A 461373-nucleotide genomic window follows, 5' to 3' on the forward strand; every position below is an offset into this window, starting at 1 on the left:
TACCACCTGGATGGTATCGGCTGCCGCCACCTTAAACTCGGTGGAGAAAGTGATGATGTCGTTAGTGCCGCCATCAGAACTCAATGCGTTGATCAGCATGTACCCTTGGAAGGTGATCGGCCCGAACTCCATACGAACCCAGAGGGTGGGCTGTCGAGCTGCCTGAATTTCAGTGTTGAAATACTTAATCAGGCGACCAACACCATACTGGTCGAGCTTATCGTTACGGCGAACCTCACCCTCAAACGAGATAGTGAAGTCAGCGTTTGTAACGATGTTCTCTACGTAGCCTTTGGTGTCATCGGCATCTGACGTCACGCTGTTCGGCGAGAAGTCGAAGCCTTTACTGGTGCCGGCAGCCAAAGCCTTCCACTCTGACTCCTGCGGCACTGTATCGGCGCAACCATCAGCTACTTCGAGCACAATGGCGCGGCCAAACAACTTTGTGTTGTCCGTTGGGCAATTTGCTGCCATGGGTAATTCCTCTTTTGATTAACTTTCGCCGTAAGAACAGGCAAATTGCAGGCGCCAGACCATACGCCCCTCTGCCGTGGGGATTGGTGATGGTATGCCACCCATATTGGTGATTTGGCCGACGCAGGGGTCGCTGATAGGGTTTTGCTGCACGTAGTCGATGATTGCCTGCACGTCAGACTCTGACTTTGCGTAATCTCCTGCAGACTTGCCGGTGATCAGGTCAACAAGCACGTAATGGTCGGAACCGATATCTCTGTCTACCGGCGTGCCGCCATTCGGCCGGAATACGATGAACCGCTGCTTCAGGTCACCCGTATCAGTCCAGATGAGTGACTGAACCGTGTATCCGGAAGTCAGGCCGGCACCGATAAGAAGATTTTTAACGCGCTGATGCATCGGAGGATTCACAAGCTCATCTCCTTTTTAATGGTTCGGTCGATGAGGTCCCGAGTATCCTCGAAGCCTTTGGTCAAAAACTCCTTCTGGGCTGTCGCCCGGCGGAAGGTCTGCGGCACATTCGGGTCGTGAACATAAACCGCATAGTTTGCTGAGTAGCCAACCCGCCCGGTTAACCTCGTACCTTTGATGTCGAGCTCTCGATACTGGCTGTTGATGAGCGTGGACGTGTCGATAGGCGTATACAGCGCTGCCTGTGATGAACCGATGATTAATGCGCTCTGAATAGCTCTGACAGCCTTCCTGCCCTGAATGTCACCAATCAGTGCGTTGAGGTTCTGCTGAGCCTGTCGGATACCGCGGACTTTTACTCCCATATCAGGCCCCCGTCAGGATTGCGTAATCATCAGCCACCCGCTCAAAGGTGTCCGCATAGCGAATTGCCTGCATAACCTCATCAGCGCCCGCTGCGATCGGGTCTGGATTGCTCGACGCACCAATCAGGATGTAATCACCGGTATCTGCCAGTGCGTACTCCGTCCATATGGTGTTCTTAACTACCTTCTCGCCGCCAATCACCCCTAACCGCTTGCTCAGTCCACCCTGATAGTCGCAGGCAATCACCATCGGCTCAGACCAGCCTAGAGAATCTCCGTACTCATCCAGCCCTAAAGGCTTCCAGATGGTCGCCTGAGCTGTGTATGACCAACTGGCTAAAGATGACATGTCATTCCTCGAGGACTTTTTTTATGCAGATAGATTCAATGGTTTTAATGCTGATATAGCGGTCATCACCCACCGGGATGAATGTGCATGATGGATTGCCGCTTGTGATGCTCAGCAAGCCCTCAATTGCATAGAGGTTCATAGTTTCGCCCGAGTAGTTTTCGGCAACTCCCGCGAGATTGCATTTGATGTCGAAAATTACTGCTTTGAGCCTTTTGGCTTGAGTTGCCATCTCATCCCCTCCAGCTGATTACAGTGGGCTTTTCAGCAGCGATGCGAGGGCAGTTAATGCGCCACTCGCCAGCCTCGTTAACGTATCCGGTAGCCTGCGCGCCGGTATCGGTTTTCACCCACACCCGGCTGAATGCCCTGGGTAGCCTTTCTGCTACAGGAATCCACATCAGCAGCCTCCCACAACGTCAAAGAAACCAACGCTGCTGCCTACATCAATTGGTAGTGCTGACGTACAGCCAGACGTATCCAGCGCGGCGAGAGTGTTGCGCATAGTCTTCACATCACCGCTGTAATCGAATGACCGGGACGCCCCTGAAGGCGCTGACTGTGATTTGATGCGCTGGCTGTATGCGGTGATAGCCATCAACGTCACGGCGTACACCTGAATCAGCATCAGATCGCATTCATCGTAGCCAGCCGCCTCCAGGCACATGCTGATACCGCCTAACTTGCACAGGTAGGCGTCAATCATGAAGTCCGGGACGGAGTATCCCAGCGCAGATAACTGCTGTTTAACCTGCGCTGCCGTTATCTGCACTGCCATGGTTACTTATCCTTTTTGGTTGCGGCTGCCAGCGCTGCTTCGGCATCGTCAGCTCGCTTGGTTTCTGGTTCCAGAGCTGCTGCGTGCTCTTTCTCTTTGCTCACAGCGGCATCCTGCAGAGATTTAATCTGCGCATTCGCATCGTCGAGCTTCGATTGCAGCACCGATGTGTCAGTGCTTACAGGTGCAGACGGTGTAGCCACTTCGAAGGTCAGCTTCTCACCTTTCTTCTCGTTGGTTTTCTCCACCTTACCCTGTGCGATCCACTTTTCAGCGACCGAATCCTCTACGTCATAAACCTGGCCAGCCTCCAGTTTCTGGAAGCCGGCACCGGCAAAGAGGTTTGAAACCAATACCTTTACGAGTGCCATATTTTTTCCTTAGCTCGACGCGTGAATGACGGAGTATTTGTTGTTGATGTCCTGCTTAACCATCAGACCCATTGCACCCCATGTACGCCAGATGTAATCGCTGTTGTAGAACGGGCGCGGGTCGGCAACGGTGCCGATAGCCTGACCGACGATCGGAGCGATGACGCCTGCAGTCAGTGGCACAATCAGGATTTCGTTACCTGACAGCTGCGCATCTTCTTTGATGGCCGCGATACCAGACAGCTTCAGAAGCTCTTCCAGAACGGTGCGGGTTGCGTTCACGTCGAAGTAACGCTCAAGGTTCGACATGACCTCTGCCGACACGTACCACGTCTGCGGTGCGTACTGGCTGTTGGTCACACGGACCACATCACGCAGGGCGATCGCATTGGTGCGCAGCGCTACCGGATCGGTGCTGATTGCAAAGTTGAAGGTCAGAGTCACCTGAGCAACGCGCTCGTCAGCCTTCAGGCCTTTCCAGGTCAGGCCGTCAAACTTAACGTAGTTGCCTTCTGAATCTCGGAAGCCGTTGAACATATAGTCAACGTACTGACGCTGAACGTCTTCAACAGAGCCGCTTTGCGCATCAGCCTGAGACTGGAGTGCTGACGGGCTGTTAAAGATTGGGTCACGCCAGGTGAACTTGAAGCCTGAGTCATGCACCGGAACCATGGTGCCGTCAAAGGTGTAGCTCTTAGCATCCAGCGCCGCGCCGATCTGACCGGACATGGATGTGTGCGCCCAGCCGCGGCCACCGGTACGAGCGTAATCGTAGCGTGACTGTTCAATGCGCACTGAGCGAGACAGCGGCATCAGGTCATTCAGCAGGGTGAACTGAGTGGTTGGCTCGAACTGAGCCAGAACGGTGGTATCGAAGGCGCGGTAAAGGCGGCGGATATCGTCAACAGCATTGACGGCATCGAGGCGTCCGGCATCTTCACGAATGCCACGCACGCGACCGAGGAAATCGGCAGCAGCCTGAGCACCCGCATTACGCGCCATTTGTAGTTCGGCAAACTGCGACTGGTTAACCTCGAGGTTTCCAGTGCGCTCGCCCAGGGAACGGGAAAATACAAACATTCAGGTGCTCCTTACTTGATCACAACGCGCAGCAGGTCACCTGCAGCGGCGGTATAGGCTTTGTCTTCTTCGACATAGCAGCGAACGGACTCATCAGCGGCGTGCGCTTTGACCTGCCCGTTAGCGATTGAAAGCGGCTGGCCTTTTTTGTAGGTGCCGGCCGCAGCGCGTACGTTCAGGAACATGCCCTGCATTGGCTGGATACCCACGACCAGTTCGCCAGCCGGAATGCTGTCATCAACAGTCAGGCAGCGTAGGTAGTCGTAGTTGGCGACATAAAGAATCGCTTCTTCATTACCATCAACCGATGCAGTGAATTTGCCCGCATCAAAGAAACCGATAGTGCCAGGCTTGGTGGCTGCTGCCGCGGCACCTTCACGATTCAGGAGCGGATTAGGGAATACACCGCCCGCGTGAATTACATGCTTTCCAACTTTAGCCATCATTTACTCCGGCATTTCGCTGAGGGTTTTATCTGAGTTGACCTGACGGAAAGAACCGTTGAGGCCGGTAGTGGTCTGGCACTGTGCATACAAGCCATCCAGCGCAGCACCATCGAGAGCATTGACGGCCAGATCGTCCAGACCAAATTTCGCTTTCACGGCGCTACGTTTTTCGCCCTTTTCTTTGTCTGCGTTAACCGCCAGGCCGCTTTCAATGGTGCTCAGTTTGTCGGCAAATGGCTTGAACCATGCCGGGGCCTGCTCGCTGTTCGTTGCTGTCTCTTTGGCTTTCTTATCAGCCTCTTCTTTCTCTTTCTTGGCCTTTTCATCGGCTTCGGCTTTCGCTTTAGCGTCATCAGCTGCCATCTGGTTGTAAGCGTCCATCAGCTCAGCATCGGACTTGCCTTCAACGTCGATGCCTTTCGCTTTCAGCGCATTGGTGATGAGTTCTTTCATCGGGTTTTCTTCCTCTTTGACGGAATTGCTGTTGGCGCTGAAAAACGCCTTTAGCTGGTTGAAAAGTGTTTTAAGGGCGGGGTCTTGCGGTAAATCAGGGTCTGGCGTCTCGGCTTCAGCCAGGTTCACCACTTCCAGTTCCTGCTCGGAGCCATCGGAGTTGACGAAGATGCCGACGCCCTCCTCTGGTGTGCCGGCGCCCGGCTCGTCAAGCAAGTTGGCCACATGGTCAAACATCATGTTGGTGACGATTTCGCGGTACTTCTTGCCCTTCGACTCGCCATTAGCGGCGATGCCGGAGTAAAGAAGCCCTGTAGAAATGTGGATTGGCTCAACATTTTTACGCGCTGCCATATCATCAAGTCGATTGACCAGCCGCTGGCCTTTCTCAGTTGATTCGGCATAACGGCGATCAACGTACATGTCGCCAGAAACCTTGCCATCCTTGTGTTCTACATCCTGCAGCCATGCGCCTACGTGGTATTCATTGACCGCCTGAACATCGCGGGCTGAGACGTGTTTGCCATCAACTTTTGGATGCCCCAAAGGCATAGGGGTGCGCTCAAGGGTTTTGTAGCCCTTAGCGATTTCTGCTGCCGTATACAACTTGCCGTTCATCACGATGTCGTCAACGATAGGCGTGACGCCACGGACCACAATGTGTGGCCTGCCGTTGATGATTTCTGTTGTGATGTTTGACGCAGAGTTGACGACGGACAGCACGTTAACGCGATTGCGTTTCATGCTGTGTCCTTGTTGGATGATTTAAGGCAATAAAAAAGGCCGCCTTAGCGACCTACTTTAGAAATTTAAACTCCCATCTAAAGGAGCTATAAACATACTCCCCACCATCCTCCCTGTCGGTGAGCTTGGCGCAAATTTCAAACTGACTACCTAAAGGATAAACCGTCAAGTCAGATAGCTTTTTTGAGCACTCAACGGCTAGAGATTCTGAAGCCCACTGACCGCCAAGCGGCCTGATATGCACTTTCCCTTTCCTCCCTGACATCTTCTCAGGAAGATAGCTTTCCACCTTCAGCATGCGATATGGTTCGTCTGGTTTTGCCATAAAATCCTCTTTGCAAAACCATTCTTTTATCACGATGCATCGAATGATTTCCATCGCTTACGCTCTTCGGTCAACCTGCTGACCAAGCCTTCATTAACTACCTTGCCCGAATCGTCGAGAATGACCGGTATCTGGCTGCAGTAGCAGTGATAGCGGTTGCCATTTTCGGCGTAAAAAGCCTCAACCTCTTCAGTGGTGTAGGTCCTGCCATGCCTGGCTGCGTGCCACGATCGCGTCGTAGGCTTTAGCGCCGACAGCCAGAGAACTGCAGTATTCAGTCCCAGCCGTTCACGTGCCCAGTCAGTTTCCTGCCACTGAGCCTTACGAAGCGCACCAACCTGCTCGGTCTGCGCCATGTTCTTGGCCCGAGCCATTGAGACGTCGAGCCTCTGGCTGATGATTCGCGCCGTTTCTTTTGGGTTGATGCCGCGACCTATCGAATCGGCTATCACATTAGCCAGGTCACCACGCGCCCGGTCAGACTCAAGCAGCCAGTCGCTGTACGTCGATACGTACGCTGCTGCCACCTGATTCTGGTATGCGGCCGAGTTGAGTAGCTGCTGAAGCGTCGTCTGCTGCTCGTAGATGGGCGACTGCACCGACAGATTGGTGAAGGCTTGATGAGTACCGCGCTCATATTCTGCCGCGACGTACTGAAGCGCCCACAAGCTGTTGCTACCGCCTTCCAGCAGGTAATCATCAAGGATGAGCTGGACACGCTGCAGCAGGTCAGCCAGTTGAGGTGCCGACATGTCGTAGATGTGCGCGCCGGCATTCACCTGATAAATCACGTTGCCATGCACCGCATAGCTCTGCGTGTTGCTCGCCCTCTCCTGCCCGGTCAGGCGCTCATCGAATAGCCTCTTCAGTGCTACCTTAATCTGGTAGTAGCGATTCTCGATGTCGCGGAACATCCGGTTAACAGGCCGGGCGGATTGCGTCGGGTCAGCTTTGTTTCGGGGTACTATTGGCGTCCCGATTCGGGTTTTCGCTGTCATCGTCATCTGTCAGCGGGTCCTTATCGGTTAATTTTTTGTTTGGGTCAGGCGTGGCTGGCGCTTTGCGTGGCTCAAGTTCGCCAACTGTCCGCACCTCATTTTCGTCAACGGCTGGAGTGCCAAAGGCCGCCTGAGTATCTTTCGCCACGGTAGCCATTGCCTGCATATTGGCGATCTTCTCTTTCTCACTTGGGGCTAGCAAGTCAGACCACGCCAGCGTGACTTCACCTGACTTAGGAGCCTCAATTACACCCAGCGCCCAGAATCGTTCCAGCAGCGTCTGCACAACAGAGCTCATGAAACCCCATCGGCGCGCATTGCATCGTTTAGCCCAGTCTGCTTTATCCTGGTCTGATGCCAGCCGGCCAGTCTGCTGACCAAACAGAATGGTGAACGGGCACTGAATTGATGCTGCGAACTCGTTAGCGGTAACTTCCCACGTTGGCTTTGGGTCTGCCGGGGCAACGGAGAGCACAGAAGGCGTTCCTGCCTGCATCACCAGCGCCGCATCTGTCCCTCGATTCATCTTAGCGACCTTGTCGTTAAGTGCCTCGCCCAGGTCTTTGAATCCAGCATCGGTGGCCGCCCTTTTTAGCGAGTCCATGTCGGTTTCTTTATCGAAAGCGATGCCTAGTTGACGGCTGGCATTCTTCAGGAATCCCTCAGAGCTACCACCTGATACCTTTTCAAGGTCTAGCAGCTTGTTGTACCCGGCTCGGAGATAAGGAACGCCCGAAAGCATGTTTTCGTCTTCTGAACCTTCGCAGAGGATGATGACGCGATCTGGATGCACCGTTACGCCGCGCACCGGTCCGTATGTGCCGTCATCACCAACAGGCTGCTCATTGAAGTTGTAGGACACCGGCTGACCGTAGGTTTCGGATAGCGTGTCGGTATCAAAATTTCCGGGCCTAACCTGAGACTCCCACGCGGGGATAAGCTTCACGATCGCCTTATCAGCAAGCCGGCCAACAACAACGCGATCAACTGGCTGGCTCCATTCCCTGCCATCTCTGAACTGAATCAGGATCGCCGAGTACCGGCCGATGAGGTTGCGTCGGTCAGCATCCTTAATCTTCGGCCAATGCTTTTTCAGCAATTTCGTTACTGTCTTTTCCCACGCTGTGGTTTCGGTAGACTCTTTGTTTTCTTCACCGTCAATAATGGTCGGGTTATCCACCCAGCAGGAGTCGAGAAGCTTGTGTACGGCGGCATAGCCAACGGCATTACGCTCATAGGCGCGGTAGTAACGGTCAAATTCAAGATTTTCCGGGTAACCGAACTCATCCCAAAGCTTTGTGCGCTTGGTGTTCCCGGGTCGACCCGCATACATCATTCGCTGGCGCCCTATCTCATGAGCGAGGGCGTTCACAAGGAATTGTTCCCCGTTGCTTAGTTCACTCACTGATGAGCTCCTTAGAAGAATATTGCGCCGGTCTGTTTGTGATTCGTTTTCGCCACAGCAAAGTAGCGGAACGCATCAGCGCCGTGCGATGTGAAGTCGTGCAAAGGCTTGTCTTTCCAGCAGCCGCGTTTGTCGTCCCACTCCTTGCGGTACCCCTCAAGGTGAGAGATGCCCTGCTCGCATTTGGATGCGTCAAATGCGCACTTAGGAAGAATTTCGCGCACAGAGTCGATGCCGGTATCAACACCAAGCTTTGGTGCGACCTTGAAGCGGATTGAATAAACCCGGCCGTCGATTTCAAAGCCTTCTGCCGCTATCTGCCTACGGCTCTTGCCATCACCGGCAAACTCACGGTTATCGATATCGTGCGGCGCCCAGTGATCGCCATACTCATAGCCGCGGTCTTTCAGCACCTTCATGTAATGCCGTAGACCTTCACCGCTGTTCTCGTAGTAGTCGATGACGTGGAATTCATCGCCGACTTCACGGATGAACCATATAGCTGTCGAGTCGCCTACCCCGATATCCCAGAAGGTGTGAACCAGCTGATGAGAGTTATCAAGTAACTCACCAACTCTTTTATTTGTGTAGAGCCAGCGGAATTGCTTGGCGTAATAAGCACCCTCTACCGACTGCTCGAATGCTTCAGCAGGTATTGACGGATACTCGCGCTTCATATCATCGCCGAGCGTCTTCTCTTTGGCGTAATACCAGGCTTTCTGGCGATCATTGAGAATGACGCCGTGCTTCTGCTCAATATCGTCAAAGTAATCGTCGAGGCGTTGCGGTAGAGGCTCTACGGGGTCGATTGCATACAGGGGATTCTTCCACCAGGAGAAGAAGAAAAACTTCCAGTCCAGACTCGAAAGCGTCTTTCCCTGCAACTGGGCTTTCTCAGCGGTCTGGCAATAATCAAAGAAGTAACTGGCCCGCCCTTCTGCTGTGCTCTCAATAGTGGTGAAGCAATCGCTGGATACAGCCTCAAACGCACCAGTGACAATCTCACGGGCTTTGTCGGGGAACTTAGCGCATATCTTCCCAAACTCGGAAACGTGCAGGAAACGCAGCGTTCCGCCACGGAATGACGTGCTGACGTAAAGTGACCCGCCCTTTCTGAATACCAACTCACCCGCCGAATCATTGCTCGCCGGATTGGCAGCCCTGATTTCTGCCGGCAGCCGGTCATAGGCGTACTTCACCTTTTCCCGGAACAGGCGCTTAGCATCGTTGAGGGTGTGGGCGATCAGGGCGCACTTGGCAGCCTCGAACAAAGCCGCATCCAACTGGATAATGCAGACTTCTGTGGTGAAACCAAGCTGACGTGCTTTAAGGATGATGTTGCGTGTGTGCATGCCCTCGAAGTACTCGAGCTGCTCCGGTGTCATTTTGAACCGGACTGGCTTGCCTTCTTTGTCGGTAATCCAGTAGAGATTATTCAGACGCCAGAGCTTTTCACGCAGAAGCGCGATGTGTTCAGGCTTCATGATTACCCCTTGGCTAAATCATCCATCAAATCGGAAAGTTTCTTCGTTGATTCGTCGCCGGTCGGGCCGTCGATGTCATATGCCTGACGCTCAAGGCCAATCAGAGTTTTCAGCGTGTCGGATAAATCTTTCATCGACTTAACCCGACCAGGCATGCTGATAACCTTGTGGTAGATTTCGTTGAGCTTGTCCTGCCCTTTGTCGTCAGGGCTAAGCATCAGTTCGCCAAGCTGTTCCAGTGCGCCTACGTCAGCGCACTGCGCTTCGAGTTCACCAAACAATGAGCTGGAGATGTTACGTGCTCGGCGAATGTCCCCACGATGCTCCATGCGGACATTGGCGATTACCTCAGCGTTGGCCTCGATAAGTATCCGCTCGTTGGTAGCCGTTTCAGTGGATACCTGTTTGGATACCTCACGTTTGGATACCAATGCGTCAGCCTTGGCTTTTATCTTCGCCTTGAGGTCTCGCTCCCATCCGTCACGTTTTGCACGCTTGTTTATCGCGCCGTGAGTGATGCCATGCTGTGAAGCTATTTCACGGATAGACATCAAGCCAGCCCGGTAAGCCGACTCGATGGCCTCCCAATCTGGTGTTGCCATAGTTATCTGTGCCTTAATGGTGTGGTTAATATCAATTGGAATGCATTCATGAAAAGCAAAGACGAAAGATATCTTGAGTTAATGAAAGAACTAGATCGTGCAGATGAAGAGATTAAATGCCTGTTCTTAAATATGGCTAACAAGGACTTTAGTTATGATTTCTTTATGGCTATAGGTATTGCAAGAAGAAGTTGCGCTTTAACTTCCGGCTTCAAGGCAATGCTTAGGGACCGAAACTCTTTATGTGCATTAGCTTTAGTGCGGATGCAATTAGACAACTCGCTACGCCTTTACGCTGGCTTCTTCTCCAAAGATAGAATCAAATTTTCTAAGGATGTCTTGAATGGAAAGATTATCAGCAAGATGAAGGCAGATGATAACCAGCCAATGACAGATAATTATCTTGCTCGGCGGGTGAGTAGAGTTAACCCTTGGGTTATCAATGTCTATAAGAAGACTAGTGGTTACATACATTTTTCAGAAGAGCACATCAAAGAAGCCCTTCGGCATAGAGGCGGCGAAAACTTCGAGCTTATTATCGGGCCAAACGATTTTGACAGAGAAGATGTGCACTTCCTTGAGCCTTTGGAGTGCTTCACCCACATTACATCTATGATAAAAGTCCAGCTTGAAGACTGGCTGGGGTTGCTGGATAGGTCTCAGATTTAAAGCTCATCATCAGGCGCACTCGCAAATGCGCCTTGTGATGGTCACTTTGGTAGTCCGGGGATGGTGATCTGCCCATGCTGATCGATTCGCTCAATGCGAGCGAGCAATTGAGGCTTTTTAACCCTTCCCCAGCGGTTAAGTAATCTGCCGGACATGCTGGCAACATCCTTCTCTTTCATAAACTCAAGCACAGCAGCATTTCTCTCTGCCTCAAGGTTTGCAACGCCCTGCCGGATCATGTCGGTCATCCAGTTGAAAGCTGCGATGTAAGCCTCTTTGAATGCCATTGCCGCCTTGCCGGTAAAGCTGAATACCAGCATCGTCCATCCATCTCGGGTCATCTGATAAAATGGCTGTGGCTTACCATTCTGTAACTCATTGTTTTCATGGCAAAGCGTAAAATTGCGCTCTGCGAACTCTGTTGAGCACTGACTGATAACGCTTCGTGTTTTTCGCAGGACGTCTTTGTGATCCTTGCCAAAAGCCTTCGCCACTTTGAAAGTGTCAGTTGATGACTCCGCGCCGGTCAGGAACACCAGCTCACGGAAGTCCATACCATTAACTACAGTTGGATATGTCATTGCGTTTCTACCTTTTAGAAAGTGAGCCTGTTCGCACAGAAAAGCCGCCCGAGAGAGGTCGCCACCTATAACGGCTGTTCTCAGGCTCGCTTACTGAAAGGCTCTCGTTGAGATGCGCATGCGACTGCGCTGTGGGTTACTTCAGACGTAAAAAAAGCCGCACCATCACTGGCGCAGCTCTCATTTCTTACAGCTTAAATTACTTTTTGCGGACCGCGTGAACACTACCTCAGGCATTGCTCTCTGATGTACTGCTGCAATCCAGCTATTTGCTTTCCGGCAACTTCGATTCGCTCTCTGAGGGTGAAATAATCCCGTTGAGCGGCGTCAGTAAGTCGGGCGCTGGCTGCATCATCCATGCCGGCGGCTCCGGATGAAGATTGTTTCTGGCAGGTGGCGTTGAGCTGCAACCGACGCTTGCCAGTAGCAACATCATCATGCAGCTGATCGATAGTCGCTTTAGCATCAGCTAGCTCCTTCGTGTATTTCTCATCGAGTGCCGCCACATCGCGCTGGCGCGTCTGCATGTCGGTGATGGTGTCATGAGCCAGCTTGAGATTGCTGGTTGCGGTGTCACGCTGTGCCTTGTAGTCAATGGCATTGCCGCGGTAATAAAGCGCGAAAGCTACCGAGGTGGCTAATAGCAGCAGAGCTAGCAGGATGAGCGCAGTGAGCACTTTAGCCTTTGAGGTCATCTGCACTCTCCGCCAGGCACATGGTCCGCTCCATATCCCGGCGGTTCATCAGTCCACGCCATTTCTGGCCGCCCGCATAAATCCAGCGGCGTAATTCTTCACATGCGCCATCTACATCACCGGCATTCAGACGCTTAAGCAGTGTCGATTTCGAGAACGCGTTTGTGCCAACGTTATAGGTGAAGCTGTACAGTGCGGCCCGCTGATATTCACCCAGTGGAATTTTGACCATTCCATCAACCGCCTTCTTGACTGGCTGCAGATCGTTCCACATCAGGCGGTCGCATTCGCGGTCGGTGTACTTCTTACCCTTTATGATGTCGGTGCCAGTGTGGCCGTCGCAGACAGTCCAGACGCCCGCCACATCTTTGTAAGGCTCGTATACCCTTCCCTCTACTCCATCCTTTCCGCCGAGGAATACCGTGGCGATAGCCATAGCTCCGCCACCCGCGACAGCAATAAGCTTATTGCGCAGGCTGTTTGACATAGCCATGGGTTAATCCTCGTTGATGTCCGGAGCAGTAGGCCAGCGCTGAAGGGCTTTAATCTGCGCTATCGTTGTTTTACGCTTGTAATACCAGTTGATGCCGAGCGTGAAGAGCGCGACCAGAATACCGGCCAGTACGCCCACAGCACTCCATTCATCGGGACTTAACCGGGTCAGCAGACCATTGGCAATCGTCCCGGCAGATGCGCCATATGCTGCGCCTGATGCCAGTTTGCTCATATCAATACTCATGTGACCCCCGGTTACGGGGACAGGCTCAATTAGGAATTGTCTACTTTCTGAACTGAGCAAGTCCGGTTAGTCTTTTCTTGTCGAGAGAAAACACCGCACCGCCGTTGGGTAGCCAATAAGAAATAATCCGCCATTGTGCGGATTTTTTTATGCGTAAAAGATCGCCCGCTGCCACTTAGGGAAATCTGTGAGGTCGCAGTGATTGGCAGGGGCGAAAACAGAAAAGGCCAGCTCTATGGCTGACCTTTGAAATAGTTTAGTAGCGTTACTTATCCGCAATAGGGTATGCGGTGAATCTTATCCCCAGGAGGGTATAGAAATAAAAAAACGCCCTCGCAGTTGGTGAGACCGCAGGGCGCTTTGACTATCACAAATCGATGGAACTGACTTAATTCTGTTGCTCAACGACTTCTGTCCCGAGCATAACAGAAATGTACCAGGTCCACGTCTCGTTATCAAATAGATTTTACGACTTTTTGCATTTAAGCAGCATTTTTGTGATTTATCCCATTCAGTTCCTGCTTTATAGCGTGATATAGGGATGCTTCCAGTAACTCACGGCACCACCTAATTCGCTTTCGGCTGGTCTCAATATGGATTCCAGTAAGGCGGGATAGCTCAAAGGCAATATCTTGCGCGCATTTGCGTTCGCAGTAGTATTTAATTGCCACATGTCGGATCGGATTGTTTGGCGCAAAGATACGGCAGATAACAGATTCAACTAAGTCGGCGTCTTCCTGTTCGTTGGCGCGGTCGAGAAGATTGCTGACTGAATTCTGTGGATTGATGATTTGCTTTGCCTTGATGAATAACTCATCGCCGCGGTATCCCTGCTTATGGAGGTTTTCGACGACTTCCATAATTCGCTCTGACTCCCGGTCATTCCATTCCTTGCGGATCATTAGTCGGCCGATAACGCTCACCTTCCCGACGTCAGGCCCCACATAGCCGCCATACTTCTCGCCCCACATATCGAGCAGGCATCTTACCCAGGCTGATTGAAGCGGAGTGATAAGCTTTACCGGCTTCAGGTATTGTTTCTTCAGGTCTGATTTACGCATGACCAGTGCAAGCTGAGCTAAGGTGTCAGACTGCATGCTTCACCCCCATCATCTTCGCCGTGTTCCGGATTATCCGGTAGTTGATCTCGTACATGCCGCGCATCTTGAGAATGCGAAGACGTAGCCACTTCTCTCTTAGGTATTCGGTCATGATGACCTCCCGGTTAGCGCCTTTATGGCCTTGTATTTCTGCTTAAATCGATGGCCCTTGTTCATTGCCCTTAGTGATGACATTCGCTTGCGGTGCAGAGCGTGTTTGCGAGGAAGCCAGATGAAAAGAAATGTCACCCACACGGCGATTACGAAAACTGCGTCCCAGTTCATGCTGCTTCCCCCTGCTTAACCAATTCGCGCAGCAAAGCTCTGTAACGCGCCCTGAGGCCGCCAAGTTCTTCTCTGGTGTATCGGTGAGGTTCGTTGTTTGATTCGAGCGCCAGAACGCGCTGAAGGCCGATTCTGGTGATGAGGTTGATACGGTACTGCTGTTGATTGCCGGATAGCTGGACGTTACAGCGATGACACTGTTTTGCCAGATTGTCTTCGTTGTAGCGGAGTTGTGATGCCGCGCCGCGTGACCGGTAATGCCCCGCTTCCCACTGAACCGTCTCCCAAGTGCCGCAACTTATGCACGGTAAGTCCCTGTCCCTTCCCTTTGTGATGTAGTCGTTAACAGCTCGCTGGGTTAAGTCTTCCCAGTGCTTTAGCGGCTTCAGGTCTGACTTGCGCTTATTCCAGGCACGACGGGCTTCAGCGTCAGTTTCCTTCTGCTGCTTATCTTTCTGTCGTTGCTGGTATTGGTATGCGCAGGATGGGGTGCAGATGTACTGGAGAGGTCTGGCTGGGATGAATTTGGTTTTGCAGTGCTTACAGGTTTTCGGCTTAGGGGGTTTCGGCTGCGTGCCTTTAGCCATCACTTTCTCCTGTCATGTCGAAGTTCGGATCGCTTACCACCCATGAATCTACGCACGCCGAGCAACAGTAAACTTCCTCCGTGGTGAGCAATGCTGGACAGCCAACGCACTTGATAGCAAAGGTATCTCCAGGCGCATCGCAACGGGAAGTAGTCGAAGTGTTCTGCATACCAGTAGTCCTCGTTACAGGCTTCACAGTTAGCCCCGTAGTGATACTTGTCTTCTGAGGTGAGTGTTATGTGACAGCGGCAGCAGCGTTCTTTCATCGCGTCTTCCTCAGTCGATTCCATTTGGCCTGCACCAGTCCACCGACGTAATCGAAGGTGCTGACCTGGCTTGCTGCGGGGATTGTGGTTGGCTTCCTGCGGCGTGATTTGGTGTGGTAGATAGCGTGGTTCTCCATTCTCTCCCACAGCGATTTAGTGCGGCGCATGTTGCCCCCTTGCAGTCTTCAGTAACTCATTGAGGCTTGCCATCTGTGGACTGGAACCAAAGCCGGCCGAGGTGTCTTTCATGCGGTAGCGGCAACCGTGATATCGCCCATCAACATGCTCTTTGACGATATGGTGCCCGCCAGACAAGGTGTTAATGACGTTTTGCACGTTGTGTTTGTTGGTGCGGCATTGCTTACACACTCTCTCTACCAGTTCCGCCATCAGGTGCCACTGGCCGTCCGATAAAACATCCAGTACTGCTGTTTTGATTTTGCTCATGCTGCTTTACTCCCCATCAGAACGCGGCCGTACTTCATCAGAAAATCACGATCTACAAAGCTGACAGCACAGCGAGCCAGCATGTGTGGATTCCAGATAATCAGCATCGAGCCTTTATTGTTGCCATTGACTGGTTTTCCGGTATCAGCGCGAACGAAGGACAGCCGGCCGCCGGTTATGAAACGCACTTCACTGCATGTCCTCTGTGCATCTGCGAACCAGCCAACTGATGTGTCAGCAGGAACCAGCATCACCACGCCGTGTACATCGCTATCAATGGAAGATGCCTTTTCCACCCAAGGGCCAATGTCGCTGTAAGGCGGGTTTAGCCAGATGTAGCCAGGAGGAAAATAAAATTCCCAGACTTCCTCCAGTGCGTTCTGCTGCTCTGTCAGATATTTCGGGTGAAGATGATTGAGATCGCTTGCGGCTGCATCACCAATGAAGTTGAACTCCCGGTTTAGAGCGGCGTAGATTTCGGGCGGCGTCTGCCAGAGGTTTCGTATGTCGATCGGAGTGTTGCTTCCTGTGTAATCACTCATTCTGCTTGTCCTTCAGTTTCTGGTACTCAGAGTCAGCGGGGATAGTCAGCCGGCAGCCAACGTTAAGCGCCCAACCTTCAACCTGAGTGAGATAGTGGTGCATGTCAGCAGTGTCGAGGCTCGACGTGTGCCGCAGCGTCTGGATTTGGGTTCTGTCACCGGTTATCACATCGACCATTTCCCGCGTCTCATATCCGAGATAGGTGTGCTTCATCGCATCCTTCACCCATTCAGGCGTAGCAAAGGCTTTGCCGCGCTTAATGAGGTAAGCGCTCAGCTCTGCGTACCACATGTGCTGAAGAGAGTTCTGAGGGATGCTGCGCTGGTCACGCCATTCGGAGAATTTGATGCGGTATTTCTTGCCGGAAGATACGAGGTCGAAGATGAGTCTGGTGAATTGCCCGAGAGTCGTTGTGTGCAAACAGAAGTCCTGCACTGTTACCTCCCTTCGATTGTCTCCACGTAGTCATGGATGTTGTCGGCTGCTGCGCTCAACAACAGGTCAATACTCTGCACACTATGGCCTCCTTCACGAAGCATCTTGAGGGCTGTTAGTAACGCTGAGTGTGAGTCTTTGAGGGGTTGATGCTTAGGTCTGAGGGGGATCACGTTGTTCATGGCTGCCTCCGGTGTTCATCTGTTTCCGGGATCGGGAATTCGCCAGTTGGTGATGCCTCGCAGCGAATGCACCACTTATTCCAGTACGGAAGGCTAGCCCGGAACCGGTCTGGAGGTTTGGGTATGCCGCAGCGGTCACAGCGACACAGCCGCTCCCTTTCCATCTCATCGTTGTTTGTCATGATTTCTCCGGTGCGTCTGGTATCTTTATCCAGTGAGTGAAATCACGCTCATTCAGCGACCGATTAGTAATGCGGATAACTGCCGGAAAGCCGCCTGCGTACCACACAAGGCAGTTCCATCCTAGCGATGGTTCTCTCTTCTCCACGCTAATCCAGTCACCCATATCACTGCTCTCCGTTCTGATTGGTGGGCCGCCCCATCGACATCTCGGCAATTTTCAGAAGCTCCCGCCCATCATTTACCCATTGGCCTGACACGCCCGAATATCTGTAAGTGACTACATCGTAGGTAGCACCTTCATTCATGTTGTAAAGCTGCCCCAAATAATCCTCAAGGTCTCCGACTGGCCGCTTTATTACTGGCATGCATCCAGGCTTTCTCATTACGATGAAGATATCTTCGCTATCATCACCCCGCTCCTGCTGCTCCAGTATGGGGAGTGCAATCCGGTAAGCCTGGAGGTGTGACTCGCCAGCAATACTTATGGCATCGTCTTTCTCAAGCTCACTAAAAATATCAATCCATTCCCTACATTTATCAGCTGTTAGGTTCTTCACGATTTAACCTCCGTAGCGCCAGTCGTTGGCCGGCTGCTCTTTGTTTTTGTTGTCGGAATACTGCTGAGCCACATCGGTCTGGTCGATGTTGATGAAGTGACCATTCTTCCAGCCCATGTAAAACGTCTGCGGCTGGCCGGAGCGGTACTTGCCGACAATAATTTCCGCAATCCCCTTCATGTCGCTGTTTTCGTGATAAACCTCGTCCCGGTACGGGAAGATAATCACGTCAGCATCCTGCTCAATGGCACCTGATTCGCGCAGGTCTGACATCGTTGGTCGCTTGTCAGCGCGTGCCTCTACGCCGCGGTTAAGCTGCGACAGGAGGATTACAGGGACTTTGTTGCGAAGGCAGAACTGTTTCAGCTTGCGGGTGATTTCGGCAATCGCCAGGTCGTTACGTTCAGCCTTTGGTTTCTTCATCAGGCCAAGGTAGTCGATCGACACGAAGCTAAGCCCGCCATCCATGTTCATGCGCTCTGCATGGGCGATGATTTCGTCAACGCTGAGCGTTTCATCCAGCACGTAGTTGTCTTCATCCTGAAGCTGTGCGGATGCGTTTGTCAGGCGGGTGTATTGCTCATCAATCATGTCCAGCGGGTTACGCAGTGAACCGAGTGCAATGCCTCCACGGTCTGCGACGAAGCGCTCAACAACCTGCATGTCTGACATCTCCATCGAAATCATCAGGCCCTTGCCCTTCTGACGGCCGATTGAGTTACCGATGTTGATTGCCAACTCTGTTTTACCCATGCCCGGCCGCCCAGCGATGACAATCAGGTCAGTGCGATCGAACCCGCCGTAAGCTTCGTCCATCGCCTCGATGCCGGTTTTCAGGTAGAGGCCCGATTCCTGCCCTTCCATGCGTTTTTCCAGCACCTGCATGTAATCCGTCAGCATGTCGCCAATGCGGCGTGGCAGCCGGTCAGTGGTTTCGAACTGAAGCTTTGAGATGATGCCGGTTGCTTCGGCAATGCTCTCGTTGATGTTCTGCGTATTGGCGTTAGCAAGCATCTCAGCGGCCTTCGTGAGGTCTGCTGCGCCCTTGCGAAGCATCCAGCACTGGCGAACCAGCTTGGCCCACGCTTTGATATTTGCCGCGGTCTTGCACTTGAAGCCAACGGTCATGACGTGATCACGCGTGTCTTCCGGTACCGCCGCGCTAACGGTGAACGGGTCAATCGGTTCGCATTTGTCGATGAACCGGCAGATGACGGTGTAAATCTGGCGCAGGTGGTGATTCGAGAACGCCTCAGCGGGAAGCTTTGCGGCGATGTCACGGCAGTCGATGTGATCGCCTTTGACCATCATCGAACCAACCAGCTGCTGCTCGAAGTCTAAACTGTCCATTTCAGGCCTCCTGGCTGATGATTTCGTCGATTTTCTTCTGGGTCAGCGCCGTGTCGATGCCGTAACGCTTTCCGCCAGGATTCGCACCGCAGGCCCACTCAGTTGGCTGATAGCCAAACTCGATGTAGCCGTTCACGAAGGTGTCGATTTGCTGGGCCGGTCGCCCGGTCTCTTTGCAGTGCTTCAGGTGGGAGTCGTACAAACGCTTGATGCCCTTCTCGGTCGTTGCGCTGATGCTGAGGATTTTCGGCAGGCCGAAGGTTTCGGCTTTGCGGTTCCATGTGTCTTTCAGGCGGTCACGGTCGAATTGGTATTTGCTGACTGTCTGGCGCTTTGGCTTTTCTTCAGCAACCGACAAATTCCCCTCTGGGGATATAGGGGTTTCTTTTTTCTTTAAAGAGTTTCTTTTGTGTGTCTCTAGATTCGAGACATCATTTGTCTCTAACTTAGAGACTTTATTTGTCTCTGGTTTAGAGACAAGGTTGCTAACCTGGAGACTCTTACTGAAATTCCATGCAGAGACTTCCTTGTTGATGCCGATTTTGCTTCCTTCCATGAGAAGGCAATTCATTGAAAGCAGTTCTTTTTTCGCCTTGTTGACGTTCTGCCGGGACAGGCCTGTGATGCTGGCAATCTGCTCATCAGCAATGCGATCTACTTTCTTACCGAAGCCATAGGTTTTCCGTGTTACTGCCAGGAGAACTTTTAACTGGCGAGCGGTTAAATCGGCGCTAGCAATTGATTCCAGTAGCTCGTTAGCGATGCGGGTATATCCATCATCGGTATCGGCCACTCTACGCTCCACGGGCTGCTGAACAGCCCCGAATGTTGCATACGCTACGTTGCTCATTTGCCCTTCTCCTGAGTCTTTGCTTCTTTCAGGCACTGGCTTAACTTGCTGGCACCAAGCTGAGAAATGCTGCGATAAAACTGCTCTCTGGCCTGCTCTTTGAGTCGGGCAAATCTTTCATGTTTATCGGGTTTCATGTATTATTACTCCTGTGAATTGATCCAGTCATTTCGCATCAGGCGTCGAATGTTCCCGCATTCGGCGCTTTTTCTTTTCCCATCGCAGCAGCTACCGCTTGTCGGGCAACCTCTGCTATCAGGCTCGTTTCCCACACCTTCTCCAGCAGCACGAAAACCGTCGCCATATCGCGCAGGTTTAAGCGGCTTACCTTCGATTCATGCCATCCGGCCTCATCAGCCAGAACACGCTGCCCTTTGTGAGTCAGTCGACTGCGTAATTCGGTTTCTACTTCGTTGATCAACTTGTTGTTTCTTGCTTGTTCCATGATTGATAATTTCCTTGTAGGTAAATGATTGCGTGACATTGCGGTGAGCAAGTCACTTGAGTTTTGAAGTGTCCGCGTTGTCGGCGGCTTAGATTGTGTAAAGAGCGGTGGAAATCAGGCGGCGGTATTGACGCCGTTTCCGTATTGCAGCCAGACAGGATCACATTGCAGAGCTACAGCGATTTCGAAGATCTTCCGTGGGCGCTTGGTGATACCAGCTTCAATCTGTTGGATTGATTGCTGCTTCACACCTGCCTTAAGCGCCAATTCGGTCTGAGTCATCTTCAGCTCTGCTCGTTTCTGCTTGAGGCGCTGGGAGATAGTTTGCATATAGCCTCCTTGACAAACTTTCTTGTATTTTAAATACAAACTACCTTGTTTGTCAATTACAGCTTTTCTTGTGAACATCTCTTTTTTGATGAGGTGTTAAATGACAATTGCGGCAAGGGTGCTTTCAAAAAGGACTGAGCTGGGTTTGACTCAGACAGAGCTAGCGGAAAAGGCCGGCACAACGCAGCAGGCGATTGTCCAGCTTGAGAGCGGTAAAACTAAAAGACCAAGGTATTTGCCTGAGCTAGCTAAGGCGTTAAATTGCGACATCCAATGGCTTCTTGATGGAACAGGGGCAACCTTAGACAGCAATGTGTCTAACCCTCGGGACTACAAGCCGACTGCGCGCTACCCCGTTTTAAGCAAGGTTCAGGCTGGCGCATGGGATGAAGCCTGTGAACCCTATACGATTAAGGATGTCGATATGTGGCTTGAATCTGACGCACATACGCAGGGAGATGCATTCTGGCTGCAGGTGGAAGGCGATTCAATGACTGCGCCGATTGGGCTGAGTATTCCGGCAGGAACCTATGTGCTGTTCGATACCGGACGTGAAGCAGTCAATGGAAGCCTGGTCGTTGCGAAGCTAACCGACGATAACGAAGCGACATTCAAGAAGCTCATCATTGATGGCAGCCAGAAGTACCTGAAGGGGCTGAACCCACAGTGGCCTATGGTGCCGGTGAACGGTAACTGCAAAGTGCTTGGAGTAGCGATCGAGACGAAGATGAGGCTGGTTTGAGACTCGATAGCAGGAAGAGACTTTTGGCTAAGGAGATGGCATGTCAGTTTTTGCGAAGATAGCGATTCCGATGTTCTGCATTGCGTTCGCGATGTTCTACCTGGCCCGTAAGAAGCGGGACAAAAATTACCTGATTCCAGGCTTTGTTCTGTTGGCGGCTGGAGTAGTGAATGCTGTGATAGCGATTACTGCAGGTTAGTAGCCGGATGAGACGTTTGGATGATTCATGCAAAGTGAAGTAGTAGCCATACAGTTCGCCGCGATAGCATTGATCCTTATGGCTGTGGTGTGGCGAAGGATTGATTCAGGATTGCACAGGTTCCTGCTTATCATGATGGTGCTTGCGGCCTTCTGCGCCGGTTCCGCCGCATTTAACTAGTGGCTGGGAAAGGCGATAGATTAGACTAAAGTGACAACCTAAAGCGAAATCATGCTACAATCTGTATATACAAAAAATGACCCTAAAGATATTCTCAAAAGCTACCGATAAGCTAAATGGAAGGAAAATATTACCTTTTCAACCTTGATAAAATTACTTTAACATCATATTTTGTATATACACGGGCATCACGGAGGGTCTGCAAAAGAGAATGAATCTCATTATTTCTCCTGCGATTCGGCAAAAACTGTCGAAAAAGCAACCACCGGTCAACGAAGAAGACATCATGCAATGTTTCTCTAACCGTTCCGGTGCATTCCTTGAAGATGATAGAGAAGAGCATAGGACGGACCCTCCTACTAAGTGGTTCATTTCTGAAACTGACTATGGTGTGAAGCTGAAAGTGATCTTCATCTTCCGGCCCGGAAAAGGTGTCTTTATCAGAAGTGCATATAGTCCCAACAGCGATGAAATTCGCATCTATGATAAATATGGAAAAGAAGGTTAATTATGAGCAAAGCCGTTGAAAAACAAGCCGAAAGCGTAAATCTCATTGCTTCTACAGATGAAGCGTGGGAAAACCGTGAGCTTGGTTGCAGCGAGGCTCACGTTAAAGTGTCTAGTGAACTCCTCGAAGAGGAAATTAATGAGGCGCTTGAACTGCATCCGATCTCAATCCGACTGAACAAATCTCTGATTGAAGATCTAAAAATGATAGCCGACCTTAATGGTCTAGGATATCAACCACTGATTAGGCAGGTCCTGACTAGGTTCGCTGACTGTGAGAAAAAGCGAATCCTTCAGGAAGTTCACTCGAAGGAAGTGAAAAGAACAAAGCGACCAGCTAAGCCTAAGCAAAAGCAAGCAGCCTAATCTGACAAAAGCCTAGCTCATGCTGCTGGGCTTTTTTATGTCTGAAATCCTAAGAGCCCGCCACCGAGCGGGCTTTTTTGTGCCTGAAATGTCGTGTAATGCAAATTGTTGAATGGTTATTTCCTTAATCATCACAGACCACGTATCCTCACTGTCGTCAGTTGCTGCTGACAGATGGTTTGCCCCACTTGAACAAATTCATACCCGTGTAACGCGGGCTTTTTTGTGCCTGCAGATCCCACTTCGCAAAAATAAATCCCCTTTAAAAACAAAGCTATTTGTATTCTTCGCCACCAAATACAATATTTATTGTTTACAGCCTACAAACTTTATTGTAATTTTATCCCATCAGCAGGACGCACTACTCACCAGGACGGTGATGCTCTTTAACAACATTGCAGCGCTGACAAAGCGCCAACTAACCAAACGAGATGGGTTTGGACTGTCTATCGGGTAACTAGTCGACAGCACCAAAACCACTTCAGGAGGCAACCATGACAGTTATCACTTACGGCACATCCGTTAAAGAGAACGCCAAATCACGCCGCCATGCTCGTCGCCGTGCGGTGGCAATGGATCGTGATCGCATCGAATCAATCATCGACACGGCTTTCGGCATTGAGCCAGAGGTTGTGGCGATTCAGGTTAAGCACATCAGCCGCATTGAGAAAGCAGTTATCTCCCCTTCTCTGCGTGACAGGCATGAGAGCACATCACAGTGCTTACCAGAAATCGCGATATTCGCTGCAGGGTATCGCAACTCAAAAGACATCGTAACGGCGAGGTGAACGTGTCAGCGACATTAATCACTGAGCATGGCATCTCGCCATGCCCATTCTGTGGAGCACGAGCGCAGCTGAAGCGCTGGGCAATGACTCCTGCAGGAAGCAATGCATCTGAAATCAGTTATGGCATTCAGTGCGTCGGCTGCACAGCAAAGATATACATGCTGGACACGCCTGAATCAGCACTGAGTAGATGGAATAGCCGAGAAGCGGCGGGAGGTGAGCGTGGGTGAAGACGAATTTGAAGAGCATCCTGATGACGACATGAGTCAGTATCAGGATTATCCATTTGATTACGACTACTGAGGCTGCCTAACCCGCAGCCTTTTTTATTGGAGGCTCCATGATAAGCACTGGAAATTACATAGTCATTTGGTTGGTGACTGGTGTGTTGATGGGGCTGGGGTTTATAGCAGGAGGTTGAGATGCAGGAGTTTGAATTCTTTGTCATGGATGGCAGGGCGAGGTTTGATACCGAGCGAGCAGCAGTCTTTGCGTCGCTTGGAAGAACGCCGCCTAAGCAGTGGAAGCTGAGTCGCGACTGGGGCGGGATGGATGCCGTTTTAGTACGCGCGCCAGTCCAGTCGGAGTCCAGTGAAGGAACCACCTCATGTGGAGATTTTGAATATCTCTGTGACATTGAGTGACACCGTAAAGCCGCCTACTCAGACGGCTTTGAGGTGCTACGCACCAACGCTAAGACGTTTCAAATGACAGGATAGATAACCAGAACGTATCACCCCTATGGGAGCCGCAATGGCTCCCTTCTTTTTGAGGGAATAGAAAAGTGAAGCCATTAGACATGAGCGCCCACCTTTCTTGGGATGAGCTCACAAAGAACTTTCAATATGACCCTGATACTGGGTTGTTCACAAAGAAAGCACTCACCAAATACCAAAAAGAAAGGCCGGCAGGCTCAAATAGCGGCTCTGATTACACTCGGATATGCATAAACAGGCGCATTTACTTCGCCCACAGGCTCGCCTGGTATTACATGACCGGCAAGCCACCAGAAAAACTCATTGACCACATAAATGGCGATAAGCGCGACAATCGATTCTCCAATCTAAGGGAGGCTGATTACTCCCAGAACATGATGAACAGCAAGCTCTCTTGCGCCAACACGTCTGGCTGCAAAGGCGTTGATTGGGTTAAGCGGAAGCGCAGATGGAGAGCCACTGGCAAGCTAGATGGAAAGAAAATTTATCTAGGTTTATTCGCCAAAAAGGAAGATGCAATAAAAAAATATCAAGAATTCGCTCAAGAAAACCACGGCGAATTTTTCCTAAAAACCAATTAATCCATTCACACAAAGGAATAAGCCATGCAACAGCTCGCAGTTGCAGGGTGGCCTGTTGCTGGCTGCTCTGAATCCCTCCTCGACACCATTACCCGCCGCCTCCGCACTAGCTGGCGCAACCTTATCGACACCCTGAATCAAAGAGGTCAGCCATGAAATCACGTTACTTCACGAAAGCTCAGGAGCTTTCAAGAGAGGCTCATCTGTTTGGTGACCGTGCCAAGTGGGCGATGGCGATGCAGCTTCTGCGGAGGGCTTTGCAATGAGACTGAACAGAACAGCCCGGCATGAGGTGCTGGATATCGCCGATAACCTGCCGGAGAGCGAACTTGAGTTCATCGCTGCAGAAGTCGATGCGCGGATGAACCAGCACAAGACGAACCCGCTAATGCCTGCCCTGTGCGCCTTCCTGACGCGACATTACGACTATCCCGCCATCGAGATGCTGGATGAGGATGACGACATGCATGAAGCGGCTGAAGAGCTTCTACGCAAGGTCATGGTTAAGGTTGCTCAGAATGAAATTGCGATCGGGATTTACCGCAACAAACATGGAAATCAGGAGGCGGCGTAATGCAGCCTGGCATCTATTACGACATCAGCAACGAGGATTATCACCGCGGTGCTGGCATCAGCAAATCGCAGCTGGACGACATCGCCATTAACCCGGCCATCTTCCAGTGGCGCAAAGAAGCGCCGGAAGACGATGAGAAGAAGGCGGCGCTGGACATGGGAACGGCGCTGCACTGCCTCCTGCTGGAGCCTGAAGAGTTCGATAAGCGGTTCATCATTGCTCCGGCATTCAACCGGCGAACCAATGAAGGCAAGGCCGATGAGCAGCGGTTCCTTAAAGACTGCGAAAGCACTGGAATGACGGTCATGGATGCCGAGCAGGGCCGGAAGCTGCAACTGATGCGTGCCAGCGCCCTCGCCCATCCGGCGGCACGCTGGCTGCTTGAAGCTGAAGGTCATCAGGAAGCGTCAATCTACTGGAATGACGATCAGACAGGCGAACTTTGCCGTATCCGTCCGGACAAGTTCCTGTCGGGACAGCCCGTCATCGTCGACGTGAAGAAGGTGGCTGATATGTCGCGCTTCGCGCGGCACGTTGAAGAGTTCCGATATCACGTTCAGGACGCCTATTACCGCGAAGGCTTCAGCAAGCACTTCGGTGAATATCCACTTTTCGTTTTCATCGCAGTCAGCGAGGCGATCGACTGCGGCCGGTACCCGGTGCGCACCTTCCAGCTGCAGGAGGACGATGTTTCCGTGGGCTACGACCTGTTCTGCCGCAACCTCGATACCTATCACGAATGCATGCTGTCCGGTAACTGGGGCGGCATCGAAGAAATTACACGCCCGGACTGGGCCAAGAGAAAGGATTACGCATGAGTAACGAAATCATCACCTCGCCGGTCAATGAGGCTGACACCAAAGCGGCAATCTTCAGCCCAAGCGGATTGCAGAAGCTGCAGGCATTTGCGGAAGTCATGGCGCAGGGTAAAGCAACGGTGCCTGCTCACCTGTCCGGCAAGCCTGCTGACTGTCTGGCGATCGCATTACAGGCTGCCCAGTGGGGAATGAACCCTTACGCAGTGGCGCAGAAAACGCACCTGGTAAACGGCACGCTGGGTTATGAGGCTCAGCTGGTCAATGCGGTCATCACCAGCTCAACTGCCGTTCAGGGGCGCTTTAAATACGAATACGGCGGCGACTGGGAGAAGTTTAAGCCTGGTGCGGCCAATGCATCTAATGAGCGCGGCCTGTCTGTACGCGTCGGCGCAGTACTGCGCGGTGAAACAGAGATTACGTGGGGCGAGCCGCTTTACATGGAGTATGTCACCACGCGCAACTCCCCTCTGTGGAAGACAGCACCAAAGCAGCAACTGGCATATCTGGCTGTTAAGTACTGGGCGCGCCTTTACTGCCCTGACGTGATTCTCGGCGTTTACACGCCGGACGAGTTTGAACCGGCGCAGCGATCGGAACGCGACGTAACCCCGGCACGCAGCCGCGCTGACCTGAACAACCTGATTAACAGTAAGCCTGAAACGCAGCAGCCCGAGCGCGAAATTAACCCGGCGACGAATACCAGTGCACCAGCGCGCACGCCGGATGAGCTGCTTGCCGACTTCACTGAAGCTTCTGCTAACGCTGATTCTATTGCGAGCCTGGATCGCTTCTACAAATACGCGGCGCGCATGCTGGCAAGCGAGGCTGAAACTCTCGAAAAGGCCACTGACGTTTACCTGCTTCGCAAAGCGGAGATTGAAGAGACGCTTAGCTAATAACAGGAGACGACATGCAATCACCAGAATACCAGCGTCGTGGCAATCAGTTAACTCTTGGCCGCCGCTGGTCACCCGATGAGATAGGCCTTCTGAAAGAACTCGCAGCAACCATCCCACCCAAACTTATAGCCCGGCAACTCAACCGATCCTACGAATCCGTTCGCCAGCGTGCCAGTCGCAGCCGGATACGTTTTCTGGAAGAGCGCAGTAAACGCATAAGTGGCACTAAGCCAAATTTATGACACAAATATACTGTACATATAAACAGTATTTTTCTGTTCTTTATCAGGCTGTGCGCGTAAGGTGGCTGAGTGAATTCACGGCCTAACTCACTCTACTGAAATAGGATTTACCATGGAACATACCGACCAGGAATTTGAAGACCTGCAAGACCTCAATACCCTGTATCGCTCTGCGATTCTGGACACCACCGAAGCCGTCGGCTGGGGTATCGAAATTCTGACCAAAGTTGTAGCGGCGATTAACGCAGGTACGGCTGGCTCCCTGTCTCCAGCCGATCAGTATCAGGCTAAGCAGACCCTGATGTATCTGAAAAGCCGCAAAGACGACAACGCCCAGTACCGCAAGCCCGGCGACCCGGTACCGCGCACGTTTGCGCAGTACGATCACCCGTAACGGGTTGTGCAGAGAATCAAAGAGCCGCCTTCGGGCGGTTTTTTGTTACCTGCAATCTGACTATTTTCGCCGCGGCATTGAGCCTGACAGCGGCATAAGGGGTAAGAGAATGGCAATTTATAAAATAGGCGACTTAGTAAATCTCGGCGTTACTGGTTCAGGTACGAAGCTACTCGTTATGCCAGTGGTTCGAGTAACAAAGACAATGGCAATCTGCCGGGTAGGGACGCGAATTGAGCGCGTCAATAACAATAAGGGCAACCTACTCGGGTCAGGATGCTGGATTCCCACAAAGCTATGGGATGGCATCGAGACCAAACCTCTTTTTTATCCTGAAATTAAAGGAGAGCCATCGTGAAATTCGACCTGAACCATTTAATGGATTTGGCAGGAAAGCTGGACTACAAGCCGGATTGCCAAATTCACAGAGACAATCTAGCTGGATATTTAACTTCAGATCGAGCTATTGCCATTGCCGAAGCACTCCGGGCGCTGGAGCAGCGCGCAGAAGCAGCAGAGGCGAAGCTGGCAGCGCTGGCGAAGCAGGAGCCGGTTCACTTTAGACTTTTCGGAACGGATGGTGAAACTTACGTTAAATGCTCACCTGATCATATTGATGCAATGGCTTTTTGGCAGCACCCCGCGCCCGCCGCTGACCTGGCTGCACTGGTGCCGGCTGAAAAGCCCGTTACTCATGACAAGCTGCTTTGCGACAACATTGAAAATAATGGCTGGAATCTTTGCCGTGCGGCCATCCTGCGCAAAATTGAGGAAGCGAAAAAATGATTAGTGATGAGAGGCTTAATGAGCTGGCTGATAAAAACACGATATGCAAAGTCAGCTGGGACGAGAGGGTAGCAATGGCAAAGGAGCTGCAGGCGCTGCGTAAGGCGTTCAGTGAGCCAGTGGTTTGGGCTCTCGTTGACGAACTGGATAAGGCAGTGAAAGTTAACGGTGATGGGATGATGTGCGGGTTTGGCTATGTCACCAAAGACTGGACGGCGCCTAACACTATCCTCCTCTACCGCAAGCCCCAGAACAGCACCACTTGAGTCACCTACCGATAGCAATAAGATTTCAGGATAGCGTGATGATTGTATATGCTAAATAAAACAATCATCACGAGGTGAAATATGGAAGTTGATATTCTGCTATTTGAGGTTTCAAACAAGGTAGTTGTGTACCCAAGCAAAATCGATTTTGTTAACGGTACGACATTTCCTCATCAGTTCACTAGTAACGGAGTCCGTTATGATCTGAGCAAATTCGATTACAAAGACTCTGCGTTTCTGATTGGCTGTAGCGCTTACGTATCAAAGGACGAAATCAAAGCAGCAATAGATGAGTTTCAACCATCTAAACTCTACTAGCTATCTTTTGCGGTGCTTCGATTTTCTCAGTGGTTTTGCTATCTAGCTTCACAGTCAAGACAACAGAGGCATTCATGCCACACAACTTAGCAGCACGCAGCAGAGAAGAGCGCGACAGGATTAACGTGGATTTAGCCGCGTCAGGAGTAGCGTACAAGGAGCGTATGAATATGCCGGTTATCGCCATGGAGGTGGAGATGCAGCAGTCGGAAGCGCTGAGGGAGTACTTCAGGGACAGGCTCAAGTTTTACCGCGAAGAGTCGATGAAGTTTCCACGGGGATCGGACCCGGTTTATCAGAAGGAGGAGAAGTTATGACCGAACAAAAAAATATGAGAAGAGAGCCTCGTCCAGCCAAGTGCCCGAATTGTGGGTCTGACAGAGTAGCCAAAGAAAGGATTATGGGAAGTCAGACGGGCGACTGGATCTGTGGTGCCTGTAAAGAAACATGGTCAATAAAATATACACCTACTGATTAAACAAAATCTTCTTTAAACAGACCTCGCCTCGGCGGGGTTTTTTATTGCCTGAAATATGGAGCTATCCATGACCGCATACATGTTGATGCGCATACCAACGAGAAATTACCGAGGCTATGAGGCTGAGTTAGTGGACATCTATCTCAGCAAGGATTCTGCCGAGAGCGAAGTGGTGAGAAGAAATTCCTACACGCGTGAAGGCAGGAAGTTTGATTACATATTGCGAGTAAAAAAGGTTAAGGAGTGAGCCATGAATTTTGCAGATCCGATAGATGAAGCAGCAGAACGCGAATTGCAGATGATTGAGATTGCCCTGGCTAACAGGCCTAAGCCGAGTATGCAGTTTACCGGCACTTGTCAGAATGGTGATTGCGGCGAGAAAGTCGATAAAGGCTTCTTCTGCTGTAGCGAATGCAGGGAAGACTATGAGCGCATTAAGCGCGCTAAGCAGCAAAGGAGAGTGGCATGACGATGATTGATTTGTTAGTGCAGGAGTTACCGAAGCGTGGTGGATGGCCTGCAGGGGTCGTGGAGGCAATGTCCTTCAACCATAACTCTGGCATGATTCACTTCTTTGATGAGGAAGAAAATAAGGTTATCGATGCTATCAAAATTGATGGCTACAAAGCGCCATTCATCGATACCGTTACAGCTGAGCAGTACGAAGCCGCCTTTGCAGCATCAAATAAAGTTGAGTGGAATGGGTTTGGTGTTCCTCCAGTGGGTCAAAAGTGCAAGAGGTCTGCGTTTGGTGATGACTGGGCGGAGTGCGAGGTTTTATATGTCGGGCCTGAAGTTATCGTTGTAAGCGTGGAGGGCAGAGAAAAGGTTTATAAAACTGGGAGCGTAAAATTCCATCCATTGCTCACTGAAGCAGAGCGCAAGCGTGATGAGGCAAGGGATGCCATTGCGGAACTGTGCAGATCATCTGCCAGTAACGGACACAGCGCCGACCTGATTTACGACGCCATCGCCGCTGGCAAAATTCCCCACATCACCCTTAAGTAACCCCCACCCACCCTATTCACTATCGCGCTCTGCGTGAGGATTTGTTATGTCTGATGATCCACTTTATGCCTGGCTAAAAAGCGGAGATTACATGCCGCGTGAGTTTCGCGACTTCCATGACCAGAAAGACCTGTTTAAAGCGATGCACAATACAATTCAGAACGCTAACGACAATGGGAATGCTCGCGATGGTCACATCTATGTTGTCGACACTTTTCTTTGGTACATGGCCCGCTGCGGATACACGCTACAGCGAAGCCGAAAGCAAGTGCCATTCAGAAGCATGGATGACGACATTGAGCGTTATAAAAATGAGGTGTCGGAAAAGTTTTCAATCATGCTGTCAGCAGAATGACCACCACCTGCGACGACATCACCCCGGGCGAGCTCTTAACTGACCTCGCCCTTTTCATTTTGCTAATCATCGCATTTATCCGCGGTAAGCCGCCCAAGGAGTAGATATGGAATCGCCATACATGACATTTGAGGAAACGGCGGCCTTTTTTCGCCGTTCAGTGAAAACTATCCGTAACTGGAACAGCCGTGATCGGCGCACAGGTGAAAAGCGCATGTGCGGATTTCCAGACCCCGCACATCACGGGCTGTTCCTGAAAAGCGACATTGAGAAGTTTGGTAAGCTAGTTTGTCACGATTGAGCGAACTTTCGACTCACCATTCACTATCTTCATTACCAGCGCCCACCAGGCGGTATAGGCCTTCCTCTGCTCATCCAGATAATCGTTATGGTCGTATACCGCCCAGATGCCCGGTAATGCATGCCCCATCATTACTTCACAGATATGCGGTGGCGCAATGGAAGCCCACCGCGTCCTCGCCGTTCTCCTTAAGTCATGGATCGACCAGTGAGGCATCAGCTCTCCTCTGGTTCGAAGGTAATATGACATTACTGTTTTTGGCAGACCAAGCGCAGAAGCACTGTTGAGCGCCCTTTCCCTGTCCTTTTTCAGTGCGCTCTGGAAAATAAATTCTTTATGGGTGCTCAGCCCCATGGCTTCCTCGATCATGGCCTTTGCTGCCGGTATTATAGGCCTTCTCAACGACTTACCGCTTTTCCCACCCTTATGGTGCTCAGGGGGGACTGTCCATACACCCGACTCAAAATCAAAATGCTCTCTTTTACTCTGTATCATCTCGCCGGAACGACACCCGAAAAGTAAAATAAGCTGCATCAACAGTGCGTTTTTCCTTCGCATCCCGGTGTTTTCAAAGGTTTCATAGAGCACTCTGATTTCATCGTCGGACAGAACGCGCTTGGTCACGTTAATTTTCATGCCGAAGTCATGTGGCTTGATTCCTTCAACCGGTACCGTTTCAACCATCTTCCGACGCAATGCCCAGGAATGCGCCTGCTTTGCGCTTGTGAGCAATCTCCGGGCGATGCCGGGCTTTTTGCTTTGTACGCCCTCGATTATTTCTATCCAGGTGTGCGTGTTGACTGAATCATGCGGAAGGTGGCCTACCCTGGGAAAGATGTGTAACTCAAACGACCGGATAATGTCAGCAGCATTCTTTATATTGCCGCTTGCGTAGACCCGCCCCCATTCCCTGATAACACTCTCGACGGTAATAGCACTCAGGTTCTTTTCATACCTTGAGGCAAGATAAAGCTGCGGGTCGATGCCCTCATCAAGCGAGCGGCGGATTTTAAGGATCTCATCACGCGCCTCTCTTAGACCCAGCGAGGGGTAACTGCCAATGTCCACACGCCGCTGCTTGCCGGCGAACATGTAGCGCATCTGGAAAACCACCTTGCCCTTTTTTGACACCCGGACAGAAAGGCCATCCCTGTCCGCCTTCTCAAACACCTTTTCATGCTCCCGCCCAAGAACGGAACGAAGGTAGCTGTCAGTGAGCGCCATACAATCCTCATTAGTACATAAAAAAGAGAGGATCGCAGACTAACCGATTTTCTGTACTAACACATGTACATAAATCACAGGGTCGTTTCGGGATGTTTGGTGATTGCATGTGAGCATGCAGGACTTAGATTAGTTGTTTGGTATTGGTATGCGGGGAAATTATGGGATGGATTGGGATTCGTCAGGATGGCAAGTTATCTAACCAATTATTCCACAGGTAAATTAATTGTTTGATGTCGATGTTAATGACCCGTTAGCAGGTTGAAGTTGAATCAACGATGTTTTTTTGATTGCGGGCTTAAGCCCGTTTATGGCTGTTAATTTTAGCGCCATCCGGCGTTTTATTGTTAACCGCAATGTGCATTCTGGCATTGCATTTATCATCGGCGTCGGCGAGCCATCAGCGCGTTACACCGCGCCTTTTCGATCCACCGCCGGCCTGAATATCGCCTTCAGCGCCAGCGCGATTAACCCGACCCCGACCGGCAGCAAAAAACCATATCCCAGCCCTTTATACAGCCATATGCCCGCTACGCCGCCCGCGAGAAATGAGAGCAGCGTCAGGCCATGCAGCCGCAGACGATCCAGATAAAGCGGTGCCTCTTTAGGTGAGACTTTGCGCCGTAACACCTCATACAGCATCGCCAGCTCAATACCGATATCGGTGGCGGTACCGGAGACGTGCGTGGTGCGCACCCGGGCATTTGAGATCCGCGTCACCACCGCATTTTGCAAACCCATCAAAAAACTCAGGCTCATGATCAGCACCACCCCCGGCGAGTCCGGAGTGAAAAAGCGTTCGGCCACGCCGAGAAAAACCAGCGCTAAGCCTTCGGCCAGAATGACGAACGCATAGATGCTGCGAATATTGCGGCGGCGGCCTGAATTAATCACCAGCGTTGAGATCAGCGAACCGGTAATGAACAGACAAACGACCGACAGGAAAAACAGCCCCGCGCCGAGATTGGCTTTTGCCAGATGATCGGACAGTGATGAGACGTTGCCAGTCATGTTAGCGGAGAAAAAGCCGACAATCTCAAATGCGGCGGCATTTAGCGCGCCTGCGGCGGCGGCCAGGGTGCAGGCCAGTCGGCTATCGGCGCTGTGGCTGCGTGCATCCTCAGTGGTAATCAGCATGGAACCTACGAATCCGGGTCATTATTGCGGGTATAATCCGCCGATTTTTTATCGCAAACAAGTTACCGGTTCGGACAAAACAGATTTACCCTGCGCCGCGTCAGCCAACCGCCAGAATCTGTCGTTCGCTTGCCGCCGTCCGATTACCGCCGCCATACTACCGCTGCTAAAGTACCACCGCGAGAGTATCGCCGCGCCAGTGCCGCCCTGCATCCAGCACGGCTCTGCCGGTTAGCTGGCTGACAGGCGGAAGGTGGAAACCGACTGCGTCAGATAGCGCACCTGCTCTTCAAGCGAAGCCGAGGCAGCGGCCGATTCCTGCACCAGCGCGGCGTTCTGCTGCGTCACGCTGTCCATCTCAGTCACCGCCTGTTCGATCTGTCCGATGCCGCGACTCTGTTCGTCTGATGCGGTGGAGATGTGCTCCATCAGCTGATTAACCCGGCTGACTGAGGAGATGATGGCGTTCATGGCATCACCGGTGCGGCTGACCTGATCGGAACCGGCATGAATAATCGCCACCGATTCAGCGATCAGCGTTTCTATCTCTTTCGCCGCCACGGCGCTGCGCTGGGCCAGATTACGCACCTCACCTGCCACCACCGCAAAACCGCGCCCCTGTTCTCCGGCTCTGGCCGCTTCAACCGCCGCATTCAGCGCCAGAATGTTGGTCTGGAAAGCGATGCTGTCGATCACGGTAGTGATCTCTTCAATCTTCTTCGAGCTGGCGTTAATCAGCTCCATTGATACCACCACTTCCTGCGACACTTTCTCACCGCTTTCGGCATTTTTGACCGCTTCACTGGTCAGGCGGCAGGCTTCAAACACGTTTTCGGTATTCTGTTTTACCGTGGCGCCCAGCTGCTCCATGCTGGCGGCAGTCTCAGTCAGCGCCGCTGCCTGTTGTTCAGTGCGCGAGGCCAGATCGATATTACCGGCGGCGATCTCCTGTGACGCGCCAGAGACCGAGCGGGTGGAGTCACGCACCTGCAGAATAATCGCGGTCAGGGCGCTGCGCATCTGCTCCAGCGAGGCCATCAGCTGCTGGATTTCGCTACGGGAACCGGCTTTCACCGGCACCGCGCTATCAAGCACACCGGCAGCAATTAGCTTACAGTGCGCCTGCGCATCGTTAAGCGGTGACAGCACATAGCGTTTCATGAACAGATAGATCGCCATGATGATGGCAAAAAACAGAATGCCAAAGATAGCCAGCAGCGTGATGCCTGAGGTGAAGTGGCTTTGCGCATCGGTGTTGAGCTTTTTCGCATAGGCTTCATGCTGGGCCAGTACCCGATCGAGGATAATTTCATACTGGCGATCCAGCCGCACCACGTTAGCGATCTGGTTTTTGAACCGCTGCTGATCGTGCGCTTCAGCGGCCTCAATCAGCGGCTGAAGCCCCTGCTGGCGGTATGCCTGATAAGCCTGGCGATAAGCATCGGCCTCTGCGTCTTCACCCGGCAGGCGTGGCGCGTTCATGTAGGCGTTAAAGGCAGCATCAGCTTTGCCGGCAACGGTCCTTACGCTCTCTAAGGCAGCCGGATTATTTGCCTCGCTGCCCTCAATCTCTTTCATGTATTCCATCAGACGCACGCGCAGCGTGCGGCTGTGGTTAATCGGGTCGATAACTGACAACACCACGCGGATCTCTTTGTTAACCGCATTTAACGACTGATTGCTCTGAATCAACAGCCAGGTACTGATGGCCACGCTGGTGAGAAACAGCGCCAGCAGGAAAGAGAAGATCAGCAGAGAAGATTTTTTTAACGACATAGCAACGTTCCAAAGTGTAAAAGGATTAATAGCTATATCGGCCTGAAAAGTAACCCCATTAGGGTACGACTTTTTATAGTGACAATAAGTCAGACAGCTGTCGGGTAAATAGCTGAAAAAACAGCGTGTTACAGCCCGATAAGATCGGGCTGTAAACCGGTAATTGGCGCAGCGGCTGCTACGCCACGCCGAGCGCCATTTTCACCTGATTGGCGATTTTTTCTACCTGCGGGCCATAAATCACCTGCACGTCGTTATCGCTGACCCGATTTACACCGTTGGCACCGGTGCTCAGCAGGGTTTGATCGACCACTTCTTTCATATCTTTTACCCGCACCCGCAGCCGGGTGAAGCAGCAATCGACATCCTCGATATTGGCCTGACCGCCCAGCCCGCTGATGATCACCTGCGTGCGTTCGTCACCAGACACCTGCTGGGGTTTCTCATCCTCCGTTTCACGTCCCGGCGTCTCGACATTCATCCGGGTGATCACCAGGCGGAAAGCGTAGTAGTAGACCGGCGCGTAAATCACACCCAGCACCAGCGTCCACCACCAGTAGGTTTTTGCGCCGCCCAGCACGCCGAATACCACCAGATCGATAATCCCGCCCTGCACGTTGCCGATCATCAGATGCAGCATCGACATCAGCATAAATGACAGCCCGGAGAGAAACGCGTGCAGCAGGTAGAGCACCGGTGAAACGAAGATAAAACAGAACTCCAGCGGCTCGGTGATGCCGGTGGTGAATGAGGTTAACGCCCCGGCCAGCACCAGCGCTTTGACCCGCTGCTTATGTTCGGGCCGCGCAGTATGGTAGATCGCCAGCGCGGCCGCTGGCAGGCCGAACATCATTACCGGAATTTTGCCCTGCGCCAGAAACTGGGTAGCGGTGCGCAGCGTTTCGTCCGGGATCAGCCCCGGATGGGTCAGTGAGGTGTTGAAGATATTCAGCGCGCCGACGATGGTCTGGCCGTCAACTATTGCCATACCGCCAATCGGCGTAAAGCGCACCGTTTCATTGAGGATATGGTGCAGACCGGTGGGGATCAGGATGCGTTCAAACGCTCCGAGCAGAAAAGCGCCGTACTGGCCGCTTTTGCCGATCATCTGGCCAATCCACGCAATGCCGTTGCCGATGGTCGGCCAGATCATCGCCAGCAGCACCCCAATCAGTGGCAGACAGACCACGGTGACGATCGGCACAAAGCGTCGTCCGCCGAAGAAACTGATCGCCGTCGGCAACTGCTGGGTGTAGAAGCGATTATGCAGCGCCACCGTCGCCAGCCCGGCAATCACCCCGCCCAGCACGCTCATGTTGTAGGTGAACACACCCAGCATCTCAATATATTCCGCGGAGGTCATCATCGCGCTGGTCTGATCCAGACCGGCCTGCTGTAACGCCTGCGGCGTGGTGGTGGCCGCCGTGATGCCTTTGGCCGCCAGCGTGGCGTTAATGCCGACGTTCATAGCGATATAGCCGATAACGGCGGCAAAGGCGGCGGTCGGTTTTTCCGCCTTTGCCAGTCCGATGGCGCTGGCAACCGCAAAGAACACCGGCAGGTTCGCGAACAGCGCCCCCGCCACCTTGCGAATAAAGCCGATAATTAACTGCGGCACCTGCATCTGTGCAAAGGCATCGCCGGTGACAGCCGGGTTTTGCATTGCCGCCGCCAGACCGAGAAAGATCCCCGCCGCGGCGATCACCGAGATTGGCATCATTAACGCTTTGCCGAACGCATGAATCTGGCTGGTCAGCTGTTTCATCGTGTCGCGCCCTCTTATGTTGTGAACAGCAAGTATTAGCGCGTTGTGAAAAGAACTCCCGTTATCGGCTGGTTACAGGCGGGTAAAATTTGAGCAGCATCACAATTCTGGCCGATGCATGATAAACGCCAGCTATCGCACCATTAAGTCAATCAATTAGACAAGGTTTGATGATAATTGCACACTCCCCTTCACCATCAGGCCATAACCTGATAACAAACTATCTACAATACTTCCTACTATAAAAAAGCCTGCACTCAATATGAAATTTAAACGCCAAATCAAACCCTATCGCGCGGCTGCGGGCGGCTGGGGTTCACTGGAAGCCACCACGCGTTTCGTTCTTGACAGCAAAGCGGCCCTGAAAAATATGCGCAACCTGATGCGCATGAATAAAGCTCGCGGTTTTGACTGTCCGGGCTGTGCCTGGGGCGATGACAATAAGAGTACCTTCAGCTTCTGCGAAAACGGCGCCAAAGCGGTGACCTGGGAAGCGACCCGCCGGGTGGTTGACAGTGAATTCTTTGCCCGTCACAGCGTGACTACGCTCTATACCCAGAGCGACTATTTTCTCGAATATCAGGGTCGTCTGACCCATCCGCTGCGCTACAACGCCGAAACCGACCACTATGAGCCAATCAGCTGGGATGATGCGTTTGCATTGATCGCCCGCCACATTAAGGCGATGGACAACCCGGATCAGATGGAGCTCTACACTTCCGGTCGTGCCAGTAATGAAGCGTCGTGGCTCTATCAACTGTTTGGCCGCCTGATGGGCACCAACAACTTCCCTGACTGCTCCAACATGTGTCATGAAGCGAGCGGGACCGGCCTGAAGCGCAGTATCGGCGTCGGTAAAGGCACCATTCGTCTGGATGACTTTGACCATGCGGATGCCATTTTCGTCTTCGGTCAGAACCCCGGCACTAACCATCCGCGCATGCTGCACAGCCTGCGTCATGCTGCCGACCACGGCGCGAAAATCGTCACGTTTAATACCCTGCGTGAGCGCGGCCTGGAACGTTTTGCCGATCCGCAAAAACCGCTGGAAGTGGTGACCTCGATGGCGGGCACCATCAGCTCCTCCTATTACCAGCCTAACCTCGGCGGCGATATGGCGGCGGTGCGCGGCATGGTGAAATGCCTGCTGGAAACGCATCGCGCCCGGCTGGCCGCCGGTGAAAGCGGCCTGTTCGATCAGACCTTTATTAATGCCAAAACCAACGGCATTGAAGCCTATATTGAGGCGGTTGATAACACCGACTGGATGCAGATTGTGGCGCAGTCAGGGCTGACCCAGGCGCAAATCCGCGAAGCCGCAGCGATTTACCAGAGTGCCGACCGGGTGATCTGCACCTGGGCGATGGGCATTACCCAGCATAAGCATTCGGTTGATACGGTGCGTGAAATCACTAACCTGCAGCTGCTGTTCGGCCAGCTGGGCAAAAAAGGCGCAGGCCTGTGCCCGGTGCGTGGTCACAGTAACGTGCAGGGCAACCGCACCATGGGCATTGATGAAAAACCGTCGCCGGCGTTTCTTGATGCGCTGGGTAACCACTTCAACTTTGAACCGCCACGCGCCCACGGTCACAACACCGTGGAAGCGCTGAATGCGATGCTGCGTGACGAAGTGAAAGTGCTGATCGCGCTGGGAGGTAACCTGGCCGCCGCTGCGCCGGACTCGCCGCGCACCGAGGAAGCCTTGTCACGCTGTGGACTGACGGTTCACATCAGCACCAAACTGAACCGCAGCCATCTGGTGCCGGGTCACGAAGGGTTAATCCTGCCGACGCTGGGCCGTACCGAGCGTGACCGTCAGGCCACCGGCAACCAGTTCATCACGGTGGAAGATTCATTCAGTATGGTGCACGCCTCTGAGGGGATTGGTATTCCGCTGGCAGAGACTCAGCGTTCTGAAACCGCGATTGTGGCCGGTATCGCCCATGCGGTGCTGGGTGATGAGAAAGTGAAGTGGCTGGCGCTGGCAGGCGATTACAACCTGATCCGCGAGCACATCGCCGCCACTATTCCAGGCTTTGCTGACTTTAACGCTAAATGCGATATCCCGGGCGGCTTTTACCTTGGTAACGCAGCGGCGGAACTGCGCTTCAATACCGCCAGTGGCAAAGCCGAGTTCAGCGCTGCGGCGCTGCCGGCCTCGCTGTTCCCGAATCTGGATCAGGAAGTGCCATTCACCCTGCAGACCCTGCGTTCACACGATCAGTACAACACCACCATTTACGGCCTTGATGACCGTTATCGCGGGGTGTTTGGTCAGCGTGAAGTGGTGTTTATCAACCCGGACGACATGGCAGATTTAGGCTTCACGGAAGGCCAGAATGTCGATATTGAAACCCTGTGGAATGATGGCATCACCCGCCGCGTCAGCGGATTTAAGCTGGTGCCGTACAATATTCCACGCGGCAATCTGGCGGCCTATTATCCGGAAACTAACCCGCTGGTGCCGCTGAACAGCTTTGGCGATGGCAGCGGTACGCCGACCTCGAAATCGGTGCCGGTTAAACTTGAACTGTCATCGGCGCTGGCCGACCAACGCATTGCCTGATCGCGGTCAGTTCTGCCCCCTTAAAAGCCGGCTTGCCCGGCTTTTTGCCTTGCCGCGCGGCGTCGATTCGCGTAAAACTGTCAGCCGCTAATAGGCCACGAAACGTAAAAATTATGTTCCAGGATAACCCGCTGCTCGCGCAGCTGAAAGAGAAGCTCCACTCGCAAACGCCTCGCGCTGAAGGCGTCGTTAAAGGCACCGAAAAAGGCTTCGGCTTCCTGGAAGTCGATGCACAAAAAAGCTACTTCATCCCGCCCCCGCAGATGAAGAAAGTGATGCACGGTGACCGTATCGTTGCCGTGATCCACAGCGATAAAGATCGTGAAAGCGCTGAGCCAGAAACGCTGGTTGAGCCGTTCCTGAGCCGCTTTGTTGGCCGGGTACAGAAAAAAGACGATCGCCTGTCCATCGTGCCGGATCATCCGCTGCTGAAGGACGCCATTCAGTGCCGTCCGGTGCGTGGACTGACGCATGAGTTTGAGAATGGTGACTGGGCCGTCGCTGAGATGCGCCGCCATCCGCTGAAAGGCGATCGCGGTTTTTATGCCGAACTGACCGATTTCATTGTTAAAGCTGACGATCACCTCGCGCCATGGTGGGTGACGCTGTCGCGTCATAACCTTGAGCGTGAAGCGCCTGATGTCAGCTTTGGCGAAATGCTGGATGAAGATCTGACGCGTGAAGATCTGACCGCGCTGGATTTTGTCACCATCGACAGTGCCAGCACCGAAGATATGGATGATGCGCTCTACGTAGAAGCGCTGGAAGATGGGGCGTTGCGCCTGACCGTGGCTATCGCCGATCCTACCGCCTACGTGCCGGAAGGTAGTCAGCTGGATAAACTGGCGGCGCAGCGTGCCTTCACCAACTATCTGCCGGGCTTTAATATTCCGATGCTGCCGCGTCAGCTTTCCGATGACGTCTGCTCGCTGCGTCCGCATGCGCGTCGTCCCGCGCTGGCCTGCCGCGTCAACGTCAGCCCGGATGGCAGCCTGGCTGATGATCCACAGTTCTTTGCTGCCTGGATCGAGTCCAAAGCCAAACTGGCATATGACGAGGTGTCTGACTGGCTGGAAAACAGCGGTGAGTGGCAGCCGGAAAGCGAGGCAATTGCTGAGCAAATCCGTCTGCTGCACCGTCTCTGTCTGGCACGCAGCGAATGGCGTCAGACCCATGCGCTGGTGTTCAAAGATCGCCCTGACTACCGCTTCCTGCTGGGTGAGAAAGGCGAAGTGCTGGAGATCGTAGCTGAGCCTCGCCGCATCGCCAATCGTATCGTTGAAGAGTCGATGATTCTGGCTAACGTCTGCGCGGCTAAAGTGCTGCGTGATACGCTCGGTTTCGGTATCTATAACGTGCATGCCGGTTTCGATAGCACCAACGCCGAACAGGCTGCCGCCGTGCTGGCTAACCACGGTATCAGCGTCGATGCTCAGGCGATTACCACGCTGGAAGGTTTCCGCGTGCTGCGCCGTGAGCTGGATGCCCAGCCGACCCAGTTCCTTGACAGCCGCATCCGTCGCTTCCAGACCTTTGCTGAGATCAGCACCGAGCCGGGTCCGCACTTTGGTCTCGGCCTTGAAGCCTACGCCACCTGGACCTCACCGATCCGTAAGTTCGGCGATATGATCAACCATCGCCTGCTGAAAGCGATCATTCGTGGCGATCAGATCGCCCGTCCGGATGAAGCGCTGACCGTCACCATGAGTGAACGTCGTCGCCTCAACCGCATGGCGGAGCGCGATGTCGGTGACTGGCTATATGCCCGCTACCTGGCACCGTTCGCGGCAACCGACCGTCGCTTTAGCGCGGAGATCATCGACGTGTCGCGCGGCGGCATGCGGGTGCGCCTGCTGGAGTTCGGTGCGGTCGCGTTTATCCCGGCCCCGTTCATCCACGCGGTGCGTGATGAACTGGTCTGCAGCCAGGAAAATGGCACCGTGCAGATCAAAGGCGAAGTGGTTTACCGTGTCACTGACGTTATCGATGTCACCATTGCGGAAGTCCGGATGGAAACCCGTAGCGTGGTGGCTCGCCCCGCCGTTTAAGTCTGAAATCTGACGGGATAACCCTGGTTATCCCGTCCATTCCCACCGCCTCTGCTTTGCAAAAATGTTAAATTTGTACCCCGCTTCACACTTCTTCCTCGATTAACTTTCACTTACATTCCATTACATTAAGTTTGACTCGTTGTTTTCGATCGCATCTCTCTCGATCCTCACAAGGAGTTAGTCATGAAAAACGTCAAAACCGGCGCGATCTGGTTAGTGGTGGCGTTAATCGGCGCGGGCGCTTTCGCTATGCTGGCACTCAGCCGCGGCGAACACGTCAACGCAGTCTGGCTGGTGATTGCGGCGGTGGCCTGCTACAGCATCGCCTATCGCTTCTACAGCCTGTTTATTGCCCGCAATATTTTTGAACTGGATGATCGCCGCCTGACACCCGCCGAGCGGCTGAATGACGGTCTCGATTATGTGCCGACCAACAAATGGGTGCTGTTTGGTCACCACTTCGCGGCCATTGCCGGGGCCGGTCCGCTGGTCGGGCCGATTCTGGCAGCACAAATGGGCTTCCTGCCCGGCACCATATGGATTCTGGTCGGGGTGATGCTGGCCGGTGCGGTACAGGACTTTCTGATCCTGTTTATCTCTACCCGCCGCGATGGCCGCTCGCTGGGCGAGATGGCACGGCAGGAACTGGGTGCCTTTGCCGGTGTGGTCACCATGCTCGGCGCGCTTGGCGTGATGATCATCATTCTGTCGGCGCTGGCGCTGGTGGTGGTTAAGGCGCTAGCCAACAGCCCGTGGGGACTGTTTACCATCGCCGCCACCATTCCTATCGCGCTGTTTATGGGCGTTTACATGCGCTTTATCCGCCCCGGAAAAATCGCTGAAGTGTCGCTGATTGGCTTTGTGCTGATGATGGCGGCGATTATCTATGGCGGCGACGTAGCGCAGCATCCTTACTGGGGGCCGTTTTTCACCCTGAAAGGTACTTCGCTCACCTGGGTTCTGGTGATTTACGGCTTCATTGCCTCGGTCCTGCCGGTCTGGCTGCTGCTGGCTCCGCGTGATTACCTGTCTACCTTCCTCAAAATTGGCGTGATTGTCGGGCTGGCGATTGGCATCGTGTTTGCCATGCCTGAGATGAAAATGCCGGCGGTGACCAAATTTATCGACGGCAGCGGCCCGGTCTTCTCCGGCGCAATGTTCCCGTTCCTGTTTATCACTATTGCCTGTGGTGCCATCTCCGGCTTCCATGCGCTGGTGTCGAGCGGCACCACACCGAAACTGGTGGAGCGTGAAAGCCATATTCGCTTCATTGGTTACGGGGCGATGCTGATGGAGTCTTTCGTGGCGATCATGGCGCTGATTTGCGCCTCGGTGCTGGACCCAGGCGTCTATTTCGCCATGAACTCACCGGCTGCGCTGATCGGCACCACCGTTGAGAGCGCCTCACAGGTGATCAACGGCTGGGGCTTTGTGGTGACGCCAGAGATGCTGAGCGGCATTGCCCGCGATGTGGGTGAAGGCTCTATCCTGTCGCGTGCCGGTGGCGCACCAACCTTTGCCGTCGGGATGGCGCACATCATTACCGACATTTTTAACAGCCGGGCGATGATGGCGTTCTGGTATCACTTCGCCATTCTGTTTGAAGCGCTGTTTATCCTGACCGCGGTGGATGCGGGTACCCGCGCCTGCCGTTTTATGGTGCAGGATCTGGTCGGCACCGTGGTGCCTTCGCTGGCAAATAACCGCTCGTGGCTCGGTAACATGGCCGGTACCACAGTCGCGGTGGCGGGCTGGGGCTTCTTTGTCTATCAGGGCGTGGTCGATCCGCTGGGCGGCATTAACACCCTGTGGCCGCTGTTTGGCATCGGCAACCAGATGCTGGCGTCAATGGCACTGATCCTCGGTACCGTGGTGCTGTTCAAAATGAAAAAGCAGCGCTACGCCTGGGTCACCATCCTGCCAACTATCTGGCTGTTCATTACCTCAATGACCGCCGGATGGCAGAAAATTTTCCATGAAAAACCGTCAATCGGCTTTCTGGCTCAGGCCAGCAAGTTCCGTAAAGGGCTGGATGAAGGCGTATTGATTGCCCCGGCGAAAACCGTGGCCGATATGCAGACCATCGTCTTCAGCAACCAGATCAATGCGGCGCTGTGCGGCTTCTTCATGCTGGTGGCGGTGACAATGCTGATTGCCGCCTTCTTTGTCATCCGTAAGGCACTGCGCAGTAACCTGCCGACCACGCATGAGTCGACGGTCGCGCTGCGTAATAAGGAGGTGCGTCATGTCTGATGCGATTCATCCGGTGCGTCGTCCGCAGGGCAAGTGGCAGATTCATCACTGCCAGTTTGTCGCGGCCCGCGAGGCGGCCCCCTTTCGCTGGCGGACCCTGTGGCGCGGCCTGCAACAGTGCTTTCGCTTAATGGTCGGGGTGCAGGATTATCAAACATACCTGCAGCATATGCGACTGCATCACCCTGAACAGCCGCCAATGAATGAGCGCGATTTTCACCGTTACTGCCTGGATGCCCGCTTCCCAAGCCAGGCCGGTAAGCTGGGGAAATGTCCCTGCTGATGAGCGTAATAAGCCCCACAGAAGTGGGGCTTTTTTGTGCCATTCTTATCTTGATAGCAAAATATATTTGGTTTGTGCCTTGTACTAAGGTCGGATGATGAATACTGTTGCTAAAATAATGAGATAACGCCTGCAGAGCACTCCCCGGAGGAAGTTTCCATGACCGATGAACAAGGGCAAACGTTGTTGTACACCTTGTTTGGTACAACCAGCCCTCATTGGCGTCTGACCGCGGACAGCGATGCGCTGAATTTTGCCGAAGATGAGTCGTCACTAACCAACATAGCCCTGCCGCTAACCCCCGGCCAGGCTGCGATGATACGGGCCATGCCGGTCATTACCTCAAGTATTAATCTGACGCTGCCGTTACAGGGTGTTGCGGTTCCGCTGCATCTGGTCGGTCGCAAAGTTAACCAATCTTCATGGGCCGGAACCGCCTCCGCCTGGGGCGATACCGCCGCGGTCGCGCGCGATTTGACATTGGGCCTTTCATTCGCCGAACAGGTGGTTTCCGAAGCCAATTCGGTGATCGTCATTCTCGACCAGCGTGGCAACATCCAGCGTTTTAACCGCCTGAGTGAAGAATATACCGGTCTGAATGAACATGAGGTGATAGGCCGGAATGTCTTTCAGCTGTTTATGACCAAACAGGAAGCCGCAGCCTCGCGACGTAACATTGCCGGCTTCTTCCGGGATGGTAACTCCTATGAGGTCGAGCGCTGGGTGAAAACCAGAAAAGGCCAGCGACTGTTCTTGTTTCGTAATAAGTTCGTTCACAGCGGCAGTGGCAAAAATGAAATTTTCCTCATCTGTTCAGGCACGGACATAACCGAGGAGCGCCGCGCCCAGGAACGCCTGCGGGTGCTGGCCAACACCGATACGGTGACCGGATTACCCAATCGCAACGCGATTCATCAGCAAATGAGCCAGGCGCTGGAGCAGGCCGGTGACGATCAGACCGGCGTGGTCTATCTCGATCTCGACAATTTCAAGAAAGTGAATGACGCCTACGGTCATATGTTTGGCGATCAGCTACTGCAGGCGGTGTCGCTGGCGATCCTGAGCTGTCTCGGCAAAGATCAGACCCTGGGTCGTTTAGGCGGCGATGAATTTGTAGTGCTGGCCGAACATACCAGCCAGGCGGCACTGGAGGCGATGTCTTCCCGCATCCTCGAGCGGCTGCGTCAGCCGTTCCGCATCGGGCTGATTGAAGTCTACAGCGGCTGCTCGATCGGTATCGCCCTCGCCCCGATGCATGGCGAAGATCGCGAAAGCCTGATCCGCAACGCCGATACCGCCATGTACCATGCGAAAGAGAACGGCCGCGGCAAGTTTTGCGTGTTTGCGGCTGAGATGAATCAGCGGGTGTTTGAGTATCTGTGGCTCGACACCAACCTGCGTAAAGCGCTCGAGCTGGATCACCTGATTGTTCACTATCAGCCGAAGATCGACAGCGACGGTAAAGTGCGCAGCGCCGAAGCGCTGGTTCGCTGGATTTCCCCGGAGCGCGGGCTGGTCTCGCCGGGCGACTTTATTCCCTACGCCGAAGAGTCTGGTCTGATTGTGCCGCTGGGTCGCTGGGTGATGCTTAACGTGCTGAAGCAAATTATCGCCTGGCGTCAGGACGGCGTGTATCTGCGGGTGGCCGTCAACGTCTCTGCCCGCCAGCTGATCGATCAAAGTATCTACAGCGATTTGAAACAGGCGCTGACCGAGGCCGGTCTGACCGATTGCCCAATCGACATTGAGCTGACCGAAAGTTGCCTGATCGAAAATGAGACCGAAGCGCTGAAGCTGATGAAACAATTTCAGGATTTGGGGGCTCAGGTGCATCTGGATGACTTTGGTACCGGCTATTCTTCGCTGTCACAACTGGCGCGGGTCCCGATTAACGCCATCAAGCTCGATCAAAGTTTTATCCGTAATATCAATAAGCAGCCGGTTTCACAATCGCTGGTGCGTGCCATCGTCGCCGTCGCCAAGGCGCTTGACCTGCTGGTGATTGCCGAGGGTATTGAAACCCGGGATGAAGAGAAGTTTATCCTTAAAAGTGGTGTTGACGGGCGTCAGGGCTATCTCTACGCAAAACCAATGCCCGCGGAGCAATTTGGGCATTGGCTGGCTAAGCATCCTGCCCGCGTTTAACGCTGATAATTACTAGCCCGCTTTACGCAGTGATGCGCTGTGGCGGTTTTGTAACTGTACCAGACGTTCCATATAAGCAATGTCTTTGGGTTCGATGGTAAAGGCGTAATCCACCCAGTCTTCGGTAATGTCCATCAGCTCAGCGCGTGACAATTGCAGCACGCGCTGACGCGCTTTCAGCATTGCCCGCACGCCGTTGAGTTTCGGACGTAAGGTATCGATAAAGGTTCGGGTGGCGCGATAGCTGTCACCTGGCTGAAACACTTTATCCACCAGACCGCGTGTTTCGTACCATTCCGCGCTGTGCGACTCCCCTTCACAGATCAGCTCTTCGGCCAGCTTCATGCCGGCACGACGTGCCACCAGCGAATAGCCGCCCATGCCCGGGAACAGGTTAAAGGCAATTTCCGGGAAGCCCATCCGCGCGTTGTTCTGCGCCAGAATGAAGTGGTGCGCCAGCGCGGCTTCAAAGCCACCGCCTAAAGCACTGCCCTCAATCATCGCCAGCGTGACCGCGCCGGTGTCAAAGCCGCGAGCTGCTGAATGGATGCAGTCAACGCAGGCCCGGGCATAAGCCCGCAGCGCTTCGCGCCGGTTATTGCGAATGCACTCAACAAAGAAGCGCAGGTCACCTCCGGCGTTAAACATCTGCGGCACCAGCGAACCCGTCACCCAGAAGTCGATTGGCAAACCGGAACGCTGCGCGGCATAGCTCAGGTTCATGATCTCCTCAATCAGTTCGTGGTTGAAGCTGGGACGCGGCTGAGCACGCAACATCATCCACATGGTGCGTCGTCCTTCCTCGTAATAGGCGACTAACTGGGTGGTGTTGCCGACTTCGGTAAATAATCTGCACGTTGCTTGGTTAATAACTGTCATTGTCTCATCCTCTGTTTATATTTGATGCGCTTAACACGCCACATCAGCGTAATGCAGAGTGAGTCCAGACCAAATGAGAGATTGATTTACAACACAAAATCCAGAGTGATCCCCGACAGGCCTGTCGGGGATTGATTAGGCGGGTTACTTGATGGCAGCGCGTTGATCGATGGCGACATGCATACGCTTAACGCGTTTTGAATAAATGGCGGTGATGATCGGCACCAGCACCGAGGTGACAATCACCGAGGTCGCCACCAGCGCGGTTGCCGCCGGCGCAACCGCTTTAAACTGCGGCAGCATTTCAGCAATCAACACCGGCGTTGCTACTGCAGCCCCGGCAGTACTGGACGCGGCCACGCCCGCCGTGCCGTCACCGCCGCCAATCAGTCGATCGGTGAGAATCAGCGGGATGCCGGTAATGATGATCACCGCGACGCCCAGCATGATGCCCAGCAGGCCGGTTTCGACGATCACCGCCAGATTGATAGTGTTACCCAGCGCAAATGCGAAGAACGGGATCAGGGTGTGCACCGCTTTGCCGAAGAATTCCCGCAGTTCAGGATCAAGGTTCCCTAATGCAAATCCCACCACAAACGGCAGCACCGCCCCGACAAACACATGCGGCTCGAATGACGCAATTCCTGCCGTCCCGAGAATCACCATGGTCATCAGCGGACCGGATTCAAGCGACATCAGCACAAATGCCCCCGCTTCCTCTTTGGAACCGTATTGCTGCATGATCGAGGCATAAAGTCCGCCGTTGGTCATATCCATCGCCGCCACCAGCGCCAGGGTGGATAAACCGGCAAACATGCCGACCTCAACCCCGTTCTCCGGCATCACGCGCGACGCAATAGCCGCCACCACCCAGGCCACTGCAATTTTGGTCAGCACCAGCGTGCCGGACTTGCGTAACACCGTGCCGGTGGCGCTTAGCTTGATCGACGCCCCCATACAGAAAAACCACACTGCCAGAATCGGCACGGTGCCGGTCATTAAGCCGTTGGTGAAAGAGCCAAAGTACTTTCCGGCACCAGGAGAGAAGGTATGACAGAGCGCGCCGATAAACAGCGGAATCAACATCATGCCGCCAGGAATTTTGTCTATTGCACGTTTGATATGCATATTGATGTCACCTTTGCTATGCCAGTGGGAGCTGCGAAAAGTGCCCGAAGGCGATGCAAGCAAAATAGTGACTGAGCGTAACGAAAACAGTGATCTCCTCGATAAAATGAAACAGTGTTTTATTTTTATTGATTGATTGTTTTGATAAGTATGATCACGATCGCCATACCAGTTGCAGCTGAGCTAAAAAAAACGGGACGCAGCAGGCGTCCCGACGATTATTTCTGCCCGTACCAGGCGTTGTCGCCATGCTTGCGCAGGTAGTGCAGGTCAAGCAGGGTTTGCTGAATCGGCGGCAGATTTGCCGTCAGTTGCTGGCTGAACAGCCCCATGTAGGCTACCTCTTCCAGCACCACCGCGCTGTGCACCGCCGCATGGGCATCTTTACCCCAGGCAAAGGGTCCGTGTGAATTAACCAGCACCGCCGGTATCGCTGAAGGTGACAGGCCGCGCCGGGCAAAGGTTTCAATAATCACTTCACCGGTATTCCATTCATACTGCTGCTGGATCTCGTCATCGCGCATCGCCCGGGTACAGGGGATCTCGCCGTAGAAATCATCGGCATGAGTGGTGCCCCAGGCGGGAATCGCTCGCCCTGCCTGCGCCCAGATGGTCGCGTGGCGGGAATGGGTATGGACGATACCGCCGACCTCAGGCCAGGCCAGATAGAGTGCTCGATGGGTGGCCGTGTCGGACGAAGGACGTTTATCGCCTTCCACCACCTTGCCGCTCGCCAGTTCAACCACCACCATATCGTCGCGCGTCATCTCTTCATAACGCACGCCCGAGGGTTTAATCACCAGTAAGCCCCGCTCGCGGTCTACCGCGCTGACATTTCCCCAGGTGAAAGTCACCAGGTTGTATTTAGGTAGATCCAGATTCGCGTCCAGAACCTGTTGTTTAAGCTGTTCCAGCATGCCTTTTCTCCTGCCGACAATTGTCCTTAAATTCTGCGGATTACGACGCAAAAAGGTTATGGAGCAAATGGCTATAAACGCAGAGGGAAATGGCTGTGAATGCAAAAATGTGTCGTAATTTCAGAATTGTCTATCTTCGTAATTGGCGCAGAATGCATAGAATTCCCTCAGGCAATGCGTGGTCCTGATGGTCCGGCGTTGTCACTCACCCGCTACAGACAGTGTGTCGATGGTGAATCCTGTTTCGATGCCGACAGGGAAGCGGCAATAATGGGCGCACAAGCGGGTTGAGGAAATATCGGAGCTATACTTAAGGTGTTGCCTCTGTGAGCACATTAAAGGAGAAGTTTATGACAATTAAAATGAAACGAATCACCGCAGTTGTACTGGCTACCACATTAGTTGTCGCATTAAGCGGCTGTTCTAACTGGTCTAAACGCGACCGTAATACCGCGATTGGCGCGGGTGCGGGTGCGATTGGGGGTTCAGTACTGACTAACGGTAGCGCGCTCGGCACGGTCGGCGGCGCTGCGGTAGGTGGTATTATCGGTCATCAGGTCCATTAATGACCGTATTAAAATAATAATCGGCTACGCTAAGCATCTACCTGTCAATCGGGCTACTTCTGTAGCCCGATTTTTTATTCAGCCGCCTGCCAGTTTGACCTTCATGCCTTTGGCTTCCAGCAGCGTTTTCAGCAGGTCGCGTTTGTCGCCCTGAATTTCAATCACGCCCTCTTTCAGCGAGCCGCCACAGCCGCATTTCTTTTTCAGCTCAGCCGCCAGCTGCGTTAACCCGGCATCATCCATATCGATACCGCTAATCAGGCAGACGCCTTTGCCTTTACGCCCGCTGGTCTGGCGCTGAATGCGGACAATACCATCACCTTTTGGCCGTTCAGCCTTTTGCTCAGGCTGCGTGATGCGGCCGCTGTCGGTTGAATATACCAGTGGATTATCATTTGCCATTACTTCTCCTCCAGGCTGTGCAGAATGGCCTGCAGTGCCGCTGCCGGATCGGCAGATTGGGTAATCGGACGGCCGATAACCATATAATCGACCCCCGCCTGTTTCGCCTGCAGCGGCGTCATAATGCGACGCTGATCGCCGGCATCACTGCCCGCCGGACGAATACCCGGCGTAACCAGCGCAAAATCCTGACCGATCACCTGTTTGAAGCGGACCGCCTCCTGCGCCGAACAGACCACCCCATCAAGGCCGCATTCGCGGGTCAGCTTTGCCAGTCGTTCAGCCTGTTCGGCCGGCGAGAGGGTGATGCCGAGGCCTCTCAGATCCTCTTCATCCATACTGGTCAGCACGGTGACGGCTATCAACAGCGGTGCCTCTTTACCATAGGGTAGCAGCGCTTCACGGGCGGCGTTCATCATGCGCGCCCCACCGCTGGCGTGGACATTGACCATCCATACCCCTAAATCGGCAGCAGCGGCCACCGCATGCGCGGTGGTGTTGGGGATGTCGTGGAATTTAAGATCGAGAAACACCTCAAATCCGCGCTGCTGCAACGTGGTGACCAGCGAGGGGCCAAACAGCGTAAACATCTCTTTGCCCACTTTCAGCCGGCAGCTGCGCGGATCGATCTGATCGACAAAGCGCAGCGCGCTGTTGATGTCATGATAATCAAGTGCCACCAGAATCGGCGAAGCGGTCACGGTGTGGGGTGAAGACATGTCATTTCCTCTGCAGTGGGCACCCGCGGGCGCGATAGACAAACGGCAAGCATTCTACCTGCGGCCTCGGGTCATCACAATCGCCATTCTCGCCCTGCCTGACTTCGCGCGCACTGTCTCCGTGCTGGATTGTAGTAAACTCTCTTTAGTATGTTGTAACTATTAACCGAGCTGGCAACTCACTGCAAGGCGCGCTCATTACTGGCCGTCAAGACCCCGAATCGGCTTAACTGATGACCAGGTGCGGCACGACGGGCAATGCCAGTAAAGCGCATGAGCCGTGAAGCCACACTTCTGGCAGCGATAGCGCGGTTTGGTGCGAATCTGCTCGCCGACCATGTCGCGCAGCACCATCAGGCTCTCTTTGGCGCGGCCGTCCTCCGCTTCGTGCAGGTGGAAATCCATCAGGCGATGGAAGACCCGCATAGTGGGATGGCGCTGAAGCTGGCGGTTGATGTAGTTCTGCGCCGCTTCCGGCCCCTGCTGCTGTTCAAGGATATCTGACAGATAGAGTTCGGCAGCAGCACCGGTATTCTCTTCAACGCAGCGTTGCAGGAATTCAGCCCAGGCTTCCGGTTGATTGAGCCGCTGGAAGCAGGTTTCGAGCATCGACAGCGTTTCGCTTACCAGCTCTTTGTCCTGATCCAGCACCCGCTGCAGGTGGCCGACGGCTTTGGCGTAGTCGCCTTTTTCCATCAGAATACGCCCCATCATAATCGAGACGCGTGCGCTCTGACGATCGGCCGCCTCCCCTTTCTTCAGCAGGCTCATGGCGCGATCGAGGTCGTCACTGCTCATCGCCTGAAGCGCCAGTTCGCAGTAGAAATGGGCGATTTCACCTTTCTGCTTATCCTTGCCCAGTTTGACCAGCCGCTCAGCTACGTCAATCGCCTGCTGCCAGTCGCTGGTCGCCTGATGGATCAGCAACAGCTGCTGCAGCGCACCGATGCGGAAATCGGTTTCATCCGTCAGCTGCTTAAACATATCCTCTGCGCGGTCATACAGCCCGGCCGCCATGTAGTCACGGCCCAGCTGCTGGATCGCCAACAGACGCTGTTCATAACTGAGGGAGGCACTTTCCATTAACGCCTGATGGATGCGGATGGCGCGATCGACTTCACCGCGCGAGCGAAACAGGTTACCCAGCGTCAGGTGAGCTTCAACGGTGCCACTGTCCTCTTTCAGCATATCGAGGAACAGGTCGACCGCTTTATCCTGCTGATTGGAGAGCAGGAAGTTGACGCCAGCGACATATTCGCGTGACAGACGGTTGGCTTCCTGTTGCTTGTCCTGTTGCGCACTGCGGCGGCCCATGTACCAGCCATACGCAGCCGCAACCGGCAGTAACAGAAACAGCAGCTCAAGCATCGATGTTTATTCCCGGCCAGCCGGTGAGGATGGCGCTGTCGCTACCACGGTGCTCTGCTCAATCTGCGCCTGCATACGCTTAATTTTTCGATTGGCATTGGCCAGCGAAACGCGGGTGCGTAACCAGAACAGACCGCAGATTACCCAGCCGAGCACGAAACCCGCACCAAACAAGGTTGCCAGTAAGGTCGAAATGCTGAACTCACCCTGCGCCAGCAGGTAGTTGAAGGTAATAACCTGGTCGTTGTGCGCGCCTAACGTGACGGAGATAATGAAAATGACCAATACCACTAAAAAAATCAGCAAATATTTCACAGTGCATCCTGTTGTGAGGTTGTCAGGTAGAATTATGCCAAAACTCCGGCAAAAATGCTGCTCCCAGCAGCATCGTACGGCCCGCTTTTACGCCAGCCCGATCAATAATATGGGGACTTTATGGCGAATTACAATCAGGGTTCCCGCTGCGCCACCTCTTTTTGCTCGGCTGGCGGCAGGCTTAGCGGACCACAGACGCGCTGGGCCAGCCAGGTCGCGACGGTGACCAGCAGCCACGACAGCACGGTTGCCATGGCCAGATCGCGCGGCCAGTGCATCCCCAGCAGCAGACGACTGCCCATGACGCCCATCGCCCAGAGAAAGATGATAACCACCGTTTTGTAGTGGCGACGTGGCCACAGCAAACCGATCGCCAGCAGGGCCCAGCTGGCGGCAAACATGGTGTGGCCCGACGGAAAGGCGAAACCGGTTTCGAAGGCCCAGTGGCGTTTCAGCCAGCCGGGAATCTGGTTCTCATCGGCAATTAACGCGGTGACCATTTCGCCACGCTGCTTGCGCTTCAGTTGGTAGAACGCTTTGTCGTCCAGTCCATGATGCTGTTCAAGCCAGATCACATACGGACGCGGCTCCTGCACCTGCTCTTTAATGAACGATTTGGTGTACTGACCGGCCAGAATAGTGGCATTCATGATCAGCAACAGCAGGATGGCCGGCTTGAGACGAAAACGCAGGCACCATAATACCCAGGCACTCAGCAGCACGCTGGTCACAATCCCCCATGGATTGGTCACCGTTTCGGTCATCCAGAACAGGCCTTTCAGCATCGCGTTGCTTTCACCCGGTTGCCATTGCCAGCCCGATAACCAGACGCCGATCGGCATAATTAACAGCAGTAACATCCCGAAGGTGGTACGACGCGAAATTTTATACATCCTTTTCCCTTATATCGGTGACAAACAGCGAAACCAGCATAACTTTAGCTTAAAAAAGAATAACATAAGCGCTTTAGATTAGATAATTGTGCTTTATCACACCAATTGTTCTGACAGATTACCAGCGCGCCGCTGGGTTGTGGCACAATATTGCACGTTTGTCAGGCCACACTGGCCTGTGCGCTATCATGATGATAGTGCATCCTCTGAAGGTTCTGGAGAGTCACATGCAGCTTAAACGGGTGGCAGAAGCCAAACTGCCCACGCCATGGGGAGATTTCCTGATGGTCGGTTTCGAAGAATTGGCAACCGGACATGACCATGTTGCTCTGGTCTTTGGCGATATTAATGACAACGAGCCGGTACTGGCGCGCGTTCATTCCGAATGCCTGACCGGCGATGCGCTATTCAGCCTGCGCTGCGACTGTGGCTTCCAGCTGGAAGCGGCGTTGAATGCCATCGCTGAAGAGGGTCGCGGCGCGTTGCTCTATCATCGTCAGGAAGGACGCAACATCGGCCTGCTGAATAAGATCCGCGCCTACGCGTTGCAGGATAAAGGTTACGACACAGTAGAAGCGAACCATCAACTCGGTTTTGCCGCCGATGAACGCGACTTCACGCTGTGCGCTGATATGTTTAAATTGCTCGGCGTCAATGAAGTGCGGCTGCTGACTAACAATCCGCGCAAAGTTGAAATCCTCAGCGAAGCCGGCATTAACATTGTTGAACGGGTGCCGCTGGTAGTGGGTCGCAATCCTAAGAATGCGCACTATCTGGACACCAAAGCGGAAAAGATGGGGCACATACTGCCGAAGTCATAATTGAAAAAGCCGGGTTTCCCCGGCTTTTTTGTTAGTCCAGCATATTACGGATCACGTAATGCAGGATGCCGTCGTTACGGTAATAGGTCAGCTCGTTGCCGGTATCGATGCGGCAACGCGTATCCAGCTCCTCTTTACTGCCATCGGCGCGGGTCAGCGTGACTTTAACCGTACAGCCCGGCGTCAGCGCGCTCAGGTTCTCGACGTCAATCTGCTCTTCCCCGGTCAGTCCCAGCGTTTTACGGCTTACGCCCTGCGGGAATTCCAGCGGCAGTATCCCCATACCAATCAGATTCGAACGGTGAATACGTTCAAAGGATTCGGCGATCACCACCCGCACGCCCTGCAGGCGCGGACCTTTCGCCGCCCAGTCACGACTCGATCCCGATCCATACTCTTTACCGGCGATCACCGCCAGCGGCACGCCTTCCGCCTGATACTTCATCGCTGCGTCGTAAATAGCCAGTTGCTCGCCGCTCGGATAGTGACAGGTGTAGCCGCCCTCGACGCCCGGCACCATCTCATTGCGAATACGGATATTGGCGAAGGTACCGCGCATCATCACTTCGTGGTTACCGCGACGGGAACCGTAAGAGTTGAAGTCGTTGCGCTCTACCCCATGCGCCAGCAGATAACGCCCCGCCGGACTTTCAGCCTTGATACTGCCGGCCGGGGAGATGTGGTCGGTGGTAACCGAGTCGCCCAGTATCGCCAGCACCCGCGCGCCGCGAATATCCTGCACCGGCTTAGGCTCTTTCTCCATGTCATCAAAGAACGGCGACAGGCGAATGTAGGTTGAGCCTTCGTCCCATTCGTAGGTCGCGGCTTCGCTCACCTTGATCTGCTGCCATTCTGGCGTGCCGTCAAACACCTCAGCGTACTCTTTGTGGAACATGTCGCTGGTGACCTGCTGCACCGCAGTAGAGATCTCCTCTGGCGATGGCCAGATATCCTTCAGATAAACCGGCTGGCCGTTTCGATCGTGGCCGAGCGGATCGGTTTGCAGGTTGATCTTCATGTTGCCCGCCAGCGCGTAAGCCACCACCAGCGGCGGTGATGCCAGCCAGTTGGTTTTGATCAGCGGATGGATACGGCCTTCAAAATTTCGGTTACCTGAAAGCACCGCTCCAACCGTCAGATCGCCCTGCTTAATCGCCGATTCAATCTCATCTTTCAGCGGCCCGGAGTTGCCGATACAGGTGGTGCAGCCGTAGCCGACCAGATTAAAGCCGAGCTGATCCAGATAAGAGGTGAGCTGCGCCACCGCCAGATAGTCGGATACCACCTTCGAACCCGGAGCCAGCGAGGCTTTCACCCAGGGTTGTCGTTTCAGGCCCCGCTCAACCGCTTTTTTCGCCAGCAGTCCGGCGGCCATCAGTACGCTGGGGTTGGAGGTATTAGTACAAGAGGTAATCGCGCTGATCACCACTGCGCCATCGGTCAGGGTGTGGGTCAGTCCGGTATCACTGTCGGTATAGTCGACCGCTTTATGCGGTTTCTGAGCGTGGTTGACCTCCAGTTCATTACTGGCGTCAAAGGCGGCGGGAACGTCACCGAGTGAAACGCGGTCCTGCGGGCGCTTAGGTCCGGCGAGGCTCGATTCCACTTCGTTCATATCCAGCGCCAGGGTACTGGTGAAGCGTGGCTCATCGCCCGGGTTGCGCCACAGGCCTTGCGCTTTGGCATAAGCCTCAACCAGCGCCACCTGTTCAGCATCACGCCCGGTCAGCGTCATATAACTCAGGGTCACTTCATCGACCGGGAAGAAACCACAGGTTGCACCATATTCGGGTGCCATATTCGCAATAGTTGCGCGGTCAGCCAGCGGCAAATCGGCCAGCCCGTCGCCATAGAACTCAACGAATTTACCTACCACGCCGTGCTTACGCAGCATCTGGGTAACCGTCAGCACCAGATCGGTAGCGGTGATCCCCGGACGTAATTTGCCAGTGAGTTTAAAGCCCACTACATCCGGAATCAGCATCGAGACCGGCTGGCCGAGCATCGCCGCTTCCGCTTCAATGCCGCCGACGCCCCACCCCAGCACGCCGAGCGCATTAATCATCGTGGTATGCGAATCAGTCCCGACCAGCGTGTCGGGCCAGGCATACTCTTCGCCGTTCAGGGTTTCGTGCCAGATCGCTTTGCCAAGGTACTCCAGGTTAACCTGGTGGCAGATACCGGTGCCGGGCGGAACCACGCGGAATTTATCAAAGGCTTTCTGGCCCCAGCGTAAAAAGACGTAACGTTCGTGATTACGCTCCATCTCCAGCCGGACGTTCTCTTCGAACGCGTCGTCATCACCGAAATGGTCTACGGTGACCGAGTGGTCAATCACCAGATCAACCGGCGACAGGGGATTTACCTTCGCGACATCGCCGCCCAGCCGGTTGACGGCTTCGCGCATTGCCGCCAGGTCAACCACCGCTGGCACGCCGGTAAAGTCCTGCATGAGTACCCGCGCAGGACGGTAAGCGATTTCCCGATCGGCATGGGCATCTTTTTGCCAGTCAACCAGCGCCTGGATATCTTCCGCGGTCACGGAGTCGCCATCCTGCCAGCGCAACAGGTTCTCCAGCAAAACCTTCAGGGATTTGGGTAAGCGATCAATGTTACCGAGGTGTTGAGCAGCGCGGGGAAGACTGAAGATGTGATAGTTTTGATTGTCGACCTGCAGTATTTCCTGACTCTGCTCGCGTAGGGTAGACGACATAGCTCCTCCTTTATAATCGTGGTCTTTAAACCTCAGAGAGTTAAAGGTTTATGTTAAAGATAGACCACAAATTCGTTAACGTTTTGATTACAACACAAATTGCTACAATCGGCCGAAACGAAAATGCCCCGTCCGGAGACGAGGCATCAGAAAGAGGTGATTTAATTCAAATCAGAGCGTGATCCACACCGCCGCAGACCAGAACGCAAAGCTAAAGGCATAAGCGCTAAGCCAGGACATTTTTATGATATTCATTGCGTTCACTCCTTCGCCTGAATTGGGCGTACAAAGGCCTGCGATCATCCGTTAAGGATCAATCCCGTTTGTGTTACTGAGTGTGGAGTTGGGCTTTTAACCTGCCCGCCGGAGAAACCGGAAAGAAGAGCAAAGAGCAGTAAAAATAATAAACGGTACAGCGAACAGCGTTATTTAGTTTTAGGGTCCAGGAACGACTCGATAAAGTGTCGCTGGTTATCACTCAAATCCCAGGAATCAGGGATAGACACTTTTTCGTCCTTTGCAAGCGGCTCTTTCCCTTTACAGGAAGCGGGCTTGTGCTGACGCGCAGTCAAAGAACGTTTATGGCTGAGTGTATTTGCCCACATGGCTTTAGCCCCAGATACGCCAGATCATCAAAGCAACAACTACCCAGAACAGCGCTGAGGCAGCGAATACGGTCAGCCAGGCTTTGCGGCGGGTGTTGCCAGTGCGCTCAACCTTGGTGCTTTTTGCCGGGAAACCCGGTTGTACAGTCAGTCGTGTATTCATAGTTTTTGATAATCACTCTCAACAAAATGATTGATAACAACGATTAAGATTTAGGACGAATCCTAAACGCGTTAAGGCCAAAAATCCAGTTATTTTTATTGAGTAAAACGATTAACGCTATTAATCAATAAGGCCTAATCACGTCAGAAATCATTAACCGTGGAACAAACTTTTAATTAAACGATCACATTATAAATTTGACTTAATTTACATTTAGGACCATTCAAAACTAAAGAGCAGATTAAAGAACCTGATTTCAACTGGCTTCTCATCAGGTCTTAACTGGAGTATGGGAATATTCCTGGCGTCCCGCAAAGCGGCAAGGCAAAAAATGTGTAGTAATTCGCATTTAAGAAAGACCAAACCGAAAACATGTGATCGATGTTTCATTTACAAAAAAATAATAAAAACTTTTGATTCTCATCTGGCGCTAACATCTGGCAATAAAAAAAGGCCGCCCAGAGCAGCCTTTATCATCATTAATGCGTATCAGGCTCATTTAAACGGCAGTTTAATGTCCTTAAACATGGCTTCAATATCTTCGTTCGAACGCAACGCCACCGCAGTATCAACCACATCACGCGTCAGGTGCGGCGCAAAACGTTGGATAAAATCATACATATAGCTGCGCAGGAAGGTGCTGCGGCGGAAGCCTATTTTGGTGGTGCTGTTGGTGAAAATGTCCGCCGCTTCGATACGAATCAGGTCAGGGTCGGAGACCGGATCCACCGCCATGCTGGCAATCACCCCAACGCCAAGACCTAATCTTACGTAAGTTTTGATAACGTCAGCGTCGGTGGCGGTGAAAACAATGCGCGGCGTTAATCCGGCACGGTTAAACGCGGTATCAAGCTCTGACCGCCCGGTAAAGCCAAAGGTGTAGGTCACCAGCGGGTATTCAGCCAGCTCTTCAATCGTCACCTGCCCTTTTCCGGCCAGCGGATGGTCGGCCGTCACCACAATCGCCCGGTTCCAGTGATAGCACGGCAACATAATCAAATCGTCGTACAGATGCAGTGCTTCGGTAGCAATGGCGAAGTCCGCATTGCCCTTGGACACCGCTTCGGCAATTTGCGTCGGCGACCCCTGATGCATATGCAGCGATACCCGCGGATAGCGCTCAATGAAGCCTTTAATTACGCCTGGCAGTGCATAGCGCGCCTGAGTATGGGTGGTTGCCACATACAGCGACCCTTTGTCTGGCCAGGTATGTTCACCGGCTACCGATTTAATCGCATCTACTTTGGAAAGCACCTCACGCGCAATGCGGATAATCTCTTCACCGGCTGGCGTCACCTGAGTCAGGTGTTTACCGCTGCGGGCAAAAATCTGTACCCCCAGCTCATCTTCCAGCATCCGGACCTGTTTACTGATGCCAGGCTGCGAGGTGTAGAGTCCTTCCGCCGTCGAAGAGACATTAAGGTTGTGATTAACCACTTCGACGATATAGCGCAACTGCTGTAATTTCATATCTGTTCCATCCCGGTAAGTTACAGAGTCGCATCCCCGGTTGACGTATTGTCGCCTTAACAGGGTGAAGAAAAGCCATGCATCAGGAAAGGTCGGAAATGCTATAACAACTATATCATTTTAAGTGTGAATGTAGAACGGATTGATATAAGGCTCAGAAAAAGGCCAGCGAGCGCTGGCCTGATAGGATTACTTCTTCACTTCCTGCCATTTGCCATCAATATAGAAGGCGGACCAGCCGGTTGCTTTGCCCTCTTTTTCAGAGGAGACGTACTGCTGTTTGGTTTTGCGGCTGAAACGGACCAGCGTTTTATTGCCTTCCGGATCGGCAGCCGGTGCCTCGGCCAGGTACTTCAGCTTCTCTGGCAGACGGTCGCTGAAGCGCTGTAACTCTTCAACCAGTGGCGCCCGGGTTTCGCGCGATTTCGGGAAGGTATTAGCCGCCAGAAAGACCCCGGCAGCGCCGTCGCGCAGCACGAAGTAGGCATCCGACTTTTCGCACGCCAGTTCAGGCAGCGGGACCGGATCTTCTTTCGGCGGTGCTACTTCACCGTTACGCAGAATCTTACGGGTGTTTTTACACTCTTCGTTGGTACAGGCCATGTACTTGCCGAAGCGCCCCATTTTCAGGTGCATCTCGGAACCACACTTCTCGCACTCAACCACCGGGCCATCATAACCTTTAATGCGGAACTCACCCTGTTCGATTTCGTAGCCGTCGCATTCCGGGTTGTTACCACAGACGTGCAGCTTACGTTCGTTATCGATCAGATAGCTGTCCATCGCGGTGCCACACTTCTGGCAACGACGACGGGCGCGCAGGGCGTTGGTTTCAGCATCATCCCCTTCCAGAATATTCAGAACTTCGTTTTCCGGAATCAGGTTGATGGTCTGCTTACAACGCTCTTTCGGCGGTAACGCATAGCCTGAACAGCCGAGGAATACCCCGGTACTGGCGGTACGAATCCCCATTTTGCGGCCACAGGTCGGGCAGTCAATCGAGGTCAGCACCATCTGGTTAGGCTGCATACCGCCCTCTTCAGGGTCTTTCTCTGCCCGCTCAAGCTGCTGAGTAAAGTCGCTGAAGAAGTTATCCAGCACCGCTTTCCACTGCGCCTGGTTGTTAGCCACCTGATCGAGGCTGTTTTCCATATGCGCGGTAAAATCGTAGTTCATCAGCTCACGGAAATTCTCTTCCAGCCGATCGGTGACAATTTCACCCATTTTTTCCGCATAGAAGCGGCGGTTCTCAACCCGCACATAACCGCGATCCTGAATGGTCGAGGTAATCGCAGCGTAGGTCGATGGACGGCCAATACCGCGTTTTTCCAGCTCACGCACCAGTGAAGCTTCGCTGAAGCGCGCCGGTGGCTTGGTGAAGTGCTGGCCAGGCAGCAGCTGTTGCAGATCCAGCACATCACCTACGCTGACCGCAGGCAAGGTACGATCTTCATCATTCTTACGCAGCGCCGGCATCACTTTAGTCCAGCCGTCGAAGCGCAGCGTACGGCCTTTGGCTTTAAGCTTAAAATCACCGGCGGTGGCGGTAATGGTGCTGGAGTCGTACTGCGCTGGCACCATCTGACAGGCGACAAACTGACGCCAGATCAGCTGATAAAGTTTCTGCGCATCCGCTTCCATATCTTTTAACTGTTCCGCCACCACTTCCACATCAGAAGGACGAATCGCTTCGTGCGCTTCCTGCGAATTCTCTTTGCTGGCGTAAGTGTTGGCGGCTTCAGGCAGATATTTCTTGCCGAATTGGCTTTCAATGTAACCACGTGCCATAGCGACCGCATCCTGACTCAGGTTGGTCGAGTCGGTACGCATATAGGTAATGTGACCGGCTTCGTACAAGCGCTGCGCCATCATCATGGTTTTCTTCACGCCAAAGCCGAGGCGGGTACTGGCGGCCTGCTGTAGCGTCGAGGTTATATAAGGCGCGCCCGGCTTGCTGCTGGTCGGCTTATCTTCACGATCGACAATCTCGTAGCGCGCTTTTTCCAGCAGTGCAACGGCGGCATAGGTTTCGTCGCGATTGACCGGCCGGAACGCCTTGTCCCCTTTGTGGGTGACGTCCATCGACAGTTCGTCGCCCTTCGGCGTGGTCAGCGCGGCGTTAACTTCCCAGTACTCTTCCGGCACGAACGCTTTAATTTCACGCTCACGCTCCACCACCAGCCGCACCGCAACCGACTGCACGCGTCCGGCGGAGAGGCCACGGGCGATTTTTTTCCACAGCAGCGGTGACACCATATAGCCCACCACGCGGTCCATAAAGCGGCGCGCCTGCTGAGCGTTAACCCGGTCAATGTTCAGTTCGCCCGGCTTTTCAAACGCCTGACGAATCGCATTTTTGGTGATTTCGTTAAACACCACCCGGCTGAAACGCTTATCGTCGCCACCGATCACTTCCCGCAGGTGCCAGGCAATGGCTTCCCCTTCGCGGTCAAGGTCGGTTGCGAGATAGATGTGGTCAGCGCTGGCGGCTAGCGCCTTAAGCTCGGCAACCACTTTTTCTTTGCCAGGCAGGATTTGATAGTCCGCTTCCCAACCGTGATAAGGGTCAACGCCCATCCGGCTGACAAGTGCTGCTTTCTCATCTTTTTTGACTTTTTTGACTTTTTTATCTGTCGAGGCGTCAGCACTTTTCTTGGCGGTTGAACCACTGGTCGGCAGATCCCGGATATGACCGACGCTGGATTTAACCACGTAGTCACTGCCGAGGTATTTATTGATTGTTTTGGCCTTTGCCGGGGACTCAACAATAACGAGTGCTTTACCCATATTTACCTTTACCTAATGAAAACATCCTGCTTAACGGGAGAGGATTGGATGCCCAAAAACCCATCGGGTTCAATATTGCTGCGCCTGTTTAACATTTCAAGGCGGAGGGGTCAATCTCAGATCAGACGACGTGGCGATATGCAACTGCATGATAAAAAGCGCTTTTTCCATCTGAAATAATCACACATCCCGGTGCAAAATCCCTGAAATCGGAATCGCCCACACTCTACCTGATAAAATCTGTTACGCAACTTAATTAGCACTCAGGTTAAATTTCCGCCAATTTTTCCGCCGTTACGCCGATTTGTCACACAATGCGACACGCAAGTAATATAGAAAGGATTATGGTGCTGTCAAAAAAGGAGCAAACAATGAAGACATTAACCCAACCTATTTCACGCCAGGAATTGCTGGAAAAAGCCAATGCGTTAATCAAACAGCATGACGATTATTTTGCCGGTATGCAGGCGGATGAGGTGATTCAGCAAGGCGACGTGCTGGTGTTTCGCGGCCCGTTTTTCCTTGATGCAGATGAGTTGCCCACCGCCAGAACCACCACGGTGTTCAACGTGTTCAAACATCTTGCCGTCGTGTTGTCACCGCTTTACCACCTGGAATAAAAAAACCCGGCACAGGCCGGGTTGTGTTATGTCGTGTCAGCGCTTAAAGCAGCGGCTTTTCGCCACGCTGCCAGAGCTTAAGCAGCAGGCGCTCGGCAACCGATCCGGCACTGTGTGTCATACGGTCAATCATCTTACGACGACGGGCGTAATGCACGCCCAGCACGTTGAACCGATCCATCTGACGGATAATCAGATCGTCACTGGTGCCGACTTCGTCAATCAGACCGAGATCCAGCGCCTGCCGGCCATACCAGTGTTCGCCGGTCGCCACTTTATCGATGTCGAGTGAAGGACGCATCTGATGAACGAACTGCTTAAACAGCAGGTGGGTTTCGTTCAGGTCTTCCTGAAATTTTTCACGTCCCTCATCGGTGTTTTCGCCAAACAGGGTCAGGGTGCGCTTGTACTGTCCGGCAGTATGTAATTCCACGTCGATATCGTTGCGCTTCAGCAGACGATTAAAGTTAGGGACCTGCGCCACCACCCCAATTGAACCGATAATTGAAAACGGTGCCGCCACGATACGATCGGCCACACACGCCATCATATAGCCGCCACTGGCCGCCACTTTATCCACCGCAGCGGTAATCTGCAGCCCGCGATCGCGCAGGCGCTGCAGCTGGGATGCGGCCAGGCCATAGCCGTGCACCACGCCGCCAGGACTTTCAAGCCGTAACAGCACTTCATCGCCCGGCTGGGTGACGGCCAGCACCGCCGACACTTCTTCGCGCAGCGAGGTGACCTCACTGGCATCCATACTGCCTTTGAAGTCCAGCACGTAAAGCGTCGGTTTATTCACCTCGTTTTCGCCCTGCTTCGCGGCCCGCTTTTCCGCCTTCGCTTTGAGCTTCTCCGATTTTTTATGATTTTTCAGCCACACTTTTTGCGCCTGCGGTTTCATCTTCGCCAGCTGCAGGTCCTCTTTCATCTGTTGATAGTCATCACCCAGATGCGTCAGTCGCAGCTGACCGCTCTGACCCCGTTTGCGCAACGCGGCATTCATCACAATCAGCACAATTGCAGCGATCGCCACCACCAGCGTCACTACTTTTGCTAAAAACAGTCCATAACTCGAAAGAAGATCCATTGTGTCGCCTTAGTAAACAGAGAATTAGAGACAATGGGCTAGTTTAGCCGTTTTGCCCCTATGCGTCGCCTGAAATGCCGGCAGCTGGCACAGAATGTGCCGGTTGACGATTGCGCCAATTCGTAATTTCAGGCATAAAGCGGAATCATGCTGTTTTCGCTGGAGGATCCCACCGTGCATTATCAACCGAAAAGCGACCTGCTTAATCATCGCATCATCCTGGTCACCGGCGCATCAGAGGGGATTGGTCGTGAAGCGGCGCTGACTTATGCCCGCTATGGCGCTGAAGTGATCCTGCTGGGACGCAATGCTGACAAGCTGCAACAGGTCGGGCAGACCATTAATCAACTTAATAAACGCCCCGCCCACCCGCTGGTGTTTGACCTGGCCGAAGCCACACCTGAACGCTGCCAGCAGCTGGCACACCAACTGGCGCAGCAGTTTTCTCACCTGGATGGTGTGCTGCACAACGCCGGGATTCTCGGTGAGATTGTGCCGCTGGCCGAACTGGATCCGCAGATCTGGCAGCAGGTAATGAAAATCAATCTCGATGCCACCTTTTATCTGACGCAGGCGCTGTTACCGCTGCTGCTGAAGTCGGAATCCGGTTCACTGGTGTTTACCACCTCGAGCGTCGGCCGCACCGGCCGGGCCGGCTGGGGAGCCTATGCGGTCTCCAAGTTTGCCACGGAAGGGATGATGCAGGTGCTGGCTGACGAGTATAAAAATCATGCGCTGCGGGTTAACTGCATTAATCCTGGCGGCACCCGTACAAAAATGCGTGCCAGCGCGTTTCCGCAGGAAGATGCGAATAAACTGAAAACCCCCGCTGATTTGATGCCGCTCTACCTCTATTTAATGGGCGACGACAGCCGTCGTAAAACCGGTATCAGTTTCGATGCTCAGCCAGGCAGGAAACCGGGAGCAGCAGAATAATGGCCGACGATCGCCATCAGCAACGCCAGCAACGGTTAAAAGAGCAGGTCGATGCACGCATCGCCGCGGCCAATGAGGTACGCGGCATCCTGATGGTGTTTACCGGCAACGGCAAAGGCAAAACCACCGCCGCCTTTGGCACCGTCCTGCGCGCTTGTGGTCACGGTAAACGAGCGGGCGCTATTCAGTTTATCAAAGGCGACTGGCCGAACGGTGAGCGTAACCTGCTCGAGCAGCACGGCGTTGAGTTTCAGGTGATGGCCACCGGTTTCACCTGGGAAACCCAGAATCGGGAAACCGACACCGCGGCCTGTCTGGCGGTCTGGCAGCACGCCAGACGGATGCTGGCCGATGAGACGCTGGATTTGGTGGTGCTGGATGAGATCACTTACATGATCAGCATGGATTATCTGCCGCTGGAGGAGCTGGTTGATGCTCTGCGTCAGCGTCCGGCACGGCAAAGCGTGATCGTCACCGGTCGTGGTTGTCACCGCAGCTTGCTGGAGATGGCTGATACCGTTACCGAGATGCGGCCGGTAAAGCATGCATTTGATGCCGGCATTCAGGCACAGCAGGGAATCGACTGGTAGGCAAAAAAAAACGCAGCCCGGGGCTGCGTTTTTAGCGATATTGACGTGGTTAGCCGGAGTTGCGTTTGCTGCCCGGATTACGACGTGGGGTGCTGCTCACTTTACTGTGCCGCTTCACCGCACGGCGGATCTGGTTCGCTTTGGTACGGCGGCGATCTTTCTCCACCACCAGCTTGGTCACCGTCTCGTCATCCATACCGACCAGGTTGCGCAGGTAGTTAACCGCCGGCAGGTCCAGTTCGGTCCAGCCGCCGCGAGGCAGCCCTTTCGGCAGGGTAATATCACCGTAGCGCACGCGCATCAGACGACTCACCTGCACACCGACCGCTTCCCATAAACGACGCACTTCACGGTTACGGCCTTCGGTCAGGGTCACGTTGTACCACTGGTTGATCCCTTCACCGCCGCCGAAACGCAGGGTTTTAAAGGCGGCCGGGCCATCTTCCAGCTGCACGCCCTTACTCAGCTGACGAATTTTATCATCGTCAACCTGACCAAACACCCGCACTGCATATTCACGTTCTACTTCACGGCTCGGATGCATTAAACGGTTCGCCAGTTCACCGTCGGTGGTGAACAGCATCAGGCCGCAGGTATTTACATCCAGACGACCTACTGCAATCCAGCGCGATCCACGCAGGCGCGGCAGTCGGTCAAATACCGTCGGGCGTCCTTCCGGGTCGCTACGCGTACACAGCTCACCTTCCGGTTTGTAATAGGCCAGCACCCGGCAGACTTCCGCCGCCGACTCGGCGATGGAAACCAGATGGCCATCAATACGGATTTTCAGGGATTTGCTGCTTTCGACGCGGTCGCCGAGGGTGGCAATTTTGCCATCGACGCTGACACGGCCGGCGGCAATCATAGATTCGATTTCACGACGCGAGCCATGACCGGCACGCGCTAAAACTTTCTGTAACTTCTCGCTCATTGAGCTTCCTCTTTGTCGCCTTCCCAGGCGTCACGGTAGGGTGGAAAATCTTTTTAAATCAATAGGTTAACTTAAAAAGTTTGGCCCATTATACAGACATTTACCCCTGATGTAACGCGCTTTGTGGTTTTCGGAGTCAATTTAAGGATAGCCGGTCCGGCTGACTTTTTCCGCCGTTCAGCCAGACACACCGGCCAGTGCATCGTGGGCGATATAATTAATAAAGATGCTGAATAAAATGCGATTTCCAAAAACTTTATAGTGCCTGGCATTTAAATTTTCTGAACTGTGACCTGCACCGATGCAATCTGTCAGCCATAAAAATATTCACGCTATCTTACACTTCCACCACTTTCATCCTGCTGTATTTCATCTACCCTTTCTCAACAAGGCAGTATAAAATACTGTTTAGTTGCTTTTATTCGTCACAACCCCGGTGTTAAATAAAAATTTGCAGCGTAACTCTGTTGCAGATTTGTTTATCACCTTATTTTTCGGGGTATTTTCTTAATATTAGTTTTAATTAATTGTGCATAACAATAGGCGGTGTAAACTCTGACGCTGAAGCACCAATAAACGCAGCGCCCGCAGTTAAAATCGGCGCGCGTAGAAAAATAAAACTTTAAAGATTCATTAACAAAAATAGTGTTTTTACATTAATCCAATAAACCGGCGCATCCGGAGTTGTTGCGTTAATACGGTTCAGTGATGAACCTTGATTGCATGTCAGAAGCCTTCACCAGGGATTTTCACGACATGCCTGAAAAAGAATACCAACATGAGAAACCTCTTTCTGTGCCCAGCGCTTGCCGCGCTGGCGTTGACCGGGTGTTCCGTGGGTCATACCGAGTACAGTCGTACCGCAATGCAGCACGTTGATATGAGCGTGACCGGCATTCCGACGATCCTCGGTCTTGGTACCCTTGGCACCAGTATCCCCCTGACGCCAGAATATAGTCTGACCGCTGCCCACGTCGCGAAAACCGCCGTCCAACGCGTGAAGTCTTATCATCCCTATTGCGATCTGGCGATTATCTACCACAAAAATGACGCCAAAACATTAGCCCAATTCCGCAGCAGCGATATTGGCGATCCGGTTAAAATGTACGGCTACAGTTTTATTTCCGCACTGCCGGTCGAATCCTCAGGAGTTAATTTAGCCCGTACCGCTATTCGTAATGGCTGGAATAAAAGCCCGTGCATAGCCATGGCATCTAATGCTGGCGTGGTTCAGGGTATGTCGGGCGGCGGAGTGTATAACAACGATGAAACCCTGGGTGGCGTAATTGTTGGTTATTCTGATGCAATAAAAAATGGCCGTAATGGAAAAGTGATCCTGAAAGATGTTTCACTCTATATTCCTTACGGCCAGTTTAAGAACTGGTTGCAGGCCAATCTGGCCCAGACACCGACACGCGGTGCCTGAACCGCTCTGGTTACAGGAACGGGCGGGTATCGCCCACGCCTTCGCGCACAATTTCCGGCGAATCGGTGGTCAAATCGACCACCGTGGTTGGCTGTTGTCCCAGCGTGCCGCCGTCAATAATCAGATCAACCAGCTTGCCGATGCTGTGCTGGATCTCTTCCGGGTCGGACTCGGTGAAGTCGTTCCCCGGCAGAATCAATGAGGTCGACATCATCGGCTGGTTCAGCGCCTCCAGCAGCGCCAGCGCCACCGGATTAGACGGCACGCGCAGCCCGATGGTTTTCCGCTTGTCATTCATCAGACGACGCGGAACCTCTTTGGTCGCCTTGAGAATAAAGGTGTAGTTACCCGGGGTGTTGTTTTTCAGCAAACGGAAGGCTGAATTTCCTACCTGAGAATAAACAGAAAGCTCAGAGAGATCCCGGCACATCAGGGTGAAATTATGGTGCCCATCCAGCTGACGAATGCGGCAGATACGCTCCATCGCGCCCTTCTCTTCCAGCCGACAGCCCAGCGCATAGCCGGAATCGGTCGGATAGACGATCACACTGCCTTTATTAAGGTAATCCACCGCCTGGTTAATCAGACGGGGTTGCGGGTTATCCGGGTGGATGTGAAACAATTGACTCATAGAAACCTCGTGTCACCTTTCCGTGCATAAATCGCCGGGAGCCAGCTGCGGGAAGCGTTCCCAGACCGGCTCAACCGCCGCGGGCAGCCACAATTTGCGGCCCAGCTCAATCCACGGGCAGGGTTGATGAAAATCAGAACCTTGTGATGCGGCCAGCGCATTGTCTCTGGCGTATTGCGCCAGCTGCGTACGCTCATTCGGCGCCTGCTGACACTGGGCGACCTCCATGGCATCACCACCGACTTCGCGGAAATGAGCGACCAGCCGCTTGAGCCACTTCGCCGATAAGCCATAGCGCCCGGGGTGCGCCAGCACCGCGCAACCGCCAGAATGATGAATCGCATCAATAGCTTGTTCAATTGTACACCATTGTGGCGGCACGTAGCCGGTTTTGCCACGCGCCAGATAATTTTTGAACACCTGCGCCATATTATCCGCCTTGCCCTGCTCCATCAGGAAGCGCGCGAAGTGGCCGCGGGTGATCACCCCGCCATCGGCCAGCCGCAGTGCACCAGCCAGCGCGCCCGGAATGCGGGCTTTCTCCAGCCGCTCGGCAATCTGTTCCGCCCGCGCCTGCCGACAGGCATGCTGTCCGGCGAGAAAACTGACCAGCGTCGGATGATGGATATCGATATTTAATCCCACGATATGAATTTCGTGATTTTCCCACAGGGTGGAAACCTCAACGCCCGCCAGCACCTTGATCGGCAAAGCCTGATCGATGACCGTTTGACGGGCTTCATCCACCCCCGCGACGCTATCGTGATCGGTAATCGCCAGTACGCCTACGCGCATCTCAACCGCACGCTGTACCAGCGCGGCCGGCGTCAGCAAGCCATCCGAGGCCCGCGTGTGGCTGTGTAAATCATAAACCGGGAAACGGGCGATATCGCTCAAGAGAACTCCTGCTGGAAACTAAACCGGCCAGCATGATAACGATTTTAACCGTCGGTGAAAAAGTGTATTGACATTTCCGTCTTGAACCCGTTAACTAGTACACAAGTTCACACGTAACGGGTATTCAATCATGGCTGTTGTAATCACGCATTTTAACGGTTGGTGGCGCGATGTTCCCGAACACGGGCGACGTGGTCGTGCACATTTTGCGTAAACGCTGTGCAGATACCTGAGCCCGCCACCGAGCGGGCTTTTTTTTGAGCGAAATTCAGAGAAATCATCATGCCAATTGCGAAACCTACAGTGAAGTTGATTACCGGCAACGCGCCTTATCGCGAAGATCCGGCCGCGGTGTTTCATCAGTTATGCGGCGCACGTCCGGCAACCCTGCTGCTCGAATCTGCCGATATCGACAGCAAAAAGAATCTTAAAAGCCTGTTGATTGTCGACAGCGCACTGCGTATCAGCGCGCTGGACAACCAGGTGACTATTCAGGCGCTGTCAGAAAATGGCCGTGCGCTGCTGCCGCTGCTGGACGCCGCGCTGCCCGGCACCGTCGAAAATCAGGTACGTCCCGATGGCCGCGAACTGACTTTCCCGCCGAACAGCGGCCAGCAGGATGAGGATTCACGTCTGCAGGCGCTGTCGGTATTTGACGCGCTGCGTCTGATTCCCCAGCTGGTCAATTCGCCTGCCGATGAGCGTGAAGCCGTGCTGTTAGGCGGACTGTTTGCCTACGATCTGGTGGCGGGCTTCGAAACCCTGCCGCCGCTGGAAAATCAGCAGCGCTGCCCGGACTACTGTTTTTATCTGGCTGAAACGCTGCTGGTGATCTATCACCAGACCCGCAGCGCGCGACTGCAGGCCAGCCTGTTCTGCCCGTCGACCAATGAATTCCAGCGTCTGCAACGCCGGATTGAGCAACTGCATGGCCAGATGCTGCAGCCGGCTCCGGCGCTGCCGGTCCAGACGGTAGAGCAGATGTCCCTGACCACCAGCCAGAGCGATGAAGAGTATTGCGAGGTGGTGCGCACCATGCAGCAGGCGATTCGCATCGGCGAAATCTTCCAGGTGGTGCCTTCACGACGCTTCTCACTGCCATGCCCTTCGCCGCTGGCAGCCTACGACACGCTGAAAAACAGCAATCCCAGCCCGTATATGTTTTTTATGCAGGACCAGGATTTCGCACTGTTTGGTGCCTCACCGGAAAGTTCGCTGAAGTATGACGCCAGCTCACGTCAGATTGAGATCTACCCGATTGCCGGTACCCGTCCACGCGGACGTCAAGCGGACGGTTCGCTGGATCGCGACCTGGACAGCCGGATTGAACTGGAGATGCGCACCGACCATAAAGAGCTGGCAGAGCATCTGATGCTGGTCGATCTGGCGCGTAACGATCTGGCGCGCATCTGCGTGCCGGGCAGCCGCTACGTCGCCGATCTGACCAAGGTTGATCGCTACTCGTTTGTGATGCATCTGGTGTCACGCGTGGTCGGCACCCTGCGCGCCGATCTTGATGTGCTGCACGCCTATCGCGCCTGCATGAACATGGGCACCCTGAGCGGTGCGCCGAAAGTACGCGCCATGCAGCTGATCGCCGGTGCTGAAGGCACCCGCCGCGGCAGCTACGGTGGTGCGGTCGGCTATTTCACCGCCAATGGCGACCTGGATACCTGCATCGTTATCCGCTCTGCGTATGTAGAAGACGGGGTAGCAACCGTACAGGCGGGTGCCGGTGTGGTTCTGGACTCGAATCCGCAGGCGGAAGCCGACGAGAGCCGCAATAAAGCCCGCGCGGTGCTGCGCGCCATTGCAACTGCCCATCACTGCAAGGAGATCTTCTGATGGCCGATATTCTGCTGCTCGATAACATCGACTCATTTACCTATAACCTGGTCGATCAACTGCGGACCTTTGGTCACAACGTGGTGATCTACCGCAATAACCTGCCGGCGGCACTGTTAATTGAGCAGCTGCAGCAGATGGAGAACCCGGTGCTGATGCTGTCGCCAGGCCCGGGCGCGCCGAAAGATGCCGGCTGCATGCCTGAACTGCTGCGTACGATGCGCGGCCGGTTACCGATTATCGGTATCTGCCTCGGCCATCAGGCGATTGTGGAAGAATATGGCGGCCACGTCGGTCAGGCTGGCGAGATCCTGCACGGGAAAGCCTCCGCGGTGGTTCATGATGGCGAGGCGATGTTTGCCGGCCTGAGCAACCCGCTACCGGTAGCGCGCTATCACTCACTGGTTGGCAGCAATACGCCGGATGAACTTACCGTCAATGCCAGCTACAACGGCATGGTGATGGCGGTTCGCCACGAAACTGACCGGGTATGCGGATTCCAGTTCCATCCTGAATCCATCCTGACCACTCAGGGCGCGCGACTGCTTGAGCAGACGCTGGCCTGGGCGCTGGCGAAGTAACAGGGAGAATGACTATGCAACAGACACTGGAAAAACTTTACCAGGCGCAGACGCTGAATCAGGCTGAGAGTCATCAGCTGTTCAGCGCGATTATTACCGGTCAGCTGGAGCCGACCCAACTGGCGGCAGCCCTGATTGCGATGAAAGTCCGGGGCGAAACGCCGGAAGAGATCGCCGGTGCGGCTACCGCACTGCTGGAAGATGCCAAACCCTTCCCGCGTCCCGACTATGCTTTTGCCGATATCGTCGGAACCGGCGGTGACGGCAGCAACAGCATTAACATTTCAACTGCCAGTGCGTTTGTCGCAGCAACCTGCGGCCTGAAAGTGGCCAAGCACGGTAACCGCAGCGTCTCCAGCAAGTCCGGTTCTTCCGATCTGCTGGCGGCGTTTGGCATTAATCTGGATATGCCGGCTCCGCAGGCACGTCAGGCACTGGACGATCTCAACGTCTGCTTCCTGTTTGCGCCGCAGTACCACACCGGATTTCGCCACGCGATGCCGGTGCGCCAGCAGCTCAAAACCCGGACGCTGTTTAATGTCCTTGGCCCGCTGATTAATCCGGCCCGACCACCGCTGGCGGTGATTGGCGTGTACAGCCCGGAGCTGGTGATGCCGATTGCGCAGACCCTGAAAGTACTGGGCTATCAGCGTGCAGCGGTAGTACATGGCGGCGGGATGGATGAAGTGGCGCTGCACGACGTGACTCATGTGGCAGAGCTGCGTGACGGGGAAATCACCCGCTATCAGCTGTCGCCGGAAGACTTCGGTTTTGGCTTCCATCCGAAGGAAGCGCTGGCTGGCGGCACCCCGGAAGAAAATCGTGACATTCTTACGGCTTTACTCCAGGGTAATGGCCAGCAGGCCCATGAGGAAGCGGTCGCCGTCAATGTGGCGATGCTGCTTAAAGTATTCGGTCATGAAGATCTGCGTGAAAACGCACAGCGTGCGCTCAACGCTATCCGTAGTGGACAGGCTTACGAGCGCGTGGTCGCTCTGGCAGCAAGAGGATAACCATGCAAGGTACCGTGTTAGAAAAAATTGTGCAGGACAAAGCGATTTGGGTTGCAGCGCGTCAGCAGCAGCAGCCTCTTTCTACCTTTCAGAACAGCATTGAGCCTGCCAGCCGTCATTTTTATGATGCGCTCCAGGGTGCGCGCACCGCGTTTATCCTCGAGTGTAAGAAAGCATCGCCCTCGAAAGGGATTATCCGCGCCGATTTTGATCCGGCGGCGATTGCCGGGGTTTATCGTCACTACGCTTCGGCAGTGTCGGTGCTGACCGATGAAAAATACTTTCAGGGCGACTTTGCTTTTCTGCCGATCGTCAGTGCCGCTATCACCCAGCCGGTGTTGTGCAAAGACTTTATCATCGACCCGTATCAGATCTATCTGGCACGTTACTATCAGGCAGACGCCATTCTGCTGATGCTGTCGGTGCTGGATGATGAGCAGTATCGTCAGCTGGCCGCCGTCGCCCACAGCCTGAAAATGGGCATCCTGACCGAAGTCAGTAATGAGCAGGAGCTGGAGCGCGCCATTGCGCTGCAGGCCAGAGTGGTCGGGATCAATAACCGCGACCTGCGCGATCTGTCGATCGATCTGAACCGCACCCGCCAGCTGGCCCCACGCCTGTCGCACGGCGTCACGGTGATCAGCGAATCGGGCATCAACAGCTATGCAGACATTCGAGAGCTGAGCCACTTTGCCAACGGCTTCCTGATCGGCTCCGCCCTGATGGAAGAACCCGACCTGACCGCAGCGGTGCGCCGGGTGACGCTGGGGGCCAATAAAGTCTGTGGCCTGACCCGGGCGGAAGACGCGCGTGCCGCCTATGAAGCCGGTGCCCTCTACGGCGGGCTGATCTTTGCCGAAGGTTCGCCGCGTTACATCGAAACTGAAGCCGCCCGTACGCTGATGGCCGCCGCGCCGTTGCGTTACGTTGGCGTGTTCCGCAATAACGCCGTTAGTGACGTTGTCACCAAAGCCACCGCGCTTTCGCTCGCCGCCGTTCAGCTGCACGGCAATGAAAACCCGGATTATGTTAGCGAACTGCGCGCGGCCCTGCCTGCCAGCGTTGAGATCTGGAAAGCGCTGCGCGTTGAAGGCGCGTTACCGGCGCGCAACTGGCCGCACATCGATCGTTACGTGTTTGATAATGGCGACGGCGGAACCGGTCAGCGCTTTGACTGGTCACTGTTACAGGGCCAGACGCTGAACGACGTGCTGCTGGCCGGTGGCCTGAGCGCGGATAACTGTGTTGAAGCAGCGCAGCTGGGCTGTGCCGGCCTTGATTTCAACTCTGGGGTGGAAAGCGCGCCCGGTATCAAAGATGCCCGTAAAATCGCGGCGGTGTTCCAGACACTGCGCGCCTACTGATTTGCCTGGCCTGCTCTACGGCGGGCCCGAAAAAGGAAGCTAAAAATGACGTTACTGAACCCCTACTTTGGCGAATTTGGCGGAATGTATGTTCCGCAGATCCTGATGCCAGCGCTGCGCCAGCTGGAAGAGGCGTTTGTCGACGCGCAGAAAGATCCTGAGTTTCAGGCGGAATTCATGGACCTGCTGAAGAACTATGCCGGTCGTCCTACCGCCCTGACGCTGTGTAAGAACCTGACCAAAGGCACCAAAACCCGACTCTACCTGAAGCGCGAAGATCTGCTGCACGGCGGCGCGCACAAAACCAATCAGGTGCTGGGCCAGGCGCTGCTGGCTAAACGCATGGGCAAGAACGAAATTATCGCAGAAACCGGTGCCGGACAGCACGGTGTCGCCTCTGCGCTGGCCTGCGCGCTGCTGGGAATGAAGTGCCGCATCTACATGGGTGCCAAAGACGTTGAACGTCAGTCTCCCAACGTATTCCGTATGCGTCTGATGGGTGCCGAAGTGATCCCGGTACACAGTGGATCAGCCACGCTGAAGGATGCCTGTAACGAGGCGCTGCGCGACTGGTCTGGCAGCTATGAAACTGCACACTATATGCTGGGCACCGCGGCTGGCCCGCATCCGTTCCCGACCATCGTGCGTGAGTTTCAGCGGATGATCGGCGAAGAGACCAAAAAGCAGATTCTGGAAAAAGAGGGTCGCCTGCCGGACGCGATTATCGCCTGCGTTGGCGGAGGCTCTAACGCCATCGGCATGTTCGCGGACTTTATCGATGAAAGCAGCGTTAAGCTGATTGGCGTTGAGCCAGCGGGACACGGCATTGAAACTGGCGAGCATGGCGCGCCGCTGAAGCATGGCCGCGTTGGTATCTACTTCGGCATGAAAGCTCCGATGATGCAGACTGAGGATGGGCAGATTGAAGAGTCTTACTCGATCTCTGCCGGCCTCGATTTTCCGTCAGTCGGACCGCAGCATGCGCATCTCAACAGCATTGGCCGCGCCGAATATGTTTCGATTACCGATAACGAAGCGCTGTCCGCCTTCAAACAGCTGTGCCGTGCTGAAGGCATCATTCCGGCACTGGAATCATCCCATGCGCTGGCGTACGCCCTGAAGATGATTCAGGCCGAGCCGGAGAAAGAGCAGCTGGTGGTGGTTAACCTTTCTGGCCGCGGCGATAAAGATATTTTCACCGTTCACGACATTCTGACCGCGCAGGGAGAAATCTGATGGAACGTTACGATCAACTGTTTAAACGCCTCTCTGCCCGCAACGAAGGCGCATTTGTGCCTTTCGTGACGCTGGGCGATCCGTCGCCGGAACTCTCGCTGCAGGTGATTGACGCCCTGGTGGAAGGCGGCGCAGATGCGCTGGAATTAGGCATCCCCTTCTCCGATCCGCTGGCCGATGGCCCGACCATTCAGAACGCGACGCTGCGCGCCTTTGCGGCGGGCACCAACACCAGCCAGTGCTTTGAAATGCTGGCGACCATCCGGCGCAAATACCCGGATCTGCCAATCGGTTTACTGATGTATGCCAATCTGGTGTTCACCAACGGCGTGGATGCGTTTTACGCACGTTGTGCTGAAGCCGGTGTCGATTCGGTGCTGGTGGCAGATGTGCCGGTAGAAGAGTCTGCCCCGTTCCGTCAGGCGGCGCTGCGTCATGGTATCGCACCGATTTTCATCTGCCCGCCGAACGCCAGTGATACCCTGCTGCGGGAGATCGCCTCACACGGACGCGGTTATACCTACCTGCTCTCCCGTGCTGGCGTGACCGGCGCTGAAAACCGCGCCAGCCTGCCGCTGCAGCATCTGATCGACAAGCTGCGGGAATACAATGCGGCCCCGCCGCTGCAGGGATTCGGTATCTCTGAACCGTCGCAGGTGAAGGAAGCCATCGCGGCCGGCGCGGCCGGTGCGATCTCTGGCTCCGCCATTGTGCGAATCATTGAAAAAAATCACGCCGAACCGGAGGTGATGCTGCGCGAACTGAAAAATTTCGTCAGCAGCCTCAAAGCCGCCAGCCGTTAATTCTGCCAGCATGCCTTATCAGGTGATAAGGCATGATTTCTTTCCATTTTTTACATCCCGCCATTTGCCCTTTTTGCAAAATCTGCACCACAATGTCAGAGCGCCGTTACGGTAACGTCGCATCCAATTTGTGACAGGGAGAGAAAGCAATGAAATTATTTAAACTGCTGGCGGGTGCGTTGATGGCGGGCGTGGTTGCGCTGACACTGAGCGCCTGTGCGCCAACCGCGACCAAAGAGGGAACCGGTGGCTATATCGACGACACCGTGGTGACCACCAAAGTGAAAGGTGAACTGCTGAAAGATGACTCGCTGAAATCGACTGAAATCAACGTAGAAACCTTTAAAGGTAAAGTTCAGCTGAGCGGTTTTGTCTCATCACCACAGATGGCCAATCGCGCGGTGCAGGTTACGCGCAGCGTGCCAGGCGTGAAATCCGTTGTTAACAATATGCAAATCAAATAATTGCTGCTGTGCTTAACAGAAAGGCCGCGTTAACAGCGGCCTTTTTCTCATCAGAAGCGGTAACCCGCGCCAAAAAAGAAAACCCAGGGATCGATGCGCATATTGATGTTCTGCTGCTCGCCCGCTGCCTTGAACTTCACTTCAGTATCAATATCCATGTACCACACTGACGCATTCAGCATCCAGTCGCGGTTAATCTGGTAATCCAGACCAACCTGTCCCGCTACGCCCCAGGAATCTTTCACGCTCAGATCGCTGAGACCCGCATCACGGCCGGTCTGGTTGAAGTCAGCGTCATAAAAGGTGGTGTAGTTGATACCGACCCCGACATACGGGCGCGCTTTGCTTTGGCTGTCGAAGAAATAGTATTGTGCCATCAGTGTTGGCGGCAGCTGACGTACCGTCGCCAGCGTACCGGTCGGACCCAGCCCCACTTTGTGGCGGAACGGCGTGGCGGCCAGCAGTTCGACCCCGATATTATCGGTCGCCATATAGGTAAAGGTTAGTCCAAGCTGGGTATCGTTACTGGCGCTGAACTCGCCCATCCCGAGCACGTTGTCGGAACCTTCAGTTGGCCGCACCGTGGCGCTGCCGGCGCGCATAAAAAAATCGCCCGCCTGATGTGCCATCGCCAGTTGGGGTAGAGCCAGAGCCAGTAACATTGCGCATTTTGCCAGTTTCATCGTCACTCCTTTGCTAAAGGGAAAAAACTCTCAGGTCATCAATTTTTTGTTAGCAAAGATTTAACGTGATTTACATAAAATTGCACTCTGCCCGGCTGAATTAAATTAATTAAAAAACAATGGGTTGATGTAGATCAATTTTAGCCAGTGCCGTTGCTGAAAAAATCCCCTTGCCGAAATATTTTGCCCGGCTTATTTTGCTGATCCAGATTGTTGATTTTGGTTCGATGCCTCAGGAGTGGCGGGTGATCAAATGAGCGAAACTTCTAATCCTTGTGTCAGCTGTGGCGCCTGCTGCGCCCATTTCCGTGTCTCTTTCTACTGGGCTGAAGCCGATGATGCCGGCGGTCCGGTGCCGACTGAATTAACCGAGCCGCTAAGCCTGCTGATGCGCAATATGCGCGGCACTAACGATCGCGCTCCACGCTGTGTTGCCCTGCAGGGCGAGATTGGTGGCTGCGTCTCGTGTGGAATTTATCAACAACGTCCGACGCCCTGTCGCGAATTTGCGATGTCGGGTGAAGAAGGCGTCGCCAATGAAGCCTGCGATCGCGCCCGCGCCCGCTACGGTCTTCCCGCCCTTTTTCACCCATCTTTACCTGTTATGACAGAAAGTTATGCCGCGGCGGGTGCCCGCGAGCTGCCAGAACATGTACAATCGCCGGGTTAATTAACCCGGTTCCTCCAAGGAGTGTACATGTCTATCACGGCAAGCTCGTTATACCGTGACACTGGAAATTTTGCCCGCCATCAGCTGGTTACTTTACTGTTGATGTCGCTGTTGACCGCTTTCATCACCGTAATGCTGGTACATGTGCTGACCCCAGGCGCCGATCAAATGGCGATCCTGCAGCAGGGTGACGACAGTGCCAGTTCGTTGTTTGAGATGGTGCAGAATATGTCACCTGAACAGCAGCAGGTGTTGCTGCGCGCTTCTGCAGCGGGCACCTTCGCCGCGCTGGTCGGCAATACGCTGTTGCTCGGCGGGATGTTGTGTCTGATACCGATGGTCTCTTCTGGCCAGCGGGTCAGTGCGCTGCGTGCCATTGGCACAGCGGCACCGTTACTGCCGAAGCTGTTACTGCTGACCTTCCTGATTACGCTGGTAGCGCAGCTCGGCTTTATGATTCTGGTGGTGCCCGGTATTCTGCTGACTATTCTGCTGTCACTGGCGCCGGTGATGCTGGCTAGCGAGAAGATCGGCGTGTTCGCTGCGATGCGCGCCAGCATGCGGATGGCCTGGAAGAACGTGAAACTGATCGCGCCAGCCATTATTCTCTGGCTGCTGGCGAAAGTAGTGGTCATGCTGTTTTTCTCCTCGCTGACCGTTCTGCCGATGAATGTCTCCTCGGTGATTTTTACCGCTGCAGGTAATCTGGTTTCGGCCATGTTAATTATCTATCTGTATCGGCTTTATATGCTGTTACGTTGATGGCTGATGCGCCTTCGGGCGCATCCGTCCCCAATTCAGCTCTGACTGGAATGACTATGAAGCAGTTACTCGACTTTCTCCCTTTGGTAGTTTTTTTCATTTTCTACAAGCTGTACGACATCTTTGTTGCCTCTGGCGCGTTGATTGTCGCAACCGGTCTGGCATTAGTCGTCAGCTGGGTGCTCTACCGTAAACTGGAGAAGATGACGATTTTCACCTTTGTGCTGGTGGCGGTATTTGGCACGCTGACGCTGGTTTTCCACAACGATGAGTTTATTAAGTGGAAAGTGACGGTGATCTACAGCCTGTTTGCCGTGGCGCTGCTCTACAGCCAGTGGTTTATGAAACAAACGCTGATCCAGAGCATGCTGGGCAAAGAGTTACAGCTGCCGGACCCAATCTGGCGTCGGCTGAACACCGCCTGGGCGCTGTTTTTCCTGGTCTGCGGTCTGGTCAATATCTATGTCGCCTTTTGGTTATCTCAGGCGTTCTGGGTTAACTTTAAGGTGTTTGGTCTGACCGGCCTCACCCTACTGTTTACCCTGATCAGCGGGCTCTACATCTGGCGACAGATGCCGCAACAACAACAAAAATAATTACGCTGCCCGGTCCTGCCGGGCATTTTTTAGCGATCATCTGCAGAAGAATGAAAGCAATGGACGAAAAACATAAGTTGCCGCAAGGCGAAATGGTGTTACGTACGTTAGCCATGCCAGCAGATACCAACGCCAACGGTGATATTTTTGGCGGCTGGTTGATGTCTCAGATGGATATGGGCGGTGCGATCCTGGCCAAAGAGATTGCCGAAGGCCGGGTGGTTACGGTGCGGGTTGATGGCATGTCATTTATGAAACCGGTGGCGGTGGGTGATGTGGTCAGTTGCCACGCTCGCTGCATCCGCACCGGCAACAGTTCCATGACCATCAATGTCGAGGTGTGGATCAAGAAGGTGTCGTCAGAGCCGATTGGGCAGACCTACTGTGCGACCGATGCGGTATTTATCTACGTCGCGGTCGACAATGACGGTAATTCACGTCCGTTGCCTGCCGGACGGGCCAATCAGCAACCCAGCGATTAGCCGGTCGACTGGCGGTCAGGCAAGGGTGTTACCTGACCGCCAGTTTACTATTCGATACTGGCTCCGCCACTGAGCTTAAACACAACGTTCATGGTCAGACCCTGCCCCGGACGCCCGCTCTGGTAACGCCACTGCTTCATTGCCTGTTTGACAGTACGTTCAAACATATTGCGCGGCTCGGCGGAGAGTATCTGGATGTTATCCACCCGCCCTTCGCTGTCCACATCAAATTTCACCCGCACTCGTCCTTCGACGCGTAATGCTAATGCTCGCGGTGGATAGCCCGGCTTGCTGACGCTCAGCGCTTTTGGCCCATTTGACACCGTCTGACTCGGTGCTGGCGTCGACTTCGGCGCGGCGGTTGGCTTGTTCTGCGTGGCCGGTGCCTCCTGCTTAAACGGATTGGCCTGCGGCTTGCTCTCCTGCCGCGGTTTGACTTCGCGTTTAGGCTGCTCACGCTTGTGTTCCGGCTTCGGCTTAGGTTTGGGCTTCGGTTCCGGCTTAGGAATGGGCACCGGCTCGGGCTTCGGTGGCTCCGGGGCCGGCTGAGGTTCTGGCACCGGTTCAGGTTCTGGCTGCGGTTCTGGCTGTGGGGCGGGTGGCTCAACCACTGCCGGGGCCGGCTCAGGCTGAACTTCAGGAGCGACCATGGTTACGCTGATAGGCTGCGACGCTTTAGGAACTTCGAGTACCTGATGGAATGAGGCGTAAAGAATTCCGGCAATTACGGCACCATGTAAAGCGACAGACAATAACATGGAGACAGGCGTGCGTTTTGGTAATGGCATAGTCAGCGTGGTCATAACGGTCGCGGTCATTGAATGAAGAGCCGATTTTAAATGCAAATAGCAATCAGTTTCAATAACTCCCGCCATCCAGCCGAAAGAAAAGCGTTTTTTAGCCCATTATGCTGAGCACCGAAGTGGTCAGAGGTTTCATTTGCACTCTGATCGGCAATCCCTTAACGTGTTGCGAAATTCTGAAGAGTTAATGGGAGCTCCCAAGTGCTTTACGTCATTTATGCAGAAGACAACGCAGATTCACTGGAAAAACGTAACGCGGTGCGCCCTGCTCATCTGGCTCGGCTGAAACTACTGCATGAAGAAGGACGCCTGATTATTGCGGGTCCGATGCCTGCTGTCGACAGCAACGATCCGGGCGTGGCGGGCTTCACCGGTTCTACCGTGATTGCCGAGTTCCCGTCATTAGAAGCGGCGCAGTCGTGGGCAGAAGATGACCCCTATATTGCTGCTGGCGTCTACAAACAGGTCTCCGTGAAACCGTTTAAACGCGTTTTCTGATCGCGCGTACCAGGTTAAGAAATGGCTTCGGTGCGGCGCACGGAAGCCATTTTTGTTTTGGGTGAAGTAACGATGCAAGTGATGATTCTGGCGCTGCTGGTGCCGATCCTGGCGCTGATTGGGGCCGCACTCTATTTATGGCGGGCCCACGGCTGGCGTAACAAAAAACAGCTGATTGTGATGTGCGTGGTGCTGGCTGCGGCGCTGCAGCTGGTGAACGTAACCCTGCTGTTGACCGCGCAGGCGCGGCTGGCCGGTTAGCCCTCTCGCCCGCAGAATTCAAAAAAACCGCCTTCCTGAACTGCCCGCTGAACCCGGCCCCACAACCGGGTAAGGTGCCGTTTTTATCAATTCATTAAGCCCGCTAAGCTTAATCGAAGACGTTACTGATAATTGCCGTCACCACCGCAGTACTGAGCGCGATCAGCACCAGGTTATCCCCGACAATCTTCCATTGATAACCCGGATAATAGGGCAGGCTGTCCAGCATGGAAGATGGCACCGACCGTTTGGCAATACCGGGTGGCAAAGGTTTACCTCGCGCAAGATTCTTCGCAATACCCGGTGGCAGCGATGAATAACCGGTCAGCCCATGCTGTCTGGCCAGATCGCGGGCGAACGCATAGCCGATCTCGGATTCCGCCCGATAAGGATCGCCGCCCTGCTTCTTTTTACCCTGAGACGAATGATCTTTAGCGTTTTTGCCCTCACCTTTACCACCATGGTCGGCGGAATGTCCATGACCATTACCATTGCCATTACCATTGCCATTGCCCGGATTGGCCAGTAAGACTGGCGAGGTGAACAGCAGACAGCAGGCCAAAGCGATGACGCCACCGTTTGATTTCTTATTCATTGACTGACTCCCAAAGGTATTTCTTCTCAATTTATAGCCGGATCTGAAAAGCAGCAATCTGGCATGCTCTTAAAAAGCACGCTGCAAATATCTTCGATCTGCATCGACTCTCAGCGGTTTAGCGCAGCGTCAGTTTTGGCGCCTGCTGACAGGCGTCTGAACAATCCGCTGGCGTAGCCTGTAAACCACCCAGCAACGCTTAGTCCTGCTAAACAATAGCCGCAGCGATAAATGACAGGTTTTACTATTTTACAGTATGTTATTTAATAAGACTGGCATCTCCACCGCGTCCTGACCGGTATAAATGTAAATTTTTTTGACCAATCAGCCAGCGTGTTCTTGACTGAAAGGACCGTTCAACACAACAGGAGAGGCCGTCATGACCGAATTGCTGCATATCATGTCTGTCAGCGCGATTGTTGCGGGCATCTATTTACTGGATTGACCATGAGCGGATTGTTGCGGGAAAAACAAAAGCCCTGCCGGTCTGGCAGGGCTTCGATCTTCCGTGAAAGATGAATGATTGGACAACGAAAAACGATCACGAAAGATGGCTAATTTCTACAAAAACACTGACACCTTGTCAATATGGCCGACCCGCTTGCGCGGTGCCTGTGGCGTATCTTCCCCGCCAGCGATCGGAGTGTGGTGAGCTGAACTTTCTGCTGAACTATCTGCTGAACTTGTTTCTGCACTTTCCGGTGCTCTTTTCTTAGCACCTGTTCCCCTGCAAACGTCCGCTGTGCAGAGTGCTATAAGCGTGCGGGCAACCCCAGCCACAGCGCAAATGCTATCACCGGCGCATTAATTGCGTTCCAGCAGCAAGCTAATCAGGGCATGGTAATGGTGCTCTTCTTCCGCACTGGTCAAATCCTGTAAGCGGCTAATCAAGCGGGTACAGATCGCCTTACGATTGAGACTGCGTCCTGAACGCATAATCTCGGTTACCACTGACCCCAGAATCGCCTGCTGTGACGGCAGAGCGGCACTGCTAAGATAAGCCGAAATATCTGAAATGGAGGCCGGAATTCGTACGTTGGTTTGCATCGTTAACCCTCATAGAGTTCGTTTAATTTTTCAACCGATGCAGTAAAGCTATACAACTCCAATAAAGTTGTACAGATATTTATGGTATAATTTGCCCTGCAACAGCAACCAATGAAATAAATTACTATCAAACAGTCACTTGCGTTATTGTAAAGTTGTACAGAGTTGGCTGCGTCCGCCAGAGGCGTCGTCCGCACGCAGTTAGCGCATAACCGTCTTCGCGTGGCGCGACACCGACAGTAAAAAACGCGCGATGGATTTTTTTTATCCTGGAGAGGAATTATTATCCATCACTGTCTACATTTATGACTTCTTTATTACACTTCGAAGTTCAGAACGGACGCTACATCACAGTCGCAGGCTCATTATGCATAAAACATATAATATTCAGGGCGCCTCAACTCTGTTCAATCAGCTGTTATTGCGGATGCAGGCGATTGCCGATCCAAAAACAGAAGTGCTGAGCGGCTACCCGGCAAATTGCTCTGCCTGGCTGACCATTTATTATCATCGCAAAACAGATAAGTGGTCTTTTGAATGGTATGACCGTGCCGGTTATCGACGTCCGATGGGCGTGGGCAGCCCGGCCGATTGCCTGATGAGTGAAGTGAAGGATCGCGGCGCGTCGCAACAGGAGCATCTGCAGGCGCGCCACTTTCTGGCGGAGATGGGCTTTTTCGAAGCCTGAGCCGGCATCGGACTGGCGGGAAGGTGCCGGGGATTCTCCCCAGCCGGCTGCCCGGTTGCCCGGTTGCACGCCTGAACCGTCAGAACTGGCGACGGCGATTACATATTTTGCGTAATAAACAGAATGGAGCGACGCTGCTGCTGCGCCAGCTGATGGCGGATGCTGTGGATACGCTTATAACGGCGTGACTGCCCTTCCAGCCAGCGTGAACGGCGGCGGTGCACCTGACGTAACATTCTCCAGCGCGCCACTTCATTTCTGCTTCGTCTCATTACTTCCTCTCTGACATCGAATTCACGCGCACGTATTATAAAGATCTTATCGCCAATGCCAAATCTGATCTGAACAGATGGCGCAGGCCAGGGGGTTTCGCTGACCCGCAACAGCACGTAAACTTGCCAGACGAAAGCGCGAACGGGATGTCCACTTAATGACCACTTTTTACACCCTGATCAGTTGGATGCTGCTGTTTGGCTACTGGCTGCTGATCGCCGGTGTCACCTTGCGAATACTGATGAAGCGCCGCGCCGTCACTTCGGCGATGGCCTGGCTGCTGATTATCTATATTCTGCCGCTGGTGGGTATTATCGCCTACCTCTCCTTTGGCGAACTGCACCTGGGTAAACGGCGTGCCGAACGCGCCCGCACCATGTGGCCATCAACGGCGCGCTGGCTGAACGACCTGAAGCAGTGCCGTGAAATCTTTGCCACTGAACACAGCGACGTTGCGCGCTCGCTGTTCGAGCTTTGTTATCACCGTCAGGGCATCGCCGGCGTCAAAGGCAACCAGCTGCAACTGCTGACCAGCTCGGATGATGTGATGCAGGCGCTGATCCGCGACATCCAGCTGGCGCGTCACAACATCGAGATGGTGTTCTATATCTGGCACCCTGGTGGACTGGCGGATGAAGTGGCAGAGTCGCTGATGGCGGCCTCACGTCGCGGCGTACATTGCCGTTTGCTGCTCGACTCGGCCGGCAGCGTCACCTTCTTCCGCAGCCAGTGGGTGGGCATGATGCGCAATGCCGGTATTGATGTGGTGGAAGCGTTGCAGGTCAGCCTGCTGCGCGTTTTCCTGCGCCGGATGGATCTGCGTCAGCACCGAAAAATCGTGTTAATCGATAACTATATTGCCTACACCGGCAGCATGAATCTGGTGGATCCGCGTTTCTTCAAACAGAACGCCGGGGTCGGACAATGGATCGATCTGATGGCGCGGATGGAAGGTCCGGTGGCCACCGCGATGGGGATTGTCTTCAGCTGCGACTGGGAGATTGAAACCGGTAAACGTATTCTGCCGCCGCCGCCCGACCGCAATATCATGCCGTTTGAGCAGGAGAGCGGCCACACGGTGCAGGTTATCGCCTCGGGTCCTGGCTTTCCGGAAGATATGATCCATCAGGCGCTGCTGACGGCGGTCTATTCCGCCCGTGAACAGCTGATCATGACCACGCCCTACTTCGTGCCAAGCGACGATCTGCTGCATGCCATCTGCACCGCGGCGCAGCGCGGCGTGAATGTCAGCATTATTGTCCCGCGCCATAACGACTCCTTGCTGGTGGGCTGGGCCAGCCGGGCGTTTTTCAGTGAGCTGCTGGAGGCGGGCGTTAAAATTTACCAGTTTGAAGATGGCCTGCTGCATACCAAAAGCGTTCTGGTTGATGGACAGCTCAGCCTGGTCGGCACGGTAAATCTTGATATGCGCAGCCTGTGGCTCAATTTTGAGATTACACTGGTGGTAGACGATGCCGGATTTGGCAGCGATCTGGCCTGCGTGCAGGATGACTATATTGCCCGCTCACGCCTGCTGGACGGTAAGCGCTGGTCAAAACGTGCCTGGTGGCAACGCATCGTCGAACGACTGTTTTACTTCTTTAGCCCTTTACTGTAAAACGAGCCAAATTGTGTAAACGCCCGCAGGGCAGACAGGACAGACCATGGATTTAAATAATCGCCTTACTGAAGACGAAACGCTGGAACAGGCTTACGATATTTTTCTTGAGCTGGCAGGCGATAATCTCGATCCGGCAGACATCATCCTTTTTAATCTGCAGTTCGAAGAACGCGGCGGCGCCGAGCTGTTCGATCCTTCTGATGACTGGCAGGAACATGTTGATTTCGATCTGAATCCTGACTTTTTCGCGGAAGTGGTGATTGGGCTGGGTGAAGCGGATGGTGAACCGATTACCGACGTCTTTGCACGCGTCCTGCTGTGCCGTGAAAAAGACCACAAGCTGTGTCATATCCTGTGGCGTGAATAGCCGTCGCCGCGATAAAAAACGCCGGGCCTCTGCCCGGCGTTTTGCATTATAACGGATCGACCTTCAGGCAGGAGACCGCATGGCGGAAACTGCCTTCCAGCAGCGGCCGGGTTTTAGCGCACTCCGGTCCGGCAATCGGGCAGCGGGTGCGGAACACGCAGCCGGACGGCGGATTGATCGGAGACGGTAACTCGCCTTCCAGCAGCTGAATCTGCTTGTTCTTTTCCAGATCCGGATCGGGAATCGGCACCGCTGACATCAGCGCTTTGGTGTACGGATGCTGCGGATTGCTGTAGACCTCGCTGTAGGTGCCCAACTCGACCGCATGACCGAGGTACATCACCAGCACCCGATCGGAGATGTGTTTCACCACCGCCAGATCGTGGGCGATAAAGATCAGCGACAGCCCCATTTCGCGCTGCAACTGCTGCAACAGGTTTACCACCTGCGCCTGAATCGAGACGTCAAGGGCGGAGACCGGTTCATCACAGATAATCAGCTTAGGCTCGAGGATCAGCGCACGCGCGATACCGATACGCTGGCACTGGCCGCCAGAGAACTCATGCGGATAGCGGTTGATCAGGTTCGGCAGCAGGCCGACCTTCATCATCATATTTTTGACGCGATCTTTGACTTCCTGACGCGCCATTTTCGGATGATAAGTGCGCAACGGTTCGGCAATGATATCGCCGATGGTCATACGCGGATTGAGCGAAGCCAGCGGATCCTGAAAGATCATCTGGATGTCACTGCGCGCCTTGCGCCACTCCTCTTCACTCTGCCCCAGCAGATCGCGCCCCAGCCACGCCACCCGACCTTCGGTGGCTTTCACCAGGCCGATGATCGCCCGGGCCAGCGTCGATTTGCCGCAGCCCGATTCGCCGACCACGCCCAGCGTCTCCCCTTCGTACAGGCGCAGGCTGACGCCATCCACCGCTTTCAGGGTCTTTGACGGCTGCCAGAACCACTGCTTGCCATCTTTGATATCGAAATGCACCTTGAGGTCGGCGATTTCCAGTAACACTCTTTTTTCGGCTACGGCGCTCATACTAATTCCTCCACCGGCTTAAAGCAGGCACGTAAACGCCCATCCCCGAACGGTTCCAGCGGCGGCGCTTTGGCACAGATATCCATCGCATGTGGACAACGCGGCTGGAACGGGCAGCCCGCCGGCAGACGCAGCAGGTTAGGCGGATTGCCGGGAATGGTGGTCAGGCTCTCGCCTTCAGCATCCAGACGCGGCACCGCATTCAGCAGGCCGATTGAATACGGGTGTGCCGGCTGATAGAAAACGTCACGGGCGCGGCCATATTCCATGGTGCGTCCGGCATACATCACCAGCACTTTGTCGCAGATCCCGGCGACGACGCCCAGATCGTGGGTGATCATAATAATGGCGGTGTTGAATTCGCGTTTGAGATCGTTGAGCAGCGTCATAATCTGCGCCTGCACCGTCACGTCGAGCGCCGTGGTCGGCTCATCAGCAATCAGCAGTTTTGGCCGGCACAGCAGCGCCATGGCGATCATCACACGCTGCCGCATCCCGCCGGAGAACTCATGCGGATACATTCTCATCCGCTTGCGCGCTTCAGGCATTTTCACCGCGTCCAGCATCCTGACCGACTCTTCGAAGGCCTGGGCGCTGTTCATGCCCTTGTGCAGCTTCAGCACTTCCATTAACTGTTCGCCGACCCGCATGTAGGGGTTAAGCGAGGTCATCGGGTCCTGGAAGATCATGGCAATCTGCTCGGCGCGCAGCCGGTTAAGCTGGTGCTCGGGCAGGTTGAGGATCTCCTTGCCGTTGAACAGTGCCGAGCCGCCGATACGGCCATTTTTTGCCAGCAGCCCCATCAGGGCGAAGGCGGTCTGTGATTTGCCGGAACCGGATTCGCCTACAATACCCAGCGTCTCACCGGCGCGCAGCGAAAAGTTAAGATCGTTCACGGCCGTCACATCGCCGTCGTGAGTGCCGAAGGTGACGCGCAAATCCTTCACCTGCAGTAACTGTTCGCTTCCCGCGCGGGCCGCCATTGCTGGCTGGAATTCATGAATGGTCATCGGGAAACTCCTTAACGATCTTTCGGGTCGAGGGCATCACGCAGGCCATCGCCGATAAAGTTGAAACAGAACAGCGTGACCACCAGAAAACCCGCCGGATAGAGCAGCAACCACGGCGACACTTCCATCGAGTTCGCCCCATCGCTCAGCAGCGCGCCCCAGCTGCTGAGCGGCTCCTGCGTCCCGAGGCCAAGGAAGCTCAAAAAGGATTCAAACAGGATCATGCTGGGCACCAGCAGGGAGGCGTAAACCACCACCACGCCCAGCACGTTCGGCACAATGTGACGCACCACGATCTTCCAGGTGGAAACGCCGCCAACGTGAGCGGCTTCAATAAACTCTTTGCGCTTCAGGCTCAGGGTTTGTCCACGCACGATACGCGCCATATCCAGCCACGACACCATGCCGATGGCGGCAAAGATCAGCAGGATATTACGGCCAAAGAAGGTCACCAGCAGAATGACGAAGAACATAAACGGGAACGAGTTGAGGATTTCCAGAATACGCATCATCACCGAGTCGGTTTTGCCGCCGAGGTAACCGGCAACGGAACCGTACAGGGTACCGACGATCACCGCAATCAACGCGGAAGCCACACCCACCATCAGTGAAATCCGGCCGCCAATTGCCACCCTCACCAGCAGATCGCGCCCCGACGAGTCGGTGCCAAACCAGTGGCCGGAGGTGGTATCCGGCGCAGAGGACATCATGCCCCAGTCGGTATCGTCATAGGTGAACTGCGACAGCATCGGCGCAACAATCACAAACAGCGTAATCAGCAGCAGCACCAGCAGGCTGAATGAGGCTGCACGGTTATGAATAAAACGACGGCGGGCGTCCTGCCACAAACTGCGCCCTTCCACTTCCAGCTTCTCACTGAACGCATCCAGAGCTTCGCTGTTTTTCTTACTTAACATCATGGCGAACTCCGCAATCAGTAACGAATTTTCGGATCGATAACGGCATACAGCACGTCAACAACCGCGTTAAACAGAATGGTTAACAAACCCACCAGAATGGTCAGGCTCATCACCAGCGAGTAGTCACGGTTCAGAGCGCCGTTAACAAACAGCTGACCGATACCCGGCAGGCCGTAGATCGACTCAATCACCATTGAGCCGGTGATGATGCCGACAAACGCCGGCCCCATATAGGAGATCACCGGCAGCAGCGCCGGCTTTAGCGCATGGCGCAGCACGATACGGCGCAATGGCAGCCCTTTGGCACGCGCGGTGCGGATAAAGTTGGAGTGCATGACTTCAATCATCGATCCGCGGGTGATACGCGCGATACTGGCGATATAGGCCAGCGACAGCGCCACCATCGGCAGCAGCATGTAGTTCCACTGCCCGCCATTCCAGCCGCCGCCGGGTAGCCATTTCAGCGTAATGGCGAATACCAGAACCAGCAGCGGTGCGACCACGAAACTCGGTATCACCACGCCGGTCATTGCCACCCCCATTACCGCGAAATCCCACAAACTGTTCTGCTTAAGCGCGGCGATCACCCCAGCAGCCACGCCGAGTACCACCGCCAGCAGAAAGGCGGCCAGCCCGAGTTTGGCTGAAACCGGGAACGCATGGCCAACCAGATAGTTAACCGAATAATCTTTATATTTAAATGAGGGGCCGAAATCGCCGTGCGCCAGCTGCACCAGGTAATCGACATACTGCTTACCAATCGGGTCGTTGAGGTGATATTTCGCCTCAATGTTGGCCATGACTTCCGGCGCCAGGGTGCGCTCGCCGGTAAACGGACTGCCGGGTGCCAGTCGCATCATAAAGAAGGAGATGGTAATCAGGACGAACAGCGTCGGGACCGCTTCAAGCAAGCGACGCAGGATGAATTTTAACATTGCCGTACCTACCAGGCTGTTGCTTCACAACAAATAAATAAAACGTAAAGGCGGCGCAGACGCGCCGCCGCTGTCGATAGCCTGTGTGCTATTAGTGTTTAATGATGTAGAAGTTCTTATCCTGCGATTTATCCAGCGGATCTTTGCCGGTATAACCGCCAACGTAAGGTTTTACCAGACGCGCGTTAACGTAGTAGTAGACCGGGACGATGGTGCTATCTTTATCCAGAATCTGCTCGGCACGCTGATAATCGGCGGCACGGGCTTTTTCGTCTGGGGCTTTGATGGCATCACGCAGTACCTGATCGAATGCCTCGCTCTTATAGTGAGAGGTGTTACTGCTGCTGTTCGACAGCATGATGTTCAGGAATGAGGTCGGTTCGTTATAGTCAGCACACCAGGCGGCACGCGAAACGTCAAAGTTGCCCTGATGACGGGTGTCGAGGAAGGTTTTCCACTCCTGGTTTTCCAGCTTGATGTTCACCCCGATGTTTTTCTTCCAGATCGACGAGGCGGCAATCGCCAGCTTCTTATGCAAATCGGAGGTGTTGTACAGCAGGTTGAAGGTCAGCGGCTTATCGGCGGTATAACCGGCTTCAGCCAGCAATTTTTTCGCCTCTTCATTACGTTTTTCCTGCGTCCATTTGAACCAGTCTGGCGGCAGAATATCCATGCCGTCGGTTGATGGCGGCGTGAAGCTGTAAGCAGGCACCTGACCCTGGGCCAGCACTTTATTCACCATGATGTCGCGATCGAGGCCGAGCTTCAGCGCGGCGCGCACGCGAGGATCGGTGAATGGCGCTTTCTGGTTATTGATTTCGTAGTAATAGGTGCAGAGATAGGGATCAACGTGCAGTTCTTTGCCGTTATCGCGCTGCAGCTTTTTGAACAGCTCAATCGGCATGTTGTTGTAGGTCATGTCGCTGCCGTTCTCAGAGAAATAACGGTTAACGTCACTGACTTCTGAATTGATCGGCAGGAAGGTCACTTTGTTCAGAATGGTGTTGGCGTTATCCCAGTACTGCGGGTTCCGCACCAGGGTGATGCGTTCGTTGATGACGTGCGCATCCAGTTTAAACGCGCCGTTGCCGACCCAGTTCTGTGGCTGAGTCCACTGATCGCCGAACTTCTCAATCGCGGGCTTATACACCGGCGACATCACTGAGTTGATCATCAGCTTGTCGAAATAAGGAACCGGCTCACTCAGGGTCACTTCCAGCGTATGATCATCAATCGCCTTCACGCCCAGATCGGAGGTCGGTTTTTTGCCGGCGATGATCTCATCAACGTTAAGGATATGACCATACTGTGGGTAGCTGGCGTAAGGTGACGCGGTTTTCGGATCCACCAGGCGCTGCCAGCTGTAGACGAAGTCCTGCGCGGTGACCGGCTCGCCGTTCGACCATTTGGCATTCTTACGTAAGTGGAAAGTCCACACTTTGAAATCTTTGTTTTCGTAACTTTCCGCTACGCCCGGCACCGGGTGACCGTTGCTGTCACTGACCAGCAGACCTTCGTAGAGATCGCGCGCCACGTTATCTTCCGGCACGCCTTCAATTTTGTGCGGATCAAGCGACTGCACTTCATCGCCATTGCCGCGTACCAGTTCCTGTTTTGCTGCCAGCTCAACGCCAGCTGGCACTGTAGCCGCCAGAACTGCATTCCCTGCCAGGGCACTGATTGCAGCAAAAACGCCCGCTGCAATCAGGCTTTTTTTCGTGATGTTGTTCATTATTACACTCCAGTTTTATTATCGTCGCCGGGGCGATTGACTGCCCCGGCGTCCCCCGTCTCGGGATCCCCGGCTGGTTAACCTGAGGATAGTGACCGCGTACTGTGGTCTGCACGGACGCGCGCTCCCCGACTGTCTCGCCAGGTAAGCACGCGGCTCAGTGTTGTTTGATGAAATAGTATTTCAGGTCTGTCATGTCCTGCGGGTCTTTGCCCGTAAAGCCGCCAACCCAGGGCTTCACCAGGCGCACACTCACGCGGTAGTAAACTGGCACAATTGGTGAGTCTTTGTCGAGTTGTGTTTCAGCCTGCTGATAGAGGCTGGCGCGTTGCGCTTCACTGCCGGCGGTCAGGGTCTCTGACATCAGGCGATCAAACGTCGGGCTGCGGTAAAAGGCGGTATTGATTGAGGCGTTACCGATCAGCATGTTGAGAAAGGTCGACGGCTCGTTGTAATCCGCGCACCAGGTGGCGCGAACCACGTCATACTGCGCCTGATGACGGGTCTCCAGCAGGGTTTTCCACTCCTGATTCTGTAATGTGACCTTCGCACCGAGATTCTTCTGCCACATTGACGCCGCCGCGATCGCCTGACGTTTATTCTGATCGGAGGTGTTATAGAGCAGCGTGAAGGTTAACGGATGACTGGCATCAAATCCCGCCTCTGCCAGTAACTTCTTCGCCGCCTGATTGCGCTGCGCCTGGGTCTGTCTGAACCATTCCGGTGGGGTTAAGTTGATCCCGGCGGTAAACGGTGGCGTCAGGCTGTAGGCCGGAATCTGTCCCTGCCCCATGATCTTGTTGGCAATCACCTCACGGTCGAGGGTCATCTTGATCGCAGCGCGTACGCGCGGGTCGGTAAACGGCGGCTTTTTATTATTAATTTCATAATAGAAAGTGCAAAGTAGCGGACTGACTTTGACCTGCTCGCCCAACTCCTGACGCAGTTTGCCGAACATTTCTGGCGGGATTGCGCTGTTGGTAATGTCGGTGCCGCCGCTGCGATAGCGATTAATATCGCTGTTTTCAGAGGCGATCGGCAGGAAAGTGCCCTGCTCGATCACCGTATGGCTGTTATCCCAGTAATGTGGATTACGCTGCAGGACGATTTTTTCATTGACTACCCAGTCGCTCAGCGTATACGCACCGTTGCCGACATAGTGACCCGGCCGGGTCCAGGCCTCGCCCCACTGCTTGATCGCCGGGGCATAAACCGGCTTCAACGCGGTATGCGCCAGCATGGCGACCAGATAAGGCACCGGTTCACTCAGAGTGATTTGCAGATGATGGGCATCAAGCGCCTTCACACCGAGCCGATCGGGTGACATTTTGCCGGCCAGAATGGCATCAATATTGGCGAAATGGGCAGCCTGCAGATAGCTCGAATAAGGGGAAGCCGTCGCAGGATCGGCCAGTCGACGCCAGCTATAGACGAAATCATCGGCGGTTACCGGTTCGCCGTTGCTCCATTTTGCGTCATCCCGCAGGGTAAAGGTCCACTGGGTGCCCTGCTGGTTTTGCCAGCTCTCCGCTACGCCAGGCACCACCTTGCCGCTGTTATCGGTGTTAACCAGCCCATCAAGCAGATTAAGAATAATATTCGATTCCGGCACGCCTTCAACTTTATGTGGGTCGAGCGACGCCACCTCAGTGCCGTTATTAATGACGATTTGCTGCTGCGGCGCCAGCGTTGTCCCGGCTGGCACCACGGCGCCATAGGCCGGTGAAAGGGCGATTAACAGACATAATGCAATTTTACACCGCTGTTGCTGCAAGTTTTTCATCCCAGTCATCCGAAAGCGCCAACCTTAATTAAGTATCCCGATAGGCTTAAGCAAAAAGCGTTCTCACTTTGGGCTGTCGGAGAAAAATTTTTACGTTGCGCCAAAAATTATCAGAAGCAGCAGAAGCGCGCCAAAGTAAAATAGCTAAAATGTTAACTAATTCTCTTTTATCATGAGAAGTCAGGCAGCGGAAGTGTTAATTTTTGACCTGAAAATATCTTATCGCTATGAAAAATAGCGATTTTAGATAAAAACGAACTTTTTCTGTGGCCAGTAGCGGGATAAAAACACTTTTTTGGCAATTATGCCGGAGATGCGTCATCAGACGTGATGAAAGCGCGCCCGCTGGCAACAGGGGCGCGATTTGTCAGGCTAAGAACGAATAAGAAAGCAGATTATCATGTGAAAATCGTGACATTGCTGTGGCTAAAAACGGGCAAATTCCGATCGGCAGTAATGAAAGTGATAATCCGCTGAATCTATTAAGCGGGATGAATAATTGCATTTTTATGGTGCAGTATTTCAGCGCTTTGCACCATTATGATTCACAACTTCGCTTCGGCCCCTGAATTAAGTCGGGTCGTTAATTGAGTAAGCCGGGGAAAATTGATTTCATTCCGGTCACCACGAACTCAATACCCAGCGCCATCAGCAACAGCCCCATAATACGGGTAATGACGTTAATCCCGGTCTGGCCTAACACCCGCACCATTAATGGCGCGGCCCGAAACAACAGCCAGCAGCAGAAGGCAAAAAGCGCAATCGCCAGGCTAAAACCCAGCAGATTAACCCAGCTGTGGTAGCGCGTGCTCCAGACAATGGTCGAACTGATAGCACCCGGTCCGGCCATCAGCGGCAGTGCCAACGGTACCACCCCAACGCTTTCACGAATTGCGGTCTCTGATTTTTCCTGTTTGTTCTGCTTATCTTCGCCCAGCTTACCGCTGATCATCGACATGGCGATGGTCACCACCAGAATCCCCCCGGCGATGCGGAATGAGTCAATTGAGATGCCGAAAATATGCAGGATCCCGTCACCGAGAAACAGTGAGGTCCACAAAATGATGGCGACCGCGAGGTTAGCCGTCAGATTGGTTTTATTACGCTCGGCAACACCCTGATAGCGGGTCATGCTGATAAATACCGGAATAATGCCTACCGGATTGACCAGCGCAAAAAGCCCGACAAAAAATTTTATATAGCCTGATAAATCTAATAGCGCAGGGTTCACGACAGACTCCGTACTGCTGGGGGGAGGAAAACGCGCCTAATGTAAGGGAAAAAGCGCCCTGACGCCAGATGCGCGCGCAGCTATTTATTCTCCCGATCTGCGCCCGATTCAGCGCTTTTCGCCAGACATTAAAATGCAGCTGGTTTTAGCCGCTATAAGCCTGGCCTTCAGAGGCGAATGCCGTTTCAACAGCCGGCTTCCAAAAAGTGCGGCTGAAAGGTGTCAGCTTGCGTTCAAATTGATCTGTATCAAAATTGCCGTACCTCAAACCAGGTAATCTTTTCGCAACGGAAGTATTAGCAGTATCAAGGTTCAACCGCGGTACTGCCAGAGCAGACTAGTTTAGTAAACATTTGAAAATCCGGGTGTTCTGACCCAAACTAACGTCCCTGCCAGGCGCGACTATACTCAGGACGCAGGATTGTTTACTAAAAAAGTTTAACTTCCTTCAGGAGAACACCATGGCCGTTACTAATGTCGCTGAACTTAATGCACTGGTCGAACGTGTAAAAAAAGCCCAGCGTGAATACGCCAACTTTTCCCAACAACAGGTTGACGCCATTTTCCGTGCTGCCGCGCTTGCCGCCGCAGATGCCCGAATTCCTCTTGCTAAGATGGCCGTTGCTGAATCCGGCATGGGCATCGTCGAAGATAAAGTGATCAAAAATCATTTTGCTTCTGAATATATCTATAACGCCTACAAAGATGAAAAGACCTGCGGTGTGTTAGCAACCGACGACACCTTCGGGACTATCACTATCGCAGAACCGATTGGCCTGATTTGCGGCATCGTGCCGACCACCAACCCAACCTCTACCGCCATCTTCAAAGCGCTGATCAGTCTTAAAACCCGTAACGGTATTATCTTCTCGCCACACCCACGTGCGAAAGACGCTACCAATAAAGCGGCGGATATCGTGTTGCAGGCAGCGATTGCCGCCGGTGCGCCAAAAGATATTATCGGCTGGATTGACGCGCCTTCTGTAGAGCTGTCTAACCAGTTAATGCATCACCCTGACATCAACCTGATTCTGGCTACCGGCGGACCCGGTATGGTGAAAGCTGCTTACAGCTCAGGTAAACCGGCTATCGGTGTGGGTGCCGGTAATACGCCGGTGGTGATTGATGAAACGGCCGACGTGAAACGCGCCGTGGCTTCTATCCTGATGTCAAAAACCTTCGATAACGGCGTGATTTGTGCCTCTGAGCAGTCCGTGATTGTGGTGGATTCTGCCTATGACGCGGTGCGCGAACGTTTTGCCAGCCATGGCGGCTACCTGCTGCAGGGCGCTGAGCTGAACGCAGTACAGAATATCATTCTGAAAAACGGCGGCCTGAACGCGGCGATTGTCGGTCAGCCAGCGTTTAAAATTGCTGAGATGGCGGGCATCACCGTACCGCCAAGCACCAAGATTCTGATTGGTGAAGTGCAGCTGGTGGATGAATCTGAGCCGTTTGCTCACGAAAAGCTCTCCCCGACCCTTGCGATGTATCGGGCCAAAGATTTCCAGGATGCCGTCGATAAAGCGGAAAAACTGGTGGCGATGGGCGGTATCGGACACACCTCCTGCCTGTATACCGACCAGGACAACCAGACCGAGCGCGTTCACTACTTCGGCGACAAAATGAAAACCGCGCGTATTCTGATCAATACCCCGGCTTCACAGGGTGGTATCGGTGACCTCTACAACTTTAAACTGGCCCCTTCTCTGACGCTGGGTTGTGGTTCATGGGGCGGTAACTCCATCTCTGAAAACGTCGGACCGAAACACCTGATCAATACCAAAACTGTCGCCAAGCGAGCTGAAAATATGTTGTGGCATAAACTTCCTAAATCCATCTACTTCCGTCGCGGCTCTCTGCCAATTGCACTGGAAGAGGTGGCTTCGGATGGCGCCAAACGTGCGTTCATCGTTACTGACCGCTTCCTGTTTAACAACGGTTATGCCGACCAGGTGACTCGCGTGCTGAAAGCACACGGCGTTGAAACAGAAGTGTTCTTCGAAGTTGAGGCAGACCCTACGCTGAGCATCGTGCGTAAAGGCGCTGAGCAGATGAACAGCTTCAAACCTGACGTGATTATCGCCCTCGGCGGTGGTTCACCGATGGATGCCGCGAAAATCATGTGGGTGATGTACGAACATCCTGAAACCCATTTCGAAGAACTGGCGTTACGCTTTATGGATATCCGTAAACGTATCTACAAATTCCCGAAAATGGGCGTCAAAGCGCGCATGGTAGCGATCACCACCACCTCCGGTACCGGTTCAGAAGTGACGCCGTTTGCGGTGGTTACCGATGATGCCACCGGCCAGAAATACCCACTGGCTGACTATGCGTTAACCCCGGACATGGCGATTGTCGATGCCAATCTGGTAATGGATATGCCGCGCTCCCTGTGCGCCTTTGGCGGCCTGGATGCGGTAACCCACGCGCTGGAAGCCTATGTGTCAGTGCTGGCTAACGAATACTCTGACGGTCAGGCGCTGCAGGCACTTAAACTGCTGAAAGAGAACCTGCCAGCCAGCTACGCCGAAGGTGCTAAAAATCCGGTGGCGCGTGAACGGGTACACAATGCGGCAACCATCGCCGGTATCGCCTTTGCCAACGCCTTCCTTGGGGTTTGTCACTCCATGGCGCATAAACTGGGTTCAGAGTTCCATATCCCACACGGCCTGGCTAACTCACTGTTAATCGCCAACGTCATTCGTTATAACGCGAACGACAACCCGACTAAACAGACCGCGTTCAGCCAGTATGACCGTCCGCAGGCACGTCGTCGCTACGCAGAAGTCGCAGACCACTTAGGCCTGACGGCCCCAGGCGACCGCACCGCGCAGAAAATTGAAAAACTGCTGGCGTGGCTGGAAGAGATTAAAACTCAACTGGGTATCCCAACCTCTATCCGCGAAGCGGGTGTGGCGGAAGCGGACTTCCTGGCGAAAGTCGATAAGCTGGCAGATGATGCATTCGATGACCAGTGTACCGGCGCTAACCCACGTTATCCGCTGATTGCTGAGCTGAAACAAATTATGCTGGACACCTATTATGGCCGCGAATTTGTTGAACCCTTCTCCAGCGTCGCTGAAGCCGTGGCTGAGCAACCGGTAAAAGGTGTTAAGGTCGAGAAGAAAGCGAAAAACGTCTAATCGGCTGACAAACAAAAAACCCGCCTCGGCGGGTTTTTTTATTTATGGCGCAGCGTTGTCAGTTCAGCGGTGTTTGTGCGCCGTATATCGCCTGCAATGACCCCTGCTCAATCGCCTGCTTGTAATGCTTGCGGCACACTGAGATATAGCGTTCATTGCCGCCTATCACCACCTGCTCACCTTCACTGAACGGTTTACCCTCGCTGTCGAGCCGCAGCACCATGCTGGCTTTGCGGCCACAGTGACAGATGGTCTTCAGTTCTACCAGCTTGTCAGCCCACGCCAGCAGATACTGGCTGCCGGTAAACAGCTCACCACGGAAGTCGGTTCTCAGGCCATAGCAGAGCACCGGGATATCCAGGTTGTCGACCACGTCTGACAACGCCTTCACCTGCTCACGGGTCAGGAACTGACTTTCATCGACCAGCACGCAGTGAATCGGCTGAGCAGCGTGCTCCGTGGCGATATCGCGGTAAAGCGCCGTTTCTGCGTTATACAGCAAGGCAGGCGAAGAGAGGCCAATACGCGAGCTTACGGTACCTGCACCAAAGCGATCGTCAATTTCAGCGGTGTAGACCAGGGTTCGCATTCCCCGTTCCTGGTAGTTATAGGAGGACTGCAGCAAAGCGGTGGATTTACCCGCATTCATTGCAGAGTAGTAGAAATAGAGTTGGGCCATAGCAGCGGGTTCTTCATCAGGACTTAACGGAATGGCGCGCATATTAGCATAAAGCGCCGCTAAAACTGAGCGGGTAGCCGCTGAATAATGTTCGGCACTGGCCGCCCTGCACGGCCAAAACTCAGCTCGATCCGCTGCCTGCCTGAGCAGGCCGCCTGAATAGTAACCCCAACAACAGCCAGTCTATTCCCGGCGGTAATTAATGTATTAAATTTACGTCTTTTAAAAAATGAGACAAAAATAGGCATTAACTGGCTAAAAAGTAAATTTTTCTGAAGAATAATCTTTGCGCTCTTTTATTTTCCCGTCGCGCTTTAATATTAATTTGTGTTGAAGTTATTTATTACCGCCTCTACTATTGTCGGGCAAAACAACTTTTTTATTATTCAGAGACCAGGACAATGAGCGAAGCACTAAAAGTTCTTAATAATATCCGTACGCTGCGTGCTCAGGCCAGAGAGTATCCGATTGACTCGCTGGAAGAGATGCTGGAAAAACTTGAAGTGGTGGTAAAAGAACGCCGCGAAGAGGAGTCACTGACTCAGGCAGAGAATGCCGAGCGTGCACGTAAACTGGAACAGTATCGTGAAATGCTGCTGGCGGACGGCATCGATCCGAATGAATTGCTTGGCTCCCTGTCAGACAACAAAGTTGCCGGTAAAGGTAACCGTTCAGTTCGTCCGGCAAAATATAAGTATGTCGATGAAAAAGGCGAAACCAGAACCTGGACGGGTCAGGGTCGCACACCGGCAGTGATTAAAAAAGCTCTGGAAGAGCAAGGTAAACAGTTAGACGATTTTCTGCTCTGATAACCGGTTGAACTTCGCTTCTGCCTACTGATTACCCGCAGAGATAACAAAAAAAAAGGAAGCCTGCGCTTCCTTTTTAATTTTATCAATCAGACCTGATAGAAGTCCCGATACCAGTCAACAAAGCGCTTAACGCCCTCTTCTACACCGGTTTGCGGTTTAAACCCGATTGCCTTAAACAGCGCTTCGGTGTCGGCGCTGGTTTCCAGCACATCACCAGGCTGCATTGGCATCAGATTCTTAACCGCCGTAATACCCAATGCTTTCTCAATGGCTTCGATATAGTTAATCAGCGTGACCGGCTGACTGTTACCAATATTATAAACCCGATAAGGCGCTGAACTGGTGGCTGGCGATCCCGCCTCTACCGTCCAGTTTTCATCCGCCTGCGGAATAACATCCTGCAAACGAACAATCGCTTCCGCAATGTCATCAATATAGGTGAAATCGCGTTTCATCTGGCCCTGGTTATAAACATCAATCGCTTCACCAGCAATCATTGCCCGGGTGAATTTGAATAATGCCATATCCGGCCGGCCCCACGGACCATAAACGGTAAAGAACCGCAGTCCGGTGGTCGGCAACTGGTAAAGATGCGAGTAAGTATGTGACATTAACTCGTTAGCTTTCTTGGTCGCCGCATATAACGAAACCGGATGGTCAACGCTATCTTCGGTGGAGAAAGGCATTTTACGATTCAGGCCATAAACCGAACTGGAGGATGCATAAAGCAGATGTTCGATTTTATGATGACGGCAGCCCTCAAGAATGTTGAGGTGGCCAATCAGATTTGCGTCGGCGTAGGCGTGTGGATTCTCTATAGAATAGCGAACACCCGCCTGGGCGCCTAAATGAATCACGCGCTGGAACTGCTGTTGCTTAAACAGTGACGCGATTGCGTCACGGTCAGCCAGATCCATCTCAATAAAGGTAAAAGCTGGATCGGATTTAATCAGATTCAGACGGGCATGCTTAAGATTTACGTCGTAATAATCATTCAGGTTGTCGATACCGACAACCTGGTGACCGGCGGCCAGCAGACGTTGGCTAACGTGAAAACCAATAAAGCCTGCGGCACCGGTGACCAGAAAGTTCATAAATCCCTCGTTAATTACGCAATTTGAATAGACGCTCCGCGGCCGATTGCATAATAAACGAATCCGCGTTTGCTGGTACGCTCTGGATCATACAGGTTACGACCATCAAAAATCACGGGTTCTTTCAGTGCATTTTTGATGACGTCAAAGTCAGGTGCACGGAAGTTTTGCCACTCCGTACAAATGACCAGGCCATCAGCGCCCTGCAGTGCCGCTTCTTTGGTTCCCATCAGCTTAAGATCGCTGCGGTGACCATAGATGCGCTGCGCTTCATCCATCGCTTCAGGGTCAAACGCCTGGACAGAAGCACCTGCTTCCCACAGGGTTTCCATCAGCACGCGGCTGGAGGCTTCACGCATATCGTCGGTATTCGGCTTGAATGACAGACCCCAAAGAGCAAAGGTCTTGCCGCTCAGATCGTCGCCGAAATGACGCTTAATGAAGGTCGGCAGCTTGGTCTTCTGGCTGTCATTGACATCTTCCACCGCCTGTAACAGGCGAGGCTTATAACCGATAGACTCAGCGGTACGGATCAGCGCCTGCACATCTTTCGGGAAGCAGGAACCACCGTAGCCACAGCCCGGATAGATGAAGTGGTAGCCAATGCGGGGATCGGAGCCGATACCCTGGCGTACTTTTTCAATATCCGCGCCTAAGCGCTCAGCCAGATTGGAGATCTCGTTCATAAAGCTGATTTTGGTCGCCAACATGCAGTTTGCAGCATACTTGGTCAGCTCTGCGCTGCGGATATCCATCATGATCATACGATCGTGGTTGCGGTTAAACGGCTCATAGAGCTCGCGTAACAGTTCAACCACTTCATCGTTATCGGTGCCGACAACGATGCGCTCTGGACGCATGCAGTCATTAACCGCCGCGCCTTCCTTGAGGAACTCAGGGTTAGAGACCACATCGAAAGTGATGTTCGCGTCACGCGCTTTAAGCGCTTCCGTCATCACTGCACGCACTTTGTCTGCTGTGCCAACCGGAACGGTTGATTTGTCGATAACCACTTTGTGATCGTTCATGTATTGCGCAATGGTGCGCGCTACAGCGGTCACATATTTCAGATCGGCAGAGCCGTCTTCATCCGGGGGTGTACCGACTGCAATAAACTGCATAACACCATGGTTTACGCCCAGCTCAGCATCGGTGCTGAACTTCAGACGACCCGCTTCGTAATTGGACATTACCAGCGGCGTTAAACCTGGTTCGAAAATAGGAATGATGCCTTTTTTCAGATTTTCGACTTTCTTTTCGTCGACATCAATGCAGAGAACGTCATGTCCGACTTCGGCCAACACCGCAGCCTGAACCAGACCGACATAGCCGATACCAAATACAGTGACTTTCATCGAGTTATCCTGTGTTTATGAATTACTTTTTGTTGCCAACCGCGCCATCGAGCCATTCAGAAAAATCTTTGCCCAATACCGGATGACGAACACCGTACTCAACGAAAGCCTGCATGTAGCCCAGTTTGTTACCACAGTCATGGCTCACGCCTTTCAGGTGATAGGCTTCAACGGTCTCTTTTTCCATCAGCATCGCGATAGAGTCAGTTAACTGAACTTCGCCGCCTGCACCTGGAGGCGTTTTCGCCAGCAGTGGCCAGATATCAGCTGAAAGAACATAACGACCTACAACGGCCAGGTTAGATGGCGCTTCTGCCGCTTTTGGCTTCTCAACCACACCCACCATTGGAGCGCTGTCGCCTGGGTTCAGTTCTGCGCCCTGGCAATCGACAACACCGTAGGCAGTTACATCAGCAACCGGCTCAACCATGATCTGGCTGCGGCCAGACTCTTCATAACGGCTCAGCATTTCTGCCAGGTTATCTTTGGTTGGGTTAGATTCGTATTCATCGATGATCACGTCTGGCAGGATCACAGCAACAGGCTCATCACCCACTAATGGATGCGCGCACATTACCGCGTGGCCCAGGCCTTTAGCGATGCCCTGACGAACCTGCATGATGGTAACGTGTGGCGGGCAGATTGACTGGATTTCGTCCAGCAGCTGACGCTTAACGCGTTTTTCCAGCATAGATTCCAGTTCGAAGCTGGTATCGAAGTGGTTTTCGATGGCGTTTTTAGAAGAGTGAGTGACCAGCACAATTTCGTTGATGCCGGCAGCAATGCACTCGTTAACGACATACTGGATTAACGGCTTATCAACCAGCGGTAACATCTCTTTCGGAATCGCTTTAGTGGCTGGGAGCATGCGCGTACCCAGACCCGCTACCGGGATTACCGCTTTTTTTACTTTGGACTTATAGGCAGACATTAAGATACCTCTCTTATAGGCCGTTCAAGTTAATACTTGATATGTCGGTTTAAATTCGGAAATGAGTATATCAGTTAGTATCGAACGGATTTATCCTGGAAGAACTGAAACCGTCGAAATTAAGACTATTACCCAAGTGTAAAGCTAACTTCTGGCCCTGTCTCCAGCGCCAGATTAAATTAATTTTTGTTGTTTATTCTTCAGCCGATAGCATCAGTCGAATGCGTCCGCCCGCGCCCCAGACGTGGCATTGCCAGTTTTCGGCACGCTGACTGATCTGATTAAGATGGGTGCTTCCCATGGTGCCCAGAGGCACGCCGTTGCTGAGTTGAATCTGATGGGCATGAACGTGAAGCGTGGCGTTTAAACCGGCTGAAACCAGGATGAGATTTTTTAAACCGCGGTGATAATACCCTACCAGTAACGGGAACTGGCCACTGAGGTTGGCCTGACGTAACAGCAAATTGACCTGTCTGAGCAGGCCATTGAGTTCCGGTAAGCGCTGTTTTTGCCCCGACAGCTGCTCCTGCAGCAGGCCGTTAAACAGCGCACGCAACAGCAACGCGGCCAGTACCCCATTGTCGCCTGCCCGGGTGACGTCCAGACAGTAAAATGCCAGGTCTTTATCAGAGAGGGCAGCGATATCCAGCACCAGGCCCGGCTGCTCGGCCATGGTGAGCTGCCGATAGTTGACCCGACAGTTAGCGATGGTTTGCTGCACCGGCGGCTGAAGCTGCTTAAGCAACTTGGCGGCCGCTTTCGGATCGCGCACCAGCGCATCCCAGTCCTGAAACAGCTGTTCGTCCTCCTCCACTTTAGAAGTGAACATTGAGGGATAAAGACACTCATAGACCGCTTCACGGAAGCGCTCAAAGTTTTTCAGCGGTTTAAGCAGCACATCCTGCACCCCGAGGCGCAGCACGTGGGCGATATCAGACATGTTTTCGGTTGCCGAGATGATCAAAATCGGCACCGCATTGCCACGGGTACGAATATGTTCAACGAACTGGATACCGCTCATGCGCGGCATCTCCAGATCGCAAATTATCAGGTCGACAGTATGCTGTTGTAATTGTGCAATTGCTTCCAGACCATCTTCCGCTTGTAACGTCACAGCACCCATCGATAACAAAAATTGGTCCAGCAACGAACGGAAAACAGCCTCATCTTCGACAATGAGTATCTTTTTGCCGATTAGTGGTTTTTCCATTCTTTCCCCCTGCGCACCAGATATTTCAATAGTGGTTCATAAAACGCAGTTGCGCCTTTCAGAATTGCCCGAAGTAACATCTGAGAATGAACAACCTGATTATCTGCCACGGACCAGTGGTAACAGTTCATCCATTTTCTTCTCAACGGCGGCCTTGCCTGCCTCGATAGCCTCTTCAGCACGATGAAAGTCCAGCGTCGAAATTTGCGGACAGACGGGCTGAATCAGGACATCGGGCGGATCGCCTGCCATACGATTTCGCTTCAGGCGATTTTCCAGTACCTGGATAGAGGTGGTCATGATCTCCATCGCTCCGGGTGTCTGGGACGCACGACGCTGGCTGAAATTTACCAGACGCTGGCGTAGCTTTCCGCTCCAGCTCAATGCCACCGCGGCGGCTTCTTCTTCACTGTTCTGGGGTGTCACGGAAAACAGGTCCTGCTGCATCAGATGCGCGTCATGCTGTAGGTCAACGGCGATAACAATGTCAGCGCCCAGGGCACGCGTTAATGAAATCGGCACCGGATTAACCACGGCACCATCCACCAGCCAATACCCATTGTAGCCCACGGGCGGTAATAAACCTGGCATACTGCAGGATGCCCGCACCGCCTGGTGCAAATCGCCCTCGGTCAGCCACAGCTCACGGCCGGTACTGAGGTTGGTCGCGACCACGCCAAAGGGTTTACCGCAGGTTTCAATGGTGTCATTGGGAATTAACTGCCGGACATGATTGAACACCCGCTCGCCGCGCAATAAGCCCCCGCGCTGCCACGAAACATCCATCAGGCGAATGACATCCCAGTAACGAAACGCGCTGACCCATTTTTCCATCAGCGGCAAGCGGTTATTAACATAGGCCGAGCCGACCAGCGCGCCGACTGAACATCCCGCCACCACATCGACTTCAATTCCGGCGTGCTCAAGCGCCTTAATTACGCCGATATGTGCCCATCCTTTGGCTGCTCCAGAACCCAGAGCCAATCCAATTTTTACCTTTCTCATCTGTGTCTGGTCCTGCCGTCAATACATAGCGTCACAACGTAGGGTCAGCTAACATAGCGCGCTGGTTTATATCGACTCATCACCCTCAGGAGATCACGTGTCAGACACCTGCCCATGTTGTAGCGGAGAGCAGTATAGCGTATGTTGCGAGCCCTTTCTTAAGGGTACCCAAATTCCTGATACAGCTGAACAACTTATGCGTTCACGTTATTGCGCTTATGTTCAGCAGAATGCAGATTATCTGGTTTCTACCTGGCATCCTGCCAAACGTCAGCCCGCGCTGGCAGGGCTTTTATCTGAAAGTTTTCAGGGCACTGAATGGCTAAGCCTGAATGTAACCCGTTGTAATCATGGAAGCCATGAGAATGAAGCTTTCGTCACCTTTTTTGCGCGATACCGCGAGAAAATGACCATTCAGGCCATTCATGAGTGTTCACGCTTTCTTCGTGAGGATCAACGCTGGTACTATGTCGATGGAACGGCGCCACAGGTCGGCCGTAACGATCGGTGCCCCTGCGGCTCCGACAAAAAATACAAAAAATGTTGTGGCTGAGCCAAAGGCAACCGCAACGGTTCTACCCCTAATGCTTTGACAGGACTCTGATTGAGATGCAAGCGCAAACCATGCAAAGAAAAGTTTTACGTACCATTTGTCCCGATGCAAAAGGTCTGATCGCCAAAATCACCAATATTTGTTACAAGCACGAGCTGAACATTGTGCAAAACAATGAGTTTGTTGATCATCGCACCGGGCGTTTTTTTATGCGCACAGAGCTGGAAGGGATTTTTAACGACAACACCCTGCTTGCCGATCTCGATAGCGCCCTGCCACAGGGTTCAGTCCGTGAACTGCACAGCGCCGGCCGCCGCCGCGTGGTTATCCTGGTGACCAAAGAGGCACATTGCCTTGGCGATCTGCTGATGAAGAGCGCCTTTGGCGGTCTGGATATGGAAATTGCTGCGGTGATCGGTAACCATGACACGCTGCGTTCGCTGGTTGAGCGTTTCGATATTCCTTTCGTGCTGGTCAGCCATGAAGGCCTGACGCGTGAAGAACACGATAACCGGATGGTTGAAGAGATCGATCGCTATCAGCCTGACTATGTGGTGCTGGCTAAATATATGCGCGTGCTGACCCCGGCTTTCGTGCAGCGCTACCCTAATCAGATCATCAATATCCACCACTCATTCCTGCCCGCCTTTATCGGCGCCCGTCCTTATCATCAGGCGTATGAACGCGGCGTGAAAATTATCGGCGCGACCGCGCACTACGTAAATGACAACCTGGATGAAGGTCCGATCATTATGCAGGACGTGATTAATGTTGATCACAGCTACACCGCTGAAGAGATGATGCGTGCTGGTCGTGACGTAGAAAAGAACGTGTTAAGCCGCGCACTGTATAAAGTGCTGGGTCAGCGCGTGTTTGTTTACGGGAACCGAACGATTATTCTTTAATCACGCCAGTGGCTGAATTGCCTGCAGATTCAGCGCTACGGGCAAAAAGTGGGCAAACAGATGCTGTTTTGCCGATGGGCGCTTTACACCTTTATCGCATTTGGTATGATGCGCCCCGCTTTAAGACATAAAGATTCAGGCCATGGTGGGATTCCCGAGCGGCCAAAGGGAGCAGACTGTAAATCTGCCGTCACAGACTTCGAAGGTTCGAATCCTTCTCCCACCACCATCTGAATCGTCTTGTTGCCAGCATACCGTAATCCCTGGTGGGATTCCCGAGCGGCCAAAGGGAGCAGACTGTAAATCTGCCGTCACAGACTTCGAAGGTTCGAATCCTTCTCCCACCACCATCTCGCATATCGCACAAAATTCCCTACTAATACTTTAGCTTCCTGTTCTGCGGGGAGAGGGATGAGAACCTTCGTTTAAGGTTCGGGTCGAGCTTTGCGAGACAACGCGCTTCAGCGCGGCCCGAAGGGTGAGGCGCAGCGCGCCGAATAATCCTTCTCCCACCACCATCTCGCATATCGTACAAATTCCCAAACTAATACCTAAGCTTCCTGTTCTGCGGGGAGAGGGATGAGAACCTTCGATTAAGGTTCGGGTCGAGCTTTGCGAGACAACGCGCTTCAGCGCGGCCCGAAGGGTGAGGCGCAGCGCGCCGAATAATCCTTCTCCCACCACCCTCTCGCATATCGCACAAAATTCCCAAACTAATACCTAAGCTTCCTGTTCTGCGGGGAGAGGGATGAGAACCTTCGATTAAGGTTCGGGTCGAGTTTTGCGAGACAACGCGCTTCAGCGCGGCCCGAAGGGTGAGGCGCAGCGCGCCGAATAATCCTTCTCCCACCACCCTCTCGCATATCGCACAAAATTCCCAAACTAATACCTAAGCTTCCTGTTCTGCGGGGAGAGGGATGAGAACCTTCGATTGCTGTTCTATCCTGCTGTTTTTGCTAACTACTCCTGCTGTTACTGCTTATCTCCCCCTGCTCTGTTGGTCTGTCCCTGCCCTGTGGTCTAATCTTCCGCGCTTCGGTCATGACTTTTTCAGTAAAAATCGCTACCATCCCAGCCTATTACTCGCTGAACGATTTACTCGCTGAACAATGGTCGATTCCATGAAATTTGTTTCATTCAACATCAATGGGTTGCGCGCCCGTCCGCATCAGCTACAGGCACTGGTTGAACAACACAGTCCGGACGTCATCGGCCTGCAGGAAACCAAAGTCCACGATGACATGTTCCCGCTGGAAGAGGTGGCGAAGCTTGGTTACAACGTCTTTTATCATGGCCAGAAAGGCCATTACGGTGTAGCGCTGCTGACGAAGGTTCAGCCGGTCGCGGTGCGCCGTGGCTTTCCCGGTGATGATGACGATGCACAACGCCGCCTGATTATGGCCGAAATCCCCAGCCCGATTGGCGACATCACGGTGATTAACGGCTATTTCCCACAGGGCGAAAGCCGCGACCATCCGACCAAGTTTCCGGCCAAAGAGAAATTTTATCGCGACCTGCAACATTTTCTGACCGACGATCTGCCCGCCGACAAACCGGTGCTGATCATGGGAGACATGAATATCAGCAGCACCGATCTGGATATTGGAATTGGTGAAGAGAGCCGCAAGCGCTGGCTGCGTACCGGCAAATGTTCATTCCTGCCGGAAGAGCGTGAGTGGATGGATCGGCTGCTGGGCTGGGGACTGGTGGACACCTGGCGTGAACATAATCCTGAAACCGCCGATCGCTTTTCGTGGTTCGACTATCGCTCAAAGGGATTCGATGATAACCGCGGTTTACGTATCGATCTGGTTCTGGCGAGTAAAAACCTGGCGGCCCACTGCGTAGAGAGCGGCATTGATTATGCTATCCGCGGCATGGAAAAACCGTCGGATCACGCGCCGATCTGGTCCACCTTCCGCTTCTGATCGACGCGCGTTAACTGAAGGTCGCGTGGCCGGCTGCCACGCGACCGCTATTTGACTATTTTCCAGATCAGATTATTGGTGCCCAGCGAGTGTTCATCACGCGCGCACTGCAGTAACACCCCTTCCGATTTCACCACCGACCCTTCGCTGTAGTTACGATTATCAAAAATACAACAGCGCAGACAGTCCGGCTGACGCCGTTGTCCCTGGGTCCAGACTTCCGGCGGCAGGTCGACCACCACGTCGGTGTTGACGCCATTGTCGCTGTCTGGCGGCGGCTGATGTCGGCTGTTGGCCTCTGCGGCACCGGCAGCCAGCGACAGGGCAAGCACGATTAATAGTGAAAAACGCCTCATTCCGTCTCCTTGACTTTACGCTTGGTTTTGCGCACCGGACGTTTTTGTCCGGTGGACGGTAATCCCCGAAAGGCATGCACTGCAGGCTGTTGCCGCGCCTGATAAATCAGTCCGGTCAGGGTCTGCACCAGCGGCTGCATGAACTCATCATAGCGGCAGGCCTTTTCGCTGATCCGGGTCAGCGTTGATTCCCACTGCGCGGTCATATCCGGGCGTGCAGCCAGATCGGGTAACGAGTGAATCAGGGCACGACCAGCCTCGGTTGAGTGAATATAACGGCCCTTTTTCACCAGGAAGCCACGACGAAACAGCAATTCGATAATGCCGGCACGGGTCGCTTCCGTTCCTAAACCATCGGTCGCACGCAGCACTTTCTTTAATTCTTTATCCTGAACGAAGCGGGCTATCCCGGTCATCGCCGAAAGGATAGTCGCGTCGGTAAACGGGCGCGGTGGCTGAGTCTGCTTCGCCAGTACTTCACCGCGCTCACACAATAGCTCATCGCCTTTGGCGACCACCGGTAGCGGCATACCATCATTCTCTTCATCCCGCTCTTTGTTACCGAGCAGCGCCCGCCAGCCCGCTTCTGCCAGGAAACGCGCTTTGGCGACGAATTTACCGCCCGCGATTTCCAGTTCAATGACGCATTTACGGAACACCGCATCCGGACAAAACTGCATCAGATACTGGCGCGCCACAAGCGCATAGATATTTTGCTCGTTCTCACTCAGTTTCACCGAACCGGCGCGGGCAGTCGGGATAATCGCATGGTGCGCATCGACCTTTTTGTCATCCCAGCAGCGGTTACGGCGATCGGCATCAAAATCGGCCGGCGGCGTCAGCTGCGGCTGATGAGCCTGAATGGCGTTCAGTACCGCATGCCGGCCGGCGAAATGCTCCTCCGGCAGATACCGGCTATCCGAACGCGGATAGGTGATCAGCTTGTGGGTTTCATACAGCCGCTGGCAGGTATCCAGCACCGTCTGGGCACTCAGCCCGTAACGCTTCGCTGCCTCAATCTGCAGGCTGGATAAGGAGAAGGGTAACGGTGCGCCTTCGTTTTCGCGTTTATCGCTGTAGGCGGTCACCGCCGCCGGCTGGCCGGTGATACGCGCTACGACGTGATCGGCCAGCGCCCGCTTCAGCAAACGCCCCTCTTCATCCTGCCACGGCTCGCAGGCTTCGCTCGGTACCCAGCTGGCGACGAACCGCACCTGATCCGGGGTGATGATGTGGGCTTTCACCTCGAAGTAATCCTTCGGCAGAAAGTTTTCAATCTCTTCGTCGCGCCGCACCACCAGCCCGAGCACCGGCGTCTGCACCCGCCCGACTGACAGCACGCCATCGTAGCCGGCACTGCGCCCCAGCAGCGTCCAGGCACGGGTCATATTGATGCCGTACAGCCAGTCGGCACGGGCGCGGGCCAGCGCCGAAACGCACAGCGGAATAAACTCCCGGTTTTCCCGCAGGCGATTGACCGCGCGATCTACCGCCTGCGGATTAAGATCGTTGATCAGGCAGCGCTGCACCCGGCTGCGCTTTTCTGCCGGCAGGTTGAGATAGTCCAGCACCTCATCGACCAGCAGCTGTCCTTCGCGATCGGGGTCACCGGCATGCACGATCTCACTGGCCTGGGCCAGCAATCCTTCCACCACTTTCAGCTGTTTGGCGACTGACGGCCGCGGCTTAAGCTGCCACTTTTGCGGAACGATCGGCAGGTCGGCTAACGACCAGCGCGCATAACGGCTGTCGTAGCTGTCGGGTTGCGCCTGCTCCAGCAGATGGCCGACACACCAGGTCACCACCTGATCGTTGCCGCAGGCGATAAATCCATCGCCGCGTCGATGGGGTTTTGGCAGCACATCGGCAATGGCCCGCCCAAGACTGGGTTTTTCCGCAATAAACAAACGCATTGAATCAGGTAATCCTTAACATCAGGGAATAACAGTGATAACCGGTTGTTCGCTGTTGGCTGCAAATATGGCGGCTATGTTAGCCTGGCAAGGCGTCTGGCGTAAGCGTCACGGGCCGGGATAGCGATCATTCGCACAGGAAGCGTTCAATTTGCAGGGCCAGAAGATGCCCTGCCGGCAGGTTGAGAAAAAGGATCAGAAATAGCTGACGAACGGCGCGGTGTCGGGCGGCAGCACGGTGGTGCTGGACTTCAGCTGCGGCGTGCCTAAATAGAGGAAGCCGACAATCGCATCCTGCTCGCGGCAGCCAAATGCCTGACGAACACTCTCATCGTCAGTCCACGGGCCGCTGCGCCAGATACCGTTATAGCCCTGCGCGGCTGCCGCCATCTGCATCGCCATCACCGCACAGCTGGCCGATGCAATCTGCTCCCAGCGCGGCACTTTCGGGTGGGGTTCACAGTGGGCTACCACGGTAATGATCATCGGTGCGCGGAACGGTGACTGACTGGCCTTGTTGATCGCCTTCTCATCCAGTTGCTTATCACGTGCCGCCTGCTCCAGCAGTTGACTCAGCCGATCGCGGCCCTCATTTTCCACAATAATAAAGCGCCAGGGTTGCAGCGTGCCGTGATCCGGTGCGCGCATAGCGGCGCGCAGTATATTTTCCAGCGCCTCGCCGGCAGGCGCCGGGTCGGTCAGACGTGATGCCGAACGACGGTTAACCAGTAACTCCAGTGCATCCATGTTTTTTCTCCCACTCGCATTGATGTTGCAGTAATCCTGGCACAGTCAGATTTTTTGTAACAGTCGGCGGTGAATTCCTGCTGACTTTTAGCACGCCGCTCTTTAGGATGAGCTCGTCGGGGAAGCCTGGTACGCGCGGCGGCCACTTCCGGCTACATGAATATGGAGAGTCTGATGCGCACATTGTGGCGAATTATTGCAGGTCTGTTTCGCTGGACCTGGCGGGTATTAAATTTTATCAGGGAATTCATTCTGAATATTTTCCTGATTTTGTTGATTGTGGCAGGTGTCGGGATCTGGCTGCAGGTGAGCGGTTCGGGCGGCAGTTCAGCGCCGATGCAGCAAGGTGCGCTGCGGGTCGACCTTAGTGGTGTACTGGTCGATAAGCCTTCGGTCAGTAATCGCCTGAGCAAAATTGGCCGTCAGTTGCTGGGTGCCAGCAGCGATCGGCTGCAGGAAAATTCGCTGTTTGACGTCGTCGATGCGATTCGACAGGCTAAAACAGACAGTAACATTAAAGGTATGGTGCTGGATTTACGCGACTTTGCCGGCGGCGATCAGCCTTCGCTGCAGTATGTGGGCAAAGCACTGCGCGAATTCCGCGACAGCGGCAAGCCGATCTATGCGCTGGGCGACAGTTACAGCCAGGCGCAATATTATCTCGCCAGCTACGCCAGCAAAATCTACCTGTCGCCGCAGGGCACGGTCGATCTGCACGGTTTCGCTACCAACGGTCTCTATTACAAAACCCTGCTGGAAAAACTGAAAGTCACTTCCCATGTATTCCGGGTCGGGACCTACAAATCCGCAGTCGAGCCGTTCCTGCGTGACGATATGTCACCTGCCGCCCGCGACGCTGACAGCCGCTGGGTAGGGCAGCTGTGGCAGAACTACCTGAATACCGTATCCGCTAACCGTCAGATTACCCCTGAGCAGCTGTTCCCGGGTGCGGCGGCGGTGATTGCCGGTCTGAATGCGGTTAAAGGCGATACTGCGCAGTACGCGCTGGATAACAAGCTGGTGGATGTGCTGGGTTCCCGTGCCGCCGCCGATCAGGAGTTGGTGAAAACCTTCGGCCTTGATAAGCAGAGTAATGATTATCGCAGCGTCAGCATCTACGACTATGCGGTTAAACCGGCCCCGGCGCAGGATGGCAACATTGCCGTGGTGCTCGCCAGCGGCGCGATCATGGACGGTGAAGAGACGCCAGGCAACGTCGGTGGCGATACCACTGCCGCACAGATTCGCGATGCGCGTCTCGATCCGAAAATCAAAGCCATTATCCTGCGGGTCAACAGTCCAGGCGGCAGCGTAACGGCCTCTGAAGCGATTCGCGAAGAGCTGGCGGCGGCGCATGCTGCCGGTAAGCCGATTGTGGTTTCGATGGGCGGCATGGCGGCATCCGGCGGTTACTGGATTTCGACGCCGGCCAACTACATCGTGGCCAACCCCAGTACCCTGACCGGCTCTATCGGTATTTTCGGCGTGATCAATACGCTGGAAAACAGTCTGGATGCGATTGGTGTGCACACTGACGGTGTGGCTACCTCACCGCTGGCCGATATCTCCAGCACCAAAGCGCTGCCAACAGAAGTTCAGCAGCTGATGCAGCTGACCATCGAAAATGGTTATCGCAACTTTGTGGGGCTGGTGGCGAAGTCACGCAACAAAACGCCAGAGCAGATTGATGCCATCGCGCAGGGCCACGTCTGGACCGGTAGCGACGCCAAAGCCAATGGCCTGGTCGATGCGCTGGGTGACTTTGACGATGCGGTGAAGAAAGCCGGTGAGCTGGCAAAAGTGAGCAAACCGCAGCTGAGCTGGTATCAGGATGACCCGAGCTTCCTCGATATGATGCTAAACCAGGTCAACGCCTCGGTACAGGCGGTGCTGCCGGATCCGCTCAAGGCCTGGCTGCCTGCCCCGATGCTGGATGTGATGAGCGCGATGAAAGCGCAACCTGGTCTGTTTGATCATCTTAACGATCCGCAAAACCGTTACGCCTTCTGCCTGAACTGCGGCGACGTGCGATAAACTGTGCGATAAACCTCGCAGCCCGGCCGCTGGTCGGGCTGCTTTTCCCGGTCTTTCCCCTTATACTGCGCGTTTTACGGCAAGTCTGAGTTCTCTAATGCAAAAGAAAAACATCTACGTAGCCTACACCGGCGGTACCATCGGTATGCAGCGATCGGCACAGGGTTACATTCCGGTTTCCGGCCATCTGCAGCAGCAGCTGGCTAACATGCCTGAATTCCACCGTCCCGAGATGCCCGATTTCACCATTCATGAGTATCAGCCGCTGATCGATTCGTCCGATATGACGCCGCAGGACTGGCAGTCAATCGCCGAGGATATCCGTCAGAATTACGATCGCTATGATGGTTTTGTGATTCTGCATGGTACCGATACCATGGCGTTTACCGCGTCGGCCCTCTCCTTCATGCTGGAGAATCTGGCTAAACCGGTTATCGTCACCGGCTCGCAGATTCCGCTGGCGGAGCTACGTTCGGATGGGCAGCAAAACTTATTGAACTCGCTGTATGTGGCGGCCAATTATCCGATCAGCGAAGTGTCGCTGTTCTTCAACAATACCCTCTACCGCGGCAACCGGACCACCAAAGCGCACGCCGATGGTTTTAATGCTTTCGCTTCGCCTAACCTTTCCGCGCTGCTGGAAGCCGGTATTCATATTCGCCGCCTGAATACCCCGCCCGCGCCGCAGGGCCAGGGCGGGCTGATTGTGCACACCATTACGCCGCAGCCGATTGGTGTGGTGACCATTTATCCAGGCATCTCCGCCGATGTGGTGCGCAACTTCCTGCGTCAGCCGGTAAAAGCGCTGATTCTGTGCTCTTACGGGGTCGGCAATGCACCGCAGAATGCGGAGTTCCTGGCTGAACTGCAGCAGGCGAGCGAGCGCGGTATCGTGGTGGTCAATCTGACCCAATGCATTTCGGGCAAGGTTAATATGGGCGGCTACGCCACCGGCAACGCGCTGGAACATGCTGGCGTCATCAGCGGTTTTGATCTGACCGTTGAGGCAGCACTGACTAAGTTGCACTTCTTACTTAGCCAGAACCTCTCCGCCGATGAAATACGCAGCAAAATGCAGCAGAATCTGCGCGGTGAACTGACAGAAGATTGAGACGGAGCGACTTGTAATGAAACGCGCACTGATCATTATTGATATCCAGAATGATTTTTGTCCGGGCGGCCCAATGGCCGTCCACGAAGGCGACCAGACCGTTGAGGTTGCCAACCGCTATGCACGCACCTTTATCCAGAATGGTGAACCGGTGGTCGCGCTGCAGGACTGGCATCCGGCCGATCACGGCAGTTTTGCCTCGGTCTCCGGCGAGCCGGTCTACACCCTTGGCGAATTAAACGGTCTGGCGCAGATCTGGTGGCCGGATCACGGCATTCAGGGCAGCCAGGGGGCCGATTTCCATCCTGACCTCGATCGTTCGCTGTTTGATGCGGTGTTCCATAAGGGGCAGGATCAGGATGTTGACAGCTACAGCGCCTTCTTCGATAACGGCCATCGCCGCAAAACCGAACTCGACAGCTGGTTACGCGAACGCGAGATTACCCATCTGGTAGTGCTGGGGCTGGCGACCGACTACTGCGTGAAATACAGCGTACTGGACGCGCTCGAGCTGGGCTACCAGGTTGAAGTGGTCAAAGAAGGCTGTCGCGGCGTGAACCTGAATCCCGAAGACAGTGAGATCGCCTTCGCGCAAATGACCGCCCAGGGCGCGGTGCTGATATAAAAAAAGCTGGCGCTAAGCCAGCTTTTTTTTGCCCGGTGAAGACAGATCACCCCCTGACGGTGAACATGGCTCACTCAGTGCAGGTTGAGGCGGGTCACGTCTGAGTCGATACCGAACTCTTCCTTAAGCTGCTTTTTCGACTTCGTCACCATCTCGCCGTCTTTGCCGATAGTCATGTGCTGCGGGCTGTCGTTATGCCGCGCCTGCCACAGCATCACCAGCTGCAGACAATTGTCGCGCTGTTCCTGGGTTAGCGCCACGCCATCCGGCCATTTACCAATCTCTACCGCCGTTGCCAGTCGCTGATAGACTTCTGGCGTCATTGCGGCGAGCATCGCTTCAAGTTGCTGCTTCATCGCCCTTATCCTTTGGTCTGTTCGCCCTGCTCGTCGGTAAAATTCAGTGAGGCGGAATTGACGCAATAGCGTTCTCCGGTCGGCTGCGGGCCATCAGGGAAGACGTGTCCCAGATGTGCGTCACATTGACCACAGCGAATCTCAATGCGCTGCATGCCGTGTGAATCATCTTCAATATAACGAATCGCGTCGTCGCTCACCGGCTGGTAAAAGCTCGGCCAGCCACAACCTGAATCATATTTGGTCTCAGACAGAAACAGCGGCGCGTTACAAACCAGACAGTGGTAAATGCCGTCTTGCTTGTTGTGCAGCAGTGCGCCACTGTAAGGCGGCTCCGTTCCGCGATGCTGGGTCACATACCGCTGCATTTCTGTCAGCTGCGCAATTTTTGCTTCGGGTGCGGTGTCTTTAGCCATTTTTAAGATTCCGGAAGGTGCCATTCTGAAAATTTCGACTACTATTCTAACAAATGATCAACATAAGACGGGTCTTTTTTCGTGCTCACCCTTTCAGTCCGACGTCTGCAACCCGGATTTGTGACTTTGATCACCTTTTATCCGGGGCATCCCTATATATTCGGCGATTGATTAAACGAAGCGCGATATCATTGGCGGTCCGCAAGCGATTGCGCATCGAATAATTCCTTTCAGGCGAATTGACCTGTCGCAACAATTGACACGATTCCGCTTGACGCCTGGTAAGGTTTTTGTAATTTTACAGGCAACCTTTTATTCACTAACAAATAGCTGGTGGAATATATGACTATCAAAGTAGGTATCAACGGTTTTGGCCGTATCGGTCGCATCGTTTTCCGTGCTGCTCAACAGCGTTCTGACATCGAAATCGTTGCAATCAACGACCTGCTGGACGCCGATTACATGGCGTACATGCTGAAGTATGACTCTACTCACGGTCGTTTCGACGGCACCGTAGAAGTTCAGGACGGCGCACTGGTTGTTAACGGCAAGAAAATCCGTGTTACCTCTGAGAGAGATCCGGCTAACCTGAAGTGGGACGAAGTCGGCGTTGACGTTGTTGCTGAAGCAACCGGTATTTTCCTGACTGACGAAACTGCACGTAAACACATCACTGCAGGCGCGAAGAAAGTTGTTCTGACCGGTCCATCGAAAGATGACACCCCAATGTTTGTTCGTGGTGCAAACTTCGACAAATACCAGGGTCAGGATATCGTTTCTAACGCATCGTGCACCACTAACTGCCTGGCTCCACTGGCAAAAGTGATCAACGACAAGTTTGGTATCGTTGAAGGTCTGATGACCACTGTTCACGCAACTACCGCTACTCAGAAAACCGTTGATGGCCCGTCTCACAAAGACTGGCGCGGCGGCCGCGGCGCATCTCAGAACATCATCCCTTCATCAACTGGCGCAGCGAAAGCAGTCGGTAAAGTTCTGCCAGAGCTGAACGGCAAACTGACCGGTATGGCTTTCCGCGTACCAACCCCTAACGTTTCCGTGGTTGACCTGACTGTACGTCTGGAAAAAGCGGCCTCTTACAAAGAAATCTGTGCTGCTATCAAAGCTGCTGCAGAAGGCGAGATGAAAGACGTGCTGGGCTATGTTGAAGATGACGTAGTTTCTACTGACTTCAACGGCGAAATCCTGACTTCAGTGTTTGACGCTAAAGCCGGTATCGCGCTGAACGACAACTTTGTGAAACTGGTTTCCTGGTACGACAACGAAACTGGCTACTCAAACAAAGTTCTCGACCTGATTGCGCTGGTTTCTGCTAAATAAGGCAGCCAGACATCACTGAGAATAAGGGCGACTTCGGTCGCCCTTTTTTTGATCCGCTCAGGAAGGAATCGAACATGCAAGATAAACTGTTTTCTCTGCCGGTGGTGACGCAGATCTCCCCTTACCTGTCGCAGCGTCAGGTTGGAGAACTGCCGGCGATTATCGTCAGTCATCCCAAAGTGCGCGCCGCCCTGACTCTGCAGGGTGCCCATCTGATTGCCTGGCAGCCTAGCGGTGAGCAGCCGGTGCTGTGGCTCAGCGACAAGAGCCAGTTTGCCCCCGGTAAAGCGATTCGCGGTGGCGTGCCGATCTGCTGGCCATGGTTTGGCCCGGCAGGCGAACCGGCGCACGGCTTTGCCCGTAATCAGCCGTGGACGCTGTCAGCGCATGATGAAAATGAAGATGGCGTGATGCTGACGCTGGTGCTGGAAAGCAATGCTCAGACGCTGAAGCTGTGGCCGCATGAATTCACCTTAATTGCCCGCTTCCGGCTCGGCCAGCACTGCGAAATCGAACTGGAAGCGCACGGTGACATCGAAGCAACCGCTGCCCTGCACAGTTATTTCACCGTCAGCGATATCAGCGGAGTTGAAGTGTCAGGACTGGGAAACAGCTATATCGACAAGGTAAATCAGGGTGAGATCGGCAGCAGTGACGGAAAGCAGCGCTATCCGGGCCGAATTGACCGCATCTTTACCGCAGCCGAAGATTGCTCAGTGATCAACGATCCGGCTGCTCAGCGGCAGATTGAAGTCTATCACCACCATCACAGTGACGTTGTGACGTGGAATCCAGGGGTTGAGCTCTCCTGCAGCATGGCCGATATGCCGAATGAGGGCTACAAGACCATGGTTTGCGTGGAAACGGCCCGTATCAACCAGCCACTGCGCAGCGCAGGCGAAAAGCCGGCCCGTCTGGCGACCACCTTCCGCCTGAAGAAAAAAATCAGCGGCGAGGCGGTTAAAGCTTAAACCACGTCGAGCGGCAACTTGTGCTGCGGTGCCGGATAGCGCTGGTTAATCAGGGTGAGATCGTCCTCTGTCAGCACCACCTCCAGCGCCGCAGCATTTTCCTGCACATGGGCGACAGAACTGGCTTTGGGAATGGCGATAACCCCAGGCTGACGGATCACCCAGGCCAGCAGCAGCTGCGCCACGCTGATGCCCTTTTGCTGTGCAAGTCGGGTCAGTTGAGGATCGCTGAACAGGCTTTCGCGCAGTCGTCCGGCCTGCGCCAGCGGGCAATAAGCCATGATCGGCAGGTTTCGCTGCTGGCAGGCTGGCAACAGATCGTATTCAATGCCGCGTGAGCCGAGATGGTAAAGCACCTGATTGGTCGCGCACTGCGCCCCACCCGCTTCATCCCACAGCTCAGCCATATCATCGGTATCGAAATTAGAGACGCCCCAGTAGCGGATTTTACCCTGCTGCTGCAGACATTCCATCGCCCGTATCGTCTCTTCCAGCGGAATGTTACCGCGCCAGTGCAGCAGGTAGAGATCGAGGTAATCGGTTCTCAGGCGGCGCAGGCTGCGCTCGCAGGCTTCAATGGCATCCTGCTCACCGGCATTCCACGGATAGACTTTAGACACCACCAGCGCCTGGTCACGACGCCCCTGCAGCGCTTCACCCACCACCTCTTCGGCCGCGCCGTCAGCGTACATTTCTGCCGTGTCGATCAGGCGCAGACCGCACGCCAGTCCGGCCTGCAGCGCAGCGACTTCGGTTGCACGCTGCGCCGGGTTTTCGCCCATATACCAGCTGCCCTGGCCGATCACCGGCAGAGAGTGATGGCCGGCAAAATTGATGAGGTTACGCATTCCGCTCTCCCGCCCCATTATGAGGCCCCATAAAAGAACAGAGGGCATAAAATGCCCTCGTTTAGTGCGTTATCAGAAGGTGTAACTGACGCCGGTCCAGAGTGTCGCCTGGCTGCTTTTATCAATCATCGGGCTGTCTTTGATTTCGCTGTCGAAACGGGTATAGCGTCCGACGACGCCAACGTTCCACTGCGGCGAAATCTGATAGCTGGCGCTCAGCTCGACGTAAGGTGACCAGCTGTCATCCGGATTGTAGCGGCTGATGCCGGTACGGGCGCTTTCATGGCCGGAAACACCGTAGTAATAACGGTTTTGATTGGCACTGTTCCACATCGCACCGATACCGGGCGTCAGGCTGAAATCACCCATTTCGAAACGATAAAGGTAGGTTAAGTCCCAGATCATACCGTTGCTGTTGTTCAGCACGTCACCTAGTAAGGCGGTGCGGACAATACCCCAGTCGGCAGTATGACGGTAGGTGGCACCCGCCATCAGGGTCATTCGACGCTTATCCAGACCTTTCATATCGCCCAGATCGTTGTCGCTGGGCTTGTACTCCTGCGGGGAACCGAGCAGCGTCAGTGACAGCTGGTTCTGCGGATCTTTCCACAGGTAGTAACCGCCCTGCAGGCTGCGGAACCAGAAGTTTTCACCTTCGTAATTAATCACCGGAACCGGCAGATAACGGTCCTGACCACCACGATAAGGGGACTCGGCATAAATCACTGAAGCACCGACAGAAAGCGGTGCGGCATGAGCGCCGCCAGAGAGCAAATAACAAGGTAAAAGTGCGACAAGCGCCTTAAATTTGAATTGGTTCACAATTTATTCATTCCATAAATATAACAATCAAACATGAAGTCTAACGTTTTTTTGCGACTGGATTAACTTATATCGAATTCCTTTAAGCGACCAGCCGCTGAAAGTGGCATTAAAGGTTAAAATCACGTTAAGTTAAGTCAACAGAGGCGCATACCGGCCTTACATCAAACCGATTATGTTGTTGATCTCACCCTCACCTATCCACAGCCATGGAGGAAATTTCTTAGAAGCCATCTACAGTTAGAAGTAAGACCAGACATATTGTACGAGCAGAGTAACCATAAAAGTTGTGTATCCCGATAAAAACGATCAGGTTGGCATAAGGGTTGCTGTACTCAATAGAGAATATCTTCCGGGAGCTGCATGAGCCTCTAATTACGCTCCTTACCTGTGCTAAAAACGAAAGGACGGGCATCGCTATGAATATATTCGATCACTATCGTCAGCGTTATGAAGCTGCCAAGGACGAAGAGTTCACACTGCAGGAATTTCTTGCTATCTGTAAGCAGGATCGCAGTGCATACGCCAACGCTGCAGAGCGACTGTTAATGGCTATTGGTGAGCCAGTAATGGTTGACACTGCTCAGGAGCCACGCCTTTCCAGAATATTCTCCAACCGTGTGATGGGACGCTATCCGGCGTTCGAGGAGTTTTACGGCATGGAGGAAGCGATTGAACAAATCGTCTCCTACCTGAAACATGCCGCTCAGGGACTTGAAGAGAAGAAACAGATCCTCTATCTGCTGGGTCCGGTCGGCGGCGGTAAATCCTCGCTGGCTGAGCGGCTTAAATCGCTGATGCAGCGCGTACCGATCTACGTGCTGAGCGCCGATGGCGAACGCAGCCCGGTCAATGACCATCCGCTCTGCCTGTTTAACCCGCAGGAAGATGCCCATATCCTTGAAAAAGAGTACGGCGTGCCGCGTCGCTACCTCGGCACCATTATGTCGCCGTGGGCGGCCAAACGTCTGCACGATTTCGGTGGCGATATCTCACGCTTTAAAGTGGTTAAGGTCTGGCCATCGATTCTGGAACAGCTGGCGATTGCCAAAACCGAACCCGGCGATGAGAACAACCAGGATATCTCGGCGCTGGTGGGTAAAGTGGACATCCGTAAACTGGAGAATCACGCGCAAAACGATCCTGATGCCTACGGCTACTCCGGCGCACTGTGCCGCGCTAACCAGGGCATCATGGAGTTCGTCGAGATGTTTAAGGCGCCAATTAAGGTACTGCATCCTTTACTGACCGCTACCCAGGAAGGTAACTATAACGGGACTGAGGGCATTTCGGCCCTGCCGTTCAACGGCATCATTCTGGCGCACTCCAACGAGTCAGAATGGGTCACCTTCCGTAATAACAAAAACAATGAGGCGTTCCTTGACCGTGTTTACATCGTCAAAGTGCCTTATTGCCTGCGGGTCTCGGAAGAGATCAAAATTTATGAAAAACTGCTGAATCACAGTGAGCTGGCCACCTCGCCTTGTGCACCCGGCACGCTGGAAACCCTGGCTCGCTTCTCGATTCTGTCGCGGCTGAAAGATCCGGAAAACTCCAGCATCTACTCCAAAATGCGGGTTTATGACGGTGAAAGCCTGAAAGATACCGATCCTAAAGCCAAATCGTGGCAGGAGTATCATGACTACGCGGGCGTGGATGAAGGGATGAACGGTCTGTCGACCCGTTTTGCCTTTAAGATCCTGTCGCGCGTCTTCAACTTTGACCATGCCGAAGTGGCGGCCAACCCGGTGCACCTGTTCTACGTGCTTGAGCAGCAGATTGAACGTGAGCAGTTCCCGCAGGACCAGGCGGAAAAATACCTCGAGCACCTGAAAGGCTATCTGATCCCGAAATACGCCGAGTTCATTGGCAAAGAGATTCAGACCGCTTACCTGGAATCCTATTCCGAGTATGGTCAGAACATCTTCGACCGCTACGTGACCTACGCCGACTTCTGGATCCAGGATCAGGAGTATCGCGATCCCGATACCGGTCAGCTGTTCGATCGGGAATCGCTGAATGCGGAACTGGAGAAGATTGAGAAACCTGCTGGCATCAGTAACCCGAAAGATTTCCGTAACGAGATCGTCAACTTTGTGCTGCGCGCCCGGGCACACAACAACGGTCGCAATCCGAACTGGACCAGTTACGAGAAATTACGCACCGTGATTGAGAAGAAAATGTTCTCAAACACCGAAGAGTTGCTGCCGGTAATCTCCTTCAATACCAAGACCTCTACTGATGAGCAGAAGAAACACGACGATTTCGTCGACCGCATGATGGAAAAAGGCTATACCCGCAAACAGGTTCGCCTGCTGTGTGAATGGTATTTGCGTGTGCGTAAATCGTCCTGATTAAGGTAAGCAAGCCGGTATTGCGATACCGGCCGTCTCAAGGTCGGGCATGCCCGACCTGCTTGCAATGTAGTTTGGGGGAACACTATGGCCTATTTCATCGATCGCCGGCTTAACGGTAAAAACAAGAGCGCGGTCAACCGCCAGCGCTTCTTGCGCCGTTACAAGTCGCAAATCAAGCAGTCGATCTCCGAGGCCATTAATAAACGCTCGGTTACCGACGTCAGCAGCGGTGAATCTGTTTCGATACCTATTGATGACATCAATGAGCCGATTTTTCACCAGGGACGCGGCGGTAATCGCCATCGCGTGCATCCTGGAAACGACCATTTTGTGCAGAATGACCGCATCGAGCGGCCGCAGGGCGGCGGTGGTGGCGGCAGTGGTCAGGGCAATGCCAGTCAGGATGGCGAAGGTCAGGATGAATTCGTCTTTCAGATTTCTAAGGATGAGTATCTCGATCTGCTGTTTGAAGATCTGGCGCTGCCCAACCTTCGCCGCAACCAGCATCGTCAGCTGAATGAGTACAAAACGCACCGTGCCGGCTACACCTCTAACGGGGTTCCCGCCAACATCAGCGTGGTGCGCTCGTTACAAAATTCACTGGCGCGCCGAACGGCGATGACCGCAGGTAAACGGCGTATGCTGCATGAGCTGGAAGAGACGCTCAGCATCGTGGAAAAATCGGAACCGGCTCAGCTGCTGGAAGAGGAACGCCTGCGCAAAGATATCGCCGAGCTGCGCGCACGCATCGAACGGGTGCCGTTTATCGACACCTTTGACCTGCGCTACAAAAACTTTGAGAAACGCCCGGAACCCTCCAGCCAGGCGGTGATGTTCTGCTTAATGGATGTCTCGGGTTCGATGGATCAGGCCACTAAAGATATGGCCAAGCGTTTCTATATTCTGCTCTATCTGTTCCTGAGCCGGACCTACAAGAATGTCGATGTGGTCTATATCCGCCACCATACTCAGGCTAAAGAGGTCGACGAACAGGAGTTCTTCTACTCGCAGGAGACCGGCGGTACTATCGTCTCCAGCGCCCTGAAACTGATGGATGAGGTGGTCAAAGAACGTTATGACCCGGCACAGTGGAATATCTACGCTGCGCAGGCGTCCGATGGCGACAACTGGGCCGATGACTCACCGCTTTGTCACGAAATTCTGGCGAAGAATATCCTGCCGGTAGTGCGTTACTACAGTTATATTGAGATCACCCGCCGTGCCCACCAGACGCTGTGGCGCGAGTATGAGCATCTGCAGGCGATGTTCGATAACTTCGCGATAGAGCATATTCGCGAACCGGAAGATATCTATCCGGTGTTCCGATCTCTGTTCCATAAACAGGCAACCGAAGCCTGATCAACCAAGCCGGCTTATCACCGGCTTGTTTTTTATCTGCCGAATAACCTGATAAAACAGTCGGTTTTCTGCCGCTTGCCTGCCAACTCCCTCATTCTTCACATTAATCTGATACCATTTGCCACTAAGCAATTCGTATAATTTTCATTTTGACCATGACAACTCCTTGATAAAACATTATCTTTCAGACATAGCATGGACATTTGTCATGATTTGATGCAACTCAACGCCATATCTCAGGAGCCCGGGTTTGAACCACACCATTGTTTACAGTCTGTTTATCATCGGTTCTGTGCTGGTAGCCTCAAGCATTTTGCTCAGCTCTTTCTCCTCGCGTCTCGGCATTCCTATCCTGGTTATCTTCCTGGCACTGGGCATGCTGACCGGAATTGATGGCATCGGCGGCATCGCCTTTGATAACTATCCCGCTGCGTATCTGATCTCTAACCTGGCGCTGGCCATCATCCTGTTGGATGGCGGCATGCGAACCAAAGCCAGCTCGTTTAAGGTGGCGCTGGGGCCCGCCCTGTCGCTGGCGACCATCGGCGTGATGATTACCGCCGGCTTAACCGGCGTGGTGGCCGCCTGGCTGTTTAATCTGGATATGATGCAGGGCTTCCTGATTGGCGCAATTATCGGTTCAACCGACGCGGCGGCGGTGTTCTCACTGCTGGGCGATAAGGGCCTGAATGAGCGCGTCAGTTCAACCCTTGAGATAGAGTCCGGCAGTAACGATCCGATGGCGGTGTTTCTGACCATTACCCTTATTGAGATGATTGAGCAGGGCCAGACCGGGCTCGACTGGATGTTCCTGGTGCATCTGGTGCAGCAGTTTGGACTGGGCATTGTGTTAGGCCTGGGCGGCGGCTGGGCGTTACAGCAGTTAATTAACCGCATCAGCCTGGCCGGTGGACTTTATCCGCTGTTGGCGTTGAGTGGCGGCATTCTGGTTTTTGCCCTGACTACGGTGTTAGAAGGCAGCGGCATCCTCGCGGTCTACCTGTGCGGTTTTCTGCTGGGTAACAGCCCAATCCGTAACCGTCACGGCATTTTGCAGACCTTCGACGGCATGGCCTGGCTGAGTCAGATTGGGATGTTTATCGTGCTGGGCCTGCTGGTTACGCCGTCAGACCTGTGGCATATCGCGGTGCCAGCGATGATTCTGTCGCTGTGGCTGATTCTGGTAGCGCGTCCGCTGTCAGTGTTTATCGGCCTGCTGCCATTCCGCAGTTTCACCACCCGCGAACGTTTCTTCATCAGCTGGGTGGGCTTACGTGGAGCGGTGCCGATTATCCTGGCGGTATTCCCGATGATGGCGGGGTTAGAAAATGCCTCGCTCTACTTCAATATTGCCTTCTTCGTGGTGCTGGTTTCGCTGATGCTGCAGGGCACCTCGCTGGGCTTTGCCGCCAAAAAAGCCAAAGTGGTAGTGCCGCCGACCGCCTCGCCAATCAGCCGGGTGGGTCTGGATATTCATCCGGAGAATCCGTGGGAGCAGTTTGTTTATCAGCTCAGCGCCGATAAATGGTGTGTCGGTGCCGCGCTGCGCGATTTGCAGATGCCGCGTGAAACCCGGATCGCGGCACTGTTCCGCGATAACGTGCTGATGCACCCCAATGGCGGGACGCGCCTGAAAGAGAACGATGTGATCTGCGTGATTGGCCGTGAGCGCGATCTGCCAGCGCTCGGCAAGATGTTCAGCCAGTCGCCGCCGGTGTCGCTCGATCAGCGCTTCTTCGGAGACTTCATTCTGGATGCAGAAGCCCGTCTGCGCGATGTGGCGCAAATCTACGGCCTTGAGCTGGACGAAGCGACCAATGACCAGCAATCGCTGGGGCAACTGATGCTCAGCATGCTGGGCGGCGCGCCGGTGGTTGGCGATCAGGTGGAATGGAATCAGCTAACCTGGACCGTCGCCGAGAAAGAAGATAACCGGATCGTGAAGATTGGCGTACGTCCGGCTGAAGAGAAGGAATAATCCTAATCATTCAGCCACGTTAATTTCTGCTGATGCACTAAGCTAATAGTTCAAGCCAGCACAAACGGGAGAAATGAATGGGACACGTGGTTAAAATTGGACGTTATGAGATTGTGGATGCCGATCTTGACAGTGAGAACCCCGACACCGTCAGTATCCCCTGTGATACCAATCCCGGCTTAATTACGCAACTTGACGGCTGGGATCGTGATACCAGCGTTCCGGCCTGGATCGACGGCGAACCGGTTAATCTGCAAATCGGGCATTACGATAAACAGCAGGACCGCTGGATTTTAAAGAAGCCAGCCTGAGTTGCTCACCCGACCGCCAGTCAAATCAACTGGCGGTAATTCCTAAAAATAGTCTTAAACAGTTTGGTTATAACCGCCCCTTCTCTTATTTTATCCTTCTAAAACAATCGGTTACCCCTTTAAAACTTTAATCAATTTTCATGTTTTCAGATTTTTTCCGTATTAACTCTGTCAAATAACTCCTGCATACTCCTTCTCAACGCTGCAATATTTCGTGAGTGACATCACGCTTTTCCGGTCGCTCTTTTCGCAGCTTCGTTTGGCTGTACTGACTGCAACAGACTGAAAATTATTTTTTAATTTTTTCAGTAGCCCACTCCTGAACGCGTACTTGATTCTGGTCAGGCCATCTTTTACTTAAGAAAGAGAGCAGGTTTTATGGCAAGTACATTGATAATGAATAACCCGATCCGCTCGTGGAGCGGAACGCGTAAAAATATCATCGTGAAGTTCGCCCTGAGTTTTTCTGATTTGATTGCACTTAATCTGGCGTTGTTTTTATCGGCCGCCACTATTCAGGGTATTTGGGGAGAGCTGGATACATTTATTCCCCCGCAACAAATTGAATACCGCTTTGTCGCGCAGTTTATTATGTCCGTCATGTGTACCGGTTGGTTTTGGGTACGCCTGCGCCACTACACCTATCGCAAACCCTTTTGGTTCGAGCTGAAAGAAATCGTTAAAACGCTTTTCGTTTTCTCCTTGCTCGATCTCGCCCTGATTGCTTTCTCTAAGTGGGATTTTTCCCGCATGGTGTGGGTGTTCAGCTGGACCTACGCGCTGCTGCTGCTGCCATTAATGCGCGCGTTGGTTAAGCGCGCCATTAACAAAGCCGGTCAGTGGCAGAAAGAGACCATTATTATTGGTTCGGGCCGCAACGCCACCGAAGCTTACGCCGCGCTGCAAAGCGAGGAGATCCTCGGTTATAACGTACAGGCATTTATCTCAGTAGATGACGTGCCGACGCAGCAGACGGTGAATGGCGTGCCGGTGATTACCTGGAAGGATATCAACTGGCAAACCATCGACCGCGACAACGTGCAGTTTATTGTGGCGATGGAATATGAGCAGCAACCGATGCGCGACCGCTGGCTGAAGTTCCTGTCGAAGATGAACTGTCGCTCAGTCTCGGTGATCCCGACCCTGCGCGGTGTGCCGCTCTACGGTACCGACATGTCGTTTATCTTCAGTCATGAAGTGATGATCCTGCGGGTCAGCAACAATCTGGCCAAACATTCGTCGCGGTTCCTGAAGCGCGCCTTTGACCTGATTGTCGCTTCAATGCTGCTGCTGTTCCTCGGTCCGATTTTCGCCCTGCTCTGCTACATGGTGAAACGCGACGGCGGCAACGCTATCTACGGCCATGAGCGCGTCGGCCAGGATGGTAAGAAGTTTAAATGCCTTAAATTCCGTTCTATGGTCACCAACTCGAAAGAGGTGCTGGAGAATCTGCTGGCGACCAGCGAAGCGGCGCGTATTGAGTGGGATAAGGACTTTAAACTGAAGAACGATCCGCGCATCACTAAGATTGGTGGCTTCCTGCGTAAAACCAGCCTGGATGAGCTGCCGCAGCTGTGGAACGTGATCCGCGGCGAAATGAGCCTGGTGGGGCCGCGTCCGGTGATTGAGGCGGAGCTGGAGCGTTATGCCGGTGATGTTGATTACTATCTGATGGCGAAGCCCGGCATGACCGGCTTGTGGCAGGTCAGCGGACGTAATGACATCGACTATGACACCCGCGTCTACTTTGACTCCTGGTATGTCAAAAACTGGGCGTTGTGGACCGATATCGCTATCCTGTTTAAAACCGCCGGTGTAGTACTGCGCCGCGACGGCGCTTACTAAACCTGTTATGCGATGCCTGTTTACAGCAGGCATCGCAACTTCCGCACGTTCCCCTCTATCTTTTTTCGCGCTGAATCATTACCCTCTGCGGCTCGTTTTTTAACAGAACGTTTACCCTCTGGTCGATATGCAAAAATTTACTCTACTGTTATTGAGCCTGGTACTGCTGGCACCTTTAGGCATCGATCTCTATTTGCCCACGCTGCCGCAGATTGCAGCAGGGCTGAATACTCCGGTCAATCTGGTGCAGACCACTATTCCTCTGTTTCTGCTGGTGATGGGACTGGGACAGCTGGTCACCGGCCCGCTGGTGGATAACTACGGTCGCAAGCCGATCGCCCTGCTCGGGCTGGCGCTCTATATTACAGGCAGCGTCATCGCCGCTACGGCCACCTCGTTTCCGCTGTTCCTGATTGCCCGCCTGGTGCAGGGCTGTGGCGTCTGCTGTAGCGCAGTGGTCGCCTTCAGCGGCGTACGTGACCGTCTGAGCGGTGATGACGCAGCACGCGCCTACGGCTTTCTGAATGGCGCGTTAAACATCGTGCCGGCGCTGGCACCGCTGCTGGGTGGCCTGCTGGCCAGCGCTTTTGACTGGCGCGCGCCCTTCTGGTTCCTGTGCGGCTACGGCGCGCTGATCATGCTGCTGGTGATTATCTGGCTGCCGGAAACGCGTCCGGCCGATACTTTGCGGGTCAAAGGTCTGCCGATTGCCCAGTATGCTGCCATTCTGCGTCAGCCACGCTTTCTCGCTTTTGCCTTTGCTAATGCGGGCGCTCTGGGCATGGTGCTGACCTATGTCTCACTGGCTCCGCAGGTTTTGATGACCGAGGGTGGCTTATCGCCAATTCAGTTCTCCTTTGCCTTTGGTGCCAACGGCTTCTGGATTATGTTTGTCAGCGTGTTCGTCAATAAAACCATCCGCAAAGCGGGACGGCCGTTCTGCCTGGCGATGGGCTTTATTACCATGCTGCTGGGGGCGCTGCTGCTGCTGGCGGGAATGATGCTGTTCCCGGCGTCGATGCAGACTCACTGGGCCCTGTATATGTTTCCGGTGGCGGTATCGGTAGCCGGTCTGGCGTTTACCGTCGGTCCGGCCACCAGCTATGCGCTGGAGCCGTATCAGCAACAGGCGGGGGTAGCCTCCGCATTACAGGGATTTATCCAGATGGCGGGCGGTGCGGCAGGCAGCCTGATTATCGTGGCGCTGCCGATGGCTGAAAAGCTGTCACTGAGTCTGATGATGTTGCTGGGTGCCGTGCTGGCGTTGATCGCCTGGCGCTGCAGCAGGAAGATGCGCGGCCGGGTGACCGCGCTGAGCTGACCTTAACTTAGCTGAACCGGAACGCGCGGAGCCAGTGCGCACATCAGTTCGTACCCCACCGTTCCGGCCGCTTTTGCCACCTGATCGATCTTCACCTGTTCGCCCCATAATTCCACCCGCGAGCCGATTCCGGCCTGCGGACAGGGGGTCAGATCGACAGTGATCATGTCCATCGACACCGCACCCACCACCTGGGTCTGTATCCCATCGACGCTGACCGGCGTACCGGTTGGAGCATGGCGCGGATAACCATCCGCATAGCCACAGGCCACCACCCCTATCCGCTGCGCCTGCGTCGCATGATAACGGTAGCCATAGCCGACGCCATCGCCCGCCTGTAGCTGCTGAATGCCGATAATCTCACTGCTCAGCGTCATTACCGGTTGCAGACCGCTGCTGGCAATATCCTGCCAGTCGCCGCTCGGTGACGCGCCATACAGAATAATGCCGGGCCGCACCCAGTCATAATGCGCTTCAGGGTGCCACAGGGTACAGGCGGAGTTGGACAGCGATCGCGGGCAGCTCAATCCTTCGGCCGCCTGCTTAATCCGCTGTAGCGGAACGATAATGCCGTCGGGATTCTCGGCATCCGCAAAATGGGCCATCAGCGTCATTTCAGCGACGTTGTTAAGCGCACGCAGTTTCTGCCATGCCGCGTTCACCTGTTCGGGCCGGAAACCGAGCCGGTTCATTCCGCTGTTGACCTTGAGATAGATATCAATCGGTGCCGACAGCGTCGCGTTAGCCAGCGCTTTAATCTGCCAGTTACTGTGCACGCTGGTGGTCAGGCGATAGCGATCGATCAGCTGCAGATCCTCTGGCTGAAAAAACCCCTCCAGCAGCAGGATCGGTTTTTTCCAGCCCTGCTCGCGCAACAGAATCGCCTCTTCCAGATTAAGCAGGGCAAAGCCGTCGGTGGTGGCCAGACTTTCCCAGACGCGGGCAAGTCCATGGCCGTAAGCGTTAGCCTTAACCACCGACCAGACGCGGGACGCAGGTGCGGCCTGGCGAACCACCGCCAGGTTATGTCGCAATGCCTGCTGATTGATGGTGGCGACAATCGGACGTGACATCCTTCCTCTCCCTGAGAGCTTAACGAGTAGCGTTGGCGTTACGCAGTGGCGAAGCACTCGCCACGAAACCGGGTAAGTAGCGGAACACCGATAAGTCATCGGCGGCGATCGACGGTTTTTTACCGCTGATCAAATCGGCCAGCAGTTGACCCGAACCGCAGGCCATCGTCCAGCCCAGCGTTCCATGACCGGTGTTAAGCCAGAGGTTAGCCACCGGGGTGGCGCCGACAATTGGCGTACCGTCGGGCGTCATGGGACGTAAGCCGGTCCAGAAGCTGGCCTGCGCCAGATGACCGCCTTCAGGATAGAGATCACTGACCACCATCTCCAGCGTTTCCCGCCGTGCTTCGGTCAGTCTGGTGTTAAAACCAACAATTTCCGCCATGCCGCCCACCCGGATACGATCGTCAAAGCGGGTCACCGCGACTTTGTAAGTTTCGTCGAGAATGGTTGAGACCGGTGCAGCATCCGGATTTTTAATCGGGATGGTGAGTGAATAACCTTTCAGCGGATAGACCGGGATATCGACCACGTTGCGCAGCAGCGCGGTGGAATAGGAGCCCAGCGCCACCACATACTGATCCGCTTTAACGATCTCCTCACCGCACTTCACGCCGTAGATACGATTACCGTCGCGCAGCAGGTGGTCGATCGGGGTATTAAAGCGGAACACCACGCCGGCCTGTTCTGCCATTTTGGCCAGCCGCTGGGTAAACAGCTGGCAGTCGCCGGTTTCATCATTCGGCAGGCGTAAACCGCCGGTCAGTTTATGCTGCGTAGCCGCCAGCGCCGGTTCAACCCGCGCCAGCTGATGGGCTTCCAGCAATTCGTAGGGCACGCCCGCTTCGCGCAGCACCGCGATATCTTTGCTGGCGCTGTCGTATTGCTGTTGGGTGCGGAACAGTTGCAGGGTGCCGCCCTGCCGGCCTTCATAGGCGATGCCGGTTTCGGCGCGCAGCGCTTTCAGGCAATCACGGCTGTATTCCGCAATCCGCACCATCCGGCTTTTGTTCTGCTGATAGTGGTTGATATCGCAGTTACGTAACATCTGCCACATCCACTCCAGCTGGAAGCTGCTGCCATCCAGCCGCACCGCCAGCGGGGCATGCCGCTGAAACATCCACTTCACCGCTTTTAGCGGCACGCCCGGCGCCGCCCAGGGCGCTGCATAGCCTGGCGAAATCTGACCGGCATTGCCTGCGCTGGTCTCCAGCGCCACGGCAGGCTGACGATCAATCACCGTCACCTGATGTCCAGCCCGCGCCAGATACCACGCGCTCGCCACACCTACCACACCACTTCCCAGAATCACAACGTGCATATGTCCCCCACCCGGCATGTAAAAGCATAATTCACTGTTCATCAGGCGACATTCAGCGGATTCACTCAGCGGATATCACCCCGAAATTTCAGCAACTATTTCACATCTTTTTTACTTAACAGGTAACTAAAATCATATCACCGCGAAAAATTCAGAGATTTATCCGCCTTATCGGGCCAATTCAGAAATAAATGACAACGAAGCCAGTTAAATCTGCTTTTGGCAGGAGAATCATTCAACCCCATACAAAGCGCTTATAAACAGGATTATATTCCACATTTTAAATTCACGGTCGAGTTAAAGGCTATTAAATTCCACACTAATCCACTCTGAATGATTTTCTGCCAAAGAATTCATTTGAGTTCGCATTTCGGATAGGCGACAGTGGACTATCATTGTTGTGTTCGCTCAGTTTTTTTCGGGTTCCCTTTCTCAGGATGAAGCCTTAAATAACCGGAACGGGTTGCCTTTCGGGTCAGCCAGTTTGCAAAAAAAGAGGTGCGCTATGACGACAATCTTTGACGATCCCATCAAGGACAGCAAACGACTCAATGACGGACCAGACTGGACATTCGAACTGCTGGATGTCTACTTAGCCGAGATCGACCGTGTGGCGAAACTCTACCGGCTCGATACCTATCCGCACCAAATCGAAGTGATCACCTCTGAACAGATGATGGACGCCTATTCCAGCGTCGGTATGCCGATCAATTATTCACACTGGTCATTCGGTAAAAAGTTCATTGAAACCGAACAGCGCTACAAGCATGGTCAGCAGGGTCTGGCCTACGAGATTGTGATCAACTCCAATCCCTGCATCGCCTATCTGATGGAAGAGAACACCATGACCATGCAGGCGCTGGTGATGGCACACGCCTGTTACGGTCATAACTCTTTCTTCAAAAATAACTACCTGTTCCGCAGCTGGACCGATGCCGGTTCGATTGTTGATTACCTGCTGTTTGCCAAAAATTACATCAGTGATTGCGAGGAGCGCTACGGCGTTGAGGAAGTCGAACGACTGCTCGACTCCTGCCACGCGCTGATGAATTACGGCGTTGACCGTTATAAACGGCCGCAGAAGATTTCGCTGCAGGAGGAGAAAGCGCGACAGAAGAGTCGTGAAGAGTATCTGCAGAGCCAGGTGAATACCCTGTGGCGTACGCTGCCACGGCGTGAAAAAGAGACGGTGCAGGTTGAAGCGGCGCGTTATCCGTCTGAACCGCAGGAAAACCTGCTCTATTTTATGGAGAAGAACGCGCCGCTGCTGGAGCCGTGGCAGCGTGAGATCCTGCGCATCGTGCGTAAGGTGAGCCAGTATTTCTATCCGCAAAAGCAGACCCAGGTGATGAACGAAGGCTGGGCCACCTTCTGGCACTACACTATCCTTAACCATTTGTATGACGAAGGCAAAGTGTCGGAACGTTTCATGATGGAGTTTCTGCACAGCCACACCAACGTGGTGTTTCAGCCACCGTACAACAGCCAGTGGTACAACGGCATCAATCCTTATGCCTTAGGGTTTGCGATGTTCCAGGACATCAAGCGCATCTGCCAGTCACCCACCGAAGAGGATCGCTACTGGTTCCCGGATATTGCCGGTTCGGACTGGCTGGAAACCCTGCACTTTGCGATGCGTGAATTCAAGGATGAGAGCTTCATCAGTCAGTTCCTGTCGCCGAAAGTGATGCGTGACTTCCGGCTGTTTACCGTGCTGGATGATGACCGCAACAATTACCTTGAGATTGCGGCTATCCATGACGAAGCGGGCTACCGGGCAATTCGCCAGCAGCTTTCGGCGCAGTACAACCTGAGCAATCTGGAGCCTAACATTCAGGTCTATAACGTGGACTTACGTGGCGATCGCTCGCTGACGTTGCGCTATGTACCGCAGAGCCGTACCCCGCTGGATAAAAGCCGCCGCGAGGTGCTGAAGCATGTGCATCGTCTGTGGGGATTTGATGTGATTCTGGAACAGCAGAATGAAGATGGCAGCGTCGAACTGCTCGATCGCACGCCCTCACGTGGCTCACCACTCTGACCTGAGTATAAAAAAACCGGACGCGATGTCCGGTTTTTTGTTAGCGTTTACTGCCGAGGTCATCCGGCATGCTTTTTTGCATGCTGTGCCAGATTTCACCGCTGCGACGGCCGTAATGGCGCACCGCATCAACAATCTCATCCTGGCTCGGCTCTTTGTCGCACAGCGCCAGCAGTCCAATATAGAAGTCACGCGCCACCTGACGCGCTTCCGGGTTAGAAAAGTAGTGACGCCCGACCCGGGTGTAGAGTCCTTTCAGCCCATTCAGGATCAAACCATAGATTGGGTTGCCGGAGGCAAACGCCAGACCACGGAATATCCGGTAATCGAGTTCGGTATAGGCATCAGCCTGATCATCCGCACTGGCCACGGTTTCCAGCACTTCACGTGCTTTTTCCGGATGATGACGCAGCGCGCGACTGATAAAAATTGACGATATATTGGTACGAACCGACAGCAGATTATCGATCAACACCGGCACGCTGTCGTGATCGAGACGCGCCAGGGTTTCCAGAATATTCAGTCCGGAGGTCTCCCAGAAGTCATTCACCCGGGTCGGTTTACCGTGCTGAATGGTCAGCCAGCCATCACGTGCCAGACGCTGTAACACTTCCCGCAGGGTGGTGCGTGTTACCCCAATCAATTCAGAAAGCTCACGTTCAGCAGGAAGAATCGACCCTGGCGGAAAGCGGCTGTTCCAGATGCTTTCAATAATATACTCTTCAGCAAATCCCGCTGGGCTCTGAGCCTTAATTACCATAGCAGTGTGTTCTCGTTGCTTTCTTAATCGTGATGGGCACTCATCATACCAGACGCCCTATAGCGGATATAGCCTGCGCAACACTTTAAACCGGACGCGGATGCAATTTTCCGGGCTGACTCACGGTGAAACCGCGCTAATTTGCGCCCGGCACCGCTAAGGATTATTCTTTGCGGCAGAAATCCATACACAACAACAGGATACTTATTCAGATGGAGATGACATACGGGCAAGCGTTAAAACGGAATTTTCTCGGCCAGTCGCCCGACTGGTATAAAGCATTAATGCTGGTTTTCCTGATCGTGAATCCGTTGATTTATGCGTTTGTCAGCCCGTTTGCCGCCGGCTGGTTGCTGGTAGCAGAATTTATTTTTACCCTCGGCATGGCGCTTAAATGCCATCCGCTGTTGCCAGGCGGCCTGCTGGCGGTTGAGGCGATAATTATCGGCATGGCCAGCGCCGATCAGGTCAAAACCGAGCTGGCAAATAATCTGGAAGTGCTGTTGCTGCTGATCTTTATGGTGGCAGGCATCTTCTTCATGAAGCAGCTGTTGCTGTTTGTCTTTACTCGCCTGCTGCTGTCAATCCGCTCAAAAGTGCTGCTCGGCGTGACGTTCTGTCTGGCCGCCGCCTTTCTTTCCGCCTTCCTCGACGCGCTGACGGTACTGGCCGTGGTAATCAGCGTGGCCGTCAGCTTTTATGAGATCTATCACCGGGTCGCCTCCGATCCGCAATTCCAGCAGCATCCGCTGGCACAGCGTGAGACGCTGGAACAGTTCCGCGCCTTTCTGCGCAGCCTGATGATGCAGGCCGGCGTCGGTACCGCACTGGGTGGCGTGATGACCATGGTGGGAGAACCGCAAAACCTGATTATTGCCCATGCTGCCAGCTGGGACTTCGTCCAGTTCTTTCTGCGGATGGCGCCGGTCACGGTCCCGGTGCTGATCTTCGGCATCGTCACCAGCGTGCTGGTCGAAAAATTCCGCTGGTTTGGCTATGGTGCCACTCTGCCGGCCAGCGTGCGTCAACTGCTGGAAGAGAGTGAACAGCAGAATGCTGCACAGCGTACCCGCCAGGAGAAGCTGAAACTGTGGATTCAGGCGGCGATTGGCCTCTGGTTAATTGTCGCGCTGGCGTTTCATCTGGCAGAGGTCGGTCTGATTGGGCTGTCGGTGATTATTATGGCCACGGCGCTGTGCGGCATCACCGATGAGCACGCGATTGGTCAGGCGTTCACCGAAGCGCTGCCGTTTACCGCCTTGCTGACGGTGTTTTTTGCCATCGTGGCGGTGATCATTGAGCAGCAGCTGTTTGCACCGCTGGTCACCTTTGTGCTCAGCACGGAGCCCGACGCCCAGCTTAAGTGGTTCTACGTTTTCAACGGCCTGCTCTCCTCCATTTCAGATAACGTCTTCGTCGGATCGGTTTATATCAATGAAGCGCGTCATGCCTTTGATCGTGGCGCGATTGACGCCCGGCAGTTTGAGTTGCTGGCGGTGGCGATCAACACCGGTACCAATCTGCCGTCGGTCGCCACTCCGAATGGCCAGGCGGCATTCCTGTTCCTGCTGACCTCGGCGCTGGCACCACTGATTCGTCTGTCGTACGGACGGATGGTGTGGATGGCACTGCCGTTTACCGTGGTACTGTCGCTGGTTGGCTATCTGGCAATCCACTTTCTGCTGGTGCCGTATACCGACAGCCTGCTCAGTCTCGGATGGCTTTCACCGCCGCACCTGTAAACCTTTTAGCCGGTCTGGATCAGGTTCAGGTCATATTTGAACATGATTTTTCCCTGCGCCAGGCTGGTTTGGCGGCGCTTATGGTTTACACTGCGAGGCATTAACGTTTACAGGGAATGCAATATGTTACGATATCTGAATCAATGTTCTCGTGGTCGCGGAGCCTGGTTATTACTGGCCCTGACAGCGCTGGCGCTGGAACTTACGGCGTTATGGTTCCAGCATGTCATGGGACTCAAGCCCTGCGTAATGTGTATCTATGAACGCAATGCGTTATTCGGCGTGATGGGTGCCGGTCTGATCGGCGCCATAGCGCCAAAAACGCCGTTACGGTTGGTGGCGCTGGCATTGTGGTTATACAGCGCATGGCAAGGTCTGCGCCTCTCCTATGAACACACCATGATTCAGCTGCATCCCAATCCTTTTACCACCTGTGACTTTGCGGCACATTTCCCCAGTGGCTTACCGCTGGATAAATGGCTGCCGTCGGTGTTTCTCGCCAGCGGCGATTGTGCAGACCGCAGCTGGACCTTCCTGACCTTCAGCATGCCGCAGTGGATGATCGTGGTGTTCGCCGCTTACCTGCTGGTCGCGCTGCTGGTGCTGATCGCCCAGCCGTTTAAAGCGAAACGCCGCGATCTGTTCAGTCGCTGATAACAAACTGTTGCGTCGCTGATAGCAAAAAGGCTGCCACTGGCAGCCTTTTTTGATGATTACTCCGGCGCTTAGCCGTTACGGTCAGGTCGATCGATAATGTGATCTTCCCAGTCGCGCACTTCACTCTCCCGCACCGCAATGTAACGCACTGAAATCCGCTGGGCGTGCATCTCTTTTTTTGAGCCGGCACGCAGCGGATGCCAGGCTGGCAGCGGCTTGCCCTCACCCAACAGGCGATAGGCGCAGGTGCGCGGCAGCCAGTCGAAGGTGGTGAGGTTCTCGCGCGTCAGCTTGATGCAATCCTCTTCAAGTTCGAAGCGACGTTCATAATTGCGGCACTGGCAGGTTTTGATATTCAGCTGATTACAGGCGACGTTGGTGAAGTAGATCTCATCGGTGTCGGCATCCTGCAGCTTATTCAGACAGCACTGCCCACAACCATCACACAAGGATTCCCATTCCTCATCGCTCATTTGTGCCAGGCGTTTGTGTTGCCAGAAAGGGGTGTCAGTCATGATGATTGTCCGGGTTTAGCGTAAACCGCACCTTATAAAGCCTCTGGTGCGGCGATGCAAGTTTTACAGTACGCGCGTGCTGATGCCGTGTCCGGCCAGTGACACTTCCAGCTGATCGCCAGAGCGCATCGGACCGACCCCTTCCGGGGTTCCGGTCAGGATCACATCACCGGCACGCAGAGTGAAATACTGGCTCATATGGGCAATCAGCGGCAGGATTTTATGGATCATATCCGCAGTGGAACCGTGCTGACGCACCTCACCATTCACCCGCAGCTTAAGTTCGGTATTCTGCGGGTCGTCACTGAATTCAGCGGCCGGGATAAAACCGGAAATCGGACAGGAATTATCGAAGCCTTTCGATTTTTCCCATGGCTGGCCCGCTTTCTTCAGCCCCGCCTGCAGGTCACGCAGCGTCAAATCAAGCGCCACGCCATAGCCGGCAATCGCCTGCGCCACATGCGCTTCAGTCGCCTGCTTCAGGGTTGCGCCAATCAGGACCGCCAGCTCAACCTCATGATGTACTTCGCCAAACGCATCCGGAATCGACAGCGGCTGGCGCAAATCACACAGCGAGGTTTCCGGCTTGATGAAAATCACCGGTTCGGTGGGCGTGGCGCTGCCCATCTCTTTAATGTGTTTCGCATAGTTGCTGCCGACGCAAACCACTTTGCTGACCGGAAAGTCCAACAGAGCGCCTTGCCAGTTACGATGCTGATACATGCTTATCCCCTGCGTAGGTTAGGTGTGATGCCAGCGTGGCTGGCGGGTCGATGTTTGCGGCTGTGTTGATCGAAATGCCAACCTCATCGCCTGATAATAAGACGCTTTTAGCTCTCCGGGGGGAAGAATTTGTCAAAAAGCGTGAATCAGCGCGCTGAACTGATGAATAAACGTACAAATGACGTTAAATATCAGGCAGGCAATTTAAAATAACTGGATAGATAAGCAGTAGGTTTAATTTTAGCGGGGTAGGAAAAATATTAATCCTGACGGCATCAGCGCGACAGGATTAATATTTACAGATGAATCTGAATTAAACTTTTTTATCTGTCTGCAGATGAACAGTAAGCAGACTTTCTATCGGCGGCGGCAGCTGTAAATAATAGCCCTGCTCACTCAATCCCTGCTTTACTTTATTGATATCTGCATTAGCCAGCCTGTCGCGGCCCGCCAGCTTAAGCACCATTGCCAGCTGCGGCTTGCCAAACCCTTTCAGCAACTCTGGCGGAACGCGAGAGAAATCGTCTTTTTTTTCAACATAAAGATAAGTCTGGTCGCGCAGCGGGCTTCTGTAGATCACACAAAACATATTTTTTACTCGAATTAACCAGCGTTGAGGCTTGTCTGAATATAGCTGTAACTATAACATGCTTGCAGAACTTCGAATATTCACCGTTGGCGCTTTAATGATGATTTTATCATCGCTTAGCCAGCGGTAGTGAAAACAGGACTGAGTCGGGACAGATGTCGCAAACGCCAATCGAATTCAAAGGTAGCAGTTTCACCCTATCTGTCGTCCATCTGCATCACCACGATCCCGCGGTGATTCGTAAGGCACTTCAGGACAAGATTGACCAGGCTCCGGATTTTCTGAAAAACGCGCCGGTAGTGCTGAACGTTGCGGCCTTAAGTGCCGATATTAACTGGAAGCAGCTACAGCAGGCGATTATCGCCACCGGTTTGCGGATTGTCGGCGTCAGCGGCTGTAAAGATGATGCGCTGAAACGCATGATTTCCCGCGCTGGCTTGCCGGTGCTGGCAGAGGGTAAAGAGGCGAAAACGCGCAGTGATGTTGCTGCTCCCGCGCCGGAACCTCAGCCGATGGCCGCTGAACCGACAATGGCAGCAAAAACCCGCATCGTGAATACCCCGGTGCGTTCGGGTCAGCAAATTTATGCGCGTGACGCTGATTTAATCATCACCAGCAGCGTCAGTGCTGGCGCCGAACTGGTTGCCGACGGCAACATTCATATTTACGGCATGATGCGCGGTCGCGCGCTCGCCGGTGCCAGCGGAGACCGCAACTGTCAGATTTTCTGTACCAATCTGGCAGCAGAGCTGGTCTCGATTGCGGGCGAATACTGGATCATGGATCAGATCCCCGAAGCATATTTTGGTAAAGCTGCGCGCCTTTGCCTGCAGGATGGCGCGCTCACCATCCAGACACTTAATTAGGCCCCTTTTCTTTTGTTAAGGAAATCAACATTTATGGCACGCATTATTGTAGTTACATCCGGTAAAGGGGGCGTTGGTAAGACCACGTCAAGCGCGGCCATCGCCACCGGTTTAGCGCAGAAAGGCAAAAAAACGGTTGTTATCGATTTTGATATCGGCCTGCGTAACCTCGATTTGATCATGGGTTGTGAACGACGCGTGGTCTACGACTTCGTCAACGTGATTCAGGGCGATGCGTCGCTGAATCAGGCGTTGATTCGCGATAAACGTACCGAGCAGCTCTACATTCTGCCTGCGTCACAGACCCGCGACAAAGATGCGCTGACCCGTGAAGGCGTCGAAAAAGTACTGAACGATTTAGCGGCGATGGAGTTCGATTTTATCGTCTGTGACTCGCCAGCAGGGATTGAAACCGGTGCACTGATGGCGCTGTACTTCGCTGATGAAGCGATCATCACCACTAACCCGGAAGTCTCTTCGGTACGTGACTCAGACCGTATTCTCGGGATCATCTCGTCAAAATCCCGTCGCGCTGAAAACAGCCAGGAGCCGGTCAAGGAGCATCTGCTGCTGACCCGTTACAATCCGGGCCGTGTTAATCGTGGCGACATGCTGAGTATGGAAGACGTGCTGGAAATTTTACGCATTCCTCTGGTCGGCGTGATCCCGGAAGATCAATCGGTGTTACGTGCCTCTAACCAGGGCGAGCCGGTGATCCTTGATGGTGAATCTGATGCTGGCAAAGCCTATGCCGATACCGTTGAACGGTTGCTCGGTGAAGTACGCCCCTTCCGCTTTATTGAAGAAGAGAAGAAGGGTTTCCTGAAACGCCTGTTCGGGGGATAAACCATGGCATTACTTGATTTCTTTTTATCCCGGAAGAAGAACACTGCCAACATAGCCAAGGAAAGGCTGCAGATTATCGTGGCAGAACGCAGAAGGGGCGACAGTGAGCCCCACTATCTTCCGCAACTTAAGCGCGACATTCTGGAAGTGATTTGCAAATATGTGAAAATCGATCCGGAAATGGTCACAGTTCAGCTCGATCAGAAAGGTGACGACATCTCAATTCTGGAGCTGAACGTTACGCTACCGGAAACGGAAGAAGTGACTAAATGACGCTGACCGTTTCCTGAATTTCCCCTGCGCTGTTGCAGGGGAAATTTTATCGGTCACACCTCGGCCAGAATCTTTTCTATGCCGGGTTTAAGTAATTCGCCGCGCCATCCGGTCAGTAACTCTGGCTGACGTCCCTGTGGCTTCAATCCCCAGTGCTGGCTCAGAACCTGATTAATCTGTCGCCGTGACGCCAGTAATTCCTGACTGAATCCGCTCTGCTCACTCACCTGCTGCACCAGCGCTTTCATCGCTTTAAACACCTGCTTGTAATGCGGATGGTCAATCAGGTTGCCGAGCGCCGCAGGCAATTCATTCTCATCCAGCGCCTGGGCTTCTGCCACCAGCGCCACCAGCATTTTACCGTGGAAACGGATCTCATGACCGGAGAGGCCAAGATGGTCCAGTTCGCCCAGCGAACCCGGCAGGAAGCGCGCCACTTTCCACAGATGCTCTTCGCGCACCACAAAGTTAACCGCCATATCTTTTTCACGCGCCAGCTTCAGACGCCATGCAGCCAGCCGCTGCAGCGCTGCCAGCTGACGCGGACGCAGTTGCCAGGCGTTGGTGATCTCACGCCACGCTTCTTCAGGCGCTAAGCTATCGAGGCGACGCTGGCACAGGTTTTCACACTCACTGAGTGCCGCCGCCATGTTGCCTGCCGCCTCAGTCTGCACCATCAGCTGATGGGCAATCGGCAGCAGATAATGCACATCCGCCGCGGCATACTGACATTGACGCTCGGTCAGCGGGCGCGCCAGCCAGTCGGTGCGGGACTCACTCTTATCCAGTTCGACCTGGGTAAAATGCGCCACCATCGAGGCAAAGCCCCACGACAGCGGCTGGCCGGAGAACGCCGCCAGAATCTGGGTATCGATCATCGGCTGTGGCAGGACGCCAAAACGGTGCAGGAAGACTTCCAGATCTTCGCCGCCAGCGTGCAGGAATTTAGTCACTGCGGTATCGGTCAGCAACGCGATAAACGGTGACCAGTCACGAATTGCAAGAGGATCGATTAGCACTAACTGGTGATCGTCGAACAGCTGGATCAATCCGAGTTGCGGGTAGTAGGTCCGGGTGCGGACGAATTCAGTATCCAGTGCCACTGCCGTATGCTGGCGCGCTTTCTGGCACACTTCAGCCAGTTGTTCATCCTGGTCGATCAAAGAGTAATTCACGTCTCATTTTTCACCGCAGCTAACAACGTGCGGTGCTCCATGTTAAACACAATAAAAACGCCGGACATGCCGGCGTCTAACCTGAATCCTTGCCAAAACTCAGCCTGCGCTGGCTTTCACTTCGTCGCGCAATTCGCGTCGCAGAATCTTGCCGACGTTGGTTTTTGGCAGCTCATCACGAAACTCGATAATTTTCGGCACTTTGTATCCGGTCAGCTGACGGCGACAGTGGTCGAGCAGCTCTTCTTTAGTCAGTGAGGCATCTTTTTTCACCACGCAGACTTTTACCGCCTCGCCGGAAAGATCGCTGGGGACGCCGATAGCGGCCGCTTCACGAACTTTCGGATGCTGCATCAGCACATCTTCGATCTCGTTGGGATAAACATTGAAGCCGGAGACCAGAATCATATCCTTCTTACGATCGACGATGCGAATAAAGCCTTCCTGATCAACGGTAACAATATCGCCGCTGTGGAGCCAGCCATTTTTCAGCACTTCCTCCGTGGCATCCGGACGCTGCCAATAGCCGAGCATCACCTGTGGACCGCTGATACACAGCTCGCCCGGTTCACCCGGCGCAACTTCATTGCCATTATCATCCACAATCAACACATCGGTTGAGGGAACCGGCAAGCCAATGCTGCCGGTGTGGCAGCTGATATCGTAAGGATTGACCGACACCAGCGGCGAGCATTCAGTCAGCCCATAGCCTTCCAGCAGATAGTGACCGGTCAGCTTTTCCCAGCGTTCTGCCACCGCTTTCTGCACCGCCATTCCGCCGCCGGCGGACAGTCGCAGCGTACTGAAGTCGAGCTTATTGAACTGCTCATCATTCAGCAGAGCGTTGAACAGCGTGTTCACGCCGGTGATGGCGGTAAACGGAAACTTCGCCAGCTCTTTAACAAAGCCAGGGATGTCACGCGGATTGGTGATCAACAGATTCTGACCACCCAGCTCCAGGAACAGCAGGCCATTCACCGTTAAGGCAAAGATGTGATAGAGCGGCAGCGCCGTAACCACGCACTCTTTGCCGTCGCGCAGAACTTTACCGTAGGTGGCTTTGGTCTGTTCCAGATTGGCCTGCATATTGCGATGCGTCAGCATCGCGCCTTTGGCGATGCCGGTGGTGCCGCCGGTATACTGCAGGAAAGCGAGATCGTCATTGCTGACCGTTGGTCGCTGATACGTCAGCGTGGCCCCCTGCTCCATCACCTGACGAAACGAAATTGCGCCGGGCAAATGGTATTTCGGTACCAGACGCTTGACGTATTTGACCACGAAATTAACCAGCGTCGCTTTGACCGGAGCCAGCTGATCGCCCATTCGGGTCAGAATCACATGGCGCACAGCGGTTTCCGCCACCACTTTTTCCAGCGTATGGGCGAAGTTGGACACGATAACGATGGCGCTGGCACCGCTGTCATTTAGCTGGTGTTTGAGTTCGCGCGGCGTATAGAGCGGATTCACATTCACCACCACCATGCCGGCGCGCAGTACGCCAAACAGCGCCACCGGATACTGCAGCAGGTTTGGCATCATCAGCGCCACCCGATCGCCGGCTTTTAGGCCCAGCTGCTGTTGCAGATAAGCCGCAAACGCGCGGCTTTTCTCTTCCAGCTGGCGATAGGTCATCTTCTGACCCATATTCCAGAATGCAGGTTGATCGGCGTAGCGTTTGGCGGCCTGCTCAAACAGATCCACCAGCGACGTATAACGATCTGCACTTATTTCGGCTGGCACATCAGCCGGGTAGCGTTTAAGCCAAACCTTATTCAAGGATCCACCCCGATAATCATGTTGTATTTCCATCGCTGCCTCAGCCAACCTGGTTTGTTAACAATATTTTAACTGATTGTACCAGTTTGCCGGTTTCGGCATGTTGAGGTTGCGAAGTCCATCACTAAATTTCGTGCTGTTAAACAGACAAATAAAAAGCCCGGCGGCGACCAGCGCTACCGGGCCAAAAAAGTGTCACTGTCGGGTCACTCAGTCAGAATGGTTTCGACCTGTGCCGGACCGCTGCTGTACATTCCCCAGTAAGGATTGGGTCCCCAGTAGCCGGGACGATGACGCGTCGGACCATACCAGATCCACGGATCGATCGGCTGCGGCGGCGACATTACCTGTCGGGTCAGATGCCAGCGCTGATAGCCTCGCACATTAATCACCACAAACTTGTAGTTCGCCTCGCCAATCTTGCCGGGCTCCGTGCCTTTGATGGTGCCCAGCACCGTGACAAACTGATCTTTCACATCCACCGGATCGACGAAGCCGTGAATATCGGCATAGATACGGCCCACCGAGGCCGCGCCCAGTCGTGGACGGGCACTCTCATCCAGCGGCTGCGTGGCGATCTCCAGCCGGGTTTTGCCGTTGAGGTTGGTGACATTCACCACCTTACCGCCAAAACGCGACTCCTGGCCGGTGTAAATGGCCGGATCGTTCATGACCCGCAACAAATCCTGCTGCGGCTGCGGTGAACTGCCCTGCAGGCTGGCCGGAATCGAGACACAACCAGTTAAAACCAGCGTACAGGTCAGCAACAAACCTGTTAGCCCTTTCGCGCACATTGACATAGGCGTCCTCCCGTTACGTAAAGACTTAGACTGGACGCATAACAATAAGTTGCGTGCGATCTAGCGGCCCGGCAACTTTTTCCATGCCACCTCATTACGCAGATAGGTAGGCTCAGCATTTTCCGGTTGCAGGGTGTTCCCCTGGCGTAAAGCAATCACCGCCAGCGGTAACATATCTTCAGCGGCGGGTAAGCTGACCTCACTGGCGTGCAGCGTCAGGGAATGACCCTGCTGCAGTTCGGGATAAGCCTGCCAGCCGGTGCCGGCGGTCATCCACTCGCCCGACAGCGCCTGCATCCGTGCCTGCGCGGCGGCGGGTGACAGCACGCTTTCGCTGGCTTCACCCTGCCAGACACCCTGCTCATCGCGCTGGTATTCGGCCCAGTAGACCTCACCCATCCGCGCATCAATGGCGGTTAACACGCGGGTGGCGCGCTGCAGGCGCCAGGCGCCCTCTGCCAGCGTGGCCAGCGTCGAGACACCGATCATCGGCAGCGCCGCACCAAGCGCCAGGCCCTGGGCAATTCCAATCCCGATACGCACGCCGGTAAAACTGCCGGGACCGCGACCAAAGGCCAGCGCGTCGAGATCGGTCAGGTCGAGCTGCTGCGCCAGCAGTAACTCTTCGATCAGCGGCAAAATGCGCTGAGTATGATCGCGCGGGGCAATCTCAAATCGGGCATCAATCTGTTGCTGATTCAGCAAGGCGGCTGAACAGGCTTCTGTCGCCGTATCCAGCACTAAAATTCGGGCTGACATGACCACCTCAGGAGAATGAAAACGGCGCGCATCTTAGCATAAAATCAGGCGTCAGGTTGCTGCCGTATAAAGGCGATGGCGCGGGCGATGTCGCGGGTGCGCGGCGTCGGCGGCAGGCTGTTGAGAAACAGCGCGCCATAAGGACGCGAAACCAGCCGCTGATCGCAAATCACCAGCACGCCGCGGTCGTCGGTATCGCGGATCAGCCGCCCGACGCCCTGCTTCAGAGTGATCACCGCATCCGGCAGCTGCACATCGGTAAACGGATCGCCACCGCGGATACGGCAATCTTCCATTCGCGCCTTGAGTAACGGATCTTCCGGTGAGGTGAACGGCAGCTTATCGATGATAACCAGCGAAAGTGCATCGCCGCGCACGTCGACCCCTTCCCAGAAACTACTGGTCGCGACCAGTAAGGCATTGCCTTTATCGATAAACTGTTTCAGCAACTGACCTTTGCTGGTTTCGCCCTGTACCAGCACCGGTAACGTCATTGAGGCCCGGAATTCTGCCGCCAGCTCACGCATCATCAGGTGCGAGGTACAGAGGAAGAAACAGCGCCCTTTGTTGGCGTCAATCAGCGGCTTCATCATGGCGGCAAGCTGCCGTGCGCCGCCGGGACGGTTGGGTTCAGGCAGGTTGCGCGGCACGCATAACAGGGCCTGCTGCGCATAATCGAACGGACTGTTCAGAATCAAACTTTTTGCTGCGTTCACGCCCAGCCGCTCAGCAAAGTGCTCCATCTTCTCATCCACCGCCAGCGTGGCGGAGGTGAAAATCCAGGCTGCTTTGCGGTTATCCATCACTTCGCGGAAGCGTTCCGCTACCGACAGCGGCGTCAGCGCCAGAATAAAGTGGCGTGAGGTGCATTCATACCAGTAGCTGTAGCCCGGCTCATTGATCGCCCGCAGCCGCTTCAGTCGGCCACGGTAGAGGGCCGCCCGCTCAAACGCCGCATCCAGCAACGCTGAACGGCCAAGGGAGAGTTTGATCACGTCGTAACAGAGTTCAAGCGCATCATCCAGCAGCGTAAACATCCGCAGGATGTTGTTATCGCTTAGCAGTTCCCGCAGATTACCGCGGTAACCCGGGTCGCCGAGCGACAAACGAAAATCCTGAGCACACTGCGCCAGGCGATCGGCGGACTTCTGCAGTTGCTGGACGTCGCGCACTTCGGTGCGGTAGGCGGTAATAATATCTTTGGCGAGGTCGAGCAGTTGCCGGCTGGAGAGCTGTTGGCCGAAATACTGGCTGGCGATATCGGGAAGCTGATGGGCCTCATCAAAGATCATCACGTCCGCTTCGGGAATCAGTTCGCCGAACCCACCCTCTTTGACCACCAGATCCGCCAGAAACAGGTGATGGTTTACCACCACCACATCCGCGTCCATCGCACGCTTGCGCGCTTTGACTACGAAGCACTCTTTATAACGCGGGCAGTCGGTGCCGAGGCAGTTATCGTTGGTGCTGGTGACCAGCGGCCAGACCGGGCTATCTTCAGTGACGCCGGCACAGCTGCTGATATCGCCATCAGCGGTCTGCGATGACCAGCTCCGCAACGTCACCAGATCAGTCAGCGCCTGTACCGCCAGATCGCCGCCCGCCATCGACTGCTGCTCCAGCCGCTCCAGGCAGAGATAGTTGGATCGCCCTTTCAGTAAGGCAGTCTTTCCTTTGTATTTCAGTGCGCCGATCATGGTCGGCAGATCGCGGCCGTAAAGCTGATCCTGCAGCGCTTTCGATCCGGTAGAGACGATCACTTTCTTGCCGGCCCGCAGCGCGGGAGCCAGATAAGCATAGGTTTTCCCGGTGCCGGTACCGGCTTCTACCACCAGTTCACCCTGCTGTTTTACGGCTTCAGAAACCGCCTGCGCCATTTCACGCTGCGCTTCACGCGGCTTAAAGCCAGCTATCGCCAGCGCCAGCGCGCCATCAACTGCAAAATCGTCTGCCACATACCCTCTCAAAGAACGGCAAAAACACTGTAATTATGTCAGTATTAAATTCACAAAGCAAAATAGAGGGTAATCAGTAGGTTAACTATTATCAGCGCGAAGTGCAGCCGATTTTGCGATGGTCGTTATTGCTCCGCAATGAAGAACAGCGGCGCATGGCCGCCTGATAGGAACGGATAGCCATGCCGATACGCCTGGCGGCGCAGCGGCCATTAGCACAGCCAGACCAAAAGCGGTTACTGAACGATCATCCGACCGTTAAGATGCTGCAAAGGACGATTATTGGTGCTTTTCAGTGCCTGTTTAAACGCGTCGAGCTGAGCCTGAGAAAGCGTTACCGGCTGTTTTAGCACCAGCCAGCGTATGCCTTCAGTGCAGGGTGGCGTGGTCAGTGATCCGCTAAAGCGATAGTAATGCAGGTCTTGCGGGAAGAGTGCCCGTAAATCGACTTCGCTTTCAATTTTCTTCTGTTGGTTTTCGTCTGCTGGCATAGAAGCAATCAACGGCAGCAGCGCTGGATTCTCTTTACCCACCTCAAACATCACCGCCACAACGGCCAGATCACCATCGTCTTTGCTGTGTACAAAGTGGGCTTCCAGGGGAAAGGTGTGGCCGTTAATCTGGTTTTCGCTCGGCGTGTGGAAGTGGTACTGCTTAAGGATGAATTTTTCACCATCAAGAACAAAGGTATCTTCATCATCAACGGTGACCTGGATAGTGTGGCCATTATTGATTACCTTCTCTGCGGAGATAAGGTAGTGCAGGTTGAGTGGTGGTAAATGTCCTTCGATAGCATCTTTAATGTTGATCGGTGACTGAGCTTTGCCTTCATGGCAGATGTGATAGTCGTGGCTTAATTGACTCCAGTGCTCCGGACCCGCTTTCCCTTCATAGGTCCAGTGCGGTGCATCCGCTCCTGCTGCGCTGAGAGTCGACAGCGCCAGAACCAGACTGAGTACCCCGGTTATTTTCATTTTCAATCCCTGTTTAGTGGTCTTAATGCCAGAGCGAAAAGCATATTACTGATAACTCTGAAGCAACAAGGCAATAGCAGTGTCAGGGCGGGTTACAGCCGATATAGTCGGTCCCGAATGCTCATTAAGGTTAATTTTGTTAACGATTCACGCAGAAACAGTCTGGCAGGATACGGTAAGGGGCGATCAACAGTGAAACGGATGGTATCGGCGCGTTATTTCAATACTCGTTCAGAAAAAACGTTCAGCCGCTCAAACAATCCGGCGGCCCGCTCTGCTGCTGAAACTTTAACCGAAACAACAAAACCGCCTGAATGACGGTTTTGTTGGGGTGACGCGTTAAGTGCGTCGTGTGATAACAGCCGGTATATTAACAAGCCCGTTAGCTATCGAGGATCAGGCTGGCAGGAAAGGTTAAATATCCTTTTCTAACGGATCCTGGCCGGGTTCTTCATCCTCTTCTTCATCTTCCGGATAGATTTCAGCGTCATCAGGCAGCGGTTCATCGTAATCAGGACGTTCAGACATAATTACCTCCGGTGATAAATAGCAGTGCTGCTATTTCATCTCAGCATAGTTAACCCCCACTTCCGCCCGCCCGTTTTTGGTTAAAAGTGTGAGTTAAGCGGTAATAATCCTGCTGCCGTGCCCCTGACTGCCGTGGCCGCTAATGATGCAGGTAAAAGGCCCCCGCCAGCATGATGACGAACAGAACGGCAAAGGTGATAAAACCCTGCTTTGCACCACGCGACAGACCGACGAACGCCGATACCACAATAAACAGCAGCGTCAGTGCGCCTGCCATTACCCAAAACAGATACTGCGTATTCGCCATGCTTTCATCCTCATCCTGTGGCGTCATTTATCGGCTGATTTATATCATTTTTTGCTGCGGGGTGCGCCACTTCTGTTGCCCGGCGTGCCGCTTACTTTTCGCCACCGCCTGAGACAGTGTGATGCCGCTATCAAATGCGACAGATTGCTGCGAGGAACCAGGCGCACTGATTATAATCATTACATCACCTTATCGTTGAGATCGGGCATTCGTAAGGTGACGCGCGGTCAGCACAGTGGCGCAGACCGCCTCTACCGCACTGCCTGCCTCAGGCGGAGGAACGTTATGAATCATTCCCGCATCGGATCGCTTATCGGCGTGCTGCTGGTCTGTGGCTGCCAGGCACCGACCCCTGAACAGGCACGCCTCGGTCAGCCGGTGTTTCAGGCCCAGAGCGCCCGCACCGTCCCGCAGCTTAGTGACTGTATATATCGTGGCTGGTCTACCACCGAGGTGATTGCCAGGGACAATACTACGCATACGCAACCGCAGGGTGAGCAGATCACCGTCCTGACGTGGGAAGATTCGATTTTCGCCGACGTGACGCCACAGCGACACGGTGCCGGGGTAAAATTCTTTACCACCTTTAATATGTGGCCGCAGGTGATGGCCGATCGTCAGGCTATCGTCAAACGCTGCCTGTAAGGTGGAAGAGATGACAGCGGCATAAGGAATGTGCCAGGCTAATGCCCATCAAACCAGGGAGAAAAAGATGAGTATTACCCGCATCGATCCGGAACATCGTATGTCCGAAGCCGTGATTCACAATGACACCATCTATTACACCAGCGTGCCAGAGAATCTGGATCAGGATGCTGAAGCGCAGACGGCCAATGCACTGGCGGTGATTGACAGATTGCTGACGCGACTCGGCAGCGATAAGAGCAAAATTCTTGATGCCACCCTGTTTCTGGTGGACAAAGCGGACCTGCCCGCAATGAACCGCGCCTGGGACGCCTGGGTTTCCCCGGATAACGCGCCAGTACGCTGCACGGTTCAGGCAGGTCTGATGAACCCGCAATACAAAATCGAAATCAAAATCATCGCAGCACGTTAAGCCTGCCGGGCGCTATTCTTCTTCATCCTCATCGTCGAACAGCGCCCGGATGTGCTCGCCTTTATGATTCTGGCGAATTTCCTGCGCCACCTGGGCGATAGCTTCGCCACTCGATAGGCCACCCGCCATCAGTTCCTGAATACGCTCGACGGCCTGCTGTTGCTGCTCATGAGAGAGAGCCGGTAATCCTATAGCCATGTTTCACTCCTGCGTTGGGGGCAGCGATTATCACACGCCGAACAAACAGGTGCCAGTCAGGAAAAAATATGTCAGTCTGACGACCTCTTTGCTCTCTGATTTGTCTGCCTGATGATTGTTGAAACCCTCAGTCTTGATTATACCCCGGATGCGCTTATTCAGCGTTTCGCCCCGATTGCCAGCCTGCCGTGGGCAATGCTGCTCTCTTCCGCCCATGCCGACCATAGCGACAATCGTTTTGATATTCTGACCGCCGATCCGCGCGCCACGCTGGTGACCCGCGGTGACGTTACCCACATCACCGATGCCGGCGGCTACAGCGAATCTGGTGCAGATCCGCTGCAACTGGTCCAGCAGCAGTGCGATGCGCTGGGCGTCACGCCGCGCAGTGATGACAATCTGCCGTTTCAGGGCGGCGCGCTTGGCCTGTTTGGTTACGATCTCGGTCGCCGCTTTGAGCGGTTGCCGCAGCTGGCACAGGCCGATCTCACCACGCCGGATATGGCGGTCGGCATCTACGACTGGGCATTGATTGCCGATCATCATCGTCAGACCCTGACGCTGCTGGCATTGAATGATGTTCAAGCCCGCGCCGCCTGGCTGGCGCAGTGGCCTGAACGTGAAGCGGTGCCGTTCAGCCTTACCAGCCGGTGGCAATCCAGCCTCAGTTACGCTGACTATGCGGCACGCTTTGCTGCGGTTCAGGTCTATATTCAGGCAGGTGACTGCTATCAGGTGAACCTGGCTCAGCGTTTTCAGGCCGGTTATCAGGGTGATGAGTGGCAGGCTTTTTGTGCCCTCAATCAGGCCAACCGCGCGCCGTTCAGCGCCTTTCTGCGCCTGCCGCACAGTGCGATCCTCAGCCTGTCACCGGAGCGCTTTCTGTCATTGAATGATAAACAGATCGAAACCCGCCCGATCAAAGGAACCCGTCCCCGCTGTGCCGATCCGATCGCCGATCGGCAACAGGCAGATGCTCTGCAAAACGCAGAAAAAGATCGCGCCGAAAATCTGATGATTGTCGATTTGCTGCGTAACGACATTGGCCGCGTGGCGGTGCCGGGTTCGGTCAGCGTGCCTGAGCTGTTTGTGGTCGAGCCCTTTCCCGCCGTTCATCATCTGGTCAGCACGGTGCGGGCGCAGCTTCCCGACAATCTACAGGCCACCGATCTGCTGCGCGCCTGTTTCCCTGGTGGCTCAATCACCGGCGCGCCCAAAATCCGGGCAATGGAAATTATTGATCAGCTGGAGCCGCAGCGCCGCAATGCCTGGTGCGGCAGCATTGGCTATCTCAGCCTGTGTGGCCGTATGGATACCAGTATCACCATCCGCACCCTGATTGCTGAAGGTCAGCAGCTCTACTGCGCGGCGGGCGGCGGCATTGTCGCCGACAGCGAAGTACAGGCGGAATATCAGGAGACGCTGGATAAAGTCAGCCGCATTCTGCCGGCGCTGGAACAGGGGGTCTGAATGGCGCTCACGCTTGACGCCTTCCGCAGCCGCTTCCTGCTGCAGCCACCGCAACACAATACCCACCGTCTCGCCGGACGGCATGCCGCAGTGCTGGTGCCGATTGTGGCGCGACCGGAACCGGGTCTGTTGCTGACCCAGCGCTCTCATGCGCTGCGTAAACATGCCGGACAGGTCGCCTTCCCCGGCGGCATGCAGGATGATACCGATGCCTCGCTGATTGCGACCGCTCTGCGGGAAGCACAGGAGGAAGTGGGCATCGATCCACAGCAGGTTGAAGTGTTAGGCGTGCTGCCTGCCGTCACCAGCAGCACCGGCTTTCAGGTGACGCCGGTGCTGGCGATCATCCCGCCGGATCTGCCGCTACGAATCAACCCGGACGAGGTGCGCAGCGCCTTTGAGATGCCGCTGGCCGAAGCGTTACGGCTCAGCCGCTATAGCGCGCTGGAGATACACCGCGCTGGCGTGCGTCATCCGGTCTGGCTGTCACGCTATCAGGATTACCTGGTCTGGGGCATGACCGCTGGCATTATCCGCTCACTCAGCGAGCAAATTGCGTTCTGACGCCCACTTTTGCCATTAACCTGTTGCTTTCCAGCCTGCTGAGCGGCGGGCCGGGCTATAATTTTTTCTATCGGTTTTAATAAGTTTATTTCATGCGAAAAGCTGCTCTTTTCTCCGGCATGACTATTACTATTAGCGCCATAAACTGCCCCGGCAGACTGAGAATAATTTGTGAGGAGTGTCACCTGTGATTAGTGTTTTCGACATGTTCAAAGTGGGCATTGGCCCATCAAGTTCGCATACTGTCGGCCCGATGAAAGCGGGTAAGCAGTTTGTGGATTTGTTATCCGAACAGGGAAAGCTGCAGGAGGTGACCCGCATTGCGGTAGATGTTTACGGCTCCCTGTCGCTGACCGGTAAGGGCCACCATACCGACATCGCTATTATTATGGGACTGGCGGGCGAATCTCCCGACACGGTCGATATTGATGCCATCCCGGCCTTTATTAAAGATGTCGCCCAGCGTGAACGTCTGCTGCTGGCCAAAGGAGCGCATGAAGTCGACTTCCCGCGTGAGGGCGGTATGGTGTTCCGCAGTGAAAACCTCTCGCTGCATGAAAACGGTCTGCGTCTGCTGGCGTTCGCTGGCGATCTGCTGATTCTGTCGAAAACCTACTACTCCGTCGGTGGCGGCTTTATCGTCGATGAAGAGCATTTCGGTCAGTCGGCGCTGGATGAAGTTTCGGTGCCGTGGCCGTTCCACTCCGCCAAAGATCTGCTGGCGCACTGCCGCGAAACCGGACTCTCGTTATCCGGTCTGGTGATGAAAAACGAACTGGCGCTGCACAGCCGCGATGAGATCCACGCCTACTTCGCCAACATCTGGCAGACCATGCAGGCCTGCATCGATCGCGGCCTGAATACCGAAGGCGTGCTGCCGGGTCCGCTGCGGGTGCCGCGCCGCGCCGCCTCGCTGCGTCGACTGCTGATCTCCTCGTCTAAGCACTCTAACGATCCGATGATCGTCATCGACTGGATCAATATGTTCGCGCTGGCGGTGAATGAGGAAAATGCCGCCGGCGGACGGGTTGTCACCGCGCCAACCAACGGCGCCTGTGGCATCGTGCCGGCGGTGCTGGCCTATTACGACCACTTTATTGAGCCGGTAACGCCGGATATTTTCCTGCGCTACTTCCTCGCCTCCGGTGCCATCGGCGTGCTGTATAAAATGAACGCGTCGATTTCGGGCGCGGAAGTGGGATGTCAGGGCGAAGTCGGCGTCGCCTGTTCGATGGCGGCAGCCGGTCTGGCAGAACTGCTGGGCGGCAGCCCGGAACAGGTTTGCGTCGCCGCCGAGATCGGCATGGAGCATAACCTGGGGCTGACCTGCGACCCGGTCGCTGGCCAGGTTCAGGTGCCGTGCATTGAGCGAAACGCTATCGCCTCGGTCAAAGCGATCAATGCGGCGCGTATGGCCCTGCGTCGCACCAGTGAACCGCGCGTCTCACTGGATAAGGTGATCGAGACGATGTATGAAACCGGCAAGGACATGAACGCCAAATACCGTGAAACCTCGCGCGGCGGTCTGGCGATTAAAGTACAGTGCGATTAATCGAAACGTTTGATTGTTTAATTAATGTGCAATCGTAATGAAATCCGCATCCTGCGCTATCTCAGCGCAGGCTAAACCGGTAGAGTGATTTCCGCGCGACTATCCTGGTCGTGCAACTTTCCAGCACCGCTTTTCTGCATTCCGGCCTCAATATTGATCGGGCCGTGCCGATAACAACCCCGTTATTTTTGGCTTTTTTCTGGTTTTTTGGGAAGGTGGTACTGATGCTCATGGCCCAGCAATTTGTTGGACAATTCAGACGCAAGCGTTTGCTGATTGCGCTGGCAATCGCCACCGTGGTACTGATTCTGACGCTGGCATTTCGTTATATTGAAGAGAAGTCGCGTATTGAACAGCAGGCGATGGATTTCGCCGATAAAGCGATTATGCGGTTTGACCGGATGTTTTCACCGCTGGATGTTTCCGCTAATAACACGCTCGGACTGGTCGGCGTGCCCTGCCGCGACGTGCGTTTTCCGCTGATTGAGAAAATTTCCGCGCTGCAAACGGTGCGCGCCATTCTGCTGGTCGATAATGACGCGATCTACTGTTCCAGTATCTTTGGTCCGCGTGCGATCCCGTTTAGCGAGACCTATCCCGAACTGGCCTTTACCGGTCAGCGCATGACGCTCGCCACCGACAATTACCTGTTAAAAGGGTCGCCGGTATTATTACTCTGGACGCCAAGAAGCCTGGATAATCGCTCCGGTATTTTGCAGGTAATTAACATCGAAATGATGAGTAATTATCTGCTGGAACCGCAGTTGCCGTGGGTGGAACGGGCGGTCTTCAACGTCAACGGCGAAAGCCTGGAGTATGGCAATCCGCTGATTGAACCGACGCTGCCGTCGGAAGATGAGGTGAGTTACTATCAGGCCTCGCTGCGTTATCCCTACACCCTGACGCTGTACGGTCCCTCCCCAGCCCGGCTGGCCATGCACACGCTGCCCTCGCAGCTGCCGCTGGCGCTTCTGCTCAGCCTGCTGATGGGCTATATCGTCTGGCTGGCGACCGCCAACCGCATGAGCCTGAGCTGGCAAATCAGCTACGGCATCACCGCTAACGAGTTCATGGTCTACTGCCAGCCGCTGATTAACGCCAGAAGCGGCCAGTGCGATGGTATTGAGCTGCTGCTGCGCTGGCATAATGCGCGTCAGGGCTGGGTGGCACCCGATGTGTTTATTCCGCTGGCCGAACGACAGAATCTGATTAAGCCGCTGACCCGCTTCGTGCTGAATGAAGTGGTAAAGCAGCTCCCTCACCTGCCGGCCTGTCCGGGTTTCCATATCGCTATTAACGTTGCCGCCAGCCATTTCCGCGACCGCGCGATTTTGCAGGATCTGCAGAACCTCTGGTGGCCGGCCAATCCGGTGCCGAAGCTGGTGGTTGAGTTAACTGAACGCGACGCCCTGCCGGTGGTCGATCAGTCGGTTATCGCCCAGCTGCATGAGATTGGCGTGCAGCTGGCGATTGATGATTTTGGCACCGGCCACAGCTCGCTCTCCTACCTGAAGGATTTAAAGCCCGACGTCCTGAAGATCGACAAAATCTTTACCGCCGCCATCGGTACCGATGCGATTAACGCCACTGTTACCGACATGGTCATTTCACTGGCGCAGCGCCTGAATATCAGTCTGGTGGCGGAAGGGGTTGAAACCGCAGAACAGGCCGCCTATCTGCGCGGGCGCGGCGTCGATCATCTGCAGGGCTATTATTATGCCCGTCCGATGCCGATCGGCGATTTCCCTGGCTGGCTGGCAAAGCACAAGCCGGACGTTGAACCGTTCCCCACCTGACCGCAGATGATGCGTCGGTGGTAACATCAGGCTAAAAAAAAGCCGCTGCATCAGGGCAGCGGCGTTCTACAACCTCAGACAATCAGTGGGCGACTCAGCCGCCCGCTATTTGCCTGCCACGCCTTAGCGTTCTTCCTCTTCATCCTGCGGCTGATCTTTGGTAACCCGCACCAGATCGATACGGTAATCGGTCGCTTCGATAATCTGAAAGTGCAGCGGCGTGATATCAATCACCTCTCCCGGCTGCGGCAACTGCCCTTTCTGGGCAATCAGCAGGCCCGCCAGCGAGGCGTGATCTTCATCCGGATCAACCAGCTGATGGAAGTCGAGCAGCTGTTGCAGCGAGTGCAAATCGGTGCCGCCTTTCACTAACCAGCCGTCGCCATCGGCGATGATATCCGGCGTTTCATCCTCATCCGGGAATTCACCGGCGATCGCTTCCAGCACGTCAAGTGGCGTAATCAAACCCTGCACCACGCCAAATTCGTTGGTGACGATAACAAAACTGCCTTTGGCACGACGCAGCACGCCGAGCAGATTGATCGGGTCCAGCGTTTCCGGCACCACAATGGTCGGGGTATTGGCGGCAAAGGTCGCTACATCAACGCCGTGTTCCAGCGCCACCAGCAGCTCTTTCGCCCGCACCACGCCGACAATTTCGTCCAGCTCACCGCGACAGACCGGGAACAGGCTGTGCGGCGTATCCAGCAGCTGAATACGAATCTCATCGACCGGACGGTTGGCATCCACCCACGAGATTTCACCGCGTGGCGTCATAATGCTGCGAATCGAACGGGACGCCAGCGTCAGCACGCCATTAATCATATAGCGCTCTTCATCTTTAAACGCTTCCTGCGGCATCGCTTCAGTCAACGCGGACTCTTCATTACTGCTGCTGTTAGCCGTCTGGGCGCGATTGCGGCCGCCCATCAGCCGCAGGATCGCTTCGGCAGTACGCTCACGCATCGGTCGATGCGACTGATGTCGGATAAAGTTTCGACGGGCAATCTGGTTAAACAGCTCAATCAGGATCGAGAAGCCGATCGCCGCGTAGAGATAACCTTTCGGAATATGGAAACCAAAGCCTTCGGCCACCAGCGACAGACCAATCATCAACAGGAAGCTCAGACAGAGCACCACCACCGTTGGATGTGCATTGACAAAGTTGGTTAACGGCTTAGAGGCCAGCAGCATCACACCCATTGCAATCACTACGGCGGTCATCATCACCGGCAGATGGTTCACCATGCCGACCGCGGTAATGACCGCATCAAGTGAGAACACCGCATCCAGCACCACAATCTGCGTCACCACCGCCCAGAAACTGGCGTAACCCCGGTTGCCGGAACCATCCAGCTGACGGTTCTCCAGCCTTTCATGCAGCTCCATGGTCGCCTTGAATAACAGGAACAGACCACCCGCCAGCAGAATTAAATCTCGTCCGGCAAAGCTGAAATCACCTACGCTGAATAGGGGCGTGGTGAGCGTCACCATCCACGAGATCAGCGACAGCAGGCCCAGACGCATCACCAGCGCAAGCGACAGGCCGATCAGACGCGCTTTATCACGCTGCTTCGGCGGCAGCTTGTCCGCCAGGATGGCGATGAAGACCAGGTTATCGATGCCCAGCACGATTTCCAGCACCACAAGCGTCAGTAAACCCGCCCAGATTGAGGGGTCGAATAGAAATTCCATTAATGACTCCTGAACGAGGAACAGTGTGAACCGATGCGTGTCAGCGCGTTAAAGCGTGACAGAGTGACGATCGGGGAAGCAGTGAATACGCCGTCAGGCGAAAGATGACGCGCCAGCAGGCGCAAAGAACAGGTTAAGCGACGTCGGTGACGATCCATATAGGTGGGCTGAGGCCCGTTACTCCTGAATAATAAACAGATCGTTAATGTATCAGGTCGCGCTTTGGCGTCAAAAAATTTTCTTATTTTTACAATCTGTCATTCAAATGACGGAGCGCAATAAATTGCAGGTTCGGTTAATCAGGCTGCGAATAGCAGACAGCCATCACATAATTTATTTTTTCGATCACTAAAATAAATCGCGACTTTACGGCCTTATCGCAGTTACCCGATGATTTTTCGGCACTATCCGGATGATTCGGTAAACAGAATTTTCACAAAACCGAAGCGATAACTTATACGGTTCATTGACTCAGATGAGCTTCTCAAGCGAACGGAGGTAGCAAGTGACCATTGCGATTGTAATTGGTACACATGGCTGGGCAGCGGAACAACTGCTAAAGACAGCAGAAATGCTGTTGGGCGAGCAGGAAAATGTCGGATGGATCGACTTTGTGCCCGGCGAAAATGCAGAAACGCTGATTGAAAAGTACCAGGCGCGGCTGGCGGAACTCGATACCGCCCAGGGTGTGCTGTTTTTGGTCGATACCTGGGGAGGCAGTCCGTTTAACGCGGCCAGCCGCATCGTGGTAGATAAGCCTGATTATGATGTGGTGGCGGGCGTCAATATCCCGATGCTGGTCGAAACCCTGATGGCGCGCGACGACAACCCCAGTTTTGATCAGCTGATTGCGGTGGCGGTCGAAACCGGCCGTGAAGGGGTTAAAGCGCTGAAAGCCAAAGAGGCTGCGCCTGAGCCGGTTGCGGCGGCAAAACCGGTGGCTGCTCCGGCGCAGCCGGCGAAACCGATGGCACCGGGTGACCACATGAAAATCGGCCTGGCCCGTATCGATGACCGCCTGATCCATGGTCAGGTCGCGACACGCTGGACCAAGGAAACCAACGTTCAGCGCATTATCGTGGTCAGTGATGAGGTGGCTAACGATCACGTGCGTAAAACCCTGCTGACGCAGGTTGCGCCGCCGGGCGTAACCGCGCACGTAGTCGATGTCGATAAGATGGTACGGGTGTGGAATAACCCGAAATATGGTCAGGATCGGGTGATGCTGCTGTTTACCAACCCGACCGATGTGCTGCGGGTGGTGGAACAGGGCGTCGATATTAAAACCGTCAATATCGGCGGCATGGCTTTCCGCCAGGGCAAAACTCAGGTGAACAACGCCGTCTCGGTCGATGAAAAAGATATTGCGGCGTTTCGCAAATTAAATGAGCGCAATATTGAACTGGAAGTCCGCAAGGTTTCCAGCGACCAGAAACTGAAAATGATGGACCTGATTGCGAAGGTTAATTCGTAACGGCGTGCCGTCTGCGCCTGCTTTGCCAGGCTCATTTTCGTTATCCTGCTGAGGACAAGAAGTATGATGGAAATAACCTCGCTACAAATCATTTTGATCTTTATTGTCGCCTGTATTGCCGGTATGGGGTCGATCCTGGATGAGTTCCAGTTTCACCGCCCGCTGGTCGCCTGTACCCTGATTGGTGCGGTGCTGGGTGATATGAAAACCGGGATTATCATCGGCGGTACGCTGGAGATGATCGCACTGGGCTGGATGAACATCGGTGCGGCTGTCGCCCCGGATGCGGCGCTGGCTTCAATCATCTCAACCATTCTGGTCATCGCGGGCGGTCAAAGCGTCGGTGCCGGTATTGCGCTGGCGATTCCGCTGGCGGCAGCCGGTCAGGTGCTGACCATTATCGTTCGTACTATCACCGTGGCGTTTCAGCACGCGGCCGATAAAGCGGCCGAGAAAGGCAACCTGACCGCGATCTCCTGGATTCACGTCTCTGCCCTGCTGCTACAGGCGATGCGTATCGCCATTCCGGCGCTGATTGTGGCGATTTCGGTCGGCACCAGTGCGGTTCACGCCTTACTCAGTTCGATTCCGGATGTGGTCACCAACGGCCTCAACATCGCCGGCGGCATGATCGTGGTAGTCGGTTATGCGATGGTCATCAATATGATGCGCGCAGGCTACCTGATGCCGTTCTTCTATCTGGGCTTCGTCACCGCTGCCTTCACCGACTTCAACCTGGTCGCGCTCGGCGTGATCGGTGTGGTAATGGCGGTGCTCTACATCCAGCTCAGTCCGAAATATAACCGGGTCGCGGGTGCGCCTGCAGGTCCTGCCAGCGCTAACGATCTCGATAACGAACTCGATTAAGGAACAGGTGAGAACATGGTTGATATTACCAAAGTCGAAAAGAAACTAACGCCGGGCGACGTACGTGCTGTCTTTATGCGCTCCAACCTGTTTCAGGGATCGTGGAACTTTGAACGTATGCAGGCGCTGGGTTTCTGTTTCTCAATGGTGCCGGTGATCCGCCGTCTCTATCCGGAGAACAATGACGAACGCAAACAGGCGATTAAGCGTCACCTCGAGTTCTTCAACACCCACCCTTATGTGGCAGCGCCGGTACTGGGCGTCACCATGGCGATGGAAGAGCAGCGTGCCAACGGTGCAGCGATTGATGATGGTGCGATTAACGGCATTAAAGTCGGTTTAATGGGCCCGCTGGCCGGTGTCGGTGACCCGATTTTCTGGGGCACGGTTCGTCCGGTGTTTGCCGCACTGGGTGCTGGCATCGCCATGAGCGGCAGCCTGCTGGGTCCGCTGCTGTTCTTCGTGCTGTTTAACCTGGCGCGTCTGCTGACCCGTTACTACGGTGTGGCGTATGGCTATCGCAAAGGAATCGATATCGTTAGCGATATGGGCGGCGGCTTCCTGCAAAAACTGACGGAGGGCGCCTCAATACTGGGCCTGTTTGTCATGGGGGCGCTGGTCAACAAGTGGACCCACGTCAACATCCCGCTGGTGGTGTCACGCATTACCGATTCAACCGGCAAAACCACCGTTACCACAGTACAGTCGATTCTCGATCAGCTGATGCCGGGTGTGGTCCCGCTGCTACTGACCTTCGCCTGTATGTGGCTGCTGCGCCGTAAGGTCAATGCGCTGTGGATCATCGTTGGCTTCTTCGCCATCGGTATCTTCGGTTACTGGATTGGTCTGCTCGGACTGTAATACTCTGAGGTCGGGAGCACAGGCTCCCGACTTTTTTGTGCTGAGCGTGGTGAGCTGAGCCCTGACGGGCTGATCTCACCCTGTTTGAGGAGGTTCCATGTCATTGACCGACATGTTGATAGCAGGCTGTATTGCCGCCCTGCTGCTGTTTGCGATTTACGATGAGGCGATTCTGCCGCGTCGTCATGGGCCGACCCGTTTGCGGGTGGCACTGCAGCGGCGGCATAAAATCGACAGCCTGATTTTCATCGGCCTGCTGCTGATTCTGCTGTGGAATAACGTCACCCATCATGGTCCGCAGCTCACCACTTCGCTGCTGATGGTGTTGAGTTTTCTCGCCTTCTGGCTCTTCTGGTTGCGGCGGCCAAAGCTGCTGATGAAAAACAACGGCTTGTTTTATGCCGGCATCTGGATCGATTACCGGCGGATCCAGGGGATGAACCTCTCGGAAGATGGCATTCTGGTGATTCAGCTTGAACAGCGCCGGCTGTTAATCGCGGTGCAGCAGCTTGACGATCTGGAACGCATCTATAACACCCTGGTGGAGGCGCGTTAGTCGCGCTGCCACAGCGTCAGGGTAAAATCGGCGTCGCAGTTGAACAGTTCGCTCTGCTGCAGGGTTTGCCAGACTTCGTCACGCGCCCGCCAGGCAAAAGGGGTCATCTGTAACAGCGTGACGGCCGCGGCCCCGGTCAGTGCCATCGGGTAACGCAGCGAATGCCGGGCAATCTGGTGAAATTCGGGATAGGTTTTTTGCTCCGCTGCGTGTAACTGCACCTCACGGTAGATCAGTGCCTTAAACTGCTGCAGATGGTGCGGACCGGGCGTCACGGTGAGCACGATGCCGCCGGGCTTGAGTACCCGCGCCAGCTCCGCTTCATTACAGGGTGCGTAAATCCGCACTATTGCATCCAGCGACTGGCTGGCAAAGGGTAAACGCTGGCTGGAGGCAACGCAGAACAGCACCTCAGCGTAGCGCTTCGCCGCCAGCCGGATCGCCATTCTGGCAACGTCCAGACCATAAACCTGTCCCGTCTCGCTGTTGGCTGCGGCCAGCGCCGCCGTGTAGTAGCCTTCGCCACAGCCAATATCAAGAATCTGGCTGCCCGGCCGGGAGAGCGCCGCGTCCAGCAGGCTGACTACCCGATCGCGCAGCGGCTGATAGTAGCCCGCCTCGAGGAATTCGCGCCGTGCCTGCATCATCTCCGCGCTGTCACCCGGCTCCCGTGAGCGTTTATGCTGAACGGGCAGCAAATTGACGTAGCCCTCTTTCGCCTGATCAAACTGATGACGATTTTCGCAGCGCCAGCTGCGTGCAGTCAGGACGAGAGGAGTATGGCAAAGGGGGCAGATCAACGACATGAGGGGCTCCGGCAGCAGGTAACGCGGCGCAGTGTACCCTTAACGTTTGCTCATCGGAAGCATAAAGAAAGCCCCGGCTAATTAGCCAGGGCTTTAAGATTCCGTGTCGAGGTGCAGTGCACCGAGTCGGAGTCGAATCAGATTGCAGTAACGTTTACTGCAGCCGGGCCTTTCTGGCCGTCCTGAATTTCGAACTCAACGCTTTGGCCTTCGGCCAGGGTTTTGAAACCATTGCCCTGGATAGCGGAGAAGTGTACGAACACATCTTTGCTACCGTCAGCAGGAGTAATGAAGCCAAAACCTTTAGACTCGTTGAACCACTTAACCTGACCTTTAATCTTTGCCATTTTGCAAATTCCTTTGAATGTTTATTTAGCCCGAAGGCTGACCTACAGAGAAACCAGAGACGTTACTGAATGAGGCACTAATTAAGGTTCGGCAAGGAAGCGGTATTCAACGTCAACGTCTTTACTCGTAACTTCTTTACTGAAGATGCCATGCATAAACAGAACTGTACCTCGTTTAACCCACGAATTGTTATCACATATCCTCAAAATAATGGCAAGCCATTTTTAAACGCAAAGAGAAGCTTTGCGCACAATTGCCAGAGTGCTCACAATGAATGTTCCGTTTGGTTCACAAGTCGCCCATTTCTGCCCGCTGAAATAAAGCGTTTCGCTATTCCGCACCGCGCGATGGCGGGCCAAGCCACCGGCATCACTGTGCTTCGCCACCATTAAGTCAATGGATGACATAAGAAATTAATATTTCACAAATATGGCAAAAGCGAAAAGAATAAACGAAGCGGCAAGCGTATAGAGATGATTAACGCAGCGCCAATCCTGTACAACACACTTTATTAAGTACAAAAATAAAAGCACTTTGCACCAAAAACAGGAGCAATAGCTCAGGGTTGCTCCAAATAAAAGCAGCGGTTAGGATTTTGCTTATTAAGAATTTTGCTTTTGAACTGAAAAATTGATGTCAGATAAAACAGAGTCTGATTTAAATCATTCCACTCGCTTTAGGATTATTCCTGGTCGATATTATCCAGTCCCCGACTTTCCCCTATTCGCCAGGCCGTAAACCGGAGGTTATCCTCCCCTGCCCGCTGTAGCGCCTGCTCAAGTTCGGCCGGCGGCGCGTCCAGCGATTCATCCGCCAGTTCGAACACCCCCCAGTGGATCGGTACCGTCAGCGGCCTGCCTGCCCCACGCCATAATTCTACCGCCTGATCCGGGTCCATATGCTGACTGGCCATAAACCATTTGGGTGCCCAGGCCCCAATCGGTAAGGCGGCGAGATTGAACGGGCCGAGCCGGGTCACCACCTCGCGTAAATTCTCGCTGAAGCCACTATCGCCCGAAAACCAGAAGCGCAGCCTGGGCGATCGCACCACCCAGCCGCACCACAGTGAACGGTTTCGATCGCGCGGAGTGCGCATGCTCCAGTGACGTGCCGGCACCGCATCGATACAGAGATTGTCGAGCCGGAGCGACTGCCACCAGTCCAGTTGCTCCACCCTGGCGACACCCTGACGGGTGAACCAGCTGGTCAGACCGAGCGGGACAATAAACCTCGCCTCGGGAAAGTGGCGGACAATCTGCTTTACGGTCGGCCTGTCAAGATGGTCGTAATGGTTGTGCGATACCAGCACCAGATCGAGCCGCGGCAGATCGCGGATAGTCAGCGGAGCCGGGGTTTTACGCTGCGGGCCGGCAAACGGCAACGGCGATGCCCGTGAAGATAAGGCGGGATCGATCAGAATATAGCGCTGGTTAAGCCGCAGTAGCAGAGCAGCATGTCCCAGCCACCAGACGCGGTCATCGCTGCCGCTCAGATCGGCCGGCTGCCACCACTGCGCGGTAAAGGCTGCGTAACCTTCCCGGGGCGGTAATGGCAGCCCCTGCGCTTTACGCTCGCGCCGCCAGCGTTGCAGATCGCCCGGCTGACGGAGATCGGGTTCAGGATTGCGGAAGCCTTCAGGCGTGTGATGCGTTTTACTGCTGTCGTACCACGGGTTTTTCCAGGCCATCCAGCCTCCATGCGGGGATTAACGTTCCGGTATCAGGCGGATAAAATCACGTTTGTCCTGATCTTCATCGCTCTTTTTGGTTTCCGCGCCAGGCTGCGCCTCAACCAGACGACGTAACAGAATAGTCTGTTTTTTCTGCTCTTCCAGCAGCGATTCGAGTAACTGAATCTGTTCACCGGCCCGCACGCTGGCCCGGTTTACAAAGAACCAGACAATAAATGCCACAATCAAAATAATCACCAGCAGACCATAGCTGACCAGTGGTCCCGAATTTGCGGCTAACTCATTCATAACTGCCTCATAAACCTTAGTGGAATGTCCCAAACGCTGTAACCGCTCATTCTACCCTTAGCCCTGGCAAAAGATAATGGGGTTAGCATCAATGCAGAATTTACCGTTTCAGTTATCTCTGATCGATCCCGCCGGAAAAGCGAGGCATGCTGGTACAATAATGGCCAGCAGCAATACGTGGAGCGCTGCGTTATCTGTCACAAGGAGACAAAATGAAACTGTTTATTCGGGCGATTGGGTTACTGGCGGTGATCTGGCTGGCAATGCTTTTTACCGGCTACGGCGTGTTAACCGGCAGCACCAAAAATGCCGCGGGGCTGGGTCTGCAGTGCAGTTACCTTACGGCACGTGGCCTTATCAGCGCACAATACCTGCATACTGACAGTGGCGTGGTCGGGGTGACCGATTGTCCGTTACTGAAGAAGAGCGGAGAAGTGATCGATAATTAATTCTCATCCAGCGGGCGCAGTGGCCCGCTGTTTTCAGAATTCGTAGTGATGAAAGCCCATTTCCGCTGACAGGGTACGCGCTGCGCGGTGCAGCATCGCCACATAATCCTGGCGGGCGTCTTCCGAGAATCGAATGGTCGGGAATGAGATGCTCAGTCCGGCGATCACCACGCCAAAGCGGTCAAATACCGGTACCGCGATGCAGCGTAATCCCTCTTCCTGCTCTTCGTTATCTTCGCCGTAACCCTGAATTTTGACCTGATCCAGCGCCTCCAGCAGCGCCTCTGCGCTGACCAGCGTATTGGCAGTACTGCGCTTAAATTCAACGTCCCGCAGGATCTCTTTCACTTCCTGACGATCGCGCCAGGCGAGCAGCACTTTACCAATGGCGGTGGTGTGCAGCGGGTTACGTCGCCCGATGCGGGAATACATGCGCAGGTTATACAGCGAATCGATTTTATGGATGTAGACAATGCTGTCCTCTTCCAGCGCGCCGAGATGGATCGTCTCTTTGGTCAGACGCGACAGCTCCCGCATCTGCACATCCGCGCTGCGAATCAGATCGACGTTCTGCAACGCTTTCGCGCCAAGCTCAAACAGTTTCAGGGTCAGCGAATACTTTTCACTCTCCCCTTCCTGGGTCACGTAACCCAGCGACTTCATGGTTTGCAGAAAGCGGTAAACGGTACTTTTTGACATCATCACGCGCTGCGCGAGCTCGGTAATACCGTGATCGCGCTCTTCGCCCAGTGCCTGCAAAATACCGAACACTTTAAGGACCGAGGAGACTGAATCGGGCTGTTTGTCATTTTCAGCAGAGGACATCGCGCACCTTGTTAAACCTGTTTCAAAAAAAATGGAACGGACTGTCAGTATAGAGCGAGGCTGACGGCGGCGGCAATGCTTTACGTCGCGCTGTGCGGTTTATCCCGCTGAATCGTGACCGGGAATAGCGTGGAGCGGTGCACCTGCAGACCGGTCTGAGTGGCTGGCGCGCCGTCGCGCTGACGGCTAAGCAGACAACGCAGCGGCAGCCATGCGCCGTTTCAGGCGGACAGCCAGCGCAGGCGATTGCGGCTAAGACATATTTTAAGACAACTTTTTGTCATCGCCCGCGCTGCTTTTTGGCGGCAATTTCATTAGCATGATGATATTCACCCTCTTTAGCAAATACACCATGTCACTCTCTTCTCCGCAGGACGGACTGCCGGTCGCCCAGCGCTACTGGGCCATTCTGACTATCGCTCTCGGCATCACCATGGCGGTGCTGGATGGCGCAATTGCCAACGTGGCGCTGCCGACCATTGCACGTGAACTGAATGCCAGCCCGGCACAGTCAGTGTGGATCGTTAACGCCTACCAGATTGCTATCATTGTTTCGCTGCTGTCGCTGTCGTTTCTCGGCGATATGCTGGGTTATCGTCGGGTGTATCAGGCGGGCCTGGCGCTGTTTATCGCCACCTCGCTGTTTTGCGCCCTCTCCACCTCACTTAACATGCTGACCTTCGCCCGGGTGTTACAGGGCTTTGGCGGCGCGGCGCTGATGAGCGTTAATACGGCGCTGATACGCATTATCTATCCGCAGCGTTACCTTGGCCGGGGTATGGCGATCAACTCGCTGATTGTGGCGGTATCAACCGCGGCTGGACCGACGGTAGCGGCGGCGATTCTGTCGGTGGCCAGCTGGAAATGGCTGTTCCTGATCAACGTCCCTCTCGGGGCGATTGCGCTATGGCTGGCGCTGAGAACCCTGCCGGACAACCCGCAAAAAGCGACCGCCCAGCGGTTCGATATTCCCAGCGCCATCATGAATGCACTGTTTTTTGGCCTGCTGATTTCCGCCCTGAGCGGTTTTGCTCAGGGTCAGAATGGCTGGCTGGTGCTGGCAGAGTTGCTGGCGTTGCTGGTGGTCGGCTGGTTCTTTATTCGCCGTCAGCTGAATATGGCGGTGCCGCTGCTGCCGGTGGATCTGCTGCGCATTCCGATTTTCAGCCTGTCGATGGGCACCTCGGTCTGCTCGTTCTGCGCGCAGATGCTGGCGATGGTGTCGCTGCCATTCTTCCTGCAGAACGTGCTGGGCCGTGATGAGGTCACCACCGGCTTGCTGCTGACGCCCTGGCCGCTGGCGACCATGGTATTCGCGCCGATTGCCGGCCGGTTAATTGAGCGGGTCCATGCCGGGCTGCTGGGCGGTATTGGTCTGGCGATGTTTGCTGCCGGGCTGTTTCTATTGGCGCTGTTGCCGGCCCAGCCGGGCGATGGCGATATTATCTGGCGGATGATGCTGTGCGGCGCCGGCTTTGGCCTGTTCCAGTCACCGAATAATCACACCATCATCACCTCTGCACCGCGTCACCGCAGCGGCGGTGCCAGTGGCATGCTCGGCACCGCCCGTCTGCTGGGCCAGAGCGTCGGCGCGGCGCTGGTGGCGCTGATGTTCAATCTGTTTGACCAGAGCGGCACCCACGCCTCACTGCTGCTGGCGGGTGGCTTCTCGACGGTGGCAGCGATTGTCAGCCTGTCCCGCATGACCCAGAGCCGCGCCACAGCCTGATCGCAGCCATAAAAAAAGGCGACCACACAGGTCGCCTTTCTGCTGTTATCTCGCTTACTTCAGATACTGACCGCTGCGCAGCGCTTCAATACGTTTGTCTAACGGCGGGTGCGACATAAACAGCTCGCTGAACGACTTGCCTTTACCGTTAATACAGAACGCCATCATGCTGCTCGGTTCCTGCGGTTCGTAGCTGGTTTTCAGCCGCTGTAACGCCGCAATCATCTTCTCACGGCCTACCAGCTTCGCAGAGCCTGCGTCGGCATGGAATTCGCGATGACGTGAAAACCACATGGTGATGATGCTGGCAAGAATACCAAACACCAGTTCCAGCACCATCGACACCGCAAAATAGACCAGCGGATTGCCGTTGCTGCTCTCTTCGCCATCACGGTTGCCGGACATAAAGCCCGCCGCAATTTGTGCCAGAATGCGTGAAACAAAGATCACGAAGGTGTTCACGATACCCTGAATCAGCGTCATGGTAATCATGTCGCCGTTGGCGATGTGCGACACTTCGTGTGCCAGTACCGCTTCCGCTTCGTCACGACTCATGTTCTGCAGTAAGCCGGTTGAAACGGCCACCAGCGAGGCATCACGCCGGGCACCGGTCGCAAAGGCGTTGATGTCGGGTGCGTGATAGATCGCAACCTGCGGCATCGCAATCCCGGCCTGCTGCGCCTGACGTCCAATGGTATCCACCAGCCAGCGCTCCGTTTCATTACGTGGCTGTTCAATCACTTCACCGCCAACCGAGCGCAGTGCCATCCACTTCGACATCAGCAGTGAAACAAACGCACCGCCGAAGCCAAACAGACCCGCCATGATCATCAGGCCCTGAACACTGCTTGACTGGATCCCTGTCAGGCTGAGAATCAGCCCGAATACCAACATCACAGCCAGGTTGGTCATCAGGAAAAGAGCAATACGCATCATATTTGTTAATCTTCCTCAGTGGTTCACGCGCTTATGCGCGGATACATATCCTATGAGCATTGTGCGGGTTTTCAAGCGACCTTAACGTTTAAGTGCCTAAAAAGACATAACTTTACATTTTGCCACGCCCGCTGGCCTGCCCGACCTGCCTGCAGGTTTATCGCCGCTTATCAATGCTCACCGCCGGCGCTTTGCTGGCAAAAAAAAAGCACCGCTGAACGGTGCTTTTTCATCGCGTCGGCGACCTATTTAGCCGCTGGCGTGTCCGGCTGAGACTTGTCGAGTTGCGCCAGATCGTTAGCAATCTTCACCGTCTCATCAAGATACGGATCCGGTTCTTTATAATCTTTCGGCAGCTCATCCAGGTTCTTCAGCGGTTTTTTGCCTTCGGCCTGATAGCGGGCATTGATCCGCTCCAGACGCGACGCATCATCTTCGTGGTTCTCTTTCTCACGCTGAGCCAGATTGAGCGACACGATGTTGCGCTTATCCTTCAGGGCATTGAAACGGGCAATGTCCTTCATGATGTACTGGAACTCGCGGTCCTGCGCAATGCGATCGGCATGCTGACGGGTCAGCTGCGGCACCAGCGGTTTCACATCACCGGATTTGACGTAGGTCGCCGCATTGATGCTGTCCCACGGCAGCGCATTGTCTTCGAACTTCTCACCGGTTTCTGCCGCTTCGACGCCGGTTGGCATCAGCAGGTCTGGCGTGACGCCTTTACGCTGGGTACTGCCGCCGTTGATGCGATAGAACTTCTGAATGGTGTACTGTACCGACCCCAACGCTGGCCATTCCGGACGCAGCATCTGATCGTAGATACGGTTCAGAGAACGATACTGCTGCACGGTGCCTTTACCAAAGGTCGGCTCACCGACAATCACTGCGCGACCGTAATCCTGCATCGCCGCGGCGAAAATCTCAGAAGCGGAGGCACTGAAGCGATCGACCAGCACCACCAGCGGGCCTTTGTAGTAGACCACGCCATCGTTATCGCTGTCCTGACGCACCCGACCATTGTTGTCACGCACCTGCACCACCGGGCCACTCGGAATAAACAGCCCGGAGAGTGACACCGCTTCAGTCAGCGCGCCGCCGCCGTTGGTACGCAGATCGATCACCACGCTATCCACGTTCTGCTTTTGCAGTTTCTGCAGCTGCACTTTGACGTCATCGGTCAGGCCAACATAGAAGCCCGGAATATCCAGTACGCCCACTTTTTGTTTGCCGACATTTCTGACGCTCATTTTGACCGCCCGATCTTCCAGACGGATCTTCTCACGCGTCAGCGTTACGGTGCGGGTTTTGGTTCCTTTACCGGCCGGCAATACTTCAAGTCGGACTTTGCTGCCTTTCGGCCCTTTGATTTTTGCCACCACGTCATCCAGACGCCAGCCAATCACATCTTCCATTGGCTTGCCTGGCTGACCAACGCCGACGATGCGATCGCCAACGGTAATGGCTTTACTTTTCGCTGCCGGACCGCCTGCCACCATCGAATTGATCACGGTGTAGTCGTCATCCATCTGCAGCACTGCCCCGATACCTTCCAGCGACAGGCTCATTTCGGTGTTGAACTGTTCAGTGTTGCGCGGCGACAGGTAGTTGGTGTGCGGATCGATTTCGTGCGCAAACGCGTTCATCGCCAGCTGGAACACATCTTCGCTGTTGCTCTGTGCCAGACGACGGATCGCGAAGTTGTAGCGCTTGGTCAGCACTTCGCGGATCTCTTTCTCATCTTTGCCGGCCAGTTTCAGGCTCAGCTGATCATATTTTACCTTGGCATCCCACAGCGCATTCAGCTCAGACTGATCTTTCGGCCATGGGGCTTTGGCCCGGTCAATGTCGATAGTGTCATTGCCGGTAAAATTCATCGGACGATCCAGCACCGTCAGCGCATACTGATAGCGCTCAAAACGGCGTTTCTGCGCCAGATTGTAGAGATCGTAAAACAGGTCCAGCTTACCGCTGCGCAGCTCATCGCCGACAAGGGTCTTTTTGCTGGCAAACTGAGCCACATCTGAGGCCAGCAGCACGTTATGGCTGTAATCGAGCATGTTCAGGTAGCGATCAAAAATTTTCGCTGAAAAGTCCTGATTCAGATCGAACTGGCGATAGTGGGAACGGGTAAAACGCGAAGTGACACGCTCGCTGACCGTCGGGTCCTGCGGATCTTCGTGGAGCTGCGGAATCTGGTCGGCGCGGGTAATGTTCTCCGCGCCAAAGGAAGGGCCTGACAACAGCAGGCCCGCAATAAGTCCAATTTTAAAAAGGGTGTTCATGCCGGGGTCAGCCTCCGTTTCAGAACTGCAAGTGTTCTGCGCGCACAATCATTGCCATGCCGGAAGCGAGCTGGACCCGAACGCCGTCTTTTGATACTTCAAGAACGGTAGCGTCCATCGCACTTTTGCCTGCTTTAACTTTAATACTCTGGCCGGGCTGCAAAGTTGAGGTATCAGTGATGGGTCGGGCTTGCTGCTCCGGGCGTGGGGCCGGTTTGCGGTGCTGTGAGGCGGTCGGGCGTTCTGCTGCGGCCTGCGGACGCGGTTTACGCGCGGCATCGCCTTCAGCAGGTTTACGCGCAGCCGGCTTGCGTGGACGACGCGGTGCCGCGCCCTCTTCGCTTTCGCCTGCTTCACGACGGGCGGCACGTTGCTGATCACGCTGCGCCTGAACACGCGCTTTGGCGTCTTCCAGTTGCTTGCGTGCGTGCTCGACGTGCTGCTCGTCCAGCACGCCACAGGCGTTACCGTCGAGATCGACACGGGTCGCACCGGCTTTGATGCCGTACAGATAACGCCAGCTTGAGGTATAGAGGCGTAAGGCAGAACGCAGCTGCGTTTTGCTCAGATTCATTTCGCCCTGAACACGCTCGACCAGATCCTGAAAGATACCGATCTTGAGCGGACGCGCTTCACCTTCAGCGCTAAAGCAGTGCGGAAAGCGCTCCGCCAGAAAGCTGATGACTTCTTTACTGCTATTCAACTTAGGTTGATTTTCCATGAAATTTCCTGATTACAACGGGTTTGCCGACCAGCGCAGGCATGAACAGGCGACATTATAATGACAACATCGCTAAATGCCATGTGATCCAGTCGATTAGCTGCGCGTCAGCTGCAGATATTTTTCTAAGTCGCTGTTCGCAAGCACTTCACAAAGCCCATCAGTAAGTGTGACCAGCCCCGATTCGTCGTCGCTGTCAAAGCGATTGTACTCTACACTGTCGATGTCCAGCACCCCAACCACAGTGCCATTCACTTTCAGAGGAATCACAATCTCAGCATTACTGGCTGCGTCGCAGGCGATGTGACCGGGGAAAGCATGCACATCATCAACGCGTTGCACTTTATCTTCTGCCAGCGCGGTGCCGCACACGCCTTTACCCACCGGAATGCGCACGCAGGCGATTTTGCCCTGGAACGGGCCCAGCACCAGCGTATCTGCTTCCGTCAGCAGGTAAAAACCTGCCCAGTTCACGCCTTCGAGACGTTCATACAACAGCGCGCTAAAGTTACCCATTGCGGCGAGGAACGCCGTTTCTCCCGCCAGTAAGGCGCGCATATCGCGATTCAAATCGGCGTAAAAGGCAGTTTTGTTCATTATTTAACCGTTACCAATGACATCTGAGCGGGGTTATTTCACCGCTTGTTAAAAATAAGCACTAAATATCCAGAGCCACAAGGTGAATCATAGCGTTAGTTACTATACCCTTAGCATTCTGTGGATCGAAGCGTGATGCCCGAGACAGGCACACAGGCGCTGTCTTAACGACCGATATGTGTTACTTACGATGAGCGAATATTGCATCACCCTATGAAAATTCACGCTATCAGCCAGACATTGCCTCACGCACGTTATCAGCGTTGCCCGCAATGCGATACCCTTTTTTCCTTACCGGATGTGAAATCGCACCAGTCGGCTCATTGCCCGCGCTGCAACGCACAAATTCTCAGCGGCCGCGACTGGCCGATGACCCGATTGATGGCGATGGCCGCCACCATGATGGTGTTAATGCCGTTTGCGTTTTCCCTGCCGCTGGTCGATATCCGGCTGCTCGGTATGCGCATTAATGCCAGCGTGCTGGAAGGCGTGATTCAGATGACCCAGCAGGGCGATGTGCTGACCGCCTCGATGGTGGCGTTTTGCACCATTGGCGCACCGGTTACCCTGGTCGCCGGCATCTGCTATCTCGGCATTGGACATCGGTTGGGGATGAACTTACGTCCGGTGCTGTTGATGCTGGAGAAGCTCAAAGAGTGGGTGATGCTGGATATCTACCTGATCGGCATTGCCGTCGCCTCGATTAAAGTGCAGGACTACGCCTCGCTGGAACTCGGCTACGGGCTAGTGGCCTATATTGCGCTGACGGTGCTGAGCGTGCTGACGCTGATCCATCTCAATATGGAGCAGCTGTGGGATCATTTCTATCCGCAAAGCCCCGGCAATGTGGCGCGTGACGACCTGCAGGTCTGCCTGAACTGCCACAACACCGGCGTACCGGATGCGCGAGGCCGCTGCCCGCGCTGTCACACCCCGCTCGACTTCCGTCGCCGTCACAGCCTGCAAAAATCCTGGGCGGCGCTGATCGCTTCAATCGTGCTGCTGATCCCGGCTAATCTGATGCCGATTTCCATCGTCTATCTCAACGGGTCGCGGCGCGAAGACACTATTTTTTCCGGCATCGTCTCGCTGGGTTCCGGCAATATTCCCATCGCCGCCATCGTGTTTATCGCCAGTATTCTGGTGCCGTTTACCAAAGTGCTGGTGATGCTGACGCTGCTGTTAAGCATCCATTTCCGCTGCGAACAGGGTCTGAAAACCCGCATCCGCCTGTTGCGGGTGGTGAACTGGGTTGGCCGCTGGTCAATGCTCGATCTGTTTGTCATTTCGTTAACCATGTCGCTGGTCAACCGTGATCAGCTGCTGGCTTTTACCATGGGACCGGCAGCGCTGTTTTTTGGCGCCGCCGTGATCCTGACCATTATGTCTGTTGAGTGGCTGGACAGCCGCCTGCTCTGGGATGCACATGCAACAGGAAACGCCGACTACACCGACTAACGCCACGCTGCGCAACAAGCGCAAAATCTCGCCCTTCTGGCTGCTGCCGATCATTGCGATGCTGATCGCCTGCTGGCTGTTGTGGACCAATTACCAGGAGCGCGGCACCACCATCACCATCAATTTCCAGACGGCGGATGGCATTGTGCCGGGCCGCACACCGATCCGCTACCAGGGCGTGGAAGTGGGCACCGTGCAGGGCATCAATCTGAGCGATGATTATCGCAGCATTCAGATCAAAGCCAGCATCAAGAGCGATATGCGTGATGCGCTGCGGGAAGATACCCAGTTCTGGCTGGTGACGCCTAAAGCCTCACTGGCGGGCGTTTCGGGGCTGGATGCGCTGGTCGGCGGTAACTACATCGGCATGATGCCCGGTAAAGGTAAACCGAGCGAGGCCTTTACCGCGCTGGATACCCAACCCAAATATCGGGTCAACACCGGGGAACTGTTGATCCATCTCTATGCGCCTGATTTAGGGTCGCTGAGCACCGGATCGCTGGTCTACTATCGCAAAATCCCGGTCGGTCGGGTCTATGACTACAGCATCAATAACAAAAACGATGGCGTAGCGATTGATGTGCTGATCGACCGTCGCTTTACCAACCTGGTGAAAACCAACAGCCGTTTCTGGAACGTGTCGGGAGTGAATGCCGATGTCAGCCTGAGCGGGGCCAAAGTCCAGCTTGAGAGCCTTGCCGCGCTGGTCAACGGCGCAGTGGCGTTTGACTCGCCCGAAGAGGGCGAACCGGCTAAAGCCGAGCAGAATTACCGGCTCTATCCCGATCTGGCGCACAGCCAGCGAGGCGTGCAGATTACGCTTGATCTGCCAGACGGTAAAAACCTTAAAGCGGGCAGTACGCCGCTGATGTATCAGGGGCTGGAAGTCGGCACCCTGACCAAACTTAATTTGCAGGACGGCGGCAAGGTGACCGGCGAGCTGACGATCGATCCGTCGGTGGTCGGTCTGATGCGCAGCGGTACCCGCATTGAGATGCGCAGCCCGAAAATCAGCCTGACCGATACCAGCCTCAGCGCGCTGCTGACCGGCAATACTCTTGAACTGGTGCCTGGTGAAGGCCCGCCGCAGCAGCACTTCACCGTGCTGGCATCCAGTGAAACTCTGCTGCAGAAACCCAACGTGCTGACGGTGAAGCTCAGCGCGCCTGAGAGCTATGGCATCGATCAGGGCCAGCCGCTGATGCTGCACGGCATGCAGATTGGTCAGGTGATGTCGCGTTCGCTGGATGAAAATGGCGTCAACTTTGTGGTGGCGGTTAACCCGGAACACCGCGAACTGGTGCACGGCGACAGCAAGTTTATTGTCAACAGCCGCCTTGACGTGAAGTTCGGTCTGGATGGCATGCAGGTGCTCGGGGCCAGCGCCCGCGAGTGGGTGGATGGCGGCATTCGCCTTGAACCGGGCAAAAAAGGCCAGCCGAAAAACAGCTATCCGCTGTTTGCCGACGCGGAAAAAGCGGAAGAAGGAATTGTTGGCGATGCACCGTCAACCACCCTCACCCTGACCGCTACCAGCCTGCCGGATGTGCAGGCCGGCTCCATCGTGCTCTACCGGAAATATCAGGTCGGGGAGATCGTTAAAGTCACGCCACGCGCCGATGCGTTTGATATTGCAGTGCATATCCAGCCGGAATACCGCAAGTTGCTGACCAGCGAAAGCGTGTTCTGGGCCGAAGGCGGCGCACGGGTTCAGCTTAACGGCAGCGGCCTGACGGTGCAGGCTTCCCCGCTCAACCGCGCGCTGAAAGGCGCTATCAGCTTCGACAACATGAGCGGCGCACTGTCGGCCAAAGGCGATAAGCGCATTCTCTATCCGTCGGAAACCGCCGCTCGCGCCGTGGGTAGCCAGATCACGCTGCATACCTACGACGCCAGCAAACTGTCAGCCGGGATGCCAATCCGCTATCTGGGGATTAACGTCGGCCAGGTCGAATCGCTGTCGTTAAGCAGCGATAACAATCAGGTGGTGGCGAAAGCGGTGCTCTATCCGGAATACGTAGAGGATTTCGCCCGTCTCGGCAGCCGTTTCTCGGTGGTGTCACCGGAAATCTCCGCCACCGGGGTGAATCACCTTGAAACCCTGTTGCAGCCTTACGTCAACGTCGATCCCGGCAAGGGACGCGCGGCGCGCATCTTTGAACTGCAGGAGAGCACCATTACCGATTCACGCTACCTGAACGGCCTGAATATCTACGTTGATGCCGCCGAAGCCGGTTCGCTGTCGCTGGGTACGCCGGTGCTGTTCCGTGGGGTTGAAGTCGGTACCGTCACCGGCACCTCGCTGGGTAATATGGCCGACCGGGTGCAGATTGCGCTGCGCATCAGTAAAAAATATCAGCATCTGGTGCGTAACAATTCGGTATTCTGGCTGGCATCAGGCTATAACCTCGACTTTGGCCTGATTGGCGGCGTGGTGAAAACCGGGACCTTCCAGCAGTTTATTCGCGGTGGCATTCAGTTTGCGACCCCGCCAACCGTGCCGCTGGCGCCGCAGGCCAATCCGGATAAACATTTCCTGCTGCAGGATGAACCGCCGAAAGAGTGGCGCAACTGGGGCACGGCGATCCCGTCTCCGCGCTAAGTTAATGCCAGCGGGCAGCCAGACTGCCCGCTGGCGAAGGTTCTAACCTGCTCGCTCAGGGCACATGCGGCTTACGCAAAGACGCAAAAAGCGTCATCCCTGACAGCTCAGCGCGGGCCATCCATGGCCCGCGATGCTTTGCTACAGCCGCATGCGCCCATCGCTTTATCCGTACCCACGGGTTGAAGCAGGCTGCCAGGCTGCCCGTTTGCTTTCTGCATGATACACTGCCGCCTTTGCCTTAACTGGAATGTACCTGTGTCAGACTCCTCTCTGCTTTTCCCCGCTGATTTTCTTGCCCTGATGCGCCAGGCCCTGCCGGATGAGGCCAGCCTCGAAGCATTTATCACCGTCAGTCAGCAACCGCTGCGCCGCAGTCTGCGCGTCAACACGCTGAAAATCAGCGTGGCCGATTTCCTCGCTCAGACTGCGCAGTATGGCTGGCAACTGACGCCGGTGCCGTGGTGTGTCGAAGGATTCTGGATCAGCCGGGAAGATGAGAGCCTGCCGCTCGGCAGCGTCGCTGAGCACCTGAGCGGCCTGTTTTACATTCAGGAAGCCAGCTCGATGCTGCCGGTGACTGCGCTGTTTGACGCGCAGTCTAAGGTGACAGCGGTGATGGACATGGCCGCTGCACCAGGTTCTAAAACCACCCAGATTGCGGCCCGGATGAATAACCACGGGATCATCCTGGCTAACGAGTTTTCCGCCAGCCGGGTCAAAGTGCTGCATGCCAATATCAGCCGCTGCGGCGTCAGTAACAGCGCCCTGACCCACTTTGATGCCAGGGTATTCGGCCCGGCGCTGCCGGAGCAGTTCGATGCGATCCTGCTGGATGCACCCTGTTCAGGCGAAGGGGTGATCCGTAAAGATGCCGATGCCCTGAAAAACTGGTCGCTGGCAACTACCGCAGCGATCGCCGCCACCCAGCGCGACCTGATTGACAGTGCCTTTCACGCGCTAAAGCCCGGCGGAACGCTGGTCTATTCGACCTGCACCCTGAATCAGATCGAAAATCAGCAGGTGATTGACTGGCTGCTGCAGCGCTATCCCGGCGCGGCAGAAGTGGAGCCGCTCGATCGGTTATTTGACGGTGCCGATCAGGCCGCAACGCCAGAAGGTTATCTGCACGTCTTCCCGCAGCTGTTCGACAGTGAAGGCTTCTTTGTTGCACGGCTGCGTAAAACGGCGTCGGTTGAACCGCTGCCGGCCCCGACGTACAAGGTCGGCAAGCTGCCGTTCTCACACCTGAGCCGCAAGCTGGAAGGCGAAATCAGGCAAGCGGCGGCGGCGGTCTCACTGACCTGGGATGACTCACTGGAACTGTGGCAGCGCGATAAAGAGATCTGGCTGTTTCCGGCCGCCGTCACGCCGCTGTTAGGCAAAGTGCGCTTCTCACGGATTGGCCTGAAACTGGCTGAGACCTTTGCCAAAGGCTATCGCTGGCAGCATGAAGCGGTGATCGCGCTGGCCCGGCCAACCCCGGAACAGGTGTTTGAGCTCAGCGCCGCCGAAGCGGAAGAGTGGTATCGCGGCCGGGATATCTATCCTGAACCGGCTCCGACGCGTGATGAGATGATTGTCACTTATCAACAGCAGCCGCTGGGGCTGGCGAAGAAGGTCGGCAGCCGGATCAAAAACAGCTATCCGCGCGAACTGGTGCGTGACGGACGCCTGTTCCGCTGAGTCACTGCAACTGCCGCAGCGTCAGGTGATTACCAAACACCGCGCCGGTATCAATGTAATGCAGGTTCTCCACCTCCAGCGGCTGCTGGAGCGGCGTATGACCAAAATAGAACGCGTCTGCGCCGTGGATCGCACTGTGCTGCCCCGACTGAATCGCCTGCAGTCGGCGGCGGCTCCACACCACATCCTGCCAGTTAAGCGATTTTTCCCAGCTATAGCCGTCTGCCGGATAATCGGCATGCGCCACCACGATAATTTGCTGGTCGAGTTGCAGATGCAGAATCAGCGGCAGTTCCCGGCAGCGTTGCAGCGCATGCCGGGCGCTGATCAGCGCGGCACCGCGCAGCTGCCAGAACCACTCTCCCCCGTTCATCTGCCAGAGATCCATTTCGTGACCCTGTAACGCCGCCAGCGCCATCTCTTCATGATTGCCACGCACGCAGCGGAACCACGGCTCATCCATCAGCGCCAGGCAACCGGGACTGTCAGGGCCACGATCGATTAAATCGCCGGTTGATATCAGTAAATCCTGCTGCGGATTGAACTGGTGCTGCAGTAACAGCGCATCGAGTTCGCGACGACAGCCGTGCAGATCCCCGACAATCCAGATCCGCTCCCAGTTTTCACCGTTGAGATAGTGATAGTGCATGGTGTGACCTTCAGCGTGTTGAGGCAGTAGCTGAAGTATAGATCGGATGGCAGCGTGCTCACTCCTGGCGGCGGAACAGGCGAATAGCGCGCATCGGCCGTCGCCTGGCGCTGATCGTCGCACCCGCTGGCCGGCATGATACGCCTGTTCCGGCCGCCTCTGTTTATGAGGGTTGCGCCCACGCCCGCGCGGTGCTTTTGCCGCACGCCCGTCAGGCGCGACCTTTCGCCGGATAGTTAATCAGCTTTTCTGCCGGCCGGATCGGCCGCCGCACCAGCTCGCCGCCACAGTTCGGGCAAAGATGCTGAAAATGCTGCTCTGCGCAGTCAGCGCAAAAGGTGCACTCAAATGAACAGATGCGTGCTTCGGTTGAGGCCGGCGGTAAATCAGTATCGCAGTGCTCACAGTTGGGGCGAAGTTCTAACATGGCGGCAGTCCTGAAGAAAAGGTGTGCTCCAGCTTCGCCTGAGCGGGCCGGATTGTCGAGACGTCAATCAGACAAGAAACTGCCAGATCCGGCCAGGTTGTTATGGCAGCGCATGCGCAAGTTGATGCAGCGGCGAGCGCCATCGCGCCCGCCGCCCGCGTTAATGGGTCGACCGGTGTTCCGCCGCGTCCGGTTGCTGCTGATCCTCGTCTGGATGCAAATCATCCGGCTCCGGCTCCGGCTCGCCGCTGCCCATCGATGCCTGAATCACCTCTTCTTCCAGGGTGGGAATCAACGCAGCACCCAGCGGTGACGTGGCAAGGCTGTCCGGCATCACCACGTGCGGCAACGGCACTTCGGTGGTCGGCAACGGCCCCGGTGCTTTAACGTAGCTCAGGCCGGCAATCATCAGTGCGCAGAGGGTAAAGAACAGATAGAGCATATTACTGCCCAGCGGCTGTATCAGCGCCCCGACCACCAGCGGTCCGATACTAGCCCCAATGCCAAACGCCATCAGCAGACAGGCAGTTAACGACACCCTCCGTTCAGGAGCCACCTGATCGTTTGCCAGCGCCACCTGCAGCGGATAGAGCGAGAACTGCATCATGCTGGCAACAAAGGCGATGCCAATCATCCAGTTAAACGTCAGGTGCGGCAGCAGCACCAGCGGCACGCAGGCCACGGCAAACAGCAGCGCCATAATGAACAACAACCGCTGGCGATCGTAACGGTCCGACAGCCAGCTAAGCGGAAACTGCGACACCAGCCCGGCAAAGATGGTCAGACTCATAAAGTAGCCGGTCTGGCTGGTAGTAAAGCCTTTGCTGCTGCCGTAGACCGGCGCCAGGCCATAAAATGCCCCAATCACCATCCCGGTCACCAGCGTGGTGCCGAGCAGTTTCGGAATGGTGCGAATGAAGTAACTCAGCTCCATTGGTGCTGGCGACATCGGCTGCACATGGGTGCGGGTGGTAAGTGCAATCGGCACCAGGCAAAGGGCGAAGCAGAGCGCCACGATCAGCAGTGTGCTGACGTCAAAACCACTTTGCAGGCTGAGCACCACCTGCCCGCCGCTCAGGCCCAGGTAGGTCGCGACCATATAGAAGCCAAAAATCACCCCCCGCTGCGACGACTCCGCCTGATCGTTGAGCCAGCTCTCCAGCACCATGTACTGACACATCATGCACAGCCCGATAATCAGGCGCAGAAACACCCACAGCGGAATGAAATCGGTCAGGCCGTGGCCAATCACCGAGGCGGTGATAATCCCGGCACAGGCGACGTAGGCACGGATATGGCCGACCCGGGCAATCAGGTTGTGCCCGACTTTGCCGCCAATCACCAGACCGATGTAGTTCGCGGCAATAATCGCGCCGATCAGCGCGCCATTGACCTGCTCGCTGGCCAGCCGCAGCGAAACATAGGTGGTTAACAAGCCCGACCCCAGCAGCATCAGCAGTGTGGTGGTGTACAGCGGCAGAAAAGTACTGAATATTTTACGCATACGACTCCCTGTCTACATCTGGCAGGTTTCAGGCCAGTAACGCCCTAAAGATAGTCGAATTAATCGCGCTACGGCGCCGGATCGTCGTTGTCAGCCGCCGCGGCAATAAAAAAAGCCCGCAAACATCTGCATGTTTACGGGCCGGTTGTTACACGCTCGGGAAGGTGATGTTGCTACCTGGCGCCTCACGATTGAGATGGATAAAGTTCAGGTGGCGCTCATACTGGTCGAGTATGTCGATAATCACCTGCTCTTTGCTGTAATCCATTAAATCGTTGCCCTGACTGCCTTCCAGCAGGAAGGTTTCCAGCCGGTAATAGGTCGATTTACCGCTGCGGGCGCGATAGGTAAAGCCCGGAACAGAGTATTGCTGTGGCCAGACCTGATAGACAAAGTCCTGCTCTTCGCCGAGGTGGACGCGCAGATCCAGATAACCAATAGGATTGGCCTCATCCGGTGCCACGCTTTCCAGCGTCACCCCGCCACCGCGCAGCTCCAGCTCTTTCGCCACTTCCTGCATCGCCGGATAGATGGTGTTCTCCATCATCTGTTGGGTATAACGCGAGCCAGGATAGTTCATCAGGCGCGACAGCCGTTTTTTCCAGGTCAGACGGTCGGTCGCGTGCGCCAGGTACGGTGCGGTATCTCGTGTGGCGCTGGCGCGGCGATAGTCTTCAATCTTCAGCGATTTATACAGTCCCGCCATCACAAAGAAGATCACGAAACTGAACGGCAGCCCCATGATCACCGTGGTGTTCTGCAGGGCAGAAATACCGTTGGTCATCAGCATACTCAGGGTCAGGACACCAATCGCAATCGACCAGAAGATGCGCAGCCAGTTAGGCGCATCGCTGTTGATATCCTTCAGCTTCGAGGTGAAGTTACCCAGCACCAGCGAACCGGAATCAGCTGACGTCACGTAGAACAGCATACCGGTGATGGTGGCGACCGAGGCACTGAGTTTAAACGCCGGATACTGCGCCAGCAGGCTGTAGAAACCGCGTTCCGCATGGGCCATCACTTCCTGGGCGAAACCGGCATTGCCGTGAATAATCTGATAAAGCGCGGCGTTACCAAACACCGACAGCCACAGCAGCGTAAAGGTGAACGGAATGATCAGCGTACCGAGCACGAACTCACGGATAGTACGGCCACGGGAGATACGCGCCAGGAACAGCCCGACGAACGGTGACCAGGCAACCCACCACGCCCAGAAGAACAGCGTCCAGCTATTCATCCATTGGGTCGGACGATCAAAGGCGAAGGTATTCAGCGTCATCCCCATGAAGCGGTTGATGTAATCGCCGACGTTCAGCACCAGCGCATTCAGCAGGAATTCGGTATTGCCGAAGAACAGCACAAACAGGATCAGTCCCAGCGCCAGCACCACGTTCAGCTCCGACAGGATACGGATCCCCTTATCGACGCCGGAGGTGACGGAGATGGTCGCGATCACCACCGACAGCACAATCAACGCGGTCTGGGCGGTCAGGCCTTCCGGAATATCAAATAGCACCTTCAGACCGTAATTGAGCTGCACCACCCCTATTCCCAGCGTGGTGGCGATACCAAAAATGGTGCCGACCACCGCAGCGATATCGACGGTGTGACCAATCGGACCGTAAATGCGTTTACCAAAAATCGGGTAGAGCGCGGAACGGATGGTTAAAGGCAGGTTGTAGCGATAGCTGAAGTAGCCGAGCGCAATCCCCATCAGGGCATACATCGACCAGCCGGTCAGACCGTAGTGGAACAGCGTCCAGACCATCGCCTGACGGGCGGCTTCCAGCGTCTGCCCCGCCCCTTCCGGCGGCTGCATGTACTGCGTCACCGGCTCGGCGACCGAGAAGAACATCAGGTCGATGCCAATCCCGGCGGCAAACAGCATCGCCGACCAGCTCAGCACGCTGAATTCGGGTTTGGACTGCTCCGGTCCCAGCTTGATCGAGCCAAAGCGTGAGCAGGCCATGTAGAGCACGAACACAATGTAGAGCGTGGCAGCCAGCATGTAGTACCAGCCGAAGGTGGCGGAGACCCAGTTAACCGCCGTGAGGATCCAGCCGGCGGCCAGATCGCTGTAGAGAATCGTCACGAGTGAAAACGTCAGAATCAATCCGGCAGAGGTGTAGAACACAACGGGATTGAGTCTGTCTTTTTCACCGGCAGGTGGATTATTCATCGATTACCTCTGGTTAGTTTTCCTGAAAATATGCAATGGATAAATGTCGCCGCCTGCGGCTGACGCACCGCGCGGCCTGATATTGTTGTCTCTCTTCCTGATTTGTCGCTTCGGCAATCCGGTCTGTTTTAGCACTCAATACCGTTTCGCTTTCGCTACATTTAAAGAACAGCATCCTAACAACTTTTCTTTTTATATTGAACGTGCAATCAAAAAAAGTTTTAATAGACCCTCGATTTGAGGGTGGAGCTGGAGCTATGCCAAAGGTGGGGATGCAGCCGATACGACGTCGGCAACTGATTGATGCGACCCTGAGCACGATTAACGAAGTGGGGATTAACGATGCCACCATCGCCCAGATTGCTCGCCGGGCGGGTGTCTCGACCGGCATCATCAGTCACTACTTCAAAGACAAGAACGGCCTGCTGGAAGCGACGATGCGCGATGTGACGCGTCAGCTGCGCGATGCGGTTGCAAGCCGGCTGCAGCCGCTGGCCGATGCCTCAGCAGAAGAACGTCTGCGGGCGATCGTCGACGGTAATTTTGATGAAACCCAGGTGCACAGCGCCGCGATGAAAGCCTGGCTCGATTTCTGGGCCAGCAGCATGCACCAGCCCCAACTGAATCGCCTTGAGCGGGTCAGCAGTCGACGACTTTTCTCGACGCTGGTCGCTGAATTTCGCCGCGAGCTGCCGCTGGAACAGGCACGCCTCGCCGCACACGGGCTGGCCGCCCTGATCGATGGCTTATGGCTACGCGCCGCGCTGAGCGGTGAGCCGTTTAAGCCGGTGGTGGCCCGCACACTGACGACCCAATTCATCCGTCAGCAACTGGCTGGCGAGCACGAATAACGGAAGGAGAAACCATGTCCCGATTCACCGAGCAGAAACTCTACATTGATGGCGCTTACGTTGCCGCGGCGTCTGGCGAGACGTTCCAGACCATCAACCCGGTCAACGGCGAAGTGCTGGCAGAGGTCCACGCTGCCGGCCAGCAGGATGTCGATCGCGCCGTTGTCGCCGCCCGTAAAGGCCAGAAAGTCTGGGCCGCGATGACCGCAATGGAGCGTTCACGCATTCTGCGCCGCGCCGTCGATATTCTGCGTGAGCGCAACGATGAACTGGCTGAGCTGGAGATGCTGGATACCGGTAAACCGCTGAGCGAAACCGCCAGCGTCGACATTGTTACCGGTGCTGACGTGCTGGAGTACTATGCCGGGCTGGTGCCGGCCCTTGAAGGCCAGCAGATCCCGCTGCGTGACACTTCCTTCGTCTATACCCGCCGCGAACCGCTGGGCGTGGTGGCCGGCATTGGTGCCTGGAACTACCCGATTCAGATCGCGCTGTGGAAATCAGCACCGGCGCTGGCGGCCGGAAACGCGATGATTTTTAAACCCAGCGAAATCACGCCGCTTACCGCCCTGAAACTGGCGGAGATCTACACCGAAGCGGGCCTGCCGGACGGCGTGTTCAACGTGCTGCCGGGCATCGGTTCGGTCACTGGCCAGCTGCTGACCGAACATCCAGGCATCGACAAAGTGTCGTTCACCGGTGGCGTTGTCAGCGGCAAAAAAGTGATGGCCAACGCCGCCGGTTCAACCCTGAAAGAGGTCACCATGGAGCTGGGCGGCAAATCACCGCTGATCATCTTTGATGACGCCGATCTCGATCTGGCGGCTGACATCGCCATGATGGCCAACTTCTACAGCTCAGGCCAGGTCTGCACCAACGGTACCCGGGTATTTATTCCGGCAAAACTGCAGGCGGCGTTCGAAGACAAAATCAGCGAGCGCGTGGCCCGCATCCGGGCGGGCGATCTGCGTCAGCCAGAGACCAACTTTGGCCCGATGGTCAGCTTCAGCCATCGCGATAACGTGATGCGCTACATCGAATCCGGCATTGCCGAAGGCGCACGCCTGCTGTGCGGCGGAAAACGTCTGACCGGTGGCGAGTTCGATCAGGGCGCCTGGGTAGCACCCACGGTGTTCACCGACTGCCGCGATGAGATGAAGATCGTCCGTGAAGAGATCTTCGGACCGGTGATGTCAATTCTGAGCTACGACAGCGAAGAAGAAGTGATCCGCCGCGCCAACGACACCGACTTTGGTCTGGCTGCCGGTCTGGTCACCCAGGACCTGAACCGGGCGCACCGCGTGATCCATCAGATTGAAGCCGGCATTTGCTGGATCAACACCTGGGGTGAATCGGCAGCGGAAATGCCGGTTGGCGGCTACAAGCACTCCGGGATTGGACGCGAAAATGGCCTGATGACGCTACAGAGCTACACCCAGGTGAAGTCAGTGCAGGTTGAGCTGTCGCGTTTTCAGTCGGTATTTTAATCATTAAAACCTGAGGAACGATGAATGGAATTTGATTACATCATTATTGGAGCCGGATCCGCAGGGAACGTTTTGGCCACCCGTCTGACCGAGGACAGCAACGTCAATGTACTGCTGCTGGAAGCGGGCGGCCCGGATTATCGATTTGATTTCAGGACCCAGATGCCTGCGGCACTGGCCTATCCATTGCAGGGAAAACGCTATAACTGGGCCTACGAAACTGAGCCAGAGCCTTACATGAACAATCGCCGCATGGAGTGTGGTCGCGGCAAAGGCCTGGGCGGTTCGTCGCTGATTAACGGCATGTGCTACATCCGCGGCAACGCCATGGATCTGGATAACTGGGCCACCGCGCCTGGGCTGGAGCACTGGAGTTATCTTGACTGCCTGCCCTACTATCGCAAAGCAGAAACCCGTGATATCGGTCCGAATGACTTCCACGGCGGCGACGGTCCGGTATGCGTAGCGACGCCGAAAGCCGGCAATAATGTGCTGTTTGAAGCGATGATCGAAGCGGGAATACAGGCCGGTTATCCGAGCACTGACGACCTCAACGGTTTCCAGCAGGAAGGTTTTGGTCCGATGGACCGCACCGTGACGCCGCAGGGCCGCCGTTCCAGCACCGCCCGTGGCTATCTTGACCAGGCCAAAGGCCGGCCGAACCTGAAGATCATCACCCATGCCACCACCGACCGCATCGTTTTTGACGGTAAACGTGCGGTCGGCGTGGAGTATCTGCAGGGTGACAGCAACAGCATCAATAAAGTCACGGCTCGCCGCGAAGTGCTGCTGTGCGCCGGTGCTATTGCCTCTCCACAGATCCTGCAACGCTCGGGCGTCGGCTCACCGGAACTGCTGAAGCAGTTTGATATCCCGCTGGTACACGACCTGCCGGGCGTTGGTGAGAACCTGCAGGACCATCTGGAGATGTATCTGCAGTACGAATGTAAAGAGCCGGTGTCGCTCTACCCGGCGCTAAAATGGTGGAACCAGCCGAAAATCGGTGCCGAGTGGATGTTCAACGGCAGCGGGATTGGTGCCAGCAACCAGTTCGAAGCGGGCGGCTTTATCCGCAGCCGTGAAGAGTTCAGCTGGCCGAATATTCAGTACCACTTTCTGCCGGTGGCGATTAACTACAACGGTTCGAACGCGGTCGATGCGCACGGCTTCCAGTGTCACGTCGGCTCAATGCGCTCACCGAGCCGCGGCCATGTCCGGCTGAAGTCACGCGATCCACGTCGTCATCCGGCGATTCTGTTTAACTACATGTCACATGAGCAGGACTGGCATGAGTTCCGCGATGCGATTCGTATTACGCGCGAAATCATCAATCAGCCCGCGCTGGATAAATATCGCGGCCGTGAGATCAGCCCAGGGCTGGAGTGCCAGACCGACGAACAGCTGGATGAGTTTGTGCGTAACCATGGCGAAACCGCTTATCACCCGTGCGGCACCTGTAAAATGGGTAACGACGAGATGTCGGTGGTCGACGGTGAAGGCCGGGTACATGGCCTGCAAGGGCTACGCGTGGTCGATGCGTCGATCATGCCGCTGATCATCACCGGTAACCTCAACGCCACCACCATCATGATTGGCGAAAAGATTGCTGACCTGATCCGTGGTCGCGATCCGTTGCCGCGCAGCACTGCCCGCTATTACGTTGCCGGCGATGCCCCGGTGCGTAAGGTACCGCAGCGCGCTGACTAATCAGTGACGTTGTCACTTAATCACAGCCGGGCACTCTGTTGTCCGGCTGTTTTTTATATTCACCTTTGATTAACACATCTTTCCTGATTAACCACTGTTTGCATTGTGATAGACCTAAATGAAGTTAAAACGAAGCATAATATGCTGTTGATTTCCAATCAGGCGAAATGCTATAAATCTGGCGTGTTTATAACCGGAGTCACTATTCGTCCACTGATGAGAAGCAACAATGTGGATGCGTCGTTAATATTATGAGCAGAATGTTCATTTCAATCCCTGTCACCTTTACCCCTTTCCTCTCTGGCTGGAACGCCGCCGATCAGCACTGGCGCAGCGCCCTGTAGTCCCCTTTCCGCTTCGACATCTCTGCTGAATCTGCTGACACATTGTGTGATGCAGGAACTGTTATCGTTGCTGGAGAACAACCATGCGTGCATGGATCTTATTATCACTCGCTATTGTTACTGAAATTATCGGCACTCTGTTTATGAAGTGGTCCAGCCTCAACGGCAGCCAGTCGGGCTACCTGATGATGCTGGCCATGATTGCCTGTTCTTATATTTTTCTGAGTTTCGCGATTAAACGTATCGCGCTGGGCGTGGCCTACGCGCTGTGGGAAGGGATTGGCATCATGCTGATTACCCTGTTCAGCGTGCAGCTGTTTGGCGAAACCCTGTCAGTGCTGAAACTTTGTGGCCTGATGACGCTGGTGGTCGGCATCGTGCTGATTAAAACCGGCACCCGCGCAACGCCGGAGGTGAATCATGGTCATCGCTGATCTGATTCACGCCGCATGGCTGGCGCTGGCTATCGTGCTGGAGATTGCCGCCAACATCTTCCTTAAATACTCCAATGGTTTTAAGAAACCGCTGTATGGCGTGCTCTCGCTGGCCTGTGTGCTGCTGGCATTCAGTGCGCTGGCACAAGCGGTCAAAGGCATCGATTTGTCGATAGCCTATGCGGTCTGGGGTGGTTTTGGGATTATCGCCACGGTCACTGCAGGCTGGGTGTTATTTGGTCAGCGTCTGAACAGGAAAGGCTGGGCCGGATTAACCCTGCTGCTGGCCGGTATGATCCTGTTAAAACTGGCCTGATGGTGCCTGACTGATGATTTAGGTGGGTTAACGGCAGACCGTTAACCCCCAGCATCTTCTTGCCTGTTCCTCCTGGTTTTTGCTGTTAGACCTCGCTCAGAATGTTCCCACTTTGTTGCCGCCCCGTTTACATAAGCGCAGCCTTAAGGCTAAGTGAGCGCCCAAAGACGGATAAAACGAAAAACGAGGAATTTTTCATGTCTGCAACACGAGGATGGTCAACGGAACTGGAGGGGTTACGCGGCATTGCCTCTCTTTGGGTGCTGGTCGGCCACATCAGTCTGCTGGTGCATTGCCATATCACGCTTATTTCATCCCCTGGCATCGGGGTCGATCTGTTTATTCTGTTATCGGGTTATCTGATGGCGAAAAACTACGTCGAGCGTCAGCAGAAAGAGCCGTGGCAGAGCACAGAGACCATTAAGAAGTTCTGGATCCGACGCTTTTTCCGCATCGCCCCGCTCTACTATCTGTTGCTGATCATCGCCCTGATCTACGGCCCGTGGTTTGGCGAAATGCGTGACACCATAGCCCATTTCTACTCCGGCACCGCCACTGAGTCATCCCGTTACACCGACCAGTCGCTGGCCAATATTGTTACCCACTTCAGTTTCCTGTTTGGCCTGTTGCCGGAGTATGGCTTCAATACCGTGCTGCCAGACTGGAGTATTGGGCTGGAGATGCAGTTCTATCTGCTGTTCCCGTTCATCATGCTGGTGACGCTGCGCTTTGGCTATGCGGCTTCGCTGATTGGCATTATAGCGCTGTGCTGCGCCGGACGTTATCTGCTGGCGGATTATTATGAAGCCTTCGAGATGCCGTCGATGATCCTGATTAAGCTCAACATGTTCCTGTCGGGTATGCTGCTGGCCGAAGCGATTCGCCGTAAATCGCTGCTCTACGTGGCTTATGCGCTACTGGGCCCGGTCGCCAGCGTGGCGATAGGACTGGAAGCGATTAAGCTGCAGGTGATTATGGAAGCGCTGATGATCGTCGGGATGACCGCCATCCTGTGGCAATATCAGGAAAACAGCCTGATGGCACGACTGATTATACTGCCGCGTAAGTTACTGAATAACCGCCTGAGCACTTGGCTGGGCGACGTGTCGTTTTCGGTTTACCTGCTGCATCTGCTGATTGTGATCCCGCTGATCGCCCTGCTGCTCACCCATACCGACATCGAGTTCAAAAGCGATCTGGTGCGTTTCCTGACCGTCTGCGTTACCGCTATTCCGGTGACCTACGCGCTGGCGTCGCTGCTGTATAAATATGTTGAGAAGCCCGGTATTCAGATCGGCAAACGCGTTTTGAGACCTAAACTGGCGAACCAGGCGGGCTAATCGGTTACATCGCCTCTGCATCAAAGCCCCCTTGTGGGGCTTTTTTTATGCCTGAAGCCCGGCTCACGCCTGCACTTGCCGCACCCTGACAGCCTTGCGCTACACTTTTCCCGATACCCCATGACAGATCAACACAGGAGAGACTATGAGCGTTCAGCATCTGCTGCTTTCCAGCGACGGTGGTCATCTGATCATCGAGGCTGATGAGCTGGAAACTGAGCTGGTGATCCCGCCGCACCTGCGCCCCGCTGGCGGCGATGAAGCGGACGGTGAGACCGGTCATCGGGTTGCCGTAACCCGGCACTACTGTAAAGGGCGCTATTACGCTGTGGCACTGGATCGCCATGCGGCCAGCAATGAAATCGATGATGTGATCGACCTGCTGCATCCGGCGCCGATCGATTAGCGGGCTGCGGTGGTACCCAGTCCGGCAGGAATAAGTGCCACATTATTTGACATTGAGATTTAACACTGAGAAAGAGGATGGTTATGCAGAATAAGAAGTGGTTCGTTTCCTATGTGATTAAGCCAAAAGGTGAGGATCACGTGACCGCGCATGCTTTCATCGAGGGCAATGAGGTTGAAGAGGCACTGGAGGCGTATATGTTTGAAATTAAAAAGAACATGGAGCTGCAAACCGAAGAGATCACCCTGCTCTCCGTCAGCCTGGTGTAAACCGGCCCGATCAATTAACCTCGCTGCGGCGGGGTTTTTTCTGGCTGAATAATGTGAACGCTGTAGCTGAGTGGAAATTCAGGCTGCGAGCACGCTCACTCTTCCACTGAGGAAGCAGCCTGAACCTGTTGTTAGCCGTTAACCCCTTTGGCATTTAATAATGAAAGGCAATTAAAGCTGTTTAGTTTAAAAAGATTATCATTATGTTGTTCAGGAAACTGGAAACAGATTTTATTGACTTCTGCGCGCTCTGTATTTCTAAAGTTTATTTTCCCTCTGTGTTTATCCTTTTAAAGTGATAACAATATTACCGATGCCGCCAGTCTGTATCAGTCTCATTCAGAACAGCTTGTATCATTACGGCCACTGGCTGGTCAGAAATGAAAACAATACGCACCTCATATTCTAAAAAATATCTGGAGCGCGCCAGCACATGTAACTCAGGGCATTGATAAAGAAACAAAAGCTGACGGTTATGCTGATTTTTATAGCGATAGTTTTATACCGGCATCTGGCATAGTACGCTGAATTTATCGACCGTAAAAAATATTTATTTTTCACATCATGAAGGACCGACCACTAACATGCGGGTCTGAGCCACCATCCTTAACTGCCTTGATTACAACAGAGAATCAAGGCTTTTCCGCTGGATAACTGGAAGTGTCCTTCTCACTTAAGGAAATTTGCCTGTGTTTGTCCCTGGTCTTGTCAGCATTGTTATTCCTGCGTGGAAAGCGACGTGGTTCGGGGCTGCGCTGCAAAGCGCCCTCGATCAGGATTACGAGGCTTGTGAAATTATCATCGGGGATGACAGTCAGGATGACGAAATTGCACGCATTGTAGCGAAACATCGGCAACGTTCTCGCTGGCCTGTTGACTATGATCGCAATAGCCCGTCACGGGGGGAGATGGAAAACACCGCCTGTTGTCTGAGTCGGGCCCGCGGAGAATATATAAAGTTCCTGCATGATGATGACATGCTTAAACCCGACTGTGTCAGTAAGCTAGTAGCAGCCATTAATCAGCATCCTGATATTGTCATGGCCACCTCTCACCGTGAAATGATTGATGTGCGAGGACGTCGTCTGCCGGACCACGAAGGGTCAGCCCCGCTATTTAATAGTGATAGCGTACTTCATGGGCAGGATGTAATTAATTTTGAAGCCGGACAGCCGCTTAACTTCATCGGTGAGCCGAGCGTGGTGCTTATCCGCGCCACTGTACTGCACACTATTCTCGCCGAAGGGGAGCCGTTGTCAGTACTCGGCGGCCAATCAATGCCCTTTCTCGGCGATCTAGCCATGTATCTTAAGGTCCTGCGCTATGGCCATCTGGCAATGGTGACTCAGACACTGGCTCAGTACCGCATTTCTCGCAGCCAGTCACTTTCTACGGTTAACGATCATGCAGAGCTGGTCAATGCTACCCATAGAAATATGCCTGCGGTGTTAAAAGCGTCCGGCTGGCACGATCCGGCCCGGACATACAGTCAAATCCGCGTTGCTCCGCTCACCCATCCAGACCAGTTTAGCGAGCACAATATACTCCATGAAATTGGCGCTTCGCTCGCCAGCAGCAGAGTGAATATGTGGTTAGGCGAGCGAAGCTTACGCCCGGCTCAGCAACGCTTATTACGTGAATATCTCACCACTCAGGTCACCGCTTCCCGCTGTACGGTGTTTATTGATGCACGAAACGGAGACTGGCAGGCCTGGGATACCACCCTGCAGAGCCTCAAGCTGAGCGTTGCCGGACTATGCTGGCAGGTTATCGCCCTGACAGACAGTCAGGTCAATTATCTGCCTGCCGGAACGGCACAGTTGCGCCTGGATCTGACAGAAGGCCTGGCTGCGCTGAACAACCACATCCGTGAATCAGCGAGTGACTGGCTGCTGTTTATTGACGCAGGTTACCAGTTGCTGCCTTCTGGCCTTCACGCACTCTCCACCACCTTACATCAGGCCAGCCAGTATAATGCCTTGTATACCGACATCATTTATCGGCTCGGCGGTAAACCGCGAAGCACACTTTTCCGGCCAGATTTCAATCCGGACTTTTTTTTAAGTTCTCCTGACCAGATGTCCCGCGGTTGGATCTTTAAGCGTGAATGGGTCATTGCGGCTGGCGGATTAAATCTGACCTGCGCAGAAGCGTTTGAATTTGAGTTACAGCTACGGCTGATCGAATCCGCGGGCATTGACACCATTGGCCACCTGAGCGAGCCGCTGTTGCAGGCAGCGAGGACCAGCAGAAATCATTCAGCAGATCAGCGGTTGCTGCTGGCGCACCTGCATCGCCGTGGTTTTCTGCAGGCAGAGGTGTTGCCCACCCGTCAGGGTCCTTGGCAGCTTAAATATCATCATCAGGGTAAACCGCTGGTCACTATTGCCATACTGGCACGGCAGTTCGACAGCGTCAGTCGCTGTGTGATGGCGGTACTGGAATCCACGAGTTATCCAAATTATGAACTGCTGATTGTGGCAGATAAACGTGAAGATGAGGAAAGAGCAGCGTGGCTGGCGGGTATATCCGGTCTCGCATCCCAGCGCATCAGAGTATTGCACTACCCCGCAGCCTGGCAGCGGGCGGGAATGGCCAATCTGGCTATTCTTAACGCTCAGGGTGATTATTTGCTGTTGTTAAACAGCGATATTCAGGTGGCCGATGCAGAGTGGCTGGATAATATGCTGAATCATGCCCGGCGGCCTGAGGTTGCCATTGTCGGTGGCAAGCAACGCTATGCCAATAATCTGATTCGCCATGCCGGCTATGTTTTAGGTTTAAAAGGGGGCATAGCAGGCGAACCTTTTTACGGTACTGACGATAATAATAACGGCTACCTGTCACGCCTGCACGCCGACCAAAATTACTCGGCGGTTTCCGGCGATTTTATGCTGGTACGCAAGGATATCTGTTATGCCGTCAATGGCTTTGACGCCGACTTAACGTGTTATGACGATATCGACTTTTGCCTGCGCGTAGGCCAACTCGGTGGGCTGGTGGTCTGGACACCCTATGCCTGCGGCTGCCGACAGCCAGAAAAAACCCTCTCTGATATGCCCGTGTCACAGCGTGATAAAGAAGAAAATATCATGTTTGAACGCTGGTTAGTGCAAATCAGTCAGGATCCTGCCTATAACAAGAATTTATCGTTAACGACGCCGTTTGAGCTGCAAAACAGCAATCAGCATCACTGGCTACCCTTGTGCTGGCATCCCTTGCCGGTGGTCATGCCAGTGACCGGTGAGCCAGAGAGAATGAATGCTTACAGAGTGACTGAACCGTTTACTGCACTGCGCGATGCCGGAGTAATTGAGGGTAAGCAGATGACGTCGCTGCCCGCGTTACCTGAGGTGACCCGCTACAATCCTGACGTAATAGTAATTGAACAGCAGACCGGCGCAGACTTTAATTCATGGATAGCAAAATTATCGCGCTTCAATTCAGCTTTCAAAGTTGGCATGATTAACGCAACATTGTCGAAGGATTTACTTTTACATCCGGAATCGCAAGATGCCAGACAACATTTCATCAACACGATAAGAGGAAATCTTGGTTATATTGACCGTCTTATCGTTAACAACGAAACAGAGGCTGAGTTATTTTCCGGCCTTCACTCTGATATTATCATTATGCCCACCTGTTTGCCGCAGGCAGACTGGGGTCAAATAAGCAGCCTGCGCAGGCAGGGAAAAAAACCGCGTATTGGTCTGCCAGGAAGACTCTGTCATAAAGATATGCAACAAATCATCGCCCGACTGATTAACGCCTTTGCAGATCAGGTTGAATGGTTAATTTTTGGCGCCTGCCCGCCGGCGCTGCGGCCGTTAATTAATAGTGTAATTCGTGAGACCGATAGCGAGATTTATCATAAGGAATTGATGCAAGTGCATCCTGACCTTGCTCTGATCCCACACGACGGGCATCCGCTAACAGACGCTGTGGCTTATCTGTACCTGATTGAATATGGAGCCTGTGGAATACCTTTAATTTGCAGTGAATCTGTCGGCACCGGCAGCAATACGTTGACAACCACACGCGTAGCCAACCAGTATGCTGAATGGCACAATGCAATAAATGCCCATCTGCACGACGCTGAAAACAGTGAAAGTATGGGCAAGGGTTTGCAAAATGAAGTGCGCCAGCACTGCCTGGCAGATGATGCATGGATGAAGAAATGGTCAGCAGTATGTTGCAGCACCTGATCTCGCTTCAGTGACCGACATTACTGATGGCTCAGATAAGATTTATGCAAATCAACATGCACAATCTGATGTAGTGAATCCCGCTGGTCGGGTATTGGCGGGACACGGTAATCTCCATAGACTTGTTGCAGGATGCGATCGTAAGCGGCAGGAGCAAAACAGTGAAGTTCTTCGAAACAGACTTCGATTCTCTCCAGATAATGCCCGGTCCGCTGATGAGTTTTGTCTCCAGCCATGCTCACAACCCGCGCTGATATTTCAGAAAGGATCTTTCAAAGTCGCCAGCCGCAGTTGTGCCCGTATCAGACATTTTTTTCCTGCCATCCGGCTCAGAATACCGTAAAGATAGTATTTACATTGTGTTCGCCCGGGGAGTGGTTTACTGACATAAGCCCCCATCAGATGGGTTACTTAACAACAAGATTAATTATTAACAGGCCGGTGATAAATGGTGAGCGTGATTTTTATGGGTTTCTTTGGTGCTGGCAACATCTTTCATATCAAAATAAGATGGCGGGAAAGTAATCTGCTTTATGCTAAAGATATCCGTACATCCTGTCACTGTCTGGCAGCAAGCGGACAAGAGCTTACATGTTAGCGCCATTCGCTGCGAAAGCGCCTGCCTGTAAATGCCGTCAAAAATTTACTATGCAATCAGATTTTATTAACTCTCATTTTTTACTGACTGAAGGCGAAAAACATTTTTATCATCATTACTTCTCATCACGCGGGCTGGATTTCCTGATGCAATGATATTTTCTTCAATGTCATTAACAACCACCGCTCCCATGCCAATAATCACACTATTACCTACGCCTTTATTTTCTTTAATGCAGGCATTCATCCCTATAAATACACCACTGCCAATTTTACAGTTTCCACCCAGCATCACGCCTGGAGAAATTACGCTACTCTCCCCAATATGACAATCATGGCCAACATAGACCTGCGGCTGTATAAAGGCATTATTACTTATCACACAATCGCAGGAGATAAAAGCCTGTTTGCAAACTACAACGCCCTCCCCTAAAAAAGTTGAGGTGCTTATATCCACATCAGGATGTACCAGCGTAGCCAACGGAATACCACTGGCCTTTAATTTTTTTATTAATTCATTCCTGAGCATTGGTTCGCCTACTGCAACCACGCATTCAATATCTTTAATATCAACTGCTGCGCTGAACTCGATAACAGAAACATTATTCAATAGCCGATTGGGGTGAATGTCATCAATAAAAAAAATACTCGTCCAGCGCTGATCTTTTGCATTAATCACGCTGGCCAGCGCGAAAACTTCTCGCCCTAACCCTCCTGCGCCATAAATTCCGAGTTTCATACTGTTACTCGCTGTTTAACGCTATCGGAGCGAAGCTTAGCGGCCACGTTGAGAACAACGTTAATCACGCGCTGTTGATCCTCCGCAGCTAAACCTGCATAGATTGGCAGGCAAAGCACCTGGTTTGCCAGTCGCCGTGCTACCGGTAGATTGTCCGGATTCGCGCTTGCCAGGCCGGAGTAAACCGGAAAATCGCTGATCAGGGGAAAGAAATAACGGCGAGCCATTATTCCCTGATTTTTTAAAGCGGCATAAAGCTCATCGCGACTGCAGTTTAAGTCCGCACCAATAAATAACGGAAAATAAGCATAGTTCCAGCTGACATGTGCATCAGGTTGAATAATTTTCACACCTTCGAGGTGAGCAAAGGCTTGTCTGTATCGCTGGTAACACGCTTTCCTCTGTAAAAGCGCATGATCAATATGCTTAAGCTGTAGCAATCCAAAAGCGGCTTGCAATTCGTTCATCTTGGCATTTATACCAATAGCATCTACTGTGGTTTCACTTGAAAAACCAAAGTTTTTTAAACGATCAATATGACGTTTGGTTTCCAGATCGGGACATATTATAGCGCCACCTTCAACTGTATTAAAAACTTTAGTCGCATGAAAACTCAGGATTGATAAATCACCCTGTTGCAAAATTGAATTGCCTTCACAGGTTACGCCAAAAGCATGTGCTGCATCATAAATCACTTTTAAACCGTGCTTCCTCGCCAGCGCATCAATTTTGTCTACGTCCGCAGGGATACCATAACAGTGAACCGGCAAAATTGCCGTTGTCTGAGGTGTAATGGCCTGCTCGATTTTATCGGGGTCCAGATTGCCGGTAAGCGGATCAATATCAACAAATACCGGTTTCAGGCCGCTCCAGGAGAGCGAATGTGAGGTGGCCACAAAAGAATACGGTGTTGTAATGACCTCTCCCGTGATCCCCAAAGCACGAATCGCACACAACAATGCTAGGGTGCCATTCGAAAACAATGAAATGTGTTGGCAGCCTAAATAGTTTTCCAGAGATAGTTCGAGCTGGCGATGGAAAGGACCATTGTTGGTCAGTTGTTTATTTTCCCAGATCTGTTCCAGATATGGATAGAATTCTGACAGCGGAGGTAACAGGGGGCTGGTTACATAAATATCGTTACTTACACCCATCCTGATAAACTCCTGGAGAATTATTATTTGTTTTAACCCATACTTCCTGATGACTCTCATACCTGAGAGGCAATGGATTATAGCAATATTGCTTAATCACTTATAACCCGAAAAGGCAACGCTATCAGACGTATTAAGAGCATTTGACCAGACAGGCCTGGCCGCGTTTTGGCGGTAATTATCGTTGATTTATTATCTGTTTTTTATTCTGATTAAGGATACAGATTCTCCTGGTTTTTAGCAGAATTAGAATACAGGCAATGCCTGAGGCCTCATTCAGCAGAGGTTTTTTACTTAAATATGATTCTTTATACAACAATCATTGGGTGTGTTCTTACAGTTAATACTTTGTCAGACAATCAGAGACGTGCTCTTTTAAACTCAACTTAACCCATTATGGCGTGATGTTCGGGAAAAATCCGTTCGGAAAAGAACGTCTCAGCTAAATCACCGGCTGGCAGGAATGATTCATTGTCATCAATCCCGTTTTCCTGACACCTGGAACATACAGCAGAACTGATTAATTAGTGAGGGATACTGGTGGAGTGCGATGACTGGCCGTCACCGTTCTACCGGCACGCCGACGTAAAAAAGCCCGCACTGCGCGGGCTTGAATACGGATTGATGACGATGATCAGGCGGACTGACCGGTAAAGTCGATCACCATTCTTCCACGGATTTTGCCGTGGATCATCTCATCGAAAATGGTATTGATCTCACCGATTTTCCTTTTGGTCACTTTCGGCACCACTTTTCCTTCGGCAGCAAACTGGAAAGCTTCAGCCAGGTCGTTACGGGTACCGACCAGCGAGCCGACCACCTGAATGCCGTCGAGCACCAGTCGCGGTATATTCAGGCTCATCTCTTCAGGCGGCAGCCCGACAGCCACTACCCGGCCTCCGGCTCTGACCGCATCCACCGCCGAGTTAAATGCCGCTTTGGCAACGGCAGTGACTACCGCTGCGTGTGCGCCACCGGTTTTTTCCTGAATCACCGCAGCTGCATCTTCAGTGGCGGAGTTAACCACCAGATCGGCACCCATCTGTTTTGCCAGTTCAAGCTGCGCATCACTGATGTCGATAGCAATAACTTTGGCGTTGAACACATTCTTCGCGTACTGCAATGCGAGGTTACCCAGTCCGCCAAGGCCATAGATGGCAATCCATTGACCCGGTTTCACCTCTGAGACTTTCACCGCTTTATAAGTGGTGACGCCAGCGCAGGTAACACTACTGGCGGCGTAGGGATCAAGTCCTTCCGGCACTTTAACCGAATAATCCGCTACCACAATGCACTCTTCAGCCATGCCGCCGTCAACGGTATAACCGGCATTCACCACATCGCGACAGAGTGTTTCATTTCCTGAATTACAGTATTCGCAGTGGCCGCAGCCCTTGAAGAACCACGCCACGCTGGCGCGATCGCCCGGCTTAAGCGAGGTGACATCGGGTGCCACTTCCTCAACGATACCAATACCTTCATGCCCGAGCGTCACGCCCGTTTTGTCGCCAAAGTCACCGTTTTTGACGTGCAAATCGGTATGGCAAACCCCACAGCACTCCATCCGCAGCCGTGCCTCGCCATTCTTCAGCGGGCGCAGAGTTTTCTCTACAACATCAACCTGGTGCTCACTATTAGCAATTGCAGCCTTCATAAACATACCTCCCTTTGATTAAGCCTTAAGGATAAGCCAAACGCCTGTGAGCACAAGTTTGCGGGCGGACTGGGATGGGTGGCGTTGAGGGGATGTGGAGTACAAGCTGATGGTGATTGATTAACGCGCTGAAATTCTGCGTCCGTATGCCATAAGCTCGATCGGCGGCTGATGAATTCACGCTGGATTAAAGCGGCACTGGTTCCGGCAAAGCAGAACAGAGGGCAACAGGATGGGGTCTGACTGATTGATTTTTCGATAAAATATTGATCAGGAACACCAGACAAAAAAAGACCGAATACGATTCCTATATTCGGTCCAGGGAAATGGCTCTCAGTGAGCCGTGCGCTAAAAGTTGGCATTCTTGCAGGCGGTTTCGCCTTGCAAGTTAAGATTAGAACAGCGCGCGGGTTTTGCCAGTCAGCGCGAGGCTTAGGGCCGGAAACTGAAACAGTTTGTGATCGCAACGGCAGAAAACAGCAGAATTCAGGTGCAGCGCAGCGCTGCACCCGGCGGGTTTATTTACCGCACAGCGCCTGGGTGCGCTCAACAATCGGCTGCAGGCTCATCATATGGCCTGGATTGGCTTTATCTTCGCTCTGAATCACGCTGATCGGCTGAGCTTTTACCTGTTTGGTTTTGAACAGCTGATCCGCTTTGTCATTCAACGGATATTGCATCAGAGTGCTGGGGTTGATGGCAAACAGTGAACCGTCTTTCTCACAGGTCAGCATCACCTCTTCGCGGTTAAACGGCCACTTGTCTTTGCCGATTTCAAAGCGGCTGACGGTAATGATCTGCGCCGCCAGCGCCTGGCCGCATACGGATAACAACAGGACTGCGGGAATCACTTTCTTCAGCAACATAACTTACCTTTACGCATTTCTTAATAATATTCAGGCTGGCGACAGCGTGGCAAAAACGCTGACCAGCCCAACCACTCCACATGCCAGCAGCAGTTCAAGCTGGGTCATGCGGATAAATTTTTGCTGCGTCCCACTGCCCGCCAGACGGAAGCGTGGCACCAGCCAGTAACGGTTAATCAGCGCCACCAGCACCATCAATGCCACCAGCACTACTTTCCACAGCAATAAAGCCACGTAACGTGAATCGGGCCACGCCAGCGGCCAGCCGAGGATCAGCAGGCTGTTGATCATCCCGGTCAGCAGGGTTAACGCCACGGCCAGATGACCATAACGGGAAAAACGCATCATGGTGCGGATGGCGTCAGTACGGCGATCGATCTGACGCGCTTCGCGCATCAACAGCAGCAGCGGTAATAAACCGCCGGCCCAGAACGCCGCGCCAGTCAGATGCAACGCCTGATTGGTCTGCTGCAGCGCGCCAGGCCAGCCTTCGCGCATCGCTGCGTGTCCGGTTAAAGCCAGAGCGGCCAGTTGCAGCACGCCCGCCAGCAGCAGTGTCTGCACGCGCAATCGGCCCTTCAGCCACAGCCCAGCGACGGCCAGCACGCCGAATAGCATTTCCCACTGCCACACCGCGCCGAAACGGGTGCCGAGCACCGCCAGCCAGATCGCGCCATCGGTCAGATTGGCACTGTCGCCGCTCATCAATACGTTCTGACAGCCCAGCATTGCCAGTGCGCTCAGCAGCGCCAGCCACGCGCTCCACTGCAACAACGGATTTAAGCAGATCGTCAACCGTGGACGATAGCGCGCCGGTGCCAGCAGCGCGCAATAACATGCGCTGGCGGTTAGCAGCATCAGGGCGGCAAAATGCAACCCGCGCAGCATCAGCCAGACGAAGTCCACCACGATTATTTCACGCTGAAGCGGTAGCTTCCTGAGGTTTTATGCCCATCGACCGACAGCACATGCCAGTTAACCCGGTAACTACCGGCGTTAAGTGGCTGAGGCAGATCGACAATCAGACGACTGGCGTGCTGTGGCTCGACACGCACTTTACCGGTTGCCACCGGCTGTTGGGCCGCATCCAGCAAGGTCACGCCGCTGAACGCCGCCTCGATATCTTCGCTAAAATTGAGCGTCAGCGCATCGGTTGAATGGGTCAACTGCGCGTCAGCCACCGGGCTTGATGACTGAAGATGCGCATGGGCCAGCGCAGACTGACTAAAGGCGAAGCCTGCGGCCACCGCTAGCGCAATCATCATGCGGGAAACAGGTTTTTTCTGCATAAGATCATCCTTTTAACAACCGTTGACGCGACAAACGTGGCGAAAGGATACGCTGCTCTATTTGTGGTGTCGAGGCCAGCGATGCGATCCTTAACCCTTGATTCAGGCCGGCGAAAACATTACTTTTGCCCCACATCATCAGGAGAACACTATGAGCCATAACCTTGCCCAGCTATCCCGGGAAGAGAAAGACAAAATCAATGTCGATCTGGCGGCAGCGGGCGTGGCGTTCAAAGAGCGCTATAACATGCCGGTGGTCGCAGAGATGGTCGCACAGGAACAACCAGAAGCCCTGCGCGACTGGTTTCGCCAGCGTCTGATGCACTATCGCCAGGCCTCACTCAGCCTGTCGCGTCTGCCTTATGAACCGAAGATGAAACAATGATATTACGCGTAATTGATACTGAAACCTGCGGCCTGCAGGGCGGCGTGGTGGAAGTGGCCTCGGTCGACGTGATCAACGGTCAGATAGTCAATCCGATGAGCGACCTGATCCTGCCCGACCGCCCTATCAGCCGTCAGGCGATGGCGGTGCATCGCATTACCGAAGCGATGGTGGCCGACAAGCCGACCATTGAACAGGCGATCTCCCGCTACCACGGCAGCGCGTTCTACGTGGCGCATAACGCCAGTTTTGACCGCCGCATGCTGCCGGAAATGTACGGAGAGTGGATCTGCACCATGCAGCTGGCGCGTCAGCTGTGGCCAGGGATTAAATATGGCAACCAGGCGCTACGGCACTCGCTGAAGCTGGACGTGACGCCACCGGCGGATCTGCATGCGCACCGCGCGCTGTATGACTGTTATGTTACCGCCGCGCTGTTGATTCGCATCATGGAGACCTCGGGCTGGAGCGCCTCCGAAATGATTGTGCGGTCGCAACCGGCAGCCCAGCGCGACGATATTCTGCCGTTCGGCAAATACCGCGGCCAGGCGATTGCGGTGATCGCCCGTAAAGATCCGGGCTACCTGAAATGGATGCTGGATAACGTGACCGATCTGCGCCCGCCATTACGGCAGGCGCTGCGTAAATACCTCAGTGAGGCTCAGTAATCCCCGGTCGGCGGTAGCGTGCCCTGTGCCAGCCCGAGAATAAACGTGTACTCCATCGCCACCCCTTCATAGGCTTTATAGCGACCGGACTTGCCGCCGTGGCCGGCATCCATGTCGGTACACAGCAGCAGCAGGTTATTATCGGTTTTCAGCGACCTCAGCTTCGCCACCCATTTGGCCGGTTCCCAGTACTGCACCTGCGAGTCGTGCAGGCCGGTGGTCACCAGCAGATGCGGATAGGCTTTGGCTTCAATATTGTCGTAGGGGCTGTACTGGCGGATGTAGTGATAATATTCCGCCTGCTCAGGATTGCCCCACTCGTCATATTCTCCGGTGGTGAGCGGGATCGACTCATCCAGCATGGTGGTCACCACATCGACAAACGGTACCTGCGCCACCACGCCATGGAAACGCTGCGGTGCCATGTTGATCACCGCGCCCATCAGCAGGCCACCGGCGCTGCCGCCCATCGCGTAGAGTCTTTCAGGATGACCGAATCCACGCGCCACCAGCGCGTTAGTCACGTCGATAAAATCGGTGAAGCTGTTCATCTTCTTCAGCAGGCGGCCCGCGTCATACCATTGCTGGCCTAACTCGCCGCCGCCGCGTACCTGAACCAGCGCGTAGACAAAACCGCGATCCAGCAGACTCAGGCGGCTGACGCTGAAATCGGCGTCCATGCTGCTGCCATAGGCCCCGTAGCCATACACCAGCATCGGATTCTGACCAGGCTGATAATATTTGCGGTGATACACCAGCGAGACCGGCACTTCCGTACCATCAGTGACTTTAATCCAGTGATGCTCACTTTTATAATCGTCCGCATTGAAGCCTTTGACCGCGCTCTGCTTGAGGATGCGGCGCTCGCCGGTATCCATATCCAGCTCAAACAGCGTGGTCGGCGTGGTCATTGAGGAGTAGCCGTAGCGCAGTTTACTGGTGCGTGGCGTCGGGTTGTAGGCCAGCCAGGTGACATAGGTCGGATCGTCAAAGGCGATGCCGCTGTTTTCGCCGCTGGCCCAGTTGATCTGCCGCAGGCTGGTCAGCCCGCGCTGCCGCTCCTCCACCACCAGCCAGTCGCGGAACAGCTGGAAATCTTCCATTACCACATGATCGCGCGCCGGGATCAGCGTCTCCCAGCGGGATTCCGCCAGATAACGGGTGCGATAAAGCCCGAAGTTCTTGCCGTCACGGTTGGACCGGATAAAAAACTGATGATCGTAGTGATCGAGGCTGTACTCATGATCGCGGCGGCGCGGCAGGAATACGTGCGGCTGCGCATCCGGAAAGTTAGCGTCAATCAGCTGAATTTCGCTGGTGGTGGTGCTGTATAGCGCGATCAGGATGAACTGCTTAGAGGTAGTTTTGTGCACGCTGAGGTGATAAGTATCATCCTGCTCTTCATACACCAGCTGGTCGTCGGACTGCGGCGTACCCAGTTCATGCCGCCACACCTGATAAGAGAGCAGCGTCTGCGGATGTTTCTGCACATAGTAGACGGTACGGGAGTCGTTGCCCCAGGCGAAGCTGGATGAGGCATTGCTCAGCACTTCGGGATACCAGCTGCCGCTCAGCAGATTGCGGAAGCGAATGCCATATTGCCGCCGCGACAGGAAATCTTCGGCCAGCGCCATTACCTGATTATCCGGGCTGATGTGCAGTGCGCCCATGGTGTAGAACTCACTGTGGGAGGCGCGCTGATTGGCATCCAGCAGCAGCGTCCACTCATCCGACGCCCCGCTGGCGGCGGGCTGGCGATAATAAGCCGGATATTCATTGCCGCTCTGATAGCGACTCTGATAACGATACCCGTTCTTCACATAGGGCACCGAATGGTCTTCCGGCGGCAGACGGTCAATGATCTCCTTCAGCACCCGCTCCTGCAGCGGTTGCTGAGTGGACATGATTTTGCGGCCATAGTTATTTTCAGCCCGCAGGTAATCAAGTACCTCGCTATCTTCACGTTTGTCGTCGCGTAGCCAGTAGTAGTTATCGACGCGCGTTTCACCATGCAGCGTCATCTCATGCGGTATTTTCTTTGCGATGGGTGCTTTCATGACATCCGTCTCCGTGAAAGTAATGATCTGTAAGCGTGGCACCAAAGGCGCAGGAAGCCAAGCATCAGCTGGTACGGAAACAGCAAGCTGGCCACCGGCAGTGGCCAGTGGGGGGTTAACTGGCAGGCAGGCGGGCCTTCTCCGCCACGATATCCTGTTGGATCCCATCACGGACATCCTGCGGGATTTTAAGCGCGTCGCCGAGCGCTGACAGATAGCTGCGTTCCATGAAGTGGTCGACGTCAATCGCAGCGCAGCTCAGGAAATAGAGTTCCAGTGCCTCTTCTTCGTTCTTTACGCCAGCCGCCAGCCACTGCGGATCGAGCGGTCGGCTCATCGCTTGCTGGATCAGCTGTTCGGCATCTTTGCCGTAGCCGGACTGCTGAATGTTCTGCTCAATCGCCGCGCGTTCCTGATCGTCGATGTGACCGTCGCTCTTGGCAGCAAACACCAGCGCGGTGACCAGCCGCTCCGCCCGCAGGTCGACCGGGGTCTGCGCCACGCCAAAGTCAGGCTCGTCCTGATGCGTTTCGCGCACCCGCTGTTTGTATTTATTCCACAGCAGCGCGCCAGCGGCGGCACCGCCGCCGATAATCAGCGCTTTGCCGCCATACTGAGTTAACAGTTTGCGTGACGATTTACTGGAAATCAGCATACCCGCCAGACCGCCTAACGCGCCCGGTGCCAGCATATCGCTTAAGCCCCCGCCAGACTGACTGTTACCGCCCTTCTTTGCCAGTACCGACTGAATCTGTTGTAACCAGTTATTCATCTTCCACTCCTGTTTTAGATGGTAGTCAGCCATCCTGACGAAAAAGATGTCAGGAAACGTCAGAGCGGGAAAAGTACGGCAAAACAGCCGCCAGCGGGCAGGAAAGATGAGAACGCAAACGTTTTCGTTTATACTGCGCGCGCATTTTGACTGCTTAGGTGAATTTATGACGACTCTCGGAACAGCGCTGCGCCCTGCGGCCACGCGCGTGATGTTATTAGGTTCAGGTGAACTGGGTAAAGAAGTGGCGCTGGAGTGTCAGCGTCTGGGTGTGGAAGTGATTGCTGTCGATCGCTATGCCGATGCCCCGGCGATGCACGTGGCGCATCGCAGCCATGTGATCAACATGCTGGATGGCGACGCGCTGGCCGCGCTGATCGCCCAGGAGAAGCCTGACTTCGTGGTGCCGGAAATCGAAGCCATCGCCACCGATAAACTGGTTGAGCTGGAGCAGCAAGGCCAGCGTGTGGTGCCAACCGCACGCGCCGCGCAGCTGACCATGAACCGCGAAGGCATTCGCCGTCTGGCAGCCGAAGAGCTGTCGCTGCCGACCTCCCGTTACCGCTTCGCCGACAGTAAAGCGCGTTTCGATCAGGCTGCCGCAGAGATCGGTTTTCCCTGCATCGTAAAACCGGTGATGAGTTCATCCGGCAAAGGCCAGAGCTTTATCCGCGATGCCAGTCAGCTGGACCGTGCATGGGAATATGCGCAGCAAGGCGGTCGTGCCGGTGCCGGTCGGGTCATCGTCGAAGGGGTGGTGGCGTTTGATTTTGAAATTACCCTGCTGACCATCAGTGCAGTCGATGGCATTCATTTCTGCGCGCCGATTGGTCATCGTCAGGAAGACGGCGATTACCGTGAGTCCTGGCAGCCGCAGCAGATGAGCGATCTGGCGCTGCAGCGGGCGCAGACGATTGCGGCTCAGGTGGTGAAGGCGCTGGGCGGCTACGGTCTGTTTGGCGTTGAGCTGTTCGTCTGTGGCGATGAGGTGGTGTTCAGCGAGGTGTCGCCACGTCCGCATGATACCGGTATGGTCACCCTGATTTCGCAGGATCTGTCGGAGTTTGCACTGCACGTGCGCGCTTTTCTTGGCTTACCGATTGGCGGCATCCGCCAGTATGGTCCGGCTGCGTCGGCGGTGATCCTGCCGCAGCTGACCAGCCAGAATGTGCAGTTCGTCAACGTCGACGCGGCGCTGGGTGCCGGTCTGCAACTGCGACTGTTCGGCAAGCCGGAGATCAGCGGTCAGCGTCGGTTAGGCGTGGCGCTTGCCAGCGGTGAGACCACCGACCAGGCGATTGCGCGCGCCGTTGCCAGCGCGGCTGCGGTGACGGTCGAGGGATAACTCCACGGCGGTGAGCCGGTGCTCACCGCCTGCTCTTACTTCGCCCCTTCCACTGCCTCACGCGCCAGTCGGGAAATCCGATCCCAGTCGCCGGTTTCCAGCGCATCGTTTGGCACCAGCCAAGACCCGCCAATACACAGCACGCTTTTCAGCGCCAGATAGTCACGGTAGTTGGCCGGAGAAATGCCACCGGTCGGGCAGAAACGCACCTGCGGGAAAGGCCCGCCAATCGCCTGCAGCGCTTTCACGCCACCGTTGGCTTCCGCCGGGAAGAATTTGAATTCACGCAGGCCGTAATCCATACCGGTCATCAGTTCAGAAACGGTGCTGATGCCAGGAATTAACGGCACCGGCCCTTCGACGGCGGCTTTGAGTAATGATTCGGTGACGCCAGGGCTGATAATAAACTGCGCGCCCGCATCGGTTACTTCCTGCAACTGCTGGGGATTGATCACCGTACCGGCACCGACAATCGCCTCAGGCACCTGTTTGATCATCGCCCGCAGTGCATCCATCGCTACCGGGGTGCGCAGCGTCACTTCCAGCACCCTGACGCCGCCCGCGACCAGCGCTTTCGCCATCGGAACCGCGTGTTCCAGCTTGTTTACCACGATCACCGGCACGACCGGTCCGGTGGTCAGAATCTGTTCGGCACTCGTTTTCCAGTTTTTCATCACTTCCCCTTGCTTGATAACACCGGGATTAGCGGCCCGGTCATGGAGCATCGGCTCCTGCCCTGTAATTGCGCCACTACCATACAGGATCCGCTTCCTGAGCGTCTATCGCCTCAAACGATTTTTGAAACGCCAGTTCACTTTTCCATAATCGCGCCGGACAAAAAAAAGGCCCGCACGGTGCGGGCCTTAAACGTTCAGTTATTCAAACTCGTTCCACGAACGACCATCGCGGGTGATCATCGCCACTGAGGCAACCGGGCCCCAGGTCCCGGCCTGATACGGTTTGGAGGAATCGCCATCCGCCGCCCAGGCTTCAATGATCGAATCGACATAGGTCCAGGCCGCTTCGACTTCATCACGACGGACAAACAGCGCCTGAATGCCGCGCATGCTTTCCAGCAGCAGGCGTTCATACGCGTCGGCCAGATGTGACTGGTTAAAGGTTTCGGAGTAGCTTAAATCGAGTTTGGTGGTCTGCAGCTTATGCTTGTGATCGAGGCCTGGCACTTTGTTCAGGATTTCGATATCCACCCCTTCGTCCGGCTGCAGACGAATGGTCAGCTTGTTCTGTGGCAGTTCTGAGTAAGAATCTTTGAACAGGTTCATCTCAGGGTTTTTGAAGTAGACCACCACTTCAGAACATTTGGTCGGTAAACGCTTACCGGTGCGCAGATAGAACGGCACGCCCGCCCAGCGCCAGTTGTCGATATCCACGCGGATGGCGACGAAGGTTTCAGTGGCGCTCGATTTGTTCGCGCCCTCTTCTTCCAGGTAGCCCGGCACTTTTTTGCCCTGCACGAAGCCGGCGGTGTACTGGCCACGTACGGTTTTCTCACGCACGTTGGTCTGATCGATACGGCGCAGTGAACGCAGCACCTTCACTTTTTCATCACGGATGCTGTCAGCGCTGAGATCGGAAGGCGGCGACATGGCGATCATGGTCAGAATCTGCAGCAGGTGGTTCTGGATCATGTCACGCATCTGGCCCGCTTTGTCGAAGTAACCCCAGCGACCTTCAATCCCCACCTCTTCCGCCACGGTGATCTGTACGTGGTCAATGGTGCGGTTATCCCAGTTATTGACGAAAATCGAGTTGGCAAAGCGCAGGGCTAACAGATTCAGTACCGTCTCTTTGCCCAGATAGTGGTCAATACGGAACACCTGGCTCTCATCGAAATATTCGCCGACGCTGTCGTTAATTTCCTGTGAGGTTTCCAGTGAGGTGCCGAGCGGCTTCTCCATTACCACGCGCGCCGGTTTGGCATTCAGCTTCGCAGTACCCAAACCCTGACAAATGGCGCCGAAGGTGCTGGGTGGCATAGCAAAATAGTTGATGGTGGTGCGTTTTTTCTGATCCAGCATCTTGCCCAGTTTCGGGAAGTGCGTGGTGTCGTTGACATCGAGGTTGCAGAAGTCGAGACGGCCGCTGAGCTTATCCCACAGCGCTTCGTCAATCTTCTCCTTCATGAAGGTTTCCAGCGCTTCACGTACCACTTTGGTGTATTCCGCTTTGTCCCACTCGGCACGGCCTACGCCAATGATGCGGGTCTCTTCGTGAATCTGACCCGCTTTTTCTAACTGATACAGTGAAGGCAACAGTTTACGGCGTGCAAGATCGCCTTTGGCACCGAAAATCACCAGATCGCATGCCTGGGCTGTTTGTGTAACCGCCATTTTCCTCTCCTCGTTGCAGGATAATCCGATGGTGATGCATCCTCTGCCACCGGGTCCAGGTTGTTATTTTCTTTCAGCACAATGTACTTTTTTCCCCGCGCCAGGTAAACCGACGCGCCGGGTCAACCGCATTAACTCTGTACCGGATAGCCTCAGCGCGTGTGATGACACGTGCGCATTTCAGCTTTTTTTCTGTGTCTGATGTTGTCAGCGAAAATCCGGCCGCCGTCAAAGTATGCCAAAAAAAGCCGTACCCGACTTATCCGGCCTTGCGCCCGACCGGCGCTAACGCGATATAGTCTCTGTTAATGGCTGCCGACGACAGCAATAATTGAAATTGATAAAAGTGATAATGGTCATCCACTTATGAATATGCTGGAAAAGATTGAGGCGCAGCAGGCTGCGCTGAGTAAAGCGGAACAGAAAGTCGCCGGGCAGATTCTGGCTGCACCGCAGGCCGCAATGCACTCCAGCATCGCCACCCTCGCGCGGGCAGCGGGCGTGAGCGAACCCACGGTCAACCGCTTCTGTCACCGGCTGGGCGCACGCGGCTTTCCCGACCTCAAACTGCAACTGGCGCAGAGTCTGGTAAAAGGCAGCAACTGGGTCAGTCGTGGCGTGGAGCAGCACGACAACGTGGAGAACTACAGCCACAAAATCTTCGATTCGGCGCTGGCGGGTTTGCAGCAGGTGCGCGACCAGCTGGATACCGAACGCCTGCAGCAGGCGGTGACGCTGCTGACCGGCGCCAGTAAGCTGGCGTTTTTTGGCCTTGGCGCCTCGGCGGTGGTGGCGCATGACGCCTTCACCAAATTTCTGCGCTTTGATTTACCGGTCATCTGGTCGGACGATATTGTGATCCAGCGCATGAGTTGTATAAATAGTCGAGCCGGTGACGTTTTTGTTCTCATTTCACATACTGGCCGCACAAAAAATATGGTAGAACTGGCTCGCCTGGCCCGTGTAAACGGTTCCACCGTTATTGCCATCACCTCTCCCGATTCGCCCCTTGCCGATGAAGCCGCGCTGGCTTTAGTGCTTGATGTGCCGGAAGACACTGATGTCTATCTACCGATGGTGTCGCGCCTGGCGCAGTTAACCGTGATCGATGTGCTGGCGACCGGTTTTACCCTGGAACGCGGGACGCCTTTTCGGGAAAACCTCAAACGCGTAAAACAGGCGTTAAAAGCGTCGCGTTACGAAAAGCACGCCCTTCGGGAAGCCGATACACAACAAAATAATTAACATCACATTTACAATGTGAGTCGTATCACAGCCCATCGATCATATAGAATAGCTAACCATGCCGTGTCCGCCGACCAGGACCGGCTTATTTGTTAACGGAGTCCTTCATGTCAAGACGTCTCAGAAGAACCAAGATCGTAACAACCCTCGGCCCGGCTACCGATCGTGATAATAACCTTGAAAAAATCATCGCGGCCGGCGCAAACGTTGTGCGACTCAACTTCTCCCACGGCACGCCAGAAGATCACCAGATTCGTGCAGATAAAGTGCGTGAGATTGCGGCAAAACTGGGTCGCCATGTGGCGATCCTCGGTGACCTGCAGGGTCCAAAAATTCGCGTATCGACCTTCAAAGAAGGCAAAGTTTTCCTCAACATCGGCGATCGCTTCCTGCTGGATGCCAGCCTCGGTAAAGGCGAAGGCGACAAAGAGCGCGTCGGTATCGACTACAAAGGCCTGCCGGCAGATGTGGTGCCGGGCGACATCCTGCTGCTGGATGATGGTCGCGTGCAGCTGAAAGTGCTGGAAGTTCAGGAGATGAAAGTGTTCACCGAAGTCACCGTCGGTGGCCCGCTGTCGAACAATAAAGGGATTAACAAGCTGGGCGGCGGCCTGTCGGCCGAAGCGCTGACCGAAAAAGACAAAGCGGACATTATCACCGCGGCGAAAATTAAGGTCGACTATCTGGCGGTCTCCTTCCCACGCTGCGGCGAAGACATGAACTATGCCCGCCGTCTGGCTCGTGAAGCGGGTTGTGATGCGAAGCTGGTGGCGAAAGTTGAACGTGCCGAAGCGGTCGCCAGTCAGGAAGCGATGGATGACATTATTCTCGCCTCGGATGTGGTGATGGTCGCGCGTGGCGACCTCGGCGTTGAGATTGGCGATCCGGAACTGGTCGGCATTCAGAAGGCGTTAATTCGTCGCGCCCGCCAGCTCAACCGCACCATCATCACCGCCACCCAGATGATGGAGTCGATGATTACCAACCCGATGCCGACCCGCGCGGAAGTGATGGACGTGGCGAACGCGGTGCTGGACGGGACCGATGCGGTGATGCTGTCAGCAGAAACCGCTGCCGGTCAGTATCCGGCAGAAACCGTCTCGGCGATGGCCAAAGTTTGCCTCGGCGCGGAGAAGATCCCGAGTGTTAACGTCTCTAAACACCGTCTCGACGTGCAGTTCGACAACGTAGAAGAAGCGATTGCGATGTCGTCGATGTATGCCGCTAACCACCTGCAGGGTGTAACCGCCATCATCACCATGACCGAATCTGGCCGCACCCCGCTGATGACTTCACGTATCACCTCGGGCCTGCCGATTTTTGCCATGTCGCGTCATGAGCGCACTCTCAACCTGACTGCGCTGTATCGTGGCGTGACGCCGGTGTTCTTTGACAGCAACAATGACGGCGTGGCCGCCGCGCACGATGCAGTCAACCTGCTGCGCGATAAGGGCTTCCTGGTATCAGGTGACCTGGTTATCGTCACTCAGGGCGACGTAATGGGCGCCACCGGCACCACCAATACCACGCGCGTGCTGCGCGTGGATTAATTGCCCCCCGGGTTAACATTGCCGGTGTAGAATAGAAGACGCGACTGCCTGCCAGTCGCGTTTTTCTTTTCTGACAAGGAGGCCAGATGGCCCGTTTCCACCCCATCAGCCAGCTTACCGGCCGAATTTTGTTGTTTCCTCTGGCGTTAGTCCTGTTCGAATTCGCAACCTACATTGCCCACGACATGATCCAGCCCGGCATGCTGATCGTCACGGCGGAATTTGATGTCGGCCCGGAATGGGTATCGACCTCGCTGACCGCCTACCTGATTGGCGGCGTGGTGCTGCAGTGGCTGCTCGGTCCGCTCTCCGATAAGTTTGGTCGCCGGCCGGTGATGCTTGCCGGCATTCTGTTTTTTGCCGCCGCCTGCATTCTCACCCACTGGGTCAGCTCGATTGAGGAGTTTGTCAGCCTGCGCTTTGTGCAGGGGATCAGCCTGTGCTTTATCGGCGCGGTCGGCTATGCCGCGATTCAGGAGGCGTTTGATGAAGCACTGGCGGTGAGGATGATGGCGCTGATGGCTAACGTTGCGCTGCTGGCCCCGCTGGCCGGTCCGCTGGCGGGCGCGGCGTGGCTGACCGTGGGCAGCTGGCGCAGCATGTTCTGGCTGTTCGCCGGCTGTAGCCTGCTGGCCTTTGTGGTGCTGTGGCGAGTGATGCCGGAAACTGCCGGCGACCGCAGTCATTCCATCGCCCTGCCGAATCTGGCCCGTAACTACGGACGACTGATGAAAGATCGGCTGGTAATGACTGGATCGTTCGCCATCGGGCTGGTGTTTATCCCGATCCTCACCTGGGTTGCGCTGTCGCCGGTGATCCTGATGCACGACGAAGGGCTGTCGCGCATGCAGTACGCGCTGCTGCAGCTGCCGGTGTTCCTGGCGATGATTGCCGGTAACCTGACGCTGAGCAAGCTGGCGGGACGGGTGCCGATTGAGCAGCCGGTAAAGTTTGCTGCCTGGCCGATTCTGATCGGACTGAGCCTGGCGCTGCTGGCCAGTCTGCTCAACAGCCACGGCTATCTGCTGATTACCGCCGGTCTCAGCCTGTACGCCTTTGGTGCGGGCATGGTAAACGCCGGACTCTACCGCCTGACGCTCTACGCCAGCAATGAAGGCAAAGGCAGCGTAGCGGCGATGCTGGGGATGATCAGCATTCTGACGCTGGCAATCGGCATTGAACTGGCGAAAAGCGGCTACTTCAGCGGCGGTACGCTGTGGTTCTGTCTGATTAACTTTATCAGCGGCGTACTGTGGTTTGGTCTGGTGATCCTGTTTATGCGGGAACGCAAACGGCGTAGCAGGCTGGAAGCGTTATAACAAGGCCGCAACCAGGGGTTTGCCTTGCGCAGCCAGCTGAGAAACGTTAAGCAATGAGGCATACGCCGGGAAAGCATAGCGGGCGATGGACAAAAACGTCGGAAGCATTTTTGAACAACGCAAAGCGTTGGCCCGGTGCGGGCGCACCCAGGGGATGAGGTGCGTCATTGCCCGCGCTGAGCCTGCCGTGGCTGGCGGGTTTTGCGTCTTTGCGGGGCGTATACTCCCTGAGCCTGCTGTGTGCGATCTGAGCCTGCTGCCTGAGCATTCTCCGTTTCACAGCTGAGTGGCGCGAACTTCAGGATCAAAAAAGGCCGCTTTCGCGGCCTTTTTACTATTTGCGTGGGTAGAGCTCTTTCCGTGAATAGGGCTCGATGTCCCCTTCTTTGCGCGTTTTCAGCAGCTTCAGGATCCAGGTGTACTGTTCCGGATGCGGGCGCACAAATATCTCTACCTCTTCATTCATCCGGCGCGCCAGCTGATGGTCATCCGCGTCCAGCAGATCGTCCATTGGTGGCCGCACATAGATTTCCAGCTTATGCGTGTCGCTGTTATAGACCGGAAACAGCGGCACAACGCGGGCGCGGCACACTTTCATCAGTCGGCCGACCGCGGGCAGTGTCGCTTTATAGGTAGCGAAAAAGTCGACGAACTCGCTGTGTTCAGCACCGTGATCCTGATCGGGCAGATAGTAGCCCCAGTAGCCCTGACGAATCGAACTGATAAACGGTTTAATGCCGTCATTACGGGCATGCAGCCGGCCGCCATAGCGGCGACGCGCGGTGTTCCAGGCATAGTCCATCAGCGGATCGCTTTGGTTGTGGAACATCGCTGCCATCTTCTGTCCTTCTGACGCCAGCAGCATGGCGGGAATATCCACCGCCCAGCCGTGGGGGACCAAAAAAATGACGTTGTGCTGCTCTGCCTGCATCTGGTCAATAATTTCACGGCCGTGCCACTCTACGCGCTCGCGAATTCGCGCCGGATCGCGCAGCACTAATTCGGTCATCATTGCCATCGCCTGCGGTGCCGTGGCAAACATCTCATCAACCAGCGTGGCACGCTGGGTTTCACTCAGTTCCGGCAGGCAATAGTAGAGGTTAATCAGGGCGCGTCGACGGGCGCCTTTTGCCAGTTTGCCGGCAAAGCGGCCTAACCGACCCAGCAGCGGATCGCGCACTTTCGGCGGTAACATCGCCATCGCGGCCAGTCCACCAATCGCCAGCCAGCTTCCCCAGTATTTAGGTTTGAGAAATGAACGTTCAAAAACGGGAATAAATTCAGCGTTATTTTTTTTTCGGGTTTCCATGCACTCGCCTCAAGCAATGACCGGCTAATGATAGTGACGACAGGCAAATTTGCAATCATCGTGCGCCAGATATAAAAAAACCGACGGGATTGCCGTCGGTTTTTGCGCGATGTGACGAAATTCGCTTATTTCAGACCCAGCTGAGGCAGCCAGGATTTCACCTGCGCCATATATTCGCTGCGTTCTTTGCCGGTCAGTCCTTCCATCCGCGGCAGCTTAGCCGTTAACGGGTTAACCGCCTGATTGTTGATCCAGATTTCAAAGTGCAGATGTGGCCCGGTTGAACGTCCGGTGTTGCCAGACAGCCCGATGCGGTCGCCACGCTTCACTTTCTGGCCCGGCTTCACCAGCACCTTCTTCATGTGCATATAGCGCGTCATGTACTGACGTCCGTGACGGATCGCCACGTAGTTACCCGCCGCTCCGCCGTTCTTCGCCACCACGATTTCACCGTCGCCCACCGCCAGCACCGGGGTGCCGATCGGCAGCGCAAAGTCGACGCCTTTATGCGGCGCAATGCGCCCGGTCACCGGGTTCAGACGGCGCGGATTGAAGTTAGAGGAGACGCGATACTGTTTCACCGTCGGGAAGCGCATAAAGCCGCGCGCCAGACCGGAGCCGTTGCGATCGTAGAATTTCCCGTCTTCGGCGCGGAAGGCATAATAGTCTTTGCCGCCGCTGCGCAGGCGTACGCCGAGCAGCTGGCTTTGCGCGCTTTTACCGTCGAGCATTTCACGCGACATTAAGACGCTGAACCGATCGCCGGCCCGCAGCTTGCGGAAATCCATCTGCCACTGCAGCGCTTTAATCACGCTGCTGGCTTCTGCACTGGTTAACCCGGCCCGCTGGGCGCTGGCGGCAAAACTGCCGCGCACTTCACCCTGCAGGACGCTGTTGCGCCACTCGCCCTTCTGCATCTCCGCTTCCATTTTAAAGCCACCTTTATCGGTACGCTCATAGGTGCGGGTTTCGCGGCGGGAGATCTCCCAGCTCAGGGTTTTCAGGCTGCCATCATCGGCCAGGGTCCAGCTCAGCTGCTGCCCGACCTGCAGGTTACGTAAATCACGATCGCTGACCACCAGCGAATTGATGTCGCCGATGTCGATGCCATACTGATTCAGCGCACTGCTCAGCGTGTCGCCTGAGGAGACGGTATATTCGTGGACGCCCGGCGTGTCAGGCACGCCAGTATCGACATCATCTGCCGGCAGCTCTTCGTCCGGTTCCGGTGTGCTCTGATCAATCGGCTCACTGGCTTCCGGCAGCAAAGTGCGGAGTTCATTTTTATCCAGCTCGATGGTTTTGACGATAGGCGTCACATCATCGGTAGGATGGTAGACGTAAGGCCGCCAGACGGCGACGGCCAGAGTTACAACGGTTAAAGAACCCAGCATAACGCGGTGGGGGCGCGGCAAATTATTAAATGCGAGGGCGACAGAGCGGGCTATCTGCTGCACTTTTACCTATTCCTCATGCTCCATTCAGGCAGCTTGCATACTGGCTCGACAGCTGTGAGAGGAATTTCACATAGCTATCTTTAGCTAAGCTGATGTCTGTTCCCAGCGGATCGAGCGTACCTTTACGCACCTGCGTTCCGCGGGCGACAGCATCGATGACTGCTGGCCTGAATTGTGGTTCAGCAAAGACGCATACCGCCTTCTGCTCAACCAACTGTGTTCGTATCTGGTGTAAACGCTGGGCGCCCGGCTGAATCTCAGGATTAACGGTAAAATGCCCGGCAGGCGAGAGACCGTAGTGTTTTTCAAAGTACGTGTAAGCGTCGTGAAAAACGAAATATCCTTTGTTTCTGACCGGTGCGAGTTGTGCGTTAACGCGTTTGTCCGTGTCCGCCAAAGTTACCTCAAACTGCTGGAGGTTGGCGTCAAGTTTGGCTTTATCTTGCGGCATAAGTTCCAATAATTTTTCATGGATTGCAACCGCGGTTTTGCGTGCGATCTCTGGCGACAACCACAGGTGCATATTAAATTCGCCGTGATGATGATGATGGGCATCGGCATCCGGCTGTTCGGATTTTTCCGCTGTATGTTCATCTTCATCTTCACCGCCGCTAATCAATAACGGTTTCACCCCATTAATATCGGCAATTGCCAGATTTTTTTTCGCTGGCAGTTCAGCTGCCGACTTCGCCATAAAGGCTTCCATTTCAGGCCCGACCCACACCACTAAGTCCGCGTTTTTTAAGCGTTTTGCATCGGATGGACGCAGGGCGTAATCATGCTCAGAGGCACCGTCTGGCAACAGCACATCTACCGGCGTTACCCCATCCGCAATCGCGGCCGCGATAAAACCGACCGGTTTGAGTGAAGCGACCACATTTGCCTGTGCAGGAAAGGTTAAAGAAGCTGTAGCGGAGAAAGCAGTTAAGGCGAAAAGTGCGCCCTTTTTAATATGTAACATTATGCGTCATTCCATCGTGACCTTGGTGTGGGATGTGATATTATAACATTCGAAATTCTGTGCAACCTGTAAATACTATGACCTCACTTGTTACACTCGAAAACGTTTCGATTAAATTTGACCAGCGCAATGTGCTGTCTGGCGTCAGTCTGTCGCTGCAGCCGGGCCGTATTCTGACGTTGCTGGGGCCAAACGGTGCGGGTAAGTCGACCCTGGTGCGGGTGGTGCTGGGCCTGCTCGCGCCGACCAGCGGCACGCTCAGGCGTGATCCGTCACTGCGTATCGGCTATGTACCGCAGAAACTGCACATCGACCCGACGCTGCCGGTCACGGTTGAACGCTTTATGCGCCTGTCGCGTGGCAGTAAAAGCGCGGAGATCCTGCCCGCCCTGAAGCGTGTTCAGGCCGGGCACCTGCTCAATGCACCGCTGCAAAAACTCTCCGGTGGGGAAACCCAGCGGGTGTTACTGGCGCGCGCCCTGCTCAATCAGCCCCAGTTACTGGTGCTCGACGAGCCGACTCAGGGGGTTGACGTCAATGGCCAGGTGGCGCTGTACGACCTGATCGACCAGCTGCGTCATGAACTGAACTGTGGCGTGCTGATGGTTTCCCACGATCTGCACCTGGTGATGGCCAAAACCGACGAGGTGCTGTGCCTTAATCACCATATTTGCTGCTCCGGAACCCCGGAAGCGGTGTCGCAGCATCCCGAATTTATCGCGATGTTCGGTCCGCGCGGCGCGCAGCAACTGGCCATTTATCGTCATCATCATAATCACCGTCACGACCTGCAGGGACGAATCGTTTTACGCAAAGGACAGGGTTCATCATGATTGAGTTGTTATTACCGGGCTGGATAGGTGGCGTGATGTTAGCGCTGGCTGCGGGCCCGCTGGGGTCGTTTGTCGTCTGGCGCAAAATGTCCTACTTCGGCGATACGCTGGCCCATGCCTCGCTGCTCGGCGTCGCGTTTGGCCTGCTGTTCAACGTTAATCCCTATTACGCAGTGATCCTGGTGACGGTCTGCCTGGCACTCGGGCTGGTGTGGCTGGAACGCCGCCCGCATCTGGCGATCGATACCCTGCTCGGCATCATGGCGCACAGCGCGCTGTCGCTGGGCCTGGTGGTGGTCAGCCTGATGAAGAACGTGCGCGTCGACCTGATGGCCTATCTGTTTGGTGATTTGCTGGCGGTGACGCCGGACGATCTGTGGATGATGGGCGGCGGCGTGGTGGTGGTGTTACTGGTGATGGCATGGCAGTGGCGTTCGCTGCTGTCGATGACCATTAGCCCGGAGCTGGCGCAGGTGGATGGCGTCAATATTCAGCGAACCCGCCTGATTCTGATGCTGGTCACCGCGCTGACTATCGGGGTGGCGATGAAATTTGTCGGCGCGCTGATCATTACCTCGCTGCTGATTATCCCGGCCGCCACCGCACGACGTTTTGTCCGTTCACCCGAGGGGATGGCTGGCGTGGCGGTGGTTATTGGCGTGCTGGCCGTCACCGGCGGCCTGACCTTCTCCGCCTTCTACGACACGCCCGCCGGTCCGTCGGTGGTACTGTGCGCCGCCATCCTGTTTATTATCAGCATGGTGCGCAAACCGGCGGTCTGATCAGACCTCGCGGGTGATGCCAAAATGACGATAAGCATGCTGCGTGGCCATCCGGCCGCGCGGTGTGCGCTGAATGAACCCTTGCTGGATCAAAAACGGTTCGATCACATCTTCAATGGTTTCACGCTCTTCGCCAATCGCAGCGGCCAGGTTATCCAGTCCGACCGGTCCGCCCATAAACTTATCGATAATCGCCAGCAGCAGCTTGCGGTCCATATAATCGAACCCTTCACTGTCGACGTTCAGCATATCGAGTGCGCTGGAAGAGACCTCGCCGCTCAGCTCACCGTTAGCCCGCACTTCGGCAAAATCCCGCACCCGGCGCAGCAGGCGGTTGGCGATACGCGGCGTACCGCGTGCGCGACGGGCAATTTCTAACGCACCCTCTTCGCTCAGCGCCAGCCCCAGACAGGCGGCACTGCGGCCGACAATGTGCTGCAGATCTTTCACCTGATAGAATTCCAGCCGCTGCACAATGCCGAAGCGATCGCGTAACGGCGAAGTGAGTGAACCGGCGCGGGTGGTGGCACCAATCAGGGTAAACGGCGGCAGATCGAGCTTAATCGAACGGGCGGCCGGACCTTCACCAATCATGATATCCAGCTGATAATCTTCCATTGCCGGATAAAGCACTTCCTCTACCACCGGCGACAGACGGTGAATTTCATCGATAAACAGCACGTCATGCGGTTCAAGGTTGGTCAGCATCGCCGCCAGGTCACCGGCTTTTTCCAGCACCGGACCAGAGGTGGTGCGCAGGTTAACCCCCATTTCATTGGCGACGATGTTCGCCAGGGTGGTTTTGCCGAGTCCCGGCGGACCAAAAATCAGCAGATGATCGAGCGCATCGCCGCGCAGCTGCGCTGCCTTGATGAAAATCTCCATCTGCTCACGCACCTGCGGCTGGCCGACATACTCGGTCAGCATTTTCGGGCGAATGGCGCGATCGAGACTCTCTTCTTCGTTAACGCTTACAGCAGAGACCAGGCGGTCGGCTTCTATCATGACTTACCTCAAATGGCGGCGCGTAGCGCTTCGCGGATCAGCGTTTCGCAATCCGCATCCGGTCGACCGACTTTACTGATCATCCGACTGGCTTCCTGCGGTTTATAACCCAGCGACACCAGCGCTGCAACCGCTTCGGCTTCGGCATCGTTGGTTTCCGGTTCGGCATTCGGCGTGGTAAGCGTAAAGGCCGAATCGCCGCCAAACAGATCGCCATGCATCCCTTTGAAGCGGTCCTTCATCTCGACCACCAGACGCTCGGCGGTCTTCTTGCCCACGCCCGGCAGTTTCACCAGCGAGGCGATCTCCTCTTTCTCGACCGCGGTAACGAACTGCTGCGCCGACATGCCGGAAAGAATCGCTAACGCCAGTTTCGGGCCGACGCCATTCACCTTAATCAACTCACGAAACAGCGCACGTTCCTGCTTGCTGTTGAAGCCGAACAGCAGCTGCGCATCTTCGCGCACCACGAAGTGGGTAAAAATCACCGCTTCGTGATTCAGTTCCGGCAGCTCATAAAAACAGGTCATTGGCATATGGACTTCATACCCTACGCCGTGTGCCTCAAGCAGCACCAGCGGCGGCTGCTTTTCCAGAATATTGCCCCGTAAACGACCTATCACCTGAATGCTTCCTTAACCAACCAATGTGGCGGATTTTATAACATAAAAAAGGCTGGATGAATATCCAGCCTGTGCGTGTGCCGGCAACCGCGCGGCTAACCTGAACGTAAACGCCCGCGGGTCAGCACCAGCTTGCTGTCGCTCATCCGTGCGGCATTCTGCGACACGTGGCAATGAGTAATGGCGATTGCCAGCGCATCGGCAGCATCGGCCTGCGGGTTGGCGGGCAGCTTCAGCAGGGTGCGCACCATGTGCTGCACCTGGCTTTTTTCGGCGCTGCCAATCCCGACTACCGTCTGTTTAACCTGACGCGCGGCGTACTCAAACACCGGCAGATCGTGATTGACCGCGGCGACAATGGCCGCGCCACGTGCCTGGCCCAGTTTCAGCGCAGAATCCGCGTTCTTCGCCATGAACACCTGTTCGATGGCGAAGTAATCGGGCGAAAACTGGGTGATGATCTCGCAGACGCCCGCATAAATTAACTTCAGACGGGCGGGCAACTCAGTGGTGTTAGTGCGGATACAGCCGCTGCCCAGATAGGTGAGCTGGCGGCCGGTCTGACGAATGACACCATAACCGGTGATGCGCGAACCGGGATCGATACCCAGAATAATCGACATTAAGCCTCTCCGGTTAAGGAGGTGCGGGTCAGCGCCATTACAGCGTTTCCGCCACCTCGTCGGAGATCTCACCGTTGTGATAAACCTCCTGCACATCGTCGCAATCTTCCAGCATGTCGATCAGACGCAGCAGTTTCGGTGCCGTTTCCGCATCCATTTCCGCTTTAGTAGACGGGATCATCGACACTTCAGCGGTATCCGCTTTCAGGCCGACCGCTTCCAGCGCATCACGCACCGCGCCCATCTCTTCCCAGGCTGTGAAAACGTCAATCGCGCCATCGTCGTAGCTGACCACATCTTCAGCTCCGGCTTCCAGCGCCGCTTCCATCACCGCATCTTCATCCTGACCCGGCGCATAGGAGATCACCCCTTTTTTGCTGAACAGGTAGGCAACAGAGCCGTCAGTACCGAGGTTTCCGCCGGTTTTGGTGAAGGCGTGACGCACTTCGCCCACGGTACGGTTGCGGTTGTCGCTCAGGCACTCGATCATGATGGCAGAGCCGCCCGGACCGTAGCCTTCATAGATGATGGTTTCCATGTTGGCGTTGTCATCACCGCCGACGCCGCGCGCGATGGCGCGATCCATGGTTTCACGCGTCATGTTGTTGGAGAGCGCTTTGTCCATTGCGGCACGCAGGCGTGGGTTCGAGCCCGGATCGCCGCCGCCCAGTTTGGCCGCCGTCACCAGTTCACGAATGATCTTGGTGAAAATTTTGCCCCGCTTCGCGTCCTGTGCCGCTTTACGGTGCTTGGTATTTGCCCACTTACTATGTCCTGCCATGTTACTTTTTCTCCGAACTTAGCATGGTGCAGGCTATCCTGCCGCCGGGCTTGTCCCGCTGGCCGGCTCGCAACTCACGTACACAGTACGCTGGCTACGTCGCGCTGGCGGTGAACAACCTCACGGCACCGGGTACGCCTGACTGTTCAATACGTTGGTGTAGTCCTGTTAAAACTCACCAGACTCATAAATTTAATCGATTCGCCGCCGGAAAAATGCGCGGCAGCAGCGATTCAGGTAAATTCTTCAATCGCCTGGCGATTACTCCAGGACTTGGTGAGCGCAGCCGCTTCTGCCGGTGCCAGCCAGCGAAACGCCAGATGCTCGGTCAGCGCAATTGCCCGCTCTGCCGGCAACCGCAGCCGGAACCAGTGTTCGTGATTATGGGTGACACCGGGTGCGTAGCGATGGCGATAGTGCGGAAAGATTTCAAAGTCGATCTGACGCTGACAATCTTCCACCTCCAGCCGTTCCGCCAGCACGTCGATGCCCAACTCCTCGCCCACTTCACGCCGGGCAGCGGCCAGCGGCGTTTCATCCGCCTCCAGGCTGCCGGTTACCGACTGCCAGAAGGCCGGATCGTCCTGCCGCTGCAGCATTAACACCCGGCCAGTGTCGCGCGCCACAATGACCACCAGCACTGAAACCGGATGTTTATAGCCCATTATTTAGTCTCAGGCTTTTCTTTTTTTACCACCTGAATGCCCAGCTCCAGCAGCGAGGCGGGATTCGCTTCGCTTGGGGCTTCGGTCATCAGGCAGGCCGCAGCGGTGGTTTTCGGGAACGCAATCACGTCACGAATGTTATCGGTACCGGTCAGCAGCATGGTCAGACGATCCAGACCAAATGCCAGGCCCGCGTGCGGCGGCGTACCGAACTTCAGCGCATCCAGCAGGAAGCCAAACTTCTCGCGCTGCTCATGCTCTTCAATACCCAGAATGCTGAACACCGTCTGCTGCATTTTGCCGTTGTGGATACGCACCGAGCCGCCGCCGACCTCATAGCCGTTGATCACCATGTCATAGGCGTTAGCCACTGCACGGGTCGGATCGGCCGCCAGCTCATCGGCGCTCATCTCTTTCGGTGCGGTGAACGGATGGTGCATCGCCGCCAGGCCGCCCTCTTCGTCCTCTTCGAACATCGGGAAGTCGATTACCCACAGCGGGGCCCAGGCTTTCTCGTCGGTGATGCTCAGATCGCGGCCCACTTTGAGACGCAGCGCACCCAGCGCATCGGCCACCACTTTAGCGCGATCGGCACCAAAGAAGATGATGTCGCCATCCTGCGCACCGGTACGGCTCAGAATGCCTTCCACGATTTCTGCATTAAGGAACTTCGCGACCGGACTCTGTACACCCTCAAGCCCATCAGCACGCTGGTTGACTTTCATCCACGCCAGACCTTTAGCGCCATAAATCTCAACGAACTTGCCGTATTCATCAATCTGCTTACGGCTCAGCTGCGCGCCGCCCGGCACGCGCAGTGCCGCCACGCGGCCTTTGGCATCGTTCGCCGGACCCGCGAAGACCTGGAATTCGACATTTTTCAGCAGTTCGCCAACGTCCACCAGCTCCATCGGGTTACGCAGGTCGGGCTTATCGGAGCCGTAACGGTGCATCGCTTCGGCAAAGGTCATCTGCGGGAACTCACCGAGATCGACACCCTGCACCTCCTGCCACAGATTACGGATTAATCGCTCCATCACCTCACGCACCTGCGGCGCGGTCATGAAGGAGGTTTCAACGTCGATCTGGGTAAATTCGGGCTGACGGTCAGCACGCAAATCTTCGTCACGGAAGCATTTAACAATCTGGTAGTAGCGATCGAAGCCCGACATCATCAGCAGCTGTTTGAACAGCTGTGGCGACTGAGGCAGCGCATAGAACTTGCCTTTATGAACCCGGCTTGGCACCAGATAGTCGCGCGCGCCTTCTGGCGTGGCTTTGGTCAGCATCGGGGTTTCGATATCGAGGAACCCTTCATCGTCCATAAAACGGCGCACGAAGCTGGTGATTTTCGCGCGGGTTTTCAGGCGGGTCACCATCTCCGGACGACGCAGGTCCAGATAGCGATATTTCAGGCGCGCTTCTTCGCTGTTGTTCTGGTTAGCATCCAGCGGCAGCGGTTCAGAACGGTTGATGATGTTCAGCGCATGGGCAAATACTTCGACTTCGCCGGTCGCCATCTCGCTGTTTTTATTCTTATCGTCACGGGCACGCACGGTACCGGTGATCTGGATACAGAATTCGTTACGCAGTTCAGAAGCCAGCTTAAACGCGTCCTGACGATCGGGATCAAAAAATACCTGCACGATGCCTTCACGGTCGCGCATATCGATAAAAATCAGGCTTCCCAGATCGCGACGGCGGTTTACCCAGCCGCAAAGAGTGACTTGCTGACCCACATGAGACAGATTGAGCTGTCCGCAATATTCTGTACGCATAACACTATCCTTTTAACTTCGCCGCTGCAGCTGACAGCATCCGGCCGCGTAACCTGATGCGATGCTGTCGCAAAAATGGCGGTCATTATAATGGAAAAAGGCAAACAGGATAAGTAGAGCCGCGCCAAAGCGGCGATTTCATCGGCAGCGGGCCTGTTTGCACCGGGGCGTGACCTTAGAGGATAATCGCAAATCGTAACTCAGAGCCAGGAGAGAGGGTGTGACACTTCGTATCGGCCTGCCCCAGTGGCAGCATTCGCACTGGAAGCGCTGGGGCATTGAGAGCCTGGCGGATTATGCCCGCTATTTTCACTGCGTCGAAGGCAATACCACACTGTACGCGCTGCCGTCGCCCGACACCGTGCTGCGCTGGCGGGAGATGACCCACGACGACTTTCGCTTCTGCTTTAAGTTTCCCAATACCATCAGTCATCAGGCGGCGCTGCAGCACAGCGACGATCTGCTGACCGACTTTCTGCGACTGATGGAGCCGCTGGCCGATCGTATTGGTCAGTACTGGCTGCAGCTGCCTGCCACCTTTTCGCCGGCGCAGCTTAACGATCTCTGGCGCTTTCTGGACAGCCTGCCGGCGCGTTTCGAATATGGGGTCGAAGTGCGTCACGCGGCGTTTTTTGCTAAAGGTGAAGCCGAGCGGGCGCTGAATCGCGGCCTGCTGGCGCGCGGCGTTAACCGGGTGGTGCTGGACAGCCGCCCGGTCCACGCCTCAACCTCGCAAAACCCGGCGGCGCTGGCGGCACGCGCGCAGAAGCCCCGGGTGCCGCCGCATGCTGTGCGTACCGGCTCGCAGCCGATGGTGCGGTTTATCGGCAGCGACAGCGTTGAGGAGAGCGTGCCGCTGTTTCAGATCTGGCGGACAAAGTTAACTGAATGGCTGCAACAGGGCGACGCAATGCTGTTTCTGCACACCCCGGATATGGGCCAGGTATTTCCACTGGTGCAGGCGCTATGGCCGCAGCTGCAACAGATTGATGCGCGGATTGGCAGCGGTCCCGACTGGCCGCAGCAGGAATCACTGTTTTAATCAGTGGACAGGACAGCGCCCTGCGCGCTGGTTAGAATAGCCGCCTTACTGATGCTGATGGAGTCACAATGGTTAGCGCGTTATACGTGGTGTGGGGTGCGTTGCTGGTCATGAAGTTTACGCTGGATGTGGTGCGTTACCGCCGTTTCTATCGGGTGGCGTACGGCGACGGGGGTTATCATGATCTGAAAATGGCGATACGCATTCACGGCAACGCCATCGAAACCATCCCGCTGGCCTTGCTGTTGCTGGTGATGATGGAGATGAACGGTGCCGATATCTGGATGGTGCACCTCACCGCCCTGCTGTTCTTTATCAGCCGCCTGCTGCACGCCTGGGGTCTGCGGCACAGCGCCATGCCGGGCCGCAAATATGGCATGCTGCTGACGCTGTTTTCGTTGTGCGGCATGGTGATTTTTAACCTGATCTATCTGCCATGGGAACTGGTGGTGACGCTACACTGAGTGTTGCCGGGTTAAGGGGTGCAGCCCGCCCCACTTTCTGCCAGAATAGCGCCCTTTCCGTCGTCTCTTCGGATTTTCGATATGTCTGACCGCGATCAACTCTTCTCAGCGCCCATTGCAAAACTGGGCGACTGGACTTTTGACGAGCGCGTAGCTGAAGTCTTTCCCGACATGATTCAGCGCTCGGTGCCGGGCTATTCCAACATCATCTCGATGATTGGCATGCTGGCAGAACGTTTTGTGACGCCCGACAGTCAGGTTTATGACCTTGGCTGCTCACTCGGCGCGGCCACCCTCTCGGTGCGCCGCAATATTCAGGTGCCCGGCTGCCAGATCATTGCGGTGGATAACTCCCCGGCCATGGTTGAGCGCTGCCGTCGTCACATTGATGCCTTTCGCGCTGACACGCCGGTAACGGTGCTGGAAGCGGATATCCGCGATATTGCGATTGAAAACGCCTCGCTGGTGGTGCTCAACTTCACGCTGCAATTTCTTGAGCCACCGGCGCGGCTAGCGCTGCTGGAGAAGATCTGGCACGGGCTGAAGCCTGGCGGTGCGCTGGTACTGTCGGAGAAATTCAGCTTTGAAGATGCCGAGGTCGGTGAACTGTTGTTTAACATGCACCATGACTTCAAGCGCGCCAATGGCTACAGCGAGCTGGAGATCAGTCAGAAGCGCAGCATGCTGGAAAATGTGATGCTGACCGACAGCGTAGAAGCACACAAAGCCCGCCTGAAACAGGCCGGTTTCTCGCACGCCGAACTCTGGTTCCAGTGCTTTAACTTTGGTTCTCTGGTGGCATTGAAATGATCGACTTTGGCCGTTTTTATCAGCAAATTGCCGTCGGTCCGCTGGCGAAGTGGCTGGAAGTGTTGCCGGCGCAAATCAGCGAATGGCAACGGGAAAACCTGCATGGACACTTCCGCGACTGGTATAAGTCGCTGGAATATCTGCCGCTGCTCGAACCGCAGCGGCTTGACCTGTTACACAGCGTCAGTGCTGACCGCGATGACATCAGCGATCGCCACCGTCAGGGCATTGAGAAACTGCTGCGCAATCTGATGCCGTGGCGCAAAGGGCCTTATTCACTCTACGGCACCGAAATCAATACTGAATGGCGCTCCGACTGGAAATGGGATCGCGTGTTGCCGCATATCTCCTCGCTGGCGGGTCGGACGGTGCTGGATGTCGGCTGCGGCAGCGGTTACCACATGTGGCGGATGATCGGCGCCGGTGCGCATCTGGTAGTCGGTATCGATCCGATGCAGCTGTTTCTCTGCCAGTTTGAGGCGGTGCGCAAGCTGCTGAATGACGATCGCCGCGCCCATCTGTTGCCGCTCGGCATCGAGCAGCTGCCGGCGCTGCAGGCGTTCGACACCGTGTTTTCAATGGGCGTGCTCTACCATCGTCGTTCCCCGCTCGACCATCTGCTGCAGCTAAAAAATCAGCTGGTGAGCGGCGGCGAACTGGTGCTGGAAACGCTGGTGATCGAAGGTGATGTGAATCAGGTGCTGGTGCCCGGTGAACGCTATGCGCAGATGCGCAACGTGTTCTTTATTCCGTCGGCCGAGGCGCTGAAAAGCTGGCTGGAGAAGAGCGGTTTTGTCGATGTCCGCATCGTCGATTTCGCCCGCACCACTACCGAAGAGCAGCGTCGTACCGACTGGATGACCAGTGAATCGCTGGCCGAGTTCCTCGATCCTGACGACGCCAGCAAAACGGTCGAAGGTTATCCCGCCCCGCTGCGCGCGGTGCTGGTTGCCACCAAACCTTAAGCCCCTTCCCTCAAGCTTAGCGGCGGGACAAAGCCAGTTTCGCCGCAAAGCCAATGAACACACAGCCGGTCAGGCGATCCATCACTTTCAGCACCCGTGGCTGGCGCAGATGGCGGGCGAAATAGTGGCTGCCGCCAATCAGCACCGCATTCCACACCAGTCCCAGCAGCATGTGCGTCAGCGCCATCAGGCTACACCACAGCGCCACCGACGCCCCGGCCGGAATAAACTGCGGCAGAAAGCTGACATAAAAGATCCCCACTTTTGGATTCAGCAGGTTGCCCAGCAAACCGCGGCTGAAGCAGGCAAGATAGCCCTGTTGCAGCAGCGGTTGCCCGCTCTGAATCATCGGCTGCTGACGCGGTTTCAGCAGCAGTTTCAGTCCCAGATAAAGTAACCACGCTGCGCCCAGCCACTTCAGCAGGTTGTAGGCCATTTCAGACGCCAGCAGCAGCGCGCCTAACCCGAATCCCACCGCGACGCCCCACACCAGGCACCCGAGCGTCACGCCCAGCGCCGTTACGCTGGCGCGCTTCGCGCCCTGGGCCACCGCCGAGCGCAACACCAGCGCGGTATCAAAGCCCGGCGTCAGGGTCAGAACAGTAATCGCAAACAGAAAAGAAAACAGCGTGGTGCTCATCAGGATCTCCTGGAAGATGGCGGGCTGGCCTTAGCTTAACAGGCTTGCAGCGGCATCTCATTCGACAATACGCCGCCCATCTGCCGACTTTGTGCCAGGCTAACAGCGGTTTATCTTCATATTAAGGAGTTGTGATTATGAGTAAATTTATCTTCTCTTCACCCCGTAAATATGTGCAGGGCGCTGGCGTACTGGATGAGCTGGGGCCTTACATCGCCGAACTGGGCGACAACGCTTTTCTGGTGGCGGATGAAATTGTCTGGAACCTGATTGGCGAGCGCACGCAGCAGGCACTGCAAACGGCGGACGTAAAGTTTAACTGGCAGCAGTTTAATGGCGAAGCCTCCAGCAATGAAATTAGCCGACTGAGCCAGCTGGCGAAAAATCAGGGCTGTAATGTGGTGGTCGGGCTGGGCGGCGGTAAAACGCTGGATACGGTAAAGGCAGTGGCGGATGAGCTGAAACAGCCGGTGGCGATCGTGCCAACTATTGCCTCAACGGATGCGCCCTGCAGCGCGCTATCGGTGATCTATACCGACAGCGGCGTGTTTGAGAGCTACCGTTTTTACAGTAAAAATCCGGACCTGGTGCTGGTGGATACCGCGGTGTGTGCCAGCGCGCCGGCGCGGCTGTTTGCGTCCGGTATCGCCGATGGCCTGGCAACCTGGGTCGAAGCGCAGGCGGTGGCCCGTTCACACGCTAAATCGATGGTAAACGGTGATCCTACCCTCGCCGGTCTGGCGATTGCCCGCGCCTGTGAAGAGACGCTGCTGACCTGGGGCTACAGCGCCTTCGTGGCGGTAAGCGAAAAACGGGTCACGCCAGCGGTCGAGGCGGTGGTAGAGGCCAACACCCTGCTCTCCGGTCTGGGCTTCGAAAATGGCGGGCTGGCGGCGGCTCATGCCATCCACAATGGCTTTACCGCGATTGATGGCGATATCCATCACCTGACGCACGGTGAAAAAGTCGCTTACGGTACGCTGACCCAGATGGTGCTGGAGCGCCGTCCGGACGACGAAATTGCGCGCTACATTCGTTTCTATCGCGCCATCAACATGCCGACCACCCTGAAGGAGCTGCATCTGGAGAATGAGAGCTGGGAAAACCTGGTCAAAATAGGCGCGCTGGCTAACAGCGAGGGGGATACGCTGAAGAACCTGAACCCGAACCTGTCGCCGGAAGATATTGCCAACGCCCTGCTGGCGCTGGATGCGTTTAGTAAGACGGTCGAATAACATCCGGCGGGCGATTGATAGCGCGATCGCCCGCTACTCTTCTGCTACCGGCTGGTCCCAGTACTCATATTTATAGGCTGAGCTGAGATGACGCTCAATGGTGCCGCGGGTAAACACTTCGGTTTCGTGCAGGTAGCTCAGGGTACAGTTGCCAACCTGATCCCACGACTGGCATTCATCGACGGTGCGTATGGTACTCAGCGGCGTGGTCGCGGTGCCGTTCAGGCGCAGTTCCCGCCACTGATTGTCGTAGGTGTAGCTATCGGTGCTGCGGGTTGAGGTGGTACGGGTCACCAGTCCCTGCGGATTCCAGCGGTAGTGAGACTCGCCGTTGGTCAGCTGATCGCTGCCGCGCGCTACGCTCTTTTGCAGCCGGAACTGCGGATCGTAACGATAGGTGGTGTCCGTAAAGCCGCGGGTGCCCATGCTGGTAAATTTATCCGAGGCGCTGGTGATGTTGCCGTTCTTGCCCTTCTGCCAGTTGATTGTCCCCTGCCGGTTATCGACCACCACCTCTTTTCCCTCTTTCAGCACCTTCACCAGCCAGGCATATTCCGCCACCCAGCCGCCCTGCACCCGGGCAATGTGCTGCTCCATACTGAGGATCACGTTGCGCTCATTCTTGTCGTAAGTGACATCGGCCACCAGCAGATCGCCGCAGGCATCGAACTGACCCAGCACTCGCTTTTGCGAATTAACGTCTTTGCCAAACTCTCCGGCAATCACCTGCTTAACCGCGCCTTTAGCGCTGCCGCCCAGCAGGATCCAATTATTACTGCTGGCAATAGCACCACTGTGCGGGCCGCACTGGCTGGCCGCCACCCACGGAGTAATCAAACCAGCCAGTAACAGGCTTACGGCAACACTCGGTTCGCATTTCATAAGGTAAGTTCCAGACAACGTTGAGTTAAGTGTAAACGCTGCGGCGGCGAATGGCGGCGTGCGGCAAAAATTTCAGCTGGCAGCCCGCACCGCCTCTTGCGCTGGCAGCAGCCGCTGCTGCCGATACTGATACCGGTAATGGCGGGCGTTCAGGACTTAAGACAGACGGCACAAGGGCTGCAGGCCGGTTGACCCTACGGCAGAATGATTTCCACGCGATATACTTTTTCACTCTGAAAGTCGTCAATAGGGGTACGGTGAGTCATGAAGCAGGATGAAATCGTGTTATCCGACATTGCACGTCTGGTTTTTGGTCAGAATCCACCGACGTTACTGCTGGAGGTTATTGGGCGTGCAGTGATCTGCTTTGTGCTGATTATTATCGCATTACGCCTGCTGGGTCGTCGCGTCGCTTCACAATATACGCTGTTCGAACTGTCCGCGGTGGTTACTCTGGCCGGTACCATGGGCGTCCCGTTGCTGGATGACAAGCGCGGGCTGTTGCCACCGCTGGTGATTATTATCAGCCTGCTGGCGCTGCAGCATCTGGCTGGCCATCTCAGCCTGCGTTCCCGCGGCGTCGATCGTCTGCTGACGGGCCGCGAACGGGTGGTGCTGGATGAGGGCCGCCTGAGGCTGGAAACGCTGCGCGCCACCGTGCTGTCGCGCGAAAAACTGTTCTCTCTGCTGCGCGGCCGTGGCGTTCAGCATCTGGGGCAGCTTAGCCGGATATACATCGAGCCTTCGGGTGCGTTAACCCTGGTGTGGAGCGACACCCCGCGCCCCGGACTGGCGATTGTGCCTCGCAGCGATAAGGCCCTGATCGCGGCGATGGCAACCGAAGCGCATCAGGTCTGCTTATCCTGCGGTAATCTGGCGGACCGCAATACGCCCGTCGATAGCGCCTGCCACTGTTGCCATGCGCACCATTGGCTCCCTGCCTCAACGGCGCTGGAGGACTGACGATGCGTGACATTATCCAGCGCTGGCTGATCGGTGAAGCGCCCTGGACCTTTGCCGGTGAAGTGCTGCTGCGTTTTTTGTTTATCTATCTGATATTACTGCTGGTGCTGCGGCTGATGGGCCGTCGTTTTGCCGGTCAGTTAAGCATTATCGATCTGGCGATTATGATCATGCTGGGCGCCGCGATTGGTGCGCCATTGCAGACACCTGACAAAGGTATTCTGACCACCATCGTGTTGCTGATTACGTTGCTCGGCTGTTTTCGCCTGCTCTCCTGGAGTACCTTTTTCTCACATCGGCTCGAAGTGCTGACCCAGGGCGATGCCACGCTGCTGGTGATAGATGGACGGCTGGCGCTGGAGCATCTGCACCACGCTGAATTTTCGCGCGATCGGGCATTCTCGGAACTGCGTTCAATGGGCGTTCAGCATCTGGGTGAGGTCCGGCGCGCCTGGCTGGAACCGTCGGGCCGGGTCAGCCTGTTGCTCTATCAACAGCCGCGTAGCGGACTGTGGCTGCTGCCCGAACAGAACGAAACCTTTAACCAGCATATTGCGGTGGAGGGCTGTTTCGCCTGTGGTCATTGCGGTTACGTGGTGCAGCGTGAGCAACAGCCTGATCAGCAGTGCGACTACTGCGGCCAGCGGGCGTGGCGTCAGGCCGTGAAGCGACTGGGCGTGGAGAAAATCTACCCCCCGCATCAGAAGGAGCATCCGCGCGAAGCCGGTGAATAGAAGCCGGTGAATAAAGGAAAAAAGAGGAACTGCAGGCAAAAAGAACCCCAGCAAGCATACTGGGGTTTGGTACTTGCAAACATCACGTCAATGATCGGCGTGCTGCGCGGCAAAATCGGAAGTGATTCAGGCCACCCGGACGGTGCTCATCTGCATCACGCTTTTCATCGCCTCTACCACATCGCCATCAACGCAATAGCGGCTGAACTCATCGGTTTCGGCTTCAGAACACATGGAAACACCCGCTTTGCGGTAGCGCATTGGCGAAGCGACTAACCGGCTTGCCGAGCTGTGGACTTCACGTATTCCCATGTCGAGGAACTTTTGCAGGTTACTCAGACGAACACCGGCACCTGCCATAATGATAGGACCCGTGCTCACTTCATTAAGTTCCTTCAGCAGTGCAATTCCATTCTCCGCACTCTGCTGCTGACCGGAAGTCAGAATGCGGGCCACGCCGAGATCGGTCAACTCCTCCAGCGTGCGTTTCGGACTATGGCAAAGGTCGAAGGCACGGTGAAAGGTCACCGCCAGGCCGTCGCACAGCGCCATGATTTGCCGCATCTGCCCACGATGGATATGCGCATCTTCGTCCAGCATGCCGATCACCAGGCCCGGGAAGCCAAGTTCGCGAATCAGGGCTACGTCAGATTTCATCGCCTCAAACTCGCGTGTGGTATAGCAAAAGTCGCCGCCGCGCGGCCGGACAATGGGATGAACCGGAATTGACACTTCACGCCGGGCAGCATTCAGCATGCCGGCAGACGGGGTTAAGCCCCCTTCACGTGGCGCGGCACAGAGTTCAACCCGATCGGCGCCGGCCTGCTGCGCGGTCACTGCGCAATCCACGCCATAGCAGCAAATTTCCAGTGTGGTCATTCTTTTCTCCTTTACATGACTCTGGTTCAAGGCAGATTCATCAGTTAGTCTGACTGCTGGAATGAGTTTACCGGGAAAGTTAACTATGGCATTCAATTTCGACCAACGGATAGACCGTCGTCACAGCGATAGCCTTAAATGGAACAAATATGCGGACCAGGACATTCTGCCGTTGTGGGTGGCAGATACCGATTTTCGATCGCCTGATTGCGTAATCGAAGCGATAAAAGCCCGTGCCGAACATGGCATTTTTGGTTATGGCGATAAGCCCACTGGTTTTATCAACAGCGCCGTTGAATGGCTGGCCTCGCGCTATAACTGGCACGTTAATCCCGAGTGGATCGTGGTACTGCCGGGCGTGGTGAGCGGGTTAAATCTGGCAGTACGGGCTTTCACCGCACCGGATCAGCTGACCATCGCCCCTGTGCCGATTTATCCCCCTTTTCGTGGCGCAGCAAAAATGGCTGAGCGCGGGCAGCTTAATCTGCCGCTGAGCCTGCAACAGGGACGCTGGGTGCTGGATCTGGCGGCGGCCGACGGCCAGATGACCGGTAAAGAGCGGCTGCTGATGCTGTGCAATCCGCAAAATCCGGGTGGAACGGTCTATCGCCATGACGAACTGCAGGCGCAGCTGGAATTTGCCCGGCAGCATGACCTGATTGTCTGTTCCGATGAGATCCACAGTGATTTGCTGCTGGAGCCCGGCGTGCAGCATATTCCGTTCGCCAGCCTGAGTGAGGATGCGGCCCAGCGCTCTGTTACGCTGATGTCACCGTCCAAAAGCTTTAATATCGCCGGTCTGGGCGCCTCGATGGCGGTCATTCCCAACGCTGAACTGCGCGCCCGCTTTAATAAGATGAGACGAGGCATCGTACCCGAGGTCGATATTCTGGCCTTAGCGGCGGCGGAAGCCGCCTGGCGCGACGGCAGTGCCTGGCTCAGCGCGCAGAATGCTTACCTGCGCAGCAACCGTGACTGGCTGGTGTCGCAGGTCAACAAGCTGCCCGTCTTATCCGTGGCGGCACCGGAGGCGAGCTATCTCGCCTGGATCGATGCGCGCGGCCTCGGCGTGGCCAGTCCGGCGCTCTACTTTGAAAAACACGGACTGGGACTCTCTGCCGGGCGCGAGTTTGGCGACGACCAGTGTGTTCGCCTCAACTTTGGCTGTACCCGCGCCCTGCTCGATGAAGCGGTCGCCCGACTACAGCGCGCCGTTGCCGCCCGCCCTTAGTCCTGCTCGCTGGCGACAATCTCCTCCAGTCGCCATGGATGAAATTTAATCGTCGTCTGCCCATCCGTTACCGCCAGGGTCGGATTGGGCAGACGCTCATTCTCGCCCTTCGGCGAGCTGGTCTTGAACGAAATGCCCGGCTGCGTCAGCGCGTCATCCGATAATAACGCCATGGCACGCACGCCCAGCGTCTGATGATCGCCGCGCAACACCACCTCAATGTGCTCCCATCCCTCATGACGGTAACGCTTTTCGCCGGGCCACGGCAGTTCAACCACATCCAGCGCTAAACCCGCCACCTGTAACGGCTGATGCAGCTTAAACAGGCATATTGGCCGACCGTTAATCATCGCCTGAGAAAACAGATGGCCGATCTGCTGTAGTCCTTGCTGCCAGCGCGCGGCAGTCGCGTCCTGATGACAACGCAGCGCGATGTGGTCGACTTCAAGATGGTTAAGGGATAAACCCAGCCTGTCAGCAAAATTTTGCAACGATTCTTCAAACCGTCGTAAATCCGTCTTTAAATCGTCCAATTCTGTGGGAAAAGGTCTGTTCACAACGGGTATTCCTCTTAATTTGTTTAATAACTTTTAACTTTAAAACCTATTGGCTGCTCTGCCTTGCGCGCCACAAAATCATAAGATTCATCCTATTTAGCCAAAAAATTGGCGCAAAAGCCTATAAGAACAGCTTTCAATTCGGATTAATCCCCTCTTTAGGTCCATGAGTTAATTGATGAAAGTACCTTAAACGACTGAAAATATTAGCCTTCTTTAATACAATAAGATAACTCTTATTTGGCAGCCAAACAATTGCAGCCATCCCGGGTTTCTTATAAATTTGACCTAACACAACCAAAAGGAATGGCTCTATGTCTATGCTCATCGTTGTCGCTGTCCTGATCGCACTGATGGGATTTGCAATCTCCCGCCATTGGAAGGTGCGTGAAGATAAAAGCGTCAAGAACCCTCGCCGTCATCTGCGACGTCGTTAAAGCCACCGGGAAACATCTTCGGCTCTGTTTCCCCGCTTCATCCAACTGCTGACGCCCACCGACATTTCACGTATACTTTTCCCCTCATTTTTTTCCATTTTGTCTGTGCGCTCCATTGCTATTGCGCCGTTGCGCAAGGCTGCCAGACAAGATGATGACGGCTCGGATCAACAGGTTCGGGCGTTGTTCAGCACATGAAGGTAACCCGGTGAATATTCAGTCTCTTCTTTCCGCAAAAGTCAGTCAGGCAATGGTTTTAGCCGGCGCTCCCGCCGATTGCGAACCGCAGGTTCGTCAGTCCGCCAGGGTCCAGTTTGGTGATTATCAGGCCAACGGTATTATGGCCGTGGCGAAAAAGCTGGGGCAAGCACCGCGACAATTAGCGGAAGCAGTGATTCAGCATCTCGACCTGACCGGCATCGCCAGTAAAGTTGAAATTGCCGGACCGGGCTTCATCAACATTTTCCTCGACCACCAGTGGCTGGCGGCCCACGCCCGTGAAGCGCTGAGTCTGCCGCGCCTCGGCGTACAGCAGGTTGAACCGCAGACCATCGTGGTTGACTACTCTGCCCCGAACGTCGCCAAAGAGATGCATGTCGGCCATGTTCGCTCCACGATTATCGGTGATGCCGCAGTCCGTACGCTGGAGTTTCTCGGCCATCGGGTGATTCGCGCTAACCACGTCGGCGACTGGGGTACGCAGTTCGGTATGCTGATCGCTTTCCTTGAGAAACAGCAGAACGAGCATCACGCCGAAATGGCGCTGGCCGATCTTGAAGCCTTCTACCGCGAAGCCAAACGGACCTACGACGAAGACCCGGCGTTTGCGGAGCGCGCACGCAGCTACGTGGTCAAACTGCAGGGCGGCGACGAATATTGCCGTCAGATGTGGAAAAAGCTGGTCGACATTACCATGAGTCAGAACCAGAAAATTTATGACCGCATGAATGTCACCCTGACGCGCAAGGATGTGATGGGTGAAAGCCTCTACAACGACATGCTGCCAGGCATTGTCGCAGACCTGAAGCAAAAAGGGTTAGCGGTAGAAAGTGAAGGCGCTACCGTGGTGTTCCTGGATGAGTTCCAGAACAAAGAAGGTGAACCGATGGGCGTGATCATCCAGAAAAAGGATGGCGGCTATCTCTATACCACCACTGATATCGCCTGTGCTAAATACCGCTATGAAACCCTGAAAGCCGATCGGGTGCTCTACTACATCGACTCGCGTCAGCATCAGCACCTGATGCAGGCCTGGACCATTGTGCGCAAAGCGGGTTATGTCCCGGAGTCGGTCCCGCTGGAGCACCACGCGTTCGGCATGATGCTGGGCAAAGATGGTCGTCCTTTCAAAACCCGCAGCGGCGGCACCATCAAGCTGGCCGATCTGCTTGATGAAGCCTATCAGCGCGCCTATAGCCTGGTGCGTGAAAAGAATCCGGAGATGAGCGAAGCGGAAGTGAAAGCACTGGCAGAAGTGGTGGGCATCAGTGCCGTGAAGTATGCCGATCTGTCAAAAAGCCGCACCACCGACTACATCTTTGACTGGGATAACATGCTGGCGTTTGAAGGTAATACCGCCCCTTACATGCAGTACGCCTATACCCGCGTCCTGTCGGTATTCCGTAAAGCGGGCATTGATGCCGCAGCGCTGGATGCAGAGATTGTGATCAGCGAAGAACGTGAAGCGCAGCTGGCAACCCGTCTGTTGCAGTTCGAAGAGGTGATCACCCAGGTTGCGCGTGACGGCACACCACACGTGATGTGCGCCTATCTGTACGATCTGGCCGGTCTGTTCTCCGGTTTCTACGAGCACTGCCCGATCCTGACCGCCGAATCGGACGCAACGCGCCTGAGCCGCTTGCAGCTGGCGGCGCTGACCGCGAAGACGCTGAAACAGGGTCTGGATACGCTCGGTATTGATACCGTCGAGCGCATGTAAATCCCCGGCGGCGCGGAGGCGACGGCTCTCGTCCGCCTCCGCGCCGAGTTCCAATCCGGCTGCGTCCTTTATCGGCTATTCAGGCTTAAACAGCCGCCTTTGATCGGCAGGATGACGCAATGAGTATGCCCGCGCACCTTATCAGCACCCATCTTCCCAGCGTTAAGCAACTGCAATGTTTCCTTGCGGTAGCCCATGAACTCAACTTTCGCCGGGCGGCGGAACGCCTGCGGATGACCCAGCCGCCGTTAACCCGGCAGATTCAGTGCCTTGAAGCGGTGCTGGAACAGCAATTATTTCACCGTACCACTCACGATGTCAGCCTGACCGACGCCGGACGTGACCTTATGCTAAAGGCTGAAGCTATCCTCAGACAACTCAGCGAACTGAAAACTGACGCCACCATGACGCCAGGCCGTTTACGCATCGGCCTGACGCGGACGCTGAATTTCGACTTTATCGAGGCGGTCAGTGCCCGGCTCCGCCAGTTGAAGGGGGAAGATGAGATCGAAACGCCCGATCTGAGCTCGGCGCAGCTGCTGCAGTGCCTGGCAAAAAACAGCCTCGATCTGATTATTACCGGCGAACAAGGGCCGGATTCAGACCAGACGGCAAGCTATGCATGGATCTGTCGCGAACCGCTGCGGGTAGCGCTGCCGACCCTGCACCCGGCCAGCCGGCAATCACAGGTTGCGCTGGCAGACATCGCCGATTTACCGCTTTTCTGGTTCCCGCGCAGTGCTAACCCGCTGTTCTACGATAAGTGCGAACGCTACTTTTCACAGTTGCCGGTGACGCTTAAACGGATCAAAGAGCCTGACGATTCGCTGGTGATGCTGTCACACATCGCCCGGGGCAAGGGCTTCGCACTACTGCCCCAGTCTAAATGCACCTTCAATCAGCAAGGACTCTGTTATCGGGAACTGACCGATACTGCCGCGCAGCAGTTAAATATCGATCTGTATGCGGTGATCCGCGCCGATGAAAAGCGTCAGGCGGTCCGCGACGCTCAGGCCTTACTCTGTCACCCACTTCCACCGCAATAAGCCCTGGCTGCGATAAAGCATCATGGCAACTGCTGATCCTGCGGATGTGAACCCTGCCGGCAGCGTTTGCCTGCATTGATGACGATTCCCCTTCAGCCTGAATCCCTTGCGCAACCTCTCCTGCTTTTCGATAAAACTCACCTGCTCTGCTCGCTGTGGTGATCTCGCTGATACCTTTACTGGATAACCAAAATGCGAATTCATTAACTAAAAAGGCGGTGGAATAATCGGGTCAACTTAACAGGAGACATGATGAAAACCCGAAACCTCACGCAGGATTTGAACGTCAGTGCAATTGGCTATGGTGCAATGGGACTGAGTGAATTTTATGGCAAGACCGACGACAGCAGCGCGCTGCAACTGCTTAATTCTCTCATCGATCTGGATATCAATTTTATCGACACCGCAGACCTGTATGGCCGCGGCCACAATGAGCAGCTAATCGGTGAGTTCCTTGCCCGGCTGGATACCCGCAGCCGGCAGCAGATTAAGGTCGCCACCAAATGCGGTATTGAGCGGGCTGCCGATCAGGCCTATGCCCGCGTCATCAATAATCAGCCCGATTACCTCATTCAGTGCTGCAACGCCTCGCTGAAAAGGCTGGGCGTCGAGCAGATCGATCTGTTCTACCTGCATCGCGTCAGCGAGTCGACGCCCATTGAGCAGAGCATGGACTGTCTGAGCCAGCTGGTTAAGCAAGGGAAGATTCGACATATCGGTTTGTGTGAAGTGTCAGCAGCCACTCTGCAGCGAGCGCATGCGGTTCATCCGGTCGCCGTGCTGCAGACAGAATATTCTTTATGGACCCGGGATATTGAAGCGGAGATTTTGCCAATGGTGAAAAAACTCGATATCGGACTGGTACCCTACTCGCCGCTCGGCCGTGGCTTTCTGACCGGCAAATACCTTAACAACAGTGATTTTGCCGCAGACGACTTCCGTAAAAATAATGACCGCTTCCAGCAGGCCAGCCTCGATCATAACGCGCAGTTGCTGGAGGTGGTGCGGCCGCTAAGCCAGAAGTATCAATGTACCGTGGGCCAGATTGCGCTGGCGTGGCTGCTGGCGCAGTATCAAAGGATTGTGCCGATTCCGGGTACCAAACGGCTGGCTTATCTGACCGAAAATGCGCAGGCCGGTGACGTGGTACTGGAGGCGGCTGATGTCGCGTTACTGAACCAGATTCATCAGCAGGTGGAGATTAAAGGCGGCAGGTATTCAGCCGAAGGGATGAAAGGCGTCAATGCCTGATACGCCCGCCGCTACTGGTAATTCACCATGACTTCGCTGCTGACCACCCGCAGGCCCGGCGGCAGCGCCCCGCTGCCGGCAAAACCAAACACCATATGCAGCGTTTCATCGGCGCTGAGATGCGCCAGGCCACGGGTGGTGCCGCTGGCGCCTTCCAGCGTAGTGCAGCGTTGCGCGCCGCACAACCGCACTTCCAGTCCGGACGGGGCCGGTTTGCTCAGCTGATAGCGCCAGTTAACCACGCTGATCTCGCCGCTGAGGTTAGCCGGTGCCGTCAGCGGCTGGCTGCGCTGCCAGCTGCCGCGGTTAGCCAGCAGTGGACCACTGGCGCTGGCCTGCCACGCGCCACCAGCTGCCTGAACCAGCAGCGGCAGCATTAATCCAAACGTCATCATCCAGCGCATTATTTGCCTCCGATGGTGGCGGTCATACGAATCTGACGGTTGTCACTCAGTTCGAGGTTAGACAGCACCACCAGCTGCGGCAGATTGCGGCGCAGGAAGCGAGCCAGTAAGGCGCGTAGCGGATGATTGACCAGCAGCACCGGCGGTGCGCCAAGCATTTCCTGACGCTGTAACGCCGCCTGCGCCTGGCTTAACAGCCGATCGGCCAGGCCTGGCTCCAGTCCGCCACCGCCCTGCAACGCCTGCAGCAGCAAGCGTTCCAGCGTGGCATCCAGTCCTATTACCTGCACTTCATCATTGCCCGGGAACCACTGCTGAGTAATGGCGCGACCCAGCGCCACGCGCACCACGCTGGTCAGCTCCTGCGGATCGCTTTGTACCGGCGCATGCTCGGCCAGAGTTTCGATAATGGTGCGCATATCGCGAATCGACACCCGCTCCACCAGCAGATTTTGCAGCACCTTGTGCAGCGTGGTCAGGCTGATCACCCCCGGCACCAGATCTTCGGTCAGCTTCGGCATCTCCTGCGTCACGCGATCCAGCAACTGCTGTGCTTCCTGACGGCCAAACAGCTCACTGGCGTATTGTCCAATCAGGTGATTCAGGTGAGTTGCCACCACGGTACTGGCTTCAACCACGGTAAAGCCCTGAATTTGCGCCTGCTCTTTGAGGGCGCTGTCGATCCAGACGGCCGCCAGACCGAATGCCGGATCGACGGTTGCCTCCCCCGGCAAACTGCCCGCTGCGGTGCCCGGGTTGATCGCCATCCAGCGGCCCGGATAGGCATCGCCGCTGCCAATTTCGACCCCTTTCATCAGAATGCGGTAGCGCGCCGGCGGCAGTTCCATGTTGTCACGGATATGCACCACCGGCGGCAGGAAGCCGACATCCTGCGCCACCTTTTTACGGATACTGCGGATACGTCCCAGCAGCTCACCATTTTGCAGATGATCGACCATCGGAATCAGGCGGTAACCCACTTCCATCCCCAGCGTATCTTCCAGTTGCACATCGGTCCACGAGGCTTCGGCAGTAGCCGGCGTTTCCGGGGTTTTGCTCATGCTGCCCAGAGACACTTCCGACTTCTTGTTGTTCGGCTGCATTTCCCGGCCGCGCAGCCACCAGGCCAGACCGAGTAAGGCGGCGGTAAACAGCAGGAAGACGAAGTTTGGCATGCCCGGCACCAGCCCGAGCAGGCCGATGACGCCGGCGCTCAGCATCAGCACGCGCGGATCTTTGAACAGCTGGGTCACCATCTGCTCGCCAACGTCCTGATCGGTTGCTACGCGCGTGACGATAACGCCCGCGGCGGTGGAGATCACCAGCGCCGGGATCTGCGCCACCAGGCCATCACCGATGGTCAGCAGGGTGTAGGTTTCCGCCGCGTGCCCCACGTCCATACCGTGTTGCACCACGCCGACCAGCAGGCCGCCGATGACGTTGATCACCATGATCATGATACCGGCGATGGCGTCACCGCGGACGAACTTACTGGCACCGTCCATCGAGCCGTAGAAGTCCGCTTCCTGAGTCACTTCTGAACGGCGACGTTTAGCTTCATCTTCGCCGATTAAACCGGCGTTGAGGTCGGCATCGATCGCCATCTGCTTACCGGGCATCCCGTCAAGCACAAAGCGCGCGCCCACTTCGGCGATACGGCCAGCACCCTTGGTAATAACCATAAAGTTGATGATGACCAGGATGATGAATACCACGATACCGATAGCAAAGTTGCCGCCGACCAGGAAGTGGCCAAAAGCCTCAACCACCTGACCTGCTGCGGCCGCACCGGTATGTCCTTCCATCAGGATGATACGAGTCGAGGCGACGTTCAGCGCCAGACGCAGCAAGGTGGAGAACAGCAGAATGGTCGGGAATGCCGCAAACTCCAGGGTTCGCTGGGTGAACATCGCCACCAGCAGCACCATGATCGACAGCGCAATGTTAAAGGTGAACAGTAGATCAAGGATGAACGGCGGTAACGGCAGCACCATCATCGACAGGATCATCAGGATCAGCACCGGACCCGCCAGCACCTGCCACTGCATATCTTTAAAGTTGCCCGGTAAACGTAGTTTTGCGGCCAGGTTATTAGCCATCGTTTTTGCTCTCTCCTGCAAAGTCCATCTCTGCCGGGACCGGCAGGTTTTTCGGTTTGGCCGGGATCAGGCCGCCTTCGCGCTTCCAGCGGCGTGACTGCCAGACCCAGGCCAGCACTTCCGCCACGGCCGCATAGAGCGCGCCCGGAATGTGCTGTCCAATTTCAGTGTGTCGGTATAGCGCACGCGCCAGCGGCGGTGCTTCCAGAACCGGAATGCGGTGTTCGGCACCCAGTTCACGAATTCGCAGAGCAATCTCGCCCGCGCCCTTGGCAATCACCTTCGGCGCGCTCATCTTCTTCTCGTTGTACTGCAGCGCCACCGAATAGTGCGTCGGGTTAGTGACGATCACGTCGGCTTTCGGCACGTCGGCCATCATCCGGCGGCGGGCGGCGGCGCGCATCTGCTGGCGGATACGCCCTTTGACGTGCGGGTCACCCTCCTGCTGCTTGTGTTCGTCGCGGATTTCCTGACGCGACATGCGCAGCTTTTTGTAATAGCTGTAGAGCTGCCAGAAAACGTCGTATCCGACCATCGGCACCAGACCCAGCATCACCAGCGTGCAGCAGATGGCAATCATATCCATGCCGTGCACCAGCGCGTTGATCGGGGATTCACTGATCAGCCGCAGCATCTCCGGCCAGTGAGCCCAGATGTACCAGCAGGCAACACAGCCCACCAGCACGGTTTTGAGGATGCCTTTGAACAGCTCCGTCCAGGCCTGGCCAGCAAACATCCGCTTGAAACCGGCCAGCGGGCTGAGCTTGGTGAAATCGACCTTGATCGACTTGCCGCTGATCACAATACCGCCCAGCAGCATCGGCGCCGCAATCGCCACCAGCACCAGTCCGCCCATCAGCGGCAGCAGCGCCATTAACGCCTGGCCAATCAGGCTGCCGATATGGCTGATGATGATTTTGTCGTCGGTCACCATGCCGTGATCAAAACGCAGACCGGTCGCCACCATGCCCGCCAGACGGTGCGCCATCATGGTGCCGCCCATCCACAGGATCATAATGCCGGCCAGCAGCATCAGTAATGAGGTCAGTTCGCGCGAACGCGGGATCTGCCCATCTTCTCGCGCCTTTTCAAGTCGGTGCGCGGTGGGCGATTCTGTTTTGTCCTCGTCGCTTTCTTCAGCCACGACAAACCTCGGTTGGCAGGAATTCTGAGCATAGAATGCCAAAACTGGCTGGGGTTAAAGCGCAGATAAAACGGGAAAAACAGGCGTTCTTTGGCGGATGAGTTTGATAAAGCAGAGCGGGCCCACCGTCTGGTGGCCCCGTGAGAGAAAGGGACGGCAACGCATCCCGCCAGCCCGCAGGCTGACGGGGGCGATTAAAATCCTAAGCTGTCCAGCAGGTCATCAACCTGATCCTGGTTCGCCACCACGCCCGGTGCATCGGTGTGGATCTGCGGACCGTTCAGCAGGCTGGTACCTTCCTGACGCTTCTCGGCACTGACTTCCGGCATGTTTTCCAGCAGCACCATCAACAGCTGGCGCTCAATTTCCTGGATAACATCCATCATGCGTTTGATCACCTGACCGGTCAGGTCCTGGAAATCCTGCGCCATCATAATTTCAAGCAGCTGCTTGTTGGTAAAGGACGTGTGATCCGGCACGGCAGCAAGGTATTCGCGAGTATCCGTCACCAACTCACGCGCATCGGCCAGTTCAATTGGGTTTTCAAACCATTGGTCCCAACGCCCTTTCAGCTGGGTTGCCCCGGCTTCCATCTTATCCTGATGCGGTTGTGCCGCTTCAACGCAGTTCAACGCACGGTCGGCGGCCTGCGCCGTCATCTGCACCACATAATCCAGACGATCACGGGCATCAGGAATGGCTTCAGCCGCATCGGCAATGGCTTTATCCAGCCCCAGCTCGCGCAGGCTGTCGCGCAGCATACGCGTCAGAGAGCCGATGCGGGTAATGATGTCGTGTGCCGAGGCATCCTCAGTTGGTTTCGGAAGGTCGCTCATCACATCTCCTTACATGCCCAGTTTTTCGAAAATTTTGCCCAGCTTTTCTTCCAGCGTCGCAGCAGTAAATGGTTTCACTACGTAGCCACTGGCGCCGGCCTGGGCGGCAGCAATAATGTTCTCTTTCTTCGCTTCCGCGGTCACCATCAATACCGGCAGGCTGCTCATCGCAGCATCGGCACGAATGGTTTGCAGCAGCTGCAGGCCATCCATGTTCGGCATATTCCAGTCGGAAATGACGAAGTCAAAACCCCCTGCTTTCAGCTTTGACAGCGCATCCACACCATCTTCTGCTTCTTCTACGTTATTGAAGCCCAGCTCTTTCAGTAAGTTACGTACAATACGACGCATCGTATTGAAGTCGTCTACTACCAAAAAGCGCATGTTTTTATCAGCCATATCTACTCCTGTGTTGTCTCGCCCGGCAGGACGGGCCTGTTAAATACGCAATGCCTGTCCGGCGCTAATTTTCGCCAGCATGTGCTGGCTGATGTTGCTTAAATCCACCACTTCGCTCACGCCGCCGGTGGCAATCGCCTCTCGCGGCATGCCAAATACCACACAGCTGGCTTCATTCTGGGCAATGGTCCAGGCGCCGGCCCGATGCATTTCCAGCATCCCGGCCGCGCCGTCGTTGCCCATGCCGGTGAGGATCACGCCGACCGCATTTCGTCCGGCGTTGATCGCCACCGATTTGAACAGCACATCCACCGAAGGCTTGTGCCGGTTGACCGGCGGGCCTTCATTCAGTTTCACCACATAGTTGGCGCCGCTACGTCCCAGTTCCATGTGCATCGCACCTGGCGCGATGTAAGCGTGTCCCGGCAGAATACGTTCACCGTCTTCCGCTTCTTTCACCGTAATCTGACACAGTTTGTTCAGACGCTCGGCAAAGGAGCGGGTAAAACCTGGCGGCATATGCTGGGTAATCAGCAGCGCCGGACTGGTCGCAGGCAGCGGCTGCAGCACATGGCGAATCGCCTCGGTGCCGCCGGTAGAGGAGCCAATCGCGATCAGCTTCTCACTACTCAGCAGCGGACCCGCCTTCAGCGTGACCGGCACCGGCATCGCCGCCCGGTTGTGCAGTCGGGCGCGCGCCGCCGCACGAATTTTGTCGCCAATCATCTGGCTGTACGCCAGCATCCCTTCACGGATGCCGAGCTGGGGTTTGGTGACGAAGTCCACCGCGCCCAGCTCCAGCGCCCGCAGGGTAATTTCCGAACCTTTGCCGGTCAGCGAGGAGACCATCACCACCGGCATCGGCCGTAAACGCATCAGTTTTTCGAGGAAATCGAGGCCATCCATGCGCGGCATTTCAACATCCAGCGTCAGCACCTGCGGATTAAACTGCTTAATCAGATCGCGGGCGACTAACGGATCGGGCGCCGTAGCGACCATCTCCATATCCGGATGGCTATTGATGATTTCCGTCATCAGTTGCCGCATCAGCGCAGAGTCATCTACGCACATCACGGTGATTTTGCTCATCATCTTTCCTTCGTCAGTCCATAGACGGTTTGTCCACGCAGCCAGAACTCTTTACTGATCTGACTGAAGTTCTCGGAGTGACCGGCAAACAGAATGCCGCCGGGCTTAAGCAGAGGAACAAACCGACGCAGAATTTTCTCCTGCGTCTCTTTATCGAAATAGATCATCACATTGCGGCAGAAAATGGCGTCGAACTGGCCCGGCAGCGCCCAGTCATTGGCCAGCAGATTGAGCTGGGCAAAGCTGACCATGCTGGCCAGTTCGGAACGCACCCGCACCATCCCGGCGTGAGGACCGGTGCCGCGCAGGAAGAAGCGTTGCAGCTGCGCCGGTGACAGCGTGCGCAACTCCTCCTGGCGATAAACACCGGCCACCGCTTTCTCCAGCACCTGGGTGTCGATATCGCTGGCGTGAACCTGGAACTTACCCGGTCCGGTACCCAGCGTTTCGGCCAGCGTCATGGCGATCGAGTAAGGTTCTTCACCGGTTGACGCAGCGGTACTCCAGACGCTGAAATTCCCCTGGCGCTTGCGGGCATGCTCCGCGAGAATTGGAAAGTGGTGTGCCTCGCGGAAAAACGCCGTCAGGTTGGTGGTCAGGGCATTGATAAACGCCTGCCACTCCGCACTGTTAGGATCGTGTTCCAGCAGCGCGAGGTAACGACCGAAATCATCAATATTCAGCGTACGCAGACGACGAACCAGACGGTTGTAAACCATCTCGCGCTTGTGATCGGCCAGCACGATACCGGCACGCTGATAGATCAGCTGACTGATGCGACGGAAATGCGTATCCGAGAGCGGTAAGCGCTGCACCATTTGCGACAGCAGCGTTGTCGTCTCATTTTGCTCGAATGTCGATTTTTTCATTTCTGCACCTGGCCTGAACTAAAACACATTAATTTTCTGCTGCGATGCCCGACTGCCACAGGGTGGTCGGGCTTTCCAGGCGATTAAAAGGTTTCCCAGTTGTCGTCACCGCGCGAGGCAGACTGACGGGCAACGGTTAACGGCGCATCCAGCTGAAGGCTTTTTGTCGCCGTTGTCTTGTTAACGGCCTGGGCGACAAATTCTTTACCAATATTGAACACTGAGACCGCTTGTTTTAAGTGGCTGGCCTGATCTTCCAGTGCCGCCGCCGCCGCCGCCGACTCTTCAACCAGCGAGGCGTTCTGTTGCGTAACCCGATCCATCTCGGTCACGGCCAGACCGACCTGATCGATACCGCGGCTCTGCTCATCCGACGCCGAGGCGATTTCGCCCATGATGTCGGTCACGCGCGTCACCGCGCTGACGATGTTGCTCATGGTGTCGCCGGCGCTCTCTACCAGCACCGAGCCGGTATTGACGCGGCTGACCGAGTCCTCAATCAGGCCCTTGATCTCTTTCGCGGCCTGCGCGCTGCGCTGTGCCAGGCTGCGCACTTCACCCGCCACTACCGCAAAACCACGGCCTTGTTCACCGGCACGGGCCGCTTCCACCGCGGCGTTCAGCGCCAGGATATTGGTCTGGAAAGCGATGCCGTCGATCACGCTGGTGATATCAGCAATTTTCTTCGAGCTGCCGGCAATCTCTTTCATGGTGGTGACCACGCCATCCACCACTTTGCCGCCCTGCTGCGCGGTTTCTGAGGCGTTGAGCGCCAGCTGCGATGCCTGACGGGCGTTTTCGGCATTCTGCTTCACCGTGGCGGTCAGCTGCTCCATGCTGGCGGCGGTCTGCTCCAGCGAGGCGGCCTGCTGTTCGGTTCGCGAAGAGAGATCGTTATTGCCGATGGCGATTTCGCTGGCACCGGTATAAATGGCGTCAGACCCGTCGCGCACGGTACGCACGGTGCGCACCAGCTCCTGCTGCATGTGCTGTAATGAGGTCAGCAACTCGCCGATTTCGTTACGCACTGAAAGGTCAATCGGCTGGGTTAAATCGCCGCGCGCAATATGCTGGATATGCTCAATGCTCTGACGCAACGGGCGAATCAGTACGCTGCGCATCACGTTCCACACCAGGATAATCATCAGCAGGGTGACGGCCAGCGTGGCGATCACGATGGTGATGGAGCGGGTGTAGGCCTGTTCATTAGCCTGAACGCCCCGCTTCGCCAGCACCAGGTTGTATTCCAGCCAGGCGTTGTAATCTTTCTGGAACTTGTCCTGATAACTCTGGGTCGGCTGATCGACAAAGCCTTTGAAGTTGCCGCTGTTAAAAAACACCATCAGCTCCGCCAGGGCGTCGTGATAGGCCTGATAATTGGCCTGCAGCGCTTTGACGTTATCGGCATTTTTACCTTTCTCTGACAGGTTGGCGTTGAACTGCTGATAGCCGATCTCGGCCTGTTTCAGCTCCTCGCCTGCCAGCGCCACCAGCTCTTTCACCGTGGCGCCCGATCCCGACATCTGCGCATCCTGCAGAAAGCGAATTCCGGCGCGGTTAAGGGTGTTACGCGCCTGAACCAGCGAAACCCATGAGGTGCCCATCGCCTGCTGCAGCGTGTTTAAACGCTGGTTATAAGCAAAATTTTCTTTATCTGAACTAACGGTTTTGAAAAACATTCCGCCGGAAAACAGCTGCAGCAGCGCAAACAGCGCCAGCACGCACAGCAGACCGGTCACAACACGTACACGACTAAACATACACACCTCATTGGTTGGCGATTCGCTACTGTTTATCGGCGCATCCGGGGGGAACTTTATGCACGGCGGCGGCTTTACCGCGGCCGCCGTGAGGAGAGGAGAGAAATTACGCGCGGGAGACTTTAAAAACCGAGACGGCTTGGGTCAGCACGCTGGCCTGCTGCTCCAGTGCGGCAGCAGCAGCGGCGGATTGCTCAACCAGCGAGGCGTTCTGCTGGGTGACGCGATCCATCTCGGTGACCGCCTGGCCGACCTGCTCGATGCCACGGCTCTGCTCATCAGACGCAGAGGCGATCTCGCCCATGATGTCGGTCACGCGGGTCACCGCCCCGACGATATCGTTCATGGTGCTGCCGGCGCTTTCGACCTGCAGTGAGCCGCTGTTAACGCGCGCCACCGAATCTTCGATCAACCCTTTGATCTCTTTGGCTGCCTGAGCACTGCGCTGCGCCAGGTTACGCACTTCACCGGCCACCACCGCAAATCCGCGACCCTGCTCACCGGCCCGGGCGGCTTCCACCGCAGCGTTGAGCGCCAGGATGTTGGTCTGGAAGGCGATGCCATCAATCACGCTGATGATGTCGGCAATCTTCTTCGAGCTGCCGGCGATCTCTTTCATGGTGCTGACCACGCCATCAACCACTTTGCCGCCCTGCTGGGCGGTTTCTGACGCGGTCAGCGCCAGCTGTGATGCCTGACGCGCATTGTCGGCGTTCTGTTTCACCGTCGCGGTCAGCTGCTCCATGCTGGCGGCGGTCTGCTCCAGTGAAGCGGCCTGCTCTTCGGTACGGGCGGAGAGATCGTTATTGCCGGCGGCGATCTCACTGGCACCGGTAAAGATGGCGTCAGATCCGTCACGCACGTTGCTGACGGTCATCACCAGCGACTGCTGCATTTCCTGAATGCCAGCCGCCAGCTGACTCATTTCATTGCGTCCTTCCACCAGGATAGGCTGCGTCAAATCACCGGAAGCGATCGCCCGGATATGTGCCAGCAGCTGTTGCAGCGGCTGAATCAATACCTGACGCAGGCCGAACCAGCAGGCGACGATCACCACCAGTACCGACACGGCAATCACGCCCAGCAGCCACATCATTTGAGTAAAGGCCTGCTGGTTCTGGGCAATGCCCTGCTCAGCCAGCGCGGTCTGACGGGCGCGCCACTCACCGTAGCTGCCCTGCATCGCCACCTGTTTCTGTTCAATATTCTGTTTAAACATCCCTTCCAGATCGCGCGCCTGCAGACTTTTGACCATCTCTTTCAGGCCGCTGTCGTAGCGGGCGTAATCGGCTTCCAGCCGGTCGCGCAGCGATACCTCCATGCCTGCGGTGCCCGGCAGATTGTAATAAACCTGGAAGTGACGATCGGCTTCGGCTAACTGCGCGTTGGCTTTGTTCATCAGATCGTCGAGCTGGCCGCCATTCATCTGCGAAGCCATGCTGGTTTGCAGTCGCAGCATGGCGCGGTTCAGCGTGGTCCGGCTGTTGTTGAGTGAAATATAGGCGTCGGTCATCGCCGTGACGTTACGATTGGCGACTTGCGACAGGGCAAACGCCGCTTTGTCGGTGTTCAGCGCCGACCAGAACAGGCTGCCGGACAGCAGCTGGAGCGCGCCAAAGATCACCAGTACCGCGATCAGACTGGTCACCACTTTTATTCTTTTTAACATCTTGTTCCCCTGCAGGTTGATTAAGGTGCAGCGGCTATATCGGCGGTTAGTGGCGATGTGTTAACGCTTTTCGCCGCTTTTCAGCGACAATCGGCTTTTGTAATTAATGATATTGCGGCAGGACGGTGGGTTTGGCTTTAGTCAGGCTGGCGGGAGAAAAAGCGCGGGTGCGCGCCCCGGCTATGCAGACGGGGCGCGCGCGTGATCAGAACGTTTCCCAGTGGGTATCGCTGACCGGTGCGGTCAGTGCTTTACGCGGCGCCAGCGCCGTCACCGGTGCGGCAATCGGCAGATGTTTAGTCAACGCCTGGCCCGCAGCGGCGCGCTGGATCTTAAACACCGCCACCGACTGGCTGAGGCGACTGGCCTGATCTTCCAGCGAGGCCGCCGCGGCAGCGGACTCTTCCACCAGCGAGGCGTTCTGCTGAGTCACGCGATCCATTTCGGTGACCGCCTGGCCGACCTGGTCGATACCGCGACTCTGCTCATCCGACGCCGAGGCAATCTCGCCCATGATATCGGTCACGCGGGTCACCGCATTGACGATATCGTTCATGGTTTCACCGGCGGTGCCGACCAGCTGGGAGCCGGTGTTCACCCGATTAACCGAATCTTCAATCAGCCCTTTAATCTCTTTGGCGGCCTGGGCGCTGCGCTGGGCCAGATTACGCACTTCACCGGCCACTACGGCAAAACCGCGACCCTGTTCACCGGCGCGTGCGGCTTCTACCGCGGCGTTGAGCGCCAGGATGTTGGTCTGGAAGGCGATGCCGTCAATCACGCTGGTGATATCGGCAATTTTCTTCGAGCTGCCGGCGATGTCACGCATGGTTTTCACCACTCCATCGACCACATTGCCGCCTTTCTGCGCCGTTTCCGACGCGCTTAACGCCAGCTGCGACGCCTGACGCGCGTTTTCGGCATTCTGTTTCACCGTGGCGGTCAGCTGTTCCATGCTGGCAGCGGTCTGCTCCAGCGAAGCCGCCTGCTGTTCAGTGCGGGCCGAGAGGTCATTGTTACCGGCAGAAATTTCGCTGGCGCCGGTGAAAATGGCGTCAGAACCTTCGCGTACGTTGCTCACGGTGCGCACCAGCGACTGCTGCATATCGTGCAGGCTGGCCGCCAACTGGGTCATCTCATTACGGCCTTCAACCGCGATCGGCTGGGTCAGGTCGCCCTGAGCGATGTGCTGAATATGAGTAATGTTGGTGTTGAGTGGGGTAATTAATACCTTACGCAGACCGAACCAGCACAGCATGATCACTGCTGCCACCACCGCCATGATGGTGCCGAGTATCCACAGCATCCGACTGTAGGCAGAACTGTTCTCGTCAACACCGATGGTGGTCAGGCGGTTCTGATCGGTACGCCAGTCGTTATATAACTTCAGAAACGCACTCTGGCTGGGTGCCACCGGGGCGTTACCGGCCGCCACCAGATCGTCAGACTGCAACGCGACCTGCAGCGCAGTCAGCGCATCGGCATAGGCGCTGTAGCGCTGATCCAGCTGCTGGTTAAGCTGCAGATTTTGTCCCGGCGTATCGGGCGTCTCTTTGAACACCTTGTAAAAACCGGCCGCCGCCTGCTGGAAGCCTTTGCTGTCGTCAAACAGTCCGGCTACGTCCGCCGGTTTGCCTTCCAGTTTACTGGTGGCGAAACGCAGCTGAATGCGGGTCAGTAACACCCGACTCTGGTTAAGACTCATATAGGCATCATTGAGCGCCTGGGTGTTCTGCATCGCCAGCTGGGAAACGGCAAAACTTTGTTTGTCGTGGCTAAGGGCGGAATAAAAAACGGAGCCGGAAAAGGCCTGTAACAGCCCAAACATCAGCAACACCAGCAGCAAACTGGTGACAACGCGGATTTTCGTTAACATGATTAACCCTGAAAAATGTAAGTGGTAAAGCAGCAAGGTGATTATCGGCAGGCGATAGCGGGAAATTAGGCCAGACAGAATTTTATTGATTGAAAAATAAAGAAATTATTCAGCAATGAAACGGTCACAGGCCGGGCATATCCGGCCTGTGACGTTGGGATTACGCGCTACGCAGATTATCCACCAGCGCCATTTCGTCGCTGCTCAGCAGCTTCTCAATGTCCACCAGAATCAGCATCCGCTCGCCGAGTGCGCCCAGCCCGGTCAGGTACTCGGTCGACATAGTGACCGCGAACTCCGGTGAAGGACGAATCTGATCCTGAGTCAGTGATAGCACATCAGAGACGCCATCCACCACGATACCGACCACGCGGTTCTCAAGATTCAGTACGATCACCACGGTGTTGTCGTTGTATTCAACATCGGGCTGCGAAAACTTCACCCGCAGGTCGATAATCGGCACGATCACGCCACGCAGGTTGGTGACGCCGCGAATAAATTCAGGCGTATTGGCGATACGCGTTACCTGATCGTAACCGCGAATTTCCTGAACTTTGAGAATATCGATGCCGTACTCTTCGTCGCCCAGCGTGAAGACCAGAAACTCCTGACCCACAGTTTCGCCAGCGATTTTTGTCACGGTTGCCATTCCATTCATGTTATTTACCCTTTCGTTATCAATCAGGCGGCAGCGCCGGCCACACGTTTTTCACGGTTAAGTGATTGCAGTGCTGATACATCAACAATCAGCGCTACGCTACCATCGCCAAGAATGGTGGCGGCGGAGATGCCCGGCACTTTGCGATAGTTACTTTCCAGGTTCTTCACCACCACCTGATGTTGACCAATCAGCTGATCGACCAGCAGCGCGTAACGCTTGCCCGCGCTTTGCAGAATGACGACGATGCCTTGCGTGGCTTCGGTTTTCGCCCCCTGCACATCAAAGACGTTCCACAGCTCGACCAGCGGCAGATATTCTCCACGCACTTCGAGAACGCACTCGCCACCGGCCAGCGGTTTCAGCTCTTCGGCGCGCGGTTGCAGTGACTCCATCACCGCATTCAGCGGCAGGATAAACACTTCATCCGCCACGCGAACCGACATGCCGTCGAGGATCGCCAGCGTCAGCGGCAGCAGAATGCGAATGGTGGTGCCTTTGCCCTGCTTCGACGAGATTTCGACGTGACCGCCCATCTCCTGGATATTTCGTTTCACCACGTCCATGCCAACGCCACGGCCGGAGACATCGGTCACCTGCTCGGCGGTTGAGAAGCCAGGCGCGAAAATCAGCATGCCGACATCTTCGTCGCTCATGTTTTCGCTGACCGGCAGGCCGGATGAGAGCGCTTTCGCCAGAATACGCTCACGGTTCAGGCCGGCACCGTCATCGGACACTTCGATGCAGATGTTGCCGCCCTGATGTTCCGCTGACAGCGTCAGGTTACCGGTCGCCACTTTACCGGCCGCCAGACGTTTGTCGGGTGATTCGATGCCGTGGTCGAGGCTGTTACGCACCAGGTGAGTTAACGGATCGATGATGCGTTCAATCAGGCTCTTATCGAGTTCGGTTGAGCTGCCCAGCAGCGTCAGTTCCACCTCTTTGCCGAGCTTGCTCGCCAGGTCACGCACCAGACGCGGGAAGCGGCTGAAGACATATTCCATTGGCATCATTCGAATCGACATCACCGATTCCTGCAGATCGCGGGCGTTACGCTCCAGCTGTCCCATGCTGTTCAGCAGGTCGCCGTGGGCCACCGGATCGAGTTCGCCGGAACGCTGAGCCAGCATCGACTGGGTAATCACCAGCTCGCCAACCAGGTTGATCAGCTGATCGACCTTTTCCACCGCCACGCGAATGCTGGTCGATTCGCTTGATTTGGCCGGGGCCGCCACGCGCTTGCTTTCGCGTTTCACCGCGGCGACCGGCAGTTCAGTGACGCTGGCGCTCTGTACTTCGGCTGCCACTGGCGCTTCTGGCAGCACAACCGCCGCTGCCGCTGCGTTTTCTTCAGCCTGCGGGAAGCGAATCTGGGCTTCATCAATCACGAAGCAGAGCACCGCAACGATGTCATCTTTACCGACGCCATCAATGCAGACGTCGAGCGTGTTGCTGCCCTTCTGCACGTTGGTCAGAGTGCCGAGATTGCCCATCTCTTCCAGCATCAGATCGACTTCTTTCTCTTTCAGGTCGATCAGCTGCACCCGCAGCGCACTGCTGCTGGCGGCGGGCGCGCTGGCAGCGGGCGCGGCACTGGCGGACGCTTCAACCGGCAGGCCTTTAGCCTCTAACGCCAGCTGACGCAGCGCTTCACAGATATATTTAAAGCTCTCCGCGTTTGGCTCTTGCGCGGTTTTATAAGCATCGAGCTGTTCCTGCATAATATCTTTGGTTTCCAAAAACAGGTTGATGATGTCGGTGCTGAGCTGCATCTCGCCGCGACGAGCACCATCCAGAATGTTTTCCAGGATGTGAGTGGTTTCCTGTAATACCGTAAAACCAAAGGTTCCGGCGCCACCCTTAATCGAGTGGGCGGCGCGGAAGATGGCGTTAAGCTGTTCAGAGTCTGGTTCCTGCGGGTCGAGACCCAGCAGGTGTTGTTCCATATCCGCTAACAGTTCATCGGCTTCATCAAAAAACGTCTGGTAAAAATCGCTGATGTCCATACTCACGGGGATCACCTCGGCTGTGAGGGGGCTGCTGTATTCACCGCGCTGCCTGGTGGTGCAGGTGCGGTAATCTGTTCAATCGCCGCCGGATCGCTGATCTGGACGGCATCACTTTCTGCGTTCTCTTTTTCTATTGCCGCTTCGGTGTCGTGGTTCAACACCAGCAGGCTGATACGGCGGTTAACCGCATCATTCCCGCCGCGATTTTTCAGGCGCATGGTGTCGGCCATGCCTAACACCCGCAAAATTTTGCCGCTGTCTAAGCCGCCAATCACCAGTTCACGCCGCGAGGCGTTGGCGCGATCGGCCGATAACTCCCAGTTGCTGTAGCCTTTGTCACCGCTGGCATACTGAAAATCATCGGTATGACCCGCCAGGCTGATGCGGTTAGGAATGCCGTTCAGGATCGGCGCAATGGCGCGCAGAATGTCGCGCATATAAGGCTCGACTTCGGCTCTGCCGGTCTTAAACATCGGGCGATTCTGGCTGTCGATAATCTGGATACGCAGCCCCTCTTCCACCATGTTGATGATCAGATGCGGGCGCAGCGCTTTCAGACGCGGATCGGCTTCAATCAGCTGATCGAGTTTTTCCCGCAGCCGGTTGAGACGGATCTCGTCCAGCTTGCGTTTCTGCTCATCCATATCGACCACTTTCTTCACTTCGCCGATCTTTTGCGTCGGATCGTCACCGCCGCCAGGGATCGGGCTTTCACTGTCGCTGCTGCGCTGTCCACCGGTTATCGCCACTTTAAGCGGCGTTTTAAAGTAGTCAGCGATCTGCACCAGCTGCTGCGGGTTAGCGATAGAGAGCAGCCACATCACCATAAAAAACGCCATCATCGCCGTCATAAAGTCGGCATAGGCGATTTTCCATGAGCCGTGGCTGCCTTCATGTCCTTTATGTTTGCGCTTTTTGATCAGCACAATTGGGCGATTGCCGTGCTTCATGAGGTCTCGTCCGAAGTCTGTTTAGCCGGGTTTTTCGCGTTACGTACGTGCTCTTCCAGTTCGCTGAAAGAGGGACGCTCTGCCGAGTAGAGCGTTTTACGGCCAAATTCCACGGCAATCTGCGGCGCATAGCCATTCAGGCTGGAGAGCAGCGTTACCTTGATGCACTGCATCATCTTGGTGGTTTCAGCACACTTCTGCCGCAGGACTGACGCCAGCGGTGAGATAAAGCCATACGCCAGCAGAATACCGAGGAAGGTACCGACCATCGCATGGGCCACCAGCGCACCTAATTCCGCCGCCGGGCGATCGGCCGAGGCCAGTGCGTGCACCACCCCCATTACCGCCGCCACGATACCGAAAGCCGGCAGGCCATCACCCACCGCTGCTATACTTTGCGCCGGTACGTCACACTCGTGTTCGTAGGTCTCAATCTCTTCATCCATCAACGCTTCAATCTCGAAGGCGTTCATGTTGCCGCTGACCATCAGGCGCAAATAATCGGTAATAAAATCGACTAACTGCTTATCGGCAAGAATACGCGGATAATTAGCAAAAATTTCGCTCTGGCTGGGATCTTCAATATCGCGTTCCAGCGATAACATCCCCTGCTGACGCGACTTAGCCATCAGGCGATAAAGCAGCGCCATCAGGTCCATGTAAACGGCTTTGTTATATTTTGACCCGCGAAATAACAGCGGCAACGCTTTCAGCGTTTTTTTAATCGACTTGCCGTTGTTACCCACTAAAAATGCACCAGCGCCGGCCCCGCCGATCATTAATAATTCGGCTGGCTGATACAGCGCGCCGAGATGGCCGCCCACCAGCGCATATCCGCCCAACACGGAGCCTAAAACAATCAAATAACCTACAATTATTAGCACAAGAAATCCTTACGTCCGTAACGTGTTGGTGGAAGTTAAGCCAGAGAGCCGCAGGTGTTATTCGTAAAACGGAAGCAAAAAAAAAGCAGCGGTATTAACCGCTGCTGGATGGCTTCCACAGTGCGAACAAACTTAAACGGCGCGTTTAACCTGTTCATCCAGCAGTTGTGGAAACATATCGGCAGAATCTGCAGAAAGTTTACGTCTTTTTACGGCACGTGATGGCGGCTGGCACAGGCTGCAGACAAAGCTGCCGACTGGCTGATGGGCATGATTAATAAAGCTGCCATTACAGCTTTTGCAATCGGCCAGTTCCAGCATGCCACTTTCAACGAATCGCACCAGGGTCCATGCACGCGTTAGCGCCAACAGCGGGCCCTCGTCCGATTGCGGACACTGTTCGAGATATAACCGGTAGGCTTTAATCACGGCATCAACGCCGCTGCACAGTCCGGTTTTCAGTAAAAATTTCCAGGCGTTACAGAACATGGAAGCATGAATGTTCTGCTCCCAAGTCATAAACCAGTCGGTCGAAAAAGGCAGCATGCCTTTCGGTGGCGGGCTGCCACGCAACTCTTTATACAGCTTAATCAGACGGCCACGGCTCAGCTGGGTTTCGCTTTCTAACATCTGTAAGCGCGCGCCCAGGGTAATCAGCTCCATCGCGAGCTGAATATCACGCGCTTCCTGAACAATACTTTTCTCAGTCATCACATCGCCCTCTTTTTAGCAGGCGCGTCATCTTTAGACGCGTTACGCAGTAAACGGCTGGATAATAAAATGCCGGTGTGGATTTGCTGTAAATCATCCACGCGTGATTCCTGCGTCAGGCGATTAATTGTGCTGCTGTCGGTAAAACGAAACTGGCAAACCAATTGATTGGTTTCCGCCATTTTTACCATTTCAGGCAGAGTTAATTCAGATAATGCATCCGCCATCTTCTCATCAATACCGAGGCGAAACATTGCAGATGCTTTTTCCTGGTTAATTAATCGCTGCGCAAGCAGTAAATATGACAAGTTGAGATCGTAAATATGTTTTAGTAATTCAGATGTACCCATTTTTCCATCCTGAGAGACGCGACGTAACTTCACCACAGATTATTATCTGCGTATCGAGCTGCTGATTGGTAAATCTAAAGATGGCAAAAAAAATAGTGTGTCGTGCAAATGTCACTGCTTTTTGCCTTCATCTTATGTGCGGGTTACAGGCCCGCTGAAAGTCAAAAATCCAGGCCATTTTATTTTCGAGTTGTAACCATCTTCCGTGACGTCTTCTTACATTTTTTAAGACTAATCCGAAAACAAGGCAAATCTATATCGTCTGATTTCCACATACAACGACAGTAATGTGAAATTTTAGATAAAGTGTGATGCAGATCACACTTTTAAGGCAAATTTCTTCAGCAACCCTTTACGATCATTTGTCTGTTGCTCATTTTTTAAGCAAAAATTAACGATTTTAAGTCGAATTGGTCCTGAGAAAGGTTTAATAGGGGGTAAAACAGGCTCTATTCCACGGTTTGATAGCCGACCGATCTAATGTCGGTGTTAATCGATTTAACACACTATTTAGAACCATTTAAAACAGGCGCATCAGAATATTATGCTACTGAATGGCGTAACCAATCGCTTTTAAATTAGTTACTTAAGGTAAGTATCGCAGAGGGTGAGTAATGAAAGCGTTAAGGTTTTTACGGCAGTATTGGCACTCACTGGCAACCTGACGTTAACAGTTGCAGTCGTCTGTTTAGTATACGACACCAGATGTAACAATGGGTTACATAAGCAAGTTGAATGAATCGGCGAGAGTTTTAATCAGCCTGACAAGTATCGGCAGGCGGCAGCTAAACTTGAGTTAAGAAGGTAAAGAAAGCAGGCTAAGCCTCTTATCAGTCGTTTTTTCGCGCATTTGATTTTTTTTGGCCGATCTGCCAGCGGTTCAGGCATCAGGCGAACACCGCGCGAGGCAAAGGTAACGGCAGCGAAGGTGTCTGAATGTAACGGAAGGATACAGCGCGCGCTGGCTGTAAAAAAGGCCACGACATCCGACGATGTCGTGGCCTGGCAGCGGCTAATCAGGCGAGTTTTGGAAAGGTCGCGACTTTATTTACCGTGCCGTGGTCAGCACTGCGTGGCGCAATGCGTTCCAGGTCTTTCAGGAAGTTCTCGCGCCAGGCGGTAATATCGTTTTTACGCAGTACCGCCATCATGTCGTTGTAGCGTGAAATTCTTTCGGTACGCGGCATGGTAATCGCTTTGTCGAGCGCTGCCGCCACTTCGTCGCGGTCATACGGGTTGACGATCAGCGCTGAGGTCAGCTCATTGGCCGCACCGGCAAAGCGCGACAGCACCAGCACACCCGGATCGTCCGGGTCCTGCGCCGCCACATACTCTTTCGCCACCAGGTTCATGCCGTCACGCAACGGCGTCACCAGACCCACATCGGTCAGGCGAAAGATTTTCATCAGCAGTCGGCGGTCGAAATGCTGGTTAAGGTAGTAGAGCGGCGTCCAGCCCAGCGTGCCGTATTTACCGTTGATGCGCCCTGCTTCGGTTTCCAGCTGGTGACGAATATCCTGATAGGCCTGCACATCGCTGCGCGAAGTCGGCGCAATCTGCGAATAGCGAATTTTACCGCGGTGCTGCGGGAAGTTCTCCAGCAGCGCTTCGTAGGCCAGGAAGCGTTCCGGCAGTCCTTTAGAATAGTCGAGACGCTCACAGGCAATAATATTGCGCGCGTCACCCAACTCTTTTTTCATCGCCGCCATCTTCGGTGGCAACGGCCCTTCCGCCATCTCTTTAATGCTGTCAGGTTCAATCCCGATAGGGTAAACCTCAGTCATAAAGGTATTGCCGAAAGCGCGATGCTTTTTATCACCTTTATTCTGCAACTGCGTAAGCTGGCTAACGCTGTCGAGGAAGGCGACCCGATCCGACTCGGTCTGGAAGCCAAGCAGGTCATACTCGCACAGCATTTCCAGCAGTTCCTGATGCGGCGGCAGGGCGTTGAAGATTTCTGGCGTCGGGAACGGAATATGCAGGAAGAAACCGATACGGTTATTAATGCCGGCGCGACGCAGTGCCGCCGCAAAAGGCAGGAAATGATAATCGTGGATCCACAGAATATCATCCGGCTTAATCAGCGGTTTTAACCGCTGAGCTACCGCGTCGTTAACTTCGCAGTAGCCTTCCCAGGCTTCACGCTGGAACTTAACCAGATCAAGACGATAATGGAAGGCGGGCCAGATAACCGTATTTGAGAACTGGCAGTAGTAGAGATCGTATTCGTTCTGGCTTAACGGGAAGGAGGCGTATTCGATACCCTCGTGCTGCTGGACCGAAACATCATCTTCTTCTTCACCGGAGAACTCGCTGATTTCACCGTTCCAGCCAAACCACAATCCGCCTGTGCTTTTCAACGCGTCCAGAATGCCGACGGCGAGACCGCCTGCGCTGGTTTTAGCCCCATTTGGAATGGCGATACGGTTAGATACAACCACTAAACGACTCATAACCTAAACTCCTTACCGACGTTGTCTTGCTTTAATCGTAATAATGTTCGTTCCAGCCAGTGATATACCGCCTCGACGTTATTCAGCCGAAAGCGTGCCTGACTGGAACCTTCGCCGACCTTAATCGAAATGCCCTGCATGGCGTTTACCACCGCAAAGCCTTTCTCGTCTGTCAGGTCGTCTCCAATAAATACCGGAATGCATCCGGCAAAAGGCGCTTGTTGCATAAAATCACGAATGGCGGCGCCCTTATCAATACCTAAGGGTTTTATCTCCACCACACATTTGCCCGGCTGAAGCGCCAGCCCCGGAAATCGTTTCACTGACTGTTCAGCCAGTCGCATCACATCCTGTTCATGCTGCATTGCCTGACGATAGTGAAGCGCAAAGGCCATGCCTTTGATCTCCAGCTGGGTGCCAGGCCATAACGCCATCGCGTTTTGCAGTTCCGTCCTGAGTTCCTGTTCAACCTCGACCGGCAGGCTAATGCGGTGCATCTCCCCGTCGGCATCACGGCGTTCTGCACCGTGGACACCAGCGGCAGGACCGCGCCACGGCGCAGCCAGGGCGTCGAGTTGCGCAATCGGCCGACCAGAAACCAGCGCCAGCGCACCGTGACTAACATCAGAGAGTTGCAGCAACTGCGCGACAACCTGTTCAGGAATAAACACCGCTTCGGGACGGGACTGTATCGCTGCCAGCGTGCCATCGACATCAAAAAAGAAGGCGTAACGTCCGCCTTCCAGCGTCGGGAACGTGTCAGAGCTGTTTACCGCTTGGGTCACGTCACTTCTCCTGAATTTCGAAATTTGAGTTCAAATCAAGGATGTCCTGACGCAGTAGGGTCAGCAAGAGGGAAATTCTGATAACGTGGCGATTGAGGGGCAAAACAGGGCGATTTAACAGGTCACTCTCCTCAAACTTGCAAGCTCATTACTGACAATACTGGCTGACTGAGAACATCTACCGATTAAGTGTAGACGGAAATAGGGTTTATGCCAGAAAGATGCATGTTTCATGCCAGCCGCTGCGGTTAAGTAAGCACAACCCGCCTGAGGTGTTCGGTTGCCCGCCGGCGCCGCTGCGGTGTTTTCGCGCCAGCGCCGGCTGGAGCCTGACCAGCTGAGCCAGCCTGAACCGCTGAAACCGGAGAAAGCTTAAGCTTCTTAAGGTATTCCTAATATTGAAAGTGCACTCTCAGCACACTTTTGATATTCGGACTTTTTTGATCATGGCATTTTCACTGAACAGGCCGGTCATCAGCCGCCTTACTCTGCTGATCCTTGCTGCGGTTTATATCGCGGTTTTCCTTAATCTGGCCTATTACCGTCAGGTGCTGGCCCTGATGCCGCTGACCAGCCTGCACGCCACGCTGGTCTTCCTGTCGATGCCGCTGGTGGCGTTCAGCGTGATCAACATTGTGATCACCCTTGCCTCGTTTCTCTGGCTCGATCGGGTACTGATGGCGCTGTTTATTCTGCTCTCAGCCACCGCTCAGTTTTTTATCCAGACCTATAACATCGTGGTCGATCGTTCGATGATCACCAATATGATGGACACCACCGCCTCTGAATCGTTTGCCCTGATCACGCCGCAGCTGCTGTTTACCCTGCTGACCTCCGGCGTTCTGATGGCGCTGCTGGTATTCTGGCCACGGCTGAAAAAGCAAAACTGGCGCGGTGTGGTGCAGCGTTTGCTCAGCATAGCGATCTCGGTGGCGATCATTCTGCTGGTCGCCCTGCTGTTTTATAAAGATTACGCCTCGCTGTTTCGCAATAATCGCGAACTGGTGAAGGCGCTGAGTCCGTCCAACAGCATCGCCGCCAGCCTGTCGTGGTATAAGCATCAGCAGCTGGAGAACCTGCCGCTGGTGCGAATCGGCGAAGATGCCCATCAGTTGCCTGAGCGGCTTAACGGCGGTAAACAGAATCTGACCATCCTGATCGTTGGCGAAACATCGCGGGCGCAGAATTTCTCGCTGGGCGGCTATGCCCGCCAGACCAATCCGCTGCTGGCTAAAGATAATGTGATCTATTTCCCGCATACTATCTCGTGCGGTACGGCGACGGCGGTGTCCGTGCCCTGCATGTTTTCGAATATGCCGCGCGCCCATTACGACGACGTGCTGGCCGCCCATCAGGAAGGATTGCTGGATATCATTCAGCGCGCCGGCATCAGCGTGTTATGGAATGAAAATGATGGCGGCTGTAAGGGCGCCTGCGACCGCGTGCCGCATCAGGATATGACCAGCCTGAACCTGCCCGGCATGTGCATTAACGGTGAGTGTTACGATGACGTGCTGTTTCACGGCCTGGATGACTACATTAATCAGCTCAAGGGTAATGCGGTGATCGTGCTGCACACCATCGGCAGCCACGGCCCGACCTACAGTCATCGCTATCCGCCGCAGCTGCGTCAGTTTGTCCCGACCTGTGACACTAATCAGATCCAGGATTGTTCACAGCAGCAGCTGGTCAATACCTACGACAACACCTTATTAAATGTCGATCACATCGTCGACAAGGCGATTGGCGTGCTGCGTGCCCATCAGGACCGTTTTACCACCAGCCTGGTCTATCTGTCCGATCACGGCGAATCGCTGGGCGAAAATGGCGAATACCTGCATGGTCTGCCCTACGCTATCGCCCCCGATACCCAGAAACATGTGCCGATGCTGATCTGGCTGTCCGATGATTATCAGCAGCGTTATGCGGTGAATCGTGGTTGTCTGACTAAACTGGCGGCGACAGACGATTTTTCGCAGGATAATCTGTTTTCCACCATGCTGGGTTTAACCGGCACCGCGACCCATGAATATCTGCCCGCGGATGACATTTTGACGATGTGTCGGAGCCGACCACAATGAAAATTCTGATTGTAGAAGATGATGCGCTGCTGCTGCAGGGCCTGATGCTGGCGCTGGAGGGCGAAGGCTACGTCTGTGATGGCGTCACCACGGTGCGGGATGCCGAAGCGCATTTTTCCACTGGCCTGTATAGCCTGGTGGTGCTGGATTTGGGTTTGCCGGATGAAGACGGACTGCATTTTCTGCTGCGCCTGCGCCGGCAGAAGAAAATGACGCCGGTGTTGATCCTTACCGCCCGCGACACCATCAGCGAACGTATCGCCGGGCTGGACGCCGGTGCCGACGATTACCTGATCAAGCCCTTCTCGCTGGATGAACTGCTGGCGCGCATTCGCGCCCTGATCCGCCGTCACGTGAACCAGGGCGACAGCCAGCTGATGGTCGGCGCACTGGCGCTGGATATGACACATCGCCAGATAACGCTGGGCGGCACGCTGCTGGACCTGACGCCGAAAGAGTATGCGATTCTCTCCCGCCTGATGCTGAAAGCGGGCAATCCGGTGCACCGCGAAATCCTCTATCAGGATATCTATAACTGGGAAACCGAGCCGTCTACCAATACGCTGGAGGTTCATATTCACAACCTGCGTGACAAAATTGGCAAAAGCGCCATCCGCACGGTGCGCGGCTTTGGCTATGCGCTGGTGACGGCTGACGTGATTCGCGAGGTACCATGAAATCCCGCATTGACCATCGCAGTATGCGCTTTCGCCTGATCCTGACCATTGGCCTGATTCTGCTGGTGTTCCAGGTGATTAGCGTCGCCTGGCTGTGGCATGAGAGCAAAGAGCAAATTCAGTTTCTGGTCGAAGCGCAGCTGCAAAAGCGCAACATGGATCGTCACGTCGAACGCGAGGTGCATGAAGCGGTGGCCAGCCTGGCGGTGCCCAGCCTGGTGATGATCAGCCTGACGCTACTGCTCTGCTATCAGGCGGTAAAATGGATTACCCGCCCGCTGTATCAGCTGCAGCGTGAGCTGGAAAACCGCAGCGAAGAGAACCTCGACCCGATAGCCTGCCACAGTCCGGTACAGGAGATTGATGCGGTGACCCAGGCGATTAACCAGCTGGTGGCGCGGCTGAATAACAGTCTGGAGCGCGAACGGCTGTTTACCGCCGATGTGGCGCACGAGCTGCGTACGCCACTGGCCGGCCTGCGGCTGCATCTGGAACTGATTGAACGCAACAGCGACGTCAGGGTTCAGCCATTACTGCAACGGCTCGATCAGATGACCAACAGCGTGTCGCAGCTGCTCCAGCTGGCGCGCGCCGGACAGTCCTTCACCTCCGGCACCTATCAGAACGTGGCGCTGATTGAAGATGTGATTTTGCCGATGGAAGCGGAACTGAGCAGCATGCTGGATGCACACCAGCAAACCCTGACGCTCGATCTGCCAGAGGACGTGTTTGTGCGCGGTGACGCAACGCTGCTGAAAATGTTGCTGCGTAACCTGGTCGAGAACGCCCATCGCTACAGCCCTAAAAACAGTGCAATCACTTTGCGGCTGGCATCGGGCGAACAACCGACCCTGACGGTAGAAGATGAAGGTCCTGGCATTGACGAAAGTAAAAGTGGTGAACTGAGTAAAGCGTTTATCCGCATGGACAGTCGTTACGGCGGGATTGGGCTGGGATTAAGCATCGTCAGCCGCATTGTGCAGCTGCATCGTTTTCAGTTCTTTTTAGAGAACCGCCGCGACCGCAGTGGCTGCCGGGCGGTCATTAAATTCTGATAGCTGCCGAATCAGGCGCTAAACCATGCCGCCAGAAACAGGATCACCGTCGTCGCGGCGATCAGCAGCGCGGCATATTCACTGACAGGCCGGACAGGGGCAGTAATTACCGCAGTGGTAGCAGATTTCATGGCATTCTCCTCATGTTGAAACCGGAGTATCCTCGCGCCACATTAAGGAAACCTTAAGCTCGTGTTGATCGCATCAGATAAACGCCCTCTCCCCGGCTATTTATGAGCAGTGCTCATAAACCCATCTCTTTTTAAGCCACTAATCAGCCCGCCCGCCGTGCTCTATTCTCAGGCATTCCCCGCAACGTTTTCAGAGGAGAGCAACGGTGCAAATCCGCAAATTAGGTCAGTCAGGGCTTGAAGTCTCCAGCCTCGGTCTCGGCTGCATGGGACTGAGCCACGGTTACGGTCCGGCAACCGATAAGCAGCAGGCGATTGCGCTAATCCGCGCCGCCGTCGATCAGGGCGTCACTTTTTTCGATACCGCTGAAGTTTATGGCCCGTGGCTGAATGAAGAGGTGGTCGGCGAGGCGCTGGCTCCGGTTCGCGATCGGGTGGTCATCGCCACTAAGTTTGGCTTCACCTTTGGCGAGGATAACAAACAGCAGATCCTTAACAGCCGGCCGGAGCAGATTCGCCTGGCAATAGAAGGATCGCTACGCCGATTAAAAACCGAGGTGATCGATCTCTATTATCAGCACCGGGTTGATCCCGAAGTGCCGATTGAAGATGTCGCGGGCACCATCCGCGATCTGATCGCTGAAGGCAAGGTGAAACACTTTGGCTTATCCGAAGCCGGGGTGCAGACCGTGCGACGTGCTCATGCGGTCCAGCCGGTTACCGCGCTACAAAGTGAATATTCGATGTGGTGGCGTGAGCCGGAAGCAGAGATGATCCCAACGCTGGAGGCGCTGGGTATCGGCTTTGTGCCGTTCAGCCCGCTGGGAAAAGGCTACCTGACCGGCGCGATTCAGCCTGACAGCACCTTTGGCAGCGACGATTTCCGCAGTCAGGTTCCGCGCTTTTCTCCTGAGGCGCTGGCCGCCAATCAGGCTCTGATCGATCTGCTCGCCACTATCGCTCAGGATAAAGCCGTCACCCCGGCACAGATCGCGCTCGCCTGGCTGCTGGCGCAAAAACCGTGGATTGTACCGATTCCGGGCACCACCAAACTGCACCGCCTGAAGGAAAACCTGCAGGCTGCGGCGCTGCAACTTAGCGCCGAAGATCTGCAGCGCATCAACCAGGCGCTGGCTGCTGTTGAGGTACAAGGCGACCGCTATCCTGCGGCGCTACAGGCGCGGGTTGGCCGTTAAGAGCCGCGGCTGCCGGGCGCTGAACCGCGTCCGGCAGCGCTTTTGCTGATTCTGCGGACTGACACCCGCGCTGCGTCGGCGTGGTGCTCTACACTTAATGGCTACATTCCGTTCAGGGAGCTCCGCCATGAGTCAACGCATGCACAAATACGCTTTTCCGGTCAGCAAAGCGCGTAAATATCTCGAGCCGGGCCCGGTGCTGCTGCTCAGCTCGCAGTTTGAGGATCGGCACGACATCATGACCCTCGGCTGGCACACCGTGCTTGAATTTTCCCCGTCACTGGTCGGCTGTATGATTGCCGGCATGAACTTCAGCCATGAGCTGATACGCAACAGCGGACAGTGCGTGCTCAACGTGCCTTCGGCCTCGCTGATTGATCAGGTGGTGGCGATTGGTAACAGCCACGGCGACCAGCTGGATAAATTTGAGGCTTTTGGCCTGACAGCTGAACCGGCGCAGGTGGTACGCGCACCGATGATCGCCGAATGTTTCGCCAGCTTCGAATGCCAACTGTATGACGATTCAATGGTCGATAATTACAACCTGTTCATCTTTGAAATTGTCAAAGCCCACGTCGCTGAACAGCCGGAATATCCCACTACGCTGCACTACACCGGTGAAGGCCGCTTCAGCGTGATGAGCGATAAACTGCTGGATAAAAGCAAAGACTTTAAACCAGAGATGCTGATTTAGTTGAAAGCGGCGGGTTTCGTCCCCATTTTCCTCTTTCGACCTGACAGGAGTAAATCATTATGGCAATCGAATATGCAGTGATCGCGGGTGGCTGTTTCTGGTGCACCGAAGCGGTATTTAAGGATGTGATCGGCGTGGAGTCGGTTGAAAGCGGTTATACCGGCGGTGCCCGTCCTAATCCGACCTACGAACAGGTCTGCAGCGGTGCCACCGGCCACGCAGAAGCGATCCGCATCGGCTTTGATCCGGAGAAAGTCAGCTATGGCGATTTACTGGATATCAGCTTTGTGACCCACGATCCGACCCAGCTTAATCGTCAGGGCAACGATATTGGCACCCAGTATCGCTCAGCGATTTTCCCGGCTAATGCCGAACAGGAAGCAGAAGCCCGTGCGGCGATTCAACGCGCCCAGGCCGATCACGATGTGCCGGTGGTGACCACCATCGAGCCGCTGAAAGAGTGGTATCCGGCCGAAGCCTATCATCAGGATTACTGGGACGGTGCCGGTCAGCGTAACGGTTACTGCCTGGCAGTGATCCCACCGAAATTGCAAAAGCTGCGCAAAAGCTTCGCCAATAAAGTGAAGAGCTAAGGTTGTGTGCGGGGTGGCGTCAACCGCCCCGCAACGGCTTTTACTGGCCAGGCAGCTTCAGCCCCATGGCATTGCCTAAGGTAAAGAACAGATCGGTTTGATCGGTCAGTCCCACCACGTTACCCGCATGCGGGCCATAGGCTGCAATCCGCAACTGCGATCCGGTATGTTCCTGCGAATCCTCTTCTGAATTACCGTAGCTGATGGTCATTACCGCGCCGTCTTTGGTGGTCAGCGCCTGCGTCAGCCCCGGCGCTTTGGTGCCGTTCTCGACAATCTGACTGCTGTGGGCATGATCTGCCGTCACCACCACCAGGGTATTGCCCTCTTCACGGGCAAAAGCCAGCGCCTGCTGGACCGCTTCATCCAGATCCACCGTTTCGCCAATCTGACCACAAGGATTGGCCGCGTGATCCTGCTTATCAATCGAGGCGCCTTCTACCTGCAGGAAGAAGCCATTTGGATTGTTACGCAGCAGGTCGATCGCTTTGGCGGTCATCTGCGCCAGCGTAGGCGTTGACAGCGGGCGATCTTTATTCACTTCGCAGGTCACCACTGGCTTATCAATATTACCGTGATAGCTGGCTTTCGGCCCCTGCCAGCGCACCGGCATATTGCCTGCAGAGAACAGACCCAGCAGCGGTTTTTGCTGATCGGCCACGGTAACGGCGTTAAGCCCCTGCCAGTCGCTGACCAGCTGGTAGCCCAGTGCCTGCGCCTGCTCATTCAGCGTTTTACCCTGATACTCGCCGGCTTTCGCTACCTCGGCGAACGATTTTGCCCCGCCTCCTAAGGTTACGTCGGGACGGGTTTTCAGTAACTGTTCGCTAATCGATCCCTTACCGCCCTGCTCTGCGGCGTTGGTCGGGCAGAGTTCGCTGGTCTTCTCCGGTCCGTAGCATTTACGCGAGGTTACGTGCGAGAACAGCACTGCGGGCGTCGCATCCTGCAGTTCAGCGGTTGAGACATCGCCGGTGGCTTTGCCCGCTGCTTTCGCCAGCTCCAGCAGCGTCATCTGATCCTGACCATTAACATCGACGCTGATGGCACCGTTATAACTTTTGGTGCCGGTTGCCCAGGCCGTGGCTGACGCGGCCGAGTCGGTGACGTAATTAGGTTTGTGGGTTTTCTTATCTAACGAATAATGGGTGTACTGGCCGGTCAGGGGCAGCGCATCGATACCTTTAAAAAAGCCGCCTGCGCCTTCTGCTAGATTACGCGCCGCGGTGATTTCAGAGTCACCCATGCCATCACCAATCAGGAGGATGACGTTTTTGGCGGTGCTATTGCGTAGCGAGGCTTTTAACGCCTCAGTCTGGTCACCGGTCAGCCGACGTGCTCCGCCGTGCTGGCTGAGATCGCCCTGCGCCGCACGGGAAACGAGGTCGGTATCCGCCAGGGCCGGGGTGGCGATCACGGAGGCGAGCAGAGAGAGGGTAAACAGAGGAAGCTTTTTCATTATTCGATCCTTGTAAGCAAAAAATACCAATGATTTCAGGCGTTAATTTTGCGACGATCGGGTGATGTTTTTGTGTCACTGAGATTTCAGTTTGATGACAAAACCGGCGGAGTGGGCAACGCTAAATCGATTCGTTCAGAGCTTAAGCGAATAGAACAAAAGAGAAAAATAGTGCTTGACCCTTTTCAGCCGACTCCCTATAGTAGCGCCCCGTTGACCCGGCGCGGTCAATGGAAAAAATGTGGTGAGGTGTCCGAGTGGCTGAAGGAGCACGCCTGGAAAGTGTGTATACGGCAACGTATCGGGGGTTCGAATCCCCCTCTCACCGCCACATTCAAAGAAGAGCCTGAACGAAAGTTCAGGCTTTTTTTTATGCATAGTTTTGTGCAGAGTTTTGTGCAGAGTTCAGCGACGGTAAGAAGCCCCGCCCCACCATAAGAAAACCCGGCCGAAGCCGGGTTTGGGCGCTACACTGCTACTCAATCAAACGCTAGCTATAGGCGTGCAGGGTGCGCTGACACAGCGCAGAACGCACACAATCTTCTTTGCCGAAACGTACGATGCCAACCATCTCGTCCTCTTCGAAACGCGCCAGCGCGTCTGCGAGACCGGAAGGCACCCCAGCGGGCAAGTCGCACTGGGTAATATCACCATTCACAATGACCGTGACGTTTTCGCCCAGTCGGGTCAGGAACATTTTCATCTGGGCGGCGGTCACGTTTTGCGCCTCATCCAGAATAACCACGGCATTTTCAAAGGTCCGGCCGCGCATATAGGCGAACGGGGCGATTTCGACCTTGGCGATTTCCGGACGCAGACAGTACTGCATAAAAGACGCGCCAAGACGTTTAACCAGAATGTCGTAAACCGGTCGGAAATAAGGCGCGAATTTCTCGGAGATATCACCGGGCAGGAATCCCAGATCCTCATCGGCCTGTAACACCGGGCGCGTAACGATAATCCTGTCAATATCCTTATGAATCAGGGCCTCTGCCGCTTTCGCAGCGCTGATCCAGGTTTTGCCGCAACCGGCTTCACCGGTGGCAAAGATCAGCTGTTTCGTTTCTATGGCGGTGAGATAGTGTGCCTGAGCTTCATTACGGGCTTCTATCGGTCCCCGGTCACGCACATCGCGCGCCATGCCAATCGAGTCCAGCCCACCCATTTGCACCAGCGAAGTGACCGATTCTTCTTCACGCTGACGATGACTCCGGGAGTCATTGCGAAGCACTCGTCTTGCTTCCCGACGCGCTTTGATCACTGCTTTCTGTCTTCCCATAGTGGCACCTTACAGTTGGTTTCATTTCCCGCGTCAGGCCAGTGGCCCGTTGCGATTACGTGAACGCTTTAGAGGTTTCAGTTGGCTTCCTTTAGAGCCGTGACAGGCCATGAAATCAGGCATGCAGCAGCAGCACAGCGTTGCTGTATACCGGTAAAAAAGGGATGCGAAATGACCAGAGAGAACGTTGGAGAGAGGAGGATGTTACGAGGCAGAATAGCCCTCGCGGTTAAGCGCAATCTATTTACTGAGACAGACTTTCCATAAAAGAATCGACCCATGCGCGAACTCCAGTGTGATACATCAACACGTCTGATTACGCTTACTGGATAAAGTGCACCATTTTATTGGCGCTTTGCAACAGTAATTTTACTTCATGGCAAAGTAATTGCGAATCGGGTGTTAACTCCTCAGCAGAGAAACACCAATTATTGATTATTTTTCAATAATTTATTTTATTTTGTCACACTTAAAATCGCGTTAAAATTTCAGCTAAAACTGAGCAAAAAAATGCTTCTGGCCGCTATCAGACCAAAAAAACGCTCCGCCCGAGGCCAGGCAGAGCGAAGTGGATGAAATTTAATCAGGCTTCGAGTAACGGCTGGGCTAAATAATGGCTGGCATCGGCGACGCCGGGCAGAACAAAAAAGTATCCCCCGCCAAACGGCCGGATATATTCTTCCAGCGCTTCACCATTCAGACGCTGCTGGACGGTAATAAAGCCTTTTTCCAGGTCGTGCTGATAACAGACAAACAGCAGCCCCATCTCCAGCTGCCCTGAGGCGGAAATCCCTGCCGAATAGCTGTAGCCGCGACGCAGCATCAGGCTGCTGGCGGTTTCCGGGGTTCGCGGGTTGGCGAGACGAATGTGCGAATCCAGCGCGATCACTTCACCATCCGGGTCGTTGTGGTAATCCGGGATATCACGTTCATGCTGCATACCCAGCGGCGCCCCGCTCAGCTTATCGCGACCAAAAATGGTTTGCTGCTCGCCCAGCGGCGTGCGGTCCCACATCTCAACGTGAAAACGAATCAGCCGCACCGCCTGATAGCTGCCGTTCCGCGCCCAGGCCGGTTCATCCTGATCGTCCGTCACCCATAACAGCTGATTCATCAGGGCGCGATCGTGGGTATCCGGATTGGCCGTCCCATCTTTGAATCCCAGCAGGTTGATCGGCGTCTCCGCCCCCTGACTGCGCGCCGCGTGATCGGAAATAAACCCTTCTCGCCGCCAGCGTACGCCCAGCAGATCGGGCGTATGCTTGATGATGTCACGCAGGGCATGAATCACCGTATCCTGGGTATTGGCGCACAGCTGCAACAGCAGGTCACCATGGCAGGCGTCAGCATCCAGTGAATCGTTGGGAAAACGGGTCATCCGCTGCAGTTTTTTCGGCTTATGCGCTGCCAGACCAAAACGTTCATCGAACAGCGAATCCCCCACTGACACGGTAATTGTCAGGTTATCCGGGGCGATAGTGGCACCCAGAATGCCGGAGTCCATCGGCGGCAGACGCGGATTGGTCACCTGCGGCGCAGGACCGCCAGCGGTCAGAAAAGCGATGCGCTGGGTCAGCAGACGAAACAGCCGCTCCAGCTCTGCTTTGTCACTGCTCAGCAGATCAAACGCCACCAGCATCATTGACGCCTGCTGTGGCGTCACGATGCCCGCCTGATGCAGTCCATAAAAGGGCTGCGCCTGTTGTCGCGCCTGCGGCGTTACCGTGCCCGGTGAAAAGCTGTCGGCGGCGGCCGCATGAAAGGGACAACCGCCACCCAGTGCGGCCGCCCCACCCAGCAGTCCCAGACCTTTTAGTAAACGACGACGCGCCGGCTGCGCGTCATCTTCCTGACGACTCATGATTAATCCAGACCCAGGGTGCCACGCAGTAATGAAAGATCTTCCGCCAGGGCGGTAATCGGTCCTTTCAGCGCATTACGATCGGCGCTGGTCAGTTTCTCATACGATTCGAAACCGGTTTTAGTGCGATATTTGCTCAGGATCGCATCCACTTTCTTAAAGTTGCCGTCGATTTTCGCCAGTAACTGCGGGTTAGCCTGACTGACCATCGGCCGCAGCAGTTCGACAATTTTCTGGGCACCATCAACGTTGGCCTGGAAGTCCCACAGGTCGGTACGGCTGTAGCGATCTTCTTCACCTGAAATTTTGCTGGAGGCGACCTCTTCAATCAGCCCTGCCGCGCCGCCGACCACTTTGGCTGGCGGGAAGGCCAGCTCGCTGATGCGGGTCTGCAAATCTTTAACGTCTTTATTCAGCTGATCCGCGTAGCCCGCCATCCCTTCGGTGCTGTGATCGGCAAACAGCGCTTTTTCCAGCCGGTGGAAACCGGTGAATTTTGGATCTTCCGCTTTCTTCTCATAATCATCTTCGCGGGCATCAATGCTGCCGTCGAGATCGGAGAACAGTTCAGCAATCGGCTCGATGCGCTCATAATACTGACGCGTCGGGGCAAACAGCGCTTTGGCTTTTTCAACATCGCCAGCTTTAACCGCATCGGTAAAGGCCTGAGTCCCGCTCACCAGCTGATTCACCTGCTCAGTGACATAGACTTTATAGGCGCTGATTGGGCCGACCAGCTGCATCCGCTCGGACGGTGCGCTTTTCGCTGCGGCGTCACCGGCCTCAACCACCAGCTTACCTTTCGGGTTACTCAGCAGGCCGCAGGTCATCTCATATTCGCCTGCCGGCAGAGTGGCGGTCAGCTTCTGGCTGAAGCCGGGTGCGATGTTTTCGCGCTCTTCAACCACCATCACCCCTTTCAGGATCTCCCACTCCAGCGCTTTCTGACTGTTGTTTTTGATCAGGAACTGAGTTTTACCGGCCTTAACGGTTAAGGTCATCGGTTCACACTGCTTGTCGTTAACGCTGACGGTCACCTGAGGCACCGCCGCGGCAGCGGAGGCAGAGATCGCCAGCAAAGGAACCAGCAGTGCCTTGCGGCGGAAACGCATTGTCATGTTTCTTTCCCTATCACGTTGTTGAGCGCGGCAGGCGCGCCCGATAAATGGCTTAGCGCACAGTGGCCGACGCGGTGGGACGCGCGGGCATAAAAAACAGAATCAGAGCGGGGACCAGATAGAGGCCCCAGACCACCACCTCGCTGACGCTGGGGGCTTCCTGATAGCCGAGCACCCCTTCCAGCAGCGTACCGAACAGCGAATGGGTCGATAAGGTGTTGCTGAGATCAAACGCCACATCCTGAAAGCGATTCCACAGTCCTGCTTCATGGAAAGCCCGAATTGCTCCGGCCGCCAGGCCCGCCGCAACAAACAGAATGAAAATGCTGGTCCAGCGGAAAAAATGGGCCATGTTAAGGCGAATGCCGCCCCAGTAAAGCAGCATGCCCAGCACCACGGCGGTCGCCAGCCCCAGCACCGCGCCAATCGGCGGCGCATAGCCAACGTCCTGGGTAAAAGCCGCCAGCAGAAAGAACACCGACTCCAGCCCTTCGCGCGCCACCGCCAGAAACACCATGACTACCAGTGCCAGCCCGCCGCGCCCTGAGCGCTGCAGCGCCTGGTCTACCGCCTGCTCCAGCTCCACTTTGATATTGCGCGCCACTTTGCGCATCCAGAACACCATTGAGGTGAGGATAACCACCGCCACCAGCGCCACCAGCCCTTCAAACAGTTCCTGCTGTTTCTGCGGAAACTCGCCGGTGGTAGCGTTGATGAACAGCCCCAGCCCGAGGCAGAGCGCCGCAGCGATAACCACCCCGGCCCACATGGCAGGAAACCATTGGGTGCGCTGGGTGCGCTTCAGGTAGCTGGCTATCAGGCTGACAATCAGTGCGGCTTCTAAGCCTTCGCGCAGCATGATGAGAAACGGAACGAACATCGCCAACCTCTTGAATGTTAAGCAGCGTCAATAAAAGTAAAATCAGGTAAAATGTAAACGATACCGATTATCATTATCGCCACGAAAAAAACAAGTTGCCGGATGAGATAATTTCGCATTTGAGTGGTTTATCTTTGTAACAAAAAAAAGCCCGCCACGATTAACGGGCGGGCTTTTCTGACGGCAGCCGGATTATTTAGTCTGGAACTCCGCTTCCGCTGCGGCAAAACGCTGTTGCGCTGCGGCTGAAGGTTCACGTCCCAGCAGGCTGAACACCACGATGGCGATACTGGCGAACAAAAAGCCCGGGATGATTTCATACAGACCCAGCCAGCCATACTGCTTCCACACCAGCACGGTTAACGCGCCGATGATCATGCCTGCCAGTGCGCCGTTGCGGTTCATGCGCTTCCAGCACACCCCGAACAGCACCACCGGACCAAACGCTGCCCCGAAGCCCGCCCAGGCGTAGCTTACCAGGCCCAGCACCCGGTTCTCCGGATTAGATGCCAGCGCGATAGCGATTAACGCCACCAGCAGCACCATCAGACGTCCGACCCACACCAGCTCTTTCTGGCTGGCGTTTTTACGCAGCAAACCTTTATACAGATCTTCCGTCAGGGCGCTGGAGCAGACCAGCAGCTGACAGCTCAGGGTCGACATCACCGCCGCCAGAATCGCTGACAGCAGGATACCGGCCACCCACGGGTTAAACAGGATCCGCGCCAGTTCGATAAATACCCGCTCCGCGTTGTCATTGACGCCCGCCGCCAGGGGCGGGTTGTTCTGGAAATAAGCGATACCGAAGAAACCCACGCCGACCGCACCGGCCAGGCAGAGGATCATCCAGGTCATACCGATACGGCGTGCGGTGCGGATTGAGCGGTGGGAGTCGGCCGCCATAAAGCGCGCCAGGATATGCGGCTGGCCAAAGTAGCCCAGTCCCCAGCCCAGCAGTGAAATCACCGCGACAAAGTTCAGACCTTTCAGCATATCGAGATTTTCGAGGCTTTTTGCCTCAATCACCGCCAATGAATCGGACCAGCCGCCGACTGCGATAATGACAAACACCGGCGTCAGGATCAGCGCAAAAATCATCAGGCTGGCCTGTACCGTGTCAGTCCAGCTCACCGCAAGGAAACCGCCAACCAGCGTATACAGAATGGTCGCAGCCGCGCCCGCCCACAGCGCCGTCTGGTAACTCATGCCAAAGGTGCTTTCAAACAAACGTGCGCCGGCCACCACGCCAGAAGCACAATAGATGGTGAAGAACACCAGGATCACCATGGCCGAAATGATGCGCAGGATTTTACTGTGATCTTCAAAGCGGCTGGTGAAGAAGTCCGGCAGCGTCAGCGCGTTATTGTGATGCTCAGTCTGTACCCGCAGGCGACCGGCAACAATTTTCCAGTTCAGCCAGGCACCAATCGTCAGGCCGATGGCAATCCAGCTCTCGGAGATGCCGGAGATGAAAATGGCACCGGGTAATCCCATCAGCAGCCAGCCGCTCATGTCTGACGCACCGGCAGACAGCGCCGTAACCACGCTGCCGAGACTGCGGCCGCCGAGGATATAGTCATCAAAGTTTTTGGTTGAGCGGTATGCCACAAAACCAATCAGCACCATCCCAAGAATATAAACTACAAAGGTCACCAGCATCGGTGTACTTAGACTCATCTGTCTCTCCACTTATTATTTGATATCCCAGAGAAATCGCCAGCTGCCTGCTTGCCGGAACGGGGCAAAACGGACCGATTATCCTCGTCAGGGCGTTAGCCATTTCCCTGCGGCGCGGTATCCTGCCGGAAAGGCGTTCGGCGCACAATGGATTTAACACAGGCGTTACAGCGATTTCACTAACCGATTGCGAAAAAGTGTTCAGAGGTTGCACTCGCTCACATAACGTCGGTTGCAACCCGGCGCAACCTCACATAAACCGCGCATTGCCAGGCCCGTCAGGTTGGCGAGGATCTTGCAGCAATATCCGTGCCGCATTGCAAAAATTAACAATTGACGGCGTTAAAAGGGTGTTAACTGGCTCACATTTAACACGGTTGCACAAAGTTGCAACTTAAGTGATAGTGCAGCCACGCCGTATCGAACCACTATAAGGAGCACTGGAGTCATGGGTACAACCACCATGGGGGTAAAACTGGATGACGCGACACGTGAGCGCATCAAACTGGCTGCGCAGCGTATCGATCGCACGCCACACTGGCTGATTAAACAGGCGATCTTTAACTACCTCGGCCAGCTTGAGTCGGGCGATTCGCTGCCTGAAATCCCGTTATCCAGCCTGGCGACAGTGGAGGCTGATGAGGCGCTGACCGACGAGACGCATCAGCCGTTCCTTGACTTCGCAGAGCAGATTTTGCCGCAGTCGGTGACCCGTTCGACCGTGACCGCCGCCTGGCGTCGCCCGGAGACCGACGCGGTGCCGATGCTGCTGGAGCAGGCACGCCTGCCTGCGGGGCTGGCGGAGAAAACCCATCAGCTGGCTTATCAGCTGGCCGACAAGCTGCGGCACCAAAAAGGAGCAACCGGACGCGCTGGCATGGTGCAAAGCCTGCTGCAGGAGTTCTCTTTATCCTCGCAGGAAGGCGTGGCGCTGATGTGCCTCGCCGAAGCGTTATTGCGTATCCCTGACAAGCCGACCCGCGATGCGCTGATCCGCGATAAGATCAGCAACGGCAACTGGCAGTCGCATCTCGGTCGCAGCCCGTCGCTGTTCGTTAACGCCGCCACCTGGGGCCTGCTGTTCACCGGCCGTCTGGTCTCAACCCATAACGAAGCCAATCTGTCGCGATCGCTGAACCGCATTATTGGCAAGAGTGGCGAGCCGCTAATCCGTAAAGGCGTGGATATGGCGATGCGCCTGATGGGCGAGCAGTTCGTCACCGGCGAAACCATTGCTGAAGCGCTGGCTAACGCCCGCAAGCTGGAAGAGAAAGGATTCCGTTACTCTTACGACATGCTGGGTGAAGCAGCGCTGACCGCCAGCGATGCCAAAGCCTATCTGGTCTCCTACCAGCAGGCGATCCACGCGATTGGCAAAGCGTCCAATGGCCGCGGCATTTATGAAGGTCCGGGCATCTCGATCAAGCTGTCGGCGCTGCATCCGCGCTACAGCCGCGCTCAGTATGAGCGGGTGATGGAGGAGCTCTACCCTATTCTGAAATCGCTGACGCTGCTGGCTCGCTCCTATGACATCGGCATCAACATTGATGCCGAAGAAGCTGACCGGCTGGAGCTGTCGCTCGACCTGCTGGAAAAACTCTGTTTCGAGCCGGAACTGGAAGGCTGGAACGGTATCGGCTTTGTCATCCAGGCCTACATGAAGCGCTGTCCGTTTGTGATTGACGAACTGATCGACCTGGCGCAACGGAGCCGCCGTCGCCTGATGATCCGTCTGGTTAAAGGTGCCTACTGGGACAGCGAAATCAAACGCGCCCAGATGGAGGGGCTGGAGGGCTATCCGGTTTATACCCGCAAGGTCTACACCGACATCTCTTATCTGGCCTGCGCCCGTAAACTGCTGGCGGTGCCGAACCTGATCTACCCGCAGTTTGCCACCCACAATGCCCATACGCTGGCGGCGATTTATCAGCTGGCCGGCAACAATTACTATCCGGGGCAGTATGAGTTCCAGTGCCTGCACGGCATGGGCGAACCGCTGTATGAGCAGGTGGTGGGCAAAGTGGCGGACGGCAAACTTAACCGTCCCTGCCGTATTTATGCGCCGGTCGGTACGCACGAAACGCTGCTGGCTTATCTGGTGCGTCGCCTGCTGGAAAACGGTGCCAACACCTCTTTCGTTAACCGTATCGCCGATACCTCGCTGCCGATTGATGAGCTGGTCGCCGATCCGGTGACGGCGGTGGAGAAGCTGGGTGCCAGCGAAGGGGCGATTGGCCTGCCGCATCCTAAAATTCCGCTGCCGCGCGATTTGTATGGGGCTAACCGCGTCAACTCGGCCGGTCTGGATATGGCCAATGAACACCGTCTGGCCTCACTGTCCAGCGCCCTGCTGAGCAGTGCCGCGCAGCCATTGCTGGCCCAGCCAATGATTGAAGGTGAGCTGGGCGAAGGCGAAAGCCGCACTCTGGTTAACCCCGCTGCGCCGAACGATATTGTCGGACAGGTACGCGAAGCGACTGAGCAGGAAGTCTCTCAGGCGCTGGACGCGGCGGTTAACAGCGGCCCGATCTGGTTCGCCACGCCGCCTCAGGAGCGTGCTGCAATTCTGGAACGCGCGGCACAAATCATGGAAGGCCAGATGCAGCAGCTGATTGGCATTCTGGTGCGTGAAGCCGGTAAGACCTACAACAACGCCATCGCTGAAGTGCGCGAAGCGGTCGATTTCCTCTATTACTATGCTGGCATGGTGCGGGATGATTTCGATAACGAAACCCATCGCCCACTGGGTCCGGTGGTCTGTATCAGCCCGTGGAACTTCCCGCTGGCGATCTTTACCGGTCAGATTGCTGCGGCGCTGGCTGCGGGTAACAGCGTGCTGGCCAAACCGGCGGAGCAGACACCGCTGATTGCGGCGCAGGCGGTACAGATTCTGCTGGATGCGGGTGTGCCTGCTGGCGTGCTGCAACTGCTGCCGGGTCTGGGTGAAACGGTTGGCGCGCAGCTGACCGGCGACGATCGGGTGCGCGGCGTCATGTTCACCGGTTCAACCGCGGTTGCGACGCTGCTGCAACGTAATCTGGCCGGTCGTCTCGATCCGCAGGGTCGCCCGACGCCGCTGATTGCTGAAACCGGCGGAATGAATGCGATGATCGTCGACTCTTCCGCGCTGACTGAGCAGGTGGTGATTGATATCGTCGCGTCGGCCTTCGACAGCGCCGGTCAACGCTGTTCTGCCCTGCGTCTGCTGTGCATTCAGGAAGATGTTGCCGACCACACCCTGAAGATGTTGCGCGGTGCGATGGCGGAATGCCGGATGGGTAATCCGGAGCGCCTGTCGACCGATATTGGTCCGGTGATCGATGCTGAAGCCAAAGCCAATATTGAGCGTCACATTCAGGCGATGCGCAATAAAGGCTTCACGGTCTATCAGGCGGTGCAGGAGAATCCACACGACAGCAAAGAGTGGAGCAGCGGCACCTTCATCAAGCCGACCCTGATTGAACTGGATCAGGTTAAAGATCTGGATAAAGAGGTGTTCGGCCCGGTACTGCACGTGGTGCGTTTCACCCGCAATAATCTGCCGCAGTTAATTGAACAGATTAACGCTTCGGGTTACGGCCTGACGCTGGGTGTACATACCCGCATCGACGAGACCATTGCTCAGGTGACGGCCAATGCCAGAGTCGGCAACCTCTACGTCAACCGGAATATGGTGGGCGCGGTAGTGGGCGTGCAGCCTTTTGGCGGCGAAGGATTATCCGGCACCGGCCCGAAAGCTGGCGGACCGCTCTATCTCTATCGTCTGCTGGCGCATCGTCCGGACGGCGCGCTGCGACTGACGTTTGATCGTCAGGATGCCGATCGCCCTGCCGACAGCACCCTGCGTCAGGCGCTGCTGGCGCCTCATCAGGCGCTGACGGGCTGGGCTAAAGAGAAGCCTGAACTGGCGGCGTTATGTCAGCACTATGCCGATCTGGCACAGGCGGGCGTGGTGCGGTTGCTGCCCGGTCCGACCGGCGAGCGCAACACCTTCTCACTGTTGCCGCGTGATCAGGTGCTCTGTCTTGCTGACAATGAGCAGGATGCATTAGTGCAGCTGGCCGCCGTTACCAGCGTGGGCAGCAAAGCGCTGTGGCAGGATGATGAGTTGCATCGTCGCCTGCTGACTTCGCTGCCAGACGCGGTGAAAGCGCGTATTACCCTGGCACGCGATCCGTTAGCGGCAGAATTTGATGCGGTGATTTATCACGGTGATGCCGATCAGCTGCGCACCCTGTGTGAGCAGATTGCCGCACGTGAAGGCGCGATTGTTTCGGTGCAGGGCTTTGCCCGCGGTGAGACCAATCTGCTGCTGGAGCGGTTGCTGATTGAGCGTTCGCTGAGTGTGAATACCGCCGCTGCCGGCGGGAATGCCAGTCTGATGACGATCGGGTAAGGGGCTGCCCTGGCAGCGGGCTGGGGGTTCGCTGCGCGAACCGGCGCTGAGAAGGTTTCGTTCGCTGGCCTGTCAGGGCTGGATATTCGCTCGCCGGCCCGTCAGGGCTGGGGTTCGCTGCGCGAACGGGCGTTGAGAAGGTTTCGTTCGCCAGCACGCAGCGGCAGTTTCAGTTTCGCCGCTGCCGGCGACCGACAAGGGGCCGCCAGTCGCCGCGCCCCCTTGACCCCGGGCTCCGGCCTGCTTCACCGCCGCTTCGCGGTCCCTTCACCTCTTCCGGATTTCCTACGGACCGCCAGGACGCGCCATCCCTGGCGCGATCCCGCCTCTTCGCGACATCCCTGTCGCTCGTCCTGAAATCCCTCATCGGCTCAGCGGTTCTGACGGCCTCCCCAACCCCTCGCTGTTATTTCTTTTTTTCTTTGTTTGGTGCTTCGTCGCTGTGATGAGTGAGCACTATCACTGTTAGCGCTTTTTCTGCATTCAGGACCGTTAGTCGTGAGAAAAAAGAAAGTATCCATACAGCCGTCAGGCGTAATCCCAGCCACCAGCCATCAGCCATCAGCCATCAGCCATCAGCCACCTGCCTCAGGCAAAACCAGTCCATATACAAGAAAGAAAGTTTGCAGTCAGGGGTTTTACCAGAGGCGTCCGCAGCGCTGAGGAGTGAGCGGAGGCCAGGAGAGCCGACAGGAGGTCGGCGAAAGGATGGATCGCGCCAGGGAAGGCGCGTCCGGCCGGTCCGTCGGCCGCAGGGAGTGACGAAGGCACCGCGCGAAGCGTGGCGCGCAGGCCGCCGGACGCCGGGATTGTTAAGGGGCGGGCGTTCGCCCCTTGACGCGTCCGCCTGCTCAGGCAGGCTGAAACTCCCCACCGCCTGGCGGACGTAACCCTCTCCATACCAGCCCGCCGCCAGGCGGAAACTTTCTCTTTGCCAGACTACAGCAGGCCAGTGCAAGCGCACCTCCGCCAGGCGTACTCCACCAGCCACCAGACGACACTAAGCCCTGTAACAAGAAAGAAAGCTTACAGACGAGGTTTTACCAGAGGCGTCCGCAGCGCTGAGGAGTGAGCGGAGGCCAGGAGAGCCGACAGGAGGTCGGCGAAAGGATGGATCGCGCCAGGGAAGGCGCGTCCGGCCGGTCCGTCGGCCGCAGGGAGTGACGAAGGCACCGCGCGAAGCGTGGCGCGCAGGCCGCCGGACGCCGGGATTGTTAAGGGGCGGGCGTCCGCCCCTTAACGCGTCCGCCTGCTCAGGCAACCTGAAACTCCCCACCGCCTGGCGGACGTAACCCGCTCAGTGCCAGCCCGCCGCCCGGCGTAACCCGCTCTATGTCAGCCCGCAGCAAGCGTAACTCGCTCAATGCCAGCCCGCCGCCAGGCGTAATCCCCTCTGCACCGCCCGTGCCGGCTGCGAGACTTAGCCGCCAGGCGCACCCTCTCCCCCTGCTAAGCGCATTCATCAAGCCCCACTGGCCCGCTCCCGCTTCATCAGCGTCGGGAACACAAACAGCGACTGCCCCAATCCACGATTAGTCAGCGACCAGAGCGCTACCGAACAGAGCGAACAGATCCCGACAATCGCCACCGGATAGAAACAGGCCCAGAGGAACGAAAACCACGCCTGATTAAACAGGTGGTGACGCTGGGCGAACAGAATCGCTGACATGCCGAAAAACTCAATGAAAATGCGGTGTATCACATAAATCTGCAGGGTATTGCGGCCGATCCAGTTCATATAACGCATGCTGAAATGCTGATTAAGCCAGCGACAGGCCGCAATACTGAACAGCACCGCCAGAATACACAGGAACAGGCTCTTATCCAGACCAAAAATAATGTGAATACCCGCCAGTGCGGCCAGCACAGCCCACGGCATCAGATTTTCACGCCGCCACTCGCTGAGGCGCAGCATGGCCTGACTCCAGAAAGCCCCCAACAGGAAGAACAGGAAGTATTGCGCCAGACTTTGTGGTCCCCAGTAGGGGATTATTTTTTCAACCGCCAGATAGTTCAGCACAATCGCCGCCACCATCAGCACCAGTTTATATTGGCGAAACAGTTTGGCGCAGAGGAAATAGAGGCCAAGCCCGTACAGATACCATGAAGTACTCATGGCCATAAACGTCAGTTTAAGGAATTCAAATAGCGAGCCGGCATAGGCCGCATTCAGGTTCTGAGAAATACGCTGACCGGTAATTTCGGTGGAGATGCCAAGAATTGACCACCACTGAATAAAACCCCACAAAATATAGAGATAAAAGAGATTGGTGATCCGGCTGGTAAATACCTGCTTCCACGGTCGGTTAATAATACCGTTAGTAGCCAGCAGGCCTGAAACAAAGAAAAACGCTGGCATACGTAATGGCGACAGGACCGTATTAAACTGCACCCATATTTCAGCGGGTAGCCATCCGGCAGAGAGATACTTCAGCGTCCCTTCAAAACCCGGCAGCACCGTGTGGTACAGGACCACCAGTAATATACAGGCCCCCTTCAGGGTATTCACCCACATTATTTGCTCTGGCTTGGTGTTGTTCATTCAATGACTCCTGCTGTGTAGGTCTGAATGCTGAAAGTAAAAGCGAGGAAATCAGTATTGCTTTTATGGTTATCCAGCGATTATTCGTCATTGAACCGATGGTGAATGTAGCGAAAGTCTTAAAAAATAGCGCATGGCCCTGATGCTACAGTTATTTACCGAGCCGAACGTTTCCTTACACTTATCAATAAAGCCCCAGCCAGTGGATTTATTTACCCCGACAGAGCCGTAAAAGATAATATTACTGGAGAGTCATAGAGACTTAAATAAGAGGAAGTGGCAATCATAAAAACCATTTAATAAACGATGAATGGAAAAGTTTTGTCAGATGTGGCAAAAGGTTTAACGGAGATTTTAAAATATATGCTAGCGATTAATTTCAGCGCGAAAAAAAACCTTAGCTGTGGCTTATTTAGCTGAAAAAACCCGTTTTTTAAGCAGGTTAACGCCGCCTTCCTGCAGGAAGGCGGCGGATTTACTGACTCAGAAATTTATCGAGGAACTGACGGGTTCGCGGCTGTTGCGGGTTACTGAACAACGCTTTCGCCTCACCCTGCTCCACAATGCGGCCCTGGTCCATGAAGATAGCGCGGTCAGCCACGTCGCGGGCAAAGCTCATCTCATGCGTGACGATCACCATGGTGCGTTGCTCCTCGGCCAGGGCGCGGATGGTGTTAAGCACCTCGCCAACCAGCTCCGGATCCAGCGCCGAGGTCGGCTCATCAAACAGGATCACTTCCGGCCGCATTGCCAGCGCACGGGCGATGGCCACCCGCTGCTGCTGACCGCCTGACAAACGGCGCGGGTAACTCTGTTCTTTGCCATGCAGTCCGACTTTCTCCAGCAACTCACGGGCGCGTGCCACCGCATCCGCTTTGTCTTCGCGCTTGACGATCACCGGCCCTTCAATAATGTTCTCCATCACCGAACGGTGGGGAAACAGATTGAAGTTCTGGAAAACAAAGCCAACCTGCTGACGCAGACGGCGCACCTGCTCTTTCTGTTTACTCTGCGCCAGCGCCGCATCGACGGTAATATCCCCCACCCGGATGGTGCCGCTGTCCGGCACTTCCAGCAGGTTGATACTGCGCAGCAGCGTGGTTTTCCCCGAACCGCTGGGACCGATAATCGCCACCACTTCGCCTGCCGCTACGTCGAGATCGATGCCATGCAGCACCGTCTGGCCATTGAAGGATTTCACCAGCTTTCTGACTTCGATGGCACTCATTTCGACTCCTGATCCTGACGATTAACATGCTGTTCCAGCCGGTTCTGCAGGGCAGACAGCACCGTCGCCATCACCCAGTAGATCAGCGAGGCAGCCAGATACATGGTGAACACTTCCAGCGTACGCGAGGTGATCAGCTGCGCCTGACGGAACAGCTCCGGCACCTGGATGGTCGCCGCCAGCGAGGTATCTTTGACCAGGCTGATAAAGCTGTTACCCAGCGGCGGCAGCGCGGTGCGTGCCGCCTGCGGCAATATCACCCGGCGCAGCGTTTGCCAGCGCGTCATGCCAATACTGGCCGCCGCTTCCCACTGGCCGCGCTCAATCGCCGAGATCGCGCCACGCAGTGATTCCGACGCATAAGCCGCGGTATTCAGCGACAGGCCAATCATGGCGGAGGGAATCGGGTCCAGCTCGATACCAAACTGCGGTAAGCCGTAGTAGATCATAAACAGCTGGGCGATCAACGGCGTACCGCGGAAGATCGAAACGTAGATCCGCGACAGCCAGCTAACCGGCCAGAAGCGTGACAGCCGCATCAGTGCCAGAATGAACCCCAGCACCAGGCCGAAGAACATTCCGCCGATGCTGAGTTGCAGCGTAAACAGCGCGCCTTTTAATAAAAAAGGTGCTGAATCCAGCACCAGTTGAAGACTTTCCTGCATTATTTAGTCACGTCCGCGCCAAACCATTTTTCAGACAGTTTGCTCAGTGAGCCATCTTTCTGCATCTCTGCAATAGCCTGGTCAATCGCTTTCAGCAGGTCGTCATTGCCTTTACGCACCGCCACGCCAGACTCCTGACGGGAGAAAGCGTTACCCGCGACGGCCATGGTATCGCCGGTTTTCTTCACCAGATCCAGTGCCGCCAGGCGGTCAACCAGAATGGCGTTCAGACGACCTGAGCGCAGATCCTGATACTTAGTCGGGTCATCATCATAGGTACGGACATCAACGCCCTTCACGTTCTCACGCAGCCACTGTTCGTAGTTGGTTCCCAGACCGACGCCGACCTTTTTGCCTGCCAGATCTTCAGGTTTGGTGATGCTAGCGGCGTTGGCTTTCATGGTCAGCGCCTGAATGCCCGAGATGGTGTACGGCGTAGAGAAGTCATATTTCTTCTTGCGCTCGTCAGAGATGGTGACCTGGTTAATCACCACATCAATCCGTTTCGCATCCAGCGAGGCTAGCATGCCGTCCCACTTGGTGGGTTTCAGGCTGGCTTTAACGCCCATATGCTGCGCCAGTTGTTGCGCGAACTCCGCTTCAAAGCCGGTCAGCTTGCCGTTCTCATCCTGGAAGCTGAACGGCGGATAGGTGCCTTCCAGTCCCACCAGCAGCGTGCCGCGCTCTTTGATTTTATTCAGCAGGTTTTCAGCTGCGAAGGTTTTAACGTTGACGCCCGCGACCAGCGCCACGGCCATTACGCCCATTACCAACTGGCGACGTACCAGAGAAAAGGTCATATTCACCCCATTATTGATTGTGTTGTGTGTATTTTATAACGGCAACGCCGCTACATTACTGCCGGTCCATCGTGATAACGGCAAGATTATAAACTGTTTTTTTTGCTTGTCTCAGACCGAAGGATGATAAGCAAATAACGCCGGTGCGCCACCGGTATGAATAAACAGCAGCGGGCCTTCCCGGCGGAAACGGTTCTGGCTGATGCCGTCCAGCAGCCCCGCCATCGCCTTACCGGTATAGACCGGGTCCAGCAGAATGCCTTCCAGCTGTGCCAGCAGCTTCACCGCCGCCATGCCCTCGTCGTTCGGTTCACCGTAGCGTGGTGCATAATATTCATCCCACAACGTAATCGGCGCGGTAGCGGGCACTTCAAGCTGGGTCGCCAGCGACTGGCGCAGGCGCTCCACCAGCGGCAACTGGGCCTCAGCCTGACGGGAAACGGTCACCCCGACCAGCTCGGTATCCGGCAACAGCTGTTCAAGTCCAACCGCCAGCCCGGCATGGGTGCCAGCGCTGCCTGAGGCGACGATAACGGCGGCAAAATCGACCACCTCTTCGCTCTGATGGGCGATTTCCTGCGCGCAGCCGACATAGCCTAGCGCACCCAGCGTATTCGAGCCGCCGACCGGCACGATATAAGGCCGGAAACCCTGCGCCTCAAGACGTGTTGCCTGTTCCGCCAGCTGTTCAGCCGGATTGTACAGCGCCTCGACCATAATCACCTCGGCGTCCATCAGATCCAGCAGCAGCCGGTTACCGTTGCTCAGGTAGTTTTCCGCATGAGTACCAATCGGGTTTTCCAGCAGAGCCACGCATTTCAGGCCCAGACGGGCCGCGACGGCTGCGGTCTGGCGCACATGGTTGGACTGAATCGCCCCGGCAGTCAGCAGCACATCGGCCCCTTCGCGCAGCGCGTCGGCCGCCAGATACTCCAGCTTGCGCAGCTTGTTGCCGCCCATCGCCACCGGCGTGACATCATCGCGCTTGATGAAAATATCGCGGCCGAGATAGTCGGAGAGTCGTGGCAGATGCTCTAACGGGGTTGGCGCGCCCAGCAGTTCAAGGCGGGGAAACTGGTGTAAAAGATGTAAAGACAACGCTGCCTCCATTCGGGCATTGGAAATTATCCTTACAGTGTTGCAGAAGATGCGAAAAGGATCACCCTGATTCAGGTGGCGGGAGATGCGGTGACGGGTAAAACAGGCGTGCTCCCCCGCCCCGCCCTTTTCAGCAGCGTGAAAATGGCGGGGACGTACCAACGGTACGCGGGGGAGCAATGGGTGCACAGCGGGGCGTTAGCCCTGTTGCCACCCTAAGAACTGATCGTATTTGCGCAGGGCAATACGGTAATTATTATTGCCCGCATCCGGCAGGTCGCTTTCCAGACATTGATGCCAGCTATTGCCCTGCAGCCGATCGGCCGGGAAATTTTTCGCTTTCAGCATGTCGTCCAGCCGACGCAGCCGCACCACGTATTCCCGTATGGTGCTGGGGCTCATCTCTGTCTGTTCGAACAAATACTGTTTGAACGCCATAATGTCGAAGTAATTAGGATGGGTATTACAAAAAATATCGCTACAGAAGCGACAGAGCGCAGTCAGTTCTGGCTGAAGTTTCAGCCACAGTTGCTCATCAATCATCTGGTCCATCCGCGCGATGGCCTCTTTATTGATGATCTGGCCGCGAAAAACGAGCGCCATTCGATCTAATACCTTGCCACAGTGTGAACAGTTGCTCTGGCTGTGTTTATAGTCTTTAAGATAACGACTTAACGGTCTGGCCTTGGTCTTGGCTCCCATTGCTGAGTCCCCGGTTTCTTATATTTTTGAATCGCCAGGAACTGATACTGCTAGCGCGCTCCCGTAAGCCGGGCCCGCAGGCGTTTAATCGCCTGACTGTGCAGCTGGCTGACACGGGATTCCCCCACATCAAGCACCGCGCCAATCTCTTTCAGGTTCAGTTCTTCCTGGTAGTACAGTGTCAGCACCATCTTTTCGCGATCGGGTAACGCTTCGATCGCTTCAATGACGCGCTCACGCAGACTCCCTTCCATCAACTGATGAAGCGGGTTGGCCTCTTCATGCCCTTCCGTCACCAGTTCCGCACTGTCGCCATGTTCTTCCCGATACTCGTCGTAGGAAAAGAGCTGACTATTGTTGGTGTCCAGCAGGATCTGCCGGTACTCCTCCATCGAAACATTCAACTGCTGCGCGACTTCCTGCTCGGAGGCAGCACGACCCAGCGTCTGTTCCACCTTATGCATTGCCCCGGCCACCTCGCGCGCGTTACGACGAACGCTGCGTGGTGCCCAGTCCCGGCTGCGAAGCTCATCCAGCATTGCGCCGCGAATACGCTGCACGGCATAGGTGGTAAAGGCTGTCCCCTGGAGCGCGTCATAACGCTCCACGGCATTTAACAGACCGATACCTCCGGCTTGCAGCAAATCGTCCAGCTCAACGCTGGCTGGCAGACGGACCTGCAGGCGCAGCGCTTCATGGCGCACCAGCGGCACGTAGCGCTGCCAGAGCGAATGCTTGTCCATCACGCCTTCGGCGGTATAGAGATCGTTCACGTTGACTACCCTGCGTTAATGAAGTTATCGGCATGATTATCCAATTCTGTAGGGTTATTGATTGGGGGAATAGGCGGGGTAAAACGAGGTTATTTCATTTTTGTGATGTCAGGGGAGCCGATCCTTCGCCTCCCTTCACCATGGCTAACGTCGCGCCCGCAGCCGTTGGCGCGTCGCGGGTGGCACCGCCGACCACAGGCTACAGATACGGCCATTTAACTCCTGATAATAAGGGCTTATGTTGGCCTGCGCCTCGTCGCCGGGGTGCACCTGGATCTGCCCTGACTCACCATCAATGCTTATCAGTCGGTTGAGGAAAAGCCGTTGCAGGTCGCTACGCAAAAATAAGCCGTTGTCGATGCTGTTATCCGCCAGCCCCCCTTCATCGTTCTCCTGCGTATCGATATGACAGGCTTCTACCCACGGCCAGTTATGCCGATCGGTCAGCCGGGTTCCGGTCATCACGCAGGCACCATAGCGCGCTTTGACGCCGGCGCTAAACTCCGCCTGCCCGGCGCGTTGCAGTACTCTTGCCTTCACCCGCCGTCCCACTTCGGTGCCCGGCATCACTGCGGCCGGCACTTTGTGCTGCGGCGTACTCAGCACCACGATGAACTGGATGCGACGTGACTGGGGAAAACAGGGATTAGCCTGCGGGTTGAACAGCTGCCAGTAGGCCTCTTCCTCATCCTGATACATCAGCACCAGCTTATAGCCGCGGCTGTTGAGCAGGTTCTGGGCGGTAGCAGAATGGGGATCGATCATCGCGAACACCTGACTGCTGCCCATCACCTTCCACAGATTGTCGCGTTTCTCCTTTTCGCTTCGGCGAAAATAGAGGAAAGAGAGGTTTTGCTTGAGGTAGTGCTCAAAGCGGCGCAGGTAATTTTTACGTTCGTTATCATTGGCGATGAACAGCAGATCCTCCAGCGGACTGTTGCTCTCTTCCTGCGCGAACACCGCACGGATTTTCAGGGTGCGAAAGCTGGTTGACGGGCTGAGCAGCGCGCGCGCCGTCAGCTCCTTCTCCTCAGGATATTGCTGGGCATAGCGCAGCGCGATCTCCTCAAAGGTCAGCCGCTCACCCGGTAACAAGTCATAATTGAAGCGCATAGACACTCCACAAAATAAGGAAAATGGATCAAAAGTGATGTTGTTCTGCAAGGAGTTATCGGCAGGCTGGAGGGGAACTGTAACGGGGGGGTGAATAAGCGCAGCGCAGAACAATGAGTTGTGCCGCGCTGCGGTGGAGCCGGGATTATTTCAGCAGGTAGAGAAGTGATAAGTCATCATTAACTTTGGTTTTGTTGATCTCCGCGATAAAGGCAGCAACAGACTGCGCACTGTGCTTGGTAACGGAATGGTAGCTGTATATGATATTGATAATATCATCTTCATTAATCTTTCCGACCAGTGCCACATTGGCGGTAATCAGTGACTTGATTAAAAACCATTCAGCCGTCAGCAGATAGAGGCTGAGTAACGGGCTGCGTCCCTCGGCGTTAGGGAAAAAATCATCATAAATACGGTATTGAACATAGTTGTTCATTATCCATGGACGCTCGGCAAGCCACGGCATCACCTCGTGTTGCCAGACGCTTTCCAGCTGAATCATCGACTGATGCACATTATCGGTTTTTGCTCCCTCCGCCTGAATATAGATTAGCTTATTAACGTAATGATGCAGTGTGGGCCAGCCACGCTTATTGGTCATGCCGCTGAACCAGGTTTGCAGACGTAATAACAATGACCACTGCAGGTTATGATCCGGCTTTATCTGCGCAAGTTGCTGTCTGATTTCACCCTGCTCTAATCCGTTAAGCGTCTGAGAATAATAATTCTCTATCTGCTCAACCCGATCTTCATGAGCGCTGAGCCTCTCCACCCCGAGCAGGAAACTGGCCAGCGCATAAAACGCTTCATCTACCTGAACGTCGCTTAACTTAACAATGTTCAGGCACATTAAATTAAGCAGCTTCTTTTCCTGATCAAGATCTTTCGCCTGGTTAGCGTCCGGCTGTAGCCTGATGGTTTGCTCAAACAGCATCGCATCGGGGGAGGCGATGAGCTGCCGGGCGGCTTCCGGGCAGGATAAGGTTAAGCTCTTTTGCTGCTCGTATTTAAAGGTGGTGGCGCTGCGGGGATAAGTGGCACAGGTATGGCTCAGCGCGGCAGCACCTAGCGTCGAATGAACCTTGCATAAGCGATTTTCATCCATAAAGACACAGCTGCCGGATGCATTCAGCTTCATGGTTCCCCAGCTGGCGTAATTTTTACGGGTCATGATGATGTTTTCAGCCGCCAGAGTTTTAATTTCTATCCGGGTGGACTTCAAATAGCGATTGACCGTGGGCTTATCGAGGGTAATCTCCCAACCCTTACAGCAGTGATCGCGGCATTCGCTGCCAATACATTTAAAAGCGCTGACAAACAGCGGTTCAACGACAGTGATATTTTTCATTATTTACCTGCTCAACAGAAGCACTTAAAAAAAGCGGCACATTGTCAGGATAATAAATCAGCAGGTAACGTTTGATGGGCGGATAAAGCGCTAAAAAACCGGCTAATCGCAGGCATAAAAAAACCCCGCCGAAGCGGGGTTTCACGTTCAGAGTTAAGGCGATTAGCCCTGCAGCAGTGACAGAACCTGCTGTGGAACCTGGTTAGCTTTCGCCAACACTGAGTTGCCCGCCTGCTGTACGATCTGTGCTTTAGACATGTTTGAAACTTCGGTCGCGTAGTCAGCATCCTGAATACGAGACTGTGCTTCAGACAGGTTAGTGGTGGTGTTGTTCAGGTTAGTTACCGCTGAATCCAGACGGTTCTGAATCGCACCCAATGAAGAACGGAACTTATCAACGCTGGCGATGGCTTCGTCCAGTTTGGCCAGTGGGTCGGTAGTAGCACCAGTGGTCAGGTTCGAAAGACTCATGTTAGCTGTGTCTAACTTGAACGTTGCTGTATCTGTTGCAGTTGTGGCTGACTGAGCGTCAACAGCAATATAAAAATCTTGACCAGTTGCCCCCTGAGCAATATCGAAGCCATTTGCTTTTAAGTTATTAACTTCAGCAGGCGTAGTTGCCTTAACGTTTACTTTTGCAAATAAATTTCCATCTTTGTCGGCAAAAACTTTGTTGTCAGTAACTGTAACATTTGCTGCATCAACTCCCAGACGAGTGGCGAGCGAATCGCCAGTAGTTTCTTCAACTGCAGCTTTGGTGATCTGAGTGGTTGCGCCATAGTAAGGTGTAAAATCTGTAGCTTCGGCAATAGTACCCTGTGGACCATTAACATTGAAGGTGTCCAGTTTCAGGGTAGAAGAGTCAATTTTCTTCAGGTCAATGGTGATAGTTTCGCCATCGTTCGCGCCAACCTGGATTTTCATGCTGCCATCTTTCGCCAGTACGTTCACGCCGTTGAACTGAGTCTGACCAGAAACGCGGTCAATCTCGTCCAGACGTGATTTGATTTCGTCCTGGATGGAAGATTTGTCAGAAGCAGAGTTAGTGCCGTTCTGAGCCTGAACAGTCAGCTCACGGATACGCTGTAAGTTGTTGTTGATTTCTGACAGCGCGCCTTCAGTTGTCTGCGCAGCAGAGATACCGTCGTTGGCGTTACGCGCAGCCTGAGTCAGGCCCTTGATGTTAGAGGTGAAACGGTTGGCAATTGCCTGACCAGCAGCGTCATCTTTTGCGCTGTTGATACGTAAACCAGAAGACAGACGCTCGATAGAAGTAGACAGAGCTGACTGGTTCTTGTTGATGTTGTTCTGAGTGATCAGCGAGAGGCTGTTGGTATTAATGACTTGGGCCATGATAAATTTTCCTGTTAATCAAGTCTTTCGGTTAAGGTGTGGGCTTCAACCCGCCGGCTTCAGCGCCGTCAAAGTTGTTATCGTCTGCCGTTAAACAACCTTTAGAATTTTTTTAGTACCAGGCGAATTTTTTTGCTTCAACCTGTCACGCTTTTGGTTATCGCCACCCTGTCGCAGTTCTTTAGACTTAATTGATTAATTTTCTAGTCGTTGAAATACCCTTCTCTATATGCCCTATTTACCTCATTACCCTAAGGCAAATAATTTTAAACTTTAGTAAATCAAGGCCGATAACTCAGGTATTCAAACTCCGTGTCGACCATATAAAGGAAACAACATGGCTAGCGTCTCTAACCTGGGTGTCGGTTCAGGTCTGCAATTAAGTGATATTCTTGACAGTCTGCAGACAGCAGAAAAAGCCACCTTAAAACCGATCTCTACGCAGCAAAGCGCCTATACCGCAAAGCTCAGCGCTTACGGTACGCTCTCAAGTGCATTGACGACCTTCCAGACCGCTAACACCGCGCTGAACAGCGCCGATCTGTTTAGCTCCACCACCGCCACCAGTACTGGCAGCGCATTTAGCGCCACCACCACTGCCGGTGCCGTTGCCGGAAGCTACACTATTAGCGTGTCGAAGCTGGCTCAGGCACAGACTCTGACCTCCGGCGTGCAAAGCAGCAATACAGCCATACTCGGCGACAGCTCAGCGGCCAACCGTACGCTCTCTATCAAGCTGGCAGATGGCACCAGTAAAGACATTACGCTGACCAGCGATCAGACCTCATTGACCGGTATGCGTGACGCGATTAACAAAGCGGGTGCCGGTGTAAACGCCAGCATCATTAAGTCGGGTGATGGTGAATATCGTCTCTCATTAACAGCGGCGAAAACCGGCGAGAAATTTGCGGTCTCTTCTGTCACCGTGACCGGCGACGATACGCTGCAAAGCATTGTCGGCTTCGATGCCAGCAAAAGCGATGCAGACAATCCAATGGATCTGAGCGTGGCGGCGCAGGATGCTCAACTGACGGTGAATAATGTTGCCATCACCAGCAGCAGCAACACCATTAGTGATGCATTAGAAGGCATTACCCTTAATCTCAAGGATGTCACCAGCAGCAGCCAGACCCTGAACGTCGCCAAAGACACCAGCAAGGTGACGACGGCGCTGTCTAACTTTGTTGATGCGTACAATACTCTGCTCGATCAGTTCAACAGCCTGACCAAATATACTGCCGTCGATGTCGGTGCTGACGCGCAGGATTCCAGCAACGGCGCGCTGGTCGGCGACAGTACGCTGCGCACCATTCAGACACAGTTAAAAGGTCTGCTGACTAACGCAGCGAGTTCATCCAACTATAAAACCCTGTCGCAGATTGGTATCTCTTCTGATCCAACAACGGGCGAACTGAAACTTGACTCTGCGGTACTGAAAACCGCGCTGGATAAAGATCCTGAAGGCATTAAAGAGATGATGATCGGCGACGGCAAGACCACCGGTATCACCACCAAAATCGCCACCAACCTGACCGGCTGGTTGTCATCGACCGGCATTATCCAGGCGGCAAAGGATGGGGTGAGCAAGACGCTCAACAATCTGACCGATCAGTACAACAAGATGAGCACCCGCATTGATAATCTGATTGCGCGCTACAAGGCACAGTTCACCCAGCTTGATGTGACGATGAGTTCACTCAACAGCACCAGCAGCTATCTGACCCAGCAGTTTGACAATATGTCGTCAAGCAGTTCGAAATAGTAAGGAGTGACCATGTACAGTGCTACAGGCACCAAAGCCTATGCAAAAATCGGCGTGGAAAGCGCCGTGATGAGCGCCAGCCAGCAGCAGCTGGTGGTGATGTTGTTCGACGGCGCGCTCAGCGCGCTGATTCGCGCTCGTCTGTTTATGCAGGATGGCAATATTGAAGGCAAAGGTAATTCCATCTCTAAAGCCATCAATATCATTGAAGGAGGTCTGAAACAGGGCCTCAGTGAAAACAGTGGTGACGAACTGGCAGATAACCTGCTGGGTCTTTACAACTACATGACGCGCCGCTTGTTGCAGGCCAACCTGCACAACGATGTTGAAGCTGTCGAAGAAGTCGAAGGCTTACTGCGCAACATCGCGGACGCGTGGAAAGAAGTGGTTCAACCTAACCTGATTCAGGACGCCGTTTAATGATTATTGCACCGCATCTGATTGCCGTTTACCAACAGTTACTCGATCTCAGCCAGGGAATGCTGCGTCACGCGGCGCAGGGCGAATGGGATGAATTGATCAGCCGGGAGATGGAGTATGTCAGCGCGGTGCAATCATTAGCGCAATCGACAGAGGCTGCCGCCCCATCGGTTCAGGTTCAGGAGCAACTTCGCCCGGTCTTGCGCCATATTCTGGATAACGAAAGTGAAGTGAAACGCCTGCTGCAGGCGCGGATGGATGAACTGGCTTCGCTGGTCGGCCAGAACGCCCGCCAGAAATCGGTGCTTTCCGCCTACGGTAACCAGGGCGGTGTGGTGATGGTGCCACGCGAAACCCTCTCCTGATAATCTGCCCTCTCCCGCCGCGTTGAGATTTATTTTTCAGCGCGGCGTCTCTTTTTTGCCGCTTACTCCATACTTGATTCTCATCATTCCCCTGGAGTGCAGTAGATGCAAAACCCGACGTTATTACAGTTTTTCCATTGGTATTACCCGGATGGCGGCAAACTGTGGCCGGAAATCGCCGATCGTGCGGCCTGGCTCAGTGAAATTGGCATAACCATGGCCTGGCTGCCGCCCTGCTATAAAGGGGAATCGGGTGGCTATTCTGTCGGTTACGACAGCTATGACCTGTTTGACCTCGGTGAATTTGAGCAGAAAGGCAGCGTTGCCACCAAATATGGCGACAGGCAGCAGTTACTGGCAGCCGCCGAGGCGCTGCGCAGCCACAACGTCGGGGTAGTGCTGGACGTGGTGCTTAACCATAAAATGGGTGCCGATGAAAAAGAGCAGATCAGCATCAACCGCGTCAACCCGGACAATCGCGACGAAATCTATGACGAGGAGGTCGAATGTGAAGCCTGGACCAAATTCACCTTTCCGGTGCGCAACGGAAAATATTCAAAATTCGTCTGGGATCATAAATGCTTTAGCGGCGTAGACCATATTGAAAACCCGGATGAAAACGGCGTCTTCAAAATCATCAACGATTACACCGCCGAAGGCTGGAACGATCAGGTCGATAATGAGCTGGGCAACTTCGACTATCTGATGGGCGCGAACATCGATTTCCGTAATAACGCGGTAAGCGAAGAGCTGAAGTACTGGGCGCGCTGGGTGATGGAACAGGTGCCGTGCACCGGCTTCCGGCTTGATGCGGTTAAACACATTCCGGCCTGGTTCTATAAAGACTGGATCGATCACATACAGGAAGTGGCTGAAGAGCCGATGTTTATCGTCGCTGAATACTGGTCGTTCGAAACCGATAAACTGCAGGAGTATGTGCATCAGGTGGAAGGCAAAACCATGCTGTTTGATGCCCCACTGCACATGAACTTCCATCAGGCCTCCACCGCCGGCAGCGCTTACGACCTGAGCCAGATCTTTGCTAACTCGCTGGTGGTCGCCGACCCCTGGCATGCGGTAACGATCGTCGCCAACCACGATACGCAACCGCTGCAGTCGCTGGAAGCGCCGGTAGAAGCCTGGTTTAAACCGCTGGCCTACGCGCTGATTCTGCTGCGTGAACAGGGAGTGCCGACCATTTTCTATCCCGATCTGTTCGGTGCCAGTTATGAAGATACCGGCGGCGACGGCGAGAAACATAAGATTGAGATGCCGGTGATCCCGGAGCTGGAAGGATTGATCCGCGCGCGTCAGCAGTATGGCTGGGGCGCACAGACCGACTATTTCGACCATCCCAACTGCGTCGCCTTTAGCCGTAGCGGCACCGAAACCCAGCCGGGCTGTGTGGTGATTATGTCGAATGGCGATGCGGGTGAGAAAAGCGTGGCGATGGGCGAAGGCTATGCCGGTAAGGTGTGGCGCGATTATCTGGCGAACCGCGAAGAGACCATTACCGCCGATGATCAGGGTAATGCGGTGTTTGTCTGTAACGCCGGCAGCGTCAGCGTCTGGGTGGTCGCAGACTAAGACTTAAAACAGAGGATCTGGCAGGGCTGACGCCCTGCCAGCGTCATTTATTGCGCTAATGCCGCCGCATTGTTTTCAGTGATGCGGGTGTGCAACAGCTGAGGCTCAATATTCTGAATCACACTGGCCTTGGGTTGCTTCGCCACTTCATCCAGCGCCTGCTGGCACTCCACGGTTGGACGTGCCACTTTACGCAGCGTCAGCCCGTCATAATTCAGTTCACCGTTATCAACCACCAGCGGCATCACCCGAACCTGACGCGTGACGTTGACATAATCGCCGCTCAGCAAGGTCAGTTTGCCCGGCTTGGCGATAACCCGCTGCCATTGACGGCAATCCAGTGTGCTGCCATCCGCGTTGATAATCAGGCTGCCTGTCGCCTGATCGCTAATCAGGCCACGCTGCGGGCCGACCGTTTGCCAGTTACCCTGCAGATTAGCCGGTGCCGGGGTTTGAACCGCACTGTCATAGTCGTTGATTTGTGCACATCCGCTCAGCGCCAGCGCGGCCATCAGCATCCACTTTTTCATGTTTAATCCCTAAGATCGCATCAATGGCGGCTACGTTATAATTTTTCCCCTGAGGTGCGCAAGGTATCTGGCTGATCCAACCGCGCCGGGCGCGGTTTTTTTAGCGCTGCCGCGCAACTCACGCAATCTCAGCCGATGATAAGCGACATTTATCCGCTAACGCGCCTGTCTGCTTGCGCGCGTCCTGACAAGTCAGGCGCAACCCGCTACACTGGCGCGCTGCAACAGACATTCAGGAACCTGGCTATGAAAACTCCGGAAGCGTATTACGCGCAGGCGCGCGAAATGTTCTTTACCGCCCACCCCGATTTCCAGGCGGCGCTTGATGAGCTGACCGAAAGCGATGCCCGCGCTGCCAATCTTTCCCTGCGCCAGCTGCGTGAATGGCACGCTGAACGCATCTATGCGGCCTTTTTACGTCAGAAGAATCTGGATGGGATGATCTTTTCGATTCAGCTGGCTGAGCCCGACAAAGCCGTGGCGGCCGAGGCAATCGAGAGCTATCTCAAAGCACATGCTGAATCGCTGGGGATGAGCTGGGAAGAGTTTTGCATTAAAAACGAACTCTGACCGGCTGGAACCGTAAGGTGTATTTTTCATACACCTCCAACCAGTGGTTTTACCACCAATAAAGTTGTACAAGGACGAGGAAAGTGTATAACTTCATTCTACGACTTCGGTCGTGATTGTCCTTGAACGAATAGTGCTTTTGCACTGCCTCTGGAGGTGTTGCTGGATTTCCACCTCCAGAGGCGATTTTTTTTCCCGTCGCTACTCTTCTTCTGCCATCTTTCCTTTAACTTCCACATACTGCGCCACCGCCAGCAGACGATTAATGTGCGTCAGCAGCAGGTCAACGTCGGACTGCAAAAACTCGGTCGATGAACGTGAAGCGGTGACAATCGCATCCTGTACCGTCTCGGTAATGGTCAGCGTATTGTCCTGTTTGGCCTGCACCAGCAACGCAGCAACCAGCAGCGATTGCGCTTCAAGCTGCGCGGTCAGCTCTTTCGCGTCGACGTCCATTTTTGCCAGTTTTAGCAGAATATCAATGACCAGTTGTCGCATCGCACTTCTCCTGATGTATGGAGTGCCATTATGTCGCGATGATGCCGAAATAAGCCAGAGCAGGATGCAGTCCGGCGTGACATAAAAAAATTAGCCAGAATCGGGCGCACCGCCTTGCCACTGTTTTTATTTACAGTATTATATCCCTGCGATTTTGCCCTGAATGGATTGCCATCATGTTTGTTGAGTTAATTTATGACAAGCGAAACGTAGCCGGTTTGCCGGGTGCTCGCGAGATGATTCTCGAAGAGCTGGAAAAACGGGTGCATCGGGTGTTCCCTGACATTGAAGTTAAGGTCAAGCCGATGGAACGTAACGCGATTGATACTGATTTGAGTAAGAACGATAAAGCGACGATTGCGCGGATAGTTGAAGAGATGTTCGACGAAGCGGAAATGTGGCTGGTGGCCGATTAATCCCTTAACGGCCACCGCATCAGTTAGCGGGAGGTCAATTAACTCTCCTGCTCACTGTGATTAATTTCGATCTCGATGTCCTGAATAGCGGCATCCAGATCTTCCAGCATCTTACCCTGCTTGTTGAGTAGCGCATCGATACGATCGGCGTTGACCTTATCTTTGTATTCACCCGCATCGAAGGCTAACCAATGCGTTGAAAGGGTCTCGGTGTTGGTTTGCGCGTAGTGTCGCATCTCTTTTAGCTGAGAGGTCACGTCACGCAGATAATCGTTTTTGGTCTTGGTTTCTGTTGAATCGCTCATGCTAAATGTCCTTCTGGTCAGTTATCCAAAGTGATTTGGCGTAGCGGTTCATCAACCGGCCAACCTGCGGGCGCCTTTCCTGCGAAAACCTCGAAAGAAAATGTCGCCCGGAGATTTAAATCTAGTCGATAATAGCGAAGCCGCACTAAGAATAATCGGAAGTTACGGTTTACGTCCGGAATGCGTCGCAGGCCCCTCACTTTCAATCACCACTTCCTTCACCTTATCGACCGTTTTGATCGCGGTGCGGTCCGGTAACGCATCAAGCTTATGCTGTAAAGCACTCACCTGATCGGTCAGCAAATCGACCCGGGCATCACGCTTAGCGGCGACATTGCGGTAATCCTTGCGGATCTCCTCCACCCGCTTGTTGGCGGCATTATTCACGTAGAGAAAAAGAATCGTCATCAGCACGCAGATCATTGAGCAGCCCAGCATCACGCTGCCGAGAATAACCTTGCGCTTGTGTAGCATGGGTGTCACCGGACTATTTATCGTTACCATCGCTGCGATCCTCCAGAGTTGAGATAAGGCGATCGACTTCATTACGGAACTTATCGCTATGATCGGTCTCGGTCATGGCCAGCAAAATGCCTAACGCATTTTTGATCAGCCGAAGGTCGGTTTCGAGCATTGAGATACGCCGCAAATTTTTATCGTGTCGCTCGCGTAGTTCATCATTTTCCTCACGTATCAACAGGTTGCTCTCCTTTAACAACACCACCTGCTCTTTGTAACTGGTTATAATTTCGCCGCCGGCCCGATTACTGGTCACGATTGACGCAATGCCCGCCAATAACGGCTTCCAGAACAGTGCCGCCGCGCCCCCACCCAAAACCAACGCACCCATACTGGTAATTAAACTACTTTCCATGCCGCACCCCTCTACCCGGTAAGGTCACTGGAACACCACGGCGTGCTACAACAGGCACGTCCCCTGCCTGAAATTTAAGATTGCTTAAATACCAGGGTTAAGTATACTTAAGCCACTCTTAACCTGAATGTCAAGCAGATGAAAAACGAAACGCTGGGCGACCGCATTCGCCATCGAAGGAAAAACCTGGGATTAACGCAGAAGCAGTTGGCGGAACAGGTAAAAGTGTCCCATGTGGCAATCTCGCAATGGGAGAAAGATGAGACCTTACCGCGCGGTGAGAATTTGCTGCGGCTATCAGAATCGCTGGGCTGCGCACCGGCCTATCTGATTGATGGCGATGGACCTGTTTTCAGCGAAAGCGGATTTGCCGGACTGCATCAGATTCCGTTGCTGAACCAGCACGACGTGGTGTCGTGGCTAAAAGATGCCAGCACGGTGAAATGCGATTTTCTGATGCATAACGATATGGCACTTTCTCAGCGCAGTTTTGCTGTGCGGGTCGGGGAGCTGGCAATGGCACCTGCCATTGTGCGTGACGATGTGGTGATCGTTGATCCGGCGGTGTCACCTTTGCCCGGTGACAGCGTACTGGCGCTGCAGCAGAACGTTGCGCTGCTGCGCACTTACCGGCAGCGCGCGCCTCAAGGCAATATTATGCAGTTTGAGCTGGCACCGGTTAACGTCGATTTTCCCCTGCTGCATTCCGGTCGCGATGGCATCAGGCTGGCCGGCACGCTGGTTGAACTTCGCCGTTACCGTCAGCGCTGAATAAAAAAACCCGCTGCGAGGCGGGTCAATCCATTCAAATCAGGCTCTTAACTTCACCAATCACTACAGCAAATAACTACGGCAAATAACTACGGCGAATAACTACGGCGAAAGTCAGGCAACTTACAATGCGTCAGTCAGCTTATCCACTACCACGTTGCCGTGCAGATCGGTCTGTGTGATGCGATAGCCGACACACCATGAGCGGCGGTTGCTCAGTTTGTCGAACAGGGTCACGCCGCCTTTTTTAACCCCGTGCGGGTTAACGATGGTCCACTCGGTCACGTCTTCCTGTCCGCGATTTTTCAGGCTCACAGTGCCGTTTTTAATCAGTCGATCTTCAGCTTCAATCTTTAAATAGTCTCGTAACATAATTTCTATCTCCTGGTAACGCAGGTCACTATATGCCTTTTATTAATCCGTTCAATCGAATTCATTAATCGATTATTTTGTGACCTGCCGCACGCGAGATAACAGAATTGTCCATTCACGCCTTCGGCTGGCACCGTTAGCATGGTCCTGCTACACACAGACACGCAACGAATAATGACGTGCACTACACGAGAGAAAACTCCGATTCAGCCCGCCTCGCGCGGGCTTTTTTTATTTCAGAAACCTCAGCCCTGCCGGGTTGCGTCGGCTGGTCTAGACTTAAGACACTGAACAAAAGGAGTTAACCATGTTTAAACATAAAACCAATGAAGAACGTAAACACGAAGGTGAAGTGAGCAAAAGCCTGCCGGAAGCGGCCCCGCACGTTGGCAATGCGTATGAAGAGGATGATCATCCCGCCACAGACGCGCCAAAAGATCACGGCGAAGTGCCACGCAAGAATGACGACAGTCAGGATGATAAAAAAGATCCGTATAAAGCGAGTTAATTTGCGGCAACGCGCCCCACTCAGGGGCGCACTGCTATCGTGACCCCGTTACAGCGTATCGAGGTAATTTTCCGGGAATGGCACACCAGAATGTTCTAAACGCGACAGCTTCTGCGTGATGTCGTTTCTTATCGTCTCATCGCCGTCCTGCCAGTACGATTTTACTACCGCTAACACCCGCTCAGCGGTTTGCTCAGTGAATCCGGACGGTTCGTCAGCCTGCAGCACCTGATGAATTTTCTCATTCATCTCTCGAAGATTGATCATATCGCCCTCCTGTCAGAAAAAAAGATAAGTATAGTTCAGACTACCCTGAGCGGAATTCGCGCCGTGGCGGGCACGCTTATTTTCGCGCCGCATGTCGCTTGCGGATCGTCCTGTAAAAAGAAATGAGATGTTTAAGAAACTGACAGGGTTTGAGTCGATGAAGAAAATTATATTACTGCTCATATTGGTCGTGACAGCCGGCTGCGTCGATACCGGCCGGGTTGGTTTACAGCCGCATCTGCAAACCGCCTATTTTGATGCGCAGCCTTCTCAGGTGCAGTCCTGCCTGTTTTCAGCCGCGATTAATCAGCATCTTTCGCTTGAGCGGGATGATCCGCTGCCCGGCGGCGCGCAACGCTATAACCTTGAGCAAGGTGATGGAACAGTTATCGCCTGGATCGAAACAGATAAATTCAATCATCGCGAAACCAGCGTGAATTTTTACTATGACGTACAGGCGACAAATATCCGCGCTGCAGTAGCGACGATGATTGCTGAGTGTAAAAACGCTGTCTGATTTCACTACGCCATTCGCCCTGTTGCTGGCGGATCAGCGGCTGTTTGCTAAAAAAGCGTAAGGTTACGATCAAGAATTTATCTTTTTGTGCTTCAGTTTATCAGACTGCTCTGATAGGTTAGCCCCGTTTATTCTTTGGTGCGTTGTTACCCTGATGATTTATGACTGTTTTTTATACTACGACGAAGACCTGCTGCTGGAAATGCGTTTAAACACCCTGCAGCATGTGGTTGACCGGTTTGTTATTGTTGAATCGCTTTATACCTTCACCGGTAAGAAACGCGAGAAACTCCATTTTGATATCGAAAAGTTCAGCCACTTCCGCGATAAAATCATTTATGTGGTGAATGATGCGGTACCCACTTTTCATCAGCAGGCGTTTAAATCAAACAGCTCTATGGTCAGGGCGGGCGAAACCGACCCGTGGGAGAATGAAACCATTGCACGTAACACAATCATGCGCGGCCTGACGGAAGCGCAGGACGACGACATTATTATTGTGTCTGACGTGGATGAAATCCCATTACCCAAGGCGATTGAGCAATTCAGCCACCGTCATTTATGCACCACGCTATATCAGCAATATTTTAATTTTAAATTTAATGTGCGGGTATTAAATGATGACGGCACACCGCGCTGCGCCACCCTGGCAAAGATGGTGACCTATAAAACCCTGTGTCAGTTCTTCTACGGACAACCGGAACTGCTACGCAACGTTAAACGCCGTGGCACGCCGATTCGTGAAAGCTGGTTTCGCTGGAAATGGCTCAACTATCGCACCAAAGTCATAAAGCAAGGTGGCTGGCATTTTTCATGGGTGATGAGCGATGCGCGCATCAGTGAAAAAATGTCCTGCATTTCCCACACGGAGCACGATCGGCCAGAATTTAACAATCCGGACCACATTCGACGCTGTGTCGAGAACAATATTGATATCTGGAACCGCCCGCGCAAAATGCAGATTCTGCCGGTGACAAGTGAGCATTTCCCGCAGTGGCTGGTTGATAATCAACACCGCTTACGTGATTTGATTAAGTAACGCAGCGCCGCATTCAGTCGGCGCGCTTCAGTGACCGCACTTTGACCGACGGCGTTAGCGAGGAACCGCTCACCGGATACGCATTCCACAGGCGGTTATTGCAGGTGGCGAATAAAGCCCTGCCGCCCCGTTATTTCTTTTCGCAATCGTAGCTGCCGCGGATCCTTATCTGACTCTGACTGGTGCGGACAATCTCCGCATCCAGTAACGATTTGCCCTCACGAGTCACCAGATCCATATCGATCATGCCTGGCGCTTTGGCGTTTTTGACCCGCCAGTGCTGCTTCACGTTATCGTAATCGTCTTTAGCCTTGAGAAAGGTAGTGCTGTTAATCTTCGCACTGTTGCCGTTAACCGTAACCGTCCCCTTCAGGTCGGCTTTCAGGTCGAACGGTCCGCATTGCAGTGTGGTAAATGCCGAAGCAGAAAGAGATGTTAATGAAAGTAACCAGATGAACGTTTTTATCATTGTCGCGGCGACCTGCTGATGGCTGATGAAATCTGAACGCTGGGAAGCAGCAGGCAGTGGGTTTGCGCATACTGTCGACTCGCTCCTCGTCTGCCAGCAGTATAACTGATGAATGTTATTGTGGATGTCGCGGTTACACATCGACTCGCCACGCGATCCGCTACAGCATCTGCTCCGCCCGACAGCCGTCAGCATGCGATAATAGCTGTGAGCAGGTCAGCGCGCTTAGCGCCCTGCTCCATCCTGCCAGCCTTATGGTGCCCACGATTGCAGCTTCAATCAGCATATTCATAATGCGCTGGTAGTTATTTTAGAGCTAACACAGAGATAGCCAGGATGGCGTACCAACAGAGCATGGCCGCAATTCATTACTGCTTCGCTGGCGCAGATTAAGTAAGATTGCGGCAATTTTTTGTCCCATAGGTGTCCCATAGACAGAGTTTAGATAGTCGGCCGGTATAGCTCATGAACAGCCAGCACTTCCGTCGTCACCTTCCCGGGCACCACTGCCCCATCAAGCTCCTGACTGTCGATCGTCGCGCCGTCCTGAGTGATAATGCCCGAGGGGAAGAGTTTCCCAATCTGCAGGTAATCCTCAAGCTGGTACGCAACTGTGTCGCCTGGGCTGGGCGTTATAGAACGATCAACAGCACAAATCCTTCCGGCGTTTCGATGCGCATCATATTGGCCGGGTTCGGCATCAGAATGTCGTTCAGGTTAAGCCGCTGCTCAATATGGTCCTGCGCAGGAGATGGAAAGCCCATAGTTACCTCACATATCCCATGTTCATCAGTGCGTAAGTGCGGTTGTCGCCGCCATCAGTTACCTGTTCTCTGAACATGTTCTGTTCGTGACGTATCCACTGATTGCACTATTACAGTGTCCATATGTGGTTGAACGCCTCAAGTTTTCGCTGGAATGTTCCGGTGGTGACTACTCGCCGGCCCATGCCGACTCTGATTATGACCTGTAAAAAGGCACCTTTGATTGCGTAGTCGTGTGGCATGATGCCCCTGATGAATACTGTATTTATACACAACGGTATCGATCGGCGAATTCGACCAAAACAGACGGAAAAGACATAAGCTAAGATGTTGATATGGAAGGAGGTTGCTTTGATGGATGCCGCGGAAAGTGGCTATGCTTTAGGCATACCCCGCAGCCTACGGAGAGAGGTGCGGGTTACCTCAGCCCCGTCGCCGGGGCTTTTTTATGCTGTTACATATCTTATCAATACTTGCCTTAGCTTTAACTGGATGACAAGATCCGGCGCATTCTGAAATATAGGTCATCACATGATTAAGCTTTTTGCCCGATACGCCTCTGTAGGTGTGGTAAACACACTAATCCATTGGGTTGTATTCACTGCTTTCTACACTCATGGGCAGTCTCAGTCGCTGTCGAATTTTGCCGCTTTCTGCTGCGCCGTCACTTTTTCCTTCTTCGCAAACGCAAAATGGACCTTCAATGCTGAAGCAACCACTATTCGTTACCTGCTTTACCTCTTCTTCATGGGTGGCATGGCGTCAGCTGTCGGCCTGTATGCAGATCGCACCAAAGCAAACCCCATCATGACGCTGGTTGTTTTCTCCTTCATAAGTCTTTTGTGCGGATTCATATATTCGAAATTTATTGTTTTTAAGGAAAAATCATGAAAATTTCTCTTGTGGTTCCAGTTTTTAACGAGGAAGAAGCAATTCCAATTTTTTATCGAGAAGTCCGGAACTCTCTTGAAGAATGGGATGTTGAAATCGTTTTCGTGAATGATGGAAGCAGTGATGGCACAGAGGCAATAATCAATGCACTCGCAATATCTGATCCTTCTGTGAAGCCAATATCTTTCACACGAAACTTTGGAAAAGAACCCGCTCTTTTTGCCGGGCTAGAATACGCGACTGGTGATGCAGTCATCCCTATTGACGTTGATTTGCAGGACCCTATCAATGTTATTCCTCGCATGATAGAGGCGTGGAAAAATGGGGCCGATATGGTTTTAGCGAAACGAACTGATCGTACAAGTGATGGTCATCTTAAAAGAAAAAGTGCGGAGTGGTTCTATCACCTTCACAATAAAATAAGCTCCCCGAAAATTGAAGAAAATGTAGGGGACTTCCGTCTCATGTCCCGTGATGTCGTTGAGAGCATAAAACTGCTTCAAGAGAGAAACCTTTTCATGAAAGGTATTCTTTCTTGGGTTGGTGGCAAAGTAGACGTCGTAGAATACACGCGAGCAGAACGTGTTGCTGGAACTTCAAAATTTAATGGCTGGAAGCTATGGAATCTGGCACTGGAAGGGATCACATCATTCTCGACGTTCCCTCTAAGAGTATGGACTTATTTAGGTTTAATCATAGCTGGGATATCTTTTATTTATGCTTCCTACTTGATTGCCGACACATTAATTTTTGGAAACCCAGTCAGAGGATACCCATCAATAATGGCGTCAATATTATTCTTAGGCGGTGTACAGTTAATTGGGGTCGGTGTATTGGGAGAATATGTCGGCAGAATTTACATTGAGATCAAACAAAGACCGAGATATATTTTAAAAAATGGAAAATAATTCAATATTAAGAAAGCCTTGTACTCCACCTGATTACAAAAGTTCTCACAGAATTAAATTTATGAATTTTATACCTGTACTACTTGGTGTTTTTTTCTTTTTGTATATCTATGGCTTTAGGCCGCTAGGCGTTACAAACATATCCTGGCTTGGTGGGGGTGACGGGCTTCAAAACTATATAGGCTGGGAGTTCTTTAGGTATTCAGGCTGGAATTTTCCGGTTATTGGTTTGTCAAAGAACTATGGCTTAGATGTTAGTAGCTCAATAGTTTTTACGGACTCCAACCCACTACTTTCAATATTTTTTAAAATATTTTCAGGCATACTCCCAGACACATTTCAGTTTTTCGGAGTGTGGCTATTAACTTGCTGCTTACTTCAATCCTTGTTTGCATGGAATATAATAAAGATCTATACATCCAGTAATGCTATATGCATAGCTGGAACTTTTATTTTTATGTTTACTCCAGCATGGATTAATCGTGTTGCGCACATAAATCTTATGGCTCATTTCTTATTGCTTGCTGCTTTATATTTAACACTGAAAAGGAATAAAAATAATCTTTTTGAGTGGCCTTTACTGATTTGCCTGGCATGCAGCATACATTTTTATTTAGCAATGATGGTTATGATCATATGGTTTTACAACCTAATTTCAAAATTAGCTTTTAAGGAGACATCCTTAAAGCCAGTAGCAATAGAAGCGCTTTTAACCTTTGTGATGGTAGCGCTAACTTTGTTTACATTGGGTTACTTTACGGTTGATGATGTTTCTGATCGTGGAGGTTTTGGTGCATATAACAATAATTTACTCTCGCCAATCATGACCTCTGGTTGGTCATTATTCCTTTCAACTAACAAGCTAGGTTCATCGCCTTTTGAGTCAATGAATTATTGGGGTTTGGGCGTTATACTGCTAGCTTTAACAGCATTTTTTTTAATACTGCCAGAGGTGAAGAGAACCAAATTAAACAGGAAGAAAGCCGCATTATCTGCATCTTGCTTTACACTTATAGTTATAGCAACAACAAATAATATTGAATTGGGAAAATATTCTTTTTTTGTCCCACTCCCTTACAAACTACTAGATTCTCTTTCCATATTGCGGGGTTCTGCACGTTTTTTTTGGGGCGTCACTTATATTGCGATATCAGCTTCAATGATCGTTATTCTTAAGAAATGTAGTCATAAGACTGCCATGATTCTTTTTACATCGTTTGCTCTACTACAAATTGTAGACATTAGTAAGGGTTATTCCCGCGAAAACTTTTACTTTCATCGCGAGCATGGTTCAGAACAAAACCTATCCAATAGCTTTTGGAAAGAAGGTATTAAATCTTACAAAGCCATAAGGTATGTGCCCTTTGAAAACAGAGGTCGTCACTGGCAAACTGTGTCATTGATTGCTTTAGAAAACAAGATCCCGACAGACGCAGTTTACATGGCGCGCTTTAGCAATTTTAAAGCGGATGAAATGAATGAATCTATTATTCATGATATTGTATATGGCGAGTATGATGATGATACTGTATATATTATCCGGGATGATATTGTAAATATGGTTCACCTAAAAAAGGGTGACAATGTGTATAGGATAGATGGATTAAATGTCCTTGCTCCTCATTTGAAAAATTGCGAAAAATGCCAATTAATCAAACCGAAAAATTTAAATTCATATGTTATATTCCCGAGGTTCTGGGGAGTTTCCGAGCCATTAGGCTATTGGAATGGAGCCAGATTCACCACTGTGCTTATTAATAGCAAAACGGAAACAAATAAAGTATCATTAAAATATAATGTATTTACTACTTCAAAAAACCCAACACAACGAGTTATATTCAAAGTTGATGGGGAGCTAATAAAAGAAAAGATTTCAAGTGGAATCGATGAAGTAAATCTTGAGTGGGCAAACAAGGCAACCCAAAAGGTTTCCATGTTAACTATTGAGACCCCTGATGCGATTACACCTCGTAGCGTAGGATTAAACAACGATGCCCGAATAATTGGCATTGGAATTTTATCTATAAAAAATAGCGCCCAAGATCATTCTCATTATTCTCTCTAAAATACTCCCCTCATGGAGGGGAGTATTCATCATGGCAACGTAGCAGTATCAAATAGCATTTGTTTTGTTGCCACATTGGCCGCGATTAACTGTTCTTTGTTCTGCTGCTGTTCTAATTGGGTCGGCGGTGGTGCGACAAACTCACTGTTGCTGAAGGTGAATCCCGTTCTGATATATGCACCTTAAGGAACTTCAACAGCAGTCAACTCATCGCCAAAATCAACCTGGGTTCACCATCCCAAATCACCCGATTTTCAACAATATTTGTTTTTTTGCTAATCAGCGCCCAATTTCGCACTTATGCTTCATCACCCATTTCAATCACCATTCAATAATTACAATCCCGCCTGAACCAGCGCTGCCATTACCATCAGTCGTGCTGTCTGAAGTGGTATACCGCCCGCCACCTCAATAACCATAAGCCGACCTGCCGTCGGCGGCGGTTGCTTCAGCATTGCTGGATCGTGCAGCCCCGCCACCGAATGGGCCTGACGCGCCGGCACCACCGGAACCACCAGGCGTTCCTGCAATGACATCCTGACCTGATGTGCCCCCAGGCGCACCAGCGCCAGAGTCGCCGCCTGCCGCGGCTTTGCCAGCTCCAGCAGTTGCGTTAGCGCCTCCGCTACCGTTTGCACCGCCGGTGAATGCGACAAGACTACCGACTATTATATTGCCACCATGGCCTCCAGTGCCGCCCGATGAACTTCTAGCCCCCGCCGTTCCCGCCAAACCAACAGTAACAGAAATAGCCTGATCGGGTGTTACGTTGTAAGGAACCTTGATATTTTCTTGCCCAGCGCCACCACCTGCGCAGCCAGAGTCATAGATTGTTTTGATGCCAGCAGGAACCGTAAAAGAGCCATTGCCGGTGAAAGTTTCTTGTGATCAGCTACCCCATCAAGGCGCGAATTGCTGACAGAAATCGCCACAGTAACTGCCGGCACTGTCTGCTTGTATAATGACTGCCCTGATCGCAGTGGAACATCACGCCGTCTGGCTTGCCGCGAGTTTTCCAGCGCTTTAGCCGTCAGTTTGCTATCCGGAGAGAACGATATTGCCAGCCCACCGGTTTCCTCGCGAACAGATCGAGAATAATTGCAAGGTATGCCCAGCGCTTACCTGTCCAGATATACGTCACGTCACCGCACCTGATTTGATTCTGTCACTGCGAACTGCCGCTCGGGATGATTCGGGATAGCGAGGTGTTCATGACCCGTTTATATCGATGAGTCAGCTGCTGGCAACTGACCAGCCCCTTCGGCATCGTAGAAAGGCCAACGTGCATGACCTCGCTGCCTGAGCGGCTGGGTAATTTTGATCGATAACCAACTGGGCTGATGCACGTCTGAATTCTGGACTACAACTTTTTCTTTTCATTAGTGCACCTGTGTTGTTCTGGGATGAGAAAATCACCTCTGTTCAGATGGCCAAATTCAGTGTGCCACTACACCTGGCTTCATCCGGGCGGAACGGTCAATCAGCACGAACCCCTCCGGCGTTTCAATACGTATCATATTGGCCGGGTTCGGCATCAGAATATCGTTCAGGTTAAGCCGCTGCTCAACATAGTCCTGCGCAGGAGATGGAAAGCCCATAGTTACCTCACATATCCCATGTTTATCAGTGCGTAAGTGCGGTTATCGCCGCCAATAGTTACCAGCTCTCTGAACATGTGCTGTTCGCGCCGTATCCACTGATTGCACTGTTGCAGCGTCCATATGTGGCTGAACGCCTCAAGTTTTCGCAGGAATGTTCCGGTGGTTACTACCTGCCGGCCCCTGCCGTCTCTGCTTATGGCCTGTAAAAAGGCACCTTTGATTTCGTAGTCGCGTGGCATGCTAAATCCTACCTTAACAAACACTGTATGGATAAACAGCAATATCAATCAGTGGTTTTGATCAAGCCGATTAAGGTAGGTTTTTGCAAAGAGATTGGCGGGGAAAAAGTTTTAATGGGTTTTGTATGGAATGCTTAAAAGAAACTGTCATATACTCATGCCCGGCAAGGCATACAATCAGATAAAGGCTAATCAGCCACGTGAATGGATTAAGCAATGTTAAGTGAAGTTAATAACGCAAAGACGGTAAAAGCTTACCGTGGTGACATTGATGGACTACGTGCTATAGCAGTGATTTCGGTAATGATGTATCACTTCTCTGTCTGGCCGTTCACTGGTGGCTTTGTTGGAGTGGATGTCTTTTTTGTTATCAGTGGATATTTGATAACGGGTGGGATATTAAAAGAAAACTCACATCATGATTTTAGCTTCTCTGAATTCTATACCCGAAGAGCAAGGCGGCTGTTCCCGGCGCTGTTAACCACCATCGCTATTTCATATGCAGTCGCTTTTTTGGCGTTTTCGCCTACAGATTTTGAAAAGATGTCGGCATCGACTGTCTTTGCGCTGACAGGAATTTCAAATTTTTATTTCTGGATGAGCGCTGACTATTTCGATTCAGCATCAATCCTGAAGCCTTTGCTGCACACCTGGTCGTTAAGCGTAGAATTGCAGTTTTACCTTGTCTGGCCTATTGCGATCATTCTGCTGGCCAAATTAGGTCGTATAGCAGTAGCAACAGGTGTGATACTTTTGACGGCGGCTGGCTTTGCACTTTCTTTATACGCCATAATGTACGACTCTACTGGTGCTTATTATTTAACTCAGTATCGTTTTTGGGAGTTTGCAGCTGGTGGTCTGGCATTCCTTTTCAGACGTTCCGATTTTTTTAACAGGCTGTCATCGCTTCATGGATTGATCTGTCTGATGGGCATCGCCCTCGTTCTGTATCCAGTATTTACATACTCCACCAGTACGACATTTCCTGGATTAAATGCCATTATGCCAGTGATTGGATCAATGATGATAATACTGTCTGGTGATAGAACATTGGCCGGGAATGTGCTGGCATCACGTCCGGCAAGCTATATTGGCGAAATCAGTTACTCGCTTTATCTTGTTCACTGGCCTGTTGTTGTATTTTCCCAGTATATTCTCGTTAAAGAATTCTCTGGTGCTTCAGGTTTACTGCTTATTGCAGCCTCCTTCGTTCTCGCAATTCCTATGCACCGTTTCATTGAAAAACCATTGCGCAAGCCTGATGCCTTGAAGTTATCGGGCGCGGCGTTCTGTCTGTCATGTTCAGGTATAGCAATGGCCTTTATGGTGCCGGCTTCAACAAGTTGGGCTGACAAAGGTTGGGTATGGCGTCTTCCTGAGCAAATACAGAAAATCAACAGTCTGGACATTACTTCAATGCAACAATATGTTGCCAGCACTGAAAATGTGCTGAAAGCACATAGTGATTTTGCAAACAATGGGAAACCAAGATTGCTCATTATTGGTGATTCACAGTCTGCTGACATTTCAAACATCATGAAAGAGAACGGTTTTCTCGATAAATTTGATGCAATCACCCGACCGGTCAATACGCGATGTAGGGCAATTTTCGTAAATCAAAATGAGAGAGAAAGGTATTGGAATGAAGAGAATGGAGGGACAATGGCTCTTCCGGAGTTCATTCCGATGTGCGACAAACAAATGAACGAAGCGACAGATCCTCATATATTAAAGGAATCTGATGTGATCTTCATTGCTATGAAATGGCGAGATGAGTCATTACCAAAAATGAAGGAAGCTATTGAAGTTATAACAAAAAGATCTAACGCAAAAATATTCCTGTTTGGTAATAAAAACCTGGCAAAAAGCAGTATTGATTTAGTCAATACATTTGGAAGAGTGAGTGGCATAAGTGAATTTGCTGCACAAAACAGAGATTTTATATCGGAAGAGATAAATAAAAAAATCTCTCAAATGAGTGGATATACATTCGTCGACATGATGAAAGTTGTTTGTCAGAAAAAAAACTCTTGTGAAGTTGTTACTGATAAATTCGATCCTATTTTCTTTGATCAGGTTCACCTTACGCGTGAGGGTGCCATTTACTTAGGACCAAAATTTAAGAAGGTATTGTCGCAATCAGGATTAGAGATGAAGTAACAATGATTGGATTGCCCGCTTTGCCGCGGGCGTATTTTTGGGAAATATCAGTCATTTAAATTTATGGCATGATTGGCCACTCGATTTTGTCAGGCGTATTGGCGTCGCTCCGGCTTAGCAAAGCTCTAAACTTCTCCCATTCTGTTAGTGCTTCGACTTCTTCCGACGTTGCCATATCCAGATCAACCGCACCCTGCAAAAAGCTGATACGTAAGACGGCTTCTTCGATCATATTTTTGTTAAGACCTAAGTTTGACGTAATTAACTGTTGTTCTGTCTGCTGCTGTTTTTCTTCGGTAGCCGCAGGAGCGGCAAACCCTCCGTTACTCTATGTAAATCCTGTATTAATAAACATTCCTTCTTGCACTTCAACGGCAGTTACTTCTTCGCCAAAATTAACTGAAGAACTACCATCCCAAACTAACAAGCTCCAGACAGTATTTTTTTGTTAATTAGTGCATAACTTTTAATTCTTTAGTCATCTTTATCATCATTAAATTATCGCAATTCCACAAGAGCCTGCGCCGCCATTTCCTCCATTCGCTCCGGCATAGGTATAGGTATAAATACCACCACCGCCATCTGACAGGAGTGGCCCCCAACAAGAACCACCTGAGAATCTGGTTCATGTATGAGCGGCAAAGAAGGTGGGAGACGATCGGCGTTCCTGATACACCCAAAAACAGAAAGATGGCTGGCGAGTTGCGTAGCAATATCGTCTACCGCTTTAAGACAGGGACGTTTGATTACCGAAGTGAGTTTCCGGATTCATCATTATTTAAGAACCAGACTGGCTCGTTAAAGTCGCTAGCTATCAGGGAGGTTGCTGATTTATGACTGAAGCTCAAAAAGCCGGATTGGGCCAATAGCTCTTATGTCACGACAGAACGCCGTGTCAGAGTGACGCTGGATATCATCGGCAGCGGAAAGGAGATCAGGTCAATTATGCAGAAGGACCTGCTTAATCTGCGTATTGAGCTTCTCAGCGGCAGCTACTTTACCGGCAGGAAGATGAATATAGAAAAGAAAGGCAGGACGGCGGCCACGGTGAACTCCAGCATGGCTGACCTGAAAGCCATTTTCGCCTTTGCTCACGGTAATGGGTATAGAGGCAAACCCGATGACCGGCATCAAGCCGCTGAAGAAGTCAAATAAGCGGCCGGACCCGATAACGCGGGAGGAGTACCCTCGCCTCATCGCAGCATGCTCAACGCGTCAGACGGCCAACATGTGGTCACTCGCTATCCTGACGGGGTTTACATCACGGGGAGATATGCGCGCTGGCATGGGAGGACATTGACCTTGAAGCGAAGAAGCTGACAGTCTGCCGCAACCTCACACCACAGGGTTTATTCACGCCGCCGAAGACGGAAGCGGGAAACCGTGTCATATGCCTGATAGATGCAGCCGTTGCTATTCTGCGTGATCAAAGGGAGCTGACCCGAATGCACCCTCAGACCTCATTCACCTTTCACACCAGGGAATATGGTGAGCGGATAGAGGAGCAGAAGACGTTCGTGTTCAACCCCAGCGTGAACGCTGTCAATGGCCGGTCGGGCGCACATTACTCTACAGAGTCTCTCGGTCAGATATGGACTGGCGCACTTAGGCGTGCAGGCCTGCGTCACCGGAAAGCCTATCAGTCACGTCATACGTTCGCCTGCTGGGCTCTCTCAGCAGGCGCAAACCCGAACTACGTCGCATCACAAATGGGCCACTCCGATGCGCAGAGGGTGTACCGGGTTTATGGCGCCTGGATGTCAGAGAACAACACGGACCAGCTATCACTCATCACCACGAAAATGAGCGATGTTGTGCTATATACGTGCTCCACCAAAGTGGCAGCATGATAAACATCAACAACTTCAGACAGTTACCCACTAAACCTGCATATTCATAATATCGCTGTACGCCGACACCAGCTTGTTCCTGACCTGAATCCCCATCTGCATTGAGATAGACGATTTCTGCAGATCGACCATCACATCGTTCAGCGCGATACCGGGTTTCCCCATCTCAAAATCCTGCGCCTGGCTACGGGCGGTGGTTTGCGTCTCGCTGATCTTATCCAGCGCGGCTTTCATGGTGGCGCCGAAATCGATCTGGTTTGGGGCTTCGCTGCTGCGGTTGCTCGCCTGCAGCGAGGTGATCTGAAGCTGTTGCAGTACGCCGTCGATTGCCTGAATGGACATTAACGATACCTCATATAAACGGGTGGGTTTTTCTCTGTTCAAAAATCTAACACGTTGTCAATGAGACAAAGGCGCTAAATGACAGCAAAAAACCCGGCTTATCCAGCCATCGAATTTTTGGTTTCAACAAATAATGCCTGGCATTGAAGTGGAAATTTTATCTACGCAGGTCAGGGAGTCTGTTTTGCCATCTCAACTAACCCGGTCAATTACGTCAGGCAGGAATCGGTCATGAATGCGAGTGCAGCCGCCACACAAGATCAAGAAAAGAAAGGCTTCGGTGACCTTCTCGCTCGCCTGCGCGCAAATCCGCGTATTCCTTTAGTCGTCGCCGCCGCCGCCGTTATCGCTATCGTGATTGCGATGGTGCTGTGGGCCAAAGCGCCCAGCTACAGCGTTCTCTATAACAATCTGTCGAATGAAGATGGCGGTGAAATCGTCACGCAGCTGACGCAGATGAACATCCCCTATCGCTTCGCCGAGAATGGTGGTGCGCTGATGGTGCCGGATGAGAAGGTGCATGAGCTGCGTCTGCGTCTGGCACAGCAGGGTCTGCCGAAAGGCGGCTCGGTCGGTTTCGAACTGCTGGATAAAGAGAAGTTCGGTATCAGCCAGTTCAGCGAGCAGGTCAACTATCAGCGCGCGCTGGAAGGCGAACTGGCGCGCACCATCGAATCGCTGGGTCCGGTAAAAATCGCCCGCGTCCACCTGGCGATGCCCAAACCCACCTTATTTGTCCGTGAGCAGAAAGCGCCGTCGGCGTCGGTCACCTTAACCCTGCAGCCTGGACGTGCGCTGGATGAAGGCCAGATTCAGGCCATCGCCCACATGGTGTCGAGCAGCGTGGCCGGTTTACCGCCGGGTAACGTTACCGTGGTCGATCAAACCGGTCGCCTGCTGACCCGTTCCGACAGCGTCGGCCGCGATCTGAACGATGCCCAGCTGAAGTATGCCTCGGATGTTGAAACCCGTTATCAGCAACGTATCGAAGCGATCCTGAATCCGATTCTGGGCCAGGGCAACGTGCATGCGCAGGTTACCGCGCAGATCAACTTCGACACCAGCGAGCAGACGGATGAGAAATATCAGCCAAATGCTAATCCGTCTGCTACCGCGATTCGCTCGCGTCAGACCAGCACCAGCGATCAATCAGGCAGCCCTTATCCGGGCGGCGTGCCGGGTGCATTGTCCAACCAGCCTGCGCCAGCCAACACCGCGCCGGTCAATACAGCAGCGGCTAACGGCCAGAATGCTAACGGGCAGAACGCCAATGGTCAGAATGCTAACGGCCAGAATAATGCCGGCCAGACCACCAGCACCGCCGCGGCCAGCAGCACGCCGACCAACTCACGTCGTGATGACACGGTTAACTATGAGCTGGACCGCACCATTCGTCATACCAAGCTCAACGTCGGCGATGTCCAGCGTCTGTCGGTGGCGGTGGTGGTCAACTATCGCGAAGACGATAAAGGTAAAGCGGTTGCGCTGAACGAACAGCAGCTGAAGCAGATTGAAGACCTGACCCGTGAGGCGATGGGCTACTCCCAGACCCGCGGCGACAGCGTGAACGTGGTGAACTCGCAGTTCAATACCACCGAACCGACGACCGGTGACCTGCCCTTCTGGCAGCAGCAAGCGTTCTTTGATCAGCTGATGAATGCCGGTAAGTGGCTGCTGGTTGCCCTGGTCGCCTTCATTCTGTATCGCAAGCTGGTCCGTCCGCATCTGGTGCGTAAGCAGGCTGCGGAGAAAGCCGCTGCGGAAGCCGCTGCTGCCCGTGCCGCTGAACCGGCAGAAGAAGAAGCCTATAGCGTTCAGCTCAGTAAAGATGAGCTGGATCAGGAACGTAAGTCTAACAACCGCATGAGCGCAGAAGTGATGAGTCAACGCATCCGCGACATGTCTGAAAACGATCCGCGCGTTGTTGCGCTGGTAATTCGCGAATGGATGAGTAAAGAGCTATGAGTCTGACCGGAACCGAAAAAAGCGCCATCCTGATGATGACCATCGGCGAAGAGCGCGCAGCGGAAGTTTTCAAACACCTGAACCAGCGTGAAGTGCAGCACCTGAGCGCCGCGATGGCCAATATGCGTCAGGTCTCGCACAAACAGCTGACTGAAGTGTTACGCGAGTTTGAAGCCGATGCCGAGCAGTTTGCGGCGCTGAGCCTCAACTCCAACGATTATCTGCGTTCGGTGCTGATCAAAGCGCTGGGCGAAGAGCGCGCCTCCAGCCTGCTGGAAGATATTCTCGAAACCCGCGAAACCACCAGCGGCATGGAGACGCTCAACTTTATGGAGCCGCAGGCGGCTGCCGACCTGATCCGCGACGAGCATCCGCAGATCATCGCCACCATCCTGGTCCACCTCAAGCGTGGCCAGGCGGCGGATATTCTGGCGCTGTTCGACGAGCGTCTGCGTCACGATGTAATGCTGCGTATCGCGACCTTCGGCGGTGTTCAGCCAGCAGCGCTGGCCGAACTGACCGAAGTGCTCAACGGCCTGCTGGACGGTACCAACCTCAAGCGCGCGAAGATGGGCGGCGTGAGAACCGCAGCCGAGATCATCAACCTGATGAAAACACAGCAGGAAGAAGCGGTCATCGAAGCGGTACGCGATTTCGACGGCGAACTGGCGCAGAAAATTATCGACGAAATGTTCCTGTTCGAAAACCTGGTGGAAGTGGACGACCGCAGCATCCAGCGCCTGTTGCAGGAAGTGGAGTCCGAGCAGCTGCTGGTTGCACTGAAAGGTGCCGAACAGCCGCTGCGCGAAAAATTCCTCAAAAACATGTCAGCCCGTGCGGCCGATATCCTGCGCGACGATCTGGCCAACCGTGGCCCGGTGCGGATGTCGGCAGTGGAAAACGAGCAGAAAGCGATCCTGCTGGTGGTGCGCCGCTTAGCCGAATCGGGCGAGATGGTGATTGGTGGTGGCGAGGAAACTTATGTCTGATGCATTTTCTGCTCGCCCATGGCAACTGTGGCAGCCGACCGATTTAGGCCGCTTCGACCAGCCTGAACCGGAGCCGCTGCCCGAGATCACCGAACCTGATTCCGGGGTGGACGAGCAGCAGTTGCTGCTTGAGCGCCAGCAACAGCAGATGCGTAAAGAGGCGCAGGCCCAGGGCTTTAACGAAGGTCAGCAGCAGGGTTTTGCCGAAGGTCAGAAAAGCGGTTATGAAGCCGGATTTCAGCAGGGGCTGGCCGATGCTCAGCAGCAGCAGGCGCCGTTACAGGCGCGGATGCAGCAGCTGGTCACCGAGTTCCAGAACACGCTGGAGTCGCTGGACAGCGTTATCGCCTCGCGCCTGATGCAGCTGGCGCTTGAAGCTGCCCGCTCGGTGATTGGCCAGGCGACCGCGGTCGATGGCAGCGCCCTGCTGCGTCAGATTCAGGGATTACTGCAGCAGGAACCGATGTTCAACGGCAAGCCGCAGTTGCGGGTGCATCCGGACGATCTGCAACGTATCGAGCAGACGCTCGGCCCGACGCTTGACCTGCACGGCTGGCGCTTGCTGGCGGACAGCACCCTGCATCCTGGCGGCTGTAAACTCAGCGCCGAAGATGGCGATCTGGATGCCAGCGTGGCGACGCGCTGGCAGGAACTGTGCCGCCTTGCCGCGCCAGGAGAAGTGTAATGACCACTCGCCTCAACCGCTGGCTGGGCGCGCTCGACGCGTTTGAAAAGCGAATTGCTCAGGTTCAGCCGGTGCGCCGCTATGGTCGCCTGACCCGCGCAACCGGTCTGGTGCTGGAAGCAACGGGCCTGCAGTTACCGCTCGGCGCAACCTGCATCATTGAACGTAATAATGGCAATACCATCAGCGAGATTGAAAGCGAAGTGGTGGGATTCAACGGACAAAAGCTGTTGATGATGCCGCTGGAAGAAGTCGACGGCATTTTACCCGGCGCGCGGGTATACGCACTGCAGAACGGTGAAAACCCGCAGGCCGGTAAGCAACTGCTGCTGGGTCCGCAGCTGCTGGGCCGGGTGCTGGACGGCAGTGGCCGCCCGCTGGATGGCCTGCCGTCACCGGATACCGGTTACCGCGCGCCGCTGATCACCCCGCCGTTCAACCCGCTGCAGCGGACCCCGATTACCGATGTGCTGGACACCGGCGTGCGCGCCATTAACGCCCTGCTGACGGTGGGACGCGGCCAGCGTATGGGCCTGTTCGCCGGTTCGGGCGTTGGTAAAAGCGTACTGCTCGGCATGATGGCGCGCTACACCGAAGCCGACGTGATCGTGGTCGGGCTGATCGGCGAACGTGGTCGCGAAGTAAAAGATTTTATCGAAAACATTCTCGGCGCCGAAGGCCGTGCCCGTTCGGTGGTCATCGCCGCGCCGGCTGACGTTTCGCCGCTGCTGCGTATGCAGGGCGCCGCCTACGCCACCCGCATCGCCGAAGATTTTCGCGATCGCGGCAAACATGTGCTGCTGATCATGGATTCGCTGACCCGCTACGCCATGGCGCAGCGTGAGATCGCGCTGGCGATCGGTGAGCCGCCGGCCACCAAAGGCTATCCACCGTCGGTGTTCGCCAAGCTGCCGGCGCTGGTGGAACGCGCCGGTAACGGCATCGACGGCGGCGGCTCGATTACCGCCTTCTATACCGTGCTGACCGAAGGCGACGATCAGCAGGACCCGATTGCTGACTCAGCGCGCGCCATCCTCGACGGCCACATCGTGCTGTCGCGGCGGCTGGCTGAAGCGGGTCACTATCCGGCGATCGACATTGAAGCCTCAATCAGCCGGGCGATGACCTCGCTGATTGATGAAAACCACTATGCGCGCGTGCGCCAGTTTAAGCAGTTGCTGTCCAGCTTCCAGCGTAACCGCGATCTGGTCAGCGTGGGCGCTTATGCCGCAGGCAGCGACCCGATGCTGGATAAAGCCATCAAACTCTATCCGCAGATGGAAGCCTTTTTGCAACAGGGCATTTTCGAACGCAGCGATTATGACGACGCCTGCCTGCATCTGCATGCGCTGTTCGGCTAATCGACGCGATTAACGCGAGGTAACGGCAATGAAAACTGCAAATGCCATCGACACGCTACGCGACTTAGCGGAACAGGATCTGGAACGCGCCGCCATCTACCTGGGCGATATGCGTCGCGGTCAGCAGGCCGCCAATGAGCAGCTGACCATGCTGCTCGACTACCAGGATGAATATCGCAACAAGCTGAATGACGATATGTCGACCGGCATCGCCAGCACCCGCTGGACCAACTACCACCAGTTTATTCAGACGCTGGAAAAAGCGATCGATCAGCATCGCAACCAGCTCAATAACTGGAACCAGCGTCTTGAGCAGGCGCTGATCAACTGGCGTGAGAAACAGCAGCGGCTCAACGCCTATCAGACGCTGATCACCCGGGCAGCGGAAAACGCATTACGACAGGAAAACCGTCTCGACCAGAAACGGATGGATGAATTTGCCCAACGGGCCGCATTGAGGAGAGGCGAATGATTACGCTGCCAAACATTGCCATGAAAGCGGCGGTAAAAACCGACGCCGATACATCAGTTTCAACCGATGCAGCTGCCGGCACCGATGCGCTGCCTCAGGACTTCCTGACTGCGCTGGGAAACCAGCTGCTGAGTCTGGCGAAACAGCAGGGAAAAGCGGCGCAATCGGCTGATCTCAAAACGGAAAGCGACAGTGATTCGCAGCCTGCCACGCCCCTGAATGCGCTGATCGCCGCCCTGGATAATCCGGCGGCGCTAAGCGCACTGTTTAAGCCGGAAAATATTAAAGCCGGCACAAAATCAGCCGATGATAAAGACAAGCCGGAAGCCGCGCCCTTAAGTGCCAGCGATATGCAAAATGTGCAGGCGCTGTTCGCCATGTTACCGACCACGCCGGCCGCCACCAGCGCAGCCGTCAGCCCGGTCAGTGAGGCGCAGGGTGAACTGGCTGTCCAGAACGACAGCGCGCGCAAAAGCCTGACCTCACTGGCACAGATGCTCACCGGCAGCGATCAGGCGAGCAAAGAACCCGGCGCGGAGAGTTCGCCTGGGGTTAAAAATGCCGCGCTGAATGCGCCGGCGGTGAGTAGCACAGCCGGCCAGAGCAGCACGGCTGCGGTGAACAGTAACAGCCTCAGCCCCGCGCAGACGCTGGATAGCAGTTTTCAGCAAGTGCTGAGCACGGTAACCCGACAGGACGATCAGGCCGCCATCAAAGCCAGTGCCAGTGATAATTCGCTGATCGCCAGCACGCCGATCTCCAGCGCCAGCAGCCTGGCGCCGCCAATGATGGCGTCATCGACCACCAGTACGCCCTCGACCCCAATGCTGAATGCGCAGCTGGGCAGCGATGAGTGGCAGCAGGCGTTAAGCCAGCAGATTGTGATGTTCAGCCGCAACGGTCAGCAAAACGCTGAATTGCGCTTACATCCGGCAGACCTTGGGGCGATCCAGATCAGCCTGAAACTGGATAACGACCAGGCACAAATTAATCTGGTTTCCGGCCACAGCCACGTCAGAGCGGCGCTGGAAGCCGCGATTCCGCAGCTGCGCAGTGCGCTGGCAGAGAGCGGAATCCACCTGGGTGAGAGTCAGGTCAGCAGTGACAGTTCCGCGCAAGGCCAGCACTTCCAGCAACAGCAGGAGGCGCGCCGCGATGGACAGCATGGCCGCTTCTCTCTCGCTCAGGATAGTGACACCGACATCACGCCAATTGCCGTTCCCGCCGCCCTGCAGGCGCGGGTAAACGGTAATGGCGCGGTCGACACTTTTGCCTGATAGCGACAAACGCTGAAGGTAAGCGTAAAACCCGCGTCTTTTCTTCCCATTGTTTGACTTAAGACGCGGGATAATCTGTCCAGGTGAGCCGAGAGGCTTATCCATAATTCACAGGAAGTAACTGCAAACATGTCTGATAACGCGAAAGCTAAAGGCCGCAAACGTAAACTCTTAATTCCGGTGTTGCTCATTGTGACGCTGGCCGCTTGCAGCGTGGCAGGCTATGCAGTCTGGCGAATGATGAATAAACATGAGGGCGATAAGCCGGAGGTGGCGAAAGTCGAACCGCCTCCCGCCCCGGTCTTTTTTGCACTTGATACATTTACGGTTAACCTGGTCAATCCCGACAACGATCCTGACCGCGTGCTGTACGTAGGCTTTACCCTGCGTCTGGCCGATGAGGATACACGGCGTCGGTTAAATGACTATCTGCCTGAGGTGCGCAGTCGTCTGCTGCTGCTGCTCTCGCGTCAGAGCGCTGCGGCGCTGGCGACGGAGCAAGGAAAGCAAGCGCTTGTTGAACAAATCAAACAGGCGCTGGCACCACCACTGGTAAAAGGTCAACCTCCGCAGGCGGTGAACGATGTGCTGTTTACTGCCTTCATTTTGAGGTGAATCAATGGGCGATAGCATTCTCTCCCAGGCTGAAATTGACGCCCTTTTAAACGGCGACAGTGGCAGCGCGGAAGAAGAAAAGAAACAAAACGGGCCGGAAGGCGATATTCGTCCTTACGACCCGAATACCCAGCGCCGCGTAGTGCGCGAGCGTTTGCAGGCGCTGGAAATTATTAACGAGCGTTTTGCCCGTAGCTTCCGTATGGCGCTGTTTAACCTGCTGCGTCGTAGCCCGGATATCAGTGTTGGCGCGATCAAGATTCAGCCGTATCACGAGTTTGCCCGCAACCTGCCGGTGCCGACCAACCTGAATCTGATCCACCTGAAGCCGCTGCGCGGCACTGCGCTGGTGGTGTTTTCACCCAGCCTGGTGTTTATCGCGGTTGATAACCTGTTCGGTGGCGATGGTCGCTTTCCGACCAAAGTAGAAGGTCGCGAGTTTACCCATACCGAGCAGCGCGTGATCCGCCGCATGCTGAAGCTGGCGCTGGATGGGTACAGCGACGCATGGAAAGCTATTTATCCGCTGGACGTCGAGTATGTGCGTTCAGAGATGCAGGTGAAGTTCACCAACATCACCACTTCGCCGAACGATATCGTGGTTAACACGCCGTTCCAGGTGGAGATTGGTAACCTGGTGGGTGAATTTAATATCTGCATTCCGTTTTCAATGATTGAGCCGCTGCGCGAGCTGCTGGTGAATCCGCCGCTCGAGAACTCCCGCCAGGAAGATAACCACTGGCGTGACAACCTGGTAAAACAGGTGCAGCACTCCGAGCTGGAACTGATTGCACACTTTGCCGAAACCTCGCTGCGTCTGTCACGGATTTTGCAGCTGAAACCCGGCGACGTGCTGCCGATTGAGAAACCGGAACGCATTATCGCCCATGTCGATGGCGTACCGGTCTTAACCAGCCAATATGGCACGATGAATGGGCAGTATGCTCTGCGTGTCGAACACCTGATTAACCCGATTTTGAATTCGCTGAACGAGGAACAGCCCCATGAGTGACAGTAATAAGCCGTCTGACGATATCTCTGCGGACGATCTGTGGGCTGAAGCAATGAATGAACAGGTCGGCAGCAGCAGCGCCCCGCAAACCGATGACGTGTTTAAGTCATTCGAGAGCAGTAACGTTTCAGGCTCACTGCAGGATATCGATCTGATCATGGATATCCCGGTCAAACTGACCGTGGAGCTGGGCCGTACCAAGATGACCATTAAAGAGCTGCTGCGTCTGGCGCAGGGTTCGGTGGTGTCACTCGACGGTCTGGCGGGCGAACCGCTGGATATATTGATCAACGGTTACCTGATTGCTCAGGGTGAAGTGGTGGTGGTCAACGACAAATATGGCGTGCGCATCACTGACATTATTACCCCGTCCGAACGTATGCGTCGTCTGAGTCGCTGAAAATGACTAGCCAGAATCAAAGTCTGCAACCCGCTGCGCCGCACGCTCAGCCGATTTCCACCGGCTCAATGGTGGTGCAGGTCAGCAGCATGTTAGCGGTGATTATTTTATTGATTCTGGCCTGCGCCTGGCTGGCACGCCGCTTTGGCTTCGCGCCGAAGAAGGTGAGCGGCCAGGAGCTTAAACTGACCGCCAGTGTGCAGGTCGGCCAGCGTGAGCGGGTGGTGATTGTCGATACCGCCGATGCGCGTCTGGTGCTCGGCGTGACCGCGCAGCAGATTACCCATCTGCATACGCTACCGCCGGGTGCGCCGCTGGAAACCACGCCAGCGCAGGCTGCCCCACAGGATTTTCGTCAGCTGTTACAGAACCTGGTTAAACGTCCCGGAAAACCCCAATGATGCGTCGACTGCTTCCTTTATTGCCACTGCTGTTGCTGGCACCGGTTGCCCATGCCCAGCTTCCGGGCCTGGTGAGTCATGCGCTGCCAAACGGCGGCCAGAGCTGGTCGCTGCCGGTGCAGACGCTGGTGTTTATCACCGCGCTGACCTTTATTCCGGCGGTGCTGCTGATGATGACCAGCTTTACCCGCATCATTATTGTGTTTGGTTTGCTGCGTAACGCACTGGGAACGCCCTCTGCGCCGCCGAACCAGGTTCTGCTGGGGCTGTCGCTGTTTCTGACCTTCTTTATTATGGCGCCGACCTTCGACAAGATTTATCAGGACGCCTATCTGCCGTTCAGCCAGGACAAAATCAGCATGGATGTGGCAATCGAGAAAGGTGCCCAGCCGCTGCGTGAGTTTATGCTGCGTCAGACCCGTGAAGCGGATCTGGCTCTGTTCGCCCGCCTGGCGAATACCGCGCCGATTGCCGGCCCGGAAGCGGTGCCGATGCGCATTCTGCTGCCCGCTTACGTCACCAGCGAGCTGAAGACCGCTTTCCAGATTGGCTTTACGGTGTTTATCCCGTTTCTGATTATTGACCTGGTGGTGGCCAGCGTGCTGATGGCGCTGGGGATGATGATGGTGCCACCGGCAACAATCTCACTGCCGTTTAAGCTGATGCTGTTTGTACTGGTCGATGGCTGGCAACTGCTGGTCGGCTCACTGGCGCAAAGCTTCTACTCCTGATCCCCCCTATTCCCGGAGCACAACAATGACACCCGAATCAGTAATGGTAATGGGCCAGGAAGCGATGCGCGTCGCGCTGATGCTGGCCGCTCCGATGCTGCTGGCCGCGCTGGTGAGTGGACTACTTATCAGCCTGTTGCAGGCCGCCACTCAGGTCAATGAACAGACCCTGTCGTTCATTCCGAAAATTCTGGCGGTGGCGACCACCGGGATTATTGCCGGCCCGTGGATGCTGAATCTGCTGCTCGACTATATCCGCACCGTCTTTTCCAACCTGCCTTACATCATCGGCTGATGATTACTCTCGACAGCAGCCAGCTGGTACATTGGGTGAGCCAGTTCTTCTGGCCACTGGTGCGTATTCTGGCGCTGCTGGCCTCTGCGCCGCTGCTTAATGAACGATCTATCAGTCACCGGGTCAAAATTGGTCTGGCAGTGATGATCACCTGGCTGTTAATGCCGCTGCTGCCGCCGGTTAACGTGACGCTGTTTTCGCCGGTCGGCTTCTGGCTGCTGATCCAGCAGATGCTGATTGGCATCGCGCTCGGCTTTACCATGCAGTTTGCTTTTGCCGCGGTGCGGACCGCCGGGGAAGTAATTGGCTTACAGATGGGCCTGTCGTTCGCCACCTTTTTTGATCCCGGCAGCCGTCTTAACATGCCGGTTCTGGCGCGTTTTTTAGACATGCTGGCGATGTTACTGTTCCTGACCTTCAACGGACACCTGTGGTTGATCTCGCTGCTGGCGGACAGTTTTCACACCTTGCCGATTGGCGGACATCCGCTAAATGCCAATGCGTTTATGGCACTGGTGAAATCGGGCGGATTAATTTTCCTTAATGGCATGATGTTAGCGCTACCGTTAATCGTTTTGCTCCTCATGCTAAATCTGGTACTAGGTTTGTTAAACCGTGTTTCACCACAGTTATCAATCTTCGCAATTGGCTTCCCGATCACCTTATCAGTAGGCATTTTGACTATCAGTATGCTGATGCCACTGCTCGCCCCGTTCTGTGAGCATTTGTTCGGTGAAGTGTTTGATTTACTCGCCCTGTTCCTGACAGAACTATCCCGCCCCTGAACATTAAGTTTCTAACTATCTTTGCTAACCAATACTTAAGTAACGCAAAACCATCCGTGCATTTTTCAAACCATATTTTCCAGAATGCAACTAAGGAAAATCTGATAAATGTGCTGATAGTCTGAAAATAATTCTTATTAAACCGGGCTTCGCGTATTTTAGTTGGGCGGTTCACAGCAGCGGTTAGACTGTGAATTTGTTGACAAAAACGGCAATCCATTGAATTTGAACAAAAAAAATTCTTTAGTGATTTTTCTTGTTAAAAAATGTATTTTCCGGCATTGTCAACACACGCTGAGACATCACACTTTCGTAAAACAAATGTTTTTAAGATTTGTCCTATCAGAAAACTCCGGGTTTTCAGCGATAGTGACAGCGCTCCCAAAAACAGAGTCTTACTTAACCTCCGGTTTTTCACTGGCATTCCCCGCCATAACCGGAGAATGTGTGACGTCAAAGCAGCACAATATTTTTGCAGAACGGGTCAGGGATGAAGACTTTTACAGGCGTTTGCCTGTTACCACACTGCACGAGCAGAATAAAAAAGTGCCTTAGAAATCTCTCTCGTACCGCAACGCGTAATTCATCGTTGATTTAAACGGATAACAAATTGGTGAGGGTCGCTATTATGCCAACGATTATTATGGATTCCTGCAACTACACACGCCTGGGATTATCGGACTACATGTCTTTTAAAGGAGTTAAGAAGAAAAACATCACTTCTGCCTCCGATATTGAGCAACTACAGCAAAAATGTGAACAATTAAAACCTGGTGTCGTCTTTATTAATGAAGACTGCTTTATTCATGAACCCGACTCCAGCGAACGTATCCGCAGCATTATTATGCAGCACCCTGATACGCTGTTCTTTATATTCATGGCGATAAGCAACATCCATTTTGAGGAATACCTCTACGTTCGTAAGAACCTGATTATTACGTCAAAATCGATAAAGACATCGACACTGGATTCGTTACTGGGCACCTATTTGCAGAAGAAACTCAACCAGTCTGCGCGTATCTCTTCCGGCATGGATGTTCATCCATTAACGCTGAGCCAGACCGAGTCAAATATGCTGAAGATGTGGATGTCAGGTCACGACACCATTCAGATCTCAGATAAAATGCAAATTAAGGCGAAAACCGTTTCGTCACATAAAGGTAATATTAAACGCAAAATCAAAACCCATAATAAGCAGGTTATTTATCATGTGGTGCGTTTAACTGATAACGTCACGTCGGGTATTTACGTTAACGTAAGATAACGTCCCGCAATGAAAACCGGCCGCCCTGGCCGGTTTTTTTTTGCTTCAAACTGAGAGCCAGATCTCACTCCTGCCGCTAAGCCTTTCCGCTCTTCTGCCGATGTTAAGCCTTATAACAACAGCCTCAAGAGAGCAAGGATATGAACACTGCATTGGTTAATGATGGACAGAACACCTCGGGTATATGGCAGAACCTCCGCCTTGTCCCGCTGTTTAGCCTGATCTTCGGCGGCATTCTGCTGCTGTTCGCACTCTGTATTGGTGTCGCCAGTTACTTTCTTATTTCAGGTAATCACTCGCTCAGTGACGCCACTGACGAAATTCAGGTGCGGATGGGTATCTCGAACAGTTCAAACCACTTACGTACTGCCCGTCTGACGGTTATTCAGGCCGGCGCCGCGGCGCGTATCGGTGAGATGGATGAGTTTCGCGCTAACCTCGCGTCGGCTGAGAAACGTATTCAGCAGGCTAAAGACGGGTTTAAGGTCTACGCCGACCGCAAAGTGAAGTCGCCCGAGGATGTCGCTCTGGATGCCACGCTGCAGGCGCGCTTTAACGACTACATTGAAAAAGGCCTGATACCGATGATTAACGCCGGTAAACAAGGCAGCTTCGAAGGTATTATCGCGCAGGAAACCGAGGTTACCCGCAAACTGGATGCTGACTACAATGCGGTGCTGCTGAAGGCGATCAAAATCCGTACCGATCGCGCCAATGCAATTACCGCAGAAGCGAACCATCAGTCGCGTATTGGCTTCATTGCAATGGCGGTGGCCTTTGGCGCTGCGCTGGTGCTGGTGCTGCTGACCTTCGTCTTCCTGCGTCGGGTGGTGATTAATCCGCTGCGTCAGTCGGTGTCACGCATTGAGCGTATCGCCCAGGGCGACCTGACCGCCCCGCCGCTGCCCCATGGTCGCAGCGAGATAGGCACCCTGATCCATAATTTGCAGTTAATGCAGCAGTCGCTGGTGAAAACCGTCGGCACGGTGCGTGAAGGTGCGGTTGCTATCTATCAGGGCTCCAGCGAAATCTCCGCCGGCAACACCGACCTCTCCTCACGTACTGAACAGCAGGCGGCAGCGCTGGAACAGACGGCTGCCAGCATGGAACAGCTCACCGCCACGGTGAAGCAGAACGCTGATAACGCCCATCACGCCAGCCAGCTGGCCGCCGATGCCTCCGGTAAAGCCCGCAGCGGCGGTGAACTGGTCAGCGGCGTAGTGAAAACCATGACCAACATTTCCGGCAGCTCGAAAAAGATTGCTGAGATCACCAATGTCATCAACAGCATCGCTTTTCAGACCAACATTCTGGCCCTGAACGCGGCGGTCGAAGCCGCGCGTGCCGGTGAACAGGGTCGGGGATTTGCCGTGGTGGCGAGTGAAGTGCGTAACCTGGCACAGCGCAGTGCGCAGGCGGCGAAAGAGATTGAATCGCTGATTGCCGAGTCGGTCACGCTGATTAAAGATGGTTCACAGCAGGTCGGCGATGCCGGAACCACCATGGGAGAAATTGTCGAAGCGGTCCGTCGGGTTACCGATATCATGGCAGAGATTGCCGCCGCCTCTGACGAACAGAGCCGAGGGATCCAGCAGGTCAGCCAGGCGGTTACCGAAATGGATAACGTCACCCAGCAGAACGCCTCACTGGTCGAGGAAGCCTCTGCGGCGGCGGCTTCACTCGAAGACCAGGCCGGTAAACTGACTCAGGCGGTATCGGCTTTCCGCCTGCAGGATACGCCGCTGCTGGCGGCTACCGCCAGCCGCGCTACCGCGCCGGTGAAAACCCCTGCTCTTGCGCCTCGTCCGGCTCTGGCAAGCGGTAATGATAACTGGGAAACGTTCTAAGCGCTGAATGTAGTGCGGAGGGTAGAGAGCGCGGACAGAGAGTGCAGACAGAGAGTGCGGACAGAGAGTGCAGACAGAGAGTGCGGACATCCAGCGCAAATTGAGAGTGCAAACAGAGAACGCAGACAGGACGTTAATAAGCGATAAAAAGTGACGCAGCCGGAACAGTAATGGCGGTCTGACTTCCTCCTCCCCATCACGGGGAGGAGGATCACGTCAGCCGCGTTGCGCGGTTGCGGCCGGTTTACTCTGTGCTGTAGGGCTCAACAAAAATCCCCTCCGGATGACCATCTTCGTTAAAAAACCAGATGCCTAACGGGTAATCTTCCAGCGCCACCAGAAACATAGTGCCCTCATTAAACGGCTCCATGGCCAGAATGGTTCCGACGCGGCGCGGGCCACCATCGGTTTTAACGCTGACGCGGTCATTCACCTTCATTTCGGTTCTCCTGATTATTTCCTGTTGCACAGTCTAAACGAAGAACCGCAGTGATACCGAGCGTTAGCGACGGGCAATTACCCATACGGCGTGCACGATACCGGGAATGTAGCCGCACAGCGTCAGCAGGATATTCAGCCAGAAGGCACCTCCGAAACCAACCTGCATAAAGACGCCCAGTGGCGGTAACAGGATTGCGATAATAATTCTTAAGATGTCCATAACCATTCCTTTAGGTATTGATAAAAATCAGCTTTATCTCGAACTATAGCCGATTCTGCTCTCAATGAGCGAAAAGTCAGGTAAATCTGAGTAAGCCTGCGCTTTTTCAATTCCTTAACATTTCGCCGCAAGACTTCTGACGCAGGCTCGCCTTACACTCTCTCTACTGCACCAACCCCATAGGCGCAGTCAACCTAAAAGTAACAAGGATTTTGCCCGCGCAGCGCGGGCTTTTTTTTGCCGTGATCGGCCCCTCACCCCTTTCTGCGCCAGCCACTATACTGATGATACTGTCCGCGCGCGGGAGTCAGAAAATGTCAGGCGAAAAACAGGTTACCGGCCTGTCTCAGTCAGCGATGAATGTTGATGTTGATCGTTTGCTGGAGTCAATACAGGCGGGGAATGCAGCTGAGATGCAGGAATCTATGACGCAGCCGCCAGTGGCTGATGGACGGCTAGCCCCGCAGCGGTTGCCGCGCGGCACTGAACTGGCCGATGCTTTTGAAATGGATATCTGTGACTGTCGTTCCTGTGAGGCAAACCGCTGAAAACGATTTCAAAAAAATACCCGGCGGGATGGCCGGGTAAAAAATTCAATTCGTTACACCAGGGAATTCTTAACACCCCTGCAGACTACGCCTTCCCTTTTTTAAGACAAGTCTCTGATATGCACATTTCTGCAACGTAGCGGTGAATAATGCGCCGTATGTTACCGAAAACACCGCAGCAGACAGCCACTTAGCGGCTGCACACTTCATGCATCACCGCGATCCATAACGTTTCGATTTAAGATTAATCCTGGATTTATCCGGTGGTCGCATAACAAAAAAGTGTGAGCCATATTCAACTATAATATTGAAAAATCGCCGCTTTAGCCGTGCTGACAGGAGCTGACCGATGCCCGACCTTCACCAGCCGTTAATGATTATTACCGATCTCGACGGATCGCTGCTCGACCATCACAGCTATCGCTGGGATGCCGCTACGCCGTGGCTCACCACCCTGAAACAGCATGACATCCCGCTGGTGATCTGTTCCAGCAAAACGGCAGCGGAGATTATCCCGCTACAGAAAAGGCTTGGCATTGCGGGTGCGCCGTTTATTGCCGAAAACGGTGCGGTGGTCCAGACCGGGGATCAGCAGATTCATCTGCCCGACGATAGCCTGAACTATGCGGCGATCTGTAACCGGCTGGCGGTGCTACAGACCCGGTTCCGGTTTACCGGCTTTCATGACTTTACCGATCAGGCAGTTTCGTCGATGACCGGCCTGAGTGAAGCGGATGCCGCCCTGTCACGTCAGCGCGATGCCTCTGAAGTGGTGGTGTGGCGTGACAGTGACGAGGCATTCGACAGCTTTCGGGCTGCGCTGACCGCTGAAGGACTGGCGCTGACCCAGGGCGGTCGTTTCTGGCACGTGATGCCAGCCGGCAGCGGCAAAGGCGAGGCGGTGCGCTGGCTACTGTCGCAACAGTCTGATGCCGCCTTTACCACCATCGGTCTGGGCGACGGACCGAATGACGCGCCGATGCTGGACGCCGTCGACTACGCCGTAGTGATTAAAGGCTACAGTAAAACACCGGTCACCCTCAGCCGGACCGATCAGCAGCAGGTCTATCATACGGCGCACTATGGCCCTGAAGGCTGGCGTGAAGGGCTGGACTATTTTTTGACTCAACCTCTGTAAGTGGCCCACGGGCATTAAAAGGATGGTGCGATGAGTGATTTTTTTCAGAACGGCGTGATTACCAATTTTCATAATCTCACCCACCGCAGTGTGGAATCGCTGGAAAAGGAGATGGTGCGCTTTGCCCGCAAACGCAAGATGGGGCTGATCCTGCCGTCGCTGTTTTCTGAACTGGAAGGCCCGGCGCTGACAAAAATTGTCGATGAGCTGGCAAAGGTGCCCTATCTCGATGAGATCGTGATTGGCCTCGATCGTGCTGACCGCGATCAGTTTCTGTTTGCCCGCGAGTTTTTCTCGCGCCTGCCGCAGCGGCACCGCATCCTGTGGAACGACGGCCCGCGCCTTAAAGCGATTGATGCCGAACTGGATAAAGAAGGCTTATCGCCGACCAATCCCGGCAAGGGGCGCAACGTCTGGTTCTGCACCGGCTATACGCTGGCTTCTGACCGCACCAGCTGCGTGGCGCTGCATGACTGCGACATCGTCACCTATGAGCGCGGTATGCTGGCGCGCCTGCTCTATCCGCTGGCTAATCCGGCGTTTCAGTATGAATTCTGTAAGGGCTTCTATGCCCGCGTCGCTGACGGCAAGCTGAACGGCCGCGTCGGGCGTCTGCTGGTCGGTCCGCTGCTGCGCTCGCTGCAAAAAGTCTATGGCCATTCGGAATATCTCGATTACCTCTCCAGCTTCCGTTATCCACTGTCGGGTGAGTTCGCGATGCGCACCCACGTGCTAAACGGCATCAAAATTCCGGGCGACTGGGGTCTGGAGATTGGCGTACTCTCAGAGATCTATCGCAACTACACCACCCGGCAATCCTGTCAGGTGGAGATTGCAGATAACTATGACCACAAGCATCAGCCGCTGGCGGAAGAGGATGGCACCGGCGGGCTGAAACGCATGAGTAGCGACATTGTGCAGTCGCTGCTGCGAAAGCTGGCCACCATGGGCGTGCCGCTGACCAGCGACTCGTTCCGGGTGCTGAAAGCCACCTACTACCGTAATGCGCTGGATATGATGGAGATCTACAACCATGAGGCGGCGATGAACGGACTGAAGTTTGATCAGCACGTTGAGGAGGCTGCGGTGGAAATGTTTACCCAGTCAATTCTGGAGGCCGGTCAGGCATTTATTGAACGACCAAACGATAAGCCGTTTATTCCAAGCTGGAGTCGGGTGCAGTCGGCCTTTCCGGATATTCTGCAGCGCATCTATCAGGCGGTAGAAGAGGATAATGACGGCAACGTCTGAGAAGAATCAGGCACAGGGAGCGTGCCGGAAAAAGCAAACGGAATGCGCTAACGCGGGGCCTGTCAGATCACGCGACCTACAGGCCTGATCGCAGGCCGCTTAACTGGCAAGCTGTTGGGCGGGATTTGAGGCGCTAAGCTCTTCGCTGCGAAACGCTTCACGGCGCACCGCGTAGCCATCGTACCAGCGACATTCGACCATTCCGCTGGCGTAGCCGGTCACCACCATCGTCTGTCCGTCTTTCTTGTGCTGAACTTCTTCACTGATTGCAAACACCATGTTGCGCCCTCCTGGTTGACCCTGTGATTTGATTATTTTCTTTATAGCAGTCAAAAAAGATTTCTGCCTGTTAAGGCACGCAAATAAGCGGCAAATTCAGAATTAAGCAGTTGGATATGTTGAAAATAAAAAAAGCGGATAATAATTATTATCCGCTTTGAAAGGGGTTCAGGCTGGAATCAGATTTTGCAGCCTTCGCAATCCGCTTCGTCGCTCAGATCGTCCGGCACTTCGCTGGCCTTTTTCTCTGCTTTCGCTTCAGCCTGCTCAAGTTGCGCGTCGATATCAAATTCAAACATGTCGTCGTTCATCATCATTCTCCTGACCGTAATAACAGTGCGCTTTATACCGATTTCCCGCGCAGTTTGGCAATAAGGTTCACCACCAACAGCACGATCGACCCAATGATAAAACCAAGCACCAGATTGGCACCGTTGCTCAGCAGCGTGGCAATCCAGCCGCTGAAACCGCTACTGACTTCTTCAATCAGATGATGCAGCGGCGTAATGCCATGCACCACAATGCCGCCACCGACCAGGAACATCGCGATGGTGCCGACCACCGACAGAATCTTCATCAGCCACGGTGCTGCCGCCAGTAATACGCTGCCGATGCCCTGAGCGATACGTGAGGGCTTTTCGCGCAGCCAGAAGCCGAGGTCGTCGATTTTAACAATCGCCGCCACAATGCCGTAAACGCCAACGGTGACCAGAATGGCGATGCCGGCCAGAATAATCACCTGATTGAGCAGTGGCGATTCCGACACGATACCCAGCGTAATGGCCACAATCTCTGCTGACAGAATAAAGTCGGTGCGGATCGCGCCTTTAATTTTCTTCTTTTCAAACTCCGCCGCATCCTGCTTTGCCAGCGACTCGAGGCGCTGCTGACGGGCTTCCGGCGATTTGTGCTGCTTGTCGTGTTGCAGGCTGTGCATCACTTTTTCCACGCCTTCGTAGCAGAGATAAGCGCCGCCGATCATCAGCAGCGGCGTGATCAGCCACGGCGCAAAGGCGGAAATAATCAGCGCCAGCGGCACCAGGATCAGTTTATTCAGAAACGATCCTTTGGCGACGCCCCATACCACCGGCAGTTCGCGGTTGGCTTTTACGCCGGTCACCTGCTGGGCATTCAGCGACAGATCGTCACCCAGTACGCCAGCGGTTTTTTTTGCCGCCAGTTTCCCCATAACGGAAATATCGTCCAGAAGTGTTGCAATATCATCAAGTAAAGTCAGTAAGCTGGTTCCCGCCAAAATTTTATCCTTAGTCTGGTTCGTTATGTTGACAACATGGGCAGCGCTCGATTTCCGTTACCGTCATTTCGGCGATGCCCTCACAATCCCACTCCACCCGCACTGCTTCACCCGCAGCACCTTCAGCATGTAAGTACTTACTGACCGGGCTTTCTGTCATGCCGGTAATCTCTTCCGTGGCGATCAGCCTGTCGCCGAGGTAAACGCGCGCGGTCGCTTTGGTGTTCACCATGCGCTCGTCGCGCAGCTGGTAGAGGCGTTTAACCGTCAGTTTAATGCTGCTCATGTCAGGCTCCTGGCCACGGAGAAAGCGCAGATCTAACCAATTATGTTGCTGATTAGCAAGGCTCACTCGTCGCGATAATGATGAATACCCTGATGGTCAATCTCGGCGCTCTGCGTCATCGCCAGCAGCCACTCTTCCAGCCGCTCCAGCAGATCGTCATCCGCCAGCCGCAGTTTGCCGCGCAGGGCGCACTCCCAGATGATCAGCACCTTCCAGCCGCTCTCCTGCAGCTGGCGCACATAACGCCGGTCCCGTTCGACATTGCTGTTAATCTTGCCGGTCCAGAATTCAGTGCGGGTGGCCGGCAGTTTGAAAAGATAGCAGTGATGCCGATGCCAGAAGCAGCCGTGGACAAAAATAATCGCCTGCTGCTCCAGCAGTACAAAATCGGGTCGGCCCGGCAGATTTTTATCCTGTACCCGAAAGCTGAATCCGCGATCCTTCAGCAACAGCGCCACACGCTGCTCAATGGCAGTATCCTGCGCGCGAATGGCACGCATATTTTTGCTGCGTGTTTCACTGGAGTGAACGTCAGCCATAAATTCTCCTTTTTTGCTGGTCCTTCAACTTTAGCCTGCGCCACGAAAAGCGAAAGCAGCAGAGGCGTGCTATCAGATTGCTGCCGTAAAAAATGTCATTGCGGCCAATCTCTGCGGTGGCACACGCCGCCAATTTCCTCGCTGCGTCAGGAGTGATAGCATAGGCGGCTCACTGTTAAGGAAAAACGCATGCACCCCGCCGCCATTGCTGAACCCCTCTCTGCTGCTCTTTCAACGCCTGATGCGTCGCAACTGTTACAGCAAGTGCTAACCATCTATTCGGTCCGGGATGTGACCAGCCGTCTGCATCAGGCTGGCTTCCTCAGCTGGACGCCGGCGTTGCTCAACCGGGTGCGGCAGGGCAAAAGCACTCTGCCGCCGCTGTGTGACGCTGAACTGGCGCTGTTACAAAGCCTGCTGCCCAGCCGACCGGCCCATTATGATGCGCCTGAGTTTCGCTTTGTCGATCTGTTCGCCGGTATTGGCGGCATTCGTAAAGGCTTCGAGGCTATCGGTGGCAAATGTGTGTTCACCAGCGAGTGGAATAAAGAAGCGGTGCGCACCTATAAGGCCAATCACTACAGCGACCCGCTGGAACATCACTTCAACACCGATATCCGCCAGGTGACGCAGCCGGAAGGTCTCAGCGATGACGCCGACATTTATCGCGCGATTGATGCGGCGATCCCCGATCATCAGGTGCTGCTGGCCGGTTTTCCCTGCCAGCCGTTTTCACTGGCCGGCGTTAGCAAGAAAAATGCGCTGGGCCGCGCGCACGGATTTGAGTGCCAGGTACAGGGCACGCTCTTTTTTGATGTCGCCCGCATTCTGGCCGCGAAAAAACCGCCGTTCTTCGTGCTGGAAAATGTGAAAAACCTCAAGAGCCACGATAAGGGCCGGACCTTCGCCATTATCATGGAGACGCTGGATGAGCTGGGCTATGAAGTGGCCGATGCCGCCGCCAGCGGCCCGGATGCGAAGGTGATTGATGCGCGCCATTTTCTGCCACAGCATCGCGAACGCATTGTGCTGGTCGGCATTCGTCGTGATATCAAAGGCTGTCAGGAGTTCACCCTGCGCGATATCAAAAAGTTCTTTCCGCCGCAGGTACCGAGCCTGCAAAGCCTGCTGGAACCGCAGCCGGACGAGAAATATATCCTGTCACCGGTGCTGTGGCGCTATCTCTATCAGTACGCCAAAAAGCACAAGGCTAAAGGCAATGGCTTTGGCTTCGGGCTAAACGACCCGCGAAATCCCGACTGCTGCGTGCGTACCCTGTCGGCGCGTTACTACAAGGATGGTTCGGAAATTCTGATCGATCGCGGCTGGGACAGCGCACTGGGCGAAAAGGAGTTTCATCATCCGGACAATATGGCGCGCCGTCCGCGCCGTCTGTCACCGCGCGAGTGCGCCCGCCTGATGGGCTTCGACGTGCCGGGCAGCGAACCGTTCCGTATCCCGGTGTCGGATACTCAGGCGTATAAGCAATTTGGTAATTCGGTGGTGGTGCCGGTATTTGCGGCGGTCGCTCAGCTTTTGCTGCCTCATATTCGTCGGTTACGCACTGATTAAAGTGCGCGGTTTCCGTTAAGAAAACCGATTCTGCTGTTCTGCCGTCATCAGGCGGGATTGTCACAAAGATGTCATGTAACCCCTTAATACTGCGGCTTTTCTTATTTCGGGTTGCCTGATGTCACTGCTTACTTTATTGCCACTGCGCGGTCGTAATCGCCGGTTTTCCCCTACGCTGCCGGGCTGGCTGACCAGCCTGCGCGGCCATTTTATTCTGTTCGTGGTGCTGTTCTGCCTGCTGCAATCGGCCGGTATTGTGCTGCTGACCGCCCAGGTCAGTCAGGCCCAGCACAGCCTGGCGCAGACCCACGCCCTGCGTGAGCGGCTGACGCTGCTCGATCGCGCCCGCATTGAACTGCTGACCGCCAGCGACAACAGTCACCGCGCCGGCATTTATCTGATGCAGGACCAGCAGAGCGGATCGGTCGACAGCTGGAAAAGCCTGGCGGAGAGCGCCAGCGCGTCGCTGAGCGAAGCCGAACGGCTGTTCAGCCGCTATCAGGCGGCCCCTGACAGCGCGCTGCAACAAAGCTTCATCCTGCTGAGCCAGGGGCTGACCGAGCAGCTGAAAGGTCTGGCCGCCGGCAGTATCGACGCCTTTTTTATGGTGCCGATGCAAGCCTATCAACAACAGTTTAACGAGGCCTGGTTCGGGGAAATCGGCCAGGCGAATCGCCAGCTGGCCGCCGTCAATCGCAGTTCGCTGGCGAGCTTAACCGGCACCCGCAATGTGTCGCTGCTGGTCACCGGACTGCTGTTCGGGTTGCTGGTGGCGGGCGGCCTGCTGCTGCTGCGCGGGGTGATTACGCCGTTACAGCAGGCCAGCCGCCAGCTACAGGCTATTGCCACCGGCGATCTGGTGGCGTCTGCCGCCCCACTCCGCCTGCAGTCGCGTGAGACGTTACAGCTGTTCAATGCAATGGATGAGATGCGCCAGGGCCTGCGCCACATTATTCATGAGATTGACGTGGTGGCCGTCAGCGTGGCCGCCGCCGCGGGTGAGATGCAGCACGCTAACCAGCAGGCGCGCGAGCAGCATCAGGCGCAGAATGCCAGCTTCAGTCATCTGTCACAGCGCCTGCATCGGGTCTCTGAAGAGGTGGAGAACAGCACCCGCTTCTCGCTGCAGGCCACCGATCAGGCGCAGTTCGCCGACCGCTTAATGCAGCAGTGCGCCGGCCAGGTCGATCAGATGGAAAGTCAGATGCGGCACATCGTGCAGGCGTCGGGTGACATCGCCGGCATCGTCGATTTGCTGGATAGCCTGTCGCTGCAGACCCGCCTGCTGGCCCTGAACGCCGCCATTGAATCGGCGCATGCGGGGGTCTATGGCCGCAGCTTCTCGGTGGTGGCGAAAGAGATTGGCTTACTCTCCACTAAAAGCGGCCACTCGACGCGCCAGATTGATCAGCTGATCCAGCATACCCGCCACCATGTTGATAGCGGCTTTAGCAAAGTGAAATCACTCGAAGCGTTGTTCGGGCAGATTAGTCAGGCAGTCAGCGCAGTAGTGACGCGCCTGAATGAGCTGCAACACAACGCCAGCGCGCAGAGCGCACGGGTGTCGCACATTGCCGCCGAGGTGGTGGCGCTTAATCAGCAGTTGCAGACCAATGAAGGGTTAAGTGTGCAGCAGAGCAGCGCGGCAGATGCGCTGCACCAGCAGGCCAGCCGGCTGGCGCAGGCGGTGCAGCAGTTCCGCCATGGCGGTCAGGCGGGTTAAAATAAAAAACCCGTCAGGCGACGGGTTTAGCTTTATTTCTTCTTCTTGCCCTGCTTCTTCAGCAGCAGGCGAATCTGTTTCACTTCAGCACTGGTCAGCCCGTCGGGTGACGCTTCAGTCAGATCCTGATTATCAATTGCCGGATGCGGATGCGTTTCCAGACTGGCCTGCAAACGCTGCACAATTTCCTGGCTCATCGAAATCTGGTTCTCCAGCGCTAACTGTTTAATCTGTTCTTTCAGTGCGGGATCAATTTTAATCGTCAAATTAACGGTTTCGGTCATCGTGCTGCTCCTTTTTGTTATTGCTTCCACGCTACCGGATGACCGTTTCGATTAACAGACTGTCACAAAAATTTAATATTCGGTCCGTAATGGCGTGAAGTCCCGCAGCACGCCTTCGTCCATCCCGGTCAGATTGCCCTGTAACTCCGCATACAGCTTGGCCATATAACGCACCAGGAAGTCAGCATTATGCTCAGCCAGCAGGCGGCCGGTCTCGGTGTGCATGGTTTCCGGCAGCCGCAGCAGCTTCTTCTGGAAGTGATCCAGCGTCCACTTCACATCATTCAGCTCGCGATCTTTTCCCAGCGGATCGGCGCTGTCGAACAGCGGACGATTCAATGCCCCGGCGGTGTAGAACACCCGCGCCAGGCCAATGGCTCCGAGCGACTCCAGCCGGTCGGCATCCTGAACGATTTTGGCTTCCAGCGTCTGCGGCGGGATGCCGGCACTGAAACTGTGAGTTTTGACGGCATGCATCACCGCCTCAATCAGCTCTGCCGGGAAGTCGGTAAAATCCTGCAGCAGGATCCGCTGCGTTTCCGTGGCGGCATAGGTTGAGGCCAGATGGCGTTCAGGGTGATTTTTCGGCAGATTGACCACATCGTGAAAATAGCAGGCGGTTAACACCACCAGTGGATTGGCGGCGCTGCCGGCCATGATGCGTTGTGCGCTCATCCATACGCGACGTAAATGCGCAATATCGTGGGCGCCGTCATCATGGATCCAGTTGGCCTGAAACCAGCTTTCATAGCGAGATTGCCAGAGTGTGAGTGACATAATTTATCTCCCTGTAGTAATCGATGCGCAAACCTGGGTCGCGATCGGTGCGCAAACGGCAAGCCATCATAGCGAATGGCTAATGACACTTTTCTTTCAGTGCTGAGGAAAAGAGCGGCGCTGCCAGGGTTTTTCGGCAGGAAAATGAGATCTGGATCATTTTTATAGCACCTCTGATACAAAATAACCGCAATTTCAGTGCTTTTCGGGCTTTCCTTATCAAATCGCAGCTAAGCGAATTAGTTTAATGGGTGTAATGTTTGTTCCAGCAGAAAAAAATATGGCTGGCCGCATTGCGCGCGATCAAATTCCTTAAAAAAACGTAAAACTGTCAATAATCACAGGTGCACAATTCCTAAAAGGTTCCTATTTTTACCGTTATAACGTACTGTATCCGGGCTATTCAGCGCTTTAACGACGTTGCATGATAAGCTTTGGTGCGGTTTTTGCATTTTAGCGGTTTTTAACACCAAAAGCGGCCATTATCGCCTGCAGACCCGTCGACAAATTATTAAGCAAAATGATTTATACCCTTTATGATAATCCCTGAAGTGAAGCAAAGAGATGTTTACAGCAGTAACCGGGTTCTACTAATAAAAAGAGGTAATCCATGAAAGAACGGCCGATTCTTTTTTCCGAACAGCGTGTTCGTGCCCTGTTGGTTGGCCAGCAAACGCAAACCCGGCGCATTATGAAAACTCAGGCTTTCGGCCCGGGGCAGGATCATCACGAAGGTGTGCATGCTTTCGATGTGAGTGCTAACCATCTGCATGGCTACAAAATGATGTCGATGACCGATATCAGTTATCACTGTCCGTATGGCAAACCCGGCGATGTGCTGTGGGTGCGTGAAACCTGGCGTGGTCCGCTGGTGCCCGAAGATGCGCTGGCCGACTATGAGCGTGATCCGACGCCATTCCGCCAGCCGGCCTACTGCCAGTATCGTGCGGACAGTAACGAGCTGGGACAGCATGTGATGAGCACTCCGGAAGCCGAGCAGTTTGGCTGGCAGACCGCCATCCACATGCCGCGCTGGGCCAGCCGCATCAACCTGGAAATAACCGGGGTGCGGGCCGAGAAGATTCAGGACATCAGTGAAGATGACATTATGGCCGAAGGGGTGCAGACCGATTCGCACTTCCTCAATAACTTCTTCACCATGAACGTTAATTCGGAATCGCCTAAAGAGGCGTATCGCAAAGCGTGGCAAAAGCAGTACGGAGCCACCAGCTGGGAAGTTAACCCGTGGGTCTGGGTGATTGAGTTCCAGCGTATTGAGCGTAAGTAACACCTCAGGCCTGCGCTTTGCGGGTTGAATCACAGACAACGGTTGCGCTAACGGGTTGAATAGACAGCCTTAAGCCCTGCAGCCAGATCGATGGTGCCAGCATGCTGTTTTCGATGCTGGCATTTTTATATCTGGCGCGCCAGGATAGCGAGATAGTCCGGTTCTGCGCGGGAGTGACGATGTTTAAATGGCCGTGGAAAACGCATAACGACTCTGCACTGGCCGCGCTGCCGTGGCAGCCGGGTCTGGCGCAGCCAATTTTTACGCTGCTCAGCGACGAGGAGCAGCAGGCGCTGGTGCAACTGGCGCAACGTTTCCTGCAACAGAAAAAGCTGGTGCCGCTCGGAGGCGTTCAGCTGGATGAACTGCGCAGCGTGCGCATCGCCCTGCTGTTCTGTCTGCCGGTGCTGAAACTGGGGCTGGAGTGGCTGGACGGCTTTCACGATGTGCTGATTTATCCGGAGCCGTTTGAAGTTGACGACCTGTGGCAGGACGAAGCGGGCCTGGTGCACAACGCTCCCGCGGTGCATGCCGGTCAGAGCTGGACCCAGGGCCCGGTGGTACTCAACTGGCTGGATATTCAGGACTCGTTCGATCTCTCTGGCTACAACCTGGTGATCCACGAAGTGGCGCATAAACTGGATGCGCGCGGCGGCGGCTACACCAGTGGGATCCCGGTGATACCGCTGCGTGAGGTGGCGCTGTGGGAGAAAGATCTGCGGGCAGCGATGGCGGCGATTGAAAGCGAGGTAGAACTGGTGGGTGAACAGGCGGCGAGTATCGATCCCTACGCAGCCAGCGACCCGGCCGAGTGCTTTGCCGTGCTGTCGGAATATTTCTTTACCGCGCCGGACCTGCTGGCTGAACGCTTCCCGGCGATGTACCAGCATCTGCGCCAGTTTTACCAGCAGGACCCGCTGACAAGGATCGCCGCACTCTCCGCGCAAACTGCTTAAATCGCGATCGCTTTGCGCTAAAGCTAGCCAGTTGAATGATAATGTATTTTTTGCTGTTGACACCTTCGGGCGACGCCGTTAATATTCGCCTCGTTCAAACGATTCCTCTGTAGTTCAGTCGGTAGAACGGCGGACTGTTAATCCGTATGTCACTGGTTCGAGTCCAGTCAGAGGAGCCAAATTTAGAGAAGCCCGCTCAGGGAAACCTGAGCGGGCTTTTTGCATTCAGTCCCACCGCCTTTATGTCTCCTGCCCCAGCAGGACGAATACGCTCTCCTGAAGGTATCGCTGCACCAGTCATGGCATTTTTACTTGTCCTGACACCCTGGCTCTTACCCTGTTCATCAGCTTGTGCGCCGCGACAGCTGATAGAAATAGCCCTGTAAAACCAGCCGGGTAAATAGCGACAACCCGTCAACTGCTCGTCAGACTTCAAAAAACATCACGCACTGCCACAGATTTCATATTAAAACGACAGGCTTCCTGTTTTATTAAACTGATTTATCCGCCGGTACTTGCGCCTGTGATTATCAAATCGCTGGTTAAAAAAACGAATAATTTCCCTCTCTTTTCCGCCCAGGCAAATTAACCGCCCGTCGCTGAAAAACATTAATATGCAACATTATTCTTTATTTCCTTTAACATTTCTTTATTAATATTTTTATGCTTTCCAAAATGCTCATCATTGATACGCTTTAGTCAGTGTGTTTTTAACTTCAGCTAATTGCCAGAGCGATATTATTCAGCGTACGATACGCCTGATTTTATTGCATAAATTAAGCAATTTTTATTGGCTTTCGTTATAAAACCAGCAAGAGGACTGTTATAGATGGGCATATTGTCATGGGTGTTATTTGGTTTGCTGGCGGGCGTTATTGCCAGAGGAATTATGCCTGGCAAACAAAATATGGGGATGTTTATGACCATCATCACTGGCGTCGCTGGCGCTCTGGTGGGGGGTGCCATCAGCACAGCTTTAGGCTTTGGAAAAGTCACTGGCTTCAATATTTACAGCGTTGCCATTGCTACTGCAGGTGCAGTTGCTGTGTTGTTCGCTTTCTACAAAATCAGAGCCTGTAAGCAGTTCTGAAATAATGACATTAAAAGGGTAGTTTTATGAGTTTGCTAAAAAAATTGTTGGGAATGTTTGGCTTTAATGACAATGTCGGCCAGGAAATCCAGGGTATTCTGGCCTGGATTGAGCAGCAAGGAGGCCTGCTCGCGTTGGTTAACCGTCTCAGGAGCGGTGAGTTCGGTCAGGTAGTTAATTCATGGTTGAGTGACGAAGCCAATATTGCTCTCAATATAGATATGGTTGAAAAAATGATGAGTTCAGAGGCGATTCAACAACTGGCTAACCGCATGGGTCTCAATACTCAGGACGCGATGAATCTGCTGGTAAAATATTTACCGCAACTGGCAGATAAAGCCTCTTCTGCTGGCTCGGTGGATACAAAAGCCGATCTCACATCAATACTGAACCAGTTAACGCGCTAAATCGCCGCAGTAAAAAGATAAAAGCCTGATAACTTTCCGCAAGGCTTTTATCTTTTAATAAAGCAACGACTGTTGTAGCAGCAGGGTATTCTCCCGGTTATCGATCATTGAGCGACAGTAACACTTCTCACTTCACCGTAGCCGTGTGCTGAAGCATTCTATTGTTACCCGGGATTTCCCGCTGCTCCCTATAATTAAAATGGCTGGGTAGCAATAGCGTCTGTCGTTCTTTAGCGCTGAACAGCGCGGCAATCGCCTTTCGTCAGTTAAAATACAGCCGCCGGTTAAAGCACAACAGCTGCTATTTTTCATGGTAGCGATGCAGCGCCGGATAATACTCCATGCCGTAAAGCTGGCTGAGAGGAAACAGCAATTCAATATTGATATCGCGTTCCGCCGCAACCGGCGCAGATCCACTCAGCAGTTGTTCAAACCAGGCTTTCAGTTTCTGTTTCATGTTACGCGCTCCGTCGGGGTTGATGAGACGAGTAAACCCGCTCTGGCGCGTAAACTGAACCAAAAATTTCTGCGCTGCTATGCCAGAAATTATCTATGCGATCCGCCCGGCCATGGTTTCAGCATCGCCACGCTGCCTTAGCCGGCAATCAAGGTGACCCAGTTAGCACCCTTGCCGACGGGCGCTTCCGCCACCCGCTTAAGTTCACCACTGGCCGCATCGATGGCATAACTGCCGATCACCGCGCTCTTCTCGCCGCTGGCAATCAGCCATTTTCCGCTGGCATCAATCGCAATACTGCGCGGCTGCTTTTCAACCCGCCAGCTGCCGATCAGCGTCAGCGCCCCGGACGACGGATCGACCCGATAGCCGCTCACCGTACTGGAGGTCCGCTCGGTGACATACAGAAACCGGCCGTCGGGCGTGATTTTAATGTCCGCTGCCCAGATGCGCGGCGTCGGATCGCTGTAGCCGGCCGGACGCTGCTCGCCATGCTGCAGACCATATTTGCCGGCCACCGCATTCGGCCAGCGCTTCAGCTCGCTCAGAGATCCATCGGCCGCGCGCCGGAACTGGGTAATGGTGCCGCTCATCTCCGCCAGGTTATACAGGAAGCGATTATCCGGCGAGATCACCGAGTGGCGCGCGCCGCTGTTTTTCTCGCCCTGCACATAGCCGGTGCCGATCGGGGTGATAGCGCCGTTGTCGGCGAAGCGATATTGCAGCACCCGATCGGCGCCGAGGTTGCCAACGTAAAGCGACTGGTTGCTGACATCGGTGATCACCGAATGAGCATGCGGCCCGGTCTTAATCCGGCCGGTCACCTGCGGTGTCACCACGCCCTGCGCATCGATTCGGTTGCTGGTAACGATATCGCTGTCATACGAAGCGGCGAGCAGATAGCGGCCGCTTTTGTCGGTGGTGATCCACGGAAAGCTGGCTTCTACCGGGGTGACCGCCAGCCGCTGCAGGTCGCCCTGCCGTGCCGTAACCCGCCAGCTGATGATCGAATAAGGCGGGCTGCGCAGCGCGCCGTACAGCCGCTTGCCATCCGGGCTGGCGGCCAGCGGCATAATCTTTTTACCGGCTGACGTATCGCCGCGCCACTGCAGGCTGCCGGTGGTGTCGTTGAGGTGATAGCGGGAAACGGTGCCGGAGTCGGCGTTAGAGACATAAACATAGCTTGTCGCCCACAGCGGACTACTGCACAGCAGCGGCAGCAAGGCCAGCGTCGGTTTGAGACGGATCATAGGGTCACCTTCAGCATCGTTATTATTATCTGCTTCAGTCGGCAGGAGAGTAACGCTAACGGCAGAAATGCCGGCTGGCTTTGTGCAATTGACTGAAGATTGCCCCTGAAGCCTGGAGATGTGACGAGGATAGGATTTTTGACGGTGGCGCAACTCGCCGTGACACCTTCCCCCGGCTGAGGGAAGGCGTTATTCGCTGCTAACCGGATTTGGCGATCATCCGGCGGTAGTTATTCAGCCATTTACCGCTGTTGAGTCGCCACCAGAAAAAGACGCCGCGCACCGTCCAGTCGAGGAACATCCCCAGCCAGACGCCGATGACGCCCATTCCCAGCTCAATGCCGAGCAGATAACCGGCCACCACGCGCGCGCCCCACATGCTGAACATCGAAACGTACATGGTGTAGCGTGCATCGCGCGCGCCCTTCAGACCGGCAGGCAGCACCCACGAGGCGGCCCACAGCGGCATAAACAGCGCGTTAAGCCAGATCAGCTGTTTCGTCACGTTAATCACCTCCGGATCGCTGGTGTAAAAGCGCGCCAGCAAACCGGCCAGCGGCACCGTCAGCAACGCCATCGCGGTCAGACAAATCGTCGCCAGCCAGAACACGTGCCGCACCTGCCGTTCCGCCTGAAACACCTGATTCTTACCCAGTCGGGTGCCGGTAATGATGGTCGACGCCGAACCGAGCGCGTTGCCCGGCAGGTTAATCAGTGAGGCGATGGAAAAGGCGATGAAGTTACCGGCGATCTCACTGGTTCCCATCCCGGCGACGAACACCTGGGTCAGTAATTTCCCGCCGTTGAACAGCACCGACTCGATGCTGGCAGGCACGCCGATACTGAGTACTTCCAGCAAAATGCTGCTGTTCCAGCGCCGGAAATAGCTCGACAGGGTGATCTTCAGCGAGGCGTTAAAGCCAATCATCAGCACGTAAATCACCGCGATCGCCCCGATATAGCGGGTGATGGTCAGCCCCAGTCCAGCCCCGATAAAGCCTAAACCATCCCAGGAGAAGCAGCCGTAAATCAATACGCTACTGATGATGATGTTGAGGATGTTCATCCCGCCGTTAATCAGCATCGGAATTTTGGTATTGCCCGCGCCCCGCAGCGCGCCGCTGCCGATCAGGGTAATGGCCGCCGCCGGATAGCTCCACGCCGAGGTTTGCAGATAGCTCAGCGCCAGCTCTTTCACTTTGGGATCGGCGGCCCCGGCTATCGCATCAATGATCAGATGGCCCCAGAACTCAATGGCGATCACCAGCACAAACGACAGCACCGTCATCATCCCCAGCGACTGTCGCGTGGCGGCGCGGGCGCGTTTGCCGTTGCGTTTTGCCAGGCTGAACGCCACCACCACCGTGGTGCCGAGGTCGATGGCGGCAAAGAAGGAGATGATCACCATATTGAAGCTGTCTGCCAGGCCTACGCCCGCCATCGCCTCTTTTCCCAGCCAGCTGACCAGGAAGGTGCTCAACACGCCCATCAGTAACACACAGGCGTTCTCGAAAAAGATAGGCACGGCTAATGGCGATATCTCACGCCAGTAGAGCGTGCGGTAAGCGCGACGTTTCGGATACCACGCCGTGCGCTTGATCGCCTGCATCACTGCTACGCCAGGATTTTGCAAAGGATTACCAAATCAGAAGAGTCGGGACAGGAGATCTAATGATGATAGTGGGCAGAGAAATATGCAAAGTCTTTCCTGCCCAAATTAATCATCGTTACAAACTTTTTATTCCGCCGACGGCAGGGGCTGCTGCGCCGCCCAGATACGCACTACGAACCTCTTCATTGTTCAGCAGTTCTGCCCCGCTGCCGCTTAAGCGAATTTCGCCATTCACCATCACATAACCGCGGTCGGCCAGCTTCAGCGCATGCCGCGCATTCTGCTCCACCAGAAACAGCGTCATCCCCTGGGTCGTCAGCTCGCGCAGAATAGTGAAGATTTGCTTAACCACCAGCGGGGCGAGACCGAGGCTGGGTTCATCCAGCAACAGCAGTGCTGGCCGGCTCATCAGCGCCCGGGCAATCGCCAGCATCTGCTGCTCACCGCCGGAGAGCGTCATCGCACGCTGCCGACGCCGCTCCAGCAGGCGGGGAAACAGGCTGTACATTCGCGCCAGATCCTCTTGCTGATAACGATTGCCAATGGCGATGGTGCCCATCTGCAAATTCTCTTCCACCGTCATGTCGGCGAAGATACGGCGTCCCTCCGGTGCCTGAGCGATGCCGCTGGCGGCAATGAAATGGGTCGACTTCTGGCTGATCGGCTGCCCGCGAAAATAGATTTCCCCGCTGGCAATGCGTGGCTGACCAAAAATCGACATCAGCAGGCTCGATTTACCGGCACCGTTGGCACCAATCAGCGCCACCGTCTCACCGGCACTGACCGTCAGCGAGACGCTTTTCAGCGCCTGTAACGGGCCATAAAACAGATCGACTGCGTCAAACTGCAACAGCGGTTCAGCCATGGTTTACTCCTCTTCGTCACTGCCGAGATACGCAGCAATCACCCGCGGGTCGTGGCGAATTTGCTGCGGCGTGCCCTCGGCAATAACTTCGCCGTGGTCCAGCACCACAATCTGATCGGAGATACTCATCACCATCGGCATATCGTGCTCAATCAGCAGTACGCTGATGCGGTGATCGGCGCGCAGACGATGCAGAATGGCGCTCAGCGCCTCGGTTTCCACCGGGTTCAGCCCGGCGGCGGGCTCATCCAGACAGATTAGTTCCGGCTGGGTACACATGGCTCGCGCAATTTCCAGTCGCCGCTGCTGACCGTAAGAGAGCGTCCCGGCCAGCCGGTTAGCGCTGCTCGCCAGATCCACCGTTTCCAGCCAGTAGAAAGCGCGATCGAGCGCGCGGTTTTCCGCCGCCCGGTAGCTGCGGGTATTGAACACCCCCGCCAGCAGGTTACGGTTCACCAGCATGTGCTGCGCCACCAGCAGGTTCTCAATCACCGACATCTCACGAAACAGCCGGATATTCTGGAAGGTGCGCGCCAGCCCGGCGCGGTTAACCAGATGCGCGCCGCCAAACATTTTGTACCAGAGACGGGACCCGAGCTGAGCCGGATGAAGCCAGTCAGCGGCGTGGATTTTTTCGCCCAGCACCTGAATCACATCGGTCGAGCGCTGGTTGGCGTTGAGCTGTATGCGCCCGCCGCTGGCGCGATAAAAGCCGGTCAGACAGTTAAACACGGTGGTTTTACCGGCACCGTTCGGGCCGATTAAGGCGGTGACCGATCCGCGTTCAACCTTGAGGCTGACCTCGTTTAGCGCCCGAATACCGCCGAAGCGCATCATCAGCTTTTCGACCTGCAAGATGGCATCACTCATGGCGGGCTCCCTGGCGCAGCGGGACACCGACCCGGCTGGTGCGCACCAGTCCACGCGGTCGCCAAATCATCATCAGCACCATCAGCATGCCAAACAGCAGCACGCGATATTCGGCAAAACTGCGCAGCAGTTCCGGTGCCACGGTCAGCACAAAGGCTGCCAGAACCACGCCCAGCGTTGATCCCATGCCGCCCAGCACCACAATCGCCAGGATCAGCGCCGACTCAAAAAAGGTGAACGAGGTGGGATTAACAAATCCCTGATAGCTGGCGAAGAAGACGCCGGCGATACCGGCCGTCGACGCCCCCAGCATAAAGGCCGACAGCTTGACCAGCACGTGATTCAGCCCCATCGCCCGACAGGCGATTTCATCTTCACGTAACGCTTCCCAGGCGCGTCCGACCGGCATGCGCGTCAGGCGATGCTTGATAAACAGCACCAGCAGCACCACCAACACCAGCACCGTGTAGATAAAGATAAACTTCATGTTGGGGTTATAGCTGAGGTGGAAAAACTCGTGGAACGGCACGCCGCCTTCGCGCGCACGGCGGCCAAACTCCAGCCCGAGAAAGGTTGGTGCCGGCACCGAGACGCCATTCGGTCCACCAGTAAACGACAGCCAGTTATTCAGCACCAGCCGGATAATTTCACCAAAGCCGAGCGTCACAATCGCCAGATAGTCGCCGTGCATTCGCAATACCGGAAATCCCAGCAGCGCCCCGGCGCCGGCCGCCATCAGCGCCGCAATCGGCAGCATGCTCCAGAATCCCAGCCCCAGATATTGATAACCCAACGCCAGCCCATAAGCCCCGATGGCATAGAACGCCACGTAACCGAGGTCCAGCAATCCGGCCAGTCCCACCACAATGTTCAGTCCGAGGCCGAGCAGCACATAAATCAGCCCGAGAATGGCCACTGTCAGCAGGTATTTGGTTGAAAACAGCGGGAACAGACAAGCGGCGATCAGCAGCAGCGGGATGATCCAGCGCAGCCGCGAACGGTAACCGGGTTCACGCACGTATACCCCGCCGCCCTCGCCGTCAAATTTACGCAGTAGCGCCTTACCGCTGCGGGTTTGCAGAAACAGGCTGAACAGCAGGCGTCCCGCCATCACGATAGCGACCAGCACCGCCACCCGCAGCGGCTCAGGCCGGAACTGGTAGCCCTCCAGCACGATGCCGACAATTGGGCCAAATACCACCAGTGCGATTAACCCGGCCAGCACCGTTTCCCGCAGCGTTTGGCCCAGATTCACTCCCTGATTGGTTTGATTCATCTCAGCGTCCTCACACTTTTGCCACCAGCGGGCGACCCAGTAATCCCTGCGGGCGGAAGATTAAGATCACCACCAGTAACGCAAAGGAGAACACATCTTTGTAATCAGAATTCACCAGCCCGGCGAACTGCGCCTCCGCCACGCCGAGCAGCAGGCCGCCCAGCATCGCGCCCGGCAGCGAACCGATACCGCCGAGTACCGCCGCGGTGAACGCTTTGATGCCAATAATGAAGCCGGCGTAAAAATCGAAGGTGCCGTAGTTCATCGTCACCAGCACCCCGGCCAGACCGGCCATCGACGCGCCAATCATAAACACCAGGGAAATCACCCGATCGGTATTAATCCCGAGGATCGCCGCCATCCGCCGATCCTGCTGCACCGCCCGGCAAATGCGTCCCAGCCGGGTATACTGGATGATCCAGGTCAGCAGCGCCATGCCGCAGGCCGCCGCCAGCAGAATAAATATCTTGGTCCAGGTGATCTGCACCACGCCGCTCGCCAGCTCCAGCCGCAATACGCCGCTCAACAGCGTGGGTACGCCCTGCTGATTAGGTCCCTGGCTGAGCTGCACATAGTTTTGCAGGATCAGCGACATGCCGATGGCGGAGATCAACGGGGCCAGCCGGGTGGAGTTGCGCAGCGGACGATAGGCGATGCGTTCGATGGTCCAGCCATAGACGGCGGTGATGACGATGGTGAACAGCAGCGTCCCGAAGATCAGCAGCGGAAACGAGTGAATACCGAATGCCGAGAGCAGCGCCAGACCGATGGCGCACAGATAAGCGGACAGCATGTAGACCTCGCCGTGGGCGAAGTTGATCATGCCGATAATGCCGTAAACCATGGTATAGCCAATGGCAATCAGGCCATAAACTGCGCCCAGCGTCAGGCCATTCACCATTTGCTGTAAAAAGAAGGCATCCATAGCAAAAGTCTCACTGCGGGAGCCCGTCGCACCGGCTCCGGAAAAGGTATGCCTGAGTGACGCGTTGCCGCGTCCCCCGGCTGTCGCCCGACTGTGTCAGGCCGTAATCACCGGGATTACAGCCTGGCGGTTTACTCAGAGCTGATGATATTTTCCTTTGTCATCCCACTGATACACCACGTAGTCAGAGACTTTTAAATCCCCTTTGCTATCCCAGGACTTTTTGCCCATCACGGTATCAACGCTATTGGCTTTGAGCCATTCGCTGGCTTTTTCGTTATCCTTGCCGGCGCCTTTGTAGGCCGCAGCAATCGCCTGAATCGAGGCATAGGCATAAAGGGTATAGCCTTCAGGTTCGAAACCGCCGGCACGGAATTTTTCAATCACCGCTTTGCCATCGGCAATCTGGCGTGGATCGTTGCCAAAGGTCATATAGACCCCTTTGGTGTATTGCGGCCCACCGGCGGCGGTCACCATCTCTTCGGTTACGATACAGTCACCGGAGAAGAAGTCGGCTTTCACTCCCTGCTCACGCATCTGACGCACCAGCGGCCCCGCTTCCGGGTGACAACCGCCAAAGTAGACCACGTCAGGTTTTAACTGGCCGATTTTGGTCACCAGCGCGTTAAAATCTTTCTCGCCGCGCGATAAACCTTCATACATCGCCTCTTTGACGCCGCGTTTCTCCAGTGCGGCTTTGGTGGCATCCGCCAGCCCCTGGCCGTAGGTATCTTTATCGTGGATCACCACGACTTTCTTCGCCTTCAGTTTGTCGAGGATGAAATTCGCCGCGATTGCACCCTGCTGGTCGTCACGTCCACACATGCGGAACATGGTTTTCATGCCCCGTTCGGTGATTTTCGGATTGGTGGAGCCGGGCGTAATCGCCAGCACGCCCGCTTCGTCATACACCTCGGAGGCAGGCATGGTGGAAGAAGAACAGAAGTGGCCGACTACCGCATTCACTTTGTCCTGATCCACCAGACGGTTGGCGACGGACACCGCCTGCTTCGGTTCACAGGCATCATCGCCCTGAACCAGCACGATTTTCTCGCCGTTAATGCCGCCCGCCGCGTTGATATCGGCCGCAGCCTGCGAGGCACCTTTCCAGTACTGTGCACCATAGGTGGCGTTCGGACCGGAGAAAGGTCCGGCGACGCCAATTTTAATATCGGCGTGCGCCGATAACGCGGTCATTAAACATCCGGCCATGACGAGCTTGATAGGGAACTTGATCACTTTCACAGACATGCGGTCATCCTCAACAGGGTTAAGAGCCAATGCAAATCAGGAGAAATCAGTTTCTGAACAGAGTGTGGAAAGCGGTATTACCGGATGCGGCCAGCCGCACCACGGAAGATCTAAGCAATAATCTCGCCATAAAAGCTGCGGCGGTGAAAATAATCCGCACGGCGGATGAAGGCGACCTGGCACCTGAATGTCGGGTCACCGATCACTAACAATAGAGCGGCGCGGCCAACACACCAGCACCAGGTTGGTGCAAAATGCGGTCGATCACAGATTCTTCACCAATCTCTGCAACAAACCCGCTAAGCTTGGGCAAAACACGGTAACAAATGGAAGGAGAAACCATGCCGACACAACGGAAAAACCTGACCAGCCAGCAAGCGCTGGATGAACTTGAGCGCTTGTATGAGGGCGCGGTCGATGCGCTGCGCACGGCAATCAAAGCCTTCACCGAGGATGGCACGTTGCCGGATGCGGCAGAACGCGCCCAGGGGTTATTCGTTTACCCCGAGTTGCGCATTACCTGGCACGGCGAAGGACCGCAGCAGAACCGCACCCGCGCATGGGGACGTTTTACCCACACCGGCAGCTACAGCACCACCATCACCCGCCCTGCGCTGCTGCGGCACTATATTGCTGAACAGCTGGCGATGCTGGAGAAAGAGTATCGGCTGGAGATTGATGTCGGGCCTTCCACTCAGGAGATCCCTTATCCTTACGTGATTGACGGTTCCGACCTGTCGCTGGATCGCACCATGAGCGCCGGGATTGCCCGCCACTTTCCGACCACCGAACTGTCGCAGATTGGCGATGAGACCGCCGATGGCCTGTTCCATGCCGACGCCCGCTTTCCACTGTCGCACTTCGACGCGCTGAGAACCGACTTCTCACTGGCCCGTCTGCGCCACTACACCGGCACCGCCGTCGATCATTTCCAGCCGTTTGTGCTGTTCACCAACTACACCCGTTATGTTGACGAGTTCGTGCGCTGGGCGATTGAGCAGGTCCGCGATCCCAACACGCCGTATGACAGCCTGGCCTGTGCCGGAGACGTGGTGCTGACGGCCGATACCGCCAACAGCGAATCGATGCTTTCCGACCTCGCCTGGAAAAAACATCAGATGCCCGCCTGGCATCTCACCTCGCCCAACCGCCGCGGTATTACGCTGATCAATATTGGCGTCGGCCCGTCGAATGCTAAAACCATCTGCGATCATCTGGCGGTAATGCGCCCACACGCCTGGCTGATGATTGGTCACTGTGGCGGCCTGCGCGAAAGTCAGCGGATTGGCGACTACGTGCTGGCGCACGCGTATCTGCGCGACGATCACGTTCTCGACAGCGTGCTGCCGCCGGACATCCCGGTGCCGAGCATTGCGGAAGTGCAGCGTGCCTTGTATGACGCCACCAAGACGGTGAGCGGCATGCCGGGCGAAGAGGTGAAACAGCGCCTGCGTACCGGCACCGTCGTCACCACCGATGACCGAAACTGGGAGTTGCGCTATTCAGCCTCGGCACTGCGTTTCAACCTGAGCCGCGCGGTGGCGGTCGATATGGAGAGCGCCACCATCGCGGCGCAGGGTTATCGCTTCCGCGTTCCTTACGGCACCCTGCTCTGCGTCTCGGATAAGCCGCTGCACGGTGAAATTAAGCTGCCGGGCCAGGCGAACCGTTTTTATGAAGGGGCCATCTCGGAGCATCTGCAGATCGGCATTCATGCGGTTGAGTTGCTGCGTGCCGAAGGCGATAAGCTGCATTCGCGTAAGTTGCGGACGTTTAATGAGCCGCCTTTCCGTTAAGATTCGACGCCTGTCGGCGGGAGGGTTCGCGGCGCGAACGGGCTTTCGCTTGAGAGCCAGCGTGCGGCGTTTTTAGGTTCGCTGGGCGAACGGGCTGGGAGCAGGTTTCGTTCGCCTGCCGGTAGCGGGCTGCGGTTCGCTGCGCGAATTGGCTATGAGCAGGTTTCGTTCGCCGGCCGGCTGAAGGCTGGGGTTCGCTGCGCGAACGGGCTATGAGCAGGTTTCGTTCGCTGGCTGGCAGCGGGCTGGGGTTCGCTGCGCGAATTGGCTATGAGCAGGTTTCGTTCGCCTGCCGGTAGCGGGCTGGGGTTCGCTGCGCGAATTGGCTATGAGCAGGTTTCGTTCGCTGGCCGGCAGCGGGCTGGGGTTCGCTGCGCGAATTGGCTATGAGCAGGTTTCGTTCGCCTGCTGGCTGCGGGCTGGGGTTCGCTGCGCGAATTGGCTATGAGCAGGTTTCGTTCGCTGGCTGGTAGCGGCAGTTTCAGTTTCGCCGCTGCCGGCGACCGACAAGGGGCCGCCAGTCGCCGCGCCCCCTTGACCCCGGGCTCCGGCCTGCTTCACCGCCGCTTCGCGGTCCCTTCGCCTCTTCCGGATTTCTTACGGAACACCGGGACGCGCCATCCCTGGCGCGATCCCGCCTCTTCGCGACATCCCTGTCGCTCGTCCTGAAATCCCTCATCCGCTCAGCGCTTCAGATGGCCTTACAAAACCCTCGCTGTGATTTCTTTTTTTCTTTGTTTGGTGCTGCGTTGCTGTGGGGCGTGAGCAATATTACTTTCAGCGTTGCTGTTACGTTCAGGGACGTTAGCCGCCAGAAAAAAGAAAGTATCCCTGCCACCAGCCATCATGCAAAACCAGTCCATATACAAGAAAGAAAGCTTACAGACGAGGTTTTACCAGAGGCGTCCGCAGCGCTGAGGAGTGAGCGGAGGCCAGGAGAGCCGACAGGAGGTCGGCGAAAGGACGGATCGCGCCACGGATGGCGCGTCCGGCCGGTCCGTCGGCCGCAGGGAGTGACGAAGGCACCGCGCGCAGCGTGGCGCGCAGGCCGCCGGACGCCGGGATTGTTAAGGGGCGGGCGTCCGCCCCTTGACGCGTCCGCCTGCTCAGGCAGGCTGAAACTCCCCACCGCCTGGCGGGCGTAACCTGCTCTATGTCAGCCCGCCGCCAGACGTAACCCGCTCCATACCAGCCCGCCGCCAGACGTAACCCGCTCTATGTCAGCCCGCCGCCAGACGTAACCCGCTCCATTTGCAAGACCACAGCAGGCGTACCGCTGCACAGTGTATACCCAGTGCAAAGCGCACCTCCGCCAGGCGTACTCCACCAGCCACCAGACGACACTAAGCCCTGTAACAAGAAAGAAAGCTTACAGACGAGGTTTTACCAGAGGCGTCCGCAGCGCTGAGGAGTGAGCGGAGGCCAGGAGAGCCGACAGGAGGTCGGCGAAAGGACGGATCGCGCCACGGATGGCGCGTCCGGCCGGTCCGTCGGCCGCAGGGAGTGACGAAGGCACCGCGCGCAGCGTGGCGCGCAGGCCGCCGGGATTGTTAAGGGGCGGGCGTCCGCCCCTTGACGCGTCCGCCTGTTAGGACAGGCTGAAACTCCCCACCGCCTGGCGGACGTAACCCGCTCAATGTCAGCCCGACGCCAGACGTAACCCTCTCAATGCCAGCCCGACGCCAGACGTAACCCGCTCCATACCAGCCCGCCGCCAGGCGTAACCCGCTCAATGCCAGCCCACAGCACACGCTGCACAGCGTTAAACCACTGCCAGCCGGCCGCTGCGCATTCAGGCGCTCAGCCACCCCAACTTAATCACAAACAGAATCGACAGGATCACCAGCGCCGCGTTGACCTCTTTGGTGCGGCCACTCAGCAGCTTCACCAGCGTCCAGGTAATAAAACCAAACGCAATACCGTTGGCGATCGAATAAGTCAGCGGCATCGCCAGCGCTGTAACGGTGACCGGTGCGGCGGTGGTGATATCTTTCCAGTCAATCTCTGCCAGACCCGAGGCCATCAGCACGGCGACAAACAGTAAGGCAGGCGCAGTCGCATAGACCGGCACGCTGGAGGCGAGCGGCGAGAAGAACAGCGCCAGCAGGAACAGCACTGCGACCACAATCGCCGTCAGACCGGTACGGCCGCCCGCGCTGACGCCCGCCGCAGATTCCACATAGCTGGTGGTGGTCGAGGTGCCCAGCAGCGAACCAAACAGCGCAGCCGCGCTGTCAGCGATCAGCGCCCGGCCCATCTTCGGAACGTTGCCCTGCTCATCCGCCAGGCCGGCACGTTTGGTCACGCCCAGCAGCGTACCGGTATTGTCGAACACATCAACAAACAGGAAGGCGAAAATCACGCTCACCAGGCCAACGTTAAAGGCACCGGCAATGTCCAGCTGCATAAAGGTCGGCGCGATCGACGGCGGTGCAGAGAACACGCCAGCAAACGGCGACAGGCCGATACCCATCGAAATAAAGGTCACCAGTAAGATACCGATCAGCACCGCGCCGGTTACACGACGCGCTTCCAGCACCACAATCACGATAAACCCCAGCATGGCCAGCAGCGGCCCAGGCTTAGTCAGATCGCCAATCCCCACCAGGGTGGCCGGGTTATCAACCACAATGCCCGCCCCTTCCAGCGCAATCAGCGCCAGAAACAGCCCGATACCGGCACCAATACCGGCGCGCAGCGGCAGCGGAATGCTGGCAATGATCCATTCGCGGATTTTAAAAATCGACAGCGCAAAGAAGATCACCGCTGACAGGAATACCGCGCCCAGCGCCACCTGCCAGGTGTAGCCCATGTGCAGCACCACGGTATAGGTAAAGAAGGCGTTCAGCCCCATGCCCGGTGCCAGTGCAATCGGATAGTTAGCGATCAGCCCCATCAGCACGCAGCCAATCGCCGCCGCCAGACAGGTGGCCACAAACACCGCGCCTTTATCCATGCCGGTGGCACCCAGAATGCTCGGGTTGACAAACAGAATGTAAGCCATCGCCAGGAAGGTGGTGATCCCGGCGATAATCTCGGTGCGAACCGTAGTGTTGTGTGCTTTGAGTTTGAATAATTTTTCTAACATCATCATCTCTCGATACAGGAGACGTCACGAATGTGCGTTCTCACTTGCCAAAGGGGTTTGCATGCTGATTATTCTGTTTCCGGTACAGCGAAACGGGCTGCTGCATACTCGCTAGCCTGAATTCGGTGAAAAACGTCTATTGACCCACAGCCCAAAGCAATTGCCATGCCACAAGCTGACGCAATCGATTACCTGGCGGGCCGCACGACGGCTAAGACAATTCCGAACCAAAACAAGGCGCGATTATGGTGCAATGCACTGATTGTGCGCAATCGTTTTCCTGCGGCGACATTGAGGGGCGGAAAAACTCTGCGCCAGCGCACGATTCCGCACTCTGCCAGGCGAAGCTGGTCACGTTTCAGCAGGCTCAGACAGCAACCGTTGTTAGCCTGTGTACACTCCAGAATTAACTCTTTCGTAACATTGGGGCCGCGCAATGAAGCCAGCGATTTTGGTGGTGGATGATGATCTGGCCGTCTGCGACGTGTTGCAGGACGCGCTAAGTGAACATGTGTTCAATGTCTTCAGCTGTCATCAGGGCAAAGAGGCCCTGACGATGCTCCATCAGCACCCGGAGATTGGGCTGGTGATGCTGGATATGATGCTGCCGGATACCAATGGCCTGCTGGTGTTACAGCAGTTACAGCGCCAGCGGCCCGATGTGCTGGTGATTATGCTGACCGGAATGGGATCGGAAGCTGAAATGGTGGTCGGGCTGGAGATGGGCGCGGATGATTATATTGCCAAACCGTTTAATCCACGGGTGGTAGTGGCACGCGCGCGGGCGGCCCTGCGCCGGGGAGGACGCCTGCTGCCGGCCGAACAGGAACAGGAAGGCTGGCGCTTTAACGGCTGGCAACTCGACGAGAGCCGCTGCCAGTTATTTAATCCGCAACGTGAACTGGTGCCGCTGACGCAGGGCGAATATAGCCTGTTGCGTGCGCTGGTGCGTCATGCCCGCAAGGTGCTGACCCGCGATCAGCTGCTGGAGCTGACCCACAGCGAAACGCTCGACGTATTTGATCGCACCATCGACGTACTGATCATGCGGCTGCGGCGTAAGATCGAAACCAATCCACATCAGCCTAACCTGATCCGCACCATTCGCGGCCTCGGCTATGTTTTTTCCGCCGATGTGGCCAAACCCGATACGCTGGCCCGCGCCAGCCAGATTGCCTGACTGAGCGCGCCGCGTCTGCCCTGCTCACGGCAGCCAGTGCGCATAATCGTTGCACAGCAGCCAGCGCGGCGTCTCATCCTCCTGCAGTGGATTGAAACGTGCCAGCGGCGTCAGAAACACGTTGTCATTTTCGTCATCATTCGGCATCGACACTTCGCCCACCAGCACGTCGCCGAAGCCGTTCTCGCCCCAAAAACTGTGCCAGATGCCCGCGTCCAGCGTCACGCTTTCACCCGGCGACAGCCGCAGCTGCGAGCCGGCAGCGTGCAACTGACGCATGCCGTCGAGCGTCACCGCGACCGCCGAATGCGCCAGTCCGTCGCCGTCACGGTTATGTATTTCGATAATCAGATTGCCGCCGCCGCGATTGATAATGTCTTCCATTTTCTGCGGATGATAGTGCATTGGCGTCCGCTGACCTTCACGCACGTGCATCACCTTTTCGGCATAGGGTTTGTGCCACGGATGCCCGCCCGGTGAACCGTTACGCAGGGTAAACAGCGTCAGACCGGTGTGCAGAAAGTCAGCCGCGCCAAAACTGGTCAGATCCCAGCCCAGCCGCAGCGCCAGAATTTCCTGCGCCTGCTGGCGATCCTGAGCGCGCCACTGGCTGAGGCTGAAATCGGCCCACGGCGGCAGATGCACATCCTGACGCATCAGAAATTCGCGGGTCAGTTGCAGGTAGTGATTCACCTCTGAACGTTGCATTGTGGCCTCCTGTGGGCGGCACCCGACGGTGCCGCCGGTGGCTTATTTCACCGTCCAGCCCTGATAGCTGCCGATGTTGTTACGATCGATCAGCTTCACCGGAATCAGCACCGGCTTATCGGGTGCCGGTTTGCCCTGCAGAATGTCATAGCCGATCTCCACCGCTTTGGCCGCCATCACCTGCGGGTCCTGCGCCGGCGTAGCGACGAACAGCGAGTTCTTACGTTTCAGCGCCTCTTCACCGTCCGGCGATCCATCGACGCCGACAATAAAGAATTCGTTACGCTGCGCCTGTTTGGCCGCCAGATCGGCTCCAATCGCCGTTGGATCGTTGATGGCGAATACCGCATCGATCTTCGGATTAGCTGACAGCAGACCGGTCATCACTTCCAGCCCCCCTTCGCGGCTGCCTTTGGCGTTCTGGTTGTAAGAGAGCAGCTTGATATCCGGATGGCGCTTCAGCTCGGTCATACAGCCCTCAACGCGGTTCTGTACCGCTGAGACCGGCGGCCCGTTGATGATTACCACGTTGCCTTTGGCTTTCAGACGGTCAGAAATATATTTACACGCCATCACCCCGGCCTCGGTGTTATCCGAGGTGATGGTGGCGTTGGCACCATCGGCCGCCACGTCAACCGCCACCACCACGATGCCGGCGTCCCGCGCCCGTTTCACCGCCGGGGCGATGCCTTTGGAGTCGGCGGCGTTGAGGATGATCATATCGACTTTCGCCGCGATAAAGTTATCGATCTGGCCGACCTGCTGACCGAGATCGTAGCCGCTGGAGACCAGCGTCACGTTAACCTTATCCCCCGCCAGTTCCCGCGCTTTCATCTCCGCACCTTTGGTAATCTGCACGAAAAACGGGTTCGCTAGATCGCCGACCGTCACGCCGATAGATTTGAGTTCTTTTGCCTGAGCCATGCCGGTACTGAACAGCGTCGCCGCCAGCAGTCCGGTTACAATCGGATTAAAACGCATAGACCTTCTCCTGCGGTTATCAAAGTGCCAACGACTAAATGGCGTTTTTATGGCGGCGGACGCGCCACTGCGCATCCCCCCTTCCAGTCTTAACTCACGTGATGGCGGGTGCGATATTTGTCGATCAGCACCGCAATAATGATCACCGCGCCCTTGATCACCAGCTGCCAGAAATAGGAGACACCCATCAGCGTCATGCCGTTATTCAGGGTGGCGATAATCAGCGCGCCAATCAGCGTACCGGTAATGGTGCCGATGCCGCCGACGAAACTGGTGCCGCCGAGGATCACCGCAGCAATGGCATCCAGCTCATAGCCGACGCCGAGGTTACCGTTGGCGCTGTAGAGCCGTGAGGCGCTCATTAAACCGCCCAGCCCCGACAGCAGGCCGCTCATGCCGTAGACAAAAATCAGCACCATGCCAACCTTGATGCCGGTAAGGCGGGCCGCCTGCATGTTGCCGCCCACCGCGTAGATATGCACCCCAAGCGTGGTACGGCGCAGGATAAACCAGCAGATAGCGATGACGGCGAATGCGATCACAATCAGCCACGGCACCGGGCCGAGATAGCCGTTGCCGATCCATTCAAAATTATTATCGGAGTTGATTACCGTGGTGCCGTCCGCCAGCAGATAGGCCGCTCCGCGCAGCGCGGTATAGGTGCCGAGCGTGACGATAAACGGCGGCAGTCCGGCCCACGCCACCAGCACCCCGTTGAACAGCCCCATCACCAGTCCGGCCCCCAGCGCCATCGGAATGGTCATTGAGGCCAGCATCGGATCGAGCGACGCCACCAGCGCCACCACCGCGGTGGTGCCCAGCATCGATCCGACCGACAAATCGATGCCGCCGGTCAGGATGACAAAGGTCATGCCCGCCGCCAGCACGATATTGATTGAGGCCTGGCGGGTAATGTTCAGCAGGTTCGCTTCGGTGAAAAAGTTCGGCGTAACAAAGCCAAACACCGCCACGATCAGGATCAGAATCGGCAGGATACCGACGGTTTGCAGCAGATCGCCCATCAGCGCGCGTTTCAGCGTCGGGGCTTTGGTCCGGGCCAGTTGTGTCATGATGGTATCCTTATACCTCGAGCGGTGACGCGCTGTGCGCACCGGTTGCCAGCGTCATAATATTTTCCTGACTGATGTTGCTGCCTTCCAGCTCACCGACAATGGTGCCTTCGTGCATCACGTAAACGCGGTCGCTCATCCCGACCACCTCCGGCAGTTCGCTGGAGATCATTAAAATCGCCACGCCCTGCCGCGCCATCTGCTGCATCATGCGATAAATTTCGCTCTTCGCGCCGACATCGACGCCGCGCGTCGGCTCGTCAAGGATCAGAATGCGCGGGCCAATCGCCACCCAGCGCGATATCAACAGCTTCTGCTGATTACCGCCGGAGAGTCCGCCAGCCCGAACCTGGGCATGCGGCACCCGGATATTGAGTGAAGCGATCGCCTCATTGGCAATCGACTGCCCTTTGCGACGGTCGAGCATGCCGTAGCTGGCATCACGTTCCAGCGTCGCCATCACGATGTTTTCCTGCGCCGCCATCTCCAGAAACAGCCCCTGCTCTTTGCGGTTCTCGGTCAGAAAACCGATGCCGCGCGCAATCGCCTCACGGGGTGAGCGGATCGTGACTTTTTCGCCATCGATCCAGATTTCGCCATCTTTCGGTGAATGTACGCCAAAAATCAGCTGCGCCAGTTCGCTGCGTCCTGCACCGACCAGCCCGGCCAGCGCCACGATTTCACCGGCCCGCACCGCCAGACTGCAGGGATGAATTTTGCCGCCGTCGGTGAGGTGATTCACCGCCAGTCGGATATCGCCGAGCGGAATGGCGCGGTCCTTATTGAACAGATCGCTGAGCGGCCGCCCGACCATCATCCGCACCAGTTCGCTGGCGTTGAGCTGTTCGCGGGTCAGGCTGCCGACATACTGGCCGTCGCGCAGCACGCTGACCCGGTCGGACAGCTCATAGACTTCGGCCATTCGATGACTGATGTAGATGATCGCCATCCCTTCGCTGCGCAGCCGTTTAATCAGCGCAAACAGCTGTTCGGTCTCACGGTTGGATAGCGCCGCGGTTGGCTCATCCATCACCAGAATGCGGCTGTTACGTTGCAGCGCACGGGCAATTTCTACCTGTTGCTGCTCGGCAATGCTCAGCCGGCTGACCAAATCCCAGGCGCTGAACTGCGCGCCCAGCCGGTCGATAACCCGCTGCGCCTGCTCCGCCATCTGCCGCCGCTTCACCAGCCCACCGGGCGCAATTTCGCTGCCGAGGAAGATGTTCTCCGCCACCGTCAGATTGGGTGCCAGATTGATCTCCTGATAGATCAGGGTAATCCCTGCGGCCAGCGCCTCTTTGGGCCCCTTAAGCGCATAGGGTTTACCTTCGATTAAAATTTCCCCGCTGCTGGCGGTATAGGCACCGGCCAGAATCTTCATCAGCGTACTTTTACCGGCACCGTTCTCGCCCATCAGGGCGTGAACTTCGCCGGGATAGACGGTGAGATCGACCCCTTTGAGGGCATAAAAACTGCCGAAGCGCCGGGTGATCTCCCGCATTTCCAGTATCGGTGTGGCTGTCATCGGCCGGCTCCTGCTGATTATGAAGAGCCGCCAGTTAAGCAACGCCAGATAAATGGAAAATGTCAGGACCCGTTCATATTTGTCATATTGGTCCGCCTGCGCGCTCCTATACTCGGCCCATCGTTGCAATGATGATGAGGTCGTGGGATGCAGCGCAGTTATCCGTGGCAGGCCGGGGCGCGAGGCCGCCTGTTACTGTTCAATCTGCTGGTGGTGTTGGTCACGCTGATGGTGAGCGTGGTGGCGATCTTTGGCTTTCGTCATGCTGGCGCGATTCAGGAACAGGCCCAGGCGCAGACGCTGGCCGACATGAACGGCAGCCTGGCGCTGGCGCGCGATACCGCCAACGTGGCCACGGCGGCGGTGCGGCTGTCGCAGGTGGTCGGGGCGCTGGAGTACCAGAGCGAATCACAACGCCTGAAACAGAATCAACAGGCGCTGCAGCATTCGCTGACGCTGCTGGCCAGTGCGCCGCTGGCAGCGCGCCAGCCGGAACGCATCGCCCGCATCCGCGCCCGCAGCCTGATGCTGGAGCAGTCAATTAACCAGTTACTGCTGACCGGCCATCAGCGCCACCTGCAGCGTAACAACATGCTGAGCGACCTGTGGCAGGCGCAGCTGTTGCTCAGCCATATCGACCAGCTGGTGCGGCGTGAACAGCAGACCCAACCGGACGCCGCGCTGCGCCAGCAGACCGAGCGGCTGATCGGAATCGCCATTCGTACCCCCTCGCCCGTTGCGGTGATCGATCAGTTACAGCAGGTGATGCTGCAGTGGCGCGCGGTGCCGTTGCAGGGCGTCACCGGCGAGAAAGTGCAGCGCCTGCTGGCGACTCAGCAGCGCCTGCTGCCGCTGGCCGATGCGCTGGAACAGAGCGATCTGGCGATTGCCTACGCCACCTATCGCATCAAAGCACTGGTGGCAATGCTCAATGAGGACATCAGTGCCTCAGTGCAGCAGGTAGCGTTGCAGAGTGAGGCGCGGACACTCGCCACCCACCGCGAACTGGATTCGATAATCGGCTTTATTGCGCTGTTTGCGCTGCTGGCGCTGGCGATCACCGGTTACGCCGGCATCTATATCTACCGCAATCTCGGTTCCAGCCTGACGGCGATTGCCGGGGCGATGACCCGGCTGGCACAGGGTGAACAGAATGTCAGCGTGCCAGGACTGCAGCGGCGGGATGAGCTGGGCGAGCTGGCGCGGGCCTTCAACGTCTTCGCCCGCAATACCGCCTCGCTGGCCCACACTTCACGGCTGCTGAAAGAGAAGAGCAACCAGCTGGAATCGACTTTTCTGGCGATGCGCGACGGGTTTGCGCTGTTTGATAATGACGGTCAGCTGGTGGTGTGGAATGCACAATATGCCGAGCTGCTGGGCATCCCGCCACGTGAACTGCACCGGGGCGTGCCGTGGCAGCAGCTGCTGCAACCGCTGGCGGTTGATCTGCATGGACCCGGTGAACCGCAGGAGATCCGGCTGGCGGATGGGCGGACGCTGGAACTGCGCTTCAGCCCGATCCCCCGACGCGGCATGGTCAATACGGTGCTGGAACGCACCACCCGCAAAGCGCTGGAAGAAGCGCTGCTGCACAGCCAGAAGATGAAAGCGGTCGGTCAGCTGACCGGCGGCCTGGCGCACGACTTTAATAATCTGCTGGCGGTGATCATCGGCAGCCTGGCGCTGACCGAAGGCCAGCTGACGCCTGGCCCCCTCGCCAGCCGGATTGAGCGGGCGCGCCAGGCGGCCGATCGCGCTGCCCAGCTGACTCAGCGTTTGCTGGCCTTCTCACGCAAACAGGCGCTGTTTCCGCGCGCGGTCTCGGTGGTGACGCTGGTGGATAATCTGCAGGGACTGTTGCAGCACTCGCTGCTGCCCGGTCAGCAACTGGTTATTGATGCGCAGCGCCCCGGCTGGCCCGCCTGGATCGATGCCGGCCAGCTGGAGAACGCGCTGATGAATCTGGTGGTCAACGCCCGGGATGCGATGCAGCAGCAGAGCGGTGAAATCCGCATCCGCATCTGGAATCAGCGGCGGCTGGAGCAGGATGAAAAACGTGACCGCGTCACAATCGAGGTAATTGACCACGGTTGCGGCATGTCGGCCGCGGTGCGCGAGCAGGTATTTGAGCCGTTCTTCACCACCAAAGCCACCGGCAGTGGCAGCGGGCTGGGGCTGTCGATGGTGTATGGCTTTGTCCGCCAGTCCGGCGGTCAGATTGAACTGGAGACGGCTCCGGAACAGGGAACCACGGTGCGGCTGCTGTTGCCGCGCGCGCCCGAGATGGCGGCCACCGCCCCGCTCCCGCAGGTCCAGCCAACCCCACCCAACGCGGCCAACGATCGGCTGGTGCTGGTGCTGGATGATGAACCGGCGGTGCGCCAGACGCTGTGTGAGCATCTGCACCAGCTAGGCTACCTGACGCTGGAGTGCGGCGACGGCGAACAGGCGCTGGCGCTGCTGCGTCAGACGCCCGATATCGATCTGCTGATCAGCGATCTGATGCTGCCGGGCGAGATCAACGGCGCTGAGGTGATCCGCCAGGCGCAGCAAAACTGGCCGCAGCTGGCGACCCTGTTGATCAGTGGTCAGGACCTGCGCCACCAGCCGGTCACCTTACCGCTGTGCGAACGGCTGGCGAAGCCCTGGCAGCAGGCGCAGCTGGTGCAGGCGCTGCAGCGCGCCTGGCAGCGTAGCGAACGGCTTAATCGCGCCCAGCAGGCTGCCACAGCGGCACCGGGGTCCCGCTGATGTAGCGCTTACGCAGACGACTGGAGAGCGCATCCATCGCCATCACCACCACCACCAGAATCAGCGTCAGGAACATCACCACGTCCCAGTTCCACAGCCGCATGTTCTCGGCATACACCAGGCCGACGCCACCGGCACCGACAAAGCCCAGCACCGCCGCTGAGCGGGTATTGGACTCAATCTGATAGAGGCTGAGCGCCAGAAACTGCGGGAACGACTGGGTAAAGATGCCGAAACGGTGCTTCTGCAGGCTGTTGGCACCGACGGCACCCAGGCCGCGGCTCGGCGAGCGCTCAACCGATTCGTGCCCTTCAGCATACAGTTTGCCCAGCAACCCGACATCCTGCAGGATAATCGCCAGAACCCCGGCCAGTGGCCCCATGCCGACCGCCCGGACGAAAATCAGCCCCCAGATCGCCATATCGATGCCGCGCAGCAGGTCAAACAGCCGACGCATCAGAATGGCAACCGGTCGGGTTGCCCGGCTGTGCATCACGTTACGCGCCGCCAGAAATGACAGCGGCAGCGCCAGCAGCGTGGCGGTCAGGGTGCCGGCAAACACGATGCCCAGCGTAATCCCGACCTGCGAGAAGTAGTAGCCAAACGGCCAGTTGGCAAAATCCTGCCAGACAAACATCCGCAGAAAGTAGCGCCCCAGCTGCTGACAGCCGTTCAGCAGGCGCGACCACTCAATGCCATAGACCGAAAAGAAGAACAGATAGTAGAGCAGCACCGCCAGCGCCAGCAGCCCAAGGCGGCGCAGATAGCGCGGTTGCGCGGCAAACAGCGCGCGGTGCTGCGCTTTGAGATGCGTAATATCCGCTACGACGCTGATCATGCGGTTTCTCCCACGACGCGACGGCGCAACTGGCCGGAGAGCGTATCCAGCAGCGACACCACAATCAGGATCAGCAGCAAGGTGATGCTCACCTGGTCATAGCGATCAAGTTTGATATTGGTCATCAGCTCCTGGCCGATGCCGCCCGCGCCCACCAGCCCGAGGATGGTTGAGGAGCGGAAGTTGATCTCCAGCCGCATAAAGCTGTAGGAGAGAAAGATCGGTTTCACCTGCGGCCAGAAGGCGAAGCGCATCCGCTGCAGGATGGTGGCACCACAGGCCGCCAGGCCGCGCACCGGCTTATCAGACGCCGATTCAATCGCCTCGTAAAACAGTTTGGTCAGGCTACCTATCGTGTGCAGCGCCAGCGCCAGAAAGCCGGGGATTGCGCCGATGCCAAACGCCATCACGAACATCACCGCCCACGCCAGCTCCGGCATGGTGCGCAGAAAGGCGACAAAGGCGCGAATCGCCAGTCGCAGGCTGGCGGGGGTGCGGGTATTGTCCGCAGCAAAAAAGGCCAGCACCGCCGCCAGCGCCACCGCCAGCAGGGTGGAGGCCAGCGCCAGCTGCAGCGTTTCCCAGATCAGCGGCAGCTGGATCGGCAGACGGTAGCCCCAGTAAGCCAGCGACCCTTCGGTTTTGCCATCCGCGAACAGCAGCGGCAGATGCAGCACCGGCATAATTTCATGCAGATAGTCGAAGAAGTGAGGCAGCGACTGCCAGACGGTCAGCAGATTGAACTCCGCCACGTTGCCCGCCGCCAGATAAAGGGCGACCAGCAGCAGTGACCAGAGCAGCGTGTCGCGCTTCTGCTGGCGTCGGATGCGTTGGTAATAACGTTCGAATTCGGTCAAGAGGGGATCTCCGGAGCTGAAGCAGCGGGACGCCGGCGGGTTTGCCGCGTCCTCCTTCCCCGGATAGCCAGGGAAGGAGGTGATGAGATTGCCGTCGCAGCGTTAGCCGCGGCTGCCTTTCATCAGGTCGCGCTTCATATCAATGATGTTCTGATAATCTGCCACGGTGGCATTACCGATATGCTGCTCACCGCCGACCGCTTTGACGAAACAGGCGTGGTCTTCTTTATCCAGCTTCTTAATCGCCGCCACCACTTTGGCTTTAAAATCCGCCGGCAGTTTGTTGCTGACCAGCACCGGACCGTTGGGGATCAGCGGCGACTGCCAGATAATGCGGATCTGCTTCATCAGATCCGGATGGTCCATACGGATCAGCCGGACAAATGCGCCAGAGGTATAGCCGCTGTTATAATCACCGACCAGTGAGGTCCAGGTCACTGCGCCGTCGAACTGGTTATTCAGCACGCCGAGAATGTCCTGCTCATGACCGCCGGAGAAGGTCACGCTGGAGAAGAAATTGTTGTATTTATCGTCTACCGTGCCGCCAAACTGTTTCTTAAACGCCTGGTTCGGCATCAGAAAGCCGGAGGTCGAATCGGGATCGGCCATACCAAACGATTTGCCTTTCAGGTCTTCCAGTTTTTTATACGGGCTGTCAGCTTTGACGATCACTACCGAGTGATAGCCGCGTGATTGATCTTTGTCATCCACCACAATGCCGACCACATCGACCGCTTTCGGGTCCTGCAGGTAAACCGAGGCAAACGAGGCCGGTGACATGCTCAGCACCATATCAATTTTGCCGCCCAGCAATCCCTGGATCACCCCGGAGTAGTCAGAGGCGTTACGCATCTGCGTATCCACGCCCAGCTCTTTATCAAAGAAGGTCTTCACACACTGGTTATCACCAATCTGCTGGGTGGCGTTTTGTCCGCCCATAATACCGAGGTTAAGTTGTTTCGGCGCATCCGCTGCGTTAACACCAAAAGCCATTACACCCGTCAGTAGCGCTAAAGAAGTCAGTTTCATTCGAGGTTGTTCTCTTGCCGTGGAAGTTAGTGGATCTGATTAAGTTCATCGCCGTACAACTGATGCAGCAGGCTGTCGGTAAGCTGCGACGGATGGCCATCGAACAGCACCACCCCGCGCTGAATACCAATCACCCGAGTGCAGTAACTTTTTACCAGTTCGATTGAGTGCAGATTCACCATCACGCTGATGCCCTGCTCGCTCACCTGACGCAGCACATCCATGATGCGTTTGGTGTTTTTCGGGTCGAGTGACGCCACCGGCTCATCGGCCAGCAGGATTTTGGGGTTCTGCATCAGCGCCCGGCAGATCGCCACGCGCTGCATCTGACCGCCCGACAGGTTTTCCGCCCGTTGCAGCGCCTGCGGCAGCATGTTCATCCACTGCAGCAGTTCAATTGCGTGGGCGCGGTCGTGGTCAGAAAAAATTTTAAACAACGATTTCAGCGTACTGGTCTGGCTCAGCCGGCCCAGCAGCACGTTGGTCAGCACATCGAGACGCGGCACCAGACAGAAATCCTGAAAGATCATGCCGCACTGACTGCGCCACTCCCGCAGCTGGCGGCTGCTGAGTGCGACCACGTTGCGGTCCACTTCGCCCTGATGCAGGCTGATAATCGCGCCGGAGCTGGCGGCAATGGTGCCGTTGAGCATGTGCAGCAGGGTCGATTTTCCTGCGCCGGAACGGCCAATCACCGCCACCAGTTCCCCGGCGTGCAGATCGAAGCTGACCTTATCCAGCACCTTGCTGTCGCCGTACGCTTTGCTCAGACTCTGCACCGACAACACTTTTTGTCCGCCGAGACTGGCCGGTGGCAGGTCGTTATCGACCACCGTTTTCAGAAGTGCCTGTGCCATATTGTTCTCCGTCCTCACTGATTACGTTCTGCCGGTTATTAAGGCGTGGCGGCATGAAGGCGGCATGACAGCCAGATGATCAAACTGTGACAGGCCAGCCGGAACCCGATGACAGGATCAGACCATCGCGCGCCGGCTGAACCGCCTCTGGCAGCGGGTGATCGGCTAACCAGTTGTCCATCTCGTGGCTGAGGTGGGTTAGCCAGGCCTGACGCGGCTGAAGCCGGTCTATAATCGCCAGCGCCAGGTTGAGATCGTTGTGATTGCGCGGCGCGGTCTGCGGCGGATCGTTACAGTCGATCACCAGCCGATCGAGCGGCTGACCACGCAGAAAATCTTCGGTATCGGGCGGCAGGCCACAGGTGTCGCACAGCCAGGCCAGCCGGCTACCCTGCCAGTCGAACAAGTAGCCATGGGTCAGTCGTGAATGCTGCAACGGCAGCGGCGTGACCCGCAGTTCACCAAACGACTGGGCGACAAACGGGGTTAATGAGGGCCGGAAATCGAGCAGGCCAGGATGCTTAAACAGGTCATCGCTGCCGCGGGTGTCGGGCGGCCCCCACACCGGAATAGAGGCACCTTTACCCCAGCGCAGCGCAAACAGCCCCTGCACGTGATCCATATGGTAGTGCGTCAGCAGAATGCGGGTCAGCTCACCGGGCTGGAAACGCGTGGCCAGCAGCGGCAGACCGGCGTCGAGCAGAATCCGCTCGTTGCCCGCCTCTATCAGCGCACTGCACGGCGCACGATGATAACGCCGGTCCTGCTGCGCGCGCTGACAGGCACGGCAGTCACAGCCAAACAGTGGCGCGGCGGTGACGCCACCGGTGCCGAGAAAAGTGAGTTTCATTGATACGCCTCCGGTCGCTGAAGTCGATGCCGGACTGTCGCCGCGCTACCGGAAAAAGTGAATTTCATTGATACGCCTCCAGCAGCTGTCGAAGTTGCTGTACCGTGCGGTCCAGCGCCCCGTCATTATTGAGCAGCAGACACCCATCCGGCTGGGGCTGGGCAGCACGCGCCAGCCGCAGGGCGATCTCCGCGTCATCTTCCCGTCCCCGCTGACGCAGCCGCGCCGCCAGCACCGACGGCGTCACCTGCAGACAGAGCGGCAGCAGCTGCGGCCCGAATCGCGCCTGTGCCTGCGCCAGATGCAGCCGCGAGCCGTTAACCACCACGTTCTGACCGCGCTGCAGCCAGCTCTCCACTTCAGTGCCGATGCCGTAATAAAACCCGTGCGCCTGCCAGCTGACCGCGAACAGCCCCAGCGCGGCGCGCCGGGCGAACTCCGCCTCGCTCAGCGCCACATGGTTTTCACCGCCGGCATCGGCGGCGCGGGTGATGTAGCGATGGGCAATCAGCAGCCGTGCCGGCGGGGCAGCGCGCAGCGCATTCAGCAGGCTATCCTTGCCCGATCCGGACGGCCCGATTAACCAGATAAGGCGCGCCATTAATAGACCTGCCGGCCTTTGCTCCAGACGTGGCGCACGTGCGGGTGACCGTGGGCGGTATGCGCCAGCACCAGATCGGCGCGGCAGCCTTCCGCAATCACACCGCGATCTTCCAGCCCCAGCGCCCGCGCCGGATTACAGGTCACCAGCGCGATGGCCTGCGCCATGCCAAGGCTGTTGCGCTCATCCGCCGCCAGCCGGAACGCCGCATCCAGCAGGCTGGCCGGGTAGTAATCTGACGACAGGATATTCAGCAACCCGTGTGACGCCAGCTCCCAGGCAGCGACGTTGCCGGAGTGCGATCCGCCGCGCACGATGTTTGGCGCGCCCATCAGCACCTGCATATTGCGATAACGCGAGGCGCGGGCCGCCTCCAGCGTGGTCGGAAACTCGGCGATACGGCTGCCCGCCGCATGCGACTCCTCAACGTGCGCCGCGGTGGCGTCGTCGTGGCTGGCGATGGCGATGCCATGCTCACGGCACAGCGCAGCAATCGCCTGGCGGTTAGGCTGAGACCAGGCGGCCGCCAGCGTGAGCTGGTCATGCTCGAACAGGTGCATCTCCCGATCGTTGAGCTGATATTTGCCCTGATAGTATTCGCGGTATTTTTCCAGCGAGGCGTACTGACGCTGCCCCGGTGAGTGATCCATCAGCGAAACCAGCGCCAGTTCCGGTGTCCCCATCAGCGCCTCAAACAGCGGCACGGTGGTCGGATGCGGCAACTCACAGCGCAGGTGCAGCAGATGCTCGGCGCGGTTCAGCCCTTTACGGTTGCTGTCGCGGATGGCGTCGATCATCTTGCTGAGATTCTCCAGCCGGTGGCCGCCGTCGCGCACGTCTCCGACGCCAATCGCATCCAGCACGGTGGTAATGCCGCTGGAAACCATCAGCGCATCGTGGCTGCTCATCGCCGAATGAGCCGGCCAGTCCACTTTGGGCCGGGGAGTGAAAAACTTGTCGAGGTTATCGGTGTGCAGCTCCACCAGCCCCGGCAGCAGCCAGGCACCCTCGCCGTCCAGCGCGCCCGGTTGCTGACTGGCGGTTTCGCTGAAGCTGCTGATGCGGTCGTCACGGAACTCCAGCGATCCGGCGACCACCTCGTTTTCCAGCACCAGTCGGACGTTATTAATGATCATGCTTGTGCTCCTGTGGCGATCGGTTGCATCAGGTGCAGCCGATCGGCCACCCGGTCGCGCACCGCTTCATCGTGGAAAATGCCGACAATGGCGGCACCGCGGGCGCGCGCCTGTTCAATCAGTCCGACCACCGCGTCACGGTTAACACTGTCGAGTGAGGCAGTCGGTTCATCCAGCAGCAGCACCGGATAGTCGGCGATAAAGCCGCGCGCGATGTTAACCCGCTGCTGCTCACCGCCGGAAAAGGTCGACGGGGCCAGCGACCAGAGACGCTCCGGCACGTTAAGCCGGCTCAGCAGCTCACGGGCGCGCTTTTCACAGAAGGCGCGCTCGACGCCGCGCTCCAGCAGCGGCTGCATCACAATCTCCAGCGTCGGCACCCGCGGAATAACCCGCAGGAACTGGCTGACCCAGCCGACCGTATCCCGCCGGATGGCGATGATCTGCCGCGCCGTCGCCTGCGCCATATCGATCAATTCGCCCTGATGCTGCAGCCGGATATGGCCGCTGTTGGGCTGATAGTTGCCGTACAGCGCCCGCAGCAGAGTCGATTTACCGCTGCCGGAGTGGCCCTGCAGCACCACACATTCGCCCTGACTGACCGTCAGGCTGGCGTTCTGCAATACCGGCAGCGCAGCGCCGTTCTGGTTATGCAGCACAAAGGTTTTACACAGATTCTCAACCTGCAACATGGGGGTGTGAGTCATCATTTAATTGAGCACCGAAGAGACCAGCAATTGCGTGTAAGGATGATGGGGATCGTCAAGCACCCGGTCGGTTAATCCGCTCTCCACCACCCGCCCCTGCTTCATCACCAGCAGCCGGTGCGCCAGCAGTCGCGCTACTCCGAGATCGTGGGTGACAATCACCACCGCCAGATTGAGTTCCCGCACCAGCGTGCGTAGCAGATCCAACAGTCGCGCCTGTACCGACACATCCAGCCCGCCGGTTGGCTCATCCATAAACATCAGGCGCGGCTGGGTCACCAGGTTACGGGCGATCTGCAGACGCTGCTGCATCCCGCCGGAAAAAGTGGTCGGCAGATCGTCGATACGGTTAGCGGCAATCTCTACCGCCTGCAGCCAGCGGCTGGCTTCGGCGCGGATATCGCCATAGTGGCGCTGGCCGACCGCCATCAGCCGTTCGCCGATATTGCCGCCGGCGCTGACCTGTGGCCGCAATCCGTCCAGCGGATGCTGATGCACCACGCCCCATTCGGTGCGCAGCAGACGACGGCGATCGCTTTCACTCATCTGATAGAGGTTGCGTCCCTGATAAAGAATGCTGCCCTGCTGCGGCGTCAGACGCGCCGACAGGCTGTGCAGCAGTGTGGTTTTGCCGGAGCCGGACTCGCCGACAATGCCCAGCACTTCGCCCGGATAAAGATCGAAACTGACCTGTTCGAACCCTTTGCCCGGCGCATAAAGATGGGTGAGCTGGCTGACCGCAAGCAGCGGCTGATCACTGTGCATGTTGCTGTTCCTGCTGCTGATGGCAAAAGTCGGTGTCGGAGCAGACAAACATCCGCGTTCCCTGATCGTCCATCACCACCTCATCGAGATAGCTGTGACGCGAGCCGCACAGCGCACAGGGTTCTTCCCACTGCTGAACGGTGAACGGATGGTCATCGAAGTCGAGACTTTCCACTTTGGTATAGGGCGGTAAGGCGTAAATGCGCTTTTCGCGGCCGGCACCGAACAGTTGCAGGGCCGGTATCATGTGCATTTTCGGGTTATCGAATTTGGGGATCGGCGATGGGTCCATCACATAGCGTTCGTTGACCCTGACCGGATAGGCATAGGTGGTGGCAATATGGCCGTAGCGGGCAATATCTTCATACAGTTTCACCTGCATGATGCCGTACTCCTCCAGCGCGTGCATGGTCCGGGTTTCGGTTTCACGCGGCTCAATAAAGCGCAGCGGCTCCGGGATCGGCACCTGGAAGATCAGAATCTGGTCCTCTTCCAGCGGCGTTTCCGGAATGCGATGCCGGGTCTGGATCAGCGTGGCATCGGCGGTGCGTTCGGTGGTCGCCGCCCCGCTGACCCGCTGAAAGAAGCGACGAATCGACACTGCATTGGTGGTGTCATCCGCGCCCTGATCGATCACCTTCAGCACATCCTGATCGCCAATCACGCTGGCGGTGAGCTGAATGCCGCCGGTGCCCCAGCCGTAAGGCATCGGCATTTCCCGTCCGGCAAACGGCACCTGATAGCCAGGGATCGCCACCGCTTTGAGGATCGCGCGGCGGATGGTGCGTTTGGTTTGCTCATCCAGATAGCCGTTGTTATAACCGTGGAGTTCAGCCATGGTTGCGCTCCTGATGATCCTGTCGCAGCCGTTTCAGCAGTTCCAGCTCGGCCTGGAAATCGACGTAGTGCGGCAGTTTAAGGTGGGAAACGAAGCCCGCCGCTTCGACGTTATCGGCGTGCGACAGCACAAACTCTTCATCCTGCGCCGGGCTGGTGATGCGTTCCTGCTGCTCACCGCTCTGCAGCGCCCGGTCAACCAGCGCCATCGCCATCGCTTTACGTTCGGCGCGACCAAACACCAGACCGTAACCGCGGGTGAAATGCGGCGCGCTGTCGTCACGGTGGGCGAAGCCGTTGACCATTTCACACTCGGTCAGCAGCAGTTCACCGATCTCCAGTTCAAACCCCAGCTCTTCCGGGCAGATGCTGACGCTGAGATAGCCGGTACGGATCTCACCGGCAAACGGGTGGGTGCGACCATAGCCGCGCTGGGTTGAATAACCGAGCGCCAGCAAAAACCCCTCATCACCGCGCACCAGCTGCTGTAATCGGGCGGCGCGTGAGGCGGGAAAGCTCATCGGCTCGCGGGTGATATCGGTCGGTTCGCTGCCGTCGTCTTCTTCGCGCATCGCCAGCCCTTCGTCGCTCATCATGCTGAACATGTGCGGACACTGAGCATCCAGCGCCCGATCGTCGCGTGGCGATGCCGGCGTGTCACCGTTGGCCAGCAGCGTAAAGTCGAGCAGACGGTGGCTGTAGTCATAGGTCGGTCCCAGCACCTGGCCGCCCGGCAGATCTTTGTAAACCGCCGAGATACGCCGCTCGATACGCATCGATCCGGTCGCCAGCGGTTGGCTCTCCGCCAGTCGTGGCAGCGTGGTGCGATAGGCGCGCAGCAGGAAGATCGCCTCCACCAGATCGCCGCTGGCCTGTTTGATCGCCAGCGCCGCCAGTTCCGGATCGTAAATTCCACCTTCAGTCATCACCCGATCGACCGCCAGACCGAGCTGCTGTGCCACCTGATCGCAGCCCAGTTCGGCGACATCCCGATCGCCGCGCCGCAGATCGGCCTGCAGCTGATGGGCGTGGGCAATCGCCTTTTCGCCCCCTTTCACCGCAACGTACATCAGCACACCTCCACAAGCGTGGTGCGCGGCACCGCCATCATCGCTTCGCCACAGGTAAAAATCAGATCGACGCCCTGCGGGAACGGATGAGGCCGGCTGCGCAGATAGGCCAGCACGCTTTCCGGCAGCTGCGGCGCAATGGCGCGGGTTTCACGCAGGCCCGGTCCGGAGAGGCGCAGCGTCAGGCCGCCATTCAGCGACGGCACTTCAATAATCAGGGTGGTGCTCTTTTCCGGTGCCAGATTATCACCGGCGGCAAAATGGGCCGGATCGGGATGTGAGCTGGCATGACTGAGCGCGAAAGGCGCATCCTGTTGCGCAGTAATCGGCGCACCAGTATGGAAGCGCAGGTTATTGCGCAACTGTTCGTTATCGATCTGCGCATCCAGCCAGACCGGGCTTTCCTGATCGACCAGCGTCAGTAACAGTGCGGTGGCGGCAGGCGACAGTGCGCCCCAGCCCTGTTGCAGCGGCAGCGACACCATCACGCCAGGTTCGCTCATCGCCTTGAGGATGCGACGAAATGCGCGCTGTGCATCCGCCACCGGATGGTTAAAACTTGCCAGTAAAGTCATCAGTTATCTCCGCGTACCAGCGTAAAGAAGTCCACTTTGCTGCTGGCAATTTCACGCGCGCGCAGCTGACGCTGCTCATCACGCCATGCCGCCAGCGGGGTAATAATTTTCTCTTCCAGCAGCGTCCGGGTTTCCGGCTGCTGTAACAGGGCATCGAGTAAGGCGCAGCGCTCGGCATGGGCTTTGTCACGTCCCAGGATGTAGCTGTAGCCCAGCGTGCCGTCGCTGAGCTGCACCACCGCGCGCGTCACCGTCGCATCCCCCATCACAAAGCGTTTACCGGTCGCGCCCATCCGCGCCTGCAGCCGGGTCAGGCCGATCTCTGCCGGACGAATCAGAGTGAACGCTGGCTGGAGGTTAAGCGCCTGCCAGTGCGCGTTAAGCTGTGTCGCGCTGCTGTGTGCCAGCACGGAAAGCCAGCGCTGGCGGGCCGTTTGCTGTTCCATTAATGCTCCAGAGTCAGTTCAATCATGTCGCCGCGCGTCAGGCTGACCGAGTATTCGGCCATCGCACCGTCACGGGTTTTATTCAGCGTCCGCACGCAGAGCAGCGGCGAATGCAGCGCGATTTCCAGCTGCTTACACTCTTTCGCCTGCGCCCGCCGGGTGCTGATGCGGGTCTGGGTGCGCACCAGCTGTTTGCCGGTGTGCTTATCGAGGTAATCGTGCAGCGAACCGCTGTTAAAATGCTGCAACTGCGGCCACCAGCTGAGATCGGCGAGGAAGTGGTTGATGACACACAACGGCACGCCGTTGGCACGCCGCAGGGTGCGCAGGTGAATGACGTTGTCGCCCTCTTTGACGCCCAGCGCGCTGGCGACGTCCTGGCTGGCCGGACGCAACACCGCCAGCAGCCGCTCGCTGGTCGGGTGACTGCCCTGCTCCATCAGGTTCTGGCTAAAGCGCGCCTGAGCGTGCAGCGGATAGTCATAAGGGCGCATCAGCACCAGAATGCCGACGCCATGACGGCGTTGCAGCAGCCCTTTGTTCACCAGTTCATCCACCGCCCGGCGTAAGGTGTGGCGGTTAACTTCATAGTGATCGGCCAGTTGTTGCTCGGAGGGAAGATAGTCGCCACAGCGGTAGCGTTGCTGTAGCGCCTGTTCGAGTTGTGCAGCGACCGCCTGATAAACAGTGGTCGGATGTCTGGATAACTCCATCACGATGAAATCCTCACGGGTTACAGAGTGGGGACGCAGCGAAAAGCACTGCGGGATGGCATTACCTTGACCGGATCAGATGACAGAACCGTGACGAAGGAGTGAAGGAGAGGTGAATTTGGCTGATGCGAGGCACATCAAAAAACCCATCACCCATAAGCCTGACTGAATTAAGGTATCTTTTCCTTTCTGTCACACCTGCTCCTGCTCCCCTCACCTTCACCGCAAAAAACCATCGCCGGCTTCACTGTGCGTGAAGGTTTGTGTGGAAGACCCGTTACCGTCTGCTAGTTTTTAAGCTGTACTCCTGCTGCAGAGAAAAAATAAAAATGATAAACAGCCTTAAACTTTCTGGTGATTTTCGCCGTAGTTTTCTGCGTGAAGTGCTGGTGCCGCTGGTGGCGATTCTGCTGCTGACCTTTGGCGGCGCGGGCACGGCGCTGTACATTGGCACCTCGCTGACCAACGCCGAGGCCCGGCAACAGCAGCAGCGGATGATTGAAGCCTCATTCACCCAGAGCCTGAACGAACATCTGCGTCAGCTGCGTAGTCTGTCGCGCTGGCAGCCGCTTCAGCAGCATCTGCTGGATCAGGACGTGGCCTCAGGCTGGCTGGATGAGAACATTGGCAACTGGCTGTTTGAGATGTTCGGCCATCAGCTGATCCTGGTAATGGATCAGCAAAATCAGATCGTCAGGGTTTGGCGTGACGGTCAGCCGGTCTCGCCACAGCAGCAAGCCACGCAGATCGACGATATCCTGCTAAGCCCGCTGATCCGCAATCAGGGCCGCGAGGATAAGGTCGACTATGCCCGGATCGCTGGCCGGACTGCCGCACTGGCGGTCGGTAATATTCAGCGCGACAGTGACGCCCTGCCGCGTTTCCGGCTGGTCAGCCTGAAATTTCTCGACGATGGCTATCTGGCCAGCCTGGCCGAGCGCAACCAGCTGGAGGGACTGCACTTCTCAGACGGGAATCCGCAGCCCGGAACCGAGGCGCGCTACCTGCTGATCGCGCAATCCGGTGATGCGGTCGGCTACCTCAACTGGGTGCCAGCCCGCCCCGGCGCGCAGATGCTCCGCACTATCGGCCCGTCAACCGGTCTGGCGGTGCTGGCGATCTCCCTGCTCTGCCTGTATATGGTGCGCCGTCTCTGGACCTCGTCGATCAATCTGTCGCAGTCGATGCTGAAGCTGGGCGCGTCTGAGGCGCAGGCGCAGCATCTGGCATTTCACGATGTGCTGACCGGTCTGCCCAATCGTGCGCTGGTAGAAGATCGTCTGACTCAGGCTCTGGCGCTGGCCACGCGTCACGATCAGCGAGTGGCGCTGCTGCTGATCGATCTGGATCGTTTTAAAGCGATCAACGATACCCATGGCCATCATGCCGGCGACGAGCTGATCATTGCCGTGGCGCAGCGCCTGAGCCGGATGGTGCGCGCCAGCGATACTGTCGGGCGGATCGGCGGCGATGAGTTTATCGTGGTGATGCCAGAAGTAGAGACGCTTTCTCAGGCGCAGGGGCTGGCGCAGCGCATCATCGACCAGCTCAGCCAGCCGTTTACGCTGTTTGGCAGTGAGGTCTGGAGCGGTGCCAGCATCGGTCTGGCGCTGGCCCCCAAAGATGGCGTTGATCGGCTGGAATTAATGCGCAAAGCGGACATTGCGCTGTACGAAGCCAAAAGCGGCGGACGCGGCAAATATCGACAGTTTGAACGGGCGATGGATGAGTCGGTGCGCACCCGCCAGACCATCGCCGCCGATTTGCGCAGTGCGCTGCAAAACCAGCAGGGGCTGGAAGTCTGGTACCAGCCGCTGATGGACATTGGCGGCCAGCAGATGGTCGGCGTTGAGGCGCTGCTGCGCTGGCATCATCCAACCCGTGGGCTGATTGCTCCCGGCGAATTTATTGCCATTGCCGAAGAGACCGGGCTGATTATTCCGCTCGGAGAGTGGGTGCTGGCGGAAGCCTGCGCCACCCAGCAGCGTTTTCCTGGCCTGATGGTGGCGGTCAACGTCTCGCCGGTGCAGTTTCGTGCCACCGGCTTTGTTGAACGGATGACTGAAATTGTCCGGCAGCACGGCGGCGACCCGATGCGAATTGAGCTGGAGATCACCGAAGGAGTGTTGATCGAAGATGAGCAAGAGGCGCGCGCCATTATTGTCGCGCTACGCGAGGCGGGTTTCCGCATCGCGCTGGATGATTTTGGTACCGGCTACTCCAGCCTGAACTATCTCAGCCACTTCCCGGTCGATAAGATCAAAATTGACCGCTCGTTTACGCAGTCGCTGGGCGTAGCGGATAATTCGGTCGCCATTATTGAGTCAGTGGTTAAGCTGGGACATGCGATGGGCCTGATGGTGACCGCCGAAGGCGTTGAGACGCCAGGCCAGATGTCAGCGCTGGCGGATGCGGGCTGTAATCAGCTACAGGGTTATCTGTTCAGTCACGCGGTTCCGGTCGATCAGCTTGCCAGTCTGGTTGAGGCCAGCCCACAGCGCGATGCGCGGCAGAGCTGACCGACTGCGGGCCGCTGTGGGTTATCCACCGAGGCTATCCAGCAAGGCAGCCGAACTGGCAACCGCGCCAAAAATCCCGCCCTGCATCTGGATCATGCTGAGCGCCGCCTCATGATGTCGCCGCTCGGTGGCGGCGCAGCAGTCGGATAACACCAGGCATTCAAATCCGCGATCGTTAGCTTCACGCAGCGTGGTATGCACGCAAACATCAGTGGTGATGCCGCTGAGGATCAGATTGCGGATATTGCGGCTGCGCAGGATCAACTCCAGATCGGTGGCGTAAAACGAGCCTTTGCCCGGTTTATCAATCACCACCTCGCCCGGTAGCGGCGCCAGCTCCGGGATAATCTCCCAGCCGGGTTCGCCGCGTACCAGAATACGGCCGCACGGCCCGACATCACCGATGCCCGCTTTCATCCGTCGCGATCGCCAGTGCTTATTGGCCGGCAAGTCGCTGAGGTCCGGCCGATGCCCTTCACGGGTGTGAATAATCGGAAACTGCCGGGCACGCATCGCCGCCAGCACCTGCTGCAACGGCGCAATCGGGGCACGGGTCAGCGCCACATCGTAACCCATGGTATCGACGTAGCCGCCGACGCCACAGAAGTCAGTTTGCATATCAATCACCACCAGCGCGGTGTCGGCCGGGCTGAAGCCGCCGTCAAACGGCCAGGCGTAGGGCACAGAGTTGACGCTGTAATCAGGCATTTTTATTCTCCATCACCGGCTGCGGCGCACGCCCCCGGCTAATCAGACTGTAACTGAGCGCGGCGGTTACCAGGCCAATCACCGCTTCACCAAATTGCGGAAAGGCCAGATGGGCGATAACCGCACACAGGCTGCCGATCGCCCAGGCTGCAAAGGCGGTGGCGCGAAAACGCTGCGCTGGCCGCTGCTCGCTGATTTTCGCCATAAAAATCAGATCAACAATCATCACTGCGCCAAATGGCGGCACCACAATGCCCAGCAGGCTGAGCCATTCAAGGAAGTAAGACCAGACGCCGGCCAGCGCCAGCACCCCGCCGATCGCCCCCAGAATCAGCGTCCAGAGGCGCATTTTACTGCTGAACAGATGGCTGAAGCCGACTGCGCCGTTATACAGGCAGTGGGTGCAGACCGAGCCGAGGTTGATAAACACGAACAGGCAGGCCACTACCGATAAAAAGGCGCTGTGTCCCATCAGCATCGGCAGAAAGTTGCCGCCGTTGGTCAGCGGATCGACCGCCGCGCCGACCGCGACGATCACCACGCCAAACAGATAGGAGATGACATTCGCCACCGGAAAGGCTGAGAATGCGGCGATCACCGCCGAACGGCCATTTTTCGACCAGCGGGTAAAGTCGGCGGTCATGGTGCCGGAGTCGGCAAAGCCAGCTACCACCATGGTGACGGCGGTGCCCATACTCATCGCGCCTGCCGCGCTGGCGCTGCCCTGCCAGTGGGTAACGGTAGTGAAGTCATGCTGCTGGCCAATCAGCCAGAGCGCCACCCCGCCCAGTACCACAAACAGCGGCGCGGCGATCATCCCCAGTACCGACAGCGCACGCACGCCAAGAAAGGTAATGGCGGTATAAAGCACCATGGCAAAGGCGGTAACCGCCAGCGCATTCCAGCCAAAGGTCTGATTAATTACCGTGCCGGTCAGCCCGGTCTGGAACGCGTACCAGCCAATCACCACGGTCGAAAGAAAGCCGGAGACCAGAATGTAACCTTTACTGCCAAAGGTGCGGCGCGCCTGTAAGGCAAAGTTCATCCCGCTGTTACCGGCGTACCAGCTCAGCGCGCCGACGTAGGCGAACAGCACCAGATTACCGAGCAGAATGGCGATCAGCGCCGGCCAGAAGCCCAGGTGCCAGGTGATGATGCCGCCGAATAGCGCATTGGTCAGGATCATCGGAAAGCCGAACCAGACTGCCGAGACGGAACGGGTGGAGTGACGGTGCGTTAGCGGCACCGGCTGATGTTCAAATTCCTGTTCTAATGCAGGTGCAGAGGCGTTTTTCATTGGGCGATTCCAGGCTGGAGGTGGTTCCACGGCTGAATGCGCTCGAAAGCCGCGCTGGCAGCCAGCACTAAAGCATCATCAAGATGCCGTCCGACAATTTGCAGTCCCACCGGCAGGCCGCTGGCGGTGAAACCGGCCGGCACCGAGGCCGCTGGCTGGCCGGTGAAGTTGAACGGGAAGCAGAACGACAGCCAGTGATCGCTGCGTACCATACGGCCATCGATGATTTCCGGCCCCTGCATACCGAGCGCGAACGGCGGCACCGCCAGCGTCGGGGTGATCAGCAGATCGTAGCGCTGCATAAAACGCCACAGGCTATTGCTGACCGCTTTGCGGGTGGTGATGGCGTCGGTAAAGGTTTCGGCCCGCCAGTCGCGCTGTAGCATGGCGACCAGGTGCGGCGACATCCGATCGCCCTGCTGCTCCATCATCCTGCGCATCCCACTAAGATCGCTTTCCATCGCCACCAGCGCACCAAATGCCGCCGAGGGATCGCTGAAACCAGGATCGGCCAGCTCCAGCTCTGCGCCGATTTCCGCCGCAAAACGCTGCGCGGCGCCACTGACCACGGCGCGGACCTCAGGATCGACCGCCACGTAGCCAAAATCGGCGCTAAAGGCGATGCGCAGTTTTTCGACCGGCTGATCGGGCGCGCCCAGCCAGTCAACGTCGCTACAGGGAATCGAGTGGCGATCGCGCATATCCGGGCCAGCCATCAGCGACATCATCAAGGCGGCGTCGCGTACCGTGCGCGTCATCGGGCCAATGTGCTCCAGCGATTCCCAGCTCGAGACGCCCGGATAACGTTCATCGCGACAGCCGGGCCACAGCGGGACGCGTCCCATTGAGGCTTTGAACCCGTAAATGCCGCAGTGAGCCGCCGGAATGCGCACCGAGCCGCCGCCATCACTGCCAAGGGCGATCGGACAGAGCCGCGCCGCCACTGCCGCGCCCGATCCGGCACTGGAGCCGCCAGGTGTCTTCGTCAGATCCCACGGATTGCGGGGCGACGGGAACAGAGGATTGTGTCCGACGCCGCTATAACCAAACTCCGGCGCGGTGGTTTTGCCCAGCAGAATGGCATCGGCTGCCAGCAGTCGCTCGACCGTAATATCGTCGTCGTCAGGAATAAAATCCTGATATGCAGCCGAACCCGAGGTGGTACGTACGCTGGCGGTGCAGATCAAATCCTTTACCGCCAGCGGCACGCCTGCCAGCGCACCCAGCGTTTCACCGCGTGCCCTGCGGGCATCCAGCGCTTTTGCCTGTGCCAGCGCCCGATCCGGCGTCGGCGTACAAAACGCCTGAATGTCAGGCTCCCGCCGCGCCATACGCGCCAGCGCGGCCTGAGTCAGTTCGCTGGCCGAAACGTCACCGCTGCGGATCATCGCCGCCAGGGTGGTCGCATCTTCATCTAATAAGGAGTCAAACATGGTCTACCTCGCCAGTAACATCGCTGATGAGTAAGTGCAGGAAGCGTGCCAGAAAGCGGTGAACGGACCGGTCTGAAACGGGGATGCCAGACGGGATACGGACTGGGATACAAGATCGAATTCTTATGATGGCCTGAGACCACTAACGGATGCGGGGGCGGATTTTTTCAGCACGGCGATAGCGCACGGATGCGCGATAACGGGGCGCATTGCTGAGATGAAGTGCGGCAAGGGTCGCAAAATAAGGTCGATGCGCAGCAACAGCGACTATCACTCTGGAATGGATAACCCTAATTTTCATATGGGTGTTTGACGAGTCCGGGCAGCTACTGAAAAATCGCGGCTTAAGGATTTACAGGCTGCATGCAGGGATGATAAGTGCGCATAGACGAAGAGGTTTTTCTCGAACACTACGACATCAGGCGAAAAAGATTCATTTACGACCGGCGGGTTCATCACAGCTACGTGTTTGTTGCCGGTAATAAGTCTTACACTGTTATCGCTGGCAACCTGATTGATGAACATATCTTTACCCGTATCGGATACCGGATGCCACAAGGCATCTCCTTTCCGGTTAACGGCCTGGCTGAGGTCTGTTTTGACGTGTTCGATGGTCTGGGGTGCCTGGGTGATTTTCGCCACATTAGCCTTGCCGGATTGGGCAGTGCTGTCGTTTTAAAGAACGTAGTACTGGCGTTAATTGCACACTATGAAAGCTGCTGTATTGGCGGTTTTGTTTTCCAGGCCGCGTCAGGAGAGATCGTTGACCGCAATCGTCCGACACCCCTGGAGGAGATTTACGATGCCATGCTTGGGTTAAAAAATGAACTACGCTACAATCGCCGAACAGGGTTGCCGAAGAAAGCACCGCAACCTTTAATCCCGGAATTTTTCCAGGCTTATAAAATAGTGACTACAGGGAGAGCTTGTTATGTCGTATTACGATAAACACGATGATACCACCGCTTTGGATCCGACTGAGGTCGGGAACCGGGAGTTAAAGGCACTGTTGATTGCTGAGTGGATGGCCAGACCCGATCTGCCCGCCATTAAAGCCCAGTTAGCTCAGGCGAAAAAACGCTCCTCCTCTGCCCTGGTGCGCCGCAAGTTGCAAGAGCTGCAGGTGCGCGAAACGCAGGAAATTTAGGCTCGCACTGCGCGATGAAAGGCCCGTTGTCCGGGCCTTTCTGTTTTACCGGCTTCGGATTCAATTCCACATTCTGACGACTTCCCGCCATCCGCAGTACAGTCACCTACTCAGGAAAATCGGTATCCACCGACGTCTGTTTCCACGCTTCAATCTGCGCCAGACGTTCTTTGAGCTTGCTGGTGACCGCCTCATAGCCCCATGCGCCCATTACCAGATGACGTGGCGGATTATCATGCTCGGTAATCGCAATCATCGCCTGAGCGGCACGGGCAGGATCGCCTTTCTGGGTGCCGCTGTATTCGGCGGTGGCTTTCATCCGGGCGGCAGCGGTATCAGCATATTCCGGCAAGGTGCTCGGAGTCTGATGCAGCGAGCGGCCAGCCCAGTCGGTGCGGAATGGGCCTGGCTCGACGCAGGTGACGTGAATACCCAGCGGACCCGCTTCCTGTGCCAGCGAGTCGGACCAGCCTTCCACCGCATGCTTGCTGGCCGAGTAGTAACCGGAGCTGGCAAAGCCGATAAAGCCCGCCACTGAGGTGATGTTAATGATGTGCCCGCTGCGCGCCTTGCGCATCGCCGGCAGCACTGCCCGGGTCAGGGCAAACAGACCGAATACGTTGGCATCGAACTGAGCGCGGATCTCCTGCTCCTCACCCTCTTCCACCGAACTCTGGTAGCCATAACCGGCATTATTCACCAGAACATCAATGGTGCCGAACGCATTCAGCGCCGCCTGCACCGCCTGATCGATGCTGGATTGCTGAGTGACATCCAGCGCCACCGCCAGCGCATTGTCATGCCCTTCAACCAGATCGGCGACTTTCGCGGTGTCACGTGCCGTGACCACCACCCTGAAACCGCGCGCGATAGTCTGCTGCGCCAGTTCGCGACCAAAACCGGTAGAGCATCCCGAAATAAACCAGACAGGGCTTGTATCAGTAGCCATGGTAAGACTCCCGTTAGTTATGCTGAAGAAGGGGGGAAACCCGGACGCGAGTGCGCCCGGGGAGAAAAGCGTAAGGGTAGCGGCGCAACATGGCCCGGCTTAACCCTTAATGCTTTTTATGCAGCAGCTGACTGGCGGTATCACTGATGATTTGCGCCGCGCCACGGTCACCTTTCACCATCGACGCCATAAACGCTTTTGCCTGCTTAAAGGTGATGTGCGGCGGCAGCGGAGCGACTTCCGGATCGGTTTTCACCTCCAGCAATACCGGGCGGTCGGCGCTCAGCGCTCGCTGCCAGGCGGCAGCCAGATTGTCAGGGTTATCGACAAAAATGCCCGTCAATCCCAGCGACTCAGCAAACTCAGCGTATTTCACATCCGGCAGCTGCTGCGAGGCGTCAAAGCGTGGATTGCCTTCCATCACCCGCTGCTCCCAGGTCACCTGGTTGAGATCCTGATTGTTGAACACGCAGACGATCAGACGCGGGTCGGCCCACTGCTGCCAGTATTTCTGAATGGTGATCAGCTCCGCCATGTTATTCATCTGCATTGCACCATCACCGACCAGCGCCACCACCGGTTTTTCCGGGTGAGCAAACTTAGCCGCGATGGCGTAAGGCACGGCGGCACCCATGCAGGCCAGTCCGCCGGAGAGCGAGGCGCGCTGTCCCTGTTTGACCCGATAATCGCGGGCAAACCAGTTGGCGCACGAGCCGGAGTCAGAGGTGACAATTGCGTTGTCCGGCAGCTGGGGGGACATCTCCCACACGACGCGCTGCGGATTGACCGGATTCGCCGGTGCCATAGCCCGCTCTTCCATCAGCGTCCACCAGTCACGGACCTGAACCGCAATATCTTCCTGCCAGCTGCGATCCTGCTTATGCTCCAGCAACGGCAACAGCGCGCGCAGGGTTTCTGCGGCATCGCCGTGCAGGTTGACTTCACAGGGATAGCGCAGGCCGAGCATCGCCGGATCGATATCGATCTGTACCGCTCGCGCCTTGCCCTCTTCCGGCAAAAATTCGGTCCACGGGAAGCCGCTGCCAATCATCAACAGGGTATCGCAGTTTTTCATTAAATCTGACGAGGGTTTGGTGCCGAGCAGGCCAATCGATCCGGTAACAAACGGCGCGTCGTCCGGCAGCACGTCTTTACCCAGCAGCGCTTTCGCCACGCCAGCACCCAGCACGTTGGCGGCCTGCACCACCTCAACCGCGGCGTTGCGCGCGCCCGCGCCAATCAGAATCGCCACTTTTTTACCGGCATTCAGTATGTCGGCAGCCCGTTGCAGATCTGCTTCATACGGAATCACTTTTGGCCGCTGATAGCCGCTGCCCGAATGGGTGAAGCCGTGCAGATGCTGCGGCGCCTGCCACTCTTCATCCTGGATATCTTTAGGGATGATCACCACCGCGACGCCGTTCTGGGCCTTCGCAATCCGCACGCCGCGATCGATCAGGTGACGAACCTGGGCCGGCGCAGCCGCTTCCTGGACGAAATTCGCCACGTCCGAGAAGATGCGATCCAGATTCATCTCCTGCTGATAGCTGGCTCCGCGGGCCGTGGCTTCCGCCTGACCGGCAATCGCCAGCACCGGCGCATGGTCCATTTTGGCGTCATACAGACCGGTCAGCAGATGGGTAGCGCCAGGCCCGCCGGTTGACAGGCAGACACCCATTTCACCGGTGAACTTAGCGTGACCGGCCGCCATAAATGCGGCCATTTCCTCGTGGCGCACCTGAATAAACTCGATGCCATCACCCTTCTCATTGGCGCGCTGAATCGCCCCCAGCACGCCGTTAATACCGTCGCCAGGGTAGCCGTAAATCCGGGTGACGCCCCACTCTTTCAGGCGCTGGACAAAAAAATCACTGGTTTTCATGCTCATCGTCGCGTTTCCCTTGGTTGTCCTTGCAGACTTAAAGCGTAGTAGACGATGCCGCATTGCCGTTAGTTGTTCGCCATTGCCGGGTATCGCTGACGCAAATCACTGAATATTTGCGCCATATCCGCCGTTTCGCCTATTTCTTCCACCGCGCGGAATACCTGGGTTTTCAGGAAGTGCCGCCAGCTGACCGGCGCTGCGGCAAGAAAAACCGTAAGCAAGTGATACCGCTGCGCTGTCCAGAGCGATTCAAAGCGCTGACGCGCCGCGCCGTGCTCAAAATGCTGGCTCGCCTGCTGTGGCATCGCGGCGCGCAACCGGGCGGTCGCCTGCTGATCCAGCTGGTTATCGACTATTGCCACGCCATACTGCTGCCGGGCCGCGTTCAGGCTGAGAAAGCCGCAGCGCACATCCTGCAGCACCGCTTGCGGGTCGCGCTGCGACGGCAAGCCATAGCCGCCTGCGCCCGGTCCGCGCACTTCCACCACGTCGCCCGGCTCTGCGCCGATCACATCGGTATTGCCGTGGTTAATCACCCTGCCGTCACGCAGCGTGCGGAAGTGCGACAGCGCCCCGCTCTGCCCGCCGACCACGCCGGCGGAGGCAAATACCGACCGGTTGCGGTTACGTGCGGTAATAGTGGTATTGGGCGAGAAAACTTCGAATGCCATTTCGGTGGCCAGTCCGCCGCGATACCGGCCGGCACCGGCGCTGTCCTGGGCCAGTCCGTAGCGGTGAAAGCGAATCGGGACTTCCGCTTCATTAATCTCAATCGGGGTATTTTTCAGGAAGGCGGAGAGGCCACCCGAGCCGTCCGGCCCGTCATGACGCGGCGTGCCGCCTGCGCCACCGCCGACCGGACCGAGCGAGGCAACCACGCTGCGGTCTTGAGTCTGGGTGCGGATATTCATGATCGAGTTACCGCCGGGCGAGTTAGCCGGCAGACGGTCCGGCATTGCCAGCGAGAAGACGCCAACAGTAGCGATTTGCGACAGCGCGCAGGTCAGTGAGCGCATGCCCACCGCCGCCGGTGCCTCACAGTTCATCACCGTGCCCGGCGGCAGTATCGCCCGGGTCGGCCGCAGCGTGCCGGCATTGAGCAGCAGCGAACGATCGAGCGTCGAGAGCACATAGGTCACGCCGACCAGCGCCAGCGGATGCCGCTCACGGCCGCCGGTCGGCATGTTCAGCGAAGAGGCCAGCTGGGGATCGCTGCCGGTGTAGTCCAGCTCCAGCCGGTCGCCCTCTACCCGCAGCGTAATCGCGATGCGACAGGGATAGCCGCCTTCGCCATCTTCATCTGCGTAGTCGGCATAAAAATAGTCGCCGTCAGGAATGGTGGCGATAATGCTGCGCGCCTGCGCTTCGGCGTAATCGAGAATCCCTTCAATGCCCTGCAGGAAATCATCAACGCCAAAGCGGGCGATAATGTCGTGAATTTTGCGCTCCCCCACGTTAACCGACGCCAGCTGCGCTTTGAAATCGCCCCAGTTCTGCTCCGGTGCCCGCACGTTGAGCCGCATAATGCTGGCCACATCGTCGTTCAGTTCGCCGTTGCTGACGATTTTGAGCGGCGGAATGCGGATCCCCTCCTGCACGATATCGGTCAGCGAACGCGACAGCGAAGCCGGTACTGCGCCCCCGACATCGGTGTTATGAATGTGGCCGACCACGAAGCAGACAATTTCGCCCTGATGAAACACCGGTTTCCAGATATGGATGTCGGGAGAATGGGTGGCGACGTTACCGGCGTAGGCATCGTTGGTGATGCAGATGTCGCCCTCGGCGTAATCCTCAATCAGCGCCAGCACCGGCGCATAGTCGATGCCGCTGTACCAGGGTGCGCCAAAGCTGCGCGGTGAGGCGAACGCCAGGCCAGTGCGGCTGACGATCTGGCAGGAGAAATCTTCGGTCTCTTTGACGAAAGTCGAGTGCGCGGTGCGCATCAGTGTAAACGCCATCGCATCGGCGGCGGCCGCGCAGTAGTTGGCGAGGATTTGCAGGTTACGTCCATCAATTGCCATATTACGCCTCGCTCGCAGTGATCAGCAGGTTACCAAACGGGTCGACATTGACCCACATGCCGGGCGGCACGCAGGTGGTGCAATCATCCTGGGCGACGATCACCGGGCCGGTCAGCTGATGCCCGGCGCGCAGTTCCATACGCAGCACCACATCCACCTGATGCCATGCGCCATCAATCCACGCCGTCACCTGCTTCAGCACCGTGACCGGTTCGGTAGCGGCTGGCAGGCGATTAATTGCTGGTTTTGGCACCGGCGAGGCGATCACCAGCCGCAGATTGATCAGCTGCACCGGCGCATCCGCGTCACAGTGGCCGAACAGCTGCTGATGCTGACGATCAAACGCCTGATGCAGCGCCGTGACGTCAGCCGTCGTCAGCCAGGTCGCCTCCAGCGGCACTTCAATTTCAAACGACTGGCCGCGATAGCGCATATCGGCGCCGAATTGCAGCAGGTACGGCGTCTCGCTGCCGTGCTCCTGCGCCAGCCAGCCACAGGCACGTTGCTGTAACGCCTGCGCTTCGCTGGCTAAGGTGTCGGCCAGCGCTGGCGTCAGGTCGCTGTAGAGAGTGCGAATAAAGTCATTGCGGATGTCGGCCACCAGCCCGCCGAGCGCCGAAAGGACGCCAGGCGTGGGCGGCACGATCACTCCTTTCATGTTCAGCTCGCGTGCCAGGAAGCAGCCCATCATCGGCCCTGCACCGCCAAAGGCGAGAAACCAGAATTCACGCGGATCAAGGCCAAACCGTGACAGCAAACCGCTGGTATCGCTGTACATGCTGGAGATCGCCAGCTGGATGGCGGTCTCTGCCGTTTCATGCACTGTCACTTTGAGCGCATCGGCCAGCGGCTGCCAGGCCGCGCAGGCCGCGGCTACATCCACGCTCACAGCGTTATAACCGAGCGCGCCGTGGCCCATCATGCCACAGGCGGCAAAGGCATCGGTGGCGGTAGGCTGCGTCCCGCCGCGCTGGAAGCAGACCGGTCCCGGCAGCGAACCGGCGCTGTCCGGTCCCATCTGCAACACGCCCTGGCCGTCGATCCATGCCAGCGAGCCGCCGCCCTGCCCGACCGAGGTCACGGCAACCGATGGGATAAAGATCGGGAAATCACCGATGATTTCGCCGTTGCCCTGCGCCACCTTGCCATCGACGATCACCGCCACGTCGGCGCTGGTGCCGCCAATATCGAGGCTAAGAATTTTGTCGAAACCGCAGGCGCTGGCGAGATAACTGGCACCGATCACTCCGGATGCGGTTCCGGAGAGCACCATCTGGACGCATTCGCGTTTCGCCTGCTCAATGCCCATTACGCCGCCATTCGATTTAGTAATGCGCGGCGGGGGCTTCACCCCAAGACGCTGCAGCGCCTGCTCAAACGATTCGAGGTAGTTGATCACCATCGGCTGGACATAGGCGTTGATGGTGGCGGTGATGGTACGTTCGTATTCACGAATGATCGGCCAGATATCGGCCGAACAGGAGGTCAGCAGCTCGGGTGCCACTTCGTCAATAATCGCTTTAACGGCGGCTTCATTGTGCCGGTTGCGGTAGCTGTGCAGCAGCGAGACCACAATGCCCTGACAGCCCGCCGCCCGCGCCTGCGCGATCGCATCCAGCACGCTCTGGCGATCGACCGGTTGCAGCACGTTGCCGTGACAGTCGCTGCGTTCGCGGATAGCAAACACCCGATCGCGGCTAATCAGCGGTGCGGGACGTCGCGAGAAGAGATCGTGGATATGCGGAATTTTCAGCCGCGCCAGCTCCAGTACATCGCAGAAGCCTTCGGTGGCAAACAGCGCCAGCCGCACGCCGCGCCGCTGGATCACCGCGTTGATTCCGACCGTGGTGCCGTGGGTGAAATAGCCAATCTCTGCCGGTTCAATGCCATCACGCTGCTGGAACCGGGTCAGCCCGGTGACGATTTCGCTGCCGGGCCGATCCGGGCGCGACAGGACTTTGAGGGTATGAATCTGATTGGTTTGCTGATCGAGCACGGCGAAATCGGTAAAAGATCCGCCAATATCCACGCCAACGCGGTATCGCATCTCAGGTTAACTCCGGAGTCAGGAGGGAGGAAATTCCATCAGCGTCTGCGGATCTTGCACCACACGCCAGCCGAGTCGCTGGTAGACCTGATGGGCATCACGGGTTGACAGCATCCAGCGGTGCACCGTTTGCAGTTCGGGATGTTCACGTACGCAGGCGGCCAGCCAGCTGCCCAGTCCGTGCCCGCGCCAGTTTTCATCGATCATCACATCACACAGCCAGCCAAAACGGGTGTAGTCAGTAATCAGCCGGGCGAAGCCGATCTGCGCCTGCTGGTGATAGAGGCCAAACGGCAATGACCCGGCAATCGCCCGCTCGGTTTTGGCCCGCGGCTGGCCCTGCGCCCAGTAGGACTTTTCCGCCAGCTGGCGATGGATCCAGTCAAGGTCAAGCTGCTGGCGCGCAGTGGATACGGTGAACGCATCACGCTGCCAGTGCTGGTCAGCAATGATTAATGAGCTCATGACAACTCCTTGTATCGGTTAAAAACAGTGTAAAAGGGTTTGCGAAACGGTTAAGACCGTAGCGCGCATCAGAAGATGTTGTAGCGCCTGAATTTCAGCCGGGAAAGAAATTTTATGCTGTGCGCCGGATTCGTGATGCTGGCGTGACCGGCCAGCGCTTTCACTGCGGCGTAAAGGCGCAGGAAATGCGGCCGACCGATCGGGGAAGATGTGCATTAACAATGGTGAATCAGAAGGTGAATTTCGGGATAAATTATCAGGCGAGTTGTGCGTTAACGGTAATCAATCAGAACGGGCAATGCGGAGAATATAGCGTTAAGCCTCAGCCATGTTCAGCGGCGGGATTAGCGCTGACAGTGTAGCTGACCACCCCCTTCCCCGATGATGAGGGAAGGCGGGGATGAGCGACCACAGACCGCCCGCTACACACCAAACTCGACCGAATTTTGTTTACCGATCAGCGATCGTAACGGCACGCTGCTTTTCATAATCGGTGACTTAATAACGATATAGCTGAAGTACTTATCGATGCCGATCTGTGCGTCGAGCATCTTCTCAATCACTTCCTGGTAATGTTCAATGCTGCGGGTAATAAAGCGCAGCAAATAGTCGTAACCGCCGGTGATCAGATGGCACTCCATCAGTTCATCAACGTCGCGCATCGCACTTTCGAATTTCATAAAGTCTTCGCGACGATGACCGGAGAGGGTCACTTCGGTAAATACTGTCACCGAATCGGTGATCCGCGTCAGGTTAATATGCGCTTCATAGCCGGTGATAAAGCCCGCCTGTTCCAGACGCTTGACCCGTTGCAGACAGGGGCTGGGGGAAAGGCCTACCGCATCGGCGAGGTTAACGTTGCTGATACGGCCATCTTTCTGGAGTTGCACCAGGATATTGATGTCGATGCGGTCAAGTTTCATTAAGCCGTTCATAGCACCCCTCATTGTCAGAGCCTATCCCAGTAGGCGTAATTGTTGCAGGCAGTCCGGACACGGACAGCGCGGAACAACCGGCGCGTGCAGGTAACGCGAGGATTGTGAGCACTGCCCAGGTTCAGACTGACAAATGAAATAGCCTAATGGGATAGGCTCTTAATCAAATGTGCAGAACCTTCCGAAGGTATAACATGCTTTACGGTCAACGCGCCAGCGCTAAGCAGTGGTTATACCAGCGGTGAGGTTTTCAAATTAATCTAACAATATCAATGAGGAAGCCAGTCTTATCCTAACCGGCCCGTGGCACGAGCCAGGGCAATATCGAAAATGTGCAGCGCTTCTTCCAGTTGCGAGTCGGTAGTAACCAGCGGTGCCAGGAAGCGAATAGTATTACGATGCAGCCCGCACTTAATCAGCAGCAAACCTTCCTGGCAGGCGCTATCAAGGATCTTCTGGGTCAGCGCTGCGTCGGGCCGGCCGGTTTCAAAGTCCAGAATCTCTACCGCCTGCATAAAGCCGACGCCGCGCACGTCACCGATGCAGGCATATTTATCCGCCAGCTGCCGCAGACGCGCATTGAGCTGTTCACCAAGCTGGCAGGATCGCTGTAGCAGGTTGTCCTGCTCAAACAGGTCCAGTACCGCCAGAGCCGCGGCACAGGCCAGCGCATTGCCGCCATAGGTGCCGCCCAGCCCGCCGGGAGTCGGCGCATCCATGATTTCTGCTTTACCCACCACGCCGGAAATCGGCAGGCCGCCGCCCAGACTTTTCGCCAGGGTGACCAGATCGGGTTTGATGTCGAGATGCTGGAAGGCGAACATCTTGCCGGTACGGCCAAAACCGGTCTGCACTTCATCACAAATCAACAAAATGCCGTGCTGAGCGGTGATGCGACGCAGCGCCTGCATAAACGCCGGACCGGCCGGCAGGAAGCCGCCGTCACCCTGCACCGGCTCGATAATAATCGCCGCCACCCGCTCCGGCAGGATCTGTACCGCAAACAGCTGATCCAGCGCTTTCAGACAGTCGACTTCACTGATGCCATGCAGCGGATTAGGAAACGGCAGGCGATAAATATCGCCGGGGAACGGACCAAAATTCTGTTTATACGGTGCAGACATGCCGGTCAGGGTGACACCCAGCAGCGTGCGGCCGTGAAAGGCGCCATCAAAGGCGATAATACCGGGGCGCTGGGTATGGGCGCGGGCGATTTTTACCGCATTTTCTACCGCTTCGGCACCGCTGGTGAAAAAGACACTTTTGTAGGCATCGTCACCGCCCACCAGCTTGTTCAGCCGCTGGGCCAGCGTAATGTAGCCCGGATAGGCGACCACCTGAAAACAGGCGTGGGAGACCATGCCCAGCTGCCGGGTGACGGCGTTGACCACCGCCGGGTGATTATGACCGACATTCAGCACGCCGATGCCGCCAACAAAATCGAGATAGCGATTGCCCTCTACATCCCACACTTCGCTGCCTTTGGCGCGTTCAATCACCAACGGATGTGCGGTGACCACGCCACGCGGCACGTTCTGCTCGCGTGCATCCAGTAACAGGCTGTTATCGGAGTATGCTTGCTGCTCTGCCATGACATTCTGCATTTTAAACCCTCATCCACGTAACGTTCGGTTGGCTCAAGTATCGCAACCCGTTGGTTTCTTACGCTGCCGTAATTCCGCAGGCAGCGGCATTTCCTGTCAAAATCCTGCTGCATTCAGCAGGGAAATTTCTCTGCCAGCGCCTGACGGATCAGCGCGACAAATACCTGAATGCCATGCGGAATCAGCGCATCATTAAAATCATAGGCAGCATGATGCAGTGGCTTACTGGGGGCCGATCCCAGCCACAGATACGCGCCGGGACGCGCCTGCAGCATGAAAGCGAAATCTTCGGAGGTGAGCGCCGGCTGCGGTGCGATCTCAGCCGGGATGCCCGCCTGACTCAGCGCCTGCAGACAGAACTGCGCTTCGGCGGCACTGTTGATGGTCGCCGGGTAATAGCGGTGATAGCTGACCTCGGCACGCAGGCCGTGGGCGGCGGTGATGTGTTCTGCCATCTGGCGCAGCCGCGCTTCCAGCGTCGCCTGTGCCGCCGGGTTGAAGGTGCGAACCGTGCCGGTCAGGCTGGCTTCGGCCGGGATCATATTGTGCGAAAAGCCGCCCTGCATCCGGGTGACGGTCAACAGCCCGGTTTCGCAGGGATCGAGCGCACGCGATACCAGGGTATTGAGCTGCACCACCAGTTCACTGGTCGCCAGCAGGGTATCGTGCGTCAGGTGCGGTTGTGCTGCATGGCCGCCCCCGCCAATCACCCGGATATCAAAGCGATCGGCCGCCGCCATAATCGGACCCGGCCGGGTTTGCACCGTGCCCAGCGGCAGTTGCGGCCAGTTATGAATGGCATAGACGGCATCACAGGGAAAACGACTGAACAGCCCGTCGTCGATCATCGCCTTTGCCCCGGCCAGTCCCTCCTCGGCTGGCTGGAAAATAAAGCAGACGCTGCCATCAAAGGCGATATCGCGTGCCAGTACTTCAGCAGCCCCCAGCAGCATCACAGTGTGACCATCGTGACCGCAGGCGTGACTGACCTGCTCCACCTGACTTTTCCACGCCGCCTCACCCTGATCCTGCATCGGCAGCGCATCCATATCGGCGCGCAGCCCGATCATGCGGGAGCTGGTGCCCTTTTTCAGCACCCCGACCACGCCGGTTTTACCGATGCCGCGATAGACTTCAATGCCCCGCTGCTCAAGAAAGGCGGCCACGATATCGCTGGTGCGTTGCTCCTGAAAACCGATCTCGGGATGAGCGTGCAAATCACGGCGCAGTGCGACTAAAGCATCCATTTTAATATCCTCGCAAGCGGTCAATCAGCCCGTGCAGCGGCTCCCCGCGCTGATAGCGACGCAGGTTATCCAGCAGGGCGACAATCGCACTTTCGTTTTGAGTCTGGCTGGCGATGTGCGGCGTCAGCCAGATCGCCGGATGACGCCAGAAGGGATGCGACGGCGGCAACGGTTCCGGATCGGTGACGTCAATCACCGCCGCACGAAGCTGACCGCTCTCCAGCGCCAGCAGCAGATCGTCATGATTGAGCTGCGGACCGCGGCCAGCCTGCACCAGCGCGGCACCGTGCGGGAGCTGGTTAAACAGCGCGCTATTGAGCAGGCCGTGAGTGGTGGCGGTCAGTGGCAGCAGGCAGACCAGGATATCGCTGTGTGCCAGAAATTCGGCCAGCTGGTCGTCGCCGTGCCAGCAGCGTACACCGCTATACTGGCGTGGGGTCCGGCTCCAGCCGGCGCAGTCAAAACCCAGCGCCACCAACTGTCGCAATGCCGCCTGGCCCAGTTCGCCCATTCCCATTACCCCAACCCGCCGCTGCGCGGCTGGCAGCGCACTGTGCGCCTGCCACTGTTGCAGGCGTTGCTGCTGGAAATAGCGCGGCATATCCCGATGCAGGCCCAGCACCGAGAAGGTGACATATTCAACCATGCCCTGCGTCAGGCCCGGTTCAATCATCCGGATGACCGGTAAATCGGGTGGCAAGATGGTCAGGTCAAACTGATCGGCCCCTGCGCCAACTGAAAACAGCAGTTTCAGATTGGGGAAACAGGCGGCTATATCGTCGGGTGGCTGCCAGGCGATCAGCGCATCAACCTGATCCGGTTCACCGGTTTCGGGCCAGATATGCAGCGTAATGTCTGGCGCATGTTGTGCCAGCCAGCGCTGCCACAGCCGGCCACGTTCCGGCTCAGATTTATAGACGAGCTGCATCAGGCCATCGCCTGCGTCATCAGGCCAAACGCCTGCATTCCCTGCGGCGTCCACGGTGTGCCGCGTACCATGGTGGTCGGCGCGTCAACCTGTTCCACTCCCAGAGTGCTGAGCCAGGCGGCCAGCGGCAGGCTGGCATCGGTATCAATGCGCAGAAACTCCCCCTGCACGCCCTGCATCAGCGCGGCGACCAGCGTCTGCGCCAGCGGGAAATCATCGGCAATCACCGGACCAATCGCCCAGCCGTGACCAAAGCGGCGCAGGCTGGCGAAACCGTGGATCTGCCGATCGGCATCCTGTAACAGTACGGTCTGCGTGTCACTGAGCAGATGATCAAACAGCGCCGGACGGTGCATCCCGTGCGCCTGATAATCCAGCGCCACCAGCGACGATTTGTCGGCTGCGCTGGCGCGGCGCAGTTCCAGTCCGGCAGGCAGGGAGACCTGCGGTACGCTGAGTAAGGCGCGAGTCTGATGCTGGCGGATCTCACCGCAGCTGACAAAGCCGAGTTTTTCATACAGTCCTTTGCCCATTTCCGTGGCGTGCAGACGCACGTTGTAGCCGGGCAGTTTTTCCAGCTGTGCCAGCATCAGCTGTTTGCCGAGCCCCCGTCCCTGCTGCTGACTGTCGACGATCACCAGACCGACGGTGGCCGCCTGTTCGCCCCAGCGCCACAGCACGGCACTGGCAATCAGTTTGCCCTGCTCCTCAATTACTGTGCCCTCGCCTAATTGCAACGCCAGCTGCCAGTCTTCGCGGCGATGCGGCCATTTCAGCGCCTGGGTCATCGCGTAGCAGTTATCGAGGTCATCTGGCGTCATTGCGCGTAGCGTTATGCTCATCGGGTCTCCTTACATCATGCCGGGGGTTTCTAAGCCGCTGCCGTCAACCAGACGGCTGTAGCGATAAGGTCTGGGATCGACGATCGGGGTGGCGTCAGTGGCGAGATCGGCGGCCAGCCGTCCGGCACCCGGCCCGATGCCGAAGCCGTGCGCGCTATAGCCGGCTGATAACACCAGCCCAGGCAGTTTTGCCACCGTCGAAATCACCGGAATCGCGTCCGGGGTGCTGTCGATCATGCCGCCCCACGACTGTGCCAGCCGCAGATTAGCCAGCGCCGGATATTCCCGACGCATCGCCGCCAGCCCCTCTTCGACGATATGCGCATCCGCCGCCGGATCGAGAATGCGCATTCGTTCAAAGGGCGACATGCGGTCAAATTCCCAGCGGCCCATCGCTTCCGGGCCGCGGAAGAACGCGGTAATGCCGAGGTTGAGGGTGAGATTTTTACGCCGGCTTTTAAAGGTCGGATAGAACTGACGGGCATAGCGCAGCCCCTGAGCTCCCGGCTCCAGCCGTCCCCGTCCGGAAACTGACACGGTGTAGCTGCCATCCAGCTGTGGCCGACAGGCGAAGCCCGGCGTGTAGAGCGGCATGGCAATCGCCTGCTCAATCGGCTGGGTGCGGAAGGCGGTGCCAATCACGTTGCCGAGCGGCAGATCGATACCGTGACGACGGCAGAACATCGAGGTCCAGGCACCCGCGGCACAGATTACCCGACTGGTTTTGATCAGGCCGCGCTCGGTCCAGACGCCGCTGACCCGGCCTGCGGCAATATCCAGTCCACGCACCGCGCATTGCTGGAACACCAGCGCGCCTTGCTTCTGCGCCCCCATCACCAGGCCTGGTGCGGCAAGACGCGGTTCGGCATGGCCATCGGTCGGCGATGAAACGCCCCCACGCCAGGCGGTGGTGCTGCCAGGCGTCATTGCTTTCGCCTGTTCGGCAGTCAGGATGTCGCTGCGAACACCATAGCTTTTCGCCATCTGACCCCACTTCTCCCATGCGGCGATATCCGCTTCAATTTGAGTGGCGTAGACCAGACCGCTGCGGCGAAAACCCAGCTCTTCACCGGTTTCGGCGTTGAGTTCCCCCCAGCGTTGCAGGGCATAGATAATCAGCGGCAATTCACGCTCATCACGGTTTTGCTGGCGACACCAGCCCCAGTTGCGGCTCGATTGCTCTGCCCCCACCAGTCCTTTTTCAATTAACACCACCTTCAGGCCCTGTTTTGCCAGCTCCCAGGTGGCGGCAGCCCCGGCGATGCCGGCGCCAATCACCACCACATCGGCGGCCTCGGGAAAGTTTGCACTGTCCTGTACATAACGAATCGGTGCAGGCATAGCATTGCTACCTCTGTTATTAGTTATCAGGCCGAACGCGATCCGGTAAACCGGCCGCCGGCCCAGCTCCGCGCCTCTGCCATCGTGGGCAGAGGCGTCTGTCAGATGTGCTTCGCTGCGCCCCGCCGCTGTCCGGCGAATAACGCAACGGGACTACTCTGCTTTCAGTATCTCTTCATGCTCATCCAGCCAGCCCTGACGCAGTTCCGGCACCGCCCGCTTCAGGCGCTCGAAGTAAAGCTCGCTGGTCGGCTTATCGTAATCATTGCGCGCCAGCTGAGTGACGATACGTCCGCTCTTCATCACCACGATTTCATCGCACACCGCACGTACCGCATGCATATCATGGCTGATAAAGATCACTGAGAGACCCAGTTCGCGGCGCAGCTCGCTGATTAAGTCCAGCACCGCTGCGGCCACCACGGTATCCAGTGCCGAGGTCACCTCATCACACAGGATCAAATCCGGCTCAGCTGCCAGTGCGCGCGCCAGATTCACCCGCTGTTTCTGCCCGCCGGACAGCGCCCATGGGCGACGCCACAACACGCTGCGCGGCAATTTGACCAGATCCAGCAGCTGCCAGAGCCGCTGTTGCCGCGCCGCACCACTCAGACCGTGAAACAGGGTCAACGGCCGCGACAGAATGCGTTCGACGCTGTGCGCTGGATTGAGTGCGGTGTCCGCCATCTGAAACACATACTGAATGCGACGCAGCTCGTTGTCAGGACGTTTTTGCATATCCCCGGCAATGTAGTGGCCGTTGAACAGAATATGGCCGTGACTCGGCGCGTTCAGCCCGGCGATGGCGTGCGCCAGCGTGGTTTTACCTGAACCCGATTCACCAATGATGCCGATTGCCTGCCCCTTCCACAGCTTGAGGTTGATCTCTTCCAGGATGCGTACTTTCGGGTGGCCGTCACTGCCGCGCGGACCGTAACCTGCATTCAGATCGCGCACCTCCAGCAGTGGCTGGACATCAGCCGCCGCCGGGCACCAGTTGCTGGGGCGCTCTTTCTGTCGTGCCGCATCCATCAGTAACCGGGTGTACTCTGCCTGCGGCGCGCCAATCAGATGGGCGGTAGTGCCGTACTCCGCCATCTGGCCGCGCAGCAGCACCAGAATCCGATCGGCCATCTGCGCCACCACCGCCAGGTCGTGGCTGACGTAAATGGCGGTGACGCCACGCTGTGCCACCACGCGGCGGAACGCTTTAAGCACCTCCACCTGGGTGGTGACGTCCAGCGCGGTGGTGGGTTCGTCGAGGATCACCACGTCCGGATCGCCAATCAGCGCCATCGCCGTCATCAGGCGTTGCAGTTGCCCACCAGAAACCTGATGTGGAAAGCGGTCGCCAATGGTGTCCGGGTCGGGCAGCGCCAGTTCGCGAAACAGGCCAATCGCCTTGGCCCTGGCCGCTTTACGGGTCATGGTGCCGTGGATCACCACCGGCTCAATGACCTGGTCAAGAATCTTCATGCCGGGGTTAAAAGATGCGGCGGCGCTCTGGGCAATATACGAGACTTTATTACCGCGAAAGGCGCGCAGCTGGCCGGGCGACAGGCTGTTGACGTCGGTGCCCGCCACGTGAATATTGCCTTCGGCGATGCGGCAGCCGCTGCGGGCATAGCCCATCAGCGCCATGGCGATGGTGGTTTTTCCCGAGCCGGATTCACCTATCAGCGCTAGCACTTCGCCTTTCTGAACGGTAAAGTGAATGTCGGAGACCAGATCGATCTCTTCGCCGCGATCGGTCTGCGCGGTAACGCGCAGCTTATCTACCGAAATCACCGGCATTGCAGTATGTGGCGTCACGTTCATGCTCCCTCCTTCGCCAGCGTCATCGGACGCATCGCCTGCAGGCTGTCGATAAACAGGTTGGCCCCGATGGTCAGGCTGGCAATCGCCAGCGCTGGCATCAGTACCGCGGGTGAGCCATCAAACAGTCCCTGGATATTTTCGCGCACCAGCGTCCCCCAGTCGGCATAGGGTGGCTGAACGCCGAGGCCAAGAAAACTCAGGCCGCTTAACAACAGCACGATGTAGACGAAGCGCAGGCCAAAATCGGTCAGCATCGGGTGCACCATGTTAGGCAGAATGTCATGAATCGCGATGTACCAGCGGCTTTCACCGCGCAGCCGCGAGGCGCGGACGTAATCCATACTGCGCAGCGTGCTGGCCATGGCGAATGCGATGCGGAATGCGCCCGGCCAGTAGGTGAAGACCGCAGTCAGGATCAGCATCGGCAGCGACGAACCGAACACCGCGACAATCATCAGCGACAGCACTTTGCCTGGCAGCACCAGCAGCGCATCGTTGACGCGTCCCAGCAGCTCCTCCAGCCAGCGGCCAGCCACCGCCGCCAGCAGCGCCAGCAGCGTGCCAATCAGGCTGGCCAGCAGCGCGGCGCTGAGCGCCAGACCGATGGAGAACTTCGCGCCGTACAGAATGCGGCTCAGCATGTCGCGCCCGAGGTAGTCGGTGCCCAGCAGGTTATCCGGCGTCAGGCCGCCCATCAGCGGTCCACCGCCGATATCATCAATGTTGTGCGGTGCCAGCTGAGTACCGAATGCCGCCATCAGCAGCCAGAACAGTGACATCAGCAATCCCAGTCGTCCCGACCAGGAGAGCGACTGAAAAAAACGTACGGGAAGCAGGAGGGTATTCATGCGCTTCTCCATTTTGGGTTAAACGCGATGGTCAGGACATCAGCCGCCAGCAGCAGCACCAGATAACAGGCAGCAAACAGCATGACGCAGAGCTGCACCACCGGCAGATCGCGGTTGCTGACCGCATCCACCAGCTGACTGGCGAGGCCGGGATAGCTGAAGATGGTTTCGATAATGATTACGCCGCCAAACAGATAGGAGAGACTGAGTGAAATGGCGTTGGCAATCGGCCCGACCGCATTGGGCAGTGCGTGACGGAGCACCGCCCGCAGAGGCGATACGCCTTTCAGCAGCGCCATCTCCAGATAGGGGCTGTCGAGCTGATTGATGATTGCCGCCCGCGTCATACGCGCCATCTGCGCCACCAGCACGCAGCACAAGGTCAGCACCGGCAGTGCGTAAGCTTTGAGGTAGCTCAGCAGATCGCTGTCCGGGCTGCCGAACGACATCGCCGACACCCAGTGCAGCTTGACGGCAAAAATCAGGACTGCCACCGTCGCCACCAGAAACTCCGGCACTGCGACCGTCGCCATGGTGCCGATCACCAGCACCCGATCAAGCCGTGAACCACGGTTCATCGCCGCGATGATGCCGATAATCAACGCCAGCGGCACGCAGATCAGGGTGGTGATGGCCGCCAGTTCAAAGGTGGCCGGAATACGCTGCGCCACCAGCTGCGAGACCGGCAAATGACTGGCAAACGAGGTGCCGAAATCACCCTGCAGCATCCCGGCCAGCCAGCTGAAGTAGCGCATCAGCAGCGGCTGATCTAAGCCCAGCTGCTGACGTAACGCTGCGACTGTTTCTGGCGTGGCGTTCTGCCCAAGGATCATCTGCGCCGCATCGCCCGGCAGCAGGCTGGTGATAAAAAACACCACCGCCGAGACGATAAGTAAAGTCAGGATGCCGGCTCCCACCCGCCGGGCAATCAGCATCATCATGTATCGGTTCATCGGCGTACTCCTTATGACGAGCCTGGTCCACCAGGCGTAATGTTTACAGGCAGTCCGGACGCGGACAGCGCGGAACAACCGGAACGTACGCCTGGTACGTGAGGATGGTCAGCACTGTGCCGGATCAGGCGGTCAGCCAGGCAAACTCATGGAAGCGATAACCCATCATCATGCCCGACGGCCAGGCTTCCACCCCTTTTACCTTTTTGTTGTAACCGTCGGTCGAGCTGATAAAGGTCGGGATAATGGTGCCGCAATGGTCATAAATCAGCGCCTGCATATCGCCATACATCTGCTTGCGCTTCGCCTGATCGCGCTCGCCACGTGCGGCAATCACCAGCTGATCGAACTGTGCATTCTTCCAGCCTGATTCGTTATTCGGTGCGCTAGAGAGATAAAACTGTGAGAACAGCATGTCGAGCGTCGGACGCGGGTTTATCGAGCCGTATCCCACCGGATCTTTAGTCCAGTGCGAAGACCAGTAACCGTCATACGGCACGCGTCGCACTTTGAAGTTGATACCCGCCCCGCGCGCCACCTGCTGAATCAGCTGGCCGCCTTCGTTGGCGCCTTCAATATTCGGGGTGGTAATGATCTCCACCGTCGAACCGGTCATGCCGGCTTTTTTGATGTGGAACTTCGCCTTTTCGACGTCGAGTGGCCGCGGTTTGAGATCGGCGTTGTAGAGCGGGTGCCACGGCGGAACCGGTGTGTCGTTGCTGACGTCGCCGTAGCCCTGCAGCACGGTTTTGACCAGCATTTCACGTGGCTGCAGGTATTTCATTGCCAGCACGAAATCTTCGTTGCTGCCCGGCTTGACGTCGGTGCGCACAATCAGGTTGGTGTACATGCCCGATTTACTCTCCAGCACGCCGAAGTCAGCGGTGGCCTTGATGCGTTTGCAATCGGCCGCCGACAGGGTGGAGACCATATGCAGATCGCCCGACATCAGCGCATTGACCCGCGCCGCATTATCGGTAACACCAATCAGCTCAACCTCATCCAGATGCGGTAAGCCGGGCTTGTAGTAGTTGGGGTTTTTGCTGCCAATCGAGCGCACGCCCGGCATAAAGGCTTTGCAGATGAACGGGCCGGTACCGATGCCCTTGCTGAAATCTTTGGTGCCATCCTGCACGATCAGGAACGGCGGCGTCGCCAGCATGTAAGGCACATCGAAGTTGGCGCTATTCAGCTCCAGCAGCACCTCATGATCGCCAGCTGCGCTGATGGTTTTGAACTGATCGGCCAGCTTGAAAGCATTGGAGGCGACGGCCGGATCTTTATGGCGGCTGAGCGAGTAGACCACATCTTTAGCGGTGAACGGTTTGCCGTCGTGGAAGGTAACGCCCTGGCGCAGTTTGATATGCCAGCTGATGCCGTCGCTGGACTCCAGCGATTCGGCCAGCGCCGGCTGCGCCATCAGGCTCTTATCCAGCTCGGTCAGGCCGCTGTAAAACATGTACTGGCGGGTGTAGTCGCCGCTGTTGTTACTTTTTGCCGGATCAAGGGTGTCCGTGGCGGAAGCGTTTGACATCGCTGCCCGCAGCTTGCCGCCTTTGACCGGCTTATCATCGGCCAGTGCCGCGCCGGAGAAGCCGATCAGGCCGCTGCTCATCACTGCGCCAGCCGAGAGAATTTTCATCAGGCTACGGCGTGACAGTGATCCTTCGGTGATCATGCGCGTCAGTGCCGGATTGACCGCGTCAGGCTCTTTATTATCAAATTTGCTCATCTGTACACCCTCAATAAACCATCAAGCGAACGTGAAGTGACTCTTCCGGGGGCCGGAGGTGGCCTGAACCCGGCGGGAATTTATGACAGGCGATCCTTTGCTTTGTAATAGAGCCCGGCGAGGGGCAAAAACCATGGCTTGCCGTGATAACCGGGCAGCGCTGGCCATGACGCACGCTGCCAGGGATTTTCAGTCTGTTTTTCGGCCAGCAGATCGGCCATCACCCGCCCCATCCACACCGACATCTGGGTGCCGTGGCCGCTGTAACCCAGCGAATAGAACAGGCCATCCTGCTCACCGGCATGCGGCAAACGATCGGCTGTCATATCGACCATGCCGCCCCAGCAGTAGGCCAGCGACGTGTTGCCGAGCTGAGGAAACATCTGTGTCATGGCGCGGCGCAGGATCTCGCCGCTGCGCGAATCGGAGGTCGGGTTGCTGACCGCAAAACGCGCCCGGCCGCCAAACACCAGTCGACGATCGGCGGTACTGCGAAAATAGTTACCGATGTTGAGTGACGTGACGTAGGTGCGATCGTGCGGCAACACCTGGCGCAGCAAGTTTTCATCCAGCGCCTCGGTCACCACGATAAAGCTGCCGACCGGCACGATGCGGCGCTGAAACCACGCAAAAGGTCCGACGTTGGAGCAGCCGGTCGCCATCAGCACTTTATCGGCCAGAATCACGCCCTGATCGGTATGCACCCGATGCTGATAGCCACTGAGTCGCTCCAGCCGGGTCACCGCATGATGCGGATAAATTTTCGCCCCGCTTCGGGCCGCGGCGTTGGCCAGTCCGACGCCAAACTTGCCCATGTGCATCTGTCCGCCGCGTTTTTGCAGCAGTCCACCGTGAAAATCATCGCTGCCGATCTCCTGCCGGACCTCTGCTTTGTCGAGCAGCTCAATCTCCGGGTCCACCGTACGGCGCATCAGCTCGGCGGCTTCACGCAGCCCGGCGAGGTGGGCCGCTTTGCTGGCCAGCTTGAGTTTGCCGCACAGGCGAAAATCGCAGTCGATCTGTTCGTCCCGCACCAGCTGTTCGACGTAGCTGACCGCGTCATCAAAGGCCCGATAGAAGCGACTGGCCTGTTCCAGCCCCTGACTCGCCACCAGCGCGGCAAAGTTGTGCGCCACCCCGGTATTGCAGTGGCCGCCGTTACGCGACGAGGCCTGACTCATCACTTCGCCGCTCTCCAGCAGCACCACGCTGAGGCCGCTGCGCGCCAGGCTGAGCGCCGCCGAGACGCCGGTAAAGCCTCCGCCAATCACCACCACATCTGCCTGTGACGGCAGCGGGTCGGTGGCGGCCCCGCTAAAGGCCGGTGCGGTGGCTTGCCAGAACGATTCCAGTTTCATGGCACTATCCTCAGAGTCCAACGACGCCTGGCAGGCCGCCGATGTCTTTAATTTCGGTGTACTGGTAGTACGGATTAGCCGGTTCGTGACCGCGGTTGACCCACACTTTGTTTTTGATGCCAAGATCGTGCGCGGTCATCAGGTCGTAGCGGAAACTGGAAGAGACATGAAGGATCTCATCCGGGCGGCAGTCGAGCTTCTCCAGCATGTATTCGAAGCCTTTCATCTGCGGCTTGTAAGCCCCCGCCTCTTCTGCGGTGATGGTCATATGGATCGGCGCACCGAGACGCGGCACGTGATGCGGGATCAGGTCGTTCATCGAGTTAGTCAGCAGCACCAGCGGAAACTCTTTCGCTACCTTTGCCAGCCCGGCCGGCACGTCGGGATGCGGTCCCCAGCTGGCGCAGTCGGTATAAATAAAGTCGCTGTCGGTTTTGTCCCAGCTGACGCCCCACTTTTTACAGGTACGCTGCAGGGCGTTGCTGACCACGTCGTAATAGGGTTTCCAGGCGCCCAGTACCTCATCCAGCCGATAGCTGGAGAAATCGATCGTGAACGCGTGCATCTGCTGTGGGGCGATGCGGTCGCTGAAGCGACGCTGCGCGGCACCGGCCATGTCGAACAGAATCAGCGTGCCGTAACAGTCGAACGTGATGTATTTCGGTTTAAACAGTGCCATGTAACAACCTCGTCATTGTCAGTTGCGCTTAGAAATCGATGAGTACGCTCTTCTGGCGCTGGCAGGCCTGAAATGCCTGACGCCCTAAATCTTTGCCGATGCCCGATCCCAGGAAGCCACCGGTCGGAATAATGAAATCGCCGGAGCGGCCATAGCGGTTGATCCAGACGGTGCCGGCGTCGATGGCGCGCATCGCCCGCAGCGCGCGCGGCAGGCTGAGGGTGTGAACCCCGGCGCACAGGCCGTAAGTGTCGTGTGCCGCCAGCGCCAGACCCTGCTCTTCATCGTCGAACTGCTGGATGGTCAGCACCGGACCAAAAATTTCCTGCTGCACCGCCGGATTGTCCTGGCTGACGTGGCTGAGTAAGGTGGGTTGCCAGAACCAGCCGCCGTCGGTATCAGCAAAGCGTTCACCGCCCACCAGCACCTCGGCCCCCTGCGCTTTGGCGGCTTCAATCACTGAACAGACCTTGTTGCCCTGACGTTCATCGATCAGCGGCGCATAGCGACTGCCTTCATGCCAGGTGACGCCCGGTGTCACTTCACGGCACAGCCGCGCCAGCCGTTCAGTCAGCGCATCGGCAATGCCGCGCTGTACGATTAAACGGGTGCCCGCCACGCAGGCCTGGCCGCCGTTGGCGGTGAAACCCCGCAAAATGCGCTGCGCCAGGATGTCCGGGTCACCGGCATCATCAAATACCAGCTGTGGACTTTTACCGCCGAGTTCCAGCGTGACTGGTTTCATGCCGAACTGCGCCGCATCGCTCATGATGCGTGCGCCGGTCAGGGTGGAGCCGGTGAAGGAGACTTTGCGCACCAGAGGATGTTTCACCAGCGCACTGCCGGTCACCGCGCCACTGCCCTGCACGATGTTGAGGATCCCGGCCGGTAAGCCAGCCTGAATCGCCAGTTCGGCCAGTCGCACGGTAGAAAACGGGGTCAGTTCAGAAGGTTTGAGCACCACGGCATTACCGGCTGCCAGCGCTGGTCCGCACTTCCATGACGCCATCGACAGCGGGAAATTCCACGGGGTGATGGCCCCGATCACCCCGTAAGGTTCGGCCACCAGCATACCGAGACTGCTGTCGCGGGTCGGAAACAGGTCACCGCTGTATTTGTCGGCGCATTCGGCATAAAAGCGAATTGCCTCGGCGGTGAACGGGATTTCGTGCAGCACCACATCACTGATTGGCCGGGTCGACCCGAGCGCTTCAAGCTGAGCCAGCAGCGGGTCCTGCTCGATCAGATCGGCCCAGCGCCGCAATACCCGACCGCGCTCACGCGGTGCGCAGCCGGACCAGCCGCTGATTTTCAGCGCCTGATGAGCCACGGTCACAGCATGGTCGACATCCTGCGGCGTGGCGTCATGCAGCGTGGCGTACACCTTGCCGTCGGAGGGACGCTTTACCGCAAAGGGCGCGCCCTGGCTCTGCAGATGCTGGCCGCCAATATAATGGCCAACCGGAAGAGAAACTTTTTCAGGGTCGAAACTTAACATGGAAGAATCCTTATTTGTTACACCCGTCATTCACTGGCTTATTAGCCTTTTAACCGTCGCTTAGTTATCGCGTTAATAAGCTAATGCAGAAAGTATGCCAGCCGGGCAAAAAATAAAAATGCGTTTAAAACTGCGCAAAAAAATTTTCTGCCGTATTGACGGAGGAATTTTTGCGGAATTGCCGAACAATTAAACAGATGATTTACTTCACAAAATTTATGCACTCCACGGGTGCAACGCGCACGGAAATTGCACCATAACGGGTATCACTGAGTCAGTGTTGCACCGGACGACAGAAATTCGCCGCCAATTTATCGACGCAGTTCACATCGTTGATAAATTTCCAGCTTTTTCAGGGTGCAGATAAATAAAAAACGGTTTAGGAAATTTTCTGTAAAAAAAACGCCAGCCCGGAATGCGGGCTGACGCGTTTTTATTCGCTGCTTATTCAGAGGCTGCCGATATGAAATGTTTTTTGTTCCAGGTACTCATCGATTCCATATCGCGAACCTTCACGACCGATGCCGGATAATTTCACCCCGCCAAACGGTGCCACTTCTAATGAAATTGCCCCGGTATTGAAGCCGACCATGCCGAACTCCAGCGCTTCCGCCACCCGCCACGCCCGGCGGATATTTTCAGTGAAGAAGTAGGCTCCCAGCCCATACGGCGTGTCATTAGCCATCGCTATTGCCTGCTCTTCATCATCAAATATAAACAGCGGCGCGACCGGACCGAAGGTTTCTTCATGGGCGATACGCATGCTGCTGGTCACGTTACCCAGCACCGTCGGTTCAACAAAGGTGCCGTTGTTGCGGCTGATCCCGCCGGTCAGCAGCGTGGCACCCTGACTCAGGGCATCGTCGATGTGTCCGTTTACTTTCTCTACCGCCCGATTGTTGATCAACGGGCCAATGGTGGTGCCTGGCGTGAAGCCATCGCCGACTTTCAGGGTGGCGACCACCTCCAGCAGTCGGGTGCTAAAGCGTGGATAGATGTCGCGCTGCACCAGAATCCGGTTGGCGCAGACGCAGGTCTGGCCGGCATTGCGAAACTTGCTGACCATTACTCCGGCCACTGCGATCTCAATATCGGCATCGTCAAATACGATCAACGGGGCATTACCGCCCAGCTCAAGGCTGAGGCGTTTGATGCTGTCAGCGCTTTGCTGCATCAGCAGTTGTCCGACCCGGGTAGAGCCGGTAAAGGAGATTTTGCGCACCGTGCGGCTGGCAGTCAGCGCTTCACCGATTTCGGTCGGCAGACCGGTAAGCACCTGCAGCACGCCAGACGGGAAGCCGGCACGCTCCGCCAGTACCGCCAGCGCCAGCGCTGAGAGCGGCGTCAGTTCAGACGGTTTGACTATGATCGGGCAGCCAGCGGCCAGCGCGGGGGCGACTTTGCGGGTGATCATCGCAATCGGGAAATTCCACGGCGTAATGGCGGCTGCCACGCCGACCGGCTGTTTCAGCACCAGAATACGGCGGTCATCGCTGGGGGCCGGAATGGTGTCGCCATAGATGCGGCGCGCCTCTTCAGCGAACCATTTAACAAAGCTGGCACCGTACAGCACCTCACCTTTGGCTTCTGCCAGCGGTTTGCCCTGCTCGGCGGTCATGATGATCGCCAGATCGTCGGCATGGTCAATAATCAGCTGGTGCCATTTCTCCAGCAGCGCCGCGCGCGTGGCATTGGGCGTTTTTCCCCAGGCAACGCGGACCGATTCGGCATGCGCAATCGCCTGCTCGGTCTCGGTTTTCCCCAGCGCCGGAATGGTGGCGATGGTTTCGCCAGTGGCAGGATCGGTAACCGGCAGCGTGGCGCCCTGCTGTGCGCCCTGCCAGCGTCCGGCGAACAACGCCTGCTGGCGCAGTAGATCGCTATCTTTCAGTTGTAGTCGCGACATAACATCCCCTTGTGATCGGCTGATTCCACTTTATCGCGGTGGCTCAGCGCAGGATGTTGTTGTCAGAGAGGAGAAAGAAGCGGAAAGGAATTTTTCGTCGCGAAAAGAAATTTTATGCCGTGCGGCGAGAAGCGCACCCTGGCGGATGCGCATCCACGTTAAATCTGGAAGTCGATTACCGGCTCATCTTCATTACCGTAGGAGAGTGCCTGACGTTTGATCTCTTCCAGCGACAGATTAGCGTTGCACAATTCGAGGAATTGCCAGACGTAGTTACGCTGTAGCTGTCCGCGCTTGAGGCCGAGCCAGACGGTGCTGGCATCAAACAGGTGCGTCGCCTCGACCCGGACCAGATCTTCGTTCTCTTCCGTTTCGCATGCCTGATCGGCCAGTATCCCGACGCCTAAACCGAGTTTAACGTAGGTTTTCACTACGTCGGAGTCCTGCGCGCTGAGCACAATGTCGGGTTTCAGTCCGGCTGACTGGAAAGCCCGGTCAACGCGTGACCGTCCGGTGATCCCCTGACGATAGGTGATCAGCGGATAGCGACTGAGGGTACTGAGCGACACCGGCTGATTCTGCACCAGCTCATGCTCTTTCGGCACCAGTAAAGCGTGATGCCAGCTGAACCATGGGAACGCCGCCAGGCTGCTGTTATTGACCAGCATTTCACTGGCAATGCCGATATCCGCCTCGCCTGCCAGCAGCATGCTGACAATTTCCTGCGGCGACCCCTGATTCAGTTCCAGCCGGACGTTGGGATAGAGCTGACGAAACGCTTTAATGATCTTCGGCAGGCTGTAGCGCGCCTGAGTATGGGTGGTGGCGATTGTCAGGATGCCGCTGGTTTCATTGGTAAAAACATCGGCCAGCCGACGCACTTTGCCGGCCTCATCGAGAATGCGTTCGGCGATAGTCAGCAATGCTTTTCCTGGCTCAGTCATGCCCAGCAGGCGTTTGCCCCGCCGGATAAAAATTTCGACCCCCAGTTCATCTTCAAGGTCACGAATATGCCTGCTCACACCCGACTGGGACGTAAATAGCGTATTGGCGACTTCCGTTAAATTAAATTCACAACGTGCCGCCTCGCGGATGATTTTAAGTTGCTGGAAATTCACGGTATTTACCTCCCTTTACGTAATCTGATGTGTTGATGGTAAGAACAATTATTGATAACCGGAAATACTAAAAAAGTTACTTATATGACAATAGAGAATAAAGGGGTGGGATGGAGGGGGGAGCGTGCTCGCTGCGCGAACGGGGCTGAGTGGGTTTCGTTTGCCGGCTGGCTGTGGGCTGGGGTTCGCTGCGCGAACGGGGCTGAGAGAAGGTTTCGTTTGCTGGCCGGTAGCGGACAGGGGTTCGCTGCGCGAATTGGCTATGAGCAGGTTTCGTTCGCCTGCCGGCTGCGGCAGTTTCAGTTTCGCCGCTGCCGGCGACCGACAAGGGGGCGCCAGTCGCCGCGCCCCCTTGACCCCGGGCTCCGGCCTGCTTCACCGCCGCTTCGCGGTCCCTTCGCCTCTTCCGGATTTCTCACGGACCGTCGGGACGCGCCATCCCTGGCGCGATCCCGCCTCTTCGCGACATCCCTGTCGCTCGTCCTGAAATCCCTCATCTGCTCAGCGCTTCAGATGGCCTCCCTAACCCCTCGCTGTTATTACTTTTTCCTTTGTTTAGTGCTTTGTCGCTGTAATGAATGAGCACCACAACTGTCAGCGTTTTTTCTGCATTCAGGATCGTTAGTCGTCAGAAAAGGAAAGTATCCATCCACCGCCAGACAACATCTGTCATGCAAATAGTTTTAGAAACCACAGACGAGGGGTTTTCCAGAGGTGCTCGCTGCGCGAGCGGGCCGGGAGCGGGTTTCGTTTGCTGGCCGGTTGCGGACAGGGGTTCGCTGCGCGAATTGGCTATGAGCAGGTTTCGTTCGCCTGCCGGCTGCGGCAGTTTCAGTTTCGCCTCTGCCGGCGACCGACAAGGGGCCGCCAGTCGCCGCGCCCCCTTGACCCCGGGCTCCGGCCTGCTTCACCGCCGCTTCGCGGTCCCTTCGCCTCTTCCGGATTTCTCACGGACCGTCGGGACGCGCCATCCCTGGCGCGATCCCGCCTCTTCGCGACATCCCTGTCGCTCGTCCTGAAATCCCTCATCTGCTCAGCGCTTCAGATGGCCTCCCTAACCCCTCGCTGTGATTTCTTTTTTTCTTTGTTTGGTGCTTTGTCGCTGTAATGAGTGAGCACCACAGCTGTCAGCGTTTTTTCTGCATTCAGGATCGTTAGTCTTCAGAAAAGGAAGTATCCATTACAGTCACCTGCCATCAGGCAACACCAGACCTTATACAAGAAAGAAGATTTACAGACGGGGGTTTTACCAGAGGCGTCCGCAGCGCTGAGGAATGAACGGAGGCCAGGAGAGCCGACAGGAGGTCGGCGAAAGGACGGATCGCGCCACGGATGGCGCGTCCGGCCGGTCCGTCGGCCGCAGGGAGTGACGAAGGCACCGCGCGCAGCGTGGCGCGCAGGCCGCCGGACGCCGGGATTGTTAAGGGGCGGGCGGCCGCCCCTTGACGCGTCCGCCTGCTCAGGCAACCTGAAACTCCCCATCGCCTGGCGGGCGAAACCTGCTCTATGTCAGCCCGCCGCCAGACGTAACCCGCTCAATGTCAGCCTACCGCCAGGCGTAACCCACTCAATACCAGCCCGCAGCCATGCGAAACCGCTCCCTTTGCAAGACTACAGCAGGCGTAACGCTGCACAGTGCATACCCAGTGCAAGCGCACCTCCGCCAGATGTAATCCCTGCCATCAGCTATCAGCCAAAACCAGTCCATATACAAGAAAGAAAGTTTACAGACGAGGTTTTACCAGAGGCGTCCGCAGCGCTGAGGAATGAACGGAGGCCAGGAGAGCCGACAGGAGGTCGGCGAAAGGACGGATCGCGCCACGGATGGCGCGTCCGGCCGGTCCGTCGGCCGCAGAGAGTGACGAAGGCACCGCGCGAAGCGTGGCGCGCAGGCCGCCGGACGCCGGGATTGTTAAGGGGCGGGCGTCCGCCCCTTGACGCGTCCGCCTGCTCAGGCAGGCTGAAACTCCCCACCGCCTGGCGGGCGTAACCTGCTCTATGTCAGCCCGCCGCCAGGCGTAACCCGCTCAATGTCAGCCTACCGCCAGGCGTAACCCGCTCAATGTCAGCCTACCGCCAGGCGTAACCCGCTCAATACCAGCCCGCAGCAAGCGTAACCTAACCCGCCCCCTTAACTCACCAACATCAACTCACGCTCTTCGCTCATCGGCTTATTCAGCAGCGACAGCAGAATATTTTTTACTGCCTGCGCCGACGGCGACAACGGTAAACGGGCGGAGATATTCAGCGACAGCGGCAGGCTGAGTGACGGACTGTTGATCCGCGCCATCCAGGCATTGGTTGAGCCAACCAGCGAACGTGCGGCGGATTCCGGCAACACCGTGACGCCCATACCGCTGGAGATTGCCGCCGTCAACGTAGAGATCGATTCGATTTCGCCGATGATACGTGCACTCAGGCGACGCAGTGAAAACGCCTCATCGACACGTTTGCGCACTGCACTGTAGTCGCGCGGCAGGAACAGGCTCATCTGTGCCACATCAGCCAGATCGACACTGGCACCCGGACAGTCGGTGGCACCGACCAGATACAGCTCCTCTTTCATCAGCGCCATGCTGTTAATTCCGGCGGTCGGCGCACGATCGTACAACACCGCCATATCCAGCTGACCGTTCATCACTTTCTCATTCAGCGAGCTGCCGCTGTTTTCATGCAGATAAACCAGCACTTCCGGGAACTGATCGCGTACCGTCTGCAACAGCGGCATGGTCAGCGATGACGCCGCCGTACCCGGAGCCAGCCCAATCGAAACCTGACCGCTTAACACCTGGCCAGCATTGATCACCGCGGTTTGTGCCTGCTCACACTGGCGCAGGATGGTCCGTGCATGCGAGTAAAGAATCTTACCGGCTTCGGTCGGTGTGACGCCGCGCTTGGTGCGAATCAACAGTTGTTGATCCAGTTCGTTCTCCAGCGTCGCAACCTGCTGACTCAGCGCAGGCTGGGCGATGTGCAGCACTTCTGCCGCCTGAGTCAGACTGCCGATATCGACGATTTTAACAAAGTACTTCAGTCGTCTTAAATTCATCTTGCCTCCGTCACTAACCCCGAATAGCTAAATTGGTCTGAGCCAACCGCGTTGTTGATAAGGAAATTGCAAGATGCAGGCCAGGTTTCATCCGGGCAGCGGTCAGTTCAACCAGAATTTTCCTAACGCGCCGGAAAATAAGCGTTTCTGATTACCTCTTAAGAGTTAATAAGCGGTAGCGATAGGCTACCCAAAGACAAAACTGCCGGCCACGCACCGCAATAGTGCAGCGACTGCGAGTCAGGCGTGCATAAAAGTGATGACCTGCAGATCAGTTTTAGTGCAGCGGTAACCAGATAAGGCGCGCAGCGCCTGGCTCCAGGCGTTGGTGAGGTGGGCTGTCATGTAAACGTTATCAGTGGGATTTCTTATCGCTGGCGGGAATTTGACGGGATCAGACTGAACATTGCCCTCTCCGCTATACAACAGAGAGGGCAATGCATGCACCGGGTTGCGGCGGCGCACTACCGGTGGCAAATCAGCGTTTTTTACGGTTGCGATGCATATCAATTGAGACCGCGGCAACGATGATGATCCCTTTGATGATGTCCTGAATATAGGCATCGACACCGACAAAGGTGAATCCGCTCTTAATCAGGCCGAGGATCACTGCACCGATCAGCGTACCGGTGATGCGGCCGACGCCGCCCATCAGGCTGCTGCCGCCGATTACGGCTGCGGCAATCGCATCCAGCTCATAAGACATCCCCATGCTTGACTGTCCGCTGCTGACACGGGCCGCCAGCACCACACCTGCCAGGCCAGAGAGCGCACCGGCAATGGTATAGACGATGATCAGGTACTTATTAACCTTGATACCCGAGACTTTGGCGGAGGTCATGTTACCGCCGATGGCGTAAACATATTTACCGTAGCGGGTGTGCTTCAGGGCGATATGGAACAGCAGCGCCACCACCAGGAAGATCACCACCGGCATCGCGCCCTGTCCGATAGAGGTAAAGCCATCGGAGAGGAAGCTGATCGGATTACCCTGGGTGTAATACTGTGCCAGACCGCGCGCCGACACCATCATACCGAGGGTGGCAATAAACGGCGGGATTCCGGTGCGGGTGATCAATACGCCATTCACCAGACCACATAGCAAGCCGACCCCGATGCCGGCGGCGATCGGGATCACCGCCGGCATATTCACCAGCGACGGATACATCGGCGACAGGCTGTCCGAGGTTTGCGCCAGGCTGGCGGCGACTACGGCGGTCAGGGCGATGACCGACCCGGATGAAAGGTCGATACCGGTGGTAATGATCACCTGGGTCACGCCTACCGCGATAATCCCGATAATCGCCACCTGCAACACAATCAGGATCAGACGGTTGGTGTTGAGCAGGAAAGACTGGTCACGCACGTACCAGCCGAACATTTCAAAAATTAACGCTATCCCCACCATCACCACAAAAATGCCGGTATCTTTCGGCAATTTGTGACGCAGACTGGCGAAAAAGGAGGGTTGCTGCGGAGTTGCCGGGGTGGCAGTGGCTTTCATGTTGCTCATAGTTGTCTCGCGCCTCACTCGGATGCCAACGACAGAATGGTTTCCTGATCGGCTTCTTCTTTATCGAGGATGCCGGTTATACGCCCGCCGTGCATGACCATTACCCGGTCGCTCATGCCGAGAATTTCCGGCAATTCAGACGACACCATGATGATGGCTACGCCACGGTTGGCGAGTTCACTGATTAAGCGGTAAATCTCCGCTTTTGCCCCGACGTCGATACCGCGCGTCGGTTCATCCAGAATCAGGATCTTGGGTTGCGCCAGCAGCCAGCGGGCAATCAGTACTTTTTGCTGGTTGCCGCCGCTGAGGTTGTTGATGATCTGATCCATGGTCGGGGTTTTGATGTTGAGCCGTCGGATTTGATCCATGCAGTCCTGCGCCATCTTCACATGGCTGACAAAACCGCTTTTTCCGCTGTACTCCGGCATGTTGACGATGCTCATGTTTTCCATCACCGACAGCACCAGAAACAGCCCGGACTTTTTGCGATCTTCGGTGAGAAACGCCATTCCCTTGTCAATCGCGGTGGACGGCGAGTCGATATTGACCGGCACGCCATCAATCAAAATTTCACCGCTATCGAAACTTTCCATCCCGAACAGGCTTTCCATTACCTCGCTGCGGCCCGCGCCCACCAGCCCGGCTACGCCGAGGATTTCGCCACGGCGAACGCTGAAGTTGATGTCGGTGAAGCGGTCTTTGCAGCTCAGATTGCGAACCGTTAGTACCTCTTCACCAATCGCATTATTAAATTTCGGGAACAGCTGGGTCAGTTCACGTCCGACCATCTGGGTGATCAAGGACTGGCGGGTATATTTCGCCGTCTGGTCGCTGCCAATCCAGCTGCCGTCGCGGAAAATACTCACTTCGTCGGTAATGGTGAAAATTTCATCCATCTTGTGACTGATATAGATGATGGCTTTGCCCTGCTCCCGCAGGTCACGGATGATGGTAAACAGATGCGCAACTTCAGTTTCAGTTAACGCAGAGGTGGGCTCATCCATGATGACGATGTCAGAATCCCACGAGACGGCTTTGGCAATTTCCACCATTTGCTGCGAGGCGATACTCAAATCGCCGACCATACGATCGGCTTTCAGGCGGATGTTCAGTCGGTTCAGCAGCGTCTGCGTCATCTGATTCAGGCGGGCGTGATCGACAAAGCCAAACTTCATCGGTTCACGACCCAGCCAGATATTCTCGGCCACCGTCATGTACGGCACCAGATTCAGCTCCTGGTGGATCATCGAGACACCGGAACGCAAGGCATCCATCGTGTCCTGAAACTGCACCGGCTCCCCTTTAATGCGAATGGTGCCCTTATCGGGACGATACATCCCGATAAGGCACTTCATTAAAGTGGATTTGCCCGCGCCATTTTCGCCCATCAAGGCATGTACCGTTCCCGGACGCACCCGCAACGAGACGTTGTCGAGTGCCTTCACCCCGGGGAAGAACTTGCTGATGCCTTCGGCTTCAAGCGCAAAAGCGGTCATACATCACCTCCGTACAGCTGGGTCGGGAACGATTATTTCAGGTTACGCTGGGTAAACTGGTCCATATTTTCTTTAGTAATCAACTGGTAAGGGATATTGATAACTTTCTGTACTTTTTCGCCCTTCGCCAGCTTCACCGCAGCCTGAACCGCGCCTTCACCCTGGCCCTGCGCATCCTGGAAGACGGTGGCGATCATCTTGCCTTGCTTCAGCATCTGTAACGCATCTGGCGTGCCGTCGACGCCAGCAATCAGGATTTTGTCGGGATTCTTGCCCAGCGCCTGTAAGGCACCGATTGCCATTTCATCGTTGTTCGAGGCGATGGCATTGATGTCGTTGCCAGCGGTCATCCAGTTGCTGACCACATCCACCGCGTCGTTACGCATGAATTTTGCGGTCTGCTTCTGCACGATTTTGATGCCGGGGAATTTTGCGGCGACTTCTTCTACGCCTTTGGTGCGGTCACGGGTCGACTCATTCGCCAGGTCGCCCATCAGAATGGCGACGTTGCCTTTGCCGTTCATCGCTTTGGCGAGTGCTTCCATTTGTAAACGTCCGGCCAGTTCGGAATCGGAACCGACGTAGGCCATTTTGTCAGTCAGTTCAGCCTGCGGACGACGGTTAACGAAGATCAGCGGAATACCGGCTTTACTGGCCTGATCCATAATCGGCTTCACCGCGTTGGTGTCGACCGGGTTGACGATAATGGCGTCAACGCCCTGGCCGATGAAGGTCTGAACCTGTTGCAGCTGCTGTGAAACGTCACCTTTGGCATCTTCTACCTGACCTTTGACGCCATCTTTCTGCATCTCTTTCTGCATTGAGGTGCGGAGAATAGTCAGAAAGTTGTCGTCAAACAGTGCCATAGAGACACCGACAGAGAGATCTTTTGCCATCACGGCGGCAGGCAACATGCAGGCTAACAGTGAGGCGACAATCGTTTTTTTGATGTTCATAGGGACCCTTCTTATTTGTTAACTTGCTCAGTGGCTGACACTGCGAATGAAAAATATCTTTTACATTCATCCAACCGGACTGGCGTCTGTTTCGGTAAATTTGAGGTAAGACTTTCGGTTCTGGCTATTTTTGTGACCGACCACTCCTTTTCACAATCACTTGATTCCCAAGTAGTTAATTTCAAAATGTTGTTTTACTTTTTCATAACAGTTGCGTCCGTGATGATAAGCAGTTTATTTATTCCATATAATCACGTTTTGAAATTTTTATCATAAAAGCACTGAAATGATTGTTTTAACATCGTCAAATAACAAAACTTTGACACGCCTCTAACATCTATGGAGAAATGCCTTCAAATTGAGATCCTGTTGGCAGTTTGAAAAGTCACCGAAAAACTTAAAAAAACGCCATTCCGCTGCTTTTACGAGCATCTGAACGCAATTCCTCAAAGAGGGCTTTGACAAGCTGAACCCGCGCCGCTAATATTCGCCCCGTTCCAGCAATTCCTCTGTAGTTCAGTCGGTAGAACGGCGGACTGTTAATCCGTATGTCACTGGTTCGAGTCCAGTCAGAGGAGCCAGAATTAGAAAAGCCCGCTCAGGGAAACCTGAGCGGGCTTTTTGCTGTTGGCTTTTAATACGCCAGCCTACCGCATCGTATTGCTTCTGCAGCGCCTGCGCGACGTAACCGGGCAGGCGCTGAGGCGATTACTTCAGCGCAATTCGCACGATTTCGTCAGTGCCTTTGGTCGACGAGTCCTTGTTAAACCCGGCCTTCAGGGTGACGTACAGCGTGGCGTTATCCGGTCCAATCAGCAGGCTGTTAGGGTTTTTATCAAACGACCAGCTCTTTTTCACCGCGTAGGTGGTGGCGTCCAGCTGCAGCACTTTTTTCGATTCACGCTGGCTGATGTAGAGTTCATTACGCTGCGGGTTGAACTTAATGCCCAGCGCATCGCCTTCGATACGTTTGATCACCTTCCCGCTGCGTTCGTCGAACACCAGCGTGGTTTTGGCTTTGGAATCGTCAGTGACAAACAGACGGCCGGTAGCCGGATCTTCGGCCATGTTAAGGAACAGGTACTCTTTGCCATCACCCGCGGTCAGGCGTTTTTCGATTTTGTGACTGCGCGGATTGATCACCAGAATTTCGCCGGAACCGTTGGCGGCATAAATGCGTTCAGTCAGCGGGGAATAGATGATGCCGGTGACCCATTTACCGGCGTTTTTAATCTCGGTTTTCAGCTTAAAGGTTTTGGTATCTACCACCGAGATATAGCCAGGCTCGGCGACCCGGCCGACGTATAATTCATTGCCGTGCCACAGCACTTCACGCGCACCGGCAGGATAACCCTCTTTGCTGATCTTGCCGGGGAAGACCAGCCGCTGCAGCACTTTGCCGCTCTGCGCATCCACTTTAGACAGCGCGCCATCCAGCGAGTTGGTGGTGTAAAACACGCTGCCCTGCTGATCGATAGCTGTACCGAAGTTTTTCAGGTCGGTATGGGTTTCACCTTTGGTGTCCAGCGTGGCCGGATCGAGGCGATAGATCATGCCGCCATTGACATCCTTAAACCCCTGAGCGCTGGCAACAAACAGTGCTTTGGACGCCGGTGAATAGGCCATCTCGTACAGTCCATCTCCCAGCGCGCGTTGCGTTACCGACGTATCAATCGGTTTTGCTGCTTCAGCAGCAGGCGCGTCGACTTTTTTGGCCGGGGCCTGACAGGCGGTCAGGCCAAAGGCAGCGGCAACGGCCAGGGCAACAGCGGCTTTGCGCGGACTTAACAACGATTTCATGCTGAACTCCATCAAGGGATGAATCGCGCCGGTCCGTGTGACCGCGCGGAAGAATGAGAATCATACGCATTAACAACCGGTAATCAACTTAGCCGGCAGATTGCGGCCCCTATTTCCCGCTTGATTGATGTCCGATTCGGCTTTTATTGCCGCTATTTAGCGTCAGCCGCCCCTTTTTACAGCCCGGAAAACCTGTAAACGTTAGTTACTATCCGGATTAAAATGCTGTTATCTGGTTGATTATCATAACCTTTACATCTTCTTACACTTGGCGTCGAATCATTTCTAAAAAATATAAAGCAAATGATTATCATTGGCATTCGCAAATAATTAACCCCTGCTGATTACACTAGGGTAAAAGCGCGCGAAGCTCACTGAAAAAGCGTAACGGCTTAAAATAATAATCATTTCTTACGGAAACTATTATGTCTTTCAACGGCATGGAATCAGGCATCAGGAAAACCTTTCGCGTTTCGTTGCTGGCAGTGGCGGTACCCGCGCTGTTCACTCCCCGGCTGGCACAGGCGGCTGAGGAGGCACAGCAGGATCTGGTGGTGAATGCCGCTCCCGGCGATGAGAGCCGCAATTCAGAGCAGGACTATGCTGTTCAGACCACCCGGGCGGGCACAAAACTGCTGTTAACACCGCGTGACGTCCCGCAATCGGTCAGCGTAGTCACCCAGCAGCGGATGAAAGATCAGGATCTGCAATCGGTTAACGATGTGCTGACCAATGCCACCGGTATCTCGACTAATCTGATCGACAGTGAACGTTCTGAATACTATTCGCGTGGCTTTAAGGTGAGTAATTTCACCTACGACGGCATCCCCACTTCGGTCAACGATGCGTGGAACTACGGTGATGCGGCCTCTGATACGGCGATTTACGATCGCATCGAAATTGTCCGTGGCGCTACCGGGCTGATGAGCGGAGCAGGCAGCCCTGCCGCCTCGATTAATATGGTGCGCAAACATGCCGACAGTAAAACCTTCAGCGGTACGCTTAATGCCAGCTACGGCAGCTGGAATAAGCAGCGTTATGTGGCGGATCTCGCGGCTCCGCTAAACAGTGATGGCAGCCTGCGCGGCCGGGTCGTCACCGGCTATACCGATCAGGACAGCTGGCTGGACCGCTATCATAAAACCAAAAAGTTTGTTTATGGCGTTATCGATGCCGATCTGAGCGAACACACTACCCTGTCGCTGGGTTACGATTATGAAGATAACAACACCGGCAATCCCACCTGGGGCGGTCTGCCGATGTTTTACAGCAACAACGCCACCACCCACTACCCTCGCAGCCTGAATTCAGCCGCCAACTGGGCGCGTTACAACACCAATGCCCGCAAAGTTTTCGCCGATATCGATCACAACTTTGATAACGGCTGGAACGTTCACTTTAACGGGACCCACGCCGAGAATACCTTCAGCGATAAGCTGCTCTACGTAATGGGCAGTGCCGATCAGGAAAGCGGCGAAGGCACTACCGGTTTCGGCAGCATGGACCGCGGAAAGCGTAAGGTGGATTCCTTCGATGGTTTCGCCAGCGGTCCGTTTGCGCTGTTGGGCCGTCAGCACCTGTTGATGGCCGGCATCAGCTACAGTCGCCAGCATAACGCGACCTGGAGTCAGGATGGGGTCAGCAATGCCGAAGCAGGCGAAATCACCGCTGAGGATATGGGCATCTTCAACAACCACTGGAGTGGCAATATTGCCGAACCTGAATGGCAGGGCTGGTATCTCAATGCCAACGACACCATCCGGCAGAAATCGGCTTATAGTGCAGCACGCTTTTCGCTAACCGATCCGCTGTCGTTGATTATTGGCGCGCGTTATACCCAATGGAGCACCGAGGGCAGCAGCGGAGATATGACCAAAAACAACACCACGCCTTATGCCGGCCTGGTGTACGACATCAACGATACCTGGTCCGCTTATGGCAGCTATACCGCAATCTTCCTGCCGCAAACCTATCGCGATACCCGCGGGAAATATCTGGCACCGGTCACCGGTAAAAGCTACGAGACCGGACTGAAATCGGCGTGGTACGACGGCCGGCTGACTGCAACCGTCGCGATCTTCCGCATTGAGCAGGACAACGTGGGTCAGGCGCTTGACGGGGTGTATCTCAGCGGCAGCGAACAGGCTTATGCGCCGGCGAAAGGCGCAGTGAGTAAAGGTGCCGAGTTCGAACTGAACGGAGCGTTGACCGAAAATCTGCAGCTGACCTTGGGCGCAACCCGCTATGTCGCGCGGGACAAGAGTGGCCGCTTCAACAGCTATCAGCCGCAAACCTCCTTTAAATTCTTCACCCGCTACCAGTTGCCAATGCTGCCCGATCTGACGCTCGGCGGCGGCCTTAACTGGCAGAACCGGGTGTTCGAAGATTCCACCAACGCCAGCGGCGATAGCGTGCGCGTTTACCAGGGCAGCTATCCGCTGGCCTCGCTGTTTGCCCGTTATCAGATTAACCGGCAGGTTGCGCTACAGGCTAACGTCGATAATCTGTTCGACCGCGAGTACTACAGCTATATGAACAGCTACGTTTACGGTGAGCCGCGCAATATCAACGTCAGCGTTTCCTGGCAGTTCTGATCCGCCGGGGTAGATACGCGCGTTACCTGGTTTGCAGGTTTAAAAACGGCCGCAGCGCATCAGGCTGCGGCCGTTGTGGCATCAGGGTTGCTGTTTACAGCGTCAAAAATTCACAAAAGATCACGTTAAGGGGTAAAACCCGCTGCAATGCGCATCATTCCAGCGCGGTCTTGCCCTGCCCCTGACTGCTGCAGGGAAGCATTATCTCTGCTGGGTTAACTGCGGAATATCACCCAGCGCGGCAATTGCCCGATCGCTATAACCGGCCTGCTGGAGCGGCTGCACAACTTCAGCAGCCAGATCCGGCACGTAGCCAATCAATACCTCGCCCGCAGGCTGCAGGGTCACTTCCTCTAACGCGGCGGGTAACAACACTGACTCCGCCCGCCCGATTTCCACCGTGACGCCATTAGCCGTTACCGTTAGCGGCTCACCGAGGTTAGAGAGAATGCGCGCGCGACTGAAACTCAGGCGTTGTGGCTGGCTAAACTGCCAGCGTTCCAGCGCAAAATAGGGCCCGGCACAGCAAAACAGCCGGGTCAGATCCGCGCTATTCAACGTCAGACCGGGCTGAGGTTCACAGCGCAGTTCGGGCCGCAGCTCCTGTAACAGCGCTTCAATATTCTTCTCCCACTCTGCCTGGCTCAGACGCGAGCCGTCTTCCATTTTCCACGGCATGGCGTGCTGCTGAATGTCGGAGGTCTGTTCGATTTCATAGATCAGCGTGTCGGGACCAAAGCTGTGCAGCATCCCGCCGGGAACGTAAAAAGTATCACCGGCTTTTACCGCTACCCGATGCATCACCGCATCGTAATCCTCTGCCAGCAGCGCCGCTTTGAGCCGATCATTGTCCACACCCGCGCGCACCCCCAACAGGCAGGTGGCATCCGGTGCCGCCGACAGAATATGCCAGGCTTCGGTTTTGCCATTCGGCTGCTGCTCCAGCCGCTGCGCCGCCTCATCATTGGCGTGCAGATGCACCGGCAGCATTCCGCTGCCATCAATAAATTTGCTCAGCAGCGGGAAGTGCGGACCGCGCCAGCCGGGTGCGACGATGTCATCGGGAAAACGGGTGATCAACTCGCGCACGCTGATGCCCGCCAGCTCGCCGTTAGTGACTGAGGCGATCATGCCGTCGACATCGCTGATCTCCCAGGTTTCGGCCACCCGTGAGTCTGGCAGTCCGGCCTTACGCAGTTGCTGCCTGATGCGCTGACCGCCAAAAATATGGCTGGCGATTGGCGTGGTCAGCTTCAATGGATACGCTTTCATCATTCCCCCTTAGCCTTAATCAGATCACTGCGACACCACCGGTAACCGCAATGGTCGCGCCGGAGATATAGCTCGCATCGTCACTGGCCAGCATCACCCAGGATGAGGCCAGCTCCGCCGGCTGGCCCATGCGCTGCAACGGCACTTCACCGCCAAAGCTTTCCACCTGCTCGGGTGGCATGGTGGCCGGAATTAACGGCGTCCAGATGGGGCCAGGCGCCACGGCGTTGGCGCGAATGCCTTTATCCGCCAGCAGCGCAGCCAGGCTACCGGAGAAGTTAATAATGGCTGCCTTGGTCGCGGAATAGGCGATGAGCTTCGGCTTTAGCTGAATCGTTACTGTTTACCTTAGTAAGTCTAGCAGCCCTCACTAAAGCGCAAGGACGATGACGTGGTGTAACAGTTTGAGTGACCAACTATTTTAGTGCTATGCGTGAATGCGCCCGGCAAAATTGAACGGCTTGAGTGCCAAACTGATTACGCTTTCTGCAATCGCGCGCAACGGGTGAAAAAGGCCATTGCGCCTGCGGCAGAAATCAGTAAACTGCGCGCCATCAACCGATTCCTCTGTAGTTCAGTCGGTAGAACGGCGGACTGTTAATCCGTATGTCACTGGTTCGAGTCCAGTCAGAGGAGCCAAATTAGAAAAGCCCGCTCAGGGAAACCCGAGCGGGCTTTTTGCTTTGGTGTCTGAATCGGATTCGGCATCTGCCTCGGCTCTCAGCTGACGTAACGCTTTGCCATAAACAGGAAGGCTACTGCTTTCTTAGTCTGTTTCGCTATCGGGCAGCGGATAGATCAATTCGATTTCAGGAGCATCCGCTAAATGCCGGCCTGACCGGGCCATCAAATAGCCTCCGATCTGTTCCGGACTCAGGTCGATAGCCATCATATCCGGGTTGCGGAACCATTCATCAGGCCAGTAGATGAGATCGGAGGGATTAGCGTCAAAATTCTTTTCCAACAGTGAAATGGCGAAATGCTGTTCAGCATCCTTACCTTCTGCGTTACAGATAAAATTGATTGTTTGCACCAGCTCATCCCAGCTGAAATCCGCGTAAAATTTTACCGGGTTAATCGCGATACGGGTAAAGTCGCTGGCATCCATCAATGAAGAAAAATCTCTGAAGTCTGAATAGCCATAAGGATGGGTTACCTGAGCGTTCCAGTCAGCGATCATCATCGTTAATTCACTCTCCTGCGTGTCTGTTCCGGCATCAATTTTCGCGAGTATCTGCTGAGCCTGGCTGGCCAGCTGTGCGATTTTTTTTCGACTTACGCTGGCGGGTTTTATACGTTCAGGTAGCGGCATTTTTACTCCTTTAAAATAGCCTGCAATAAAACAGCATAATCAGCAGATCAGGTTACTCAAAATTTAACAGTCCCGATAGTGATTCAGATATACCGACCCCGGTTTGTCTGTGTGGTATCGGCATGCCAGCGTCATTGAGTCACATCACCATTCGTCACATCAGGCAAAATTGGTTATTATCCGCCTCCCCTCACCTGCCGGTAGTCAGATGTCTGAGATAGTCGATAGTTTTGTTGCGCCGCCGTGTCATGACCCGATTGAGATTCTCTATCAGGATGAGCATCTGCTGCTGATCAATAAGCCCGGCGGGCTGCTGAGCCTGTCCGGCAAAAATCCGCTGAATCTTGATTCGGTGCATCACCGGCTGGTGAAAAGCTTCCCCGGCTGCACGCTGGTCCATCGACTGGATTTCGGTACTTCCGGGTTGATGGTGATTGCCCGCAACAAGGCGATCAATGCGGCGCTCTGCCAGCAGTTCAGCCAGCGCAACGTGCGTAAACTCTATAGCGCGCTGTTGTGTGGCCATCTGGCTGATGACGAAGGAGTGATTGAGGCGGCGATTGCCAAAGATCCGGCGCGCTTTCCGCGGATGACGATTTGCGATCGCCACGGCAAGCCTGCACGTTCACATTATCGGGTGGTTGAGCGCGTTGATTATGCGCAGCAGGATGGCAGCACGGTGCCGGTTACGCGGGTGGTGCTGACCCCGGAAACCGGGCGCACGCATCAGCTGCGGATCCACTGCCAGCTGCGCGGTCATCCGATTCTGGGCTGCGACCTGTATGGCGGGCTGCTGCTGCCGGGCAGCGAAAAAACGCCGCGACTGATGCTGCATGCCGGCGAACTGCATTTTGTTCATCCGGTCAGTGGCGAAGCGATTCACGCCCGGCACCCCAGCCCGTTCTGATTCGGCTGAGACGCAGCAGCATCAGCCTCGCCCGGCTGGCGCTGCGCTGCGCTGCATCCGCCTTAACGCGGACTTACCACATCAGATCGTCCGGCACTTTGAAGTCTGCATACGGATCGTCTTCATCCTGCGCTTCCTGACTCAACGCGCTGTTCAGTACGATGCTGCTGGCATCGCGCTGTGCAATTTTATCCGCCACGCTGGCCGGGATAATCGCATACTGATTCTCGCCACCGTTCTCCGCCACCAGACGGGCAATAGCAAGACGGCCGCTGATCAGCTGCGCCTGAATCAGCTTATCGACGTTGATTTTTTTAATCAGGTTGTTATCGGTGAAGTTAAAGCCGATATTGCCTTTTGACACATCAATCTTATTCATTTCAATCAGCTGCTTGACCTGCGCTTTATACTCTTTGGATAAAACGGCTTGTTTCTGCTGCTCATTCAACTGCCTGTCGCGCTCAAGCTGCGCTTTTTTATTTTCTTCGACCGCCGCTCTGGCTTCACGCGCCTGAACCCGTGATTTCTTAGCGGTACGCTGCACTTTGTCCATCTTCTTGCTGCTGACTAATCCCGCTTTCAGCATCTGCTCTTGTAAGGTGAGTTTGGTCATTTTGGTTTCTGAGCCTGTTACGAAATTTCAGCGATTATACCTGTAAATTCCCGGCCTGTGTCAGGTTGCGGGCGTTGATCGCCGCGCACAATTTTCGGCGCTGCCTGCCGCGCCGCGCTGTCGGTTAAACGCATCCTTCTGCCGCTGTGCTACCATTCTCCGGTCAAAACCACCCTGTTGAGCACTATGTCGGAATTAACCAAACGTAAAAATGACCCTGAAGGGCTGAAGAAACGTATTATCGCGGGCGCACTGAAAACCTTTGCCGAGTTTGGCATGCAGGGCGCACGGCTGGAGCAAATTGCCGAACATGCGCAGACCACTAAACGGATGGTGGTGTATCACTTCGGCAGCAAAGAGCAGCTCTATATTGATGTGCTGGAACAGGTTTATCAGCAGATCCGCCAGCACGAAACCGGCCTCAACCTGGCGGCGATGGAACCGGAACTGGCCATGACCCGCCTGGTCGAAGCCAGCTTTGATTACCATGTCGCCCACCCCGACTTTATGCGACTGGTGTGCAGCGAGAACCTATTACGTGGCCGCTATATCAGCCAGTCAACCCAGATTAAAACCCTTAATCGCAGCGCGCTGGACGTGCTGGATGACATTCTGGCCCGTGGTCAGCAGCAGGGGCTGTTTATCGAAGAGGTGCAGACGATAGACGTGCACCGCCTGATCAGCAGTATCTGCGTGCACCACGTCTCCAACCGCTACACCTTTAATGCGTTGTTCAGCCCGGATAACAGTGAAGAAGAGAGTATTCGCCGTAATCGTCAGCTGGCTGTAACCGCAACGTTACGTTATATCCGCAAATAATCTGGCGTCGTTCCGGCTTGGCTTAGTCATAGTCTACGCTTAGTGAATACCGTCATAAAATCGCCATAAAAGGAATGCTGTTGTGAGCAGAGACGCCCACCTTTATCCGCTTCGCCACACCGACGTTAATCCCAAAGATGACGTGCTATGGAACTGGGCGCAAAACGCACAGATCGGTAGCCGCCACCAGGTGCAGCGTCCCGCCAGTGAAGCAGAACTTCAGGCACTGCTGCGCCAGTCACAGGGCCAGATCCGGGTGATTGGCAGCAAACTCTCCCCTGGCCGTATGCTGCACGTCAGCGAACAGGATCTGCTGCTGGATCTCAGCGCATTCAGCGGTCAGACTGCCAGCGATGAACATAGCGTGACCTTTGGTGGTGCGACCCCGCTCGATCAGGTTTACCGCACCCTGACCGGGATGAACCGGATGCTGGCATCGTCGCCAGGGGTGATTGCCATTCAGACGCTGGCCGGTGCCATGGCGACCGGTACTCACGGTCAGGGTCTGCAGCAAAGTTCGATTGCCGATGAAGCGCTGTCGATTCGCATGGTGCTGACCGATGGCAGCGTGCGGGAGTTTACGCGCGGCGAACCGGACTTCCCGGCGGCGCAGGTTTCACTTGGCGCGCTGGGTATCGTGACTGCCGTGACGCTGCGAACCGAACCGTTTCGCATCTTCACCTGCCACAAAAATGCGGTTTCTGCCGATACGCTGGAGCAGGATCTGCTGTGCTGGAATGATGAATATCCGCTCAGCAAAGCCTGGTGGTTTGTCGACGATAATCGGGTCCACGTCTGGAACGCTCACCAGGCGAGTGACGACGAACGTCTGCGCTATGAACAGCAGGATCGTCAGGTGGTTGAGCATGAAGGTCAGGCTGATGACAGTCTGAACGACACCATCGATCAGACGCTGGCGCACATGCATCGTGATACCCAGATCCAGGGCAAAGGCGGTAAGCAGTTTCGCACCGTGACCCGTTTTCGCGATTTCACCGATGTTACCGGTGACATCTACCAGCTGTTTTGCCGCGGCATCGCGGTGCCGCAGATCAATGTCGAAATCGGCGTACCGCTGGCGAAAACGCCTGCCATCATCAGCCGGATCAAGCAGTGGTATGCGGCAAACCGTCCGCATATGCACTACCCGATCATCCTGCGCTGTACCGGTGCCTCCTCTGCCTGGCTGAGTCCGGCGTATGACCAGCCAACCTGCTTCTTCGGCTTCGTGGTGTACTACGCGGATGACGGCTCGCTCTCGCCCGACGGTCTGCATTTTTTGACCGAAGTAGAAAAACTGCTGGCCGATGAGGGCGGACGCCCGCACTGGGGCAAATATTACGACGAAGAACGCTATCGCTGGCGTGAGATCTACCCGCAGTGGGATGCGTTCCGTGCCCTGCGCAGCCAGCTCGATCCGCAAGGCCGATTAGGCAATGATTACATCGCCCCACTTTTTGACTGAATTAATAAGGGAAAATATGTTTGCCTGGGTAACGCTGTTAACTCAACCCGACTATCTGGTGGGCGTGAAAGCGCTGCACCATTCGCTGAAGCAGAGCAACAGCCAGTGGCCGCTGGTGGTGATGACCACCTCAGCGATTTCCGCCGAAGATTGCCAGGCTTTGCAGGCCGAAGGCTGCGTGATAGCGCCGGTTGAGCCGATCTACCCGCGCGCCGATCTGGATCAGCATTATGCTTCGGCGCAATTTGGCGAAGTGTGGACCAAGCTGCGTGCCTGGCAGCTGACTGATTATCAGCGCGTGGTGTTTCTCGATGCCGATATGCTGGTGCTGCAGAATATGGATGAGCTGTTCACGCTCGATCTCGGGGATAACCTGATGGCGGCGTGTCACGCCTGTCGCTGCAATCCGAACCAGATTGCCTCTTATCCGGCGGACTGGCAGCCCGGGCAGTGCCATTACACCTGGCAGGCGCGGGGTGAAGCCGCGCCTGCCAGCCTGGACTATTACCTGAACGGCGGTTTTCTGGTGCTGACGCCGGATAATGCGGTTTACGAGGCACTGGAACAGCGGATTGCGGCGATTGATGACCTGAGTGCGTATCCCTTCTCAGAGCAGGACCTGCTAAACGAGGCGTTCGCCGGCCGCTGGAAACCGCTCTCTTACGTTTATAATGCGCTGAAAACCTTACCGTTCCAGCACAGCGCGATCTGGCGTGACGACGAGGTGAAGAATCTGCACTTCATCCTGGCGAAGCCGTGGAAACGCGACCTGAATCAGCCGGAAAGCCAGCGCGACCGCTACTACGCGCTGGATAAGCTGTGGTGGGAAAAAAGCGGCCTCGCCTGATCTCTACCGGGCAGGAAGTCACCGCTTCCTGCCCGCTTAGTCCCCCACCGCCAGCGCTACACCGTCATCCAGCGACGCTCCAGCGCAGACAGCGCAATCGCCTCCAGCACCTTCTGCACCTGTAATCCTTCCGCAAAATCGGGCCACATACGATCGCCTGCCGCAATGCCGTTAATTAAATCGCGGATCTCAACCGTCTTCTGATCGTTGAAGCCGATGCCATGTCCGGCCGACACGCAAAAGTTGGCATAATCGGGGTGCGCTGGCCCGGTCAGCAGCGTTTTAAAGCCCTGCCGTCCGGCCGGTTCATCGTGAATATAGAGTTCCAGTTCCGCCATGCGCTCCTGGGTATAGCGCAGCGTGCCTTTGGTGCCGGTGACGACATAGGTCAGCCCCATCTTGGCACCACAGGCGATGCGGGAGGTTTCAATTACGCCATGCGCCCCGTTGTGGAAACGCAGCAGCGCACTGGCCTGATCTTCGTTTTCCACCGGCAGCTGACGGCTGAGATCTTTCGGGTCCGGGCGTGAAGTGATGACCGTCATCATGTCGCCACTGACCTCGGCGATATCCCCCACCAGATAGTGCGCCATGTTGACGATATGCGCCGCCAGATCGCCGAGCGCGCCGAGCCCGGCCAGCGCTTTCTGACAGTGCCAGTCGAGCGGCGTCTGCGGTTTTGCCAGATAATCTTCGTTATGGGTGCCGTAGAAATGCACCACCTCACCAATCTCGCCATTGGCAATAATCTCTCTCGCCAGCTGGCTGGTGGGGTTTTTCATATAGTTAAAGCCGACCAGGGTTTTGACGCCGGCGGCCGTGGCGGCGGCCACCATCTCTTCGGCATCAGCCACACTCAGCGACAGCGGCTTTTCGGAGTAGACGTGCTTACCGTGGCGGATCGCCTCCAGCGCCATCTCTTTATGCAGGAAGTTGGGGGCGCAAATGTCGACCACATCGATAGCCGGATCGCGCACCAGCTCGCGCCAGTCGCCGGTCGAACGGGCGAAACCAAAGGTTGCGGCCTGGCGGGCGGCCAGGTCCGGGTTCACTTCCGCCAGCATCTCCCGCACGATCTCGCCTTTCAGCGCAAAAACGGTGGGTGCCTGGGCATAAGCAATGGCGTGACAGCGACCAATATACCCACTGCCGATCATGCCGATTCTGACTTTGTTCATCTCAACTCCATACACGCATCTCAAGGTTGAAATGAAATCTAAATTTCATTTATGCCGTTTACAAAGCCAGAATGAAATAAATGTGACGATGGTGGAAAACAATCCGCCAGAACCACTGATTACGCCGCCTGACAAGGACTGCTCTGCGGCAAAACACCTCATAAAAACCTCACTTTTGCCGGCCCGAGCTTTTTTACTTAGCGGCGGGAAACCGGCGAAAAGCGGACATTTCAGACGCGACCACCACCGGCAGTGGCGACTATTTCAGCAGTCAGGCGATTTTGTGAAAAAGAGCTTTGACATGGCCCGGACGGGCCGTTACTATGCGCCCCGTTCCAACAATTCCTCTGTAGTTCAGTCGGTAGAACGGCGGACTGTTAATCCGTATGTCACTGGTTCGAGTCCAGTCAGAGGAGCCATATTAGAGAAGCCCGCTCAGGGAAACCTGAGCGGGCTTTTTGCTTTTGGCTTTTTTGACCGGCGGTTATGAGCGAAAAGCGGAAATTGGCAACTGTTCTAACCACTGATAATGGCATCACTAAAATCGCGGTGTGTTAATCAGCGGTGAGCAAGGCAGTCCGCTTGGAAAACCGAACTTATCCTACGCTAAGACTAACCTACGGCTTTATGACGAAATTTTTCTTAGATTAGACAGGAAGGCATGCTGTTTTATGATCTGATAATTCGTGCCCTTGTCTGCAATCACAAATCGTGCCTGAAACGATACCTCGATTCTTCCCCATAAGGCCTAAGATAAGCACCTGTTCAAATCATTTTTTCACTGCCTTCGCAATTCCCAATATTAATGAATGTTATTCATAGTCCCTATCCTCCCCTCGGTGATTATCAGCGAGCTTAAACCCGTTAATATACCCTTATCTCTTCATGTCCAACGGATCACCATGCTTAATCAACAGACACGTACACAGTCAGCTACAGCTAACAATACAGGTCTATCATTTCTACTCATTCTCAGCGCCCTGATGGCTGTTACCTCTTTATCAACCGACATCTATCTTCCGGCTATGCCCGTCATGGCGAAAGATTTGCAGGGTGATGCTGAGCTGACGATCACAGGGTTCCTTATCGGCTTTTGCATTGCGCAACTGATTTGGGGACCGATTAGCGATCGTTACGGGCGTCGTCTGCCGCTGTTTATCGGTTTAGGCCTATTCATCATCGGCTCGGTGGGCTGCGCATTATCAACAGATATCGTGCAAATTATCTTCTGGCGTGTTTTTCAGGCGTTAGGTGCCTGTACCGGGCCGATGTTGGCACGAGCAATGATCCGTGACCTGTTTAGCCGCACTCGTGCAGCACAAATGCTTTCGACCCTGATGATAATCATGGCCATCGCGCCGATTGCCGGGCCCCTGATCGGCGGGCAGATGATTAAAGTCACCTCGTGGCATGCCATTTTCTGGCTGCTGGCGATTATCGGAACATTAATGCTGATGTCTTTATTCTGGTTACCGGAGACATTACCTGTTGAGAAACGCTCGCAAGCCTCCGTAACCAGAGCCTTTCACAATTACTATGCCTTGCTCACCAACGCCAGATACATGCGGTTTACCCTGTGCCTGACTTTTTATTACGTTGCAGCCTACGCCTTTATCACCGGTTCTCCGTTTGTATACATCACGTACTTCGGTGTTGACCCGCAGCATTACGGTTGGCTGTTTGCAGTAAACATTGTGGGATTAATGGCAGTGAGCATGGTCAACAGACGCCTGGTTCACCACTATCCACTGGAAGCGTTGCTCAGGAATGCCGTATTCATCGCCACTATTGCGGCAATAGTGCTGGCGGTCACGACCGGCCTGGGTGTCGGTGGAATTACCGTGATTATCGGCGCTGTGTTCGTGTTCTTCTCTATGAATGGCATCATCGCTGCGACATCCACGGCTTGCGCACTTGACGCCGTTCCTAATGTTGCAGGCTCGGCGTCGGCGCTAATGGGCGCGTTACAATACGGTAGTGGCATCATCTCTTCACTTCTTCTCGCTCTGTTCAGTGATGGCACACCATGGACGATGGGCTGGATAATTGCGGTGTTTACGGCAGCCAGCGCCTTGATGGCATTGACTGTTCAGGTAAAAAACAACTATCCCCTGCCCGAATGATTTTATGAATTTCATTCATAGTGGCTATTAACCAGACGTAATTATCTTTCATCCCGACTCCGTTAATCTGAACGATAAATTTTGGATAAGTCGATACCCGCCGGGGTATCGACAGATGCGGATTAAATATTCTTATCGAAGAAGACGTCTAACTTTTGCAAAGCCTTGTCAACGTATTTGGGCACCCAATACGTCTCGATATGGGTAGCACCATCGATCAGGAAGAGTTCTTTGTCCTTCGTACCGGTGGCTTTCGCGAACGCACCTTCAGTCATATAGAGCGTATCCGCTTTTGTACCGGCAATCATCAGCAGTGGTTTATTGATGAGATTGATATGGTCCGTTACGTCAAAGCTCATCAAGTCTAACAGGCTGCTTGTAGTGTATTTAAACGTAGAGTTCGGATGGGCGTGGGTTTTCCAGTAATACTCGTAGCCCTGGCGATACAAGGCAAAAGGTAATTTAGCAATCTGTTCATCAGTCAGGTTGGCATCGCCGGAGTAAAGCACCTCTCCTCCGGCGGCTTCCTGAGCACGTGCGTCAGAAGCCTGCTGAAGACGCTGCTGGATAGTATCCAACTGTGAATCCTGCATACCATTGCGGCGCACAAGACCTGAATTAAACATGCTGATGGTTGCGATCGATTTGAACCGTTTGTCTGTCTCGGCGGCAACCAGTGAATAACCGCCACCACCGCAAATGCCAAGCAGACCGAGGCGGGAAGTATCAACCCCCGGATACTGGCTGATGTAGTCAGCCATGCCGTGGATATCTTCGATGCGATTAGCGGGTTTATCCACGCTGCGCGGCATCCCACCGCTAGCGCCCTGATAAGCCGCGTCGGCGGTAATCGTGATGTAGCCCTGCTCGGCGAGACGCTGGGCATATAAACCCGCGACCTGCTCTTTTACGCCACCATTAGGATGTGCGACCACCACGGTAGGATATTTTTTGGCAGGATCATAGTTAGCAGGGGTATAGACATTCGCAGCAATCTGGATGCCATGCAGATCGTATTTAACTGGATGGATGTTGACCTTGCCTTTGACGTTCTCAGTGATGGCACCGTCATAGACGAGGGTGAACGGATTTTTTTTGTAATCAGCCGCATTGACTGAGGTCACTCCGGCCATTGCCGTTATCAGCATTGCACTTATAAGTGTGAATTTCATGGTATCTCCCGAAGAGTGGCGACCTGTCCAGGCAGGCTCGCGATATCAAATATGCAGACTCAGATTAGGGAGTGAGAGCTGTCAGCATAGTGACAGGCAAATAACAATTTTGTCAGGAAGCCGCCAAGTGGCAGGTAATCATTTCTGACAATGCTGTCAGGTAACCGTCAGCTTTATGTTGGCAATCAGAAGGCAGAATGTTCTCGCTTTAATGAGATTCATGTTCAATTTTCTGAGAAAAGGAGTAATCAATGAAAAGCCAGAATGACCCAACAATGCCAGAGCGACGCAAGCTATTAGTCGCCGGGGCGGGTATTGCCGCCGCCTCGCTGATTCCCCACGTATCGGCGGCGAGCCAATCCTCTCAGGTCGATTCCTCCAGACAAACCAGCCAACGCAATGCTGCTCCGGGCAAGCGTAAACTCGGGAAGCTGGAAGTTTCTGCCGTCGGTCTGGGCGTGCAGAACATGAGTCGCAAATATGACACCTCTGTTCCCTGGCGTCCCGAGATGCTCAATGTTATCCACCGGGCCTTTGATGAAGGGGTAACGTTCTTCGACGCAGCTGAAGCCTACGGCCCGTTTGAAGTCGAAAAAATTCTCGGGGAAGGCGTCGCCCCGTTCAGGGACAAAATCGTTATCGCCACTAAGTTTGGCTGGAACATTGACCAGCAGACAGGTAAGCGACTGCCGGGTCTCAACAGCAGACCGGAGCATATCAGGCAGGTCGTCGAAAACATGCTCAAACGCCTGCGTACCGATCGTATCGATTTACTGTATCAGCACCGGGTTGACCCGCAGATCCCGATCGAAGATGTCGCCGGTGTGGTGAAAGATTTAATGGATCAAGGGAAAGTCCTGCACTGGGGGCTGTCTGAAATGGGTATCAATACGCTGAGACGCGCCCATGCGGCATTACCCGTTACTGCCGTACAAAGTGAATACTCCATGCTCTGGCGCGGCCCTGAAAAGCAGGTACTTCCGCTATGTGAAGAGCTGGGCATTGGCTTTGTGCCATGGAGCCCACTCGGCGTGCAGTTTTTAACGGGCTGGATTGATGGGAATACCCGGTTCGCTGCCGGTGATATACGTGCTATAGAAACGCGATTTTCACCCGACAATCTCCCGCACAACTTACAACTCGTTGAGCTGCTGAAAACCTGGGCGATAAGAAAAAATGCCGCGCCGGGCCAGATTGCACTGGCATGGCTACTGGCCCGTAAACCTTGGATAGTTCCCATCCCTGGCACCACCAATAAAGACCATATGCTGCAAAACACAGCGTCTACCGGCATATCGCTGACTGCCGCAGAAATGACCGAGCTCACCCGCTCACTGGATGCCATCACTATCCAGGGTCAACGTCTGCCGGATGCCGTGCAGGTTTATTCAGATGTTGAAGCTCCGTTGAAAAGTTAAGAGGAAGTCCCGTTATGCGCCTGTTGTTAGTCGAAGATGAAGAAAAAACGTCAACCTATCTCAGCCGTGCGCTGGGCGAGTCTGGATTTATGGTAGATGTTTCTGCAGATGGCGCTGAAGGTCTTCATTACGCGCTGGAGTTCGACTACGACGCGATAATCCTGGATGTGATGTTGCCAGGGATGGATGGCTACCGGGTTCTCGAGGGTGTGCGGGCAGCTAAACAGACGCCGGTGCTGATGCTCTCTGCACGAGGATCCGTCGACGAGCGCGTCAAAGGGCTTCGTCTTGGCGCGGATGATTATCTTCCAAAGCCCTTTTCGCTTATTGAGCTGGTGGCGCGCATTCAGGCACTGGTGCGTCGCCGCTCTACGGATGGCGCGGACATCACCCAACTGCAAATTCACGATCTGCACCTCGACTTACTGTCTCGCCGCGTTTTTCGCGCCGGAACGAGGCTGGAGCTGACCGCAAAAGAGTTTTCCCTGTTGAGCCTTCTGGCCCGGCATCAGGGGGAGATCCTGTCAAAGATGATGATTGCAGAGCAGATATGGGACATGAATTTTGATAGCGATGCCAATGTGGTTGAAGTCGCCATTAAACGCCTGCGTGCCAAAGTTGATGCTCCGTTCGATATCAAACTGTTACATACCGTTCGTGGCATGGGATATGTCCTCGAAGTCCGGACCGAATAAATGAAGGGGATAAGCATGCCTAAGCGTTCCATCTCCGTTCATCTGGCGCTGATGTTTGCCTTATCCGCGCTGCTGATTGTCTCCGTTATCGGCATCCTGCTCAGAAGCTCTTTGCATGACTCTTTGCAAAAGCAGATGCACAACGAACTGTTGTTCCGGGAATCATTAATGAGTCCGTGGATCACCGCACGAACCTCGGCTGAGGGCTGGTCAACGCTTGCCAATAAATTCACCGTGTTAACCAATTCTGAAGGTGAGCGAGTTCGCTACTGGATAGTAAGCGATAACCCACGCTTCAGCATCGGGGGAACACCACCAGTGGGTGTTCAGTGGTCTTCATTACAGGAGGGCTTTAATAAAGTGCCAGGTGCATCAGAAGGTGCATGCTCGCTGTTCCTGTTAGTCAAAACCATCCCCGCGAACGGAGAAAGACCTGAGCTGCGCTATGTGGTTGCCATCGACTCCACGCCATACATGGGAACACTTGATGCGTTCACGCGTACATTGCTGATCATTACCGCACTGGGCGTCGCGATTGTCGCCTTACTGGGTTACATCGTATCAAGGATCGGTCTTCGTCCGGTTAGGGCGCTCAGTAAACAGGCCCGGCAACTCGCTCCCGGGGACCATGGTCAGCGCCTGAATACCGAAGCATTACCTGACGAATTACAGCAGTTAGCATCATCTTTTAATGGCGTGCTGGAACGGCAAGAGGTCGCCTGGAGGCAGCTCGAGAGCTTCAATGCCGATGTTGCGCATGAACTCCGGACTCCGCTGACTAATCTGATCGGCCAGACGCAGCTGGGGCTCTCACGCCGACGTTCGCAAGATGAACTGGAAGAGTTATTGGGTTCCAATCTGGAAGAGCTTGAACGTATGACGTCGATAGTTAACGACATGCTGTTCCTGTCCCATGCCCATGCGGGTGAACATGCGTCCCAGCTTACGCAGGTTTCCCTGCGGGAAGAAACCCTGAAAACAGCGGAGTATGTGGAACCCTCTTTTGCGGAAAAACAGCTTTTTCTGGATGTGGAGGGGGATGTCACCGCGCATATCGACCGGCGGCTGTTCCACCGCTCACTGGCTAATTTACTGGAAAACAGCGCAAGACATTCACCCTCCAGCAGCAGGTTAACGGTGCGGTTAAGCGAAAAAGGTCATCAGGCCTGTGTTGAAGTTTCAAACCTTGGCGATCCGATATCGCCAGAGCACTTACACCGGCTTTTCGAGCGATTCTATCGCGTTGACACCTCCCGGGCCAGAAGTGATACCCATCATGGGCTGGGCCTGTCGATCGTGCGTGCTGTCGCCATTATGCACAGGGGGGATGTCTTTGCGCGTAGTGAAGGTGGCATCAATACATTTGGCCTCACCTTTGCAATACAAGCGGATAAAGCGGCGGGCAATGCTCAATCCGGCGCTGAGCCGGGACCCGGGTTAACTGACAGAATTGTCAGGGGGGCGTCAGCCTGACGTCATCACCCTCTCGATAAAATCATCGCAGGCAATCCCCTCTTCATTGATAAGGACGCTTTGCATGATCGGACATTTACGTTACCTCGGGCTGTTACTGCCCTTCTTCACCTTTTCATCCTGGGCAGCGGAGCAAAATCCCGCTGTCCATATTGCCCCAGCAGGAAGTCAGAACGCGGTGTATGGGCCAGCGGAGAATTTTACCGGTCGCGTCCGGGTTGATCCTCTCTTCAAACCTGATAACGACATCCGTGTTTCCGGGGCTTATGTCACCTTTGAACCCGGAGCCCGTTCTGCCTGGCATACGCATCCGGCAGGTCAGCGGCTTATTGTGACCTCGGGTGTTGGGCTCACACAACAAGAAGGCCAGCCGGTGCAGATTATCCGCGCGGGCGATGTTGTCTCTTGCCCTGCGGGCGTCAAACACTGGCACGGGGCGGCACCCGGCAGCGCGATGACGCATCTGGCGATAACCGGGGTTGTGGATGGTAAGAGCGTTAACTGGATGGAGAAAGTGACAGATGAACAATACCACGCCCATTAAGGCATTAACGGCAGCGGTACTGCTGACCTTTGGTTTTGGTCTCACGGCAAATGCTGCGCCCGTCAATAAAGGAGCCTCAGAAATGAACCACGAACAAACCGTTTCGGATACGCTGTCGGCTCGCCAGCAGGCCATCCCGTTGATTGCGGCATCGATGGCCAGCAGTCAGATGGATAAGCTGAATGCAGCCCTGAATCAGGGACTTGATGCAGGACTCACCATAAACGAAACCAAAGAGATTCTCGTCCAGCTTTATGCCTATACGGGCTTCCCCCGTAGCCTGAATGCGCTTAGTGAACTGATGAAGGTCGTCGAAGCACGTAAACAACGTGGCATCGAAGACGTTGAGGGTAAAGAACCGGTTGCTCCGATCCCTGTCGGGGATGAGCTTCGCCGTGTCGGTACCGCAAATCAGACTAAAATCTCAGGCGCTCCCGTTCAGGGCCCTCTGTTTGATTTTGCCCCGGTCATTAATCAATTCCTGCAAACGCATCTGTTCGGCGACATTTTCGCCCGCGATAACCTCAACTGGCAAAGCCGCGAGCTGGCAACGGTTGGCGCATTAGCGGCCACACCAGGCGTTGAAGCCCAGCTATTATCGCATACGCGAGCCAGCATGCGGGTCGGCCTGACGGCAGCGCAACTGCGCCAACTGGCACAGGTTCTGCGTGAACATGGCGAAAATGATGCGGCTACGCGAGCTGAAAAGGCGCTGCAACAGGCGCTCACAAACAATTAGGAGTTGGGTATGGAGCATGATCCTAACCGCAGAATGTTAATCACCGCGCTTGCCGGGCTCACACTGGCGAACGTCTCCCTGGCGACAGCTGCCACCGGAAACGCAAACGTGCAGGGCACAAGCCGTATTCTGGTGGCGTACTTTTCCCGCAGCGGAAATACACGGGTGATTGCGGGCGTCATTCACCGTAGCCTGAACACCGATCTGTTTGAAATTGAACCGGCCACACCTTATCCGGAAGACTATTTTCAGACCGTTGAACAGGTGAAAAATGAGCGTGAGCGAGGAGTCAAACCCGCATTAAAAAATAGCGTTGCAGATATCTCACGCTACGAGACAGTGTATTTAGGCTTTCCGATCTGGGGGACCAGCGTGCCGCCTGTAGTGCAAGCATTTCTCAGCAGCCACAACCTTGCGGGCAAATTACTCATCCCCTTCATTACTCACGGTGGCTACGGTAAAGGAGACAGCGACGACATCCTTGCCAGTCTTGCCCAAACTGCGCGTCGGGAAAAACCGCTTGTTATTGAATGCGACCAGGAGCGAAGAACAACTGAAACGGTCACCAGTTGGTTAGAGACAATACGCAGTTAATCGTCCGCATTAATGAATCTGCCAAATAAGGGCAATCAGGGGTGCTAAATAATTAACGCTAACAACTCAGATATGATTGAACGGCAAACATAACAGAGGATGTAATCTTGAAGACAATCTTAAAAACGCTGGCCATCTGCGTAATGGCGGGTGGCCTGGTGGCTCAGTCGGTCTATGCCGAGCCGCTGGTCATTCAGGAACAAGGAAGCTTTTCTGCTGGTGGCACCATCATCACCGCCCCAGGAACATTTGATGCGAAAAAGCCGCTGGAGTCTGCTGGCCAAACCTACCATGGCGATCATGCGTCTGTGTTCTACCAAATCCCGGAGAATCCGCATAAATACCCTATCGTCATGCTGCACGGCGCAGGTCAGTTCTCCCGTACCTGGGAAAGTACCCCGGATGGTCGCGAAGGGTTCCAGAACATCTTCCTGCGTCGCGGGTTCTCAACTTATCTTGTCGATCAGCCGCGTCGGGGCAGCGCCGGACGTACGACGGTAGAAGGTACTGTTACGCCTAAACCGGATGAACAGATGTGGTTCAATCAGTTCCGCGTTGGCGTGTGGCCAGAGTATTTTAAGGGCGTTCAGTTCTCTCACGACAAAGAAGCGTTGAACCAGTATTTCCGTCAGATGACCCCGAACACCGGGCCGTTTGATATCAATGTTATCTCTGATGCGATGTCCGCCGTCGTGGATAAATCCGGCCCCGCTATCCTCTTCACCCACTCTCAGGGTGGCGGACCAGGCTGGTACACGGCGATGAAAAATGACAAGGTCAAAGCCATTGTCGCCTTTGAGCCTGGCAGCAGCTTTGTCTTCCCGGAAAAAGAACTCCCAGCCCCTATGCCAAGCGCGTTCGACACGCTGAAGGGTGAGCCAGTGCCGATGGAGCAGTTTATGGCTCTGACCAAAATCCCGATTCTGATTATTTACGGCGATAATATACCGGATAAGCCTGTCACCATGCCTGCGCAGGACAGCTGGCGCGTACGTCTGGCAATGGCTCGTGAGTGGCGTGACGTGGTGAATAAGCATGGCGGGGATGTGACGGTAACGCATCTGCCAGAAGTGGGAATCAAAGGGAATACCCACTTCCCGTTCTCTGATTTAAATAATGTGCAGATTGCTGATTTGGTTAGTAAATTTTTGAAGAAAAAAGATCTGCAGTAGGAAGAGCCAATATTGAGCCTTCATTAATGAAGGCTCGATACAAACATCAGTTTTATCAAAAAAATAAAATGGAAACGTGATGCTCTGCTTTGATCGAGGAGCAGAAGTTCGCTTTTAATACTAGTCAGTAATAACCTCTAGACGATCTGTAATACATCATCGTCACGACTCTGACTATGTAAGCTCACCTGATTTCATGAACAAATACATACTACCTCGGAGTAGGTAAATGAAATCGCCATCATCCCTGACAGCTCTGTGACAGTTTTAAGCGGATTTCTCAAGCGCTTATTATAGAAGCATATTACAAAAAGATTATTGTGCTTAAATAGCACGCCGCTATGAGACACTAAATCTCCTAGAGTGCTCTCTCAACCGTAAATATTGAGCATTTTTCTCAAGATCTGGTGCTGCACTGATAATCTCATCCAGACATAAACTCAAATTCTTGGACAACCATTGCCGGTTTGTAGTTGAAATTATGGCATTAAGCAGTTCCACTACTTCGGCAGCAAATCGCTTACATAATCCAGATTCATGCAGACGGTTTAAGACGTAGCTTGGGTGTTCAATGGGTTGTAACCAAGCGAAAATCTCTTGTAAAGCTGCAGGAAATTCATCTCTGGCAGCAATGACCAATTGAGTAAGAGATACTGCAATTTTCGGTGTAGCCAACTCACGTGATTTCGGCCAGATGTTTCTCCAGAATGGTTGAACACGGTTCTTCCAGTAATCTTCTCGTTGATCGGCTGCACCATCCAGTGCCTGATAAAGCGCCTGGGCACACTTTTCAAGCCCATCATGCGGTAGCGCACCAAACGCTCTACGAAATTCCTCTACGGTGTAATCCTCTGTCGGCCCCAGAGCTGCATAAGTGAGAAAGCTTGCGTATTGCTGGCGATGTTCACCCAGTTCCTCATAGTGGTTTGCGCTGTCCAGTAGCTGATATTTGAAGGCTGTCATTAATGGCTGGTACAAGCGAGGCGACCACAGAAAGCCCTCCCATAGCGCTTTCGCCTCAATAGAATCGCCCCAGTCAAAAAATGGTAAAAGAAACTGTTCAGTCCAAGAACGATCAACTCGGAAGAGTGCTATTAATTGCGCCCCCAACACTACCCGCGCATGGATAAATTGCTCTATGGTTGGGTCGCACAGGTTTGTGAAAATAAGCTTGAGATCGTCAGGAAGCTGGTCGTTATCATTTGGGTTCCGTTTGAACCACAAATTTATCAAGGCTTGCGCAATATGACCGACGGGATGATTAATTGCGGACATAACGGGACTGTAATTTTCGATTCCATTAGTAACAAAATGAGCATCGCCCCCTCTTCCAAGCGGAAGTGCTAACACTTTTTGGGAGATAGATAGCAGTAGATATTCGTTGTGGTTTGCTGCCTTAGATACCATTTCTATCCAACGCGAGACGCTTTGAAGTATCTCCATAAGTACGTGAGCGGGTATAGCCTGAACTAGAGGTGCACAATATCTCCACGAGCGTGATACCAGCCCTTCTTCAGACCAAACTTGGAGAGCTTCACTCCATCGTTTCACGGGCCAAATATCTTTTTTTGCCAGTGCGTAAAGCGCTGACACACTGAGGAACAATCGCGTGCGGCAAACATCACGCCATGTATCTTCGTAAAAAAAGCGATCATCTGGGATTTCTTTGGTGAGCCATTCCACTAATTCCTGCCGCTTGCCAGGAGCAATGACAACTTGTCGACTGTTCTCATAATCAGGATCACCCGTGCCACTCATCCAGTGAGAGAATTCGTCGCGTTCATTATCATGTAACTGCCAGTCAGGATGGGCATTGGATAATTCTGCCAAACGCGCTGATGCTATTTCTCCCAAGGTAAGGCAAGAAAGATTAAGTTTTGCCAGATGCAACCAAATAGAATGAGCGACAAGGTACTGCCACCTCTCTTCCTCAATATCTTCACGATACATCCTACGTGGAGGCCCTTCCAGAATTACAGACTCAAGTTGCTCCTGTTCATGGCTTTTCAGACTTCGTCCCTGTAATACCAATAACCTATAAACCTCCCTTCCAGTATCACTTGACCATAACCACCACGCGTTGTCGGACAACAACCACTCAACCCACTTTTCTGAAGGAATGGAATCATCGTTGCTTGCAGCAAAAAGAGCGAGGCGTTTGAAGGTAGGGTAAGGCAAATCAAACCAGTTCAGCGCGATTAATGTTGCACGCGCACTGCTATTAGCTCTGACCGAAAGCCATGAATCTCGCAGAAGTTCAATTAAACAAGTCCAGTCGTGGAATCCTCGGTTCTGCCAGTGTGGAATAATAGAGGGAAGGTCCCAGTATGATCGGTCACTATTCTCATCAGCCTCCCCTAGTTCGCGCAGCAGGTCCAGCGCATCACGTAGTAGCTGTTGAAAATCGTCCAGCAGAGAAGGTAGGGCTGATTTCCAGACTTCACTGTCGAGTGTACCCAATGCAGAATTAACATCATCTGCAGTCAATACAAGCTCAAAGTCAACTAATTGCCTGATAGTATCTGGGTTATCAATTCTGCCCTCGTCATAACCCCAGCGAAATGGTTTCTTCAATGCGATCTTCGGAGCAAGCAATTCGCGAAGATTTAATCTCATTGTCGTCGTCATTCCCTCCCAATTTAGGCGATTAATCCACTGATAAAGATCAGCATTAAGTCCGTATGATTTCACCCTCTTGGTGAGCAGCAAATTCCATAAAGTACGCATAAGAGGCACAGGAATAGCATTAGGTGAATTTGTTCGAATATCATCAAGTTCAGAGGTTTTGCTTTCACGCTCCAGTCTACAAAGAAATTCTAACTGGTTCTCAATCATCCACTCCCAACGTTCATGTAGATGACCTCCACGTTCCGCAATCCAGATCACCAGTCTTGGGTCGTTCAGATGACGTAGCAACCAACGGCTAATGTGACCCATCACATCGTCCCACAGACTCTCAGAACGACCATTAGATGCAAGGCACATATAGGGCGCAAGGATGTAAGGCGCAGGTCGCCGCAGCATGCTAAAGCAAAGCTTTGTATCTACCACCTCGTGAGGAGGTACACCAAAGCGGATCAGATCTTCATATTTGAAACGCTCAGAGCCAAATGGCTCGAACAACCAGTCCAGAGAGGGAACTGGATTGAAATCAGCAAAACGCTTAGCTGGTAATCCCGATTTATCCGACAATACCCATAACATCCGTCCGACAAAGTTGTCCTGCCTCGTCGTGTCTTGTGGCCTGGCTAGGGCATGTTTGACAACAATAGCTTCTTTACCCTCAATCCCATCCCGGTAAGTATCTGCCCAAGCATGAAGAGTTTTATGAAGTGCGGAATGGTCATGGCTACCGGCAGGAACACTATAAAGAATAGGTGTCACCCCCTTGGCTTCCCACTCAAGGGCTTTTTTATGTTCATTGCCTGGCTCACTATCTCCCAGTGCCCAAGCTTGGGGAGTCATTTCCCCCAACATACGGTCTGCTGCTAATGCATCCATCATGTATCGCAATACTGGGTCATTAATACTATAACCCACGAAGCACACAACATAGTTTCGAAACAGTTCACTGACGAAACGGGCAGCCCAACGTTCGGTAAGATAAGCCAGTCCAAAATCCCCGCTGGTAACTACCAGACGGTTTAGTGCCGTATCATCGGTTTTTTCAGGTAGTAAACCGTGCAAAAAGACTACCCCATCCCACTTACTGCTCTTTGGAATAGGAAGCATCGGAGATGAATATGACTGGAATGGCTGACGCGTACGTTTTGCCGCTACGTGAAAGAGGCGATCAAAGTTAGTAGTAACTAGACGCAGTGCACCTTTTCGACTTCGTGATAAACGCAGCAATGCAGCCTGAGTATCAGTGGCTCCCTTGAGGCGAATCTTTGGTTTGAGCGCATTGAAAAGAGCGCGGCGAACATCCATTCTCTGGCCGGGCAAACGTCGCTCAAGAAGATCGAGTGTGGCATCATATTGATCACGTTCTAATGTAGCCTTCTCAATATCCGAAGGTTCAGTTCCGTTCAGCCGGTAAATCTCTTCGACTAACCCTTTGAAACCCGGTAGCTGCGCGGGATATGAAATACCCGCTCCGCAGAAAAATACCACACGACCTTCTTCATGAGCCTGTAGAAGTGACTCGGGGATGTCAGGGCCGTTTGTTATAAATTGCATACCTTATGTTCCCTATTCAGTTTCCTTGGCATATTTGCTAACAAAATTTCTTTAGCATCGGATATCCACTGATGGCACAAGGCCAGCTGATAGATTAGGTATTATTCAGGAAAAATTATAAATGTGATCGATCATAGACTAACAAAATGCTCATTTTATTTAGTTTTTCCTGAACCACCATATGGAAATGAAAACAATCAAATCTTTGTTTCTGGCACAGAACCTACCGTCAGCTTCTCTAAATTAATGAGCACACCTAATAAACCCTAGCTAATTACCCCATCTAATCGAATAAATCACTTTGCGTTATGCTTTTCCTACACAACAGCTAAAGGATAACGTCATGCAAACTGTAAAACTGAACAACGGTGTTGAAATGCCCCTGCTGGGCTTTGGTGTGTTTCAGATGTCTGATGCCGCTGAATGCGAAAGAGCCGTTATTGATGCCATCGATACGGGATACCGTCTGATCGATACCGCCGCGTCTTACCAGAATGAAACCCAGGTCGGGAACGCACTGAAACAGACCGGTATCGCACGTAACGAACTCTTTGTAACGACCAAGCTATGGCTGCAGGATACTAACTACGAAGGTGCTAAAGCACAGTTCGAACGCTCCCTGAATCGGCTGCAACTTGATTACGTTGACCTGTACCTGATTCACCAGCCTTACGGTGATGTCCATGGGGCATGGCGAGCTATGGAAGAACTGCAACAGGCAGGCAAAATTCGCGCCATTGGCGTCAGCAACTTCCATCCAGACCGACTGGCCGACCTTATCGCCTTCAACAAAGTGGCCCCTGCGGTAAACCAGATTGAAGTAAACCCCTTCAACCAGCAGCTGCATGCCGTTCCATGGAATCAAAGCCATGGCATTCAGCCGGAAGCCTGGGCACCGTTTGCTGAGGGTAAAAATGGTCTGTTCCAGCATCCCGTGTTAACGGCAATTGGTCAGAAGTACGGCAAAAGCGTGGGCCAGGTTGTGCTGCGTTGGATCTTCCAGCGAGGCATCATTTCACTGGCGAAATCGGTGCGCAAAGAACGCATGAAAGAGAACATCAATATTCTCGATTTTGAACTCAGCCCTGAAGATATGCTTCAGATTGCCGCCCTCGACACCGCAACCAGCGCCTTCTTCTCACACCGCGACCCGGCGATGGTGGAATGGCTGACTGGCCGCAAACTTGATGTTTAAGTCGCGATAAAAGAGGTATTCATTCAATGCAAAAACGTTATCTGGGTAAATCCCGACTCGAAGTCTCCGCACTTGGGCTCGGTTGCATGGGCTTAAACCACGGCTACGGCCCGGCGACCGATACCCGACAGGCTATCGAGCTCATCCGCGCTGCGGTTGAACGTGGCGTCACCTTCTTCGATACCGCCGAAGTGTATGGCCCCTTTCTTAATGAAGAGGTGGTCGGTGAAGCCTTAAAACCATTTCGTGACCGCGTGGTCATCGCCACTAAGTTTGGTTTTACTTTTGGCGACGACAACAAGCAGCAGATTTTAAACAGCCGTCCGGAGCATATCCGTGAAGCGGTGGAAGGATCATTACGCCGTCTTAAGACTGATGTCATTGATCTGCTGTATCAACATCGTGTCGACCCGGATGTCCCCATTGAAGATGTAGCGGGTACAGTGAAAGAGCTGATCGCGGAAGGCAAAGTCAAACATTTCGGTCTGTCCGAAGCGGGTGCGCAAACCATTCGTCGGGCACATGCTGTACAACCAGTCACTGCACTGCGAAGCGAATATTCCATGTGGTGGCGCGAGCCTGAGCAGGAGATCTTGCCGTTGCTGGAGGAACTGGATATTGGTTTTGTACCCTTCAGCCCATTAGGCAAGGGCTTCCTGACGGGATCGATTAAGCCAGGAACGACTTTTGGCAAGGATGATTACCGCAGCACCGTGCCGCGTTTCGCCGAACAGGCGATTGAAGCCAATGAAAAGCTTGTCTCATTGCTGGGTGAACTGGCGGCAGAGAAAGGCGTGACGTCTGCGCAAATCGCGCTGGCATGGCTGCTGGCACAAAAACCGTGGATTGTTCCTATCCCCGGCACCACTAAGCTGCACCGGCTGGAGGAAAACCTGGGGGCTGTTGACATCATTCTTTCGCAGGATGATTCGCATCAAATAACCCAGGCGCTTGAAACGATTAAAATCGTCGGCGAACGTTACTCTCCTGAGCATCAGGCTCGAGTAGGCCGTTAATACCCGGGCGGGTCCGCAGCGAATTGCGGACCCGTTATTCCGAGTAGCGAAGTGCATCGATCATCAGCGCAAAAGCGGGCGGATGCTGCTTACGGCTCGGGTAGTAAAGATAATATCCGGGGAAAGACGGACACCAGTCCTGCAGAACCTGAATAAGCTCTCCTGACTTTATATAATCCAGCACCCTGTCCTCAGGTATACAGGCGATGCCAAAGCCAGATAAAGCCGCATCAATCCTTTCCGCCTGCAGATTAAACGTTACCTGCCCCTCAACCCTGACCCGTAACGGTTTCCCTTCCTTCTCAAACTCCCAGTGGTACAGTCCCCCGGCAGTCGGCAGGCGCATATTGATACACCGATGATTTTGTAGCTCGTGCGGCGTTTCAGGTACAGGATTTGCAGCGAAATAAGATGGTGCTCCCACTACGGCCATTCTCATGTCCGGTCCAATTCTTACCGCAATCATGTCCTTATTCACGCTTTCGCCCAGGCGGATCCCGGCATCAAAACGCCTCTCAACAATATCGACAAAGCCGTTATCAACCACCAGTTCGAGATTAATTTCCGGATATTCCCTGAGGAAAGGTTTTAACTTCGGCCATACCAGACTTCGCGCGGCATGCTCCCCGGCAGATAAACGGATATTGCCGGAGGCGGTGCCATTAAGTTGCACAAGCGATTCCAGCTCCTGCTCAAGATCGGCGATACGCGGTTCAAGGCAGGCAATAATTCTCTCACCGGCTTCTGTGGGGGCAACGCTTCGGGTCGTGCGGGTCAGAAGGCGGATATTGAGCCTTTCCTCTAGTGCTTTCATCGCGTGGCTGAGTGCAGACTGAGAAACGCCCAATTTGCCCGCTGCTTTGGTAAAACTTCGCTCTCTCGCTACCACAAGAAAGATTTGCAGTTCGTTGAAGTTTTCTTTGAGCATCGGCGATTTCCTTATGGGGGCATTCCCTTCACCGCACACTCATGAAGGGGGTTCATAGACACAATCATTTTAGCCCCATTACTGACAATAATGATAATTGATATTCTAAATGTATCGAAAATAAGTCTGAATTATCAGAAGGTTTATCATGAAAATACTCATTGCAGGTGCGACAGGAAGTATTGGACTTCATGTCGTGAATATCGCTATCGAAATGGGTCATCAGCCTGTAGCGCTGGTTAGAAATAAGAGCAAAGTGAAATCGCTTCCTCGGGGAACAGATGTTTTTTACGGCGATGTTTCAATGCCGGAAACACTCACCGAATTGCCGAAAGATATTGATGCCATCATCTTCACTCTCGGTTCCGATGGTCAGGGCCGTATTGGTGCCAGGGCCATAGATTACGGCGGAGTGCGCAATATTTTACGAATATTCAAGGATGCACCTGTTGATATCGCCCTGATGACCACGATTGGCGTGACTGAACGACTCAGCACCTGGAATCAACGCACTGAGGTTCATGACTGGAAAAGACGTGCCGAGCGTCTGGTAAGGGCAAGTGGTCATTCCTATACCATCGTCAGGCCCGGCTGGTTTGATTACAACAATGATGATGAGCACAGAATCGTTATGCTTCAGGGAGATCGTCGCCATGCGGGAACACCGGAGGATGGTGTGATATCCCGGGAGCAAATCGCCCAGGTTCTGGTCAGTGCCCTGACCAACGATGAGGCAAAAAATAAAACGTTCGAGCTGGTGGCTGAACGAGGCGAAGCACAGCAGGATCTCACTCCGCTGTTTGCTGGCCTGCAGACTGATAGTCCTGAAAAAAATGATGGGGTTCTAGATATAGACAATATGCCTCTGCGTGAAGAACCTGAGTGCATTATTAACGAGCTGAACCTGTATTCAAAAAAATTAACCAATCTAAAACCCTGACAATTTTGTCATATAGCGGTCAGTCTTATTGTAAGCACACCCGCTTTAGTTCCAGGCACTTTTTGAGATATCCGGTTTTTCAGCCATCAGCCAGTACTTTTCCGGCGTTAGTTTATTCAGGATGAAGTTGCACCCACGAAAACTGGGAGCTGATGGGATAATCCATCGACAGAATTACGCATGAGGTACCTCTGCGCGTTTAGTATTAGGCGACTAATCTGGGGCATTCCGTTGAGCCAATACTGCTGACGATTCGAGACAGGGGAGAAAATTTTCAAGGTAGCTTTCAACACGCTAATACTATTGTTAATCAAAGCTGCCAACTGGTTGGCCCTCCTGTTACTTCCCACTGCCTTTTTTCTGCATCTACAATTGGTGCCCGCTTCTGGCGCAGAGCAGACTGCCCTTGTGGATATGGTCATAGTAACGAACAGAAAATACACGAGACCGCTCACCAGCTTCTATTGGTGGTCATTTTGGTGGTCTTGACAGCATCGCAACTCAGGTTTAGCCTATTTATTCGCCAGTTACTGGCAAAGGCGATCCCAGTCAGAGGAGCCATATTTAAGAAGCCCGCTCAGGGAAACCTGAGCGGGCTTTTTGCTTTGTGTTATTAGTGAATCAGTAACAAACTCAGTGGCTATCCATCAAATAACGATGCGCTTTGGACGCTGCACTAGCGGCCTTGAAAATATAGCGCTTGTCATTCTTCAGTGGTTTCAGCCAGGAAGCAATATCGCTTTAATGCTGCCCCTCTCCAGCGATCCCCAGATCCGCCATCAGGTACGCGCTTCCCGGCTTGGCGATCAACTCCTCAAAAGCCTAACTCGCACTGCCAAACTTCCCTTTCATTTCACGATTCAGGCGGCTTTTGCCCCAGTCCAGTGAACCAGCTCATGCAGACCGGTGGCGTGAAAATTGGCCGCATCAGAAAAAAGGTAACGCTCCGGCAACCATGTAAACATCCCGTAAAACCCGGCCACCTGATTTTAGATATCTTTCCTTAATGTGTCGTGATGTTCGCGAAGTCAGCTCCTGGCACGAGGCGGACTGACATACAGGCCAATATCCATGAGGAGTGTGGAGTGAGGAGTGTGGAGTGAGGAGTGAGGAGTGAGGAGTGAGGAGCGAGGAGCGAGGAGCGAGGAGCGAGGAGCGAGGAGCGAGGAGCGAGGAGCGAGGAGCGGAAGTTATTTCTCTGCTTACCTAAACGACATAATGCAGTGTAACTATCAGATCATGCTAAAGTATTAGCAAAATACAGGCGTTCTAAAATAAATCCTCTTATCCAGAAGCCATTTTTATAATGAAAACATTTACTAAAAAAGTTAGCGTTTTTCACTTCAGTCCTTTTCGTTATCTGTTTGCTGCTCGCCTTCTTACCGTTTTGGGCAATGGTATTGCACCGATTGCATTAGCGTTCGCAGTGCTTGATATTGGCGGATCGGTATCTGATTTAGGTCTCGTTGTTGCGTCCCGCTCCATTTTTAACGTTTTATTCTTGTTGATCGGGGGCGTATTAGCGGACCGCTACTCTCGTAACCAGGTATTGGTATCCTCTTCTGTTATTGCGGCAGTTTCACAAGCTATTGTCGCATGGTCTGTGTTGGACGGATCAGCAACTGTGATGAGTCTGGCATTACCTGGAGCTTTGAATGGAGCAGCAGCTGGCATCGCGTTACCTGCCTCCTCCGCGCTGGTCCCCCAAACTGTTCCAGTGCAGAATTTGCGAGCAGCGAATGCATTAATTCAGCTTGGTATTTATGGCGGTACGATTATCGGCACTTCGCTTGGTGGGATCCTAATCAGTTCTGTCGGACCCGGTTGGGGACTGGCAATTGATGCGATTGGTTTCGCAGCCTCTGCACCGCTTTATTTCTTAATTCGTATTACATCAATCAAAGCATGCCCACCATCAGGTAATATCCTGCAGGACTTAAAAGAAGGATGGGAAGAATTCACAAGCCGAGCTTGGGTATGGGCAATTGTGGTCCAATTCACCATTATCAATGCAGCATTTAGTGGCGTAATGATGGTACTTGGCCCTGTGATTGCTGATGCTTCTTTTGGGCGAGCTAATTGGGGAATTATGGTTGCTGCGCAAAGCGTTGGCCTTATGACAGGTTCGTTCTTCGCCCTAAGATGGCGTCCACGACGCGATCTTTTTATTGGTGCAATGCTAGTAGCACTATGCTCAGTGCCAATTTTTATGCTTAGTCAACCTGCTTCTGCAACGTGGCTTATTGCAGCTTTTTTTATTGCTGGCGTAACGTTCGGTCTATTCGGAGTCTCCTGGGCTCATTCATTACAAACTCATATTCCTCAGGAAAAATTGGCTCGCGTGTACGCCTATGACGCTGTAGGTTCGTTTGTGGCCATTCCCTTAGGTGAACTGGTCGCTGGGCCGCTGGCAATTCATTATGGCAGGAGTAATGTGCTTCTGGTTTCAGCGATAGCAGTAGTCATAGCAACTTTAGGAACCTGCCTGGTCCCTGGGATTAGACAGCTCGACAATTTTTCACAGGTGAATTCGAAAAAAGCCACCAGCTCCTCATGACAATATTCAAAAAATTACAAAATATGAAATGTAGATTATTGCTTGAGACTATATAAAACGATGAAACATTCCCAAGGGATTAGTATTCCCTGAACGCTTAAATCTCCGTTTTTGGCACACAGCGGTTGAGCTATCGAATCGGAAGGTCCGCTGTGAGCGAGAAGCGGACGTAAGTTGTACTCACGTTTTCGATTATGCCATCTTATTCATCTCGTATCGTTCAAAAAATGCGGCAACACTTTTGATAATCAAGCTATGTAATGACACATTTAAGGAATCATTATGCCTGGAATAACGCTCACATTGTCTGGTTGCAAAGATCAAAAATTAACCAAAAAGTGTGTACTTTTAGCTACTCAAATCACATGCGAGATATTGAAGAAAAACAGCTTCGAAACCATGGTCATAGTAAGACATGTGGACGATGATGACTGGTTTATTGATGGCAAGAGTCTGGCTGAATGGGGAAAAAATTCGTTCAGACTTGAAGTTACTGTCGTGGATGAAACCTGTAGCAAAGATCAGAAAGCAGCGTATCAAAAAGCAATTTACAACGCTATGGAACAAGCTATTGGTAACCTACATCCTCAGTCAAATGTGCATGTTATTGATTGTAAAGCTGCTTCATATGGATACACAGGGATAACGCAAGAATACAGATATCAGCATAAAGATGAGTTTTACTAACCAAAATTCCTTTTCTATCACCGTTAATGTGGCGCATTTTGATTGTGGACTTAAGACGCTAACGTCCGCTTCTGGCACAGAGCAGACCGTCAGAGCTCTTTGACCACCATCTCGCTTCGAGCCGACTTTTAGATGCTTGTTCTGAACACCCGTCTTTTGCAGAGAACCTCGTGGCACGATCAGCGATGAAGCGAAGTTTTAAACCTGTTTTACGTAACGAGCAACTATTAGTGGTCATTCTGGTGGTCTTGACAGAAAGATAACTCAGCTTTATCTTTCTTATCAGACAGTTACTGGCAAAGGCGAGTCCAGTCTGAGCAGCCATATTTAAGCAGCCCGCTCAGGGAAAACTGAGCGGGCTTTTTGCTATTACTGCCGCTTAGCCTTTGGCAAAGTTCGCCTGGATACGCTGTTGCAAATAATCTTCAGCGCTGATCGCCGGATACTTCGCCTGCGGGCCGAGGATCTCAACGTCTTTATTCGCCTGACAGAAGAAAGCCAGGCTGTAGCGCGCGCCCTGATATTCCCCCGGCAGCGGGCTTCTTACCCGATGGAAGTTTGACGGCAACTGGTCGTCACTCCAGCGCATCAGCATGTCGCCAATATTGCAGGTGATCACCTCTTCACGTGGTTCAATGCTGGTCCACTGCTGGCTTTCGCGATCTTTGCCGGGACAAACCTGCAGGCCGCCCTGGCCGGGGCGCTGGAACAGCAGCGTCAGGCAGTCGAAATCGGTATGCGCACCGGCGCGCCACATCCCCTGCTCCGACTGTTCGGTGGCATAGTAGTGCAGCATCCGCAGCGTGCTCTGGTAGGTTTTTCGGTCGGGATTGTGCGCCTGCTCGAAGAAGTGCTCAGGAAAACCCAGCTTAAGCGCAAAGCAGGAGAGCAGCTTCATCCCCAGCTGCCAGCACTGCGACTCAAAGCCCAGCATGGTCTGCTTAAAGGCGGGCAGCTCCTGCTCTGTCGGCCACAGCGAATCCATTAACGGACGGGTAATCTGATAGGACTCTTTCTGGTCCGGGGTTTTGGTCGAGGGACGGACCTGCGACTTATTTTCCCAGCCGGCGTTACGCGCCAGCGGATAGCGCGCTTTGACCGCTTCCGGCAGCGAGAAGAAATCTTCCGTCATGCTGAATGCCTGGCGGATATCGTCGAGGGCAATGCCGTGATTGCTGACCTGAAAGAAACCGATCTCCACCGCTGCCTGCCACAGTTGTTCGGCAATTTCCTGTTTACGCTGTTCGAAATCTGACAGGTCGATGCAGCGCACTTCGCGGGCAAAGGTCTCTTCGCCCATTGCGCCCATTGCCGCTTCTTTTTCCAGTTCCTGCAGTGCATAGCCTTGTGTCTGGGTTGATTGTGTCATGGTGTTATTCCTTTTCAGAAGAGGGTTAACCGGCGGCACGCTGTTGCAGCGTCCGGACGGCTGAGATTGCCTGATGGCGCATGGCATCCAGATCGAGACCAGGAATGTGATCGTTTTCGACAATCACCCGGCCATTAATCATCAGCGCCTTTAACGAAGCCCGACCGCCGCAGGCCACCGGTCCAATTGCCATATCATGCAGGCCGAAATAGCGCGGATCGTCCAGCCGGTACACGGCGATATCGGCCAGCATCCCGACCTGCACGGTGCCGCTCTGCGGCAGACCGAGGATCTGCGCCCCACCGGCGCTGCCCCAGCGCACCACATCTTCAATGGTTGCCGCATCGCCACCGCCTTCAAAGGTGCCGCCGTCATAGCGAGGCGTGGCGAACATGCCTTTTCTGGCGCGCTGCAACAGCCATGCCGCATGCGCTTCACTCTGCATATCGGCCGCCTCGTTCGATGCCGCGCCGTCCACGCCCAGTGAAACCGGCACCCCCGCCTGCTCCAGCGCCAGCAGATCGGCAATGCCGCTGCCCAGTCGTCCGTTACTTTGCGGGCAGTGCGCAATCCCGGTCCGGCTGTCACCCAGTAGCGTGATCTCCTGCGGCAACAGCTTCACCAGATGGGCAAACCAGACGTCATTACCCAGCCAGTCGTGTTCAGCACAAAACTGCACCGGCGTCATGTTGTAGCGGTCACGCGCTGCATCCAGATAATCCACCGTTTCCGACAGGTGACTGTGCAGCCGGATACCCAACTGACGCGCCAGCCTGGCCATTTCGCGCAGCTGCGCGCCCGGCGCTGAGTGCAGCAGCGTAGTCGGAGCCATCACCACCCGACGCAGCGAGGCTGGCCGCGGATCGTGGTAGCGTCCCACCAGCCGTTCTATGTCGGCCATATAGTGATCAAAATTCTCCGGGCGCAGCGCCTGCGGTAAATTCTGCTCAATCGTCCGCCCCTGAGTCGCACCACCCCGGCACAGCACAATCCGCATCCCCAGCGCCTCGCCTTCACTGAACAAAATGTCGGAAGGATCAAACGGCATATCTGGCCAGTAGAGATAGTTATGATCGGCGACCGTGGCGCAGCCGGAACGCAGTAACTCGATCAGGCCGATACGAACCGCCAGCCGGAACGTCTGTTCATCAAAGGTGGCGCGAAAACGATACGGCGTGGCGCTTAACCAGCCGGTCAGGCTTTTGTTCAGCCCCTGCGGCTCACCTTTCAGCAACGACTGAAACAGGTGGTGATGGGTATTGACCCAGGCGGGATAAACCACGCAGTCGCGGGCATCAATCAGCCGCTCGTCCGGCAACGCGGTCAGCGACCCAATGGCTTCGATCACGCCTTCGCGGATGCGGATATCGGGCCCGGCATGACGCGCCCGCTCGCCCGGCAGGCCGGTCAGAATGGCGTGCGCGTTTTTAATCAGTAATGATTGAGATGACATCGCAACGTTCCTCACGGTTTAACCTGCATCTGCTGAACAAACTCGGTGGTATAAGCCTGTTTCCAGTCGGTATCAGCCTTCAGCAGGCTGGCTTTGACCATGAAATCGCGGGTTTTTTGCCAGCGATTCTGCGTCATGGTGCCCCAGCCGGCTGTCGCGGCATCGCCGCCGTCAATCAGGTGGTGCTGTTTGATCTGCGTGACGCCCCAGGCCAGCAAATCATCGGTCATTTTGGGATTCTCTTTTTTAATCAGCGCGTTGCCTGCTGCCGGATTATTGAGGTAGCTGACCCAGCCCTCCATTGAGGCGCGCACAAACTTGGCCATCGCCGCGCTGCGGCTGCTGATCTGGTCCGGGCGGGTAATCAGAATGCCGCCGTAAGGCGGATAACCGTGCTCGGAAAACAGGAAGAAATTCGATTTCACCCCGGCCTTTTGCGCCTGGAAAACCTCAGAGCTGACATAAGCCTGCTGTGCCACATTCTGATCGGCGATAAACGGCTGGATATTGAAGGTATAGGGGCGCACCTGCCCATCGCTGAGCTGATACTGTGCCTTGAGCCACGGCCACCAGGTGGCTTGCCCGGAACTGGAGACCAGAATGGTTTTATCTTTCAGGCCGTCGAGGGAGGTGACGGAGGCGTGGGTCAGCAGTCCCTGCGGATCGTACTGGAACGGGGCGGCAATCGCTTTAGCCTGAAAGCCACGCTGCACCGCTTCAAGTAACTGCAGGTCATAACCGATGATCACGTCGGCGCGCTTCGATAACAGCAACTGCATGCCGTTGATCTGCGGCCCGCCGGACTGAATGCTGACGTCCAGCCCGTAGCGCTGATAGATACCGGTCGCCAGCGCCTGGTAATAGCCGCCCTGCTCAGCCTGCGCGTACCAGGAGGTAAGTAAGGCAATCTTCTCTGCAGCATCGGCCGGCAGGATCACTGCGCCAGAAATCAGCGTGCTCAGCACGCAGCCAGACAGGGGAATGCGGGATCGTAACTTCATTGCTCCTCTCCTAATCGTCACCGGAGGGAGGCTGAGCAAAGGCGACTCAGCCCCCGGCCGGTTCAACATGAACCGCGAAATGGTGGCTGAGCAATGTCCCGCGCAGTTGCCTGCACTGACCGCTTCTACTCACAGTGAGTTATACAAAAAGGATGCCAGGTTAGCCGATCGGCGCGGCTTAAGGGCTGCGCGGCGATCGGCGCGGCTTAAGGGCTGCGCGGCGATCGGCGGAGGAGGCGCTGCAACCTTTGATTCATTAAGGAGCAACCAGCACCATTCTGGTGCAGCGTCAGGGCCGCGGGTGTCCGGGCGTCTGAATCTGGCTGAACAGCATTTCCAGCTGTTTAAGCATCATCGACGCCGCCAGCGATAGCTGCCTGGCCGGAGCGACGCACAGTGACAGGGTGAAGGTTTTGAGTTGCGGATCGGTCAGCGGAATAAACTGCAGTTCGTTGCTTTCCACCTCATCCATGATATCGAGCCAGCAGAGAATACCGATGCCGATTTTCTCTTTGATCAGCGAACGGATCATGTGGATGTTATTGGAGACCGCCACCTCGTTGATCATCTCGCCATGAATGTTGATCAGCGCCTGCACCGGCTCAGCCAGCATCAGCGGAGCGGAAGGCAGGATAAACGGATACTCGCTGCACTGGTTAAACCGCACCCCGCTTTTGCTGCTGAGCGGATGGCCGGTCGGGACCACAATCCCCAGATTGATCTCGGCAAAGGCCCGCACCTGCAGCTCGCGTGACGATTGCGGGTTCAGCATTACCCCGAAATCGGCATCGCCCGACATCAGCGCCTGCTGAATATCGACGTTGTTCATGGTGGTCAGGGTGAAAGAGATATTCGGATAGTCGAGATGCACCTGCCTGAGCATTGACGAGAAAAACTGCCGGTTAATCGCGTCGATGGTGGCGATGCGCACATGGCCGCGTCGCAGTCCACGCAGGTCGTCCAGTTGTTCGCAGACCCGCGAAAAGTCTTTTTTCCAGTTACTGGCGGCGTGCAACAGCAGTTCACCAGCCGCGGTCAGCCGCAGGCCGGTGGGATGACGCTCAAACAGCGGCATCGCCAGTTCTTTCTCAACCCGCAGGATTTGCCGATCGATAGACGACGCCGCCACGTGCAGGGTTTCGGACGCCTTGCGAAACGATCCCTGACGGGCCACTTCAGTGAAATAGAGCAGAAATCGGGAGAATGCAAACATAGGCAGTGCTCTCTTTTTTGCAACGGGATGTGCGAATCAAAGCGCTGGACGCAACAGTTTTATCACAATAACGTAGATTTCATGGCAACGGGAACAATCGTTTCATCACTCAACGGGCTGCTGCTGCGCAGCGCGGAGTGATAATGCTGCTGGTCAGGTAGCAAGCACGATGACCTGATTTTTTTATCACTGCTCCCTTTAGGCAAATACGGTAAATAACCATGAAAGATTCCAGGCTTATTCCTGTCACGATCAGCGCTGTCCATATTAATGGTGTCGGCAATCTTTCATTGCAGCTTATTGCCCGGCACGGTGGTTTATTACCGGATTATTTACCGGGTGCGCACATTGATGTTTTCATTCCGCAAATCGGGCCGCGTCAGTATTCACTTTGCAGCGAAAGTCACAGCGGCGAATATTATGAGATCTGCGTGAAGCGGGCAGAATTTTCCAGCGGCGGATCGCATTTTATTCATCACCATTTCCGGCCTGGCGATGCGCTGGAAATCTCAGCACCGCGCAATCATTTCCCGCTGCCCGAAGCGGGACGCTATCTGCTGTTTGCCGGGGGAATCGGTATTACCCCACTGTTGCCGATGGCGGAACAGCTTGCCCGACAAGGGATTGACTATGAACTGCATTATTTTATCTCGTCGCCCGAACAGGCGGCGTTTGTGCCGCGATTAACCGCACCGCGATTAGCAGACCAGGTTTATTTTCATCACAGCAGCGCAAACGATTCTCTGCGTACCGCTACGCCGCCGTGTTTAGCGCAACCCGACCCGCAGACCCGGATAATAGCCTGCGGCCCGGACGGCTTTATTCAGCGTCTGCAGCACCTTATGCAGCAGCATGGCTGGCAACCGGATAAATTGATTTTTGAGCGATTCAGCAATGCAGCGCTAAATAATAGCGCCAGCGACAGCGCCTTTTATATCCAGCTCAATTCTACCGGCACCCGCTATTTAGTCAGCCCGCAGCAGACTATCGCCGAAGTCTTATTAAGCGCCCGGGTCGATATTATGCTGTCGTGCGAACAGGGAATATGCGGTTCCTGCATCACTGAGGTAATCGACGGTATTCCCGATCATCGTGACTGCGTGCTGACTGCCGAAGAGAAAGCGGAGAATACGCAGATTACCTTGTGCTGCTCCCGGTCCAGAACGCCGGTTCTGGTGCTCGACCTTTAATCTTAGCGCGGAGTCTTATCATGTCTGTTTCCCGCTCCGATGCACCGCTTGCTGGCCTTGCCGGCGTTCGCCTCCCCGCCTGGCTGCTGCCGGCGGACTGGCCGCGTGAAGCCGGTGAGCCGCTGCTGGCGGAGTTGCGTTTTGACAACGGCAAAATTGCTTCGCTGACGCCAGCCCGATCCGATCAGAGCGACCTGTGGCCGGTGGATGGCGCACTGGCGCTGCCGGGGCTGATTGAACCGCATGCTCACCTCGATAAAACCTTCACCCTCGCCCGCAGCCGTCCGTCAAAACCGGGCCTGCTGGCCGCCATTGAAACCCTGCATCAGGACCGCCAGCACTGGACGGCGTCGGACCTTCAGCAGCGTGCCGGCAAAGCTATCGGCAGGGCGGTCGCCAACGGCGTGACTCATTTGCGCAGCCATATCGACTGGTTTGACCATCGCCCTCCGCTGGCCTGGACTGAGCTGGCCGGCATGGCCCCCCCAGGCATCAGGCTGGAACGGGTGGCGCTGGTGCCGCTGAGCCTGTTCGCCAATGCTGAAGTCGCTGACCGCATCGCTCGCGCGGTGGCGCAGAGCGGCGCCAGTTGCCTGCTGGGCGGCTTTATCCACTCCTCAAACTGGGACCCGGCAGCGATGAGCCACCTGATGCGCAGCGCCGCACGCTGGAAATTGGATCTGGACCTGCATATTGATGAAGAGCTTTCGCCAGTGGCGCACGGCCTGAGCTGGCTGGCGCACTACCTGGCTGAAAACAGCTTCAGCGGCCACATCTGTTGCAGCCACGGCTGCGCGCTGGCGTCCGGCAGTGAACTGCAGGCGCAGCAGGTACTGCGGCAACTGGCTGCCCACGCCGTCACGCTGATTGCCCTGCCGATGACCAACCTGCTGTTGCAGGATGCGGTAACCGGACGCACGCCGCGTCAGCGCGGCATTACCCTGCTGAAAGAGGCGCAGACGGCCGGCGTTCCGCTGCTGATCGGCTGTGACAACGTTCAGGATGCCTTTTGTCCGGCTGGCAGTTACGACCCGCTGGATACCCTGAGCTGCGCGCAGTTCGCTTTGCAGCTGAGCAACGTTTTTGACCAGCATTCATGGCTGATTTGTGATGCCGCCGCCCTGACCGGCGCGCACTCAGCCCCACCGCCGCTGTCACCGGGCAGCGACGCTACGCTGGTGCTGTTCCCGGGCAGCGACAGCGCCAGCTGGCCGTTAAACAGCGCAGCCCGCCAGGTTATCCATCACGGCAGGCTGACCCATCAACGTATCTGGCAGCAGGAGATATCCCATGAGTCTTGAAGAGGGTGCGGGCAAACCGCTCGCCCACTATGCCGCCTGGCGTCGGGCCGGTGATTTTGTCTTTCTCTCCGGCATCATTCCGGTTAATCCGCAGAGCGGCACTATCGTGCGCGGCTTTAAGGATATCCCGGTTGAAGTCCGTCAGTTAGTTGGCGAAACCGGCGAGTTCTCGACCGACGCCAGACAGGGGCCGATCCTCGCGCAGAGCTGGTATGTGCTGGAAAGCATTCGCCACACCGTGCAACAGGCGGGCGGACAGATGAGCGATGTGATCAAGCTGGTGCAGTACTTCCGCAATCTCGATCACTTTCCCTGCTACAGCCGGGTCAGAAAGCTGTTTTATGACGGACAACCGCCGGTTTCAACCGTGGTGCAGGTCAGTGAAATGCTGCCGAGCGCCGAGGTGCTGATTGAAGTGGAAGCCACCGCCTGGTTACCGCTAACCCCCTAATCTCCGACCACGAGGCACAGCATGATTAACGGTTATATTCCTGCAGCGCGTTTTCTGCCTTTTCTGAGCTGGACGGCCATCGCGGCTCTGCCCGACAAAGCCAACACGGTGATTGTTCTGCCGACCGGCGCGATTGAGCAGCACGGTCCGCATCTGCCCTGTTCGGTCGACAGCGTGATCGCCTCCGGCGTGGCGGGCCATGCGCTGGCCAGACTGCCAAAAACCATCCCGGCTTACGCCATTCCGCCGATCACCTACGGCAAATCGGATGAACATCTGAATTTCCCCGGCACGCTGACCTTAACCGGCGACACCCTGCTGCAAACCGTGCTGGAGATCGCTGAATCGCTTTACCGCGCTGGCTTCCGCAAGCTGCTGATGATCAACGGTCACGGCGGACAGCCGCAGGTGCTGCAAATGGCGGCACGGGAAATGCGTCTGCGTCACGGCGATATGATCATCATCCCGCACGACGTGTTTCGGGTACCAAACGTTGAAAACCAGTTCCTCAGCGCTCAGGAGCAGAAAATGGCGATGCACGCCGGTCACAGCGAAACCGCGGTGATGCTGGCACTGGCACCGGAATGCGTCCACCTCGACCAGGCGGTGGCCAACTATCCGCCGGAATTCCCCTGCCCGACGCTCTCCTCCGGTCGCCCGGCGGCGGCCTGGGCCGCCTACGATTTCGGGCCAAGTGGCGTGATTGGCGATCCGACCGCGGCCACCGCAGAACAGGGCCACGCGATCCTCGATTCGCTGGCCGCAAGCTGGGCGCAGGCGATCACCGAAATCCACCAGATGAGCTGGCAGGTGCGCAGCGAACCCACCTGGGGAAAACAGCACTGGAGCGGTTTTGTGCAAACCGGCTTCACTCCTCATTCGTCTTCTTTGGCCTCTGAATAGTGGAGTCGTTACGATGAATATTGGGCGTAAATCAACTTTCTCCCTGCTTGCTCTGATGCTGACCGGGGTCTCGGCTTCCGGCATGGCGGAAGAGAAGTTTACCTTCCTGACCAACTGGTACGCGCAGGCAGAGCACGGTGGTTTTTATCAGGCTCAGGCTAGCGGCTTGTACAAAAAAGCCGGGCTGGATGTCAGCATCAACATGGGCGGTCCACAGGTGAACGTCATGCAGCTGATGGCGGCCGGACGCGCAGACTGTACGCTGGGTGACAACGGCCAGGCGCTGGAGACCTGGGAAGCCGGGGTGCACGCCGTCACGGTCGCCACGGTGTTTCAGCATTCACCGACGGTGTTTATCAGCCATGACAAAGTGGATCAGGCGCAACAGCTGAAAGACAAAACTTTCCTGCTGGCTACCGAGGCTTATAACTCGTTCTGGCCATGGGCAAAAAGCGAACTCGGACTGGAGAAGGTGAAAGTCCGCCCCTACACCTTCAGCGTCCAGCCTTTCCTTGCCGACCGCAATCTGGTGCAGCAGGGATACGTCACCTCTGAACCGTTCTCGATTGAGAAAGGCGGCAAACCGTTTTACGTCTACATGCTCAGCGACTGGGGCTACCCGCCGTATGGCAACTCGATTATCTGCATGGCCGACACGGTTAAACAACGCCCGGCAGCGGTGGCCGCCTTCGTTAAAGCCTCAATGCAGGGCTGGAAAGCTTATCTGCAGGACCCGACCGCCGGCAATGCATTGATCGCCAAAGCTAACCCGCAGATGAGCGCCGATCAGATCGCTTTTGGCATCGCGCAGATGAAGAAATATCAGCTGGTGACGGGCGGCGATGCGCAAACCGGCGGTATCGGCATCATCACCGAATCGCGGCTGAAAAAGAGCTGGGAGATGCTGGTTAAAAACAAGCTGATCGACGCGGAGAAAGTGCCGTTCGGCCAGACCTATACCCTCGATATGATTAAAGACGCGAAGGTCATGCCATGAATACTGTCCCCAACCTCACCGTGATGCGCGACGTTCGCAGCGCCACGCCGCAGGCAGAGCCGGCGATCGAAGTGCTGTCGGCAGAGAAGATTTACAGCAACGGCACCCGTGCCCTGCTGCCGGTCAATCTCACCATTCATCAGGGTGAATTTGTTACCCTGCTCGGGCCGTCGGGCTGTGGCAAAAGTACCCTGCTGAAAATGGTCGCCGGGCTGACCGAACCCAGCGACGGCAAACTGGTGTTGTGGCGTCGCGACAGCCGCGAAAGCGCCCAGGTCCCGCTCTCCTTCGTGTTCCAGGAAGCCACGCTGATGCCGTGGAGCACGGTGCAAAACAACGTCCGTCTGCCGCTGGATCTGGCGGGCGTGCCGCGGGCCGAAGCCAATACCCGCGTTGCCGAGGCGCTGGAACTGGTCGGGCTGGGTCAATTTGCCCGGGTGCTGCCGCGTGAACTCTCCGGCGGCATGCAGATGCGGGTCTCGATTGCCCGTGGTCTGGTGACGCGCCCGAAACTGCTGCTGATGGATGAACCCTTTGGCGCGCTCGACGAAATCACCCGCAATAAACTCGACAGCGACCTGCTGCGGCTGTGGCGTGAACAGGGCCTGACGGTGGTGTTCGTCACTCACTCAATTCACGAAGCGGTTTTTCTGTCGCAGCGGGTGATCATGATGGCTGCCCGGCCAGGCCGGGTGGTGGAAGATATCGCCATCAATGAGCCGTTCCCGCGCAGCGAAGATTTCCGCGTCAGTCCGGCATTTTCACGTTATGCGAAGCAACTGCAGGATAGCCTGCTGCAAGCCAGTCAATCGGGAGGGGAGTAATACCATGCAGACGCAAAAATCTTCTCCGTGGATCGCTAATCCCGGCTTTCGTAAAGTGTTTTATCCCACCGTTGTGGCGGTGGTCGTGGTGTTGCTGTGGCAGGGATGGGTGAGCTATTTCAATATCCCGCAGTTTCTGGTGCCGTCACCGCTGGTGATGCTGCAAAGCCTGTGGACCCACTTCGGCTCGCTGATGATGGCGCTGCTGTTCACCCTGAAAATCACCCTGATCTCGTTTTTACTTTCGATCATCATCGGTGCCGCCGTGGCCTTCGTGCTGGTGCAGAATCGCTTTGTCGAAACCGCCCTGTTTCCCTACATCGTCTTCCTGCAGGTGACGCCGATTGTCGCCATCGCGCCGCTGATTATTATCTGGGTCAAAGACACCACCCTGTCGCTGGTGGTCTGTTCAACACTGATGGCGGTGTTCCCGATTATCTCCAACACCACCCAGGGATTGCGCAGCGTCTCGCCGGGGCTGCTGAGCTACTTCAGGCTGAGCCGCGCCAGTCGTCTGCAGGTACTGATTCGTCTGCGCATTCCGTCCGCGCTGCCCTACTTTTTCGGTGCGCTGCGGATTTCCAGCGGGCTGTCGCTGATCGGGGCAGTGGTTGCCGAGTTCGTAGCGGGCGCTGGCGGCAATGATACCGGGCTGGCCTACCAGATCCTGCAAGCGGGCTATCAGCTGGACATTCCGCTGATGTTTGCGGCGCTACTGCTGATCTCCCTCGCCGGTATTGCGCTGTTTGGCATGATGTCGTGGATCTCCCGCCGCGCCCTCTCCGCCTGGCATGAGAGCGAAGCGGTTCAGTCTCACTAACTCACTTTATTCAGGCAGGAAAACTATGCACAGCGAACACCGTCAACACGCGCTTGCCCTGATACAGCAGGCGCTTCCCGATCTCGACTGGACTTTGCAGGCCGCCAGAGTTAAACGCCTGTCGCGCGATTTTCACTGGTTCAGCCCGCTACTGAAACGGCAACTGGAAGATAAACAGGCCGATGCGGTGGTCAGACCGCGCAGTGAAGAGGAGCTGAGCCTGCTGGTCAAAGCCTGCGTCCGCCATCAGCTACCGCTGATCCTGCGCGGCGGAGCAACCGGCAACTATGGCCAGTTGGTGCCGCTGGCGGGCGGCATTCTGGTCGATATGACCGGCTTTAATCAGCTGTGTGAACTCACCAATGGCGTGGTCCGGGCGCAGGCCGGAATGCGGCTGGCGGAGATTGAAGCCCTGACCCGTCCGACCGGCTGGGAACTGCGCTGCATGCCTTCGACCTACCGCCTCGCCACGCTGGGCGGGTTGTACGGTGGCGGCTTTGGCGGTATCGGCTCGATCAACTATGGCCCACTGGCCGCCGCCGGAAACGTACTCAGCGTGAAAGTGATGACCGTGGAAGCGGAACCGCGCATTCTGCAGGTGCCGGCACCGCAGGCGCTGCTGCTGCATCACGCTTACGGCAGCAACGGTATCGTGCTGGAGGTTGAACTGGCGCTGGCACCGGTACATAACTGGATAGAGCGGCTGGACGTGTTCGACAACTTTAGCGACGCGCTGGATTACGCCAATGCCTTCGCCCGCTCACCGGGACTGGTGAAACGTCAGCTGGCGTTATTCGCCGCGCCGATCCCCGGCTACTTCACCCACCTCAGCGGCCATTATCAGGCGGATCAGCACGCGGTGATCAGCGTGATTGGGCAGGAAAGTGACGGGTTAGCGGCGGGCCTGCTGGAAAAATATCGCGGAAAGAGTGCGCTGCGGCAGTCTGCCAGCGCCGCTCGCGATGCGAATGCGTCACTGATGGAATATTGCTGGAACCACACTACCCTGCACGCACTGAAAGTTGACAGTACCCTGACCTATTTACAGACCGCGTTTAACCCGGCCTGTTATCGCCAGCAGATTATCGACATGGCCGCTCTGCTGGGTGATGAGGTGATGTCGCATATTGAGTTTCTGCGTGACGCTGACGGCAATCTGACCGCCAGCGGCCTGCAACTGGTGCGCTACCGCAGTGAGGCGCGACTGAACGAGATCATGAACGCTTTTCGCGCCAACGGCGTCCGGATCAATAATCCGCATGTTTATCAGATTGAAGAAGGCAAACAGGGAGAGATCAAACCGGCGGTGGTCTCGGTTAAACAGTGTCTGGACCCGGATGGATTACTCAATCCCGGCAAACTTAAAGGCTGGGAACTGCGCGATACGCTGGTGCTGGATGACGATCCGCTGGCGTTGCGCCGCCCTTCACCCTGAGCGCGCCCTGATCAGCCGGCTACAACGACTTCGCTGTCATCGCTGATATAAAAAAACCCGCTTATCACTAAGCGGGTTTTTGCCTTTCCATCGTTAATCGCAAGCCATCAGAGCTCGAACCGATCCAGGTTCATCACTTTGGTCCAGGCGGCAACAAAGTCTTTAATGAATTTCTCTTTGGCATCGCTGCTGGCATAGACTTCCGCCGACGCGCGTAACACCGCATTGGAGCCGAATACCAGGTCAGCGCGGGTGGCGGTAAAGCGGACTTCACCGGTCAGGCGATCGCGTCCTTCGAACTGCTCGCTGGAGCCATCAATGGCTTTCCATTCAATGCGCATATCCAGCAGGTTGATGAAGAAATCGGCGTTCAGTTCACCGACGCTGCGGCTGAAAACGCCGTGCTGGCTACCGTCATAGTTGGTTCCCAGCGCGCGCATCCCGCCAATCAGTACCGTTAATTCCGGCACCGTCAGCGTTAGCTGCTGTGCTTTATCAATCAGCAGATGCTCGGTGGTGGTTTTGCCGTATCCGCGACCGTAGTTACGGAAACCGTCAGCGCGAGGTTTCAGCAACTCAAACGATTCGATATCGGTCTGATCCTGACGCGCATCGACCCGGCCCGGGATAAAGGGCACCTCAATCTCAACGCCGGCCGCTTTCGCCGCCTGCTCAACCCCGACCACCCCGGCCAGCACAATCAGATCGGCCAGCGAGACTTTATTGAATTCCCGCTGCAGCGCTTCCAGCTTCGGCAACACCCGGGCCGCAATGGCGTTAACCTCCCACTCGCGCTGCGGCAGCAGCGCCAGACGTGCGCCGTTGGCCCCGCCGCGTTTGTCACCGCCACGGAAGGTTGAGGCTGACGCCCAGGCAACCGAGGTCAGTTCACTGACGCTCAGGCCAGCGGCCGCGATCTTCTCTTTCAGCTGGGCGATGTCGGCGCCGGTCGGATGATAAACCGGTGTCGGCAGCGGATCCTGCCAGATCAGATCTTCTTTCGGCACTTCCGGACCGATATAACGTGCTTTCGGCCCCATATCACGGTGCGTCAGCTTGTACCAGGCGCGGGCAAAGGCTTCATTGAACGCCTGCGGATCGTGGTAAAAACGACGCGATATTTTCTCGAATTCCGGGTCGAAACGCAGGGTCAGATCGGTGACCAGCATGGTCGGTTTGCGTTTCTTCGTCTGGTCAAACGGATCAGGAATGATCTCAGGCGCGTCGATCGCTTCAAACTGGATGGCACCAGCCGGGCTGCGCGTCTGCACCCACTCATATTTGAACAGGTTCTCGAAGAAGTAGTTGCTCCACTGGGTCGGCGTCTGCGACCAGACCACTTCCAGACCCGAGGTAATCGCATCGGCACCGACGCCGGTGCCGTGGCTGCTTGCCCAGCCCAGACCCTGTGCTTCAATCGGTGCGGTTTCCGGATCAACGCCAACGTGGTCGGCCGAACCGGCACCGTGGGTTTTGCCCAGCGTATGGCCACCGGCGATCAGGGCGACGATCTCTTCATCGTTCATTCCCATATTGCCGAAGGTGGCACGAATAGCCGGTGCGGCTGAGGCCGGATCGCCGCTGTGTTCCGGGCCTTCAGGGTTAACGTAGATCAGCCCCATTTCGGTCGCGCCGAGCGGTGACTGTGCCAGCGATTCAGGATGACGGTGTTCCAGCCAGGTGCTTTCGTCGCCCCAGTTGACGTCCATATCCGGTTCCCAGACATCTTCACGTCCGGCGCCAAAACCAAAGGTGCGGAAGCCGGAATTTTCCAGCGCCACGTTACCCGCCAGGATATAGAGGTCGGCCCAGGAAATTTTCTGACCATACTTCTGCTTCACCGGCCACAGCAGACGGCGCGCTTTATCCAGGCTGACGTTATCGGGCCACGAGTTTAACGGCGCGAAGCGTTGCTGGCCGCGGCCTGAACCACCGCGACCGTCTACTGCGCGATAGGTGCCGGCGCTGTGCCATGCCATACGGATGAAGAGACCGATGTAGCTGCCCCAGTCGGCAGGCCACCAGGCTTGTGACTCAGTGAGCAAGGCTTTGAGATCGGCTTTTAGCGCAGCGTAGTCTAATTTGGCAAATTCTTTACGGTAGTCGAACGACTCGCCCAATGGGTTAGAGCGGGATGA

General features: G+C 55.3%; 452 protein-coding genes, 7 tRNA genes, 3 other RNA genes, 4 pseudogenes and 1 other annotated feature (2 of these 467 running past the window's edge). Of the genes and pseudogenes, 207 read left to right on the forward strand and 259 right to left on the reverse strand.

Translation table 11 applies throughout. The features are described from left to right. The 15 genes from AC6I8D_RS10605 to AC6I8D_RS10675 all read right to left on the reverse strand — a co-directional run. On the reverse strand, positions 1-474 hold the 5' portion of the coding sequence (locus tag AC6I8D_RS10605; RefSeq protein WP_497820157.1) for an Ig-like domain-containing protein. It extends 273 nt beyond the left edge of the window; the window shows 474 of its 747 coding nt (coding positions 1-474); its start codon is at positions 472-474; the stop codon falls past the left edge of the window. A gap of 18 nt (positions 475-492) precedes the next feature. Then, positions 493-885 carry a phage tail termination protein gene (locus tag AC6I8D_RS10610; RefSeq protein ID WP_187493361.1) on the reverse strand — a complete coding sequence of 131 codons (393 nt, stop codon included), beginning with the start codon at positions 883-885 and terminating at the stop codon, positions 493-495. Further along, a complete protein-coding gene (locus AC6I8D_RS10615) occupies positions 882-1250 on the reverse strand; it encodes an HK97 gp10 family phage protein (protein WP_187493362.1) in 369 nt (122 codons plus the stop codon). The genes AC6I8D_RS10610 and AC6I8D_RS10615 overlap by 4 nt, the downstream gene beginning before the upstream one ends. Position 1251: 1 nt before the next feature. Next, positions 1252-1599 (reverse strand): hypothetical protein, encoded by a 348-nt coding sequence (locus tag AC6I8D_RS10620; RefSeq protein WP_497820158.1) that lies wholly within the window; start codon positions 1597-1599, stop codon positions 1252-1254. Position 1600: 1 nt separating this feature from the next. After that, entirely contained in the window at positions 1601-1831 is a 231-nt protein-coding gene (locus tag AC6I8D_RS10625; RefSeq protein WP_497820159.1) for a hypothetical protein, read from the reverse strand. Between the two features lie 168 nt (positions 1832-1999). Then, a complete protein-coding gene (locus tag AC6I8D_RS10630) occupies positions 2000-2377 on the reverse strand; it encodes a DUF7370 family protein (protein ID WP_497820160.1) in 378 nt (125 codons plus the stop codon). 2 nt (positions 2378-2379) lie between these two features. Continuing rightward, positions 2380-2748, reverse strand: a complete 369-nt coding sequence (locus AC6I8D_RS10635; protein ID WP_497820161.1) for a hypothetical protein — start codon at positions 2746-2748, stop codon at positions 2380-2382. Between the two features lie 9 nt (positions 2749-2757). Then, the gene (locus AC6I8D_RS10640; RefSeq protein WP_497820162.1) at positions 2758-3828 is read right to left on the reverse strand and encodes a major capsid protein; all 1071 of its coding nucleotides are present in this window, start codon (positions 3826-3828) and stop codon (positions 2758-2760) included. A gap of 11 nt (positions 3829-3839) precedes the next feature. Beyond that, on the reverse strand, positions 3840-4271 hold the full coding sequence (locus tag AC6I8D_RS10645; protein WP_497820673.1) for a hypothetical protein: 432 nt from the start codon (positions 4269-4271) through the stop codon (positions 3840-3842). Positions 4272-4274: 3 nt separating this feature from the next. Then, on the reverse strand, positions 4275-5471 hold the full coding sequence (locus AC6I8D_RS10650; RefSeq protein WP_497820163.1) for a DUF2213 domain-containing protein: 1197 nt from the start codon (positions 5469-5471) through the stop codon (positions 4275-4277). A 52-nt stretch (positions 5472-5523) separates the two neighbouring features. Further along, positions 5524-5850, reverse strand: a complete 327-nt coding sequence (locus AC6I8D_RS10655) for a hypothetical protein (protein WP_497820164.1) — start codon at positions 5848-5850, stop codon at positions 5524-5526. After that, positions 5826-6794 (reverse strand): phage minor head protein, encoded by a 969-nt coding sequence (locus tag AC6I8D_RS10660; protein ID WP_497820674.1) that lies wholly within the window; start codon positions 6792-6794, stop codon positions 5826-5828. The genes AC6I8D_RS10655 and AC6I8D_RS10660 overlap by 25 nt, the downstream gene beginning before the upstream one ends. After that, positions 6742-8130 carry a DUF1073 domain-containing protein gene (locus AC6I8D_RS10665; RefSeq protein ID WP_497820675.1) on the reverse strand — a complete coding sequence of 463 codons (1389 nt, stop codon included), beginning with the start codon at positions 8128-8130 and terminating at the stop codon, positions 6742-6744. The genes AC6I8D_RS10660 and AC6I8D_RS10665 overlap by 53 nt, the downstream gene beginning before the upstream one ends. Positions 8131-8210: 80 nt before the next feature. After that, positions 8211-9683 (reverse strand): terminase, encoded by a 1473-nt coding sequence (locus tag AC6I8D_RS10670; RefSeq protein ID WP_497820165.1) that lies wholly within the window; start codon positions 9681-9683, stop codon positions 8211-8213. 2 nt (positions 9684-9685) lie between these two features. Continuing rightward, positions 9686-10285: a hypothetical protein gene (locus AC6I8D_RS10675; RefSeq protein WP_497820166.1), complete on the reverse strand. Its 600-nt coding sequence runs from the start codon at positions 10283-10285 to the stop codon at positions 9686-9688. A 48-nt stretch (positions 10286-10333) separates the two neighbouring features. On the opposite strand from AC6I8D_RS10675, the gene AC6I8D_RS10680 reads away from it, so the two are divergent. Beyond that, positions 10334-10954 carry a hypothetical protein gene (locus tag AC6I8D_RS10680; RefSeq protein WP_497820167.1) on the forward strand — a complete coding sequence of 207 codons (621 nt, stop codon included), beginning with the start codon at positions 10334-10336 and terminating at the stop codon, positions 10952-10954. 41 nt (positions 10955-10995) lie between these two features. Here AC6I8D_RS10680 and AC6I8D_RS10685 read toward each other — a convergent pair whose 3' ends face one another. The 18 genes from AC6I8D_RS10685 to AC6I8D_RS10770 all read right to left on the reverse strand — a co-directional run bounded on the left by AC6I8D_RS10685 (position 10996) and on the right by AC6I8D_RS10770 (position 20529). Next, the gene (locus AC6I8D_RS10685; protein WP_497820168.1) at positions 10996-11535 is read right to left on the reverse strand and encodes a Rha family transcriptional regulator; all 540 of its coding nucleotides are present in this window, start codon (positions 11533-11535) and stop codon (positions 10996-10998) included. A gap of 224 nt (positions 11536-11759) precedes the next feature. Then, positions 11760-12230 (reverse strand): lysis protein, encoded by a 471-nt coding sequence (locus AC6I8D_RS10690; RefSeq protein WP_497820169.1) that lies wholly within the window; start codon positions 12228-12230, stop codon positions 11760-11762. After that, the gene (locus tag AC6I8D_RS10695) at positions 12214-12717 is read right to left on the reverse strand and encodes a lysozyme (RefSeq protein WP_078805263.1); all 504 of its coding nucleotides are present in this window, start codon (positions 12715-12717) and stop codon (positions 12214-12216) included. The genes AC6I8D_RS10690 and AC6I8D_RS10695 overlap by 17 nt, the downstream gene beginning before the upstream one ends. Positions 12718-12726: 9 nt before the next feature. Further along, positions 12727-12969 carry a phage holin gene (locus tag AC6I8D_RS10700; RefSeq protein WP_039660053.1) on the reverse strand — a complete coding sequence of 81 codons (243 nt, stop codon included), beginning with the start codon at positions 12967-12969 and terminating at the stop codon, positions 12727-12729. A 482-nt stretch (positions 12970-13451) separates the two neighbouring features. Continuing rightward, positions 13452-14066, reverse strand: a complete 615-nt coding sequence (locus tag AC6I8D_RS10705) for a hypothetical protein (RefSeq protein WP_497820170.1) — start codon at positions 14064-14066, stop codon at positions 13452-13454. Continuing rightward, positions 14056-14181: a YlcG family protein gene (locus AC6I8D_RS10710; RefSeq protein WP_223563945.1), complete on the reverse strand. Its 126-nt coding sequence runs from the start codon at positions 14179-14181 to the stop codon at positions 14056-14058. The genes AC6I8D_RS10705 and AC6I8D_RS10710 overlap by 11 nt, the downstream gene beginning before the upstream one ends. A gap of 169 nt (positions 14182-14350) precedes the next feature. Beyond that, positions 14351-14941, reverse strand: a complete 591-nt coding sequence (locus AC6I8D_RS10715; RefSeq protein ID WP_497820171.1) for a recombination protein NinG — start codon at positions 14939-14941, stop codon at positions 14351-14353. 262 nt (positions 14942-15203) lie between these two features. Next, positions 15204-15374, reverse strand: coding sequence for a NinE family protein (locus AC6I8D_RS10720; protein WP_497820172.1), 171 nt, complete (start codon positions 15372-15374; stop codon positions 15204-15206). Further along, positions 15361-15654 carry a hypothetical protein gene (locus AC6I8D_RS10725; protein WP_497820173.1) on the reverse strand — a complete coding sequence of 98 codons (294 nt, stop codon included), beginning with the start codon at positions 15652-15654 and terminating at the stop codon, positions 15361-15363. The genes AC6I8D_RS10720 and AC6I8D_RS10725 overlap by 14 nt, the downstream gene beginning before the upstream one ends. Beyond that, positions 15651-16196 (reverse strand): phage N-6-adenine-methyltransferase, encoded by a 546-nt coding sequence (locus tag AC6I8D_RS10730; protein ID WP_497820174.1) that lies wholly within the window; start codon positions 16194-16196, stop codon positions 15651-15653. The genes AC6I8D_RS10725 and AC6I8D_RS10730 overlap by 4 nt, the downstream gene beginning before the upstream one ends. Beyond that, entirely contained in the window at positions 16189-16632 is a 444-nt protein-coding gene (locus AC6I8D_RS10735; protein WP_409519795.1) for a YbcN family protein, read from the reverse strand. Before AC6I8D_RS10735 ends, AC6I8D_RS10730 begins: the two co-directional genes overlap by 8 nt. A gap of 178 nt (positions 16633-16810) precedes the next feature. Next, a complete protein-coding gene (gene ninD / locus AC6I8D_RS10740; RefSeq protein WP_497820175.1) occupies positions 16811-16996 on the reverse strand; it encodes a protein NinD in 186 nt (61 codons plus the stop codon). 165 nt (positions 16997-17161) lie between these two features. Beyond that, positions 17162-17554 carry a hypothetical protein gene (locus AC6I8D_RS10745; RefSeq protein ID WP_497820176.1) on the reverse strand — a complete coding sequence of 131 codons (393 nt, stop codon included), beginning with the start codon at positions 17552-17554 and terminating at the stop codon, positions 17162-17164. A gap of 3 nt (positions 17555-17557) precedes the next feature. Next, positions 17558-18904 carry a replicative DNA helicase gene (locus tag AC6I8D_RS10750; RefSeq protein ID WP_497820177.1) on the reverse strand — a complete coding sequence of 449 codons (1347 nt, stop codon included), beginning with the start codon at positions 18902-18904 and terminating at the stop codon, positions 17558-17560. Between the two features lies 1 nt (position 18905). Further along, positions 18906-19754 carry a replication protein gene (locus tag AC6I8D_RS10755; protein WP_497820178.1) on the reverse strand — a complete coding sequence of 283 codons (849 nt, stop codon included), beginning with the start codon at positions 19752-19754 and terminating at the stop codon, positions 18906-18908. Then, entirely contained in the window at positions 19751-19891 is a 141-nt protein-coding gene (locus tag AC6I8D_RS10760) for a hypothetical protein (RefSeq protein ID WP_163637950.1), read from the reverse strand. The genes AC6I8D_RS10755 and AC6I8D_RS10760 overlap by 4 nt, the downstream gene beginning before the upstream one ends. Before the next feature lie 38 nt (positions 19892-19929). After that, the gene (locus tag AC6I8D_RS10765; protein WP_497820179.1) at positions 19930-20199 is read right to left on the reverse strand and encodes a CII family transcriptional regulator; all 270 of its coding nucleotides are present in this window, start codon (positions 20197-20199) and stop codon (positions 19930-19932) included. Positions 20200-20313: 114 nt separating this feature from the next. Next, positions 20314-20529: a helix-turn-helix domain-containing protein gene (locus tag AC6I8D_RS10770; protein WP_201499392.1), complete on the reverse strand. Its 216-nt coding sequence runs from the start codon at positions 20527-20529 to the stop codon at positions 20314-20316. 100 nt (positions 20530-20629) lie between these two features. Here AC6I8D_RS10770 and AC6I8D_RS10775 point away from each other — a divergent pair, with 100 nt between their 5' ends. The 22 genes from AC6I8D_RS10775 (at position 20630) to AC6I8D_RS10880 (ending at position 31047) form a co-directional block, all read left to right on the forward strand. Next, on the forward strand, positions 20630-21271 hold the full coding sequence (locus AC6I8D_RS10775) for a LexA family protein (RefSeq protein WP_266306046.1): 642 nt from the start codon (positions 20630-20632) through the stop codon (positions 21269-21271). Positions 21272-21311: 40 nt separating this feature from the next. After that, the gene (locus AC6I8D_RS10780) at positions 21312-21470 is read left to right on the forward strand and encodes a hypothetical protein (protein ID WP_497820180.1); all 159 of its coding nucleotides are present in this window, start codon (positions 21312-21314) and stop codon (positions 21468-21470) included. Positions 21471-21861: 391 nt separating this feature from the next. Then, positions 21862-22158, forward strand: coding sequence for a hypothetical protein (locus AC6I8D_RS10785; protein WP_418156861.1), 297 nt, complete (start codon positions 21862-21864; stop codon positions 22156-22158). A 2-nt stretch (positions 22159-22160) separates the two neighbouring features. Then, a complete protein-coding gene (locus AC6I8D_RS10790; protein WP_497820181.1) occupies positions 22161-22523 on the forward strand; it encodes a hypothetical protein in 363 nt (120 codons plus the stop codon). 494 nt (positions 22524-23017) lie between these two features. Then, on the forward strand, positions 23018-23311 hold the full coding sequence (locus AC6I8D_RS10795; protein ID WP_497820182.1) for a transcriptional antitermination N peptide: 294 nt from the start codon (positions 23018-23020) through the stop codon (positions 23309-23311). 2 nt (positions 23312-23313) lie between these two features. Further along, positions 23314-23541, forward strand: coding sequence for a Lar family restriction alleviation protein (locus tag AC6I8D_RS10800; RefSeq protein WP_497820183.1), 228 nt, complete (start codon positions 23314-23316; stop codon positions 23539-23541). A 192-nt stretch (positions 23542-23733) separates the two neighbouring features. Next, the gene (locus AC6I8D_RS10805) at positions 23734-23955 is read left to right on the forward strand and encodes a hypothetical protein (protein ID WP_497820184.1); all 222 of its coding nucleotides are present in this window, start codon (positions 23734-23736) and stop codon (positions 23953-23955) included. Between the two features lie 140 nt (positions 23956-24095). Beyond that, a complete protein-coding gene (locus AC6I8D_RS10810; protein ID WP_497820185.1) occupies positions 24096-24608 on the forward strand; it encodes an HNH endonuclease signature motif containing protein in 513 nt (170 codons plus the stop codon). Positions 24609-24632: 24 nt separating this feature from the next. Next, the gene (locus AC6I8D_RS10815; RefSeq protein ID WP_354474442.1) at positions 24633-24764 is read left to right on the forward strand and encodes a protease FtsH-inhibitory lysogeny factor CIII; all 132 of its coding nucleotides are present in this window, start codon (positions 24633-24635) and stop codon (positions 24762-24764) included. Positions 24765-24870: 106 nt separating this feature from the next. After that, positions 24871-25182 (forward strand): hypothetical protein, encoded by a 312-nt coding sequence (locus tag AC6I8D_RS10820; protein ID WP_497820186.1) that lies wholly within the window; start codon positions 24871-24873, stop codon positions 25180-25182. Then, positions 25182-26000 carry a PD-(D/E)XK nuclease-like domain-containing protein gene (locus AC6I8D_RS10825; protein ID WP_497820187.1) on the forward strand — a complete coding sequence of 273 codons (819 nt, stop codon included), beginning with the start codon at positions 25182-25184 and terminating at the stop codon, positions 25998-26000. The genes AC6I8D_RS10820 and AC6I8D_RS10825 overlap by 1 nt, the downstream gene beginning before the upstream one ends. Further along, positions 25997-26896, forward strand: coding sequence for a RecT family recombinase (locus AC6I8D_RS10830; RefSeq protein ID WP_497820188.1), 900 nt, complete (start codon positions 25997-25999; stop codon positions 26894-26896). The genes AC6I8D_RS10825 and AC6I8D_RS10830 overlap by 4 nt, the downstream gene beginning before the upstream one ends. Positions 26897-26910: 14 nt before the next feature. Then, positions 26911-27141 carry a hypothetical protein gene (locus AC6I8D_RS10835; protein WP_497820189.1) on the forward strand — a complete coding sequence of 77 codons (231 nt, stop codon included), beginning with the start codon at positions 26911-26913 and terminating at the stop codon, positions 27139-27141. Positions 27142-27253: 112 nt separating this feature from the next. Then, positions 27254-27535, forward strand: a complete 282-nt coding sequence (locus tag AC6I8D_RS10840) for a hypothetical protein (RefSeq protein ID WP_497820190.1) — start codon at positions 27254-27256, stop codon at positions 27533-27535. Between the two features lie 109 nt (positions 27536-27644). Further along, positions 27645-27893 (forward strand): hypothetical protein, encoded by a 249-nt coding sequence (locus tag AC6I8D_RS10845; protein WP_497820191.1) that lies wholly within the window; start codon positions 27645-27647, stop codon positions 27891-27893. Continuing rightward, positions 27890-28321, forward strand: a complete 432-nt coding sequence (locus tag AC6I8D_RS10850) for a hypothetical protein (RefSeq protein ID WP_497820192.1) — start codon at positions 27890-27892, stop codon at positions 28319-28321. The genes AC6I8D_RS10845 and AC6I8D_RS10850 overlap by 4 nt, the downstream gene beginning before the upstream one ends. Beyond that, positions 28318-28587 (forward strand): hypothetical protein, encoded by a 270-nt coding sequence (locus tag AC6I8D_RS10855; protein WP_497820193.1) that lies wholly within the window; start codon positions 28318-28320, stop codon positions 28585-28587. The genes AC6I8D_RS10850 and AC6I8D_RS10855 overlap by 4 nt, the downstream gene beginning before the upstream one ends. 392 nt (positions 28588-28979) lie before the next feature. Continuing rightward, entirely contained in the window at positions 28980-29222 is a 243-nt protein-coding gene (locus tag AC6I8D_RS10860) for a DNA polymerase III subunit theta (RefSeq protein ID WP_497820194.1), read from the forward strand. A 411-nt stretch (positions 29223-29633) separates the two neighbouring features. Continuing rightward, on the forward strand, positions 29634-29852 hold the full coding sequence (locus AC6I8D_RS10865) for a TraR/DksA C4-type zinc finger protein (protein ID WP_497820195.1): 219 nt from the start codon (positions 29634-29636) through the stop codon (positions 29850-29852). Further along, positions 29849-30391 carry a hypothetical protein gene (locus AC6I8D_RS10870; protein WP_497820196.1) on the forward strand — a complete coding sequence of 181 codons (543 nt, stop codon included), beginning with the start codon at positions 29849-29851 and terminating at the stop codon, positions 30389-30391. The genes AC6I8D_RS10865 and AC6I8D_RS10870 overlap by 4 nt, the downstream gene beginning before the upstream one ends. A 46-nt stretch (positions 30392-30437) precedes the next feature. Further along, positions 30438-30746 (forward strand): hypothetical protein, encoded by a 309-nt coding sequence (locus tag AC6I8D_RS10875; protein ID WP_497820197.1) that lies wholly within the window; start codon positions 30438-30440, stop codon positions 30744-30746. A gap of 106 nt (positions 30747-30852) precedes the next feature. Beyond that, a complete protein-coding gene (locus AC6I8D_RS10880; RefSeq protein ID WP_031374535.1) occupies positions 30853-31047 on the forward strand; it encodes a helix-turn-helix domain-containing protein in 195 nt (64 codons plus the stop codon). Here the strand turns inward: AC6I8D_RS10880 and AC6I8D_RS10885 are convergent. From AC6I8D_RS10885 to AC6I8D_RS10900, 4 genes are all read right to left on the reverse strand, one after another. Continuing rightward, entirely contained in the window at positions 31030-32271 is a 1242-nt protein-coding gene (locus AC6I8D_RS10885; protein WP_497820198.1) for a tyrosine-type recombinase/integrase, read from the reverse strand. The two genes, AC6I8D_RS10880 and AC6I8D_RS10885, sit on opposite strands and share 18 nt — an antisense overlap. A gap of 408 nt (positions 32272-32679) precedes the next feature. Beyond that, positions 32680-33408, reverse strand: coding sequence for a YoaK family protein (locus AC6I8D_RS10890; RefSeq protein WP_312757099.1), 729 nt, complete (start codon positions 33406-33408; stop codon positions 32680-32682). Between the two features lie 231 nt (positions 33409-33639). Continuing rightward, a complete protein-coding gene (locus tag AC6I8D_RS10895) occupies positions 33640-35184 on the reverse strand; it encodes a methyl-accepting chemotaxis protein (protein ID WP_312054470.1) in 1545 nt (514 codons plus the stop codon). Between the two features lie 178 nt (positions 35185-35362). Beyond that, entirely contained in the window at positions 35363-36949 is a 1587-nt protein-coding gene (locus tag AC6I8D_RS10900; protein ID WP_497820199.1) for a PTS transporter subunit EIIC, read from the reverse strand. A 262-nt stretch (positions 36950-37211) separates the two neighbouring features. Here AC6I8D_RS10900 and AC6I8D_RS10905 point away from each other — a divergent pair, with 262 nt between their 5' ends. The 5 genes from AC6I8D_RS10905 (at position 37212) to pdeR (ending at position 46247) form a co-directional block, all read left to right on the forward strand. Next, positions 37212-39515, forward strand: a complete 2304-nt coding sequence (locus AC6I8D_RS10905) for an FdhF/YdeP family oxidoreductase (protein ID WP_312054466.1) — start codon at positions 37212-37214, stop codon at positions 39513-39515. A gap of 113 nt (positions 39516-39628) precedes the next feature. Then, entirely contained in the window at positions 39629-41563 is a 1935-nt protein-coding gene (locus AC6I8D_RS10910) for an exoribonuclease II (RefSeq protein WP_497820200.1), read from the forward strand. Positions 41564-41749: 186 nt separating this feature from the next. Continuing rightward, positions 41750-43819 carry a carbon starvation CstA family protein gene (locus AC6I8D_RS10915; RefSeq protein ID WP_069728524.1) on the forward strand — a complete coding sequence of 690 codons (2070 nt, stop codon included), beginning with the start codon at positions 41750-41752 and terminating at the stop codon, positions 43817-43819. Further along, the gene (locus AC6I8D_RS10920; protein WP_312054464.1) at positions 43812-44102 is read left to right on the forward strand and encodes a YbdD/YjiX family protein; all 291 of its coding nucleotides are present in this window, start codon (positions 43812-43814) and stop codon (positions 44100-44102) included. Before AC6I8D_RS10915 ends, AC6I8D_RS10920 begins: the two co-directional genes overlap by 8 nt. Positions 44103-44261: 159 nt before the next feature. Continuing rightward, a complete protein-coding gene (gene pdeR, locus AC6I8D_RS10925; RefSeq protein ID WP_312054463.1) occupies positions 44262-46247 on the forward strand; it encodes a cyclic di-GMP phosphodiesterase in 1986 nt (661 codons plus the stop codon). A gap of 12 nt (positions 46248-46259) precedes the next feature. Here the strand turns inward: pdeR and AC6I8D_RS10930 are convergent, their stop codons facing one another. The 3 genes from AC6I8D_RS10930 to araD all read right to left on the reverse strand — a co-directional run bounded on the left by AC6I8D_RS10930 (position 46260) and on the right by araD (position 49171). Continuing rightward, positions 46260-47126 carry a crotonase/enoyl-CoA hydratase family protein gene (locus AC6I8D_RS10930; protein ID WP_031374543.1) on the reverse strand — a complete coding sequence of 289 codons (867 nt, stop codon included), beginning with the start codon at positions 47124-47126 and terminating at the stop codon, positions 46260-46262. Positions 47127-47270: 144 nt separating this feature from the next. Then, complete coding sequence (gene kdgT, locus AC6I8D_RS10935) at positions 47271-48254, reverse strand: 2-keto-3-deoxygluconate transporter (RefSeq protein WP_312054460.1); 984 nt, start codon at positions 48252-48254, stop codon at positions 47271-47273. 218 nt (positions 48255-48472) lie between these two features. Next, positions 48473-49171: an L-ribulose-5-phosphate 4-epimerase gene (gene araD, locus AC6I8D_RS10940; protein ID WP_312757108.1), complete on the reverse strand. Its 699-nt coding sequence runs from the start codon at positions 49169-49171 to the stop codon at positions 48473-48475. Positions 49172-49521: 350 nt separating this feature from the next. Here araD and osmB point away from each other — a divergent pair, with 350 nt between their 5' ends. After that, positions 49522-49737 (forward strand): osmotically-inducible lipoprotein OsmB, encoded by a 216-nt coding sequence (gene osmB / locus AC6I8D_RS10945; RefSeq protein ID WP_312054457.1) that lies wholly within the window; start codon positions 49522-49524, stop codon positions 49735-49737. A 78-nt stretch (positions 49738-49815) separates the two neighbouring features. Here the strand turns inward: osmB and yciH are convergent, their stop codons facing one another. From yciH to pgpB, 5 genes are all read right to left on the reverse strand, one after another. Then, on the reverse strand, positions 49816-50139 hold the full coding sequence (yciH, locus tag AC6I8D_RS10950) for a stress response translation initiation inhibitor YciH (protein ID WP_031374547.1): 324 nt from the start codon (positions 50137-50139) through the stop codon (positions 49816-49818). After that, complete coding sequence (pyrF, locus tag AC6I8D_RS10955) at positions 50139-50858, reverse strand: orotidine-5'-phosphate decarboxylase (protein WP_312054455.1); 720 nt, start codon at positions 50856-50858, stop codon at positions 50139-50141. Before pyrF ends, yciH begins: the two co-directional genes overlap by 1 nt. 198 nt (positions 50859-51056) lie before the next feature. Beyond that, positions 51057-52226: a lipopolysaccharide assembly protein LapB gene (lapB, locus tag AC6I8D_RS10960; RefSeq protein ID WP_312054453.1), complete on the reverse strand. Its 1170-nt coding sequence runs from the start codon at positions 52224-52226 to the stop codon at positions 51057-51059. A gap of 6 nt (positions 52227-52232) precedes the next feature. Beyond that, on the reverse strand, positions 52233-52541 hold the full coding sequence (locus AC6I8D_RS10965) for a LapA family protein (protein ID WP_312054452.1): 309 nt from the start codon (positions 52539-52541) through the stop codon (positions 52233-52235). A gap of 134 nt (positions 52542-52675) precedes the next feature. After that, positions 52676-53434, reverse strand: a complete 759-nt coding sequence (gene pgpB, locus AC6I8D_RS10970) for a phosphatidylglycerophosphatase B (RefSeq protein ID WP_312757111.1) — start codon at positions 53432-53434, stop codon at positions 52676-52678. 227 nt (positions 53435-53661) lie between these two features. Here pgpB and ribA point away from each other — a divergent pair, with 227 nt between their 5' ends. Continuing rightward, positions 53662-54255, forward strand: coding sequence for a GTP cyclohydrolase II (gene ribA, locus AC6I8D_RS10975; protein WP_031374552.1), 594 nt, complete (start codon positions 53662-53664; stop codon positions 54253-54255). Between the two features lie 31 nt (positions 54256-54286). On the opposite strand, the gene acnA is transcribed toward ribA, so the two are convergent. From acnA to topA, 5 genes are all read right to left on the reverse strand, one after another. After that, positions 54287-56968: an aconitate hydratase AcnA gene (gene acnA / locus AC6I8D_RS10980; RefSeq protein ID WP_497820201.1), complete on the reverse strand. Its 2682-nt coding sequence runs from the start codon at positions 56966-56968 to the stop codon at positions 54287-54289. A gap of 425 nt (positions 56969-57393) precedes the next feature. Next, positions 57394-57573 carry a YciX family protein gene (locus AC6I8D_RS10985; RefSeq protein WP_072050978.1) on the reverse strand — a complete coding sequence of 60 codons (180 nt, stop codon included), beginning with the start codon at positions 57571-57573 and terminating at the stop codon, positions 57394-57396. Between the two features lie 4 nt (positions 57574-57577). Continuing rightward, positions 57578-57736, reverse strand: a complete 159-nt coding sequence (locus tag AC6I8D_RS10990) for a YmiA family putative membrane protein (RefSeq protein WP_071778593.1) — start codon at positions 57734-57736, stop codon at positions 57578-57580. Positions 57737-58231: 495 nt separating this feature from the next. Continuing rightward, positions 58232-59206 carry an HTH-type transcriptional regulator CysB gene (cysB, locus tag AC6I8D_RS10995; RefSeq protein ID WP_009089966.1) on the reverse strand — a complete coding sequence of 325 codons (975 nt, stop codon included), beginning with the start codon at positions 59204-59206 and terminating at the stop codon, positions 58232-58234. A gap of 189 nt (positions 59207-59395) precedes the next feature. Continuing rightward, entirely contained in the window at positions 59396-61993 is a 2598-nt protein-coding gene (gene topA, locus AC6I8D_RS11000; RefSeq protein WP_497820202.1) for a type I DNA topoisomerase, read from the reverse strand. Positions 61994-62364: 371 nt separating this feature from the next. Here topA and AC6I8D_RS11005 point away from each other — a divergent pair, with 371 nt between their 5' ends. Next, positions 62365-62613 carry a DUF2498 family protein gene (locus AC6I8D_RS11005; protein ID WP_031374554.1) on the forward strand — a complete coding sequence of 83 codons (249 nt, stop codon included), beginning with the start codon at positions 62365-62367 and terminating at the stop codon, positions 62611-62613. A 43-nt stretch (positions 62614-62656) separates the two neighbouring features. On the opposite strand, the gene sohB is transcribed toward AC6I8D_RS11005, so the two are convergent. Continuing rightward, entirely contained in the window at positions 62657-63703 is a 1047-nt protein-coding gene (gene sohB / locus AC6I8D_RS11010; protein ID WP_312054444.1) for a protease SohB, read from the reverse strand. 174 nt (positions 63704-63877) lie between these two features. On the opposite strand from sohB, the gene AC6I8D_RS11015 reads away from it, so the two are divergent. After that, positions 63878-64639: a YciK family oxidoreductase gene (locus tag AC6I8D_RS11015; protein WP_031374556.1), complete on the forward strand. Its 762-nt coding sequence runs from the start codon at positions 63878-63880 to the stop codon at positions 64637-64639. Further along, on the forward strand, positions 64639-65229 hold the full coding sequence (gene cobO / locus AC6I8D_RS11020) for a cob(I)yrinic acid a,c-diamide adenosyltransferase (protein ID WP_312054442.1): 591 nt from the start codon (positions 64639-64641) through the stop codon (positions 65227-65229). The genes AC6I8D_RS11015 and cobO overlap by 1 nt, the downstream gene beginning before the upstream one ends. 49 nt (positions 65230-65278) lie before the next feature. Here cobO and rluB read toward each other — a convergent pair whose 3' ends face one another. Beyond that, entirely contained in the window at positions 65279-66160 is an 882-nt protein-coding gene (rluB, locus tag AC6I8D_RS11025) for a 23S rRNA pseudouridine(2605) synthase RluB (protein ID WP_031374558.1), read from the reverse strand. Between the two features lie 778 nt (positions 66161-66938). Here rluB and AC6I8D_RS11030 point away from each other — a divergent pair. Continuing rightward, complete coding sequence (locus AC6I8D_RS11030; RefSeq protein WP_312757118.1) at positions 66939-67586, forward strand: serine protease; 648 nt, start codon at positions 66939-66941, stop codon at positions 67584-67586. Between the two features lie 10 nt (positions 67587-67596). Here AC6I8D_RS11030 and AC6I8D_RS11035 read toward each other — a convergent pair whose 3' ends face one another. Then, positions 67597-68217: an L-threonylcarbamoyladenylate synthase gene (locus AC6I8D_RS11035; RefSeq protein WP_031374560.1), complete on the reverse strand. Its 621-nt coding sequence runs from the start codon at positions 68215-68217 to the stop codon at positions 67597-67599. 12 nt (positions 68218-68229) lie between these two features. Then, positions 68230-69114, reverse strand: a complete 885-nt coding sequence (gene rnm / locus AC6I8D_RS11040) for an RNase RNM (RefSeq protein ID WP_312757120.1) — start codon at positions 69112-69114, stop codon at positions 68230-68232. Positions 69115-69268: 154 nt separating this feature from the next. Continuing rightward, positions 69269-69373, forward strand: a sequence feature (Trp leader region). Between the two features lie 23 nt (positions 69374-69396). Between rnm and AC6I8D_RS11045 the strand changes: the two genes are divergently transcribed. The 6 genes and pseudogenes from AC6I8D_RS11045 (at position 69397) to AC6I8D_RS11070 (ending at position 76420) form a co-directional block, all read left to right on the forward strand. Next, positions 69397-70959: an anthranilate synthase component 1 gene (locus tag AC6I8D_RS11045; protein ID WP_497820203.1), complete on the forward strand. Its 1563-nt coding sequence runs from the start codon at positions 69397-69399 to the stop codon at positions 70957-70959. Next, positions 70959-72553: pseudogene (gene trpD / locus AC6I8D_RS11050) on the forward strand (bifunctional anthranilate synthase glutamate amidotransferase component TrpG/anthranilate phosphoribosyltransferase TrpD). Before AC6I8D_RS11045 ends, trpD begins: the two are co-directional and overlap by 1 nt. A 2-nt stretch (positions 72554-72555) precedes the next feature. Continuing rightward, positions 72556-73917 (forward strand): bifunctional indole-3-glycerol-phosphate synthase TrpC/phosphoribosylanthranilate isomerase TrpF, encoded by a 1362-nt coding sequence (trpCF, locus tag AC6I8D_RS11055; protein ID WP_497820204.1) that lies wholly within the window; start codon positions 72556-72558, stop codon positions 73915-73917. Positions 73918-73962: 45 nt separating this feature from the next. Then, positions 73963-75153 carry a tryptophan synthase subunit beta gene (trpB, locus tag AC6I8D_RS11060; RefSeq protein WP_312054433.1) on the forward strand — a complete coding sequence of 397 codons (1191 nt, stop codon included), beginning with the start codon at positions 73963-73965 and terminating at the stop codon, positions 75151-75153. Then, positions 75153-75956: a tryptophan synthase subunit alpha gene (trpA, locus tag AC6I8D_RS11065; protein ID WP_312054432.1), complete on the forward strand. Its 804-nt coding sequence runs from the start codon at positions 75153-75155 to the stop codon at positions 75954-75956. Before trpB ends, trpA begins: the two co-directional genes overlap by 1 nt. Before the next feature lie 149 nt (positions 75957-76105). After that, complete coding sequence (locus AC6I8D_RS11070) at positions 76106-76420, forward strand: BON domain-containing protein (RefSeq protein ID WP_031374566.1); 315 nt, start codon at positions 76106-76108, stop codon at positions 76418-76420. A 50-nt stretch (positions 76421-76470) separates the two neighbouring features. Here AC6I8D_RS11070 and ompW read toward each other — a convergent pair whose 3' ends face one another. Continuing rightward, positions 76471-77103: an outer membrane protein OmpW gene (gene ompW, locus AC6I8D_RS11075; protein ID WP_312057151.1), complete on the reverse strand. Its 633-nt coding sequence runs from the start codon at positions 77101-77103 to the stop codon at positions 76471-76473. 253 nt (positions 77104-77356) lie between these two features. Here ompW and AC6I8D_RS11080 point away from each other — a divergent pair, with 253 nt between their 5' ends. From AC6I8D_RS11080 to yciA, 4 genes are read left to right on the forward strand one after another with little or no spacing between them, the layout of a single operon-like run. Next, entirely contained in the window at positions 77357-77773 is a 417-nt protein-coding gene (locus AC6I8D_RS11080; protein ID WP_312057150.1) for a YkgJ family cysteine cluster protein, read from the forward strand. 27 nt (positions 77774-77800) lie between these two features. Beyond that, positions 77801-78535, forward strand: coding sequence for a YciC family protein (locus AC6I8D_RS11085; protein WP_031374569.1), 735 nt, complete (start codon positions 77801-77803; stop codon positions 78533-78535). Between the two features lie 56 nt (positions 78536-78591). After that, positions 78592-79131 (forward strand): septation protein A, encoded by a 540-nt coding sequence (locus AC6I8D_RS11090; protein WP_312057148.1) that lies wholly within the window; start codon positions 78592-78594, stop codon positions 79129-79131. Between the two features lie 59 nt (positions 79132-79190). Continuing rightward, a complete protein-coding gene (gene yciA, locus AC6I8D_RS11095) occupies positions 79191-79613 on the forward strand; it encodes an acyl-CoA thioester hydrolase YciA (RefSeq protein ID WP_497820205.1) in 423 nt (140 codons plus the stop codon). A 47-nt stretch (positions 79614-79660) separates the two neighbouring features. Here the strand turns inward: yciA and tonB are convergent, their stop codons facing one another. Beyond that, complete coding sequence (gene tonB / locus AC6I8D_RS11100; RefSeq protein WP_312057145.1) at positions 79661-80416, reverse strand: TonB system transport protein TonB; 756 nt, start codon at positions 80414-80416, stop codon at positions 79661-79663. A gap of 201 nt (positions 80417-80617) precedes the next feature. Between tonB and AC6I8D_RS11105 the strand changes: the two genes are divergently transcribed. Together AC6I8D_RS11105 and AC6I8D_RS11110 are read left to right on the forward strand one after the other, a co-directional pair. Further along, positions 80618-80914 (forward strand): YciI family protein, encoded by a 297-nt coding sequence (locus tag AC6I8D_RS11105; protein ID WP_312057144.1) that lies wholly within the window; start codon positions 80618-80620, stop codon positions 80912-80914. A 72-nt stretch (positions 80915-80986) separates the two neighbouring features. Further along, a complete protein-coding gene (locus AC6I8D_RS11110) occupies positions 80987-81175 on the forward strand; it encodes a hypothetical protein (protein ID WP_312057143.1) in 189 nt (62 codons plus the stop codon). Positions 81176-81284: 109 nt separating this feature from the next. Here AC6I8D_RS11110 and AC6I8D_RS11115 read toward each other — a convergent pair whose 3' ends face one another. Together AC6I8D_RS11115 and ycgZ are read right to left on the reverse strand one after the other, a co-directional pair. Beyond that, complete coding sequence (locus AC6I8D_RS11115; protein WP_497820206.1) at positions 81285-81770, reverse strand: anti-virulence regulator CigR family protein; 486 nt, start codon at positions 81768-81770, stop codon at positions 81285-81287. Between the two features lie 804 nt (positions 81771-82574). Beyond that, complete coding sequence (gene ycgZ, locus AC6I8D_RS11120; protein WP_497820207.1) at positions 82575-82817, reverse strand: regulatory protein YcgZ; 243 nt, start codon at positions 82815-82817, stop codon at positions 82575-82577. A gap of 367 nt (positions 82818-83184) precedes the next feature. Between ycgZ and AC6I8D_RS11125 the strand changes: the two genes are divergently transcribed. Further along, positions 83185-83505 (forward strand): hypothetical protein, encoded by a 321-nt coding sequence (locus tag AC6I8D_RS11125; RefSeq protein WP_497820208.1) that lies wholly within the window; start codon positions 83185-83187, stop codon positions 83503-83505. Positions 83506-83603: 98 nt separating this feature from the next. On the opposite strand, the gene AC6I8D_RS11130 is transcribed toward AC6I8D_RS11125, so the two are convergent. Next, a complete protein-coding gene (locus AC6I8D_RS11130; protein ID WP_143807309.1) occupies positions 83604-83777 on the reverse strand; it encodes a YciY family protein in 174 nt (57 codons plus the stop codon). 158 nt (positions 83778-83935) lie between these two features. Between AC6I8D_RS11130 and cls the strand changes: the two genes are divergently transcribed. Both cls and AC6I8D_RS11140 read left to right on the forward strand, forming a co-directional pair. After that, positions 83936-85396: a cardiolipin synthase gene (gene cls, locus AC6I8D_RS11135; protein ID WP_497820209.1), complete on the forward strand. Its 1461-nt coding sequence runs from the start codon at positions 83936-83938 to the stop codon at positions 85394-85396. Positions 85397-85442: 46 nt separating this feature from the next. Continuing rightward, positions 85443-85766, forward strand: a complete 324-nt coding sequence (locus tag AC6I8D_RS11140) for an HI1450 family dsDNA-mimic protein (protein WP_031374578.1) — start codon at positions 85443-85445, stop codon at positions 85764-85766. 46 nt (positions 85767-85812) lie between these two features. Here AC6I8D_RS11140 and oppF read toward each other — a convergent pair whose 3' ends face one another. From oppF to AC6I8D_RS11175, 7 genes are all read right to left on the reverse strand, one after another. After that, a complete protein-coding gene (gene oppF / locus AC6I8D_RS11145) occupies positions 85813-86814 on the reverse strand; it encodes a murein tripeptide/oligopeptide ABC transporter ATP binding protein OppF (RefSeq protein WP_233988032.1) in 1002 nt (333 codons plus the stop codon). Then, entirely contained in the window at positions 86811-87824 is a 1014-nt protein-coding gene (locus tag AC6I8D_RS11150; RefSeq protein WP_312057134.1) for an ABC transporter ATP-binding protein, read from the reverse strand. The genes oppF and AC6I8D_RS11150 overlap by 4 nt, the downstream gene beginning before the upstream one ends. Positions 87825-87835: 11 nt before the next feature. Beyond that, positions 87836-88744, reverse strand: a complete 909-nt coding sequence (gene oppC / locus AC6I8D_RS11155) for an oligopeptide ABC transporter permease OppC (protein WP_312057133.1) — start codon at positions 88742-88744, stop codon at positions 87836-87838. Positions 88745-88758: 14 nt separating this feature from the next. Next, a complete protein-coding gene (gene oppB / locus AC6I8D_RS11160) occupies positions 88759-89679 on the reverse strand; it encodes an oligopeptide ABC transporter permease OppB (protein ID WP_312057132.1) in 921 nt (306 codons plus the stop codon). 91 nt (positions 89680-89770) lie between these two features. Then, complete coding sequence (oppA, locus tag AC6I8D_RS11165; protein WP_312057131.1) at positions 89771-91411, reverse strand: oligopeptide ABC transporter substrate-binding protein OppA; 1641 nt, start codon at positions 91409-91411, stop codon at positions 89771-89773. Between the two features lie 157 nt (positions 91412-91568). Then, a complete protein-coding gene (locus tag AC6I8D_RS11170) occupies positions 91569-93194 on the reverse strand; it encodes an ABC transporter substrate-binding protein (protein WP_312757145.1) in 1626 nt (541 codons plus the stop codon). 583 nt (positions 93195-93777) lie between these two features. Next, positions 93778-94425: a YchE family NAAT transporter gene (locus AC6I8D_RS11175; protein WP_312057128.1), complete on the reverse strand. Its 648-nt coding sequence runs from the start codon at positions 94423-94425 to the stop codon at positions 93778-93780. 461 nt (positions 94426-94886) lie between these two features. On the opposite strand from AC6I8D_RS11175, the gene adhE reads away from it, so the two are divergent. Then, positions 94887-97574 (forward strand): bifunctional acetaldehyde-CoA/alcohol dehydrogenase, encoded by a 2688-nt coding sequence (adhE, locus tag AC6I8D_RS11180; protein ID WP_312057127.1) that lies wholly within the window; start codon positions 94887-94889, stop codon positions 97572-97574. A gap of 58 nt (positions 97575-97632) precedes the next feature. On the opposite strand, the gene tdk is transcribed toward adhE, so the two are convergent. Further along, positions 97633-98253, reverse strand: coding sequence for a thymidine kinase (gene tdk, locus AC6I8D_RS11185; protein WP_312757149.1), 621 nt, complete (start codon positions 98251-98253; stop codon positions 97633-97635). Between the two features lie 401 nt (positions 98254-98654). On the opposite strand from tdk, the gene hns reads away from it, so the two are divergent. After that, a complete protein-coding gene (gene hns / locus AC6I8D_RS11190) occupies positions 98655-99062 on the forward strand; it encodes a histone-like nucleoid-structuring protein H-NS (protein ID WP_312057123.1) in 408 nt (135 codons plus the stop codon). Positions 99063-99151: 89 nt separating this feature from the next. Here hns and AC6I8D_RS11195 read toward each other — a convergent pair whose 3' ends face one another. The 5 genes from AC6I8D_RS11195 to rssA form a co-directional block, all read right to left on the reverse strand. Next, complete coding sequence (locus AC6I8D_RS11195; RefSeq protein ID WP_312057121.1) at positions 99152-100159, reverse strand: NAD-dependent epimerase; 1008 nt, start codon at positions 100157-100159, stop codon at positions 99152-99154. Between the two features lie 14 nt (positions 100160-100173). Continuing rightward, a complete protein-coding gene (locus AC6I8D_RS11200) occupies positions 100174-101514 on the reverse strand; it encodes a UDP-glucose dehydrogenase family protein (protein WP_312057120.1) in 1341 nt (446 codons plus the stop codon). Between the two features lie 22 nt (positions 101515-101536). Continuing rightward, positions 101537-102445, reverse strand: coding sequence for a UTP--glucose-1-phosphate uridylyltransferase GalU (gene galU, locus AC6I8D_RS11205; RefSeq protein ID WP_031374590.1), 909 nt, complete (start codon positions 102443-102445; stop codon positions 101537-101539). A 193-nt stretch (positions 102446-102638) separates the two neighbouring features. Continuing rightward, on the reverse strand, positions 102639-103655 hold the full coding sequence (gene rssB, locus AC6I8D_RS11210; protein WP_089561436.1) for a two-component system response regulator RssB: 1017 nt from the start codon (positions 103653-103655) through the stop codon (positions 102639-102641). A gap of 99 nt (positions 103656-103754) precedes the next feature. Beyond that, entirely contained in the window at positions 103755-104660 is a 906-nt protein-coding gene (rssA, locus tag AC6I8D_RS11215; RefSeq protein WP_031374592.1) for a patatin-like phospholipase RssA, read from the reverse strand. A 97-nt stretch (positions 104661-104757) separates the two neighbouring features. On the opposite strand from rssA, the gene AC6I8D_RS11220 reads away from it, so the two are divergent. The 8 genes from AC6I8D_RS11220 to xthA all read left to right on the forward strand — a co-directional run bounded on the left by AC6I8D_RS11220 (position 104758) and on the right by xthA (position 108046). Then, positions 104758-105213 (forward strand): YchJ family protein, encoded by a 456-nt coding sequence (locus tag AC6I8D_RS11220; RefSeq protein WP_312757155.1) that lies wholly within the window; start codon positions 104758-104760, stop codon positions 105211-105213. Positions 105214-105269: 56 nt separating this feature from the next. After that, positions 105270-106118, forward strand: coding sequence for a formyltetrahydrofolate deformylase (purU, locus tag AC6I8D_RS11225; RefSeq protein WP_312057690.1), 849 nt, complete (start codon positions 105270-105272; stop codon positions 106116-106118). A gap of 144 nt (positions 106119-106262) precedes the next feature. After that, positions 106263-106347: transfer RNA gene (locus tag AC6I8D_RS11230), tRNA-Tyr, on the forward strand. Positions 106348-106383: 36 nt separating this feature from the next. Beyond that, positions 106384-106468, forward strand: a tRNA-Tyr gene (locus AC6I8D_RS11235). A gap of 40 nt (positions 106469-106508) precedes the next feature. Then, positions 106509-106636, forward strand: a non-coding RNA gene (locus AC6I8D_RS11240) — RtT sRNA. A gap of 40 nt (positions 106637-106676) precedes the next feature. Continuing rightward, positions 106677-106804: non-coding RNA, RtT sRNA (locus AC6I8D_RS11245), on the forward strand. Positions 106805-106845: 41 nt separating this feature from the next. Beyond that, positions 106846-106973, forward strand: a non-coding RNA gene (locus AC6I8D_RS11250) — RtT sRNA. Positions 106974-107239: 266 nt separating this feature from the next. Then, positions 107240-108046 (forward strand): exodeoxyribonuclease III, encoded by an 807-nt coding sequence (gene xthA, locus AC6I8D_RS11255; protein WP_312757157.1) that lies wholly within the window; start codon positions 107240-107242, stop codon positions 108044-108046. A 47-nt stretch (positions 108047-108093) separates the two neighbouring features. On the opposite strand, the gene AC6I8D_RS11260 is transcribed toward xthA, so the two are convergent. The 3 genes from AC6I8D_RS11260 to AC6I8D_RS11270 form a co-directional block, all read right to left on the reverse strand. Beyond that, positions 108094-108402 (reverse strand): YnjH family protein, encoded by a 309-nt coding sequence (locus AC6I8D_RS11260; RefSeq protein WP_312055802.1) that lies wholly within the window; start codon positions 108400-108402, stop codon positions 108094-108096. Continuing rightward, positions 108399-110315, reverse strand: coding sequence for a DNA topoisomerase III (locus AC6I8D_RS11265; RefSeq protein WP_312055801.1), 1917 nt, complete (start codon positions 110313-110315; stop codon positions 108399-108401). The genes AC6I8D_RS11260 and AC6I8D_RS11265 overlap by 4 nt, the downstream gene beginning before the upstream one ends. Positions 110316-110510: 195 nt before the next feature. After that, entirely contained in the window at positions 110511-111062 is a 552-nt protein-coding gene (locus AC6I8D_RS11270; RefSeq protein WP_312055800.1) for an NAD(P)H nitroreductase, read from the reverse strand. 174 nt (positions 111063-111236) lie between these two features. On the opposite strand from AC6I8D_RS11270, the gene sppA reads away from it, so the two are divergent. From sppA to pncA, 3 genes are all read left to right on the forward strand, one after another. After that, positions 111237-113096 carry a signal peptide peptidase SppA gene (sppA, locus tag AC6I8D_RS11275; protein ID WP_312757162.1) on the forward strand — a complete coding sequence of 620 codons (1860 nt, stop codon included), beginning with the start codon at positions 111237-111239 and terminating at the stop codon, positions 113094-113096. A 97-nt stretch (positions 113097-113193) separates the two neighbouring features. Further along, positions 113194-114207 (forward strand): asparaginase, encoded by a 1014-nt coding sequence (gene ansA, locus AC6I8D_RS11280; RefSeq protein WP_497820210.1) that lies wholly within the window; start codon positions 113194-113196, stop codon positions 114205-114207. A gap of 16 nt (positions 114208-114223) precedes the next feature. Next, on the forward strand, positions 114224-114832 hold the full coding sequence (gene pncA, locus AC6I8D_RS11285; RefSeq protein WP_312055797.1) for a bifunctional nicotinamidase/pyrazinamidase: 609 nt from the start codon (positions 114224-114226) through the stop codon (positions 114830-114832). Between the two features lie 74 nt (positions 114833-114906). Here the strand turns inward: pncA and AC6I8D_RS11290 are convergent, their stop codons facing one another. Further along, on the reverse strand, positions 114907-115188 hold the full coding sequence (locus AC6I8D_RS11290; RefSeq protein WP_031374599.1) for a YeaC family protein: 282 nt from the start codon (positions 115186-115188) through the stop codon (positions 114907-114909). Positions 115189-115193: 5 nt separating this feature from the next. After that, entirely contained in the window at positions 115194-115604 is a 411-nt protein-coding gene (gene msrB, locus AC6I8D_RS11295) for a peptide-methionine (R)-S-oxide reductase MsrB (RefSeq protein WP_312055795.1), read from the reverse strand. Positions 115605-115946: 342 nt separating this feature from the next. Between msrB and gapA the strand changes: the two genes are divergently transcribed. Together gapA and AC6I8D_RS11305 are read left to right on the forward strand one after the other, a co-directional pair. Next, the gene (gapA, locus tag AC6I8D_RS11300; protein ID WP_069728542.1) at positions 115947-116945 is read left to right on the forward strand and encodes a glyceraldehyde-3-phosphate dehydrogenase; all 999 of its coding nucleotides are present in this window, start codon (positions 115947-115949) and stop codon (positions 116943-116945) included. Between the two features lie 74 nt (positions 116946-117019). Beyond that, positions 117020-117916, forward strand: coding sequence for a D-hexose-6-phosphate mutarotase (locus tag AC6I8D_RS11305; RefSeq protein ID WP_497820211.1), 897 nt, complete (start codon positions 117020-117022; stop codon positions 117914-117916). Here the strand turns inward: AC6I8D_RS11305 and AC6I8D_RS11310 are convergent. Together AC6I8D_RS11310 and AC6I8D_RS11315 are read right to left on the reverse strand one after the other, a co-directional pair. Next, positions 117913-118764 carry an aldo/keto reductase gene (locus AC6I8D_RS11310; protein WP_497820212.1) on the reverse strand — a complete coding sequence of 284 codons (852 nt, stop codon included), beginning with the start codon at positions 118762-118764 and terminating at the stop codon, positions 117913-117915. The two genes, AC6I8D_RS11305 and AC6I8D_RS11310, sit on opposite strands and share 4 nt — an antisense overlap. Positions 118765-118836: 72 nt before the next feature. After that, positions 118837-119586: a MipA/OmpV family protein gene (locus AC6I8D_RS11315; RefSeq protein ID WP_312055792.1), complete on the reverse strand. Its 750-nt coding sequence runs from the start codon at positions 119584-119586 to the stop codon at positions 118837-118839. A 419-nt stretch (positions 119587-120005) separates the two neighbouring features. On the opposite strand from AC6I8D_RS11315, the gene yeaG reads away from it, so the two are divergent. The 6 genes from yeaG to AC6I8D_RS11345 all read left to right on the forward strand — a co-directional run bounded on the left by yeaG (position 120006) and on the right by AC6I8D_RS11345 (position 128757). Further along, complete coding sequence (yeaG, locus tag AC6I8D_RS11320) at positions 120006-121940, forward strand: protein kinase YeaG (protein WP_031374605.1); 1935 nt, start codon at positions 120006-120008, stop codon at positions 121938-121940. An 87-nt stretch (positions 121941-122027) separates the two neighbouring features. Further along, positions 122028-123302, forward strand: coding sequence for a YeaH/YhbH family protein (locus AC6I8D_RS11325; RefSeq protein ID WP_312055791.1), 1275 nt, complete (start codon positions 122028-122030; stop codon positions 123300-123302). Positions 123303-123552: 250 nt separating this feature from the next. After that, on the forward strand, positions 123553-125280 hold the full coding sequence (locus tag AC6I8D_RS11330) for a potassium/proton antiporter (RefSeq protein WP_031374607.1): 1728 nt from the start codon (positions 123553-123555) through the stop codon (positions 125278-125280). A 77-nt stretch (positions 125281-125357) separates the two neighbouring features. Further along, the gene (locus AC6I8D_RS11335; protein ID WP_069728546.1) at positions 125358-125591 is read left to right on the forward strand and encodes a DUF1480 family protein; all 234 of its coding nucleotides are present in this window, start codon (positions 125358-125360) and stop codon (positions 125589-125591) included. 378 nt (positions 125592-125969) lie between these two features. Continuing rightward, positions 125970-127436, forward strand: a complete 1467-nt coding sequence (gene wbaP, locus AC6I8D_RS11340) for an undecaprenyl-phosphate galactose phosphotransferase WbaP (protein WP_497820213.1) — start codon at positions 125970-125972, stop codon at positions 127434-127436. 127 nt (positions 127437-127563) lie between these two features. Continuing rightward, positions 127564-128757: a multidrug effflux MFS transporter gene (locus tag AC6I8D_RS11345; protein ID WP_312055789.1), complete on the forward strand. Its 1194-nt coding sequence runs from the start codon at positions 127564-127566 to the stop codon at positions 128755-128757. A gap of 2 nt (positions 128758-128759) precedes the next feature. Here AC6I8D_RS11345 and dadX read toward each other — a convergent pair whose 3' ends face one another. Both dadX and AC6I8D_RS11355 read right to left on the reverse strand, forming a co-directional pair. Beyond that, positions 128760-129830 (reverse strand): catabolic alanine racemase DadX, encoded by a 1071-nt coding sequence (gene dadX, locus AC6I8D_RS11350; protein WP_497820214.1) that lies wholly within the window; start codon positions 129828-129830, stop codon positions 128760-128762. Positions 129831-129849: 19 nt separating this feature from the next. After that, positions 129850-131169: a D-amino acid dehydrogenase gene (locus AC6I8D_RS11355; RefSeq protein WP_497820676.1), complete on the reverse strand. Its 1320-nt coding sequence runs from the start codon at positions 131167-131169 to the stop codon at positions 129850-129852. Between the two features lie 487 nt (positions 131170-131656). Here AC6I8D_RS11355 and AC6I8D_RS11360 point away from each other — a divergent pair, with 487 nt between their 5' ends. After that, entirely contained in the window at positions 131657-133192 is a 1536-nt protein-coding gene (locus tag AC6I8D_RS11360; protein ID WP_312055786.1) for a SpoVR family protein, read from the forward strand. Between the two features lie 40 nt (positions 133193-133232). Here the strand turns inward: AC6I8D_RS11360 and fadR are convergent, their stop codons facing one another. After that, a complete protein-coding gene (gene fadR / locus AC6I8D_RS11365; protein WP_497820215.1) occupies positions 133233-133952 on the reverse strand; it encodes a fatty acid metabolism transcriptional regulator FadR in 720 nt (239 codons plus the stop codon). 212 nt (positions 133953-134164) lie between these two features. Between fadR and nhaB the strand changes: the two genes are divergently transcribed. Then, positions 134165-135694 (forward strand): sodium/proton antiporter NhaB, encoded by a 1530-nt coding sequence (gene nhaB / locus AC6I8D_RS11370; protein WP_312055784.1) that lies wholly within the window; start codon positions 134165-134167, stop codon positions 135692-135694. A 123-nt stretch (positions 135695-135817) separates the two neighbouring features. Beyond that, positions 135818-136348 (forward strand): disulfide bond formation protein DsbB, encoded by a 531-nt coding sequence (gene dsbB / locus AC6I8D_RS11375; RefSeq protein ID WP_497820216.1) that lies wholly within the window; start codon positions 135818-135820, stop codon positions 136346-136348. 71 nt (positions 136349-136419) lie between these two features. Here dsbB and ycgN read toward each other — a convergent pair whose 3' ends face one another. From ycgN to AC6I8D_RS11390, 3 genes are all read right to left on the reverse strand, one after another. Next, a complete protein-coding gene (ycgN, locus tag AC6I8D_RS11380) occupies positions 136420-136866 on the reverse strand; it encodes a cysteine cluster protein YcgN (RefSeq protein WP_031374617.1) in 447 nt (148 codons plus the stop codon). A 63-nt stretch (positions 136867-136929) separates the two neighbouring features. After that, positions 136930-137589 carry a fumarylacetoacetate hydrolase family protein gene (locus AC6I8D_RS11385; RefSeq protein WP_312055782.1) on the reverse strand — a complete coding sequence of 220 codons (660 nt, stop codon included), beginning with the start codon at positions 137587-137589 and terminating at the stop codon, positions 136930-136932. A 313-nt stretch (positions 137590-137902) separates the two neighbouring features. Then, on the reverse strand, positions 137903-138178 hold the full coding sequence (locus AC6I8D_RS11390; protein WP_031374619.1) for a YcgL domain-containing protein: 276 nt from the start codon (positions 138176-138178) through the stop codon (positions 137903-137905). A gap of 155 nt (positions 138179-138333) precedes the next feature. Here AC6I8D_RS11390 and minC point away from each other — a divergent pair, with 155 nt between their 5' ends. The 3 genes from minC to minE are packed head-to-tail and all read left to right on the forward strand — an operon-like array spanning position 138334 to position 140163. Then, a complete protein-coding gene (minC, locus tag AC6I8D_RS11395; protein ID WP_497820217.1) occupies positions 138334-139044 on the forward strand; it encodes a septum site-determining protein MinC in 711 nt (236 codons plus the stop codon). Positions 139045-139077: 33 nt separating this feature from the next. Then, positions 139078-139890 (forward strand): septum site-determining protein MinD, encoded by an 813-nt coding sequence (gene minD, locus AC6I8D_RS11400; protein WP_031374621.1) that lies wholly within the window; start codon positions 139078-139080, stop codon positions 139888-139890. Between the two features lie 3 nt (positions 139891-139893). Beyond that, on the forward strand, positions 139894-140163 hold the full coding sequence (minE, locus tag AC6I8D_RS11405; RefSeq protein WP_031374622.1) for a cell division topological specificity factor MinE: 270 nt from the start codon (positions 139894-139896) through the stop codon (positions 140161-140163). Between the two features lie 53 nt (positions 140164-140216). Here minE and rnd read toward each other — a convergent pair whose 3' ends face one another. The 7 genes from rnd to AC6I8D_RS11440 form a co-directional block, all read right to left on the reverse strand. After that, positions 140217-141338, reverse strand: coding sequence for a ribonuclease D (gene rnd / locus AC6I8D_RS11410; RefSeq protein ID WP_312055780.1), 1122 nt, complete (start codon positions 141336-141338; stop codon positions 140217-140219). A gap of 99 nt (positions 141339-141437) precedes the next feature. Beyond that, the gene (gene fadD / locus AC6I8D_RS11415) at positions 141438-143114 is read right to left on the reverse strand and encodes a long-chain-fatty-acid--CoA ligase FadD (protein ID WP_312055779.1); all 1677 of its coding nucleotides are present in this window, start codon (positions 143112-143114) and stop codon (positions 141438-141440) included. Between the two features lie 206 nt (positions 143115-143320). Beyond that, complete coding sequence (locus tag AC6I8D_RS11420) at positions 143321-143914, reverse strand: Slp/YeaY family lipoprotein (RefSeq protein ID WP_312757187.1); 594 nt, start codon at positions 143912-143914, stop codon at positions 143321-143323. A gap of 60 nt (positions 143915-143974) precedes the next feature. Continuing rightward, complete coding sequence (tsaB, locus tag AC6I8D_RS11425) at positions 143975-144673, reverse strand: tRNA (adenosine(37)-N6)-threonylcarbamoyltransferase complex dimerization subunit type 1 TsaB (RefSeq protein ID WP_497820218.1); 699 nt, start codon at positions 144671-144673, stop codon at positions 143975-143977. Between the two features lie 44 nt (positions 144674-144717). Next, positions 144718-146628 (reverse strand): DNA repair helicase YoaA, encoded by a 1911-nt coding sequence (gene yoaA, locus AC6I8D_RS11430; RefSeq protein WP_312055776.1) that lies wholly within the window; start codon positions 146626-146628, stop codon positions 144718-144720. 236 nt (positions 146629-146864) lie between these two features. Beyond that, positions 146865-147602 carry a carbonic anhydrase gene (locus tag AC6I8D_RS11435; RefSeq protein WP_497820219.1) on the reverse strand — a complete coding sequence of 246 codons (738 nt, stop codon included), beginning with the start codon at positions 147600-147602 and terminating at the stop codon, positions 146865-146867. A 667-nt stretch (positions 147603-148269) separates the two neighbouring features. Then, a complete protein-coding gene (locus AC6I8D_RS11440; protein ID WP_312055774.1) occupies positions 148270-148437 on the reverse strand; it encodes a hypothetical protein in 168 nt (55 codons plus the stop codon). A 285-nt stretch (positions 148438-148722) separates the two neighbouring features. On the opposite strand from AC6I8D_RS11440, the gene AC6I8D_RS11445 reads away from it, so the two are divergent. Next, positions 148723-149082, forward strand: a complete 360-nt coding sequence (locus AC6I8D_RS11445; protein ID WP_312055773.1) for a hypothetical protein — start codon at positions 148723-148725, stop codon at positions 149080-149082. A gap of 67 nt (positions 149083-149149) precedes the next feature. Beyond that, a complete protein-coding gene (locus AC6I8D_RS11450) occupies positions 149150-149494 on the forward strand; it encodes a RidA family protein (protein ID WP_312055772.1) in 345 nt (114 codons plus the stop codon). Between the two features lie 12 nt (positions 149495-149506). Here the strand turns inward: AC6I8D_RS11450 and AC6I8D_RS11455 are convergent, their stop codons facing one another. Beyond that, positions 149507-149692: a YoaH family protein gene (locus AC6I8D_RS11455; RefSeq protein WP_312055771.1), complete on the reverse strand. Its 186-nt coding sequence runs from the start codon at positions 149690-149692 to the stop codon at positions 149507-149509. 111 nt (positions 149693-149803) lie between these two features. Between AC6I8D_RS11455 and pabB the strand changes: the two genes are divergently transcribed. The 4 genes from pabB (at position 149804) to pdeD (ending at position 155074) form a co-directional block, all read left to right on the forward strand. Continuing rightward, positions 149804-151162, forward strand: a complete 1359-nt coding sequence (pabB, locus tag AC6I8D_RS11460) for an aminodeoxychorismate synthase component 1 (RefSeq protein WP_497820220.1) — start codon at positions 149804-149806, stop codon at positions 151160-151162. Then, positions 151163-151726, forward strand: coding sequence for a CoA pyrophosphatase (locus tag AC6I8D_RS11465; RefSeq protein WP_312757195.1), 564 nt, complete (start codon positions 151163-151165; stop codon positions 151724-151726). It begins immediately after the preceding gene. A gap of 187 nt (positions 151727-151913) precedes the next feature. Then, positions 151914-153278 (forward strand): L-serine ammonia-lyase, encoded by a 1365-nt coding sequence (locus AC6I8D_RS11470; protein ID WP_089561422.1) that lies wholly within the window; start codon positions 151914-151916, stop codon positions 153276-153278. A 224-nt stretch (positions 153279-153502) separates the two neighbouring features. After that, a complete protein-coding gene (gene pdeD / locus AC6I8D_RS11475) occupies positions 153503-155074 on the forward strand; it encodes a cyclic di-3',5'-guanosine monophosphate phosphodiesterase PdeD (RefSeq protein ID WP_312757197.1) in 1572 nt (523 codons plus the stop codon). A gap of 123 nt (positions 155075-155197) precedes the next feature. Here pdeD and AC6I8D_RS11480 read toward each other — a convergent pair whose 3' ends face one another. Further along, positions 155198-156769 (reverse strand): TerC family protein, encoded by a 1572-nt coding sequence (locus tag AC6I8D_RS11480; protein ID WP_031374632.1) that lies wholly within the window; start codon positions 156767-156769, stop codon positions 155198-155200. Positions 156770-157274: 505 nt separating this feature from the next. On the opposite strand from AC6I8D_RS11480, the gene manX reads away from it, so the two are divergent. The 4 genes from manX to AC6I8D_RS11500 all read left to right on the forward strand — a co-directional run bounded on the left by manX (position 157275) and on the right by AC6I8D_RS11500 (position 160527). Then, entirely contained in the window at positions 157275-158243 is a 969-nt protein-coding gene (manX, locus tag AC6I8D_RS11485; RefSeq protein WP_312055767.1) for a PTS mannose transporter subunit IIAB, read from the forward strand. 66 nt (positions 158244-158309) lie between these two features. Further along, the gene (locus tag AC6I8D_RS11490; protein ID WP_094120018.1) at positions 158310-159110 is read left to right on the forward strand and encodes a PTS mannose/fructose/sorbose transporter subunit IIC; all 801 of its coding nucleotides are present in this window, start codon (positions 158310-158312) and stop codon (positions 159108-159110) included. A gap of 15 nt (positions 159111-159125) precedes the next feature. Continuing rightward, a complete protein-coding gene (locus AC6I8D_RS11495) occupies positions 159126-159971 on the forward strand; it encodes a PTS mannose transporter subunit IID (RefSeq protein WP_031374635.1) in 846 nt (281 codons plus the stop codon). A 97-nt stretch (positions 159972-160068) separates the two neighbouring features. After that, the gene (locus AC6I8D_RS11500; RefSeq protein ID WP_497820221.1) at positions 160069-160527 is read left to right on the forward strand and encodes a DUF986 family protein; all 459 of its coding nucleotides are present in this window, start codon (positions 160069-160071) and stop codon (positions 160525-160527) included. On the opposite strand, the gene rlmA is transcribed toward AC6I8D_RS11500, so the two are convergent. The 5 genes from rlmA to AC6I8D_RS11525 all read right to left on the reverse strand — a co-directional run bounded on the left by rlmA (position 160524) and on the right by AC6I8D_RS11525 (position 163659). Continuing rightward, positions 160524-161333 (reverse strand): 23S rRNA (guanine(745)-N(1))-methyltransferase, encoded by an 810-nt coding sequence (gene rlmA / locus AC6I8D_RS11505; protein ID WP_497820222.1) that lies wholly within the window; start codon positions 161331-161333, stop codon positions 160524-160526. The two genes, AC6I8D_RS11500 and rlmA, sit on opposite strands and share 4 nt — an antisense overlap. 137 nt (positions 161334-161470) lie before the next feature. After that, a complete protein-coding gene (cspE, locus tag AC6I8D_RS11510; RefSeq protein WP_003852684.1) occupies positions 161471-161680 on the reverse strand; it encodes a transcription antiterminator/RNA stability regulator CspE in 210 nt (69 codons plus the stop codon). 81 nt (positions 161681-161761) lie between these two features. Next, positions 161762-161836 (reverse strand): DUF2627 domain-containing protein, encoded by a 75-nt coding sequence (locus AC6I8D_RS11515; RefSeq protein ID WP_143811575.1) that lies wholly within the window; start codon positions 161834-161836, stop codon positions 161762-161764. A gap of 527 nt (positions 161837-162363) precedes the next feature. Further along, positions 162364-163368 carry an MBL fold metallo-hydrolase gene (locus AC6I8D_RS11520; RefSeq protein ID WP_497820223.1) on the reverse strand — a complete coding sequence of 335 codons (1005 nt, stop codon included), beginning with the start codon at positions 163366-163368 and terminating at the stop codon, positions 162364-162366. Positions 163369-163386: 18 nt separating this feature from the next. After that, positions 163387-163659: a YebO family protein gene (locus AC6I8D_RS11525; RefSeq protein WP_312055763.1), complete on the reverse strand. Its 273-nt coding sequence runs from the start codon at positions 163657-163659 to the stop codon at positions 163387-163389. Positions 163660-163871: 212 nt separating this feature from the next. Here AC6I8D_RS11525 and AC6I8D_RS11530 point away from each other — a divergent pair, with 212 nt between their 5' ends. Continuing rightward, positions 163872-164108: a YobH family protein gene (locus AC6I8D_RS11530; RefSeq protein ID WP_069728558.1), complete on the forward strand. Its 237-nt coding sequence runs from the start codon at positions 163872-163874 to the stop codon at positions 164106-164108. A 33-nt stretch (positions 164109-164141) separates the two neighbouring features. Here the strand turns inward: AC6I8D_RS11530 and kdgR are convergent, their stop codons facing one another. Next, on the reverse strand, positions 164142-164933 hold the full coding sequence (gene kdgR, locus AC6I8D_RS11535; protein ID WP_031374641.1) for a DNA-binding transcriptional regulator KdgR: 792 nt from the start codon (positions 164931-164933) through the stop codon (positions 164142-164144). A 352-nt stretch (positions 164934-165285) separates the two neighbouring features. Here kdgR and AC6I8D_RS11540 point away from each other — a divergent pair, with 352 nt between their 5' ends. Further along, complete coding sequence (locus tag AC6I8D_RS11540; protein WP_497820677.1) at positions 165286-166662, forward strand: MFS transporter; 1377 nt, start codon at positions 165286-165288, stop codon at positions 166660-166662. A 54-nt stretch (positions 166663-166716) separates the two neighbouring features. On the opposite strand, the gene htpX is transcribed toward AC6I8D_RS11540, so the two are convergent. The 4 genes from htpX to AC6I8D_RS11560 form a co-directional block, all read right to left on the reverse strand. Further along, positions 166717-167598 carry a protease HtpX gene (gene htpX, locus AC6I8D_RS11545; RefSeq protein WP_031374643.1) on the reverse strand — a complete coding sequence of 294 codons (882 nt, stop codon included), beginning with the start codon at positions 167596-167598 and terminating at the stop codon, positions 166717-166719. Positions 167599-167843: 245 nt separating this feature from the next. Next, complete coding sequence (prc, locus tag AC6I8D_RS11550) at positions 167844-169883, reverse strand: carboxy terminal-processing peptidase (RefSeq protein WP_312055761.1); 2040 nt, start codon at positions 169881-169883, stop codon at positions 167844-167846. 19 nt (positions 169884-169902) lie between these two features. Beyond that, complete coding sequence (proQ, locus tag AC6I8D_RS11555; protein WP_312055760.1) at positions 169903-170604, reverse strand: RNA chaperone ProQ; 702 nt, start codon at positions 170602-170604, stop codon at positions 169903-169905. A 96-nt stretch (positions 170605-170700) separates the two neighbouring features. Then, entirely contained in the window at positions 170701-171201 is a 501-nt protein-coding gene (locus AC6I8D_RS11560) for a GAF domain-containing protein (protein ID WP_031377464.1), read from the reverse strand. A 213-nt stretch (positions 171202-171414) separates the two neighbouring features. Between AC6I8D_RS11560 and yebS the strand changes: the two genes are divergently transcribed. The 3 genes from yebS to rsmF all read left to right on the forward strand — a co-directional run bounded on the left by yebS (position 171415) and on the right by rsmF (position 176947). After that, positions 171415-172659, forward strand: coding sequence for a membrane integrity lipid transport subunit YebS (yebS, locus tag AC6I8D_RS11565; RefSeq protein WP_312055759.1), 1245 nt, complete (start codon positions 171415-171417; stop codon positions 172657-172659). Beyond that, complete coding sequence (locus AC6I8D_RS11570; protein WP_312055758.1) at positions 172628-175261, forward strand: PqiB family protein; 2634 nt, start codon at positions 172628-172630, stop codon at positions 175259-175261. Before yebS ends, AC6I8D_RS11570 begins: the two co-directional genes overlap by 32 nt. A gap of 219 nt (positions 175262-175480) precedes the next feature. Beyond that, positions 175481-176947 carry a 16S rRNA (cytosine(1407)-C(5))-methyltransferase RsmF gene (gene rsmF, locus AC6I8D_RS11575; RefSeq protein ID WP_497820224.1) on the forward strand — a complete coding sequence of 489 codons (1467 nt, stop codon included), beginning with the start codon at positions 175481-175483 and terminating at the stop codon, positions 176945-176947. Position 176948: 1 nt separating this feature from the next. Here the strand turns inward: rsmF and AC6I8D_RS11580 are convergent, their stop codons facing one another. The 4 genes from AC6I8D_RS11580 to AC6I8D_RS11595 all read right to left on the reverse strand — a co-directional run bounded on the left by AC6I8D_RS11580 (position 176949) and on the right by AC6I8D_RS11595 (position 181706). Beyond that, positions 176949-177596 carry a metallophosphoesterase gene (locus AC6I8D_RS11580; RefSeq protein WP_312757214.1) on the reverse strand — a complete coding sequence of 216 codons (648 nt, stop codon included), beginning with the start codon at positions 177594-177596 and terminating at the stop codon, positions 176949-176951. A gap of 211 nt (positions 177597-177807) precedes the next feature. After that, positions 177808-178023, reverse strand: a complete 216-nt coding sequence (locus tag AC6I8D_RS11585) for a DUF1272 domain-containing protein (protein ID WP_497820225.1) — start codon at positions 178021-178023, stop codon at positions 177808-177810. A 160-nt stretch (positions 178024-178183) separates the two neighbouring features. Then, a complete protein-coding gene (locus AC6I8D_RS11590; RefSeq protein WP_312055754.1) occupies positions 178184-179527 on the reverse strand; it encodes an MFS transporter in 1344 nt (447 codons plus the stop codon). A gap of 148 nt (positions 179528-179675) precedes the next feature. Then, positions 179676-181706: a choline transporter gene (locus AC6I8D_RS11595; RefSeq protein ID WP_312055753.1), complete on the reverse strand. Its 2031-nt coding sequence runs from the start codon at positions 181704-181706 to the stop codon at positions 179676-179678. Positions 181707-181963: 257 nt separating this feature from the next. Here AC6I8D_RS11595 and betI point away from each other — a divergent pair, with 257 nt between their 5' ends. The 9 genes from betI to AC6I8D_RS11640 all read left to right on the forward strand — a co-directional run bounded on the left by betI (position 181964) and on the right by AC6I8D_RS11640 (position 193065). Continuing rightward, entirely contained in the window at positions 181964-182557 is a 594-nt protein-coding gene (gene betI / locus AC6I8D_RS11600; RefSeq protein WP_312055752.1) for a transcriptional regulator BetI, read from the forward strand. A 14-nt stretch (positions 182558-182571) separates the two neighbouring features. Continuing rightward, entirely contained in the window at positions 182572-184044 is a 1473-nt protein-coding gene (gene betB / locus AC6I8D_RS11605) for a betaine-aldehyde dehydrogenase (protein ID WP_497820226.1), read from the forward strand. A 24-nt stretch (positions 184045-184068) separates the two neighbouring features. Then, entirely contained in the window at positions 184069-185751 is a 1683-nt protein-coding gene (gene betA / locus AC6I8D_RS11610) for a choline dehydrogenase (protein WP_497820227.1), read from the forward strand. A gap of 427 nt (positions 185752-186178) precedes the next feature. Next, positions 186179-186529 (forward strand): multidrug/spermidine efflux SMR transporter subunit MdtJ, encoded by a 351-nt coding sequence (gene mdtJ / locus AC6I8D_RS11615; protein ID WP_312757220.1) that lies wholly within the window; start codon positions 186179-186181, stop codon positions 186527-186529. After that, positions 186516-186845 (forward strand): multidrug/spermidine efflux SMR transporter subunit MdtI, encoded by a 330-nt coding sequence (mdtI, locus tag AC6I8D_RS11620; protein WP_312757222.1) that lies wholly within the window; start codon positions 186516-186518, stop codon positions 186843-186845. Before mdtJ ends, mdtI begins: the two co-directional genes overlap by 14 nt. 197 nt (positions 186846-187042) lie before the next feature. Next, on the forward strand, positions 187043-188185 hold the full coding sequence (locus tag AC6I8D_RS11625) for an acyltransferase family protein (protein ID WP_497820228.1): 1143 nt from the start codon (positions 187043-187045) through the stop codon (positions 188183-188185). A 145-nt stretch (positions 188186-188330) separates the two neighbouring features. Continuing rightward, a complete protein-coding gene (locus AC6I8D_RS11630) occupies positions 188331-188591 on the forward strand; it encodes a hypothetical protein (protein ID WP_312757226.1) in 261 nt (86 codons plus the stop codon). Positions 188592-188674: 83 nt separating this feature from the next. Beyond that, positions 188675-188860 (forward strand): hypothetical protein, encoded by a 186-nt coding sequence (locus AC6I8D_RS11635; RefSeq protein ID WP_069728566.1) that lies wholly within the window; start codon positions 188675-188677, stop codon positions 188858-188860. A 689-nt stretch (positions 188861-189549) separates the two neighbouring features. Further along, positions 189550-193065: a glycosyltransferase gene (locus AC6I8D_RS11640; RefSeq protein WP_312757228.1), complete on the forward strand. Its 3516-nt coding sequence runs from the start codon at positions 189550-189552 to the stop codon at positions 193063-193065. A 664-nt stretch (positions 193066-193729) separates the two neighbouring features. Here the strand turns inward: AC6I8D_RS11640 and AC6I8D_RS11645 are convergent. The 6 genes from AC6I8D_RS11645 to copC form a co-directional block, all read right to left on the reverse strand. Then, positions 193730-194401 carry an acetyltransferase gene (locus AC6I8D_RS11645; RefSeq protein ID WP_312757230.1) on the reverse strand — a complete coding sequence of 224 codons (672 nt, stop codon included), beginning with the start codon at positions 194399-194401 and terminating at the stop codon, positions 193730-193732. Next, positions 194398-195555, reverse strand: a complete 1158-nt coding sequence (locus AC6I8D_RS11650; RefSeq protein ID WP_312757232.1) for a DegT/DnrJ/EryC1/StrS family aminotransferase — start codon at positions 195553-195555, stop codon at positions 194398-194400. The genes AC6I8D_RS11645 and AC6I8D_RS11650 overlap by 4 nt, the downstream gene beginning before the upstream one ends. 634 nt (positions 195556-196189) lie before the next feature. Beyond that, positions 196190-197209 (reverse strand): alcohol dehydrogenase AdhP, encoded by a 1020-nt coding sequence (gene adhP / locus AC6I8D_RS11655; RefSeq protein WP_312055740.1) that lies wholly within the window; start codon positions 197207-197209, stop codon positions 196190-196192. Between the two features lie 518 nt (positions 197210-197727). Continuing rightward, complete coding sequence (locus tag AC6I8D_RS11660; protein ID WP_312055739.1) at positions 197728-198075, reverse strand: YebY family protein; 348 nt, start codon at positions 198073-198075, stop codon at positions 197728-197730. Between the two features lie 30 nt (positions 198076-198105). After that, positions 198106-198981: a copper homeostasis membrane protein CopD gene (gene copD, locus AC6I8D_RS11665; RefSeq protein ID WP_312757353.1), complete on the reverse strand. Its 876-nt coding sequence runs from the start codon at positions 198979-198981 to the stop codon at positions 198106-198108. Positions 198982-198986: 5 nt separating this feature from the next. Continuing rightward, positions 198987-199364 carry a copper homeostasis periplasmic binding protein CopC gene (copC, locus tag AC6I8D_RS11670; protein WP_312757234.1) on the reverse strand — a complete coding sequence of 126 codons (378 nt, stop codon included), beginning with the start codon at positions 199362-199364 and terminating at the stop codon, positions 198987-198989. Positions 199365-199515: 151 nt separating this feature from the next. On the opposite strand from copC, the gene AC6I8D_RS11675 reads away from it, so the two are divergent. Together AC6I8D_RS11675 and exoX are read left to right on the forward strand one after the other, a co-directional pair. Beyond that, on the forward strand, positions 199516-199749 hold the full coding sequence (locus AC6I8D_RS11675) for a DNA polymerase III subunit theta (RefSeq protein WP_312055737.1): 234 nt from the start codon (positions 199516-199518) through the stop codon (positions 199747-199749). Then, positions 199746-200417, forward strand: a complete 672-nt coding sequence (gene exoX, locus AC6I8D_RS11680) for an exodeoxyribonuclease X (protein WP_312757236.1) — start codon at positions 199746-199748, stop codon at positions 200415-200417. The genes AC6I8D_RS11675 and exoX overlap by 4 nt, the downstream gene beginning before the upstream one ends. On the opposite strand, the gene AC6I8D_RS11685 is transcribed toward exoX, so the two are convergent. Both AC6I8D_RS11685 and AC6I8D_RS11690 read right to left on the reverse strand, forming a co-directional pair. Next, positions 200411-202474 (reverse strand): prolyl oligopeptidase family serine peptidase, encoded by a 2064-nt coding sequence (locus AC6I8D_RS11685; RefSeq protein ID WP_312757238.1) that lies wholly within the window; start codon positions 202472-202474, stop codon positions 200411-200413. The two genes, exoX and AC6I8D_RS11685, sit on opposite strands and share 7 nt — an antisense overlap. Before the next feature lie 115 nt (positions 202475-202589). Then, positions 202590-203246: a tellurite resistance TerB family protein gene (locus AC6I8D_RS11690; protein ID WP_312055735.1), complete on the reverse strand. Its 657-nt coding sequence runs from the start codon at positions 203244-203246 to the stop codon at positions 202590-202592. A 166-nt stretch (positions 203247-203412) separates the two neighbouring features. Here AC6I8D_RS11690 and purT point away from each other — a divergent pair, with 166 nt between their 5' ends. Beyond that, positions 203413-204591: a formate-dependent phosphoribosylglycinamide formyltransferase gene (gene purT / locus AC6I8D_RS11695; RefSeq protein WP_312757240.1), complete on the forward strand. Its 1179-nt coding sequence runs from the start codon at positions 203413-203415 to the stop codon at positions 204589-204591. 35 nt (positions 204592-204626) lie between these two features. Here purT and AC6I8D_RS11700 read toward each other — a convergent pair whose 3' ends face one another. Together AC6I8D_RS11700 and zwf are read right to left on the reverse strand one after the other, a co-directional pair. Next, positions 204627-205265, reverse strand: a complete 639-nt coding sequence (locus tag AC6I8D_RS11700) for a bifunctional 4-hydroxy-2-oxoglutarate aldolase/2-dehydro-3-deoxy-phosphogluconate aldolase (RefSeq protein ID WP_497820229.1) — start codon at positions 205263-205265, stop codon at positions 204627-204629. 201 nt (positions 205266-205466) lie between these two features. After that, positions 205467-206942 (reverse strand): glucose-6-phosphate dehydrogenase, encoded by a 1476-nt coding sequence (zwf, locus tag AC6I8D_RS11705; RefSeq protein ID WP_031377491.1) that lies wholly within the window; start codon positions 206940-206942, stop codon positions 205467-205469. Between the two features lie 366 nt (positions 206943-207308). Here zwf and AC6I8D_RS11710 point away from each other — a divergent pair, with 366 nt between their 5' ends. The 3 genes from AC6I8D_RS11710 to AC6I8D_RS11720 all read left to right on the forward strand — a co-directional run bounded on the left by AC6I8D_RS11710 (position 207309) and on the right by AC6I8D_RS11720 (position 211056). Further along, positions 207309-208187 (forward strand): MurR/RpiR family transcriptional regulator, encoded by an 879-nt coding sequence (locus AC6I8D_RS11710; RefSeq protein WP_497820230.1) that lies wholly within the window; start codon positions 207309-207311, stop codon positions 208185-208187. Positions 208188-208294: 107 nt separating this feature from the next. Next, the gene (gene pyk / locus AC6I8D_RS11715) at positions 208295-209737 is read left to right on the forward strand and encodes a pyruvate kinase (RefSeq protein WP_031377493.1); all 1443 of its coding nucleotides are present in this window, start codon (positions 208295-208297) and stop codon (positions 209735-209737) included. 86 nt (positions 209738-209823) lie between these two features. Then, positions 209824-211056 (forward strand): MFS transporter, encoded by a 1233-nt coding sequence (locus tag AC6I8D_RS11720; protein ID WP_497820231.1) that lies wholly within the window; start codon positions 209824-209826, stop codon positions 211054-211056. Positions 211057-211390: 334 nt separating this feature from the next. Here the strand turns inward: AC6I8D_RS11720 and lpxM are convergent, their stop codons facing one another. The 3 genes from lpxM to znuA form a co-directional block, all read right to left on the reverse strand. Further along, positions 211391-212365, reverse strand: a complete 975-nt coding sequence (gene lpxM / locus AC6I8D_RS11725) for a lauroyl-Kdo(2)-lipid IV(A) myristoyltransferase (RefSeq protein WP_497820232.1) — start codon at positions 212363-212365, stop codon at positions 211391-211393. Positions 212366-212490: 125 nt separating this feature from the next. Beyond that, the gene (gene mepM, locus AC6I8D_RS11730; RefSeq protein ID WP_312055731.1) at positions 212491-213822 is read right to left on the reverse strand and encodes a murein DD-endopeptidase MepM; all 1332 of its coding nucleotides are present in this window, start codon (positions 213820-213822) and stop codon (positions 212491-212493) included. A 13-nt stretch (positions 213823-213835) separates the two neighbouring features. Next, positions 213836-214783 (reverse strand): zinc ABC transporter substrate-binding protein ZnuA, encoded by a 948-nt coding sequence (gene znuA, locus AC6I8D_RS11735; protein ID WP_312055730.1) that lies wholly within the window; start codon positions 214781-214783, stop codon positions 213836-213838. Positions 214784-214860: 77 nt separating this feature from the next. Here znuA and znuC point away from each other — a divergent pair, with 77 nt between their 5' ends. After that, a complete protein-coding gene (znuC, locus tag AC6I8D_RS11740) occupies positions 214861-215616 on the forward strand; it encodes a zinc ABC transporter ATP-binding protein ZnuC (protein ID WP_312055729.1) in 756 nt (251 codons plus the stop codon). Continuing rightward, positions 215613-216398: a zinc ABC transporter permease subunit ZnuB gene (znuB, locus tag AC6I8D_RS11745; RefSeq protein WP_312055728.1), complete on the forward strand. Its 786-nt coding sequence runs from the start codon at positions 215613-215615 to the stop codon at positions 216396-216398. The genes znuC and znuB overlap by 4 nt, the downstream gene beginning before the upstream one ends. Here the strand turns inward: znuB and ruvB are convergent, their stop codons facing one another. The 6 genes from ruvB to aspS form a co-directional block, all read right to left on the reverse strand. Further along, on the reverse strand, positions 216399-217403 hold the full coding sequence (gene ruvB / locus AC6I8D_RS11750) for a Holliday junction branch migration DNA helicase RuvB (protein ID WP_233987937.1): 1005 nt from the start codon (positions 217401-217403) through the stop codon (positions 216399-216401). It lies immediately after the preceding gene. Positions 217404-217411: 8 nt separating this feature from the next. Next, a complete protein-coding gene (gene ruvA / locus AC6I8D_RS11755; RefSeq protein ID WP_031377445.1) occupies positions 217412-218026 on the reverse strand; it encodes a Holliday junction branch migration protein RuvA in 615 nt (204 codons plus the stop codon). 95 nt (positions 218027-218121) lie between these two features. After that, positions 218122-218649, reverse strand: coding sequence for a crossover junction endodeoxyribonuclease RuvC (gene ruvC, locus AC6I8D_RS11760; protein WP_031377446.1), 528 nt, complete (start codon positions 218647-218649; stop codon positions 218122-218124). A 37-nt stretch (positions 218650-218686) separates the two neighbouring features. Then, positions 218687-219430, reverse strand: a complete 744-nt coding sequence (locus tag AC6I8D_RS11765) for a YebC/PmpR family DNA-binding transcriptional regulator (protein WP_031377447.1) — start codon at positions 219428-219430, stop codon at positions 218687-218689. Positions 219431-219663: 233 nt separating this feature from the next. Continuing rightward, positions 219664-220095 carry a dihydroneopterin triphosphate diphosphatase gene (nudB, locus tag AC6I8D_RS11770; RefSeq protein WP_031377448.1) on the reverse strand — a complete coding sequence of 144 codons (432 nt, stop codon included), beginning with the start codon at positions 220093-220095 and terminating at the stop codon, positions 219664-219666. After that, positions 220095-221873, reverse strand: coding sequence for an aspartate--tRNA ligase (gene aspS / locus AC6I8D_RS11775; RefSeq protein ID WP_312757256.1), 1779 nt, complete (start codon positions 221871-221873; stop codon positions 220095-220097). The genes nudB and aspS overlap by 1 nt, the downstream gene beginning before the upstream one ends. Positions 221874-222093: 220 nt before the next feature. Here aspS and AC6I8D_RS11780 point away from each other — a divergent pair, with 220 nt between their 5' ends. From AC6I8D_RS11780 to cmoB, 4 genes are all read left to right on the forward strand, one after another. Further along, positions 222094-222915 carry a DUF72 domain-containing protein gene (locus AC6I8D_RS11780; RefSeq protein ID WP_497820233.1) on the forward strand — a complete coding sequence of 274 codons (822 nt, stop codon included), beginning with the start codon at positions 222094-222096 and terminating at the stop codon, positions 222913-222915. A gap of 68 nt (positions 222916-222983) precedes the next feature. After that, the gene (locus AC6I8D_RS11785; protein ID WP_031376661.1) at positions 222984-223379 is read left to right on the forward strand and encodes an MAPEG family protein; all 396 of its coding nucleotides are present in this window, start codon (positions 222984-222986) and stop codon (positions 223377-223379) included. An 81-nt stretch (positions 223380-223460) separates the two neighbouring features. Further along, entirely contained in the window at positions 223461-224189 is a 729-nt protein-coding gene (gene cmoA, locus AC6I8D_RS11790) for a carboxy-S-adenosyl-L-methionine synthase CmoA (RefSeq protein ID WP_031376660.1), read from the forward strand. Continuing rightward, the gene (gene cmoB, locus AC6I8D_RS11795) at positions 224186-225154 is read left to right on the forward strand and encodes a tRNA 5-methoxyuridine(34)/uridine 5-oxyacetic acid(34) synthase CmoB (RefSeq protein ID WP_031376659.1); all 969 of its coding nucleotides are present in this window, start codon (positions 224186-224188) and stop codon (positions 225152-225154) included. Before cmoA ends, cmoB begins: the two co-directional genes overlap by 4 nt. A gap of 16 nt (positions 225155-225170) precedes the next feature. Here cmoB and AC6I8D_RS11800 read toward each other — a convergent pair whose 3' ends face one another. Further along, the gene (locus tag AC6I8D_RS11800) at positions 225171-225794 is read right to left on the reverse strand and encodes a LysE family translocator (RefSeq protein ID WP_312055724.1); all 624 of its coding nucleotides are present in this window, start codon (positions 225792-225794) and stop codon (positions 225171-225173) included. A gap of 137 nt (positions 225795-225931) precedes the next feature. On the opposite strand from AC6I8D_RS11800, the gene AC6I8D_RS11805 reads away from it, so the two are divergent. Beyond that, positions 225932-227029: a glycerol dehydrogenase gene (locus AC6I8D_RS11805; protein WP_312055723.1), complete on the forward strand. Its 1098-nt coding sequence runs from the start codon at positions 225932-225934 to the stop codon at positions 227027-227029. A gap of 33 nt (positions 227030-227062) precedes the next feature. Here AC6I8D_RS11805 and AC6I8D_RS11810 read toward each other — a convergent pair whose 3' ends face one another. Continuing rightward, entirely contained in the window at positions 227063-227911 is an 849-nt protein-coding gene (locus AC6I8D_RS11810; protein WP_312055722.1) for a hypothetical protein, read from the reverse strand. Positions 227912-228175: 264 nt separating this feature from the next. Between AC6I8D_RS11810 and AC6I8D_RS11815 the strand changes: the two genes are divergently transcribed. Beyond that, positions 228176-228874 (forward strand): DUF421 domain-containing protein, encoded by a 699-nt coding sequence (locus AC6I8D_RS11815; protein ID WP_497820234.1) that lies wholly within the window; start codon positions 228176-228178, stop codon positions 228872-228874. A 2-nt stretch (positions 228875-228876) separates the two neighbouring features. Further along, positions 228877-229608, forward strand: a complete 732-nt coding sequence (locus tag AC6I8D_RS11820) for a DUF421 domain-containing protein (RefSeq protein ID WP_497820235.1) — start codon at positions 228877-228879, stop codon at positions 229606-229608. 126 nt (positions 229609-229734) lie between these two features. Here the strand turns inward: AC6I8D_RS11820 and cutC are convergent, their stop codons facing one another. Then, positions 229735-230487: a copper homeostasis protein CutC gene (gene cutC, locus AC6I8D_RS11825; protein ID WP_312757270.1), complete on the reverse strand. Its 753-nt coding sequence runs from the start codon at positions 230485-230487 to the stop codon at positions 229735-229737. A gap of 85 nt (positions 230488-230572) precedes the next feature. Here cutC and AC6I8D_RS11830 point away from each other — a divergent pair, with 85 nt between their 5' ends. Beyond that, on the forward strand, positions 230573-231718 hold the full coding sequence (locus tag AC6I8D_RS11830; RefSeq protein ID WP_497820236.1) for a MalY/PatB family protein: 1146 nt from the start codon (positions 230573-230575) through the stop codon (positions 231716-231718). On the opposite strand, the gene AC6I8D_RS11835 is transcribed toward AC6I8D_RS11830, so the two are convergent. Continuing rightward, positions 231715-232275 carry a VOC family protein gene (locus AC6I8D_RS11835; RefSeq protein WP_312057438.1) on the reverse strand — a complete coding sequence of 187 codons (561 nt, stop codon included), beginning with the start codon at positions 232273-232275 and terminating at the stop codon, positions 231715-231717. The two genes, AC6I8D_RS11830 and AC6I8D_RS11835, sit on opposite strands and share 4 nt — an antisense overlap. Before the next feature lie 314 nt (positions 232276-232589). On the opposite strand from AC6I8D_RS11835, the gene AC6I8D_RS11840 reads away from it, so the two are divergent. The 4 genes from AC6I8D_RS11840 to AC6I8D_RS11855 all read left to right on the forward strand — a co-directional run bounded on the left by AC6I8D_RS11840 (position 232590) and on the right by AC6I8D_RS11855 (position 236948). Then, complete coding sequence (locus tag AC6I8D_RS11840) at positions 232590-232712, forward strand: hypothetical protein (RefSeq protein ID WP_009089698.1); 123 nt, start codon at positions 232590-232592, stop codon at positions 232710-232712. 208 nt (positions 232713-232920) lie between these two features. Beyond that, the gene (argS, locus tag AC6I8D_RS11845) at positions 232921-234651 is read left to right on the forward strand and encodes an arginine--tRNA ligase (RefSeq protein ID WP_312057439.1); all 1731 of its coding nucleotides are present in this window, start codon (positions 232921-232923) and stop codon (positions 234649-234651) included. Between the two features lie 119 nt (positions 234652-234770). Continuing rightward, positions 234771-235697: a LysR family transcriptional regulator gene (locus AC6I8D_RS11850; protein ID WP_497820237.1), complete on the forward strand. Its 927-nt coding sequence runs from the start codon at positions 234771-234773 to the stop codon at positions 235695-235697. Between the two features lie 252 nt (positions 235698-235949). Beyond that, on the forward strand, positions 235950-236948 hold the full coding sequence (locus AC6I8D_RS11855; RefSeq protein ID WP_497820678.1) for an aldo/keto reductase: 999 nt from the start codon (positions 235950-235952) through the stop codon (positions 236946-236948). Positions 236949-236959: 11 nt separating this feature from the next. Here the strand turns inward: AC6I8D_RS11855 and flhE are convergent, their stop codons facing one another. The 18 genes from flhE to otsB all read right to left on the reverse strand — a co-directional run bounded on the left by flhE (position 236960) and on the right by otsB (position 257893). Further along, the gene (flhE, locus tag AC6I8D_RS11860) at positions 236960-237352 is read right to left on the reverse strand and encodes a flagellar protein FlhE (protein WP_312057442.1); all 393 of its coding nucleotides are present in this window, start codon (positions 237350-237352) and stop codon (positions 236960-236962) included. Further along, complete coding sequence (flhA, locus tag AC6I8D_RS11865) at positions 237352-239451, reverse strand: flagellar biosynthesis protein FlhA (RefSeq protein ID WP_312757279.1); 2100 nt, start codon at positions 239449-239451, stop codon at positions 237352-237354. Before flhA ends, flhE begins: the two co-directional genes overlap by 1 nt. Further along, on the reverse strand, positions 239444-240595 hold the full coding sequence (gene flhB / locus AC6I8D_RS11870; protein ID WP_312057445.1) for a flagellar biosynthesis protein FlhB: 1152 nt from the start codon (positions 240593-240595) through the stop codon (positions 239444-239446). Before flhB ends, flhA begins: the two co-directional genes overlap by 8 nt. A gap of 194 nt (positions 240596-240789) precedes the next feature. Then, positions 240790-241431 (reverse strand): protein phosphatase CheZ, encoded by a 642-nt coding sequence (gene cheZ, locus AC6I8D_RS11875; RefSeq protein ID WP_031376442.1) that lies wholly within the window; start codon positions 241429-241431, stop codon positions 240790-240792. Positions 241432-241440: 9 nt separating this feature from the next. Next, complete coding sequence (cheY, locus tag AC6I8D_RS11880) at positions 241441-241830, reverse strand: chemotaxis response regulator CheY (protein ID WP_046288263.1); 390 nt, start codon at positions 241828-241830, stop codon at positions 241441-241443. 39 nt (positions 241831-241869) lie between these two features. Then, positions 241870-242919, reverse strand: coding sequence for a protein-glutamate methylesterase/protein-glutamine glutaminase (locus tag AC6I8D_RS11885; protein ID WP_312057447.1), 1050 nt, complete (start codon positions 242917-242919; stop codon positions 241870-241872). Next, complete coding sequence (gene cheR, locus AC6I8D_RS11890; RefSeq protein ID WP_031376439.1) at positions 242919-243788, reverse strand: protein-glutamate O-methyltransferase CheR; 870 nt, start codon at positions 243786-243788, stop codon at positions 242919-242921. The genes AC6I8D_RS11885 and cheR overlap by 1 nt, the downstream gene beginning before the upstream one ends. An 83-nt stretch (positions 243789-243871) precedes the next feature. Beyond that, the gene (locus tag AC6I8D_RS11895; protein WP_312757284.1) at positions 243872-245548 is read right to left on the reverse strand and encodes a methyl-accepting chemotaxis protein; all 1677 of its coding nucleotides are present in this window, start codon (positions 245546-245548) and stop codon (positions 243872-243874) included. A 106-nt stretch (positions 245549-245654) separates the two neighbouring features. After that, entirely contained in the window at positions 245655-247217 is a 1563-nt protein-coding gene (locus AC6I8D_RS11900; protein ID WP_312057501.1) for a methyl-accepting chemotaxis protein, read from the reverse strand. Positions 247218-247422: 205 nt separating this feature from the next. Further along, positions 247423-249093: a methyl-accepting chemotaxis protein gene (locus AC6I8D_RS11905; RefSeq protein ID WP_497820238.1), complete on the reverse strand. Its 1671-nt coding sequence runs from the start codon at positions 249091-249093 to the stop codon at positions 247423-247425. Between the two features lie 160 nt (positions 249094-249253). Then, positions 249254-249751 (reverse strand): chemotaxis protein CheW, encoded by a 498-nt coding sequence (gene cheW, locus AC6I8D_RS11910; RefSeq protein ID WP_031376437.1) that lies wholly within the window; start codon positions 249749-249751, stop codon positions 249254-249256. 23 nt (positions 249752-249774) lie between these two features. Further along, positions 249775-251757 carry a chemotaxis protein CheA gene (gene cheA, locus AC6I8D_RS11915; RefSeq protein ID WP_312057503.1) on the reverse strand — a complete coding sequence of 661 codons (1983 nt, stop codon included), beginning with the start codon at positions 251755-251757 and terminating at the stop codon, positions 249775-249777. Positions 251758-251768: 11 nt separating this feature from the next. Then, positions 251769-252710 (reverse strand): flagellar motor protein MotB, encoded by a 942-nt coding sequence (motB, locus tag AC6I8D_RS11920; RefSeq protein ID WP_312057499.1) that lies wholly within the window; start codon positions 252708-252710, stop codon positions 251769-251771. After that, the gene (motA, locus tag AC6I8D_RS11925; RefSeq protein ID WP_031376434.1) at positions 252707-253594 is read right to left on the reverse strand and encodes a flagellar motor stator protein MotA; all 888 of its coding nucleotides are present in this window, start codon (positions 253592-253594) and stop codon (positions 252707-252709) included. Before motA ends, motB begins: the two co-directional genes overlap by 4 nt. Positions 253595-253726: 132 nt before the next feature. Then, complete coding sequence (flhC, locus tag AC6I8D_RS11930) at positions 253727-254305, reverse strand: flagellar transcriptional regulator FlhC (RefSeq protein WP_312057497.1); 579 nt, start codon at positions 254303-254305, stop codon at positions 253727-253729. Next, positions 254305-254655, reverse strand: a complete 351-nt coding sequence (gene flhD, locus AC6I8D_RS11935) for a flagellar transcriptional regulator FlhD (RefSeq protein ID WP_031376432.1) — start codon at positions 254653-254655, stop codon at positions 254305-254307. The genes flhC and flhD overlap by 1 nt, the downstream gene beginning before the upstream one ends. Positions 254656-255671: 1016 nt before the next feature. After that, positions 255672-257108 carry an alpha,alpha-trehalose-phosphate synthase gene (gene otsA, locus AC6I8D_RS11940; protein ID WP_031376431.1) on the reverse strand — a complete coding sequence of 479 codons (1437 nt, stop codon included), beginning with the start codon at positions 257106-257108 and terminating at the stop codon, positions 255672-255674. Next, the gene (gene otsB / locus AC6I8D_RS11945; RefSeq protein WP_312757290.1) at positions 257105-257893 is read right to left on the reverse strand and encodes a trehalose-phosphatase; all 789 of its coding nucleotides are present in this window, start codon (positions 257891-257893) and stop codon (positions 257105-257107) included. Before otsB ends, otsA begins: the two co-directional genes overlap by 4 nt. Positions 257894-258339: 446 nt before the next feature. Here otsB and eptA point away from each other — a divergent pair, with 446 nt between their 5' ends. The 6 genes from eptA (at position 258340) to msrA (ending at position 264320) form a co-directional block, all read left to right on the forward strand. Then, positions 258340-259974: a phosphoethanolamine transferase EptA gene (gene eptA, locus AC6I8D_RS11950; protein ID WP_497820239.1), complete on the forward strand. Its 1635-nt coding sequence runs from the start codon at positions 258340-258342 to the stop codon at positions 259972-259974. Then, positions 259971-260651: a two-component system response regulator PmrA gene (gene pmrA / locus AC6I8D_RS11955; protein ID WP_312057327.1), complete on the forward strand. Its 681-nt coding sequence runs from the start codon at positions 259971-259973 to the stop codon at positions 260649-260651. The genes eptA and pmrA overlap by 4 nt, the downstream gene beginning before the upstream one ends. Further along, complete coding sequence (gene pmrB / locus AC6I8D_RS11960) at positions 260648-261706, forward strand: two-component system sensor histidine kinase PmrB (protein WP_312057325.1); 1059 nt, start codon at positions 260648-260650, stop codon at positions 261704-261706. Before pmrA ends, pmrB begins: the two co-directional genes overlap by 4 nt. 337 nt (positions 261707-262043) lie before the next feature. Next, the gene (locus tag AC6I8D_RS11965; protein ID WP_497820240.1) at positions 262044-263033 is read left to right on the forward strand and encodes an aldo/keto reductase; all 990 of its coding nucleotides are present in this window, start codon (positions 262044-262046) and stop codon (positions 263031-263033) included. A gap of 127 nt (positions 263034-263160) precedes the next feature. Next, positions 263161-263727: a flavin reductase family protein gene (locus AC6I8D_RS11970; protein WP_312757298.1), complete on the forward strand. Its 567-nt coding sequence runs from the start codon at positions 263161-263163 to the stop codon at positions 263725-263727. 59 nt (positions 263728-263786) lie between these two features. Next, positions 263787-264320: a peptide-methionine (S)-S-oxide reductase MsrA gene (gene msrA, locus AC6I8D_RS11975; protein ID WP_312057321.1), complete on the forward strand. Its 534-nt coding sequence runs from the start codon at positions 263787-263789 to the stop codon at positions 264318-264320. A gap of 40 nt (positions 264321-264360) precedes the next feature. On the opposite strand, the gene phoA is transcribed toward msrA, so the two are convergent. After that, positions 264361-265779 carry an alkaline phosphatase gene (gene phoA / locus AC6I8D_RS11980; protein ID WP_312057320.1) on the reverse strand — a complete coding sequence of 473 codons (1419 nt, stop codon included), beginning with the start codon at positions 265777-265779 and terminating at the stop codon, positions 264361-264363. A gap of 243 nt (positions 265780-266022) precedes the next feature. Between phoA and AC6I8D_RS11985 the strand changes: the two genes are divergently transcribed. After that, positions 266023-266110 (forward strand) — tRNA-Ser (locus tag AC6I8D_RS11985). 159 nt (positions 266111-266269) lie between these two features. Here AC6I8D_RS11985 and phoH read toward each other — a convergent pair. The 5 genes from phoH to putP all read right to left on the reverse strand — a co-directional run bounded on the left by phoH (position 266270) and on the right by putP (position 272594). Next, the gene (gene phoH, locus AC6I8D_RS11990) at positions 266270-267058 is read right to left on the reverse strand and encodes a phosphate starvation-inducible protein PhoH (protein ID WP_312057319.1); all 789 of its coding nucleotides are present in this window, start codon (positions 267056-267058) and stop codon (positions 266270-266272) included. Positions 267059-267641: 583 nt separating this feature from the next. Beyond that, positions 267642-268919, reverse strand: a complete 1278-nt coding sequence (gene efeB / locus AC6I8D_RS11995) for an iron uptake transporter deferrochelatase/peroxidase subunit (RefSeq protein ID WP_497820241.1) — start codon at positions 268917-268919, stop codon at positions 267642-267644. A 2-nt stretch (positions 268920-268921) separates the two neighbouring features. Then, positions 268922-270037: an iron uptake system protein EfeO gene (gene efeO, locus AC6I8D_RS12000; protein WP_312057317.1), complete on the reverse strand. Its 1116-nt coding sequence runs from the start codon at positions 270035-270037 to the stop codon at positions 268922-268924. A 52-nt stretch (positions 270038-270089) separates the two neighbouring features. Continuing rightward, positions 270090-270917 carry an iron uptake transporter permease EfeU gene (gene efeU, locus AC6I8D_RS12005; protein ID WP_312057315.1) on the reverse strand — a complete coding sequence of 276 codons (828 nt, stop codon included), beginning with the start codon at positions 270915-270917 and terminating at the stop codon, positions 270090-270092. A gap of 192 nt (positions 270918-271109) precedes the next feature. Further along, positions 271110-272594 (reverse strand): sodium/proline symporter PutP, encoded by a 1485-nt coding sequence (gene putP, locus AC6I8D_RS12010; RefSeq protein WP_497820242.1) that lies wholly within the window; start codon positions 272592-272594, stop codon positions 271110-271112. A 448-nt stretch (positions 272595-273042) separates the two neighbouring features. On the opposite strand from putP, the gene putA reads away from it, so the two are divergent. Next, a complete protein-coding gene (gene putA / locus AC6I8D_RS12015; protein ID WP_312757308.1) occupies positions 273043-276990 on the forward strand; it encodes a trifunctional transcriptional regulator/proline dehydrogenase/L-glutamate gamma-semialdehyde dehydrogenase in 3948 nt (1315 codons plus the stop codon). Positions 276991-277396: 406 nt separating this feature from the next. Here putA and AC6I8D_RS12020 read toward each other — a convergent pair whose 3' ends face one another. From AC6I8D_RS12020 to AC6I8D_RS12070, 11 genes are all read right to left on the reverse strand, one after another. Further along, positions 277397-277552 carry a hypothetical protein gene (locus AC6I8D_RS12020; protein WP_497820243.1) on the reverse strand — a complete coding sequence of 52 codons (156 nt, stop codon included), beginning with the start codon at positions 277550-277552 and terminating at the stop codon, positions 277397-277399. A 900-nt stretch (positions 277553-278452) separates the two neighbouring features. Beyond that, positions 278453-279532, reverse strand: coding sequence for an acyltransferase family protein (locus tag AC6I8D_RS12025; RefSeq protein WP_312760663.1), 1080 nt, complete (start codon positions 279530-279532; stop codon positions 278453-278455). A gap of 475 nt (positions 279533-280007) precedes the next feature. Then, complete coding sequence (gene tcyN, locus AC6I8D_RS12030) at positions 280008-280760, reverse strand: L-cystine ABC transporter ATP-binding protein TcyN (protein ID WP_312056466.1); 753 nt, start codon at positions 280758-280760, stop codon at positions 280008-280010. Further along, complete coding sequence (gene tcyL, locus AC6I8D_RS12035; RefSeq protein WP_031375100.1) at positions 280757-281425, reverse strand: cystine ABC transporter permease; 669 nt, start codon at positions 281423-281425, stop codon at positions 280757-280759. The genes tcyN and tcyL overlap by 4 nt, the downstream gene beginning before the upstream one ends. Next, complete coding sequence (tcyJ, locus tag AC6I8D_RS12040; protein WP_312056467.1) at positions 281425-282225, reverse strand: cystine ABC transporter substrate-binding protein; 801 nt, start codon at positions 282223-282225, stop codon at positions 281425-281427. Before tcyJ ends, tcyL begins: the two co-directional genes overlap by 1 nt. 111 nt (positions 282226-282336) lie before the next feature. Then, a complete protein-coding gene (locus tag AC6I8D_RS12045; protein ID WP_312760660.1) occupies positions 282337-283323 on the reverse strand; it encodes a D-cysteine desulfhydrase in 987 nt (328 codons plus the stop codon). A 198-nt stretch (positions 283324-283521) separates the two neighbouring features. Continuing rightward, positions 283522-284025 carry a flagella biosynthesis regulatory protein FliZ gene (fliZ, locus tag AC6I8D_RS12050; protein WP_031375097.1) on the reverse strand — a complete coding sequence of 168 codons (504 nt, stop codon included), beginning with the start codon at positions 284023-284025 and terminating at the stop codon, positions 283522-283524. A gap of 50 nt (positions 284026-284075) precedes the next feature. After that, the gene (locus AC6I8D_RS12055; RefSeq protein WP_031375096.1) at positions 284076-284798 is read right to left on the reverse strand and encodes an RNA polymerase sigma factor FliA; all 723 of its coding nucleotides are present in this window, start codon (positions 284796-284798) and stop codon (positions 284076-284078) included. Positions 284799-284942: 144 nt separating this feature from the next. After that, positions 284943-285911 carry an HNH endonuclease signature motif containing protein gene (locus AC6I8D_RS12060; RefSeq protein ID WP_497820244.1) on the reverse strand — a complete coding sequence of 323 codons (969 nt, stop codon included), beginning with the start codon at positions 285909-285911 and terminating at the stop codon, positions 284943-284945. Between the two features lie 145 nt (positions 285912-286056). Beyond that, on the reverse strand, positions 286057-287259 hold the full coding sequence (fliB, locus tag AC6I8D_RS12065; protein ID WP_497820245.1) for a flagellin lysine-N-methylase: 1203 nt from the start codon (positions 287257-287259) through the stop codon (positions 286057-286059). A gap of 162 nt (positions 287260-287421) precedes the next feature. Then, positions 287422-288612, reverse strand: coding sequence for a FliC/FljB family flagellin (locus AC6I8D_RS12070; RefSeq protein ID WP_497820246.1), 1191 nt, complete (start codon positions 288610-288612; stop codon positions 287422-287424). Between the two features lie 337 nt (positions 288613-288949). Between AC6I8D_RS12070 and fliD the strand changes: the two genes are divergently transcribed. The 4 genes from fliD (at position 288950) to amyA (ending at position 292746) form a co-directional block, all read left to right on the forward strand. After that, on the forward strand, positions 288950-290374 hold the full coding sequence (gene fliD, locus AC6I8D_RS12075) for a flagellar filament capping protein FliD (protein WP_497820247.1): 1425 nt from the start codon (positions 288950-288952) through the stop codon (positions 290372-290374). Positions 290375-290386: 12 nt separating this feature from the next. After that, on the forward strand, positions 290387-290794 hold the full coding sequence (gene fliS, locus AC6I8D_RS12080; RefSeq protein ID WP_031375092.1) for a flagellar export chaperone FliS: 408 nt from the start codon (positions 290387-290389) through the stop codon (positions 290792-290794). Next, positions 290794-291159, forward strand: a complete 366-nt coding sequence (gene fliT / locus AC6I8D_RS12085; RefSeq protein WP_312056478.1) for a flagella biosynthesis regulatory protein FliT — start codon at positions 290794-290796, stop codon at positions 291157-291159. Before fliS ends, fliT begins: the two co-directional genes overlap by 1 nt. A gap of 105 nt (positions 291160-291264) precedes the next feature. Further along, complete coding sequence (gene amyA, locus AC6I8D_RS12090; RefSeq protein WP_497820248.1) at positions 291265-292746, forward strand: alpha-amylase; 1482 nt, start codon at positions 291265-291267, stop codon at positions 292744-292746. Positions 292747-292793: 47 nt separating this feature from the next. On the opposite strand, the gene yedD is transcribed toward amyA, so the two are convergent. After that, a complete protein-coding gene (gene yedD, locus AC6I8D_RS12095; protein ID WP_497820249.1) occupies positions 292794-293276 on the reverse strand; it encodes a lipoprotein YedD in 483 nt (160 codons plus the stop codon). 246 nt (positions 293277-293522) lie between these two features. Here yedD and AC6I8D_RS12100 point away from each other — a divergent pair, with 246 nt between their 5' ends. Beyond that, complete coding sequence (locus AC6I8D_RS12100; RefSeq protein ID WP_312056483.1) at positions 293523-293846, forward strand: DUF6388 family protein; 324 nt, start codon at positions 293523-293525, stop codon at positions 293844-293846. A gap of 201 nt (positions 293847-294047) precedes the next feature. On the opposite strand, the gene iraP is transcribed toward AC6I8D_RS12100, so the two are convergent. Then, positions 294048-294344: an anti-adapter protein IraP gene (iraP, locus tag AC6I8D_RS12105; protein ID WP_031375087.1), complete on the reverse strand. Its 297-nt coding sequence runs from the start codon at positions 294342-294344 to the stop codon at positions 294048-294050. A gap of 176 nt (positions 294345-294520) precedes the next feature. Here iraP and AC6I8D_RS12110 point away from each other — a divergent pair, with 176 nt between their 5' ends. Further along, entirely contained in the window at positions 294521-294760 is a 240-nt protein-coding gene (locus AC6I8D_RS12110; protein WP_031375086.1) for a DinI-like family protein, read from the forward strand. Between the two features lie 38 nt (positions 294761-294798). Here the strand turns inward: AC6I8D_RS12110 and AC6I8D_RS12115 are convergent, their stop codons facing one another. The 3 genes from AC6I8D_RS12115 to AC6I8D_RS12125 all read right to left on the reverse strand — a co-directional run bounded on the left by AC6I8D_RS12115 (position 294799) and on the right by AC6I8D_RS12125 (position 295939). Further along, complete coding sequence (locus AC6I8D_RS12115; RefSeq protein ID WP_031375085.1) at positions 294799-295065, reverse strand: hypothetical protein; 267 nt, start codon at positions 295063-295065, stop codon at positions 294799-294801. Between the two features lie 162 nt (positions 295066-295227). After that, the gene (locus AC6I8D_RS12120) at positions 295228-295569 is read right to left on the reverse strand and encodes a hypothetical protein (protein ID WP_312056485.1); all 342 of its coding nucleotides are present in this window, start codon (positions 295567-295569) and stop codon (positions 295228-295230) included. Further along, a complete protein-coding gene (locus tag AC6I8D_RS12125; protein WP_312056486.1) occupies positions 295553-295939 on the reverse strand; it encodes a hypothetical protein in 387 nt (128 codons plus the stop codon). The genes AC6I8D_RS12120 and AC6I8D_RS12125 overlap by 17 nt, the downstream gene beginning before the upstream one ends. Positions 295940-296077: 138 nt before the next feature. On the opposite strand from AC6I8D_RS12125, the gene AC6I8D_RS12130 reads away from it, so the two are divergent. Continuing rightward, entirely contained in the window at positions 296078-296710 is a 633-nt protein-coding gene (locus tag AC6I8D_RS12130; protein WP_497820250.1) for a helix-turn-helix domain-containing protein, read from the forward strand. Between the two features lie 123 nt (positions 296711-296833). Here the strand turns inward: AC6I8D_RS12130 and AC6I8D_RS12135 are convergent, their stop codons facing one another. Further along, complete coding sequence (locus AC6I8D_RS12135; protein WP_312056489.1) at positions 296834-297082, reverse strand: hypothetical protein; 249 nt, start codon at positions 297080-297082, stop codon at positions 296834-296836. A 307-nt stretch (positions 297083-297389) separates the two neighbouring features. On the opposite strand from AC6I8D_RS12135, the gene AC6I8D_RS12140 reads away from it, so the two are divergent. Beyond that, positions 297390-297590 carry a hypothetical protein gene (locus AC6I8D_RS12140; protein WP_031375080.1) on the forward strand — a complete coding sequence of 67 codons (201 nt, stop codon included), beginning with the start codon at positions 297390-297392 and terminating at the stop codon, positions 297588-297590. 48 nt (positions 297591-297638) lie between these two features. Here the strand turns inward: AC6I8D_RS12140 and AC6I8D_RS12145 are convergent, their stop codons facing one another. After that, a complete protein-coding gene (locus tag AC6I8D_RS12145) occupies positions 297639-297857 on the reverse strand; it encodes a hypothetical protein (RefSeq protein ID WP_312056492.1) in 219 nt (72 codons plus the stop codon). 91 nt (positions 297858-297948) lie between these two features. Here AC6I8D_RS12145 and AC6I8D_RS12150 point away from each other — a divergent pair, with 91 nt between their 5' ends. Together AC6I8D_RS12150 and AC6I8D_RS12155 are read left to right on the forward strand one after the other, a co-directional pair. After that, entirely contained in the window at positions 297949-298374 is a 426-nt protein-coding gene (locus tag AC6I8D_RS12150; RefSeq protein WP_497820251.1) for a hypothetical protein, read from the forward strand. A gap of 154 nt (positions 298375-298528) precedes the next feature. Then, positions 298529-299413: a glycosyltransferase family 17 protein gene (locus tag AC6I8D_RS12155; RefSeq protein ID WP_497820252.1), complete on the forward strand. Its 885-nt coding sequence runs from the start codon at positions 298529-298531 to the stop codon at positions 299411-299413. Between the two features lie 130 nt (positions 299414-299543). Here AC6I8D_RS12155 and AC6I8D_RS12160 read toward each other — a convergent pair whose 3' ends face one another. Continuing rightward, entirely contained in the window at positions 299544-299882 is a 339-nt protein-coding gene (locus tag AC6I8D_RS12160) for a hypothetical protein (RefSeq protein WP_497820253.1), read from the reverse strand. Between the two features lie 632 nt (positions 299883-300514). Then, a complete protein-coding gene (locus AC6I8D_RS12165) occupies positions 300515-300646 on the reverse strand; it encodes a hypothetical protein (protein WP_497820254.1) in 132 nt (43 codons plus the stop codon). Positions 300647-301177: 531 nt separating this feature from the next. Here AC6I8D_RS12165 and AC6I8D_RS12170 point away from each other — a divergent pair. The 3 genes from AC6I8D_RS12170 to AC6I8D_RS12180 all read left to right on the forward strand — a co-directional run bounded on the left by AC6I8D_RS12170 (position 301178) and on the right by AC6I8D_RS12180 (position 304510). Beyond that, positions 301178-301537 (forward strand): GtrA family protein, encoded by a 360-nt coding sequence (locus AC6I8D_RS12170; RefSeq protein ID WP_312056496.1) that lies wholly within the window; start codon positions 301178-301180, stop codon positions 301535-301537. Continuing rightward, positions 301534-302445: a glycosyltransferase family 2 protein gene (locus tag AC6I8D_RS12175; protein ID WP_497820255.1), complete on the forward strand. Its 912-nt coding sequence runs from the start codon at positions 301534-301536 to the stop codon at positions 302443-302445. Before AC6I8D_RS12170 ends, AC6I8D_RS12175 begins: the two co-directional genes overlap by 4 nt. 61 nt (positions 302446-302506) lie before the next feature. Beyond that, the gene (locus AC6I8D_RS12180) at positions 302507-304510 is read left to right on the forward strand and encodes a DUF6311 domain-containing protein (protein WP_497820256.1); all 2004 of its coding nucleotides are present in this window, start codon (positions 302507-302509) and stop codon (positions 304508-304510) included. 335 nt (positions 304511-304845) lie between these two features. On the opposite strand, the gene AC6I8D_RS12185 is transcribed toward AC6I8D_RS12180, so the two are convergent. From AC6I8D_RS12185 to AC6I8D_RS12200, 4 genes and pseudogenes are all read right to left on the reverse strand, one after another. Then, on the reverse strand, positions 304846-305166 hold the full coding sequence (locus AC6I8D_RS12185; protein WP_497820257.1) for a hypothetical protein: 321 nt from the start codon (positions 305164-305166) through the stop codon (positions 304846-304848). Between the two features lie 108 nt (positions 305167-305274). Beyond that, positions 305275-305442, reverse strand: coding sequence for a hypothetical protein (locus tag AC6I8D_RS12190; protein WP_497820699.1), 168 nt, complete (start codon positions 305440-305442; stop codon positions 305275-305277). After that, a pseudogene (locus AC6I8D_RS12195) lies at positions 305433-305768 on the reverse strand (DDE-type integrase/transposase/recombinase); the annotation flags it as partial. The gene AC6I8D_RS12190 and the pseudogene AC6I8D_RS12195, both read right to left, overlap by 10 nt. A gap of 178 nt (positions 305769-305946) precedes the next feature. Then, positions 305947-306108 (reverse strand): S24/S26 family peptidase, encoded by a 162-nt coding sequence (locus tag AC6I8D_RS12200; protein WP_312056501.1) that lies wholly within the window; start codon positions 306106-306108, stop codon positions 305947-305949. A 458-nt stretch (positions 306109-306566) separates the two neighbouring features. On the opposite strand from AC6I8D_RS12200, the gene AC6I8D_RS12205 reads away from it, so the two are divergent. After that, positions 306567-308510 (forward strand): acyltransferase family protein, encoded by a 1944-nt coding sequence (locus AC6I8D_RS12205; RefSeq protein ID WP_497820258.1) that lies wholly within the window; start codon positions 306567-306569, stop codon positions 308508-308510. A 61-nt stretch (positions 308511-308571) separates the two neighbouring features. Here the strand turns inward: AC6I8D_RS12205 and AC6I8D_RS12210 are convergent. Further along, positions 308572-308796, reverse strand: a pseudogene (locus AC6I8D_RS12210) (tail fiber assembly protein); the annotation flags it as partial. 341 nt (positions 308797-309137) lie between these two features. On the opposite strand from AC6I8D_RS12210, the gene AC6I8D_RS12215 reads away from it, so the two are divergent. The 3 genes from AC6I8D_RS12215 (at position 309138) to AC6I8D_RS12225 (ending at position 310360) form a co-directional block, all read left to right on the forward strand. After that, positions 309138-309347: an Arm DNA-binding domain-containing protein gene (locus AC6I8D_RS12215; RefSeq protein WP_497820259.1), complete on the forward strand. Its 210-nt coding sequence runs from the start codon at positions 309138-309140 to the stop codon at positions 309345-309347. Positions 309348-309455: 108 nt separating this feature from the next. Then, complete coding sequence (locus tag AC6I8D_RS12220; protein ID WP_497820260.1) at positions 309456-309665, forward strand: hypothetical protein; 210 nt, start codon at positions 309456-309458, stop codon at positions 309663-309665. Between the two features lie 140 nt (positions 309666-309805). Beyond that, positions 309806-310360: a tyrosine-type recombinase/integrase gene (locus AC6I8D_RS12225; protein ID WP_497820679.1), complete on the forward strand. Its 555-nt coding sequence runs from the start codon at positions 309806-309808 to the stop codon at positions 310358-310360. 30 nt (positions 310361-310390) lie between these two features. Here the strand turns inward: AC6I8D_RS12225 and fliE are convergent, their stop codons facing one another. Beyond that, the gene (gene fliE / locus AC6I8D_RS12230) at positions 310391-310702 is read right to left on the reverse strand and encodes a flagellar hook-basal body complex protein FliE (RefSeq protein WP_312760635.1); all 312 of its coding nucleotides are present in this window, start codon (positions 310700-310702) and stop codon (positions 310391-310393) included. Between the two features lie 231 nt (positions 310703-310933). Between fliE and fliF the strand changes: the two genes are divergently transcribed. From fliF to AC6I8D_RS12305, 15 genes are all read left to right on the forward strand, one after another. Beyond that, positions 310934-312667 carry a flagellar basal-body MS-ring/collar protein FliF gene (fliF, locus tag AC6I8D_RS12235; RefSeq protein ID WP_312760633.1) on the forward strand — a complete coding sequence of 578 codons (1734 nt, stop codon included), beginning with the start codon at positions 310934-310936 and terminating at the stop codon, positions 312665-312667. Further along, a complete protein-coding gene (gene fliG, locus AC6I8D_RS12240) occupies positions 312664-313656 on the forward strand; it encodes a flagellar motor switch protein FliG (protein ID WP_031377087.1) in 993 nt (330 codons plus the stop codon). The genes fliF and fliG overlap by 4 nt, the downstream gene beginning before the upstream one ends. After that, positions 313649-314341 carry a flagellar assembly protein FliH gene (fliH, locus tag AC6I8D_RS12245; protein WP_312760631.1) on the forward strand — a complete coding sequence of 231 codons (693 nt, stop codon included), beginning with the start codon at positions 313649-313651 and terminating at the stop codon, positions 314339-314341. Before fliG ends, fliH begins: the two co-directional genes overlap by 8 nt. Next, on the forward strand, positions 314341-315702 hold the full coding sequence (gene fliI, locus AC6I8D_RS12250; protein ID WP_312760629.1) for a flagellar protein export ATPase FliI: 1362 nt from the start codon (positions 314341-314343) through the stop codon (positions 315700-315702). Before fliH ends, fliI begins: the two co-directional genes overlap by 1 nt. A gap of 28 nt (positions 315703-315730) precedes the next feature. Further along, on the forward strand, positions 315731-316174 hold the full coding sequence (gene fliJ, locus AC6I8D_RS12255) for a flagellar export protein FliJ (protein ID WP_031377089.1): 444 nt from the start codon (positions 315731-315733) through the stop codon (positions 316172-316174). Then, complete coding sequence (locus AC6I8D_RS12260; protein ID WP_312760627.1) at positions 316171-317451, forward strand: flagellar hook-length control protein FliK; 1281 nt, start codon at positions 316171-316173, stop codon at positions 317449-317451. The genes fliJ and AC6I8D_RS12260 overlap by 4 nt, the downstream gene beginning before the upstream one ends. A gap of 129 nt (positions 317452-317580) precedes the next feature. Then, a complete protein-coding gene (gene fliL, locus AC6I8D_RS12265) occupies positions 317581-318066 on the forward strand; it encodes a flagellar basal body-associated protein FliL (protein ID WP_031377091.1) in 486 nt (161 codons plus the stop codon). Between the two features lie 4 nt (positions 318067-318070). Further along, positions 318071-319078 (forward strand): flagellar motor switch protein FliM, encoded by a 1008-nt coding sequence (gene fliM, locus AC6I8D_RS12270; protein ID WP_031377092.1) that lies wholly within the window; start codon positions 318071-318073, stop codon positions 319076-319078. Beyond that, on the forward strand, positions 319071-319478 hold the full coding sequence (fliN, locus tag AC6I8D_RS12275; RefSeq protein WP_312056512.1) for a flagellar motor switch protein FliN: 408 nt from the start codon (positions 319071-319073) through the stop codon (positions 319476-319478). The genes fliM and fliN overlap by 8 nt, the downstream gene beginning before the upstream one ends. 2 nt (positions 319479-319480) lie before the next feature. Next, a complete protein-coding gene (fliO, locus tag AC6I8D_RS12280) occupies positions 319481-319879 on the forward strand; it encodes a flagellar biosynthetic protein FliO (RefSeq protein WP_312056513.1) in 399 nt (132 codons plus the stop codon). Further along, positions 319879-320610 (forward strand): flagellar type III secretion system pore protein FliP, encoded by a 732-nt coding sequence (gene fliP / locus AC6I8D_RS12285; RefSeq protein ID WP_046288520.1) that lies wholly within the window; start codon positions 319879-319881, stop codon positions 320608-320610. Before fliO ends, fliP begins: the two co-directional genes overlap by 1 nt. A 25-nt stretch (positions 320611-320635) precedes the next feature. Beyond that, positions 320636-320905 carry a flagellar biosynthesis protein FliQ gene (gene fliQ, locus AC6I8D_RS12290; protein WP_031377095.1) on the forward strand — a complete coding sequence of 90 codons (270 nt, stop codon included), beginning with the start codon at positions 320636-320638 and terminating at the stop codon, positions 320903-320905. Further along, positions 320905-321690 carry a flagellar biosynthetic protein FliR gene (gene fliR, locus AC6I8D_RS12295; protein ID WP_497820261.1) on the forward strand — a complete coding sequence of 262 codons (786 nt, stop codon included), beginning with the start codon at positions 320905-320907 and terminating at the stop codon, positions 321688-321690. Before fliQ ends, fliR begins: the two co-directional genes overlap by 1 nt. 628 nt (positions 321691-322318) lie before the next feature. Next, positions 322319-322954, forward strand: coding sequence for a transcriptional regulator RcsA (gene rcsA / locus AC6I8D_RS12300; protein ID WP_312056515.1), 636 nt, complete (start codon positions 322319-322321; stop codon positions 322952-322954). 140 nt (positions 322955-323094) lie between these two features. Beyond that, positions 323095-324801 carry a methyl-accepting chemotaxis protein gene (locus tag AC6I8D_RS12305; RefSeq protein ID WP_497820262.1) on the forward strand — a complete coding sequence of 569 codons (1707 nt, stop codon included), beginning with the start codon at positions 323095-323097 and terminating at the stop codon, positions 324799-324801. 244 nt (positions 324802-325045) lie between these two features. Here the strand turns inward: AC6I8D_RS12305 and dsrB are convergent, their stop codons facing one another. Then, the gene (gene dsrB, locus AC6I8D_RS12310; RefSeq protein ID WP_031377099.1) at positions 325046-325240 is read right to left on the reverse strand and encodes a protein DsrB; all 195 of its coding nucleotides are present in this window, start codon (positions 325238-325240) and stop codon (positions 325046-325048) included. A gap of 63 nt (positions 325241-325303) precedes the next feature. Beyond that, the gene (locus tag AC6I8D_RS12315; protein WP_046288250.1) at positions 325304-325462 is read right to left on the reverse strand and encodes a YqaE/Pmp3 family membrane protein; all 159 of its coding nucleotides are present in this window, start codon (positions 325460-325462) and stop codon (positions 325304-325306) included. Positions 325463-325776: 314 nt separating this feature from the next. On the opposite strand from AC6I8D_RS12315, the gene AC6I8D_RS12320 reads away from it, so the two are divergent. The 3 genes from AC6I8D_RS12320 (at position 325777) to AC6I8D_RS12330 (ending at position 328399) form a co-directional block, all read left to right on the forward strand. Continuing rightward, positions 325777-326010, forward strand: coding sequence for a DUF2525 domain-containing protein (locus AC6I8D_RS12320; RefSeq protein WP_497820263.1), 234 nt, complete (start codon positions 325777-325779; stop codon positions 326008-326010). A 349-nt stretch (positions 326011-326359) separates the two neighbouring features. Then, entirely contained in the window at positions 326360-327148 is a 789-nt protein-coding gene (locus AC6I8D_RS12325) for a mannosyl-3-phosphoglycerate phosphatase-related protein (RefSeq protein ID WP_312760618.1), read from the forward strand. A gap of 30 nt (positions 327149-327178) precedes the next feature. Then, entirely contained in the window at positions 327179-328399 is a 1221-nt protein-coding gene (locus AC6I8D_RS12330) for a glycosyltransferase family protein (RefSeq protein ID WP_312056519.1), read from the forward strand. Positions 328400-328498: 99 nt separating this feature from the next. Here AC6I8D_RS12330 and AC6I8D_RS12335 read toward each other — a convergent pair whose 3' ends face one another. The 5 genes from AC6I8D_RS12335 to AC6I8D_RS12355 form a co-directional block, all read right to left on the reverse strand. Further along, positions 328499-328678: a YodC family protein gene (locus AC6I8D_RS12335; protein WP_312056520.1), complete on the reverse strand. Its 180-nt coding sequence runs from the start codon at positions 328676-328678 to the stop codon at positions 328499-328501. Positions 328679-328857: 179 nt separating this feature from the next. Further along, positions 328858-328989: a hypothetical protein gene (locus tag AC6I8D_RS12340; RefSeq protein WP_255352405.1), complete on the reverse strand. Its 132-nt coding sequence runs from the start codon at positions 328987-328989 to the stop codon at positions 328858-328860. A gap of 32 nt (positions 328990-329021) precedes the next feature. Beyond that, entirely contained in the window at positions 329022-329933 is a 912-nt protein-coding gene (locus AC6I8D_RS12345; RefSeq protein ID WP_312760616.1) for a DUF808 domain-containing protein, read from the reverse strand. Positions 329934-329943: 10 nt separating this feature from the next. Then, positions 329944-330219 (reverse strand): hypothetical protein, encoded by a 276-nt coding sequence (locus AC6I8D_RS12350; protein WP_031377105.1) that lies wholly within the window; start codon positions 330217-330219, stop codon positions 329944-329946. 62 nt (positions 330220-330281) lie between these two features. After that, a complete protein-coding gene (locus tag AC6I8D_RS12355) occupies positions 330282-330758 on the reverse strand; it encodes a very short patch repair endonuclease (protein ID WP_312760614.1) in 477 nt (158 codons plus the stop codon). A 189-nt stretch (positions 330759-330947) separates the two neighbouring features. On the opposite strand from AC6I8D_RS12355, the gene dcm reads away from it, so the two are divergent. Beyond that, complete coding sequence (gene dcm / locus AC6I8D_RS12360; RefSeq protein WP_497820264.1) at positions 330948-332330, forward strand: DNA (cytosine-5-)-methyltransferase; 1383 nt, start codon at positions 330948-330950, stop codon at positions 332328-332330. A 118-nt stretch (positions 332331-332448) separates the two neighbouring features. Beyond that, the gene (locus AC6I8D_RS12365; protein WP_312760610.1) at positions 332449-334053 is read left to right on the forward strand and encodes a methyl-accepting chemotaxis protein; all 1605 of its coding nucleotides are present in this window, start codon (positions 332449-332451) and stop codon (positions 334051-334053) included. 32 nt (positions 334054-334085) lie between these two features. Here the strand turns inward: AC6I8D_RS12365 and AC6I8D_RS12370 are convergent, their stop codons facing one another. Both AC6I8D_RS12370 and AC6I8D_RS12375 read right to left on the reverse strand, forming a co-directional pair. Then, complete coding sequence (locus AC6I8D_RS12370; protein WP_312056526.1) at positions 334086-334337, reverse strand: Arc family DNA-binding protein; 252 nt, start codon at positions 334335-334337, stop codon at positions 334086-334088. A gap of 72 nt (positions 334338-334409) precedes the next feature. Next, the gene (locus tag AC6I8D_RS12375) at positions 334410-335114 is read right to left on the reverse strand and encodes a phosphohydrolase (RefSeq protein ID WP_312056528.1); all 705 of its coding nucleotides are present in this window, start codon (positions 335112-335114) and stop codon (positions 334410-334412) included. 610 nt (positions 335115-335724) lie between these two features. Between AC6I8D_RS12375 and AC6I8D_RS12380 the strand changes: the two genes are divergently transcribed. The 5 genes from AC6I8D_RS12380 to AC6I8D_RS12400 all read left to right on the forward strand — a co-directional run bounded on the left by AC6I8D_RS12380 (position 335725) and on the right by AC6I8D_RS12400 (position 338855). Then, positions 335725-336402, forward strand: coding sequence for a hypothetical protein (locus AC6I8D_RS12380; RefSeq protein ID WP_312056529.1), 678 nt, complete (start codon positions 335725-335727; stop codon positions 336400-336402). Positions 336403-336581: 179 nt separating this feature from the next. Further along, on the forward strand, positions 336582-337358 hold the full coding sequence (gene mtfA, locus AC6I8D_RS12385; protein WP_312056530.1) for a DgsA anti-repressor MtfA: 777 nt from the start codon (positions 336582-336584) through the stop codon (positions 337356-337358). 103 nt (positions 337359-337461) lie between these two features. Beyond that, positions 337462-337537 (forward strand) — tRNA-Asn (locus tag AC6I8D_RS12390). 650 nt (positions 337538-338187) lie between these two features. After that, positions 338188-338448 (forward strand): GlsB/YeaQ/YmgE family stress response membrane protein, encoded by a 261-nt coding sequence (locus AC6I8D_RS12395; protein ID WP_312056531.1) that lies wholly within the window; start codon positions 338188-338190, stop codon positions 338446-338448. Between the two features lie 26 nt (positions 338449-338474). Continuing rightward, positions 338475-338855: a YidB family protein gene (locus AC6I8D_RS12400; RefSeq protein ID WP_497820265.1), complete on the forward strand. Its 381-nt coding sequence runs from the start codon at positions 338475-338477 to the stop codon at positions 338853-338855. Positions 338856-339156: 301 nt separating this feature from the next. Here AC6I8D_RS12400 and AC6I8D_RS12405 read toward each other — a convergent pair whose 3' ends face one another. From AC6I8D_RS12405 to AC6I8D_RS12440, 8 genes are all read right to left on the reverse strand, one after another. Beyond that, entirely contained in the window at positions 339157-339312 is a 156-nt protein-coding gene (locus tag AC6I8D_RS12405) for a hypothetical protein (protein WP_162836813.1), read from the reverse strand. 137 nt (positions 339313-339449) lie between these two features. Next, positions 339450-340562 carry a lactonase family protein gene (locus AC6I8D_RS12410; RefSeq protein ID WP_497820266.1) on the reverse strand — a complete coding sequence of 371 codons (1113 nt, stop codon included), beginning with the start codon at positions 340560-340562 and terminating at the stop codon, positions 339450-339452. Between the two features lie 199 nt (positions 340563-340761). Further along, the gene (locus tag AC6I8D_RS12415) at positions 340762-342171 is read right to left on the reverse strand and encodes an EmmdR/YeeO family multidrug/toxin efflux MATE transporter (RefSeq protein WP_312056535.1); all 1410 of its coding nucleotides are present in this window, start codon (positions 342169-342171) and stop codon (positions 340762-340764) included. Between the two features lie 118 nt (positions 342172-342289). Beyond that, a complete protein-coding gene (locus AC6I8D_RS12420; RefSeq protein WP_312056537.1) occupies positions 342290-343039 on the reverse strand; it encodes an ABC transporter ATP-binding protein in 750 nt (249 codons plus the stop codon). Between the two features lie 3 nt (positions 343040-343042). Continuing rightward, positions 343043-343909 carry an ABC transporter ATP-binding protein gene (locus AC6I8D_RS12425; RefSeq protein WP_312056539.1) on the reverse strand — a complete coding sequence of 289 codons (867 nt, stop codon included), beginning with the start codon at positions 343907-343909 and terminating at the stop codon, positions 343043-343045. Beyond that, positions 343902-345185, reverse strand: a complete 1284-nt coding sequence (gene livM / locus AC6I8D_RS12430; protein ID WP_497820267.1) for a high-affinity branched-chain amino acid ABC transporter permease LivM — start codon at positions 345183-345185, stop codon at positions 343902-343904. The genes AC6I8D_RS12425 and livM overlap by 8 nt, the downstream gene beginning before the upstream one ends. Positions 345186-345195: 10 nt before the next feature. Next, on the reverse strand, positions 345196-346110 hold the full coding sequence (locus tag AC6I8D_RS12435) for an ABC transporter permease subunit (RefSeq protein WP_312056543.1): 915 nt from the start codon (positions 346108-346110) through the stop codon (positions 345196-345198). Positions 346111-346245: 135 nt separating this feature from the next. Further along, positions 346246-347361, reverse strand: a complete 1116-nt coding sequence (locus AC6I8D_RS12440) for a branched-chain amino acid ABC transporter substrate-binding protein (protein ID WP_312056545.1) — start codon at positions 347359-347361, stop codon at positions 346246-346248. Between the two features lie 29 nt (positions 347362-347390). On the opposite strand from AC6I8D_RS12440, the gene AC6I8D_RS12445 reads away from it, so the two are divergent. Together AC6I8D_RS12445 and AC6I8D_RS12450 are read left to right on the forward strand one after the other, a co-directional pair. Continuing rightward, a complete protein-coding gene (locus AC6I8D_RS12445) occupies positions 347391-347570 on the forward strand; it encodes a hypothetical protein (RefSeq protein ID WP_312056547.1) in 180 nt (59 codons plus the stop codon). A 132-nt stretch (positions 347571-347702) separates the two neighbouring features. Next, complete coding sequence (locus AC6I8D_RS12450; RefSeq protein ID WP_312056549.1) at positions 347703-349157, forward strand: AMP nucleosidase; 1455 nt, start codon at positions 347703-347705, stop codon at positions 349155-349157. Between the two features lie 1792 nt (positions 349158-350949). Here the strand turns inward: AC6I8D_RS12450 and AC6I8D_RS12455 are convergent. After that, positions 350950-352248, reverse strand: coding sequence for an NCS2 family permease (locus AC6I8D_RS12455; protein ID WP_218833860.1), 1299 nt, complete (start codon positions 352246-352248; stop codon positions 350950-350952). 433 nt (positions 352249-352681) lie between these two features. Between AC6I8D_RS12455 and AC6I8D_RS12460 the strand changes: the two genes are divergently transcribed. Next, the gene (locus AC6I8D_RS12460) at positions 352682-353425 is read left to right on the forward strand and encodes a response regulator (RefSeq protein WP_497820268.1); all 744 of its coding nucleotides are present in this window, start codon (positions 352682-352684) and stop codon (positions 353423-353425) included. Between the two features lie 24 nt (positions 353426-353449). Here AC6I8D_RS12460 and AC6I8D_RS12465 read toward each other — a convergent pair whose 3' ends face one another. From AC6I8D_RS12465 to AC6I8D_RS12480, 4 genes are all read right to left on the reverse strand, one after another. Further along, on the reverse strand, positions 353450-354133 hold the full coding sequence (locus tag AC6I8D_RS12465) for a D-lyxose/D-mannose isomerase (protein WP_312056677.1): 684 nt from the start codon (positions 354131-354133) through the stop codon (positions 353450-353452). Positions 354134-354175: 42 nt separating this feature from the next. Further along, a complete protein-coding gene (locus AC6I8D_RS12470) occupies positions 354176-355114 on the reverse strand; it encodes an ABC transporter substrate-binding protein (protein ID WP_031378038.1) in 939 nt (312 codons plus the stop codon). An 89-nt stretch (positions 355115-355203) separates the two neighbouring features. After that, on the reverse strand, positions 355204-356184 hold the full coding sequence (locus AC6I8D_RS12475; RefSeq protein WP_497820269.1) for an ABC transporter permease subunit: 981 nt from the start codon (positions 356182-356184) through the stop codon (positions 355204-355206). A gap of 10 nt (positions 356185-356194) precedes the next feature. Then, positions 356195-357709: a sugar ABC transporter ATP-binding protein gene (locus AC6I8D_RS12480; RefSeq protein ID WP_312056675.1), complete on the reverse strand. Its 1515-nt coding sequence runs from the start codon at positions 357707-357709 to the stop codon at positions 356195-356197. Positions 357710-357856: 147 nt separating this feature from the next. On the opposite strand from AC6I8D_RS12480, the gene AC6I8D_RS12485 reads away from it, so the two are divergent. Continuing rightward, the gene (locus tag AC6I8D_RS12485) at positions 357857-360460 is read left to right on the forward strand and encodes an ATP-binding protein (protein ID WP_312760711.1); all 2604 of its coding nucleotides are present in this window, start codon (positions 357857-357859) and stop codon (positions 360458-360460) included. Here AC6I8D_RS12485 and phnE (AC6I8D_RS12490) read toward each other — a convergent pair. From phnE (AC6I8D_RS12490) to phnF, 14 genes are all read right to left on the reverse strand, one after another. After that, a complete protein-coding gene (gene phnE, locus AC6I8D_RS12490; protein ID WP_312056673.1) occupies positions 360414-361298 on the reverse strand; it encodes a phosphonate ABC transporter, permease protein PhnE in 885 nt (294 codons plus the stop codon). The genes AC6I8D_RS12485 and phnE (AC6I8D_RS12490) overlap by 47 nt on opposite strands. Then, the gene (phnE, locus tag AC6I8D_RS12495) at positions 361295-362155 is read right to left on the reverse strand and encodes a phosphonate ABC transporter, permease protein PhnE (protein WP_497820270.1); all 861 of its coding nucleotides are present in this window, start codon (positions 362153-362155) and stop codon (positions 361295-361297) included. Before phnE (AC6I8D_RS12495) ends, phnE (AC6I8D_RS12490) begins: the two co-directional genes overlap by 4 nt. A 102-nt stretch (positions 362156-362257) precedes the next feature. Further along, the gene (phnD, locus tag AC6I8D_RS12500; RefSeq protein ID WP_312056669.1) at positions 362258-363184 is read right to left on the reverse strand and encodes a phosphonate ABC transporter substrate-binding protein; all 927 of its coding nucleotides are present in this window, start codon (positions 363182-363184) and stop codon (positions 362258-362260) included. A gap of 26 nt (positions 363185-363210) precedes the next feature. Continuing rightward, positions 363211-364041, reverse strand: coding sequence for a phosphonate ABC transporter ATP-binding protein (gene phnC, locus AC6I8D_RS12505; RefSeq protein WP_497820271.1), 831 nt, complete (start codon positions 364039-364041; stop codon positions 363211-363213). A 79-nt stretch (positions 364042-364120) separates the two neighbouring features. After that, positions 364121-364891 (reverse strand): phosphonate metabolism protein PhnP, encoded by a 771-nt coding sequence (phnP, locus tag AC6I8D_RS12510; RefSeq protein WP_312760709.1) that lies wholly within the window; start codon positions 364889-364891, stop codon positions 364121-364123. 64 nt (positions 364892-364955) lie between these two features. Beyond that, the gene (gene phnN / locus AC6I8D_RS12515; RefSeq protein WP_497820272.1) at positions 364956-365492 is read right to left on the reverse strand and encodes a ribose 1,5-bisphosphokinase; all 537 of its coding nucleotides are present in this window, start codon (positions 365490-365492) and stop codon (positions 364956-364958) included. Beyond that, the gene (gene phnM / locus AC6I8D_RS12520; protein ID WP_497820273.1) at positions 365492-366628 is read right to left on the reverse strand and encodes an alpha-D-ribose 1-methylphosphonate 5-triphosphate diphosphatase; all 1137 of its coding nucleotides are present in this window, start codon (positions 366626-366628) and stop codon (positions 365492-365494) included. The genes phnN and phnM overlap by 1 nt, the downstream gene beginning before the upstream one ends. Then, positions 366625-367338 carry a phosphonate C-P lyase system protein PhnL gene (gene phnL / locus AC6I8D_RS12525; RefSeq protein ID WP_031377909.1) on the reverse strand — a complete coding sequence of 238 codons (714 nt, stop codon included), beginning with the start codon at positions 367336-367338 and terminating at the stop codon, positions 366625-366627. The genes phnM and phnL overlap by 4 nt, the downstream gene beginning before the upstream one ends. Further along, positions 367339-368100 carry a phosphonate C-P lyase system protein PhnK gene (phnK, locus tag AC6I8D_RS12530; protein WP_497820274.1) on the reverse strand — a complete coding sequence of 254 codons (762 nt, stop codon included), beginning with the start codon at positions 368098-368100 and terminating at the stop codon, positions 367339-367341. Next, on the reverse strand, positions 368090-368938 hold the full coding sequence (locus AC6I8D_RS12535) for an alpha-D-ribose 1-methylphosphonate 5-phosphate C-P-lyase PhnJ (RefSeq protein WP_497820275.1): 849 nt from the start codon (positions 368936-368938) through the stop codon (positions 368090-368092). The genes phnK and AC6I8D_RS12535 overlap by 11 nt, the downstream gene beginning before the upstream one ends. Next, a complete protein-coding gene (locus AC6I8D_RS12540; protein WP_497820276.1) occupies positions 368931-370007 on the reverse strand; it encodes a carbon-phosphorus lyase complex subunit in 1077 nt (358 codons plus the stop codon). The genes AC6I8D_RS12535 and AC6I8D_RS12540 overlap by 8 nt, the downstream gene beginning before the upstream one ends. Further along, positions 370007-370582, reverse strand: coding sequence for a phosphonate C-P lyase system protein PhnH (gene phnH, locus AC6I8D_RS12545; protein WP_031377906.1), 576 nt, complete (start codon positions 370580-370582; stop codon positions 370007-370009). Before phnH ends, AC6I8D_RS12540 begins: the two co-directional genes overlap by 1 nt. Continuing rightward, positions 370582-371028, reverse strand: a complete 447-nt coding sequence (phnG, locus tag AC6I8D_RS12550) for a phosphonate C-P lyase system protein PhnG (RefSeq protein ID WP_497820277.1) — start codon at positions 371026-371028, stop codon at positions 370582-370584. Before phnG ends, phnH begins: the two co-directional genes overlap by 1 nt. Further along, positions 371028-371741 (reverse strand): phosphonate metabolism transcriptional regulator PhnF, encoded by a 714-nt coding sequence (phnF, locus tag AC6I8D_RS12555; RefSeq protein ID WP_159223972.1) that lies wholly within the window; start codon positions 371739-371741, stop codon positions 371028-371030. Before phnF ends, phnG begins: the two co-directional genes overlap by 1 nt. 329 nt (positions 371742-372070) lie before the next feature. Here phnF and AC6I8D_RS12560 point away from each other — a divergent pair, with 329 nt between their 5' ends. After that, positions 372071-374260 (forward strand): putative bifunctional diguanylate cyclase/phosphodiesterase, encoded by a 2190-nt coding sequence (locus AC6I8D_RS12560; RefSeq protein ID WP_312760704.1) that lies wholly within the window; start codon positions 372071-372073, stop codon positions 374258-374260. Positions 374261-374281: 21 nt separating this feature from the next. Here the strand turns inward: AC6I8D_RS12560 and biuH are convergent, their stop codons facing one another. From biuH to AC6I8D_RS12575, 3 genes are read right to left on the reverse strand one after another with little or no spacing between them, the layout of a single operon-like run. Beyond that, a complete protein-coding gene (biuH, locus tag AC6I8D_RS12565) occupies positions 374282-374968 on the reverse strand; it encodes a biuret amidohydrolase (RefSeq protein ID WP_312056657.1) in 687 nt (228 codons plus the stop codon). Continuing rightward, positions 374961-376265: a purine-cytosine permease family protein gene (locus AC6I8D_RS12570; RefSeq protein WP_312056656.1), complete on the reverse strand. Its 1305-nt coding sequence runs from the start codon at positions 376263-376265 to the stop codon at positions 374961-374963. Before AC6I8D_RS12570 ends, biuH begins: the two co-directional genes overlap by 8 nt. Further along, a complete protein-coding gene (locus tag AC6I8D_RS12575; protein ID WP_046288239.1) occupies positions 376262-377698 on the reverse strand; it encodes an amidase in 1437 nt (478 codons plus the stop codon). The genes AC6I8D_RS12570 and AC6I8D_RS12575 overlap by 4 nt, the downstream gene beginning before the upstream one ends. Positions 377699-378076: 378 nt before the next feature. Here AC6I8D_RS12575 and AC6I8D_RS12580 point away from each other — a divergent pair, with 378 nt between their 5' ends. After that, positions 378077-378646 carry a hypothetical protein gene (locus AC6I8D_RS12580; protein WP_312760698.1) on the forward strand — a complete coding sequence of 190 codons (570 nt, stop codon included), beginning with the start codon at positions 378077-378079 and terminating at the stop codon, positions 378644-378646. Continuing rightward, positions 378630-378845 carry a hypothetical protein gene (locus AC6I8D_RS12585; RefSeq protein ID WP_031377802.1) on the forward strand — a complete coding sequence of 72 codons (216 nt, stop codon included), beginning with the start codon at positions 378630-378632 and terminating at the stop codon, positions 378843-378845. Before AC6I8D_RS12580 ends, AC6I8D_RS12585 begins: the two co-directional genes overlap by 17 nt. A gap of 106 nt (positions 378846-378951) precedes the next feature. Here the strand turns inward: AC6I8D_RS12585 and AC6I8D_RS12590 are convergent, their stop codons facing one another. The 24 genes from AC6I8D_RS12590 to AC6I8D_RS12705 form a co-directional block, all read right to left on the reverse strand. Then, positions 378952-379794, reverse strand: a complete 843-nt coding sequence (locus AC6I8D_RS12590) for an oxidoreductase (protein ID WP_089562004.1) — start codon at positions 379792-379794, stop codon at positions 378952-378954. 106 nt (positions 379795-379900) lie between these two features. Then, the gene (locus AC6I8D_RS12595) at positions 379901-381682 is read right to left on the reverse strand and encodes a thiamine pyrophosphate-requiring protein (protein ID WP_312760696.1); all 1782 of its coding nucleotides are present in this window, start codon (positions 381680-381682) and stop codon (positions 379901-379903) included. A gap of 62 nt (positions 381683-381744) precedes the next feature. Then, the gene (locus tag AC6I8D_RS12600) at positions 381745-383703 is read right to left on the reverse strand and encodes a hydantoinase B/oxoprolinase family protein (RefSeq protein ID WP_497820278.1); all 1959 of its coding nucleotides are present in this window, start codon (positions 383701-383703) and stop codon (positions 381745-381747) included. Between the two features lies 1 nt (position 383704). Next, on the reverse strand, positions 383705-385750 hold the full coding sequence (locus AC6I8D_RS12605; protein WP_497820279.1) for a hydantoinase/oxoprolinase family protein: 2046 nt from the start codon (positions 385748-385750) through the stop codon (positions 383705-383707). 18 nt (positions 385751-385768) lie between these two features. Further along, positions 385769-386215 (reverse strand): GNAT family N-acetyltransferase, encoded by a 447-nt coding sequence (locus AC6I8D_RS12610; RefSeq protein WP_031377063.1) that lies wholly within the window; start codon positions 386213-386215, stop codon positions 385769-385771. A 422-nt stretch (positions 386216-386637) separates the two neighbouring features. Further along, positions 386638-387150: an Lrp/AsnC family transcriptional regulator gene (locus AC6I8D_RS12615; RefSeq protein WP_031377062.1), complete on the reverse strand. Its 513-nt coding sequence runs from the start codon at positions 387148-387150 to the stop codon at positions 386638-386640. Positions 387151-387437: 287 nt separating this feature from the next. After that, a complete protein-coding gene (gene gabT / locus AC6I8D_RS12620) occupies positions 387438-388754 on the reverse strand; it encodes a 4-aminobutyrate--2-oxoglutarate transaminase (RefSeq protein ID WP_031377061.1) in 1317 nt (438 codons plus the stop codon). A gap of 113 nt (positions 388755-388867) precedes the next feature. After that, complete coding sequence (locus tag AC6I8D_RS12625) at positions 388868-390001, reverse strand: M20 aminoacylase family protein (protein WP_312760687.1); 1134 nt, start codon at positions 389999-390001, stop codon at positions 388868-388870. Between the two features lies 1 nt (position 390002). Further along, a complete protein-coding gene (locus AC6I8D_RS12630) occupies positions 390003-390929 on the reverse strand; it encodes a 2-hydroxyacid dehydrogenase (protein WP_497820280.1) in 927 nt (308 codons plus the stop codon). Further along, a complete protein-coding gene (locus AC6I8D_RS12635) occupies positions 390929-391771 on the reverse strand; it encodes a GNAT family N-acetyltransferase (RefSeq protein WP_497820281.1) in 843 nt (280 codons plus the stop codon). The genes AC6I8D_RS12630 and AC6I8D_RS12635 overlap by 1 nt, the downstream gene beginning before the upstream one ends. A 9-nt stretch (positions 391772-391780) precedes the next feature. Beyond that, the gene (locus AC6I8D_RS12640; RefSeq protein WP_312056640.1) at positions 391781-393112 is read right to left on the reverse strand and encodes an NAD(P)/FAD-dependent oxidoreductase; all 1332 of its coding nucleotides are present in this window, start codon (positions 393110-393112) and stop codon (positions 391781-391783) included. A gap of 153 nt (positions 393113-393265) precedes the next feature. Then, the gene (locus tag AC6I8D_RS12645; RefSeq protein ID WP_312056638.1) at positions 393266-394930 is read right to left on the reverse strand and encodes an ABC transporter ATP-binding protein; all 1665 of its coding nucleotides are present in this window, start codon (positions 394928-394930) and stop codon (positions 393266-393268) included. Beyond that, positions 394927-395778, reverse strand: coding sequence for an ABC transporter permease (locus AC6I8D_RS12650; RefSeq protein ID WP_031377057.1), 852 nt, complete (start codon positions 395776-395778; stop codon positions 394927-394929). The genes AC6I8D_RS12645 and AC6I8D_RS12650 overlap by 4 nt, the downstream gene beginning before the upstream one ends. Further along, positions 395775-396731 (reverse strand): ABC transporter permease, encoded by a 957-nt coding sequence (locus AC6I8D_RS12655; protein WP_312056634.1) that lies wholly within the window; start codon positions 396729-396731, stop codon positions 395775-395777. Before AC6I8D_RS12655 ends, AC6I8D_RS12650 begins: the two co-directional genes overlap by 4 nt. A gap of 124 nt (positions 396732-396855) precedes the next feature. After that, the gene (locus AC6I8D_RS12660; RefSeq protein WP_312760676.1) at positions 396856-398463 is read right to left on the reverse strand and encodes an ABC transporter substrate-binding protein; all 1608 of its coding nucleotides are present in this window, start codon (positions 398461-398463) and stop codon (positions 396856-396858) included. Positions 398464-398543: 80 nt separating this feature from the next. Further along, positions 398544-399821, reverse strand: coding sequence for an NAD(P)/FAD-dependent oxidoreductase (locus tag AC6I8D_RS12665; RefSeq protein ID WP_497820282.1), 1278 nt, complete (start codon positions 399819-399821; stop codon positions 398544-398546). A gap of 10 nt (positions 399822-399831) precedes the next feature. Beyond that, on the reverse strand, positions 399832-400500 hold the full coding sequence (locus AC6I8D_RS12670; RefSeq protein WP_497820283.1) for a haloacid dehalogenase type II: 669 nt from the start codon (positions 400498-400500) through the stop codon (positions 399832-399834). 28 nt (positions 400501-400528) lie between these two features. After that, positions 400529-401998, reverse strand: a complete 1470-nt coding sequence (locus AC6I8D_RS12675; protein ID WP_497820284.1) for an aldehyde dehydrogenase family protein — start codon at positions 401996-401998, stop codon at positions 400529-400531. Between the two features lie 448 nt (positions 401999-402446). After that, the gene (locus tag AC6I8D_RS12680; RefSeq protein WP_497820285.1) at positions 402447-403904 is read right to left on the reverse strand and encodes an NAD-dependent succinate-semialdehyde dehydrogenase; all 1458 of its coding nucleotides are present in this window, start codon (positions 403902-403904) and stop codon (positions 402447-402449) included. A 158-nt stretch (positions 403905-404062) separates the two neighbouring features. After that, the gene (gene cbl / locus AC6I8D_RS12685) at positions 404063-405022 is read right to left on the reverse strand and encodes an HTH-type transcriptional regulator Cbl (RefSeq protein WP_312056624.1); all 960 of its coding nucleotides are present in this window, start codon (positions 405020-405022) and stop codon (positions 404063-404065) included. Between the two features lie 2131 nt (positions 405023-407153). Then, positions 407154-408071 (reverse strand): nitrogen assimilation transcriptional regulator NAC, encoded by a 918-nt coding sequence (gene nac, locus AC6I8D_RS12690; protein WP_279811243.1) that lies wholly within the window; start codon positions 408069-408071, stop codon positions 407154-407156. A gap of 478 nt (positions 408072-408549) precedes the next feature. Beyond that, positions 408550-409575, reverse strand: coding sequence for an ABC transporter permease (locus tag AC6I8D_RS12695; protein WP_312056111.1), 1026 nt, complete (start codon positions 409573-409575; stop codon positions 408550-408552). A 23-nt stretch (positions 409576-409598) separates the two neighbouring features. Beyond that, on the reverse strand, positions 409599-411083 hold the full coding sequence (locus AC6I8D_RS12700) for a sugar ABC transporter ATP-binding protein (protein ID WP_312056106.1): 1485 nt from the start codon (positions 411081-411083) through the stop codon (positions 409599-409601). A 32-nt stretch (positions 411084-411115) separates the two neighbouring features. Next, positions 411116-412039, reverse strand: coding sequence for a sugar ABC transporter substrate-binding protein (locus AC6I8D_RS12705; protein WP_069729732.1), 924 nt, complete (start codon positions 412037-412039; stop codon positions 411116-411118). A gap of 505 nt (positions 412040-412544) precedes the next feature. Between AC6I8D_RS12705 and AC6I8D_RS12710 the strand changes: the two genes are divergently transcribed. Further along, a tRNA-Asn gene (locus AC6I8D_RS12710) sits at positions 412545-412620 on the forward strand. 127 nt (positions 412621-412747) lie between these two features. Here AC6I8D_RS12710 and AC6I8D_RS12715 read toward each other — a convergent pair. Next, the gene (locus tag AC6I8D_RS12715; RefSeq protein ID WP_497820286.1) at positions 412748-413839 is read right to left on the reverse strand and encodes a YncE family protein; all 1092 of its coding nucleotides are present in this window, start codon (positions 413837-413839) and stop codon (positions 412748-412750) included. Between the two features lie 425 nt (positions 413840-414264). Here AC6I8D_RS12715 and fhuE point away from each other — a divergent pair, with 425 nt between their 5' ends. Next, on the forward strand, positions 414265-416433 hold the full coding sequence (fhuE, locus tag AC6I8D_RS12720; protein ID WP_497820287.1) for a ferric-rhodotorulic acid/ferric-coprogen receptor FhuE: 2169 nt from the start codon (positions 414265-414267) through the stop codon (positions 416431-416433). 201 nt (positions 416434-416634) lie between these two features. On the opposite strand, the gene AC6I8D_RS12725 is transcribed toward fhuE, so the two are convergent. Next, on the reverse strand, positions 416635-417708 hold the full coding sequence (locus tag AC6I8D_RS12725; protein WP_497820288.1) for a class I mannose-6-phosphate isomerase: 1074 nt from the start codon (positions 417706-417708) through the stop codon (positions 416635-416637). Positions 417709-417724: 16 nt separating this feature from the next. Beyond that, positions 417725-418039 carry an SDR family oxidoreductase gene (locus AC6I8D_RS12730; protein WP_497820680.1) on the reverse strand — a complete coding sequence of 105 codons (315 nt, stop codon included), beginning with the start codon at positions 418037-418039 and terminating at the stop codon, positions 417725-417727. A 229-nt stretch (positions 418040-418268) separates the two neighbouring features. Between AC6I8D_RS12730 and AC6I8D_RS12735 the strand changes: the two genes are divergently transcribed. Continuing rightward, positions 418269-418344: transfer RNA gene (locus AC6I8D_RS12735), tRNA-Asn, on the forward strand. 127 nt (positions 418345-418471) lie between these two features. On the opposite strand, the gene AC6I8D_RS12740 is transcribed toward AC6I8D_RS12735, so the two are convergent. Beyond that, entirely contained in the window at positions 418472-419017 is a 546-nt protein-coding gene (locus tag AC6I8D_RS12740) for a hypothetical protein (RefSeq protein ID WP_497820289.1), read from the reverse strand. A 208-nt stretch (positions 419018-419225) separates the two neighbouring features. Here AC6I8D_RS12740 and AC6I8D_RS12745 point away from each other — a divergent pair, with 208 nt between their 5' ends. Beyond that, complete coding sequence (locus tag AC6I8D_RS12745; protein ID WP_312760173.1) at positions 419226-419924, forward strand: RluA family pseudouridine synthase; 699 nt, start codon at positions 419226-419228, stop codon at positions 419922-419924. Between the two features lie 73 nt (positions 419925-419997). Here the strand turns inward: AC6I8D_RS12745 and AC6I8D_RS12750 are convergent, their stop codons facing one another. Then, on the reverse strand, positions 419998-420537 hold the full coding sequence (locus AC6I8D_RS12750) for a DUF2058 domain-containing protein (protein ID WP_497820290.1): 540 nt from the start codon (positions 420535-420537) through the stop codon (positions 419998-420000). 186 nt (positions 420538-420723) lie between these two features. Here AC6I8D_RS12750 and AC6I8D_RS12755 point away from each other — a divergent pair, with 186 nt between their 5' ends. From AC6I8D_RS12755 to AC6I8D_RS12765, 3 genes are all read left to right on the forward strand, one after another. Continuing rightward, positions 420724-421356, forward strand: coding sequence for a TetR/AcrR family transcriptional regulator (locus AC6I8D_RS12755; RefSeq protein ID WP_046288231.1), 633 nt, complete (start codon positions 420724-420726; stop codon positions 421354-421356). 82 nt (positions 421357-421438) lie between these two features. After that, positions 421439-422821, forward strand: a complete 1383-nt coding sequence (locus AC6I8D_RS12760) for a D-arabinono-1,4-lactone oxidase (protein WP_497820291.1) — start codon at positions 421439-421441, stop codon at positions 422819-422821. Between the two features lie 16 nt (positions 422822-422837). Next, on the forward strand, positions 422838-423668 hold the full coding sequence (locus tag AC6I8D_RS12765; RefSeq protein WP_312760181.1) for a glycosyltransferase family 8 protein: 831 nt from the start codon (positions 422838-422840) through the stop codon (positions 423666-423668). 56 nt (positions 423669-423724) lie between these two features. Here the strand turns inward: AC6I8D_RS12765 and AC6I8D_RS12770 are convergent, their stop codons facing one another. After that, positions 423725-424846, reverse strand: a complete 1122-nt coding sequence (locus AC6I8D_RS12770; RefSeq protein WP_069729568.1) for a Gfo/Idh/MocA family protein — start codon at positions 424844-424846, stop codon at positions 423725-423727. Positions 424847-425189: 343 nt separating this feature from the next. Between AC6I8D_RS12770 and AC6I8D_RS12775 the strand changes: the two genes are divergently transcribed. Further along, positions 425190-425265 (forward strand) — tRNA-Asn (locus AC6I8D_RS12775). Between the two features lie 483 nt (positions 425266-425748). Continuing rightward, entirely contained in the window at positions 425749-426969 is a 1221-nt protein-coding gene (locus AC6I8D_RS12780) for a multidrug effflux MFS transporter (RefSeq protein ID WP_089562324.1), read from the forward strand. Between the two features lie 122 nt (positions 426970-427091). Here the strand turns inward: AC6I8D_RS12780 and AC6I8D_RS12785 are convergent, their stop codons facing one another. After that, a complete protein-coding gene (locus AC6I8D_RS12785) occupies positions 427092-428117 on the reverse strand; it encodes an alpha/beta hydrolase (RefSeq protein ID WP_371601216.1) in 1026 nt (341 codons plus the stop codon). A 275-nt stretch (positions 428118-428392) separates the two neighbouring features. Here AC6I8D_RS12785 and AC6I8D_RS12790 point away from each other — a divergent pair, with 275 nt between their 5' ends. The 7 genes from AC6I8D_RS12790 (at position 428393) to AC6I8D_RS12820 (ending at position 434776) form a co-directional block, all read left to right on the forward strand. Beyond that, on the forward strand, positions 428393-429559 hold the full coding sequence (locus AC6I8D_RS12790) for an aldo/keto reductase (RefSeq protein WP_497820292.1): 1167 nt from the start codon (positions 428393-428395) through the stop codon (positions 429557-429559). A gap of 14 nt (positions 429560-429573) precedes the next feature. Further along, complete coding sequence (locus tag AC6I8D_RS12795) at positions 429574-430254, forward strand: heavy metal response regulator transcription factor (RefSeq protein WP_497820293.1); 681 nt, start codon at positions 429574-429576, stop codon at positions 430252-430254. Between the two features lie 15 nt (positions 430255-430269). Then, positions 430270-431727, forward strand: a complete 1458-nt coding sequence (locus tag AC6I8D_RS12800) for a heavy metal sensor histidine kinase (protein ID WP_497820294.1) — start codon at positions 430270-430272, stop codon at positions 431725-431727. 64 nt (positions 431728-431791) lie between these two features. Continuing rightward, entirely contained in the window at positions 431792-432271 is a 480-nt protein-coding gene (locus AC6I8D_RS12805; protein ID WP_064367692.1) for a (R)-mandelonitrile lyase, read from the forward strand. Beyond that, positions 432249-433010, forward strand: coding sequence for a carboxymuconolactone decarboxylase family protein (locus AC6I8D_RS12810; protein ID WP_064367691.1), 762 nt, complete (start codon positions 432249-432251; stop codon positions 433008-433010). Before AC6I8D_RS12805 ends, AC6I8D_RS12810 begins: the two co-directional genes overlap by 23 nt. A gap of 9 nt (positions 433011-433019) precedes the next feature. Beyond that, on the forward strand, positions 433020-433604 hold the full coding sequence (locus AC6I8D_RS12815) for a flavodoxin (protein ID WP_279810805.1): 585 nt from the start codon (positions 433020-433022) through the stop codon (positions 433602-433604). Between the two features lie 107 nt (positions 433605-433711). Further along, on the forward strand, positions 433712-434776 hold the full coding sequence (locus AC6I8D_RS12820; protein ID WP_279810804.1) for an alpha/beta hydrolase: 1065 nt from the start codon (positions 433712-433714) through the stop codon (positions 434774-434776). Positions 434777-435115: 339 nt separating this feature from the next. On the opposite strand, the gene dsr1 is transcribed toward AC6I8D_RS12820, so the two are convergent. After that, positions 435116-438955, reverse strand: coding sequence for an anti-phage defense-associated sirtuin Dsr1 (dsr1, locus tag AC6I8D_RS12825; RefSeq protein WP_279810803.1), 3840 nt, complete (start codon positions 438953-438955; stop codon positions 435116-435118). 343 nt (positions 438956-439298) lie between these two features. Between dsr1 and AC6I8D_RS12830 the strand changes: the two genes are divergently transcribed. Together AC6I8D_RS12830 and AC6I8D_RS12835 are read left to right on the forward strand one after the other, a co-directional pair. Next, positions 439299-440150, forward strand: a complete 852-nt coding sequence (locus AC6I8D_RS12830; RefSeq protein WP_163520538.1) for an aldo/keto reductase — start codon at positions 439299-439301, stop codon at positions 440148-440150. 26 nt (positions 440151-440176) lie between these two features. After that, a complete protein-coding gene (locus tag AC6I8D_RS12835) occupies positions 440177-441166 on the forward strand; it encodes an aldo/keto reductase (protein ID WP_497820295.1) in 990 nt (329 codons plus the stop codon). A gap of 34 nt (positions 441167-441200) precedes the next feature. Here AC6I8D_RS12835 and AC6I8D_RS12840 read toward each other — a convergent pair whose 3' ends face one another. After that, complete coding sequence (locus AC6I8D_RS12840; protein WP_497820296.1) at positions 441201-442094, reverse strand: LysR family transcriptional regulator; 894 nt, start codon at positions 442092-442094, stop codon at positions 441201-441203. Positions 442095-442242: 148 nt separating this feature from the next. On the opposite strand from AC6I8D_RS12840, the gene AC6I8D_RS12845 reads away from it, so the two are divergent. Both AC6I8D_RS12845 and AC6I8D_RS12850 read left to right on the forward strand, forming a co-directional pair. Next, positions 442243-443034: an SDR family oxidoreductase gene (locus tag AC6I8D_RS12845; protein ID WP_497820297.1), complete on the forward strand. Its 792-nt coding sequence runs from the start codon at positions 442243-442245 to the stop codon at positions 443032-443034. A gap of 437 nt (positions 443035-443471) precedes the next feature. After that, the gene (locus AC6I8D_RS12850; protein ID WP_497820681.1) at positions 443472-443651 is read left to right on the forward strand and encodes a hypothetical protein; all 180 of its coding nucleotides are present in this window, start codon (positions 443472-443474) and stop codon (positions 443649-443651) included. A gap of 16 nt (positions 443652-443667) precedes the next feature. Here AC6I8D_RS12850 and AC6I8D_RS12855 read toward each other — a convergent pair. Continuing rightward, positions 443668-443990, reverse strand: a pseudogene (locus tag AC6I8D_RS12855) (zincin-like metallopeptidase domain-containing protein); the annotation flags it as partial. A gap of 350 nt (positions 443991-444340) precedes the next feature. Between AC6I8D_RS12855 and AC6I8D_RS12860 the strand changes: the two are divergent. Continuing rightward, entirely contained in the window at positions 444341-445591 is a 1251-nt protein-coding gene (locus AC6I8D_RS12860; protein WP_069729567.1) for an MFS transporter, read from the forward strand. Positions 445592-445873: 282 nt separating this feature from the next. After that, positions 445874-446278 carry a tautomerase family protein gene (locus tag AC6I8D_RS12865; protein WP_031376322.1) on the forward strand — a complete coding sequence of 135 codons (405 nt, stop codon included), beginning with the start codon at positions 445874-445876 and terminating at the stop codon, positions 446276-446278. Positions 446279-446657: 379 nt separating this feature from the next. Here AC6I8D_RS12865 and AC6I8D_RS12870 read toward each other — a convergent pair whose 3' ends face one another. From AC6I8D_RS12870 to AC6I8D_RS12885, 4 genes are all read right to left on the reverse strand, one after another. Continuing rightward, positions 446658-447647, reverse strand: coding sequence for an isopenicillin N synthase family dioxygenase (locus AC6I8D_RS12870; protein ID WP_497820298.1), 990 nt, complete (start codon positions 447645-447647; stop codon positions 446658-446660). 25 nt (positions 447648-447672) lie between these two features. Then, positions 447673-449100 carry an amidohydrolase family protein gene (locus AC6I8D_RS12875; RefSeq protein WP_312056090.1) on the reverse strand — a complete coding sequence of 476 codons (1428 nt, stop codon included), beginning with the start codon at positions 449098-449100 and terminating at the stop codon, positions 447673-447675. An 11-nt stretch (positions 449101-449111) separates the two neighbouring features. Next, positions 449112-450101, reverse strand: a complete 990-nt coding sequence (locus tag AC6I8D_RS12880; RefSeq protein WP_497820299.1) for an ABC transporter substrate-binding protein — start codon at positions 450099-450101, stop codon at positions 449112-449114. A 289-nt stretch (positions 450102-450390) separates the two neighbouring features. Then, the gene (locus AC6I8D_RS12885) at positions 450391-451314 is read right to left on the reverse strand and encodes a LysR family transcriptional regulator (RefSeq protein ID WP_312760193.1); all 924 of its coding nucleotides are present in this window, start codon (positions 451312-451314) and stop codon (positions 450391-450393) included. Positions 451315-451535: 221 nt separating this feature from the next. Here AC6I8D_RS12885 and AC6I8D_RS12890 point away from each other — a divergent pair, with 221 nt between their 5' ends. The 8 genes from AC6I8D_RS12890 to AC6I8D_RS12925 are packed head-to-tail and all read left to right on the forward strand — an operon-like array spanning position 451536 to position 459235. Next, positions 451536-452504, forward strand: coding sequence for a PDR/VanB family oxidoreductase (locus AC6I8D_RS12890; RefSeq protein WP_497820300.1), 969 nt, complete (start codon positions 451536-451538; stop codon positions 452502-452504). A gap of 20 nt (positions 452505-452524) precedes the next feature. After that, positions 452525-453805: an amidohydrolase family protein gene (locus AC6I8D_RS12895; RefSeq protein WP_497820301.1), complete on the forward strand. Its 1281-nt coding sequence runs from the start codon at positions 452525-452527 to the stop codon at positions 453803-453805. After that, positions 453795-454256 carry a RidA family protein gene (locus AC6I8D_RS12900; RefSeq protein WP_069729560.1) on the forward strand — a complete coding sequence of 154 codons (462 nt, stop codon included), beginning with the start codon at positions 453795-453797 and terminating at the stop codon, positions 454254-454256. The genes AC6I8D_RS12895 and AC6I8D_RS12900 overlap by 11 nt, the downstream gene beginning before the upstream one ends. Positions 454257-454277: 21 nt before the next feature. Further along, positions 454278-455159, forward strand: a complete 882-nt coding sequence (locus tag AC6I8D_RS12905; RefSeq protein WP_497820302.1) for a creatininase family protein — start codon at positions 454278-454280, stop codon at positions 455157-455159. A 13-nt stretch (positions 455160-455172) separates the two neighbouring features. Beyond that, complete coding sequence (locus AC6I8D_RS12910) at positions 455173-456156, forward strand: ABC transporter substrate-binding protein (RefSeq protein WP_497820303.1); 984 nt, start codon at positions 455173-455175, stop codon at positions 456154-456156. Beyond that, complete coding sequence (locus tag AC6I8D_RS12915) at positions 456153-456980, forward strand: ABC transporter ATP-binding protein (RefSeq protein WP_312760199.1); 828 nt, start codon at positions 456153-456155, stop codon at positions 456978-456980. Before AC6I8D_RS12910 ends, AC6I8D_RS12915 begins: the two co-directional genes overlap by 4 nt. Before the next feature lie 4 nt (positions 456981-456984). Further along, a complete protein-coding gene (locus AC6I8D_RS12920) occupies positions 456985-457800 on the forward strand; it encodes an ABC transporter permease (protein ID WP_312056082.1) in 816 nt (271 codons plus the stop codon). 25 nt (positions 457801-457825) lie between these two features. Beyond that, complete coding sequence (locus AC6I8D_RS12925; RefSeq protein WP_497820304.1) at positions 457826-459235, forward strand: FAD-binding oxidoreductase; 1410 nt, start codon at positions 457826-457828, stop codon at positions 459233-459235. 107 nt (positions 459236-459342) lie between these two features. Here AC6I8D_RS12925 and katG read toward each other — a convergent pair whose 3' ends face one another. Further along, positions 459343-461373 carry the 3' portion of a catalase/peroxidase HPI gene (katG, locus tag AC6I8D_RS12930; RefSeq protein ID WP_312056080.1) on the reverse strand. 180 nt of this gene lie beyond the right edge of the window, so the window shows 2031 of its 2211 coding nt (coding positions 181-2211); the start codon falls outside the window, past its right edge; it ends in the stop codon at positions 459343-459345.

Source organism: Pantoea sp. X-Soil-MYKO-1785 (genome assembly GCF_059730675.1).

Coding starts and splice junctions, on each gene's coding strand:
- AC6I8D_RS10795 (WP_497820182.1), top strand. CDS start 23,018: ATGACAGTTATCACTTACGGCACATCCGTTAAAGAGAACGCCAAATCA.
- msrA (WP_312057321.1), top strand. CDS start 263,787: ATGGCAATCGAATATGCAGTGATCGCGGGTGGCTGTTTCTGGTGCACC.
- cheW (WP_031376437.1), bottom strand. CDS start 249,751: ATGAATGGAATGGCAACCGTGACAAAAATCGCTGGCGAAACTGTGGGT.
- AC6I8D_RS11355 (WP_497820676.1), bottom strand. CDS start 131,169: ATGCCGGGTGGGGGACATATGCACGTTGTGATTCTGGGAAGTGGTGTG.
- AC6I8D_RS12130 (WP_497820250.1), top strand. CDS start 296,078: ATGAAAAACGAAACGCTGGGCGACCGCATTCGCCATCGAAGGAAAAAC.
- AC6I8D_RS11540 (WP_497820677.1), top strand. CDS start 165,286: ATGTCACTCTCTTCTCCGCAGGACGGACTGCCGGTCGCCCAGCGCTAC.
- AC6I8D_RS11855 (WP_497820678.1), top strand. CDS start 235,950: ATGAAAACCCGAAACCTCACGCAGGATTTGAACGTCAGTGCAATTGGC.
- AC6I8D_RS10660 (WP_497820674.1), bottom strand. CDS start 6,794: ATGACAGCGAAAACCCGAATCGGGACGCCAATAGTACCCCGAAACAAA.
- AC6I8D_RS10710 (WP_223563945.1), bottom strand. CDS start 14,181: ATGACCGAATACCTAAGAGAGAAGTGGCTACGTCTTCGCATTCTCAAG.
- AC6I8D_RS12910 (WP_497820303.1), top strand. CDS start 455,173: ATGAATATTGGGCGTAAATCAACTTTCTCCCTGCTTGCTCTGATGCTG.
- AC6I8D_RS12835 (WP_497820295.1), top strand. CDS start 440,177: ATGCAAAAACGTTATCTGGGTAAATCCCGACTCGAAGTCTCCGCACTT.
- AC6I8D_RS10825 (WP_497820187.1), top strand. CDS start 25,182: ATGCAGCCTGGCATCTATTACGACATCAGCAACGAGGATTATCACCGC.
- ycgN (WP_031374617.1), bottom strand. CDS start 136,866: ATGACTGACACCCCTTTCTGGCAACACAAACGCCTGGCACAAATGAGC.
- AC6I8D_RS12670 (WP_497820283.1), bottom strand. CDS start 400,500: ATGGCACTGTTTAAACCGAAATACATCACGTTCGACTGTTACGGCACG.
- AC6I8D_RS12570 (WP_312056656.1), bottom strand. CDS start 376,265: ATGAAAAACGCCTCTGCACCTGCATTAGAACAGGAATTTGAACATCAG.
- AC6I8D_RS11260 (WP_312055802.1), bottom strand. CDS start 108,402: ATGAGGCGTTTTTCACTATTAATCGTGCTTGCCCTGTCGCTGGCTGCC.
- AC6I8D_RS11005 (WP_031374554.1), top strand. CDS start 62,365: ATGAAGACATTAACCCAACCTATTTCACGCCAGGAATTGCTGGAAAAA.
- oppA (WP_312057131.1), bottom strand. CDS start 91,411: ATGAACAACATCACGAAAAAAAGCCTGATTGCAGCGGGCGTTTTTGCT.
- lapB (WP_312054453.1), bottom strand. CDS start 52,226: ATGCTTGAGCTGCTGTTTCTGTTACTGCCGGTTGCGGCTGCGTATGGC.
- dcm (WP_497820264.1), top strand. CDS start 330,948: ATGCACCCCGCCGCCATTGCTGAACCCCTCTCTGCTGCTCTTTCAACG.
- AC6I8D_RS11690 (WP_312055735.1), bottom strand. CDS start 203,246: ATGAATAACTGGTTACAACAGATTCAGTCGGTACTGGCAAAGAAGGGC.
- AC6I8D_RS12700 (WP_312056106.1), bottom strand. CDS start 411,083: ATGACCGCTTTTGCGCTTGAAGCCGAAGGCATCAGCAAGTTCTTCCCC.
- AC6I8D_RS12425 (WP_312056539.1), bottom strand. CDS start 343,909: ATGAGTGATGCCATCTTGCAGGTCGAAAAGCTGATGATGCGCTTCGGC.
- phnK (WP_497820274.1), bottom strand. CDS start 368,100: ATGCACAGTGATCAGCCGCTGCTTGCGGTCAGCCAGCTCACCCATCTT.
- AC6I8D_RS11170 (WP_312757145.1), bottom strand. CDS start 93,194: ATGAAAAACTTGCAGCAACAGCGGTGTAAAATTGCATTATGTCTGTTA.
- AC6I8D_RS10985 (WP_072050978.1), bottom strand. CDS start 57,573: ATGTGGGCAAATACACTCAGCCATAAACGTTCTTTGACTGCGCGTCAG.
- AC6I8D_RS11645 (WP_312757230.1), bottom strand. CDS start 194,401: ATGAAACTCGGAATTTATGGCGCAGGAGGGTTAGGGCGAGAAGTTTTC.
- AC6I8D_RS12070 (WP_497820246.1), bottom strand. CDS start 288,612: ATGGCCCAAGTCATTAATACCAACAGCCTCTCGCTGATCACTCAGAAC.
- biuH (WP_312056657.1), bottom strand. CDS start 374,968: ATGCCTGATTACAGCGTCAACTCTGTGCCCTACGCCTGGCCGTTTGAC.
- AC6I8D_RS12460 (WP_497820268.1), top strand. CDS start 352,682: ATGAAGCCAGCGATTTTGGTGGTGGATGATGATCTGGCCGTCTGCGAC.
- AC6I8D_RS10640 (WP_497820162.1), bottom strand. CDS start 3,828: ATGTTTGTATTTTCCCGTTCCCTGGGCGAGCGCACTGGAAACCTCGAG.
- livM (WP_497820267.1), bottom strand. CDS start 345,185: ATGAATCAAACCAATCAGGGAGTGAATCTGGGCCAAACGCTGCGGGAA.
- AC6I8D_RS12610 (WP_031377063.1), bottom strand. CDS start 386,215: ATGAGCTCATTAATCATTGCTGACCAGCACTGGCAGCGTGATGCGTTC.
- AC6I8D_RS11070 (WP_031374566.1), top strand. CDS start 76,106: ATGAAATTATTTAAACTGCTGGCGGGTGCGTTGATGGCGGGCGTGGTT.
- efeO (WP_312057317.1), bottom strand. CDS start 270,037: ATGACAATGCGTTTCCGCCGCAAGGCACTGCTGGTTCCTTTGCTGGCG.
- ruvC (WP_031377446.1), bottom strand. CDS start 218,649: ATGTCGATTATTCTGGGTATCGATCCCGGTTCGCGCATCACCGGTTAT.
- AC6I8D_RS11455 (WP_312055771.1), bottom strand. CDS start 149,692: ATGGCTATAGGATTACCGGCTCTCTCTCATGAGCAGCAACAGCAGGCC.
- AC6I8D_RS12595 (WP_312760696.1), bottom strand. CDS start 381,682: ATGAGCATGAAAACCAGTGATTTTTTTGTCCAGCGCCTGAAAGAGTGG.
- AC6I8D_RS10870 (WP_497820196.1), top strand. CDS start 29,849: ATGACGATGATTGATTTGTTAGTGCAGGAGTTACCGAAGCGTGGTGGA.
- AC6I8D_RS10785 (WP_418156861.1), top strand. CDS start 21,862: ATGAATCTCATTATTTCTCCTGCGATTCGGCAAAAACTGTCGAAAAAG.
- AC6I8D_RS10715 (WP_497820171.1), bottom strand. CDS start 14,941: ATGGCTAAAGGCACGCAGCCGAAACCCCCTAAGCCGAAAACCTGTAAG.
- exoX (WP_312757236.1), top strand. CDS start 199,746: ATGATATTACGCGTAATTGATACTGAAACCTGCGGCCTGCAGGGCGGC.
- AC6I8D_RS12750 (WP_497820290.1), bottom strand. CDS start 420,537: ATGACCAAACTCACCTTACAAGAGCAGATGCTGAAAGCGGGATTAGTC.
- AC6I8D_RS11440 (WP_312055774.1), bottom strand. CDS start 148,437: ATGGCGAATACGCAGTATCTGTTTTGGGTAATGGCAGGCGCACTGACG.
- AC6I8D_RS12865 (WP_031376322.1), top strand. CDS start 445,874: ATGCCTGGAATAACGCTCACATTGTCTGGTTGCAAAGATCAAAAATTA.
- AC6I8D_RS11630 (WP_312757226.1), top strand. CDS start 188,331: ATGAGCGTTCAGCATCTGCTGCTTTCCAGCGACGGTGGTCATCTGATC.
- znuC (WP_312055729.1), top strand. CDS start 214,861: ATGACCTCACTTGTTACACTCGAAAACGTTTCGATTAAATTTGACCAG.
- AC6I8D_RS11970 (WP_312757298.1), top strand. CDS start 263,161: ATGAGTCAACGCATGCACAAATACGCTTTTCCGGTCAGCAAAGCGCGT.
- sohB (WP_312054444.1), bottom strand. CDS start 63,703: ATGGATCTTCTTTCGAGTTATGGACTGTTTTTAGCAAAAGTAGTGACG.
- fliH (WP_312760631.1), top strand. CDS start 313,649: ATGTCTGATGCATTTTCTGCTCGCCCATGGCAACTGTGGCAGCCGACC.
- eptA (WP_497820239.1), top strand. CDS start 258,340: ATGGCATTTTCACTGAACAGGCCGGTCATCAGCCGCCTTACTCTGCTG.
- AC6I8D_RS11830 (WP_497820236.1), top strand. CDS start 230,573: ATGGCATTCAATTTCGACCAACGGATAGACCGTCGTCACAGCGATAGC.
- pgpB (WP_312757111.1), bottom strand. CDS start 53,434: ATGTATAAAATTTCGCGTCGTACCACCTTCGGGATGTTACTGCTGTTA.
- fliG (WP_031377087.1), top strand. CDS start 312,664: ATGAGTCTGACCGGAACCGAAAAAAGCGCCATCCTGATGATGACCATC.
- AC6I8D_RS11700 (WP_497820229.1), bottom strand. CDS start 205,265: ATGAAAAACTGGAAAACGAGTGCCGAACAGATTCTGACCACCGGACCG.
- osmB (WP_312054457.1), top strand. CDS start 49,522: ATGACAATTAAAATGAAACGAATCACCGCAGTTGTACTGGCTACCACA.
- betB (WP_497820226.1), top strand. CDS start 182,572: ATGTCCCGATTCACCGAGCAGAAACTCTACATTGATGGCGCTTACGTT.
- AC6I8D_RS11650 (WP_312757232.1), bottom strand. CDS start 195,555: ATGGGTGTAAGTAACGATATTTATGTAACCAGCCCCCTGTTACCTCCG.
- fliN (WP_312056512.1), top strand. CDS start 319,071: ATGAGTGACAGTAATAAGCCGTCTGACGATATCTCTGCGGACGATCTG.
- fhuE (WP_497820287.1), top strand. CDS start 414,265: ATGTCTTTCAACGGCATGGAATCAGGCATCAGGAAAACCTTTCGCGTT.
- AC6I8D_RS11335 (WP_069728546.1), top strand. CDS start 125,358: ATGGGACACGTGGTTAAAATTGGACGTTATGAGATTGTGGATGCCGAT.
- AC6I8D_RS12715 (WP_497820286.1), bottom strand. CDS start 413,839: ATGAAATCGTTGTTAAGTCCGCGCAAAGCCGCTGTTGCCCTGGCCGTT.
- minD (WP_031374621.1), top strand. CDS start 139,078: ATGGCACGCATTATTGTAGTTACATCCGGTAAAGGGGGCGTTGGTAAG.
- tcyN (WP_312056466.1), bottom strand. CDS start 280,760: ATGAGTGCCATCGAAGTCAGAAAGCTGGTGAAATCCTTCAATGGCCAG.
- AC6I8D_RS10815 (WP_354474442.1), top strand. CDS start 24,633: ATGCAACAGCTCGCAGTTGCAGGGTGGCCTGTTGCTGGCTGCTCTGAA.
- AC6I8D_RS11900 (WP_312057501.1), bottom strand. CDS start 247,217: ATGTTAAAAAGAATAAAAGTGGTGACCAGTCTGATCGCGGTACTGGTG.
- cysB (WP_009089966.1), bottom strand. CDS start 59,206: ATGAAATTACAGCAGTTGCGCTATATCGTCGAAGTGGTTAATCACAAC.
- AC6I8D_RS10820 (WP_497820186.1), top strand. CDS start 24,871: ATGAGACTGAACAGAACAGCCCGGCATGAGGTGCTGGATATCGCCGAT.
- amyA (WP_497820248.1), top strand. CDS start 291,265: ATGCAAAACCCGACGTTATTACAGTTTTTCCATTGGTATTACCCGGAT.
- AC6I8D_RS12780 (WP_089562324.1), top strand. CDS start 425,749: ATGCTTAATCAACAGACACGTACACAGTCAGCTACAGCTAACAATACA.
- rluB (WP_031374558.1), bottom strand. CDS start 66,160: ATGAGCGAGAAGTTACAGAAAGTTTTAGCGCGTGCCGGTCATGGCTCG.
- adhP (WP_312055740.1), bottom strand. CDS start 197,209: ATGAAGGCTGCAATTGCTAATAGTGAGCACCAGGTTGATGTTGTAGAG.
- AC6I8D_RS12625 (WP_312760687.1), bottom strand. CDS start 390,001: ATGGATGCTTTAGTCGCACTGCGCCGTGATTTGCACGCTCATCCCGAG.
- AC6I8D_RS12615 (WP_031377062.1), bottom strand. CDS start 387,150: ATGAACGGCTTAATGAAACTTGACCGCATCGACATCAATATCCTGGTG.
- AC6I8D_RS10875 (WP_497820197.1), top strand. CDS start 30,438: ATGTCTGATGATCCACTTTATGCCTGGCTAAAAAGCGGAGATTACATG.
- AC6I8D_RS12170 (WP_312056496.1), top strand. CDS start 301,178: ATGATTAAGCTTTTTGCCCGATACGCCTCTGTAGGTGTGGTAAACACA.
- xthA (WP_312757157.1), top strand. CDS start 107,240: ATGAAATTTGTTTCATTCAACATCAATGGGTTGCGCGCCCGTCCGCAT.
- dsrB (WP_031377099.1), bottom strand. CDS start 325,240: ATGAAGGTGAATGACCGCGTCAGCGTTAAAACCGATGGTGGCCCGCGC.
- ruvB (WP_233987937.1), bottom strand. CDS start 217,403: ATGATAGAAGCCGACCGCCTGGTCTCTGCTGTAAGCGTTAACGAAGAA.
- AC6I8D_RS12605 (WP_497820279.1), bottom strand. CDS start 385,750: ATGCGATACCGCGTTGGCGTGGATATTGGCGGATCTTTTACCGATTTC.
- AC6I8D_RS11905 (WP_497820238.1), bottom strand. CDS start 249,093: ATGTTAACGAAAATCCGCGTTGTCACCAGTTTGCTGCTGGTGTTGCTG.
- pmrB (WP_312057325.1), top strand. CDS start 260,648: ATGAAATCCCGCATTGACCATCGCAGTATGCGCTTTCGCCTGATCCTG.
- AC6I8D_RS10840 (WP_497820190.1), top strand. CDS start 27,254: ATGGAACATACCGACCAGGAATTTGAAGACCTGCAAGACCTCAATACC.
- AC6I8D_RS12805 (WP_064367692.1), top strand. CDS start 431,792: ATGATCGGACATTTACGTTACCTCGGGCTGTTACTGCCCTTCTTCACC.
- AC6I8D_RS11265 (WP_312055801.1), bottom strand. CDS start 110,315: ATGCGTTTGTTTATTGCGGAAAAACCCAGTCTTGGGCGGGCCATTGCC.
- zwf (WP_031377491.1), bottom strand. CDS start 206,942: ATGGCGGTTACACAAACAGCCCAGGCATGCGATCTGGTGATTTTCGGT.
- AC6I8D_RS12155 (WP_497820252.1), top strand. CDS start 298,529: ATGATTTATGACTGTTTTTTATACTACGACGAAGACCTGCTGCTGGAA.
- yebS (WP_312055759.1), top strand. CDS start 171,415: ATGAAAATTCACGCTATCAGCCAGACATTGCCTCACGCACGTTATCAG.
- ansA (WP_497820210.1), top strand. CDS start 113,194: ATGCAAAAGAAAAACATCTACGTAGCCTACACCGGCGGTACCATCGGT.
- pabB (WP_497820220.1), top strand. CDS start 149,804: ATGATTGTTGAAACCCTCAGTCTTGATTATACCCCGGATGCGCTTATT.
- fliL (WP_031377091.1), top strand. CDS start 317,581: ATGTCTGATAACGCGAAAGCTAAAGGCCGCAAACGTAAACTCTTAATT.
- AC6I8D_RS11085 (WP_031374569.1), top strand. CDS start 77,801: ATGTCTATCACGGCAAGCTCGTTATACCGTGACACTGGAAATTTTGCC.
- AC6I8D_RS10865 (WP_497820195.1), top strand. CDS start 29,634: ATGAATTTTGCAGATCCGATAGATGAAGCAGCAGAACGCGAATTGCAG.
- AC6I8D_RS12145 (WP_312056492.1), bottom strand. CDS start 297,857: ATGATCAATCTTCGAGAGATGAATGAGAAAATTCATCAGGTGCTGCAG.
- AC6I8D_RS12125 (WP_312056486.1), bottom strand. CDS start 295,939: ATGGAAAGTAGTTTAATTACCAGTATGGGTGCGTTGGTTTTGGGTGGG.
- AC6I8D_RS10835 (WP_497820189.1), top strand. CDS start 26,911: ATGCAATCACCAGAATACCAGCGTCGTGGCAATCAGTTAACTCTTGGC.
- AC6I8D_RS10860 (WP_497820194.1), top strand. CDS start 28,980: ATGCCACACAACTTAGCAGCACGCAGCAGAGAAGAGCGCGACAGGATT.
- minE (WP_031374622.1), top strand. CDS start 139,894: ATGGCATTACTTGATTTCTTTTTATCCCGGAAGAAGAACACTGCCAAC.
- AC6I8D_RS12115 (WP_031375085.1), bottom strand. CDS start 295,065: ATGAGCGATTCAACAGAAACCAAGACCAAAAACGATTATCTGCGTGAC.
- AC6I8D_RS12435 (WP_312056543.1), bottom strand. CDS start 346,110: ATGGATGCCTTCTTTTTACAGCAAATGGTGAATGGCCTGACGCTGGGC.
- AC6I8D_RS12375 (WP_312056528.1), bottom strand. CDS start 335,114: ATGTCACTCACACTCTGGCAATCTCGCTATGAAAGCTGGTTTCAGGCC.
- AC6I8D_RS11815 (WP_497820234.1), top strand. CDS start 228,176: ATGAAGCAGGATGAAATCGTGTTATCCGACATTGCACGTCTGGTTTTT.
- AC6I8D_RS12795 (WP_497820293.1), top strand. CDS start 429,574: ATGCGCCTGTTGTTAGTCGAAGATGAAGAAAAAACGTCAACCTATCTC.
- AC6I8D_RS10890 (WP_312757099.1), bottom strand. CDS start 33,408: ATGCTGATTACCACTGAGGATGCACGCAGCCACAGCGCCGATAGCCGA.
- AC6I8D_RS10765 (WP_497820179.1), bottom strand. CDS start 20,199: ATGGAACAAGCAAGAAACAACAAGTTGATCAACGAAGTAGAAACCGAA.
- flhC (WP_312057497.1), bottom strand. CDS start 254,305: ATGACTGAGAAAAGTATTGTTCAGGAAGCGCGTGATATTCAGCTCGCG.
- AC6I8D_RS12755 (WP_046288231.1), top strand. CDS start 420,724: ATGTCGGAATTAACCAAACGTAAAAATGACCCTGAAGGGCTGAAGAAA.
- AC6I8D_RS12800 (WP_497820294.1), top strand. CDS start 430,270: ATGCCTAAGCGTTCCATCTCCGTTCATCTGGCGCTGATGTTTGCCTTA.
- AC6I8D_RS10830 (WP_497820188.1), top strand. CDS start 25,997: ATGAGTAACGAAATCATCACCTCGCCGGTCAATGAGGCTGACACCAAA.
- AC6I8D_RS10910 (WP_497820200.1), top strand. CDS start 39,629: ATGTTCCAGGATAACCCGCTGCTCGCGCAGCTGAAAGAGAAGCTCCAC.
- AC6I8D_RS12260 (WP_312760627.1), top strand. CDS start 316,171: ATGATTACGCTGCCAAACATTGCCATGAAAGCGGCGGTAAAAACCGAC.
- AC6I8D_RS11495 (WP_031374635.1), top strand. CDS start 159,126: ATGGTTGATATTACCAAAGTCGAAAAGAAACTAACGCCGGGCGACGTA.
- AC6I8D_RS11435 (WP_497820219.1), bottom strand. CDS start 147,602: ATGAAAATAACCGGGGTACTCAGTCTGGTTCTGGCGCTGTCGACTCTC.
- AC6I8D_RS11115 (WP_497820206.1), bottom strand. CDS start 81,770: ATGAATAAGAAATCAAACGGTGGCGTCATCGCTTTGGCCTGCTGTCTG.
- AC6I8D_RS12875 (WP_312056090.1), bottom strand. CDS start 449,100: ATGTCATCTCAATCATTACTGATTAAAAACGCGCACGCCATTCTGACC.
- otsA (WP_031376431.1), bottom strand. CDS start 257,108: ATGAGTCGTTTAGTGGTTGTATCTAACCGTATCGCCATTCCAAATGGG.
- AC6I8D_RS12440 (WP_312056545.1), bottom strand. CDS start 347,361: ATGTCTGTGAAAGTGATCAAGTTCCCTATCAAGCTCGTCATGGCCGGA.
- AC6I8D_RS12340 (WP_255352405.1), bottom strand. CDS start 328,989: ATGAACGACGACATGTTTGAATTTGATATCGACGCGCAACTTGAGCAG.
- AC6I8D_RS12325 (WP_312760618.1), top strand. CDS start 326,360: ATGCCCGACCTTCACCAGCCGTTAATGATTATTACCGATCTCGACGGA.
- AC6I8D_RS12160 (WP_497820253.1), bottom strand. CDS start 299,882: ATGATAAAAACGTTCATCTGGTTACTTTCATTAACATCTCTTTCTGCT.
- znuB (WP_312055728.1), top strand. CDS start 215,613: ATGATTGAGTTGTTATTACCGGGCTGGATAGGTGGCGTGATGTTAGCG.
- AC6I8D_RS11450 (WP_312055772.1), top strand. CDS start 149,150: ATGAGTATTACCCGCATCGATCCGGAACATCGTATGTCCGAAGCCGTG.
- rlmA (WP_497820222.1), bottom strand. CDS start 161,333: ATGTCGTTGATCTGCCCCCTTTGCCATACTCCTCTCGTCCTGACTGCA.
- yciA (WP_497820205.1), top strand. CDS start 79,191: ATGGACGAAAAACATAAGTTGCCGCAAGGCGAAATGGTGTTACGTACG.
- AC6I8D_RS12785 (WP_371601216.1), bottom strand. CDS start 428,117: ATGCTGATAACGGCAATGGCCGGAGTGACCTCAGTCAATGCGGCTGAT.
- AC6I8D_RS10675 (WP_497820166.1), bottom strand. CDS start 10,285: ATGGCAACACCAGATTGGGAGGCCATCGAGTCGGCTTACCGGGCTGGC.
- fliS (WP_031375092.1), top strand. CDS start 290,387: ATGTACAGTGCTACAGGCACCAAAGCCTATGCAAAAATCGGCGTGGAA.
- pmrA (WP_312057327.1), top strand. CDS start 259,971: ATGAAAATTCTGATTGTAGAAGATGATGCGCTGCTGCTGCAGGGCCTG.
- AC6I8D_RS10725 (WP_497820173.1), bottom strand. CDS start 15,654: ATGAGCAAAATCAAAACAGCAGTACTGGATGTTTTATCGGACGGCCAG.
- AC6I8D_RS12575 (WP_046288239.1), bottom strand. CDS start 377,698: ATGTTTGACTCCTTATTAGATGAAGATGCGACCACCCTGGCGGCGATG.
- AC6I8D_RS10790 (WP_497820181.1), top strand. CDS start 22,161: ATGAGCAAAGCCGTTGAAAAACAAGCCGAAAGCGTAAATCTCATTGCT.
- AC6I8D_RS12640 (WP_312056640.1), bottom strand. CDS start 393,112: ATGCCTGCACCGATTCGTTATGTACAGGACAGTGCAAACTTTCCCGAG.
- AC6I8D_RS12680 (WP_497820285.1), bottom strand. CDS start 403,904: ATGTCGCGACTACAACTGAAAGATAGCGATCTACTGCGCCAGCAGGCG.
- AC6I8D_RS11810 (WP_312055722.1), bottom strand. CDS start 227,911: ATGAAATGCGAACCGAGTGTTGCCGTAAGCCTGTTACTGGCTGGTTTG.
- AC6I8D_RS11820 (WP_497820235.1), top strand. CDS start 228,877: ATGCGTGACATTATCCAGCGCTGGCTGATCGGTGAAGCGCCCTGGACC.
- AC6I8D_RS11325 (WP_312055791.1), top strand. CDS start 122,028: ATGGCCTATTTCATCGATCGCCGGCTTAACGGTAAAAACAAGAGCGCG.
- purU (WP_312057690.1), top strand. CDS start 105,270: ATGCAAGCGCAAACCATGCAAAGAAAAGTTTTACGTACCATTTGTCCC.
- AC6I8D_RS10620 (WP_497820158.1), bottom strand. CDS start 1,599: ATGTCATCTTTAGCCAGTTGGTCATACACAGCTCAGGCGACCATCTGG.
- AC6I8D_RS11385 (WP_312055782.1), bottom strand. CDS start 137,589: ATGTATCAGCATCGTAACTGGCAAGGCGCTCTGTTGGACTTTCCGGTC.
- phnD (WP_312056669.1), bottom strand. CDS start 363,184: ATGAAACTGACTTCTTTAGCGCTACTGACGGGTGTAATGGCTTTTGGT.
- AC6I8D_RS11585 (WP_497820225.1), bottom strand. CDS start 178,023: ATGTTAGAACTTCGCCCCAACTGTGAGCACTGCGATACTGATTTACCG.
- AC6I8D_RS10845 (WP_497820191.1), top strand. CDS start 27,645: ATGGCAATTTATAAAATAGGCGACTTAGTAAATCTCGGCGTTACTGGT.
- nac (WP_279811243.1), bottom strand. CDS start 408,071: ATGAATTTAAGACGACTGAAGTACTTTGTTAAAATCGTCGATATCGGC.
- iraP (WP_031375087.1), bottom strand. CDS start 294,344: ATGCGACAACTGGTCATTGATATTCTGCTAAAACTGGCAAAAATGGAC.
- AC6I8D_RS12645 (WP_312056638.1), bottom strand. CDS start 394,930: ATGAACGTGACGCCACATACTGCAATGCCGGTGATTTCGGTAGATAAG.
- AC6I8D_RS11560 (WP_031377464.1), bottom strand. CDS start 171,201: ATGAACAAAACTGCCTTTTACGCCGATTTGAATCGCGATATGCGCGCC.
- AC6I8D_RS11595 (WP_312055753.1), bottom strand. CDS start 181,706: ATGAATAATCCACCTGCCGGTGAAAAAGACAGACTCAATCCCGTTGTG.
- AC6I8D_RS12705 (WP_069729732.1), bottom strand. CDS start 412,039: ATGAACATCAAAAAAACGATTGTCGCCTCACTGTTAGCCTGCATGTTG.
- AC6I8D_RS12330 (WP_312056519.1), top strand. CDS start 327,179: ATGAGTGATTTTTTTCAGAACGGCGTGATTACCAATTTTCATAATCTC.
- AC6I8D_RS11270 (WP_312055800.1), bottom strand. CDS start 111,062: ATGGATGCACTGGAGTTACTGGTTAACCGTCGTTCGGCATCACGTCTG.
- pdeR (WP_312054463.1), top strand. CDS start 44,262: ATGACCGATGAACAAGGGCAAACGTTGTTGTACACCTTGTTTGGTACA.
- AC6I8D_RS10665 (WP_497820675.1), bottom strand. CDS start 8,130: ATGATGTATGCGGGTCGACCCGGGAACACCAAGCGCACAAAGCTTTGG.
- AC6I8D_RS12180 (WP_497820256.1), top strand. CDS start 302,507: ATGAATTTTATACCTGTACTACTTGGTGTTTTTTTCTTTTTGTATATC.
- AC6I8D_RS10885 (WP_497820198.1), bottom strand. CDS start 32,271: ATGGCGCTCACTGACAGCTACCTTCGTTCCGTTCTTGGGCGGGAGCAT.
- AC6I8D_RS12540 (WP_497820276.1), bottom strand. CDS start 370,007: ATGTACGTTGCGGTGAAAGGGGGCGAAAAGGCGATTGCCCACGCCCAT.
- putA (WP_312757308.1), top strand. CDS start 273,043: ATGGGTACAACCACCATGGGGGTAAAACTGGATGACGCGACACGTGAG.
- AC6I8D_RS11465 (WP_312757195.1), top strand. CDS start 151,163: ATGGCGCTCACGCTTGACGCCTTCCGCAGCCGCTTCCTGCTGCAGCCA.
- AC6I8D_RS10650 (WP_497820163.1), bottom strand. CDS start 5,471: ATGAAACGCAATCGCGTTAACGTGCTGTCCGTCGTCAACTCTGCGTCA.
- AC6I8D_RS12205 (WP_497820258.1), top strand. CDS start 306,567: ATGTTAAGTGAAGTTAATAACGCAAAGACGGTAAAAGCTTACCGTGGT.
- AC6I8D_RS12840 (WP_497820296.1), bottom strand. CDS start 442,094: ATGCTCAAAGAAAACTTCAACGAACTGCAAATCTTTCTTGTGGTAGCG.
- fliD (WP_497820247.1), top strand. CDS start 288,950: ATGGCTAGCGTCTCTAACCTGGGTGTCGGTTCAGGTCTGCAATTAAGT.
- AC6I8D_RS11895 (WP_312757284.1), bottom strand. CDS start 245,548: ATGTTTAGTCGTGTACGTGTTGTGACCGGTCTGCTGTGCGTGCTGGCG.
- putP (WP_497820242.1), bottom strand. CDS start 272,594: ATGAGTCTAAGTACACCGATGCTGGTGACCTTTGTAGTTTATATTCTT.
- lpxM (WP_497820232.1), bottom strand. CDS start 212,365: ATGGAAACCCGAAAAAAAAATAACGCTGAATTTATTCCCGTTTTTGAA.
- AC6I8D_RS11530 (WP_069728558.1), top strand. CDS start 163,872: ATGAAACTGTTTATTCGGGCGATTGGGTTACTGGCGGTGATCTGGCTG.
- aspS (WP_312757256.1), bottom strand. CDS start 221,873: ATGCGTACAGAATATTGCGGACAGCTCAATCTGTCTCATGTGGGTCAG.
- galU (WP_031374590.1), bottom strand. CDS start 102,445: ATGTCTGCCTATAAGTCCAAAGTAAAAAAAGCGGTAATCCCGGTAGCG.
- AC6I8D_RS12370 (WP_312056526.1), bottom strand. CDS start 334,337: ATGACCGAAACCGTTAATTTGACGATTAAAATTGATCCCGCACTGAAA.
- AC6I8D_RS11480 (WP_031374632.1), bottom strand. CDS start 156,769: ATGGAATTTCTATTCGACCCCTCAATCTGGGCGGGTTTACTGACGCTT.
- fliO (WP_312056513.1), top strand. CDS start 319,481: ATGACTAGCCAGAATCAAAGTCTGCAACCCGCTGCGCCGCACGCTCAG.
- nhaB (WP_312055784.1), top strand. CDS start 134,165: ATGGAGATGACATACGGGCAAGCGTTAAAACGGAATTTTCTCGGCCAG.
- ompW (WP_312057151.1), bottom strand. CDS start 77,103: ATGAAACTGGCAAAATGCGCAATGTTACTGGCTCTGGCTCTACCCCAA.
- dsr1 (WP_279810803.1), bottom strand. CDS start 438,955: ATGCAATTTATAACAAACGGCCCTGACATCCCCGAGTCACTTCTACAG.
- phnG (WP_497820277.1), bottom strand. CDS start 371,028: ATGGAACAGCAAACGGCCCGCCAGCGCTGGCTTTCCGTGCTGGCACAC.
- AC6I8D_RS11310 (WP_497820212.1), bottom strand. CDS start 118,764: ATGCGTAACCTCATCAATTTTGCCGGCCATCACTCTCTGCCGGTGATC.
- yeaG (WP_031374605.1), top strand. CDS start 120,006: ATGAATATATTCGATCACTATCGTCAGCGTTATGAAGCTGCCAAGGAC.
- AC6I8D_RS12320 (WP_497820263.1), top strand. CDS start 325,777: ATGTCAGGCGAAAAACAGGTTACCGGCCTGTCTCAGTCAGCGATGAAT.
- AC6I8D_RS10895 (WP_312054470.1), bottom strand. CDS start 35,184: ATGTCGTTAAAAAAATCTTCTCTGCTGATCTTCTCTTTCCTGCTGGCG.
- hns (WP_312057123.1), top strand. CDS start 98,655: ATGAGCGAAGCACTAAAAGTTCTTAATAATATCCGTACGCTGCGTGCT.
- cls (WP_497820209.1), top strand. CDS start 83,936: ATGACCACTTTTTACACCCTGATCAGTTGGATGCTGCTGTTTGGCTAC.
- AC6I8D_RS11045 (WP_497820203.1), top strand. CDS start 69,397: ATGCCAATTGCGAAACCTACAGTGAAGTTGATTACCGGCAACGCGCCT.
- AC6I8D_RS12365 (WP_312760610.1), top strand. CDS start 332,449: ATGTCACTGCTTACTTTATTGCCACTGCGCGGTCGTAATCGCCGGTTT.
- AC6I8D_RS10645 (WP_497820673.1), bottom strand. CDS start 4,271: ATGGCTAAAGTTGGAAAGCATGTAATTCACGCGGGCGGTGTATTCCCT.
- mdtJ (WP_312757220.1), top strand. CDS start 186,179: ATGCGTGCATGGATCTTATTATCACTCGCTATTGTTACTGAAATTATC.
- cspE (WP_003852684.1), bottom strand. CDS start 161,680: ATGGCAAAGATTAAAGGTCAGGTTAAGTGGTTCAACGAGTCTAAAGGT.
- AC6I8D_RS11490 (WP_094120018.1), top strand. CDS start 158,310: ATGGAAATAACCTCGCTACAAATCATTTTGATCTTTATTGTCGCCTGT.
- fliE (WP_312760635.1), bottom strand. CDS start 310,702: ATGTCCATTCAGGCAATCGACGGCGTACTGCAACAGCTTCAGATCACC.
- mtfA (WP_312056530.1), top strand. CDS start 336,582: ATGTTTAAATGGCCGTGGAAAACGCATAACGACTCTGCACTGGCCGCG.
- sppA (WP_312757162.1), top strand. CDS start 111,237: ATGCGCACATTGTGGCGAATTATTGCAGGTCTGTTTCGCTGGACCTGG.
- AC6I8D_RS10930 (WP_031374543.1), bottom strand. CDS start 47,126: ATGACAGTTATTAACCAAGCAACGTGCAGATTATTTACCGAAGTCGGC.
- fliP (WP_046288520.1), top strand. CDS start 319,879: ATGCGTCGACTGCTTCCTTTATTGCCACTGCTGTTGCTGGCACCGGTT.
- minC (WP_497820217.1), top strand. CDS start 138,334: ATGTCGCAAACGCCAATCGAATTCAAAGGTAGCAGTTTCACCCTATCT.
- wbaP (WP_497820213.1), top strand. CDS start 125,970: ATGGCAAGTACATTGATAATGAATAACCCGATCCGCTCGTGGAGCGGA.
- AC6I8D_RS11110 (WP_312057143.1), top strand. CDS start 80,987: ATGCAAGTGATGATTCTGGCGCTGCTGGTGCCGATCCTGGCGCTGATT.
- AC6I8D_RS10695 (WP_078805263.1), bottom strand. CDS start 12,717: ATGTCAAACAGCCTGCGCAATAAGCTTATTGCTGTCGCGGGTGGCGGA.
- tsaB (WP_497820218.1), bottom strand. CDS start 144,673: ATGTCAGCCCGAATTTTAGTGCTGGATACGGCGACAGAAGCCTGTTCA.
- AC6I8D_RS12025 (WP_312760663.1), bottom strand. CDS start 279,532: ATGAACAACACCAAGCCAGAGCAAATAATGTGGGTGAATACCCTGAAG.
- AC6I8D_RS11675 (WP_312055737.1), top strand. CDS start 199,516: ATGAGCCATAACCTTGCCCAGCTATCCCGGGAAGAGAAAGACAAAATC.
- AC6I8D_RS10690 (WP_497820169.1), bottom strand. CDS start 12,230: ATGACCTCAAAGGCTAAAGTGCTCACTGCGCTCATCCTGCTAGCTCTG.
- AC6I8D_RS10670 (WP_497820165.1), bottom strand. CDS start 9,683: ATGAAGCCTGAACACATCGCGCTTCTGCGTGAAAAGCTCTGGCGTCTG.
- rssB (WP_089561436.1), bottom strand. CDS start 103,655: ATGGAAAAACCACTAATCGGCAAAAAGATACTCATTGTCGAAGATGAG.
- AC6I8D_RS12745 (WP_312760173.1), top strand. CDS start 419,226: ATGTCTGAGATAGTCGATAGTTTTGTTGCGCCGCCGTGTCATGACCCG.
- ycgZ (WP_497820207.1), bottom strand. CDS start 82,817: ATGCAAACCAACGTACGAATTCCGGCCTCCATTTCAGATATTTCGGCT.
- gabT (WP_031377061.1), bottom strand. CDS start 388,754: ATGCAGAATGTCATGGCAGAGCAGCAAGCATACTCCGATAACAGCCTG.
- proQ (WP_312055760.1), bottom strand. CDS start 170,604: ATGGAAAATCAACCTAAGTTGAATAGCAGTAAAGAAGTCATCAGCTTT.
- AC6I8D_RS11785 (WP_031376661.1), top strand. CDS start 222,984: ATGGTTAGCGCGTTATACGTGGTGTGGGGTGCGTTGCTGGTCATGAAG.
- acnA (WP_497820201.1), bottom strand. CDS start 56,968: ATGTCGTCTACCCTACGCGAGCAGAGTCAGGAAATACTGCAGGTCGAC.
- AC6I8D_RS11090 (WP_312057148.1), top strand. CDS start 78,592: ATGAAGCAGTTACTCGACTTTCTCCCTTTGGTAGTTTTTTTCATTTTC.
- AC6I8D_RS11580 (WP_312757214.1), bottom strand. CDS start 177,596: ATGCACTATCACTATCTCAACGGTGAAAACTGGGAGCGGATCTGGATT.
- AC6I8D_RS12315 (WP_046288250.1), bottom strand. CDS start 325,462: ATGGACATCTTAAGAATTATTATCGCAATCCTGTTACCGCCACTGGGC.
- AC6I8D_RS11035 (WP_031374560.1), bottom strand. CDS start 68,217: ATGAGTCAATTGTTTCACATCCACCCGGATAACCCGCAACCCCGTCTG.
- AC6I8D_RS12915 (WP_312760199.1), top strand. CDS start 456,153: ATGAATACTGTCCCCAACCTCACCGTGATGCGCGACGTTCGCAGCGCC.
- AC6I8D_RS10635 (WP_497820161.1), bottom strand. CDS start 2,748: ATGGCACTCGTAAAGGTATTGGTTTCAAACCTCTTTGCCGGTGCCGGC.
- AC6I8D_RS12120 (WP_312056485.1), bottom strand. CDS start 295,569: ATGGTAACGATAAATAGTCCGGTGACACCCATGCTACACAAGCGCAAG.
- AC6I8D_RS11140 (WP_031374578.1), top strand. CDS start 85,443: ATGGATTTAAATAATCGCCTTACTGAAGACGAAACGCTGGAACAGGCT.
- AC6I8D_RS12830 (WP_163520538.1), top strand. CDS start 439,299: ATGCAAACTGTAAAACTGAACAACGGTGTTGAAATGCCCCTGCTGGGC.
- AC6I8D_RS11765 (WP_031377447.1), bottom strand. CDS start 219,430: ATGGCAGGACATAGTAAGTGGGCAAATACCAAGCACCGTAAAGCGGCA.
- AC6I8D_RS11800 (WP_312055724.1), bottom strand. CDS start 225,794: ATGAGCACCACGCTGTTTTCTTTTCTGTTTGCGATTACTGTTCTGACC.
- fliJ (WP_031377089.1), top strand. CDS start 315,731: ATGAAAACTGCAAATGCCATCGACACGCTACGCGACTTAGCGGAACAG.
- AC6I8D_RS10750 (WP_497820177.1), bottom strand. CDS start 18,904: ATGGACAGTTTAGACTTCGAGCAGCAGCTGGTTGGTTCGATGATGGTC.
- AC6I8D_RS10615 (WP_187493362.1), bottom strand. CDS start 1,250: ATGGGAGTAAAAGTCCGCGGTATCCGACAGGCTCAGCAGAACCTCAAC.
- AC6I8D_RS11885 (WP_312057447.1), bottom strand. CDS start 242,919: ATGAGCAAAATCACCGTGATGTGCGTAGATGACTCTGCGCTGATGCGG.
- phnM (WP_497820273.1), bottom strand. CDS start 366,628: ATGATCATTAATAACGTCCGACTGGTGCTGGAAAACGAGGTGGTCGCC.
- AC6I8D_RS11840 (WP_009089698.1), top strand. CDS start 232,590: ATGTCTATGCTCATCGTTGTCGCTGTCCTGATCGCACTGATGGGATTT.
- phnP (WP_312760709.1), bottom strand. CDS start 364,891: ATGAAACTCACTTTTCTCGGCACCGGTGGCGTCACCGCCGCGCCACTG.
- flhA (WP_312757279.1), bottom strand. CDS start 239,451: ATGGCTAATAACCTGGCCGCAAAACTACGTTTACCGGGCAACTTTAAA.
- AC6I8D_RS12350 (WP_031377105.1), bottom strand. CDS start 330,219: ATGAGCAGCATTAAACTGACGGTTAAACGCCTCTACCAGCTGCGCGAC.
- AC6I8D_RS11080 (WP_312057150.1), top strand. CDS start 77,357: ATGAGCGAAACTTCTAATCCTTGTGTCAGCTGTGGCGCCTGCTGCGCC.
- dsbB (WP_497820216.1), top strand. CDS start 135,818: ATGTTACGATATCTGAATCAATGTTCTCGTGGTCGCGGAGCCTGGTTA.
- efeU (WP_312057315.1), bottom strand. CDS start 270,917: ATGTTCGTTCCGTTTCTCATCATGCTGCGCGAAGGCTTAGAAGCCGCA.
- AC6I8D_RS11720 (WP_497820231.1), top strand. CDS start 209,824: ATGGCCCGTTTCCACCCCATCAGCCAGCTTACCGGCCGAATTTTGTTG.
- AC6I8D_RS11625 (WP_497820228.1), top strand. CDS start 187,043: ATGTCTGCAACACGAGGATGGTCAACGGAACTGGAGGGGTTACGCGGC.
- AC6I8D_RS12405 (WP_162836813.1), bottom strand. CDS start 339,312: ATGAAACAGAAACTGAAAGCCTGGTTTGAACAACTGCTGAGTGGATCT.
- yciH (WP_031374547.1), bottom strand. CDS start 50,139: ATGGCAAATGATAATCCACTGGTATATTCAACCGACAGCGGCCGCATC.
- mdtI (WP_312757222.1), top strand. CDS start 186,516: ATGGTCATCGCTGATCTGATTCACGCCGCATGGCTGGCGCTGGCTATC.
- AC6I8D_RS10760 (WP_163637950.1), bottom strand. CDS start 19,891: ATGAAACCCGATAAACATGAAAGATTTGCCCGACTCAAAGAGCAGGCC.
- AC6I8D_RS12600 (WP_497820278.1), bottom strand. CDS start 383,703: ATGGCAATTGATGGACGTAACCTGCAAATCCTCGCCAACTACTGCGCG.
- AC6I8D_RS11125 (WP_497820208.1), top strand. CDS start 83,185: ATGCATAAAACATATAATATTCAGGGCGCCTCAACTCTGTTCAATCAG.
- AC6I8D_RS12020 (WP_497820243.1), bottom strand. CDS start 277,552: ATGGCTGATGGCTGGTGGCTGGGATTACGCCTGACGGCTGTATGGATA.
- AC6I8D_RS12465 (WP_312056677.1), bottom strand. CDS start 354,133: ATGCAACGTTCAGAGGTGAATCACTACCTGCAACTGACCCGCGAATTT.
- flhE (WP_312057442.1), bottom strand. CDS start 237,352: ATGCGCTGGATGATGACGTTTGGATTAATGCTGCCGCTGCTGGTTCAG.
- AC6I8D_RS10705 (WP_497820170.1), bottom strand. CDS start 14,066: ATGCAGTCTGACACCTTAGCTCAGCTTGCACTGGTCATGCGTAAATCA.
- AC6I8D_RS12870 (WP_497820298.1), bottom strand. CDS start 447,647: ATGACACAATCAACCCAGACACAAGGCTATGCACTGCAGGAACTGGAA.
- AC6I8D_RS12665 (WP_497820282.1), bottom strand. CDS start 399,821: ATGAAACTGGAATCGTTCTGGCAAGCCACCGCACCGGCCTTTAGCGGG.
- AC6I8D_RS12395 (WP_312056531.1), top strand. CDS start 338,188: ATGGGCATATTGTCATGGGTGTTATTTGGTTTGCTGGCGGGCGTTATT.
- fliZ (WP_031375097.1), bottom strand. CDS start 284,025: ATGGGAGCCAAGACCAAGGCCAGACCGTTAAGTCGTTATCTTAAAGAC.
- AC6I8D_RS12635 (WP_497820281.1), bottom strand. CDS start 391,771: ATGAGCATAACGCTACGCGCAATGACGCCAGATGACCTCGATAACTGC.
- AC6I8D_RS10700 (WP_039660053.1), bottom strand. CDS start 12,969: ATGAGTATTGATATGAGCAAACTGGCATCAGGCGCAGCATATGGCGCA.
- AC6I8D_RS10990 (WP_071778593.1), bottom strand. CDS start 57,736: ATGAATACACGACTGACTGTACAACCGGGTTTCCCGGCAAAAAGCACC.
- AC6I8D_RS11305 (WP_497820211.1), top strand. CDS start 117,020: ATGCAAGATAAACTGTTTTCTCTGCCGGTGGTGACGCAGATCTCCCCT.
- fliI (WP_312760629.1), top strand. CDS start 314,341: ATGACCACTCGCCTCAACCGCTGGCTGGGCGCGCTCGACGCGTTTGAA.
- phoH (WP_312057319.1), bottom strand. CDS start 267,058: ATGGGAAGACAGAAAGCAGTGATCAAAGCGCGTCGGGAAGCAAGACGA.
- AC6I8D_RS12560 (WP_312760704.1), top strand. CDS start 372,071: ATGATAAACAGCCTTAAACTTTCTGGTGATTTTCGCCGTAGTTTTCTG.
- AC6I8D_RS12905 (WP_497820302.1), top strand. CDS start 454,278: ATGATTAACGGTTATATTCCTGCAGCGCGTTTTCTGCCTTTTCTGAGC.
- AC6I8D_RS11345 (WP_312055789.1), top strand. CDS start 127,564: ATGCAAAAATTTACTCTACTGTTATTGAGCCTGGTACTGCTGGCACCT.
- AC6I8D_RS12535 (WP_497820275.1), bottom strand. CDS start 368,938: ATGGCTGAACTCCACGGTTATAACAACGGCTATCTGGATGAGCAAACC.
- AC6I8D_RS12485 (WP_312760711.1), top strand. CDS start 357,857: ATGCAGCGCAGTTATCCGTGGCAGGCCGGGGCGCGAGGCCGCCTGTTA.
- phnE (WP_312056673.1), bottom strand. CDS start 361,298: ATGATCAGCGTCGTAGCGGATATTACGCATCTCAAAGCGCAGCACCGC.
- fliF (WP_312760633.1), top strand. CDS start 310,934: ATGAATGCGAGTGCAGCCGCCACACAAGATCAAGAAAAGAAAGGCTTC.
- AC6I8D_RS12740 (WP_497820289.1), bottom strand. CDS start 419,017: ATGCCGCTACCTGAACGTATAAAACCCGCCAGCGTAAGTCGAAAAAAA.
- fliQ (WP_031377095.1), top strand. CDS start 320,636: ATGACACCCGAATCAGTAATGGTAATGGGCCAGGAAGCGATGCGCGTC.
- efeB (WP_497820241.1), bottom strand. CDS start 268,919: ATGAGTCGTCAGGAAGATGACGCGCAGCCGGCGCGTCGTCGTTTACTA.
- kdgT (WP_312054460.1), bottom strand. CDS start 48,254: ATGCATATCAAACGTGCAATAGACAAAATTCCTGGCGGCATGATGTTG.
- AC6I8D_RS10685 (WP_497820168.1), bottom strand. CDS start 11,535: ATGACATATCCAACTGTAGTTAATGGTATGGACTTCCGTGAGCTGGTG.
- trpA (WP_312054432.1), top strand. CDS start 75,153: ATGGAACGTTACGATCAACTGTTTAAACGCCTCTCTGCCCGCAACGAA.
- phnC (WP_497820271.1), bottom strand. CDS start 364,041: ATGGCACAGGCACTTCTGAAAACGGTGGTCGATAACGACCTGCCACCG.
- AC6I8D_RS12415 (WP_312056535.1), bottom strand. CDS start 342,171: ATGCAGGCGATCAAGCGCACGGCGTGGTATCCGAAACGTCGCGCTTAC.
- AC6I8D_RS12420 (WP_312056537.1), bottom strand. CDS start 343,039: ATGGCTGAACCGCTGTTGCAGTTTGACGCAGTCGATCTGTTTTATGGC.
- AC6I8D_RS12925 (WP_497820304.1), top strand. CDS start 457,826: ATGCACAGCGAACACCGTCAACACGCGCTTGCCCTGATACAGCAGGCG.
- phoA (WP_312057320.1), bottom strand. CDS start 265,779: ATGAAAAAGCTTCCTCTGTTTACCCTCTCTCTGCTCGCCTCCGTGATC.
- AC6I8D_RS12650 (WP_031377057.1), bottom strand. CDS start 395,778: ATGAATACCCTCCTGCTTCCCGTACGTTTTTTTCAGTCGCTCTCCTGG.
- AC6I8D_RS12815 (WP_279810805.1), top strand. CDS start 433,020: ATGGAGCATGATCCTAACCGCAGAATGTTAATCACCGCGCTTGCCGGG.
- adhE (WP_312057127.1), top strand. CDS start 94,887: ATGGCCGTTACTAATGTCGCTGAACTTAATGCACTGGTCGAACGTGTA.
- AC6I8D_RS12100 (WP_312056483.1), top strand. CDS start 293,523: ATGAAAACTCCGGAAGCGTATTACGCGCAGGCGCGCGAAATGTTCTTT.
- AC6I8D_RS10730 (WP_497820174.1), bottom strand. CDS start 16,196: ATGAGTGATTACACAGGAAGCAACACTCCGATCGACATACGAAACCTC.
- AC6I8D_RS11685 (WP_312757238.1), bottom strand. CDS start 202,474: ATGAAAGCACCCATCGCAAAGAAAATACCGCATGAGATGACGCTGCAT.
- yedD (WP_497820249.1), bottom strand. CDS start 293,276: ATGAAAAAGTGGATGCTGATGGCCGCGCTGGCGCTGAGCGGATGTGCA.
- AC6I8D_RS10680 (WP_497820167.1), top strand. CDS start 10,334: ATGAAAAGCAAAGACGAAAGATATCTTGAGTTAATGAAAGAACTAGAT.
- AC6I8D_RS12060 (WP_497820244.1), bottom strand. CDS start 285,911: ATGCGCTTCAATTATGACTTGTTACCGGGTGAGCGGCTGACCTTTGAG.
- cheZ (WP_031376442.1), bottom strand. CDS start 241,431: ATGAGCGACCTTCCGAAACCAACTGAGGATGCCTCGGCACACGACATC.
- tonB (WP_312057145.1), bottom strand. CDS start 80,416: ATGACCACGCTGACTATGCCATTACCAAAACGCACGCCTGTCTCCATG.
- AC6I8D_RS12765 (WP_312760181.1), top strand. CDS start 422,838: ATGTTTGCCTGGGTAACGCTGTTAACTCAACCCGACTATCTGGTGGGC.
- AC6I8D_RS10775 (WP_266306046.1), top strand. CDS start 20,630: ATGACAATTGCGGCAAGGGTGCTTTCAAAAAGGACTGAGCTGGGTTTG.
- AC6I8D_RS12220 (WP_497820260.1), top strand. CDS start 309,456: ATGCAGAAGGACCTGCTTAATCTGCGTATTGAGCTTCTCAGCGGCAGC.
- cheA (WP_312057503.1), bottom strand. CDS start 251,757: ATGGACATCAGCGATTTTTACCAGACGTTTTTTGATGAAGCCGATGAA.
- AC6I8D_RS12305 (WP_497820262.1), top strand. CDS start 323,095: ATGAACACTGCATTGGTTAATGATGGACAGAACACCTCGGGTATATGG.
- rcsA (WP_312056515.1), top strand. CDS start 322,319: ATGCCAACGATTATTATGGATTCCTGCAACTACACACGCCTGGGATTA.
- cmoB (WP_031376659.1), top strand. CDS start 224,186: ATGATCGACTTTGGCCGTTTTTATCAGCAAATTGCCGTCGGTCCGCTG.
- fliB (WP_497820245.1), bottom strand. CDS start 287,259: ATGAAAAATATCACTGTCGTTGAACCGCTGTTTGTCAGCGCTTTTAAA.
- AC6I8D_RS12885 (WP_312760193.1), bottom strand. CDS start 451,314: ATGTTTGCATTCTCCCGATTTCTGCTCTATTTCACTGAAGTGGCCCGT.
- AC6I8D_RS10770 (WP_201499392.1), bottom strand. CDS start 20,529: ATGCAAACTATCTCCCAGCGCCTCAAGCAGAAACGAGCAGAGCTGAAG.
- AC6I8D_RS10900 (WP_497820199.1), bottom strand. CDS start 36,949: ATGAAACAGCTGACCAGCCAGATTCATGCGTTCGGCAAAGCGTTAATG.
- dadX (WP_497820214.1), bottom strand. CDS start 129,830: ATGTCACGTCCGATTGTCGCCACCATCAATCAGCAGGCATTGCGACAT.
- fliR (WP_497820261.1), top strand. CDS start 320,905: ATGATTACTCTCGACAGCAGCCAGCTGGTACATTGGGTGAGCCAGTTC.
- AC6I8D_RS11500 (WP_497820221.1), top strand. CDS start 160,069: ATGTCATTGACCGACATGTTGATAGCAGGCTGTATTGCCGCCCTGCTG.
- AC6I8D_RS10855 (WP_497820193.1), top strand. CDS start 28,318: ATGATTAGTGATGAGAGGCTTAATGAGCTGGCTGATAAAAACACGATA.
- cutC (WP_312757270.1), bottom strand. CDS start 230,487: ATGACCACACTGGAAATTTGCTGCTATGGCGTGGATTGCGCAGTGACC.
- purT (WP_312757240.1), top strand. CDS start 203,413: ATGACGACTCTCGGAACAGCGCTGCGCCCTGCGGCCACGCGCGTGATG.
- nudB (WP_031377448.1), bottom strand. CDS start 220,095: ATGGGCTATAAACATCCGGTTTCAGTGCTGGTGGTCATTGTGGCGCGC.
- cobO (WP_312054442.1), top strand. CDS start 64,639: ATGGCCGACGATCGCCATCAGCAACGCCAGCAACGGTTAAAAGAGCAG.
- AC6I8D_RS12770 (WP_069729568.1), bottom strand. CDS start 424,846: ATGAACAAAGTCAGAATCGGCATGATCGGCAGTGGGTATATTGGTCGC.
- phnF (WP_159223972.1), bottom strand. CDS start 371,741: ATGGAGTTATCCAGACATCCGACCACTGTTTATCAGGCGGTCGCTGCA.
- AC6I8D_RS10630 (WP_497820160.1), bottom strand. CDS start 2,377: ATGGCAGTGCAGATAACGGCAGCGCAGGTTAAACAGCAGTTATCTGCG.
- AC6I8D_RS11360 (WP_312055786.1), top strand. CDS start 131,657: ATGACGACAATCTTTGACGATCCCATCAAGGACAGCAAACGACTCAAT.
- AC6I8D_RS12475 (WP_497820269.1), bottom strand. CDS start 356,184: ATGACACAACTGGCCCGGACCAAAGCCCCGACGCTGAAACGCGCGCTG.
- tdk (WP_312757149.1), bottom strand. CDS start 98,253: ATGGCCCAACTCTATTTCTACTACTCTGCAATGAATGCGGGTAAATCC.
- AC6I8D_RS12810 (WP_064367691.1), top strand. CDS start 432,249: ATGAACAATACCACGCCCATTAAGGCATTAACGGCAGCGGTACTGCTG.
- phnN (WP_497820272.1), bottom strand. CDS start 365,492: ATGGCGCGCCTTATCTGGTTAATCGGGCCGTCCGGATCGGGCAAGGAT.
- phnL (WP_031377909.1), bottom strand. CDS start 367,338: ATGATGACTCACACCCCCATGTTGCAGGTTGAGAATCTGTGTAAAACC.
- oppB (WP_312057132.1), bottom strand. CDS start 89,679: ATGTTAAAATTCATCCTGCGTCGCTTGCTTGAAGCGGTCCCGACGCTG.
- betI (WP_312055752.1), top strand. CDS start 181,964: ATGCCAAAGGTGGGGATGCAGCCGATACGACGTCGGCAACTGATTGAT.
- oppF (WP_233988032.1), bottom strand. CDS start 86,814: ATGAGCGCCGTAGCCGAAAAAAGAGTGTTACTGGAAATCGCCGACCTC.
- AC6I8D_RS11520 (WP_497820223.1), bottom strand. CDS start 163,368: ATGGCCTGGAAAAACCCGTGGTACGACAGCAGTAAAACGCATCACACG.
- AC6I8D_RS10780 (WP_497820180.1), top strand. CDS start 21,312: ATGTCAGTTTTTGCGAAGATAGCGATTCCGATGTTCTGCATTGCGTTC.
- AC6I8D_RS12725 (WP_497820288.1), bottom strand. CDS start 417,708: ATGATGAAAGCGTATCCATTGAAGCTGACCACGCCAATCGCCAGCCAT.
- AC6I8D_RS10905 (WP_312054466.1), top strand. CDS start 37,212: ATGAAATTTAAACGCCAAATCAAACCCTATCGCGCGGCTGCGGGCGGC.
- prc (WP_312055761.1), bottom strand. CDS start 169,883: ATGAACACCCTTTTTAAAATTGGACTTATTGCGGGCCTGCTGTTGTCA.
- AC6I8D_RS12860 (WP_069729567.1), top strand. CDS start 444,341: ATGAAAACATTTACTAAAAAAGTTAGCGTTTTTCACTTCAGTCCTTTT.
- AC6I8D_RS11850 (WP_497820237.1), top strand. CDS start 234,771: ATGAGTATGCCCGCGCACCTTATCAGCACCCATCTTCCCAGCGTTAAG.
- motB (WP_312057499.1), bottom strand. CDS start 252,710: ATGAAGCACGGCAATCGCCCAATTGTGCTGATCAAAAAGCGCAAACAT.
- AC6I8D_RS12470 (WP_031378038.1), bottom strand. CDS start 355,114: ATGCGTTTTAATCCGATTGTAACCGGACTGCTGGCGGCGACGCTGTTC.
- AC6I8D_RS10655 (WP_497820164.1), bottom strand. CDS start 5,850: ATGGAAATCATTCGATGCATCGTGATAAAAGAATGGTTTTGCAAAGAG.
- AC6I8D_RS12200 (WP_312056501.1), bottom strand. CDS start 306,108: ATGGGCTTTCCATCTCCTGCGCAGGACTATGTTGAGCAGCGGCTTAAC.
- pdeD (WP_312757197.1), top strand. CDS start 153,503: ATGCTCATGGCCCAGCAATTTGTTGGACAATTCAGACGCAAGCGTTTG.
- AC6I8D_RS12790 (WP_497820292.1), top strand. CDS start 428,393: ATGAAAAGCCAGAATGACCCAACAATGCCAGAGCGACGCAAGCTATTA.
- ninD (WP_497820175.1), bottom strand. CDS start 16,996: ATGACAAACAACGATGAGATGGAAAGGGAGCGGCTGTGTCGCTGTGAC.
- AC6I8D_RS12165 (WP_497820254.1), bottom strand. CDS start 300,646: ATGGGCTTTCCATCTCCTGCGCAGGACCATATTGAGCAGCGGCTTAAC.
- AC6I8D_RS10805 (WP_497820184.1), top strand. CDS start 23,734: ATGCAGGAGTTTGAATTCTTTGTCATGGATGGCAGGGCGAGGTTTGAT.
- tcyJ (WP_312056467.1), bottom strand. CDS start 282,225: ATGACCTTTTCTCTGGTACGTCGCCAGTTGGTAATGGGCGTAATGGCC.
- topA (WP_497820202.1), bottom strand. CDS start 61,993: ATGGGTAAAGCACTCGTTATTGTTGAGTCCCCGGCAAAGGCCAAAACA.
- pyk (WP_031377493.1), top strand. CDS start 208,295: ATGTCAAGACGTCTCAGAAGAACCAAGATCGTAACAACCCTCGGCCCG.
- AC6I8D_RS11710 (WP_497820230.1), top strand. CDS start 207,309: ATGAATATGCTGGAAAAGATTGAGGCGCAGCAGGCTGCGCTGAGTAAA.
- AC6I8D_RS11660 (WP_312055739.1), bottom strand. CDS start 198,075: ATGTTGCTGAAGAAAGTGATTCCCGCAGTCCTGTTGTTATCCGTATGC.
- AC6I8D_RS11290 (WP_031374599.1), bottom strand. CDS start 115,188: ATGAAGCAGCAACTTGAAGCGATGCTCGCCGCAATGACGCCAGAAGTC.
- AC6I8D_RS12380 (WP_312056529.1), top strand. CDS start 335,725: ATGAAAGAACGGCCGATTCTTTTTTCCGAACAGCGTGTTCGTGCCCTG.
- trpB (WP_312054433.1), top strand. CDS start 73,963: ATGACGTTACTGAACCCCTACTTTGGCGAATTTGGCGGAATGTATGTT.
- AC6I8D_RS12110 (WP_031375086.1), top strand. CDS start 294,521: ATGTTTGTTGAGTTAATTTATGACAAGCGAAACGTAGCCGGTTTGCCG.
- AC6I8D_RS12590 (WP_089562004.1), bottom strand. CDS start 379,794: ATGGCTACTGATACAAGCCCTGTCTGGTTTATTTCGGGATGCTCTACC.
- AC6I8D_RS11570 (WP_312055758.1), top strand. CDS start 172,628: ATGCAACAGGAAACGCCGACTACACCGACTAACGCCACGCTGCGCAAC.
- pncA (WP_312055797.1), top strand. CDS start 114,224: ATGAAACGCGCACTGATCATTATTGATATCCAGAATGATTTTTGTCCG.
- AC6I8D_RS10755 (WP_497820178.1), bottom strand. CDS start 19,754: ATGAGCAACGTAGCGTATGCAACATTCGGGGCTGTTCAGCAGCCCGTG.
- copC (WP_312757234.1), bottom strand. CDS start 199,364: ATGCAGAAAAAACCTGTTTCCCGCATGATGATTGCGCTAGCGGTGGCC.
- AC6I8D_RS12880 (WP_497820299.1), bottom strand. CDS start 450,101: ATGAAGTTACGATCCCGCATTCCCCTGTCTGGCTGCGTGCTGAGCACG.
- AC6I8D_RS12140 (WP_031375080.1), top strand. CDS start 297,390: ATGTTTAAACATAAAACCAATGAAGAACGTAAACACGAAGGTGAAGTG.
- AC6I8D_RS12450 (WP_312056549.1), top strand. CDS start 347,703: ATGCCGACACAACGGAAAAACCTGACCAGCCAGCAAGCGCTGGATGAA.
- rsmF (WP_497820224.1), top strand. CDS start 175,481: ATGATACACTGCCGCCTTTGCCTTAACTGGAATGTACCTGTGTCAGAC.
- araD (WP_312757108.1), bottom strand. CDS start 49,171: ATGCTGGAACAGCTTAAACAACAGGTTCTGGACGCGAATCTGGATCTA.
- AC6I8D_RS12150 (WP_497820251.1), top strand. CDS start 297,949: ATGTCGCTTGCGGATCGTCCTGTAAAAAGAAATGAGATGTTTAAGAAA.
- fadR (WP_497820215.1), bottom strand. CDS start 133,952: ATGGTAATTAAGGCTCAGAGCCCAGCGGGATTTGCTGAAGAGTATATT.
- AC6I8D_RS12445 (WP_312056547.1), top strand. CDS start 347,391: ATGCAAATCAGGAGAAATCAGTTTCTGAACAGAGTGTGGAAAGCGGTA.
- AC6I8D_RS10880 (WP_031374535.1), top strand. CDS start 30,853: ATGGAATCGCCATACATGACATTTGAGGAAACGGCGGCCTTTTTTCGC.
- znuA (WP_312055730.1), bottom strand. CDS start 214,783: ATGTTACATATTAAAAAGGGCGCACTTTTCGCCTTAACTGCTTTCTCC.
- fliT (WP_312056478.1), top strand. CDS start 290,794: ATGATTATTGCACCGCATCTGATTGCCGTTTACCAACAGTTACTCGAT.
- oppC (WP_312057133.1), bottom strand. CDS start 88,744: ATGATGTTAAGTAAGAAAAACAGCGAAGCTCTGGATGCGTTCAGTGAG.
- AC6I8D_RS11590 (WP_312055754.1), bottom strand. CDS start 179,527: ATGCGTAAAATATTCAGTACTTTTCTGCCGCTGTACACCACCACACTG.
- AC6I8D_RS11150 (WP_312057134.1), bottom strand. CDS start 87,824: ATGACCATTCATGAATTCCAGCCAGCAATGGCGGCCCGCGCGGGAAGC.
- AC6I8D_RS12355 (WP_312760614.1), bottom strand. CDS start 330,758: ATGGCTGACGTTCACTCCAGTGAAACACGCAGCAAAAATATGCGTGCC.
- fliM (WP_031377092.1), top strand. CDS start 318,071: ATGGGCGATAGCATTCTCTCCCAGGCTGAAATTGACGCCCTTTTAAAC.
- AC6I8D_RS10920 (WP_312054464.1), top strand. CDS start 43,812: ATGTCTGATGCGATTCATCCGGTGCGTCGTCCGCAGGGCAAGTGGCAG.
- AC6I8D_RS10915 (WP_069728524.1), top strand. CDS start 41,750: ATGAAAAACGTCAAAACCGGCGCGATCTGGTTAGTGGTGGCGTTAATC.
- msrB (WP_312055795.1), bottom strand. CDS start 115,604: ATGGCTAAAGACACCGCACCCGAAGCAAAAATTGCGCAGCTGACAGAA.
- rssA (WP_031374592.1), bottom strand. CDS start 104,660: ATGAGAAAGGTAAAAATTGGATTGGCTCTGGGTTCTGGAGCAGCCAAA.
- AC6I8D_RS11390 (WP_031374619.1), bottom strand. CDS start 138,178: ATGTTTTGTGTGATCTACAGAAGCCCGCTGCGCGACCAGACTTATCTT.
- AC6I8D_RS12660 (WP_312760676.1), bottom strand. CDS start 398,463: ATGAGCAAATTTGATAATAAAGAGCCTGACGCGGTCAATCCGGCACTG.
- AC6I8D_RS12900 (WP_069729560.1), top strand. CDS start 453,795: ATGAGTCTTGAAGAGGGTGCGGGCAAACCGCTCGCCCACTATGCCGCC.
- AC6I8D_RS11420 (WP_312757187.1), bottom strand. CDS start 143,914: ATGTCAATGTGCGCGAAAGGGCTAACAGGTTTGTTGCTGACCTGTACG.
- flhD (WP_031376432.1), bottom strand. CDS start 254,655: ATGGGTACATCTGAATTACTAAAACATATTTACGATCTCAACTTGTCA.
- AC6I8D_RS11195 (WP_312057121.1), bottom strand. CDS start 100,159: ATGAACTTTCTGGTCACCGGTGCCGCAGGCTTTATTGGTTTTCACGTT.
- tcyL (WP_031375100.1), bottom strand. CDS start 281,425: ATGCAGGAAAGTCTTCAACTGGTGCTGGATTCAGCACCTTTTTTATTA.
- AC6I8D_RS10720 (WP_497820172.1), bottom strand. CDS start 15,374: ATGCGCCGCACTAAATCGCTGTGGGAGAGAATGGAGAACCACGCTATC.
- AC6I8D_RS12655 (WP_312056634.1), bottom strand. CDS start 396,731: ATGAACCGATACATGATGATGCTGATTGCCCGGCGGGTGGGAGCCGGC.
- kdgR (WP_031374641.1), bottom strand. CDS start 164,933: ATGTCCTCTGCTGAAAATGACAAACAGCCCGATTCAGTCTCCTCGGTC.
- AC6I8D_RS11805 (WP_312055723.1), top strand. CDS start 225,932: ATGAGTAAATTTATCTTCTCTTCACCCCGTAAATATGTGCAGGGCGCT.
- AC6I8D_RS12675 (WP_497820284.1), bottom strand. CDS start 401,998: ATGTTAAGTTTCGACCCTGAAAAAGTTTCTCTTCCGGTTGGCCATTAT.
- AC6I8D_RS12455 (WP_218833860.1), bottom strand. CDS start 352,248: ATGATGTTAGAAAAATTATTCAAACTCAAAGCACACAACACTACGGTT.
- AC6I8D_RS12335 (WP_312056520.1), bottom strand. CDS start 328,678: ATGGTGTTTGCAATCAGTGAAGAAGTTCAGCACAAGAAAGACGGACAG.
- phnH (WP_031377906.1), bottom strand. CDS start 370,582: ATGACTTTACTGGCAAGTTTTAACCATCCGGTGGCGGATGCACAGCGC.
- AC6I8D_RS12215 (WP_497820259.1), top strand. CDS start 309,138: ATGTATGAGCGGCAAAGAAGGTGGGAGACGATCGGCGTTCCTGATACA.
- gapA (WP_069728542.1), top strand. CDS start 115,947: ATGACTATCAAAGTAGGTATCAACGGTTTTGGCCGTATCGGTCGCATC.
- ribA (WP_031374552.1), top strand. CDS start 53,662: ATGCAGCTTAAACGGGTGGCAGAAGCCAAACTGCCCACGCCATGGGGA.
- AC6I8D_RS12175 (WP_497820255.1), top strand. CDS start 301,534: ATGAAAATTTCTCTTGTGGTTCCAGTTTTTAACGAGGAAGAAGCAATT.
- AC6I8D_RS12135 (WP_312056489.1), bottom strand. CDS start 297,082: ATGTTACGAGACTATTTAAAGATTGAAGCTGAAGATCGACTGATTAAA.
- betA (WP_497820227.1), top strand. CDS start 184,069: ATGGAATTTGATTACATCATTATTGGAGCCGGATCCGCAGGGAACGTT.
- htpX (WP_031374643.1), bottom strand. CDS start 167,598: ATGATGCGTATTGCTCTTTTCCTGATGACCAACCTGGCTGTGATGTTG.
- cmoA (WP_031376660.1), top strand. CDS start 223,461: ATGTCTGACCGCGATCAACTCTTCTCAGCGCCCATTGCAAAACTGGGC.
- AC6I8D_RS11130 (WP_143807309.1), bottom strand. CDS start 83,777: ATGAGACGAAGCAGAAATGAAGTGGCGCGCTGGAGAATGTTACGTCAG.
- pyrF (WP_312054455.1), bottom strand. CDS start 50,858: ATGTCTTCACCCCACACCGTGACCGCTTCGCCGATTCTGGTGGCACTT.
- AC6I8D_RS11445 (WP_312055773.1), top strand. CDS start 148,723: ATGAATCATTCCCGCATCGGATCGCTTATCGGCGTGCTGCTGGTCTGT.
- AC6I8D_RS12695 (WP_312056111.1), bottom strand. CDS start 409,575: ATGAAAGCCACTGCCACCCCGGCAACTCCGCAGCAACCCTCCTTTTTC.
- AC6I8D_RS11030 (WP_312757118.1), top strand. CDS start 66,939: ATGAGAAACCTCTTTCTGTGCCCAGCGCTTGCCGCGCTGGCGTTGACC.
- AC6I8D_RS12890 (WP_497820300.1), top strand. CDS start 451,536: ATGAAAGATTCCAGGCTTATTCCTGTCACGATCAGCGCTGTCCATATT.
- AC6I8D_RS12630 (WP_497820280.1), bottom strand. CDS start 390,929: ATGCAGCTCGTCTATAAATCTGAGCCGGAACGTGGCCGGCTGTGGCAG.
- AC6I8D_RS11635 (WP_069728566.1), top strand. CDS start 188,675: ATGCAGAATAAGAAGTGGTTCGTTTCCTATGTGATTAAGCCAAAAGGT.
- AC6I8D_RS12400 (WP_497820265.1), top strand. CDS start 338,475: ATGAGTTTGCTAAAAAAATTGTTGGGAATGTTTGGCTTTAATGACAAT.
- trpCF (WP_497820204.1), top strand. CDS start 72,556: ATGCAAGGTACCGTGTTAGAAAAAATTGTGCAGGACAAAGCGATTTGG.
- AC6I8D_RS10625 (WP_497820159.1), bottom strand. CDS start 1,831: ATGGCAACTCAAGCCAAAAGGCTCAAAGCAGTAATTTTCGACATCAAA.
- AC6I8D_RS12895 (WP_497820301.1), top strand. CDS start 452,525: ATGTCTGTTTCCCGCTCCGATGCACCGCTTGCTGGCCTTGCCGGCGTT.
- AC6I8D_RS12410 (WP_497820266.1), bottom strand. CDS start 340,562: ATGATCCGTCTCAAACCGACGCTGGCCTTGCTGCCGCTGCTGTGCAGT.
- AC6I8D_RS12845 (WP_497820297.1), top strand. CDS start 442,243: ATGAAAATACTCATTGCAGGTGCGACAGGAAGTATTGGACTTCATGTC.
- cheY (WP_046288263.1), bottom strand. CDS start 241,830: ATGGCTGATAAAAACATGCGCTTTTTGGTAGTAGACGACTTCAATACG.
- cheR (WP_031376439.1), bottom strand. CDS start 243,788: ATGAAAAAATCGACATTCGAGCAAAATGAGACGACAACGCTGCTGTCG.
- AC6I8D_RS11200 (WP_312057120.1), bottom strand. CDS start 101,514: ATGAAAGTCACTGTATTTGGTATCGGCTATGTCGGTCTGGTTCAGGCT.
- AC6I8D_RS11525 (WP_312055763.1), bottom strand. CDS start 163,659: ATGAATGAGTTAGCCGCAAATTCGGGACCACTGGTCAGCTATGGTCTG.
- AC6I8D_RS12585 (WP_031377802.1), top strand. CDS start 378,630: ATGTCGTATTACGATAAACACGATGATACCACCGCTTTGGATCCGACT.
- AC6I8D_RS12920 (WP_312056082.1), top strand. CDS start 456,985: ATGCAGACGCAAAAATCTTCTCCGTGGATCGCTAATCCCGGCTTTCGT.
- AC6I8D_RS12480 (WP_312056675.1), bottom strand. CDS start 357,709: ATGACAGCCACACCGATACTGGAAATGCGGGAGATCACCCGGCGCTTC.